This window comes from Stenotrophomonas sp. Y-13, from assembly GCF_046267925.1.
In the GTDB taxonomy this organism is placed as follows: Bacteria; Pseudomonadota; Gammaproteobacteria; order Xanthomonadales; family Xanthomonadaceae; genus Stenotrophomonas; species Stenotrophomonas acidaminiphila_A.
The window spans coordinates 2554554-3008563 of record NZ_CP176501.1 but is presented as its reverse complement, the minus strand read 5'-3'; the positions used below and the strand labels follow the sequence as shown (position 1 = coordinate 3008563).

General features: G+C 70.2%; 381 protein-coding genes, 1 tRNA gene, 1 other RNA gene, 5 pseudogenes and 3 riboswitches (2 of these 391 cut by a window edge). Of the genes and pseudogenes, 196 read left to right on the top strand and 192 right to left on the bottom strand.

Features of this window, described 5'->3' with window-relative positions; genetic code table 11:
- From ftsW to lpxC, 7 genes are all read left to right on the top strand, one after another.
- Positions 1-934: the 3' portion of a putative lipid II flippase FtsW gene (gene ftsW / locus ACJ7VY_RS13590; protein WP_104939599.1), read on the top strand. 374 nt of this gene lie to the left of the window's left edge; only the last 934 of its 1308 coding nucleotides appear in the window; its start codon lies beyond the left edge, outside the window; it ends in the stop codon at positions 932-934.
- Positions 935-1011: 77 nt separating this feature from the next.
- Positions 1012-2061, top strand: coding sequence for an undecaprenyldiphospho-muramoylpentapeptide beta-N-acetylglucosaminyltransferase (gene murG / locus ACJ7VY_RS13585; RefSeq protein WP_240213287.1), 1050 nt, complete (start codon positions 1012-1014; stop codon positions 2059-2061).
- Between the two features lie 43 nt (positions 2062-2104).
- Positions 2105-3541 carry a UDP-N-acetylmuramate--L-alanine ligase gene (gene murC, locus ACJ7VY_RS13580; RefSeq protein WP_104939597.1) on the top strand — a complete coding sequence of 479 codons (1437 nt, stop codon included), beginning with the start codon at positions 2105-2107 and terminating at the stop codon, positions 3539-3541.
- Between the two features lie 100 nt (positions 3542-3641).
- The gene (locus ACJ7VY_RS13575) at positions 3642-4370 is read left to right on the top strand and encodes a cell division protein FtsQ/DivIB (RefSeq protein WP_104939596.1); all 729 of its coding nucleotides are present in this window, start codon (positions 3642-3644) and stop codon (positions 4368-4370) included.
- On the top strand, positions 4367-5602 hold the full coding sequence (ftsA, locus tag ACJ7VY_RS13570; protein WP_054667596.1) for a cell division protein FtsA: 1236 nt from the start codon (positions 4367-4369) through the stop codon (positions 5600-5602). Before ACJ7VY_RS13575 ends, ftsA begins: the two co-directional genes overlap by 4 nt.
- 175 nt (positions 5603-5777) lie before the next feature.
- The gene (ftsZ, locus tag ACJ7VY_RS13565; RefSeq protein WP_104939595.1) at positions 5778-7007 is read left to right on the top strand and encodes a cell division protein FtsZ; all 1230 of its coding nucleotides are present in this window, start codon (positions 5778-5780) and stop codon (positions 7005-7007) included.
- 266 nt (positions 7008-7273) lie between these two features.
- The gene (gene lpxC / locus ACJ7VY_RS13560) at positions 7274-8185 is read left to right on the top strand and encodes a UDP-3-O-acyl-N-acetylglucosamine deacetylase (RefSeq protein ID WP_161613802.1); all 912 of its coding nucleotides are present in this window, start codon (positions 7274-7276) and stop codon (positions 8183-8185) included.
- Between the two features lie 180 nt (positions 8186-8365).
- Here lpxC and ACJ7VY_RS13555 read toward each other — a convergent pair whose 3' ends face one another.
- Positions 8366-8803 (bottom strand): DciA family protein, encoded by a 438-nt coding sequence (locus ACJ7VY_RS13555; protein WP_104939594.1) that lies wholly within the window; start codon positions 8801-8803, stop codon positions 8366-8368.
- A gap of 12 nt (positions 8804-8815) precedes the next feature.
- Between ACJ7VY_RS13555 and ACJ7VY_RS13550 the strand changes: the two genes are divergently transcribed.
- The 3 genes from ACJ7VY_RS13550 to ACJ7VY_RS13540 all read left to right on the top strand — a co-directional run bounded on the left by ACJ7VY_RS13550 (position 8816) and on the right by ACJ7VY_RS13540 (position 14167).
- Positions 8816-9766, top strand: coding sequence for a M23 family metallopeptidase (locus ACJ7VY_RS13550; protein WP_104939593.1), 951 nt, complete (start codon positions 8816-8818; stop codon positions 9764-9766).
- A gap of 157 nt (positions 9767-9923) precedes the next feature.
- Entirely contained in the window at positions 9924-12635 is a 2712-nt protein-coding gene (gene secA, locus ACJ7VY_RS13545) for a preprotein translocase subunit SecA (protein ID WP_312345543.1), read from the top strand.
- Positions 12636-13213: 578 nt separating this feature from the next.
- On the top strand, positions 13214-14167 hold the full coding sequence (locus ACJ7VY_RS13540; RefSeq protein ID WP_240213249.1) for a Nudix family hydrolase: 954 nt from the start codon (positions 13214-13216) through the stop codon (positions 14165-14167).
- Here ACJ7VY_RS13540 and ACJ7VY_RS13535 read toward each other — a convergent pair.
- The 3 genes from ACJ7VY_RS13535 to ACJ7VY_RS13525 all read right to left on the bottom strand — a co-directional run bounded on the left by ACJ7VY_RS13535 (position 14157) and on the right by ACJ7VY_RS13525 (position 16468).
- Positions 14157-14732, bottom strand: a complete 576-nt coding sequence (locus ACJ7VY_RS13535) for a DUF4124 domain-containing protein (RefSeq protein WP_409475832.1) — start codon at positions 14730-14732, stop codon at positions 14157-14159. The genes ACJ7VY_RS13540 and ACJ7VY_RS13535 overlap by 11 nt on opposite strands.
- Before the next feature lie 51 nt (positions 14733-14783).
- Positions 14784-15614 carry a methylenetetrahydrofolate reductase [NAD(P)H] gene (gene metF / locus ACJ7VY_RS13530; protein ID WP_161613806.1) on the bottom strand — a complete coding sequence of 277 codons (831 nt, stop codon included), beginning with the start codon at positions 15612-15614 and terminating at the stop codon, positions 14784-14786.
- Positions 15615-15709: 95 nt separating this feature from the next.
- Complete coding sequence (locus ACJ7VY_RS13525; RefSeq protein WP_161613807.1) at positions 15710-16468, bottom strand: hypothetical protein; 759 nt, start codon at positions 16466-16468, stop codon at positions 15710-15712.
- 540 nt (positions 16469-17008) lie between these two features.
- Here ACJ7VY_RS13525 and ACJ7VY_RS13520 point away from each other — a divergent pair.
- Positions 17009-17563 (top strand): DUF3228 family protein, encoded by a 555-nt coding sequence (locus ACJ7VY_RS13520; protein WP_240213246.1) that lies wholly within the window; start codon positions 17009-17011, stop codon positions 17561-17563.
- Between the two features lie 3 nt (positions 17564-17566).
- Here ACJ7VY_RS13520 and ACJ7VY_RS13515 read toward each other — a convergent pair whose 3' ends face one another.
- The gene (locus ACJ7VY_RS13515; RefSeq protein ID WP_240213245.1) at positions 17567-18781 is read right to left on the bottom strand and encodes a GNAT family N-acetyltransferase; all 1215 of its coding nucleotides are present in this window, start codon (positions 18779-18781) and stop codon (positions 17567-17569) included.
- A 171-nt stretch (positions 18782-18952) separates the two neighbouring features.
- Positions 18953-20398, bottom strand: coding sequence for an adenosylhomocysteinase (ahcY, locus tag ACJ7VY_RS13510; RefSeq protein WP_104939586.1), 1446 nt, complete (start codon positions 20396-20398; stop codon positions 18953-18955).
- 32 nt (positions 20399-20430) lie between these two features.
- A riboswitch (S-adenosyl-L-homocysteine riboswitch) is annotated at positions 20431-20537 on the bottom strand.
- 105 nt (positions 20538-20642) lie between these two features.
- Here ahcY and ACJ7VY_RS13505 point away from each other — a divergent pair.
- The 3 genes from ACJ7VY_RS13505 (at position 20643) to ACJ7VY_RS13495 (ending at position 29312) form a co-directional block, all read left to right on the top strand.
- Positions 20643-23147: a S9 family peptidase gene (locus ACJ7VY_RS13505; protein WP_409475831.1), complete on the top strand. Its 2505-nt coding sequence runs from the start codon at positions 20643-20645 to the stop codon at positions 23145-23147.
- Positions 23148-23631: 484 nt separating this feature from the next.
- Positions 23632-26343 (top strand): phosphoenolpyruvate carboxylase, encoded by a 2712-nt coding sequence (ppc, locus tag ACJ7VY_RS13500; protein ID WP_409475830.1) that lies wholly within the window; start codon positions 23632-23634, stop codon positions 26341-26343.
- Between the two features lie 41 nt (positions 26344-26384).
- Positions 26385-29312 carry a protein kinase domain-containing protein gene (locus ACJ7VY_RS13495; RefSeq protein WP_409475829.1) on the top strand — a complete coding sequence of 976 codons (2928 nt, stop codon included), beginning with the start codon at positions 26385-26387 and terminating at the stop codon, positions 29310-29312.
- Positions 29313-29388: 76 nt separating this feature from the next.
- On the opposite strand, the gene ACJ7VY_RS13490 is transcribed toward ACJ7VY_RS13495, so the two are convergent.
- A complete protein-coding gene (locus ACJ7VY_RS13490; protein WP_104939583.1) occupies positions 29389-29892 on the bottom strand; it encodes an acyl-CoA thioesterase in 504 nt (167 codons plus the stop codon).
- 131 nt (positions 29893-30023) lie between these two features.
- The gene (gene metK / locus ACJ7VY_RS13485) at positions 30024-31259 is read right to left on the bottom strand and encodes a methionine adenosyltransferase (protein WP_293765201.1); all 1236 of its coding nucleotides are present in this window, start codon (positions 31257-31259) and stop codon (positions 30024-30026) included.
- A gap of 221 nt (positions 31260-31480) precedes the next feature.
- On the opposite strand from metK, the gene ACJ7VY_RS13480 reads away from it, so the two are divergent.
- The 8 genes from ACJ7VY_RS13480 to ACJ7VY_RS13445 all read left to right on the top strand — a co-directional run bounded on the left by ACJ7VY_RS13480 (position 31481) and on the right by ACJ7VY_RS13445 (position 40757).
- The gene (locus tag ACJ7VY_RS13480; RefSeq protein ID WP_409475828.1) at positions 31481-33193 is read left to right on the top strand and encodes a GNAT family N-acyltransferase; all 1713 of its coding nucleotides are present in this window, start codon (positions 31481-31483) and stop codon (positions 33191-33193) included.
- Positions 33190-34104 (top strand): UDP-2,3-diacylglucosamine diphosphatase, encoded by a 915-nt coding sequence (locus tag ACJ7VY_RS13475; RefSeq protein ID WP_409475827.1) that lies wholly within the window; start codon positions 33190-33192, stop codon positions 34102-34104. Before ACJ7VY_RS13480 ends, ACJ7VY_RS13475 begins: the two co-directional genes overlap by 4 nt.
- A 72-nt stretch (positions 34105-34176) precedes the next feature.
- Complete coding sequence (locus ACJ7VY_RS13470; protein WP_409475826.1) at positions 34177-35568, top strand: TolC family protein; 1392 nt, start codon at positions 34177-34179, stop codon at positions 35566-35568.
- Entirely contained in the window at positions 35565-36575 is a 1011-nt protein-coding gene (locus ACJ7VY_RS13465; protein WP_161613817.1) for an HlyD family secretion protein, read from the top strand. The genes ACJ7VY_RS13470 and ACJ7VY_RS13465 overlap by 4 nt, the downstream gene beginning before the upstream one ends.
- Positions 36560-37738, top strand: a complete 1179-nt coding sequence (locus tag ACJ7VY_RS13460) for an ABC transporter permease (protein ID WP_409475825.1) — start codon at positions 36560-36562, stop codon at positions 37736-37738. The genes ACJ7VY_RS13465 and ACJ7VY_RS13460 overlap by 16 nt, the downstream gene beginning before the upstream one ends.
- Positions 37735-38859 carry an ABC transporter permease gene (locus tag ACJ7VY_RS13455; RefSeq protein WP_409475824.1) on the top strand — a complete coding sequence of 375 codons (1125 nt, stop codon included), beginning with the start codon at positions 37735-37737 and terminating at the stop codon, positions 38857-38859. Before ACJ7VY_RS13460 ends, ACJ7VY_RS13455 begins: the two co-directional genes overlap by 4 nt.
- A 90-nt stretch (positions 38860-38949) precedes the next feature.
- Complete coding sequence (locus tag ACJ7VY_RS13450; RefSeq protein WP_409475823.1) at positions 38950-40011, top strand: metal-dependent hydrolase; 1062 nt, start codon at positions 38950-38952, stop codon at positions 40009-40011.
- A gap of 146 nt (positions 40012-40157) precedes the next feature.
- Complete coding sequence (locus tag ACJ7VY_RS13445) at positions 40158-40757, top strand: nitroreductase family protein (RefSeq protein ID WP_104939575.1); 600 nt, start codon at positions 40158-40160, stop codon at positions 40755-40757.
- A gap of 261 nt (positions 40758-41018) precedes the next feature.
- Here ACJ7VY_RS13445 and dusB read toward each other — a convergent pair whose 3' ends face one another.
- The 3 genes from dusB to ACJ7VY_RS13430 all read right to left on the bottom strand — a co-directional run bounded on the left by dusB (position 41019) and on the right by ACJ7VY_RS13430 (position 44500).
- Positions 41019-42023 carry a tRNA dihydrouridine synthase DusB gene (gene dusB, locus ACJ7VY_RS13440; protein ID WP_161613850.1) on the bottom strand — a complete coding sequence of 335 codons (1005 nt, stop codon included), beginning with the start codon at positions 42021-42023 and terminating at the stop codon, positions 41019-41021.
- Positions 42024-42192: 169 nt separating this feature from the next.
- Complete coding sequence (locus ACJ7VY_RS13435; protein ID WP_409475822.1) at positions 42193-43146, bottom strand: ribokinase; 954 nt, start codon at positions 43144-43146, stop codon at positions 42193-42195.
- 55 nt (positions 43147-43201) lie between these two features.
- Positions 43202-44500: a NupC/NupG family nucleoside CNT transporter gene (locus tag ACJ7VY_RS13430; RefSeq protein WP_104939573.1), complete on the bottom strand. Its 1299-nt coding sequence runs from the start codon at positions 44498-44500 to the stop codon at positions 43202-43204.
- Between the two features lie 200 nt (positions 44501-44700).
- Here ACJ7VY_RS13430 and ACJ7VY_RS13425 point away from each other — a divergent pair, with 200 nt between their 5' ends.
- From ACJ7VY_RS13425 to ACJ7VY_RS13410, 4 genes are all read left to right on the top strand, one after another.
- Complete coding sequence (locus tag ACJ7VY_RS13425; RefSeq protein ID WP_409475821.1) at positions 44701-45672, top strand: potassium channel beta subunit family protein; 972 nt, start codon at positions 44701-44703, stop codon at positions 45670-45672.
- A gap of 138 nt (positions 45673-45810) precedes the next feature.
- Positions 45811-46008 carry a hemin uptake protein HemP gene (gene hemP, locus ACJ7VY_RS13420; protein WP_104939571.1) on the top strand — a complete coding sequence of 66 codons (198 nt, stop codon included), beginning with the start codon at positions 45811-45813 and terminating at the stop codon, positions 46006-46008.
- A 143-nt stretch (positions 46009-46151) separates the two neighbouring features.
- Positions 46152-48341, top strand: coding sequence for a TonB-dependent hemoglobin/transferrin/lactoferrin family receptor (locus ACJ7VY_RS13415; RefSeq protein ID WP_409475820.1), 2190 nt, complete (start codon positions 46152-46154; stop codon positions 48339-48341).
- Between the two features lie 80 nt (positions 48342-48421).
- The gene (locus ACJ7VY_RS13410) at positions 48422-49360 is read left to right on the top strand and encodes a DUF6607 family protein (RefSeq protein ID WP_409475819.1); all 939 of its coding nucleotides are present in this window, start codon (positions 48422-48424) and stop codon (positions 49358-49360) included.
- Between the two features lie 49 nt (positions 49361-49409).
- On the opposite strand, the gene ACJ7VY_RS13405 is transcribed toward ACJ7VY_RS13410, so the two are convergent.
- Positions 49410-49763, bottom strand: a complete 354-nt coding sequence (locus ACJ7VY_RS13405; protein ID WP_054667569.1) for a DMT family protein — start codon at positions 49761-49763, stop codon at positions 49410-49412.
- 139 nt (positions 49764-49902) lie between these two features.
- Here ACJ7VY_RS13405 and ACJ7VY_RS13400 point away from each other — a divergent pair, with 139 nt between their 5' ends.
- The 11 genes from ACJ7VY_RS13400 to ACJ7VY_RS13350 all read left to right on the top strand — a co-directional run bounded on the left by ACJ7VY_RS13400 (position 49903) and on the right by ACJ7VY_RS13350 (position 58454).
- Entirely contained in the window at positions 49903-50616 is a 714-nt protein-coding gene (locus ACJ7VY_RS13400; protein ID WP_054667567.1) for a response regulator transcription factor, read from the top strand.
- Between the two features lie 101 nt (positions 50617-50717).
- Complete coding sequence (locus ACJ7VY_RS13395) at positions 50718-52037, top strand: sensor histidine kinase (RefSeq protein ID WP_104939568.1); 1320 nt, start codon at positions 50718-50720, stop codon at positions 52035-52037.
- Between the two features lie 205 nt (positions 52038-52242).
- Entirely contained in the window at positions 52243-52623 is a 381-nt protein-coding gene (locus ACJ7VY_RS13390) for a diacylglycerol kinase (protein ID WP_104939567.1), read from the top strand.
- Between the two features lie 54 nt (positions 52624-52677).
- Positions 52678-53427, top strand: a complete 750-nt coding sequence (locus ACJ7VY_RS13385) for a TerC family protein (RefSeq protein WP_104939566.1) — start codon at positions 52678-52680, stop codon at positions 53425-53427.
- Between the two features lie 133 nt (positions 53428-53560).
- A complete protein-coding gene (locus tag ACJ7VY_RS13380) occupies positions 53561-54196 on the top strand; it encodes a LemA family protein (protein ID WP_104940266.1) in 636 nt (211 codons plus the stop codon).
- 4 nt (positions 54197-54200) lie between these two features.
- The gene (locus ACJ7VY_RS13375; protein ID WP_409475818.1) at positions 54201-55082 is read left to right on the top strand and encodes a TPM domain-containing protein; all 882 of its coding nucleotides are present in this window, start codon (positions 54201-54203) and stop codon (positions 55080-55082) included.
- Positions 55082-55573, top strand: coding sequence for a TPM domain-containing protein (locus tag ACJ7VY_RS13370; protein WP_312345477.1), 492 nt, complete (start codon positions 55082-55084; stop codon positions 55571-55573). The genes ACJ7VY_RS13375 and ACJ7VY_RS13370 overlap by 1 nt, the downstream gene beginning before the upstream one ends.
- Before the next feature lie 64 nt (positions 55574-55637).
- Entirely contained in the window at positions 55638-56543 is a 906-nt protein-coding gene (gene lgt, locus ACJ7VY_RS13365; protein ID WP_409475817.1) for a prolipoprotein diacylglyceryl transferase, read from the top strand.
- A 74-nt stretch (positions 56544-56617) separates the two neighbouring features.
- Complete coding sequence (locus tag ACJ7VY_RS13360) at positions 56618-57412, top strand: thymidylate synthase (RefSeq protein WP_104939562.1); 795 nt, start codon at positions 56618-56620, stop codon at positions 57410-57412.
- Positions 57412-57909 carry a dihydrofolate reductase gene (locus ACJ7VY_RS13355; protein WP_313248153.1) on the top strand — a complete coding sequence of 166 codons (498 nt, stop codon included), beginning with the start codon at positions 57412-57414 and terminating at the stop codon, positions 57907-57909. The genes ACJ7VY_RS13360 and ACJ7VY_RS13355 overlap by 1 nt, the downstream gene beginning before the upstream one ends.
- A 161-nt stretch (positions 57910-58070) precedes the next feature.
- Positions 58071-58454 carry a VOC family protein gene (locus tag ACJ7VY_RS13350; RefSeq protein ID WP_409475816.1) on the top strand — a complete coding sequence of 128 codons (384 nt, stop codon included), beginning with the start codon at positions 58071-58073 and terminating at the stop codon, positions 58452-58454.
- Between the two features lie 4 nt (positions 58455-58458).
- On the opposite strand, the gene ACJ7VY_RS13345 is transcribed toward ACJ7VY_RS13350, so the two are convergent.
- The 9 genes from ACJ7VY_RS13345 to ACJ7VY_RS13305 all read right to left on the bottom strand — a co-directional run bounded on the left by ACJ7VY_RS13345 (position 58459) and on the right by ACJ7VY_RS13305 (position 67721).
- Complete coding sequence (locus ACJ7VY_RS13345) at positions 58459-59502, bottom strand: symmetrical bis(5'-nucleosyl)-tetraphosphatase (protein WP_409475815.1); 1044 nt, start codon at positions 59500-59502, stop codon at positions 58459-58461.
- On the bottom strand, positions 59502-59885 hold the full coding sequence (gene apaG, locus ACJ7VY_RS13340) for a Co2+/Mg2+ efflux protein ApaG (RefSeq protein ID WP_104939559.1): 384 nt from the start codon (positions 59883-59885) through the stop codon (positions 59502-59504). The genes ACJ7VY_RS13345 and apaG overlap by 1 nt, the downstream gene beginning before the upstream one ends.
- A gap of 36 nt (positions 59886-59921) precedes the next feature.
- Positions 59922-60734, bottom strand: a complete 813-nt coding sequence (gene rsmA, locus ACJ7VY_RS13335; RefSeq protein ID WP_409475814.1) for a 16S rRNA (adenine(1518)-N(6)/adenine(1519)-N(6))-dimethyltransferase RsmA — start codon at positions 60732-60734, stop codon at positions 59922-59924.
- On the bottom strand, positions 60731-61711 hold the full coding sequence (gene pdxA, locus ACJ7VY_RS13330; RefSeq protein ID WP_409475813.1) for a 4-hydroxythreonine-4-phosphate dehydrogenase PdxA: 981 nt from the start codon (positions 61709-61711) through the stop codon (positions 60731-60733). The genes rsmA and pdxA overlap by 4 nt, the downstream gene beginning before the upstream one ends.
- Before the next feature lie 4 nt (positions 61712-61715).
- Positions 61716-63074 carry a peptidylprolyl isomerase gene (locus tag ACJ7VY_RS13325; RefSeq protein ID WP_409475812.1) on the bottom strand — a complete coding sequence of 453 codons (1359 nt, stop codon included), beginning with the start codon at positions 63072-63074 and terminating at the stop codon, positions 61716-61718.
- Positions 63071-65503, bottom strand: coding sequence for an LPS-assembly protein LptD (lptD, locus tag ACJ7VY_RS13320; RefSeq protein WP_409475811.1), 2433 nt, complete (start codon positions 65501-65503; stop codon positions 63071-63073). The genes ACJ7VY_RS13325 and lptD overlap by 4 nt, the downstream gene beginning before the upstream one ends.
- Before the next feature lie 99 nt (positions 65504-65602).
- A complete protein-coding gene (locus tag ACJ7VY_RS13315; protein WP_104939554.1) occupies positions 65603-66520 on the bottom strand; it encodes a histone deacetylase family protein in 918 nt (305 codons plus the stop codon).
- A gap of 51 nt (positions 66521-66571) precedes the next feature.
- Positions 66572-67126, bottom strand: coding sequence for a cob(I)yrinic acid a,c-diamide adenosyltransferase (locus ACJ7VY_RS13310; RefSeq protein WP_409475810.1), 555 nt, complete (start codon positions 67124-67126; stop codon positions 66572-66574).
- 13 nt (positions 67127-67139) lie between these two features.
- Positions 67140-67721, bottom strand: coding sequence for a hypothetical protein (locus ACJ7VY_RS13305; protein WP_240213218.1), 582 nt, complete (start codon positions 67719-67721; stop codon positions 67140-67142).
- 117 nt (positions 67722-67838) lie between these two features.
- Here ACJ7VY_RS13305 and ubiH point away from each other — a divergent pair, with 117 nt between their 5' ends.
- Together ubiH and ACJ7VY_RS13295 are read left to right on the top strand one after the other, a co-directional pair.
- Positions 67839-69050 (top strand): 2-octaprenyl-6-methoxyphenyl hydroxylase, encoded by a 1212-nt coding sequence (ubiH, locus tag ACJ7VY_RS13300; RefSeq protein ID WP_409475809.1) that lies wholly within the window; start codon positions 67839-67841, stop codon positions 69048-69050.
- Positions 69047-70225 carry a UbiH/UbiF family hydroxylase gene (locus tag ACJ7VY_RS13295; protein ID WP_409475808.1) on the top strand — a complete coding sequence of 393 codons (1179 nt, stop codon included), beginning with the start codon at positions 69047-69049 and terminating at the stop codon, positions 70223-70225. Before ubiH ends, ACJ7VY_RS13295 begins: the two co-directional genes overlap by 4 nt.
- A gap of 109 nt (positions 70226-70334) precedes the next feature.
- Here ACJ7VY_RS13295 and ACJ7VY_RS13290 read toward each other — a convergent pair whose 3' ends face one another.
- From ACJ7VY_RS13290 to ACJ7VY_RS13260, 7 genes are all read right to left on the bottom strand, one after another.
- On the bottom strand, positions 70335-70739 hold the full coding sequence (locus ACJ7VY_RS13290; RefSeq protein ID WP_409475807.1) for an EF-hand domain-containing protein: 405 nt from the start codon (positions 70737-70739) through the stop codon (positions 70335-70337).
- Between the two features lie 49 nt (positions 70740-70788).
- Positions 70789-71100: a hypothetical protein gene (locus tag ACJ7VY_RS13285; RefSeq protein ID WP_409475806.1), complete on the bottom strand. Its 312-nt coding sequence runs from the start codon at positions 71098-71100 to the stop codon at positions 70789-70791.
- 117 nt (positions 71101-71217) lie between these two features.
- Positions 71218-71940 carry a hypothetical protein gene (locus tag ACJ7VY_RS13280; protein WP_104939549.1) on the bottom strand — a complete coding sequence of 241 codons (723 nt, stop codon included), beginning with the start codon at positions 71938-71940 and terminating at the stop codon, positions 71218-71220.
- 80 nt (positions 71941-72020) lie between these two features.
- Entirely contained in the window at positions 72021-72932 is a 912-nt protein-coding gene (locus ACJ7VY_RS13275; RefSeq protein WP_313248159.1) for an SMP-30/gluconolactonase/LRE family protein, read from the bottom strand.
- 147 nt (positions 72933-73079) lie between these two features.
- Complete coding sequence (rlmM, locus tag ACJ7VY_RS13270; protein WP_409475805.1) at positions 73080-74129, bottom strand: 23S rRNA (cytidine(2498)-2'-O)-methyltransferase RlmM; 1050 nt, start codon at positions 74127-74129, stop codon at positions 73080-73082.
- A gap of 255 nt (positions 74130-74384) precedes the next feature.
- Positions 74385-74945 carry a nucleoside deaminase gene (locus ACJ7VY_RS13265; protein ID WP_104939546.1) on the bottom strand — a complete coding sequence of 187 codons (561 nt, stop codon included), beginning with the start codon at positions 74943-74945 and terminating at the stop codon, positions 74385-74387.
- 130 nt (positions 74946-75075) lie between these two features.
- On the bottom strand, positions 75076-76827 hold the full coding sequence (locus tag ACJ7VY_RS13260; RefSeq protein ID WP_409475804.1) for a glutamine--tRNA ligase/YqeY domain fusion protein: 1752 nt from the start codon (positions 76825-76827) through the stop codon (positions 75076-75078).
- A gap of 100 nt (positions 76828-76927) precedes the next feature.
- On the opposite strand from ACJ7VY_RS13260, the gene ACJ7VY_RS13255 reads away from it, so the two are divergent.
- Genes ACJ7VY_RS13255 through ACJ7VY_RS13240 form a run of 4 tightly spaced genes read left to right on the top strand, consistent with a single transcriptional unit; the run spans position 76928 to position 79084 of the window.
- Positions 76928-77596, top strand: a complete 669-nt coding sequence (locus tag ACJ7VY_RS13255; RefSeq protein WP_313230622.1) for a glutathione S-transferase — start codon at positions 76928-76930, stop codon at positions 77594-77596.
- Between the two features lie 25 nt (positions 77597-77621).
- Complete coding sequence (locus ACJ7VY_RS13250; protein ID WP_409475803.1) at positions 77622-77888, top strand: DUF2007 domain-containing protein; 267 nt, start codon at positions 77622-77624, stop codon at positions 77886-77888.
- A gap of 10 nt (positions 77889-77898) precedes the next feature.
- Entirely contained in the window at positions 77899-78570 is a 672-nt protein-coding gene (gene msrA, locus ACJ7VY_RS13245; RefSeq protein WP_409475802.1) for a peptide-methionine (S)-S-oxide reductase MsrA, read from the top strand.
- 1 nt (position 78571) lies between these two features.
- Positions 78572-79084 carry a flavodoxin family protein gene (locus tag ACJ7VY_RS13240; protein WP_202626345.1) on the top strand — a complete coding sequence of 171 codons (513 nt, stop codon included), beginning with the start codon at positions 78572-78574 and terminating at the stop codon, positions 79082-79084.
- A 314-nt stretch (positions 79085-79398) separates the two neighbouring features.
- Here the strand turns inward: ACJ7VY_RS13240 and ACJ7VY_RS13235 are convergent, their stop codons facing one another.
- The 5 genes from ACJ7VY_RS13235 to ahpC all read right to left on the bottom strand — a co-directional run bounded on the left by ACJ7VY_RS13235 (position 79399) and on the right by ahpC (position 84747).
- Positions 79399-80358: a transaldolase gene (locus ACJ7VY_RS13235; protein WP_409475801.1), complete on the bottom strand. Its 960-nt coding sequence runs from the start codon at positions 80356-80358 to the stop codon at positions 79399-79401.
- Between the two features lie 34 nt (positions 80359-80392).
- Positions 80393-80818, bottom strand: coding sequence for a nucleoside diphosphate kinase regulator (gene rnk, locus ACJ7VY_RS13230; protein ID WP_054667508.1), 426 nt, complete (start codon positions 80816-80818; stop codon positions 80393-80395).
- A gap of 334 nt (positions 80819-81152) precedes the next feature.
- The gene (locus ACJ7VY_RS13225; RefSeq protein WP_226049537.1) at positions 81153-82058 is read right to left on the bottom strand and encodes a LysR substrate-binding domain-containing protein; all 906 of its coding nucleotides are present in this window, start codon (positions 82056-82058) and stop codon (positions 81153-81155) included.
- Positions 82059-82363: 305 nt separating this feature from the next.
- Positions 82364-83956: an alkyl hydroperoxide reductase subunit F gene (gene ahpF / locus ACJ7VY_RS13220; RefSeq protein ID WP_104939539.1), complete on the bottom strand. Its 1593-nt coding sequence runs from the start codon at positions 83954-83956 to the stop codon at positions 82364-82366.
- A gap of 227 nt (positions 83957-84183) precedes the next feature.
- Positions 84184-84747 (bottom strand): alkyl hydroperoxide reductase subunit C, encoded by a 564-nt coding sequence (ahpC, locus tag ACJ7VY_RS13215; protein WP_104939538.1) that lies wholly within the window; start codon positions 84745-84747, stop codon positions 84184-84186.
- A 305-nt stretch (positions 84748-85052) separates the two neighbouring features.
- Here ahpC and prmC point away from each other — a divergent pair, with 305 nt between their 5' ends.
- Together prmC and ACJ7VY_RS13205 are read left to right on the top strand one after the other, a co-directional pair.
- A complete protein-coding gene (gene prmC / locus ACJ7VY_RS13210) occupies positions 85053-85901 on the top strand; it encodes a peptide chain release factor N(5)-glutamine methyltransferase (protein ID WP_409475800.1) in 849 nt (282 codons plus the stop codon).
- A gap of 245 nt (positions 85902-86146) precedes the next feature.
- Positions 86147-86368, top strand: a complete 222-nt coding sequence (locus tag ACJ7VY_RS13205) for a SymE family type I addiction module toxin (protein WP_409475799.1) — start codon at positions 86147-86149, stop codon at positions 86366-86368.
- A gap of 68 nt (positions 86369-86436) precedes the next feature.
- Here the strand turns inward: ACJ7VY_RS13205 and ACJ7VY_RS13200 are convergent, their stop codons facing one another.
- The 11 genes from ACJ7VY_RS13200 to ilvC form a co-directional block, all read right to left on the bottom strand.
- The gene (locus ACJ7VY_RS13200; protein WP_409475798.1) at positions 86437-87831 is read right to left on the bottom strand and encodes a hypothetical protein; all 1395 of its coding nucleotides are present in this window, start codon (positions 87829-87831) and stop codon (positions 86437-86439) included.
- A gap of 69 nt (positions 87832-87900) precedes the next feature.
- Complete coding sequence (locus ACJ7VY_RS13195) at positions 87901-88488, bottom strand: hypothetical protein (protein ID WP_409475797.1); 588 nt, start codon at positions 88486-88488, stop codon at positions 87901-87903.
- A 264-nt stretch (positions 88489-88752) separates the two neighbouring features.
- Positions 88753-90102 carry an NADP-specific glutamate dehydrogenase gene (gene gdhA, locus ACJ7VY_RS13190; protein ID WP_409475796.1) on the bottom strand — a complete coding sequence of 450 codons (1350 nt, stop codon included), beginning with the start codon at positions 90100-90102 and terminating at the stop codon, positions 88753-88755.
- Positions 90103-90177: 75 nt separating this feature from the next.
- Complete coding sequence (gene leuB, locus ACJ7VY_RS13185) at positions 90178-91239, bottom strand: 3-isopropylmalate dehydrogenase (protein WP_409475795.1); 1062 nt, start codon at positions 91237-91239, stop codon at positions 90178-90180.
- A 72-nt stretch (positions 91240-91311) separates the two neighbouring features.
- Positions 91312-91890 (bottom strand): 3-isopropylmalate dehydratase small subunit, encoded by a 579-nt coding sequence (leuD, locus tag ACJ7VY_RS13180; RefSeq protein WP_409475794.1) that lies wholly within the window; start codon positions 91888-91890, stop codon positions 91312-91314.
- Positions 91890-93308 (bottom strand): 3-isopropylmalate dehydratase large subunit, encoded by a 1419-nt coding sequence (gene leuC, locus ACJ7VY_RS13175; RefSeq protein ID WP_409475793.1) that lies wholly within the window; start codon positions 93306-93308, stop codon positions 91890-91892. The genes leuD and leuC overlap by 1 nt, the downstream gene beginning before the upstream one ends.
- A gap of 38 nt (positions 93309-93346) precedes the next feature.
- The gene (locus ACJ7VY_RS13170) at positions 93347-94900 is read right to left on the bottom strand and encodes a 2-isopropylmalate synthase (protein ID WP_409475792.1); all 1554 of its coding nucleotides are present in this window, start codon (positions 94898-94900) and stop codon (positions 93347-93349) included.
- Positions 94897-95946, bottom strand: a complete 1050-nt coding sequence (locus ACJ7VY_RS13165) for a threonine dehydratase (protein WP_409476817.1) — start codon at positions 95944-95946, stop codon at positions 94897-94899. Before ACJ7VY_RS13165 ends, ACJ7VY_RS13170 begins: the two co-directional genes overlap by 4 nt.
- A gap of 159 nt (positions 95947-96105) precedes the next feature.
- Complete coding sequence (locus ACJ7VY_RS13160; RefSeq protein ID WP_054667479.1) at positions 96106-96363, bottom strand: ACT domain-containing protein; 258 nt, start codon at positions 96361-96363, stop codon at positions 96106-96108.
- On the bottom strand, positions 96347-98074 hold the full coding sequence (gene ilvG / locus ACJ7VY_RS13155) for an acetolactate synthase 2 catalytic subunit (RefSeq protein ID WP_409475791.1): 1728 nt from the start codon (positions 98072-98074) through the stop codon (positions 96347-96349). The genes ACJ7VY_RS13160 and ilvG overlap by 17 nt, the downstream gene beginning before the upstream one ends.
- Positions 98075-98119: 45 nt before the next feature.
- A complete protein-coding gene (ilvC, locus tag ACJ7VY_RS13150) occupies positions 98120-99094 on the bottom strand; it encodes a ketol-acid reductoisomerase (protein WP_161615249.1) in 975 nt (324 codons plus the stop codon).
- Between the two features lie 90 nt (positions 99095-99184).
- Here ilvC and ACJ7VY_RS13145 point away from each other — a divergent pair, with 90 nt between their 5' ends.
- Both ACJ7VY_RS13145 and ACJ7VY_RS13140 read left to right on the top strand, forming a co-directional pair.
- Positions 99185-99469, top strand: coding sequence for a hypothetical protein (locus tag ACJ7VY_RS13145; RefSeq protein ID WP_409475790.1), 285 nt, complete (start codon positions 99185-99187; stop codon positions 99467-99469).
- 435 nt (positions 99470-99904) lie between these two features.
- Positions 99905-100723, top strand: a complete 819-nt coding sequence (locus tag ACJ7VY_RS13140; RefSeq protein ID WP_161615247.1) for a BTAD domain-containing putative transcriptional regulator — start codon at positions 99905-99907, stop codon at positions 100721-100723.
- A 248-nt stretch (positions 100724-100971) separates the two neighbouring features.
- Here the strand turns inward: ACJ7VY_RS13140 and ACJ7VY_RS13135 are convergent, their stop codons facing one another.
- From ACJ7VY_RS13135 to ACJ7VY_RS13065, 15 genes are read right to left on the bottom strand one after another with little or no spacing between them, the layout of a single operon-like run.
- Positions 100972-102309 (bottom strand): type II secretion system protein, encoded by a 1338-nt coding sequence (locus tag ACJ7VY_RS13135; RefSeq protein WP_161615246.1) that lies wholly within the window; start codon positions 102307-102309, stop codon positions 100972-100974.
- Positions 102306-103406: a prepilin-type N-terminal cleavage/methylation domain-containing protein gene (locus ACJ7VY_RS13130; protein ID WP_161615245.1), complete on the bottom strand. Its 1101-nt coding sequence runs from the start codon at positions 103404-103406 to the stop codon at positions 102306-102308. Before ACJ7VY_RS13130 ends, ACJ7VY_RS13135 begins: the two co-directional genes overlap by 4 nt.
- Positions 103403-106624 (bottom strand): hypothetical protein, encoded by a 3222-nt coding sequence (locus ACJ7VY_RS13125; protein WP_409475789.1) that lies wholly within the window; start codon positions 106622-106624, stop codon positions 103403-103405. Before ACJ7VY_RS13125 ends, ACJ7VY_RS13130 begins: the two co-directional genes overlap by 4 nt.
- Positions 106625-106667: 43 nt before the next feature.
- Positions 106668-107420 (bottom strand): type II secretion system protein, encoded by a 753-nt coding sequence (locus ACJ7VY_RS13120; protein ID WP_161615243.1) that lies wholly within the window; start codon positions 107418-107420, stop codon positions 106668-106670.
- Positions 107421-107430: 10 nt separating this feature from the next.
- Positions 107431-108687: a type II secretion system F family protein gene (locus ACJ7VY_RS13115; RefSeq protein WP_104939520.1), complete on the bottom strand. Its 1257-nt coding sequence runs from the start codon at positions 108685-108687 to the stop codon at positions 107431-107433.
- A complete protein-coding gene (locus tag ACJ7VY_RS13110) occupies positions 108684-110390 on the bottom strand; it encodes a GspE/PulE family protein (RefSeq protein WP_409475788.1) in 1707 nt (568 codons plus the stop codon). Before ACJ7VY_RS13110 ends, ACJ7VY_RS13115 begins: the two co-directional genes overlap by 4 nt.
- Entirely contained in the window at positions 110377-111822 is a 1446-nt protein-coding gene (locus ACJ7VY_RS13105) for an AAA family ATPase (protein WP_409475787.1), read from the bottom strand. The genes ACJ7VY_RS13110 and ACJ7VY_RS13105 overlap by 14 nt, the downstream gene beginning before the upstream one ends.
- Positions 111819-112718: a tetratricopeptide repeat protein gene (locus ACJ7VY_RS13100; protein ID WP_409475786.1), complete on the bottom strand. Its 900-nt coding sequence runs from the start codon at positions 112716-112718 to the stop codon at positions 111819-111821. The genes ACJ7VY_RS13105 and ACJ7VY_RS13100 overlap by 4 nt, the downstream gene beginning before the upstream one ends.
- Positions 112715-114469, bottom strand: coding sequence for a pilus (MSHA type) biogenesis protein MshL (gene mshL, locus ACJ7VY_RS13095; RefSeq protein ID WP_409475785.1), 1755 nt, complete (start codon positions 114467-114469; stop codon positions 112715-112717). Before mshL ends, ACJ7VY_RS13100 begins: the two co-directional genes overlap by 4 nt.
- Before the next feature lie 54 nt (positions 114470-114523).
- Positions 114524-115306 (bottom strand): type II secretion system protein, encoded by a 783-nt coding sequence (locus tag ACJ7VY_RS13090; protein ID WP_409475784.1) that lies wholly within the window; start codon positions 115304-115306, stop codon positions 114524-114526.
- Position 115307: 1 nt separating this feature from the next.
- Entirely contained in the window at positions 115308-115910 is a 603-nt protein-coding gene (locus tag ACJ7VY_RS13085) for a hypothetical protein (RefSeq protein WP_409475783.1), read from the bottom strand.
- Positions 115907-116425 (bottom strand): hypothetical protein, encoded by a 519-nt coding sequence (locus ACJ7VY_RS13080; protein ID WP_313230696.1) that lies wholly within the window; start codon positions 116423-116425, stop codon positions 115907-115909. Before ACJ7VY_RS13080 ends, ACJ7VY_RS13085 begins: the two co-directional genes overlap by 4 nt.
- A complete protein-coding gene (locus ACJ7VY_RS13075; RefSeq protein ID WP_409475782.1) occupies positions 116422-117822 on the bottom strand; it encodes a hypothetical protein in 1401 nt (466 codons plus the stop codon). Before ACJ7VY_RS13075 ends, ACJ7VY_RS13080 begins: the two co-directional genes overlap by 4 nt.
- The gene (locus tag ACJ7VY_RS13070; protein WP_161615491.1) at positions 117819-118358 is read right to left on the bottom strand and encodes a hypothetical protein; all 540 of its coding nucleotides are present in this window, start codon (positions 118356-118358) and stop codon (positions 117819-117821) included. The genes ACJ7VY_RS13075 and ACJ7VY_RS13070 overlap by 4 nt, the downstream gene beginning before the upstream one ends.
- Positions 118359-118362: 4 nt before the next feature.
- Positions 118363-119187 (bottom strand): prepilin-type N-terminal cleavage/methylation domain-containing protein, encoded by an 825-nt coding sequence (locus tag ACJ7VY_RS13065; RefSeq protein WP_104939511.1) that lies wholly within the window; start codon positions 119185-119187, stop codon positions 118363-118365.
- 234 nt (positions 119188-119421) lie between these two features.
- Between ACJ7VY_RS13065 and ggt the strand changes: the two genes are divergently transcribed.
- Entirely contained in the window at positions 119422-121125 is a 1704-nt protein-coding gene (gene ggt, locus ACJ7VY_RS13060; RefSeq protein WP_409475781.1) for a gamma-glutamyltransferase, read from the top strand.
- Positions 121126-121325: 200 nt separating this feature from the next.
- On the opposite strand, the gene ACJ7VY_RS13055 is transcribed toward ggt, so the two are convergent.
- Entirely contained in the window at positions 121326-122882 is a 1557-nt protein-coding gene (locus ACJ7VY_RS13055; RefSeq protein WP_409475780.1) for a BCCT family transporter, read from the bottom strand.
- A gap of 275 nt (positions 122883-123157) precedes the next feature.
- Positions 123158-123259: riboswitch (TPP riboswitch) on the top strand.
- Between the two features lie 102 nt (positions 123260-123361).
- On the opposite strand from ACJ7VY_RS13055, the gene thiC reads away from it, so the two are divergent.
- The 4 genes from thiC to ACJ7VY_RS13035 all read left to right on the top strand — a co-directional run bounded on the left by thiC (position 123362) and on the right by ACJ7VY_RS13035 (position 131921).
- Positions 123362-125239 (top strand): phosphomethylpyrimidine synthase ThiC, encoded by a 1878-nt coding sequence (gene thiC / locus ACJ7VY_RS13050; protein ID WP_409475779.1) that lies wholly within the window; start codon positions 123362-123364, stop codon positions 125237-125239.
- Between the two features lie 468 nt (positions 125240-125707).
- Positions 125708-128017: a winged helix-turn-helix domain-containing protein gene (locus tag ACJ7VY_RS13045; protein ID WP_409475778.1), complete on the top strand. Its 2310-nt coding sequence runs from the start codon at positions 125708-125710 to the stop codon at positions 128015-128017.
- 112 nt (positions 128018-128129) lie between these two features.
- The gene (locus ACJ7VY_RS13040; protein WP_104939507.1) at positions 128130-129035 is read left to right on the top strand and encodes a helix-turn-helix transcriptional regulator; all 906 of its coding nucleotides are present in this window, start codon (positions 128130-128132) and stop codon (positions 129033-129035) included.
- Positions 129036-129080: 45 nt separating this feature from the next.
- Positions 129081-131921 (top strand): TonB-dependent receptor, encoded by a 2841-nt coding sequence (locus ACJ7VY_RS13035; protein WP_313255814.1) that lies wholly within the window; start codon positions 129081-129083, stop codon positions 131919-131921.
- A gap of 304 nt (positions 131922-132225) precedes the next feature.
- Here ACJ7VY_RS13035 and ACJ7VY_RS13030 read toward each other — a convergent pair whose 3' ends face one another.
- The gene (locus ACJ7VY_RS13030; RefSeq protein ID WP_293765059.1) at positions 132226-133341 is read right to left on the bottom strand and encodes an HDOD domain-containing protein; all 1116 of its coding nucleotides are present in this window, start codon (positions 133339-133341) and stop codon (positions 132226-132228) included.
- Between the two features lie 153 nt (positions 133342-133494).
- Positions 133495-134031, bottom strand: a complete 537-nt coding sequence (ppa, locus tag ACJ7VY_RS13025; RefSeq protein ID WP_161615496.1) for an inorganic diphosphatase — start codon at positions 134029-134031, stop codon at positions 133495-133497.
- Between the two features lie 154 nt (positions 134032-134185).
- On the opposite strand from ppa, the gene ACJ7VY_RS13020 reads away from it, so the two are divergent.
- Complete coding sequence (locus tag ACJ7VY_RS13020) at positions 134186-135406, top strand: helix-turn-helix domain-containing protein (RefSeq protein WP_409475777.1); 1221 nt, start codon at positions 134186-134188, stop codon at positions 135404-135406.
- Between the two features lie 47 nt (positions 135407-135453).
- On the top strand, positions 135454-136128 hold the full coding sequence (locus ACJ7VY_RS13015) for a glutaminyl-peptide cyclotransferase (protein ID WP_161615444.1): 675 nt from the start codon (positions 135454-135456) through the stop codon (positions 136126-136128).
- Between the two features lie 196 nt (positions 136129-136324).
- On the opposite strand, the gene ACJ7VY_RS13010 is transcribed toward ACJ7VY_RS13015, so the two are convergent.
- Complete coding sequence (locus tag ACJ7VY_RS13010; protein WP_409475776.1) at positions 136325-138370, bottom strand: sodium-translocating pyrophosphatase; 2046 nt, start codon at positions 138368-138370, stop codon at positions 136325-136327.
- A 242-nt stretch (positions 138371-138612) separates the two neighbouring features.
- Here ACJ7VY_RS13010 and ACJ7VY_RS13005 point away from each other — a divergent pair, with 242 nt between their 5' ends.
- Complete coding sequence (locus ACJ7VY_RS13005; RefSeq protein WP_161615446.1) at positions 138613-139134, top strand: hypothetical protein; 522 nt, start codon at positions 138613-138615, stop codon at positions 139132-139134.
- A 33-nt stretch (positions 139135-139167) separates the two neighbouring features.
- Here ACJ7VY_RS13005 and ACJ7VY_RS13000 read toward each other — a convergent pair whose 3' ends face one another.
- Both ACJ7VY_RS13000 and ACJ7VY_RS12995 read right to left on the bottom strand, forming a co-directional pair.
- Positions 139168-139293: a hypothetical protein gene (locus tag ACJ7VY_RS13000; protein WP_293765449.1), complete on the bottom strand. Its 126-nt coding sequence runs from the start codon at positions 139291-139293 to the stop codon at positions 139168-139170.
- Between the two features lie 101 nt (positions 139294-139394).
- Positions 139395-140651, bottom strand: coding sequence for a 6-phosphofructokinase (locus tag ACJ7VY_RS12995; RefSeq protein ID WP_409475775.1), 1257 nt, complete (start codon positions 140649-140651; stop codon positions 139395-139397).
- Between the two features lie 149 nt (positions 140652-140800).
- Between ACJ7VY_RS12995 and ACJ7VY_RS12990 the strand changes: the two genes are divergently transcribed.
- The 3 genes from ACJ7VY_RS12990 (at position 140801) to ACJ7VY_RS12980 (ending at position 143721) form a co-directional block, all read left to right on the top strand.
- Positions 140801-141364: an adenylate kinase gene (locus ACJ7VY_RS12990; RefSeq protein ID WP_104939499.1), complete on the top strand. Its 564-nt coding sequence runs from the start codon at positions 140801-140803 to the stop codon at positions 141362-141364.
- A 298-nt stretch (positions 141365-141662) separates the two neighbouring features.
- Positions 141663-143024, top strand: coding sequence for a UDP-N-acetylmuramate:L-alanyl-gamma-D-glutamyl-meso-diaminopimelate ligase (mpl, locus tag ACJ7VY_RS12985; RefSeq protein WP_409475774.1), 1362 nt, complete (start codon positions 141663-141665; stop codon positions 143022-143024).
- Positions 143025-143112: 88 nt separating this feature from the next.
- A complete protein-coding gene (locus ACJ7VY_RS12980; protein ID WP_313255827.1) occupies positions 143113-143721 on the top strand; it encodes an LON peptidase substrate-binding domain-containing protein in 609 nt (202 codons plus the stop codon).
- A 1009-nt stretch (positions 143722-144730) separates the two neighbouring features.
- Here the strand turns inward: ACJ7VY_RS12980 and ACJ7VY_RS12975 are convergent.
- Positions 144731-146734 (bottom strand): VTT domain-containing protein, encoded by a 2004-nt coding sequence (locus tag ACJ7VY_RS12975; RefSeq protein ID WP_409475773.1) that lies wholly within the window; start codon positions 146732-146734, stop codon positions 144731-144733.
- A 133-nt stretch (positions 146735-146867) separates the two neighbouring features.
- On the opposite strand from ACJ7VY_RS12975, the gene ACJ7VY_RS12970 reads away from it, so the two are divergent.
- The gene (locus ACJ7VY_RS12970) at positions 146868-147530 is read left to right on the top strand and encodes a phosphotransferase (RefSeq protein ID WP_104940259.1); all 663 of its coding nucleotides are present in this window, start codon (positions 146868-146870) and stop codon (positions 147528-147530) included.
- Between the two features lie 275 nt (positions 147531-147805).
- On the opposite strand, the gene ACJ7VY_RS12965 is transcribed toward ACJ7VY_RS12970, so the two are convergent.
- Complete coding sequence (locus ACJ7VY_RS12965) at positions 147806-148495, bottom strand: hypothetical protein (protein ID WP_409475772.1); 690 nt, start codon at positions 148493-148495, stop codon at positions 147806-147808.
- Between the two features lie 138 nt (positions 148496-148633).
- On the opposite strand from ACJ7VY_RS12965, the gene ACJ7VY_RS12960 reads away from it, so the two are divergent.
- Complete coding sequence (locus ACJ7VY_RS12960) at positions 148634-149452, top strand: SDR family oxidoreductase (RefSeq protein WP_409475771.1); 819 nt, start codon at positions 148634-148636, stop codon at positions 149450-149452.
- Positions 149453-149494: 42 nt separating this feature from the next.
- Here ACJ7VY_RS12960 and ACJ7VY_RS12955 read toward each other — a convergent pair whose 3' ends face one another.
- Entirely contained in the window at positions 149495-150370 is an 876-nt protein-coding gene (locus tag ACJ7VY_RS12955; RefSeq protein WP_104939493.1) for an ion transporter, read from the bottom strand.
- 74 nt (positions 150371-150444) lie between these two features.
- Between ACJ7VY_RS12955 and ACJ7VY_RS12950 the strand changes: the two genes are divergently transcribed.
- From ACJ7VY_RS12950 to ACJ7VY_RS12940, 3 genes are all read left to right on the top strand, one after another.
- Positions 150445-151671, top strand: coding sequence for an acetylornithine transaminase (locus ACJ7VY_RS12950; RefSeq protein WP_161615453.1), 1227 nt, complete (start codon positions 150445-150447; stop codon positions 151669-151671).
- Between the two features lie 468 nt (positions 151672-152139).
- On the top strand, positions 152140-152847 hold the full coding sequence (locus tag ACJ7VY_RS12945; protein ID WP_409475770.1) for a hypothetical protein: 708 nt from the start codon (positions 152140-152142) through the stop codon (positions 152845-152847).
- Positions 152848-152871: 24 nt separating this feature from the next.
- A complete protein-coding gene (locus ACJ7VY_RS12940; protein ID WP_409475769.1) occupies positions 152872-157902 on the top strand; it encodes a fibronectin type III domain-containing protein in 5031 nt (1676 codons plus the stop codon).
- A gap of 142 nt (positions 157903-158044) precedes the next feature.
- On the opposite strand, the gene ACJ7VY_RS12935 is transcribed toward ACJ7VY_RS12940, so the two are convergent.
- Together ACJ7VY_RS12935 and hemL are read right to left on the bottom strand one after the other, a co-directional pair.
- Positions 158045-158632: an HAD-IA family hydrolase gene (locus ACJ7VY_RS12935; RefSeq protein WP_409475768.1), complete on the bottom strand. Its 588-nt coding sequence runs from the start codon at positions 158630-158632 to the stop codon at positions 158045-158047.
- 137 nt (positions 158633-158769) lie between these two features.
- On the bottom strand, positions 158770-160059 hold the full coding sequence (hemL, locus tag ACJ7VY_RS12930) for a glutamate-1-semialdehyde 2,1-aminomutase (RefSeq protein WP_293761563.1): 1290 nt from the start codon (positions 160057-160059) through the stop codon (positions 158770-158772).
- A 166-nt stretch (positions 160060-160225) separates the two neighbouring features.
- Here hemL and ACJ7VY_RS12925 point away from each other — a divergent pair, with 166 nt between their 5' ends.
- Positions 160226-161488: a dipeptidase gene (locus ACJ7VY_RS12925; RefSeq protein WP_409476816.1), complete on the top strand. Its 1263-nt coding sequence runs from the start codon at positions 160226-160228 to the stop codon at positions 161486-161488.
- A 671-nt stretch (positions 161489-162159) separates the two neighbouring features.
- Here ACJ7VY_RS12925 and thiE read toward each other — a convergent pair.
- A complete protein-coding gene (gene thiE / locus ACJ7VY_RS12920) occupies positions 162160-162792 on the bottom strand; it encodes a thiamine phosphate synthase (RefSeq protein WP_409475767.1) in 633 nt (210 codons plus the stop codon).
- A 69-nt stretch (positions 162793-162861) separates the two neighbouring features.
- On the opposite strand from thiE, the gene ACJ7VY_RS12915 reads away from it, so the two are divergent.
- Positions 162862-163053 (top strand): rubredoxin, encoded by a 192-nt coding sequence (locus ACJ7VY_RS12915; RefSeq protein WP_104939489.1) that lies wholly within the window; start codon positions 162862-162864, stop codon positions 163051-163053.
- Positions 163054-163181: 128 nt separating this feature from the next.
- Here the strand turns inward: ACJ7VY_RS12915 and ACJ7VY_RS12910 are convergent, their stop codons facing one another.
- The 3 genes from ACJ7VY_RS12910 to ACJ7VY_RS12900 all read right to left on the bottom strand — a co-directional run bounded on the left by ACJ7VY_RS12910 (position 163182) and on the right by ACJ7VY_RS12900 (position 165144).
- The gene (locus ACJ7VY_RS12910) at positions 163182-164030 is read right to left on the bottom strand and encodes a SirB1 family protein (protein ID WP_161614988.1); all 849 of its coding nucleotides are present in this window, start codon (positions 164028-164030) and stop codon (positions 163182-163184) included.
- Positions 164031-164110: 80 nt separating this feature from the next.
- Positions 164111-164563: a DUF192 domain-containing protein gene (locus tag ACJ7VY_RS12905; RefSeq protein ID WP_409475766.1), complete on the bottom strand. Its 453-nt coding sequence runs from the start codon at positions 164561-164563 to the stop codon at positions 164111-164113.
- A gap of 59 nt (positions 164564-164622) precedes the next feature.
- On the bottom strand, positions 164623-165144 hold the full coding sequence (locus ACJ7VY_RS12900; protein ID WP_313255833.1) for a hypothetical protein: 522 nt from the start codon (positions 165142-165144) through the stop codon (positions 164623-164625).
- A 135-nt stretch (positions 165145-165279) separates the two neighbouring features.
- On the opposite strand from ACJ7VY_RS12900, the gene ACJ7VY_RS12895 reads away from it, so the two are divergent.
- Together ACJ7VY_RS12895 and ACJ7VY_RS12890 are read left to right on the top strand one after the other, a co-directional pair.
- Positions 165280-165675: a helix-turn-helix domain-containing protein gene (locus ACJ7VY_RS12895; protein ID WP_313230768.1), complete on the top strand. Its 396-nt coding sequence runs from the start codon at positions 165280-165282 to the stop codon at positions 165673-165675.
- Positions 165676-165756: 81 nt separating this feature from the next.
- A complete protein-coding gene (locus ACJ7VY_RS12890) occupies positions 165757-166731 on the top strand; it encodes a hypothetical protein (RefSeq protein WP_409475765.1) in 975 nt (324 codons plus the stop codon).
- Positions 166732-166764: 33 nt separating this feature from the next.
- Here the strand turns inward: ACJ7VY_RS12890 and rpiA are convergent, their stop codons facing one another.
- The 6 genes from rpiA to ACJ7VY_RS12860 all read right to left on the bottom strand — a co-directional run bounded on the left by rpiA (position 166765) and on the right by ACJ7VY_RS12860 (position 169469).
- Entirely contained in the window at positions 166765-167412 is a 648-nt protein-coding gene (gene rpiA / locus ACJ7VY_RS12885) for a ribose-5-phosphate isomerase RpiA (protein ID WP_104939483.1), read from the bottom strand.
- A gap of 91 nt (positions 167413-167503) precedes the next feature.
- Positions 167504-167989: an EVE domain-containing protein gene (locus tag ACJ7VY_RS12880; RefSeq protein ID WP_104939482.1), complete on the bottom strand. Its 486-nt coding sequence runs from the start codon at positions 167987-167989 to the stop codon at positions 167504-167506.
- Complete coding sequence (locus ACJ7VY_RS12875) at positions 167986-168576, bottom strand: 5-formyltetrahydrofolate cyclo-ligase (protein WP_104939481.1); 591 nt, start codon at positions 168574-168576, stop codon at positions 167986-167988. The genes ACJ7VY_RS12880 and ACJ7VY_RS12875 overlap by 4 nt, the downstream gene beginning before the upstream one ends.
- 104 nt (positions 168577-168680) lie before the next feature.
- Positions 168681-168865: non-coding RNA, 6S RNA (gene ssrS, locus ACJ7VY_RS12870), on the bottom strand.
- Between the two features lie 86 nt (positions 168866-168951).
- On the bottom strand, positions 168952-169251 hold the full coding sequence (locus ACJ7VY_RS12865; protein WP_161614984.1) for a cell division protein ZapA: 300 nt from the start codon (positions 169249-169251) through the stop codon (positions 168952-168954).
- Entirely contained in the window at positions 169248-169469 is a 222-nt protein-coding gene (locus ACJ7VY_RS12860) for a TIGR02449 family protein (protein ID WP_104939479.1), read from the bottom strand. Before ACJ7VY_RS12860 ends, ACJ7VY_RS12865 begins: the two co-directional genes overlap by 4 nt.
- A gap of 126 nt (positions 169470-169595) precedes the next feature.
- On the opposite strand from ACJ7VY_RS12860, the gene ACJ7VY_RS12855 reads away from it, so the two are divergent.
- Both ACJ7VY_RS12855 and ACJ7VY_RS12850 read left to right on the top strand, forming a co-directional pair.
- Positions 169596-170141 (top strand): YecA family protein, encoded by a 546-nt coding sequence (locus ACJ7VY_RS12855; protein WP_161614983.1) that lies wholly within the window; start codon positions 169596-169598, stop codon positions 170139-170141.
- Positions 170142-170148: 7 nt separating this feature from the next.
- Positions 170149-171474, top strand: coding sequence for an aminopeptidase P N-terminal domain-containing protein (locus ACJ7VY_RS12850; protein ID WP_161614982.1), 1326 nt, complete (start codon positions 170149-170151; stop codon positions 171472-171474).
- Between the two features lie 828 nt (positions 171475-172302).
- Here the strand turns inward: ACJ7VY_RS12850 and pepQ are convergent.
- The 7 genes from pepQ to rph all read right to left on the bottom strand — a co-directional run bounded on the left by pepQ (position 172303) and on the right by rph (position 179603).
- Positions 172303-173631, bottom strand: coding sequence for a Xaa-Pro dipeptidase (pepQ, locus tag ACJ7VY_RS12845; protein ID WP_409475764.1), 1329 nt, complete (start codon positions 173629-173631; stop codon positions 172303-172305).
- A gap of 79 nt (positions 173632-173710) precedes the next feature.
- Positions 173711-174058, bottom strand: coding sequence for a PilZ domain-containing protein (locus ACJ7VY_RS12840; RefSeq protein ID WP_161614980.1), 348 nt, complete (start codon positions 174056-174058; stop codon positions 173711-173713).
- Entirely contained in the window at positions 174055-176565 is a 2511-nt protein-coding gene (locus ACJ7VY_RS12835; protein WP_409475763.1) for a DUF1631 domain-containing protein, read from the bottom strand. Before ACJ7VY_RS12835 ends, ACJ7VY_RS12840 begins: the two co-directional genes overlap by 4 nt.
- Positions 176566-176645: 80 nt before the next feature.
- A complete protein-coding gene (gene hemW / locus ACJ7VY_RS12830; RefSeq protein WP_409475762.1) occupies positions 176646-177866 on the bottom strand; it encodes a radical SAM family heme chaperone HemW in 1221 nt (406 codons plus the stop codon).
- A 29-nt stretch (positions 177867-177895) separates the two neighbouring features.
- Positions 177896-178492 (bottom strand): RdgB/HAM1 family non-canonical purine NTP pyrophosphatase, encoded by a 597-nt coding sequence (gene rdgB / locus ACJ7VY_RS12825; protein ID WP_104939475.1) that lies wholly within the window; start codon positions 178490-178492, stop codon positions 177896-177898.
- Entirely contained in the window at positions 178489-178878 is a 390-nt protein-coding gene (locus ACJ7VY_RS12820) for a VOC family protein (RefSeq protein WP_313230792.1), read from the bottom strand. Before ACJ7VY_RS12820 ends, rdgB begins: the two co-directional genes overlap by 4 nt.
- Positions 178875-179603: a ribonuclease PH gene (gene rph, locus ACJ7VY_RS12815; RefSeq protein WP_104939473.1), complete on the bottom strand. Its 729-nt coding sequence runs from the start codon at positions 179601-179603 to the stop codon at positions 178875-178877. The genes ACJ7VY_RS12820 and rph overlap by 4 nt, the downstream gene beginning before the upstream one ends.
- Before the next feature lie 112 nt (positions 179604-179715).
- On the opposite strand from rph, the gene ACJ7VY_RS12810 reads away from it, so the two are divergent.
- The 10 genes from ACJ7VY_RS12810 to ACJ7VY_RS12765 all read left to right on the top strand — a co-directional run bounded on the left by ACJ7VY_RS12810 (position 179716) and on the right by ACJ7VY_RS12765 (position 191934).
- Positions 179716-180576 (top strand): YicC/YloC family endoribonuclease, encoded by an 861-nt coding sequence (locus tag ACJ7VY_RS12810; RefSeq protein WP_409475761.1) that lies wholly within the window; start codon positions 179716-179718, stop codon positions 180574-180576.
- A 270-nt stretch (positions 180577-180846) separates the two neighbouring features.
- Positions 180847-182109, top strand: coding sequence for a serine hydrolase domain-containing protein (locus ACJ7VY_RS12805; protein WP_409475760.1), 1263 nt, complete (start codon positions 180847-180849; stop codon positions 182107-182109).
- A gap of 105 nt (positions 182110-182214) precedes the next feature.
- Positions 182215-182826, top strand: coding sequence for a guanylate kinase (gene gmk, locus ACJ7VY_RS12800; RefSeq protein ID WP_104939470.1), 612 nt, complete (start codon positions 182215-182217; stop codon positions 182824-182826).
- Positions 182827-183013: 187 nt separating this feature from the next.
- Complete coding sequence (rpoZ, locus tag ACJ7VY_RS12795) at positions 183014-183313, top strand: DNA-directed RNA polymerase subunit omega (RefSeq protein ID WP_054667378.1); 300 nt, start codon at positions 183014-183016, stop codon at positions 183311-183313.
- A 257-nt stretch (positions 183314-183570) separates the two neighbouring features.
- Complete coding sequence (locus ACJ7VY_RS12790; RefSeq protein ID WP_104939469.1) at positions 183571-185730, top strand: RelA/SpoT family protein; 2160 nt, start codon at positions 183571-183573, stop codon at positions 185728-185730.
- Between the two features lie 694 nt (positions 185731-186424).
- Positions 186425-186808, top strand: coding sequence for a RidA family protein (locus ACJ7VY_RS12785; protein ID WP_104939468.1), 384 nt, complete (start codon positions 186425-186427; stop codon positions 186806-186808).
- 9 nt (positions 186809-186817) lie between these two features.
- Positions 186818-188962, top strand: coding sequence for an ATP-dependent DNA helicase RecG (gene recG / locus ACJ7VY_RS12780; protein ID WP_409475759.1), 2145 nt, complete (start codon positions 186818-186820; stop codon positions 188960-188962).
- A gap of 65 nt (positions 188963-189027) precedes the next feature.
- Positions 189028-189969 carry a nucleoside hydrolase gene (locus ACJ7VY_RS12775; protein ID WP_104939466.1) on the top strand — a complete coding sequence of 314 codons (942 nt, stop codon included), beginning with the start codon at positions 189028-189030 and terminating at the stop codon, positions 189967-189969.
- An 83-nt stretch (positions 189970-190052) separates the two neighbouring features.
- Positions 190053-190295 (top strand): type B 50S ribosomal protein L31, encoded by a 243-nt coding sequence (locus ACJ7VY_RS12770; protein WP_056931181.1) that lies wholly within the window; start codon positions 190053-190055, stop codon positions 190293-190295.
- Positions 190296-190659: 364 nt separating this feature from the next.
- Complete coding sequence (locus ACJ7VY_RS12765; protein ID WP_313248273.1) at positions 190660-191934, top strand: citrate synthase; 1275 nt, start codon at positions 190660-190662, stop codon at positions 191932-191934.
- Positions 191935-192630: 696 nt separating this feature from the next.
- On the opposite strand, the gene ACJ7VY_RS12760 is transcribed toward ACJ7VY_RS12765, so the two are convergent.
- On the bottom strand, positions 192631-193269 hold the full coding sequence (locus ACJ7VY_RS12760) for a hypothetical protein (protein WP_409475758.1): 639 nt from the start codon (positions 193267-193269) through the stop codon (positions 192631-192633).
- A 78-nt stretch (positions 193270-193347) separates the two neighbouring features.
- On the bottom strand, positions 193348-195771 hold the full coding sequence (locus tag ACJ7VY_RS12755) for a penicillin-binding protein 1A (protein ID WP_409475757.1): 2424 nt from the start codon (positions 195769-195771) through the stop codon (positions 193348-193350).
- A gap of 218 nt (positions 195772-195989) precedes the next feature.
- Between ACJ7VY_RS12755 and ACJ7VY_RS12750 the strand changes: the two genes are divergently transcribed.
- The 15 genes and pseudogenes from ACJ7VY_RS12750 to ACJ7VY_RS12680 form a co-directional block, all read left to right on the top strand.
- Positions 195990-197048, top strand: a complete 1059-nt coding sequence (locus ACJ7VY_RS12750; RefSeq protein WP_104940255.1) for a pilus assembly protein PilM — start codon at positions 195990-195992, stop codon at positions 197046-197048.
- Positions 197048-197761, top strand: coding sequence for a PilN domain-containing protein (locus tag ACJ7VY_RS12745; protein WP_409475756.1), 714 nt, complete (start codon positions 197048-197050; stop codon positions 197759-197761). Before ACJ7VY_RS12750 ends, ACJ7VY_RS12745 begins: the two co-directional genes overlap by 1 nt.
- The gene (locus ACJ7VY_RS12740) at positions 197758-198435 is read left to right on the top strand and encodes a type 4a pilus biogenesis protein PilO (RefSeq protein ID WP_104939461.1); all 678 of its coding nucleotides are present in this window, start codon (positions 197758-197760) and stop codon (positions 198433-198435) included. The genes ACJ7VY_RS12745 and ACJ7VY_RS12740 overlap by 4 nt, the downstream gene beginning before the upstream one ends.
- On the top strand, positions 198435-198971 hold the full coding sequence (locus ACJ7VY_RS12735) for a pilus assembly protein PilP (protein WP_161614968.1): 537 nt from the start codon (positions 198435-198437) through the stop codon (positions 198969-198971). The genes ACJ7VY_RS12740 and ACJ7VY_RS12735 overlap by 1 nt, the downstream gene beginning before the upstream one ends.
- A 21-nt stretch (positions 198972-198992) precedes the next feature.
- Entirely contained in the window at positions 198993-200873 is a 1881-nt protein-coding gene (locus tag ACJ7VY_RS12730) for a type IV pilus secretin PilQ family protein (protein ID WP_313247607.1), read from the top strand.
- A 116-nt stretch (positions 200874-200989) separates the two neighbouring features.
- Complete coding sequence (locus ACJ7VY_RS12725) at positions 200990-202000, top strand: MoxR family ATPase (protein ID WP_293761551.1); 1011 nt, start codon at positions 200990-200992, stop codon at positions 201998-202000.
- A 113-nt stretch (positions 202001-202113) separates the two neighbouring features.
- Positions 202114-202992, top strand: coding sequence for a DUF58 domain-containing protein (locus ACJ7VY_RS12720; protein WP_409476815.1), 879 nt, complete (start codon positions 202114-202116; stop codon positions 202990-202992).
- Positions 202989-203444, top strand: coding sequence for a DUF4381 domain-containing protein (locus ACJ7VY_RS12715; protein WP_313247608.1), 456 nt, complete (start codon positions 202989-202991; stop codon positions 203442-203444). The genes ACJ7VY_RS12720 and ACJ7VY_RS12715 overlap by 4 nt, the downstream gene beginning before the upstream one ends.
- Positions 203444-204439, top strand: a complete 996-nt coding sequence (locus ACJ7VY_RS12710) for a VWA domain-containing protein (protein ID WP_313247609.1) — start codon at positions 203444-203446, stop codon at positions 204437-204439. The genes ACJ7VY_RS12715 and ACJ7VY_RS12710 overlap by 1 nt, the downstream gene beginning before the upstream one ends.
- Positions 204418-206211: a VWA domain-containing protein gene (locus ACJ7VY_RS12705; RefSeq protein WP_409476814.1), complete on the top strand. Its 1794-nt coding sequence runs from the start codon at positions 204418-204420 to the stop codon at positions 206209-206211. The genes ACJ7VY_RS12710 and ACJ7VY_RS12705 overlap by 22 nt, the downstream gene beginning before the upstream one ends.
- Before the next feature lie 17 nt (positions 206212-206228).
- Positions 206229-207902: a BatD family protein gene (locus ACJ7VY_RS12700; RefSeq protein ID WP_409475755.1), complete on the top strand. Its 1674-nt coding sequence runs from the start codon at positions 206229-206231 to the stop codon at positions 207900-207902.
- 171 nt (positions 207903-208073) lie between these two features.
- Positions 208074-209396: a dicarboxylate/amino acid:cation symporter gene (locus ACJ7VY_RS12695; protein WP_104939455.1), complete on the top strand. Its 1323-nt coding sequence runs from the start codon at positions 208074-208076 to the stop codon at positions 209394-209396.
- 214 nt (positions 209397-209610) lie between these two features.
- Positions 209611-211617 carry a transketolase gene (gene tkt, locus ACJ7VY_RS12690; protein WP_312347037.1) on the top strand — a complete coding sequence of 669 codons (2007 nt, stop codon included), beginning with the start codon at positions 209611-209613 and terminating at the stop codon, positions 211615-211617.
- 218 nt (positions 211618-211835) lie between these two features.
- The gene (locus tag ACJ7VY_RS12685; protein ID WP_312347035.1) at positions 211836-212216 is read left to right on the top strand and encodes a VOC family protein; all 381 of its coding nucleotides are present in this window, start codon (positions 211836-211838) and stop codon (positions 212214-212216) included.
- A 110-nt stretch (positions 212217-212326) separates the two neighbouring features.
- Positions 212327-212506, top strand: a pseudogene (locus tag ACJ7VY_RS12680) (glyoxalase); the annotation flags it as partial.
- A gap of 113 nt (positions 212507-212619) precedes the next feature.
- On the opposite strand, the gene ACJ7VY_RS12675 reads toward ACJ7VY_RS12680, so the two are convergent.
- Positions 212620-214575 (bottom strand): acetyl-CoA hydrolase/transferase C-terminal domain-containing protein, encoded by a 1956-nt coding sequence (locus ACJ7VY_RS12675; RefSeq protein ID WP_409475754.1) that lies wholly within the window; start codon positions 214573-214575, stop codon positions 212620-212622.
- A gap of 118 nt (positions 214576-214693) precedes the next feature.
- Here ACJ7VY_RS12675 and ACJ7VY_RS12670 point away from each other — a divergent pair, with 118 nt between their 5' ends.
- Genes ACJ7VY_RS12670 through ACJ7VY_RS12660 form a run of 3 tightly spaced genes read left to right on the top strand, consistent with a single transcriptional unit; the run spans position 214694 to position 216910 of the window.
- The gene (locus ACJ7VY_RS12670; RefSeq protein ID WP_275692498.1) at positions 214694-215068 is read left to right on the top strand and encodes a BlaI/MecI/CopY family transcriptional regulator; all 375 of its coding nucleotides are present in this window, start codon (positions 214694-214696) and stop codon (positions 215066-215068) included.
- Positions 215055-216317, top strand: coding sequence for a TonB family protein (locus ACJ7VY_RS12665; RefSeq protein ID WP_409475753.1), 1263 nt, complete (start codon positions 215055-215057; stop codon positions 216315-216317). The genes ACJ7VY_RS12670 and ACJ7VY_RS12665 overlap by 14 nt, the downstream gene beginning before the upstream one ends.
- An 8-nt stretch (positions 216318-216325) precedes the next feature.
- Positions 216326-216910 (top strand): hypothetical protein, encoded by a 585-nt coding sequence (locus tag ACJ7VY_RS12660; protein WP_104940252.1) that lies wholly within the window; start codon positions 216326-216328, stop codon positions 216908-216910.
- A 341-nt stretch (positions 216911-217251) separates the two neighbouring features.
- Here the strand turns inward: ACJ7VY_RS12660 and ACJ7VY_RS12655 are convergent, their stop codons facing one another.
- Both ACJ7VY_RS12655 and ACJ7VY_RS12650 read right to left on the bottom strand, forming a co-directional pair.
- Positions 217252-218079 (bottom strand): S1/P1 nuclease, encoded by an 828-nt coding sequence (locus tag ACJ7VY_RS12655; RefSeq protein WP_409475752.1) that lies wholly within the window; start codon positions 218077-218079, stop codon positions 217252-217254.
- Between the two features lie 134 nt (positions 218080-218213).
- Positions 218214-218858 carry an OmpW/AlkL family protein gene (locus ACJ7VY_RS12650; protein WP_104939448.1) on the bottom strand — a complete coding sequence of 215 codons (645 nt, stop codon included), beginning with the start codon at positions 218856-218858 and terminating at the stop codon, positions 218214-218216.
- 242 nt (positions 218859-219100) lie between these two features.
- Here ACJ7VY_RS12650 and gap point away from each other — a divergent pair, with 242 nt between their 5' ends.
- From gap to ACJ7VY_RS12635, 3 genes are all read left to right on the top strand, one after another.
- The gene (gap, locus tag ACJ7VY_RS12645; RefSeq protein WP_409475751.1) at positions 219101-220102 is read left to right on the top strand and encodes a type I glyceraldehyde-3-phosphate dehydrogenase; all 1002 of its coding nucleotides are present in this window, start codon (positions 219101-219103) and stop codon (positions 220100-220102) included.
- Between the two features lie 168 nt (positions 220103-220270).
- Positions 220271-222982: a DUF2339 domain-containing protein gene (locus tag ACJ7VY_RS12640; RefSeq protein ID WP_409475750.1), complete on the top strand. Its 2712-nt coding sequence runs from the start codon at positions 220271-220273 to the stop codon at positions 222980-222982.
- Positions 222979-224358, top strand: a complete 1380-nt coding sequence (locus tag ACJ7VY_RS12635; RefSeq protein ID WP_409475749.1) for a DUF3999 domain-containing protein — start codon at positions 222979-222981, stop codon at positions 224356-224358. The genes ACJ7VY_RS12640 and ACJ7VY_RS12635 overlap by 4 nt, the downstream gene beginning before the upstream one ends.
- A 112-nt stretch (positions 224359-224470) precedes the next feature.
- Here the strand turns inward: ACJ7VY_RS12635 and ACJ7VY_RS12630 are convergent, their stop codons facing one another.
- The gene (locus ACJ7VY_RS12630; RefSeq protein ID WP_313253935.1) at positions 224471-225031 is read right to left on the bottom strand and encodes a GNAT family protein; all 561 of its coding nucleotides are present in this window, start codon (positions 225029-225031) and stop codon (positions 224471-224473) included.
- Positions 225032-225113: 82 nt separating this feature from the next.
- Here ACJ7VY_RS12630 and ACJ7VY_RS12625 point away from each other — a divergent pair, with 82 nt between their 5' ends.
- From ACJ7VY_RS12625 to ACJ7VY_RS12610, 4 genes are all read left to right on the top strand, one after another.
- Positions 225114-226292, top strand: a complete 1179-nt coding sequence (locus ACJ7VY_RS12625; RefSeq protein WP_409475748.1) for a phosphoglycerate kinase — start codon at positions 225114-225116, stop codon at positions 226290-226292.
- Complete coding sequence (locus ACJ7VY_RS12620; RefSeq protein WP_409475747.1) at positions 226289-226933, top strand: HAD hydrolase-like protein; 645 nt, start codon at positions 226289-226291, stop codon at positions 226931-226933. The genes ACJ7VY_RS12625 and ACJ7VY_RS12620 overlap by 4 nt, the downstream gene beginning before the upstream one ends.
- Before the next feature lie 346 nt (positions 226934-227279).
- The gene (gene pyk, locus ACJ7VY_RS12615; RefSeq protein ID WP_104939444.1) at positions 227280-228746 is read left to right on the top strand and encodes a pyruvate kinase; all 1467 of its coding nucleotides are present in this window, start codon (positions 227280-227282) and stop codon (positions 228744-228746) included.
- A gap of 164 nt (positions 228747-228910) precedes the next feature.
- The gene (locus tag ACJ7VY_RS12610; RefSeq protein WP_409475746.1) at positions 228911-229915 is read left to right on the top strand and encodes a class I fructose-bisphosphate aldolase; all 1005 of its coding nucleotides are present in this window, start codon (positions 228911-228913) and stop codon (positions 229913-229915) included.
- 370 nt (positions 229916-230285) lie between these two features.
- On the opposite strand, the gene ACJ7VY_RS12605 is transcribed toward ACJ7VY_RS12610, so the two are convergent.
- The 3 genes from ACJ7VY_RS12605 to cysG all read right to left on the bottom strand — a co-directional run bounded on the left by ACJ7VY_RS12605 (position 230286) and on the right by cysG (position 233484).
- On the bottom strand, positions 230286-230867 hold the full coding sequence (locus ACJ7VY_RS12605) for an O-acetyl-ADP-ribose deacetylase (RefSeq protein WP_240212243.1): 582 nt from the start codon (positions 230865-230867) through the stop codon (positions 230286-230288).
- Between the two features lie 173 nt (positions 230868-231040).
- Positions 231041-232000 carry a cysteine synthase A gene (gene cysK / locus ACJ7VY_RS12600; RefSeq protein WP_104939441.1) on the bottom strand — a complete coding sequence of 320 codons (960 nt, stop codon included), beginning with the start codon at positions 231998-232000 and terminating at the stop codon, positions 231041-231043.
- A 20-nt stretch (positions 232001-232020) separates the two neighbouring features.
- Positions 232021-233484 carry a siroheme synthase CysG gene (gene cysG, locus ACJ7VY_RS12595; RefSeq protein WP_409475745.1) on the bottom strand — a complete coding sequence of 488 codons (1464 nt, stop codon included), beginning with the start codon at positions 233482-233484 and terminating at the stop codon, positions 232021-232023.
- A 162-nt stretch (positions 233485-233646) separates the two neighbouring features.
- Here cysG and ACJ7VY_RS12590 point away from each other — a divergent pair, with 162 nt between their 5' ends.
- The 4 genes from ACJ7VY_RS12590 to ACJ7VY_RS12575 all read left to right on the top strand — a co-directional run bounded on the left by ACJ7VY_RS12590 (position 233647) and on the right by ACJ7VY_RS12575 (position 237924).
- Complete coding sequence (locus ACJ7VY_RS12590; protein WP_161615023.1) at positions 233647-234630, top strand: LysR family transcriptional regulator; 984 nt, start codon at positions 233647-233649, stop codon at positions 234628-234630.
- 178 nt (positions 234631-234808) lie between these two features.
- A complete protein-coding gene (locus tag ACJ7VY_RS12585; RefSeq protein ID WP_312347009.1) occupies positions 234809-235267 on the top strand; it encodes a DUF2946 family protein in 459 nt (152 codons plus the stop codon).
- 69 nt (positions 235268-235336) lie between these two features.
- Entirely contained in the window at positions 235337-237397 is a 2061-nt protein-coding gene (locus ACJ7VY_RS12580; protein WP_409475744.1) for a TonB-dependent copper receptor, read from the top strand.
- An 83-nt stretch (positions 237398-237480) separates the two neighbouring features.
- Positions 237481-237924 carry a BLUF domain-containing protein gene (locus ACJ7VY_RS12575; RefSeq protein WP_240212240.1) on the top strand — a complete coding sequence of 148 codons (444 nt, stop codon included), beginning with the start codon at positions 237481-237483 and terminating at the stop codon, positions 237922-237924.
- A 141-nt stretch (positions 237925-238065) separates the two neighbouring features.
- Here ACJ7VY_RS12575 and ACJ7VY_RS12570 read toward each other — a convergent pair whose 3' ends face one another.
- From ACJ7VY_RS12570 to ACJ7VY_RS12560, 3 genes are read right to left on the bottom strand one after another with little or no spacing between them, the layout of a single operon-like run.
- Entirely contained in the window at positions 238066-238800 is a 735-nt protein-coding gene (locus ACJ7VY_RS12570) for a phosphoadenylyl-sulfate reductase (RefSeq protein ID WP_409475743.1), read from the bottom strand.
- Complete coding sequence (gene cysI, locus ACJ7VY_RS12565) at positions 238797-240503, bottom strand: assimilatory sulfite reductase (NADPH) hemoprotein subunit (protein WP_409475742.1); 1707 nt, start codon at positions 240501-240503, stop codon at positions 238797-238799. The genes ACJ7VY_RS12570 and cysI overlap by 4 nt, the downstream gene beginning before the upstream one ends.
- Positions 240504-240539: 36 nt before the next feature.
- Positions 240540-242426: an assimilatory sulfite reductase (NADPH) flavoprotein subunit gene (locus ACJ7VY_RS12560; protein ID WP_409475741.1), complete on the bottom strand. Its 1887-nt coding sequence runs from the start codon at positions 242424-242426 to the stop codon at positions 240540-240542.
- A 205-nt stretch (positions 242427-242631) separates the two neighbouring features.
- On the opposite strand from ACJ7VY_RS12560, the gene cysD reads away from it, so the two are divergent.
- From cysD to ACJ7VY_RS12525, 7 genes and pseudogenes are all read left to right on the top strand, one after another.
- Positions 242632-243543 (top strand): sulfate adenylyltransferase subunit CysD, encoded by a 912-nt coding sequence (gene cysD / locus ACJ7VY_RS12555; protein WP_409475740.1) that lies wholly within the window; start codon positions 242632-242634, stop codon positions 243541-243543.
- Positions 243544-243569: 26 nt separating this feature from the next.
- Positions 243570-245423 (top strand): annotated as a pseudogene (cysN, locus tag ACJ7VY_RS12550) (sulfate adenylyltransferase subunit CysN); the annotation flags it as partial.
- Between the two features lie 376 nt (positions 245424-245799).
- Entirely contained in the window at positions 245800-246873 is a 1074-nt protein-coding gene (locus tag ACJ7VY_RS12545; RefSeq protein WP_104939432.1) for an efflux RND transporter periplasmic adaptor subunit, read from the top strand.
- Positions 246870-249995 carry an efflux RND transporter permease subunit gene (locus ACJ7VY_RS12540; protein WP_313247628.1) on the top strand — a complete coding sequence of 1042 codons (3126 nt, stop codon included), beginning with the start codon at positions 246870-246872 and terminating at the stop codon, positions 249993-249995. Before ACJ7VY_RS12545 ends, ACJ7VY_RS12540 begins: the two co-directional genes overlap by 4 nt.
- A complete protein-coding gene (locus ACJ7VY_RS12535; RefSeq protein ID WP_104939430.1) occupies positions 249988-250524 on the top strand; it encodes a GNAT family N-acetyltransferase in 537 nt (178 codons plus the stop codon). The genes ACJ7VY_RS12540 and ACJ7VY_RS12535 overlap by 8 nt, the downstream gene beginning before the upstream one ends.
- An 88-nt stretch (positions 250525-250612) precedes the next feature.
- Positions 250613-252115: an alanine/glycine:cation symporter family protein gene (locus ACJ7VY_RS12530; protein ID WP_161613315.1), complete on the top strand. Its 1503-nt coding sequence runs from the start codon at positions 250613-250615 to the stop codon at positions 252113-252115.
- Between the two features lie 72 nt (positions 252116-252187).
- Positions 252188-252970, top strand: a complete 783-nt coding sequence (locus tag ACJ7VY_RS12525; protein WP_409476813.1) for a TrmH family RNA methyltransferase — start codon at positions 252188-252190, stop codon at positions 252968-252970.
- Positions 252971-253361: 391 nt separating this feature from the next.
- Here the strand turns inward: ACJ7VY_RS12525 and ACJ7VY_RS12520 are convergent, their stop codons facing one another.
- The 5 genes from ACJ7VY_RS12520 to ACJ7VY_RS12500 form a co-directional block, all read right to left on the bottom strand.
- Complete coding sequence (locus ACJ7VY_RS12520; RefSeq protein ID WP_313247630.1) at positions 253362-254999, bottom strand: NAD+ synthase; 1638 nt, start codon at positions 254997-254999, stop codon at positions 253362-253364.
- 185 nt (positions 255000-255184) lie between these two features.
- Positions 255185-256600 (bottom strand): M28 family peptidase, encoded by a 1416-nt coding sequence (locus ACJ7VY_RS12515; protein WP_409475739.1) that lies wholly within the window; start codon positions 256598-256600, stop codon positions 255185-255187.
- Positions 256601-256732: 132 nt separating this feature from the next.
- Positions 256733-257146 (bottom strand): large-conductance mechanosensitive channel protein MscL, encoded by a 414-nt coding sequence (mscL, locus tag ACJ7VY_RS12510; protein ID WP_104939426.1) that lies wholly within the window; start codon positions 257144-257146, stop codon positions 256733-256735.
- Between the two features lie 55 nt (positions 257147-257201).
- A complete protein-coding gene (locus ACJ7VY_RS12505; protein WP_409475738.1) occupies positions 257202-257909 on the bottom strand; it encodes a fumarylacetoacetate hydrolase family protein in 708 nt (235 codons plus the stop codon).
- 184 nt (positions 257910-258093) lie between these two features.
- On the bottom strand, positions 258094-258375 hold the full coding sequence (locus ACJ7VY_RS12500) for a hypothetical protein (protein ID WP_161613320.1): 282 nt from the start codon (positions 258373-258375) through the stop codon (positions 258094-258096).
- Positions 258376-258544: 169 nt separating this feature from the next.
- Here ACJ7VY_RS12500 and ACJ7VY_RS12495 point away from each other — a divergent pair, with 169 nt between their 5' ends.
- Positions 258545-258886, top strand: coding sequence for a Rieske (2Fe-2S) protein (locus ACJ7VY_RS12495; protein ID WP_293764231.1), 342 nt, complete (start codon positions 258545-258547; stop codon positions 258884-258886).
- Positions 258887-258907: 21 nt separating this feature from the next.
- On the opposite strand, the gene ACJ7VY_RS12490 is transcribed toward ACJ7VY_RS12495, so the two are convergent.
- From ACJ7VY_RS12490 to thiS, 4 genes are all read right to left on the bottom strand, one after another.
- Positions 258908-260755 (bottom strand): SLC13 family permease, encoded by a 1848-nt coding sequence (locus tag ACJ7VY_RS12490; protein ID WP_409475737.1) that lies wholly within the window; start codon positions 260753-260755, stop codon positions 258908-258910.
- Between the two features lie 219 nt (positions 260756-260974).
- Positions 260975-261727: a tRNA (guanosine(46)-N7)-methyltransferase TrmB gene (gene trmB / locus ACJ7VY_RS12485; protein WP_161613323.1), complete on the bottom strand. Its 753-nt coding sequence runs from the start codon at positions 261725-261727 to the stop codon at positions 260975-260977.
- Positions 261727-262521 (bottom strand): thiazole synthase, encoded by a 795-nt coding sequence (locus tag ACJ7VY_RS12480; protein WP_313232573.1) that lies wholly within the window; start codon positions 262519-262521, stop codon positions 261727-261729. Before ACJ7VY_RS12480 ends, trmB begins: the two co-directional genes overlap by 1 nt.
- 125 nt (positions 262522-262646) lie before the next feature.
- Complete coding sequence (thiS, locus tag ACJ7VY_RS12475; RefSeq protein ID WP_104939420.1) at positions 262647-262847, bottom strand: sulfur carrier protein ThiS; 201 nt, start codon at positions 262845-262847, stop codon at positions 262647-262649.
- Positions 262848-262984: 137 nt separating this feature from the next.
- Here thiS and ACJ7VY_RS12470 point away from each other — a divergent pair, with 137 nt between their 5' ends.
- From ACJ7VY_RS12470 to ACJ7VY_RS12445, 6 genes are all read left to right on the top strand, one after another.
- On the top strand, positions 262985-264826 hold the full coding sequence (locus ACJ7VY_RS12470) for an autotransporter domain-containing protein (protein ID WP_240212231.1): 1842 nt from the start codon (positions 262985-262987) through the stop codon (positions 264824-264826).
- 130 nt (positions 264827-264956) lie between these two features.
- A tRNA-Gly gene (locus tag ACJ7VY_RS12465) sits at positions 264957-265030 on the top strand.
- 80 nt (positions 265031-265110) lie between these two features.
- Positions 265111-265986: a 30S ribosomal protein S6--L-glutamate ligase gene (gene rimK / locus ACJ7VY_RS12460; protein ID WP_161613382.1), complete on the top strand. Its 876-nt coding sequence runs from the start codon at positions 265111-265113 to the stop codon at positions 265984-265986.
- A gap of 209 nt (positions 265987-266195) precedes the next feature.
- Positions 266196-266666, top strand: a complete 471-nt coding sequence (locus ACJ7VY_RS12455) for a hypothetical protein (RefSeq protein ID WP_313247631.1) — start codon at positions 266196-266198, stop codon at positions 266664-266666.
- Positions 266667-266832: 166 nt separating this feature from the next.
- Complete coding sequence (locus tag ACJ7VY_RS12450; RefSeq protein ID WP_054667261.1) at positions 266833-267510, top strand: response regulator transcription factor; 678 nt, start codon at positions 266833-266835, stop codon at positions 267508-267510.
- A complete protein-coding gene (locus ACJ7VY_RS12445) occupies positions 267503-268840 on the top strand; it encodes a sensor histidine kinase (RefSeq protein ID WP_409475736.1) in 1338 nt (445 codons plus the stop codon). The genes ACJ7VY_RS12450 and ACJ7VY_RS12445 overlap by 8 nt, the downstream gene beginning before the upstream one ends.
- A 30-nt stretch (positions 268841-268870) precedes the next feature.
- On the opposite strand, the gene coaE is transcribed toward ACJ7VY_RS12445, so the two are convergent.
- The 3 genes from coaE to ACJ7VY_RS12430 are packed head-to-tail and all read right to left on the bottom strand — an operon-like array spanning position 268871 to position 271674.
- On the bottom strand, positions 268871-269494 hold the full coding sequence (gene coaE, locus ACJ7VY_RS12440) for a dephospho-CoA kinase (protein ID WP_409475735.1): 624 nt from the start codon (positions 269492-269494) through the stop codon (positions 268871-268873).
- 49 nt (positions 269495-269543) lie between these two features.
- Entirely contained in the window at positions 269544-270407 is an 864-nt protein-coding gene (locus ACJ7VY_RS12435; protein ID WP_409475734.1) for a prepilin peptidase, read from the bottom strand.
- Positions 270408-270414: 7 nt separating this feature from the next.
- Positions 270415-271674 carry a type II secretion system F family protein gene (locus ACJ7VY_RS12430; RefSeq protein ID WP_409475733.1) on the bottom strand — a complete coding sequence of 420 codons (1260 nt, stop codon included), beginning with the start codon at positions 271672-271674 and terminating at the stop codon, positions 270415-270417.
- A gap of 366 nt (positions 271675-272040) precedes the next feature.
- Here ACJ7VY_RS12430 and ACJ7VY_RS12425 point away from each other — a divergent pair, with 366 nt between their 5' ends.
- From ACJ7VY_RS12425 to ACJ7VY_RS12410, 4 genes are all read left to right on the top strand, one after another.
- The gene (locus tag ACJ7VY_RS12425) at positions 272041-272412 is read left to right on the top strand and encodes a prepilin-type N-terminal cleavage/methylation domain-containing protein (protein ID WP_409475732.1); all 372 of its coding nucleotides are present in this window, start codon (positions 272041-272043) and stop codon (positions 272410-272412) included.
- Between the two features lie 78 nt (positions 272413-272490).
- Complete coding sequence (locus ACJ7VY_RS12420) at positions 272491-274329, top strand: hypothetical protein (protein ID WP_409475731.1); 1839 nt, start codon at positions 272491-272493, stop codon at positions 274327-274329.
- A 68-nt stretch (positions 274330-274397) separates the two neighbouring features.
- Positions 274398-274760 (top strand): prepilin-type N-terminal cleavage/methylation domain-containing protein, encoded by a 363-nt coding sequence (locus ACJ7VY_RS12415; RefSeq protein ID WP_409475730.1) that lies wholly within the window; start codon positions 274398-274400, stop codon positions 274758-274760.
- A gap of 419 nt (positions 274761-275179) precedes the next feature.
- A complete protein-coding gene (locus ACJ7VY_RS12410) occupies positions 275180-276571 on the top strand; it encodes a sulfatase-like hydrolase/transferase (RefSeq protein ID WP_409475729.1) in 1392 nt (463 codons plus the stop codon).
- A gap of 123 nt (positions 276572-276694) precedes the next feature.
- Here ACJ7VY_RS12410 and ACJ7VY_RS12405 read toward each other — a convergent pair whose 3' ends face one another.
- Genes ACJ7VY_RS12405 through ACJ7VY_RS12385 form a run of 5 tightly spaced genes read right to left on the bottom strand, consistent with a single transcriptional unit; the run spans position 276695 to position 281333 of the window.
- A complete protein-coding gene (locus tag ACJ7VY_RS12405; RefSeq protein WP_409475728.1) occupies positions 276695-277867 on the bottom strand; it encodes a glycosyltransferase in 1173 nt (390 codons plus the stop codon).
- The gene (locus tag ACJ7VY_RS12400) at positions 277860-278708 is read right to left on the bottom strand and encodes a class I SAM-dependent methyltransferase (RefSeq protein WP_409475727.1); all 849 of its coding nucleotides are present in this window, start codon (positions 278706-278708) and stop codon (positions 277860-277862) included. The genes ACJ7VY_RS12405 and ACJ7VY_RS12400 overlap by 8 nt, the downstream gene beginning before the upstream one ends.
- Entirely contained in the window at positions 278705-279619 is a 915-nt protein-coding gene (locus ACJ7VY_RS12395) for a lysylphosphatidylglycerol synthase domain-containing protein (RefSeq protein ID WP_409475726.1), read from the bottom strand. Before ACJ7VY_RS12395 ends, ACJ7VY_RS12400 begins: the two co-directional genes overlap by 4 nt.
- 23 nt (positions 279620-279642) lie before the next feature.
- A complete protein-coding gene (locus tag ACJ7VY_RS12390; protein WP_409475725.1) occupies positions 279643-280440 on the bottom strand; it encodes a class I SAM-dependent methyltransferase in 798 nt (265 codons plus the stop codon).
- A 35-nt stretch (positions 280441-280475) separates the two neighbouring features.
- The gene (locus ACJ7VY_RS12385) at positions 280476-281333 is read right to left on the bottom strand and encodes a glycosyltransferase family 2 protein (RefSeq protein WP_409475724.1); all 858 of its coding nucleotides are present in this window, start codon (positions 281331-281333) and stop codon (positions 280476-280478) included.
- A 138-nt stretch (positions 281334-281471) separates the two neighbouring features.
- Between ACJ7VY_RS12385 and galE the strand changes: the two genes are divergently transcribed.
- Positions 281472-282446 (top strand): UDP-glucose 4-epimerase GalE, encoded by a 975-nt coding sequence (gene galE / locus ACJ7VY_RS12380; RefSeq protein WP_409475723.1) that lies wholly within the window; start codon positions 281472-281474, stop codon positions 282444-282446.
- A 21-nt stretch (positions 282447-282467) separates the two neighbouring features.
- Here the strand turns inward: galE and ACJ7VY_RS12375 are convergent, their stop codons facing one another.
- From ACJ7VY_RS12375 to ACJ7VY_RS12365, 3 genes are all read right to left on the bottom strand, one after another.
- On the bottom strand, positions 282468-283166 hold the full coding sequence (locus ACJ7VY_RS12375) for a hypothetical protein (RefSeq protein ID WP_409475722.1): 699 nt from the start codon (positions 283164-283166) through the stop codon (positions 282468-282470).
- 94 nt (positions 283167-283260) lie between these two features.
- Positions 283261-283572 (bottom strand): CcdB family protein, encoded by a 312-nt coding sequence (locus ACJ7VY_RS12370; RefSeq protein ID WP_313247651.1) that lies wholly within the window; start codon positions 283570-283572, stop codon positions 283261-283263.
- Positions 283572-283844 carry a type II toxin-antitoxin system CcdA family antitoxin gene (locus ACJ7VY_RS12365; protein ID WP_409475721.1) on the bottom strand — a complete coding sequence of 91 codons (273 nt, stop codon included), beginning with the start codon at positions 283842-283844 and terminating at the stop codon, positions 283572-283574. The genes ACJ7VY_RS12370 and ACJ7VY_RS12365 overlap by 1 nt, the downstream gene beginning before the upstream one ends.
- A 114-nt stretch (positions 283845-283958) precedes the next feature.
- Here ACJ7VY_RS12365 and pilB point away from each other — a divergent pair, with 114 nt between their 5' ends.
- From pilB to ACJ7VY_RS12350, 3 genes are all read left to right on the top strand, one after another.
- On the top strand, positions 283959-285689 hold the full coding sequence (gene pilB / locus ACJ7VY_RS12360; RefSeq protein WP_293764297.1) for a type IV-A pilus assembly ATPase PilB: 1731 nt from the start codon (positions 283959-283961) through the stop codon (positions 285687-285689).
- Positions 285690-285965: 276 nt separating this feature from the next.
- Positions 285966-288200, top strand: coding sequence for an EAL domain-containing protein (locus ACJ7VY_RS12355; RefSeq protein WP_409475720.1), 2235 nt, complete (start codon positions 285966-285968; stop codon positions 288198-288200).
- Positions 288201-288203: 3 nt separating this feature from the next.
- Positions 288204-290126 (top strand): ATP-binding protein, encoded by a 1923-nt coding sequence (locus ACJ7VY_RS12350; RefSeq protein ID WP_409475719.1) that lies wholly within the window; start codon positions 288204-288206, stop codon positions 290124-290126.
- A gap of 195 nt (positions 290127-290321) precedes the next feature.
- On the opposite strand, the gene ACJ7VY_RS12345 is transcribed toward ACJ7VY_RS12350, so the two are convergent.
- Together ACJ7VY_RS12345 and ACJ7VY_RS12340 are read right to left on the bottom strand one after the other, a co-directional pair.
- Positions 290322-291689 carry a sigma-54 dependent transcriptional regulator gene (locus tag ACJ7VY_RS12345; protein WP_313253867.1) on the bottom strand — a complete coding sequence of 456 codons (1368 nt, stop codon included), beginning with the start codon at positions 291687-291689 and terminating at the stop codon, positions 290322-290324.
- Between the two features lie 63 nt (positions 291690-291752).
- Positions 291753-293366, bottom strand: a complete 1614-nt coding sequence (locus tag ACJ7VY_RS12340; RefSeq protein ID WP_313253864.1) for a HAMP domain-containing sensor histidine kinase — start codon at positions 293364-293366, stop codon at positions 291753-291755.
- A gap of 259 nt (positions 293367-293625) precedes the next feature.
- Between ACJ7VY_RS12340 and sucC the strand changes: the two genes are divergently transcribed.
- Both sucC and sucD read left to right on the top strand, forming a co-directional pair.
- Entirely contained in the window at positions 293626-294798 is a 1173-nt protein-coding gene (sucC, locus tag ACJ7VY_RS12335) for an ADP-forming succinate--CoA ligase subunit beta (protein WP_054667218.1), read from the top strand.
- A 181-nt stretch (positions 294799-294979) separates the two neighbouring features.
- The gene (gene sucD, locus ACJ7VY_RS12330) at positions 294980-295855 is read left to right on the top strand and encodes a succinate--CoA ligase subunit alpha (RefSeq protein ID WP_054667217.1); all 876 of its coding nucleotides are present in this window, start codon (positions 294980-294982) and stop codon (positions 295853-295855) included.
- Between the two features lie 75 nt (positions 295856-295930).
- Here sucD and ACJ7VY_RS12325 read toward each other — a convergent pair whose 3' ends face one another.
- The 6 genes and pseudogenes from ACJ7VY_RS12325 to purM form a co-directional block, all read right to left on the bottom strand.
- Positions 295931-296614 carry a DUF3108 domain-containing protein gene (locus tag ACJ7VY_RS12325; RefSeq protein WP_409475718.1) on the bottom strand — a complete coding sequence of 228 codons (684 nt, stop codon included), beginning with the start codon at positions 296612-296614 and terminating at the stop codon, positions 295931-295933.
- Positions 296615-296616: 2 nt separating this feature from the next.
- Positions 296617-297324: pseudogene (locus ACJ7VY_RS12320) on the bottom strand (DUF3108 domain-containing protein); the annotation flags it as partial.
- A gap of 125 nt (positions 297325-297449) precedes the next feature.
- On the bottom strand, positions 297450-298109 hold the full coding sequence (purN, locus tag ACJ7VY_RS12315) for a phosphoribosylglycinamide formyltransferase (protein WP_409475717.1): 660 nt from the start codon (positions 298107-298109) through the stop codon (positions 297450-297452).
- Complete coding sequence (locus ACJ7VY_RS12310; RefSeq protein WP_240212213.1) at positions 298106-298714, bottom strand: DUF2238 domain-containing protein; 609 nt, start codon at positions 298712-298714, stop codon at positions 298106-298108. Before ACJ7VY_RS12310 ends, purN begins: the two co-directional genes overlap by 4 nt.
- Positions 298715-298757: 43 nt before the next feature.
- Entirely contained in the window at positions 298758-299201 is a 444-nt protein-coding gene (locus tag ACJ7VY_RS12305) for a hypothetical protein (RefSeq protein WP_409475716.1), read from the bottom strand.
- A 24-nt stretch (positions 299202-299225) separates the two neighbouring features.
- Complete coding sequence (gene purM, locus ACJ7VY_RS12300) at positions 299226-300284, bottom strand: phosphoribosylformylglycinamidine cyclo-ligase (protein ID WP_313253852.1); 1059 nt, start codon at positions 300282-300284, stop codon at positions 299226-299228.
- A gap of 46 nt (positions 300285-300330) precedes the next feature.
- Between purM and ACJ7VY_RS12295 the strand changes: the two genes are divergently transcribed.
- Genes ACJ7VY_RS12295 through hda form a run of 3 tightly spaced genes read left to right on the top strand, consistent with a single transcriptional unit; the run spans position 300331 to position 303349 of the window.
- Positions 300331-301491, top strand: a complete 1161-nt coding sequence (locus ACJ7VY_RS12295; RefSeq protein ID WP_313253850.1) for a DUF2066 domain-containing protein — start codon at positions 300331-300333, stop codon at positions 301489-301491.
- Positions 301488-302657, top strand: a complete 1170-nt coding sequence (locus tag ACJ7VY_RS12290; protein WP_161613411.1) for an AI-2E family transporter — start codon at positions 301488-301490, stop codon at positions 302655-302657. The genes ACJ7VY_RS12295 and ACJ7VY_RS12290 overlap by 4 nt, the downstream gene beginning before the upstream one ends.
- Entirely contained in the window at positions 302654-303349 is a 696-nt protein-coding gene (hda, locus tag ACJ7VY_RS12285; protein ID WP_104939390.1) for a DnaA regulatory inactivator Hda, read from the top strand. The genes ACJ7VY_RS12290 and hda overlap by 4 nt, the downstream gene beginning before the upstream one ends.
- A gap of 831 nt (positions 303350-304180) precedes the next feature.
- Here hda and murU read toward each other — a convergent pair.
- The 4 genes from murU to ACJ7VY_RS12265 all read right to left on the bottom strand — a co-directional run bounded on the left by murU (position 304181) and on the right by ACJ7VY_RS12265 (position 307816).
- Positions 304181-304885 (bottom strand): N-acetylmuramate alpha-1-phosphate uridylyltransferase MurU, encoded by a 705-nt coding sequence (murU, locus tag ACJ7VY_RS12280; RefSeq protein ID WP_313253848.1) that lies wholly within the window; start codon positions 304883-304885, stop codon positions 304181-304183.
- A complete protein-coding gene (locus ACJ7VY_RS12275) occupies positions 304882-305895 on the bottom strand; it encodes an aminoglycoside phosphotransferase family protein (RefSeq protein WP_312346926.1) in 1014 nt (337 codons plus the stop codon). The genes murU and ACJ7VY_RS12275 overlap by 4 nt, the downstream gene beginning before the upstream one ends.
- Positions 305896-305988: 93 nt before the next feature.
- Positions 305989-306258, bottom strand: coding sequence for a GlsB/YeaQ/YmgE family stress response membrane protein (locus ACJ7VY_RS12270; protein ID WP_409475715.1), 270 nt, complete (start codon positions 306256-306258; stop codon positions 305989-305991).
- Positions 306259-306322: 64 nt separating this feature from the next.
- Positions 306323-307816, bottom strand: coding sequence for a M20 family metallopeptidase (locus ACJ7VY_RS12265; protein WP_104939387.1), 1494 nt, complete (start codon positions 307814-307816; stop codon positions 306323-306325).
- A 200-nt stretch (positions 307817-308016) separates the two neighbouring features.
- Here ACJ7VY_RS12265 and ACJ7VY_RS12260 point away from each other — a divergent pair, with 200 nt between their 5' ends.
- A complete protein-coding gene (locus ACJ7VY_RS12260; RefSeq protein WP_409475714.1) occupies positions 308017-308349 on the top strand; it encodes a ComEA family DNA-binding protein in 333 nt (110 codons plus the stop codon).
- Between the two features lie 525 nt (positions 308350-308874).
- On the opposite strand, the gene ACJ7VY_RS12255 is transcribed toward ACJ7VY_RS12260, so the two are convergent.
- Entirely contained in the window at positions 308875-310281 is a 1407-nt protein-coding gene (locus ACJ7VY_RS12255) for a GntP family permease (RefSeq protein ID WP_313253842.1), read from the bottom strand.
- 163 nt (positions 310282-310444) lie between these two features.
- Here ACJ7VY_RS12255 and ACJ7VY_RS12250 point away from each other — a divergent pair, with 163 nt between their 5' ends.
- Positions 310445-312682, top strand: a complete 2238-nt coding sequence (locus ACJ7VY_RS12250) for a TonB-dependent receptor (protein WP_313253839.1) — start codon at positions 310445-310447, stop codon at positions 312680-312682.
- 241 nt (positions 312683-312923) lie between these two features.
- Complete coding sequence (locus tag ACJ7VY_RS12245) at positions 312924-316265, top strand: PAS-domain containing protein (protein WP_313253837.1); 3342 nt, start codon at positions 312924-312926, stop codon at positions 316263-316265.
- A gap of 19 nt (positions 316266-316284) precedes the next feature.
- On the opposite strand, the gene ACJ7VY_RS12240 is transcribed toward ACJ7VY_RS12245, so the two are convergent.
- The 4 genes from ACJ7VY_RS12240 to ACJ7VY_RS12225 all read right to left on the bottom strand — a co-directional run bounded on the left by ACJ7VY_RS12240 (position 316285) and on the right by ACJ7VY_RS12225 (position 317865).
- Complete coding sequence (locus tag ACJ7VY_RS12240; RefSeq protein ID WP_161613419.1) at positions 316285-316641, bottom strand: carboxymuconolactone decarboxylase family protein; 357 nt, start codon at positions 316639-316641, stop codon at positions 316285-316287.
- 110 nt (positions 316642-316751) lie between these two features.
- Complete coding sequence (locus ACJ7VY_RS12235; protein WP_409475713.1) at positions 316752-317123, bottom strand: rhodanese-like domain-containing protein; 372 nt, start codon at positions 317121-317123, stop codon at positions 316752-316754.
- Complete coding sequence (locus tag ACJ7VY_RS12230) at positions 317120-317473, bottom strand: ArsR/SmtB family transcription factor (protein ID WP_161613421.1); 354 nt, start codon at positions 317471-317473, stop codon at positions 317120-317122. The genes ACJ7VY_RS12235 and ACJ7VY_RS12230 overlap by 4 nt, the downstream gene beginning before the upstream one ends.
- Positions 317474-317475: 2 nt before the next feature.
- A complete protein-coding gene (locus tag ACJ7VY_RS12225) occupies positions 317476-317865 on the bottom strand; it encodes a rhodanese-like domain-containing protein (RefSeq protein WP_313232649.1) in 390 nt (129 codons plus the stop codon).
- 97 nt (positions 317866-317962) lie between these two features.
- On the opposite strand from ACJ7VY_RS12225, the gene ACJ7VY_RS12220 reads away from it, so the two are divergent.
- From ACJ7VY_RS12220 to ACJ7VY_RS12210, 3 genes are read left to right on the top strand one after another with little or no spacing between them, the layout of a single operon-like run.
- Positions 317963-318166, top strand: a complete 204-nt coding sequence (locus ACJ7VY_RS12220; RefSeq protein WP_104939381.1) for a DUF2892 domain-containing protein — start codon at positions 317963-317965, stop codon at positions 318164-318166.
- A 9-nt stretch (positions 318167-318175) separates the two neighbouring features.
- Positions 318176-319249 carry an efflux RND transporter periplasmic adaptor subunit gene (locus ACJ7VY_RS12215; RefSeq protein WP_409475712.1) on the top strand — a complete coding sequence of 358 codons (1074 nt, stop codon included), beginning with the start codon at positions 318176-318178 and terminating at the stop codon, positions 319247-319249.
- A gap of 1 nt (position 319250) precedes the next feature.
- A complete protein-coding gene (locus tag ACJ7VY_RS12210; RefSeq protein WP_409475711.1) occupies positions 319251-322526 on the top strand; it encodes an efflux RND transporter permease subunit in 3276 nt (1091 codons plus the stop codon).
- Positions 322527-322559: 33 nt separating this feature from the next.
- On the opposite strand, the gene ACJ7VY_RS12205 is transcribed toward ACJ7VY_RS12210, so the two are convergent.
- Together ACJ7VY_RS12205 and ACJ7VY_RS12200 are read right to left on the bottom strand one after the other, a co-directional pair.
- Complete coding sequence (locus ACJ7VY_RS12205; protein ID WP_054667194.1) at positions 322560-323225, bottom strand: response regulator transcription factor; 666 nt, start codon at positions 323223-323225, stop codon at positions 322560-322562.
- A gap of 120 nt (positions 323226-323345) precedes the next feature.
- Positions 323346-324143, bottom strand: coding sequence for a 3-hydroxybutyrate dehydrogenase (locus ACJ7VY_RS12200; protein ID WP_104939378.1), 798 nt, complete (start codon positions 324141-324143; stop codon positions 323346-323348).
- A gap of 113 nt (positions 324144-324256) precedes the next feature.
- Here ACJ7VY_RS12200 and ACJ7VY_RS12195 point away from each other — a divergent pair, with 113 nt between their 5' ends.
- The 3 genes from ACJ7VY_RS12195 to ACJ7VY_RS12185 all read left to right on the top strand — a co-directional run bounded on the left by ACJ7VY_RS12195 (position 324257) and on the right by ACJ7VY_RS12185 (position 327263).
- Complete coding sequence (locus tag ACJ7VY_RS12195) at positions 324257-326089, top strand: 3-hydroxybutyrate oligomer hydrolase family protein (protein WP_409475710.1); 1833 nt, start codon at positions 324257-324259, stop codon at positions 326087-326089.
- A 113-nt stretch (positions 326090-326202) separates the two neighbouring features.
- Complete coding sequence (locus ACJ7VY_RS12190; protein WP_312346906.1) at positions 326203-326802, top strand: HutD family protein; 600 nt, start codon at positions 326203-326205, stop codon at positions 326800-326802.
- 74 nt (positions 326803-326876) lie between these two features.
- Positions 326877-327263, top strand: coding sequence for a DUF1801 domain-containing protein (locus ACJ7VY_RS12185; protein WP_312346904.1), 387 nt, complete (start codon positions 326877-326879; stop codon positions 327261-327263).
- 532 nt (positions 327264-327795) lie between these two features.
- Here ACJ7VY_RS12185 and ACJ7VY_RS12180 read toward each other — a convergent pair.
- The 18 genes and pseudogenes from ACJ7VY_RS12180 to ACJ7VY_RS12095 all read right to left on the bottom strand — a co-directional run bounded on the left by ACJ7VY_RS12180 (position 327796) and on the right by ACJ7VY_RS12095 (position 346908).
- Complete coding sequence (locus tag ACJ7VY_RS12180) at positions 327796-329403, bottom strand: sulfite reductase subunit alpha (RefSeq protein WP_409475709.1); 1608 nt, start codon at positions 329401-329403, stop codon at positions 327796-327798.
- Positions 329400-330368 (bottom strand): FAD:protein FMN transferase, encoded by a 969-nt coding sequence (locus tag ACJ7VY_RS12175; RefSeq protein WP_409475708.1) that lies wholly within the window; start codon positions 330366-330368, stop codon positions 329400-329402. The genes ACJ7VY_RS12180 and ACJ7VY_RS12175 overlap by 4 nt, the downstream gene beginning before the upstream one ends.
- A gap of 134 nt (positions 330369-330502) precedes the next feature.
- Positions 330503-331357, bottom strand: coding sequence for a DUF4198 domain-containing protein (locus tag ACJ7VY_RS12170; protein ID WP_312346899.1), 855 nt, complete (start codon positions 331355-331357; stop codon positions 330503-330505).
- Between the two features lie 24 nt (positions 331358-331381).
- On the bottom strand, positions 331382-331900 hold the full coding sequence (locus ACJ7VY_RS12165) for a DUF2271 domain-containing protein (RefSeq protein ID WP_104939374.1): 519 nt from the start codon (positions 331898-331900) through the stop codon (positions 331382-331384).
- Positions 331901-331926: 26 nt separating this feature from the next.
- On the bottom strand, positions 331927-332574 hold the full coding sequence (locus ACJ7VY_RS12160; protein WP_312346896.1) for a PepSY-associated TM helix domain-containing protein: 648 nt from the start codon (positions 332572-332574) through the stop codon (positions 331927-331929).
- A gap of 112 nt (positions 332575-332686) precedes the next feature.
- Entirely contained in the window at positions 332687-335113 is a 2427-nt protein-coding gene (locus ACJ7VY_RS12155) for a TonB-dependent receptor domain-containing protein (RefSeq protein ID WP_409475707.1), read from the bottom strand.
- 114 nt (positions 335114-335227) lie between these two features.
- Positions 335228-335641, bottom strand: coding sequence for a hypothetical protein (locus ACJ7VY_RS12150; protein ID WP_409475706.1), 414 nt, complete (start codon positions 335639-335641; stop codon positions 335228-335230).
- A gap of 143 nt (positions 335642-335784) precedes the next feature.
- Positions 335785-336462, bottom strand: coding sequence for a Fe2+-dependent dioxygenase (locus ACJ7VY_RS12145; RefSeq protein ID WP_104939370.1), 678 nt, complete (start codon positions 336460-336462; stop codon positions 335785-335787).
- An 11-nt stretch (positions 336463-336473) separates the two neighbouring features.
- The gene (locus ACJ7VY_RS12140) at positions 336474-337199 is read right to left on the bottom strand and encodes a tetratricopeptide repeat protein (protein WP_409475705.1); all 726 of its coding nucleotides are present in this window, start codon (positions 337197-337199) and stop codon (positions 336474-336476) included.
- 97 nt (positions 337200-337296) lie between these two features.
- A complete protein-coding gene (locus tag ACJ7VY_RS12135) occupies positions 337297-339579 on the bottom strand; it encodes a TonB-dependent receptor (protein ID WP_409475704.1) in 2283 nt (760 codons plus the stop codon).
- Positions 339580-340226: 647 nt separating this feature from the next.
- Positions 340227-340559 carry a non-heme iron oxygenase ferredoxin subunit gene (locus ACJ7VY_RS12130; protein ID WP_313247700.1) on the bottom strand — a complete coding sequence of 111 codons (333 nt, stop codon included), beginning with the start codon at positions 340557-340559 and terminating at the stop codon, positions 340227-340229.
- Complete coding sequence (locus ACJ7VY_RS12125; RefSeq protein ID WP_409475703.1) at positions 340556-341092, bottom strand: GNAT family N-acetyltransferase; 537 nt, start codon at positions 341090-341092, stop codon at positions 340556-340558. The genes ACJ7VY_RS12130 and ACJ7VY_RS12125 overlap by 4 nt, the downstream gene beginning before the upstream one ends.
- A 99-nt stretch (positions 341093-341191) precedes the next feature.
- Positions 341192-342448, bottom strand: a complete 1257-nt coding sequence (locus tag ACJ7VY_RS12120; protein WP_409475702.1) for a cysteine desulfurase — start codon at positions 342446-342448, stop codon at positions 341192-341194.
- Entirely contained in the window at positions 342445-343758 is a 1314-nt protein-coding gene (sufD, locus tag ACJ7VY_RS12115; protein ID WP_409475701.1) for a Fe-S cluster assembly protein SufD, read from the bottom strand. The genes ACJ7VY_RS12120 and sufD overlap by 4 nt, the downstream gene beginning before the upstream one ends.
- Positions 343758-344462 (bottom strand): annotated as a pseudogene (gene sufC, locus ACJ7VY_RS12110) (Fe-S cluster assembly ATPase SufC); the annotation flags it as partial. The gene sufD and the pseudogene sufC, both read right to left, overlap by 1 nt.
- 99 nt (positions 344463-344561) lie before the next feature.
- Positions 344562-344972 carry a lysozyme inhibitor LprI family protein gene (locus tag ACJ7VY_RS12105; RefSeq protein ID WP_409475700.1) on the bottom strand — a complete coding sequence of 137 codons (411 nt, stop codon included), beginning with the start codon at positions 344970-344972 and terminating at the stop codon, positions 344562-344564.
- Entirely contained in the window at positions 344969-346444 is a 1476-nt protein-coding gene (gene sufB / locus ACJ7VY_RS12100; protein ID WP_104939362.1) for a Fe-S cluster assembly protein SufB, read from the bottom strand. Before sufB ends, ACJ7VY_RS12105 begins: the two co-directional genes overlap by 4 nt.
- 17 nt (positions 346445-346461) lie before the next feature.
- On the bottom strand, positions 346462-346908 hold the full coding sequence (locus ACJ7VY_RS12095; protein WP_104939361.1) for an SUF system Fe-S cluster assembly regulator: 447 nt from the start codon (positions 346906-346908) through the stop codon (positions 346462-346464).
- Between the two features lie 177 nt (positions 346909-347085).
- On the opposite strand from ACJ7VY_RS12095, the gene ACJ7VY_RS12090 reads away from it, so the two are divergent.
- Positions 347086-347553: an SET domain-containing protein gene (locus ACJ7VY_RS12090; protein ID WP_409475699.1), complete on the top strand. Its 468-nt coding sequence runs from the start codon at positions 347086-347088 to the stop codon at positions 347551-347553.
- 196 nt (positions 347554-347749) lie between these two features.
- On the opposite strand, the gene ACJ7VY_RS12085 is transcribed toward ACJ7VY_RS12090, so the two are convergent.
- The 3 genes from ACJ7VY_RS12085 to ACJ7VY_RS12075 form a co-directional block, all read right to left on the bottom strand.
- Positions 347750-348337 (bottom strand): DUF1439 domain-containing protein, encoded by a 588-nt coding sequence (locus tag ACJ7VY_RS12085; RefSeq protein ID WP_104939360.1) that lies wholly within the window; start codon positions 348335-348337, stop codon positions 347750-347752.
- Between the two features lie 93 nt (positions 348338-348430).
- Entirely contained in the window at positions 348431-348736 is a 306-nt protein-coding gene (locus ACJ7VY_RS12080) for a DUF3861 family protein (RefSeq protein ID WP_104939359.1), read from the bottom strand.
- 486 nt (positions 348737-349222) lie between these two features.
- Entirely contained in the window at positions 349223-349621 is a 399-nt protein-coding gene (locus ACJ7VY_RS12075) for an HU family DNA-binding protein (protein ID WP_104940241.1), read from the bottom strand.
- Between the two features lie 326 nt (positions 349622-349947).
- On the opposite strand from ACJ7VY_RS12075, the gene ACJ7VY_RS12070 reads away from it, so the two are divergent.
- The 5 genes from ACJ7VY_RS12070 to ACJ7VY_RS12050 all read left to right on the top strand — a co-directional run bounded on the left by ACJ7VY_RS12070 (position 349948) and on the right by ACJ7VY_RS12050 (position 358120).
- Entirely contained in the window at positions 349948-350382 is a 435-nt protein-coding gene (locus ACJ7VY_RS12070; RefSeq protein ID WP_240212183.1) for an OsmC family protein, read from the top strand.
- 104 nt (positions 350383-350486) lie between these two features.
- Complete coding sequence (locus tag ACJ7VY_RS12065; protein WP_409475698.1) at positions 350487-351179, top strand: glycine zipper 2TM domain-containing protein; 693 nt, start codon at positions 350487-350489, stop codon at positions 351177-351179.
- A 99-nt stretch (positions 351180-351278) separates the two neighbouring features.
- The gene (locus ACJ7VY_RS12060; protein ID WP_409475697.1) at positions 351279-352970 is read left to right on the top strand and encodes an amidohydrolase; all 1692 of its coding nucleotides are present in this window, start codon (positions 351279-351281) and stop codon (positions 352968-352970) included.
- Positions 352971-353453: 483 nt separating this feature from the next.
- On the top strand, positions 353454-356141 hold the full coding sequence (locus tag ACJ7VY_RS12055) for a TonB-dependent receptor domain-containing protein (protein WP_409475696.1): 2688 nt from the start codon (positions 353454-353456) through the stop codon (positions 356139-356141).
- A gap of 32 nt (positions 356142-356173) precedes the next feature.
- Positions 356174-358120: a S9 family peptidase gene (locus tag ACJ7VY_RS12050; RefSeq protein ID WP_409475695.1), complete on the top strand. Its 1947-nt coding sequence runs from the start codon at positions 356174-356176 to the stop codon at positions 358118-358120.
- 39 nt (positions 358121-358159) lie between these two features.
- Here the strand turns inward: ACJ7VY_RS12050 and ACJ7VY_RS12045 are convergent, their stop codons facing one another.
- Together ACJ7VY_RS12045 and gshB are read right to left on the bottom strand one after the other, a co-directional pair.
- Positions 358160-359050, bottom strand: a complete 891-nt coding sequence (locus ACJ7VY_RS12045; protein WP_313247714.1) for an energy transducer TonB — start codon at positions 359048-359050, stop codon at positions 358160-358162.
- On the bottom strand, positions 359047-359997 hold the full coding sequence (gshB, locus tag ACJ7VY_RS12040; RefSeq protein WP_161613553.1) for a glutathione synthase: 951 nt from the start codon (positions 359995-359997) through the stop codon (positions 359047-359049). The genes ACJ7VY_RS12045 and gshB overlap by 4 nt, the downstream gene beginning before the upstream one ends.
- Positions 359998-360244: 247 nt before the next feature.
- On the opposite strand from gshB, the gene pilG reads away from it, so the two are divergent.
- The 7 genes from pilG (at position 360245) to ACJ7VY_RS12005 (ending at position 372143) form a co-directional block, all read left to right on the top strand.
- On the top strand, positions 360245-360646 hold the full coding sequence (gene pilG / locus ACJ7VY_RS12035) for a twitching motility response regulator PilG (RefSeq protein WP_054667142.1): 402 nt from the start codon (positions 360245-360247) through the stop codon (positions 360644-360646).
- A gap of 16 nt (positions 360647-360662) precedes the next feature.
- Positions 360663-361025, top strand: a complete 363-nt coding sequence (locus tag ACJ7VY_RS12030) for a PleD family two-component system response regulator (protein WP_055771240.1) — start codon at positions 360663-360665, stop codon at positions 361023-361025.
- On the top strand, positions 361025-361555 hold the full coding sequence (locus ACJ7VY_RS12025; protein ID WP_409475694.1) for a chemotaxis protein CheW: 531 nt from the start codon (positions 361025-361027) through the stop codon (positions 361553-361555). The genes ACJ7VY_RS12030 and ACJ7VY_RS12025 overlap by 1 nt, the downstream gene beginning before the upstream one ends.
- Positions 361556-361596: 41 nt before the next feature.
- Positions 361597-363633, top strand: a complete 2037-nt coding sequence (locus ACJ7VY_RS12020) for a methyl-accepting chemotaxis protein (RefSeq protein WP_104939350.1) — start codon at positions 361597-361599, stop codon at positions 363631-363633.
- A gap of 108 nt (positions 363634-363741) precedes the next feature.
- The gene (locus ACJ7VY_RS12015; RefSeq protein ID WP_409475693.1) at positions 363742-370308 is read left to right on the top strand and encodes an Hpt domain-containing protein; all 6567 of its coding nucleotides are present in this window, start codon (positions 363742-363744) and stop codon (positions 370306-370308) included.
- Positions 370295-371647, top strand: coding sequence for a chemotaxis protein CheB (locus ACJ7VY_RS12010; RefSeq protein WP_409475692.1), 1353 nt, complete (start codon positions 370295-370297; stop codon positions 371645-371647). The genes ACJ7VY_RS12015 and ACJ7VY_RS12010 overlap by 14 nt, the downstream gene beginning before the upstream one ends.
- A 25-nt stretch (positions 371648-371672) precedes the next feature.
- Positions 371673-372143, top strand: a complete 471-nt coding sequence (locus ACJ7VY_RS12005) for a chemotaxis protein CheW (protein WP_104939346.1) — start codon at positions 371673-371675, stop codon at positions 372141-372143.
- A gap of 325 nt (positions 372144-372468) precedes the next feature.
- Here ACJ7VY_RS12005 and ACJ7VY_RS12000 read toward each other — a convergent pair whose 3' ends face one another.
- The gene (locus ACJ7VY_RS12000) at positions 372469-373203 is read right to left on the bottom strand and encodes a 16S rRNA (uracil(1498)-N(3))-methyltransferase (RefSeq protein WP_161613526.1); all 735 of its coding nucleotides are present in this window, start codon (positions 373201-373203) and stop codon (positions 372469-372471) included.
- A gap of 124 nt (positions 373204-373327) precedes the next feature.
- Here ACJ7VY_RS12000 and nudE point away from each other — a divergent pair, with 124 nt between their 5' ends.
- From nudE to ACJ7VY_RS11950, 10 genes are all read left to right on the top strand, one after another.
- Positions 373328-373876 (top strand): ADP compounds hydrolase NudE, encoded by a 549-nt coding sequence (gene nudE, locus ACJ7VY_RS11995; protein ID WP_240212174.1) that lies wholly within the window; start codon positions 373328-373330, stop codon positions 373874-373876.
- Positions 373873-374679, top strand: a complete 807-nt coding sequence (gene cysQ / locus ACJ7VY_RS11990) for a 3'(2'),5'-bisphosphate nucleotidase CysQ (protein ID WP_240212173.1) — start codon at positions 373873-373875, stop codon at positions 374677-374679. The genes nudE and cysQ overlap by 4 nt, the downstream gene beginning before the upstream one ends.
- A gap of 50 nt (positions 374680-374729) precedes the next feature.
- Positions 374730-375506 carry a nucleoside triphosphate pyrophosphohydrolase gene (gene mazG / locus ACJ7VY_RS11985; RefSeq protein WP_409476812.1) on the top strand — a complete coding sequence of 259 codons (777 nt, stop codon included), beginning with the start codon at positions 374730-374732 and terminating at the stop codon, positions 375504-375506.
- Positions 375506-375835 carry a YnfA family protein gene (locus ACJ7VY_RS11980; RefSeq protein WP_240212307.1) on the top strand — a complete coding sequence of 110 codons (330 nt, stop codon included), beginning with the start codon at positions 375506-375508 and terminating at the stop codon, positions 375833-375835. The genes mazG and ACJ7VY_RS11980 overlap by 1 nt, the downstream gene beginning before the upstream one ends.
- A gap of 39 nt (positions 375836-375874) precedes the next feature.
- Complete coding sequence (locus ACJ7VY_RS11975) at positions 375875-376177, top strand: DUF962 domain-containing protein (protein WP_104939344.1); 303 nt, start codon at positions 375875-375877, stop codon at positions 376175-376177.
- Between the two features lie 64 nt (positions 376178-376241).
- Positions 376242-377210 carry an SPFH domain-containing protein gene (locus ACJ7VY_RS11970; RefSeq protein ID WP_104939343.1) on the top strand — a complete coding sequence of 323 codons (969 nt, stop codon included), beginning with the start codon at positions 376242-376244 and terminating at the stop codon, positions 377208-377210.
- Positions 377211-377213: 3 nt separating this feature from the next.
- Complete coding sequence (locus ACJ7VY_RS11965; protein ID WP_409475691.1) at positions 377214-377645, top strand: NfeD family protein; 432 nt, start codon at positions 377214-377216, stop codon at positions 377643-377645.
- An 84-nt stretch (positions 377646-377729) separates the two neighbouring features.
- Positions 377730-378836 carry a glycine cleavage system aminomethyltransferase GcvT gene (gcvT, locus tag ACJ7VY_RS11960; RefSeq protein ID WP_313232723.1) on the top strand — a complete coding sequence of 369 codons (1107 nt, stop codon included), beginning with the start codon at positions 377730-377732 and terminating at the stop codon, positions 378834-378836.
- An 86-nt stretch (positions 378837-378922) separates the two neighbouring features.
- Positions 378923-379318 (top strand): glycine cleavage system protein GcvH, encoded by a 396-nt coding sequence (gcvH, locus tag ACJ7VY_RS11955; RefSeq protein WP_104939340.1) that lies wholly within the window; start codon positions 378923-378925, stop codon positions 379316-379318.
- Between the two features lie 887 nt (positions 379319-380205).
- On the top strand, positions 380206-380673 hold the full coding sequence (locus tag ACJ7VY_RS11950) for a hypothetical protein (RefSeq protein WP_409475690.1): 468 nt from the start codon (positions 380206-380208) through the stop codon (positions 380671-380673).
- A 316-nt stretch (positions 380674-380989) separates the two neighbouring features.
- Here ACJ7VY_RS11950 and ACJ7VY_RS11945 read toward each other — a convergent pair whose 3' ends face one another.
- On the bottom strand, positions 380990-382402 hold the full coding sequence (locus ACJ7VY_RS11945; RefSeq protein ID WP_409475689.1) for a serine hydrolase domain-containing protein: 1413 nt from the start codon (positions 382400-382402) through the stop codon (positions 380990-380992).
- Between the two features lie 125 nt (positions 382403-382527).
- Positions 382528-384132: a GMC family oxidoreductase gene (locus tag ACJ7VY_RS11940; RefSeq protein WP_409475688.1), complete on the bottom strand. Its 1605-nt coding sequence runs from the start codon at positions 384130-384132 to the stop codon at positions 382528-382530.
- Between the two features lie 108 nt (positions 384133-384240).
- Between ACJ7VY_RS11940 and ACJ7VY_RS11935 the strand changes: the two genes are divergently transcribed.
- Entirely contained in the window at positions 384241-385542 is a 1302-nt protein-coding gene (locus ACJ7VY_RS11935; protein WP_240212169.1) for an NTP/NDP exchange transporter, read from the top strand.
- 423 nt (positions 385543-385965) lie between these two features.
- Here ACJ7VY_RS11935 and ACJ7VY_RS11930 read toward each other — a convergent pair whose 3' ends face one another.
- The 3 genes from ACJ7VY_RS11930 to ACJ7VY_RS11920 all read right to left on the bottom strand — a co-directional run bounded on the left by ACJ7VY_RS11930 (position 385966) and on the right by ACJ7VY_RS11920 (position 389870).
- Positions 385966-386442 (bottom strand): hotdog fold domain-containing protein, encoded by a 477-nt coding sequence (locus tag ACJ7VY_RS11930; RefSeq protein ID WP_409475687.1) that lies wholly within the window; start codon positions 386440-386442, stop codon positions 385966-385968.
- 69 nt (positions 386443-386511) lie between these two features.
- Complete coding sequence (locus ACJ7VY_RS11925; RefSeq protein ID WP_409475686.1) at positions 386512-388983, bottom strand: acyl-CoA dehydrogenase; 2472 nt, start codon at positions 388981-388983, stop codon at positions 386512-386514.
- The gene (locus ACJ7VY_RS11920) at positions 388980-389870 is read right to left on the bottom strand and encodes an alpha/beta fold hydrolase (protein ID WP_409475685.1); all 891 of its coding nucleotides are present in this window, start codon (positions 389868-389870) and stop codon (positions 388980-388982) included. Before ACJ7VY_RS11920 ends, ACJ7VY_RS11925 begins: the two co-directional genes overlap by 4 nt.
- Before the next feature lie 182 nt (positions 389871-390052).
- On the opposite strand from ACJ7VY_RS11920, the gene ACJ7VY_RS11915 reads away from it, so the two are divergent.
- Positions 390053-390655 carry a TetR/AcrR family transcriptional regulator gene (locus tag ACJ7VY_RS11915; protein ID WP_104939332.1) on the top strand — a complete coding sequence of 201 codons (603 nt, stop codon included), beginning with the start codon at positions 390053-390055 and terminating at the stop codon, positions 390653-390655.
- A 132-nt stretch (positions 390656-390787) separates the two neighbouring features.
- Here the strand turns inward: ACJ7VY_RS11915 and ACJ7VY_RS11910 are convergent, their stop codons facing one another.
- The 3 genes from ACJ7VY_RS11910 to ACJ7VY_RS11900 form a co-directional block, all read right to left on the bottom strand.
- On the bottom strand, positions 390788-393616 hold the full coding sequence (locus tag ACJ7VY_RS11910) for a TonB-dependent receptor (protein ID WP_313253751.1): 2829 nt from the start codon (positions 393614-393616) through the stop codon (positions 390788-390790).
- A 246-nt stretch (positions 393617-393862) separates the two neighbouring features.
- Positions 393863-394726, bottom strand: coding sequence for a hypothetical protein (locus tag ACJ7VY_RS11905; protein ID WP_313253750.1), 864 nt, complete (start codon positions 394724-394726; stop codon positions 393863-393865).
- A gap of 119 nt (positions 394727-394845) precedes the next feature.
- Complete coding sequence (locus ACJ7VY_RS11900; RefSeq protein WP_313253748.1) at positions 394846-395739, bottom strand: Hsp33 family molecular chaperone HslO; 894 nt, start codon at positions 395737-395739, stop codon at positions 394846-394848.
- A gap of 74 nt (positions 395740-395813) precedes the next feature.
- Here ACJ7VY_RS11900 and mtgA point away from each other — a divergent pair, with 74 nt between their 5' ends.
- Genes mtgA through ACJ7VY_RS11885 form a run of 3 tightly spaced genes read left to right on the top strand, consistent with a single transcriptional unit; the run spans position 395814 to position 398014 of the window.
- Positions 395814-396545, top strand: a complete 732-nt coding sequence (gene mtgA, locus ACJ7VY_RS11895) for a monofunctional biosynthetic peptidoglycan transglycosylase (protein ID WP_313253996.1) — start codon at positions 395814-395816, stop codon at positions 396543-396545.
- Between the two features lie 58 nt (positions 396546-396603).
- Positions 396604-397623 (top strand): glycosyltransferase family 2 protein, encoded by a 1020-nt coding sequence (locus ACJ7VY_RS11890; protein WP_313253746.1) that lies wholly within the window; start codon positions 396604-396606, stop codon positions 397621-397623.
- Positions 397583-398014 (top strand): CBS domain-containing protein, encoded by a 432-nt coding sequence (locus ACJ7VY_RS11885; RefSeq protein ID WP_054667094.1) that lies wholly within the window; start codon positions 397583-397585, stop codon positions 398012-398014. Before ACJ7VY_RS11890 ends, ACJ7VY_RS11885 begins: the two co-directional genes overlap by 41 nt.
- Before the next feature lie 15 nt (positions 398015-398029).
- Here ACJ7VY_RS11885 and ACJ7VY_RS11880 read toward each other — a convergent pair whose 3' ends face one another.
- The 4 genes from ACJ7VY_RS11880 to ACJ7VY_RS11865 all read right to left on the bottom strand — a co-directional run bounded on the left by ACJ7VY_RS11880 (position 398030) and on the right by ACJ7VY_RS11865 (position 403320).
- Positions 398030-400003, bottom strand: a complete 1974-nt coding sequence (locus tag ACJ7VY_RS11880) for an AsmA family protein (RefSeq protein WP_409475684.1) — start codon at positions 400001-400003, stop codon at positions 398030-398032.
- A 97-nt stretch (positions 400004-400100) separates the two neighbouring features.
- Positions 400101-400754 carry a PAQR family membrane homeostasis protein TrhA gene (gene trhA / locus ACJ7VY_RS11875; protein WP_104939324.1) on the bottom strand — a complete coding sequence of 218 codons (654 nt, stop codon included), beginning with the start codon at positions 400752-400754 and terminating at the stop codon, positions 400101-400103.
- 111 nt (positions 400755-400865) lie between these two features.
- The gene (locus tag ACJ7VY_RS11870) at positions 400866-402470 is read right to left on the bottom strand and encodes a peptide chain release factor 3 (RefSeq protein WP_240212161.1); all 1605 of its coding nucleotides are present in this window, start codon (positions 402468-402470) and stop codon (positions 400866-400868) included.
- 58 nt (positions 402471-402528) lie between these two features.
- A complete protein-coding gene (locus ACJ7VY_RS11865) occupies positions 402529-403320 on the bottom strand; it encodes a M23 family metallopeptidase (protein ID WP_409475683.1) in 792 nt (263 codons plus the stop codon).
- A gap of 150 nt (positions 403321-403470) precedes the next feature.
- Positions 403471-403590, top strand: a riboswitch (SAM riboswitch).
- Between the two features lie 67 nt (positions 403591-403657).
- On the opposite strand from ACJ7VY_RS11865, the gene ACJ7VY_RS11860 reads away from it, so the two are divergent.
- Genes ACJ7VY_RS11860 through ACJ7VY_RS11850 form a run of 3 tightly spaced genes read left to right on the top strand, consistent with a single transcriptional unit; the run spans position 403658 to position 406988 of the window.
- Positions 403658-404686 (top strand): homoserine O-succinyltransferase, encoded by a 1029-nt coding sequence (locus tag ACJ7VY_RS11860; RefSeq protein WP_313247740.1) that lies wholly within the window; start codon positions 403658-403660, stop codon positions 404684-404686.
- Positions 404683-405927 (top strand): O-succinylhomoserine (thiol)-lyase, encoded by a 1245-nt coding sequence (locus tag ACJ7VY_RS11855; RefSeq protein WP_409475682.1) that lies wholly within the window; start codon positions 404683-404685, stop codon positions 405925-405927. The genes ACJ7VY_RS11860 and ACJ7VY_RS11855 overlap by 4 nt, the downstream gene beginning before the upstream one ends.
- Complete coding sequence (locus ACJ7VY_RS11850; protein ID WP_409475681.1) at positions 405924-406988, top strand: homoserine dehydrogenase; 1065 nt, start codon at positions 405924-405926, stop codon at positions 406986-406988. The genes ACJ7VY_RS11855 and ACJ7VY_RS11850 overlap by 4 nt, the downstream gene beginning before the upstream one ends.
- A gap of 228 nt (positions 406989-407216) precedes the next feature.
- On the opposite strand, the gene ACJ7VY_RS11845 is transcribed toward ACJ7VY_RS11850, so the two are convergent.
- The 3 genes from ACJ7VY_RS11845 to ACJ7VY_RS11835 form a co-directional block, all read right to left on the bottom strand.
- Complete coding sequence (locus tag ACJ7VY_RS11845; protein WP_409475680.1) at positions 407217-408080, bottom strand: hypothetical protein; 864 nt, start codon at positions 408078-408080, stop codon at positions 407217-407219.
- Positions 408081-408187: 107 nt separating this feature from the next.
- A complete protein-coding gene (locus tag ACJ7VY_RS11840) occupies positions 408188-411211 on the bottom strand; it encodes a diguanylate cyclase (RefSeq protein ID WP_409475679.1) in 3024 nt (1007 codons plus the stop codon).
- A gap of 152 nt (positions 411212-411363) precedes the next feature.
- Positions 411364-412746, bottom strand: a complete 1383-nt coding sequence (locus ACJ7VY_RS11835; RefSeq protein WP_409475678.1) for an L-serine ammonia-lyase — start codon at positions 412744-412746, stop codon at positions 411364-411366.
- A 98-nt stretch (positions 412747-412844) separates the two neighbouring features.
- On the opposite strand from ACJ7VY_RS11835, the gene ACJ7VY_RS11830 reads away from it, so the two are divergent.
- Positions 412845-413069: a glutaredoxin family protein gene (locus ACJ7VY_RS11830; protein ID WP_409475677.1), complete on the top strand. Its 225-nt coding sequence runs from the start codon at positions 412845-412847 to the stop codon at positions 413067-413069.
- The gene (locus ACJ7VY_RS11825; RefSeq protein WP_409475676.1) at positions 413066-413536 is read left to right on the top strand and encodes a hypothetical protein; all 471 of its coding nucleotides are present in this window, start codon (positions 413066-413068) and stop codon (positions 413534-413536) included. Before ACJ7VY_RS11830 ends, ACJ7VY_RS11825 begins: the two co-directional genes overlap by 4 nt.
- Positions 413537-413560: 24 nt before the next feature.
- Here ACJ7VY_RS11825 and ACJ7VY_RS11820 read toward each other — a convergent pair whose 3' ends face one another.
- From ACJ7VY_RS11820 to ACJ7VY_RS11810, 3 genes are read right to left on the bottom strand one after another with little or no spacing between them, the layout of a single operon-like run.
- Positions 413561-414127, bottom strand: coding sequence for a YceI family protein (locus ACJ7VY_RS11820; protein WP_240212154.1), 567 nt, complete (start codon positions 414125-414127; stop codon positions 413561-413563).
- Positions 414124-414702 carry a cytochrome b gene (locus ACJ7VY_RS11815; RefSeq protein ID WP_161613501.1) on the bottom strand — a complete coding sequence of 193 codons (579 nt, stop codon included), beginning with the start codon at positions 414700-414702 and terminating at the stop codon, positions 414124-414126. Before ACJ7VY_RS11815 ends, ACJ7VY_RS11820 begins: the two co-directional genes overlap by 4 nt.
- Positions 414699-415427 carry a YceI family protein gene (locus tag ACJ7VY_RS11810; protein WP_409475675.1) on the bottom strand — a complete coding sequence of 243 codons (729 nt, stop codon included), beginning with the start codon at positions 415425-415427 and terminating at the stop codon, positions 414699-414701. Before ACJ7VY_RS11810 ends, ACJ7VY_RS11815 begins: the two co-directional genes overlap by 4 nt.
- A gap of 289 nt (positions 415428-415716) precedes the next feature.
- On the opposite strand from ACJ7VY_RS11810, the gene ACJ7VY_RS11805 reads away from it, so the two are divergent.
- The gene (locus ACJ7VY_RS11805; RefSeq protein WP_409475674.1) at positions 415717-419295 is read left to right on the top strand and encodes an ATP-binding protein; all 3579 of its coding nucleotides are present in this window, start codon (positions 415717-415719) and stop codon (positions 419293-419295) included.
- Here the strand turns inward: ACJ7VY_RS11805 and mdtD are convergent, their stop codons facing one another.
- From mdtD to ACJ7VY_RS11780, 5 genes are all read right to left on the bottom strand, one after another.
- Positions 419296-420717 carry a multidrug transporter subunit MdtD gene (gene mdtD / locus ACJ7VY_RS11800; protein ID WP_409475673.1) on the bottom strand — a complete coding sequence of 474 codons (1422 nt, stop codon included), beginning with the start codon at positions 420715-420717 and terminating at the stop codon, positions 419296-419298.
- A gap of 141 nt (positions 420718-420858) precedes the next feature.
- Complete coding sequence (gene hemE / locus ACJ7VY_RS11795; protein WP_409475672.1) at positions 420859-421932, bottom strand: uroporphyrinogen decarboxylase; 1074 nt, start codon at positions 421930-421932, stop codon at positions 420859-420861.
- A 59-nt stretch (positions 421933-421991) separates the two neighbouring features.
- Entirely contained in the window at positions 421992-422243 is a 252-nt protein-coding gene (locus ACJ7VY_RS11790) for a WGR domain-containing protein (protein WP_054667062.1), read from the bottom strand.
- 62 nt (positions 422244-422305) lie between these two features.
- Positions 422306-423415 carry a 3-dehydroquinate synthase gene (aroB, locus tag ACJ7VY_RS11785; protein WP_409475671.1) on the bottom strand — a complete coding sequence of 370 codons (1110 nt, stop codon included), beginning with the start codon at positions 423413-423415 and terminating at the stop codon, positions 422306-422308.
- Positions 423412-423954 (bottom strand): shikimate kinase, encoded by a 543-nt coding sequence (locus tag ACJ7VY_RS11780; RefSeq protein WP_104939305.1) that lies wholly within the window; start codon positions 423952-423954, stop codon positions 423412-423414. The genes aroB and ACJ7VY_RS11780 overlap by 4 nt, the downstream gene beginning before the upstream one ends.
- 98 nt (positions 423955-424052) lie before the next feature.
- Here ACJ7VY_RS11780 and ACJ7VY_RS11775 point away from each other — a divergent pair, with 98 nt between their 5' ends.
- On the top strand, positions 424053-424256 hold the full coding sequence (locus ACJ7VY_RS11775; protein WP_054667057.1) for a dodecin family protein: 204 nt from the start codon (positions 424053-424055) through the stop codon (positions 424254-424256).
- A gap of 148 nt (positions 424257-424404) precedes the next feature.
- Here ACJ7VY_RS11775 and ACJ7VY_RS11770 read toward each other — a convergent pair whose 3' ends face one another.
- Positions 424405-425223, bottom strand: a complete 819-nt coding sequence (locus ACJ7VY_RS11770; RefSeq protein ID WP_161613495.1) for a kinase — start codon at positions 425221-425223, stop codon at positions 424405-424407.
- A 42-nt stretch (positions 425224-425265) separates the two neighbouring features.
- Here ACJ7VY_RS11770 and pdxH point away from each other — a divergent pair, with 42 nt between their 5' ends.
- Genes pdxH through ACJ7VY_RS11755 form a run of 3 tightly spaced genes read left to right on the top strand, consistent with a single transcriptional unit; the run spans position 425266 to position 427021 of the window.
- Positions 425266-425865, top strand: coding sequence for a pyridoxamine 5'-phosphate oxidase (gene pdxH, locus ACJ7VY_RS11765; protein ID WP_161613494.1), 600 nt, complete (start codon positions 425266-425268; stop codon positions 425863-425865).
- The gene (locus ACJ7VY_RS11760; RefSeq protein WP_409475670.1) at positions 425862-426227 is read left to right on the top strand and encodes a hypothetical protein; all 366 of its coding nucleotides are present in this window, start codon (positions 425862-425864) and stop codon (positions 426225-426227) included. Before pdxH ends, ACJ7VY_RS11760 begins: the two co-directional genes overlap by 4 nt.
- Positions 426224-427021, top strand: a complete 798-nt coding sequence (locus ACJ7VY_RS11755) for a cobalamin-binding protein (protein ID WP_409475669.1) — start codon at positions 426224-426226, stop codon at positions 427019-427021. Before ACJ7VY_RS11760 ends, ACJ7VY_RS11755 begins: the two co-directional genes overlap by 4 nt.
- A gap of 102 nt (positions 427022-427123) precedes the next feature.
- On the opposite strand, the gene bla is transcribed toward ACJ7VY_RS11755, so the two are convergent.
- Both bla and ACJ7VY_RS11745 read right to left on the bottom strand, forming a co-directional pair.
- Positions 427124-428002, bottom strand: coding sequence for a subclass B3 metallo-beta-lactamase (bla, locus tag ACJ7VY_RS11750; RefSeq protein ID WP_409475668.1), 879 nt, complete (start codon positions 428000-428002; stop codon positions 427124-427126).
- Positions 428003-428224: 222 nt separating this feature from the next.
- Positions 428225-429448 (bottom strand): citrate synthase family protein, encoded by a 1224-nt coding sequence (locus ACJ7VY_RS11745; protein WP_161613491.1) that lies wholly within the window; start codon positions 429446-429448, stop codon positions 428225-428227.
- A 112-nt stretch (positions 429449-429560) separates the two neighbouring features.
- On the opposite strand from ACJ7VY_RS11745, the gene prpB reads away from it, so the two are divergent.
- From prpB to pbpC, 7 genes are all read left to right on the top strand, one after another.
- A complete protein-coding gene (gene prpB / locus ACJ7VY_RS11740) occupies positions 429561-430448 on the top strand; it encodes a methylisocitrate lyase (RefSeq protein WP_313232778.1) in 888 nt (295 codons plus the stop codon).
- Between the two features lie 31 nt (positions 430449-430479).
- The gene (locus ACJ7VY_RS11735; RefSeq protein ID WP_104939298.1) at positions 430480-431079 is read left to right on the top strand and encodes a DUF1003 domain-containing protein; all 600 of its coding nucleotides are present in this window, start codon (positions 430480-430482) and stop codon (positions 431077-431079) included.
- A 25-nt stretch (positions 431080-431104) separates the two neighbouring features.
- Entirely contained in the window at positions 431105-432265 is a 1161-nt protein-coding gene (prpC, locus tag ACJ7VY_RS11730; RefSeq protein WP_104939297.1) for a 2-methylcitrate synthase, read from the top strand.
- Positions 432266-432536: 271 nt separating this feature from the next.
- The gene (acnD, locus tag ACJ7VY_RS11725) at positions 432537-435155 is read left to right on the top strand and encodes a Fe/S-dependent 2-methylisocitrate dehydratase AcnD (RefSeq protein WP_409475667.1); all 2619 of its coding nucleotides are present in this window, start codon (positions 432537-432539) and stop codon (positions 435153-435155) included.
- Between the two features lie 51 nt (positions 435156-435206).
- The gene (gene prpF / locus ACJ7VY_RS11720; protein WP_409475666.1) at positions 435207-436394 is read left to right on the top strand and encodes a 2-methylaconitate cis-trans isomerase PrpF; all 1188 of its coding nucleotides are present in this window, start codon (positions 435207-435209) and stop codon (positions 436392-436394) included.
- A gap of 124 nt (positions 436395-436518) precedes the next feature.
- Positions 436519-441414 carry an alpha-2-macroglobulin family protein gene (locus ACJ7VY_RS11715; RefSeq protein WP_409476811.1) on the top strand — a complete coding sequence of 1632 codons (4896 nt, stop codon included), beginning with the start codon at positions 436519-436521 and terminating at the stop codon, positions 441412-441414.
- A 144-nt stretch (positions 441415-441558) separates the two neighbouring features.
- Positions 441559-443916: a penicillin-binding protein 1C gene (pbpC, locus tag ACJ7VY_RS11710; RefSeq protein WP_409475665.1), complete on the top strand. Its 2358-nt coding sequence runs from the start codon at positions 441559-441561 to the stop codon at positions 443914-443916.
- A gap of 816 nt (positions 443917-444732) precedes the next feature.
- Here the strand turns inward: pbpC and ACJ7VY_RS11705 are convergent.
- Together ACJ7VY_RS11705 and ACJ7VY_RS11700 are read right to left on the bottom strand one after the other, a co-directional pair.
- Complete coding sequence (locus tag ACJ7VY_RS11705) at positions 444733-445308, bottom strand: bacterioferritin (protein ID WP_104939292.1); 576 nt, start codon at positions 445306-445308, stop codon at positions 444733-444735.
- A gap of 31 nt (positions 445309-445339) precedes the next feature.
- Positions 445340-445822 carry a peroxiredoxin gene (locus ACJ7VY_RS11700; RefSeq protein WP_054667038.1) on the bottom strand — a complete coding sequence of 161 codons (483 nt, stop codon included), beginning with the start codon at positions 445820-445822 and terminating at the stop codon, positions 445340-445342.
- A 150-nt stretch (positions 445823-445972) separates the two neighbouring features.
- Between ACJ7VY_RS11700 and ACJ7VY_RS11695 the strand changes: the two genes are divergently transcribed.
- Complete coding sequence (locus tag ACJ7VY_RS11695; RefSeq protein WP_054668739.1) at positions 445973-446413, top strand: Hsp20/alpha crystallin family protein; 441 nt, start codon at positions 445973-445975, stop codon at positions 446411-446413.
- A gap of 125 nt (positions 446414-446538) precedes the next feature.
- Complete coding sequence (locus tag ACJ7VY_RS11690) at positions 446539-447438, top strand: DnaJ C-terminal domain-containing protein (protein ID WP_409475664.1); 900 nt, start codon at positions 446539-446541, stop codon at positions 447436-447438.
- Between the two features lie 697 nt (positions 447439-448135).
- Here ACJ7VY_RS11690 and pilH read toward each other — a convergent pair.
- The gene (pilH, locus tag ACJ7VY_RS11685) at positions 448136-448522 is read right to left on the bottom strand and encodes a twitching motility response regulator PilH (protein WP_409475663.1); all 387 of its coding nucleotides are present in this window, start codon (positions 448520-448522) and stop codon (positions 448136-448138) included.
- A gap of 85 nt (positions 448523-448607) precedes the next feature.
- Positions 448608-449603, bottom strand: a complete 996-nt coding sequence (locus ACJ7VY_RS11680; protein WP_054667035.1) for a YhdH/YhfP family quinone oxidoreductase — start codon at positions 449601-449603, stop codon at positions 448608-448610.
- A gap of 146 nt (positions 449604-449749) precedes the next feature.
- On the opposite strand from ACJ7VY_RS11680, the gene hflK reads away from it, so the two are divergent.
- The 5 genes and pseudogenes from hflK to ACJ7VY_RS11655 all read left to right on the top strand — a co-directional run.
- Positions 449750-450859, top strand: a complete 1110-nt coding sequence (gene hflK / locus ACJ7VY_RS11675; protein ID WP_313247773.1) for an FtsH protease activity modulator HflK — start codon at positions 449750-449752, stop codon at positions 450857-450859.
- Complete coding sequence (gene hflC / locus ACJ7VY_RS11670; RefSeq protein WP_056931328.1) at positions 450856-451719, top strand: protease modulator HflC; 864 nt, start codon at positions 450856-450858, stop codon at positions 451717-451719. The genes hflK and hflC overlap by 4 nt, the downstream gene beginning before the upstream one ends.
- Before the next feature lie 139 nt (positions 451720-451858).
- Positions 451859-452044 carry a DUF2065 domain-containing protein gene (locus ACJ7VY_RS11665; protein WP_240212137.1) on the top strand — a complete coding sequence of 62 codons (186 nt, stop codon included), beginning with the start codon at positions 451859-451861 and terminating at the stop codon, positions 452042-452044.
- Between the two features lie 231 nt (positions 452045-452275).
- Positions 452276-453568, top strand: coding sequence for an adenylosuccinate synthase (locus tag ACJ7VY_RS11660; protein WP_056931330.1), 1293 nt, complete (start codon positions 452276-452278; stop codon positions 453566-453568).
- Positions 453569-453777: 209 nt separating this feature from the next.
- Positions 453778-454010 (top strand): annotated as a pseudogene (locus ACJ7VY_RS11655) (class I SAM-dependent DNA methyltransferase); it runs 2527 nt beyond the window's last position.

Genomic DNA, 454010 nt, shown 5'->3' with positions numbered 1-454010 from the left:
GGTGCTGTACATCATCTGGCTGTCCAGCTACCTGGTGCGCTTCCGCGACGAGGTCAACGCCACCTGGCAGGCGATGCTCAAGCCGGTGGGCGTGGTCGGCGTGCTGGTGGTGCTGCTGCTGCTGCAGCCGGACTTCGGTTCGTCGATGCTGCTGCTGGGCATCACCACCTGCATGCTGGTGCTGGGCGGCGCGCAGCTCAAGCGCATCGTGCTGCCGGTGCTGCTGATGCTGCCGGCGCTGGTGCTGCTGGTGATCTTCGAGCCGTACCGCATGCGCCGCGTGACCTCGTTCATGGACCCGTGGGAAGACCAGCTGGGTTCGGGCTACCAGCTGTCCAACGCGCTGATGGCGATCGGCCGCGGCGAATGGACCGGGGTGGGCCTGGGCGCGTCCATCCAGAAGCTCAACTACCTGCCCGAGTCGCATACCGACTTCATCTTCTCGGTGATCGCCGAGGAGCTGGGCTTCGCCGGCGTGTGCACGATCATCGCGCTGTACGCGCTGCTGGTCGGCCGTGCGTTCTGGCTGGGCATGCGCTGCATCGAGATGCGCCGCCACTTCTCCGGCTACATCGCCTTCGGCGTGGGCCTGTGGATCGGCCTGCAGACCTTCGTGTCGATCGGCGTGAACCTGGGCATGCTGCCGACCAAGGGCCTGACCCTGCCGCTGATCTCCTCCGGCGGTTCCAGCGTGATGATGACCTGCGTGGCGGTCGGCGTGCTGCTGCGCGTGTCGTGGGAATACAACCGCGCGGTGCGCCGCCAGGAAGTGCGTGATGACGCCGACGTGGCCGACGTGCCGGCGGACGCCGCCGCGCAGCCGGCCGAGCCGGCCACCGCCAGCGCGATCGCCGCGGCCATGCAGGCCGGTGCCGCGCGCGGCACCAGCCGCATGCAGCAGCGGGTCGAACCGACCTTCGGGAGGATCGCGTGATGACGCAACCCTCGCAGCATCCTTCGCAGCCGCAGGCGGCGACGCCAGCGCAAGGCACCCCGCGGCCGGTGCTGATCATGGCCGGTGGCACCGGCGGGCACATCTTCCCGGGGCTGGCCGTGGCGCGGGTGCTGCGCGGGCGCGGCATCCCGGTGACCTGGCTCGGCGCCGAGGGCGCGATGGAAACCCGGCTGGTGCCGCAGCACGGCATCGCTATCGACACGCTGGCGATCTCCGGCCTGCGCGGCAAGGGCAAGCTGGCGCTGCTGGCGGCGCCGCTGCGGGTGCTGCGCGCGATCCGCGCCGCCGGCTTCATCCTGCGCGAGCGCAACCCGCGCGCGGTGGTGGCGTTCGGCGGCTTCGCCTCCGGCCCCGGCGGCATGGCGGCGCGCCTGCACGGGCTGCCGTTGCTGGTGCACGAACAGAACCGCGCGCCGGGCATGACCAACCGCATCCTGTCGCGCTTCGCGCGGCGCCTGCTGACCGGCTTCCCCGGCAGCTTCGCCAGCGGCGAAGAGGTCGTCGGCAACCCGGTGCGCGCCGAGATCGCCGCGCTGCCGGCGCCGGAGCAGCGCCTGGCCGGCCGCAGCGGCCCGATGCGGGTGCTGGTGCTGGGGGGCAGCCAGGGGGCGCGCGCGCTCAACAACGCGGTGCCCAAAGCGCTGGCCGCGTTGGCCGGCAGCGTCGCCATCGAGGTCTGGCACCAGTGCGGCGAAAAGCTGCTCGACGAGGCGCGGCGGTCCTACCGCGATGCCGGCGTCGACGGCCGCGTCGATGCCTTCATCCAGGACATGGCCGCGGCCTATGCCTGGGCCGACCTGGTGGTGTGCCGTTCCGGCGCGTCGACCCTGGCCGAACTGTGCGCGGTGGGCGTCGGCAGCGTGCTGGTGCCGTTCGCCGCGGCGGTCGACGACCACCAGACCCGCAACGCCGAATACCTGGTCGAGCGCGGCGCCGCCGAACTGCTGAAGCAGGACGACGCGCTGGCCACCCACCTGGAGGGCGTGCTGCGCGCGCTCGCCGCCACTCCCGCCCGACGCATGCAGATGGCCCAGGCCGCGCGTGCGCTGGCCAAGGCCGATGCGGCCGAACGCATCGCCGACATCATCCTCGAGGAAGCAGCATGAACACGGCACCGCGCACCCGCGCCCGCCTCGCCGGAGGCCGCGCATGATCCGCCGCCTCCACGACACCACCGACCTGGTCCGGGCGTTCCCGCGGGTGCATTTCGTCGGCATCGGCGGCACCGGCATGAGCGGCATCGCCGAGGTGATGCTGACCCTGGGCTATGAAGTTTCCGGCTCGGACAATGCCGACAACGCCGCCACCCGCCGCCTGGCACGGCTGGGCGCGCGGGTGATGCGCGGACACTCCGCCGCCAACGTGCTCGGCACCGACTGCGTGGTGGTGTCCAGCGCCATCCGCGAAGACAACCCGGAACTGATGGAGGCGCGCAGCCAGCGCATCCCGATCATGCCGCGCGCGGCGATGCTGGCCGAGCTGATGCGCTTCCGCCGCGGCATCGCCGTGGCCGGCACCCACGGCAAGACCACCACCACCTCGCTGACCGCCGCGGTGCTCAGCGAAGGCGGGCTGGACCCGACCTTCGTGATCGGCGGGCAGCTGTTGGCCGCCGGCGCCAACGCCAAGCTCGGCGGCGGGCAATGGCTGGTGGCCGAGGCCGACGAGAGCGACGGCAGCTTCCTGCGGCTGAATCCGCTGGTGGCGGTGATCACCAACATCGACGCCGACCACCTGGAGAACTACGGCAACGACTTTGCCCGGGTGCAGGCGGCGTTCGCCGAGTTCCTGCAGCGGCTGCCGTTCTACGGGCTGGCGGTGCTGTGCATCGACGACCCGGAGGTGGCCGCACTGGCCACGCAGACCCCGCGCCACGTCATGACCTACGGCATGAGCGGCAACGCCGACGTGCGCGCCGAGGACGTGGTGCAGGACGGCGCGCGCATGCGCTTCACCCTGCGCCTGCCCGAAGGCAGCAGCGTGCCGGTGACGCTGGCGCTGCCGGGCCGCCACAACGTGCTCAACGCGCTGGCCGCCGCCGCCATCGGCTGGCAGCTGGGCGTGGCGCCGGAAACGATCGCCGCCGCGCTGGAGAAGTTCGAGGGCGTGGGCCGCCGCTTCAACGACCTGGGCGTGGTCACCACCGCCAAGGGCGCCCGGGTGCGGTTGATCGACGATTACGGCCACCACCCGCGCGAGCTGGCCGCAGTGTTCGCCGCCGCCCGTGGTGGCTGGCCCGCGCAGCGGCTGGTGGTGGCGTTCCAGCCGCACCGCTACAGCCGTACCCGCGACCAGTTCGACGCGTTCGCCGCGGTGCTGTCGGAAGTCGATGCGCTGGTGCTGAGCGAGGTCTACCCGGCCGGCGAGGCGCCGATCCCGGGTGCCGATTCGAAGTCGCTGGCCCGCGCCATCCGCGCCCGCGGCCGCAGCGAGCCGGTGGTGGTCGGGCATGCCCATGACCTGGTGTCGGTGCTGCCGGACGTGCTGCGCGACGGCGATCTGCTGCTGATGATGGGCGCCGGCGACATCGGCCACGTCGCCCAGCAGATCGCCAGCGGCGGTTTCCAGGAGGCGCGGGACGAATGAAGCCCTGCCTGCTTCCGCTGATGCGCACCCCGCTCGTGGCCGGCAACGGCCGCGGCGCGGTGCCGTCGCGCGGAACCACCAGGACCGGCGGGGGGCGCGCATGAGCGCGTTGCTGCGCATCCTCGCCTGGCTGCTGGCCATCGCCCTGGTGGCGTTGCCGGTGGTCGCGGTGCTCAACGGCTGGGTCGGCGCCGAGCGCTGGCCGTTGACCCGGCTGCGCGTGCACGGCGAGTTCAAGCGCGTGCCCGGCGAGGAGCTGCGCAAGGCGCTGCTGCCGTATGCCCGCGCCGGCTACTTCGCGGTCAAGCTGCAGGATGCGCAGCACGCGGTGGAGCGGCTGCCGTGGGTGGAGAGCGCGCAGGTGCGCAAGCAGTGGCCCGACGTGCTCGAGGTGAGCGTGGTCGAACACAAGCCGTTCGCGCGCTGGGGCAAGGACCGGCTGCTGTCCGAACAGGGGCGGCTGTTCGCCACCCCGCACGGGCTGGAGAACGCGCCGTTGCCCGAGCTCGATGGCCCGGACAGCAAGACCGCCGAGGTGGTCGAGCTCTACAACGACTCGCGCGCGCTGTTCGCACCGGTGGGCATCGACGTGCGGCGGGTGGCGATGGACGCGCGCGGCAGCTGGTCGCTGGCGCTGGACAACGGCACCGAAGTCATCGTCGGCCGCGACGATGCGCGCTCGCGGCTGGGTCGCTTCGTGCGCGTGCTGCCCCAGTTCACCCGCACCCAGGTGCCGATCGTGCGCGCCGACCTCCGCTACACCAACGGTTTCACGCTGAGCTGGGGAACTCCGCCGCCGGCAGCAAAGCAGACGCAGGACAGGACATGAATCGCAAGGGTGACAAATCACTGATCGTCGGCCTCGACATCGGCACCTCCAAGGTGGTGGCACTGGTGGGCGAGTACTCGCCGGGCAGCCCGATCGAGGTGATCGGCATCGGCTCGCACGAATCGCGCGGGCTCAAGCGCGGCGTGGTGGTGGATATCGAATCGACGGTGCAGTCGATCCAGCGCGCGATCGAGGAGGCCGAACTGATGGCCGGCTGCGAGATCCGCTCGGTCTACGCGTCGATCTCCGGCAACCACGTGCAGTGCCGCAACTCGCAGGGCATCACCCCGATCCGCGAGGGCGAGGTGACCTGGGGCGACCTGGACCGGGTGCTGGAGGCGGCCAAGGCGGTGGCGATCCCGGCCGACCAGAAGATCCTGCATGCGATCCCGCGCGAATACGTGCTGGACGACTCGCAGGAAGGCATCCGCAACCCGGTCGGCATGACCGGCGTGCGCCTGGAGGTGCACGCGCACCTGGTGGTCTGCGCGCAGTCGGCCGCGGCCAACATCAGCAAGTGCGTGCAGCGCTGCGGCCTGCAGGTGGACGACCTGGTGCTGTCCTCGCTGGCCTCCAGCGTGGCGGTGCTGACCGCCGACGAGCGCGAGCTCGGCGTGGTGATGGTGGACATCGGCGCCGGCACCACCGACATCGCGGTGTTCGTGCAGGGCGCGATCTGCCACACCGCCTCGCTGCCGATCGCCGGCGACCACGTCACCAACGACATCGCGCATATGCTGCGCACGCCGACCCCGGAGGCCGAGCAGATCAAGGTGCGCTACGCCTGCGCGCTGGCGCAGCTGGCCACCGCCGAGGAGAGCATCCAGGTGCCGTCGGTCGGCGACCGCCCGCCGCGGCGCATGCCGCGCGCCTCGCTGGCGCAGGCGGTGCAGGGCCGTTACGAGGAGATCTTCGAGATGGTGCAGGCCGAACTGCGCCGCTCGGGCTTCGAGGAAATGGTGCGCGCCGGCATGGTGCTCACCGGCGGCGCCTCGAAGATGGAAGGGGTGGTCGAACTGGCCGAGGAAATGCTGCAGATGCCGGTGCGCGTGGGCATCCCGCAGCACGTCACCGGGCTCGGCGAGGTGGTCGGCAACCCGGTGCACGCCACCGGCGTGGGCCTGCTGCTGATGGGCAGCCAGATCGAACACCCGCGGCGTCCGTCGCTGCCCACCGGGCGCGCCGGCACGCTGTTCAACAAATTGAAGAACTGGTTCCGCGGCGAGTTCTGACGCGGAACGGGCGGTAACGCCGGCCGCTGGCCGGTGATTGAAGCAGGGCGGTACCCCGCAATGGCGCAGGCCACGCGGGATTCCAACGACAACTGCCGCAATGGCGGCGCGGTGACCAAGGGCAGGACGCCTGCGGGGCCACGCCAACGGAAGCGGTTATAACGAGGACATGGACATGGCACATTTCGAACTGATCGAGAAGATGGCACCCAATGCGGTGATCAAGGTGGTGGGCGTGGGCGGTGGTGGCGGCAACGCCGTGGCGCACATGGTCAACTCCAGCGTGGACGGCGTCGAGTTCATCACCGCCAACACCGATTCGCAGGCGATCAAGAACTGCGGCGCCAAGCTGCAGCTGCAGCTCGGCACCAACGTCACCAAGGGCCTGGGCGCCGGCGCCAACCCGGAAGTCGGCCGCCAGGCCGCGCTGGAAGACCGCGAGCGCATCATGGACGCGCTGCAGGGCGCGGACATGGTGTTCATCACCGCCGGCATGGGCGGTGGCACCGGCACCGGCGCCGCGCCGGTGGTGGCGCAGCTGGCCAAGGAAATGGGCATCCTGACCGTGGCCGTGGTCACCAAGCCGTTCCCGTTCGAGGGCCGCCGCCGCATGCAGGTCGCGCTCAAGGGCATCGAGGAACTGAGCCAGCACGTCGACTCGCTGATCACCATCCCCAACGAGAAGCTGATCACCGTGCTCGGCCGCAACGCCACCATGGTGCAGGCCTTCCGCGCCGCCAACGACGTGCTGCAGGGCGCGGTGCAGGGCATCGCCGACCTGATCGTGCGCCCGGGCCTGATCAACGTCGACTTCGCCGACGTGCGCACCGTGATGTCGGAAATGGGCCTGGCGATGATGGGCACCGGCACCGCCCGCGGCGACGACCGCGCCCAGGCCGCCGCCGAGGCCGCCATCCAGAACCCGTTGCTGGACGACGTGAACCTGGCCGGCGCCAACGGCATCCTGGTCAACATCACCGCCGGCCCGGACTTCACCATGAGCGAGTTCGACGAGATCGGCCGCACCATCGACGGCTTCGCCTCGGAAGACGCCACCGTGGTGGTCGGCACCGTGCTCGACCCGGACATGCAGGACGAAGTGCGGGTGACCGTGGTCGCCACCGGCCTGAACCGCGCCGTGGCCAAGAGCGCGCAGCGCCCGGGCGAGCGTGCGCCGATCAAACTGGTGCGCAATGCCACCACCGGCCAGGCCGAGTTCGGCGGCGACTACGAAAGCCCTGCCGATGCCGTGGCCAAGGCCGTGGGCAGCTCGCTGGGCATGGGCCTGCGCCGCCCGAGTTCGGACACCGTGGCCGCGTCGGCCCCGGCGGCCGCACCGGCCGCGGCGGAACTGCCGAGCGACTACCTGGACATCCCGGCGTTCCTCCGCCGCCAGGCCGACTGACCGGCCGGTCGCCAGCGCCGGGCGTCCCCGACGGGACGCCTGCGGCGGGCGGCATGGCCGGCAGGCGGTGAGTTGTCGTGGACGCCGGGGTTGTCCTCCCCGGTAGCAGCATCCATGTCCGTTGCTGCCGGGCCAGGATCGGCCCGGCGGCAGCTTCGCCTCCCCGGAGGAGGCGTGCCGGCCACGCGCCAGGGACGGATGTTGATGCGTGTTATTCTTGTTTGGTTATGGCCGCGCTCCGGGCGGTCCCTCCAGAACGTACCCCGATGATCCAGCAGCGCACCCTCAAGAACACGATCCGCGCCACCGGCGTCGGCCTGCACAGCGGCGACAAGGTCTACATGACCCTGCGTCCGGCACCGGTCGACCATGGCATCGTGTTCCGCCGCGTGGACCTGGACCCGGTAGTGGAAGTGCCGGCGCGCGCGGACCTGGTCACCGAAGTGACCCTGTGCACCGGCCTGACCTGCGAAGGCGCCAAGATCCAGACCGTCGAGCACCTGATGTCGGCCATGGCCGGGCTGGGCGTGGACAATGCCATCGTCGAGCTGTCCTCGGCCGAGCTGCCGATCATGGACGGTTCCTCGGGCCCGTTCGTGTTCCTGCTGCAGTCGGCCGGCATCGTCGAGCAGGCGGCGCCCAAGCGCTTCCTGCGCATCCTCAAGACCGTGGAAGTGCGCGACGGCGACAAGATCGCCCGCTTCGAACCGCACGAGGGCTACCGGCTGGGCTTCACCATCCAGTTCGACCACCCGATGATCCCGGCCCGGCAGTCGCGGGTGGAGATCGACTTCTCCACCGCCGCCTACATCAAGGAAATCTCCCGCGCGCGCACCTTCGGCTTCATGCGCGACCTGGAGTACATGCGCGAGCGCAACCTGGGGCTGGGCGGCTCGATGGACAACGCCATCGTGCTGGACGAGTTCCGCGTGCTCAACGACGACGGCCTGCGCTACGCCGATGAGTTCGTGCGCCACAAGATCCTCGACGCGGTCGGTGACCTGTACCTGGCCGGGGGGCCGGTGCTGGGCGCCTACGAGGGCTACAAATCCGGCCACGCGCTCAACAACAAGCTGGTCCGTGCCCTGCTGGCCGATGCCAGTGCGTGGGAGTGGGCGTGCTTCGATTCGCCGGCCGCCGCCGACCCGATCGTGTACGGGGCGGTAGCCTACGCCTGAATGGGCGGCACGCCGACAGGCGTGGACAAAATGTGAATCCAGGCGCCGTTTCGGCCTGAATTTAACCATTAATTAACAAAACACTAACGCCTCCACTGCAAGTCGCGGCTAGGATTCCTGCCGGCTTGGTGCGGGGGTTCTTCGGGATGCCCGCCTGCGGTGGAGGAACGCCACCCGCATTCAGGAACGGGTGCCCTTCACATCCGCCAGACAAGCCAGGGCGTCGCGCAGGCCTTTGTGCGTGGCGGCCGTTACTGCGTGAGTACTGCGCTGGTCGTTTCGCACCGGGGAGGGTGCAGGCGCGGTGGCAGTCTTGACGGTCACCCGGGTGGCCTTCAGCCCGATGGATCGGGCCGCGTCGAGCAACTGGTTTTCGGCAAGCCTGACCTTGGCGTGCCAGACCGGCGATTCGACGAGAAAAACGAGGTGTTCGCCGTCCACATTGGCCAGCCGGCAACGGTTGCCCAGCGCAGGCGGCAGATGGGGGCGCAACTGCCGGTCCAGCGCATCGAGCCACAGGGCTCGCCGCAACGGGTTCCCGGTTTTGTCCGCCATCACCGCTTCCAGCGCCTGCTTGGGCGCGCTGCGGGAACGAACGCTGGATTTCGGCTCAGACATAAGAATTCTTCGATGGCATTCAAAAAGATCGTAATCAAAACACGGGGGCAGCAGGCAAAAACGCCGTTGGCGCGCCTGCAGGTGTTTTTCGAGGATAGGCCAAAGGCCCTGCTGGGCAGCGTGATGGGCCTGGGTTGCCTGGTCGGCGTGGGCCTTACCCTGGGCGTCGGCGCGGCCGGTGACGCGGCGTTGCGCGCGCAGGTCGAACGCCAGGAGCGCGAACTTGCCAAGGTGCAGGCCGACGCGCAGACCCAGGTCAACGCGCTGGCGGCGCGGCTGGGCGAGCTGCAGGCCCAGGCCACGCGCCTGAACGCGCTGGGCGAGCGCCTGACCCAGATGGGCAAGCTCGAGGACGGCGAGTTCGATTTCAACGAGACGCCCGGCCTGGGTGACGGCGATGCCGGCCCGGCGCAGGACATCCCGCTGAGCGCGGTCAACAGCGACTTACAGGTGCTGGAGCAGCGCTTTGCTGCTTCAGGCAGGCAGTTGTCGGTGCTCGAATCGCTGCTGTTCGACCACCAGCTGGAGCAGAACGCGGTGCCTTCGCGCATGCCGATCCGCAACAGCTACGTGACCTCCGGCTTCGGCACCCGTGCCGATCCGTTCGGCCGCGGTGCCGCCACCCACAAGGGCATGGACTTCCACGCCCGCGTCGGCGACCCGGTGACCGCGGTGGCCGAGGGCGTGGTCAGCTTCTCCGGGGTCAAGGGCGGCTACGGCAACGTGGTCGAGGTCGACCACGGCAATGGCTACAAGACCCTGTACGCGCACAATTCGCGGCTGAGCGTGCGCGAGGGCGATCTGGTCCGGGTCGGCCAGGAAGTGGCCAAGGCCGGTTCCACCGGGCGTTCCACCGGCGCGCACGTGCACTTCGAGGTGTGGCAGGACGGGCGCGTGGTCAACCCGCGCAAGTTCCTGGGCGACGGCAGCACCACCCCGGTGGGCCGCGTCCGGCGTGGCTGAGGGGCGCCTGCGGGCGCTTGAATCGCCAGGCGCCCGCCCCAAGCTACAATAGGCGTTGCCATCGACAGGGCGCATTGCGCCCTGTTTCGTTTGTGCCCGGCTGGTCCCGCTTGGGGTGGGGGCCGCGCACGGCATTCCATTCAAACCGGTTCCTTCAATGATCAACAGCCTGCTTACCCGCGTTTTTGGCAGCCGCAACGAGCGCCAGCTCCGCCAGCTCAACCGTATCGTCGCCAAGATCAATGCCTTGGAGCCGGAAATCCAGAAGCTTTCCGACGACCAGCTGAAGGCCAAGACCCCCGAATTCCGCGAGCGCATCGCCGCCGGCGAAGCGCTGGACAAGGTGCTGCCGGAAGCCTTCGCGGTCTGTCGCGAGGCCTCGCTGCGGGTGCTGGGCATGCGCCATTACGACGTGCAGCTGATCGGCGGCATGGTGCTGCACCTGGGCAAGATCGCCGAAATGCGCACCGGTGAAGGCAAGACCCTGGTCGCCACCCTGCCGGTCTACCTCAACGCGCTGGAAGGCAAGGGCGTGCACGTGGTCACCGTCAACGACTACCTGGCCCGCCGCGACGCCGCGCAGATGGGCAGGCTGTACAACTGGCTGGGGCTGAGCGTGGGCGTGGTCTACCCGGGCATGCCGCATGGCGACAAGCGCGAGGCCTACGCCGCCGACATCACCTACGGCACCAACAACGAGTTCGGCTTCGACTACCTGCGCGACAACATGGCGCTGACCCGCGCCGACCGCTACCAGCGCGGCCTGCACTACGCGATCGTCGACGAAGTCGACTCGATCCTGATCGACGAAGCGCGTACCCCGCTGATCATCTCCGGCCCGGCCGACGATTCGCCGGAGCTGTACATCCGCGTCAACCGCGTGGTGCCGCAGCTGGTCAAGCAGGAGACCGAAGAGGGCGAGGGCGACTACTGGGTCGACGAGAAGGGCAAGCAGGTGCACCTGTCCGAAGCGGGCATGGAGCATGCCGAGGAACTGCTGCGGCAGGCCGGCATCATCGACGCCGACAACGACGGCGGCCTGTACGCCGCGCAGAACCTGACGGTGGTCCACCACCTCAATGCCGCGCTGCGCGCGCACGCGATCTACCAGCGCGACGTGGACTACATCGTGCGCGACGGCGAGGTGGTGATCGTCGACGAGTTCACCGGCCGCACCCTGGCCGGCCGCCGCTGGTCCGACGGCCTGCACCAGGCGGTGGAAGCCAAGGAAGGGGTGCCGGTACAGCGCGAGAACCAGACGCTGGCCAGCATCACCTTCCAGAACCTGTTCCGCATGTACAAGAAGCTGTCCGGCATGACCGGTACGGCCGACACCGAAGCCTACGAATTCCAGAGCATCTACGGCCTGGAAGTGGTGGTGATCCCGACCAACAAGCCGACCATCCGCAAGGACCACCCGGACCAGGTGTTCCTCAACCGCAAGGGCAAGTTCAACGCGGTGCTGGCCGACATCGAGGAATGCGCCAAGCGCGGCCAGCCGGTGCTGGTCGGCACCACCTCGATCGAAACCTCGGAGATGCTGTCCGAGCACCTGCGCAAGGCGGGCGTGAAGCACGAAGTGCTCAACGCCAAGCAGCACGACCGCGAAGCGACCATCGTCGCCAACGCCGGCCGCCCGGGCTCGGTGACCATCGCCACCAACATGGCCGGCCGCGGCACCGACATCGTGCTCGGCGGTTCGCTGGAGACCGAGCTGCAGGAGCTGGGCGAGGACGCCAGCGCCGAGCAGAAGGCCGCGGTCAAGGCCGCCTGGCAGGAACGCCACGACGCGGTCAAGGCCGCCGGCGGCCTGCACATCGTCGGCACCGAGCGGCATGAATCGCGCCGCATCGACAACCAGCTGCGTGGCCGCTCCGGCCGCCAGGGCGACCCGGGTTCCTCGCGCTTCTACCTGTCGCTGGAAGACAACCTGATGCGCATCTTCGCGTCCGACTGGGTGCAGAAGGCCATGCGCCTGATGGGCATGAAGGAAGACGACGTCATCGAGGACCGCCTGGTCAGCCGCCAGATCGAGAAGGCGCAGCGCAAGGTCGAGGCGCACAACTTCGACATCCGCAAGAACCTGCTGGACTTCGACGACGTCAACAACGACCAGCGCAAGGTGATCTACGCCCAGCGCGACGAGCTGCTCGACGCCGAGTCGGTCAAGGACAACATCGACGGCATCCGCGGCGACGTGATCTATGACCTGGTGGCCCGCTTCGTGCCGCCGAATTCGGTGGACGAGCAGTGGGATCTGCCGGGCCTGCAGGCCACGCTGGAGTCGGACCTGGGCGTGCAGATGGACCTGGTGGGGCTGTTCAAGCAGCACGAGGAACTGGACGCCGAAGGCATCGCCCAGGCCGTGGCCGCCCACATCGAACAGCACTTCGAGCAGAAGGAAGCGGCGGTCGGTGCCGAAACCATGCGCGCGCTGGAGAAGCACGTGATGCTGACCGTGCTCGACCAGAGCTGGAAGGAGCACCTGGCGCGCATGGACTACCTGCGCCAGGGCATCTACCTGCGCGGTTACGCGCAGAAGCAGCCCAAGCAGGAATACAAGAAGGAAGCCTTCGAGCTGTTCTCCGAGATGCTGGAGAACGTCAAGCGCGAGGTGATCCAGCTGCTCTCGCGCGTGCGCATCCGCAGCGAGGAGGAAGTGGCGGCGATGGAGGCGCTGGAGCGCCAGCAGGCCGAAGCGCGCCTGCAGATGTCGCAGTTCCAGCACCAGGACAACGGCGGCTACAGCGCCGACGAGGAAGCGGCCGACGTGCAGGCCGCGCTCGCCGAGCCCAAGGTCGGGCGCAACGATCCGTGCCCCTGCGGCAGCGGCAAGAAGTACAAGCACTGCCACGGTCAGCTCAACTGAAGGCTGAGTTGACCGTGGTGTAGCCCGCGCAGCGGGCTACACACCCATGATCCGTTGCACGGATCATGGGTACACGGTCCTTATCCCCTATCCCCCGCGCCTTCGGCGCGCCCCCCTTGCCAAGGGGGGCTCCTCATCGAGTGGATATCCGCAATGCCGGCCATTGGCCGCGACACACCATCGCTGCGCGCGGTTGCTCCATGTTGCGCCGCAAGGCATGGCCCCGTTCTTTTCTGCTTCTCCGGATCAGGGCGGCGCACCATGCGTCCGGCTGGCCTGCATTGCGGTGCCGAATAGGTAGGCCACGCTCTCCCTCGCACCCTGACCCGTCCCCGCATGCGGCCCGCTCTTCGGGCCCGCGTCGTCGTTGGTGCCTCGCGCGGTAGCGTCGCCGACCCAAGGAGCCGCCTGCAGGCGCGATCCCGATGGGTGCCGGCAGTCAATCGACAGAGCCGTACACCTCTGGACCGCCGGTGCGGGGCTCGCCCCGCACGGGGCCTTCCCGACGGGCGCCCAGGCCGGAACTGCACGCAGGCAGGCGATTGCGCCCGGCTCGGGGTTTTCGGCATGCTCGGCGCATGACTTCCTCCCTGCGCTCGATCCATGTCGTGGCTGCCGTCATCACCGACGCGCGTGGCCGCATCCTGCTCAACCGCCGCAACGGCACCAGCGACATGGCCGGGCTGTGGGAATTCCCGGGCGGCAAGCGCGAGCCGGGCGAGACCTCCGAGCAGGCGTTGGCGCGCGAACTGCACGAGGAGCTGGGCATCGAGGCCGAGGTCGGCGACTGGCTGATGGACGTGCCGCAGCTCTACCCGGACAAGCGCCTGCGCCTGGAAGTGCGGCAGGTGCAGCGCTGGAAGGGCAACGCCCGCGGGCGCGAGGGGCAGGCCATCACCTGGGTGGCGCCGGACCGGCTCGGGCGCTACTCGATGCCGCCGGCGGACCTGCCGGTGGTGGCCGCGCTGCGCCAGGCCGATCGTTACCTGGTCACGCCGGAGCCCTCGGCCGGCGGCGATGCCTGGCTGCAGGGCGTGCAGGCCGCGGTGGACGCCGGCATCCGCCGGCTGCAGCTGCGCACACCGCAGGCCGGCGACCGCGTGGCACTGGCCCGCGACGCGGTGGACCGCGTCGGCCGCCACGCCGAGCTGCTGCTCAACCGCGACATCGCGCTGGCCCGGGAGCTGGGCGTGGGCGTGCACCTGGGCAGCGAACAGCTGCAGCAGCTGCAGCAACGGCCGTTGCCGGAAAGCCTGCTGGTCGGGGCCTCCTGCCACGACCTGGCGCAGCTGCAGGCCGCGCAGCGCCTGGGCTGCGACTTCGCCGTGCTCGGCCCGGTGCAGGCCACCGCCAGCCACCCGGGGGCGGCCCCGTTGGGGTGGGCGGCATTCGAACAGCTGCGCGAGCAGGTGTCGCTGCCGATCTACGCCATCGGCGGCCTGGCCGCCGCGGACATCGGCACCGCGCGCCGGCATGGCGCACAGGGCGTGGCCGCGATCCGCGCGCTGTGGCCGCAGCCGGTTACAGGCTGATCCAGAAGCAGTTGTACTGCCGGCGCAGTTTCAGCAGCGTGCGCGAAGGCATGGTGCCGCCGGCGAGGGTCTGTTCCAGGCGCAGCGCGACCGGGCGCGGGCGCCGCGCCGGCACCTCGGCGAACATGGGCGGGGCGTCGGCGGCGGCCGCGCCGCCTTCGCCTTCCGGCAGCAGCTCAGGGTCCCGCGGGAACACTGGTGCGATGTCGACCAGCGGACGCTGCACGATGCCGTCCAGGCGGTCCATCACCCGCGTGGCCTCGGCGCTGGACAGCCCGCCCCAGGCATAGATGCCGGACAGGCGGTTCGGGTCGCGTGCGTCCACCGCCGCGCGGATCTGCGCCACCACCTCGCTGAGCCGGCGTGCGCAGCTGTCGCGGTACAGGCCGCTGGCGCCGGCGGGCCGCGCCTCGGGCAGCAGCCGCGCGCGCGCGCCCATCGCCTCGCACGGCCTGTCGCCGTACACCGTGCGCCCCTGCGGGTCGGTGCAGCGGTTGACCTGCTGCGCCTGCGCGGCACCCGCCCACAGGGCGGCAGGGAGCAGCAGGAGTGGCAGCGCGCGCATTGGCCAAGCCTAACCCGGCCACGCGTGACGGGGTGTGCAGCCGCTGGCGGGTCAGCCGCGGCCGAGCCGCTGCAGCACCGCGTTGGTCGGCCTGGCCAGGTTGAGCGTGTAGAAGTGCAGCGCCGGCGCGCCGCCGGCGATCAGCCGTTCGCACAGCGCCGCCACCACGTCGGCGCCGAACGCGCGCACCGAATCGACATCGTCGCCGTAGGCCTGCATGCGCTTGGCGATCCAGCGCGGGATCTCCGCACCGCACTGCTCGGAGAAACGCCGCAGCTGGCTGAAGTTGGAGATCGGCATCACCCCGGGAATGATCGGCACGTCCACGCCCAGCCTGCGGGTGGCATCGACGAACTGGAAGTACGCGTCGGCGTTGTAGAAGTACTGGGTGATGGCGGCATCGGCGCCGGCGTCGATCTTGGCCTTGAAATGGCGCAGGTCGGCCAGCGCGTCGCTGGCCTGCGGGTGGGTTTCCGGATAGGCGCCGACCTCGATGCGGAACGCGTCGCCGTGCTCGGCGCGGATGAACGCGATCAGTTCCGAGGCGTAGCGCAGGTCGCCGGGAAAGCCCATGCCCGAGGGCAGGTCGCCGCGCAGGGCGACGATGCGGCGCACGCCGATGGCGCGGTACAGCTTGAGCAGCTCGCGGATCTCCTCGCGGGTGCCGCCCACGCAGGACAGGTGCGGCGCCGCCTGCAGGCCATGGTGCTGGTTGAGGTGGCGCACCGTCTCGGAGGTATAGCTCAGGGTCGAGCCGCCGGCGCCGAAGGTGCAGGACACGTACTCGGGGGCATGCGCCTTGAGCCTGCTCGCGGTGCGGTCCAGCTGTGCGCGCTGGTCATCGGTCTTGGGCGGATAGAACTCGAAGCTGAGCGCGGTCATGGCGGGGCGGTGAGTGGGTCTGGCTGCGATTATATCTCTCTATCAAGATGGATGTGCAATTGTTTCTGTTGTCACCGGGCGCTCGTGCGCGCGGTTCAGTGGGCCCGGCGCGCGGCGCGCTGCGGCAGCAGCGCGATGCAGGCCACGATCGCCGCCAGCAGCACCAGCGAGGCGGCATAGCGGCTCAGCGCGAGCCCGCCGTGGTCGAGCGGTTTGTCGAGGAAGTCGCCGACCACCGCGCCCAGTGGCCGGGTGAGGATGAAGGCGGCCCAGAACAGCAGGGTCCTGGGCAGGCGGGTCGCCAGGTGCAGCGCCGCGACCAGCGCCAGCAGGCCACCGAACAGGAGCATGCCGCCGGCATAGCCCAGGCCCTGGGTATCGGCCGCCCAGTCGCCCAGCGCGGTGCCCAGGGTCTGCGAGAAAGTGATGGTCAGCCAGTAGAACAACTCGCTGCGGCGCGAGCCGATGTCGGCCACCGAGACGCTGCCGGTACTGCGCTGCCAGCAGAACAGGGTGCCCAGCAGCAATGCCAGCAGCACGCTGCTGCCGCCGCTGTAACCGATGCCGAGCGAGCGGTCCACATAGTCGGCCAGGGTGGTGCCGACCGTGGTGCTGGCGATGATCGCCGCCCAGTACAGCCAGGGACGGAAGCCGCTGGCGCGGATCTGCACGGCCACGGCGATGGCGAACACCGTGGCGAACAGCACGGTGCCGGCCAGGTAGCCCAGGCCCATCGACATCGTGACCGCGTCGCCGCCCACCTCGCCCAGCGTGGTGGCGAGGATCTTGGTGACCCAGAAGGCGAGGGTGACCTCGGGAACCTTGCTGTCGCCCGGAGCGGCGTGGCTGTGCATGGCGGTGGTCCGGTGGGAAGGCGGCAATGCGACGATGCGCGGGCCGGAGTCGGAGGCTTGTCGGAAGCTCCTTCCTGCCGTGCGGCGCCGCGCAGCCGGCTGGATTGCCGCGGTCATCGGCGGCGCGGGCGGCCCCCGCCGTCATCGCGGACGGCATCGACCGGGCCGGCGCGCGCGGTGCGCCATGTGCCGCCTGGCGCGGCCGGCAACCCCAGCCAGGCAAAGGGCGGGCCGTGCCGGGCACCCCGCCCGCACAGCGCGGTCCACGTTGCTGCCTGCCATGGCCCGTGCGGACAGTGGAACGCGGCGTCCTCCGGCTCCCACCGATCGCCGGCATGCCGGGCGCCAGTGCCCATCACGGCGTCCGCCGCCTTCCGTCGTAACCCGGACGCGCGTGGGCCTGATCGGGATGGCGTCCGCGCTCGCGGGTGCGTGCGCCCTGCGTGGATCAGCGCGCGCATCCCGCACCCGCGCGTGCGCCGGCGTGCGCGGCCGTGGCGCGATGGCCGACAATGGCCGGGTTTTCCGAACGTCCCAGCCATGTCGATCTTCCTCACCCCCTTCGCCCGTACCCGCCTGTTCCCGCGCACGCCGCGCCCGAACACGATCCGCGACTGCACCCCCGAGCAGTTCGAGCGCCATCTCAACACGCATCCGCCGCTGCAGGTGCTCGACGGTTACGCGCCGTTCTGCAAGCTGCACGTGCACCGCAACTGGACCTCCACCCGCTGCCTGACGGTGCCGGTCACCGACGCCAACCGCCACCTGCTGCGCTCGGCCTACGAGGCGCGCACGCGCGAGGAACTGCCGGTGCTGGTGCGCTGGTTCGAGGGCGTGGAGCCGCCGGTGGCCGAGTACCTGGTCGTCATCCTCTACAGCCGCGAACAGCTGGCCAAGGAAGGCGCGCCGATCGACGCCGACTGGGGCGTGGTCGGCTGCCTGTACACCGCCGAGCCGGCGGAAATCCCGATGGCGCCGATCACCATGATGCGCAATGCGCTGGGCGTGGAAGAGGGCGGCTCGGGCGTGCCCATCGACCGCGATGCGTACCGGCGTGCGGTCGCGTTCTGGGAGGCGAACGCGAACTGGCGGTAGGGCTCAGCGTTCCTGCCGGTAGTCGAGCGCCAGGCGCAGCATGTCGCGATGCTGGATGCCGTCCTCGACGATCGCTTCGTCGTAGTTGCGCAGGAAGAAGTCGCGGTCCACCTGGAACACGCGGAAGCCTTGCCGCTGGTAGAACGCGAGCGGGTAGCCGAAGGTGCCGGTACCGACTTCAAGCCGCTGCGCACCTTCGCGCCGATACGTGTCGATCACGTGGGCCAGCAGCCGCGCGCCGATGCCGCGCTGCTGGCGTGCCGGATCGACGGCGATGTTCATCAGCTCGTGGCTGCCCTGCGCGAGCGGCACGACCGCGCAGATGCCGGCGATGGCGCCGTCCATGCGGGCGGCGAAGCAGCGTGCGCCCGGCAGGTAGCCGCGTACCTTGCGTTCCGAGGGGTCGGCCAGCAGGAGCAGCGCCAGCGGCGCATCGGCGGACGGTATTTCGTGGATCGCTGGGATTGTTTCGTCCTTCGGGTCGGCGGCATGTCCGGCCTGCGGATTGATGGCCATGCGCCCGCGCAGGGGCGTCGCGATGAATCCCTCGCGAAAGGCGCCATCGAGCAGGAATGGGGCCTCCCCGGCCAGGGCGAAACCCTGCGTGTCGCCCCGAGCCATAGCCAGGCCCGCATAGCCGGCGACCAGCGCCTGCAGTTGGTCGTGGTTCGGCTCGGCTTCCAACCACGTGGGGAAAACGGAGAGAAGGGCATTCCGGCGATCCTGCAGGATCGAGGGAGTCGTTTTCGATTTCGCCGGAAGCGATTGCAGGCCGAGTGAGCGCCAAGCGGCATGGGGAAATGTTTCGATCGCGACGCCGGACGTTCTCCCCGGCTCTCGCAGGCGTGGCCAACCCCGGCGTTCGAGTCCATCGAAGAACGCTACCGAGAACTGTACGAAGGTGCCGTAGGCAGCGGGTTTTACGTTGCCGGGCAGGCCGGTTTTGGCCGGCGTATTCAACCGCCTCTCGCATACCCGCGAATGTGGCAGCTCGTTGCCGGGGCTCTTCCAGCCCTGTGGGCCGTCGATCAGCAGCAACGTCGCGCCAAGCTCGCCTGCTAGGTTGGATATGTACTCGGCAAGGACGTCCGGATCGGGCGTTCCGGGAAGAGCGGCGTCAAGGAAACGGGCCCGTGCGCACTGCGTGTCTCGATCAAGCAAGGCAATGCCGATGTCCCGATGATGGCGGCAGGCGAGATCGATGGACAGGATGGGCATGCCGTGGCTCCGTGCCGATGAAGGATGGGCGGGCCGTCTGCATGCCCCCCGGGGACGCAAGTATCGCCACCTGCTCCGTGTCCGTGAAGTGCAGCGTGCTGCAGGGTGGAACAGCAGACGGGCGCCTCGCGGCGCCCGTCGTGGTGTTCCCCGCAATGACCGGCGCGCCGGTCAGTAGCGGTAGTGCTCCGGCTTGAACGGGCCGTCGACCGGCACGCCCAGGTAGTCGGCCTGTTCCTGGGTCAGGGTGGTCAGCTTGACGCCGATCTTCTCCAGGTGCAGGCGCGCGACCTCCTCGTCCAGCTTCTTCGGCAGGCGGTAGACGTCGGCCTTGTAGCTGTCCCTGTTGGCCCACAGGTCGATCTGCGCCAGGGTCTGGTTGGCGAAGCTGTTGGACATCACGAAGCTCGGGTGGCCGGTGGCGCAGCCCAGGTTCACCAGGCGGCCCTCGGCCAGCAGGAAGATCGCGTTGCCGTTCGGGAACACGTACTTGTCCACCTGCGGCTTGATGTTGATCTTCTTCACCCCGGCGTAGCCGTTCAGCGCGTCGACCTGGATCTCGTTGTCGAAGTGGCCGATGTTGCAGACGATGGCCTGGTCCTTCATCGCGCTCAGGTGTTCGATGCGGATGATGTCCTTGTTGCCGGTGGTGGTCACGTAGATGTCGGCGCGGCCCAGGGTGGACTCCAGGGTGTTGACCTCGAAGCCCTCCATCGCCGCCTGCAGTGCGCAGATCGGATCGATCTCGGTGACGATCACGCGCGCGCCGTAGGCACGCAGCGAGTGCGCCGAGCCCTTGCCGACGTCGCCATAGCCGCAGACCACCGCGACCTTGCCGGCCAGCATCACGTCCATCGCGCGCTTCAGGCCGTCGGCCAGCGACTCGCGGCAGCCGTACAGGTTGTCGAACTTGCTCTTGGTGACCGAGTCGTTGACGTTGATCGCCGGGACGAGCAGGGTGCCGGCTTCGGCCAGCTGGTACAGGCGGTGCACGCCGGTGGTGGTCTCCTCGGAGACGCCCTTCCAGTCCTTGACCACGCGGGTCCAGTAGCCCGGGCGCTCGGCGTGCACGCGCTTGAGCAGGTTCTTGATGACCTGTTCCTCGTGCGAGCCGGACGGGGTGTTCACCCAGTCGCTGCCGTTCTCCAGCTCGTAGCCCTTGTGGATCAGCAGGGTGACGTCGCCGCCATCGTCGACCACCAGCTCCGGCCCCAGCAGGGTGCCGTCGGCTGCCTTGAAGGTCAGCGCTTCCAGGGTGCAGTCCCAGTATTCCTCCAGGGTCTCGCCCTTCCACGCGAACACCGGGGTGCCGGTGGCGGCGATGGCCGCGGCGGCCTGGTCCTGGGTGGAGAAGATGTTGCACGAGGCCCAGCGCACGTCGCCGCCGATGTCCTTCAGCGTTTCGATCAGCACCGCGGTCTGGATGGTCATGTGCAGCGAGCCGGTCACGCGCACGCCCTTGAGCGGCTGCGCGGCGGCATGCTTGCGGCGGATCGCCATCAGCCCGGGCATCTCGTGCTCGGCGATGTCGATTTCCTTGCGGCCCCAGTCGGCCAGCGAGATGTCGGCGACCTTGTAGTCGCCTTCCTGGGAGAAGGTCTTTGCAACAGCGTTCATGTAAGGCTCCGGTGTGGTGCGAGCAGGCTCGCGTTCGCCGGGCGCCGTTGTTGCATGCCATGCCGTCCGAGCCTGGCCGCCGTGCCGGTCCGGCCCTTGCGGGGGACTCCACACGGCGGTCGCAGCGCCCCTCGGACGGGGGCGCCGATTATATCGCGCGGGGGCCCTGACCAACCAAAGGCAGGGGAGCCGGCGGCCGGGGATTGTTAACGTGTGCGGTTGAAACCGCCCAGAGAGGATTGCCATGACGATGTTCGCTTCCCGCCGCAGCCGCCGCGCGTCCGCGGCGCTGGTGCTGTGCGCCGGCCTGCTGCTGGCCGTGCCGCCGCTGCTGGCGGCCGCCCCGGCCGCCAGCACCGCCGCCAGTGACGCCACCGGCTACCGCCTGCCGTCGGCGGCGCTGCAGGCGGTGGTGGACGCCCCGCGTGCGCCGAGCCTGCGGCTGTCGCCGCGCCGCGACCTGGCGGCCATGCTGCAGACCCCGCCGCTGCCGTCCATCGCCCAGGTGGCGCAGCCGGAGCTGAAGCTGGCCGGCCTGCGGATCAACCCGAAGACCTTTTCCGACAGCCGCTTCTCGTTCGGCAGCCGGCTGTGGCTGATTTCCACCGTGGATGGCAAGGAGCGCCAGATCAGCGGCCTGCCGCAGCCGCTGTCGGTGGCCTCGCTGGCCTGGTCGCCGGACCAGAAGTACCTGGCCTTCAACCAGGTGGACCCGGCCAGCGGCAGCAACGAGCTGTGGCTGGTGGACGTGGCCGCGGGCAGCGCGCGGCGCGTGGCCGAGCGGCTGAACTCGGTGGTTGGCAACGGCTATGCGTGGCTGCCGGGCGGTGACGCGCTGCTGGTGATGCAGCGCCCGGCCGGGCAGGGCGCCGCGCCGGTGGGCGACGGCATCCCGAGCGGACCGGCGGTGCAACAGACCGAGGCGGGCCGGGGCGTGCGCTCGGTGCGCACCTACCAGGACCTGTTGAAGAACGAACACGACGCGCGCCTGTTCGAGTACTACCTGCAGGCGCAGCCGGTGCGGGTGGCGATCAACGGCGAAAGCCGCCCGCTGGGCATGCCGGGGCTGTACCTGGGGCTGTCGTCGTCGCCCGACGGCAACTACCTGCTCAGCCAGCGGGTGGAGCGGCCGTTCTCCTATGCGGTGCCGGTCGGCAGTTTCCCGCGGCGCATCGAGGTGCTGGACGCGCAGGGCCGGGTCGCGCACACGGTGGCGAAGCTGCCGCTGGTCGAAGGCCTGCCGACCGGCAACGACGCGGTGCCGACCGGGGTGCGCTCGATCGTCTGGCGCGCCGACGCACCGGCCACCCTGGTCTGGGCCGAGGCGCAGGACGGCGGCGACCCGGCGCGCGACGCGGCGATCCGCGACGCGGTGCTGGTGCAGGCCGCGCCGTTCGACCGGCCGCCGGTGACGCTGGCGCGGCTGGCCGCGCGCTATGCCGGCATCACCTGGGGGCGTGGCGACGTCGCCCTGCTCAGCGAGTACTGGTGGAAGACGCGCCAGGTCCGCGAGTGGAAGATCGCCCCGGACCAGCCGCAACAGGCGCCGCAGCTGCTGTCCGAACGCTCCGGCGACGACCGCTATGCCGACCCGGGCGAGCCGCTGCTGCAGCCCGACGACAGCGGCCGCGCGCGCCTGCAGTTCACCGCCGATGGCCGCGGCTACTATCGCGTCGGCGACGGTGCCTCGGCGCAGGGCGACCGCCCGTTCCTGGACCGCATCGACCTGGACAGCGGCAAGGCCGAACGCCTTTTCCATTCGCAGGCGCCGTACTACGAGGCGCCGGTGGCGGTGATCGACGGCGATGCGCCGCGGGTGCTGTTCAGCCGCGAGTCCAACGACGAACCGTCCAACCTGTACAGTCGCGCCCTCGGCAGCGATGCCGCGCCGGTCGCGCTGACCCGCAATGCGCACCCGCTGCCGCAGCTGCGCGGGGTGAAGAAGGAGCAGATCCGCTACACCCGCAACGACGGCGTCGCGCTCACCGCCGACCTGCTGCTGCCGCCCGGCTACGACCCGAAGAAGGACGGCCCGCGCCCGCTGCTGATGTGGGCCTACCCGGCCGAGTTCAAATCCGCTGGCGACGCCAGCCAGGTCACCGGTTCCCCGCACCGGTTCAACGCGATCAGCTACTGGGGCCCGCAGGCGTTCCTGGCCAAGGGCTACGTGGTGCTCAACAACCCGACCATGCCGATCGTCGGCGAGGGCGATGCCGAGCCCAACGACACCTACGTGCAGCAGCTGGTGGCCAGCGCGCAGGCGGCGGTGGACGAGGTGGTGCGCCGCGGCGTGGCCGACCGCGACCGGATCGCCGTCGGCGGCCACTCCTATGGCGCGTTCATGACCGCCAACCTGCTCGCGCACACGCGCCTGTTCAAGGCCGGCATCGCCCGCTCGGGCGCCTACAACCGCACGCTGACCCCGTTCGGTTTCCAGGCCGAGGAGCGCAACTACTGGCAGGCGCAGGACACCTACCTGAAGATGTCGCCGTTCAATTACGCCGGCGACATCAAGGACGCGATCCTGTTCATCCATGGCGTGGACGACAACAACTCCGGCACCTTCCCGATGCAGAGCGAACGCATGTTCGCCGCGGTCAAGGGCCTGGGCGGCAACGCGCGGCTGGTGATGCTGCCCAACGAATCGCATGCCTACCGTGCGCGCGAGTCGATCATGACCATGCTGGCCGAGAGCGAGGACTGGCTGGACCGCTGGCTGGCGGCCCCGGCCAAGGGCGGCAAGCGCTAAGCGCGGGCGCAGGCCGGCACGCGCCCGCGCCTGGCGCACACGCCCCACGGCCGCGGTCCGGGCCGTGGGGCGGGATGCCGCGCCTTCGCGCACCCCTTTGCCCGGGGGCGGTTTCCGCGGCCCACCGTGGCGTGCCGGCAGCTGGCCGGTACCCGCCCGCGATGCGCGGGGTCGCCGCATGTCCCGCAGCGTGCTGCATGGGCCTGCTTCCAGCTTGCCCTGCGCCGCGCCCGCGCCGCTGGCGCGCGGCACTGTTCCGCCGACGGTGGCGCCTGCAGCGGTGCGTTCCTGCTTGCGGCTGGGTCGTGGCGCACGTCATCGGCTGTCCCTGGCCGGACGCTCGCGGTGCCTGCTGGATGTCCGCAGCGACAGCCGCCGGACAACATGCAGATGCAACCATTTTCGCCATTGATGCACTGCAAAAAGCGTGGGTTTTTTCAGTTAGGCTTGGGACCGTTCCCGCTTCCGAGGTTCCGGTTCCTGGATGAACGAGTACCGCAGCAGCGTCGTCTTCGCCACCCCCGACCTGCCCCTGCGCGACGACGTCCGTCGCCTCGGCGCGATGGTCGGCGACCTCCTTTCCGAACAGGTCTCGCCCGCGTTCCTCGATGAGGTGGAGGACGTGCGCACCGCCGCGATCGCGCGCCGCGAGAGCCAGGCACCGCTGGCCACGCTCAGCGCGCAGCTGGCCGGGCGCACGCCGCGCCAGGCCGAGGCACTGGTACGCGCCTTCAGCACCTATTTCCAGGTGGTGAACATCGCCGAGCGCGTGCACCGCATCCGCCGCCGCCGCGATTACCAGCGCGCCGGCACCAAGCGTCCGCAGCCCGAAGGCCTGCAGGACGCCCTGCAGCAGCTCAAGGCGCAGGGCGTGACCCTGGAAGAGCTGGCGCAGTGGTTGCCGCGCATCGACATCGAACCGGTATTCACCGCCCACCCCACCGAAGCGGTGCGCCGTGCGCTGCTGGAAAAAGAGCAGCTGATGGTGGCCAGCCTGGTGGACGACCTCGACGGCCAGCGCACCCCGGGCGAACAGGCCGCCGACACCGCGCGCCTGCGCATGGCGCTGACCGCCTCGTGGCAGACCGCCGATTCCTCGCCGGTGCGGCCCAGCGTGGAGGACGAACGCGAGCACGTCGGCTTCTACCTCACCCGGGTGCTGTACCGGGTGATGCCGGTGTTCTACGAATCGCTGGAACAGGCGCTGCTCGCCACCTGGGGCCGCACCCTGCCACTGCCGCGGCTGGTGCGCTTCGGTACCTGGGTGGGCGGCGACATGGACGGCAATCCCAACGTCGACGCGACCACCATCGCCGCCACCCTGGACGCGCAGCGCGCCGCGGTCCTGGAGCTCTACCAGAAGGACCTGCTCAAGCTCGCCAGCCTGCTCAGCCAGTCCACCGAGCTGGTCGGGGTGAGCGAGGCGGTGCGTGCGCGGGTGGACGCCTACCGCGCGCTGCTGCCGCAGGTGCAGTCGCGCCCGCGCCACGCCGACATGCCCTACCGCCTGCTCAACGACCGCATGCGCGCGCGCCTGCAGGCCACGCTCGACGACGCCGTGGGCGGCTATGCATCGCCGGATGAACTGATCGACGACATCCAGCTGATCCTCGACAGCCTGGATGCGAACAAGGGCCGCCACGCCGGCTGGTTCTCGGTGCGGCGCCTGCTGTGGCGGGTGCGCACCTTCGGCTTCCACCTGGCGCGGCTGGACGTGCGCCAGGAATCGAGCGTGCATGCGCGCGCGCTGGCCGAGGTGCTGGGCGGGCAGGCGGCATTCGAGGCACTGGACGCCGCGGCGCGGGCGCGGCTGCTGTCGCCCTATGCCGCCGGCGAGGCGGTGTTGCCGCGCGGCGACGACGAGGCCGGGCAGCGGCTGGACAAGGTGTTCGCGGCGCTGGCCGACGCGCGCGCCCGGCACGGCGCCGACGCGCTGGGCAGCTACATCATCTCCATGGCCCACGACCGCGGCGACGTGCTCGCGGTGCTGGCGCTGGCGCGCCGCGGCGGCCTGGTCGACGAACGCGGCGCGGTGCCGCTGGACATCGCGCCGCTGTTCGAGACGGTCGACGATCTGCGCCATGGCACCGCGACCCTGGGCGACCTGCTGGGCGACCCGGTGTACCGCGCGCACCTGGCCGCGCGCGGCGACGTGCAGATGGTGATGCTCGGCTACTCGGACAGCGGCAAGGACGGCGGCATCGCCGCCTCGCGCTGGGGCCTGCAGCAGGCGCAGGTGGAGCTGTTGGCGGTGGCGGCCGCGCATGGCGTGCGCCTGACCTTCTTCCACGGCCGCGGCGGTTCGATCAGCCGCGGCGGCACCAAGACCACGCACGCGGTCGATGCCTCGCCGCCGGGCAGCATCGACGGCCGCCTGCGGGTGACCGAGCAGGGCGAGGTGATCCACCGCAAGTACGGTATCCGTGCGCTGGCGCTGCGCTCGCTGGAGCAGGCGGCCGGCGCGGTGCTGCGCGCGAGCCTGCGGCCACGCCCGGCCGAACCGCGCGAAGCGCAGTGGACGCCGGTGATGGACATCGTCGCGGCCGCGAGCGCGCGCCGCTACCGCGACCTGGTCGGCGATGCGCAGTTCATGGCGTACTTCCGCACCGCCACCCCGATCGACGTGATCGAGCGCATGACCCTGGGCTCGCGGCCGTCGCGCCGGCTCGGCCAGGACGCGGCGCTGTCCAACCTGCGCGCGATCCCGTGGGTGTTCGCCTGGAGCCAGGCGCGGGCGGTGATTCCCGGCTGGTTCGGCGTCGGCAGCGGCCTGCAGGCGGCCGCCGACGCCGGGCACGAGGAGCGGCTGCGCGAGATGGCGCACGACTGGCCGTTCTTCGCCACCTTCCTCGACGACATGGCGATGGTGCTGAGCAAGGGCGACATCCACATCGCCGAGCAGTTCTCGCGTCTGGCCGGGCCGCTGCATGACCGCTTCTTCCCGGTGATCCGCGAAGAACTGGCGCTGACCGCGCATTGGGTCAAGCGCCTGGGCGGGCAGCAGGAACTGCTGGCGCACGATCCGCGGCTGGCGTTGTCCATCCGCCTGCGCAACCCCTACATCGACCCGATCAGCACCCTGCAGGTGGACCTGCTGCAACGTTGGCGTCACAGTGGCCGCGAGGACGACGCGCTGCTGCGCGCGCTGGTGGCCTGCGTGAACGGGGTAGCGCAGGGGGTGCAGAATACCGGCTGAGGGGATCCGTCGCACGGGGAGGTGAACGGGGAATGGGGACGATGCGCGAAGGCGAGGGGAGCAGTGGCGACGCGACGCGTTACCACCGGGTCAAGCAGATCGTGCTGCAGGCGCTGGACCTGCAGGGCAGCGCCCGCGAGGCGCTGATCGAACGCGAGGCGGCCGGCGATGCAGCGCTGGCCGAGGAGGCGCGGGCGCTGCTCGCCGGCATGGAGGCCGACCAGACGCTGGTGGTGTCGTGCCGTTCGCCGGGGCTGCCGCCGCCCGACCCGGGGCAGGACCTCAGCGGCCAGGAGGCATCGGCCGACGCCAGCCGCGAATACCGCCTGCTGCAGCGCCTGGGCGCCGGCGGCATGGGCGTGGTGTACCTGGCCGAACGCAGCCACGGCGGCTTCGTGCAGAAGGTCGCGCTGAAGCTGCTCAACCCGGTGGCCGAGGCGTCGCAGGAACTGCGCGCGCGCTTCGCCCGCGAGCGTGAACTGCTGGCGCGGCTGGACCACCCGGGCATCGCGCGCCTGCTCGACGGCGGCATCCTCGCCGATGGCCGCCCGTTCCTGGCCATGGAATACGTCGAGGGCGAGCGCGTGGACGTCCACGCCGCGCGGCTGCCGCTGGACGAGCGCATCGCGCTGTTCGTCAGGATCTGCGAAGCGGTGGCCGAGGCGCACCGCTGCCTGGTCATCCACCGTGATCTCAAGCCGGCCAACATCCTGGTCGACGCGCGCGGCCAACCGCGGTTGCTGGACTTCGGCATCGCCCGCCTGATCGACGAGGACAGCGCGGCGGCCGGCGATACGCGTACCGGCCAGCATGCCCTCACCCTGGCCTACGCCAGCCCCGAGCAGCTCGCCTGCCAGCCGCTGACCACCGCCACCGACGTCTACTCGCTGGGCGCGGTGCTGTACCAGCTGGTCTGCGGGCAGCTGCCGTTCGCCGACATCGACAACCCGGCCGGCCTGTACAACGCCATCGCCAATACCGACGTGCCGCCGCCAAGCCGGCGGCTGCGCGCCGACGGTGCGCCACGGCGGCGCGGGCGCGCGGTGCCGGCCGACATCGACGCCATCGTGCTCAAGGCGCTGCGCAAGGAGCCTGACCGCCGTTACCCCTCGGTCGCGGCGCTGGCCGAGGACCTGCGCCGGTACCTGGAGCACCGCCCGGTCAGCGCCCGCGCCGGCGAACGCGGGTATCGCATGCGGCGCCTGCTGCGGCGCAATGCCTGGCCGCTGGCCGCCGCGGCGCTGGTGCTGTTGTCGGTGCTGGGCGGACTGCTGGCATCGGTGCTGGCCCTGCGCGAGGCCAAAGCGCAGCAGGCGCTGGCCGAACGCCGCGGGCGGGAGCTGCAGCGGATCGTCGATTTCCAGCGCGGCACCCTGGAAAGCGTCGACATCCAGGCAATGGGGCGCTCGCTGGCCGCCGCGCAGAAGGACATGCTGCTCAAGGCCGACGCCGCCGCCGGTGGGCAACTGGCGTCGCCGCAGGTGCTGCAGCTGGTGGATGCCGCGGCCGCGCGTGGCGCCACCGATCTGGCCCGCGATGCGCTGGAGACCTACGTGGTGGCGCACGCGCTGGACCGGATCGGCAACGAGGTGAGCGACGACGCCACGCTGGCGGCGGAGCTGCGGCAATCGCTGGCCGGCGTGCTGCACGCCATCGGCAGCAACGTCAGCGCCGAGGCGCAGTTGCGGCAGGTGCTGGAGCAGCGGCAGGCGCTGGCAGCGGACAGCCCGGAGCGGCTGTCAACGGAACTGGCGCTGGCAGGGGTGCTGGTCACCCTCGGGCGCGCGGACGAGGCGCAGCGCCTGTACACGCAGGTGCACGCCGCCACCGCGGCACGGCCGATGAGCGATCCGCAGCGGCTGGAGGCCGAACTGGGGCGCGCCATCCTGATGATCATCCAGGGCCGCTTCGACGACGCCATCGCCGCCTACGACGCGATCCGCGCGGGTGTCGGCGGCGCGCTGCCGGAAAGCGACGAGCGCCTGCTGCGCCTGCGTCGTTACCGCATCGATGCGTTGATCCAGGCCGGCCGGCGCGACGAGGCCGGGCCGGAGGTCGAAGCGCTGCTGCCGCTGTACCAGCGTGCGCTCGGGGCGACGCATCGCGACACGCTGTACGTGGCATTGGTGCAGGCCAAGCTGCTGCGCGAGCAGAAGCAGTTCGAACAGTCGCAGGCCGTGGCCCGCAACGTGGCCGACGTGCTGGCGCGGCGTTACGGCGAAGACCATCCGGACACGGTGTCGGCGCGCTACCTGGTGGCGATCAATGGTTTCGCGCTGGCCGGCGACGACGCGGCGCTGGCCCGGGTCCAGGCCGAGATCGAACGGGTCATCGACTACCGGCGCCAGCAACAGGGCGAAGACAGCGCCCAGGCCGTCTCGCCGATGACCGGCCTGGTCGGCGTGCTGAACAAGCGCGCCATGCTGGCCGGCGACCCGGCCGCGCGCGCCGGATTCATGGCGCAGGCGCTGCAGGTGCAGCAGGCAGTGCTGGATTCGCACCTGCGCCATCGCGGTCCGGACCATCCCAATACCCTGCTGGCGCAGGGCAGCCTGGCGAGCCTGCTGCACCGGCAGGGGCGCCATGCGCAGGCGCTGCTGCATGCGCAGCGCTGCCTCGAGGGCCAGCGGCGCACGCTCGCGCCGGACCACCCGATCATCGCCGGCACCTGGAGCCTGAATGCCGACATCCTGTTGGCTCTGGGCCGGCTGGAGCCGGCGCGCGCGGCCTACGCGACGGCATTGGAGCTGCGCGCGCGCAAACTCGGCGCCGAGGCGTCGCCCACGATCGAAACCGCCGCGCGCCTGTACCGGCTGCTGCAGCGCATGCAACGCGTGGACGATGCGACCGCGCTGCGCACCCGCTACCTGGACCCGCTGCTGAAGCGTGACCCCGCGCAGCTGGATGCCGGGATGCGTTCGGTCCGCGAGCAGGCACGCGAGGTGATCGCCGCGGCCGGCGGCCGCTGACCCGCAGCGGCAGGCGGCGTACGCCACGCCGCGCTCCGGTGGGCGGCGCCCGCCCGTGGGCGCCGCCGCCGCGGTGCTACGGCGCCGGCGTGGTGGCGCTGCTGCCGAGCAGCTCGCGGTGGCGCTGCTCCATGTCCTGGCGCAGCTGGCGGCGGATCTGCGCGGCGGCATAGCGGCGCTTCTCGTCGCCGGTCGCCGGCTGCAGCGGCGGCACCGGCGTGGGCCTGCCGTCGTCGTCCACCGCGACCATGGTGAAAAAGCAGCTGTTGGCGTGGCGCACGCTGCCCTGGCGGATGTCCTCGGCCACCACCTTGATGCCCACTTCCATCGACGAGGTGCCGGTGTAGTTCACCGACGCGAGGAAGGTGACCAGCTCGCCCACCGCGATCGGCTGGCGGAACATCACCTGGTCCACCGACAGGGTGACCACGTAATTGCCGGCGTAGCGGCTGGCGCAGGCGTAGGCCACCTGGTCGAGCAGGCGCAGTACCGCGCCGCCATGCACCTTGCCGGAGAAATTGGCCATGTCCGGGGTCATCAGCACGGTCATCGACAACTGGTGGGACGTGGGCTCGGACATGGGCATTGGCGCGAAGGGGGGAGCCGCAGGCTAACCCGGCGCGGTGGCCGGATGCACCCCCGGCCGCTGCCCGCAAACGGAAAGGCCGCCCCTGCGGGCGGCCTTTCCGGTCAACGCCTGCCGGGCCGGGCTTACTTGAGCTTGGCGGCCTTGCGCAGCGCTTCGGCGCGGTCGGTCTTCTCCCAGGAGAACGCGGTGGCGTTCTGGGTCTTGCCGTCGCCGTCGACGTACGAGAATTCCTTCGGCTTGCGGCCGAAGTGGCCGTAGGCGGCGGTCTGCTGGTACATCGGGTGGATCAGGTCGAGCATCTTGATGATGCCGTACGGGCGCAGGTCGAAGTGCGCGCGGATCAGCTTCTCGATCTGCGCGTCGGCGATCTTGCCGGTGCCGAAGGTGGTGACCGAGATCGAGGTCGGCTCGGCCACGCCGATGGCGTAGGAGACCTGCACTTCGCACTTGTCGGCCAGGCCGGCGGCGACCACGTTCTTGGCCACGTAGCGGGCGGCGTAGGCGGCCGAGCGGTCGACCTTGGACGGATCCTTGCCGGAGAACGCGCCGCCACCGTGGCGGGCCATGCCGCCGTAGGTGTCGACGATGATCTTGCGGCCGGTCAGGCCGCAGTCGCCCACCGGGCCACCGATCACGAAGATGCCGGTCGGGTTGATGTGCACCTTGTTCTTCGGCAGCGCGTCCAGCCACGCCTTCGGCAGGACCGGCTTGAGGATGTGCTCGCGCACGGCCTCGATCAGGTCCTTCTGCTTCACGCCCGGGTCATGCTGGGTCGACAGCACCACCGCGTCCAGGCCCTCGATCTTGCCATCCTGGCCGTAGCGCAGGGTGACCTGGCTCTTGGCGTCCGGGCGCAGCCACGGCAGCGGCGAGTTCTTCTTCTTGCGGACCTTGGCCTGCTGCTCGACCAGGCGGTGCGAGTAGTAGATCGGCGCCGGCATGAATTCCGGGGCTTCGTTGCAGGCATAGCCGAACATCAGGCCCTGGTCGCCCGCGCCCTGTTCTTCCGGCTTCTTGGCCTTCTTGTCGGTGCCGTCGACGCCGGCGGCGATGTCCGGCGACTGCTTGCCCAGCATGTTGATGATGGCGCAGGTGTGGCCGTCGAAGCCGACGTTGGAGTTGTCGTAGCCGATCGCGTTGATGACGTTGCGGGTCAGCTCTTCGATGTCGACCCAGGCCGAGGTGGTGACCTCGCCGGCGACGATCGCCGCACCGGTCTTGACCAGGGTTTCGCAGGCGACGCGGGCGCGCTTGTCCTGGGTCAGGATCGCGTCCAGCACCGCATCGGAAATCTGGTCGGCGATCTTGTCCGGATGGCCTTCGGAGACCGACTCGGAAGTGAAGAGATAGCTGGACATGAGCTTGTATCCCTGTATGCGGATGAAAAGATAGCCGCGCATGATACACGGCCGGGGCACCCCGGGAATAGTGCAGGGCCGGTTGTTGCCATCCGGTTAATAAACCGGTTCACCCAGCCCGCCGCCCGCGGCCCGGCGTCACCGAACTGCCGCAAAACCGCAACCGCGCTGCCGCCTGGCGGGCGCAGGCTGCCGGCCAACCGGGCCGTCGGACCACCGCCATGCACCAGATCGAGCAACGCCTGCAGCAGCGCTATCCCGAGTGGTTCCATGGCCCGCGCGGGCACCTGGCGCGGCCGCTGCTGCGCAGCGTGGGGCGCTGGTCGCGGCTGGACCAGGTGCAGGCGTTCCTGCGCCACAACGGCGAGCGCCGCGGCCTCGCCTTTGTCCAGGCCGCGCTGGACTTCCTGGGCAGCCGCTACCAGCTGGACCGTGGCGCGCTGGCCCGGATCCCCGCCCGCGGGCGGCTGCTGGTGGTCGCCAACCACCCCTCCGGCGCGCTCGACGCGCTGGCGCTGCTGGACGCGGTGGGCCAGGTGCGGCGCGACGTGCGCATCATCGCCAACGACCTGCTGGCCGACCTGGAGCCGCTGCGCGAGCTGCTGCTGCCGGTGCGGATCCTGGGCGGCCGCGCGCGCCGCGACAGCCTGCGCGCGGTGGAGCAGGCGCTGGCGGCCGAGCAGTGCGTGATCGTGTTCCCGGCCGGCGAAGTGTCGCGGCTGTCGCTGCGCGGCATCCGCGACGGCCGCTGGAACCGCGGCTTCGTGCGCTTCGCCAACGCCACCGGCACGCCGGTGCTGCCGGTGCGGGTGCAGGCGCGCAACTCGGCGCTGTTCTACGGCGCTTCGGCGCTGTTCAAGCCGGCCGGCACCGCGCTGCTGGCGCGCGAGATGTTCGCCCGCCGCGGGCGCCCGCTGCGGCTGTGGGTGGGGCAGGCCCTGCACCTGGACCCCGCGCTGGACCCGGCGCTGCAGCTGCAGGCGGTGCGGCGCGCGCTGTACGCGCTCGGTGCCGACGACGCGCCGGCGGGCGCCACCGTCGACGCGCCCGAACCGCTGGCCGCGGCGGTCGCCGCCGAGCGGGTCGCGGCGGAGATCGAGGCCGCCGACCTGCTCGGCCAGACCGGCGACGGCAAGCAGATCCGGCTGGCGCGCTGCGCCGCCGGCTCGCCGCTGCTACTGGAACTGGGGCGGTTGCGCGAGCTGACCTTCCGCCGGGTCGGCGAGGGCACCGGGCGCAGCCGCGACCTGGACGACTTCGACCTGCTGTACCAGCACATCGTGGTCTGGGATGCGGCGCAGCAGCGCATCGCCGGCGCCTACCGCATCATGCGCGGCGCCCAGGCGCTGGCGCGCAGCGGCCTGGCCGGGCTCTATACCGCGGCGCTGTTCCGCTATGCCGACGATGCCATCCCGCGCATCGCCGAGGGCATGGAGCTGGGCCGCAGCTTCGTGGTGCCCGACTACTGGGGCAGCCGCAGCCTGGATTACCTGTGGCAGGGCATCGGCGCCTACCTGCGCAGCCAGCCGGGCGTCCGCTACCTGTTCGGCGCGGTATCGATCAGCGCAGCGTTGCCGCGCCAGGCGCGCGAACAGCTGGTTGCGTACTACCAGCGCTACTACGGCGGTGGCCATGGCCTGGTCGAGTCGACCCGGCCGTTCCAGTACTTCGCCGCGCCGCCGTGCTTCGGCGACATGGATGCCGATGCCGCGTTCGAGGTGCTCAAGGCCAACCTGGCCGCGCTGGGCACCAGCGTGCCCACGCTCTACCGCCAGTACACCGACCTGTGCGAGCCGGGCGGCGCGCGCTTCCTGGCGTTCGGCGTGGACCCGGACTTCAGCGATTCCATCGACGGCCTGATCGAAGTGGACCTGCAGGCGATCCGCCCGCACAAGCGCCGGCGTTACCTGCGCGACGCCGGGGTGCCGGCATGAGCGTGCCGACCCCGCTGCTGCCGCACCGGCGCGCGGTGTTCATCTCCGACACCCACCTGGGCGCGCGCCATTGCCATGCGGCCGAGCTGGCGCGGTTCCTGTCCACGCTGCGCTGCGAACGCCTGTACCTGGTCGGCGACATCGTCGACCTGTGGTGGCTGGCGCAGCGGCGCGCCAGCTGGAACGCGGCGCACAACGCGGTGGTCGAGGCGCTGCACGGGCTGCGCCGCGCCGGCACCGCGATCATCTACATCCCCGGCAACCACGACGCCCCGCTGCGCCGGACCTGCGGGCTGATGCTGCCGGCGATGCAGGTGCGGCGGCGTGCCATCCACGTCACCGCCGATGGCCGCCGCCTGCTGGTGGTGCACGGCGACGACTACGACGGCGCGACGCGCTGGCATCTGCCGATGCCGACGCGCGCGGCGCGTGCAGCGACTTCCCCCGTCGCATCGCCCGATGCCGGCGATGCGATCGCCCCCTCGACCCAAGGCCGCTGGCGTCGGGTTCTCACCCATCTGCAGTACGGCGTGGGCGACTGGCTCTACTACCGCATCCTCACCGGCAACCGCCTGCTCAACGTGCTGCGCCAGCGGGTCGGGCTGCGCTACTGGTCGCTGGCCGAGTTCCTCAAGCGGCGCAGCGCCGCGGCCGAGCGCTACATCGAGCGTTTCGTGCAGGCCGGGCTGGACGACGTGCGCCGCCGCGGCCTGGACGGCATCGTATGCGGCCACATCCACCGGGCCGCGCTGGTCGAGCGCGATGGCCTGGTCTATGCCAACGACGGCGACTGGGTCGAAAGCCTCACCGCCCTGGCCGAGGATCACGACGGCAGCCTGCGCCTGCTCGACCCTGCCGGGCGCAGCCTGGCGTGGCTGCCGCCACGCGCGCCGCAGGCGCGGGCCGCCTGAGCTGGCCTGCATGCTGCTTCCTCACGGTGGCGGCGCTATGCTCGCCGCGGGCTGGGGAAAGGAGCATCCGCGGTGGCACACACGCAGTCGACGACCCGGGCAAGGGCGGGGTTGTTCGCGGCCTGGCTTCTGCTGGCCGCCACCGGCACCGCTGCCGCCAGCGCCGACGACCCGCCGGCGTTGAGCTTCGAACAGGCGCGCGCGCGCCTGGAACAGGTCTCCGACGCGCTGGCCGCGGCCGACGCCGGGGTGCGCGGCAAGCAGGACCTGCAGGACGCCACCCGCTACCTGCGGCTGCCGGAAATCACCGGCGACATACGCCGCATGCAGTTCCAGAAATCGCTGGAGCTGCCACTGGGTTCGCTGGCACCGGTGGCCGAGGCGTTCGGCATCGAATCGCCGCTGCGTTTCGCCGAGCGCGACTGGCGCACCCGCCCGATCGTCACCGCCAGCGTGCCGCTGTACAGCGGTGGGCTGATCCCGGCGGCGCAGCAGGCGGCGCAGGCAGCCACCGCCCAGGCCGAGGCCGAGCGCGAGGCGCAGCGCCAGTCGCTGGCGCTGCAGCTGGTACAGGCCTATTTCGGCCAGCAGCTGGCCGAACGCGCGGTGCAGGTGCGGCGCGAGGTCCGCGATGGCCTGCAGCGGCACCTGGACGACGCGCTCAAGCTCGAACGCGAAGGCTTCGCCAGCCGCGCCCAGCGCCTGCAGGCCAGCGTCGCCCGCGACAAGGCCGAGCGTGAGTACCAGAAGGCGCGCAACGACCTGGCCACCCTGCAGCAGGCGCTGGCCACGCTGCTGCGCAGCGGCGGCAACGTCGGCACCACCTCGCCGCTGTTCGTGATCGACGCGCCGCTGGAGCCCCGCGAGGCGTTCGAGCGCAGCGCGCTGCAGCGCCATCCGCAGCTCGAGCGCCTGCGCGCGCTGGGCCAGCAGGCCGAACAGGGCGTGCGCGTGCAGCAGGCCAGACTCAAGCCACAGGTCTACCTGTTCGGCCAGTACGACCTGCACCGCCGCGACGCCCTGCTCACCGATGCCGACTGGGCGTTCGGCATCGGCCTGCGCTATACCTTCCTGTCGCCGAGCGCGCGGCCGCTGCAGGTCAGCGCCGCGCGCGCGCAGCTGGAACAGGCGCGCGCCGGGCTGGGCGAGGCGGAGAACCAGGTGCGGCTGGGCGTGGGCAAGGCCTGGAACGAACTGGACACCGCGCGCAGCCAGTTCCGGCTGCTGGACAGCAGCATCGCCCAGGCCGAGGAGAACCTGCGCCTGCAGGAGCTGTCCTTCCGCGAAGGGCAGGCGACCTCGCTGGACGTGATCGACGCGCGCCTAGCGCTGGGCGCGGCGCGGGTGGAGCGGGCGCAGGCGGCCTACCAGTTCGATGTGGCGCTGGCGCAGCTGCTGGAAGTGAGCGGGCAGATGCAACGGTTCGACGACTACCGCCGGCGGGCGGACAAGGTGCTGGAATGAGCCAGACGGCGGGACACGACACGGGACCGCGGCGGCGCCGCGTTTTTGCCATCGCCGGCGTGTTGTTGCTGGCGCTGGTGGCGCTGGGGCTGTGGCTTGGCCTGCGTACCCCGGCCGACCAGGTGCAGGGCATGGCCGACGCCGACAGCGTCAACGTCGCCGCCAAGGTGACCGCGCGGCTGCACGCGCTGCACGTGCGCGAGGGCCAGCGGGTCGCGGCCGGGCAGCTGCTGTTCGAGCTGGACAGCCCGGAAGTCGCGGCCAAGGAGCGCCAGGCCGCGGCGGTGGTCGCGGCCGCACAGGCGATGGCGGACAAGGCCGAGGAGGGCGCGCGCAGCGAGGACATCCGTGCCGCCGAGGCCAACTGGCAGCGTGCCCGGGCCGGTGCCGAACTGGCCACGGCCACGTTCCGGCGGCTGGACACCCTGTTCAACGAGGGCGTGGTCACCCGGCAGAAGCGCGACGAGGCGCAGGCGCAGGCGCGCAGCGCGGAGGAGCTGGCGCGGGCGGCGCGGGCGCAGTACGACCAGGCGCTGGCCGGCGCGCGCCGCCAGGACAAGGCCGCCGCGCTGGCGCAGGTGCGGCAGGCCGAAGGCGCCAAGGCCGAGGTCGACGCCGCGCGCCAGGAAACCCGCGGCCACGCGCCGCTGGCCGGCGAGGTGAGCAAGCGCATGGCCGACATCGGCGAACTGGTGCCGGCCGGCTACCCGGTGTTCACCCTGGTCGACATCGACCACATGTGGGTGGCGCTGACCCTGCGCGAGGACCAGCTGCACGGGCTCAGGCCGGGGGCGGTGCTGCAGGGCACGATCCCGGCCCTGGGCGGGCGCAGCGCCGCGTTCGAGGTCTACTTCATCAGCCCGGCCGGCGACTACGCCACCTGGCGCAGCACCCGGCAGTCATCCGGCTACGACGTGCGCAGCTTCGAGGTGCGGGTGCGTCCGCGGCAGCCGGTCGACGGGTTCCGCCCGGGCATGAGCGTGCTGTTCGCATGGCCGCAGGGCTGACGCCGGGCAGCGGCGCCGCGTTCGCCGCGTCGCTGCGGCGCGAACTGCGCCACTGGCGCGAGGACCGCTGGGAACTGGCACTGGTCACGCTGGTGCCGCTGCTGCTCATGCTGCTGATGATGGCGCTGTTCTCCGGCGCGGTGCTGCGCCAGCTGCCGGTGGCGCTGGTGGACCTGGACGGCAGCGCCGACAGTCGTGCGCTGGCGCGCGCCATCGATGCCAGCCCCGGGGTGGCGCTGGTCGCCCAGCCGGCGTCACTGCAACAGGCACAGGCGCAGCTGCGCGCGCTGGAGGTGTTCGCCATCGTGCTGCTGCCGGCCGACATGAGCCGGCGCGCGCTGCGCGGCGAACCGGCACCGGTCTACGCGTTCTACAACGCCACCTACCTGGCCACCGGGCAATCGGCCGCGCGTGACATCGCCGACGCGGTGGCCGCGTACAACGCGCGCATGCTGAAGGAACGGATCGGCCTGCAGGCCGGGCCGGCGCGCCTGCGCGCCGCGCCGGTGACGGTGCAGGCCACGGTGCTGTACAACCCGGCGCGCAGCTACGAACTGTTCCTGCTGCCGCTGATCTTCCCGGCGGTGCTGTCGCTGCTGGCGGCACTGGCGGCCGGCGGCGCCTTCGGCCGCGAGCGCCGCGACGGCCTGCTGGCCACCTGGCTGGGGCGGCGGCCCTGGGCCGCCATCGCCGGCAAGCTGCTGCCCTACGTGGCGGTGTTCTCGCTGTACGGCGCTTTCGGTGTGCTGTACGTGGCTTACGTGCGTGGCGACGGCGTGGCCGGCAGCGTGTTGATGCTGTTGCTGGCCCAGCCGCTGTTCTACCTGGCGTGCTGCTGCTTCGCGCTGCTGTTCATCGCCCTCACCCGCGACATGTGCACCGGGCTGTCGCTGGTCGGGCTGAGCATCGGCACCGCGCTGGCGTTCTCCGGCGCCACCTTCCCGGTGGTGGCGGCGCCGCTGTTCACCCGCGTGTGGAATGCGCTGCTGCCGCTCACCGCGTATGTCCAGCTGCAGATGCAGCAGCTGTTCATGGGCTCGCCGTGGACGGTGTCGCTGCGTCCGCTGGGCGTGCTGGCACTGATGGCGGCGGTGGCCGGTGCCGGTGGTGCACTGCTGCTGGCCCGGGGCGCGCGCCGCGCCGCGCCGCCGGTGCCGGCATGAGCCGGGTCGCCGCCAGCTTCCGCGCGACGCTGCAGGCGGTGTTCGCCGACTCGGCCGCGCGCACGGTGATGATCGGCGCGGTGCTGTTGTATTCGTTCTTCTACCCGGCGGCCTACCGCCACCAGGTCGCCAGCGACCTGCCGCTGGCGGTGGTCGACGCCGACCGCAGCGCCACCAGCCGCGCGCTGGTCCGGCATGTCGACGCGCTGCGCGCGGTGCGGGTGGCGACCCAGCCGCGCGACCTGGCGCAGGCGCGCGCGCAGCTGGAGGCCGGCCAGGTCGACGGCATCGTGCTGATCCCGGCGCGGCTGGAGCGCGACATCCTGCGTGGTGGCAGCGGCCAGCTGGTGTTGCTGGGCAATGGCGCCTACCTGGGCCGCGCCAGCGCCATCCTGGGCGGGCTGGCCGAGGGCATCGGCGCCTTCGGCCGCGACCAGGCGGTGCGCCAGGCCGGCTTCATGGGGCCGCCGCTGGCGGCACCGCTCGAACTGGTGCAGCGGCCGCTGTACAACACCCGCGAGGGCTACGGCAGCAGCGTGGTGCCGGGCGTGGCCGAGCTGATCGTGCACCAGACCCTGCTGCTGGGCATCGGCGTGCTGCTGGGTACCCGTCGCGCGCAGTCGGGGCAGCGCCTGCAGGTGGCGACACCGGCGCTGCTGGGCATGGCCGCGGCCTTCACCCTGGTGGCGGTGGCCGGGCTGCTCTACTACGCCGGCTTCAACGCCTGGGTGCAGGACTACCCGCGTGGCGGCAACGTGCCCGGCCTGCTGCTGGCGGTGCTGCTGTTCGCGCTGGCGTCGGTGGCGTTCGGTCTGTTCGTCGGCAGCTTCTTCAGTACCCGCGAGCGCGCCTTCCAGTACGTCACCGGGGTCTCGATCCCGCTGTTCTTCCTGTCCAACCTGTCGTGGCCGGCGGTGGCGTCGCCAGCGGCACTGGTGGCGCTGGCCAAGCTGTTGCCGACCACCGCGGGCATCAACGCCATCGTGCGCACCCAGCAGATGGGCGCGCGGGTGCCCGAGGTCGGCGGCGAACTGCTCAACCTGCTGTTGCTGGCGCTGCTGTACGCTGCGCTGGCGGCGTGGCGGCTGCGCGCGCGGCCGCCACGCCACCCTCCGGGGTAGCTGCCGGGCCCGCCCGGCACCGGGGGCGGCCGCGGATGCGCCCTGCAGGGCAAGCCCTGCATCCACGGCAGGGCCCGGCATAATGCGGCGATGGATTCCCTCAGCCAGATCGTCCTCGGCGGCGCCGTCGCCGCCGCCATCGCCCCGGCCGGCCACCGCCGCGCGGCGCTGCTCGCCGGTGCCGCGCTGGGCACGCTGCCCGATCTCGACGGGCTGCTGATCATCGCCTTCACCCGCGACCCGGTGAGCCTGATGACGCTGCACCGCAGTTTCAGCCATTCGCTGTTCGTGCTGCCGCTGCTGGGCACGCTGATCTGGTGGCTGTACCGGCGCTTCGGCCACGGCCGGGTGGCGCAGGCGCCCGCGCGCTGGTGGTGGGCGATGGTGCTCGCGCTGGTCACCCATCCGCTGCTGGACGCGTTCACCGTCTACGGCACGCAGCTGTGGTGGCCGCTGATGCCGCACCCGACGATGTGGTCGAGCGTGTTCATCATCGACCCGCTGTATACCGTGTGGCTGGCGCTGGCCTGCGTGGTAGCGTGGTTCGCGCGGGCGCGGCCGCTGGCGCAGCGTGCGCTGGTCGCCGGGCTGGTGCTCAGCTGCGGATACCTGGGCTGGTCGCTGCTGGCCAAGCATCTGGTCGAGCGCGATGCCGACCGCGCGCTGGCGGCGATGGGGCTGGCCGGCGCGCCGCGGTTCTCGGTGCCGATGCCGTTCAACACGCTGCTGTGGCGGGTGGTGGCGATGACCCCGCAGGGCTACGTGGTCGGCGACCGCTCGCTGTGGGCCGACCACGGGCCCATGCGCTTCAGCGGTTACCCGTCCAATGTGCAGGCGCTGCGCCAGGCGCAGTCGATCCCGGCGGTGGCGCGGCTGCAGTGGTTCAACCGCGGTTTCATGCGCGCGCAGGTGCGCGATGGCGAACTGGTGCTCAGCGACCTGCGCATGGGCCTTGAGCCGGACTACAACTTCAGTTTCGCCGTGGCCCGCGAGCAGGGGGGGCGCTGGGCGCCGATCCCGCCGCGGCAGCTGCGGCCCGTGTATCGCGATGCCGGTGGGCGCGCGGTGCTGGAGCAGCGGCTGGCGCAGGTCTGGCACCGTATATGGAACGATGAGGGCGTGATGCCGGCGGCGGAGGTGACGGGCGGTTAGGCGGGAGATTCCGGAAGCGGGATTTATTTTCAAATTTAGAACAAATAGTGATTTTTATAGTGTTTGTTCTGAATTTGTTGGCAATTACACTGGCGCCCATTCCACGAATGGCCGCCTTGCCGGCTTTCCTTCCTTCCGGAGTCACCATGAACAGCCAAGCCATCGCCCTGTACAAGCAGCGCCGTTCCCAGTACGCGCTCGGCCGCACCCTGCCCATCGGCCAGGACCAGGTCACCGACCTGATCAAGCACGCCGTGCGCGAGGCGCCGTCGGCCTTCAATTCGCAGCCGACCCGCGCGCTGATCCTGCACGGGGCGCAGAGCGTGAAGTTCTGGGAGCTGGTCAAGGACGCGCTGCGCCCGATCGTGCCGGCCGCCGCGTTCGCCGCCACCGAGGGCAAGCTGGACAGCTTCGCCGCCGGCGCCGGCACCGTGCTGTTCTTCAATGACGTGGACGTGACCCGCGGCCTGCAGGACCAGTTCCCGCTGTACGCCGACAACTTCCCGGTGTGGGCCGAACACGCCAACGGCATCGCCCAGTTCGCGGTGTGGACGGCGCTGGCCGAGGCCGGCATCGGCGCCAGCCTGCAGCATTACAACCCGGTGGTGGACGAGGCCGTGCACCGCGAATGGGGCATTGCCGGCAACTGGCAGCTGCGCGCGCAGATGCCGTTCGGCTCCCACGAAGCCGCCATCGGCGAGAAGAGCTACATGGAGGACGAGGCCCGCTTCAAGGTCTTCGCCTGAGCCTTCCGGCGCGCTCCTCCCCCCGCGCCGATCCAGGCCCGCCGGCTCTGCTGGCGGGCCTTTCTGTTGTGCCCGGTGGTCGCGCTCCTTTCCGGCTTGGCCTGCCGGAACGCGGCCCCGCGGGTTGGCGGCCGTGCCGGGCACAGGCCTGGGATCGACACCGCCGGTGCGGGGCTTGCCGCGCACGGAAGCCTCGCGGGAACGGCCGCATGCGGGGCAAGCCCCGCATCTACGGGATTGGTTGCATGCGGGGATCGCCCGTCAGGCCGCGGCCAGCGGCTGCGCGGCGATCAGCCCGTCGAAGTAGTCGCGGGTCAGCCGCAGCTGCGCGTCGGCGCTCTCGGCGGCGTTGACCACGGCGCGGAACGCCGCGCGCTGTTCATCGGTGTGTTCAGGCCGGTCCTTCGCGTACCAGCCCAGGTGCTTGCGGGCGATGCGCACGCCCTGCGGTTCGCCGTAGAACGCGTGCAGGTCGGCCAGGTGCCCGAGCAGGATGTCGCGCACCTCTTCCAGCGACGGCGGCGGCAACTCCTCGCCGGTGGCCAGGTAGTGGGCGATCTCGCGGAAGATCCACGGCCGGCCCTGCGCGGCGCGGCCGACCATCACCGCGTCGGCGCCGGTATGAGCCAGCACCTGCGCGGCCTTGCGCGGGGAATCGACGTCGCCGTTGGCCAGCACCGGAATGTCCAGCATGGCCTTGATCGCGGCGATGGTGTCGTACTCGGCGGTGCCGGTGTAGTGCTGGTCGCGGGTGCGGCCGTGCACCGCCAGCGCGGCGATGCCGCTGTCCTGGGCGATGCGGGCGATGGCCGGCGCGTTGCGCACCTGCGCGCACCATCCGGTGCGGATCTTCAGCGTGACCGGCACGTCCACCGCACCCACCACCGCCTCCAGGATGCGCGCCACCAGCGCTTCGTCGCGCATCAGCGCCGAGCCGGCCCAGGCATTGCACACCTTCTTGGCCGGGCAGCCCATGTTGATGTCGATGATCTGCGCGCCGTGGTCGACGTTGTAGCGCGCCGCCTCGGCCAGCTGCCGCGGCTCGGTGCCGGCGATCTGCACGCTGATCGGCGCCGGCTCGCCGGCATGGTCCATGCGGTGGATGGACTTGCGGGTATTCCAGAATCGCGGGTCGGAGATGGTCATCTCCGAGGCGGCCAGGCCCGCGCCGAGCCGCTTGCACAGCTGCCGGAACGGTTTGTCGGTGACGCCGGCCATGGGCGCGAGCACCACGTTGGGTGCGATGGTGTAGGGGCCGATCTGCATGCGGCGCATTGTAGTGCCCGGCGCGGCGCCGATGCCGGCGCCGGCCCGTCGCGCGGGCATGGCTTCAGCGCTCATCCGGTTTGCCGGTGGCGCCCCGCCCCTGCCATGCCGCCGCGGGCGGCCGCTGGCCGCCCAGCGGTGGCGGCCAGCGCAGCGGCGGTGCGCGGGCTCAGGCGGCGTCGGCCGGGGTCATCCGCGGCATCGCCGCGGCGGCGCCTTCGCTCTCGGTGGAGCGGGCGGCGTACTGGTTGGCGAAGCGCACGTGTTTGATGAAGGCCGCGTCCGGGGCCTGTGCCAGCGAGGCCGCCAGGGCGCCGTTGAAGGCGTCGCCGGCACCGGTGGTATCGACCACCTGCGCCGGCTCGGCAGCCACCCGGTAGTAGGGCTGGCTGTCGCCGCGCAGGCGCTCCTCGTCGTGCGAGACGAACACGCCGACCGCGCCGAGGGTGACCACCACGGTGTTGCCGGACAGCTTGCGGCACAGCGCGTGCAGGCTGGCGCCATCCAGCGCCGCCACGTCGTCGGCCTCCACCCGCTCGCCGACATGGCGGCCGAGCAGGGCGGCGAACTCGGTTTCGTTCGGAGTCAGCACGTCGGCCAGCTTGAGCAGGCCGATGCTCGACGGCGCGTTGGCCGGGGCGGCGTTGAGCACGGTCAGCACGCCGGCCTCGCGGGCGATGCCCAGCGCCGCCTCGATCGACTCCACCGGCGACTCCAGCTGCGCCAGCAGCACCCCGGCCGCGCCGATCAGCGCGGCGTTGGCGGCCATGAAGCCGGTGCTCAGCGAGGCATTGGCGCCGGGGCCGATGACGATCGAATTGCGGCCGCGGCTGTCCACGTAGATGCCGGCGGTGCCGGTGGGCTCGCCGCTGGCCTCGGCGGCCAGCACGATGCCGTCGGCCGCGGCCAGCTGCCGGGCCAGCGTGCCACCGGCGTCGTCGCCCAGCGCGCAGACGAAGGTGATGCCGGCACCGGCGCGGCGCGCGGCCACCGCCTGGTTGAAGCCCTTGCCGCCGGGACCGGTGCTGTAGCGCCCGGCAATGGTCGCCCCCGGCGCGGGCAGGGCATCGCAGCGCCAGACGTGGTCGACATTGAAGGAACCGGCAACAACAACAGACTTCATGGAATCAATTTCTCTTCAGGTGGCTTTGGGGGAGCCGAAGGGGGAGCGCGCGTGCTCAGCCGAAGTGGCTGAGCACGCCGGCGATGGTGGCCGTCATCAGCGTGGCGATGGTGCCGCCCAGCACCGCGCGCAGGCCGAACTTGGCCAGGTCGTGGCGACGGTCCGGGGCCAGCCCGCCGATGCCGCCGATCTGGATGGCGATCGAGCTGAAGTTGGCGAAGCCGCACAGCGCGTAGGTGGCGATCAGGCGGCCTTCGTCGCTGAGGGTGACCCCGGCGACATTGCCCTTGATGATCTCCGACAGCTGCAGGTAGGCCACGAATTCGTTGATCACCACCTTCTGGCCGATCAGCGAACCCACGGTGGTGGCATCGGCCCACGGCGTGCCGATCACCCAGGCGATCGGCGCCAGCACGTAGCCGAAGATGGTGGCCAGGTTGGTCGGCTTGCCGATGGCCTGGGCCAGCCCGGTCACTTCGCCCAGCCAGGTCAGCGGCGCGTTGAGCAGCGCGATCAGGGCGATGAAGGCCAGCAGCATGGCGCCGATGTTCAGCGCCAGCTTGAGGCCGTCGCCGGCGCCGGCCGCCGCCGCGTCGATGATGTTGGACGAGGTCTTCTCCACTTCCATCTTCACCGTGCCGCGGGTCAGCGGGGTGCCGGTCTCGGGCACCAGCAGCTTGGCGATCACCAGCGTGGCCGGCGCGGCCATGATCGAGGCCGCCAGCAGGTGCTTGGCGTAGAACGCCTGCGCCACCGGGTCGCCGCCGCCGAGCATGCCCACGTAGGCGGCCAGCACGCCACCGGCGATGTGCGCCATGCCGCCGATCATCATCGTGATCAGCTCGGACTGGGTCATCTTGGGGATGTAGGGGCGCACGGTCAGCGGCGCCTCGGTCTGGCCGATGAACACGCTGGCGCAGACGCTGGTGGTTTCCGCGCCGGACACCCGCATCACCTTGGTGATCGCCCAGGCCATGACCTTGACCACCGCCTGCATCACCCCGACGTGGTAGAGCACGCCCATCAGCGCCGAGAAGAAAATGATGGTCGGCAGCACCTGGAAGGCGAAGATGAAGCCGTACTTGGGCACGTCCATCAGGCTGCCGAAAATGAAGCTGGAGCCTTCGTTGACGTAGCTGAGGATCTTGACGAAGCCCTGGCCCAGCCAGTCGAACACGTCGCGCCCGCCCGGCACCAGCAGCACCAGCGCGGCGAAGGCGATCTGCAGGCTGATGCCGGTGGCGACCAGCTTCCAGTCCACTGCCTTCTTGTTGTTGGAAAACAGCCAGGTGATGCCGATCAGCACCGCCAGACCGAACAGGCCGAAGCCGATCCTGCCCAAACCTTCGACCATGAGTATTCCCCGGGCGAGCCCGCAAAAGCGGCAAGCCTAGAGCAGCGGCCAGTGGCGGGCAACAATCCCGACGCCTGCCGGGGGCAACGGCGGCGATCAGGCCGGCATCGGCAAGGTCCGGGGCGCTATCGGTACGGTGGCGGGGGTTAAACTGGCGGCTGTCCGCGCCGCCGGCGCGCACCGCGTTCCAGGAGCCAGCCATGCAATACCGCCGCCTCGGGTCGTCCGGCCTGCAGCTTTCCGCCCTGTCCTTCGGGGCCTGGGTCACCTTCGGCAGCCAGATCGCCCGTGGCGAGGCCCGCAACCTGATCGCCGCGGCCTGGGACAACGGGGTCAACTTCTTCGACAACGCCGAGGTTTACGCGCAGGGCCGCGCCGAGCAGGTGATGGGCGACGTGATCGCCGACCTGCGCCTGCCGCGCGACGGTTACTGCGTGTCCAGCAAGGTGTTCTTCGGCGCGGTCGAGGCGCCCAACCCGCTGCAGCGCGGGCTGTCGCGCAAGCACGTGCACGATGCCTGCCATGCGGCGCTCAAGCGGCTGCGGGTGGACTACCTGGACCTGTACTACTGCCACCGCCCCGACCCGGAGGCGCCGATCGCCGAGACGGTGCAGGCGATGGACGTGCTGATCCGCCAGGGCAAGGTGCTGTACTGGGGCACCTCGGAGTGGTCGGCGGCGCAGATCGCCGAGGCGGTGGCATTCGCCCGCGGCAACGGCCTGCACGCGCCGACCATGGAACAGCCGCAGTACAACCTGCTGCACCGCGCCCGGGTGGAACAGGAGTACGCGCCGCTGTACGCCGACGCCGGGCTCGGCACCACCATCTGGTCGCCGCTGGCCTCGGGCCTGCTGACCGGCAAGTACAACGACGGCATCGCCGCCGGTTCGCGGCTGGCGCAGCCGTCGCTGGGCTGGCTGCAGTCGGCGGTGCTGGGCGAACCGGCCGATGCGCGGCTGGACAAGGTGCGGCGCTTCACCGCGGTGGCCGCGGAGCTGGGCGAATCGCCGGCGCAGCTGGCCATCGCCTGGTGCCTGCGCAACCCGCGCGTGTCCAGCGTGATCCTGGGCGCCAGCCGGGTGTCGCAGCTGGAGGAGAACCTGCGCGCGCTGGAGCTGCTCGAGCGTGTCGGCGACGACGCGTGGGGCAGGGTGGAAGCCGCCTTCGCTTGACCCGGGCGGCGCGCGCCGGGCGGGCCGTGGCGCCTGCCCGGCGTGGAAGGAATGCGGCCGGGCGCGGAAGGCGCGCCCTCTTGCATCGCGGATGAGAATCATTATCATCAATTCTGTCCCCGCCACGGAACCGCCGCGATGTTCGCCCAACCTGTCCTGCTCCGTCCCCGTACCCTGCACCTGCCGCAGCGCCCCGCCCCGCGAGCGCTGGCCGTCGATGACGCGATCGACAGCGGCGCGCTGCTGAAGGGCCAGCGCGAGATCCTGATCCGCCATGGCGACCGCGTTTACCGCCTGCGCCATACCAGCAACGACAAGCTGATCCTCACCAAGTAACCCCGGCCGCATTCGCCGCCAGCCGGCGCGCCACTGCGCGTCATGCCCTCCTGAATCGCATCTTCTCTCCCCCTCGGCCACGGCCGGGCCGCCACGGCGGCCGGCCGCTGCGCCGCGGGTCAACCGTTCGATTCAAGGTACCCATGATCCGTCCCGCCGCCTTGAGCGCCGCCCTGTGGGCGACGCTGTTTCCCGCCCATGCCGACCCAGCCGCAGCCGCGCCGGCCGATGCCCACGACCTGGAACGCGTCCAGGTCACCGCCACCCGCACCGGCCGCGCGGTCGCCGACGTCGCCGCCACGGTCGACGTGATCGAACGCGAACAACTGGACCGGCAGCTCGTCCACGACATCGCCGACCTGGTCCGCTACGAACCGGGCATCTCGGTGACCCGCAGCGTGGCCCGCTTCGGCCTGGGCGGCTTCCGCATCCGCGGGCTGGACGGCAACCGCGTGCTGATCCAGACCGACGGCATCGCCATGCCGCGCAGCTTCGCCATCGGCAGCTTCGCCAGCGCCAACCGCGACTTCACCGACCTGGAAACGCTCAAGCGGGTGGAAATCGTGCGCGGCCCGGCCAGTTCGCTGTACGGCTCCGACGCGCTGGGTGGCGTGGTCGCCTTCGTCACCAAGGACCCGGCCGATTACCTGGGCGACGGCAAGGACACCTACGTCGGCCTGAAGCTGGGCTACGACGGCGACTGGCAGGGCCTGCTCGGCGGGGTGACCACCGCCTTCGGCGGCGCGCGCTGGAGCGGCATGGTCAACGTCAACCACCGCCAGGGCCAGGAAACCGGCAACAAGGGCCGGGTGCGCAGCGCCGACAACACCCGCACCGCACCCAATCCGCAGCAGCGCGACGGCCGCAGCGTGCTGTCCAAGCTGGTCTATGCGCCCGATGACGGCCAGCGCCTGCGCTTGACCGTGGAGGGCAACGAGGACGTCACCGACACCGACGTGCTGTCGGCCATCGACCACGTCACCACCACCGGCATGAAGGCGCACGACAGGCAGACCCGCGCGCGGGTGTCGCTCGCGCATGAAATGGACGCGCTGGACGCGGCCTTCGCCGACAGCCTGCGCTGGCAGCTGTACCGCCAGGACAGCGAGACCACCCAGGTCACCGACGAGGACCGCGCCAACCGCAGCCGCCGCCACCGCGTGTTCGACTTCGACCAGCGGGTGCATGGCGCGCAGGCGCAGTTCGACAAGCGCCTGGTCACCGGCGCGGCCGAACATGCGCTGACCTGGGGCCTGGACGGCACCTGGAGCCGGATCCGGCAGAAGCGCGACGGCTACCAGGTGCTGGCCAATGGCAGCACCAGCAGCACGATCCTGCCCGACGCGTTCCCGGTGCGCGACTTCCCCGTCACCCGCACCACCGAGCTGGGCCTGTACCTGCAGGACGAGGTGCGGCTGGCCGGCGGCCGCCTGTCGCTGGTGCCCGGCGTGCGCGTGGACCACTACCGGCTCGAGCCGCAGGCCGACGCGATCTTCAGCGGCGACAACCCCGGCGTGGCGCTGGCGTCGCTGCGCAAGACCAGCGTGTCGCCGAAGCTGGGCATGGTCTGGCGCCTGGACCCGCGCTGGTCGCTGTTCGCCGGCTACGCGCGCGGCTTCCGCTCGCCGCCGTACAACGACGTCAACCTGGGTTTCACCAACGTCCTGTTCGGCTACACCGCCATTCCCAACCCGGACCTGAAACCGGAAACCAGCCATGGCCTGGAACTGGGCGTGCGCTACGTGGGGCCGGCGCTGTGGGCCAGCCTCGGCGGCTACCGCAACGACTACCGCGACTTCATCGAATCGCAGCGCTACGTCGGCACCAACGCGCAGGGGCTGATGGTGTTCCAGTCGCAGAACATCGCCGACGCGCGCATCCATGGCGCCGAACTGAAGGCGGGGCTGGAGCTGGGCGCGCTGGATGCGCGGCTGGCCGGCTGGTCGCTGCGCGGCGCGGCGGCCTGGTCGCGCGGGCGCAACCTCAGCGAAGGCGTGCCGCTGGACACGGTGGACCCGCTGCGCGGCAGCCTCGGGCTGGCCTACGACCGCGACGACTGGGGCATGGAGCTGGCCGGCAGCTTCGCCCGCCGCAAGGGCCGGGTCGCCAGCGCCGACGCGTTCCGTCCGGCCGGCTACGGCGTGCTCGACCTGATGGCGCACTGGCGCTTCGCGCCGGGCGCCACCGCCCAGGTCGGCGTGTTCAACCTGGCCGACCGCCGCTACATCGAATGGTCCAGCCTGGCCGGCACCCTGGCCGCTTCCAGCCGCGTGAGCGACCGCTTCAGCAACCCCGGTCGCACCGTATCGGCCAGCCTGTCGCTGGCCTGGTGAGCGGCGCCAACCGCTGCTTCCCTCCCCCGATGGAGCGTCACCCGGCCATGGATGGCCTTCCCACCGCCCCCGAGGAACCCATGAAGAAACCGCATTGCGCCAGCCTGCTGCTGGCCTGCGCCGCCAGTGCCGGCGCGGTCGCCGCGCCCGCCGACCCCGCCCGCGACCACGACACCATCGTGCGCATGCAGGGCGAGTACACCGTGGATTTCGCCTTCGACGAAACCGTGCTGCTGCAGCCCGGTTACGCGCGCGCGCCGGCGATGCGCAGCGGCGGCAACGAACTGGTGGTCGTGGTCGAGGACACCGCCACCCGCATCGTGCTGCAGCACCTGCTGGTGGATCCGGCCAGCGGCCACGTCACCAAACACTGGCGCCAGGACTGGACCTATGAAGCGCCGGTGCGCTTCGAGTTCAGCGCCGACCAGACCTGGCGGGTGCGCGCGCTTCCCGCCGACCTCACCCGCGGCGCCTGGACCCAATGCGTCTACGAAGTCAGCGACGCGCCGCGCTACTGCGGCACCGGTCGCTGGCGCTACGACAACGGCGTGCCCAGCTGGACCAGCGACCCGGGCTGGCGCCCGCTGCCACGCCGCGAGTACACCCGGCGCAGCGACTACAACGCGCTGGCCATGGTCAACCGCCACACCCTGACCCCCAGCGGCTGGACCCACGAACAGTTCAACACCAAGGTGCGCCGCGACGCCGATGGCGGGCAGCACGAAATCGCGCGCGAGTTCGGTTTCAACGACTACGTGCGCACCACGGACGTGGATTTCAGCCCGGCCCGCGCCTACTGGAACGCCACCGCCGGCTACTGGGCGCGGGTGCGCCGGCACTGGGACGGCTTCCTCGGCCAGGCGCCGGGCGCGCGGCTGAAGACACCGGTCGACGGCATGGCGATGATCGTGCCGCTGTTCACCCAGGCCGACGCCGTGCAGGCGGGGCGGGCGGTCGACGAACGCCGGATCGGCGAGGTGTTCGCGGCCTGGGTCGAAAAGGCGCCGGCCGCGGACTGAGCGCCGGGGCGGCGGCATCCGTGCGGCGGCATGGCGCCGCCGCGCGGGCTCATTCCTTGAACATCAGCAGTGCGGCGACCACGATCAGCGCGAACGCCGCCCAGTGGTTCCATTTCAGCGGCTGCCCCAGGTAGACCGCGGAGAACACCGCGAACACCACCAGGGTGATCACTTCCTGCATGCCCTTGAGCTGCGGCGCGGAATAGACCGCCGCGCCCAGGCGGTTGCCCGGCACCTGCAGGCAATACTCGAAGAAGGCGATGCCCCAGCTGACCAGGATCACCGTCAGCAGCGGCGCCGAACGGTACTTCAGGTGGCCGTACCAGGCGATGGTCATGAATACGTTGCTGGCGACCAGCAGCAGTACCGGGTACAGATAGGCGGTGAAGGGCGGGGCGGGCATGTCCGGGTCCGTGGGAAGGCGCGCATAGCATAGGTGCAGCACCGGTCCGGCGAACCGCGGGCGACAGGGCGTGGTTTCTTCACATGGGATCCACTCGGGGTGCGGCATCTTTCACAAAGCTGAAGAACGAGGAGGCTCCATGCGACAGACCAAGGAATCGTCCGGACTGGTGCTTGTCATCGAGGACAACCGCAACATTTCCGAGATGATCGGTGAATACCTGGAAAGCAAGGGATTCGAGGTGGACTATGCCTGCGATGGCCTGGACGGCTATCGGCTGGCGGCGGAAAACAGCTACGACGTGGTGGTGCTGGACCTGATGCTGCCGCGGCTGGACGGTATCGAGGTTTGCCGCCGCCTGCGCAACGAGGCGCGCAAGTCCACCCCGGTGCTGATGCTCACCGCGCGCGACACCCTGGACGACAAGCTGACCGGGCTGGGGTTCGGCGCCGACGACTACCTGACCAAACCCTTCGCCATCCAGGAACTGGAAGCGCGCCTGCGCGCGCTGATCCGCCGTGAACGCCGCCAGGTGGGCGCCGAGGTGCTCAAGGTCGCCGACCTGGTGCTGGACCCGGTCAGCATGCGCGCCACCCGCGCCGGCACCGAGCTGCAGTTGTCGCCGATCGGCCTGCGCCTGCTGACCATCCTGATGCGCGAATCGCCGCGGGTGGTGACCCGCCAGGAAATCGAGCGCGAGATCTGGGGCAACGGCCTGCCCGACTCGGACACCCTGCGCAGCCACCTGTACAACCTGCGCAAGATCATCGACAAGCCGTTCGACCGGCCGTTGCTGCATACCGTGCAGAGCGCGGGCTACCGTATTGCCGATATCGCCCAGCCGATGGGCTGAGGCATGCGGGGAAGCGTGATCTATCGCGACCGGGCGGGCCGTACCACGGCCCGCGCCGGCGTGCTCTTCCCCTAACCGCACTGGACCACCACGGGACCGCAATGCTGCACGGGTTGCCGCGCAAGATCAGGACCGCTTTCATGCTGCAGGCACTGCTGGCCGGCCTTGCGGTGCTGCTGGGCGGCTACCTGGTGCTGCTGGTGGTCAAGTTCGGCCTGGTCAACGCGCTGCTCAGGCAGGAGGCCGCGCACTACTGGGAGCTGTACCAGGCCTCGCCGGTGCAGCCGCCGCCCAACACCAGCAATGTCCGCGGCTACCTGCTGGAGACCGGGCAGTCGCCGCTGAGCCTGCCCGCCGACCTGCGCGGGCTGGCGCCGGGCTTCCACGAGGTCGGCGACGCCGACGAACTGGTGCTGGTGGACGACAAGCCCGCCGGGCGCCTGTACCTGGTGTTCCTGCGCTCGCAGGCGCAGCACCTGGCGTTCTGGTTCGGGGTGGTGCCGGTGCTGCTGATCCTGCTGGCGGTGTATGGCGCATCGTGGTTGACCTACCACGTCTCGCACCGGGTGGTGTCGCCGGTGACCTGGCTGGCGCGGCGGGTGTCGCAGTGGGACCCGCTGTACCCGGACGCGAGCGAACTGGCGCCGGAGCGGTTGCCGGCCGACGTGCAGGGCGAGGTACGGCAGCTGGCCGGTGCCCTGCATACCATGGCCGGGCGCATCGGCGACCATGTCGCGCGCGAGCGTAATTTCACCCGCGATGCCAGCCACGAGCTGCGCACGCCGCTGACCGTGATCCGCATGGCCAGCGACATGGCGCTGGGCGCGCAGGAGCTGAGCCCGGGGCTGCAGCGCAGCCTGCAGCGCATCCAGCGCGCCGGCCGCGACATGGAGGCGCTGATCGACGCGCTGCTGATCCTGGCGCGCGAGGCCAACATCGAGCCGCAGGCCGAGTGGGTCGAGGTGGCCGACGTGGTCCGCTACGAGGCGGCCAATGCCCGCGGCAGCCTGGCCGGGCGGCCGGTGGAACTGGAAGTCCATGTCGCCGCCGCCAGCCCGCTGCGGGTGCCGCCGCAGGTCCTGCACGTGGTGGTCGGCAACCTGCTGCGCAATGCCTGCAACTACACCGACCGCGGCCGCGTCGATGCCTACGTGGAGGCCGACCGGGTGGTGGTGCGCGACACCGGCATCGGCATGTCGCCCGAGGCGCTGGCGCGGATTTTCGAGCCGTTCTTCCGGGTCGAGCCGGAGCGGCGCCAGGGCCACGGCCTGGGCATGCCGATCGTGCATCGCCTGTGCGAGCGTTTCGGCTGGCGCATCGAGCTGCAGAGCGAGCCCGGGCGGGGCACCACGGTGACGGTGCGTTTCGCGCGCGACGCCGCGCAGCCCGAGCAGGGCGTGGACGGCACCGCCTCCCCCTGACCCGGCCGCTGCCGGTGGCGGCCCCGGCGCCCTGGCGTGACGGCGCACGGCTGCCTCCGCGAGCCTGTGCGAGCGGGCGACAGGGCGCCGGCAGGGCGCGTGTGGCAGAATCCTGCGCTGTTCATCGCCACGGCCGCCTGCATGGATATTTCCCGTTCCCGCCCCGTCCCGGCCACCCGCGCCGGCTCGACCGAGGGCCGCGCGCATGGCTGACGAAATGGGCAACCTGCCGCGCGGCCCGGCGCGCGTGCTCAAGGCGGCGGTCTGGTCCTGGCAGGGTTTGACCGCGGCCTGGCGGCACGAATCCTCGTTCCGGCTGGAGGTGTACCTGTTCGTGCTGCTCGCCCCGGTGGCGGTGTGGCTGGGGCAGACCCCGGTGGAGCGCGTGCTGCTGGTCGGCTCGTTGCTGCTGGTGCTGGCCATGGAGCTGGCCAATTCGGCCATCGAGGCGGTGATCGAGCGCTACGGCCCGGAGTTCCACGTGCTGGCCGGCCGCGCCAAGGACATGGGCTCGGCAGCGGTGTTCGTGATGATGATGAATGTGCTGCTGTGCTGGGGGCTGATCCTGGTGCCCCGGATTTTCTGAACCTCGCCGCCGCGCGCGACCGCGGTGGATTGTCTTTGTTGAAGGATTGCCTGCATGTCTTTTGAGTTCCTTGCCGACCCCAACGTATGGGTCACCCTGTTCATGCTCAGTGCGCTGGAAATCGTGCTGGGCATCGACAACCTGGTGTTCATCTCCATCGCCGTGGGCCGGCTGCCCGAGCACCGCCGGCCGCTGGCACGCCGGGTCGGCATCGCCGTGGCCTGCATCACCCGCATCATGCTGCTGGTGTCGCTGGCCTACCTGGCGCACATGGAGAGCAACCTGTTCACCGTGGCCGGCATGGGCATCTCGATCCGCGACCTGGTGCTGATCGTCGGCGGCCTGTTCCTGCTCTACAAGGGCATCAAGGAAGTGCGCGAACTGGTCAGCGGCGGCGAGGACCAGGACCCGACCACCACCAAGGCATCGGCCGCGTTCGGCACGGTGATCGCGCAGATCGCGATCATCGACATCGTGTTCTCGCTGGATTCGGTGATCACCGCCGTCGGCATCGCCGACCACGTCCCGGTGATGGTCTGCGCGGTGCTGCTGTCGGTGGCGGTGATGCTGCTGGCGGCCAACCCGCTGGGCCGCTTCATCGACGCCAACCCGACCGTCAAGCTGCTGGCGCTGGCGTTCATCCTGCTGGTCGGCGCGGTACTGGTGCTCGACGGCCTGGACCTGCACGTGCCCAAGCCCTACATCTATGCCGCGATGGGCTTCTCGGTGATGGTGGAGTGGCTGAACCTGCTGATGCGGCGCAACGCCAGGCAGCACCACATCCCCGGCGCGGACAACTGGTAAGCCGTTGCCCGCCGCCGGCCGGGTGCCGGTGGCGCGCTACCCACAGGGGCCGGCACGCGCCGGCCCCTGTCGTATGCACACGCTGCACGGCAGTGGTGGCATGCTTGCGGTTCCGGCCAACCAGGACCCGCCCATGCGCCCCTTCCTCCGCCTCGTGTTGCTTGCCCTCGTGGCAGGCTCGATCTCCGGCTGCGGTTACAACGCCATCCAGCAGAAGGACGAGGCGGTCAAGGCCGGCTGGTCCGAGGTGCTCAACCAGTACAAGCGCCGCGCCGACCTGATCCCCAACCTGGTCAACACCGTGCAGGGCTATGCCCAGCAGGAGCGGCAGGTGCTGACCGAGGTCACCAATGCGCGCGCCCGGGTCGGGCAGATCCAGGTCAACGCCGACGATGCCGCCTCGCTGCAGCAGTTCCAGCAGGCGCAGGGCGAACTGGGCAGCGCGCTGTCGCGGCTGCTGGTGGTCAGCGAGAACTACCCGACGCTGAAGTCCGACCAGAACTTCCGCGACCTGCAGGCGCAGCTGGAAGGCACCGAGAACCGCATCACCGTGGCGCGCGGGCGCTACATCCAGCTGGTGCAGGACTACAACACCTACATCCGCTCGTTCCCGCAGGTGATCACCGCCAAGCTGTTCGGCTACCAGGCCAAGCCGAACTTCAGCGTGGACAACGAAGCGCAGATCGCACAGCCGCCGGCGGTGGATTTCGGCACCCGGCCGCAACCGCAGCCGCAGACCCCGCCGCCGGCACCCGCGCCGGCGCAGTGAGCCGATGAACCGCCTGCTGCGCCTGTTGCTGCTGGCGTTCCTGCTCGGCCTGGCCGGGCCGGGCACGGCCATGGCGCAGCAACTGGTGCCGATCCCGCCGCTGGACTCGCCGGTGGTCGACACCACCGGCACCCTGGACGCGGCGCAGCGCCAGGCGCTGGTGGAGCAAGCGCTGGCCCTGCAGCAGCGCAAGGGCAGCCAGTTGCAGATCCTGATCGTGCCCAGCACCCGGCCGGAGGACATCGCCCAGTACACCACCCGCGTGTTCGAGCAGTGGGGCATCGGCCGCAAGGGCGTGGACGACGGCGTGCTGCTGGTGGTGGCCCGGGACGACCGCCGCGTGCGCATCGAGCCGGGCTATGGCCTGGAGGGCGCGATTCCCGACGCCATCGCCAACCGGGTGATCCAGGAATACCTGGTGCCGCGCTTCCGCAACGGCGACTATGCCGGCGGCATCGCCGAGGCCACCGCGGTGCTGGTGCGGCTGATCGACGGCGAGCCGCTGCCGGCGCCGGTGGCCAGCAACCGTGAGCCCGGCGGCAGCGACGCCACCTTCTTCGTCGCGCTGTTCATCGGCGGCATCGCCTCGATGCTGGCGCGGCTGCTGTTCGCGCGCCGCTCGCGGCCGGCCAAAGGCCTGCTGGCCGCGCTACTGGCCGGGGGCGCCGGCTGGCTACTGCTGTCGCTGGCCGGCGGCGGCGTCGCCGCGGCGGTGGCGTTCTTCCTGTCGCTGGGTGGGCTCTCGCCCGGGGGCTTCGCCCGCGGCGGTGGCTTTGGCAGTGGCGGCTTCGGCGGCGGTGGCTTCGGTGGGGGCGGATTCGGCGGTGGCGGCTGGTCCGGCGGCGGCGGGCGTTCGGGAGGCGGTGGCGCCTCGGGGAGCTGGTGATGCGCTGGTTGCGCCATGTCTTTTCGCCGTCGGCGCATGCGCGGTTTCCCGCCGCCAGCCTGGACCGCATCGCCCGCGCCATTGCCGAGGGCGAGCGCCGCCACGGCGCCCAGCTGATGTTCGCGGTCGAGTCCGACCTGCCGCTGGCGGCATTGTGGCGCGGGGTCTCGCCGCGCGAACGCGCCGAACATGCCTTCGCGCTGCTGCGCACCTGGGACACCCGCGACAACAATGGCGTGCTGCTCTACCTGCTGCTGGCCGACCACGCCGTCGAGATCGTGGCCGACCGTGGCCTGCACGGGCGCATCGACGCGGCGCGGTGGCGCCAGGTCTGCGAGGATTTCGGCCGCCGCCGGCGCGAAGGCGACCTGGAGGCCGCGGTACTGGCGGCCATCGCAACGCTCTCGGAAATGCTGGCCGAGCATTTTCCGGCCGATCCGGACGCGCCGCGCGACAACGAGTTGCCTGACCGCCCGCGGCTGCTCGGGTGACGCGGCGGTTGAGCCCCGCGGGCGCTGCCCCGAGAATAGGGACTCGTCCGCCGGACCCGCCTGCATGCTCTATCTCCACGACATAGACCCCATCGCCTTCTCCCTGGGGCCGATCAAGGTGCACTGGTACGGCATCATGTACCTGCTCGGTTTCGCCGCCGCGTGGTGGCTGGGACGTATCCGCATCCGCGCCGGGCGCCTGCCGGGCGTGGACATGAACGCGTTTTCCGACCTGCTGTTCTACGCCATGCTCGGCGTGGTGCTGGGCGGGCGCATCGGCTACATGCTGTTCTATGCCACCGCCGATTTCCTGCACAACCCGCTGCTGCTGCTGCGCGTCTGGGAGGGCGGGATGAGCTTCCACGGCGGCCTGCTCGGGGTCATGGCCGCCGGCTGGTGGTGGACCCGCAAACACGCGCTGCATTACTTCGACACCATCGACTTCGTCGCGCCGCTGGTGCCGCTGGGGCTGGGCTTCGGCCGCCTGGGCAACTTCGTCGGCGGCGAGTTGTGGGGCAAGTTCACCCACGCCGGCTGGGGCGTGGTGTTCCCGCACGCGCCGCTCAAGGACGTGCCGGCCGGCCTGCCGACCATGGAGCAGCTGATGTCGGCCGCGCAGATCCGCCAGGACTATGCGGCCGGCCTGCTGACCCAGTACGCGCGCCATCCCTCGCAGCTGTACGAAGCGCTGCTGGAAGGGCTGGTGATGTTCGTGGTGCTGTGGACGTATTCGATGAAGCCGCGCCCGCGCTATGCCGTGTCCGGCCTGTTCGCGCTGATGTACGGCAGCTTCCGCTTCCTGGTCGAGTTCGTGCGCATGCCCGACAACGGCGTCTACCTGGCCTTCGGCTGGTTCACCCGCGGCCAGCTGCTGAGCCTGCCGCTGATCGTGCTCGGACTGGTGCTGCTGGCCATGTCGCGGCGTGCGCCGGTGCTGCAGCCGCTGCCGGCGGCCGGAGACAAGGCGTGAAGCGCTGCGCCGGAGGTGGAAAATGAAGCCTTTCGCCGGAGGCGAAGAATGAAGTCATTGGCCGGAGGCGAAGAATGAAGCAGTACCTGGACCTGCTGCGGCACGTGCTCGACCACGGCACCGACAAGGCCGACCGCACCGGCACCGGCACCCGCAGCGTGTTCGGCTGGCAGATGCGCTTCAACCTCGGCGAAGGCTTTCCGCTGGTCACCACCAAGAAGCTGCACCTGCGCTCGATCATCCACGAGCTGCTGTGGTTCCTGAAGGGCGACACCAACATCGCCTACCTGAAGGACAACAAGGTCGGCATCTGGGACGAATGGGCCGACGCCAACGGCGACCTCGGCCCGGTCTACGGCAGGCAGTGGCGCAGCTGGGCCGCCGCCGACGGCCGCCAGATCGACCAGATGCAGTGGCTGCTGGACGAGATCCGGCGCAACCCGGACTCGCGGCGGCTGGTGGTCAGCGCCTGGAACGTGGGCGAGCTGCCGCAGATGGCGCTGATGCCCTGCCACACCCTGTTCCAGTTCTACGTGGCCGACGGCAAGCTCAGCTGCCAGCTGTACCAGCGCAGCGGCGACATCTTCCTGGGCGTGCCGTTCAACATCGCCAGCTATGCGCTGCTGACCCACATGGTGGCCCAGGCCACCGGGCTGGGCGTGGGCGATTTCGTGCACACGCTGGGCGACGCGCACCTGTATTCGAACCATTTCGAGCAGGCCCGCGAACAGCTCGCGCGCGCGCCCCGCGCGCTGCCGACGCTGTGGCTGAACCCCGAAGTGACCGACCTGTTCGGCTTCAGCTACGACGACATCCGCATCGACGGCTACGACCCGCATCCGCCGATCAAGGCGCCGGTGGCGGTGTGATGAAGCTGTCGCTCATCGCCGCGCTGGACCGCAACCGCGGGATCGGCCGCGACAACGCCATGCCCTGGCACCTGCCCGACGACTTCAAGCACTTCAAGGCGCTGACCCTCGGCAAGCCGATCCTGATGGGGCGCAAGACCGCGCAGTCGCTCGGGCGCGCGCTGCCGGGCCGGACCAACCTGGTGCTGACCCGTGGCGGGCAGGTGCCGTTCGCGGGGATGCACGCGGTGGCGTCGGTGGAGCAGGCCCGGGAGATGGCCGCCGGGGAGGCTGCCGACGAACTGTGCGTGATCGGCGGCGGCGAGATCTACCGGCTGCTGATCGACCAGGCCACCGACCTGCACCTGACCTGGGTGGACGCCGAGGTCGCGGCCGACACCCATTTCCCCGAGGTCGACCCCGCCGTGTGGCGGGAAGTGGACAGCCAGCCGCATCCGGCCGATGCGCGGCATGCGTTCGCCTTCCGTTTCGCCCATTACCTGCGGCGTTCCGCGTAGCGGCGCGGCGTGCCCCGCAGGGGGCATCCCCGGACAAGCCCAGCGGGGCCAGCCCCGCTCCGGTCTTTCCGGGTAGTCGCAGCGCGGTCGTTTGCGCCGTTGTGCCAGCGATGCTGTTCGGCCGACCCGATGCAGCTACCTTCCAACTCCAGGAGACGGGCATGACCGCACTGTTCGACCGGATCGACACCTTCGTCCTGCCGGTGGCCGATTACCAGGCCGCCGCTGACTGGTACGCCGCCAAACTCGGCCTGCAGGCGACGTACGTGGATGCGGGCGCAGGCCTGGCGGTGCTGCCGTTGGCGCAGGGCGCGAGCCTGACCCTGTGGCAGCGCAAGGCCGGTGGGCCGGCGCCGGATCCGCATGCGCAGGGAGCGTTTCCGATCTTCGCCACGGCCGATGCGGCGGCGGCCTGCGCGACGTTGAAACGCCGTGGCGTGCGTGTCGGCGAACTGGAGCGCGGCGACGGCGTGGTGTATTTCCGCTTCCACGATGCCGACGGCAACTGCCTGGAGGCCTGCCAGGTGCTGCAGCCCGGCGCCTGAGCGCTTACGGCGTGGGCGCTGCGCCGCCGTGGTTGCCCGGCGTGCCCGTCGGGTTGCCGTTGCTGCTGGCGTTGTTGCCGCCGTTGTTGCCATTGTTGCCGCCGCCGTGCGGCCGGTGCCGGCGTGGCCGGCGCCGTTCGCGGCGTTCGCCCTGCGCCTCGGCGCCGGGGTCGGGCCGGCGCTCGGCCGGTGGCCGCCGTGGCGGATGCGCGCCGGGTACCGGCGCCGGCACGTCGCGGCCGGGCACCTGGACCACGCGCAGTTCCTCGCTGTCCAGCTGCAGCGCGGTGAGCTTGCCGCCCCACACCGCACCGGTGTCGATGGCGTGCACGCCCTGGGTGATGGTCAGGCCCAGGGCCGACCAGTGGCCACAGACCATCTTCAGTTCGCGCTCGACCCGGCCCGGGACTTCGAACCACGGGTACATGCCCAACTGCTGGGTGCCCGGCGTGCCCTTGTCTTCCATGCCGATGCGCGCGCGCGGCGTGCAGTAGCGCATGCGGGTGAAGATGTTGATGATCGCGCGCGAACGGTCGTAGCCGGTGAGGTTCGGCGCCCAGCTGGGGCCGTCGCCGTACATGTTGCGCAGCAGCTTGCGGTAGCCGTTGCCGTGCAGCTGCTGTTCGACCTCGCGCGCATGCCGCTCGGCCATCGCCACCGTCCACTTCGGCGCCAGCCCGGCATGGAACATCATCCAGCCCAGGCCGCGGTCCACGTGCACCAGCTTCTGCTGGCGCAGCCAGTCCAGCAGCACGTCGCGGTCCTCGGCCAGCACCACGCGCTGCAGGTCGGGGTTGACCTTGCGCTGCTCCTCGGCGCTGCGCGCGCCCACGGCCAGCAGCGACAGGTCGTGGTTGCCCAGCACCACCACGCTGTGCTCGCGCAGCGAATGCACCAGGCGCAGGGTCTCCAGCGACTGCCCGCCGCGGTTGACCAGGTCGCCGCAGAACCACAGCCGGTCGGCGGCCGGGTCGAAGTTGATCTTCTCCAGCAGCCGCTGGGTGACGTCGTAGCAGCCCTGCAGGTCGCCGATCGCCCAGGTCGCCATCAGTGCAGGGTCCTGGGAATGGACAGCACGAACGGCGCGACCGGCGCGGCGAATTCGGTGCCGTCGTCGGCCAGCATGTCGTAGTGGCCCTGCATGGTGCCGCGCTCGGTGCCGAGCATGACCCCGGAGGTGTAGCGGAATTCCTCGCCCGGGCGCAGCCGCGGCTGCTCGCCGACCACGCCGTCGCCATCCACGTGCTCGGTGCGGCCGTTGCCGTCGGTGATGCGCCAGTGGCGGCTGATCAGCCGCGCCGGCACGCTGCCGCGGTTGTGGATGCGGATCGTATAGGCGAACGCGTAGCGCCCGTCCTCGGGCGCCGACTGCTCGTCGATGAAGCGAGGCGACACCTCGATCTCGATCGCGTACTGGCGGGAATCATCCATGCGGGCAAGTGTAAGCAAAAGCGGTGTGAGCGGACGTCAGGCAGCGGTGGCGTTGGCCAGGGCGATGAATTCGGCCACGTCCAGCTGCTCGGCGCGCGCGTCGCTGCGCACCCCGGCGGCAGCGAAACCGGCCTCGTCGACGAGGCCGTGCAGCGCGTTGCGCAGGGTCTTGCGGCGCTGGCCGAAGGCGGCCTTGACCAGCCGGGCGAAGTGCGCCGGATCGGCGATGCCGACCGTGGCCGGATCGCGCGGCACCAGCCGCACCACCGCCGAGTCCACCTTCGGCGGCGGCCGGAACGCGCCCGGCGGCACCACGAACAGCGAGGTGACCTGGCACCAGGCCTGCAGCATCACGCTCAGGCGGCCATAGACCTTGCTGCCGGGCGCGGCGGCCATGCGGTCCACCACTTCCTTCTGCAGCATGAAGGTCATGTCCGAAATCGCCGCGGCGTGTTCCAGCGCATGGAACAGGATCGGCGAGGAGATGTTGTAGGGCAGGTTGCCGACCAGCCGGATCGGCGCGTCGCCGGCCAGCTCGGTGAAATCGACTTGCAGCACGTCGCGGTGGACGATGGTCAGTTCGCCCAGCGGCGCGGCCGCGGCGGTGAGCGGCGCGATCAGGTCGCGGTCGAACTCGATCACCGTCAGCTGCGGATGCCGGCGCAGCAGCGGGAAGGTGATCGCGCCCTGGCCGGGGCCGATCTCGACCAGCCGGTCGCCGGGCCGCGGGTTGACCGCCAGCACGATCTTCTCGACGTAGTGCGCGTCGGCCAGGAAGTGCTGGCCGAGCTGCTTCTTCGCCGGCGCGGTGAAACCGGCGCCGGCGCGCGGGGCGTGGGAGGAATTCATCGGGTGATTTTACGGTGTGCGGCCAGCCGCGCGCACAGCGCGGTGGCGGCCTGCAGGCTGGAGGGATCGGCCGTGCCCTTGCCCGCCAGGTCGAGCGCGGTGCCATGGTCGACGGCCACGCGCGGGTAGGGCAGCCCCAGGGTGATGTTCACCGCCTGCTCGAAGCCGCTGTACTTGAGCACCGGCAGGCCCTGGTCGTGGTACATCGCCAGCACCGCGTCGAAGCCGCGCAGCCTGGCCGGCAGGAACGCGGTGTCGGCGGGCAGCGGCCCGGCCAGGTCCAGGCCGTCGCCGCGCAGCCGTTGCAGCAGCGGGATGACCACGTCCAGTTCCTCGCGGCCAAGATGGCCATCCTCGCCGGCGTGCGGATTCAGCCCGAGCACGGCGATGCGCGGCCGCGCCAGGCCGAAGTCGCGGCGCAGCGCGGCGTGGGTGGTGGCGATCACCGCGCGCAGGCGGTCGGCGGTGATGGCGTCGGCTACCTCGCGCAGCGGCAGGTGGGTGGTGGCCAGGGCCACGCGCATGTGCGCGTTGGCCAGCATCATCACCACCTCCACCCCGGCCTGGTGGGCCAGCAGTTCGGTGGTGCCGCTGTAGGCGATGCCGCCGTCGTTGATCGCCGCCTTGTGCACCGGGCCGGTGACCACGCCATCAAGTTCGCCCGCCAGGCAGGCCCGGCCAGCGCCCAGCAGGGCGTCGATCACCGCACGGGCGTTGGCCGGGTCGGGCTGGCCGAAGCGCGACGGCGCGGCGTTGCGCACCGCGCGCAGGCGCAGGTCGCCCGGCACCGTGGCGGCGGCGTCCTCGGGCAGCAGGTTCAGCGGCAGGTCGAGCGCGGCGGCGGCGCCGCGCAGCGTGTCCGGGTCGGCGAATGCCAGCAGCCGGCAATCGCCGCGCGGCTGCTGCGCCAGGCGGACGCAGAGTTCCGGGCCGACCCCGGAAGGCTCGCCCGGGACCAGAGCGAGCTGGGGAACCATGGGATCAGGGCTTGGCCGGTTCGGACGCGCCGGCGTCCGGCCCGGCGGTGCCCTCGGCGCGGTCGCCGGTGCGGAAGCTGACGTAGGCGTCGCCACGCAGCTCCTGCAGGAAACGGTTGTACTCGTCGTCCAGCTTGCGGCGGCCGATCTGGTCGCGGATCTGTGCGCGCTTGTTGTCGTCGGTCACGTCGGTCTGGCGGGTGCCCACGCGCTGCACGATGTGCCAGCCGGCATCGGTGCGGAACGGCGCGGTGACGCCACCGTCCTGCACGCTCTCGACCTGGCGGCCGAAGTCCGGGCCGAACGCATCGGCCGGGAACCAGCCCAGGTCGCCGCCCTGGCCGCGGCTGTTGGCGTCGTCGGACGATTCCTTGGCCACGGCCTGGAAGTCGGCGCCGCCGGCGATGCGCGCGCGCAGGGTCTCGATCTTCGCCTTGGCCGCGGCGTTGTCCACCTGGTCGGTCACGCGCACCAGGATGTGGCGGGCGTGGTACTCGGTGACGGTATGGGTGCCGGCGGCATTGTCGCTGTCGCGCACTTCCACCAGCTTCAGCAGCTGGAAGCCGCTGGGGCCGCGGATCGGGCCGATCACGTCGCCGGCCTTCATCGCCTTGATCTGCGCGGAGAACGCGTTGGGGATCTCGTCCAGGCTGCGCCAGCCCAGGTCGCCGCCTTCCAGCGCGTTGGGGCTGTCGGAATAGCGCACCGCGGCGGCGGCGAAGTCCAGTTCGCCCTTGCCGATCAGGTTCTTGATGCCGTCGATCTTGCTCTGGCCGGTGGCGATCTGCTCGGCACTGGCGCCGTCGGGCAGCGCCACCAGGATGTGCGCCAGGTGGTACTGCATGCCGCCGGCGTTCTGCTGCGCCAGGGCCGCGTCCACCTCGCCCTCGCTGACGCTGATGCGGCTCTGCGCGAAGCTCTGGCGCAGGCGCTGGGTGATGATTTCCTCGCGTACCGAACTGCGGAAGTCGTCGAAGCCGATGCCGTCCTGGGCCAGGCGCTGGCGCAGGCCGTCCACGTTGGTGCCGTTCTGCTGGGCGATGCTGGCGATGGCCTGGTTCAGTTCCTCGCCGCTGACCCGGATGCCGCTGCTCTCGGCGCGGGCCACCTGCAGCTTGACCAGCACCAGGCGCTCGAGCACCTGGCGTTCAAGCACGCCCTGCGGCGGCAGCTGGTGCTCGCGGCCGGCGTACTGCGCCTTGATGTTGTTGATCGCGCGCTGCAGTTCGCTCTGCAGGATCACGTCCTCGTCGACGACGGCGGCGATGCGGTCCAGCGGCTGCGTCTGCTGCGCGGCGGCCGGTGCGGACACGCCGGCAAGCGCCAGCAGGGTGGCGAGGACTGCGGATAGGGTCTTGGTCATGGAATCAGGTTCGGATCGTAGTCGTCGTCGTTCGCCTCGATGTTGCTGGGCGGAACGAGGTACAGGTCGTCTCGGTTGTAGCCGAGAATAGCACGGCGCAAGGTGCGGTCCGTGTCCTGCCCGACCGAGCTCAGGCCCTTGAGCACGAACTCGACCTGCAGGGAATTGTTCATGTCGCCCTCGCGGTTGCGCACGTAGCGGCGGGCCAGCGCGCGCACCGCCAGGCAGCAGCTGTCCCACTGCACGCCACCGATGATTTCCAGCGGCTTGTTGTCGAGCATCGAGTAGTAATAGCGGCCGACGATGCTCCAGCGCGGGTTGATCGGGTACAGGAACGACAGGTCGGCCTGCTTGAGCTGGTCGACGTTGGTGCTGGGGTTGCGGCGGTAGCGGTAGGTCAGGTTGACCACGCCGTCGCCGGGCATCAGGTAGCGGGCGCGGACGCTGGCCAGGTCTTCCTTGCGGTATTTCGGGTTCCACTGGTAGGTGCTGCCCAGGGTCCAGCGGTCGTTGATCGCCCAGTTCACGTCGGCGACCCAGGCCGAGTTGCCCTGCTGGACGATGGCATCGCCGCTGCCGAGGGTGGTCCTGGAGTCATCGAAGTAGGAGATCTGGCCGATGCTGGCCGACAGCTTCTCGCGGCCGTCGGCCTGGCGGATCAGGCGCGTGGTCAGGGCCGTGGTCAGCTGGTTGGCGTCGTTCTGGCGGTCGGCGCCGGTAAAGCGCGAATCGCGGAACAGCTGGCCCCAGCTGAAGGTGAAGGCGCGGGTGTCGAACAGCGGCAGGTCGCGCTGGTCGCGGTACGGGGTGTTCAGGTAGAACAGCCGCGGCTCCAGCGTATGCAGGTAGGACTTGCCGCCGATCTCGGTCTCGCGGTCGAAGAACAGGCCCATGTCCAGACTGGCGATGGGCAGGCTGCGGTGCGGGGTGGTATTGCCGCGCAACTGCTCCGGCGTGGCGGTGGCCGGGTCGATGCCGTCGGCCACCAGCTGGTTGCGGCGGATGCTGTCGGCCAGGCCGCGGTCCAGGTCGTAGGCGGTGTAGCGCCAGGCCAGGGTCGGGGTGATGTACCACGCCGCGCCGGCCAGCGGCATCGACACGTAGGGCTTGATGTCCAGGCGCGAGCCGCCGTCCACCCGGGTCAGGCTGCCGTCGCGCACGTACTCGCCGTCGATGATGGTCTTGCCGCGGATGTCGTCGTGGGTGAAGCGCACCGCCTCGGCGTAGACGCCGGTTTCCAGCCAGCGGCCGAAGCTGTCGTCCCAGGTGCCGAACAGGCGCGGCTGGCGGCTGTAGGGCAGGGCGGCCTCGGTCAGGGTGTAGTCGGTCAGCTGCCAGTGGTCGGCCATCAGCCCGGCGGTCCAGGTGCGCCCGGTGCCGTACAGGCCGGCGGTGCTCTGCAGGTTGGAGGCGGTCACGCCGAGCAGGCGGTTGGCGAAATCCTCCATGTAGCGCTCGTCGCTGACCCAAGCCAGGTTGGCGCGCGCCTGCCAGTGCTGGTCCACATTGTGGTAGCCGTTGTAGGCGATCTTGCCGCGCTCCCGGTCGCGCAGCGAATCATGCGGCATCCACTCGGTTTCCAGCTGGCCGCGGCCACCGCCGTAGAGGTAGCGGAACTCGTTGTCCAGCATCAGCCCGCGCCGGCTCATCCAGCGCGGGGTCAGGGTGTCGTCGTAGTTCGGCGCCAGGTTGAAATAGATCGGCTGCGCGTAGTCGAAGCCGTTGCGCCCGGACAGGCTCAGTTTGGGATAGAGCAGCCCGGTCAGGCGCCGGTCGTCGATCGGGAACTTGAACCACGGCATGTACATCACCGGCACCTTGCCGACGCGCAGCACCGCGTTGCGGGCGGTGCCGAAACCTTCGTCGTTGTCCACCTCGATCTGCGGCGCGGCCAGTTTCCACACCGGCTGCGACGGATCGCAGGTGGTGTAGGTGGAGCGGTGCATCTGCCCCACCGAGCCCTGCAGGTCGATGGAGTCGGCGCTGCCGTTGCCGCGGCGCGAGACCAGCTGGTACCTGATGTCGCTGATCTTGTGGCTGTCCGTTTCCTGGTTGCCCTCGGCGCGCTTGGCGGTCAGGCGGATCGACGAGTCCGAATAGCGCACGTTGCCGTCGGCGATGTAGTTGCCGGTCTCGGTGTCGAAGCGCAGGTTGTCGGTGCCCATGAACTGGTCGCCGCGCTTGAGCGCGACGTTGCCCTGGTACTGGGGGATGACGCTGGTGCCGGAGAGCTGGTCGCCCTCGATGTCGGTGGGCAGCTGGTCGCGGGTGGCGGCCGCGGCCGGGTCGGCCTTGGGCGCCTCGTCGAACGCCGGCAGCACGTCGGTGGCCGGGCACAGGTTCCAGTTCACCGGCTTCTCGCTGGCCATCGCCGACAGTGCGAAGGCGACGCTCAGGGGCAGGGGAAGCAGGCGGAGGGCTGGGCGCACGCGGATCGGATTCAGTGAAAACGGCCGCTAGCTTGCCGCATCGCCTGCATGGGGGCAATGAAGACCGGTCCTGGCCGCCGGGCGGGGTTCATGCGTCCGTCACCGGGCGAGCAGGGCGCCAACATGGGCCACGCTGCATTCGGCCAGGGCCTGCAGGTCGTAGCCGCCCTCGAGCATGGAGACCAGGCGGCCGTCGGCATGGCGGTCGGCCAGCGCCGCCAGCTCGGCGGTCAGCCAGCCGAAGTCCTCGGTCTCGACCATCAGGTCGGCCTGCGGGTCGTGCAGGTGGGCGTCGAAACCGGCCGACACGAACAGCAGCTGCGGGCGGAAGGCGTCCACCAGCGGCAGCAGTTCGTCGGCCCAGGTATTGCGGAAGCGGAACCCGCCGCTGCCCGGCGGCAGCAGGATGTTGCAGACATTGCCCACGCCGCGCTCGCGCATGTTGCCGGAATACGGGAACAGGCCGGACTCGTGGCTGCTGTAGTAGGCCACCCGCGGGTCGGTCTCGAAGATGGCCTGGGTGCCGTTGCCGTGGTGGACGTCGAAATCGACGATGGCCACCCGTTCCAGCCCGTGCACGTCGCGGGCGTAGGCCGCGGCCACGGCGATGTTGTTGAACAGGCAGAAGCCCATCGCGGTGTCGGCGGTGGCGTGGTGCCCGGGCGGGCGCACCGCGCAGAACGCGCGCCGCCCGGGCCCGCGCATCACCGCGTCGACCGCGGCCACGCCGGCGCCGGCGGCATGCAGCGCGGCGCTGGCCGAGCCCGGCGAGGTGAAGGTGTCCAGGTCGATCCGCCGCAGCGGCGCGGTCTGCGCCTGCAGCATGTCGTCGATCAGCTCGCGGGTGTGGACCCGCGCCAGTTCGCCGAGCTTGGCCGGCGGCGCCTGGCGCCAGTCCAGCTGCTCCGGGAACGCCTGGCGCAGCGCGTCGAGCACCGCGCGCAGCCGTTCCGGCGATTCGGGATGGTCGGGGCCGGGGTCATGGCCCAGGCAGGCCGTGTGGGTGAATACGAGCATGCCCGGCACTGTAACCGGCCGCGCCCGGGCGTGCGCGGCCCGCGGGGGGAATCAGGCGCGCCGGCGCTCGTGGTTCCACAGCACTTCGCCGTGGCCGTCGGCCCGCGCCAGCACCCGCGCCAGCACGAACAGCAGGTCGGACAGGCGGTTCAGGTACCGCACCGCCTCGCCGCGCACCGCCTCGACCCGGGCCAGGGCCACCGCCTCGCGCTCGGCACGGCGCACGATGGTGCGGGCCAGGTGGCAGCGCGCGGCCGCCTCGCCGCCGGCCGGCAGGATGAAATCCTTCAGCGGCGGCAGGTCGTCGTTGTAGCGGTCCAGGTGCCGTTCCAGCGCGTCGATGTCGGCGCTCTGGATGGCGGCATGGCCGGGAATGCACAGTTCGCCGCCGAGGTCGAACAGCTGGTGCTGGATGGTGGTCAACAGCGCGCGCACGTCGTCCGGCAGCGTGACCGCCAGCAGCACGCCGATGGCCGAGTTGGCCTCGTCCACGGTGCCGTAGGCATTGACCCGCAGCGAGTCCTTGCCGGTGCGGCTGCCGTCGCCCAGCCCGGTCGTGCCGTCGTCGCCGGTGCGGGTATAGATTTTGGAGAGCCGGTTGCCCATGGTGCGCGGCCGCTCAGTGCGCGACGCGGTCGGCGGCCGCCTGGCGCGCGAACGCCTCGGCGGCAACCTGGGCCAGCGCGGCCATGCCGGTGTACAGGGCCGCGGTACGCATGTACGGCAGCAGCCAGTCGGTGTAGTTCTTGAACCAGCCGGCCACGGTCGGCTCGGCGACGACTTCGCTGGTCCAGTAGAAGCCGCCCTGCGCGAACAGGTGGCACACCACCACCGCGCCGACCAGGCTGGCGGCGAACAGGCCCAGCGCACGCCAGCTGGCGCCGGTGTAGGCGTGGCGCAGCAGCATGCCGCCGGCCCACATCGCGAAATAGGCCGGGACCAGCGCCCAGTAGCCGGCCGACACGCAGTAGTGCGCCCAGAAATCCATGCCCTGGCCGCTGATCACCGCCCAGTCGATCGCCACCGCCAGCGCCATCAGCAGCGGGAACGCCCAGCGGGTCCAGCCGCGCAGGTAGAAGCCGCCGATGAAGAACACCGCCCAGGACGCGTCCGGGACCGGCGCGAAATGGTTGATGCGGGTGCCGACCATCAGCAGCACGAGCAGGGTCAGGACAAAGGTGCGTTGGACGTTGGCGGTCATGGTGATGAGGGATCTGGCGGAATCAGGCCGCCATTCTAGCCGCAGTCGCGCCACCGCCGCGGGTGCGGCGCGGCAACGCGGCGGCGTTCGCGCTGGCCGAGCCATTATCATGGCGGCATGAGCGACCTTCATGATGTGGTGATCGTCGGTGGCGGACTGGTCGGTGCCAGCCTGGCCATCGCCCTGGACCGGCTGGGGCTGGACGTGGCGCTGGTGGAAGCGACCCCGGCCGGGGCGCTGCCGGCGGTGTTCGACCAGCGCAACCTCAGCTTCGCCGCGGCCACGGTCAACGCGCTCACCGCGCTGGGGGTGATGCAGCGCCTGCAGGGCCCGCCCGGCCCGATCCGCCGCATCCACGTCAGCCGCGCCGGCGATTTCGGCCGCGTGCTGCTGGACGCCGGCGACTACGGCCGCGACGCCTTCGGCCAGGTGGTGGTGGCGCGCGATTTCGGCCACGCGCTGGAGGCGCGCCTGGGCGACCTGCAGCGGCTGGCCCGCTACCGCCCGGCCACGTTCGTCGGCCTGGGCGACTGCGTCGATGGCCGCCGCCAGGTGCGCATCGCCGACGCCGCGGGCGAGCGCAGCCTGCGCGCGCGGCTGGTGGTCGGCGCCGACGGCACCCGCAGCGCGGTGCGCCAGGCGCTGGGCATCGACGCCAGCGAACACGATTACCTGCAGACCCTGCTGGTGGCGCGGGTGCGCGCCGCCCGGGCACCGGACGGCACCGCCTGGGAGCGCTTCACCGACACCGGCCCGACCGCGCTGCTGCCGCGTGGCGACCGCCATTACGGCCTGGTCCATGGGGTGGCCCGCGCGGAGGCCGAGGCGGTGATGGCGCTGGACGATGCCGCCTGGCTGGCGCGCGTGCAGGCGGTACTGGGCTGGCGCGCGGGGCGGCTGCTGGAAAGCGGCCCGCGCAGCGCCTACCCGCTGGTCCAGGTGCTGGCCCGGCAACTGGTCGGCGAACGCGCGCTGCTGCTGGGCAACGCCGCGCAGACCATCCATCCGCTGGGCGCGCAGGGCTTCAACCTGGGCCTGCGCGACGCGCTGACCCTGGCCGAGCTGATCGGCGATGCCGCGTGCGACCCGGGCGCCGACGCCCTGCTGCGGGCCTACGTGCAGCGCCGCGGCCCCGACCGCGAGCAGACCCTGGCCTTTTCCGACGGGCTGGCGCGGCTGACCGGCAACCCGGCGCCGCTGCTGCGGCCGCTGCGCAGCCTCGGGCTGGTGGCCGCCGCGCAGGCCGCGCCGCTGCAGTCGTTCCTGGTCGGTGGCGCGATGGGCTTCCGCGGGCAGGTGCCCGCACTGTGCAGGAGCCAGGTGCAATGAGCCGGCGTGGTGGATTGGATGCGGTGGTGGTCGGTGCGGGCGTGGTCGGCAGCACCTGCGCGCTGGCGCTGGCGCGCGAAGGCCTGCAGGTGGCGCTGGTGGAAGGGCGTGCGCCGGCGCCGTGGTCGGCGCAGCGGCCGGACCTGCGCGTGTTCGCCTTCGCCCACGACAACGCGGCACTGCTGGAATCGCTCGGGGTATGGCCGCAGGTGGCGCAGGCGCGGGCGCATCCCTACCTGCGCATGCGGGTGTGGGACGCGGCCGGTGGCGGTGAACTGGCCTTCGATGCCGACACCCTGGGCCGCCGCGAGCTGGGCTGGATCGTCGAGAACGGGCTGCTGGTGGACCGGCTGTGGGCGGCACTGCCCGGCGCCGGCGTGCAGCTGCATTGCCCGGCGCGGGTCGAGGCGATGGAACAGGACGAGCGTGGCGTGCGCCTGCGCCTGGACGACGGCCGCCGGGTCGATGCGGCGGTGGCCATCGCCGCCGATGGCGGCGAATCCACCCTGCGCGCGCTGGCCGGGCTGGAGGTGTCGCGCCACGACTACGGCCAGCGCGGCGTGGTCGGCTACGTGGACAGCGCGCGCGGCAACGAAGCCACCGCCTGGCAGCGTTTCCTCGATACCGGCCCGCTGGCGGTGCTGCCGGTGGACACGCACCGCAGTTCCATCGTCTGGACCCTGCCCGACGCCGAGGCCGAGCGGGTGCTGGCGCTGGACGACGACGCCTTCGGCCGCGAACTGACCAACGCCTTCGCCGGCCGCCTGGGGCCGATGCGCCCGGTCTCGCCGCGCGCGGCCTTCCCGCTGCGCCGGCAGCTGGCCAGCGACTATGTCGCCGGCCGCGTGCTGGTGCTGGGCGACGCCGCGCACGTGGTGCACCCGCTGGCCGGGCAGGGCGTCAACCTCGGCCTGCGCGACGTGGCCGCGCTGCGCGCCCTGGTGCACGACGCGCACCAGCGCCGCGCCGACTGGACCGCGCCGCACCGGCTGCGGCGCTGGGCGCGGGTGCGGCGCAGCGACAACACCGTCGCCGCGCATGGCTTCGACGCGATCAACCGGGTGTTCTCCAACGACGAGATGCACCTGACCCTGGCGCGCGGCGCGCTGCTCGGCCTGGCCGGGCGCATGCCGCCGCTGCTGTCGCTGTTCTGGAAGCGCGCCTCGGGGCTGTGACGGCGCGCTTGCCTGCAGGAGCGCACTTGCAGGAACGCACTGCAGTGGGCGATGGGGCCGTCCCCGGCAAGCCTCGTGCGGGGCAAGCACCGCACCTACGGGTTGCGTGTCAATCCAGCAGCCAGCCGGCCAGCTGTTCGCGCGCCAGTTTCCCGCGCCGGGCGCTGTCCAGCGCCGTGAACTCGTCGGCCAGTGCCGGGTTGGCCTGCGCCTCCTCGCGGCTGATGAAGCCATCGCCGTCCACGTCCAGCGCGTCGAAATCGATGCGGTAGTTGCCGGCCACGCTGTCCGGCTGTATCGACCGCACGATCACCGTGGCCTGGCCGGGTTCGCCCGGCAGCCGCACCTGGTGGGTGACCGCGCCGCTGGCCAGTGGCTGCGCGCGCACCGGCGCCGGGGCCACCGGCAATGGCGCGGTGACGGCACCGTCGCGTGGCGCGGTCTGTGCCGGCGCGGGCGCGGCGGCGATTGCGGCCAACAGCAGGACAACGGGGGGCAGGCAGGGACGGAGCACGGCAGACCTCGCATACGGACGACGGGATTCGCCTGTGGCCCGCGCGGCCTCACTTCTTCATCCACCCCTCCAGCTGCGCCCTGCTCAGGCGGCCGCTGCGGTGGCTGTCGAGCGCATCGAACTCGCGCGCGAGCGTGGGGTTGGCCTGGGCTTCCTGGCGGCTGATGTAGCCGTCGTGGTCGCGGTCCAGCGTGGCGAAGTCGATATGGTAGTCGCCGCGGACCGAATCCGGTTCCTCCGAGGTCACCGTGACCGGCGTGCCCTTGTCGGTGAAGGTGGCCCTGCCGGTTTCCTGGGCCAGTGCCGGTGCACTGGCCGCGCACAGCAGCAGCGCGGGAAGCAGCGGGCGAAAAATGTTCATGGGCGCACTCCAGTGAGGGAAAACACGCCCCCCGATGCTTGGCCCGCCCCCGTTAAACCGGCCGCAAGAACCCATGCAGGCCAACTGAATGTTGCCGCCGGTTCAGCGGCGGCCGCCTCAGCCGGGAATGAACGGGAACGCCAGCTTCAGCAGGCCCTTCAAGCCGCCTTCGACGGTGGAGCTGACCGCCTTGGCGCCCAGGCTGTTCAGCGCCCGCCGCACGTCGTCCCAGCGAAGCTGCGCCACGTCCTTCTTCAGCAGGTCGGCCACTTCCTCCGAGGTGGGGGCCAGCTTCTTCAGCGCCGCCACCGTCGCCTGCGGGTCGGGCTGCAGGTAGCCCCAGCGCTCGGCGATCTTCAGCAGCGTGTCGAAGCGCACCGCCACCACCTCGCGGTTGCGCTCGTAGACCGGCAGCGCGCCGACCTCGAGGATGGCCTGTTCGAAGCGCTGGGCGTCGTCGGGGTGCTCGATGCGCACGGCCAGGAAGCCGTCCTTGCGGCTGCGCTCGCTTACGTGCTTGGCCCCGGAGCGCAGGTTGGCCTCGGTCAGCACGGTCGCGGCGATGCGCTGCAGCGCGGCGTCGGCGTCCTCGGGCACCAGCGCGCGCCAGCGCGCGTAGCCGTCGCGGCGCAGGCCCTTGACCTTGGCCGGCGTCACCCGCAGCTGCAGCGCCACGCTGGCGTTGGAATCACCGCGGTCGATCGCGCCGTCGCGTTCGAGCAGCACGAAGATCAACAGCTCCAGGTCGCGCTTGGTCAGCGACTGGAACCCCTGCAGCAGGGTCAGGCGCAGGAATTCATTGCCGAAACCGGCCGGGTCCTTCAGTTCGATGGCATGCATGCGTGTCCTCCCAAGGGTGACAGCATGCCCGATCGCGGTTGCGTGGAATGAGACGCCGCGCGGCGGTCGCCGTTTCCGGCTCAGCGCCCGTATTCACGCCCCGGGCGGTCGGCGCGGAAGGTCTCGATGCCGCCGCGGTCCTGCAGGGTCACGTACACCTGCCGGCCGTCGCTGCCGCCGAAGGCCAGGTTGGTCGGCTTGCGGCCCTTGAGCGGCACCTCGCGCAGCAGCTGGCCGTCGGGCGAGACGATGGCGATGACCCCGGCGCCGTAGCGGGCGATGTACAGGTTGCCGTCGGCGTCGCAGCGCATGCCGTCCAGGCCGTGGTCGTCGAAGCGCAGCAGCAGGCGCTTGTTCGACAGCGCGCCGGCGGCATCGCGGTCGTAGACCCAGACATTGCGCTGCACGCTCTCGTTGACGTACAGGCGGCGGCCGTCGGGGCTGACCTCGATGCCGTTGGTGGTGCCCATGCCGGATTCGAGCCGCCGCGCGCGGCCGTCGCGGTCGATGCGCCACAGCTGGCCGTTGTCCGGGTTGGCCCAGTCCGGGTCGCTCGCATACAGCGTGCCGTCCGGTGCCAGCGCGATGTCGTTGGGCTGGTGCGCGCCGTGCAGGCGCGCGAACACCGACACCGCGCGGGTGCCCGGATCGACGCGCAGCACGGCATGGCCGGTGTAGTCGGCCACCCACATCGTGCCGTCGGCGGCGAAGCGGATGCCGTTGCCGACGCTGCCGTCGGGCAGGGTGAGGAACAGTTCGGCGCTGCCGTCCGCATCGACCCGGCCGATGGTGCCGTCGCGGCCGAAATTGACCACGTACAGCGCGCCGTCCGGGCCGCTGGCCGGGCCTTCGATGCCGGCGCTGAACACACCGTCGCCGACATGGTCGCGGGCGACGAAATCGGGCGCGGCGACGGCGTTGCCGCACACCGCCAGGCACAGCGCGACGACAGGGCGCAACAGGACGTGGCGGACGATGGCGGCGCTCTCCATGCGGGGAAGGCTCGCAGTGTGCCAGAGCCGCGCCATGGGAATGGCCGCTGGTTGCGAAAGCAACGACGTACCGCCGCAGGTGCGGGGCTTGCCCCGCACGCGGCCTTCCCGGCAATGCGCCGTGCGGGGCGAGCCTCGCACCTGCGATCAGCCGCGCGCCGGGATCGCCAGCACGGTGATCTCCTCGCGGTCGTGGTACAGCTGCTTGGCACGCACGGTCAGCGGCCGCCCGGCCTGCGCGGCGAACAGGTCCAGGCACAGGCGGGTCTCGTCCCAGCGCTTCTTCATCGGCAGTTTCAGGTTGAAGATCGCATGCCGGCACCAGCCTTCGCGCAGCCAGGTGGCCATGCGCTCGGCCACTCGCCGCGGCTGTTCGACCATGTCGCAGACCATCCAGTCCAGCGGCGTTTCCGGCTGCCAGTGGAAGCCGTCGGCGCGCAGGTGGTCGACCAGCCCGGTATCGAGCACGTGCTGGCGCAACGGGCCGTTGTCGATGCTGGTGACGTGCAGGTGCTGGCGGGTCAGCACCCAGGTCCAGCCGCCGGGCGCGGCGCCCAGGTCGGCCGCGCGCATGCCCGGCTTGACCAGCGCCTCGCGCTCCTCGGGCGTGAGCAGGGTCAGCAGCGCCTCGTCCAGCTTCAGCGCCGAGCGCGAGGGCGCTTCGGGCAGCAGCTTCAGCCGCGGGATGCCAAGCGCCCACGGCGCGCTGTCGCGGGTGTCGGCGACGCCGACGAAGGCATGGGTGCCATCGACGAACACCACGTGCAACCGCGGCAGCCGGGTGTTGTCCTTGTCGGTCAGCAGCCCGGCCTTGCGCAACGCCGGGCGCAGCGCATTGCCGAAACTGCGCGCCAGCCCGGCCAGCGGCTTGCCGGCGTCCGAGTCGGGGTGTTCCACCCACAGCTCGCCGAAGCGCGGCTGGCCCTGCAGTGCGGCGATGATCGGGCTGATGCGGTCGGCCGGGTCCAGCTGCGGCAGTTCGGCCAGCAGGCGCAGCTTCTGCCGCGCGAAGATCAGCCCGCGCCACGGCAGCGCGCGGTCGAGCGCGTCGACGTCATCGCTGGCAAAGACCACGTAGCCGTCGTTGCGCCGCGTGCGCGCATAGCCGGCGATGCCGGCGTGGGCCGCGCGTTCGGTCAGTTCGGCGGCCAGTTCCGGCTCGAAGCCTTGGCGGCAGTAGCACAGCAGGCCGGTCATCGGGATTCCTTGGAGGTGGGGCGGAGCAGGGTGGGGAAGAGCGCGCCATAGGCTCGCACATGAGCTGATGCCGGGGCGGCCGGGCGCGCTGCGCGGTCCGCGGAACCGGGCGCAAGCGCCGCCGGCATCAAGCGGGTATCGCCTGTGCCCGCGTGTCGCGACCGCGCTGCGCCGTCAGGGTGCAGGCGCGGTCATCGGCCGCCGAACGGAAGGGGGCCGCCCACGCACCGCGGACGGTGGGCGCGGCCGTGCGCCTCAATAGCGCGCGCCGTCGCTGTGGCCGTAGTGGCGCAGCACCGCGCGCGCCGCATCGCGGTGCAGGCCCTGCACCACCTCGATCCCGCGCCGGTTCAGTTCGCCGACCCAGTCGGCCGGCAGCGGGCCCTCGTCGAATGCGGTCAGTTCCTCGACGTCGGCGGCGCTGGCGCCGATCAGCAGGCGGTCGATGCCGGCCCAGATGGTCGCGCCGTAGCACTGGCAGCACGGCTGCGAGGACGTGGCCAGGGTCACCGGCGACAGCACGTCGTTCAGCCGCGGGCTCTGCAGCCGCTGCTGCGCCAGCATGTAGGCCATGTTCTCGGCGTGCGCCAGCGAGGTGCAGTGCGGCACCACGCGGTTCACCGCCGCGGCGATGACGCGGTCGTCCGGGCCGAACACCACCGCGCCGAACGGGCCACCGGTTTCCGCATCCACGTTCAGCCGCGACAGCTCGACCGCCAGCGCGACCTTGGCGTCGTCGCCCGGATACACGCGGCGGGTGTCGACGACTTCGTGGATCCAGGCCGGGAGGGTCAGGTGGACTTGGGCGTAGAGCATTGGGCGAGGAGTAAGTGAAGAGGAGTGAGGAGAGAGAGAAGGCGGGGGAGCAAGGCGAGGGCGAGGAGCTGAAAACGCGGCAGGATCCGCTTCTTATCACTCCTCACTCCTCTTCACTCACTCCTGCCCATCAGCCGGCCCAGGTGTCGCGCAGGGTCACGCTGCGGTTGAACACGGGCTTGTCCGCCGTGTGGTCGCGGCGGTCGGCGACGAAGTAGCCGGTACGCTCGAACTGGAACGACTGCTCCGGCACCGCGCTGGCCGCGGCCGGCTCGACATAGCCGGTAACCACCCGTCGCGATTCCGGGTTCAGGTAGTCGCGGTAGCTCTTGCCGTCGGCTTCGTTGTCCGGGTCCGGCACCGAGAACAGGCGGTCGTACAGGCGGATTTCCGCTTCCACCGCGTGCCGCGCGCTGACCCAGTGGATGGTGCCCTTGACCTTGCGGTTGGCGCCTTCCATGCCCGGGCGCGATTCCGGGTCCAGCCAGCCGCGCAGCTCGACGATCTCGCCCGCGTCGTTCTTCACCACCTCGTCGACGCGGGCAATGCCGGCGCCGCGCAGGCGCACTTCGCCGCCCGGCACCAGCCGCTTCCAGCCCTTGGGCGGAACTTCGGCGAAGTCCTCGCGCTCGATCCACAGCTCGCGCGAGAACGGCACCTGGCGCTCGCCGAACGCTGCGTCCTTGGGGTGGTTGCTGAAGGTCAGCATTTCCTCGTGGCCTTCGGGCAGGTTGGTCAGCACGAACTTCAGCGGCTCGATCACCGCCATGCGGCGCGGCGCGGCGCTGTCCAGGTCCTCGCGCAGCGCGCCTTCCAGCACGCTGAAATCGATCAGCGAGTTCTGCTTGGAAATGCCCACGCGCTCGGCGAACAGGCGCATCGCCGCCGGCGTGTAACCGCGCCGGCGCAGGCCCTGCAGGGTCGGCATGCGCGGGTCGTCCCAGCCATCCACCAGCTGCTCGGTGACCAGCGCCATCAGCTTGCGCTTGCTCATCACCGTGTAGTTGATGTTCAGCCGCGAGAACTCGATCTGGCGCGGCTTGGCCGCTTCGCGCGGCAGGCCCTTGTCCACCAGCGGCTGGGTCAGCGCCGGGTCGTGGGCGAAATCGACGTTGTCCACGCACCAGTCGTACAGCGGGCGGTGGTCCTCGAACTCCAGCGTGCACAGCGAATGGGTGATGCCTTCCAGCGCGTCGCCCAGCGCGTGCGCGTAGTCGTACATCGGGTAGATCGGCCAGGCGTTGCCGGTGTTCTGGTGCTCGACGTGCTTGATCCGGTAGATCGCCGGGTCGCGCAGGTTGATGTTGCCGCTGGCCATGTCGATCTTGGCGCGCAGGGTGCGGGTGCCGTCGGCGAACTCGCCGGCGCGCATGCGCGCGAACAGGTCCAGGTTCTCCTCGACGCTGCGCTCGCGGTAGGGCGAGGGGCGGCCCGGCTCGGTCAGGGTGCCGCGGTAGGCGCGCACTTCCTCGGCCGACAGGTCGCAGACATAGGCCTTGCCGTCGCGGATCAGCTTCTGCGCGCCCAGGTAGTAGGCCTCGAAGTAATCCGAGGCGTGGCGCAGCTCGTTCCACTCGAAGCCCAGCCAGCGCACGTCGTCCTGGATCGCGGCCACGTACTCGGGGTCTTCGCGCGCCGGGTTGGTGTCGTCGAAGCGCAGGTTGCACACCCCGCCGAACTCGCCGGCGATGCCGAAGTTCAGGCAGATCGACTTGGCGTGGCCGATGTGCAGGTAGCCGTTGGGCTCGGGCGGGAAGCGGGTCTTGATCGCGGTGTGCTTGCCGCTGGCCAGGTCCTCGCGGACGATCTGGCGGATGAAGTCCCGCTTCTCGGCGGGAGCCGTCTCCGGCGTGGCAGCAGCGGCAGGCGTGTTCTCGGACATGGGGGGCGCAGGGTATTGAAATAGAACGCAAGTTTAGCCGAGCCGGGCGCCGGCTGCCGGACCGGCGCTATGCTGGGCGTCCCGCCCGCAGGTAGCGCCCATGCCCCGCCCCGTCCTGGTGATCGGCAACCGCAACTACTCCTCCTGGTCGCTGCGCCCCTGGCTGCTGCTGCGCCAGTTCGGCGTCGAATTCGACGAGGTGGTGCTGGCGCTGGACACGCCGGAGTTCGCCGCCCAGGCCCTGCGCCACTCGCCCACCGGCAAGGTGCCGGCGCTGCGCGATGGCGAGCTGGTGCTCTGGGATTCGCTGGCGATCTGCGAGTACGCCAACGAGCGCTGGCTGGGCGGCCGCGGCTGGCCCGCCGAGCTGCAGCGGCGCGCGCTGGCCCGTGCCGCCGCGGCCGAAATGCACTCGGGTTTCGCCGCGCTGCGCACCCAGTTGCCGATGAACAGCCGGCGCCGGCCCGACGGCTACCGCTGGGACGCCGCCGCCCAGCGCGACATCGACCGGGTGCAGGCGCTGTGGCGTACGCTGCGCCGCGAACACGGTGCCGGCGGCGATTTCCTGTTCGGCGGCTTCGGCATCGTCGATGCCATGTTCGCGCCGGTGGCGATCCGCTTCGACGGCTATGGCGTGGCGCTGGACGACACCGCCGCGGCCTACCTGCAGGCGCTGTCCGCGCTGCCGGCACTGCAGCAGTGGCGCCAGGCGGCCGCACAGGAAAGCGCGCGCGTGGCCGCCACCGACGCCCTGTGCCGCCCGGGCTGAGCCCGCCCTTCCCGGAGACAACCCCATGCGACTGGTCTACCAGACAAACAACCTGTTCGACGCGCACCTGGTCAAGCACGCGCTGGAGGACGCCGGCATCCCGGCCTTCGTGTTCGGCGAATCGCTGCTGGGCGCCGGCGGCGAGCTGCCGCTGTTCGGCCTGCTGCGGGTCTGCGTGCCGGACGCGGCCAAACCCGAGGCCGACGACATCGTCGCCGCGCTGGGCTTGGACGACGCCGCGGCCGGCCCCATCTGTGACGATGAGCAAGCGCCGGGAATCCTGCCGGCCTGAGGAGCGGACCATGCTGGGTATCGGACACGGGCGGTTGGGCATCGGCGCGTTCAAGCAGCGCCTGCCGCGGCCGGAAGAAGCGTTGCCGGGGCGCGAGGCGCCGCTGCCGCTGCACAACGTGCATTACGTCAACGGCCAGCCGCTGCGCGGCGATTTCGCCGGGCTGGCCGTGCTGGACGTGGGCCTGGGCTGCTTCTGGGGCGCCGAACGCAAGTTCTGGCAGCTGCCGGGCGTGGTGACCACCGCGGCCGGCTACCAGGGCGGCACCACCCCCAACCCCACCTACGAGGAAGTCTGTTCCGGGCTCACCGGCCACACCGAGGTGGTGCGGGTGGTGTTCGACCCGGCGCGGGTCGCGCTGGACACCGTGCTGCGCACCTTCTGGGAAAACCACGACCCCACCCAGGGCATGCGCCAGGGCAACGACACCGGCACCCAGTACCGCTCGGCGCTGTACTGCCACACGCAGGCGCAGTTCGATGCCGCCATCGCCAGCCGCGATGCCTACCAGCAGCGCCTGGGCGCCGCCGGCTACGCCGACATCACCACCGAGATCGTGTACCCGGCGCCGCCGTTCTACTACGCCGAGGACTACCACCAGCAGTACTTGGCCAAGAATCCGAACGGCTACTGCGGCATCGGCGGCACCGGCGTGAGTTGCCCGATCGGGCTGGACGCCTGAGGTGGCGGAGGCCGCGCCACGCCGGTTGCTGGTGGTGTGGCACGGCTTCACCGGCGCCACCCGGGCCATGGCCGGCGCGGTCGCCGAGGCGGCGCGCGAGGGGGGCGGCGACGCGCTGGACGTGCGCCTGCTGCGCGCGGCCGACGCCGCGGCCGACGACGTGCTGGGCGCCGATGCGGTGGTGTTCGCCACCCCGGAAACATTGGCCTCGATCAGTGGCGCGATGAAGGATTTCTTCGACCGCAGTTACTACCCGCTGCTGGGCCGCTGCGACGGCAAGCCGTACGCGCTGGTGGTCTGTGCCGGTTCGGACGGGCAGCCGACCATCGCCCAACTGCGGCGCATCGCCACCGGCCTGCGCCTGCGCGAAGTGGCCGAACCGCTGCTGGTGCGCACCCATGCGCAGACGCCGGAGGCGATCGCCGCGCCCAAGGTGCTGCCGCAGGCCGACCTGGCGCGCGGCCGCGAACTCGGCGCGCTGCTCGCGGCGGGGCTGGAACTGGGAATCTTCTGAGCCTGGATGCGGGGCTTGCCCCGCATGCACCTTCGCGGCCGGACATTCTTCGGGCATGGCCCGGGCGTCTGCAGGCGCGCACCTGGGGGCGCGGCCTGCCTTGCCGGCAAAGCCCCATCGCCCACGAAGGCGCACGCCTGCGTGGGGCCGCGGTTCAGCGCGGCGGCGATGCGCTGCCGGCAGGGCGGGAGCCCGGGATCTTCTGCAGCCACCCGTTGCCGTAGATGCGGGGCTTGCCCCGCATGTGCATTGACACACCCGGGGCGTTGCCCGGTTGCCCGCAGGAGCGCACCCGGGTGCGCTCCTGCGAACGTTCAGCGGGCCAGTTCGTCGGCAATGCGCTGGCGCAGCGCCTGCAGGTCCTTGGCGAAAGCGTCGATGCCGGTGGCCAGCTTCTCGGTGGCCATCGGATCGGCGGCCATGTCCGCGTCGAACTTCGCCTGGTCGATCGGCGCAACGTCCACCGCTTCGGCGGCGCCCGGCACCAGCCTGCGCGGCAGCTCGCCCAGGTCGGCGTCGAGCTTTTCCAGCAGGTCCGGCGAGATGGTCAGGCGGTCGCAGCCGGCCAGCGCCTCGATCTGCGCGGTCGAGCGGAACGAGGCGCCCATCACCACCGTCGGCGAACCGCGGCGCTTGAACTCGGCGTACACCCCGCGCACGAACCGCACGCCCGGGTCCTCGTCGATGCTGGCCGGCGCCTGGCCATTGGCCACGTACCAGTCCAGGATGCGGCCGACGAACGGCGAGATCAGGAACGCGCCGGCTTCCGAACAGGCCAGCGCCTGGGTCGGGTTGAAGATCAGCGTCAGGTTGCAGTCGATGCCCTCGGCCTGCAGCACGCGGGTGGCTTCCACCCCGGCCCAGGTGGCGGCGATCTTGATCAGCACCTTGTCGCGCGGCACGCCGGCCGCTGCGTACATGGCGATGAACTGGCGCGCCTTGGCGATGGTCGCGTCGGTGTCGTGGGCCTGGTCGGCATCGACCTCGGTGGAAACGCGGCCCGGCACCAGCGCGGCCAGCATCGCGCCCACGCCGATGGTCAGGCGGTCGACCACGGCCTTGGCGACCTCGGCGCGGTCGCCGGGCTGGGCGCGGCCCCATTCCAGTTCGCGTTCGATCAGCCCGGCGTACACCGGCAGGTCCAGCGCCTTGCGCACCAGCGTCGGGTTGGTGGTGCAGTCGACCGGGCGCAGGCGCTTGATGGCGTCGTAGTCGCCGGTATCGGCGACCACGACGGACAGTTCACGCAGCTGGGCGAGCTTGGATCGGGTCATTGCAGGTTCCTGTTGCGGGGCCGGCGCACGGCGCTCAGCGGTGGAAATCGCCCGCGGCTTCGGGCTGGTAGTGGACGGCGGTCACGCGCAGGCGCAGCTGGCGGCCACCGGGGGCGGTCCAGTCGATGGTCTGGCCCACGGACAGGCCCAGCAGGGCGCTGCCCACCGGCGCCAGCACCGAGACGCGACCCTTGTCGAAATCCGCCTCGTGCGGATAGACCAGGGTCAGGGAATGCTGTTCGTCGTGCAGTTCGTCCACGCAGTCCACGCGCGAATGCATGGTGACGATGCCTGCGGGGATTTCCTCCGGTGGCAGCACCTGCGCGCGTTCGAGCTCCTGGGACAGGGCGACGGCGGCCGGGTGCCGGCTCAGGGCCGGGGAATCGAGCATGGCCTCGAGGCGGGCCATGTCACGGCTGGAGACGACGATCGATGGCGGCAGGCCGCTGTTGGTCGGCATGGAAAAAACTCCTGCAATTGTTGAGAGACATGCAAAAGGCGGCGCCAATGCGGCACCGCCCGGGGCCTATTGTGCGGGGATTGTGGAACGGATGCGACCCACCCCGATCATGGGGGCGGGGCGGCGGCGTTGCAATGCGCCGGCGGCCCCGGTTCAGGCGCGCGCAGGTGGCACGCGGGTACGCGGACGGGTGCGTTGCGGGCACGGCTCCACACCGGGCGCAGTGCCGGATCCATGGCCCGGCGCGCCCCCGTGCGCCCTGGCGTGCCGGTAGCTGCCGGGCGCGCCCGGCACACGCTTGCCGGGTCGCCGCGCCGCGCAGCCAGGCCGGCGCCTACAAGGCCAGCAGGTCCGGCGGCAGGCGCTGGAAAATGCCCGCCAGCTGCTGCAGGAACTCGCTCATCGCCGAGCTGCGGCGCCAGACCATGGCAATGCGTCGGCTGGGCGCGTCGTCGCCGGCAAAGCCGAGCAGGCGGATGTTCTGCGAGCGCGCCACCGGCGGCTTCACCGCCAGCATCGGCAGCAGGGTGACGCCGACATCGGCCGCGACCATCTGCCGCAGCGTTTCCAGGCTGGTGGCCTGGAATTCGGATTTTTCCAGCGCCCCGGCCAGGTGGCAGACATCCAGCGCCTGGTCGCGCAGGCAGTGGCCGTCCTGCAGCAGCAGCAGGCGCTGGTCGGCCAGGTCGGCCATGCGCAGCGTGGCGTGCGTGGCCAGCGGGTGGCCTTCGGGCGCGGCCAGCACGAACGGCTCCTCGAACAGGAACTCGGCATGCAGCTGGTCGTCGTGCAGCGGCAGCGCCAGCAGCGCCGCATCGAGCTGGCCGTTGCGCAGCTGGGTCAACAGCACGTCGCTCTTTTCCTCCACCAGCAGCAGTTCCAGCTGCGGGAAGCGCGCGCGAATCGCCGGCACCACGTGCGGCAGCAGGTACGGCCCCAGCGTGGGGAAAATGCCCAGGCGCACGGTGCCGGCCTCCGGGTCGCGGCTGCGGCGCGCGGCCTCCTTCATCTGCTCGACCTCGGCCACGATGCCGCGCGCGCGCGCGGCGGCCTCGCGCCCGGCCGGGGTCAGCATGACCTTGCGCGGCGCGCGCTCCACCAGCGGCACGCCCAGCTCTTCCTCCAGCTTCTTGATCTGGGTGGACAGCGTGGGCTGGCTGACGAAGCACGCCGCCGCCGCGCGGCCGAAGTGCTTGTGCTCGGCCAGCGCCACCAGGTATTTGAGGTCACGCAGGTTCATTCCGGCCTCCGAAACTTGTTGCCTGCTCCGTCGGCAGCCAGCCTGGCAGGGCGGCCAGGCCGCACGGCAAAGCCGCCCGGAGGGTGCGGCACGGGGATGCGCCGCATGCAGGTGCCCCGCAGGGGCGGATGAGGGCAGGGGCGCAGCGTCGTGCATGCAGACAGCACGGGGCGCTGCGCCTTGCCTTCACTCCGGCTTCCGCTTCGTGCCCCGGCCCCTGCGCTGGCGCAGGGGCGTTCGGCAGGCCGCGAAGCCGGGGTTCGCAAACCGCCCCTCTCACCGCAAAGCGAGAGGGGCGGTGAACATCAGGCGGTCTCCGCCACCGCCGGCGCCGGCTGCGGTGCCGACGTGCGGATCAGGTGGTCGAACGCGCTCAGCGCCGCGGTGGAGCCGGCACCCATGGCAATGATGATCTGCTTGTACGGCACCGTGGTGCAGTCGCCGGCGGCGAACACGCCCGGCACGCTGGTCTGGCCGCGCTCGTCGATGACGATCTCGCCGCGCGGGCTCAGCTCCACCGTGCCACGCAGCCACTCGGTGTTCGGCAGCAGGCCGATCTGCACGAAGATGCCTTCCAGTTCCACCCGGTGCGAATCGCCGCCGACGCGGTCGGTGTACACCAGGCCGGTGACCTTCTGGCCGTCGCCCAGCACCTCGGTGGTCTGCGCGTTGAGCACCACGGTCACGTTCGGCAGGCTGTGCAGCTTGGCCTGCAGGACCTGGTCGGCGCGCAGCTTGCTGTCGAACTCGAACACGGTGACGTGGCTGACGATGCCGGCCAGGTCGATGGCCGCCTCGACGCCGGAGTTGCCGCCGCCGATCACCGCCACGCGCTTGCCCTTGAACAGCGGGCCGTCGCAGTGCGGGCAGTAGGCCACGCCCTTGTTGCGGTACGCGTCCTCGCCGGGCACGTTCATCTGCCGCCAGCGCGCACCGGTGGACAGGATCACGCTCTTGGACTTCAGCGACGCGCCGTTCTCCAGTTCCACTTCCACCAGGCCATCGGCACCGGCCGGCACCAGCCGGGTGGCGCGCTGCAGGTTCATGATGTCCACCTCGTACTCGCGCACGTGCTGCTCCAGCGCCGCGGCCAGCTTCGGGCCTTCGGTGTACTGCACCGAAATGAAGTTCTCGATGGCCATGGTGTCCAGCACCTGGCCGCCGAAGCGCTCGGCCGCCACGCCGGTGCGGATGCCCTTGCGCGCGGCGTAGATCGCCGCGGCCGCGCCGGCCGGGCCACCGCCCACCACCAGCACGTCGAACGGGTCCTTGGCGGCGATCTTCGCTGCTTCGCGCCTGGCCGCGCCGGTGTCCAGCCGCGCCAGGATCTGCTCCAGGGTCATGCGCCCGGAGTCGAACATCTCACCGCCCTGGAACACCATCGGCACCGCCATCACCTGGCGCTGCTCCACTTCCTGCTGGAACGCGCCGCCCTCGATCACCGTGGTGCTGATCTTCGGGTTGACGATGGCCATCAGCGCCAGCGCCTGCACCACGTCCGGGCAGTTGTGGCAGGTCAGCGACATGTACACTTCGAAGGCGAACTCGCCGTCCACCGCCTTGATGCCGTCGATCACCTCCTGCGCCACCTTCGGCGGATGGCCGCCGGTCCACAGCAGGGTCAGCACCAGCGATTCGAATTCGTGGCCCAGCGGCAGGCCGGCAAAGCGCACGCCGTGGCTTTCGCCCTCGCGGGCAATCACGAACGACGGCCGGCGCGCATCGCTGCCCGTGGTGTCCAGGCTGATCTTGCCGTTGCCGGCGGCCACGATGTCCGCCAGCAGGCTGCGCATGTCGGTGCTGGCGGCGCTGTCGTCGAGCGAGGCGATCAGCCGCAGCGGCTGGCGCAGCAGGCCCATGTACTGCTGCAACTGGGTCTTGAGGGTGTCGTCGAGCACGGCGCAACTCCTTGTTCGAGGCAAAACGGGGGGGAGGGCGCGGTTGCGGCAGGCAACGCGCCGGGAAAGTAGGGGTGAACCGGAACCGCGTCTGGCGGGCGACGAGCGGGCTGGCTCGACGCGGCTTCGGTTCACCCCCACACCCGCCAGAGCGGGGTGGGAGTGTTTCCGGATGAAGGGAGTGAGGTGTTACTCGTTCCTCACTCCTCTCCACTCGTTTCTCGCTTTTAGATCTTGCCGACCAGGTCCAGCGACGGGGTCAGGGTCTTCTCGCCTTCCTTCCACTTGGCCGGGCACACTTCGTTCGGGTGCGCGGCGGTGAACTGGGCGGCCTTCAGCTTGCGCAGGGTCTCGGACACGTCACGCGCGATCTCGTTGGAATGCACTTCCATGGTCTTGATCACGCCTTCCGGGTTGATCACGAAGGTGCCGCGCAGGGCCAGGCCTTCTTCCGGAATGTGCACGCCGAAGGCGTTGGTCAGCTGGTGGGTCGGGTCGCCGATCAGCGGGAACTTGGCCTTGCCCACGGCCGGCGAGGTCTCGTGCCACACCTTGTGCGAGAAGTGGGTGTCGGTGGTGACGATGTAGACCTCGGTGCCCGCCTTCTGGAACTCGGCGTAATGCTCGGCCGCGTCTTCGATCTCGGTCGGGCAATTGAAGGTGAAGGCCGCCGGCATGAAGATCAGCACCGACCACTTGCCCTTCAGGCTTTCCTCGGTGACTTCGATGAACTTGCCGTTGTGGAAGGCGTTGACCTTGAACGGCTGGACCTGGGTGTTGATAAGGGACATGGAACTTCCTCTTGGTTGAAGGGACGGGTGGTGAACCGTGGAGCACAGGCTAATAGGCAGTGCCTAATAAAACAAATGAATTGAATGCATCGCATCAATAGTTATTGGCTATTGATCCGGCCCCGGCAGCGGGCCCTCACCCCGATATCGGGCGCGCTTTCCGGCTTTCCAAGCCAGCATCTGGCCCAAACCTGAACGGGCGGCATAGGCGGGCTCGATCCCGGGCCGGCGCCGCCGCGGTAGGCAGCGGCAGGCCGGGTGACTATCCTCCCGGTCCCGAAAACGTCCCGCGAAGAGGTAGTGAAGTGTCCACCCCCCAGGTTGCCGCGCTGTTGCGGGAAGGCGCCGCCCGGCTGCCCGGCGAGGACGCCCGGCACGAGGCCGAACAACTGCTGCTGCACGTACTGGGCGTGGACCGCGCCTGGCTGTTCGCCCACGCCACCGACCCGGTGGACGACGACGCCCGCCGGCGCTTCGAACTGCTGCTGCAGCGCCGCGCCGAAGGCCACCCGCTGGCCTACCTCACCGGCCGCCGCGGCTTCTGGACCCTGGACCTGCAGGTCAACGTCGCCACCCTGATCCCGCGCCCGGAAACCGAGCTGCTGGTGGAACAGGCACTGGCGCGGCTGCCGCCCGAGCACATGGCGCGCGTCGCCGACCTGGGTACCGGCAGCGGCGCCATCGCCCTGTCCATCGCCAGCGAACGCCCGCTGGCCACGGTGATGGCCACCGACCTGCTCGGGCCCACCCTGGCGGTGGCGGTGAAGAACGCCCAGGCCCACGGCCTGGACAACGTGTGGTTCCGCCGCGGCCACTGGTACGCCGCGCTGGGCGCGGACCGCTTCGACCTGATCGTCAGCAACCCGCCCTACATTGCCGCCGGCGACCCGCACCTGCAGCAGGGCGACCTGCGCTTCGAACCGCCGCCGGCGCTGGCCTCCGGCGCCGACGGCCTGGACGCCATCCGCGAAATCATCGCCGGCGCCCCCGACCACCTCGTCCCCGGCGGCTGGCTGCTGCTCGAACACGGCTGGGACCAGGGCCCGGCCATCCGCACGCTGCTGGAGCAGGGCGGCTTCACCGAAGTGGAAACCGTGCAGGACCTGGAGCAGCGCGATCGGGTAACTCTGGGGCGGCTGCGGGGGATTGTCTGACGTTGACCCTGCCGGAAGGCAGTGTTTAGATCCTGCGCAGGTGCTGAACACACCTTCGTAGGCGGAAGCCACTCCCGACAGCCCAGTGGCTTTTCTGTACCCCGCGCTTTCTATGGCCGGGTGGCGCGCAGTCATGCAAGACCCGAAAGGGAAAAGCTGCGGGCGGCCCTACGACCGTGTTCAAGCACCCGGCCGCCTCTCTGAACAGGAGGCGAAACAGACGGAACGAATCGTAGGAGATTGTCATGACCAAGCAGGTCGGAACCCCGCTCAAATCGCGCACCCTGAAAGTCGGCTGCCAGTACTACGAAAGCCGCGCCAAGGAAAAAGATCGCCGTTTCAAGCCCCGCCAGGTGCCCTACCTGCGACTGTGCGGCGACTGGCTGAATGCCGCCGGCCTCAAGGTCGGCCAGAACGCGCGGGTGATAGTCACCCGGCGCGGCATCGTGATTGCTGCTGAAGAGTAGTTTAGTCAATGCCGTGGGCAGGGCGGGCCTGTCCACGGCATATTCTTGATAAAACCAATAACTTGGTCCTAAAATATTTTCTTTTTTAGGTCCGAAAATGCATTTAATCCGCCTCGCCAGTCACTGCCAGTCTTTGGGAGGATGAATGGGTATCGTGCGTCATCCTGGAAAAGAAGCTTGTAGTGCTTTCCTTCTTCATAGATGGTGAACCCAAGAGACTCGATTTCCACACGAACAGATGCGGTCATGGCGGTGTATTGACGCAACAATTCCTTTAATCTATCGAGAATTTCATCTCGATCACCAGGGTTGTCGTTGCTTGCGACTAGCGCATCAAAGATGTTGCGCCTGCGGGAATGGGGTTCTGAAGATTCTGCTGCTTTCTTAAGTGAATCAATAATCAAGCCTAATTGTTCTCCTTGGTATAGGTCTGATTCTGAGGTCTCAAGGTGAATTGAGTGTTCTTTTTCGCCATTAGAGCTGCGAGTCTCCCGCCTGCTGTAGCGGGCTCGCACTAGTTCTGCTTCTAGGCGCTGAATTTCCTCATCTTTGGCTGATATCTCTTTATCAAAATGCTCTATGTACTCATCGATGTTGCTAGAGCCAGAGGCGCGGAGTGCATCAAGTTTTTGACGAGATATCATTTCTTGCAAGTATGACCAGGTGCATTCCCTGCGTAGACGTTGATAGAGCAGGGATAGCCTAATCTTCTTTGTAATCGCGGACTGTAGCGCCCCCGGGGAGTTCCATCTATTTGGAAGGTATGTCCATTTTCCAATTCCGTCTGGCCAGTATATGGCTACGGCCCCGCCATATATATTTTCTCCGTAGACTTGGCGCATAATCTGTGAAGAGAATTTTCGGCTTGGTTCTACAACAATGTGCGCCATTCCAGAGAGCCATTTAGCAAGCAGGCTCGGATCTATAATGGTTTCTTCCTTCTGGTCGCGGCTAACATACACGACTGGCATTGCACTTCCGGTGCCTGCGCAAATTATCTTTTCCGCGAGCTCGGTGTCTGTGTCGGAAAGGAGTATGGGCTTATCAGTAACTGGGAGTTCGCCATCATGGCCGCCCGAGAATTTTTCCATAAGCAGCTTGGCAATATATGGGCGCTTGCCTTGCTCTAGTCGCTCAACTGGGAGTTCGGAGTCTACATTGAGCTGAATGCTTACCCAGAAGCTTTCTTTTGCTTTATATCCAATTACATCCGTTACCCATCTGACGTCGTCATTGTCGGTTTTTTCATAGCGAACGCCACCCGAGCAGGTGGCTTCAGACTCAAAAAATCCGAAGCTCACAGCCTCATGGTCATCTCCAAATCTCCCCTCTCGGATTCCGTCTGGAACTTCGTTGGCTAGCTTTGTGTGTGGACTTTTTACAATCCAAATCCGGCAGCAGTCCATGAACTCCGAAATGCTGGTTGACGAGCTAATCGGAAACTGAGTTTTAAATGTTAGCATTTGTAAATTTCCTTCCGCGGTATGGCAAAAGGCCGAGCTGTGCCGTGATGCGGTGTCGGATTGAGTGATTTATTTTGGGGTGGCTGCATGGTGTGTTTCTAGTGATTCTCGTAAGGATTTGAACGCTCTAACTGCACGGTTTGATTCTCTCACCGAATAACGCTGATACTCGAGATCCCCGACCAAGAATAGGTGCTCGTTCATTCGGGTGTCCCATAGCCAGTCAAGTTCTTCTTTTAATTCTTGATTTATGGCGCCAATCTCGACAAGTTTTGCTGTCCTGGCTTTATAGCCAGCATGTGTACTAACCTGTCCACGCAGGTAGTGCTTTGTCGTACTTTCCGCTATGCCGCCCATTACACAAATTATCTGCTTCGCAAGCATTTCTCTTGCGGTGCCAACGACGTGCATCCGGTTGAGTGCCCAGCGAAGAACATCCGATAAAATCAACGTGTATGCGATATTGGATTGAAGGGTGTGGTCATCGAGGAATGCTATTCGCGCGCGGAAATGTTTGGCAGTCCTGATAAATCCGTATGGAAAGCGAATTTTTCCTTCCTCTGTGTTTCTCTCGCCCAAGTAGTTCTGCATCTCTTGAATAAGTGCGGAAACCTTTTCTGCCGTTTCGCGCAGTTGGTGATCGTTTGCGATAGCCATTCCAATCCCTCTTGATCAAGTTTCGAGAAAAAAGATCACTGGCGCCAGTGTATATTCTGGCGCTCTGTGTACAGGCTCTCTCAACCTGCCCCTGTATTCGGCGTGACTTCGCGCTGATCCCAGTGCGCATTTTGGAACGTAAACACGTTGCACATCCCCTGTGAGATTGTCTCCAAGGAACGTTACCACTCGAGCCGGTACTGCTCAAAGTGGTCCCGGGATCGGGTCTCAAGGTCCCGGTCTACTGGCAGTCGTCCGTATTCCCTAATACAACCCCTGCGCCAACATCGCATCAGCCACCTTCACGAACCCGGCGATATTCGCGCCATCGACATAGTTGACGCTGCCGTCCGCGCGCTTGCCATGCTGCACACAGTTGGCGTGGATCTCTTTCATGATCACGTGCAGGCGTTCGTCCACGTCGGCGTGGCGCCAGGACAGGCGCAATGCGTTCTGGCTCATTTCCAGGCCGGAGGTGGCGACGCCGCCGGCGTTGCTGGCCTTGCCGGGGGCGTACAGGGTGCCGGCCTGCAGGAATACGTCCACCGCTTCCAGGGTGGAGGGCATGTTGGCGCCTTCGGCCACGCACAGGGCGCCGTTGTGCACGAGGGTGCGGGCGTCGCTTTCGTCCAGTTCGTTCTGGGTGGCGCAGGGCAGGGCAATGTCGGCGGGGATGTGCCAGGGGCGGCGGCCTTCGAGGAACTCGAAGCGTTTGTCGCCGGCCAGTTCGGCCAGGCGGCCGCGGCGTTCGTTCTTCAGCGCCATCACGTCCTGCATGGCCTGTTCGTCGAAGCCGTCGCGGGCGTACAGGGTGCCGCCGGAGTCGGAGAAGGTGAGCACCTTGCCGCCGAGTTCGGCGGCCTTGAGCGCGGCGAACTGGGCGACGTTGCCGGAGCCGGAGATCAGCACCCGGGCGCCGTGGGTTTCGCGGCGGGCGTGGTGCAGCATCTGCTCGACGAAGTAGACGGTGCCGTAGCCGGTGGCTTCCGGGCGCATCAGGCTGCCGCCGTAGGCCAGGCCCTTGCCGGTGAACACGCAGGCGGCGTCGTTGCTGAGTTTCTTCATCATGCCGGCCATGAAGCCGACTTCGCGCGCGCCCACGCCGATGTCGCCGGCCGGCACGTCGGTGTCCGGGCCGAGGTGGCGGTACAGCTCCAGCATCAGCGCCTGGCAGAAGCGCATCACCTCGCCCTCGCTCTTGCCCTTGGGGTCGAAGTCCGCGCCACCCTTGCCGCCGCCCATGGGCAGGGTGGTCAGGGCGTTCTTGAAGGTCTGCTCGAAGGCCAGGAACTTCAGGATCGACAGGTTCACCGAGGGGTGGAAGCGCATGCCGCCCTTGAACGGGCCGATGGCCGCGCTGTGCTGCACGCGGAAGGCACGGTTGACGTGGGTGCGGCCGCTGTCGTCGGCCCAGGCCACGCGGAACTGGATGACCCGTTCCGGTTCCACCAGGCGTTCGAGCAGGCCATGCCGCGCGTACTGCGGGTGCTGCTGCAGGAACGGCCAGAGGCTGAGGGTGACTTCCTTGACCGCCTGCAGGAACTCGGGCTGGTCAGGGTCGCGGCGGGCGACGTACGCAAGGAACGCGTCGGGACTGCGGTGGTTCAAGGGCATTCCTCCTGAAGGTGGGGAAAGGACAACAACAGGACAGCCATAACGAAAAACGCGGCCCGGGGGCCGCGTCGTGGGTCATTGCAGGCGGGCGAGCACCGCCTGCGCCGCCTGGGATGTGGAAAGCGCTCGTCCCTGCGCGGCCAGGTCGGCGGTGAACAGGCCGTCGTCCAGCGCGGCGGCCACCGCCTGCTCGACGGCGGCGGCTTCGTCCTCCAGCCCCAGCGAGTGGCGCAGCAGCATGGCCGCGCTGAGGATGGTGGCGTAGGGGTTGGCGATGCCCTTGCCGGCGATGTCCGGCGCCGAGCCGTGGATGGGTTCAAAGATACCCACCTTGCCCTGTTCGCCCAGCGAGGCGGACGGCAGCAGGCCCAGCGAGCCGGCCAGCATCGAGGCCTCGTCGGTGAGGATGTCGCCGAACATGTTTTCGGTGACGATCACGTCGTAGGCGCGCGGCTTGGCGATCAGGTGCATGGCCATGGAATCCACAAGCTGGTGTTCCAGTTCCACGTCCGGGAATTCCTCGCGGCCGATGCGCGCGGCCACGTCGCGCCACAGCCGCGAGGTCTCCAGCACGTTGGCCTTGTCCACCGAGGTCAGCTTGCCGCGGCGCTGCCGGGCCAGGCGGAAGGCGCTGCGCAGCACGCGCTCGATTTCGGCCACGGTGTAGCGGCACAGGTCGCTGGCGCTGTCGGCGTCGCGGGTCTTGTCGCCGAAGTAGATGCCGCCGGTCAGCTCGCGCACCACCACGAAGTCCACGCCCTGCAGCAGCTCGGGCTTGATCGGCGAGGCGTGCAGCGCGGCCGGGTGGGTGCGCACCGGGCGCAGGTTGGCGAACAGGCCCAGCGCCTTGCGGATGGCCAGCAGGCCCTGTTCCGGGCGCACCTTGGCGTTGGGGTCGGACCACTTGGGCCCGCCGACGGCGCCGAGCAGCACGGCGTCCGCCCTGCTGCACGCGTCCAGGGTGGCGGCCGGCAGCGGCTCGCCGTGGTTGTCGATGGCGATGCCGCCGATGTCGTGTTCGGCGAAAGTGAAGTCATGGCCGAAGCGCGCGGCGATGGCCTTGAGCACGTCCACCGCGGCGACGGTGATCTCGGGGCCGATGCCGTCACCCGGCAGTACGACGATGTTGGCTTGCATGGGGGTTCCGGTTGTCCTGTTGCTGTCGTTCGGCCCGGCACCCGTGGCGGCGGGTGCGGGCGGTAGGGGGCGTCACGCCGCGCGCGCGGCCTCGTAGCGTTCGATCTCTTCCACGCGGCCAAGCAGCCAGCCCAGCTGGTCCACGCCTTCCAGCAGACAGGTCTGCGAGAAGCCGTCCAGCGGGAAGGCGTACACCTTGCCGGCGGGGGTGCGCAGTTCGCGCGCGGCGACATCGATGGTCAGTTCGTCGTCCGGGCGCTGCATCAGTTCCTGCACGTCGGCTTCGTCCAGCACGATCGGCAGCAGGCCGTTCTTCAGCGCATTGCCGCGGAAGATGTCGGCGATCTCGCTGCTCACGATTGCGCGCAGGCCGAGGTCGGTCAGCGCCCACGGCGCGTGCTCGCGCGAGGAGCCGCAGCCGAAGTTGCGCCCGGCCAGCAGGATCGAGCGGCCGGCGTTCTGCGGCTGGTTGAAGGCGAATGCCGGGTTCGGCGTGCCGTCGGCCTGCCAGCGCCAGTCGTTGAACGCGTTCTTGCCCAGCCCGGCACGCTCGGTGGTGGACAGGAACCGCGCCGGGATGATCTGGTCGGTGTCGATGTTGGTCTGGCGCAGCACCACGCTGCGCGAGCTCAGGGTACGGAAACCGGCCATCACGCCACCTCCTGGTCGAACAGTTCACGCACGTCGGCGACCTTGCCGTTCACCGCCGCCCAGGCGGCGCTCATCGGCGAGGCCAGCAGGGTACGCGAGCCCGGGCCCTGGCGGCCCTCGAAATTGCGGTTGCTGGTGCTCACCGCCAGTTGCCCCGGCGCGACCAGGTCACCGTTCATGGCGATGCACATCGAGCAGCCGGGTTCGCGCCATTCGGCGCCGGCGGCGCGCACGATCTCGTGGATGCCTTCGGCCTCGGCGTCGCGCTTGACGATTTCCGAGCCGGGCACCACCAGCATGCGCACGCCGGCGGCGACGCGGCGGCCACGCAGCACCTGCGCCACCTCGCGCATGTCGCTCAGACGGCCGTTGGTGCAGGAGCCGACGAACACCACGTCCACCGGCGTGCCGGCCAGGGCGTGGCCGGCTTCGAACTTCATGTAGTCCAGGCCCTTCTGCGCGGCGGCGTCGTTGGCGGCCGGTATCGGCGCGTCCACCGCGATGGCGGTGCCCGGGTGCGTGCCCCAGGTCAGGGTGGGGCGGATGTCGGCAGCGTCGATGCGCACTTCCACGTCGAAGCGCGCGCCGTCGTCGCTGCGCAGCGTCTTCCAGTAGGCGACCGCCTTGTCGAACTCGGCGCCCTTGGGGCCGCGCGGGGTGTTGGCGACCCAGTCGAAGGTGGTCTGGTCCGGCGCCACCATGCCGGCACGGGCGCCGGCCTCGATCGACATGTTGCACAGGGTCATGCGCTGTTCCATGTCCATCGCGGCGATGGTGGAGCCGCGGAATTCCAGCACGTGGCCGGTGCCGCCGTTGACCCCGATCACGCCGATGATGTGCAGCACCACGTCCTTGGCGCCGACGCCCGGCGCCAGTTCGCCGTCAACGGTGATCGCCATGGTTTTGGCCTTGCGCTGCAGCAGGCACTGCGTAGCCAGCACGTGGCCCACTTCGCTGGTGCCGATGCCGAAGGCCAGCGCGCCGAACGCGCCGTGGGTGGAGGTGTGGCTGTCGCCACAGACGATGGTCATGCCCGGCTGGGTGAAGCCCTGCTCCGGGGCGATCACGTGGACGATGCCGCGGCTGCTGGAGGCCATGTCGAACAGCTCGATGCCGTATTCGGCGCAGTTCCTGGCCAGCATCTGCACCTGCGCCTCGGAGGCCTTGCTCGCATACGGCAGCCTGCCGTCGGCGCCGGCCGGCAGGGTCGGCGTGGAGTGGTCCATGGTCGCCTTGGTGCGGTCCGGGCGGCGCGGCTTCAGTCCGCGCTCGCGCAGCTCGGTGAACGCCTGCGGCGAGGTGACTTCGTGGATCAGGTGCAGGTCGATGTACAGCACGGCCGGCGCGCTGTCGCTTTCGGGGACGACGACGTGCGCGTCCCACAGTTTGTCGTACAGGGTCTTGGGTGCGGAGCTCATTGCGTGTTGGTTCCGTTGCCTATGCGGGGCCGTCGCGCTCAGGCGCTGACGGCTTCCTGGGTCTTGTTGCCTTCGCGCTGGCGCAGCAGGCGGTTGGTGACGTCCAGCCAGGCCAGCGCGCTGGCCTCGATGATGTCACGGCTGGTGCCGGTGCCTTCGTAGATGTTGCCCTCGTGGCGCACGCCCAGGTTGGCCTCGCCGCGCGCGTCGGCGCCGATGCCGACGCTGTGCACGTGGTAGCTGTCCAGGGTGAGCTGCACGCCGGTGGCGGCCGACAGCGCCGAGAACAGTGCATCCACCGGGCCGTCGCCCTGCGCGGTTTCGGCCACGCGGTTGCCTTCCGGGTCGGACAGTTCGACCAGCGCGTTGGCGCGGCTGCCGACGTCGCTGATGGTCATCGACGCCAGGCGGTAGCCGTCGCCGCCGGAGTTGCCCTGCATCAGGGTCTGCAGGTCGGCGTCGGTGACCACGCGCTGCTGCTCGCACAGCGCCTTGAACTGGTCGAACACCAGCTTCAGCTCTTCCTCTTCCAGCCAGTAGCCCAGCGCACGCAGGCGCGCCTCGACCGCGGCGCGGCCGCTGTGGCGGCCCAGCACCATCTGCGAGGACTCCCAGCCCACGTCTTCCGGGCGCATGATCTCGTAGGTGTTGCGATTGCGCAGCATGCCGTGCTGGTGGATGCCCGACTCGTGCGCGAACGCGTTGGCGCCGACGATGGCCTTGTTGCGCTGGACCGGCATGCCCACCAGCCGCTGCAGCAGCTGCGAGGTCGGCACGATGCGGCGGGTGTCAAAGCCCGTGTCGAAGTTGTAGAACGCGTTGCGCACCTTCAGCACCATGGCGATCTCTTCCAGCGCGCAGTTGCCGGCGCGCTCGCCGATGCCGTTGATGGAGCCTTCCACCTGGCGCGCACCGCCTTCGATGGCGGCCAGCGAGTTGGCCACGGCCAGGCCCAGGTCGTTGTGGCAGTGCGCGCTGAAGACCACCTTGTCGGCGCCGGCGGCATTGCCGATGACATGCCGGAACATCGCGCGGATCTCGTCCGGGGTGGTGAAACCCACGGTGTCGGGCAGGTTGATGGTGCGCGCGCCGGCGGCGATCGCCACCTGCGCCACTTCGGTCAGGAACTCCAGCTCGGTGCGGGTGGCGTCCTCGGCCGAGAACTCGACGTCGTCGATGTAGCCGCGCGCCATGCTCACATGCTTGTGTACCGATTCGAGCACCTGCTCCCGGCTCATGCGCAGCTTGTGTTCGCGATGCAGCGGGCTGGTGGACAGGAACACGTGCAGGCGCGGCCGCGCCGCCGCCTCCAGCGCCCTGGCCGAGGTTTCGATGTCGCCCGGCAGGCAGCGCGACAGCACCGCCAGCACCGGGTCGCGGATCTCGCGGCCGATCAGCGCCATGGCCTCGCGGTCGGATTGGGAACTTGCCGGGAAGCCGGTTTCGATCACGTCCATGCCCAGCTCGGCCAGGGCGCGCGCCATCACCAGCTTCTGCGGTGGGGTCATGCTGCAGCCCGGTGACTGTTCGCCATCGCGCAGGGTCGTGTCGAAGATGGTAATTCGCGGGGTGTTGATGGTTGGAGTAGTCACCAGAGGGTCTCCTCGACAGCGGGTGCGATGATGTTGGGGTGTTCGTTTCGGGAGGGCCGCGGCGCGTTGGGGGCGACGCGGCTTCTAAGTCGTTCGGCGTTGCGCCGGCGCGGTTTGCGCGGTGGGCTGGGGCGCACTTCGGACAGCAGCGTGGACAGCACGGTGGCGTCGATGTTGCCGCCGGAAACCACCGCGCACTTGCGCTTGCCGGCGACGCGGCGGCCGGCGGCCAGCGCCAGCGCGCCGGCGCCTTCGGCGATGACGTGTTCTTCCAGCGCCAGCCGCACCAGGGTTTCGCGCAGCTCGGCTTCGCGCACGATGACCACGTCGTCGAGCAGGTTGGCGCACAGGCGGCGGGTGAGGAAACCGGGGATCTTGACCTTGACGCCGTCGGCCAGGGTGGCGACCGGGGCGATTTCGCGCACGTCGCCCTTGATCGCGCGCGCCATCGAATCCACGCCCTCGACCTGGGCGCCGATGATGCGCACGCCCTGCGACTTCAGCGCCAGCGCCACGCCCGAGGCCAGGCCGCCGCCGCCGATCGGCACGATCACCACATCGGGTGCGTGCGGGGCGAGTTCGATGCCCAGCGTGCCCTGGCCGGCGATCACGTCCGGGTCGTCGAACGCGGACAGGAAGCGGTAGCCGTTCTGCTCGGCCAGCTCGCGGGCGAACGCGTAGGCTTCGTCGTAGCTGCTGCCGTGCTGGCGCACGGTGGCGCCCCAGTGCTGCACGCCGGCGATCTTGGTGGCCGGTGCGCCGTGCGGCATCACCGTGATGGCCTGCACGCCCAGCCGGAACGAGGCCCAGGCCACGCCCTGGGCGTGGTTGCCGGCCGAGGCGCAGATCACCGGGCGTTCGTCGCCGCGTTCCAGGGCGGCCAGCATTGCGTTCAACGCGCCGCGCACCTTGTAGGAGCCGGTGCGCTGCAGGTTCTCCAGCTTGAGCCAGGTACCGAAGCGCTCGGCGTAGTGCAGCGGGGTGGGCGGCAGGAAGCGCCGCAGCCGTGCCTGCGCGGCCAGCACGTCGGCGACGCTGACGTTGATCGCGCCGGTGTCCGCGGCGGCGACGACGGGGCGGCCAAGGTCAGGCATGTACGTGGCCAAGGCCCGGGGCGTGCGGCGGGCGTCGAAGAAGACGCCTCCGCGCGCGGGCCCTGCCCCGGGCGGGACAGGGCAGGCGCCGTACGTCGCCTACGTCGGGATTCATGCCGCCACCCCGGCCGGTTCCAGCGGCACGATCCGCACCGATTCGCAGTCGTAGACCTTTTCCAGCTGCCGGCACAGGGTTTCCGGCGGGCGCTCGCCGCTGACTTCCAGCTGCACGTGCCAGCGGCCGGCGTCGGCGGGCTGGCGGCTGCCGGCGATGTTGCAGGGCGCGAAGCCCCGGCGCTCGACCATGCCCAGCACGCGCAGCAGCGCGCCTTCGGCGGGGGTCAGCACCAGGTCAAGCCGGTATTGCATTGGAACTCTCCTGCGTTGCCTTGGCATGGGCGGGGTTGCCCTCCAGCATGGTGCTGTTGGCGTTGTTCGGCGGCACCAGCGGCCACACGTTGGCGCGCGCGTCGATGGCCACGTGCAGCAGCGCCGGGCCGGGGGTGTCGAGCAGCGCGGCCAGCGCGTCCTCGACGTCGGCGCGCTGGGTGATGCGCGTGGCCGGGATGCCGAACACCTGCGCCAGCGCGGCGAAGTCCGGGTTGTCGGACAGGTCGATCTCGCTGTAGCGCTCGGCGAAGAACAGTTCCTGCCACTGCCGCACCATGCCCAGCGAGGCGTTGTCCAGCAGCACGATCTTCACCGGCAGGCGGCAGCGGGCGATGGTCGCCAGCTCCTGCACGTTCATCATGAAACTGCCGTCGCCGGAGACCAGCACCACGGTGCGGTCCGGGCAGGCGAACTGCGCGCCCATCGCCGCCGGCAGGCCGAAGCCCATGGTGCCCAGCGCGCCGGAGGTCAGGTGGTTGCGCGGGTGGTTGAAGCGGCAGTGCTGGGCCACCCACATCTGGTGCTGGCCGACGTCGCAGGCGATGACCGTGTCCGGCGGCGCGATCTCGCTCAGCCGCTTGAGCAGCGCCGGGGCGTAGATGTCCTGGCCGGGGGCGTCGTAGCGCGCGGCGAACTTCTCGCGGTTGGCGGCGCAGCGTGCGCGCCAGCCGTTGCAGTTGCCGCGGTTGCCGGACAACGCGCGCAGGCCGGCCTTGAGGTCGCCGGGCAGGGCGATGTCGGCGCCGCGCAGCTTGTCGATCTCGTAGGCATCGGCATCCAGGTGGATGACCCGCGCGAACGGCGCGAACTCGGCCAGCTTGCCGGTGGCGCGGTCGTCGAAGCGGGCGCCGACCACGATCAGCAGGTCCGACTCCTGCACCGCCATGTTGGCGGCGCGGGTGCCGTGCATGCCCAGCATGCCCAGGTACTGCGGGTGGTTGGCCGGCAGCGCGCCCAGCCCGCGCAGGGTCAGCACGGTGGGAATGCCGGAGGCCTCGACGAAGCGGCGGAAGTCCTCCACCGCGCCGCCCAGGGCGATGCCGCCGCCGCCGTAGACCACCGGCTTCTCGGCGGCGGCGATCATCTCCAGCGCCGCGGCCAGGTGCTGCGGGTCCGGCGGCGGCAGCGGGGCGACCGTGGCCGGCACGTGCTCGGGCAGGTGCGAGGCGTCGGCCAGCTGCACGTCCTTGGGCAGGTCGATCAGCACCGGGCCCGGGCGGCCTTCGCGGGCCACGCGGAACGCGTCGGCCACCACCTGCGGCAGGTCGTCGACGCGGCGCACCAGCCAGCTGTGCTTGACGATGGGCAGGGTCATGCCGAACACGTCCAGCTCCTGGAACGCATCGGTGCCCAGCAGCGGCGTGCCGACCTGTCCGGTCAGGCACACCATCGGTACCGAGTCGAGCATCGCGTCGGCGATGCCGGTGACCAGGTTGGACGCGCCGGGGCCGGAGGTGGCCACGCACACGCCGACCTTGCCGCTGGCGCGGGCGTAGCCGTTGGCGGCCAGCGCCGCGCCCTGCTCATGGCGCACCAGGATGTGCTTGAGGGTGGAATCCACCAATGCGTCGTAGAACGGCATGATGGTGCCGCCCGGGTAGCCGAACAGCGTCTGCACGCCTTCGGCCTCCAGGGCCTGCGTCAACCAGCGTGCGCCATTGCGTGGCGCGCCGTGGACGGGAGTGTTCATGCAGCGACCTTGACCTTTGCTCTGTGCGGGTGGGGGACCGCGCGGTTACGCGTTCTGCGCCTGCAGCCAGACCATCTTGGCGCGCAGCTCCTTGCCGACCTTCTCGATCGGGTGCTCCAGGTCGGCCTGCTTGAACCGGTTGTAGTTCGGCAGGCCGGCTTCGTACTCGGCCACCCAGTTCTTGGTGAAGGTGCCGTTCTGGATGTCGGTGAGCACGTCCTTCATGCGCGCCTTGGTGCTGGCGTCGATCACCCGCGGGCCGCTGACGTAGTCGCCGTACTGCGCGGTCTCGGAGACGAATTCGAGCATGCGGGTGATGCCGCCTTCGTAGAACAGGTCGACGATCAGCTTCAGCTCGTGCAGCACTTCGTAATAGGCGATCTCCGGCTGGTAACCGGCTTCGACCAGGGTCTCGAAGCCGGCCTGCACCAGCGCCGAGGCGCCGCCGCACAGCACCGCCTGCTCGCCGAACAGGTCGGTTTCGGTCTCTTCCTTGAAGGTGGTCTTGATGATGTTGGCGCGGGCGCCGCCCAGGCCGGCGGCATAGGCCAGCGCGAACTGCTCGGCCTTGCCGCTGCGGTCCTGGTAGACGGCGTAGATGCACGGCACGCCGCGGCCGATCTCGTACTCGCGGCGCACCAGCGCGCCCGGGCCCTTGGGCGCCACCAGCACCACGTCCAGGTCCTCGCGCGGGGCGATCATGCCGTAGTGCACGTTCAGGCCGTGGGCGAACAGCAGGCAGGCGCCCTGCTTCATGTTCGGCGCCAGCACGTCCTCGTAGAGCTTCTTCTGCACCATGTCCGGAGTCAGCACCGCGACCAGGTCGGCGTCCTTGACCGCCTCGGCCGGCGTCCTGACCACGAAGCCGTCGGCCTGGGCCTTGGCTTCGGTCGGGCCGCCCGGGCGCAGGCCCACGGTTACCTCGAAGCCCGATTCACGCAGGTTCAGCGCATGCGCGCGGCCTTGGCTGCCGTAACCGATGACGGCGATCTTGATCTGGGGCAGTTCGTTGGAGCTCATGGACTCGGTTCCTTGCAGTGAGAGAGGGAGCGCAAAAGAAAACGGCCGTCGCGTCAGGACGCGGCGGCCGCCGGGGGAGGGATCAGGGCCATGCACGCCGCAGCGGCGCGCATGGCGGCGCGGGTGCTGTGTTTGTGCGTGGCGGTATCGGTGGTGAACATGGTTTCAGTTGAAATGGATGCTGGAAACGAAAAACCCCGCACCGGGGTCGGCGCGGGGTTTTTGATCGAATCTGGCTTTTTTCTGCTACGCGCCAGCTCGTCCCGCACCTGTGGGCTCGGTAATAAGCACGAGTACGAGCAGCGACGCCGCGGCGGTGGCCGGGGTGCGGTTCGGGTTGGCGCTGGTGTGGCGTTGCAGCATGGCTCGAGATAACCACGGCACTTTCGGCATTGTCAAGCGTGGCGGCCCGTTACCCGCGTGTGTCCGGCCGCGGGCGTCGGAAACGGTTGTCACTGCGGCATGGTTGCCGATGAAAGTGGTTTGCCGGCGCTGCGCCCGGGTGCCGCCAATACGCCAGTTGCGCGGATCGGGGACGCCCGCGCCCGCCGCATGCGCCCGCATGCAGACGCGCCCGCGGCGCGGCAGGCGTCGCTCCGGATCCGGATCCGGCTGTCGGTCTGCAGCGGCGTCAACAGCAGGTGAAGATGCGTGATGGGACGCGGACGGTTTTCACGGTTTTATCAGTGAGGCCCCGAAAAACAGCGGGCCGCCAATCCGAACGCTGGGGAACCACATGAACCGTTTTCTCGCCTGCCATAGGGGGAATGGAAGCCTGTGTCTATCGAACCGCACCGGGGGGACCGGGCCATGAGCGCGTGGCCGGGTAACGCGCAGCCGCTGGTCCGGCTGCTCGGGCAATGCCGCATCGGCGAGGGTGGGCGCCTTGCCTACCGCAAGGGCTGGGCACTGCTGGCCTACCTGGCGGTCGAGCGCCCACGCGTGCATCGCCGCAGCCGCATCGCGGCGATGCTGTGGCCCGACCTCGCCCCGGGGGCGGCGCTGACCAACCTGCGCCAGGTGCTGGCCGATCTGAACCGCGCGATCGTCGCCGTCGCCGGTGAAGGCGTGCTGCTGATCGACCGCGAGCACGTGCACCTGTGCCCGCAGGCGTCGCAGGGGCTGTTCGACATCGACCTGCTGGAACCGGCGCAGATCGCCGGCAGCGCCGCGCGGGAGTGGCTGGAGGACGCCGGCGAACTGCTCGAAGGCGTGGCCCTGGAGCACTGCGACGAATTCTGCGAATGGCTGCCGGGCGCACGGGCGTGGGCGCTGCAGCGCCTGCTCAAGGCACTGGAGCGCGCGCGCGAGGACGCTACCGCCAGCCAGGACCTGGAGGTCGCGGTGAACCTGTGCCGACGCCACGTGATGCTCGACCCGTGGAACGAATCGCAGCAGCGCAGCCTGATGCGCCTGTACGCGCAGCGTGGTGAACCGGACATGGCCCTGCACTGCTACCGGACGCTGGCCCGCGGGCTGGAGCAGGAACTGGCGGTGGAGCCGCAGCCGGCGACCCACACCCTGGCGATGGAGATCGCGCAGCGCCATGCGGCCGCGCCATCGCTGCGTGGCTATGGTCGCATCCGCGCGCCGCGCGCGGCACCGCAGGACAAGGCGATGCGTGCCTGAGCCGGGCGCCGGCGCATGACCGTGCCGGCGGTCCGTTACCGGGCACCGTCTACATCCCGGCCGCACCCGCACACAGCGCCGCCAGCGTCCGTCGATGGCGGCTTTTTCGTTCCGTGACTTTCCCGTTCGATGACAGGGCGGCATGCGCGCGCGTCCGCCTCGGCACGCGCGCGGACCCGCATGCCGGGGCGGCGGACAGGCGCGCGGCGCGGGATCGGCCGCCGGCCCGTTGCCTTGGCGCGTCCGGCTCAGGGCCCGGTGTACTGCAGGTTCTTCGCCGCGGTGCGCACGGTGTCGTCGGGGAAGCCGCCGAGCATGTCGGCGCGGCGTGCATTGCTGACGATCTCGATTTCCAGGCGGCGTGCCTCGTCGGGGAAGCGGGCGGCGAACTGGTCGCGGTATTGCCGCGAGGTGGCGGCATAGGTGCCTGCCGCGGCCAGCGCCGCGCCGGCGGCGATGGTGCTGCCGACGGCGGTGCCGATGCTGCCGCCGGCGACGGCCACGCGCCAGTTCCAGCCGCCATAGGTTTCGAACATCTCGGCGATGGTGTCCAGGGTCTCGGAGGTGGTGTTGATCAGGTCGGCGGTGGCGTCGATGAGCGCCACCGAGGCGTTCATGGCTTCGGCCACGCCCAGCTCGACCATGATGTCCAGCTGCACCTCGTGGTTGGCCATGGCCGGCGTGGTCAGGCGCGCGGCCATGGCCACGTTGGCGTGCGCGTACAGCGCCGGGGCGTAGTGCTCGCCGCAGCGCAGGCGGCTCCACAGCTGGTCGATGCCCACCGCCAGCACCTTGTCCTGGTAGTTGTCGGGGCCGCCGCCGGGGCGGCGCGGCGACTGGAACACCGGTGAGGTGGCGTCGTGCGCGGGCGCGAGCGGATCGACCACCGCCAGCGCGTAGGCGACGTTGCCGGCGACCTGCGCTGGCTCCAGCTCGCGCCGGGTGTGTACGTGCTCCGCGCTGGCCGGCAGCATCGCCGCGTTGCGCAGGGCATTGCACAAATCCATGCTGTTCAGGCTGTTCAGTCCGCTGTGCGGCAGGTTGGCGCAATCGACCACGCTGCAGTTGTCCCACGGCTGGAGCTTGCTGAAGGGCACGAACCGCGGCGCGTTGATGGTCACCTGCAGCGGCACCGCCTGGTCCGCGATCTGCGCCAGGTCGGCCGGCAACGCGGTATCCACGTCGGCCACGCGCTGGGCGGCGGTGCTCCAGCCGGCCAACGGCGCGCTGTCGCCGCTGCGGCGCAGGACGCCGTAGCGGATGTTGCCGGCGCGGCGGTCGGGCAGGCTCAGCGTGCGCCAGGGCAGGGTGCCGACCTCGCCCTGGGCGCAGTCCTCGCGGCCGTCGCTGAGCGGGCTGGCCGGGCAGGGCAGGCGCGCGTGGATGGTGGCATAGCCCAGCACCGCGTCGTCGGCGCGCTGCAGCAGGTCGCGCTGTGCCACCTGGCTGCGCTCGTGCGCGGTGTCGCTCAGCCAGCGGGTGAGCAGGATGCCGATGATGCCGAGGATGACCAGGGCCACGGTCAGTTCGATCAGCGAGAAGCCGCGCTGGCGCGCGCGGGCGGGGGAGATGGCGGTGGGCGTCATGGGTTCAGTCCTGCGCGATCCAGGGTAAGGGCGGTGTCGCGGGCGTCCTGGTAAAGCGTGTCGATCCGCTCCATGAAGTTCCTGACCTGGTCGCGCCGGGTCCTGGCGTCCTCCACCGCATCCTGGGCGTCCTTCAGGGCGATGGCCGCGCTGGCCAGGCTCTTGGCCGCCATGCCCATGGACACCACCGACTTGGCCAGCTGCTTGGCGCCGGCGGCGATGGTCAGCCCGTCCGGCGGCCAGCCCGAGGCCAGCAGGGTGAGGGCGATGGCCTCGTTGGTGATCGACTCGGCCATGGCGTACACCGCCAGCGCCAGGCTGACGGCGGCCTGGTCGCGGGTGGTTTCGGCGATGTGGATGTCGAACTCGCGGAACTCGAAGTTGAAGCGGGTCAGCTCCAGCGAGCTCCAGGCCGATTGCGCGGCCTGCGCACTGCCCTGGGCGCGGGCCAGGCGGTCGGTGCACGACAGGCGGCTTGCGAGTTCGCCGGGGCCGGCGGCGACCGTGGCCAGGTCACTGTCGGTGGGGGTGCCGGGCATGGTCTGCGCCGCCGGCTTCCACTGCGCGTCGGCATCGGCGCGGCCGTGCCCGGCCAGCCCGGAATGGCCCAGGTAGTAGGCCACCGGCATGCCCAGCCCGGCCATCGGTATGTCGCTGCGCTGTTCCAGCAGCAACTGCATGCACAGGTCCAGGCCGTTGCTGTTGCCGGTGACCGCCAGCGGATCGGTGGGCGGCAGCAGCGGATCGAAGGCGTTGCCTGGCGCCACCGCCAGCCGCGGTTGCACCTGGTAGTGGATGCGCATGCGGGCGGGCAGCCCGAGCTCGGCCACCGGCAGCCAGCCCACGGCGGCACCGGTGGCGCGGCCGTTGCCGTCGCCGTCGGCCGTGGGCAGGTGCCCGGTACTGCGCATGTAGCCCAGTAGCGCCTGTTCGGCCTGCGCCAGTTCCTGCCGCTGGCGCTCGGCGTCGAGCACCCTGTTGCCGAGCGGCAACAGGCTGACCAGCAGGACCGTCAGCAGCGCGGCGATGGCCAGCGCCACGGCCAGTTCCACCAGGGTGAAGCCGGCGCGGGCCAGGCGGTGCGGGGCGCGGCTCATGGCTGCACCAGCGGCTGCGGGCCGGCCGAGCCGCGCGAGTCGGCCCATTCCAGCGCCGGTTCGGCGCCGAACGCCATCGGGATCTCGTCGCCGCCGCTGACGCTGCCGCTGCGCATGTCCTCGTACTCCTGCTTCAGCTTCTCGTATTGGGCGTAGAGGTCGTCGTAGTGCTTCTTGGCGTTGCTGGCGCCGAGCTTGGCGCGCTTCCAGTCCTCGAACGCGCGGCTGTAGGGATAGCGCTGGCAGTACAGGCCCACCTTGTAGGTGTCGCCCCAGGTGATGCTGCCGGGCCACCACCACTGGCTGCCGTTCCACTGGCGGCTGTTGAAGTACGCGCAGGCGTTCTCCGGCAGCAGTTCATACAGCTGCAGCGTCCCGAACAGCGGCGTGTTCGCCGGACTGGTGATCAGCAGCGGCGGGCGGCCGCCGCCGTAGGGTTCGGGCGCGTAGAACGGCAGCCGCCGGTTGGCGGTGCAGGTGCTGTCCACTTCCACCCAGTTGTCCTTCCAGTAGCCGGCGGTCGGTGGGGTGGCGTTGGGATCGCCGGGCACCCAGATCGGTTGGTTCTCCGACTTCTTGCAGGAATACGTATACGTCTCCACGATCGGCGACTGCTTCCAGGCATAGCTGACCGGGTTGTCGTCCTTGTCGCGGGTGATCTCGATGGCCCACTGGAACCAGTCGTAGCCGGCGCCGGTGGGGTACGTCAGCCACGGTGCTTCCTTGCGGTTGATGCGCCCGTTGTAGGCGTTGCGGGCGTTGTCCATGCCCTGCTGCAGCCCGGCCTGTTCGGCCCTGAGCTCGTTGAGCCGGTCCTGCATGTTGGGCTTGCAGACCGCATCCGGCGTGGGGTCGCGCGGATAGGGCGGCGGCGACAGAGTCTCGACCCAGCCGTAGTTCTTTTCGGCATCGCTGCCGTTGCGGTCGGTGCACGCCGCGTCGCGGTAGCGGCCGGTGCCGGGACTGACCGCCTTGCACTCGCGCACCGGCTCGGGCTTCTGGCAGGTCTCGATGTACAGGACCGTAAGGTTGGCGTTGTCGCACTTCTGCCGGGTCATGGCGGTCTGCGGGCTGGCGCCGCAATGCTGGCTGTCGTCGCGCTGCGCCTTCATCTTCGACAGGATCGAATCGCCGCCGCTGAACCAGCTGTTGAAGTTGTCCTCGCGCAGCTTGATTTCCCGGTCAAGCTCCTCCTTGCGCATGCGCAGGCTGGACCAGTCCTGGGCCAGGGTGCGCAGGGCGATGGCGTCGGTCACCGCCTGGTCCTGGTTGTAGACGTAGTCGGTGATCTCCACCCGGTCGCGGTCGCCCTTGGGGCGGGTGACGGTGATGGTCCGGGTGGCGTCGTTCGGGTCCGGTTCGGGGATGGTCTCGGTGCCGACATGGGTGCACGTGCCGCCATTGAGCACGTACTGCCCGGCGTTGGCACCGACATAACGGCACTCCACCCGGACCTGGGCCTTGCCGTAGCGGCAGTCCTTCCAGTTGCCGTCGCAGATCCGCTGGCGCGTGGCCTCCACGTCGATGCGCTCGACGATGCGGCCGTTCTCGCTCAGGTCGCCATTGCCGGCCACGGCGACGCCCCACGGCGCCAGCCGCCAGGTTTCCAGGGCATCGACCTGCACCTGCAGGGTCTGCCAGTTCTTCCTGGCCTCCTCGGTTTCCTGCTCCAGCCCCTTGCGCGGCGCGCCGGCCTCGTATTCCGGTTCGTACAGCGGGTTGCCGCTGCTGTCGTACATCGGCTTGCCGTCGGCATCGAGCCGCGGGATCGGGTTGCCGTTGGCGTCGCGCCGGTAGACGATGCGGTACTTGTCCTTGGGGTCGTCGCCCTCGCGCCAGTCCGGGTTGAGCTCGGTCTTGACCACGCCCTCGTCGTCGCCGCAGTTGCGCGCCCACAGCGTGCATTCCAGTTGCCGGCGCGCTTCTTCGGGGTTGCTGACCGGCGGAATGGCCGATTTGCGCGCCAGGTCGCGCGCCTTGATCGTGGCCGCCAGTGCCGCGCTGACCAGCGGCAGCGAGGCGGCCTTGGCCGCCAGGGTCACGCCCTTGGTACCCAGGCCGACCACCGCGGTGACCACCGCTGAGGTCTTGATCGGCACTTCGGCGCAGGTGGTGCCCAGCGACGCGATGCAGGTGACGATGGCGCGCACCAGCGATACCGAGGAGGTCACCAGCGTGGTGATGTTGTCGGACAGGCTGATGGCGGTGGCTACCAGCTTGAAGATCACCGAGATCTGCGCCTGGACCGCGCCCTGCACGGCCGATTCGGTGGCGTCGATGTTGCTGGCCTGCAGCTCGCCCAGCGCATCGTGCAGGGTCACCGCGGCGGCCAGCACGTCCATGCCGGCCAGCGACACGTTGTAGGGCGTGGCGGTGGCGGCCGCCGCGCCGGGCAGGCCCAGCGGCGTGGCGTAGGCGCGCGCCAGCGGTGCCGGCGTGGCGCCGCCGAGCAGCCGGCAGCCGAGCATCTGCCCGGCGCCGTCGAAGGTGCGCACGCGCACGCGGTCGTCGTAGCCGCCACTCCATTCCTGCCAGGGGGCGGCCATCTGCGCGCCACCGGCGGCGTTGGCGTCATCCAGGCGCGACGCCCCGGACTGCGGGCCGGCGGCGGCGATGCCGTAGGCCACGTTCCAGGGCACGCCGGCGCTGCCGGCGCGCAGCGGATCGTGCGGCTGCACCTGCGCCAGCTCCAGCGTGCGGCACAGGTCCAGTCCGTTGACGGCGACGAAGCCGCGACGGCCGGTCTCTTCGCCGTCCTCGTCGCGGGTGATGATCTCGCGCACGCTGCCGTCGGTGAGGGGCGGCTGGTAGGTATTGCCCGGCGCGGTGAGGTCCAGGTGGGTGGCGGCGTCGCCACGATAGACCATGTAGGCCACCGGACCGAAACGCATGCCGTCGCCGGAGGCGCCGAGCAGGGTGCGCGCGGGCAGCCAGCCCTTGGCGTTGCCCGAGGCGCAGTTCTCCTCGCCGTTGGCGGTGTCGGCCGGGCACGGCAGGCGCGCGTGCGCGGCGGCGAAGGCGGCGATCGCCTCGTCCGCCCAGCGCAGCGCCTGCTCCTGGGCCACGGCCTGCGCCGGCGCGCGCTTGGATTGCCACAGCACCGCGCCAGCGGCCAGCGCGCTGCCGACCAGCAGCAGGATCAGCATCACCTGGAGCAGGCCGAAGCCGGATTGCGCGGGGGTCGCGGCCGCGGGTGGAAGACGCGTGGGCTGGTTCATGACGGGTGTCCTGAATGGCCGTTGGGGGAAAGCGGAAACGGGGTCACTGGTTCATCCGCAGGTAGCCGGTCATCACCTTGACCAGGCCGTCCTCGCGGCCGTTGCGGGTCTGGGTGTCGTCCTCGGTCCATGGCCGCGGCTGCGATGCGCTGCTGCTGCCGACGGCGACATTGCACAGGCTGCTGCCGCCGCTGTACTTGGGGATCGGCGCCTGCTCACGCAGGCGGCCGAAACAGGCGTCGATGCGGCCGTCGATGCGCGCGTCGAGCTGGTTGGCCAGTTCCGGGGTCAGGCCCTTGAGCACCATGATGTTGCGCACCCGCGGCTGGTAGCCGCCGGTGGGCGTGGGCTCGGCCCAGTCGATGACGGTGTCGAAGCACACCTGCAGCTGCTGCGGGTTGCCCTGGCTGTCGCGGTAGACGTAGAACGATTCCATGCCCTCGGCGCGCCCCTGCGGCAGCGCGACGCCGCGTTCGAGCATGGCCTTGCGCAGGGCGAAGTTGCCCGGGTCGTCGCACAGCTCGCGGCCGTTGCGGTCGAGCTGGCCGTTGATGCGGCCGCTGGGGTTGGCCGGGGTATCGCCGGGGACCACCCCGCTCTGCTGCACGTAGCGGTCGTAGGCGACGATCCAGCCCTGCACGAACTCGCTGCCGATGCGTTCGGCCTCGGCGCTGCGGTAGACGTCGCGGCCGACGCTGACCGCGCCGATGATCAGCGCGATGATCACCAGCACCACCGACATCTCCATCAGGGTGAAGCCGGCGGCCGACGGCAGGGGGCGGGTAGGACGGTGCATGACGGGATCCTCAGAACTGCGGGGAAGCGATGGCCTGCTTGACCAGGTCGTAGACGGGCAGCAGCAGGGCGACGATCAGGAACACGAACATGCCGCCGGCCAGCAGCACCACCACCGGCTTGATGACTTCGGACAGATTGGTGATCAGCCGCTGCAGGCGCAGGCTGTACTCGGCCGACAGGCGCGCGAACTGCGAATCCAGGGTGCCGGTCTCCTCGCCGACGCCGATCATGCGCACCATCATCGAGGGGAAGCCGCCGACCTGGCGCATCGCCGCGGACACCCGGTCGCCGCGCTCCAGTACCTGGCGGATGGCGATGATGCGGTCGCGGTAGTACTCGTCGCGCATCGCCCGTTCCATCACCTGCAGGCTGCTGACCATGTCCACGCCGGCGCGGATCAGCAGCGCCATGTACTCGGTGAAGAACGCCAGCCCCGAGGAGTACATGATGGTCCTGGCGATGGGCAGCTTGTGCAGGGTGTAGTGCGCGGCGCGGCGGAAGCCGCGGCTGTAGCGCCAGGCCACCCACAGCACGAACGCGGACACCACCATGGCCACGGCGATGAAGCCGATGTGGCCGATCAGCCATTCCGAGCCCTTCATCACCGCGATGGTCAGCGGCGGCAGTTTGGCGTTCATCTGCTTGAACAGATCGGCCAGGTTGGGGATGACGTAGTAGATCCAGAAGCCGCCGGCGGCGAAGATCGCCGAGAACACGAACGCCGGGTAGATCAGCGCCTGGCGGGTGTCGGCGGTCATCTTGGAGATGCGTTCGATGTGGTCGGCCGACTCCATCAGCATCTTGTCCATGGTGCCGGTTTCGTCGCCGATCATCAGCAGGTTGCGCACGGTCTCCGGGAACGCATCCGGGTAACGCGACACCGCGTCGCTGAGCGAGGCGCCGGCATCCAGTTCGTCCAGCAGCCGGCGCGCCAGCCGGGCGGCGTTGGAGGTGCGGCCACCGCCGACCTCGTTGGCCACCGCACGCAGCGATTCCATGATCGGGATGCCGCTGGAGGTCATCACCGCCAGGTCGCGCAGCATCCCGGCCAGCTCCACCGAGCGGATGCTCGGCTTGACCAGTTGGGTGATGGTGCGCTGCGCTTCGGCCAGCCAGCCGGGGAAGCGGTACAGGGTGAGCACGACCGCGTCGAAGTTCTTTTCCAGCCACATCCGCGCCGACGAATCGTGTTCGACCGACAACTGGGTGACGCCGGCGCGCACGCGGCCGCTGGAGAGCAGCAGGCGGTAGTAGTAGACGTTCATGGCGCCGGCCCCACGCCGGCCACGCGCATCACTTCCTCGCTGGTGGTCTGGCCGGCGATGACGCGCGCCCTGGCGACGTCCTCGATGCTGCGGAAGCCGGCGTTCATGGCCAGGCTGCGCAGCGTCTCGCGGCTGACGTCGTCGGCGATGCCGTTGGCCAGCGCTTCGTCCACCACCATGATGTCGTACACCGGCAGGCGGCCATGGAAGCCGCTGCCGCGGCAGCGCTCGCAGCCGGCGCCGCGCTTGCCGCAGCAGCCGGCCGGCAGGTCCAGCCATTCCAGTTCGCGCTCGCTGAAGGGCACTTCGTGGGCGCAGAACGGGCAGTTCTGGCGCACCAGGCGCTGGTTGACCACGGCCAGCAGGTTGTCGGCGATGACCTGCGCCTCCAGCCCCAGCGGGCGCAGTCGCGGGACCACGCCGAACACGGTGGTCACGTGCAGGGTCGAGAGCACCAGGTGGCCGGTGGCCGCCGCTTCCAGCGCCGCCTGCGCGGTCTCGGCGTCGCGCATTTCGCCCAGCAGGATCACGTCCGGGTCGTGGCGCAGGAAATGCCGCAGCGCGGAGCTGAACTCGTAGCCGGCGCGACGGTTGACCTCGGTCTGGCCGGCGCCGGGCACGCGGTATTCGATGGGGTCCTCGACGGTAAGCACGTTGCGCTCGATCAGCGACTGCATCCGCAGCGCGGCATGCAGCGAGGAGCTCTTGCCCGAGCCGGTGGGGCCGGTGATCAGCACCAGCCCGGCCGGGCGCGCGAACAGGCGTTCCAGCACCGCCACGTCCTCGGCGAAGAAGCCCAGTTCCTCCAGCCCGGCCAGGTCGCTGTGCTCGGGCAGCAGGCGCATGACGGTGCGCTCGCCGGCATCGGTGATCAGGGTCGACACGCGCACCGTCACCGACGAATCCAGCACCGTGGCGCGAAAGCTGCCGTCCTGCGGGCGGCGCTGTTCGGAGATGTCCATTTCCGCGGTCAGCTTGATGTAGCCGAGCAGGCGGTTGAGGGTGAGCGGCATGGCGAACATCGGCCGCAGCACGCCGTCGACGCGGAACAGCACGTGCAGGCTGTCGTCGGACGGTGCCAGGTGGATGTCGGTGGTGCGCTCGCGCACCGCGTAGTGCAGCAGGTAGTCCAGCAGCTTTTCCGGGCTGTAGGCATGGTCGTTGTCGGTCGACAGCCGCTTGATCTCGCGTTCGAGCAGGCTTTCGACCGGGTTCTGCGCGAAGTAGTAGGTGTGGCGGATCAGCCGCGCGACCTTGCCGTATTCGCCCTGCAGGAAGCGGCAGCGCAGGCCGCAGCGTTGCAGCACCAGCTGCCCCACGGCCTGGGTGTCGGCATCGCCGAGCAGCACTTCCAGCGCATCGCCGCTGCGCCGCAGCGGCAGGAACTGGCGCAGCTGGCACAATTCGCGGTTGAACATCGCCAGCACCTGCGGTTCGGCATGCGCCAGCGTGTCCACCTGCACGTACTCGATGCCGTTCATCTCGGCCAGCACGCGCACGATGTCCGACTCGTTGGCCAGGCCGTGGCGGATCAGGACGCGGCCCAGGCGCTGTTTCTCGACCTCGTTCTTCTGCAGTGCGTACTGCAGCTGGGTGGCGTCGATCAGGCCGCGTTCGAGCAGGCGTTCGCCCAGGCGCGTGCCGTCGCGCTGCACGGCGGGCGGGGTCGCGGGGCGGGCGGGGGAGGGATCAACCGTTGCCATGGTGTTGCGTTTCCGGGGAAGTGGACGAAGTGGCGGCGCGGGCCGCCAGCAGGGTGTCGAACAGGAACAGGGTCGCCGGGTCGGGGGCGCCGCTGGAGGGCAGCCCGCTGTGTTGCTGGAAGCGCGCGATCGCCGCGCGCATCCGCGGCCCGTAGAGGCCATCGAGGGGGCCGCCATACAGGCCTTCGGCCTGCAGCAGCACCTGCACCGCCAGCACGCGCGCGCGCTGGTCCTGCGCGGCCAGGAAATCCTCCGCGCGCAGCCGCGCACGCCATCCCGCCTGCCAGCCGTCGGCCAGCCGCTGCAGGCACAGGCCTTCGCGCGTGGGCAGCCGTGCCAGCCAGGTATCGGTGACCGCCTGTACCTGCACCCCGGCCTGGCCCAGGCGGCGCAGGCAGCCGCTCCAGTCCGCGTCGTCGTCGTCGCCGGCGGGCGCGGCGGTGGCCTGCAGCGGCATTGCCGCGGCTGCCGGCGGGGCATCGCCGGCGCGTGAATCGGCGCCGCGCAGCGCCAGCGCCAGCAGTGTCGCGGCCAGCACCCCGGCCAGCGAGGCGGCGGTGGCCAGCGCCGGCCGCGTGCGCCGCAGGCGGCGTGCCAGCGGGCGCGCGCCGGCTTCGGCGGCGGCGGTACGCACCAGCGCCGGGTCGATCACCCGCGCCTGCGCCGGCATCGCGTACAGGCCATACAGGCAGCGGTCCATGATCTGGTGGATGCGGCGCGGGTTGCCGCCGCTGGCGCGGTGCAGCGCCAGCGCGGCATCGGCGCGCAGGCGGATGCCGGGGCTGGGATTGCCGGCGGCATCCAGCCGGAAATGCACGTAGCGCTGCACTTCGTCGGCGGCCAGGACGTCGAGCTGCACGTGCTTGCAGATGCGGCTGGTCAGCTGGCGGATGCCGGGCTGTTCCAGGTTGGCGCGCAGTTCCGGTTGCCCGGCCAGGACGATCTGCAGCAGCTTTTCCTGGCCGGTTTCCAGGTTGGTGAGCAGGCGCAGCAGTTCCAGGCTTTCCAGGGTCAGGTTCTGCGCGTCGTCGATCATCAGCACGCAGGTCGCCTGCGCGCGCCATTGCTGGACCAGGAAGCGGTTGAGGGTGTCGATGTCCGCCGCCGGCGTGCCGCGCGCTTCCAGCCCGAAGTCCCGCAGTACCGCGGCCAGCAGGTCCGGGCCCTGCAGGAAGGTGTTGAACACCAGCGAGGTGACCATGCCCTCGCCACCGAGCGCGACCAGGAGCCGGCGCAGGAAGGTGCTCTTGCCGGTGCCGATCTCGCCGGTCAGCAGCACGAAGCCGGCGCGGGTACGCAGGCAGTGCGCGGCCTCGACCCGCTCGGCTTCCAGCCGCGCGGTCTGGAACCACGCCGCGGCATCGGGCGTGGGCGGGAACGGCGCACGTTCCAGCCCCAGCGTCTGCAGGTGGCGGGCCAGGGCCGGGTTCATGGCGCGCCGCGGTCCAGTTCGGCCAGCGCGCGAGCCACCTGCGGCGAGCGCGGATGGCGCCCGGACAGCCGTGCCAGCCGCGCACGCGCGGCGTCGGCGTCGCCGCGGCGGGCGTCGAGCAGGGCGATGTTGACCCCGGCGTTCACGTCTTCGGGAACGCGCTCGGCGATCCGGCGGTACAACGCTTCGGCCTGGTCGGTGTCGTTGCCGGCATGCGCGACCCAGGCCTGCATGCGCAGCAGGGTCAGGCTCTCCGGCGAGAGCAGGCCAGCCAGCCGCGCCAGTGCCTGGCGGGCGTTGTCCAGGTCGCCGCCGGCCATCGCGCGCTCGACATCGGCCACGGCCTGTTCCACCGCGCGGCCGTCACCGCCGGCATCGGCCGGGGCGGCGCCGCTGCGGCGTTCGACCTCGATGTGGATCGCAGGCGCGGCGCTGTCGTTGGCGGCGGTCGCCGGCAGCGGCGCCGACCGGGCCGGGGCCGGTGTGGCGACGCCCGGCGTGTTGCTTGCGGGCGTGTCGGACGCCGGCTGCGGCGCGGGAACGACCGCCGGCGTGGATTCCGGCGGTTGTACCGCCACGCTCGCGGCGCTGGCCGTCGGCGCCGGGGCGGGCGCGGGGGCCACGGCCGGCGCCGCGGGCACTGTGGCGAGGGTCGTCGCCGTGGTGGGCGGGGCGGCGCCGCTGCCGGCGACCGCCGACGGCGCGGCGGTGCCGCGCGCGCCCACGCCCAGCAGCACCGCGCCGGCCAGCACGAAGCCGCCCAGGCCGGCTGCCGCGAACAAAAGGGGGCCGCGGGTGGACGGCGCCCGCCGTGCCCACCAGGACGCGCGCGGCGCCGGCCGCACCGGCAGCGCCGGCGCGTCGTGTTCCCGCAGCGCGTCGTGGATCAGGCTCATATCACCTTCACCCGCAGCACCAGCACCAGCTCGCGGGTGCTCTGTTGCTTGGCGCGCGAACCGAACAGCTTGCCGAACGCCGGCACGTCGGACAGGCCGGGGATGCCGCTGTCGTTGAGGTTGGCCTTCTGGTCGATCAGCCCGCCGAGCAGCACGGTGTCGCCATCGCGCAGGTTGAGCGTGGTGGTGATGCCCTTGACGTTGACCACCGGCAGGGTGACCGCGTTGCCGTTGGGGAACTTCTGCAGCTCCAGGCTGCCGGGCACTACTTCGGTCTGCATCGGGTGCACCAGCAGTTCGACGCCACCGTTGTCGTGCACGATCGGCGCCACTCCGATCACCACCCCGGAGAACAGCGAATCGGTCTGGATGTCGGTGGACTGGTTGTACGCGGTGCCACCGCCGGTGTTGGAGAAATTGCTGGTGGACTTGGTGACGTAGCGGATGTTGGAGCCCACGCTCAGGTAGGCCGGGCTGCCGTTGCGCACGCGTACGCTGGGGTTGGACAGCACCTTGACGTTGCCGAAGGTGCGCAGCGCGTTGAGCGCGGCCGAGAACGTGTCGGTCAGGTAGCTGATGCCCAGCCCGCGCCCAGCCACCGAGCCCAGCGTCTGGTTGGGGAAGATGATGTTGCGCGCCTGGTCGCCATAGCGGCCATAGCGCTGGTAGGGCAGCAGGTTGGGGTTTTCCGGGATGCCGAGGTCGGGGTTGGCGGGGGTGCCGGGCAGCGGTGCGATGGTGGCCGGGCTGTCGCCGTAGATGCCGGCCACGCGGTTGCGCAGCAGGTTCCAGTCCACGCCGTACTGGAAGTTGTCGTTGAGCGAGACGTCCAGGATCTGCGCCTCCACCAGCACCTGGCGGCGCATCTTGGTCGTGGTGTGGCCGACCAGTTCCTCCACCGCGCGGATCTGCGACGGGCGGGCGCGCACGAAAAGCGTGCCGGAGCTGGGGTCCAGGCTGTAACGGCTCTTCTCCGGCGCCGGCGGTGCGTCCGGGCCACGCGCGGTGGCGGCCTGCTCGTCGCTGCCCAGGATCACCTTGAGCGCGGCATCCAGCTGCTTGTAGGGGTCGCTTTCCTTGCCGACGCTGCCGCTCATGGTGAGCGTGCCGCGCAGCGACTGGCCGCCGCCGCCGGCGCTCTGGATGCCGGCGCCGAACACGTCGCCGCCGGTGGACAGGTCGAAGGACGTGCTGGCGTTCAGCAGGTCCACGTTGAAGATGCGTTCGCGCATCTGCCCGACCACCAGCGCGCCGCCGCGGATCTCGCCGTGCAGGTCGAACGCGCCCAGGATGTGGTTGTAGACCTCGCGCGCGCTGACGTTGCGCAGGTGCAGGCTGGTGCGCTGGCGCTGTTCCAGCACCTGCGGGTCGACGATCAGGTTCATCTTCAGCTCGTCGGCCAGCGCCCACAGCAGCTGGCCGACGTCGGCGTTGAACATGCTGATGCTGACCACGGTGTTTTCCAGCGGGTCGTAGGCCGGCGCCACCGGCGCGGCGGCCTCGGCCTGCTGTTGCATGCGCTGCTCGACCTGTTCGCGCATGCGGTCCTGCTGGGCGGCCAGCTTCTTCGATTCCTCGACGATGGCCGTGCCGCTGCGCTCCAGCGTCTTGTACTCGGTCGGCGGCAGTTCCTGCACGCTGCGCGGCGGCATGTTGCTGCAGGCGGCCAGGGTCAACGCGCCGATCGCGCTGACGAGCGTTCTGACCGTGGGGCGGTGTGGGACGCGGGCGGTGCGGGCGTTGGGATTCATCGGTTCTGTACCTTGGAAGGATGCGGTGGAAGGCAGAGGGAAGGGCATCGGCGGTCAGCGCGTGGTGGCCATCAGCCAGCCGAGCAGGGCGGTGGCGCTTTCGGCGACGACGAGATCGTCGTAGCGCTCGTCGCCGGGGTAGTCGGGCGGGGTGACGCAGGTACCGTTGCCCTGGGCGAAGGCGCGGTTGTTGGCGCCATCGAAGCCGCCGCCGCCGCCGTCGCGCGCGGCGACCGGGGCCACCAGCACGAACGCGGGGTTGACCATGCGCGTGCCGGTGCCACCGCTGCCGCACTGCGTTGGAGTGCCGCCACTGATGTAGTGCGGCTGGCTGGCCTGCGGCGCGGTGGTGGTGCTGGCGACGATGCGCGACAGCGCCGAACCGAAGCCGCCGATGTACTCCAGGTCCGGCTGGTCGGCCGATTCGCGCGCCGGGGCGACCAGGTCGGTGTTGGCGGTGCCGCGGTACACGCCGTAGCGCAGGCGCTCGCCGCGTACCGGCAGCTCCAGGCCGAGGCTGGCATAGGGCAGCCAGCCGACGTTGCCGGTGGCGCTGCAGGCGCCGTTGCTGCCCTCGAAGCCACTGTCGCCGGTGCCCGACAGGTCGGGGCACGGCAGGCGCTTGTTGCGCAGCGCGAACGCATGCAGCGCCTGCCGCGCGGTCTCGGCATGGGCGCGGGCGGCATTGTGGCGGCGTGCCTGGCCGAGGTTGTCGAAGGCGGACAGTGCGGTCATGGTCAGCAGCCCGAGCACGCCGACGACCACGGCCAGCTCCACCAGCGAAAAGCCGCTGCGGGTGCCGGGGCCGAGCCGTGCCGGGCGGTGGCGTGGCCGCATGTCACTGCGCCCGGCCCGGTGCCGCGGGCAGGTTGGCCGGCGCCACGTCGTAGCGCAGCTGGCCCTGCAGCTGCTGCAGTTCGGCCAGGATGGCGGCGTTGCGCTGGCGCTGTGCCGGGCTGTCCGGCTTCTGCGTGGACTCCGCCAGTTCCACCGCCAGCGCCTGCGCGCGCTTGGCGATCAGCAGGTTGTTGCGCAGTGCGTCCAGGCGCACGTCGGCAGGCGCCTTGCCGGATTTCTCGAGCTGGTCGAGCTGGGCCAGCAGGTCGTCGGCCATGCGCATGTTGTTGCCGGACTTCAGGCGGATGTCGGCCAGCGAGCGGCCGATGTCCGTTGCCGTGGCCGCTGCCGGGGGCGGCGCCGCGACCACCGCGCGCTGCGTGGCGCTGCCGCCGGCCGGGGCGTCGGCCTGCAGCCACGGTGGCGTGTCCGTACCCGCGGGCGTGGCCTGCGGTCCGGCGGCGGCGTCGGCCTGCGCCGCGGCCGCCGGCGGGGCGGCGGGCGCGCCCGCATCGCCGGAATGCCGCACCGCCAGTATCGCCAGGGCACCGCCGGCGATCAGGCCGGTGCCCCACAGCAGGGGCTTCCTGTAGCGCGGGTTCATCGTTGTTCCCCCGCGTTGTGGGTGTACGGCGAGGGCACCGGCAGCGTGGCCAGTTCGCCGGCCGCGTTGCGGATGCGTACCCAGTCCGGGCCGATGGCGTCCACGCGCGCACCGCTGGCCAGGCGCGAGCCGCGCTGTACGCGTTGGCCGTCGACCACCGCGCTGTGCCGGCCATTGGCCACCAGCACCAGCGAGACGCTGTGCGCGGCGTGGGTTTCCGCACCGCCAGCGAGGGCGGACGACGGGCCGCCTTCGCTGGCGGGCGGGGTGGCCAGCGGCAACGCCAGCAGCGGCTGGCCATCACCGATGGGTACGCTGCGGCGCAGCCGTTCGACCTGCGCCTGCATCTTCTGGTTGTGGGCGATGGCGCTGCGCAGCTCCACCATGGCGGCGGTTTCGTCGGCGTCGTTGCCCAGTTGCAGCACCGCGGGCTTGACCACGACCATCGTGGCCAGCCAGCCGGTGACCGCCAGCCACACCACGAGCGCGATGGCGGCGATGAACTTGATCTTCATGGACGGACCTCAGCCGCCGCAGCCGGCGGGCGCTTGAGCAGATAGGAGAAGAAGCCGCCGGCCGAACGGGTGTTCATGCCACCGCCCTGCGGATCGACCGGCTGTGGATCGAAGCCGGCCCGGCGCAGGCCCTCGACGAAGGCCGGTACCTGCATGCCCGGGGTACCGCGCCACGGGTCGGCTACGCCGTCCACGCGCAGCGTGTAGTCGTCCGCGGCCGGCGGTGGGGCGGGCGGCATGCCGGGGGCGGCACGCGCTGTTGCCGGCTCCTCCAGCTTCACCCGCAGGATGCGCACCTGCCCGGCGGCGGCATCCCGCACCTGGGCCAGGCTGGCGCTGGGGTCGGCGCCGTCGTGCAGGCGCGTGGCGCGTTCGATGAAGGCCTGCACGCCGGCGAAGCCTTCGGGCATGGCCTGCTGCGCCTGCATCGCCGCGATCCGCTGCTCGATCGCTTCGATCTCGCTGCCCACTTCGTCGGCGCGTGCGCTGGCCTCGCTGCCGGTCAGCGCCCAGCGGGCGCCCAGGGCGGCGAGGATCAGCGCGAACACCAGCGACGCGGCACTGGCCACCGGCAACAGCGACTCGGCGCTCCACGCCAGGCGGCTGGCCAGCGGATTGATGGCGATCCCGGGCCGGGCCTGGGACTGGATCCAGCCGATGCCGCTGCGGTACTCGTTGCCCTGCTCGTCACGCACCACCCGCAGCGGCACGCTGTCCACCCGCAGGCCGCTGCGCACGGCAAACACCTCGCGCAGCGCATCGTCGCTCCACGGCTGGCCCGCATCCGGGCGCGGCACCAGCACCGGGCACCAGTGCAGGGCCAATGGCTCGAGGCTGTCCTCGCCGCTGCCCAGGTCCTCGGCGAATTGTTCGGCGAGCGCGCCGACGGTCATCGCCATGTCCGACGGATCCTCGCTGTAGGCCAGCGCGGTGCGGTAGATCATGTCGTGCTTGAGCACCGCCAGCACGCTGACCTGGCGGCCGGACTGCAGCACCAGGCCGAGGCCCGGCCGCAGCGACTTGAACAGCAGCGAGGTGAACGGAATCAGCAGGCAATGGTCCGGCTGCGCCTCCGCCCACGCGTAGGTCTGCTGCCACAGGTCCAGCGGAACCGCGGTGAACAGGGTCTGGTAGCCGGCGCCGATGCTGCGCGTGCGGTGGATCAGGATCTTGCTTTCGCCGTCGATCATGCCGTCCGAACGCAGCCGCCGTTCGATCAGCGCGACCGCATGCGCGGGGCTGCCTTCGAGCGAGATGACGTTGCTGACCGCATTCTCGAAATCGCTGACCACCACGGCCGCACCGGCCAACCGCGGGCGGCTGTCGCTGCGGGTCACGGTGGCACCGTCGAACAGCAGCCAGTGGCCCTGTTGCTGGATGACGTGGAGCAGGCTCATGGCAGGGGATTCCCGTGGGGGCCGGTGTCGTCGGCGGTCTGGAACAGCAGGCTGCCGCGCAGGGTCAGCGACAGCGGCGCGGGCCGGCGGTCGACGCTGCCGGGCGGGTCGAACAGCCCCTCGTCCGGGTGGGTGACGGCGATCTCGAACGATTCGGCGCCGAACAGGTGGTCCGGCGAACGCTGCACGGTGGCCAGCAGCGGCAGCGCTTCCTCGCGGTGCATCTGGCTCTGGCGCAGGTTGATCAGGCGTTCGCCCCAGGCGCCGGGCAGCAGCCCGTTGGCCTGGGCGCTGGCCAGCAGCTGGCGCGCGGAATTGGCGTGCTCCACGCGCAGCCGCGTCTCCTGCTCGCGCACCTTGGCCTCGGACAGCAACTGGTTGCGGTCGCCCAGGCGCTGGTAGGCGTCGGCCAGGGCCGAGCGTTCCTTGATGAACCACACCGCCGCCACCACCAGCGAAGCCAGGGTGGCGGCGAACAGCAACAGCGAGGTGCGGCGCGATTGGCGCAGGCGTGCGAGCAGGGAGGGCCGGCGCATCGGCTTACTGGTTCATCTTGTAGCTGGCGACGACGGTCATGACCTGGTCGTCGTCGGTGCCGGTGCCGAAGGTCTGGCCGTCGGTGACGGCCGCGGACATCGAACCGGTGTTGTTGCCGCCCCATTCGGTGCCGATGGCGTTGGCCGAGGTCGCGCCGCCGGAGGCGGTGGCGGTACGGGCCTGGATGCCGACCTGGCGGAAGGCACCGTTGCTGGCGTCGGGCTTGCCGTCGATCATCTGGTCCAGCGCGCGCGCCAGGTCCGGGGTCAGCCCGGTGATGATCATCGCGTTGCCCGAGCCCCACAGCGTGCCGGGCCGGTTCCAGCCGAAGCACACGCGGATCTCCTGCGGGTTGCCGTTGGTGTCCAGGTAGGCGTAGCGGTCTTCCTTGCCCTCGCCGCGGCCCGGCGGCAGGGTGATGCCGGCCTTGCGCACCAGGTCGCGCAGGTCGAAGCCGGTGTCGCCCTCGCGGGTGCGGGTCAGGCCGTTGCTGGTCGGCAGCGCATCGGTGCCGGAGCAGATCAGCGCCGGCTCGGTGGCGTTCTGGCTCATGTCGCCGCCGGAGAAGCCGGTGAAGTGGGTGCCGTTGACCATCAGCTGCGGGGCGGACTGGTTGTCGCCGATCGGCGCGCCATAGCGCTGGTGGTAGCTGTTGTAGGTGACCACCCACTGGTCGACGAACTTCTGCTTGATGCGGGTGTACTCGGCGTTGCGCTGCACGTCGCGGCCGATCATCACCGCACCGATGATCACGCCGATGATGACCAGCACCACGGCCATCTCGACAAGGGTGAAGCCGCCCTGGCGGCGCTGGGAAGACATTTGCATTGGATTGCCCCTTTGATGGAAACCTGCGCTGCCCACCGGGAACGGACGTTCCGGCGGGCGTGTGTTGTTTCGGGGCAACGTGATAGAGCACGGACGTAAGAGGAACGTAAGAGCGTGCCGCCCGCGCCGCGCGGCGCGCTGGGCGCGCGGCACACGGCGGCCTGCATGGCGGCACATGCGCGGGCACCGCTGCGGCGGTTATCGTCGGGCTTCGTCCCGTTGCCGGTCCCGCCGATGAAACGCCTGCCGCTGCTGCTGTTGTCCTGCCTCGCCGTTCCCGCCCTGCATGCCGCCGACCGCATCACCGGGCCGGGCTTCGCCACCCGCTCGGAGGTGATCGCGCCGCACGCGATGGCCGCGACCTCGCAGCCGCTGGCCACGCAGATCGCGCTGGACGTGATGAAGTCCGGCGGTTCGGCGGTGGATGCGGCGATCGCCGCCAACGCCGCGCTCGGGCTGATGGAGCCGACCGGCAACGGCATCGGCGGCGACCTGTTCGCCATCGTCTGGGACCCGAAGACGCAGAAGCTGTATGGCTACAACGGCTCGGGCCGCTCGCCGAAGTCGCTGACCCTGGCCGAGTTGCAGCGCCGCGGGCTGAAGGAGATTCCCGCCACCGGGCCGCTGCCGGTGTCGGTGCCGGGCGCGGTCGATGGCTGGTTCGCGCTGCACGCGCGCTTCGGGCGCAAGCCCATGGCCGACAACCTGGCCCCGGCGATCCGCTACGCGCGCGACGGCCACCCGGTGGCCGAGGTGATCGCCTACTACTGGGACCGTTCGGTGCCGCGGCTGTCGCCGTACCCCGGCTTCAAGGAGCAGTTCACCGTCGATGGCCGCGCCCCGCGCAAGGGCGAGCTGTGGCGCAACCCGAACCTGGCCGACACCCTGCAGAAGATCGCCGACGGCGGCCGCGACGCGTTCTACAAGGGCGACATCGCGCGCACCATCGACGCCTATTTCAAGGCCAACGGCGGTTTCCTTTCCTATGGGGACCTGGCCAGCCACCAGGGCGAATGGGTCGAACCGGTAAGCAGCAATTACCGCGGCTACGACGTGTGGGAGCTGCCGCCCAACAGCCAGGGCATCGCCGCGCTGCAGATCCTCAACATCCTGGAAGGCTACGACTTTACGAAGATCGCGTTCGGCTCGCCCGAGCACGTGCACCTGTTCGTCGAAGCCAAGAAGCTGGCCTTCGCCGACCGTGCGCGCTTCTATGCCGACCCGGCGTTCTCGCCGGCGCCGGTGCAGCGGCTGGTGTCCAAGGACTACGCGGCGCAGCGGCGCGCGCTGATCTCCATGGATACGGCGCTGAAGGAGGCGCAGCCGGGCACGCCCAGGCAACTGGAGGAGGGCGACACCATCTACATGACCGTGGCCGATGCCGACGGCATGATGGTCTCGCTGATCCAGTCCAACTACCGCGGCATGGGCAGCGGCATGGCGCCGCCGGGGCTGGGCTTCATCCTGCAGGACCGGGGTGAGATGTTCGTGCTGCAGGATGGCCATCCCAACGGCTACGCGCCGGGCAAGCGCCCGTTCCAGACCATCATCCCGGCGTTCATCACCAGGGACGGCAAGCCGTTCGCCAGTTTCGGGGTGATGGGCGGGGCGATGCAGCCGCAGGGCCACGCGCAGATCGTGATGAACCTGGTGGACTTCGGCATGAACCTGCAGGAAGCCGGCGACGCGCCGCGCATCCAGCACGAGGGCTCGACCGAACCGACCGGGCAGGGCACGGCGATGCGCGACGGCGGCGAGGTCAACCTGGAAACCGGCTTCCCCTACGAGACCATCCGCGCGCTGATGCGCAAGGGCCATCGCGTGGTGTTCGCCGACGGCCCTTATGGTGGCTACCAGGCGATCATGCGCGATCCCGCCACCGGCGTGTACTACGGTGCGTCGGAGAGCCGCAAGGACGGCCAGGCCGCGGGCTATTGATGAGGCCAGGAGTGAGTGAAGAGGAGTGAGAAAAGGGCCTGGATACCGTCATTACCAGGCATGCGTTCGTTGGAAGGCGCTTCCCGCCTGCGCGGCAATGACGGAATGATGCGGAGATGGCAGGCAAACGCGGAGCCGCTGTTGCCTTTTCTCACTCCTCTTCACTCACTCCTTGGCGTTAACTCACTCCGCCGCCCCGCTCACTTCTGCTCTCCAGCCTCTTCCTGCGCGGCCATCTCGCGTTCGATCCACGCCTGCACGGCATGCCGCGCGCGCTGCGCGCGGCGCCGTTCCAGCTGGTACTCCAGGTCCAGCACGCGGTACAGGCATACCATCACCATCACCATCAGCAGCGCGAACGGCAACGCGGCGATGGTGATCATGCCCTGCAGCGCGTCCAGCCCGCCGGCCAGCAGCAGGGTCGCGGCGATCAGCGCCACCGCCACGCCCCATACCGCCTTGCGCGCCGGCGGCGGATCGCCGGCTTCGTCGGTGGACATGCTGGCCAGCACCAGCACCGCCGAATCGGCCGAGGTGACGAAGAAGATCACCAGCAGCACCAGCGCGATGCCCGACAGCAGCAAGCCGCCGGGCAGGCTGTCGAACAGTGCGAACAGCACCGTCTCATAGCCGTTGCCCAGCGCCTGCAGCAGGTCGGCGTGGCCGCTGATCTGCGCCCACAGCGCACTGCCGCCGAACACCGAGAACCACACGAAACCAAGCAGCGTCGGCGCCAGCACCACGCCGACCACGAACTCGCGCACGCTGCGCCCGCGCGACACGCGGGCGATGAACGCGCCCACGAACGGCGCCCAGGCGATCCACCAGGCCCAGTAGAAGATCGTCCAGTCCGCCACCCACGTGCTGCCCGAGAACGGCGACATGCGCAGGCTCATGGTCACCAGCTGGTTGAGGTAGGCGCCGAGGGTGGTGGTGAAGGTGTCGAAGATGAAGCCGGTCGGCCCCAGCACCAGCACCGCGGCCAGCAGCAGCGCGGCCAGCAGCAGGTTGCAGTTGGACAGCCACTTGATGCCACGGTCCACGCCGCTCAGGGTCGAGGCCATGTACAGCACGAAGGCGATGGCGATGATGCCCAGCTGCACCGACACGCTGGCGGTAAGGCCGAACACGCGCTGCAGTCCGGCGGCGATCTGGATGGTGCCGAAGCCCAGCGTGGTGGCCACGCCGATCGCGGTGGCCACCACCGCGGCGATGTTGACCGCGTGGCCGATGGCACCGCGGTGGTGGCGTCCGATCAGCGGCTGCAGCATGTCGCTGATCAGGCCGCGGCCGTTGCGGTTGTACTGGAACCATGCCATCGCCAGCCCGATCAGGGCGTAGATCGCCCACGGGTGCAGGCCCCAGTGGAAGAAGGCGTAGCGCATCGCCGCGCGCGCCGCGTCCACGCTCTGCGGCGGCAGCCCCTCGGGCGGCTTGGAGAAATGCGAGATCGGCTCGGCCGCGCCCCAGAACACCAGGCCGATGCCCATGCCGGTGGCGAACAGCATCGCCAGCCAGCTGGCGCGCGAGAAGTCCGGCTCGGCGTCCTCGCCGCCGATGCGCAGGTTGCCGAAACGGCCGAACGCCAAGTACAGCAGGAAGGTCAGCGTCAGGAACACGATCAGCAGGTACAGCCAGCCGACGCTGCGCACGACGTCGACCAGCACGGCCTGCACCACGTCGTTGAAGGGGCCGGGGGCGATGCCGGCCAGCAGCACCAGGGCGGCGACCAGCGCGATGGAAACACGAAACACCATGGAGGAGCTTCTCCGATCTGGGGATGGGGGGCGAGCCAGGGCTTGCAGCGGAACCGGTCGCCGCGGCGCCGGTCATGGCGTAACCGGTTGCCCGCGGACACGGAAGGAGGGAGGCCGGCATGGCGGCACGGGGCCGCCTGGCGGCGGCAGCGGCGCATCCTACTGAACCCGACGTCACGAATCCGTTAGTGCCCGCCGCGTCGCCGCCACGCGGCCCGCGCCGGTGGCGTGCCGGCCGCGCGTTCCACCCGGCCGGCCGCTTCGTGTTCTAATGCCGCCCGAAGCGGGGGTACCGCGGCGTTGGCGCCACGGTTGAGACAGTCCCTTGGAACCTGATCCGGTTGATACCGGCGTAGGGAAGCTTCGCAATGTTGCCGTGCGTGGACGCCTGCCCAGGCTGCGTCCATGCGCCGGTGGCGGCGCGCCTTCGCTTCGTCCGGCCCGTGCATCCGCGTGGGCCTCCAACAGGACGACGCCCGATGAATGCACCGCTTTCCGCCCTGCAGCAGCAGGCACAGCAACTCTCCGGATCGCTCACGCAGCCGATCCCCGGCTCGCGCAGGATCCACGTGCCCGGCTCGCGCCCGGACCTGCGGGTGCCGATGCGCGAGATCGCGCTGACCCGCACGCCGACCCTGTTCGGGGGCGAGCACAACCCGCCGGTCACGGTCTACGACACGTCCGGCCCCTACACCGACCCGGACGCGCGCATCGACCTGTGCGCCGGGTTGCCGGCATTGCGCCGCGCATGGATCGAGGAACGCGGCGACAGCGAATGCCTGGCCCAGCTGGGTTCGACGTTCGGCCGTGGCCGCGCGTGCGACCCGGCGCTGGAGGCGGTGCGCTTCCCCGCGCGCAGCCTGCCGCGGCGTGCGCGCGCCGGTGCCAACGTCACCCAGATGCACTACGCGCGGCGTGGCATCGTCACCCCGGAAATGGAGTTCGTCGCGATCCGCGAGAACCAGCGGCTGGACGAGGTGCGCGACGCGCAGCTGCTGAAGCAACACCCGGGCGAGCACTTCGGCGCCGCCTTGGCGCCCCGCATCACCGCCGAATTCGTACGCGACGAAATCGCCCGCGGCCGCGCGATCCTGCCGTGCAACATCAATCATCCGGAATGCGAGCCGATGATCATCGGCCGCAACTTCCTCACCAAGATCAACGCCAACATCGGCAACAGCGCGGTGTCCTCGGGCATCGCCGAGGAAGTGGAGAAGCTGGTCTGGGCGATCCGCTGGGGCGCCGACACGGTGATGGACCTGTCCACCGGCAAGCACATCCACGAAACCCGCGAATGGATCATCCGCAATTCGCCGGTGCCGATCGGCACCGTGCCGATCTACCAGGCGCTGGAGAAGGTCGATGGCCGCGCCGAGGAACTGACCTGGGAAATGTTCCGCGACACCCTGGTCGAGCAGGCGGAGCAGGGCGTGGACTACTTCACCATCCACGCCGGCGTGCTGCTGCGCTACGTACCGCTCACCGCCGCGCGCACCACCGGCATCGTGTCGCGCGGTGGCTCGATCATGGCCAAGTGGTGCCTGGCGCACCACCGGGAGAACTTCCTCTACACCCACTTCGAGGAGATCTGCGAAATCATGAAGGCCTATGACGTGGCCTTCTCGCTCGGCGACGGCCTGCGCCCGGGCTGCATCGCCGACGCCAACGACGCGGCCCAGTTCGGCGAGCTGGAGACGCTGGGCGAGCTGACGAAGATCGCGTGGAAGCACGACGTGCAGACCATGATCGAAGGCCCGGGCCACGTGCCGATGCAGTTGATCAGGGAGAACATGGACAAGCAGCTGCGCGAGTGCGGCGAGGCGCCGTTCTACACGCTCGGGCCGCTGACCACCGACATCGCGCCGGGCTACGACCACATCACCAGCGCGATCGGCGCGGCGATGATCGGCTGGTACGGCACCGCGATGCTCTGCTACGTCACGCCGAAGGAGCACCTGGGCCTGCCCAATCGCCAGGACGTGCGCGACGGCATCATGGCCTACAAGATCGCCGCGCACGCGGCCGATCTCGCCAAGGGCCATCCCGGTGCGCAGGTGCGCGACAACGCGCTGAGCAAGGCGCGCTTCGAGTTCCGCTGGGAGGACCAGTTCCACCTCGGCCTGGATCCGGACAAGGCCAGGGAGTTCCACGACGAGACGCTGCCGAAGGAGGCGCACAAGCTCGCCCACTTCTGCTCGATGTGCGGCCCGCATTTCTGCTCGATGAAGATCACCCAGGACGTGCGCGACTACGCGGCCGAACGCGGGTTGGACGCCGCCGGCGCGCTGGCGGCCGGAATGGAGGAGAAGTCCAGGGCATTCCGCGCGCAGGGTGCGCAGGTGTACCGCGCCGAGTGATGCGCCGGTGCCCGCGCGGGCACGGCGGTGATCGCCGCCGCGCCCGCCCGCACGCGGCGGACGGGCGCAGTGGCGTGAATCTGTCTTTATGTTTTCTTCAGCTTGTTGAATTGCCCGCGCCGGTGACAACGGTGCGGCGGCGCGTATTGGCCGCGCACGCTGCAATCACGCGGGTTTGCGTGATTGCAGCGTGCTACGGTGTTTGCAAAAGAATGAACGGCAGATAAAAAAAATCGCGCCCTGGGGCGCGAATTCTGAAACGGATTATGTGGATTGCGTCGGCGAGAGAGAGCCTGGTGTCGTCCCGCATGGGTACACGGGTAACTGCCATAGGCTAATATCCGCGCGCCTTGAAACATTTGCTCTTTGCGTTGACGCCATTTGCGGAATTTGGCGGTTCACTGGCGGCAACACCACCAGGGGGCGGGCACAGGACGATGCCCTCCAGCGATTCAATCCCTGACCGGCATGGAACCCATCAACAGCGCTCTTTCCCCCCCTGAACGCCTGCATATCGGCGACTGCCTGGTCGTCCTGCCATCGCGCGAGGTGCATGCGCCTGGCGCCCGTCGCAGCGTGCGGCTCACGCCCAAGGCGATCGGCGTGCTGCTGGTGCTGGCGCGTGGCGCCGGCAATGTGGTGACCCGCGATGAACTGTTCGCGCAGGTGTGGCCCGACACCCTGCCGACCAACGACGTACTGACCCAGGCGGTCACCCAGCTGCGCAAGGCGTTGTCCGCCGGTGGCGCGTTCCCGCAGGGACAGGAGTACATCGAAACGATCGCCAAGACCGGCTATCGGCTGCGCGCGCCGGTGGCGTGGGTGCAGGAACAGGAAGAAGCGTCTTCGCCGGCCGCCGACGCGCTGGCGCAGCCGGTGGATGCGGCAGATGCGGCGGGCGCCGCGGCGCTGCCGGATGCAGCCAGGGCCGCCGGATTCTGGCGCCGCGCACGGCGTCGCCTGCTGCTGGTGGTGGGCCTGTTGCTGTTGTGCAGCTCGCTGACGATGGCCTGGCTGCTGTGGCAGCGCCCGGTCGCCGCGCGCGCGCCGGACGCGGTCACGGCCGACGGTACCGGCGTGATCGGCAGTCCGCAGCGTCCGTACCGCCTGATCACCGCCAGCCAGGGATTCGGCACGTTCCCGGCGTTGTCGCCCGATGGCGCGCTGGTCGCCTTTGCCGACGAAAGCGATGGCGGTTCGACGCTCAAGGTGCAGAGCACCGGCAGCACCACGTCGGCGACGCTGGTGAAGGCGCCCGCAGGTGCCATGGACCGGTTCCCGGCGTGGTCGCCGGATGGGCGCGAGATCGCGTTCGCACGGTTCGCCGCCGGCGGCAGCTGCGAGGTGCTGGTGGTCGGTGCCACCGGCGGCAGTGCGCGCCGCGCCACCGCCTGCGATGGCGCCGAGATGCTCAGTTTCAGCTGGACGCCGGATGGGCGCGGGCTGGTGTTCGGCTCCATGACCGGCCCCCACGGTGCGCCCGGCATCCGCACCCTGGACCTGGCAACGGGACGCTGGACGGTGCTGGATTACGCGCGGGGCGAAGGCGACTTCGATTACGCGCCGCGCTACTCGCCCGACGGCCGCCAGCTTGGATTCACCCGCAACCCGCAGCTGGGCGCGGTGTGGGTGATGGACGCCAATGGCGGCGACGCCCGCCGCGTCACCAGCGGCAGCGCGGAGATGCGCGGCTGGGCCTGGCTGGGCGAGCACGCCATCGTGTTCGGGCGGCGGATAGACAGCGAGTCGCGGTTGTACCAGGTGGACCTGCGTTCGGGCCTGCTCAAGGACCTGGGCGTGGATGACGCGCAGAGTCCCAGCGTGGCCGGCATGGGCACGCTGCTCGCCTTCATGCACCGCGCGCCGCAGTTCGGCCTGTTCCGGGTCCCGCTGGACGATCCCGGACGCAAGGAACGGCTGTTCGCGTCGTCCGGGCGCGATGCCCAGCCGATGATCGCGCCCGACGGCCAGCAACTGGTGTTCACTTCCAACCGCTCCGGTGCGTTCGCGCTGTGGTGGGCGCGGCTGGGGCAGTCCGATTCCCTGCGCCCGGTGGACGGCTTCCGCCCCGAGGCGCGGCAGTCACCGGACTGGTCGCCCGACAGCCGCCAGGTGCTGGTCAGCGGCCGTGACGACGACGGCCGGCCCGGCATCTACGAAGTCGTGCCCGAGCAGGGGCAATGGAAGCGGCTGCCGGTGCCGGTTGCCGAACCGCTGCAGGCCGTCTATGGCCCCGCCCCGCATCTGGTGTTCGTGATCGGCAGCGAGGGCGACGGCCCGGCCACGTTGTCCCTGTTCGACCGCGGCGGCGGCCAGTGGCGGCGGGTCGCGCAGGTGGCCGGCGTGTCGCAGGTGCGCTACGACCGCGCGACGCAGCGGGTGTTGTTCACGCGGCTGGCCGAAGGCGGGCTGTGGTCGGCCGATGCCGCGCTGGCGCCGGGCAGTTTCCATGAGCTCAGCGGGGAGGTGCCGACCCGCTGGCGCTTCCGCACCTGGGCCCTGGGCGGCGATGGCGCGGTCGCGTACCTGCGCCAGGATGACGGATGCTCGGTGCAGCTGAGCCGGCTCGACCAGACACAGCCGCCGCGCTGCCTCGAGGCACGCGCCGCGGCCGCCACCAACGGGTTCAGCGTGGCGCCCGATGGCGCCGCGGTATACGTGCCGCTGGCGGTGTCCGATGGCACCGACATCGGCATCATGCCGGTCCCCGAAGCACCCTCGCGACCCTCGCTGGGCGTGCTCAAGTGGTTGCCCCTGTTGGGAAAACCGGATTCGTGATTTCTTCGTTCGCGGTTCCGGAAGAATTCGGAAGGTTCTCGTCGCAACTTCCTGACGACTGCCGCCAGAGTTGGCAAAACCATCGGCCATTGAAGGCAAATGATGGTGAGTCATGCGACAGGTGGCCTGGGTCGATCGCGGCCAGTCGGTTTCGTTCGAGAAGCAGCCGGAGGACGGTCCGCGCCCGAACTGCGTGGGCGTCGCCCGCCTGGGCAGCCTGCAGACATCGGGCACGGTGTTCACGGTGTGGATGCAGCTGCGCGGCAGTGCCTGGGTGGAATCCAGGGAAGGCCGCTTCCGCCTGCGCCAGCGCGAGTGGATCGCGTTCGAGAAGGACTCGCGCCCGCTGATCCAGGCCAGCCGCGACGGGCTGTGCATCGGCGTGGCGCTGGACGCCGCTGCGCTGCGCACCCTGGGTGATCTGGCCGACAGCGGCCTGTATGCCGGCCACGGCGTCATGAGCCGGGCCGAGGCGCGCACCGCGCTGGGCCTGTGGCGCGAGGCCCAGGCACGCGAGCCCGGTTCCCACGTGCTGCGCCCGTTGCTGCTGCACGTGGCCTCGCTGCAGCGCGACTTTTCCGAGGGCGTGCAGCGCTGCCCGGGGCGCTCGCGCCTGCGCAAGCGCCAGGTGTTCGGCCGCATGCAGCGCGCGCGCATGTACCTGGAGGGCAACAGCCACCGCGTGGTGCGCATCGGCGAGCTGGCCGAGCTGACCAACTTCTCCAGCTGGTACCTGTCCAAGACCTTCCAGAGCCTGTACGAGGAAAGCCCGCAGTCGCTGTCCGCGCGCCTGCGCCTGGAGCGCGCGGCCCAGCTGCTGCGCGATACCGACATGATGATCAGCGAGGTCGCCGCGGCCAGTGGCTTCGACAACTGCTGCAGTTTCGCCCGTGCCTTCCGCGCGCGTTTCGGGGTTCCTGCCAGCCGCTACCGCGAAGCGGCGTGCGCCAGCCTCCCGCCACATTCGGCAAAGTTTGCGACTGCTTCGCGCAAACCCATGGCTTCGGTACGAACGTAACGTTCAGGGGTGTTTAACACACCACTAACGTAACCGGAGAGATTCATGAAGTTTCGTACTCCCGCAGTGCGGCTGGGCCTGCTCCCGGCCGGCATCGCCATTGCGCTGACCCCCGCTTTCGCCTCCGCGCAGGACGCCGCTGCCGGCGCCACCACGCTGGACCGCCTGGAAGTCACCGGCTCGCGCATCCGCGGCGCCAACATGGAGACGCAGCAGCCGATCCTGACCCTGAGCCGCGAGAACCTGGAAAAGCAGGGCTTCACCTCGGTCGCCGACGTACTGCAGAACATGACCTCGGCCGGCTCGCCGGCCATCTCCCGTTCCGAGTCGCTGGCCTCCGGCGAGAACGTGGGCGGCTACTACATCGACATCCGCAACCTGGGCGCCAACCGCACCCTGGTGCTGATGAACGGCAAGCGCCTGGGCGCCACCTCGGGCGGCTACCAGGACCTGAGCCAGATCCCGATGTCGGCCATCGAGCGCATCGAAGTCCTGAAGGACGGCGCCTCGGCCATCTACGGTTCGGACGCCATCGCCGGCGTGGTCAACGTGATCACCCGCAAGAACTTCGACGGCGCCGAAGCCAACGTCTACGTCGGCCAGTACGGCGAAGGCGACGGTGACCTGGAGCAGTACTCCTTCACCCTGGGCGCCGCCGGCGAGCGCGGCAGCCTGACCCTGTCGGCCGAGTACTCCAAGCAGGATCCGGTCATGGCCAAGGACCGCTGGTTCTCGCGTGACGGCAGCAGGGGCCCGAATTCGACCCCGGCCGACTGGAGCGCGCTGACCAACAAGGGCAGCTGGTTCGGTCCGTGCGGCCCGGACGGCGCCGATGCGTGGTGCACCCTGAACCAGGGCGGCAACCCGAACAACGTCGCCGACTACCACCCGATCACCCAGGGTGAGTACACCAACGCCAACTCCGAGATGAGCCTGCAGACCGGCATCGAGCGCAAGTCTGTCTACATCAACGGCACCTACGACTTCACCGACAACATCTCGTTCAACGCGGACGTTCTGTACAACGAGCGCAACACCAACCAGCAGATCGCCGGTTACCCGTACCAGTCCGCCTCGGCCGCGATCAACACCCCGATGTCCGCCGACTCGGTGTTCAACCCGATCGGCAAGGAACTGCAGTTCCGCCGCCGCCTGTCCGAAGTGCCGCGCACCACCGACAGCCAGCTCAAGACCCTGCGCTTCGCGCCGTCGGTCAGCGGCTTCTTCGATTTCGCCGGCAAGTCGTTCGACTGGAACGTCGGTGCGCTGTTCAACCGCAACGAGTCGGTCAAGAGCAACCACGGCGACATGAGCCTGATCGCCGCGCGCCAGGCCCTGGGCCCGTCGTTCATCGACGACAAGGGCGTCGCCCGCTGCGGTACCGTCGACAAGCCGATCGCCGGCTGCCTGGCGTGGAACCCGCTGCTGCCGATCGGTGTGGCCGGCCCCGGCTCGCTGGCCGACAAGGACCTGCAGGAATTCCTGTTCCCGACCTACACCACCACCGGCGTCTCCAAGACCACCGCGTTCACCGCTGACCTGGCCGGTTCGATCATGACCCTGCCGGCAGGCGACCTGGGCTTCGCCATCGGCGTCGAGCACCGCGAGGAAGACGCCCGCTACGTGCCGGACGCGTTCATGCAGTCCGGGCAGTACACCGGCCTGGCGCAGAGCACCACCAACGGCAAGTACGAGCTGGACGAGGTCTACCTCGAGCTGAACATCCCGGTGCTGGCCGACATGGCCTTCGCCAAGGAACTGACCGTCAACGTGGCCGGCCGCTACTCGGACTACAGCAACTTCGGCGGCACCATGAACGGCAAGTTCGGCGTGACCTGGCGGCCGATGGATGAGCTGCTGGTCCGCGGCACCTACGCCGAGGGCTTCCGCGCGCCGTCGATCGACAACATGTACGGTGGCGTGAGCGCGAGCTTCGAGAAGTACATCGACCCGTGCTCGGTCGGCGTGGCCGGCAGCGTGGCCGGCAATGCCGCCTGCACCGCCGCGGGCGTCGCCCCGGACTACGTGCAGCTGGGCCAGGGCCTGGAGCCCTGCACCACCTCGCCGTGCGCCACCCCGGACCAGTTCATCTCCGGTTCCAACCCGAACCTGAAGCCGGAAACCTCCAAGAGCAAGACCGTGGGTCTGGTGTGGAGCCCGCGCTGGGTGCAGGGCCTGGACATCTCGCTTGACTGGTACAACTACCAGATCAAGGACATGATCATCTCCGACAGCGTCGACCGCATCCTGCGCGACTGCTACGTGCTGGGCAACAGCAGCCGTTGCGCCGGCATCGTGCGCGCCGCCGATGGTCACATCACCGAGATGTTCTACGGCCTGGCCAACCTGGGCCAGATGGAAACCGAAGGCTACGACCTGGGTGTCAAGTACCGCCTGCCGGAGCTGGCCATCGGCCAGATCTCGCTGGATTGGCAGACCACCTACACCGCCAAGTACGATGAAGTCGGCCAGAACAAGGCCGGCGACAAGATCATCATCGGCAACGTCGGCAGCCCGGGCATCTTCCGCGTGCGTTCGAACCTGGGCGTGAACTGGGAGTACGGCAACTTCGGTGCCAACTACACCGCGCGCTACTACTCGGGCATGAAGGAAGGCTGCATCAGCCTGGCCGACGGCTGGTGCGACCAGGCCGACCGTTACGCCAATGGCGAGTGGGAGCCGCTGCGCAGCACCGGTTCCAACACCTTCCACGACCTGCAGCTCAGCTACAAGGCGCCGTGGGATGCCACCATCGCCCTGGGTGCGAACAACGTGTTCAACCACCGTGGTTCGCTGCAGTACTCGGCGCCGAACAGCGATTTCGCCTACTACGGCGGCTTCGACATCGGTCGCTTCATCTACATGAAGTACACCCAGCGCTTCTGATCCATCGAAGTCCTGTGCAACACGACGAAGGGCGGGCCGCAAGGCCCGCCCTTCTTCTTTGCGCGCGCCGCCTGCGCAAACCGGGGGCGTCCGCGGGCAGCAGGCCGCGCCCGCGGCCCGCCCGCGCTGGCGCGGATGCGCGCGTGCGCCCGTTGCCGCTGTCGCACGCTACCGGTGCCGCCTTGACCGCAATTTCCGTAGGTACAGGTGCGGACGCGGGAAGCGGGAAGCCAGACGCGGAAACGGAAACGGAAACGGCCGCAGGGGATGCGGCCGTTCCGGGGTATGCAGGGTAGGGGCCGCCTCAGGCGATGGCGGACAGCCCGGCGAGGTCGCTGGCCATCTCGCGCCAGCCCTCCAGCCGCGGCAACACCGCGGTACGCTGCAGGTAATCCTCGTCCACCGGGTTGCCGCTGGCCAGGGCCGTGGCCACGTGCACCGCGCCGGTGACCCAGAAACTGCGCACGTTCGAGCGCTGCGGCTGCAGGTGGAACGCCACCGCCTCGATGATCGGCATCGGCAGCCCCCACAGCCCCAGCAGGTAGGCACCGGCCTCGTCGTGGCCGGGCCGGTCGTCGCCCTCGGCCGCCGGTTCGCGCGCGTCGCGCACGCCCGGCAGCAGCAGGCCGATGTCGGCCAGCAGCGCCGCGGTCGCACCCAGCTCGGCGCTGGAGGACGGCAGCATTTTCGCCGCCAGGCGCGAGGCGGCCAGGGCGCGGGCCTGCAGCGCGTTGCGCTCGGCCGGGGACACCGACGGCACCGAGAACACCTCGCTGGCCAGCACCAGGTCGCGCAGCGTGGACAGGCCCAGCCGGGTCACCGCGCCGCGCAGGTCGGAAATCGCCCGGCCGCTGTTGAAGAACGCGGAATTGGACAGTTGCAGCACCTTGGCGGCGATCGCCGGGTCGGCCGAGACCAACTTGGCGATGTCGCTGGCGTCGCTGTTCTCGTCCTCTTCCAGCGCGTGCATCAGGCTCAGGTACAGGTGCGGCGGCGAGGGCAGCTTCTCGATGCGGCCGATGGCGGCGCGCAGCCGCGGGCTGTCCAGCAGGTCGCGCAGTTCCTCCAGGCTGGTCAGCGCTTCCAGCAGCACTTCCGGCGACAGCGGCAGCGGCAGGAACCGATGCGCCACGCCGATGATGCGCGCCGAGGGCGCGCGCTGGCTCTGCGCGGCTTCGATCAGCGCGATGCGGATCGTTTCCGGGCGCAGGGTGCGGATCTGGCCGAGCAGGGTGGCAGGCGTGAGGTCGGGCAGCGCCGGGGCGACGATCACCGCGTCGACCGTGCTCGACGCAACCGTGGCGATGGCGGCATTGCCGTCCGGGGCGCTCTGGACCTGCCAGTCCTCGCCCAGGTCGGTGATGTACTCGAGGAGATCGGCCGACAGGCTGGCTTCGTCGCCGACTAGCAGGATACGCAAGACATTTCCCCCAATGGAACCGTCCGGCCGAACTGGAACAGGCCGGTAACCCGGCCTGTCAATGTAGCGGAACACCCGGCCGCGGTCATGCACCTGGCGGATGAAACGTGATGCTCGTCGCTGGCGGCGGCATGGCGCCGCCGCCGGCGTGGCTCAGCCCTGCTTGGCCACGAAGGTCTCGTGCGCCTGGACCAGGATGCGCTTGGCCTCGGCGGCGTCGCCCCAGCCTTCGATCTTGACCCACTTGCCCTTTTCCAGGTCCTTGTAGTGCTCGAAGAAGTGGCCGATGCGCTCCAGCCAGTGGCTGGACACCTGGGCGATGTCCTCGACGTGGCCATAGCCGCTGAAGATCTTGGCCACCGGCACGGCCAGGATCTTCTCGTCGCTGCCGGCTTCGTCGCTCATCTTCAGCACGCCCACCGGGCGGCAGCGCACCACCGAACCGGGCACCAGCGGCAGCGGCAGCACCACCAGCACGTCGGCCGGGTCGCCGTCGCCGCACAGGGTGCTGGGGACATAGCCGTAGTTGCAGGGGTAGCGCATCGGCGTGGAGAGGATGCGGTCGACGAAGATCGCGCCCGATTCCTTGTCCACTTCGTACTTCACCGGCTCCGAATCCTTCGGGATCTCGATGATGACGTTGATTTCTTCCGGGGGGTTCTTGCCCGCGGAAACGAGTTCCAGACCCATGCGCTGCTCCGAATCGTGCGTTTGACAGAAAGGCGGCATTCTACGCCTGCCGCTGGTGCGGCGCACCAAAGCCCGCCGGGCGGCGCGGCCACCGGCGCCGGTCCCCCTGGGCCGGCCGGGTGCAGGCCGGGGCACGGACGGGTAGCCTGCCGGCATGGATTCGCTGATCGCCGCCTCCGCGCGCGCCCTGGCCAGCGGCGATGTCCTGGCCGCGCTCAACCACGTGGCGCTGCGCGAGGACCCGGCGGCGCTGGCCCTGCGCGGGATCGCCATGGCCCGGCTCGGCGAACTGGCGCGCGCGCGCGGGCTGCTGCGCCGGGCGCGGCGCGGCTTCGGCACGCACGAGGGGCTGTCGCGGGCGCGCTGCGCGCTGGCCGACGCGGAGGTGGCGCTGGCGATGCGCGAGCTCGGCGGTTCGCCGGCGCCGCTGCGTGCGCTGGCGACGCAGCTGCAGGCGCATGGCGACCAGGGCAATGCACTGCAGGCCTGGTTGATCCTGGCGCGCCGCTGGCTGCTGCTCGGCAGGCTGCCGCAGGCCGCCGAGGCGCTGTCGCGCCTGGACGGCCAGCGGATGCCGCCGGCGCTGGCGGCGATGGCCGGGCTGACCGCCGCGGCGCTGGCGCTGCGTGCGCTGCGGGTGGCTGAGGCGTGCGCGGCGCTCGAGGCCGCGGACGTGGCCGCGGGTGCGGCCGGCATTGCCGCGCTGCAGGCGGAAGTCGCCGCCGCCCGCGCGGAACTGGAGCAGCCCGCCGCGCGTTGCCTCGGTGGCGGCGTGGACGTGCCGCTGCGGATCGGGCAGGTGCAGGCCCTGCTGGCGTCCGGCGCGCTGGTCGTGGATGGCTGCCGCCGGGGCGTGCGGCAGGGCGGCCGCTGGCACTCGCTGGTGCGGCGCCCGGTACTGCTCGCCCTGGCCCGTGCGCTGGCCGAAGCGTGGCCGGGCGATGTCGAGCGCGACGCGCTGGTCGCCCGCGTATTCGGCATGCGCCACCGCGACGACAGCCTGCGCGCGCGGCTGCGGGTGGAAATCGGCCGCCTGCGCGCGCTGGTCGCGGCGGTGGCCGGCATCGAAGCGACACCCCGCGGATTCCGGCTGGTGCCGCATGCCACGGATACGGTGAGGGTGCTGGCGCCGCCGTTCGAGGGCGCCCAGGCCGCGCTCGTGGCGCTGCTCGCCGATGGCGCCGGCTGGCCCACCTCGGCGCTGGCCCTGGCACTGGGCGGCAGCCAGCGCAACGTGCAGAGGGCGCTGGTTGAGCTGGAGGCGGCCGGGCGCGTGCGTTCGCGCGGACGCGGCCGCGCGCAGCGCTGGTGGTCGCTGCCGCCCGGTGGATTCACGACGATCTTGTTACTCCCCGCCGCGCTGCCGGTTGACTAGGGTCATCGGCAGGCACCGAATCCCCGATGTGCCAGGAGAGCGCAGCAGTGAACACAGGAAATCCTGACCCCGGTGTGGCCGCCACCCCGGTCCGCCCGGCCGAAGTGGTACGCGACTACGGCCCGTTCGCCGACGCCGATTGCATCCACGGCGTGAGCTTCGACGGCCACAACGTGTGGGCCGCCACCGGCGCGGCGCTGGTGGCCTTCGACCCGCGCGATGGCGCGCTGGTCCGCACCCTGGCCCTGCCGTGCGATGCCGGCACCGCCTTCGACGGCACCCACCTGTACCAGATCGCCGAAGCGCGCATCGACAAGATCGACCCGCGCAGCGGGCGGGTGCTGTCCTCGATCCCCGCGCCCGGCGCCGGTGCCGATTCCGGCATGGCCTGGGCAGAGGGCAGCCTGTGGGTGGGCCAGTGCCGCCAGCGCCGGATCCACCAGATCGATCCGGCCGACGGCACGGTCCTGCGCACCATCGAATCGGATCGCTTCGTCACCGGCGTCACCTGGGTCGATGGCCAGCTGTGGCACGGCACCGGCGAGGGCGAGGAGAGCGACATCCGCCGTGTCGATCCGCAGGACGGCACCGTACTGGAACGCCTGCGCATGCCGCCGGGCATCAGCGTCAGCGGCCTGGAGGCCGACGGCGGCGACCTGTTCTATTGCGGCGGCGGCCGCAGCGGGCGGGTGCATGCGGTGAAGCGGCCACGCGCGCGCTGAACCGCGTGCGTCGGGCCGCTGCGGTGCACCCCGTGCCGCGGGCCGCGGGCCGCGGCCTGATCCGGGGTGTGCCCCGGCGTGGCACCGGCAGCGGGCGGCGATGTCCTGGCCGCGGCTGCGGGGCCAGCGCCCGGCTGCGCTGCCCTTCCGCCGCGGATCGGGGGAAGCGCAGCGCAGCGCGGGAAGCGGGCGCCGGTTACAGCAGCGGCACCAGCAGCAGCGCCACGATGTTGATGATCTTGATCAGCGGGTTGATCGCCGGGCCGGCCGTGTCCTTGTAGGGGTCGCCGACGGTGTCGCCGGTCACCGCGGCCTTGTGCGCCTCGCTGCCCTTGCCGCCGAAGTGGCCGTCCTCGATGTATTTCTTGGCGTTGTCCCAGGCACCGCCGCCGGTGGTCATCGAGATCGCCACGAAGATGCCGGTGACGATGGTGCCGATCAGCAGCCCGCCCAGCGCTTCGGGCCCGAGCAGCAGGCCGACCACGATCGGCACCGCCACCGGCAGCAGCGACGGCACGATCATTTCCCGGATGGCCGAGCGGGTCAGCATGTCCACCGCCTTGTCGTACTGCGGCTTGCCGCTGCCGTCCATGATCCCGGCGATCTCGCGGAACTGGCGGCGCACTTCCTCGACCACCGCGCCGGCGGCGCGGCCCACCGCCTCCATCGCCATCGCGCCGAACAGGTAGGGGATCAGGCCACCGACCAGCAGGCCGATGATCACCCGGTGGTCGGACAGGTCGAACAGGAACGACCTGCCCGGGTGTGCCGCCTGCAGGTTGTGGGTGTAGTCGGCGAACAGCACCAGCGCGGCCAGCGCCGCCGAGCCGATCGCATAGCCCTTGGTCACCGCCTTGGTGGTGTTGCCCACCGCATCGAGCGGGTCGGTGATGTCGCGGATCTCCGGCGGCAGCTCGGCCATCTCGGCGATGCCGCCGGCGTTGTCGGTGATCGGCCCGTAGGCGTCGAGCGCGACGATCATGCCGGCCATCGACAGCATCGCGGTGGCGGCGATGGCGATGCCGTACAGGCCGCCGTGCAGGTAGGCGAACCAGATCGCCGCGCACACCGCCACCACCGGCAGCGCGGTGGACTTCATCGACACGCCCAGCCCGGCGATGATGTTGGTGCCATGGCCGGTGGTGGAGGCCTTGGCCACGTGCTGCACCGGCTTGTACTGGGTGCCGGTGTAGTACTCGGTGATCCACACGATCAGCCCGGTCAGCAGCAGGCCGATCAGGGCACAGATGTAGAGGTTCATCGCGCCGTGGGCGTTGTCGCCCATCAGCGCGGTGGTGATCGGGTAGAACGCGATCGCCGCCAGCACGCCGGAGACGATCACGCCCTTGTACAGCGCGCCCATGATGTTGGGCTTGCTGCCGGAGACCTTGACGAACATCGCGCCGATGATCGAGGCGAGGATCGATACGCCGCCCAGTACCAGCGGATACAGCACCGCGTTCCTGCCAGCGAAGTCGGCCGAGCCAGGCACCATCATCATGCCGCCCAGCAGCATGGTGGCGATCACCGTCACCGCGTAGGTCTCGAACAGGTCGGCGGCCATGCCGGCGCAGTCGCCGACGTTGTCGCCGACGTTGTCGGCGATCACCGCCGGGTTGCGCGGGTCGTCCTCGGGAATGCCGGCTTCGACCTTGCCCACCAGGTCGGCGCCCACGTCCGCGCCCTTGGTGAAGATGCCGCCGCCCAGTCGCGCGAAGATCGAGATCAGCGACGAGCCGAACGCCAGCCCGACCAGCGCGTGCAGGTTGTCGGCCTGCGCCAGGCCCAGCTGCTGCAGCACGAAGTAGTAGCCGGCCACGCCCAGCAGGCCCAGCCCCACCACCAGCATGCCGGTGATCGCGCCGCCCTTGAAGGCCACGTCCATCGCCGCGCCCATGCCGTTGCGCGCGGCCTCGGCGGTGCGCACGTTGGCGCGCACCGAGACATTCATGCCGATGTAGCCGGCCATGCCGGACAGCACCGCGCCGACCGCGAAGCCGACCGCGGTGTACCAGCTCAGGAACACGCCCACCAGCACGAACAGCACCACGCCGGCGATGGCGATGGTCAGGTACTGGCGGTTGAGGTAGGCGCGCGCGCCTTCCTGGATCGCCGAGGCGATTTCCTGCATGCGTGCGTTGCCGGCCGGCTGGCGCAATATCCAGCGGGCGGCGAACAGACCATAGGCGATGGCGATGACCGCGCAGGCCAGCGCGAAGACGAGACCGTAGTGTTCCAGCATGAACCCCTCCAGCACAGGTGGATGTCGTCCAGCAGCGCTGAACGCGGGACACGCCGGGGATGAAGCACTGGAACAGACCCGGAGCCATGCAGCGGCCGTGGTACGTGTCGCGGTGTTCAACGTTTCCTGGAGCTGCGGCGAGTATGGGTCAGCTGCCGTTCACTGTCACGGGCCGGCGCGCTTGCCTTGCCGTTCAGCGCCGCGCTGGCACCGTGCGGCTTTCCCTGACGCGAGGCGGGCCGATGAAAGTGCGGCGTGGAAAGTGGTCGATACCGTTGCTGGCGCTGTTGCCGCTGGCTGCCGGCGCGCAGGCGCCGGCGGCCACGCAACCGGAAATCCAGCGCCCGCCGGGCACGCCGCAGGCGGTGGGCGCGGTACATACCGTGCGCCAGATCCCCGAGGCCTGCGTGCGTATCGAAGGCCGCTTCACCGGCCAGGCCGACGCACCCTACGCCATGCAGCCGGTACGCACCGACGCGCGCTGCCAGCCGCGCGCGGCGCTGCTGGACTTCGCCCGGGTGCGGCCCGGCGAGGACGGGTGGCGGCTCAACGACCGCATCCGCATACCGGCCGCGGCCTGCCCCGGCCAGCAGGCGGTGGTCGAAGTCTGGCGGCGCCCGGTCGAGCAACCGCTGGTCCGCGACGGCCAGGGCCAGGTGCGCGTGTACCTGGGCGAAGCGCGGCAACAGGCCGATGCCGGCAAACTCGCATCGCTGCCCGCGTTCGCGGTGCGGATGACCCTGCAGGGCACGCCCTGCCGCTGAGGCGGACGCGTCGCCGCGCCCGCGGTTGCCCGCTCAGGCCGCCGCCTGCGCGGGGGCCGCGTCGTCCCCGGCCAGGTGCTGGCCCAGGCGATAGCCTGCGGCGCCGATCAGGCAGGCCAGAAGGAAGCCGAGCATGCCGATCAATATCCTGCGGGTCATGGCGTCGTACCTGTGCGGGGAACACGGCGCCACGATGATGCCGCGCGTGCCGCCGCGCACCTGCCTGAAGTCACCGCGACGCACGCCAGGGCGCTGCCGGCTCAGCCCTCCCAGACCGGCAGTTTCCTGGCGACCGCCACGTTCTTCAGGGTCACGTACTTCGGCAGACCGTCGCGGCCCCATGGCAGCGGCGCTTCGCCGCGGATCAGCGGCTGCAGGTAGCGGCGCGCCTTGTCGGTGATGCCGAAGCCGTCGCGGCGGATGAACCCGGCCGGCATCTTCTTCTCGTGGTTGGCCACTCTGGACAGCGGCGCGGCCTCGATCTTCCAGCGGTACGGCGCGTCGCCGGTACGCACGATCACCGGCATCACCGAATTGCGGCCTTCCAGCGCGAACCGCACCGCCGCCCTGCCCACCGCCTGCGCCTGCTCCCAGTCGGTCTTCGAGGCGACGTGGCGGGCCGAGCGCTGCAGGTAGTCCGGCAGGGTCCAGTGCACTTTGTAGCCCAGTTCGGCCTTGACCCGGCCGGCCAGGTAGGAGGCCACGCCGCCGAGCTGGGTATGGCCGAAGGAGTCGGTGGCGCCGCCAGCGTCGGCGACGAAGCGGCCGTCGGCGTCCTGGATGCCCTCGCTGGCGACCACCACGCACCAGCCCACCTTCACCACCACCTGCTTCACTTTCGCCAGGAAGGCGGCTTCGTCGTAGGCGCGCTCCGGCAGCAGGATGATCTGCGGTGCCTCGTCGGGATTCTCCCCGGCCAGCCCGGCCGCGGCGGCCAGCCAGCCGGCATGGCGGCCCATCGCCTCGTAGATGAAGACCCGGGTGGAGGTCTCGGCCATCGCCGCCACGTCCAGCGCCGCCTCGCGCACCGACACCGCGGTGTACTTGGCCGCCGAGCCGAAGCCGGGGCAGGTGTCGGTGACCGCCAGGTCGTTGTCGATGGTCTTGGGCACGCCCACGCAGGTCAGCGGGTAGCCGAACTCGCGGGCCAGCTGCGAGACCTTGAGCGCGGTGTCGGCCGAATCGTTGCCGCCGTTGTAGAGGAACCAGCGCACGTCGTGCGCCCGCAACACGTCCAGCAGGCGCTCGTAGCGGGCGCGGTCCGCTTCCAGCGACTTGAGCTTGTAGCGGCACGAGCCGAACGCGCCACCCGGGGTGTGGGCCAGCGCGGCGATGCTCGCGGCCGACTCGCGGGAGGTGTCGACCAGGTCCTCGCGCAGCGCGCCCAGGATGCCGTTGCGTGCCGCCAACACCTTGATTTTCTTCGCCCTGGCTTCGGCGATGACCGCCGAGGCGGTGGCGTTGATGACGGCGGTCACGCCACCGGACTGGGCGTAGAGCAGGGTACCTTTGGACATGGGCGGGGTTCTCCGGGCGGGGGACATTTCCGGGACATTGGCCGGATGCGGTAAGCTGCGTTATTGCGGTGCAGCGTGAATCGGCCCATGAGTCTAACGCCGCTGTCCGTCCCTGAAAGAAACGTCCTCTACATACAAGGGAGTCAGGAATGCGATTGGTTCTGTTGGGACCGCCCGGTTCGGGCAAGGGCACGCAGGCGACCCGCCTGAAGGAAGAGCTGGGGATTCCGCACATCTCCACCGGCGACCTGCTGCGCGCCGAAGTGGCCGCCGGCACCGAGCTGGGCAAGCAGGCCAAGGCGGTGATGGACGCCGGCAACCTGGTGTCCGACGACATCCTGCTGGGCATGCTCGAAGCGCGCCTGGCGCAGGCCGACGTCGCCAACGGCTTCATCCTCGACGGTTACCCGCGCAACGTGGCCCAGGCCAACGCGCTGGGCGAACTGCTGGCGCGCCTGCAGCAGCCGCTGGACGCGATCGTGCAGCTGGACGTGCCGACCGAACTGCTGGTCGAGCGCATCGCCGGCCGCGCCAAGGAGCAGGGCCGCGCCGACGACAACCCCGAATCGGTGCGCCAGCGCCTGCAGGTCTACAACGATTCCACTGCGCCGGTGATCGACTTCTACGCCGGCAAGGGCACCCTGGCCCGGGTCGACGGCGTCGGCGCGCTGGACGAGGTGCTGGCCCGCATCCTGGCGGCGATCAAGCGCTGATGCCCGGCTTTCCGCTCCGGACCTGCGCCGGAGCGGGCGCATGAAGAACGCCCCGGACCATTGGCTGGTCCGGGGCGTTCGTCGTTGCAGGGGCCAGCAGGTGGGCGTGCTCAGAGCCCCGCAGCATGAGCTCCCTGGGGATGGCCTCTTGGGGAGTAGGACCTGAGGGATACTGCGGCTGGCCCGTGCATTCTCGGTATGAATGCCCCCGGGTGGTATAGGAGTTTTCCCTACACGTCGGTAAGGGTAATGCCGGGGTGACATACCCGCGCGCCGGCGCATCGGCGACAATCGGCGCATGAGCAAGCACCATATCCTCGGCATCGCCGGTACTTTCATGGGCGGCGTGGCCGCCCTGGCCCGCGAACTCGGCCACACGGTCGAAGGCAGCGACCAGGCGGTGTACCCGCCCATGTCCACCCAACTGGAAACGCTGGGCATCAGCCTGGCCCAGGGCTACCTGCCCGGCAACATCGGCGCCGACTGCGACGAGGTCGTGATCGGCAACGCGCTGTCGCGCGGCAACCCCGCGGTGGAGGCGGTGCTGGACGCCGGCCGGCGCTACACCAGCGGCGCGCAGTGGCTGGCCGAAAACGTACTGCCGGGCCGTGACACGCTGGCCGTGGCCGGTACCCACGGCAAGACCACCACGACCACCATCCTGGCCTTCCTGCTGCAGGCCGCCGGGCGCGAGCCGGGCTTCCTGATCGGTGGCGTGGCCGAGGACTTCGGCGTGTCGGCGCGCCTGGGCAGCGGCCGCGAGTTCGTGGTCGAGGCCGACGAGTACGACACCGCGTTTTTCGACAAGCGCAGCAAGTTCGTCCACTACCGGCCGCTGGTGGCGATCCTCAACAACCTGGAATACGACCACGCCGACATCTTCCCCGACGTGGCCGCGATCCAGCGCCAGTTCCACCACCTGGTGCGCACCGTGCCCGGGCGCGGCCGGCTGATCGTCAACGGCGAGGACGCGCGCCTGGCCGAGGTGCTGGCAATGGGCTGCTGGACGCCGGTGGAGCGCTTCGGGTTCGACCCCGCGCTGGAATGGAGCGCGCGCCTGGTCGAACCGGACGGCAGCGCGTTCGCGGTGCTGCACCAGGGCGTGGACGTGGCGCAGGTGCGCTGGCCGCTGCTGGGGCGGCACAACGTGCTCAACGGCCTGGCCGCGCTGGCCGCCGCGCATGCGGTGGGCGTGGACGTGGCCGCGGTGGCGCCGGCGCTGGCCGGCTTCCACAGCGTCAAGCGCCGCCTGGAGGTGATCGGGCAGGCGCGCGGCGTGACCGTCTACGACGATTTCGCGCACCATCCCACCGCCATCCACACCACGTTGCAAGGACTGCGCGCGAAGGTCGGGGCGGCGCGGATCGTGGTGGCGATGGAGCCGCGCAGCAATTCGATGCGGCTGGGCGCGCATGCCGCGGCGCTGGCGCCGTCGCTGGACATCGCCGACGCGGTGGTGTTCCTGGCCCGCCCCGAGCTGCCATGGGATGCGGCCGCGGTGATCGCGGCGGTACGTGGGCAGGCGCAGGCGGTGGCCGATACCGATGCGCTGCTGGCGCGGCTGGGCGAAGCGGTACGCGACGGCGACCATGTGGTGTTCATGTCCAACGGCGGCTTCGACGGCGCGCCGCGCCGCTTCCTGGCGCAGCTGCAGGGCTGATGCCGCGACCCGTCGCGGCGCGGGGGGCGCGACGGTCATGCGCTACCCTCGTCCGCGACTCCCCCGTTTCCGGAGCCTGGCCCGGCCGATGACCGACACGCAGACCCTGTCCCTGTTCCCGCTGCATGCCGTACTGCTGCCCGGCGCCGCGCTCGGCCTGCGCGTGTTCGAGCCGCGCTACCTGGACCTGCTGCGCGAATGCGGCCGCCATGGCAGCACCTTCGGCATCTGCCTGATCCTGGACGGCGAAGAAGTCGGTGCGCCGGCTACGCCCGCGGCCTGGGGCGTGGAGGCGCTGGTCGAGGATTTCGATGTCGGCGCCGACGGCGTGCTGCAACTGCGCCTGCGCGGCGGCCGCCGTTTCCACGTCGCGCGCACGCGGGTGCGCGACAACGGCCTGGTGGTGGGCGAGATCCACTGGCGCGAGCCGGACCACGACGACGAGCTGCGCCCGGAGCATGCGCTGCTGGGCCTGCTGCTGGAACGCATCTTGGAGCAGGCCGGGGGCGAGTTCGCCGGCGCCGGTCCGGCGCAGCTGGACCAGGCGGCATGGGTGGGCTGGCGACTGGCCGAACTGCTGCCGCTGGACGAAGCGCAGCGGCTGGTGCTGCTGCAGGAAGACGACCCGCACCGGCGGCTGGAGCAACTGCTCACCTGGATCCCCGATTTCGAGCCGCCGCCGGAATCCGACCTGTAGAGGCGGGGCAAGCCCCGCCTCTACGCAGCGCGGAAATTACACCGCTGCGCGTAGGTGCCGGGCTCGCCCGGCACGGGGCTTCACCGGGAGGCTTGATGCAGGGCAAGCCCCGCCTCTACGCAGCGCGGGAATTGCACCGCTGCGCGTAGGTGCCGGGCTTGCCCGGCACGGGGCTTTACCGGGAAGGCTTGATGCAGGGCAAGCCCTGCATCTACGGAAAGCGGGAATTGCGGCGCTGCGCGTAGGTGCCGGGCTTGCCCGGCACGGGGCATTACCGGGAAGGCTTCATGCAGGGCAAGCCCTGCATCTACGCAGAGCGCGAATTGCACCGGTACGCGTAGGTGCCGGGCTTGCCCGGCACGGGGCTTCACCGGGAAGGCTTGATGCAGGGCAAGCCCTGCATCTGCGGAGAGCGCAAATTGCGGCGCTGCGCGTAGGTGCCGGGCTTGCCCGGCACGGGGCTTCACCGGGAAGGCTTGATGCCGGGCAAGCCCTGCATCTACGGGGTGCGGGAATTGCACCGCTGCGCGTAGGTGCCGGGCTTGCCCGGCACGGGGCTTCACCGGGAGGCTTGATGCAGGGCAAGCCCTGCATCTACGGAGGGCGCAAATTGCGGCGGTGCGCGTAGGTGCCGGGCTCGCCCGGCACGGGGCTTCACCGGGAAGGCTTGATGCAGGGCAAGCCCTGCATCTACGGAGGGCGCAAATTGCGGCGGTGCGCGTAGGTGCCGGGCTTGCCCGGCACGGGGCTTCACCAGGAAGGCTTGATGCCGGGCAAGCCCTGCATCTACGGGGTGCGGGAATTGCACCGGTGCGCGTAGGTGCCGGGCTCGCCCGGCACGGGGCTTCACCGGGAAGGCTTGATGCAGGGCAAGCCCTGCATCTACGGGGTGCGGGAATTGCACCGGTACGCGTAGGTGCCGGGCTCGCCCGGCACGGGGCTTTACCGGGAAGGCTTGATGCAGGGCAAGCCCTGCATCTACGGAGGGCGGGAGGGACGACGCCCGCCGCTACGGTTGCGGTTCGCTGCGGATCATCAACAACTGCATCCCGTTTTCGGGCATGGCCTGGGTACGGGTCTGCATGCCGTCCAGCGATTGCGTCACCGCCGCCAGCGCCGGGTCCACCCCGCGCAGCGGCAGCCACAGCCCGAACAGTTTGAAGTGGCGCTGGAACCGCAGGGTCTGCGCGCTGCCCAGCCACAGCGGCGCCTGGCCCGGCTGCAGCCGTACCGGCGCCGGCCACAGGCGCAGCGCATGCAGTTCGTCCGGGCGCGCGCCCCGGCGCAGCATCAGCAGCGATTCGACATGGGTGTCCAGCGTCGCCGGCAGCACCGGTACCTGGTCCGGCGTGGCCTTGCTGTCCAGCATGGTCAGGGCCTGCTGCCAGCCGGCCTGCGGCTGCAGCCGCCAGCCGTGGCGTTCCAGTTGCGCCTGCAGCGGCGCCAGCGGCCCGGCCACCTGCACGTCCAGCGGCCAGCGCTGGTCGTCGTCGAATTCGTTGCGGCGTGCCGGCAGCTCGCGCCAGCCGTCCTGCCACCACACCGCCATGTCCATCGTCCGCGGTGCCTCGGCCGCCGGTTCGAACTTGGCCAGCTTGGCCACCACGTTGCGTGGCGCGTACCAGAACCCGGCCAGCAGGAAGACGCCATAGAACAGCCACGTCACCGGCTTGACCCAGAACGAGCGGTTGAAGCGGCGGCGGTAGGCGATGCCCAGCACCAGCAGCCAGAAAATGCCGAACAACATGCCGCCGATGACATCGCTCAGCCAGTGTGCGCCCAGGTACAGGCGGGCAAAACCAATGATCGTGACCACGATGCCCGACACCAGGTACGGCCACACCCGGGTGCGCCCGGGCAGCTCGCGGCTGATCAGCACCGCGAAGAAACCGAAGGTGATGGTGGCCATGGTCACCGACACCGACGGGAAGCCGAAGCCGCTGCTGGCGGCCGGTGGCCGCACCACGTCCACGGTGGTGCCCAGCAGCTTGGTCAGCGCCAGGCCGAAGGCCAGCGCCGCCAGCCAGTGCGCGGCGGCCATCCAGCGCCGGCGCCAGCACAGGTAGCCCATGCCGGCGGCGATCGCCGGCAACAGCACCTGCCAGTCGCCCAGCGAGGCCAGCGCCGCCATCGGGTAGTCGGCCAGCGGGTTGCGCAGCGCCAGCATCAGCTGGTGCACCGCCAGGTCCAGCGACAGTGGCTCGCCATGGCCGACCACCACCATCAGCAGTACGAACCAGCCCCAGCCCAGCAACAGCAGCATCAGTGCCAGCATCGCCAGCGGTACCGACTCGCGCCGGCGCGGGTCGAACAGGTCGTTCCAGTAGCGGCCGAGCAGGTGCGGATGGCGCTGCGACCAGCGCAGCAGGCGCGCCAGCCAGCCGTCCATGCGCGCGGCCGACCAGCGGTAGCCGTACAGCACGATGGCCCACACCAGCCCCAGCATCACCCCGAGCAGGGCTACCACCACGAACAGCCGCCCGGCCACCGCCGCCACCGCGTCGTAGGCCTGGCCCAGCGCCCAGCCGGGCAGCAGGAACAGCACCGCCCACGACAGGCTGGCCACCGCGCTGGGCTGCGCGTAGCGCGCCAGCGGCATCTTCGCCATGCCGGCGATGGCCGGCACGAACGGGCGGATCGCGCCGACGTAGCGCGCCACCAGGATGCTCTTGAAGGCGTTGCGCCTGAACAGCAGTTCGCCGCGTTCCAGCAGCTGCGGGTAGCGGCTGAACGGCCATACCCCGCGCAGGCGGTCGCCCCAGCGGCGGCCGACCCAGTAGCTCAGGCCGTCGCCGCAGAACGCCCCCAGCGCGGCGCAGGCCACCGCATACGGGCCGGAAATCTCGCCCATGCCGATCAGCACGCCGACGGCGATCATCAGCGGCAATGCCGGCACGATCGCGCCGAGGATGATCACCGCGTCGCAGAAGGCGATGGCGAAGACGGCACCGCCGGCCAGCACCGGGTGTGCGGCGATCCAGGCCAGGAGAGAGTCGATCCAGGAAGGTTGCATCGCGGGATTATAAAAGGGCGTGGGGGTCTGACCGCTGCCCTGCGCCGGGGTTCCGGACAGCGGCCATGCAGGTAATGCGACGCCGCGTCGCCGCGCGCCTGGGCGGCGGGTGCCAGCGGCTAGAATGGCGCTGATGGCCATTTCCCACGACGACGGCGTCCAGATCCTCAAATCCGACAGCTTCGGCCGCATCCTGGTGGTGTGCGAGGGCGGCCGCCGCTTCGTGCGCCGCGATCTGGGCGCCACCCCGTGGTGGCTGCGGCTGCCGGCGTGGTGGCTGGCGCGGCGCGAGGCGCGCGCGCTGGCCAGGCTGGGCGGAATGGAGGCGACCCCGCGGCTGCTGCGCTGGGACGGGCGCTGGCTGGACCGCAGCTACATGGAGGGCGCGGCCATGCACCTGCGCCCGCCGCGTGGCGACGTGGCCTGGTTCCATGCCGCGCGCCGCCTGCTGCAGCAGGTGCACCGGCAGGGCATCGCCCACAACGACCTGGCCAAGGAAGCCAACTGGCTGGTGCGCGCCGATGGCTCGCCGGCGCTGATCGACTTCCAGCTCGCGGTCTGCGGCGACCCGCGCTCGCGCTGGATGCGCCTGCTCGCGCGCGAGGACCTGCGCCATCTGCTCAAGCACAAGCGCATGTACTGCCGGCAGGCGCTGACCCCGGTGGAACTGCGCCTGCTCAAGCGCCATTCGTGGGTGCGCGAACTGTGGTTCGCCACCGGCAAGCCGGTGTACCGCTTCGTGACCCGGCGCATCCTGCACTGGGAAGACAACGAGGGGCAGGGCCCGAAGATGTGACGCAGCCCGCGCAGCGGGCTGCGTCCCAAAGTTCCGCACGGCAGAACGTTGGGCCCCGACGCCTTGCCGGCCTATCCCCCGCGCCTTTGGCGCGCCCCCCTTGATACAAAGGAGGGCTGGGCGCCATCACATTGGCAATGCGCGTGGAGATGGGCGTGCCCCGCTGGGGGCTGCCGGGAAATCCACGGCGGGGCAGGGCCCGTTCTACGGTGGGTTCGCTGGAGGGGGGCGTTGTGGGGCTGGCCTGCGTCGACCGGACAGGGCGACCTCATGGCTCAGCGCACCTCCACCACCTGCCTGCCGATGTAGCGGCGCTGGGCGTCGAAGTCGTAGCCCAGGGTGAGCATGCCGTCGTCGGCGCAGGCATGGCAGCCGCGCAGCGGCGTGGCGTACAGCAGGCGCACGCCGCCGTCGGCCAGCGGCGCGGTGCCGGCAGCTTGCGCCGGTGCGAACGGTACCGCCTCCGGGTGCCTGTCGAAGAATGCGCGGGCCTGCGCCCCGGTGCGGGCACTGTCCGGCAGCACATCCGCATCCACGTCGATGGTGCGTCCGTTGGCATCCACCAGCCAGGTGCCCTGGTTGGTGTTGGCGCGCAGCGGGAACTCCAGGGTCGCCACGCCCACCCCGGACTGGTCGTCCCAGGCGCTGACATAACCGGATTCGCCCTGTGCCGCCAGGCGCTGCGCGGCGGCGATCGCGGCCGGTGTCGCGCCGGCGCCGCGCATGGCTTCGACCACGCAGTGGTCGCCACCGGGCGTGGCCGCCTGGCGGCAGCGGTCGGTCGCCCCGCTCCATACCGCGCTGGCATCGATCCGCACCGGCGTGGCATCGCCGTTGCCCAGGCCGGTGGTCTGCCCGGCGACGTCGCGCGGGTGCGTCGCCTCGCCGGGCGGCGCGGTTCGCTCCTGGCAGGCGGACATGGACAAGGCGAGCAGCAGGGAAACGACGACAGGCAGGGATTTCATGGCAACGCACGACGGCTGTGGAAGGGCGCCAGTATCGACATCGCGGATTAACCGCAGGTGTTCGCGCGGCGCCGGCAGGGGCGGTCGCGCCGGTGGCGCATAATGCGCTCCGCTTCCATCGGTATCGCGGAGTCGCGCATGAGCACCCTGCAAGGCAAGACCCTTTTCATCACCGGCGCCTCGCGCGGCATCGGCCTGGCGATCGCGCTGCGCGCCGCGCGCGACGGCGCCAACGTCGCCATCGCCGCCAAGTCGGCGGTGCCCAACCCCAAGCTGCCCGGCACCATCCACAGCGCCGTGGAAGCGGTCAACGCGGCCGGTGGCCGCGGCCTGGCGCTGAAGTGCGACATCCGCGAGGAAGACCAGGTACGCGCGGCGGTGGCGGCCACGGTCGACACCTTCGGCGGCATCGACATCCTGGTCAACAACGCCTCGGCGATCTGGCTGCGGGGCACGCTGGACACGCCGATGAAACGCTTCGACCTGATGCAGCAGGTCAATGCGCGCGGCAGTTTCCTGTGCGCGCAGGCGTGCCTGCCGCACCTGCTGCAGGCGCCGAACCCGCACATCCTGACCCTGGCGCCGCCGCCGAGCCTGGACCCGAAATGGTGGCGGCCGCATACCGGCTATACCCTGGCCAAGATGGGCATGAGCTTCGTGACCCTGGGCCTGGCCGCCGAGTTCGGCCCGCAGGGCGTGGCGGTCAATGCGCTGTGGCCGCGCACGGTCATCGCCACGGACGCGATCAACATGATTCCCGGGGTCGATGCGGGCGGCTGCCGCCGCCCGGAGATCATGGCCGATGCCGCGCACGCGGTGCTGGTGCGCGAAGCGGCCGGCTTCAGTGGCCAGTTCCTGATCGACGACGAGGTGCTGGCGCAGGCCGGGGTCAGCGACCTGTCCGGCTACGCGGTCGATCCCGCGCGGGCGCTGCTGCCCGACCTGTTCCTGGACTGAAACGCCGCAGTGGCCGTGGGCGCGTGCCCGCGGCCATGCCGGTCACGGTTCCAGCGGCTCGGGCAGTTCATGCCCGCAGCGGTTGCAGTAGCGGGCCTCCTGCTCGTGGCCCTCGTGGCCGCAGACGATGCAGCCGCGGTCGTCGCGGCGGCGGCGCCAGGCTTCGGCCTGGCGCATGCCGTTGGCCAGTTCGGCGGTGTAGATGCCGGTGGGCACGGCGATGATGCTGTAGCCGATCAGGATCAGCACCGAGGTGACGAAGCGCCCCAGCGTGGTCTGCGGCACGATGTCGCCGAAACCGACCGTGGCCATGGTCACCACCGCCCAGTACATGCTGGCCGGGATGCTGCTGAAGCCGTGGCTCGGGCCCTCGATCACGTACATCAGCGAGCCGGCGATGATCGCGATGGTGACCACCATCGACAGGAACAGCAGGATCTTGCGGCGGCTGCGCCACAGCGCCTGCATCAGGATGCCGCTTTCCTCGATGTAGCGGGTCAGCTTGAGGATGCGGAACACGCGCAGGATGCGCAGCGCGCGCACCACCAGCAGCGACTGCGCGCCCGGCAGCAGCAGCGAGATATAGGTGGGCAGGATCGCCAGCAGGTCGATCACCCCCCAGATGCTGAGCGCATAGCGCAGCGGCCGCCGCACCACCAGCAGCCGCAGCACGTATTCGGCGGTGAACAGCAGGGTGAACCCCCATTCGACCACGTAGAACCACGATGCCCAGGCGGCGTGGATGTGCTGCACGCTGTCGAACATCACCACCGTGACGCTGGCGACGATGGCGTAGACCAGCAGCAGGTCGAAGTTGCGCGAGGGGCGGGTGTCGCGCCGGTGGATGATGTCGAACCAGCGGCGGCGCCAGCCCGTCTCGGACGCGGGGTTCAGCTGCGGGGTGGAGAACAGTCGCATGGCGCTATTGTGCCGCAGCCCGGGTAATGGGGGAGAATGCGGCTTTCGCCCACCACTACCACTACCGGAACGCCATGACCGCTGTCGCCGAGCCGCTGTTGTCCCTGTCGCAGTACTACCTGCCGGTGTACCGGCCCCGCCAGCTCGTGCTCGAGCGTGGCCAGGGGGCGCGGCTCTGGGATACGCAGGGGCGCGAGTTCATCGACCTGGCGGCCGGCATCGCGGTGTGCAGCCTCGGCCACAACAACCCGGAACTGAAGGCCGCGCTGCTGGCCCAGGCCGACAAGCTCTGGCACACCAGCAACATGTTCTACAGCGAGCCGCCGCTGCACCTGGCGCAGGAGCTGGTGCAGGCCTCGCGCTTCGCCAGCCGCGTGTTCCTGTGCAACTCCGGCGCCGAGGCCAACGAGGTGGCGATCAAGCTGGTGCGCAAGTGGGCCGCGGCACAGGGCCGGCCGCCGGAGAAGCGGGTCATCGTCACCTTCCGCGGCAGCTTCCATGGCCGCACCCTGGCCACGGTGACCGCCACCGCCCAGCCCAAGTACCAGGAAGGCTACGAGCCGCTGCCCGGTGGCTTCCGCTATGCCGATTTCAACGACGTGGCTCAGCTGGAAGCGGCCATGGCCGGCGGCGACGTGGCCGCGGTGATGTTCGAGCCGGTGCAGGGCGAGGGCGGGGTGATGCCGGCCTCGGCCGAGTTCATGCGCCGTGCCCGCGAGCTGTGCGACCAGCACGACGCGCTGCTGGTGCTGGACGAGATCCAGGTGGGCATGGGCCGCACCGGCGAGCTGTTCGCGCACTGGAACTGGGGCGTGACCCCGGACATCGTCAGCCTGGCCAAGGCGCTGGGCGGCGGCTTCCCGGTCGGCGCCATGCTGGCCGGCCCGAAGGTGGCCGAGGTCATGGGCGTCGGCGCCCACGGCACCACCTTCGGCGGCAACCCGCTGGCCGCGGCGGTGGCGCGGGTGGCGCTGCGCACCCTGGCCTCGGAGGGAATCAAGGCCAACGTGGCCCGGCAGTCGGCCGCGCTCAAGGCCGGGCTGGAAGCGATCGGCGCCGAGTTCGGCGTGTTCGAGCAGGTGCGCGGCATGGGCCTGATGATCGGCGCGGTGCTCAAGCCGGAGTACGTGGCCGATATCGGCGCGCTGCTCGACCTGGCCGCCGAAAAGCAGGTGCTGATCCTGCAGGCTGGCACCAGCGTGCTGCGCTTCGTGCCGCCGCTGAACATCACCGACGAGGAACTGGCCGAGGGCCTCAAGCGGGTGCGCGAGGCGATCGCCGCCTACGTCGCTTCGCGTTGACGATGGCGTCCGGGAAAGTCGCGACCAGCGGCTTTCCCGCCCGCGTGGTGTCAGCGGACGCATGCGGTCCTGGGGAAGCGCGACGCGGGCTGCGGTTCTACGCTCCCTGGGGGGAGTGACCGGCGAGCGGGCAGCGCGCCCGGTGGGGCCCGATGCCGTGCATCGGTGGATGCTGCCTGCCCGCCGGGGACGTGGCTGTGCCGGTCCGGCATTGGATCAGGCCGGTAACACCTCTAGCTCCATGCGGGGCGGGGGGGCGGGAATTTTCCGATTCACAAGGCAGGGTCGAGTCGTTACAGTCGGCGCGTTTTCGAGATCAAGCGTGAGACGGCCCCGGGGAGTGGGCCTGACAGGCCGTGTGATCGGTTTCCAACGCTTTTTGCGGTAACGAATCTGGAAGTGTCATTTCGTGGGCGGGCCGCCGTTAGGAGGGCCGCCCCTTTTGCCTATGTTGGACAGGGGAAACGCATGTCGATCGCTACTCACGATCTCTCTCCGGCTGGCCGGTTCCGGGCCTCATTGCGGCGTGGGCTGGCCTTGCTGGCGGGGGGATTGCCAGCCTTGATGTTCCTGGCCGGACTGGCATGGACGTCGCTGGCCATGGCGGCCACGCCGTCCAACGGAACCACCAGCTTCGGCACGGGCGGGAACAACCAGTCGCTGGCATCCGCCGCCGGCAACAGTGGGGTGAATGCCACCAATGTCCGGAGTTCCGGCTGGGATATCGGGGTGTACACCTCGACACCCGCGCAGATCACCCTCAGGGCGGGTGATCTGGCCCTCGGCACGGGCGACGGCATCTTTTACGACGACTTCGTGGGCGATGGCGAACCCATGGTGTCGTTCAGTGTACGCGCCAACGATGGCAGCCTGTTCGATCTGGCGTCGTTCGACTTCACTGCTATCGACAGCGGCTCGGACCAGCCTATTTCGTTCATCGTGACCGGGTACCGCAGTAATGCAGCTGTCCCTGGCGCGGTTCAGAACTTCAGTTCGATCTCCTCGAGAATTGTGGGCACAGTGAATGTGTCCGGCAATTCGAACTTTGTGGGAGTCGACGAATTTCGAATCACCGTCACGGCCAACACCGCTGTCTACTTCGGCATCGACAACATCAATGTCAGCAATGTGCGGCCGGCCGACACCACGCCGCCAACGGTGGCCAACGTGACCTAGGGCACCGCCAACGGCACGTACAAGGTGGGTGAGGTCATCAATGTCCAGATCGGTTTCAGCGAGACCGTCCTAGTCACCGGCACGCCGCAGCTGGCCCTGGAAACCGGCGCCACCGACCGCGCGGTCAACTACGCCAGTGGCAGCGGCACCAGCACGCTGACGTTCGACTACACGGTGCAGGCCGGCGACACCAGCGCCGACCTGGATTACGTTTCCACCACCGCGCTGGCCCTCAACGGCGGCACCATCAAGGACGCGGCCGGCAACACTGCCACCCTGACCCTGCCCGTGCCGGGCGCGGCCAACTCGCTTGGCGCGAACAAGGCCCTGGTCATCGATGGCGCCGCGCCGGTGGTGAGCGCCATCGCGCCTGCCGGCGGCGCGGCCTCGACGGATACCTCGGTGAGCTTCAGCGTCACCTTCAGCGAGCCGGTGAGTGGCGTGTCCACCGACGATTTCGCCCTGGCCAGCACCGGCACCGCCGCGGGCACCCTCGCCAGCGTGTCCGGCAGCGGCAGCAGCTACACCGTTGTCGTCGACGGCATCACCGGCAATGGCACGCTGAAGGTCAACCTCAACGCGTCCACCAACATCGTCGACGGCGCCGGCAATGGCCCGCCGGCCGCGTTCACCGTGGGCACGACCCATACCGTGGCCATCCCCACCGCGCCAGGTGCGCCGACCATCGGCACGGCCACGGCCGCCGACGGGCAGGTGTCGGTGGCCTTCACCGCGCCGGTCAACAACGGCGGTTCGGCCATCACCGGGTATACGGTCACCTCCAATCCCGGCGGGATCACCGCTGGCGGCAACGGATTCACCACCTCGCCGATCACCGTGACCGGCCTGAGCAACGGCACCGCCTATACCTTCACGGTGACGGCGACCAACGCCGTCGGCACCAGCACCGCTTCCAGCGCCAGCAACCCGGCCACACCGAAGGCCAGCCAGACCATCACCTTCGCCCAGCCCCCGGCGCAGAACTTCGGCACGTCGCCGACGTTGGCGGCCACGGCCAGCTCCGGGCTGGCGGTGACGTTCTCCTCGTCCACCCCGGCGGTATGCACCATCACCGCCGGCGGCGCGCTGACCTTCGTCAGCGCAGGCAGCTGCACCATCGACGCCGACCAGGCCGGCAATGCCGCCACCCATGCCGCGCCGACGGTGTCGCAGACGTTCGCGGTCAATGCCGTTGTCCCGGGCGCGCCGACCATCGGCACGGCCACGGCCGGCAATGCCCAGGCGGACATGGCGTTCACCGCGCCGGCCAGCACCGGTGGCGCGGCGATCACCGCATACACGGTGACCTCCAACCCGGGTGGCCTCACCGGCACCGGCGCCGGCTCGCCGATCACGGTGGCCGGCCTGACCAACGGGGTGCCTTACACCTTCACCGTGACCGCCACCAACAGTGTGGGCACCGGCTCGGCGTCGGCGGCATCCAACAGCATCACCCCGGCCTCGCCGCAGGTCATCACCTTCGCCAATCCCGGTGCGCAGAATTTCGGGACGTCGCCGACGTTGTCGGCCACGGCCACCTCCAACCTGACGGTGGCGTTCTCCTCGTCCACCAGCGGCGTGTGCACCATCACCTCCGGCGGGGTTCTGACGTTCATCACTGCCGGTACCTGCACCATCAACGCCAATCAGGCAGGGAGCAGTAGTTACCTGCCGGCACCGCAGGTCTCGCGCTCGTTCACGGTCAATCCGGTGGTGCCGGGCGCACCGACCATCGGCACCGCCGTCGCCGGCGACACCCAGGCCAGCGTGGCGTTCATGGCGCCGGCCAATACCGGCGGCAGCCCCGTGCTGGGCTATACCGTGACGGTGTCGCCGGCCGATGTGGCGCCGGTCAACGGTGCCAGCTCGCCGATCGTGGTCACCGGCCTGACCAACGGCCAGGCCTATACCTTCACCGTCACCGCGGACAACAGCGCGGGCACCGGCGCGGCGTCGGCCGTGTCCAACAGCATCACCCCAAAGGCGGCCCAGACCATCACCTTCGCCAACCCGGGTACGCAGACCTTCGGCACCACGCCGACGCTGAGCGCGACCTCCGGTTCGGGGCTGTCCCCGACCTTCACCTCGTCCACGACCGCGGTGTGCACCATCACCGCCGGCGGCGCGCTGACCTTCCTCAGTGCCGGCACCTGCACCATCAACGCCGACCAGGCCGGCAACGGCAGCTATCTGGCCGCGACCCAGGTCACCCGTTCGTTCACCGTCAACGCGGTGGTCCCGGGCGCACCGACCATCGGTACCGCCACGGTGACCGGCCCCGGCCGGGTGTCGGTGACCTTCAGCGCACCGGCGTCCAATGGCGGCACCGCGATCACCGGCTACACGGTGACGCCCAGCCCGGCAGTGGCCGGCGGTCCGACCACCGGCAGCGGCTCGCCGATCACGGTCAACGGGCTGGACACGGGCACCGCGTACACCTTCACCGTGACCGCCAGCAACAGCGTGGGCACCGGTACCTCGTCGGCCGCCTCCAATGCAGTGACCACGGCGGTGACCCAGGTCATCACCTTCGCCAACCCGGGCGCGCAGGCGTTCGGCACCACGCCGACGCTGGTGGCCTCGGTCGACTCCGGCCTGCCACTGCGCTTTGTTTCCTCCACCCCGGCGGTATGCACGGTCACCGCCGCTGGCGTGCTGGCCTTTGCCAGCGCCGGCACCTGCACGGTGACGGTGCACCAGGACGGTGATGCCAGCCACCTGGCAGCGTCGCTGACGCAATCGTTCAACGTTACCGCGCTGGTGCCGCAGACGCCAGTGGTGGGCGAAGTGAGCGTACGCGGCTCGGGCGAGGTGGACGTGGCATTCACGCCGTCGGCGCCCACCGGCCAGCCGGTGACCTACACGGTCACCGCGCAGCCCGGCGGCATCACCGCCAGCGGTACGGCCTCGCCGATCACCGTGCGCGGGCTGACCGACGGGGTGAGCTACACCTTCACCCTCACCGCCGCGGCCGCGGCCGGCACCAGCGCGCCGTCGGCGCCCTCGGCGCCGGTGGTGCCGCAGGTGCTGCAGGCGGTGCTCTTCGACGAGGTGGGCACGCAGCGCTTCGACCAGGTGCCGGTGCTGTCCGCCCGCGCCGACTCCGGGCTGCCGGTGACCTTCGCCTCGCCGACGCAGGACGTATGCACGGTCACCAGCGACGGCCTGCTGGCCTTCGTGCAGGCCGGCAACTGCACCGTGGTGGCCACCCAGGCCGGCGATGCCACCCATCGCCCGGCCTCGGCCACGCGCACGTTCCGGATCGATCCGGTGCCGCCGGGCGTGCCGGAGATCCAGACGCTGACGCCCGTCGGCCCCGGGCAGGTGAGCGTGGCGTTCGTGCCGCCGGGGTTCACCGGTGGTGTGCCCATCGACGGGTACCGGGTCACCGCCACGCCGCAGGCCAGCGCGGCACCGGCGGCCCGCACGATGAGCCTGCGCGCGGCGGCCACGCCGGGCGTGGTCACGGCCACCGGCAGTGGCTCGCCGATCCTGGTGCAGGGGCTGGCCGGCGGGGTGGACTACGTGTTCACCGTGGCCGCCTACAACCTGGCCGGCGAAGGCGAGCCGGACAGCGCCACCGAACTGGTGGCGGCCCCGAGCCTGAGCTGGATCGGCGACCTGCAGAAGATGTATGGCCAGGCCGACTTCGAGCTGCCGCTGCCGCAGAGCAACAGCCCCGGCGCCTTCACCTTCGCCAGCAGCAACCCGGCGGTGGCCACGGTCAACGGCCGCACCGTCACCCTGGTGGGCGAAGGCACGACCACGCTGACCGCCACCCAGGCGGCGACCCCCAACTACCTCACCGGCACGGTGTCGGTCACGCTGGTGGTCAGCCCCCGTCCGGACCCGACCCTGGACGCGCAGGTCAGCGCTGGCATCCAGGCGCAGGTCGACGCCAGCGTGCGCTTCGCGCAGGTGCAGGGCGACAACATCCGCGACCGCCTGCGGCAGGTGCGCGGCGGGCACAACGCCAGCAGCGTCAACATGGCGCTGGCCTATGCCGGCAGCCAGGGCGTGCCGGGGCTGTCGATGCCGGTGGGCCGCGTGGCCGAGGCGGCATTGCCGGCGCTGCCGGAAGGCTGGGGCCTGTGGCTGGCCGGTACCGCGAGCTTCGGCAAGACCGGGCGCAACGGCCGCGCCGGCGGCGGCTTCGACTTCAACACCGGCGGCCTGACCCTTGGCGCGGACCGCGCGCTGGGCGAAAACCTGCTGCTCGGCCTGGCCGGCAGCTGGGGCCGGCAGGGCACCGACTTCGACGACACCCCGTCCAAGGTCGATGCCGACCAGCGCTCGCTGGCGGTCTACGGCCTGTGGCGGCTGGGCGAGCACCTGTTCGTGGACGGCCTGCTGGCCAACGGCCGGCTGGACTTCGACCTGGTCCGCTGGAGCGAGCTGGCCAACGCCAGCGCCCAGGCCACGCGCAGCGGCGACCAGTGGTTCGGCGCGCTGACCTTTGGCTACGAACATCGCAGTGCCTCCGGGCTGAGCCTGACCGGCTATGGCCGCTATGACGGGCACCGGGCGACGCTGGACGGCTACCGCGAAACCGGGCTGGGCGCCTATGACCTGGCCTATGGCCGGCAGCGGGTGGACAACAGCGCGCTGGCGCTGGGCCTGGAGGGCAGAATGCTGTTCCAGCGCGAACGGCTGAGCTGGCGCCCGCACTGGCGCATCGAATACCGCGGTGCACTGGAAAACCGCGGCGACGTGGCGGTGAACTACCAGCAGCGCCCGCGCGACGCCGACTACGTGCTGGCGATGCGCAGCTACAACGACGACATGCTGTCGCTGGGCGCGGGCATGGACCTGCAGTTGGACAGCGGCTGGCTGTTCTCGCTGCTGCTGGGCCGCGAGCAGGGCCGCAACGCGATGCACAGCACCAGCATCGGCCTGCAGGTGCGCTACGGGCAGCAGGGCGCACAGGCGCCGGTGTATGGCGAGAACGGCGATGCGTTCAACGCGGACATGACCGGCGACAGCCGCCGCCGCTGCCGCGGGCCGGCACCGCGCTGCGCTGCGCCGGGCACGGCGCCGGGGGACGCCCGGCCCTGAGCGCGGGCGACCGCGCCGGCCACGGCCGGCGCGGCTCGGTGCAGGCGTGCACAGGGCAAGACGCCGGCGCGTCGTGGTGGCTGTCGCGCGGGGGGATGCAGGATACGGCGGGCCGGCGGCGCGGCCCGCGTCCGCCGGGCGCTCAGAGCAGGCGGTAGCGGCGCAGCACGCGGCGCAGCGACTGGGTGTGGTGCGCGGTGTCCGCGTGCAGGCCGGCGCTGCGCGCGCCCTGCACGTTGCGGAACAGGTGATCGACGAACAGGGTGCGGGCCGGTACGCCGCCGAGCCGTGCGGTCGCGGCCAGGTAGATCCGCGGGTCGGGCTTGCGCACGCCCAGCGTGGCGCTGCACAGCACCTCGATGCCGGGCAGCAGCGCGGTGATCGCGGCCACGCTCAGCGGGCCGTTGTTGGTCAGCACGGCGACGCGGACCGCCGGGCGCAGCTGCCGCAGCAGGGCGAGCGTGTCGCGGCGCAGGGCACTGGCCGCGGTACGTGCGGCGAACCAGTCGGCGGCGGACAGGCGGCTGCCGAGGCGTGTGTTCAACGCCTGCAGCAATGCCTCGCCATCCAGCTCGCCGCGCGCGTGCGCCCGTTCCAGGTGCTCGCCGCGCAGCGCCGCGTCGACCATGGCCGGCGCGCAGCCGGCCTGCGCCGCCAGGTGCTGGAGGTGGCGGGAATGGTCGTAGTCGGCCAGCAGGCCGTCGAAGTCGAGCAGCAGCGTCTGGATCATGCGGGCAGCCTTCTGCAGGAGCGCACTTCGGCGCGCGATGCCGCTTGCATGCACGCAGCGCGGGTGCCGGGCCTTGCCCGGCACGGGGGCTGTGTACGGAAGGCCGATGCGGGGCAGGCCCCGCATCTACCCGGGCCTCAGGCGGCGACCACCTTGAACGCTTCGCGCGCGGCGGCCAGGGTGGCGTCGATCACCGCGTCGTCGTGCGCGCTGGACAGGAACCCGGCCTCGTAGGCCGACGGCGCCAGGAACACGCCGCGCTCCAGCATCGCGTGGAAGAAACGGTTGAACGCGGCGATGTCGCAGGCGGTGGCCTGGGCGTAGGTCTCCACCTTCTGGTCGGTGAAGAACAGCCCGAACATCGCGCCGACGCAGGTGGTGGTGACGGCGACGCCGGCCTCGCGCGCGGCCGCCTCCAGGCCCTCGCACAGGCGCGCGGTGCGTGCGGCCAGGCCGGCGTGGAAGCCGGGCGCCTGGATCAGTTCCAGCATCGCCAGGCCGGCGGCCATCGCCACCGGGTTGCCGCTCAGCGTGCCGGCCTGGTAGATCGGGCCGGCCGGGGCGATCTGCTGCATCAGGTCGCGGCGGCCGCCGTAGGCACCCACCGGCATGCCGCCGCCGATGATCTTGCCGAAGGTGGTCAGGTCCGGGGTGATGCCGTAGTGCGCCTGTGCGCCGCCCAGCGCCACGCGGAAGCCGGTCATCACTTCGTCGAAGATCAGCAGCGCGCCATGCTGCGTGCACAGCTCGCGCAGGTGCTGCAGGTAGCCGTCGCGCGGCGGGATGCAGTTGGCGTTGCCGACCACCGGTTCGATGATCAGCCCGGCAATCTCGCTACCCTGCGCCTCGAACAGCGCGGTGGCGGCCTCGAAGTCGTTGTAGGGCAGGGTCAGGGTCAGTTCGCTCAGGCCGGCCGGCACGCCCGGCGAGGTCGGCACGCCCAGGGTCAGCATGCCGCTGCCGGCCTTGACCAGGAACGAGTCGCCATGGCCGTGGTAGCAGCCTTCGAACTTGACGATCCTGCTGCGGCCGGTGGCACCGCGCGCCAGCCGGATCGCCGACAGCGTCGCCTCGGTGCCGGAGTTGACCATGCGCACCATCTCGCACGACGGCACCAGGCGGGTGATGGTTTCAGCCATGGTCACCTCGGCCGGGCAGGGCGCGCCGAACGACAGGCCATTGCCGATGGCCCGCTGCACCGCCTCGCGCACCGCCGGGTGGTTGTGGCCGACGATCATCGGGCCCCACGAGCCGACGTAGTCGATGTAGCGGTTGCCGTCCACGTCATGCAGGTAGGCGCCGTCGGCACGCTGCACGAAGAACGGTTCGCCGCCGACCGACTTGAACGCGCGCACCGGCGAGTTGACGCCGCCGGGCAGCAGCTGCTGCGCGCGGGTGAACAGGGCGTGGGACTGGTCGTGGTTCAGGGACATGGCAGGCACGGGAGTGACGAAAGAATGCGCCCATTGTCCGCTTTCGCGCCGGGCGCTGCCACGCGCCGCCGCCGCCATGACCAATGGCCCGCAGGGGCGCGGCGGGCGCATGCAAGAATGCGCCACGATCCGTCCCCAAGGGAGAGCCATGAAGTTCGACATGACGTTCAAGGCCGGTGCGCTGTCGGCCGCGCTGCTGCTGGCTGTCGCCACCACCGCCCAGGCCGGCACCGGCCCGGCGAAGATCTCCGAACGCGCGCGCGCCATCCAGGCCCGGGCGATCAACCTGGACACCCATCTGGACACGCCGGCGCTGTTCTCGCGGCCCGGCTGGAAGATCACCGACCGCCACGACTTCCAGGACGATGGTTCGCAGGTCGATTACCCGCGCATGGTCGAAGGCGGGCTCGATGGCGGCTTCTGGGTGGTGTTCACCAGCCAGGGCGAGCGCGATGCCGGGGGCAACCTGAAGGCGCGCGACGCCGGGCTCAGGCGCCTGTCCGAAATCCGCGAGATGGTCGCGGCCAACCCGGACAAGTTCGAGCTGGCCACCACCGCCGACGATGCGGCGCGGATCAAGGCCGCCGGCAGGAAGTCGGTCTACATCAGCATGGAGAACGCCTACCCGCTGGAGGCCGATCCCAGCCTGCTCAGCTTCTACTACAAGCAGGGCCTGCGGATGATTTCGCTGGCGCACATCAGCCACAACGATTTCGCCGATTCGGCCGGCATGGGCGTGGCCCCGGAGGGCGAGCACGGCGGCCTCAGCGAGAAGGGCAAGGCGCTGATCGCGGAGGCCAACCGGCTGGGCATCATCATCGACCAGTCGCACGCGTCCAACACGGTGTTCGACCAGATGCTGGCACTGAGCAAGGCGCCGATCATCCTCTCCCACAGTGGCGCCTACGACGTGTTCGCGCATTCGCGCAACATCGACGACGCGCGCATCCGCGCGCTGGCGAAGAAGGGCGGCGTGATCCAGGTGAACTCGCTGGGCGGTTACCTGGTCGACACCGGCGCCACCCCGGAATACCGCGCCGAGCGGCGCAAGCTCTATGACGCGTTCGGCGACCGCGCCGACCTGGGCGCGGCCGAGCGCGCGCAGCTCAAGGCGCAGCTGGCCGCGCTGGACGCGAAATACAACATCCGCAAGGCCGATTTCGACGATTACATGCGCCACCTGCTGCACATCATCAAGGTGGCCGGCTGGGAGCACGTCGGCCTGGGCGCGGACTGGGACGGCGGCGGTGGCGTGGACGGTTACGAGGACATCGCCGCGCTGCCCAAGGTGGTGCAGGCGCTGCTCGAGGCCGGCTACGACGAGCGCCAGATCAGCGCCATCCTCGGCGGCAACACCGTGCGCCTGATCCGCCAGGTGCAGGCCCTGGCCGACCCGGCGGCGGTCAAGGCGGCGCTGGAGTAAGCGCGCCGTTCAAGCCCCGCTCCCCACGGGAGGGGGGCGGGCCGGGGACATGCGCCGCCGCCGCGGCGCTTCCATGGCCGCTGCCCGGGTTTGCCGGGGGCTGCTGCCTGCGGCGATCCCCCGCAGCACGCCGCCGTGCAGCCGCACAGCCCCGTCGAACCGACAAGCCCGCCGCGCGGTGAAGCAGGGCAGGGGCGCACGGCCCAACCCGCGGCGCCCGGCGTCGCCGCCCGCCACAGGCTCCCGTGGTCGTGCGCGCTCGGCGCCCCGGCGTGGCCATGGGCCGGCGCTGTGGAAGCCTGGCCGCGTAGCCGGGCCTCGCGGGGGGCGTCGTCCGTTACAGGTTCCCGTGGTCGTGTGCGCCCGGCGCCCCGGCGTGGCCATGGGCCGGCGCTGTGGAAGCCTGGCCGCGTAGCCGGGCCTCGCGGGGGGCGTCGTCCGTTACAGGTTCCCGTGGTCGTGCGCGCCCGGCGCCCCGGCGTGGCCATGGGCCGGCGCTGTGGAGGCCTGGCCGCGTAGCGGGGCTTTGTGGGGGCATCGTCCGTTACAGGTTCCCGTGGTCGTGCGCGCCCGGCGCCCCGGCGTAGCCTTGGGCCGGCGCTGCGCGAGGCCGGGCCTTGCGGTTGCGTTGTCCGCCTGGAGGCGAGGCCGAAGCCGCGCCCCGCCGTTGCTCAGGCGGTGGCGAAGCAGGACTGGTAGCCGCGCAGCGCGGCCACCGGGTCGTCGGCGGCGAACACGCTGCTGATGACCGCCAGCAGGTCGGCGCCGGCCGCGACCAGCGGCGCCGCGTTGTCTGCGGCCAGGCCGCCGATCGCCACCCGCGGCACGCCCAGCGCCGCGGCCTCGTGCAGCAGCCGCGGATGCGCGCGCCGGGTGGTGGCCTTGCTGCGGCTGGGAAAGAACGCACCGAACGCCACGTAGCTGGCGCCGGCGGCCACGGCCCGCCGCGCCAGCGCGAGCTGGTCGTAGCAGGACGCGCCGATGATGGCACCGGGGCCGAGCAGCGTGCGCGCGGCGGCGATGTCGCCGTCGTCCTCGCCCAGGTGCACGCCGGCCGCGCCGACGGCGGCGGCCAGGGCGGCATCGTCGTTGATGATCAGCGGCACGCCGCTGGCCGCGCACAGCGCCTGCAGCGCCCGCGCCTGCTCATGCCGGGTGCCGGCGTCGGCGCTCTTGTTGCGGTACTGCAGCCAGGTGGCGCCGGCGGCGAGCAGCGGCTGCACGCGTTCGAGCAGGCGCGCGGTGTCGGCCTCGTCGGGGGTGATCAGATAGACGCCGCGGGCGGCACGGATGGGCTGGGACATGGATGGCTACCTGTACGGCGGCGGGAATGGGACAATCTGCGACCGCCCTCGTGTTGCCGTGATTATCCGATGTCCGACGCTTCCGCCTCCACCTTGCGCACCTGGATGTGCGTCGTCTGCGGTTTCATCTACAACGAAGCCGAAGGCCTGCCCGAAGAGGGCATCGCCGCGGGCACGCGCTGGGAAGACGTGCCCGAGACCTGGACCTGCCCGGATTGCGGCACCACCAAGGACGATTTCGAGATGGTGGTGCTGGACTGAGTCCAGCCGGCCGGGATGCCGTAGGTGCGGGGCTTGCCCCGCACGCGCGTTCCCGGTGAAGCCGCTTGCGCGGCAAGCCCCGCATCCACAGGTCGATGCAGCGTGCGGGCAGCGCCCGCGTGCGAAGGTCAGTGCAGCTGCGGCCGTTCGCCGCCGAGGTCGATCAGCTGTTCGCGCACCTGCGCCGCGTCGGCGGCATCGGGTTCGCGCCGCAGGTACAGCGACAGGTCCGCGCGCGCGCCGGCCCGGTGGTCCAGGCGCAGGTAGGCCAGGCCGCGGTCGCGCAGCGCCTCGCTCTGTTCCGGGGCCAGTTTCAGGATGCGGTCGGCGCTGCGCGCGGCGCGGTCCCATTCCTCGCGCTCGGCGTACACGCCATACAGGTTGCGCAGCATGCGCATCAGGATCGCGCGTGCCGGCGCCGGATCCAGGATCTGCGCCAGCACCTGGTCATCGGGGGCCTCCCCGCCCAGGTTGTTGCGCGCGCGCTCGCGCAGTTCGTCCACGCCCAGCGGGCGGCCGCCGTTGAACGGGTCCATCACCAGCACGCCTTCCTCCACCGGCAGCCGCACCAGGAAATGGCCGGGGAAGGAAATGCCCTCCAGCGGCAGGCCGAGCCGGCGGCAGACTTCCATCTGCACCAGCGCCAGCGAGATCGGGTTGCCGAGCCGGCGCGTGACCACCTCGTTGAGATAGCTGTTGCGCGGGTCGTAGTAGGCGTCGTGGTTGCCGCTGTAGCCCAGTTCGTTGAACAGGTGGTGGTTGATCGCCGCCACTTTCAGCGGCCATTCGGCGATGGCCGCCACTTCCACCCGCAGGTGGTCGGCATGCGCCTGCAGCAGGCGGTCGTAGCGGCCCGGGTCCAGCTGCGGGTATTCATCGCGCGCGATCAGCAGCGCGGTCGGCAGCAGCGGCAATGCGTCGTCGGCCAGGTCGGCCAGCGCATCCCACTGCGGCAGGGTCAGGCGGGTATCGGACATGCCCCAAGACTGGCGGCAAAGCGTGGCCGGTTCAAGGCACCCGGCCGAACGGCGCGATCAACCCGACGCGCCGCGCGCGCTCACTTGCCGCTGGGGATGCCGGGCCCGAACACCAGTTCGGTGCCGTCCTCCAGTTTCAGCCGCGCGGCCTGGCCGGCATTGAGTTCCAGCACATAGCGCGCCGGCTTGAAGCTGGGGTACGGCGGGCAGGCGTCGCCGGCCGAGCAGGGCGGTACGTCGCGCTGCTGGCTGACCAGCCGGCGGGTGTCGTCGAAGTAGAGGATGTCCAGCGGGATGCGGGTGTTCTTCATCCAGTACGCCTGCGGTTCCACGCGGTCATGGATGAACAGCATGCCGTGGTCCGCGTCCATGTGGTCGCGGAACATCAGCCCGCGGGCGCGGCTGGCGTCGTCCTGCGCCAGCTCCACGTGGTAGCGCGTGCCGCCCAGTTCCACCCAGTGCCCGCCGGCGCTGGCGCAACCGCCCAGCAACAGCAAGACGGACAGGCAGGCGGCATGGCGCGGCAGGGACATGGCGTGATCCACGAAGCGAAAGGAGGCGCTGCGCACCTTCACGGATGCGTGGCGTGGCGTCAAGCGCCGCCGCGGGGCGGCTGCGGCGCGGGCGATGGCGGGGCGAAGGCGGCATGCACCGCGGAAAACAGGCCGTGCACCTCATGCCGCAGGCACGTGCGCATGGCCGCGCAGGGCTGCACGAACAGCTGGCACGACAGCGCCAGCGCCACCGCGTCCAGCCCCAGCGGATCGTCGCGGTTGCGGCCCAGGTGGAAGAAGCGGTCATACAGGTTGAAGCGGCTTTCCAGCAGGTGCCCGTACCAGGCGTCCAGCGCGTGGCTGATGTCCACGCCGGCGGCCTGCCGCGGCGGTGCCCAGTGCGGCGGCAGGTAAAGCGGCGGCACCGGTGCCGGCGCCGCGCCGGAATGCGCATAGGCGCGGCAGGCCAGCCAGAACCGGAACAGGCACAGTTCGGCGATGGCTTCCGATGGCGCCGGGTGCCGCCGCAGCACGCCGGCGTAGCGGCCGCGGTAGTCCACGTCCAGATAGTGGCGGATGAAGTGCTCCGGTGCCGCACCGGCGGCGGGGGCGCTGTGCATGGTGCTTCTCCTTGGCAGGGGGCGGGCGCCGCACGGGCGTCGCGCATGGGTCCATGGCCAATGAAAGCAATTAGTTAATTAAAATGAAAGCAACAGGTGATCCCGTCGCAGGCGTGGTCCGTAACGTTTCCGGCCATGAGCGACGAACGCTTCGAATTTTCCCGCCGCTTGGGGCAGGCGATGAGCGCGGCTGGGTACGAACCGCGGCCGGCGATCCTCTTCCGCCTGTTCAACGCGCGCTACACCGGGCGTTCGGTGAGTTTCCAGAGTGCGTCGCGCTGGCTGTCCGGCCGCTCCATCCCCGAGCAGGACAAGCTGCAGGTGCTGGCCGACCTGTTCGGGGTGTCGCCGCAGACCCTGCGCTTCGGCGAGCCGGCGCGGGTCGCCGAGGCCCGCGGCGAATGGCATGCGGTGGGCGCGCGCGAGCGCGCGGTGATCGATGCCTTCCTCGGCCTGCCGGCGCGGCAGCGCGAACTGGTCGGCGAGCTGGTGGCGGTGCTGGCGCAGAACGGCCGGCGTCCGGCACGCTGACGCCATCGCCGGGCCCGCGCCCGGCTGGACACATTTGCCGCGTGCATGCGTCAGGGAAGCATCCCAACCGGAGATGCGCGCATGGCCCGTTCCCGTTCCCCCGCCCCCGTCCTGGTGCCGCTGCTGATGTTGTTGGCCGGCGCCGCACGGGCCGATACCGGCTGCCCGCCGCTGCCGGGCCTGGATTACTGCGCCGCCGGTGCGCATGGCTGGGTCTACGGCCCCGACGCGGCGCAGGTGCGCCTGCTCGGCGATGACCTGGCCGCCAGCGCCGCGGCGTTCGAGCGCCTGTTCGCGCGCGCGCCGCTGCGCCTGGCGGTGCTGCTGGATGCGCCGGAGGGCATCGCTGCCGATGCGCGCGCGCGGCTGGCCGCCGCGGGCGCCGTGCAGGTGCTCGACTGGCCCGGTATGCAGGCCTTCCAGGCCGCCCGCGAGGCCACCCAGCCGGCCGACGACCCGGGCCGCCGGCTGCTGGCCGCCAACCCGGCCATCGGCCAGGCGATCTGGCGCAACCTGACCCGCCACGAACTGGGCCACGTGCGCTTCAACCTGACCTACTGGCCGGACCTGGGCCGGACCGCCGGGCATGGCCACGCGCGCAGCCCGGACTGGCTCAACGAGGCGGCGGCGATGGTGCTGGAGGCCGACGACCTGGCGGCGCATCGGCGGCGCCTGCTGCACGGCATGGGCACCGATCCGGCGCAGCCGCTGCCGGCGCTGGCCGATTTCCTGGCCATGGCCAATCCGGCGCGCCCGCGGGACCAGGCCGCGCCGGCCGCCAAGGGCGTCAGCCTGGTCTATCGCAGCCCGGCCGAGGCCGGCGACGCGGCGGCCGGCGCGCGCTACTACGCGCTGGTCCAGGGCTGGGCGGATTTCCTGGTGCAGGCCACCGCGGCCACCCGCGCCGGCGTGCTTGGCAGCATCAGCGCGCGGATCGCCGCCGGCGGCAGTTTCGAGGACTGGCTGGCCGACACCGGCCCGGGCTTCGGGTTGCCGGCCACGCTGCCCGCGCTCGACCGCCAGTGGCAGGCCTGGCTGCAGGCCGCGCTGCGCTGAGGCACGGCCGCGGCCAGCGCCGCCTGCCCGCGCTTACAGCACCTGCGGCGGCTGCCCGCCGACGATGACCACGTCGGCCGGGCGGCGCGCGAACAGGCCGACGGTGACCACGCCCGGGATCTGGTTGAGCTGCTGCTCCAGCTTCACCGGGTCGGTGATGGACAGGTTGTGCACGTCCAGGATCAGGTTGCCGTTGTCGGTGACCACGCCGTCGCGCCATACCGGCTGGCCGCCGGTCAGGGCCAGGATCTCGCGCGCCACCAGGCTGCGCGCCATCGGGATCACTTCCACCGGCAGCGGGAACCGGCCCAGCACCGGGACCTGCTTGCTCGGGTCGATGATGCACACGAACTGCTTGCTGGCCTCGGCGATGATCTTCTCGCGGGTCAGCGCGGCGCCGCCGCCCTTGATCAGGTGCTTGTGCGGATCGCACTCGTCGGCGCCGTCCACGTACAGCGACAGGCCGCCGGTGTGGTTCAGGTCCAGCACCTCGATGCCGTGGCCGCGGAGCTGGGCGGTGCTCTGCTCGGAGCTGGAGACGGCGCCTTCGATCTGGTCCTTGATGCGCGCCAGCGCGTCGATGAAGTAGGCGACCGTGGAGCCGGTGCCGACCCCGACGATCATTCCCTTCTGCACGTACTCGATGGCTTTTTCGGCGGCCAGGCGCTTGGCTTCGGACATGGTGGACTCGATGGCGTTGGAGGAGAGGGAACAGGCGCGGCGACGGGTCCGGCGCTGCCTGGCAGCGCCCGTGGCGGCCGCGGCGGCGGGATCAGGCCTGCGGCTTGTTTTCCAGCGACAGCAGCAGCTTCCACTGCGCGCCGGTGACCGGGAACACCGACAGGCGGTTGCCCTTGGCGGTCAGCGGGAAGCCTTCGCCGAGCGCGTCGGCGTGGCGCTTGATCTGGTCCAGCGCGATCACCTGCGCCAGCTTGCGTTCGAAAGCCACGTCCACCAGGTACCAGCGCGGCTGTTCGCGGCTGGCCTTGGGGTCGTAGTAGTCGGAGCGGGGGTCGAACTGGGTGTCGTCCGGGTAGGCGTCGCTGGCCACCGTGGCGATGCCGACGATGCCCGGCACCTTGGTGTTGGAGTGGTAGAACAGGATGCCGTCGCCGACCTTCATGCCGTCGCGCATGAAATTGCGCGCCTGGTAGTTGCGCACGCCGTTCCACGGTTCGGTGCCCACGCGCTGCAGGTCGTCGATGGAAAAGGCGTCCGGTTCGGACTTCATCAGCCAATAGCGCTTGCGGGCGGTCATGCGGGCAACGGTTCCGGGTAGAGAATGGCTTGCTCGGTGCAGATGGCGTCCACCGCCACGTCCCAGTCCGCGGCCGGCAGCAGCGGGACCTGCTGGGCGGCGAAGCCGGCGCCGACCAGCCAGGGCGGCGCGCTGCGCTGCTGGCGGAAAGCGAAGCTGCGATCATACCAGCCGCCGCCCATGCCCAGCCGCCGGCCGCGTGCGTCGAAGCCGACCAGCGGCGCCACCACCAGGGCCATGTCCTGCGCCGGCAGCGCGCGCGCCGGATCGATGTCCGGTTCCGGGATGCCGTAGCGGTTGGCGCGCAGCGGCTGCCCGGGGCGCCACGGCGCGAAGCGCAGCAGCGTGCCGTGCAGCACCGGCAGGCAGTAGGTCTGGTGCGCGGGCAACTGCAACTGCCAGCGGTACAGGGCGATCTCGCCATCCATCGCCCAGTAGCCGGCCACCGGGCCGTCGACATCGGCGAAGGGCAGGGCCAGCAGGTGTGCGGCCAGCGCATCGGCGGCCGCGATGTGCTCGGCGGCGGGGATGTCGCGGCGGCGCTGGCGCAGTTGTCGGCGCAGGGCCTGGCGGTCGTCGGCAGTCATCGGCGGCGTGGGTCGGGGCCTGGCGGCATTATCGGCCGGTCTGCCGGCCGGTGCATGGACCTGCAAAGAAGAACGGCGCCTTGCGGCGCCGTTCCGGAATAATTGCATTCTCCGCCATGACGATGCATGCGAAACGACCTTGAACCCGGGGTTCAAGTGGGGACGCTGGGGAACCATCGGGCTTCCCGCTGCAAGGCGGACCTGCACACCCGGTGCCGTCGCGCCCCCGTGGTCGTCATTAAGGGACAAGGCGAATGTTTGCACACGCCGTCGTTCACGGCAGAGAACGCGACGCCAGTATAGCCGTGTTGCAGGCCGATGGCAGCGGTTGGACGCGGCAAAAAATGAACCGCCCGTCGGATGAATGCGACGACCTCAACGGCCTTCGTCGATCGCGCTGTCCAGGCGCCGGTTGAGGTCGTTCATCGCGTGCTGGAAGCGCTGCTGCTGCTGCGCCAGTTCATCGCGCATCAGGTGCAGTTCATGGGCCAGGTTGAGTGCGGCCAGTACCGCCACCCGGTCCACCGCGGCCATGCGGTTGTTGCCGCGGATCTCACGCATGCGCGCGTCGAGCATGCGCGCGGCGGCGGTGAGGCTGTCGCGCTCGGCCGGCTCCACGCCGACGGTGTACTCGCGATCGAGGATGCGGACGCTGACCGGCTCGTTCTGGCTCACGTGTGCTGCTCCAGCGACTTGAGGCGGGTGATCATCGCTTCCACCCGCGAGCGGGCCTGCTCGTTCTTGGCCAGCAGCTGCGCGCGCTCGGCCACCAGCTGCTCCTGCTGCTGGCGCAGGCTGCGGTTCTCGTCGGCCAGGCGCTGGTTGCGCTCGAACAGCAGTTCGAGGCGGGCGGCCAGAGCCTGCAGCTGGGCGGCGGGGTCGAAGGAATCCATGCCCGGCACGATAGGCATGCGCCTCGGCGGTGGTCAAGATGGCCGATGCCCTGCCGTTGCTACACTGTGCGGCCGTTGCCGCGCCGCGCGCGGCGGCCTTTCCCGCTTTCCGCAGACCCAGGTGACATGACCGATCTTCCCGCCGTCAACGACATCCTCCAGGCCAGCCAGGCGCTGGACCTCGGGGCCACCCCGGCCGAACTCCACGGTGGACTGTGCGGCTGGCTGGCCGCCGGCGGCGCCGACCTGCAGGCCTGGCCGGCCACGGTGCTGGCCGACGACAACCTGCCCACGCCGGAGCCGGGCAGCGTGCTCGACCGGCTGCGCGAAGCGGTGGTGGCGCAGCTGGAAGACCGCGATTTCGCCTTCGAGCTGGTGCTGGCCGCGCCGGCGGCGTCGCTGCAGGCGCGCACCGACGCGCTGTTCGACTGGTGCCGTGCGTTCCTCGGCGGATTCGGCCTGGCGTCCGGCAAGCGTCCGGCGCTGAGCGAGGAGGGCGAGGAGGCGCTGCAGGACCTGGCGCGGCTGGCGCAGGCCTCCAGCGAGGAATTCGACAGCGCCGACGAGGACGAGGACGCGCTGGCCGAGATCGAGGAATTCGTGCGCGTGGCGGTGCTGCTGCTGCACGGCGACTGCGTGATGGGCGCGCGCCACCGCCAGCGCCTGAACTGAGGCGGCCATGCACATGCTGACCGGCATCGCCGCCGCCGAGTATGCGCACCGCCGCCGCCAGCTGATGGAAGCGGCCGGTGACGACGCCATCCTGGTGTTGCCGGCCGCGCCCGAGCGGGTGCGCAGCAACGACACCCATTACCCGTACCGGCAGGATTCGGACTTCTGGTACCTGTGCGGCTTCCCGGAGCCGGAAGCGGTGCTGGTGCTGATCCCCGGCCGCCGCCACGGCGAGACGATCCTGTTCTGCCGCGAGCGCGATCCCGAGCGCGAAGCCTGGGACGGCCCGCGCGAAGGCCAGGAAGGCGCGGTGGCGCGCTACGGCATGGACGACGCCTACCCGATCGAAGACCTGGACGACATCCTGCCGGGCCTGCTGGAAGGGCGTTCGCGGGTCTATTACCACTTCGGCCGCGACGCCGATTTCGACCTCAAGCTGATCGGCTGGGTGAACCGGGTGCGGTCGCAGGTGCGGCATGGCGCGCAGCCGCCGCACGAATTCCTGGAGCTGGGCCACCTGCTGCACGAGCAGCGGCTGTTCAAGTCGCCGGCCGAGATCGCTTTGATGCAGCACGCCGCCGACATCAGCGTGCGGGCGCACCGCGCGGCGATGCGGATCGCGCGCGCCGGCATCGCCGAGTACGAACTGCAGGCCGAGCTGGAACGCGAGTTCCGCCGCCACGATGCCTGCCCTGCCTACAACAGCATCGTCGGCGCCGGCGCCAATGCCTGCGTGCTGCATTACCGCGCCAACAACGGCGGCAGCGGCGACGGCGACCTGGTGCTGGTCGATGCCGGCGCCGAGTACCGCGGCTACGCCAGCGACATCACCCGCACCTTCCCGGTCAGCGGCCGCTTCAGCCGCGAACAGCGCGCGCTGCACGACCTGGTGCTGGCGGCGCAGGCCGCGGCGCTGGAACAGGCGCAGCCGGGCATTGCCTACGAGGAAGGCCACCTGGCCGCGGTCGAGGTGCTCACCGAGGGCCTGCTGCGGCTCGGGCTGCTCAAGGGCGACCTGGAGGAGAACCTGATCGAGGGCCACTACAAGCGCTTCTACCGGCACAAGACCGGGCACTGGCTGGGCCTGGACGTGCACGACGTGGGCGATTACAAGCTCGCCGGCGAATCGCGGCTGCTGGAGGCCGGCATGGTGTTCACCATCGAGCCGGGGCTGTACGTGTCGCCGGACGACACCAGCGTGGCGCCGCGCTGGCGCGGCATCGGCATCCGCATCGAGGACGATGTGCTGATCACCGCCGAGGGCCACCGCGTGCTGACCGGCGCGCTGGAACGCAGCGCGGACCAGATCGAGGCATTCATGGCCGGGCGCTGAGGCGCCCACGCATGGGTGTTCCCGCGCACGGCGCGGGAAGGGCGACGCAAACGCGCAGTTGCGATGCCAGCGCCGTGGCTTTTTCTGCGGTTGTCGTTGTCGTTGCGGTTGCCGTTACCCGTGCTTGCGCTGCCGTACTCGTGCATCGTGCTTTTCCTTGCCCGGGAGCAGGCCGGGCACCGCGGCGGAACGCGCGGCGCAGAGGCGCGCGTGTCCGGGCGGGGCGGGTTGCGCGTGGCCGTCGCTGCGGCCGGGAGCGCGGGCAGTCGGCGGCTGCCGTCTGGCGGATCGCCTCCGTGGTGCTGTCTTCGGGTTGCTTCTCGGTGCGCGCGCAAAGGATGAAGCGGCCCGCTGTCGCGGAGCAGGAGTGACCGCCTTTGATCTCGGCGTCCGCCCTTGCCCAGTGCAGCAAGGCCCAGGGCAACGCAGCGGTGTCCGCGCGCCTTCCCGCAGCGGCCTGCGTTTCCTCGTGCGTGCAGGCAAAAGGCACGCCGCAGACATGCCTTTCAGAAGCTCCCATGGCGGGTCGGGCGGGCCCTGCCGTCGCGCACTTCGCCCGCGTGCCCGCGTGGTCAAGTCCGCCGCCGGGATCCTGCGGCACGCCCTTCCGGTCGTATCGAAAGCGGCAGGCATCCGCGCCCGTCGTACCGGCAGGATCCTGCCGGCGGCCGCGGCGCTGCCGGCGGGCCGGCCAGTCCCCCGCCGGGGCGCCAGCGCGGAAGCCGGCGGTACCGTGGGCGCGCCGGCGGCCAGGGCGCGCGCGGATCAAACCCCCGGCCGCGTTGCGCGGCCGGGCCCGCTCATGCATGCGCGCGGCGGCGGATGCGGTCAGTCCTGCGCGGCGAACACCGGACGGGTCAGGTTGTCGGCCTCGCCGTCGGTGCACAGCACCTCGTCCTCGATGCGGATGCCGCCGTAGGGACGGAAGAAGTCGACCCGCGCCCAGTTCACGCTGGCGGCGTTGCCGGCCTTTTTCACTTCGTCCAGCAGCATGTCGATGAAATACACGCCCGGTTCGATGGTGACCACCATGCCCGGCTCCAGCACCCGGGTCATGCGCAGGTAGGGGTGGCCGGCCGGGCGCTCGATGCGGCCGCCGCGGTCGCTGGCGGCGAAACCGGCCACGTCGTGTACCTGCGCACCGATCAGGTGGCCGATGCCGTGCGGGAAGAACGCCGCGCTGACGCCGCTGGCCAGCGCCGCTTCCGGCGACACGGTGATCACGCCGAAGTCCTTGAGGATGCCCATCAGTGCCAGGTGCGCATCGACGTGCAGCTGCTTGTAGTCGAAGCCGCTGCGCACCGCCGCGCACATGCCCCGCTGCGCGGCGTCAACCGCGTCTATCAGCGCCTGGAACTCGTCATGGCCGGCGGCGGCATGGGTGCGGGTGATGTCGCTGGCGTAGCCGCATGCCGACGCACCGGCGTCGATCAGGAAGCTGCGCGCCGGCTGCGGCGCGGCGCGACCGAGATCGGTGTAGTGCAGCACCGCCGCATGCTCGTTGAGCGCGATGATGTTGCCGTAGGGCAGTTCATTGCAGTCCTGGTCCACGGCGCTGCAGTAGGCCATGTGGATGGCGAACTCGCTGGCACCGGCATGGAACGCGGCCGCGGCGGCGCGGTGGCCGCGCACCGCATGCACCTGCGCCTGGCGCATCAGCGCGATCTCGTACGGCGTCTTGAACGCGCGCTGGTAGTCCAGGTAGTCGATGACCGGCTGCGGGTTGTTGGGCGCGAAACCACCCAGCGCGCTCTGCGCTTCGCCGAGGATCGCGCAGCGCGCCGGGTCCTTGGGCAGCAGCGCCAGCGCCTGTTCCGGGGTGCGGATGACGTGGATGTCGAAATGCTCGACCCACCAGCCATTGGGCGCGGCCGGCACCGCGTGCCAGTAATCGTGCGGCTGGTGGTAGACCAGCTGCGGGCGGCGGCCGGGGGTGTGGATCAGCCAGCTGTCGGGCACGCGGGTCAGCGGCAGCCAGGCCTTGAACTGCGGGTTGACCGCGTACGGATAGTCGCGGTCGTCGAAGGCCTGGTAATGCAGGCGGCCGCTGGGCACGACCAGGTGATCGAAGCCGCCACGGGCCAGCGCTTCGTCGGCGCGGCGGACGAGGACATCCAGGTGGTCGGCGTACAGGCGGCCGGGATCGGGCAGGTTCATGGACAGGCTCGCGGCAGGGCGGGAATTGAACCGGAATTGTGCCGCAATCGGCGCCGCGCCGCTGTGCCGGTTCCGTCGCTCAGGATGCCGGAAGGCTGGATTCGATCCACTGCCGCAGGCGTTCGCGGTGGCCTTTTTCCAGGGTCAGGAAGCGGAAGCCGGCCCAGAAGTGGCCCGGCGCCTGTGCCGCTTCGCGCCACAGCAGGTGCACGCCGACGTCGATCGGTACCTCGCCGCCGCGGCCGTCGGGCACCGGGAAACGCAGCTGGTAGAGCGCATCCTCGTTGAGCGGTTCGGAGGCGATCAGCAGCATGCCGGTTTCGGACACGTTGCCGAGCCGGCCGATCACGCCGGCGGTCATGGTGTCGGTGACCGGCACCAGCGCGGGCACCTGCAGGCGCGGGGCGCGCCGGGTATCGGGGATCATGCGGACTCCGGTGCGGCGCTGCCGCCGGCAAGCGCGCGCAGGGCGCGCAGGGTGGCCTGCCAGGCGCGGTCGATCAGCCGGCCGCGGTCCTCGGTGACCACGCGCAGCTGGTCGCGCGCCATCAGCCGCGCCAGCGCATCGAGCGAATGTTCGGCCATCTTCTGCCCGCGCTGGTTCACGAACAGCGCGTTGTCGGTGACCAGGCTGTACCAGGACAGGCGCAGGCGGCGGGCGTCGCCCTGCTGGTTGATGGTGAACTCGAACCAGGTGCCGAACGGCAGCGTGCGCAACTGCCGGTAGAAGCCTTCCTCGGCCGGGGTGCGTTCGGCAGGCGGCGGTGCCTGCGGGTCCGCGCCGTTGCTGCTGTCGCCGCCGAGCCGTGCGCGGGCCTTGAGCCGCGCGGCCAGTTCGGTGCGCGAGGTGATTTCATCCTCGCCGCCGGGCGTGGACAGGCGGCGGGCGATGGCCCCGGCCTCGTCCTCGTGGTAACCGACCTGCAGCAGCGATTCCTCGATCTGCCCGCACAGCGCCGGATCGGCCGCGCCGTCGGCGCTGGCGGTGATCCGGCCGATGCGCGCCGTCGCTTCCTGGCGCTGGCGCCATTCGTCCGAGTCCTCGCCCTGGCGCAGCAGGGTCAGGGTCAGCACGTCGCTCCAGGCCTCGTGCAGCAGGGTCTGCACGAACCTGGGCGGGTTGGCCGCGCGGCACAGCTGGCCGATGGTGCGGCCGGCCAGCTGCTTGGCCGCTTCCAGCCGTTCCTTGCCGCGCGCGGCCTCGATCTGCCGGCGTTCGGTGACCTCGGCCTTGCGTACCGCCGCCTGCAGGTGCGACTGCACCTGGCGGTTGGCGGCGGCGAACACGGACTCGTCGCCCTGGTACTCGGCGACGACCCGGTCCACCGCTTCGCCGAGCTTCTGCAGCAGCGCCGGGTCGCCGTCGTCGTCGCCCAGCCATACCGCGCCCGACTCGGCCACGGTGTTGAGCAGTTCGCGCGCCGGGTGCTGGTCGCGGATGAAGAACGCCTCGTCGCCGACGGCGGCGCGCGCCAGCGGCACCTGCAGGCGATTGAGCAGGTCGGTGGCCGGGCCATTGCTGCGTACTTCGCGCTGGATCTGCCCGTAGAGCATGCCCAGCAGGTCGAGCGTGTTGCTGTCGCGGGACGACAGCGTGGCGCTTTCGCCGTGTTCGGCGCGCACCTGCGACAGCAGCGCCTTCTGGATGTCGCCGAAACTGCGGCGCGCGCCGGGTGCCGCGCCCTGTGGCTGCAGCCGCGCGAGCACGTCCATCACCGCCTCGCTGGGCACCGCGCGCGCCGGCGTGGCCGCCGGGTGTGCCGGCGGCGCCATGCCCGCCAGGTCGGCCAGTGCAACGCCTGGCGCGGGCGTGGCGGAACGCAACTGGCCCCCCAGGGCGGCCAACTGCGGAAGGAGGTCGGGGGGGATGGCCATGCCGCCGCCGCTGCCCGCACCCGCACTGGCACCCGCAGCGGCAGCGCCGCCGCTGCCGGCCTGCAGCTGCTGCGCCAGCAGCTGGCGCGCGGCATCGAGCAGCTCGTGCAGCGAGGCCATGCTGGCCGCCGTCGTAGTCGTGGTCGTGGTCGTGTTCGGCGTGGCGGGGGCCGGCCCCGGCGCGGCGGCCGCGGGCATGGACATGGCGCCCATCGCGGCCTCCGCCCATGACGCCGCCGGCGCCTGTCCCTGCCACTGGGTCAGTGGCCGCGGCGCCGCCGCGGACGGGCTCTCGCGCGTGGCCGCGGCGGGCCCGCCGGCGGTGCGGCGCTGGCCTGCCGGCCGTGGCAGGTAGGGGATGTACACCAGCCCAGGCAGCACGCCTTCGCGCGCCAGCAGCATGTTCAGGCGGTCGAGCAGCTCGACGTGCCGCTCCATCGCCTGTCGTTCGAACACATGGTAGAGCTGCCGCTGCGCTTCCAGGTTCAGGCCCAGCCGCTCGCCGCAGGCGCGCAGTATCCGGCACAGCGCGTACGGCCCCACCGGCAGGCTCTCGGCATCGAACGCCGGCTGCGCGGCGAGCACGCCGAAGCGCTGCCCGAGCAGCTGCAGGTGCGATTGCGCGCGGTAGCTCTCGCGCCGCGCCATCTCGTGCAGCACGATGTCGCGGTCGATGTCGGTATCGGTGACCAGGCTCATCGCCGGTATCGCCGGCGCCGCTGTCGACGCCGGGGCGTTGCCTGCCGTGGACGGCCGGCGCAGCCGCGCCAGGTCCTCGGCCAGTGCGTCCAGGAACCAGCCCGGGAACTCGGCGGCCTGCGCGCCCAGCTGGCGGATCTGCGCATAGACATCGGCCTGGACCTGGCTGTTGCGCGCCTTCTCGGCGAGGCCGAACAGTTCGCGTTCCAACTGCACCATGGTCAGCTGCAGCGGCGAGGCCAGCACCTGGGCGGCAATGCCGTGGACGGCCTGGAGCAGCTGGCGGACGCGTTCGGGGGCCGGCGCGCCGGCAAGCCGCGCCGCCGCCTGGCTGGAAAAGGGTGCTGTGGTGCCTGACATCCGCTGTACGTTCCGCCCCTGGTGGGCGATTTCTATCACTTCGCCGGTGCTGCCGCTACTTGCGCGGCCCAATGCCCTGTTCAGGGCAGGAACAGCTCGATCACGTCGTTGGTGAAGCGCCGCCCCAGTTCGGTGGGGACGACGCGGACGCCGTCGTGCCGCAGCCAGCCGCGTTCGACGGCGCTGGCCAATGCCGGCTGCAGCACGGCGCGGTCCAGCCCGGTGCGCGACTCGAAGTCGCGCAGGCCGAAGCCTTCGTGCAGGCGCAACAGGTTGAGCATGTATTCGAACGGCAGCCGCGCGGCGTCGATCACGTCGTCGCCGCCGATCGCCGCCGCGGTGCCGGCGGCCTCCATGAACGCCTGCGGGTGCTTGTGCTTCCAGCGGCGCAGCACCTGCTGCTGCGCGCCGGAGCTGATCTTGCCGTGCGCGCCGGCGCCGATGCCCAGGTAGTCGCCGAAACGCCAGTAGTTGAGGTTGTGCGCGCACTGCCAGCCGTCGCGCGCATAGGCGCTGACCTCGTACTGGCCGTAGCCGGCCTGCGCCAGCAGCGCCTGGCAATGTTCCTGCATGTCCCAGGCGCTGTCCTCGTCGGGAATGCCGCGCGGCGGCCGCGCGAAGAACACCGTGTTCGGCTCCAGGGTGAGCTGGTAGTGCGAGATGTGCGTGGGCGCCAGCGCGAACGCGCGCTCCAGGTCATGTTCGGCCTGGGCCAGGGTCTGTTCCGGCAGCGCGTACATCAGGTCGATGTTGAAGTTGTCGTAGCCGGCATCCCGGGCCAGCTTCACCGCGCGCTCGGCCTCGCGGCTGTCGTGGATGCGGCCCAGGCGCCTGAGCGCGTCGTCGTTGAAGGTCTGGATGCCAAAGCTGATGCGGTTCACCCCGGCCGCGCGGTAGCGGTCGAAGCGGCCGTGCTCGGCGGTGCCGGGGTTGGTCTCCAGCGTCACTTCCAGGTTCGGCGCGAACCGCAGCCGCGCGCTGGCCTGCTGCAGGAAGCGGTCGATCGCCTCGGGCGGGAACAGGCTGGGGGTGCCGCCGCCGAAGAACACGCTGCTGACCACCCGGCCCCAGACCAGCGGCAGGTCCTGGTCCAGGTCGCGGACCAGCGCGTCGACATAGGCGTCGAACGGCAGCGCGCCCTTGCCGGCATGCGAGTTGAAATCGCAGTACGGGCATTTGCGCACGCACCAGGGCAGGTGCACGTACAGCGACAAGGGCGGTGGCACCAGCCGCACCGGTGCGTGATCTGCGCTGCAGGCCTCGCCGGGCAGGTGGTCGCAATGGTCGTGGGTGTGCGGCATGGGCGGGCAGGGCGTCGCGGACAGGGCGGTCAGTGCCAGGCGGCGAGCTGCCGCTTGAGCTGCTGCAGGGCGACCGCGCGGTGGCTGATGGCGTTCTTCAGCGCCGGCTCCATCTCCGCGGCGGTCAGGCCATGGCGTTCGTCCAGGAACACCGGGTTGTAGCCGAAGCCGTGGGTGCCGCGCGGCGCATGGGTGATGCGTCCTTCCCAGCGGCCCTCGCAGATCAGCGGCTGCGGATCGGTGGCATGGCGCAGCAGCACGATCACCGCGTAGAAGCGGGCGCCGCGCTCGCCATCGGGAATGCCGGCCATTGCCTCGAGCAGCTTGGCGTTGTTGGCGGCGGCGTTGCCCGGGACGCCGGCGTAGCGCGCGCTGTACAGGCCGGGCGCGCCGCCCAGGGCGTCGACGATCAGGCCCGAGTCATCGGCCAGCGCCGGCAGGCCGGTGGCCTGGCAGGCCGCGCGGGCCTTGAGCAGCGCGTTCTCGACGAAGGTCAGGCCGGTCTCCTCGACATCGCCCAGGCCCAGTTCGGCGGCCGAGGTGACCTGCAGCGGCAGGTCGGCGAGGATCTCGCGCATTTCCGCCAGCTTGCCGGCATTGTGGCTGGCCAGTACCAGGGTCTTCATCGGCGGGGCTCCAGCAGGTCCCAGGTGTTGCCGTACAGGTCACGGAACACCGCGACCGTGGCATAGGGTTCTTCGCGCGGCGCTTCCAGGAACTGCACGCCGGCCGCGCGCATGGCCGCGTGGTCGCGGTGGAAATCGTCGGTGTGCAGGAAGAAGCCGACCCGGCCGCCGGTCTGGTCGCCGATGCGGCTGCGCTGCGCCTCGTCGCTGGCGCGTGCCAGCAGCAGCGCGGCGCCGCTCCCCTCGGCCGGCCCGACCACGACCCAGCGCTTGTGGCCCTGGTCGACGTCCTGCAGCAGCTGGAAACCGAGCTTGCCGGTGTACCAGGCAATCGCCTCGTCGTAATCGGCCACCACCACGGTGACCAGGGCGATGTGCCGGTTCATGCCTGCGCCAGGGCGGCCTGCTGGGCGGCGAACAGTTCGCCGATGCCCTTCTCGGCCAGCGCCAGCAGCGCATCGAGCTCGTCGCGGCGGAAGGCATGGCCTTCGGCGGTGCCCTGCAGCTCGATGAAACCGCCGCCATCGTTCATGACGACGTTCATGTCGGTGTCGCAGTCGCTGTCCTCGGCGTAGTCCAGGTCCAGCACCGGCACGCCCTTGTAGACCCCGACCGATACCGCGGCGACCGCGCCGAACACCGGGTTGCGCTTGATCTCGCCGCGCTTGAGCAGGGTGTTCACCGCATCCACCAGCGCCACGTAGGCGCCGGTGATGGCCGCGGTGCGGGTGCCGCCGTCGGCCTGCAGTACGTCGCAGTCCAGGGTGATGGTGCGTTCGCCCAGCGCATTGCGGTCGATGCACGCGCGCAGGGTGCGGCCGATCAGGCGCTGGATCTCCAGCGTGCGCCCGCCCTGCTTGCCGCGCGCGGCCTCGCGGTCGGAACGGGTATGGGTGGAGCGCGGCAGCATGCCGTACTCGGCGGTGACCCAGCCTTCGCCCTTGCCGCGCAGGAACCCGGGCACGCGGTTCTCGACGCTGGCGGTGCACAGCACGCGGGTGTGGCCGAAGCTCACCAGCACCGAGCCCTCGGCATGGCGGGTGAAGCCGCGTTCGAGGGTGACGCTGCGCAGCTGGTCGGCCTGGCGGCCGCTGGGACGGGAAAAGGTCATGGAAAATCCGGGTGGCGATGGAGCGGCGTGGGGGCGCCCGGGCGGCCTGCGGGGCCGGCATCCGGGGACGCCTAGGGTACCATTCGCCCTTTGCAACGCACCGGAAATCCACATGATCCGAAGCATGACCGCCTATGCCGGCGGCGAACGCGGCACGCGCTGGGGCACCCTCGGCTGCGAGCTGCGCTCGGTCAACCACCGTTTCCTCGAAGTGGGGGTGAGGTTGCCGGAGGAACTGCGCGCGCTCGAGCCGCAGCTGCGCGAGCGCGTGGCCGCGCGGATCAGCCGCGGCAAGCTGGACCTGGTCATGCGCCTGCGCGCGCCGGACGCGGCGCCCACGCTGGCGGTGGACGAGGCGCTGGTCGAGCAGCTGGGCGGCCTGGCGCGGCGCCTGCACTCGCGGTTCCCGGACATGCGCATCGGCTTCACCGAACTGCTGGCGTATCCGGGCGTGCTGCGTGGCGAGGCGGTCGATGCGGCGGCACTGCAGGCCGAGGCGCTGGCACTGCTGGACGAGACCCTCGACGGCTTCGTCGCCGCGCGCGAGCGCGAGGGCGCCAAGCTGACCGCGGCGATCAGCGAGCGGGTGGACGCGATCGAACGCATCGCCGGCGAGGTGCGCGGGCTGATCCCCGCCATCCGTGAAGGCCAGCGCGCCAAGCTGGCCGCGCGCCTGGCCGACCTGCCGCACCCGGTCGACCCGGGCCGTGCCGAGCAGGAACTGGTGCTGTGGCTGCAGAAGCTCGATGTCGACGAGGAACTGGACCGCCTGGGCAGCCACATCGGCGAGATCCGCCGCGTGCTGCGCGAGCGCGAACCGGTCGGCCGGCGCCTGGATTTCCTGCTGCAGGAGTTCAACCGCGAGGCCAACACGCTGGGCTCCAAGTCGGTGGACAGCCGCACCTCCAACGCCGCGGTCGAACTGAAGGTGCTGATCGACCAGATCCGCGAGCAGGTGCAGAACCTGGAGTAACCCCCGCCGGCGCCACCGCGCCGCGCGTTGTGTTTCCGGCGCGGGTCGCCGCATCCCTGCGCCGGGCCGCGTGTTGCCGTGCACGGGCTGGCCTGCAGGTGCCGGGCCACGCCCGGGACCGGGCGGTGCGTCGGCGCGGCCATCGCCGTGGTGGCGGCCTCACCCGATGCCGCCGTGCGGCCTGTGCGCCTGCCGCGCACCGGCCGGCCGCGCTTGCCGCCACGGGCCGCGGCTGCTATGCAGTCCGTTCCCTGGCGCAGAGGTATGGGCATGCACGCGACGGTTGCCGATCCGATCCATCGACGCCGCTTCCTGGCGGCCGCCGCGGGCGGCGCGGCACTGGCCCTGCTGCCGGCGGCGGGGCGTGCGGCGGCCCGCATGCGCGACGATCCGCGCTGGATCCCGTCCGATGCCTTCCTGGCCACGTTGCCGGAATGGATGCGTGCCTTCGGCGTGCCCGGCGTCGCCATCGCCGTGGTGGACCAGGGCGAGCTGGCGTGGCACCGCGGGTTCGGCGTGGCCGACGTGGACAGCGGTGCGCCGGTCGACGCCGACAGCGTGTTCGAGTGCGCCTCGCTGAGCAAGCCGGTGTTCGCCTACCTGGTGCTGCAGCTGGTGGATGCCGGGGCGCTTGCGCTCGACCGCCCGCTGGTGGACTACCACCGGCCCGATTTCCTGGCCGATGACGACCCGCAGCTGGCGCGGATCACCGTGCGCGACGTCCTGCGCCACAGCAGCGGCCTGCCGGGCTGGCGCGCGCACCCCGATCGGGAGCCGCTGCGCACGCGGGTCGCCCCCGGCCAGCGCGTGGATTATTCGGGCGAGGCGTTTTTCTGGCTGCAGCGGGTGGTGGAGACGGTCACCGGCCAGGCCCTGGACCAATGGGCGCAGCAGCACCTGTTCGGGCCCGCCGGCATGCAGGGCAGCACCTACACCTGGAACGCGCATGCCGCGCGCCACTCGGTGACCGGCGTGGCCGCGCCGGGCGCCCGCCCGGTGGTGCAGACCTTCCGCGCGCAATGGCCGCTGCTGCAGCCGCTGGCCGAGGCCAGCGGCAAGCCACTGGCCGCCTGGACCTGGGACGACGCGGTGCGCGCGCTGCCGCAGGCGCAGGCCGCCGCGCCGGCGGGCATGTTCGTATGGCCCGGCGACCTGCTGGCCAATGCCGCCGCCAGCCTGCGCGGCCCGGTGCAGGACTACGCGCGCTTCATCGCCCACATCATGCGGCGCCCGGTGCGGCAGGACTGGGAGATCGGCGAGGCGACCCGGCAGGCGATGCTCACCCCGCAGCTGGCGGTGCGGCCCGGCTGGCTGGACAAGGGCCTGGGCTGGAACCTGGAACGGATCGACGCGGATACGCGCTGGTTCTTCCATGGCGGCGCCAATGCCGGCCGCTACAAGACCTTCGCGGTCGGCGACCCGCGGCACGGGCGCGGGCTGGTGGTGATGACCAGCGGCGGTGGCGGCACCGGGGTCTACCAGCGCATCGTGCGCGCGGCCACCGGGCGCGACATGCTCGCCTTCGATCTCTGACCGGGCCGCGGCTGCAAATGCCCGGCCCCGGCCCCCGGCATTTGCAGCGACGGCCCGGGCTGGTTATCGTGCGCCGCCCGAACCATCGACCCGGAGATCCGCGCGATGCGTGGCACCCTCTTCATCGTCGCGGCTCCCTCCGGCGCCGGCAAAAGCAGCCTCGTCAACGCCACCCTGGCGCGCGATGCGCAGATCGCGCTGTCCATTTCCTTCACCTCGCGGGCGATGCGCCCGGGCGAAGAGAACGGTCGCCACTACCATTTCGTCAGCGCCGCGGAGTTCGAGCGCATGATCGCCGCCGGCGATTTCTTCGAGTACGCCCGCGTGCACGGCGACTGGAAGGGCACCGCGCGGCAGTCGGTGGAGCCGCAGCTGGCCGCCGGCAAGGACGTGCTGCTGGAGATCGACTGGCAGGGCGCGCGCCAGGTGCGCGAAAAGGTGCCCGACGCGGTCAGCGTATTCATCCTGCCGCCCTCCAAGCAGGCGCTGGACGACCGCATGCGCAAGCGCGGCCAGGACAGCGAGGCGGTGATGGCGCAGCGGCTGGCGGCCGCGCGCGAGGAAATGCTGCATTACGACGAATTCGACTACGTGATCGTCAACGAGGTGTTCGACACCGCCGTGGACGAGATGTGCGCCATCTTCACCGCCAGCCGCCTGCGCCGGGCGCAGCAGCAGGCCCGCCATGGCGGCCTGATCCGCTCGCTGCTGGACTGAGCCGCGGCGGCCCGGGCCGGGTGCCGCGGCCGCCATGGGGCGGCCGCCGGTGCCGGCCGGGCAGGCAACTGATTGATTCCAAAGGACCCGGGGCAGCGGCGATTTGTATCCCGGGGCGTCGGCCTGTACAATCCTCGACCTTTCCCTCATCCGATCGAGCGGCCGCTGCTGGTCGCCGGGAGCTCGCATGGCCCGCATTACCGTAGAAGATTGCCTGGAAGTCGTTAACAACCGTTTCGAGCTGGTCATGATGGCGTCCAAGCGCGCCCGCCAGCTGGCCAACGGCGTGCAGGCCACCCTCGACAACAGCGAGACCGAGGACAAGCCGACCGTGCTGGCGCTGCGCGAGATCGCCGCGCGCAAGATCGACAACGCGCTGATCGAGGAAGTCGAGAAGGCCGAGCGCGAGCGTGCCGAGCGCGAGGCGCTGGAATGGGCCGCCGCCGAAGTCGTCGCCGACGAGGACATGTCCAAGAACGACGACTGATCCGCCGGATCATCGCTGTGCATCGACAGCCCGCCACGTGCGGGCTGTCTGCGTTATGGGCGCCCGGCACCCTGCATTCCATGCCCCGGACGCGTCTGCAGGAAAGCCTCCGTGCGCTTGCCGGCGCTGCGAAGCGGCGCGGCGATGGACAGGACGGGGCCCGCCGCCCGCAATGCAGGCCGTGGGGGCGACGGCACCAGCGCGATGCCGCGTCTTTGGCGTTGCCGTGTGGGTGCTGCTGGCATATCTTCCCAGCCATGAACCCAGGACCCTCTGCCCAGGTCGCTGCGCCCGCGGGTGGCGCGGTGCCGGACTACGTACTCCAACTCGAACGCGCAGCCAGTTACCTGCCCGCCGAGCAGCTGCCGATGCTGCGCCGTGCCTGGGAAGTGGGCGCGTCCGCGCATGCGGGCCAGACCCGCAAGTCCGGTGAGCCCTACATCACCCATCCGGTGGCGGTGGCTGGCATCCTGGCCGAGCTCGGGCTGGACGTGGAGGCGCTGGTCGCGGCGATCCTGCACGACACCATCGAAGACACCCCGCTGACCTACGACGAGCTGGCCGGCGAGTTCGGGCAGACCGTCGCCGAGCTGGTCGAAGGCGTCACCAAACTGGACAAGCTGCGCTTCCGCGACCGCCAGGAAGCGGCGGCCGAGAGCTTCCGCAAGATGCTGCTGGCCATGTCGCGCGACCTGCGCGTGATCATGATCAAGCTGGCCGACCGCCTGCACAACATGCGCACGCTGGGCGCGCAGAGCGCCGAGGCGCGGCGCCGCATCGCGATGGAAACGCTGGACATCTACGCCCCCATCGCCCAGCGCCTGGGCATGAGCCTGATCAAGTCCGAGCTGCAGAACCTGGGTTTCAAGGCGCTGTACCCGTGGCGCCACGCCATCCTGGAAAAGCACATCCGCAGCCAGCCGGTGGTGCGCCGCGAGGCGATGGCGCAGGTCGAGGTGCAGTTGTCGCAGCGGCTGGCGCGCGAAGGGCTGGAACACCGCCTGGTCAGCCGCATCAAGACGCCCTGGAGCATCTACACCAAGATGCGCGAGGAGAACAAAACCTTCGACCAGGTGATGGACGTGTTCGGTTTCCGCCTGGTGATGCGCTCGGTGCCCAGCTGCTACCACGCGCTGGGCGCGGTGCACGCCGCGTTCAAGCCGCTGGACGGGCGCTTCCGCGATTTCATCGCCATCCCCAAGGCCAACGGTTACCAGTCGCTGCACACGGTGCTGTTCGGGCCCTACGGCTCGCCGATCGAGGTGCAGATCCGCACCGAGGAGATGGACCTGATCGCCGAGCGCGGCGTGGCCGCGCACTGGACCTACAAGTTCGGCGGCGATTCGCCCAACAGCGCGCAGAGCCGCGCGCACGCGTGGATCGTCGAGCTGATCGATTCGCAGCGCTCGGCCGGTTCGTCGCTGGAATTCCTGGACAACGTCAAGGTCGACCTGTTCCCGGACGAGGTCTACCTGTTCACGCCCAAGGGCAAGATCCTGGCGTTGCCGCGCAACTCCACCGCGCTCGACTTCGCCTATGCGGTGCACACCGACATCGGCAACCGCGCGGTGGCCTCGCGCGTGGACAAGAAGCTGGTGCCGCTGCGCACCAAGCTGGCCAGCGGGCAGACGGTGGAAGTGATCACCGCGCGCTCGGCCACGCCCAAGCCGCAATGGCTGGAGTTCGTGGTCAGCTCCAAGGCGCGTACCGCCATCCGCCACCAGCTCAAGCAGCTCGAGCACGAGGACGCCGTGCAGCTGGGCCACCGCATGCTCGACCGCGCGCTGGAAGCGATGGACAGCTCGATCGAGCGCCTGCCCAAGGGGCGGCTGGATGCGTTCCTGGGCGAGCACCGCTACCCGCGCCTGGAAGCGTTCCTGGCCGACGTCGCGCTTGGCAACTGGATGCCCACCCAGGCTGCGCAGGCGCTGATGGCGCATGGCGAGCCGCGCGCCGGCGGTACCACGCAGCGGGCGCAGGAAAAGATCCTGATCAACGGCAGCGAGCGCGGCGTGGTCAGCTTCGCCGGCTGCTGCCAGCCGATCCCGGGCGACGAGATCATGGGCTACCACACCGCCGGCAAGGGCATCGTGGTGCATCGCATGGACTGCCCGAACCTGGCCGAGCTGCGCAAGTCGCCCGAGCGCTGGGTGCCGATCGGCTGGGACAGCAGCGTGGTCGGCGACTACGACACCGCGCTGGTGGTGGAAGTGGAGAACGGCACCGGGGTGCTGGCGCAGCTGGCCGCGGCCATCGCCCAGAGCCAGTCCAACATCGAGCGGGTGGACTACCTGGACCGCGACTTCAACGCCGCGGTGCTGTGCTTCAACATCCAGGTGCGCGACCGTACCCACCTGGCCGAGGTGATGCGCCGGTTGCGGCGCCTGAGCGTGGTGCAGTCGGTACGCCGCCAGTGAGCGCAGCGAACGGGTAGCTGCGGGGCTTGCCCCGCATGAAGCTTCACCGGAACGCCCCACCGGGCGCAGCCCTGCGCCATGGACGCCAGCGCCGACCCCACCTGGCCGAGGTGATGCGCCGGTTGCGGCGCCTGGGCGTGGTGCAGTCGGTACGCCGCCAGTGAGCGCAGCGAACGGGTAGCTGCGGGGCTTGCCCCGCATGGAGCTTCACCGGAATGTCCCACCGGGCGCAGCCCTGCGCCATGGACGCCAGCGCCGAACCCACCTGGCCGAGGTGATGCGCCGGTTGCGGCGCCTGAGCGTGGTGCAGTCGGTACGCCGCCAGTGAGCGCAGCGAACGGGTAGCTGCGGGGCTTGCCCCGCATGGAGCTTCACCGGAATGCCCCACCGGGCGCAGCCCTGCGCCATGCACGCCAGCGCCGACCCCCTGTGGCGTGGGGCACCGCCGCGCTGGGGCTCCATCGACCCTGTCCGCACCCGCTGCGGAACAACCGTCATCCGCCGCCGCCGCGCTTTCTCCACAGCCGGTGTGCAACGGCATGCCGACAACCTGTGGATAAGCGTCCATGCGCCTTGCCGGGCGTGCCTTCGCCGCCGGTGGTGAAAAAATGTCCACGATGGCCGCGGCGCCGGCGGGCCGGCATGCCCGGGGCGGACGCTACAATGCCGGGCCATATCCCAACCGGAGTCCCCCATGTCCCGCCAGATCATCAACACCGCCAACGCGCCGGCCGCCATCGGCCCGTACTCGCAGGCCGTGCGCGCCGGCAATACCGTGTATTTCTCCGGCCAGATCCCGCTGGACCCGGCCACCGGCGAGATCGTCGCCGGCGACGTCGCCGCACAGGCGCGCCGCGCCTTCGACAACCTCAAGGCGGTGGCCACCGAAGCCGGCGGTTCGCTCGACCAGATCGTGCGCCTGGGCCTGTACCTGACCGACCTGGGCGAGTTCGCCAAGGTCAATGCGGTGATGCAGGAGTACTTCCAGGCGCCGTTCCCCGCCCGCTCCACCATCGAAGTGTCCGGCCTGCCCAAGGGCGCGGCGTTCGAAGTCGATGCGGTGATGATCCTCGACTGATCCACCGGCATGGCGCGTACCCGTGCGGCGGCCCCCGCGCTGGCGGCCAGCGGCGAAACCCCGGTGACGGCGCTGCCGGGCGTCGGCCCGGCGGTGGCCGCCAAGCTGCAGGCGCGCGGCATCGGCAGCCTGCAGGACCTGTGGCTGCACCTGCCGCTGCGCTACGAGGACCGGACCCGGCTCAGCGCCATCGCCACGCTGTTGCCGGGCAGCGCCGCGCAGGTGGAAGGGCGGGTGGTCGCGGTGGAGCGCGGCTTCCGCTACCGGCCGGTGCTGCGGGTGGCGCTGGAAGACGACTCGCGCGGCACCCTGGTGCTGCGCTTCTTCCACTTCCGCGCCGCGCAGGTGGCGCAGTTCGCGGTCGGCGCGCGCCTGCGCTGCTACGGCACCCCGCGCCCGGGCCAGCACGGGCTGGAGATCGTGCACCCCAGCTACCGCATGCTCGGTGACGGCGAGGAGGCCGGCCTGGGCGACGCCCTGGATCCGGTCTATCCGGTGGTCGAGGGGATCGGCCCGGCTACCCTGCGCAAGTTGATCGGCCAGGCGTTGGAGCGGTTGCCCGGCGAGGCCGCGCTGGAGTTGCTGCCGGCCGCCCTGCTGGACGGCCTGGCGTTGCCGTCGCTGCGGCAGGCGCTGTTGACCATGCACCGGCCGCCCGCCGATGCCGATGTCGCCGCGCTCGCCGCCGGCACCCACCCGGCGCAGCGGCGGCTGGCCATGGAAGAACTGCTGGCCCACCACCTGAGCCTGCGCCGCCAGCGCATCGCCCTGCAGCAGCATCACGCCCCGGCGCTGACGGGGGGCGACAAGCGCGTGCGGCAACTGCGCCAGTCGCTGCCGTTCCGTCTTACCGGCGCGCAGCAGCGCGTGTTCGCGCAGATCCGCCAGGACCTGGCGCGGCCGCACCCGATGCTGCGCCTGGTGCAGGGCGACGTCGGCTCCGGCAAGACCGTGGTGGCCGCACTGGCGGCGATGCTGGCGGTGGAGCAGGGCAAGCAGGTGGCGCTGGCGGCGCCGACCGAACTGCTGGCCGAGCAGCACCTGGCCAACCTGCGCGGCTGGCTTGAGCCGCTGGGCGTGCAGGTGGCGTGGCTGGCCGGCAAGGTCACCGGCAAGGCGCGCGCGCGGGCGCTGGAGGACATCGCTTCGGGGCGTGCGCAGGTGGTGGTCGGTACCCACGCGCTGATGCAGGACAGCGTGGTGTTCCACGACCTGGCGCTGGCCATCGTCGACGAGCAGCACCGCTTCGGCGTGCACCAGCGGCTGGCACTGCGCGACAAGGGCGCCGACGGCCGCAGCGTGCCGCACCAACTGGTGATGACCGCCACGCCGATCCCGCGCACGCTGGCGATGGCCGCCTATTCCGACCTGGACGTGTCGGCGATCGACGAGCTGCCGCCCGGCCGCACCCCGGTGCAGACCATCGTCATCAGTGCCGAGCGCCGGCCGGAACTGGTCGAACGCATCCGCGCCGCGTGCGCGCAGGGGCGCCAGGCGTATTGGGTATGCACCCTGATCGACGAGAGCGGGGACGACGGTGGCGGCCCCGCGGCCAACGCCGGGCGCATGGAGGCCGTGGCCGCGCAGGCCACGTTCGAGGCGCTGTCCGCGCAGTTGCCGGGCGTGCGCGTCGGACTGGTGCACGGGCGCATGAAGGCCGCCGAGAAGCAGGCCGCGATGCGCGCCTTCAAGGCGGGCGAGACCGGCCTGCTGGTCGCCACCACGGTGATCGAAGTGGGCGTGGACGTGCCCAATGCCTCGTTGATGATCATCGAGAACGCCGAGCGCCTGGGCCTGGCGCAGCTGCACCAGCTGCGCGGCCGGGTGGGGCGCGGCGCGGCCGCGTCCAGCTGCGTGCTGATGTACCAGGGGCCGCTGTCGGCGATGGCGCGGCAGCGGCTGGAGACCATGCGCCAGACCAGCGACGGTTTCGTGATCGCGGAAAAGGATCTGGATCTGCGCGGCCCCGGCGAACTGCTCGGCACCCGCCAGACCGGGCTGGCCGCGTTCCGGGTGGCCGACCTGGCGCGCGACGCGGGGCTGCTGCCGGGCGTGCATGCCCTGGCCGAACGGCTGCTGGCCGACGCGCCGGCGGTGGCCGACCGCGTCGTGGCGCGCTGGGTGGGCGGCGCGGCCCGTTACGCCTCGGCCTGAACGCGCACTTCCCCTGTCAGGGCCCAGGTGCCAGACTCCATGGCCGACCAGAAGGCAAGCATGAGATGAGCAAGAAGATTCCGCTGCTGATTGATACCGACCCGGGCGTGGACGATGCGCTGGCGCTGTTGATGGCCTTTGCCGACGCGCGCCACGACGTGGTCGGGTTGACGGTGGCGGCGGGTAATGTCGGCCTGGGCTACACCGTGCGCAACGCGTTGAAGCTGTGCGAGGTTGCCGGGCGCGGCGACGTGCCGGTGTTCGCCGGTGCCCCCGATCCGCTGGTGTATCCGGCCGAGGACGCGGCCCACGTGCATGGCCGCGACGGCTTCGGCGACGTCGACCTGCCCGCCGCCGCGCGCGCGGTCGAGGACGAGCACGCCGCGCTGGCGATCCTGCGCCTGTCGCACCAGTATGCCGGCGAGCTGCTGCTGGTCGCGCTGGGGCCGCTGACCAACATCGCGCTGGCGCTGAAGCTCGACCCGACCCTGCCGCAGCGGGTGAAACGCTTCCTGGTGATGGGCGGGGCGATCACCGGCCACGGCAACATCACCCCGGTGGCGGAGTTCAACATCGCCTTCGACCCGGAGGCGGCGCACATCGTGTTCACCGCGTTCCCGCATGTCGAAGTGGCCGACTGGGAAGCCACCGTCGCCCATGGCCTGCTGCACCGGAACGTGGAGCAGTGGCTGGCCGCCGATACCGACAAGGCGCGTTTCTACGAGCTGATCTCGCGCCAGACCCGGCTGTGGTCCGAGGACAGCCGCGGCGAGTACTGGTACGCGGCCGACGCGCTGGCGATGGCCTGGGCGCTGCAACCGGAAGGCGCGACCCGGCTGGAACAGCGCCCGCTGGCGATCGAGATGGCCGGCGGCCGCACCCGCGGCGCCACCGTGGTGGACTGGAACCGGCAGACCGGCGCGGCGGACAACACCACCCTGCTGATCGGCTACGACCAGGCCCGCTTCGAACGCCAGGTGCAGCGGGCGCTGGGGCTGGATTCCTGATTCCCCGCAATCCCGGCTTGCCCCGACGGGCCGGCCGGGACTATAATGCCGCTCTTGACCACCAGCCCACACGGTGTGAGCCCATGAAGGCCGACATTCATCCCGATTACCACAACGTCGTGTTCCACGACGTCACCTCCGATTTCAAGTTCCTCACCCGTTCGACCATGTCCTCCAAGGAAACGGTCAAGTGGGAGGACGGCGAAGAGTACCCGCTGATCAAGGTCGAAATTTCCTCGGCCTCGCACCCGTTCTACACGGGCAAGCACAAGGTCATCGACACCAGCGGCCGCATCGACAAGTTCCAGAAGCGCTACGCGCGCTGATCGCAACTGTCGTTCCGCCCGGACAACGGCCGCGCCCTGCGCGGCCGTTGTTTTGTCATGCTGGCAGCTGCGCCAGCCCCTGCGTGCCATGCCGGGCGGCTGTCCGCTGCGCCTCCGCCGGGGACGCCGGGCGCGCCGTCAGCGTGGCGCGCGCCACGGCTGAATCCCGGCGCAATGCCGGCCGGTGCGTGCGCGACGCTGTGTCGCGCGCGTGCGCCGTCCATAGGACTTTAGTCTGCGCAACCGGCAAATGCTGCTGTGCGATAATGGCCTGAACCGCGGTGCAAAACCGTGGAACTTCCTTCACGTGCCTGCCCGTCATTCCTCGTCGGGGCCGGCGCCATCCACTTGAGGAGCGCACACTGTGTCCGATCTTGATCAGGTCACGCTCAACGCCGGCGACACGTCGGTCGTTCTGCCTGTAGTCAAGCCCGTCCTGGGCAACGACTGTGTCGATATCTCGAAGCTGACCAAGGAAACCGGTCTCTTCACCTACGACTCCGGTTACACCGCCACCGCCAGCTGCAAGTCGGCCATCACCTACATCGATGGCGACAAGGGCGTGCTGCTGTACCGCGGTTACCCGATCGAGCAGCTGGCCGAGAAGTCCAGCTTCGTCGAGGTCGCCTACATGCTGGTCAACGGCGAGCGCCCGGACGCCGCGCAGCTGAAGGCCTTCGAGGCCGAGCTGGCCGAGGAAGCCGGTGTCGACGCGTCGATCAACACCCTGATCGGCAGCTTCGCCAAGGACGCGCACCCGATGGCGATCCTCGCCGCGGCGATCGCGCAGCTCTCGGCCAAGTACCACGATTCGCTGGACCTGGCCGATGCCGAGCAGCGCCGCAAGGCCGCCGTGCGCCTGATCGCCAAGGTGCCGACCCTGTCGTCGCTGATCTACCGCCACGGCAAGGGCCTGCCGGCCAATGCCCCGGACACCTCGCTGGATTACGTCAGCCGCTTCCTGAAGCAGACCTTCGAGTCGGCCGACGGCCAGTACGAACTGAACCCGCACGTGGTGAAGGCGCTGGACCTGCTGTTCATCCTGCACGCCGACCACGAGCAGAACGCCTCGACCTCGACCGTGCGCCTGGTCGGCTCGACCGGTGCCAACCCGTACGCCTCGGTCGCCGCCGGCGTCACCGCGCTGTGGGGTCCGGCGCATGGCGGCGCCAACGAAGCCGTGCTGAAGATGCTGGAAGAGATCGGCAGCGCCGACAACGTCGAGTCCGCCGTGCTCAAGGCCAAGGACAAGACTTCGGGCTTCCGCCTGATGGGCTTCGGCCACCGCGTCTACAAGAACTTCGACCCGCGCGCCAAGGTCATCGGCGAGATGACCAAGCAGGTGCTGGGCCAGCTGGGCGTGACCGACCCGCTGCTCGATGTCGCCATCAAGCTGGAGCAGGCCGCGCTGCAGGACGACTACTTCGTCGCCCGCAAGCTGTACCCGAACGTGGATTTCTACAGCGGCATCATCTACAAGGCGCTGCAGATCCCGACCGAGATGTTCACCGTCATGTTCGCTCTCGGCCGCACCGCCGGCTGGGTATCGCACTGGCTGGAGCAGCAGGTCGATCCGGAAATGAAGATCGGCCGTCCGCGCCAGGTCTACACCGGCCACGCCGTGCGCGACTACACCTGAGCCTGCGCGCATCGGCGCAGCGATGCGCCGCCCGCGCGACCAAAGCCCCGCTCCGGCGGGGCTTTTTCGTGTCCGTCGTTCCAGGCATGCGCCTTTGCGCGGGGCAGGGCGATGGCCCGTATCGCACGCCGCGACCGGTATCCGGACGCGGGTAGCGGCGCCAGCAGCAGCCCGCGCGCACGCCACTTCTCCACAAGGTCTGTGCGGCACTTCCGGCAGAAGTTGTGGATAACGCCCGCACCGCCTTGCGTGGCGGCCCTCGGCGAAGCATGGTGAAAAAACCGCCAGGAGCGGTTTTTGACATCGCCTGTCGATGGCCCGAAGGGTTCCCGCCATGGACGGCGGGAACCAAAAACCGCCAGGAGCGGTTTTTGACATCGCTTGTCGATGGCCCGAAGGGTTCCCGCCATGGAGGGTGGGAACCAAAAACCGCCAGGAGCGGTTCTTGACATCGCTTGTCGATGGCCCGAAGGGTTCCCGCCATGGAGGGTGGGAACCAAAAACCGCCAGGAGCGGTTTTTGACATCGCCTGTCGATCGCCCGCAGGGTTCCCGTCATGGAGGGTGGGAACCAAAACCGCCAGGAGCGGTTTCCGGCATTCGTCCGTCGATGCTCATGCCCCGGGGGCAACAGACGTCTCCGGCGCCAGGCGTGTGCGGACGCAGGGAAAGTGCGCAGGCAGGCCGCCGCCGCAGCTCAGGGCGCCGATTGCCCCTGTGCGCCGGCCAGCAATTGCCGCAGCTGCGCCAGTGTCGCCCGCGGCAGCGGCTTGCCGTCGTCGCTGGAAACCGGCGGGTGGCGCAGTGCGTCTTCGGGCAGCACGATCAATTCGAAGGCGATGCCGTCGGCGGCGAATTCCCAGCGCGGATAGGGTTGCCGCGAGGCGTGCCCGGCCAGTTGCAGCAGCGACGTGCGCGCCTCGGCGGGAATGCGCTGGTCGTGCAGGAAGCGCTGCACCGCATCGGGGTCGTCGCAATGCAGGTGCAGGACCACCGGCGTGGACGCATTGGCGGTGCCGGCCAATACGGCGCCGCCCAGGCGTGGCTGGAAGGCCTGCAGGAACTGCATGGCCTGCACGGCCGATTCGCGGCGCTGGCGCAGCGCCGTCGGCTGCGCGTGCGCGTCGAACAGCCGCTGCTGCTCGCGCAGCACTTCTTCCACCTGGGCCTGGCGCGGCCACAGCGCTTCGTCGTGGATGCCCAGGCGGCTGGCCGCCTTGCGTCGCGCCTGGTCGAGATCGTGGATGCCGCTCTCGCGGACCAGGCGGGCGGCCTCCTGGGCGATCAGCTGCCGCTCGCGGCTGCCGCGCTGCGCGTTGGGTGCCGGGCGTGGCATCGCGGTTCTCCCCTTGTCGGCGGCCCGCCGGATCGCGGGCCGGTGCGGAAAGGCGGCGCGCCGCCTTTCCGGGGTGGATCAGAAGATATCGAACGCGGCGTCGTCGGCCTGCGGGTCGTGCTGGTCGAAATCGAACTCCTGCATCCGGTCCAGGTCCTCGACCTTGATCCATTCGGTGGCGCCGTTGAGGGTCGCCTGGACCATGCCCGAGGGCGGGTCGTTGCGTGCGATCGGCGCGTCCTTCAGCGCCACGCGCATGTAGTCGATCCAGATCGGCAGCGCGGCGCGGCCACCGTACTCGCGGTAGCCCAGCGAGCGGAAGTCGTCGCGGCCGACCCACACCGTGGTGGCCAGGGGGCCGCCGAAACCGGAGAACCACGCATCGCGGTGGTCGTTGGTCGAGCCGGTCTTGCCGCCCACGTCCTCGCGCCCCAGCACCTTGGCCGCGGTGCCGGTGCCGCGCTGGACCACGTCGCGCATCATCGACACCAACTGGTAGGCGGTGCGCTCGTCGATCGCGCGCGGCGCGGTGCGGGCGTCGGGATTGGGCGCCACCGGTTCGGCCTGGGTGCTGGTGCCGGCATCGGCGCTGGCCGGTGCGGGCGCGGCTTCGGCACCGAAGTTGAAGCCGTCCACCACCTGGCTGGCCGGCGCCGTGCCACCGGCGGCGGCGCCACAGCCGCGGCAGGCCAGCGCCGGATTGGCCTTGAACACCACGTTGCCGTCGCGGTCCTTGACCTCGTCGATGGTCCAGGTGTCGACCCGTGAGCCGCCATTGGCGAACACCGCATAGCCGCGCGCGACCGACAGCGGCGTCAGCGAGGCGGTGCCCAGCGACATGGACAGGTTCGGCGGCAATTCGGCTTCCTGGAAGCCGAACTCGCTGATGTACTTGCGTGCGAAATCCACGCCGATGCTGTCCAGCAGGCGGACCGACACCAGGTTGCGCGACTGCACCAGTGCCTCGCGCAGGCGCATCGGCCCGCGGAAGCCGCCGCCGTCGTTCTTCGGCTCCCAGGTCTTGCCGCGGCGGTCGCGGAACACCACCGGCGCGTCGAGCACGATCGAGGCCGGGTTGAAGCCCTTGTCGAACGCGGCCGCGTACAGGAACGGCTTGAAGCTGGAGCCGGGCTGGCGCCGGGCCTGGGTGGCGCGGTTGAACTTGTTGCCGGCGAAGCTGAAGCCGCCGACCAGGGCACGCAGGGCGCCGTTGCCGGCGTCGAGCGAGACCAGTGCGGCCTGGCCGAGCGGCAGTTGTTCGATCAGCCACTCGCCTTCCTTGTCGCCGGCACGCACGCGGATGACGTCGCCGCGCGCGGCCAGCTTGGCCGGCGCGCGCGTGGTCCAGCGGCTGGCGGCCACCGGCAGGACCAGTTCGGTGCGGTCGGCCAGCACCACGCTGATGCCGCCATCGGCGTGGACCGCCGACACGATCGCCGGCAGCAGCCCGGACTGCGCGGGGATCGCGGCGAGGTGGCGGGCCAGCGCGGCGGCATCGGCCTCCGCGGCGACGTCGAAATGCTGTTCCGGGCCGCGCCAGCCGTGGCGGTGGTCGTACAGCAGCAGGCCATCGCGGACGGCGATGTTGGCCGCTTCCTGCGCCTGGCTGTCGATGGTGGTGGTGACCCGGTAGCCCTTGTTGAGCACGTCGCCGCCATGCAGGGCGATCATTTCCTGGCGGACCATTTCCGCCACGTAGGGCGCGTTGACCTCGATCGGCGGCTCGTGCGGGCTGGCATGCATCGGCACCGCCTTGGCCGCGTCGGCCTCGGCCTGGCTGATGAAGCCCAGGTCGGCCATGCGCTGCAGCACGTAGTTGTCGCGGCGCTGGCGGGCACGCTCGGGATTGCTGATCGGGTTGCCGCTGGACGGGAACTTGGGAATGCCGGCCAGCGAGGCCATCTCGTCCAGGTCCAGTTCGCCCAGCTTCTTGCCGTAGTAGTACTCGGCGGCGGCGCCGATGCCATAGGCGCGGTTGCCGAAGAAACTCTTGTTCAGGTACAGCTCGAAGATCTCGTCCTTGCTCAGCTCGCTCTCGATCCTGCGCGCGAGCAGGATCTCGGCCAGCTTGCGGGTGTAGCTGTACTCGGAACTGAGGAAGAACTGGCGGGCCACCTGCTGGGTGATGGTCGAGCCACCCGGCACGCGCCTGTCGCTGGTGGTGGCCAGCAGCCAGACCGCGCGGGCGATGCCCTTGTAGTCGACTCCGCCATGTTCGTAGAAGCGCGCGTCCTCGGTGGCCAGGAACGCCTGCTTCAGGCGCTCGGGCACATCCTTCATCTCGACCGGGTAGCGCCGGGTCTCGCCGAACACGGCCATCAGCTTGCCATCGCTGGCATGCACGTACATCGGCTCCTGCAGCTCCACCTCGCGCAGGGCCTGCACGTCGGGCAGCTTCGAGGAAACCACGTAATAGAGAGCGCCCGCGGCGATGGCGCCGACCAGGGCAAGGGCAACGCACAGTGCCAGCAGCCAGCGCAGCCAGCGACGGAAACGGGGCATCAAGCAGGATCCCGATTGCGGATTTCGTGGCCGCAGAGTATAGAGTACGCGGGGGAACGGCTGGGGCCGTCCCCTGGGGAGATGGGGGTCGGGGATGGCTCTGATGGCGTGACGGATTTCTCGGCCTGCGCGCGGAGCGGTTGCCAATCACCAGAAATTCATTATTAATGCGCGGGCGCAACAAGTGCGTCCAAGTGCCCGTCGGCAGGGGAGAAACCGTGGGGCTTATCCCAAAGAGTCAACCACCGATCATCGGTGTTGACATCAGCTCGACTGCGGTGAAGCTGCTTCAGCTTGCCCGCAGCGGCAATCGTTTTCGCGTGGAACACTACGCCGTGGAACCGCTTCCGCCCAATGCGGTGGTGGAAAAGAACATCGTCGAGGTCGAGGCGGTCGGCGAAGCCATACGCCGTGCGGTGGCCCGCTCGGGAACCCGCGCCAAGGGCGCGGCCGCCGCGGTCGCCGGCTCGGCGGTGATCACCAAGGTGATCCCGATGCCGGCGGACCTGGACGAGGCCGACATGGAAGCCCAAGTCGAGCTGGAGGCGGTGAACTACATCCCGTACCCGATCGAGGAAGTGAGCCTGGACTTCGAGGTGCTCGGGCCGGTGCCCAACAACCCGGAAATGGTCCAGGTGCTGCTGGCGGCCTCGCGTTCGGAGAACGTCGAACTGCGCCAGTCGGCGCTGGAGCTCGGCGGGCTGGTGGCCAAGGTCATGGACGTGGAAGCGTTCGCCATCGAGAACGCCTTCGCGCTGGTGGCCAGCGAGCTGCCGGTGGCCAGCGACGGCGTCGTGGCGCTGGTGGACATCGGCGCCACCATGACCACGCTCAACGTCCTGCGCGGTGGTCGCAGCCTGTACAGCCGCGAACAGGTGTTCGGCGGCAAGCAGCTCACCGACGAGGTGATGCGCCGCTACGGCCTGAGCTACGAGGAAGCCGGGCTGGCCAAGCGCCAGGGCGGGTTGCCCGAGAGCTACGAGGTGGAAGTGCTGGAGCCGTTCAAGGAGGCCACGGTCCAGCAGATCGGCCGCCTGCTGCAGTTCTTCTATGCCGGCAGCGAGTTCAATCGCGTCGACCACATCGTGCTGGCCGGCGGCTGCGCGTCGCTGCCGGGGCTGCCGGTGATGGTCGAGGAACAGCTGGGAGTGAGTACGTCGGTGGCCAATCCGCTGGCGCAGATGACGCTGGGGCAGAAGGTGCAGGCGCATGCGCTGGCCCAGGACGCCCCGGCGCTGATGATCGCTACCGGCCTGGCCCTGCGGGGGTTCGACTGATGGCACGCATCAATCTATTGCCATGGCGCGCCGAACGGCGCAAACAGCGCCAGCGCGAGTTCTACACCATGCTCGGCCTGGCCGCCGTCGCCGGCGTGCTGATGTCGCTGCTGCTGTACTTCTACTACGACGGCCAGGTCAGCGGCCAGAACGAACGCAATGCCTACCTCGAGGCCGAGATCGCCAAGGTCAAGGAGCAGAACAAGGAGATCGACCGGCTCGACAGCCAGAAGAAGCGCCTGCTCGACCGCAAGCAGGTCATCGAGGAACTGCAGGGCAAGCGCTCGCAGATGGTGCACCTGTTCGACGCGCTGGTGCGCACCATTCCCGATGGCGTGGTGCTGACCGCGCTCAAGCAGGAAGGCGAGACGCTGACGCTGGAAGGCCGCACCCAGTCCAACGCGCGGGTCAGCACCTACATGCGCAACCTGGAAGGCTCGGGCTGGATGTCCAATCCGGAGCTGTCGGTGATCGAGGCCAAGGCGCAGGAGGCGTCGGGCTCGGCGGTGGACATCAAGTCGCTGCCGTACGTCTTTACCCTGAAGGTGAAACTGCCGGCGCCGGGTGAGAACGCGGCGCAGGGCAACGTGGCGCCGAATGCCGACGCCGCCGCGCCCGCCGCCACGCCGGCAGCGGCCGCCGACCCGGCAGCGCCGGCCCCCGCCGCGCCGGCCCCGGCTGCCGACACGGCGCAGAAGGAGGCCCGCCCGTGAGCCAGAAGAAGAGCAGTTTCAACAATCTGGACCTCAACAACATCGGCAACTGGCCGCAGGGTCCGAAGCTGGTGTTCTGCGCGCTGCTGGCGCTGCTGATCCTGGGCCTGTCCTACCTGCTGGTGATCCGCGGCACGGCCGAGGAGCTGGAAGGGCTGGAAGCCAAGGAAGTGGAGCTGCGCGCCAGCTTCGAGAAGGAGCAGCAGCGCGCGGTCAACCTCGAGCCGCTCAAGCAGCAGCTCGCGCAGATGGAGCAGGTGCTGCAGCAGATGCTGCGCCAGCTGCCGAGCAAGACCGAAATGCCCGACCTGATCATCGACGTGTCGCAGACCGCGCTGTCCAGCGGGCTGAACAACGAACTGTTCAAGCCGGGCGACGAGCAGCTCAAGGAGTTCTACGCGGAGAAGCCGATCGCGCTGCGCCTGGTGGGCAGCTACCACCAGTTCGGCGCCTTCGTCAGCGGCGTGGCCTCGCTGCCGCGCGTGGTGATCCTGACCATGCACGACATCAACCTGAAGCCGAAGGATCCCAAGGCCGGCATCTCCGCGCGTAGCGGTGCGCTGGAGCTGTCGGGCACGGTCAAGACCTACCGCTACCTGGACGACAACGAGCTGGCGGACCAGGAAAAGAAGGCCGCCGACGAAGAAGCGGCGCGCAAGAAGGGGGGCAAGTGATGAAAGGTTCCCTCCGCATCCGGGCGCTCTGCGCGGTGCTGCTGGTGGTGGCCGCGGGCGGTTGTTCGCGCGGCATCACCAGCACCCCGGGCGATGCGCCCAATCTCGAGAAGTGGGTGGCGGACGTACGTGCGCGCCCGGCCACGCCGCTGGATCCGCTGCCGGTGATGCAGCAGTTCGAGACCTTCGAATACTCCGCACAGGGGCTGCGCGATCCGTTCAGCGATGCCTGGGCCAGCGCCGACGGCAACAGCGCCCTGCGCCCGGACCCGAACCGCCGCAAGGAGCCGCTGGAGGCCTTCCCGCTGGACAGCTTGGACATGGTCGGGACGATCGGCAAGGGCGCGGCCATGGTCGCGCTGGTGATGGGGCCGGACAAGGTGACCTACCGCGTCCGTCCGGGGGTGTACCTGGGGCAGAGCGATGGCCGCGTCACCAGTGTGCGCGAGGACGGCATTGAGCTGATTGAACTGGTGCCCGATGGTGCTGGCGGCTGGCTGGAACGCCCGGCCTCGCTGGCGCTTGACGATCGATGAATGATTATTGGGGATAGCACGATGACTTTTTCCAAAGCCCTGAGCCTGCGTCCCGCCCGGCGCCATGCGATGGTCCACGCCCGCGCACTGGGAGTTGCGCTTGCGTTGGCCTGCGGCTCTCCGTTCGCGGCCTTCGCCGCTGACGTCGCCCCGACCGCCGCCGCGCAGCCCGCGGCGACCGTGGCGGTCACCAAGGTGGACTTCAAGCGCGGCGATGACGGCGCCGGCCGCCTGATCCTGCAGTTCGACGGCCAGGGCGCCAGCCCGGACCTGAGGACCCAGGGCAATGACATCGTGGTCGACATGGGCAATGCGACCCTGCCGGCCGCGCTGCAGCGGCCGCTGAACGTGGTGGACTTCGCCACGCCGGTGCAACGCATCGACGCCCGCCCGTCGGGCCATGGCTCGCAGCTGGTGCTGAGCACCCAGGGGGCATTCGAGTCGCTGGCCTACCAGTCCGGCAACGAGTACGTGGTGGAGATCTCGCCACGCCAGGCGCCGTCGGCGACCGGTGCGGTGACCGCGCAGACCGTGGCCCAGGCCGCGGCCACCGTGGCCGCGCGCGGCTACAGCGGCCGCCCGGTGACGTTCAATTTCCAGGACGTGCCGGTACGCACCGTGCTGCAGCTGATCGCCGAGGAATCCAACCTCAACGTGGTCGCTTCGGACACCGTGCAGGGCAACGTGACCCTGCGCCTGGTCAACGTGCCGTGGGACCAGGCGCTGGACATCGTCCTGCGCGCCAAGGGCCTGGACAAGCGCCGCGATGGCGGGGTGATCTGGGTCGCGCCGCAGCCGGAGCTGGCCAAGTTCGAGCAGGACAAGGAGGACGCCCGCATCGCGATCGAAGAGCGCGAGAACCTGGCCACCGATTACATCCAGATCAACTACCACAGCGCCGAGGCGATCTTCAAAGCCCTGACCGAAGCCAAGGGCATCGGCGGCGCCGGCGGTGGTGGCACCGGCGGCTCGCAGCACGAGAACGGCTTCCTGTCCAAGCGCGGCATGATCGTCGCCGACGAGCGGACCAACACGCTGATGATCAGCGACATCCCGAAGAAGATCGCGCAGATGCGCGAGCTGATCGCGGTGATCGACCGGCCGGTCGACCAGGTGCTGATCGAGGGACGCATCGTCATCGCCTCGGACACCTTCGCGCGTGACCTGGGTGCCAAGTTCGGCATCCAGGGCCGTCGCGTCGGTGACCGCACCCAGGCCATCAGCGGCTCGCTGGGCGGCAACAGCAGCATCATCAACAACGGCATCGGCACCAACCAGGGCCTGAACGTCAACCTGCCGGCGAAGAGCTTCACGGACAGCCCGGCGGGCGCGATCGCCTACACCCTGCTGGGTGCCAATTTCTCCCTGGACGTCGAGCTGTCGGCGATGCAGGAAGAGGGGCGCGGCGAGGTGGTGTCCAATCCGCGCATCGTCACCGCCAACCAGCGCGAAGGCGTGATCAAGCAGGGCAAGGAGATCGGCTACGTCACCATCTCCGGCGGCGGCGGCGCCGGCGGCGCACCCACCGCCAACGTGCAGTTCAAGGAAGTGCTGCTGGAGCTGAAGGTCACCCCGACCATCACCCAGGACAACCGCGTGTTCCTCAACATGAACGTGAAGAAGGACGAGGTCGATACGTTCCTGGACGTGAAGGACTTCGGCACCGTGCCGATCATCAACCGCCGCGAGATCAATACCGCGGTGCTGGTGGACGATGGCCAGACCGTGGTGATCGGCGGCGTGTACGAGTTCAACGACCGCAGCAGCGTGGCCAAGGTGCCGTTCCTGGGCGACGTGCCGTTCCTGGGCAATCTGTTCAAGAAGCGCGGCCGCGCCAAGGACAAGGCCGAGCTGCTGGTGTTCGTGACGCCTAAGATCCTGCGCGTCGCCAAGCCGCACTGAACCGGGTCCATCCGCAAGAGCACGGGAGGCCGCCGCAGGGCGGCCTCTTCGTTTGCGCTCCGCGGCCACCGGCGTGCCGGTGAACCATTCCTGCGTGGATCGGTCAAACTGCGCCTATGGACCACACCCCGCACCTGCCCCCGCCGCCGGCCGACGAGGCCGCCCTGCATGCCGCTTTCATCGCCCTGCGCGACGCCCTGGCCGGCGAGATCGTCGGCCAGTCGGTCCTGGTCGAACGCCTGCTGGTGGCGTTGCTGGCCGATGGCCACCTGCTGGTGGAAGGCGCGCCCGGGCTGGCCAAGACCACCGCGATCCGCGCGCTGGCCGCGCGCATCGACGCGCGCTTCGCGCGCATCCAGTTCACTCCCGACCTGCTGCCGGCCGACCTGACCGGCACCGACATCTGGCGCCCGCAGGAAGGCCGCTTCGAGTTCCAGCCGGGCCCGGTGTTCCATCCGATCCTGCTGGCCGACGAGATCAACCGCGCGCCGGCCAAGGTGCAGTCGGCGCTGCTGGAAGCGATGGGCGAGCGCCAGGTGACGGTAGGGCGGACGACCTATCCGTTGCCGCCGGTGTTCCTGGTCATGGCCACCCAGAACCCGATCGAACAGGAAGGCACGTTCCCGCTGCCCGAGGCGCAGCTGGACCGTTTCCTGATGCACGTGCGCATCGGCTATCCCGATGCCGCGGCGGAGGTCGACATCCTGCGGCTGGCCCGCGAGCGCGCGCTGCGCGAGATGGATGCGACGCCAGTGCAGGTGCGGAAGCTGTCGCTGGAACAGGTCGAACAGGCACGACGGGCGGTGCTGGAACTGCACATGGCGCCGCAGCTGGAACGCTATCTGGTGGAGCTGGTGCTGGCCTCGCGCGACGCCTCGGCCTACGACGCCTCGCTGGCCCGCCGCATCGCCTGGGGGGCCAGTCCGCGCGGGTCCATTGCCCTGGAGCGCTGCGCGCGGGCCAAGGCGTGGCTGGCCGGGCGCGACTACGTGACCCCGGACGACGTGCGTGCGGTGGCGCCGGACGTGCTGCGGCACCGGGTCCTGCCCAGCTATGAGGCGGCCGCCGAGGGCTGGGATGGCGAGCGCCTGGTCGCGGCGCTGCTCGACCGCGTGCCGTTGCCGTGATCAAGCCGGTTGCGGGGAACGGGGACAAACCGACGGCGGTATCGCCCGCCCGGTCGGCCGCTGGCGGAGACGCCGTCGCGGCCCCCGGTTCCCGGCTCCCTGCGACCGAGGGCATCGCCCCTTCGCTGGCCGAGCTGATCGCGCTGCGGCGTGCGGCGATGCCGGCGCATGGCCCGCGTCGCGGGCGGCGCGGCGCGTCCGCGCGCGCGCTCTCCGCGCAGCGTGGGCGCGGCATGGAATATGCCGAGTCGCGCGAGTACGTGGCCGGCGACGATGCCCGCCACATCGACTGGAAACTCAGTGCGCGCACCGGCTTCACCCACACCAAGACCTTCCAGGCCGAGCGCGAACGGCTGACCCTGCTGGTGGCCGATACCGCACCGGCGCTGTACTTCGGCACCCGGGTGCGGTTCAAGTCGGTGCAGGCCGCGCGCGCCGGCGCGGTCGCGGCCTGGTCGGCATTGCGCGACGGCGACCGCGTGGCGGCGCTGTGCGCGGGCGGAGGGGCCGCGCTGGTGCCGCCGGCCGGGGGCATGCGCGGGGTCCTGCGCGTACTCGATGCGCTGGTGCGCTGGTACGGCGCAGCGGCAGTGGATGACGCAGGCCTGCAGCCGGCACTCGAGCGTGCGGCGCGCCTGCTGCACCCGGGCGCGCGGGTGCTGGTGCTGGCCGACCCGGGCAGCGCCCTGGCCGTGGCCCCGGCCACCTGGTCGGCGCTGTCGATGCACGTGGACGTACGCCTGCTGCTGCTGGTCGATCCGCTGGAGATGCGGCCGCCCCACTGCGTGTTGCCGGTGCTGGCACCGGGCGCGCGCATGGAGCTGGACCTGGCCACCGGCGCGACGCGCGATGCCTGGCACGCGGCTTTCGTCGCCCCGGTGGAAGCGCTGTGCCGGTCATTGCCCGGGCGCAGGATCCAGGTGCAGGTGCTGGCATCGGACGACGCCAGCGACGCCTGGCTGGCGCCTGCCGCGGCGCGGAGTGGCCGGTGATCGCCACCACGCTGCCGCTGCGCGACGTGCACCTGCCGGCCGCGCCCGGCGTGTGGCCGCCGGCGCCAGGCTGGTGGCTGCTGCTGGGCGTCCTGCTGCTCGGGCTTGCCGTGTTCGTGGCACTGCGGCTGCGTCGCCGGCACCGGCGGCGGCGCTGGCAATCGCTGTTCGATGCGGCGCTGGCGGCGGCATCCGCTCCAGCCGCGCGCGTCGGCCGGGCCTCGGACCTGCTGCGTCGCGCGGCGCGTCGCTGCGACCCGTCGGCCGCGCTGTTGCAGGGCGAGGCCTGGCTGCGGTTCCTCGACGGGCCGGCGCGCCGCGATTTCAGCCACGGTGATGGTCGGCTGCTGCTCGACGGCGGCTTCCGCCGCCAGGTCGACGAGGCCCAGGCCACGCGCGCCTGCGCGCTGGCGCGCGGGCGTTTCGTCGACCTGATGGAGCGGCGCCGGTGATGGAGCGCCTGCACGCGCTGCTGGGCGGCCTGCCGGAGTTCGCCTGGCCTTGGCTGTGGCTGGCGGTGCCGCTGCCGCTGCTGATGGCTTTGTGGCCACGCCCGGCCGGCAATGGGCCGGCACTGCGGGTGCCCTGGCCGCCGGCGCGGTTGCAGGCAACGATGGTGCACCGGCATGGGCCGTGGCCGCGCACCCTGCTGCTGTGGCTGGCGTGGCTGTGCCTGTGCGCGGCCGCCGCGCGACCGCAGCAACTGGGGGATGCGGTCGAACCGCCGCGGCAGACGCGGCAGATGATGCTGGCCGTGGACCTGTCCGGCAGCATGAGCGAGGGCGACATGCTGCTCGGCGGCCGCGTGGTGGATCGGCTCACGGCCGCCAAGGCGGTACTGGCCGACTTTCTCGACCGCCGCGAGGGCGACAGCATCGGCCTGCTGGTGTTCGGCCAGCGCGCTTATGCGCTGACCCCGCTGACCCGCGACCGCGCCAGCGTGCGCGAACAGCTGCGCGACAGCGTGGTCGGGCTGGCCGGGCGGGAGACCGCGCTGGGCGATGCCATCGCGCTGGCGGTCAAGCGGTTACGCGGGCAACCCGAAGGCCAGCGCGTGCTGATCCTGCTCACCGATGGCGTCAACACCGCCGGCGTAATCGACCCGCTGAAGGCGGCCGAGCTGGCCAGGGCCGAGGGCGTGCGCGTGCATACCATCGCGTTCGGCGGCAACGGCGGGGTATCGCTGTTCGGCATGCGGCTGCCGGGCGCGGAGGACCCGATCGACGAGGACACGCTAGCGCGCATTGCCCGGGACACCGGCGGCCGCTTCTTCCGCGCGCGCGATACCGGCGAGCTGGTCGGCATCTATGCCGAACTGGATCGCCTGGAGCCGGTGCGCAGCGCCGGACCGGCGCTGCGTCCGCGGCTGGAGCGGTATGCGTGGCCGCTGGCGGCGGCGCTGCTGCTGGGCCTGCTGGCGCTGGCCTGGCCGGAGCGGCGCCGGTGATCGCGTTCTGGAACAGCCTGCATTTCATCCGCCCGGATTGGCTGTGGGCGCTGCTGCTGCTGCCGGCCGTGTTGCTGGGCGGCTGGTACCGGCGGCGCCGGCGTGGCGATTGGCGCAGCGTGGTGGACGCGCACCTGCTGCCGCACCTGCTGGCGGATGGCGGCCGCCGCGCCCGCGGCAGATGGCTGGCCGTACCGGTCGGCCTGTTGCTGGCGGTGCTGGCCCTGGCCGGGCCCAGCTGGCGCCAGGTGGAGCAGCCGCTGTGGGAATCGAAGACGCCGTTGGTCGTGGTGCTGGACCTGTCCAGCCATACCGGCGCGGCCGACCTGCCGCCGAGCCGGCTGCTGCAGGTGCGCGCCAAGCTGGCGCTGCTGCTGCGCGAGCGCCGCGGTGGCGAGGTGGCGCTGGTCGCGTATGCCGACGAGCCGTTCACCGTGGCGCCGTTGACCGATGACGCGGCCAACGTCGCGCTGTTCCTCGACGCACTGGCGCCGGAGGTCATGCCGGTGGATGGGCAGGACGCCGGCAAGGCGCTGGAATGGGCCGGCAGCCTGCTGCGCCAGGCCGGTGCGCGCGACGGCGCGATCCTGCTGCTGAGCGACCGCGCCGATGCGGGCGCCGCCGCCGAAGCCGCACGCCTGCGCGCGGCCGGCTACCCGGTATCGGCGCTGGGGCTGGGTACGCCAGCGGGGGCTGCCTATCGCGACCGCGAGGGACGCATCGGCCATGCCCGGCTGGACGAACCGTCGTTGCGTGCGCTGGCGCTCGCCGGCGGCGGTCGCTACGCGCGGCTTTCCGCCAGCGACGCCGACCTGCAGGCGCTGGCGGTGCTGCAGCCGCAGGCCGCCGCCGGCGAGCGTGCCGGCCGCACCGAGACCGCCTGGCAGGACGAAGGCTACTGGCTGCTGCCGCCGCTGCTGCTGGTCGCGCTGTTGGCGTTCCGGCGGCGCCGGCAGGGGTTGGCGGCGCTGGCGCTGTGCCTGTGGCTGCCGCTGGCCATGCCGGCACATGCGGCCGAACGCGGCGGCTGGTGGCAGCGCGCGGACCAGCACGAGCACCAGCGCCTGGCCGAAGGCGTCGAGGCGTACCGCAAGGGCGATTTCGCCACTGCCCAGCGCCGCTTCGAGGGCGTCGACAGCGAACAAGGCTGGTACAACCTGGGCAACGCGCTGGCGCGGCAGGGTCGCTACGACGAGGCGATCGCCGCCTACGACCGCGCATTGGCACTGCGGCCGGGCATGGACGACGCAAAGGCCAACCGCGCCGCGGTCGATGCCGCGCGCAGGCGCAAGCCACCGCCAGGCCCGCAAGGGGGCGGCCAGCAGAACACACCCGATACGCAGCAGGGCAAGTCATCGCCCGGCCAGTCACAGGATGGCAAGTCGCAGGACGGCAAGTCGCAGCCACCGCCATCGCAGGCCCCGTCGCAACAGGGGCAATCGCCCTCGCAGCCGAAGCACGCGCCGCCGCGGCCGGGACAGGGCCAGGCCGCGGCCGATACGGCGCCGAAGGCGCCGCAGGCGGAAGATGCCCGCGGCCAGCAGCAGGCCGACCGGGCCCAGCGCGAGCGCATGGCCGAGGCGCTGCGCCGGCAGACGGGCGGCGATGGCGACCCCGGAAAGCGCGCGGCGCAGGCGGCGATGAGACCGCAGGAGCGCGAGCGGCGGCAGGCGATCGAGGCATGGATGCAGCGCGTGCCCGATGCGCCGGGCGATCTGTTGAAGGCGAAGTTCCAGCTCGAATACGAGCGGCGCAGGCGGGAAGGGCAATGAAGCGGCGAAGCGTTCTCATGAAGGTGGGGTTGTGGGTGTTGCTGGCCTGCGCCGCCAGCGTGCAGGCACAGACCCGCGCATGGCTGGACCGTGACCGCATCGGCGAAGGCGACGTGGTCACCCTCAACATCGAGACCGACCAGCCCGGCGCGGCACCGGACTACGCGCCGCTGCAGGCCGATTTCGCGTTGGGCGGGCGTACCAGCGGCCGGCAGACGCGGCTGGCCAATGGCAGCGTCAGCACTACCGCGCTGTTCGGCGTGGTGCTTACGCCACGGCGCAGCGGCGCGCTGCAGGTGCCGGCCCTGCGCGTTGGCGCGGCGCGGACGGCGCCGCTGCAACTGCGGGTCGATCCCGCCCCGGTGGCCAGCGCCGGCGACGCGGTGGCCTTCGTGGAAACCGAGGTCGACGATCCACAGCCGTACGTGCAGCAGAGCGTGGGCGTGGTGGTCCGGCTGTTCTTCGCGACCCAACTGGCGTCCGGCGAGCTGGACCTGGCCACGCCGGCTTCGGCCTCGTTGCAGCGGGTCGGCGAGGACCGCACCTCGTCGCATGACGTCGGTGGCCGCCGCTACAACGTGGTCGAGCGGCGCTTCCTGCTGATTCCCGAACGCAGCGGCCCGCTGCGGCTGCAGGGCGCGCGCTTCAGCGGTCGCGGCGCCGGCGGCCTGTTCGACGATCTGCTCGGCCGTGGTACCGGCGCGCTCAGTGCCCGCGCGGCCGACCAGACCCTGCAGGTGCGCGCGGTGCCCGATGCCGCACCGCAGCCGTGGCTGCCATTGAAGGACCTGCGCCTGCGCTACACCGCCGCGCCGCAGTCGGCGCAGGTCGGGCAGGCGTTCACGCTGCAGGTGGAGGCCACCGCGGTCGGCGCGACGCGTGCGCAGTTCCCGGAGTTGCCGGTGCCGGCCCTGGGCGACGCCGCGCAGGTGTTCGCCGAGCCGCCGCAGTACGACGAAACCTTCGATGGCGGAAGCCCGCGGCTGAAGTTGACGCGGCGCTACTCCATCGTGCCGCAGGTGCCGGGCCCGCTGCAGGTGCCAGGCCTGCGCCTGGGCTGGTGGGACGTGGGCGCCGCCGAGGCCAGGACCGCGGCACTGCCCGACCTGGGCCTGGAGGTGGCGCCGGGGACCGGCGCGGCAGCCGCGGTGCCGGCGCCGGATGCGCCCGCCGCCACGGTCGCGCCGCCGGCGGCCACCGGCGAGCGCGCCATCGCGGTGGCCGGCGCCCGGCTGCTGCGCGCGTCGCCGTGGCCGCTGCTGGCGGCCGGGTTCGCGCTGCTGTGGCTGCTGACCCTGGTCTGGGCACTGACCCGGCGGCGCCCGCCGCCCAGCCAGCGCCCGCGGAGGCCAGGCGACAGCGGGCAGGGCGACGCCGGCGCGGGCACACATTCGCTGGCCGACTTCAGGCGCGCGCTGGACACCGGCGACCTAGATGACGTCGAGCAGGCGCTGCGCGGCCTGGCCCGGCCGCCGGTCGTCGACCTGGATGCATTGGCCGCGCGCCTGGACAGCGCGGCACAACGCGAGGCACTGGAAGCCCTGCGTCGCGCCCGCTGGGCCGGTGGCAGCGGGTCCGCGGCACGCACCGCGCTGCGCGCCGCGTTCGCCAACGGACCGGCATGGCGGGCGCGGGCCGATGCCCCGCCATCACCGCTGCCGCCGCTCTATCCGGGGCAGGGAGCCGGCTGATCGGTCGGGCGGATCGCCGCCGTGGCGCCGGCGCCGGGACGCCGCCGGGACGGCTGCGGAGACGCCCCGACGCATCGTCCCGGTACCCCCGGGGACCGGGCCAAATGGCAGGGTTGGCGGCTGTGCAGCTTTTGTTAAGCTACGCGATCTTTCGCCCGCGAGTACCGCCGCATGCCCCACGCCCACGCGTCAAGCAAGCCCTCCATGCCGTTGCATATCAAAGTGCTGCTGGGGTTCATGTTGGGCACCATCGTGGGCCTGGTGGCGCACGCCACTTCCGCCGATGCGGCGTGGGTGAACACCACCATCGATTACGTCACCCAGCCGTTCGGGCAGATCTTCCTCAACCTGCTGTTCATGCTGGTGGTGCCGCTGATGTTCTCGGCACTGGTGCTGGGCGTGGCCGAGCTGGGCGACATCGCCTCGCTCGGCCGGCTTGGCTGGAAAACCCTGAACTACACCGCGGTGGTGACCGCGCTGGCGGTCGGCATCGGCCTGTTGTGCGTCAACCTGCTGCAGCCCGGCACGCACATGGAGCCGGCCCTGGTCGAACAGGCCATGAGCAGCGCCAAGACCGGCGAGATCGTCAGCAAGGGCAACGAACTGCGGCTGATGGACCTGCTGGTCAACATCGTGCCGCATAACATCGTCAACGCGATGGGCGACGACAGCAAGAAGCTGGGCATCGTGTTCTTCGCACTGATGATCGGCATCGGCCTGGTGATGAAGCCGACCGCGGGCACCACCGCGTTCAAGAACGCCGTGCAGGGCCTGTTCGAGGTGTGCATGCACCTGATCGGCATGTTCATCAAGCTGGCGCCGTTCGCGGTGGCGGCCTTCATGTTCAACCTGACCGCGCGGCTCGGCTGGGACGTGATCCAGAGCCTGATGTGGTTCGTGGTGACCGTGCTGCTGGCGATCGCCATCCACGGCTTCATCGTGCTGCCGCTGTGGGTGCGGCTGCTGGGCGGCATGTCGGCGCGCAGCTTCTTCCGCGGCACCCAGGAAGCCACGCTGACCGCCTTCGCCACCGCCTCCTCGTCGGCCACGCTGCCGGTGACCCTGCGCGTGGCCGAGGAGAACCTGAAGCTGCCGCGCAAGGTCTCGCGCTTCGTGCTGACCGTCGGCGCCTCCGCCAACCACCACGGCACCGCGCTGTTCGAAGGCATCACCGTGCTGTTCCTGGCGCAGGTCTACGGCCTGCACCTGGGCATGCCGCAGCAGCTGATGGTGCTGCTGCTGTGCATCCTCGGCGGCATCGGTACCGCCGGCATCCCGTCCGGTTCGCTGCCGGTGATCGCGATGATCTGCGGCATCATCGGCATCAAGCCCGAGGGCATCGGCATCATCCTGGGCGTCAACACCTTCCTGGACATGTGCCGCACCTCGCTCAACGTCACCGGCGACCTCGCCACCGCGGTCGTGGTCTCGCACCGCAGCGGCGTGACCGACGAGGAAGTGCCGGAAGTGGCGGACAACGCCGGCCACCACTGAGCCGCCGGCGAAACGGATGCCACGAAGGCCGCCCCGGGGGCGGCCTTCGCGTTTTTCCCGCCTGCCGCAAGCCGGCGCCTGCTGCCGGCACCGGCATGCCGCCCGGGGCCTTGCGCGTGTCCTGCGCCGTGCCGCCGCCGGCCTGACCTGCCCGGTGCTCTGTGGGACAATAGGCCGCCCGCAGCTCCGCGGGAGCCTCCCGACCCGACGAACCATGACGCAGCCCACCCGCCGCCAGTTGGCGAACGCCATCCGTTTCCTCGCCGCCGATGCGGTGCAAGCCGCCAACTCCGGCCACCCCGGCATGCCGATGGGCATGGCCGACATCGCCGAAGTGCTCTGGAACGACTACCTCCGGCACAACCCGAACAACCCGAAGTGGTTCAACCGCGACCGCTTCGTGCTGTCCAACGGCCACGGCTCGATGCTGCAGTACGCGCTGCTGCACCTGAGCGGCTACGACCTGCCGATCGAGCAGCTCAAGGCCTTCCGCCAGCTCGGCAGCAGGACCGCCGGCCACCCGGAGCGCCATGAAACCCCGGGCGTGGAAACCACCACCGGCCCGCTGGGCCAGGGCTTCGCCAATGCCGTGGGCTTCGCGCTCGCCGAAAAGCTGCTGGCGCAGCGCTACAACCGCCCGGAATTCGAAGTCGTCGACCACCGCACCTGGGTGTTCATGGGCGACGGCTGCCTGATGGAAGGCATCTCGCACGAAGCCGCCTCGCTGGCCGGCACCTGGGGCCTGGGCAAGCTGGTCTGCTTCTGGGACGACAACAACATCTCCATCGACGGCGAAGTGGAAGGCTGGTTCACCGACGACACCCCGGCGCGCTTCGAGTCCTACGGCTGGAACGTGGTGCGTGGCGTCGACGGCCACGACCCGGAGAGCATCAAGGCGGGCATCGACGCGGCGCTGTCGCAGTTCGACAGGCCGACCCTGATCTGCTGCAAGACCACCATCGGGTTCGGTTCGCCGAACAAGGCCGGCCAGGAATCCAGCCACGGCGCGCCGCTGGGCAAGGACGAGCTGGACGCCACCCGCAAGGCGCTGGACTGGCCGTATGGCCCGTTCGAGATTCCCGAGGAGATCTACGCCGGCTGGCGCGCGGGCGGCACCGGCACCCTGCGCCAGGCCGAATGGGAGCAGTTGTTCGACAAGTACGCCGCGCAGTTCCCGGCCGAGGCCGAGGAGCTGACCCGCCGCTCGCATGGCGAGCTGCCGGCCGACTTCATCGCCCGCGCCGATGCCTACATCGCCCAGGTGCAGGCCGAGGCGCCGAACATCGCCTCGCGCAAGGCCTCGCAGAACGCGATCCAGGCGTTCGCGCCGCTGCTGCCGGAAATCGTCGGCGGCTCGGCCGACCTGGCCGGCTCCAACCTGACCCTGTGGAAGGGCGCGCACACCGTGGTCGGCGAGGACCCGCAGGCCAACTACGTGCACTACGGCGTGCGTGAGTTCGGCATGAGCGCGATCGCCAACGGCCTGGCGCTGCATGGCGGCTTCCTGCCGTTCGACGCCACCTTCCTGGTGTTCAGCGACTACGCCCGCAACGCGCTGCGCATGAGCGCGCTGATCCCGGCGCAGGTCATCCACGTGTTCACCCACGACTCGATCGGCCTCGGCGAGGACGGCCCGACCCACCAGCCGGTCGAGCACATCGCCTCGTTGCGCTACATCCCCAACAACGACGTCTGGCGCCCGTGCGACGCTACTGAATCGGCGGTGAGCTGGAAGGCGGCGATCCTGCGCCGTGACAACCCCAGCTGCCTGATCTTCAGCCGCCAGAACCTGGCCCCGCAGCCGCGCAGCGCCGAGCAGGTCAAGCTGATCGAACGCGGCGGCTACGTGCTGGCCGACGCCGCCGGTACGCCGGACGTGATCCTGATCGGCACCGGCTCGGAAGTGGGCCTGGCCATGGCTGCCAAGGCCGAGCTGGACGCGGCCGGCATCAAGACCCGCGTGGTGTCGATGCCGTCGACCAACGTGTTCGACCGCCAGGACGCGGCCTACCGCGAGTCGGTGCTGCCGCACGCGGTCCGCGCACGCGTGGCGGTGGAAGCCGGCGTCACTGGTTTCTGGCGCCAGTACGTGGGCCTGGATGGCGCGGTGGTCGGGCTGGACAGCTTCGGTGCCTCGGCCCCGGCCGACAAGCTGTACCAGCACTTCGGCATCACCACCGAGGCGGTGGTCGCCGCGGCCCGGGCGCAGCTGGCGCGCTGATGCGTCACATCGCCGGGCAGTGAGAAAAGGCCGGGATTTCCCGGCCTTTTCTTTGCGCGCCACCCCGTGCGGCGGTGGCCCCGTACTTCGCCGCCGCCTGGGTCAGCACGTGGGTGCGATGGTCGCGCGGCGTTGTCGGGAGCCCCCTGGATGCGGCGCCACCGGCATGCGAGCATCGGCGCGTGCGCCCCGTCGCGGGTGGCCTCCGGAGAAGCACCATGAAGCGCGTGACCGGTATCGGCGGCATCTTCTTCAAGGCCAGGGACCCGGCCGCGCTGGCAGCCTGGTACCGCGACCACCTCGGGCTCGATGTCGGTGACTGGAACGGTGCGGTCTTCCCGTGGGGCGGCGAGGGCAGTGCGCCGGGCATGACGATCTGGAGCCCGTTCGCGGCCGACACGGCCTATATGGTGCCAGGCACGGCGTCCTTCATGGTCAACTTCCGCGTCGCCGACCTGGACGCGCTGCTGCCGGCGTTGCGTGCCGAGGGCTGCGACGTCGTCGACAGGACCGAAGTCTCCGAGCAGGGCAAGTTCGGCTGGGTCATCGACCCGGAGGGCAACAAGGTCGAACTGTGGGAGCCGCCGGCGGGGCAATAGCGCGTCGCGGACAAGCCGATGCAGGCGGACCGTGGCGTCGCCACCTGCGCAGTGCTCCGCTGGACGCCGCCGACGCGTGCTGCCGCGCGGTTCCTGTGCGGGAGCCGGGCATGGACCACGGCTGGATCCGCACTTGGGCGGCCGCATCTCGCACGGCCACGCAGCCGAGCTTCGCCATCGAAGGCGGATCGGGGGCGCCGGCGTCGGATCTGTCGGTGCAAACCGATGACCTGGACGAGGCGCTGCGCCGCACCCGTGCCACCGGCATCGCCCTTGAACAAGCGCCGTCGCGCGAACCCCGGGACATGCGCCGGTTCGTCGCGCGCGATCCGTTTGGCCAGCGGGTGAACATCCCCGCGGCACCCAATGACTGCCGCGGGTGCCTGAGCGCGACGCGCGGTGGTCAGGCCCGCGCGGTGCGCGCCAGCGCCAGCCGCAGCAGGCGCGTGTCCAGCCAGCTGGCCAGACCTTCCGGCCGCTCAAGTCCCATGCGCTGCAGGTACATGGCATCGTTGTCGCCGCGTCGCTGGCGCAGGGCCGCAAGCACGGTGCGCAGCTTGCCACCGGTGCTGCCGGTGTTGCCCTTCAACCACTGCAGGGCGCGCAGCAGGTCCTGCTCGACCGGGGTGAAATCGCTGCCCAGCGGGTAGTCGGGCAGGCTGCCGTCGCGGCGGAACGGCGCCAGCGCCGCGGACAGGACAGCGGCGCGATTGCGCTGCCAGTGCGCGGGCGCGACGAAACCGGCCGCCAGCTTCTTCGCCCGCTTCGCCTGTTGCAGCAGGGGCGCCTGGAAGGCGGCGTCGGTGATGCCGGCCATCGCGACCACGCAGTCCTCGTCGGTGATGCCGCGCAGGTCGGCGATGCCGTACTCGTTGATGAAAATGTCGCGCAGGTGCCGCGGGATGGTGGTGTGGCCGTAGTTCCAGCGCACGTTGCACCGGGCACTCCCCGCATCATCGCGCACGGCGCGGAACATCAACACACTGCGCGCATCGGGCAGCGCGTGCGCCATGGCCACGAAGTTGTACTGGCCACCGACGCCGGACACCACGCGGCCATCCTCCAGCGCGTCGGACACGGCCGCACCGAGCGCGGTGGCCATCATGCAGGAGTTGAAGAAGCGCGCCTGCCGGCGCTGCAGCCGCTGCAGGGTTTCGTCGCCGCCATAGAGCTGGTTGATCTCGCTGATGCGGCGCATGCCGATGGCCCGGCATTCGTCGGCGGGCAGGTGCCGCAGCCAGTCGTAGAACTCCGGCGAGCCCAGATAGAACGCGCCGTGGAGATACTCGCCTTCCTCGGCCAGCCGGGCGTGGTCGGCGGTGTAGGCGCTGCCGTTGGCCAGGCGCTGCATCAGCGCCAGGTCGTCATGTACCTTGCGCCGGATCACGCCGCTCTGCACCAGCTTGCGGAAGCCTTCGTTGAGCATCTCGCTGCACCCGTACAGGCCGGTTTCGAACGGCTCCAGCCCGCCGATTTCGCGCACCAGCGGATGCTCCGCCAGCGTCGGATCGAGCGCGTGCAGCACCCGCCGGTAGCGGGCATTGTCGGTGTGGCGCAGCACCAGCGCGTGGCTGAGCGCGTCGGCCAGCGCGCCGATGCCGATCTGCAGGGTGCCGCCGTCGCGCACCAGCGTGCTGGCATACAGGCCGATGGCGTACTCGGCATCGTTGACCGGCTGCCGCGGCAGGCCGAACAGTTTCGGGTAGGGCCCGGGCGGGGTCAGCACCAGGTCGAAGAACGCCGCGTCGACCGTGGCGCTGCCGCCCAGCCAGGGCAGCTCGGGGTCGATCTCGGCGATCAGCAGCGGACGTGGCAGGCCACGCGCGATGACCGCGTCGATCGTGTCCTGGGTGAGATCGTTGTTGCACGACAACGACAGCCGGGTGCTGCCCTCGCGCCGCGCGACCTTCTGCACGATGGCATGCGGTGCGCGCTGGGCCAGGGCGGCGGCGACATGGGTGTAGTTGAGGCTGGTGTAGGCGCGTTGTGCCTGCGATGAGCCCAGCAGCGCCCCGGACTGCATGTAGAACTCTTCCACCTGCACATGCGCGGGCAGCGCATCACGCGCCATGTCGCGTGCATAGGCCAGGCGCGGGAAGTCCGCGCCGAAATGACGCGCCACGAACGGGCGCAGGAAGCGTGCCTCCAGTCCGTCGCCGGCGGCATGCGGCGGATCGAGCGAGAGCGCGGTGTACAGCTGCAATGGGCGCGACGGGTCCACCCCGACGCGCGCGTAGAGTGCGTTGAGCAGTCGGTGCGGCTTGCCCAGCGCCAGCGGCGCGGCGATGCGCAGCGGCCCTTCGACGCGGGCCAGCAACCACGCCGCGGCGGCATCGGGGTCGGTCACATGGTGGGGCATGGCGGGGCGCCGTCAGGGGGGAGCCGCATTACAGCATCGGCGCGATGAACCCGTGGTCGGCCTGCTTGACAGGGCGTGCGTTTACTTGTGTAATCGATAAAAATTACAGGCGTAAACGATGATCCGGATCAGCGAGGCCGAAGCGGTGGTGATGGAGGCCCTGTGGGAGTCGCACCCGCTTTCCGCCGAGGACGTGGTCGCCCGCCTGGGCGGTCGCAACGGCTGGGCCGAGGCCACCGTCAAGACCCTGCTCAACCGCCTGCTCAACAAGGGCGCGATCAGCGCGACGAAAGAGGGGCGGCGCTATCTGTATGCACCGCAGGTGGCGCGCGAGGCGTGGCTGCTGGAGGAAAGCAGCAGCCTGCTCGAGCGCCTGTTCGACGGGCGCGTGGCGCCGCTGGTGGCGCATTTCAGCCAGCACCGGAAATTGAGCCGCGACGACGTGGCCGAACTGCGCAGGCTGCTGGAGGAGCTCGACGATGATCAGTCTTGAAGGGTTGCGGGTCTTGCTGGCCACCGCGCTGGCCGGCAGCGTGGCGATGGTGACGGTGCTGGCGCTGCGTGGCATGGTGCGGCGCCGGCTGGGCGCCAGCGCGGCCTACCTGCTGTGGCTGGCGGTACCGGTGGCCATGGTTGCCGTGTTGCTGCCGGCGCCGCGCGTGGCGGTACTGCCGGTGCACGCCATCGACGCGGTGCTGCCGGCCGCCCGCACCGTCCTGGGGCATTCATCGACGCTGTCGCTGCCCCGGACCTCGACGCTGGGCGGCGCCTGGCTGGCCGGCGCGCTGCTGGTGATGGCCGGATTGCTGCGCCAGCAACGGCGGTTCGTCCGTGGGTTGGGGGCGCTGCGGCGCCGCGACGATGGCCTGTGGCAGGCGCAGGCAACGGTCGGGCTGCCCGCCGTGCTCGGCCTGTGGCCGCCGCGCATCGTGCTGCCGGCGGATTTCGAACGCCGCTACACCGCGCAGGAGCAGCGGCTGGTGCTGCTGCACGAGCAGGTGCACCTGCGCCGCGGTGACATCGCGGTCAATGCGCTGCTGGCGGCCCTGCAGTGCGTGTACTGGTTCAACCCGCTGCTGCCGCTGGCGCTGCGCCGCTGCCGCGAGGACCAGGAGTTTTCCTGCGACGAACGTGTCATCGCGCGCAGCGACGGCGCGCGCCGCAGCTATGGCAACGCCATGCTCAAGACCGGGCTGGCGCTGTCGTCGTTGCCGCTGGGCTGCCACTGGCAGGACCGCCATCCGCTCAAGGAGCGCATCGCCATGTTGAAGCGTCCGGTACCCGGCAAGGGACAATGGTTCGGCATGCTGCTGTTGGCGGCGGGGGTATCCCTTGCGCTGGGTTTTGCGGCCTGGGCCGCACAACCGGCGCCGAGCGACGCGCTCGCCACAAGCGCCGCGCCTGCGTTGGCGGCACCGCCGCGCGGTGACACGGAACCGACCGGGGCCCCGGCCGACAACATCGCGTTCGCCCGCCGGTCGCCTCCGCGCTATCCGCCAGGCACGCATGCCGGCAGGCTGCTGCTGCAGATCGACGTGGCGGCCGACGGCACCGCCACCGACGTCAGGATCGAACGTGGTTCGGGGCACGCCGATCTCGACGAAGCGGCGGTGGAGGCCGCACGCCGATGGCGATTCCCGCCGGCCCGCAAGGACGGCAAGCCGGTGGCCGGCACGGTGCGCGTTCCGGTTCTTTTCGACCGGGGCGCGGGCCGCGCAGCCGGCAAGGGAAGCGTGCAGTGATGTGGTGCATGCGTGTCGGCGTCGTGTCGGCGGGATCGGTGCTGTTGGCCCTGGCCGGTTGCGCGACGCGACCGGCCGCCAGCGAAGACGTGGCCGACAGCAGCTACAGCATCGGCCAGCGCCTGCTGCTGCCGGAGCCGGCGGGCGGGCAGGCCGGGGACGTGCAGCCGTACACGCTGTCCGGGCGCGAGGTGTTCCGCATGCCCCGGCCGCTGCATGCGCCATTACCGGAACTGCCCGATATGCCGGCGCGGCGATCACTGCCGCCGGTGACGGTGTGCCTGAATGTCGTCCTTGATGCGCAGGGGCAGGTGCAGCGGAGTTTCCCGCTGTTGACACACAGCCAGTGCGGCGCCGGCAACGATGCGGAGAATGGCCATCTACTGCAGGCCGCCGACGATGCCGTGCGGCAATGGCGCTTCACGCCCGCGGCGATCTGCGGTTTCGCCCCCGGCACGGCACCGGTCGCGCCGGACGACTGCGCCGGCGCGGCGCAGGTGGAGGCGGTGCCGGTGACGCTGCCCTATGCGTTCACCTTCGAGATCGTGCAGGGGCAGGCGCGCGTGCGGCTGGGCCAGCCGCCGCAGCCGTAGGTGCCGGGCCCGCCCGGCACATGCTTTCCCGACGGACCCCAATGCGGGGCAAGCCCCGCATCTACGAGGCGGCTGCGGCGGCCCCCGTAGGTGCCGGGCTTGCCCGGCACGCGCTTTTCCCGACGCCCCCAATGCGGGGCAAGCCCCGCATCGACGAAAGGCGGCTGCGGCGGCCCCTGTAGGTGCCGGGCTCGCCCGGCACACGCTTTCCCGACGCCCCCAATGCGGGGCAAGCCCCGCATCTACGAGGCGGCTGCGGCGGCCCCCGTAGGTGCCGGGCTTGCCCGGCACGGCTCTCACGACACGCCGCACCGCAGGCCGCTCCATGTGGCTGTGGCGCCTTAATCCAGCAGTTCGTTCAACAGCGCCGCCAGCCGCTCGCCGGCCAGGCGCAGCTGCGCCTCGGCCACCGGGCGCCAGGTGGAGGCGTACGCCTCGCCGACCTTGCGGTTGGTCGGGTAGATGCCCGGGCGGGTGGCGATGGCGCAGCTCTGTTCGGCCCAGCGGGTGGCATCGCGCTGCAGCTGCGGTGCGCCGACGCCCGCCGGCGCGGGCAGCGCCTGCAGGCGCTGCAGGTAGTGCTCGTCGTCCAGCTGCAGGGCGTAGAACATGCCGCTGTCCCACAGCGAGTGCAGGTTGGTGCCGCGCTCGTTGAACTGCAGCTGGTAGGTGTTGCCGCCCTTGTCGTGGCCGTAGCCGGCGTGCATCGGCTGGTGCAGGTCGCCGGCCAGGTGCACGACGAACTTGAGCGCCTGCAGGCGCTCGGCGTCGCTGAGGCTGCGGTCGGCCAGGCGTGCGCTCTGCGCCTTCAGAGCCTCGACCACGCAGTCGCCGTCGCGGCAGTGTTTGGGCGGATCGTAGGTGCAGCCGTCCTCGGCCATGTTGATGTAGTGCCAGCCGGCCGAGCGCTTGCCCAGGTCCGGGTCGCCGGCCCGCAGCTGGTCGGCCCACGGTGCGATGCTGGCCAGGGTGGCGCCGGGCTCGGTGGCGAGCAGGCGCTGCACTTCCGCTGCCGCGGCGGGATCCAGGCGGGTTTCGGCGATGCGCGCGACCAGGCGGTGGCCCTGCGCGCCCCAGGCGAAGGCGGGTGTGGAGACCAGGGAGCAGGCGGCCAGGGCGACGCCGGAGAAAAGCAGGGGAATGCGGGCGCGGATTTTCATCCGCCGCATTCTAGCGGCGCATCGGCGGCGGACGTGTGCCGAAAGTGGCGGGCCTGTCCACGACCCCACCGCGCTTGGCTCGCGGCGGGCCATGAACAGGCCCTGGGAACGTCCTTCCCCCTCGGTACCGGGGGAGGGCGGGATCAGAACGAGCGGACGTAGGCCACGCCGTACACCAGCGGGTCGATGTTGGCGGTGCCGAGCTTGTTGCCGTTGACCTTGACCTTGGTATCGATGTCGGCCCAGCGCAGGTCGACGCGCAGCGCGTCCTTCTTGGTCAGCGCGAAGTCCAGGCCGGCATGCGCGGCCAGGCCCCACGAGTCTTCCAGCTTGAGCCGGGTGCCGGTCAGCGCGCCCTTGCTGTCGGTGCTGAAGAACTTGGTGTAGTTCACGCCCAGGCCGACGAACGGGGTGACCTTGCTGCTGTTGGCGAAGTGGTACTGCAGCGAGACCACCGGCGGCAGCTGCTTGGTGCGGCCCACGGTGCCGACGCCGTCGATGCTGATGTCGTGCTGGAACGGCAGCGCGGCCAGCACTTCAACGCCGACGTTGTTGGCCACGAAGTACTCGAACGTCACGGTCGGGCGCACGCTGCTGTCGACCTTGGTCGGCAGCGCGCCCAGGCCCAGGGCCGAGCCGTTGAGGTCGCCGGCGCTGGACTTCGGATCGACGTTGTGGACGCCGACGCCCAGGGTCCAGTCGCCCTTGGACTGCGCCATGGCGGGGGCGGCGGACAGGACCAGGGCGGCGGCGAGGCCGGACAGCAGCAGGGCGGGGGTCTTGCGCATGGTGCGTTTCCATTTGCTTGGTGAGGATGGCGCCAGTCTCCGCGCGGCGGCGCATGCCCGCCTTGATTCGGATCAAACCCGCGTCCGCGCTCATGGCGCGTTCACGATCCACGTGGCCGCGCACCGGTGCCGCCGGCGGTGCGGGCGCGGGCCGCCGCGGCCAGCGGGCGGGGCCCGGCTGCTACAATGAGCCCCCTTTCCACCCCCGCCGCAGCGGTCTGCGGCCGCAGGAGTTCGTGAACATGGCAATCAAGGTCGGCATCAACGGTTTCGGTCGCATCGGGCGCAACGTGCTGCGCTCGGCAGTGTTGAACTTCGGCAACGACATCGAGGTCGTGGCCATCAACGATCTGCTGGAGCCGGATTACCTGGCCTACATGCTCAAGTACGACTCCGTGCACGGCCGCTTCAAGGCCGATGTCGCCATCGAAGGCGGCCACCTGCTGGTCAACGGCAAGAAGATCCGCCTGACCCAGGAGCGCGACCCGGCCAACCTGAAGTGGGACGAGGCGGGCGTGGACGTGGTGATCGAATCCACCGGCCTGTTCCTGACCAAGGAAGCCGCGCAGAAGCACATCGATGCCGGCGCGAAGAAGGTGATCATGTCGGCGCCGTCCAAGGATGACACGCCGATGTTCGTGTTCGGCGTCAACGACAAGACCTATGCCGGCCAAGCGATCATCTCCAACGCCTCGTGCACCACCAACTGCCTGGCGCCGCTGGCCAAGGTCATCAACGACAAGTGGGGCATCAAGCGCGGCCTGATGACCACCGTGCACGCCGCCACCGCCACCCAGAAGACCGTCGACGGCCCGTCCAACAAGGACTGGCGCGGCGGCCGCGGCATCCTCGAAAACATCATTCCCTCGTCCACCGGCGCGGCCAAGGCCGTGGGCGTGGTGATCCCGGAACTCAACAAGAAGCTCACCGGCATGAGCTTCCGCGTGCCGACCTCGGACGTGTCGGTGGTCGACCTGACCGTCGAGCTGGAGAAGCCGGCCACCTACGCCGAGATCTGCGCCGAAGTGAAGGCCCAGAGCGAGGGCCCGCTGAGGGGCGTGCTGGGCTACACCGAGGACAAGGTCGTGGCCACCGATTTCCGCGGCGAGACCCATACCTCGGTGTTCGACGCCGAAGCCGGCATCGCGCTGGACTCCACCTTCGTCAAGCTGGTCAGCTGGTACGACAACGAGTGGGGCTACTCCAACAAGTGCCTGGAGATGGTGCGCGTGGTCGCGGCCTGATCCGCACCGCAGGGGTATGAAGGAAGGGCGCCGCGGGCGCCCTTCTTTTTGCCTGCGGCGGCACGGATGCGGCAGGGCGCAGGGCGCCGCCGTGGCGGTTGTGCGGCTTGCGTTTCGACGGGGCGTGGATGAAGGTGGTGTGGCACCTTCCGGTGACAGGGACGGCGAATGGACGACGAGATCGTGTTGTTGGGGTTGCTGCTGCTGGCGGTGGTGCTGGCGGTGCCGGTGCTGCTGGTCATGGCGCTGGTATCGGTGGCCTCGCTGAAGCGGCGCGTGGCCGCGCTCGAGGACGCGCTGGCGCGCGGGCAGGTCGGCGAAGCCGGCCGCGCCGCCGATCCGGGCGACGCGCGGCATGGGCTGCCGCAGGCGTGGGAGCTCCCGCCCGCGCCGGTCGAGCCCGTGCCGGAACCGGTGATGGATGCGCCGCAGCCCCCACCGCCCATGGTTACGCCACCGTTGCCGCCGCTGCGTGAACCCGTCGCGCCGCGGCAGGTCCGCAGCGCGCCCGGTCCCGCGCCCGTGCCGGAAGCGACGGCAGCGCCCGGGCCGAACCTCATCGAGCGCGGCGTCGCGCGCATCAAACAGTGGTTCACCCGCGGCAACGTGCCGGTCAAGGTCGGCATGCTGGTGCTGCTGGCCGGCGTGGCGGCGCTGCTCAAGTACGGCAGCGATGCCGGCTGGTTCAGTTTCCCGCCCGCGTTGCGCCTGGCCGGCATCAGCCTGGTGGCATTGGCCGGGCTGGTGTTTGCCTGGCGCAAGCGCACCAGCCACCGCGCGTTCGCGCTGGCCCTGCAGGGCGGCGCGATAGGCGTGCTGCTGCTGGTGGTGTTCGCCGCGTTCAAGAACCACGGCCTGATCGACGCGCTGCCGGCGTTCGCGATCAGCGTGGTGCTGATCGCCGGGCTGTGCGTGATGGCGGTGCTGCAGGAATCGCGCACGCTGGCCATCCTCGGCGTGCTGGCCGGGTTCATGGCGCCGATCTGGCTGTCCGACGGCAGCGGCAACCATGTCGGCCTGTTCTCGTACTACGCGCTGCTCAATGCCGGCATCTTCGCCATCGCCTGGGTGCGGCCGTGGCGCATCCTCAACCTGCTCGGCTTCGCTTTCACCTGGGGCATCGGCACGCTCTGGGGCGTGCTGGACTACACGCCGGCCAAGTTCGCCAGCACCGAGCCGTTCCTGGTGCTGTTCTTCGCGTTCTACCTGCTGCTGCCGCTGCTGTATGCGCGCCGGGCGGCGACGCCGGGCGGCGCGCGCATCGACGGCTGCCTGCTGTTCGGCACGCCGCTGGTGGCGTTCTCGCTGCAGGCCGGCCTGCTGCAGGGCGAGCGCATGCCGCTGGCCCTGTGCGCGCTCGGCGTGGCGGCGGTCTATGCACTGCTGGCGCGTGCGTCGTGGCATCGCGAGCGGCTGCAACTGCTGGCGCAGGGCCATGCCATCCTGGCGGTGGGTTTCGCCACGCTGGCGGTACCGCTGGCGCTGTCGGCCAAGGCCACCGCCTCGGTGTTCGCGCTGGAAGGCGCCGGCCTGGTCTGGCTGGGCCTGATGCAGCAGCGCCGGCTGGCGCGCTGGACCGGCATCGGCCTGCAGCTGGCGGCGGCGTTCGCGCTGGCGCTGGGCATCGACGGCGCCCACGGCGTGCGCGACGCCGCGGCATCGGCGGTCGCCAACGCCGCCTTCATGGGCGCGCTGCTGATCGCATTGGCCGCCTTCGCCAGCGCCTGGCTGTTGCGTGACGCCGGCAACCGGCTGTTGGCGGCGATCGCCTATGCCTGGGGCCTGGCCTGGTGGATGGGCAACATCGGGACCGAGGTCGCGCGCTTCGTCGAGCCGCGCAGCGTGCTGCATGGCCTGTTGCTGCTGCTGGGCATCAGCGGCTGGCTGGCGGCCGAGATGCACCGGCGCCGCCCGGCGCTGGCACTGTCGCTGACCACGCTCGGCTGCCTGGTACTGGCGTTCCCGCTGGCGTTCCTGCAGCTCGGCGCGTATGGCCAGCCGTTCGCCGGCCATGGCGCCTGGGCCTGGCCGCTGTTCGCCGCGCTGGGCCTGCGCAGCCTGCTGTGCCTGCGCGCGGCGGGCGACGCCATCGCCGGTGCGGCGCAGTTTGCCTGGTGGCTGCTGTGGCCGACGGTGCTGTCGCTGTTGTCCTGGCACCTGGGCACGCGTTTCGAACTGGCCGGCGGCTGGGTCGGCATGCTGCTGGCGCTGCCGTGGCTGCTGCTGGCGGCGCTGTCGATCCGCCGCTGGCACTGGCTGGCGCAGCCGCTGGGTACCGCGTTCGACCGCTACCGCACGCCGCTGCAGGCGGCGATCTTCGCGGTGCTGGGCCTGTGGTGGCTGGTGTCGCTGGGCAGTGCCGGCGCGTCGGCGCCGTTGCCATGGATCGCGCTGTTCAACCCGCTGGACCTGGCGCAGTGGGCGGTGCTGGTGCTGGCGGCGATGTTGTTGTGGTCCGCGCCGGCGGGGCCGCGCGCGGCCGGACTGCGCCGCGGCCTGCTGCCACTGGCGGGCCTGCTGCTGGTCAGCGTCATCACCCTGCGCGGGGTGCACCACTGGGGCGGCGTCGACTGGAATGGGCGCCTGATCGGTACCAGCCTGGCGCAGACCAGCTTGACCGTGGCCTGGAGCCTGCTGGGTGTGATCGGCTGGGTCAGCGGCTCGCGCCGCGGGCAATGGGGCGTGTGGCTGGCCGGCGCGATCCTGATGGGCGTGGTGCTGGCCAAGTTGCTGTTGATCGACCGCGGCAACCTGGGCGACCTGCTCGGCATCGGCGCCTTCATTGCCTATGGACTGCTGTGCACGCTGGTCGGCTGGCTGGCGCCGGCACCGCCGCGTGGTCGCGGCAACGAACCGCAACCAGAGGAAGCATCCGCATGATCAGGCGTTTGTGGTGGATGGCGCTGCTGCCGTTGGCGGCGCAGGCGGCCGACGATTTCGCCCTGCAGTGGCCGCTGCAGCCGGCCCAGGCCGATGCCGGCGCCTATCGGATTACGTTGGATGCGGGCGTCTACCGCGCCGCTTACTGGCGCGACCTGCGCGACGTGCAGGTGCTCGACGCCGACGGCAAGCCGATGGCCAGCGCACTGCAGGCCGCGGCCATCCCGATCGCCGCGCCGGCGCGGCAGGTGCAGCTGGACTGGTTCGCCATGCCCGCCGCCACGGCCACCACGGCGGGCGGCGACCTGAGCGTGGTGGTGCAGCGCGACGCCGGCGGCAACGTGGTGTCGGTGCGCAGCGCGACGGGCGCTGCCGGCGTGTCCGCCGGCGATCCGTCGTGGCTGGTGGACCTGGGCCGGCGGGCAGGGCAGGTGCAGGCGCTGCGCGTGGAATGGGACGACCAGCCACAGCCGCTGGACCTGGGCTATCGGCTGGAAGGCAGCGATGACCTGCGCCGCTGGCAGGTGCTCGACCCGGAAGTGCGGCTGGTACGGCTGCGCAACCAGGGCCGGCAGCTGGACAGCGACCGCGTGGCGCTGTCCACGTCGCTGCGCTACCTGCGGCTGGTACCGCTGCAGCGCGAAGGCGCGCCGCCGCTGCGCGCGCTGCGCGGCGAGCTGGCCGGCGACGCGGTGGCGGACGACTGGCAGTGGCTCGAACTGGCCGCCTCGGCGCCCGACAACACCGCGCCGGCCCGTTTCCGTTACCGGCTGCAGGGCCGCTTCCCGGTGCAGCGGGTGGACGTGGCGATGCCGCCCAACACCGCGGTGGCCTGGACCGTGTCCAGCCGCGACGACGACCGCAAGGCGGACGGCGCGGAGCCGGCCTGGCAGGTGCGCGCCACCGGCTGGAACACGTGGACGCTGCAGGACGGCGGGCGCAGGCAGGCGTCGGCGCCGCTGGAACTCGGCCAGGAAAGCGCCGACCGCGAATGGCAGCTGCAGGCCGAACCGGCCGTGGCCGGCACGCCGGCGCCGGTCCTGAAACTGGGCTATCGGCCGGGCAGCGTGGTGTTCCTCGCCCAGGGCCGGGCGCCGTACCGGCTGGTGGCCGGCAATGCACGCGCGACCGCCCGCGAAAGCCGCCTGGAACCGATGCTGGCCGCGCTGCGCGCGCGCAACGGCGCGCAGTGGCAGCCGGCGGCGGCCGCCCTCGGGGAGCCGAGCGTACGCGCGGGCGACGCGGCCTATGTGCCCGCGGCACCGGCGCGCGACTGGAAGAGCCTCCTGCTGTGGGCGGTGCTGGTGGCCGGCGCGCTGGCCGTGGCCGGCTTCGCGCTCAGCCTGCTGCGCGGCCAGCGTCCGGCGGGCGACTGACGCCGTTGCATGTCGGTGGCGCCGGTGGCGGCGATGGGAGTGGCTGGGCGCAGCCGGCCCGCGCGCGGCCGCGGGCAGGCCGGTGCGCCCCGTTGCGCAGGCCGCTGCGCGGCTACGGCGGGTCGATGAAATCGCGGCGCAGCAGCCCGTACAGCGCGCTGTCGGCGAGCTCGCCGTTCACGTCCCAGCGTTCGCGCAGCACGCCTTCACGGACGAAGCCGAGCCTTTCGGCCAGCCGGCACGAGGCCTGGTTGCGCGGGTCGATGTCCGCTTCGATCCGGCGCAGTCCCAGGCCGTCGAACAGGTGGCGCAGGATCAGGCGCAGCGCCTCGCTGGCCAGCCCGCGCCCCTGCCAGTCCGGGTGCAGGCTGTAGCCGATCTCGGCGCGGCCCTGCCCGCGCTGCATCGCGAACACCGCGCTGGTGCCGATCAGCCGGTCGTCGTGCGCGTCGGCGATCGCCCAGACCAGCATCTCCTGCTCGCGGCGCTGGCGCTGGATGTCGGCCACCTTGCGTTCGGCCTGGGCCAGCTCGGTCCACGCCGGGTAGCTCCAGTAGCGCATCACCCGCCGGTCGCTGTGGATGGCGAACAGCGCGGGCGCATCGTCCGCGCGTACCTCGCGCAGGCGCAGCCGGGGGCTGCACAGCTCGGGTTGTGGCAGGTGGGGCGGCATGCGGTGCACCTCGGGTTTGCCCCGCCTGCGGGGGCGGGCGAGAATTGCGGTTTCCCCACAGTCTTCCGGAGCCGACCCCGCCATGTCCATCGTCCGCATGACCGACCTCGACCTCGCCGGCAAGCGCGTGCTGATCCGCCAGGATCTGAACGTGCCGATCGACGAGAACGGCAGGATCACTTCCGAACAGCGCATCACCGCCTCGCTGCCGACGCTGAAGCGGGCGCTGGCCCAGGGCGCGGCGGTGATGGTCACCTCGCACCTGGGGCGGCCGAAGGAAGGCACGTGGAGCCAGGCCGATTCGCTGGCGCCGGTGGCCGCGCGCCTGTCCGAACTGCTGGGCGTGGACGTGCCGCTGGTCAGGGACTGGGTGGACGGCGTGGAGGTGGCCCCGGGCAGCCTCGTGCTGCTGGAGAACTGCCGCATGAACGTGGGCGAGGGCAAGGACGATGAAGCCCTGTCGAAGAAGTACGCCGCGCTGTGCGACGTGTTCGTGATGGACGCGTTCGGCACCGCGCACCGCGCGCAGGCCTCGACCCATGGCGTGATCCGCTTCGCCCCGGTCGCCGCCGGCGGGCCGCTGCTGATGGCCGAGCTGGATGCGCTGGACAAGGCCCTGGCCAACCCGGCGCGGCCGCTGCTGGCGATCGTCGCCGGCTCCAAGGTCTCGACCAAGCTCGAACTGCTCTCCAGCCTGGTCGGCAAGGTGGACCAGCTGATCGTCGGCGGTGGCATCGCCAATACCTTCATCGCCGCCGAAGGCCACGGCGTGGGCAAGTCGCTGGTGGAGAACGACCTGCTGGAAACGGCGCGCGGCATCGACGCCGCGGCCAAGGCGCGCGGCGCCGAGATCCCGCTGCCGGTCGACGTGGTGGTGGCGCCGGCCTTTGCCGCCGACGCGCCGGCAACGGTCAAGGCGGTCGAAGCGGTGGGCGCCGACGACATGATCCTGGATATCGGCCCGCAGACCGCCGCGCACTACGCCGCGCTGATCGCCAAGGCCGGCACGGTGGTATGGAACGGCCCGGTCGGCGTGTTCGAGTTCGATGCCTTCGGCAAGGGCACCGAAGCGCTGGCCCGCGCCATCGCCGCATCCGACGCGTTCTCCATCGCCGGCGGTGGCGACACCCTGGCCGCGGTGGACAAGTACGGCATCGCCGACAAGGTCAGCTACATCTCCACCGGCGGCGGCGCGTTCCTGGAATTCCTCGAGGGCAAGACCCTGCCGGCCGTGGCCGCGCTGGAGGCCCGCGGGGCGTGAGCCGCGATGTGCTGTTCTTCGATCTCGACGGCACGCTGATCGATTCGGCCGTCGGCATCACCCGCTGCGTGGCCTACGCGCTGGAGCGGATGCAGCAGCCGGTACCGCCGCCGGCCGAGCTGCGCCGCTGGATCGGCCCGGCGCTGCGCACCAGCTTCACCCCGCTGTTCGGCGACGCGCAGCGCGTCGAACAGGCGGTGGCGCTGTACCGCGAACGCTTCGAACTGCACGGCTGGCAGGAGCATGACGTCTACGCCGGCATCGGCGAGGTGGTGCAGGGGCTGCATGCCGCCGGCCACCGGCTGGCGGTGGTCACCGCCAAGAACGAGCCGCACGCGCGGCGGATCGTCGAGCACCTGCCGTTCGGTGGCTGCTTCGAGGCGGTGATCGGCGCCACCGCCGACGGCACGCGCAGCCACAAGCCGGAACTGATCGGCGAAGCGCTGCGGCGGCTGTCGCTGGCGCCGGCGCGGTGCTGGATGATCGGCGACCGGCGCATGGATATCGAAGGCGCGCGCCACCATGGCATGCGCAACATCGGCGTGCTGTGGGGCTTCGGTGGCCGCGAGGAACTGACCGCGGCCGGTGCCGGTTCACTGCCCGGCACGCCGGCCGAACTGGAGCAACTACTGTCGCGCTGATGCGATGGCGGCGATGCAGGCCGCGCGGCGTGCGTTGAACCCGCGCGCGCCGCGCACGCGTTGCGCTGGGCGCGGTCCACGGGCTGCGCGTCGCAGGCGCCGGTGATTGCCGGCGCGTTGTCCTGGCTGGCCACCATGCTGTCCCTTGCTGACAGTCCGCGACCGATCCATGTCCGCTTGTGCATAGGCGAGCGGACAGCGCCGGGCAACGCGCGGGCGATGTCCGGACATGCTGTCCGCCCTGTCTGCGGGACAGCGTGGAAAGTGTCTTCTGAAATCGTATGCGACATCGTTGTCATGCACTGGATATGCTAATTTCGGCGGCCTTTCAGGGAGTTTTCGCACCATGATCGAACGCCAGCGCCGCACCAAGATCCTCGCCACCCTCGGACCGGCCACCGATGCGCCGGGCGTGCTCGACGATCTGTTCCGCGCCGGTGTCAACGTGGTCCGCCTGAACTTCTCGCACGGCGATCCGTCCGGCCAGGCCAAGCGTGCCGCCGAAGTGCGCGCCGCCGCCAACCGGGTCGGCGTGGAAGTCGGCATCCTCGCCGACCTGCCGGGCCCGAAGATCCGCATCGAGCGCTTCGCCGAGGGCAGGGTGCAGCTCAAGGTGGGCGACCGCTTCGACCTCATCGCCAGGGCCGACGCGGCGCCCGGCGACGCCACCCAGGTCGGCGTGAGCTACCTCGGCCTGCCGCAGGACGTGGGCCCCGGCGACGTGCTGCTGCTGGACGACGGCCTGATGCAGCTGCAGGTGGTGGAAGTGCAGGGCGAGCGCATCGTCACCAGCGTGCTCAACGACGGCGTGCTGTCCGACCGCAAGGGCCTGAACAAGCAGGGCGGCGGCCTGTCGCTGGGTGCGCTCACCGAGCGCGACAAGGAACTGATCGGCATCGTGGCGAAGATCGGCGTGGACTTCATCGCTGTCTCGTTCTGCCGCAACGCGCAGGACATGAACGACGCCCGCGCGATCGCCCGCCAGCACGGCTGCGACGCGGCGCTGGTGTCCAAGATCGAACGTACCGAGGCGATCGAGAACCTGGAGGAGATCGTCGAGGCCAGCGACGTGGTGATGGTCGCCCGCGGCGACCTGGGCGTGGAGATCGGCGACGCCGAACTGCCCGGCCTGCAGAAGAAGATCATCAAGGCCGCGCTGGCGCAGAACAAGGTGGTGATCACCGCCACGCAGATGCTGCAGTCCATGGTCGAAAGCCCGATCCCGACCCGCGCCGAAGTGCTGGACGTGGCCAACTCGGTCATCGACGGCACCGACGCGGTGATGCTGTCGGCCGAAACCGCGGCCGGTGCCTACCCGGTCAAGGCGGTCGAGGCGATGGCGCGCATCTGCCTGGGAGCCGAGCGCCAGTTCCAGACCGAGACCGACTTCAATGCCTCGCCGCGCAACCTGGAGCGCGCCGACCAGGCCATCGCCATGGCCACCATGTTCCTGTCCCAGCACGTGGGCGTGCGCGCAATCGTGGCGATGACCGAATCCGGCGGCACCGCGCGCTACCTGTCGCGGTTCCGGGCCAAGGCACCGATCTATGCGGTCACCCGGCATGACGGTGCGCGCCGGCAGATGGCGCTGATGCGCGATGTGTTCCCGATCAATTTCGACAGCCGCGGCTTCACCCCGCGCGAAGCGGCGCGCGGCAGCATCCGCCTGCTGGTCGAGGCCGGCCTGCTGCAGGCCGGCGACCGCGTGGTGTTCACCAGCGGCGAGCACATGGAAACCCATGGCGCCACCAACACCCTGCGCCTGCTCGAAGTGGGCAGCGACGGCCGCGCCAGCGGGCTGGGCGAACTCTGACGGATCTGCGTGCACGGGCCACCGCGATGGCCCGTGCATGACTGCAGCGGACAGGATTTGTCCTGGCAGACGGATTGAAACCGGTTCCAGCGCGTCCTCACGGCCGGGCAACGACGGCCGCGGGCTATAATCCGGGTTTTCCCGCACCCCGTCACAGGAACTTCATGAGCATCGAACTGCTGGCTGAAACCGCCCAGGCCATGGTCGCCCCGGGCAAGGGCATCATCGCCATCGACGAATCCACCGGCACGATCGCCAAGCGCTTCGCCAGCGTCGGCATCGAGAACACCGAAGAGAACCGCCGTGCCTACCGCGAGCTGCTGCTGACCACGCCGAAGCTCAACGAACATATTTCCGGCGCGATCCTGTACGACGAAACCATCCGCCAGAGCACCCGCGACGGCGTGCCGTTCGCCAAGTACATGGCCGACCACGGCATGATCCCGGGCATCAAGGTCGACAAGGGCGCGCACCCGCTGGCCGGCTGCCCGGGCGAGCTGGTCACCGAAGGCCTGGACGGCCTGCGCGAGCGCCTGCATGAGTACTACAAGCTCGGCGCCCGCTTCGCCAAGTGGCGCGCGGTCATCAACATCGGCGAGAGTATCCCGTCGGGCACCTGCATCGAGTCCAACGCGCACGCGCTGGCCCGCTATGCCGCGCTGTGCCAGGAATGCGGCCTGGTGCCGATGGTCGAGCCGGAAGTGATCATGGACGGCGACCACGACATCGAGACCTGCTACGAAGTCACCGAAGCCACCATGCGCTCGCTGTTCGACGCGCTGTACCAGCAGAACGTGCTGCTGGAAGGCACCATCCTGAAGGCTTCGATGGTCATCTCCGGCAAGGACTGCGACGAGCAGGCCGACGTCGAGGAAGTGGCCGAAGCCACCGTGATGTGCCTGAAGAGCACCGTGCCGGCGATCCTGCCGGGCGTGGTGTTCCTGTCCGGCGGCCAGAGCGACGAACAGTCGACCGCGCACCTGAACGCGATGAACCAGCTCGACAAGCTGCCGTGGCCGCTGAGCTTCTCCTACGGCCGCGCCATGCAGCAGGCCGCGCTGAAGCTGTGGGCCCAGGACATGCAGGGCAACTACGCCGCCGCGCAGAAGACCGTTTACGAGCGCGCCCGCGAGAACGGCCTGGCCGCGCTGGGCAAGTGGGAAGGCTGATCGCCGCCTGACGCTGATGGACGTGGAAACGCCGGCCCTGCGCCGGCGTTTTCATTTGCGCGCAGGCCCAGGGCCAGACATGACCGATTCGGCGGTGTGCCGATGGCGCAGCTTCTGCGGCCATGCGCCAGCGGCGCACCCGCCCACGTCTCCGCGGGGCGCCGTAGCGCCAGGCAACGCCCAGCGGGCCTTCGCAGGGAAGGCTCCATGCGGGGCAAGCCCCGCATCTACCACACGCGGTTGCAAGGTTCCGCAACGTTGGGGATCGCCCGCGGTGGCGTTGCCGGAAAGGTCCGGCGGGGCGTTGCCTCGCTCTCCAGGAAATGCACTGCAGCGGCGGGCGATGGCATGGGAACGATCCCGCGGCCGGTCAGCGCGCGAACGACGGCAGCGGATCGTCCATCGACGGGAACGCCGGCCCTGCCTGCGCCGCGACCGCCAGCGCCTGCTGGTAGGCCTTGAAGGTGGCGGTGTTGTAGGCCACCAGCACGATGCGCACCGGCCGCGCGTGGCTCTTCTGCCAGGTCACGGTTTCGGTGACGGCGATGGCCGCGGCCTGGTGCATGGGGTAGCCGTAGACGCCGCAGCTGATCGCCGGGAAGGCGATCGATTCCAGCCGCATCTGTTCGGCCAGCCTGAGCGACTGCCAGTAGCAGTTGGCCAGCAGCGCGGCCTCGTCGCGCTGGCCGCCCTGCCAGACCGGGCCGACGGCGTGGAACACATGGCGCGCCGGCAGCGCATGGGCGCCGGTGGCGCGGACCTCGCCGGGCGGGCAGCGCACGCCCGGGCGCAGCTCCGGCAGGCGTGTGCATTCGGCCAGCAGGCCCGGCCCGGCCGCGCGGTGGATCGCGCCGTCGACACCGCCGCCACCGAGCAGGCTCTCGTTGGCCGCGTTGACGATGGCATCCACGTCCAGGGTGGTGATGTCGCCGTGCCAGATGTCGATGTTCATGCCCGCGATCTTCCCTTTCCATGTATGAGCAAAACGTGACGGGTGCACGGCTTGCGCCGGCCCGCGGCAAAGTCTGAGGAAAGCCCGTCTCCACGGCTGCGACGCGGCGCCCGCAAGCAGCAAGGCCGCCCGGGGGCGGCCTTGTGCGGGGGGCGGGAGGCGGGGCGCCGGGCTTACGGCAGGCCGGCCAGCCAGTCGTCGTCGCTGCCTTCGTTGATGTCGGCGAACAGCGGGGTGGAGAAGTAGCGCTCGCCGGTGTCGGGCAGCATGGCCAGGATCACCGAGCCGGCCGGTGCCGTGGCGGCCACTTCCAGCGCCGTGGCGGCGGTGGCACCGGCCGAGATGCCGACGAAAATGCCTTCCTCGGCGGCCAGCCGGCGCGAGGTCTCGATCGCGCGCTCGTCCTGCACCGCATACAGCGCGTCGTGGACGTTGCGGTTGAGCACCGCCGGCAGGAAATCCGGGGTCCAGCCCTGGATCTTGTGCGGCTTCCACTCGTCGCCCTTGAGCAGCGCGGCGCCGGCCGGCTCGGTGGCGATGATGCGGGTGTCCGGGCGCGCCAGTTTCAACACCTCGCCGACGCCGGTGAGGGTGCCGCCGGTGCCCCAACCGCTCACGAAGTAGTCCAGGCGCCGGCCGGCGAAGTCGCGCAGGATCTCGGCCGCGGTGGTGTTGCGGTGATAGGCCGGGTTGGCCGGGTTGGCGAACTGGCTGGCCAGGAACCAGCCGTGTTTGGCGGCCAGTTCCTTCGCCTTCTCCACCATGCCGGTGCCGCGCGCCGCGGCCGGGGTCAGGATCACCTTGGCGCCGTAGGCGCGCATCGCCTTGCGGCGTTCCACCGAGAACGTCTCGGTCATCACCGCGACGAACTTGTAGCCGCGCGCGGCCGCGACCATGGCCAGGGCGACGCCGGTGTTGCCCGAGGTGGCCTCGACGATGGTGTCGCCGGGCTTGAGCACGCCGCGCTTCTCGGCGTCGAGCACGATCGCCAGCGCCAGGCGGTCCTTGACCGAGCCGCCGGGATTGAACGACTCGACCTTGACGTAGACGTCCACCCCGGCCGGCGCCAGGCGGTTGAGCTTGACCACCGGGGTGTTGCCGACGGTGTCGAGGATGCTGTTGTAGATGGCCATGGGGATCTCCTGGAAGGGAATCAGGCGGCGTCGGCCAGTGTCGGCGACGCCGCCTTTGCTGAAGGTGAGGGTGCGCGCGGAGTGGCCGGCAATGGCGCCTGGCCGAACCAGTGCAGTTCGTCCGCCAGCGCGGCCACCTCGCCGACGACCAGCAGTGCCGGCGACTGCACCGCATGCGTGGCGGCGGCGTCGGCCAGGTGCCGCAGGTGCCCGCTGACCACGCGCTGGCCGGGGCGCGAGCCGTTTTCCACCAGCGCGAACGGTGTGGCGGCGGGCAGCCCGGCGTCGAGCAGCTGCGCCTGGATCCGCGCCAGCGCAGCCACGCCCATGTAGAACACCAGGGTCTGCCGTGGCGCGGCCAGCGCATGCCAGTCGAGCGTGTCCAGCGATTCGCGGCAATGCGCGGTGACCAGCCGCAGCTGCTGGGCGTGGTCGCGGTGAGTGAGCGGGATGCCGGCGTGCGCGGCGCAGGCCAGCGCCGCGGTGATGCCCGGTACCACCTCGTAGGCAATGCCGTGCGCGCGCAGGAACTGCAGTTCCTCGCCGCCGCGGCCGAACACGAACGCGTCGCCGCCCTTGAGCCGGACCACACGGCGGCCGGCGCGCGCGTGTTCCAGCATCAGCGCGTGGATGTGCTCCTGGCGGGTGCTGTGGCCGCGCGCGGACTTGCCGACTTCGATGCGGTCGGCGTCGCGGCGGGCCAGCTGCAGCACGTCGGCGCTGACCAGCCGGTCGTGCAGGATCACGTCGGCCTGGTTGAGCGCGCGCAGCGCGGCCAGGGTGAGCAGGCCGGGGTCGCCGGAACCGGCGCCGACCAGCACCACCGAGCCGGCCGTTGCCGGCGGTTCGTCTGCCATGGCCTGGCGCAGCGCGGATTCGGCGTCGGCGGGGCGCTGGCGGCGCAGCAGGTCCAGCACCGGGCCATCGAGCAGGCGGTCGAAGAACCGGCGCCGCGCGGCGGTGTCCGGGAAGCGTGCGCGGATCGCCGGGCGGTGGCGCCCGGCCAGTGCGGTCAGCTGGCCCCAGGCGCCGTCGAACAGCTCCTCCAGCCGGCGGCGCACATGCCGCGCCACCATCGGCGCGGCGCCGCCGCTGGAAACGGCGATCTGCAGCGCGCCGCGCTCGACCACCGCCGGTACGTGGAAGCGCGACAGCTGGGCGTCGTCGACCACATTCACGAACAACCGCTGCGCTTCGGCCGCACGCGCGACCGCCTGGTTGACCGCGGCGGTGTCGGTGGCGGCGACCACCAGCCACACGTCTTCGGCCAGCCAGCGCGTGTCGAACAGGCCGGGCAGCCAGTCGATGCGGCCGGCCTCGGCCAGCTCCCGCAGCGGCGGCGACAGGTGCGGCGCGCCGACCCGCGGCCGCGCGCCGGCGTGCAGCAGCGCCTCGACCTTGCGCCCGGCCACCGCGCCGCCCCCGACCACCAGCACGGCACGGCCGTTGAGATCGGCAAACAGCGGGAACAGGGGGGCGTCCAAGGCGGGGAAGGGGCGGTCGTGGCAGGGATGCTGACCGTAGTCCCGGCCCGGGCCGCCCGGAAATGACATGCCCCGTCTCACAGATTACTTTCGGTTATAAGTAGCCCCTGCGATCTGCCCTACAGTGGGTCGGTCCCCGCCGAGCCATCGTCCCGACCCCCGATGACCCTGACCCAACTGCGCTACCTGGTGGCAATCGCCGACGCCGAGCTGAACATCACGCTGGCGGCCACGCGGGTGCACGCCACCCAGCCGGGGCTGTCCAAGCAGCTCAAGCAGCTGGAGGACGAGCTGGGTTTCCTGCTGTTCGTGCGCAAGGGGCGCAGCCTGGAGTCGGTGACCCCGGCCGGCGGGGAAGTGATCGCGCGGGCGCGGCTGGTACTGGCCGAAGCCAACAACATCCGCACCTATGCCGCCAACCAGCGCCGCGAGAGCCACGGCCAGCTGGTGCTGACCACCACCCACACCCAGGCGCGCTTCGTGCTGCCGCCGGCGGTGGCGCGGATCAAGCAGGCCTACCCGCAGGTCAGCGTGCACCTGCAGCAGGCGGCCGAGAGCGATGCGCTGGACCTGCTCAGCCAGGGCGACGCCGACATCGCCATCGTCAGTACCGCCGGTGGCGAACCGAGCACCGGCATCGCGGTGCCGCTGTACCGCTGGCGGCGGCTGGTGCTGGTGCCGCGTGGGCACGCGCTGGACCGCGCCGGGCGTCAGCCGGACATGGCCGCGCTCGCGGCGCACCCGTTGATCAGCTACGAATCCTCGACCCGGCCCAGTTCCTCGCTGCGTCGCGCCTTCGCCGCGCAGGGGCTGGAACCGGACCTGGCCTTGACCGCGCTCGACGCCGACCTGATCAAGACCTACGTGCGTACCGGCCTGGGCGTGGGCCTGCTGGCGGAAATGGCGGTCAGCGCCGGCGACAGCGACCTGCGCGCCTGGCCGGCGCCGGCGGCGATCCCCGAATGCACCGCCTGGGCGGTGCTGCCGCGCGACCGGGTGCTGCGCGACTACGCGCTGGAACTGGTGCATGTGCTGGCGCCGCAGATCGACAAGCGCGACCTGCGGCGCGTGCTGGACGGCAACCAGGAAGCCGACTGGCCGGTGCCGCCGAGCTGGGAAGCGCTGACCCAGACCATCACCAACTGACAAGCAGGAACCAGCGCACGCGAACCAGGAACCCGGGAAGGCGGACGCAATCGCCTTTGCCCGTCCGCGCTGCTCCCGGCCGTTGTGGTGGCGGGCTCCCCGCCGCGGGTTGCCCGCTTTTTCCCCTGCGGCGATGTGTCGCACATGGGCCGCGATGACGCGGTCTTAAAATCGGGGCGTGATCCGATCCCCGCTCCTGCACCGCTGGATGTTGCTGCTCGCGCTGGCGGCCGCGCTGCTGATGGCGTTGGCACCGGTGGTGAGCCGCTGGATCCAGTCCGCGCCGGGGACGCATACGGCGATGGCGCACGCGATGGCCCCGATGGCCATGGCCCCCTCGGCGCCGGCAGTACCGCCGATGTCGGATGCGCATGCAGCGCACGCCGGTCACATGGATGCGGGCAAGGCCACGGCCACGGATACTGACAAACCGCGCCCGCCAGACCCGCATGCCGCGCACGGCGAGGCCTGCGACTACTGCACCATGGCGTCGCGGTTGCTGCCCTGGCTGGCGCTGCTGCTGGTGCTCGCGCCGGTGCTGTACCGCGTTGCGCCGCAGGCGCCGCGCGCCACCGTGTCCAGCGCCGGCCTGCGCTGGCCGGCGCACCCGGTGCGTGGGCCGCCGTTGTTCTCCTGACGACAGATTCCCTTTTTCCCGCTGCCTGTCGCTTCGTGCGGCACGTGGCATGTCGTACCGGAGAATTCCATGTATCCCGTTTCCCGTATGCCGGGCGCCCCGGCGTGCCTGGCCGCCTGTGTCTGCCTGGCGCTGTTTCCCCTGCTCGCGCACGCCGACGCGCCCGAGTCGATCAAGACCCTGGACACCCTGGTGGTGACCAGCGCGGCGCCGTCCTCGCCGTTGAACTGGGTCACCGATCCGCGCCTGCCGCGGCAGCCGGTGCCCGCCAGCGATGGCGCCGATTACCTCAAGACCGTCCCCGGCTTTTCCGCGATCCGCAACGGCGGCACCAATGGCGACCCGGTGCTGCGCGGCATGTCCGGTTCGCGGCTGAACATCCTCAGCAACGACGGCAGCCTGATCGGTGCCTGTCCCTCGCGCATGGACAACCCGCTGTCCTACATCGCGCCGGAAACCTACGACCGGCTGACCGTCGTCAAGGGGCCGCAGAGCGTGCGCTGGGGCGCCGGTGCCTCGGCCGGCACGGTGCGCTTCGAGCGCGACATGCCGCGTTTCGATGCGCCGGGCATGGAGCTGCAGGCCAGCGCGCTGGGCGGCTCCAACAACCGCAACGACCAGATGCTCGATGCCAGCTTCGGCAGCCGCCCGGGCTATGTGCGGGTGAATGGCAACCGCTCCGAGTCCGGCGACTACCGCGACGGCAACGGCGAGGTGGTGCCGTCGCGCTGGCGCAAATGGAACGCCGACGCCGCGATCGGCTGGACCCCCGATGCCGACACCGTGCTCGAGCTCAATGCCGGTACCGGCGATGCCCTGGCGCGCTATGCCGGCCGTGGCATGGACGGGGCGGCGTTCAAGCGCAGCAGCTACGGCCTGCGTTTCGAACGCGGCAACCTGCCCGGCGCCTGGGACCGGCTGCAGGCCAACCTGTACTACAACGAGGCCGACCACGTGATGGACAACTACACGCTGCGCACGCCCAACCCGAACGGCAGCATGCCGATGCCGATGGCGTCGAACGTGGCGCGGCGCACCCACGGCGGCCGCATCGCTTCGGAATGGCGCTGGCAGGACGTGGCCGTGGTCGCCGGCATCGACGCCCAGGACAGCAGTCACCGCAAGCGCAAGGGCATGGGCCGCGGCACCTTCCGGCAGATGCCGTGGACCCGCGATGCCGAGCTCGGCAACACGGGCGCGTTCGCCGAACTGACCTTCGGCGAGGACACGCCGCGGCGCTGGGTCAGCGGCCTGCGCGTGGACAAGGCGCGGGCCAAGGACCTGCGCCTGACCAGCGGGATGACGGGCAGGCCCAATCCGACCGCCGGGCAGACGCGCGAGGAAACGCTGGGCAGCGGCTTCCTGCGCTATGAGCGCGACCACGGCCAGGCCTGGACCTGGTATGCCGGGCTCGGCCACAGCGAGCGCATGCCCGACTACTGGGAGCTGTTCTCGGCCGACGCCGGCCCGGCCGGCAGCGCCAATGCCTTCGCCGGGGTGAAGCCGGAAAAGACCACCCAGCTCGATCTCGGCCTGCAGTTCCGCGGGCGCACGCTCGATGCCTGGGTGTCGGCCTATGCCGGGCATCTGCAGGACTACATCCTGTTCACCTACCGCAGCGGCGGCATGATGGGCAGCAGCACGCGTGCGGGCAATGTCGATGCGCGCATCGCCGGTGCCGAGGCCGGGCTGGAATGGCGCCCGGTGCAAGGGCTGAAGCTGGGCAGCACGCTGGCCTATGCCTGGGGCGAGAACCGCGATGAGCGGCGGCCGTTGCCGCAGATCCCGCCGCTGGAAGGCCGTTTCAACGCCTCCTGGGAGCGCGGCCAATGGTCCACCGGCGCGCTGTTGCGGGTGGTGGCCGGGCAGGACCGCGTGGCGCAGGACGAAGGCAACGTGGTGGCGCGCGATCTCGGGCCGAGCGCTGGTTTCGCCACGCTCTCGCTCAATGCCGCGTACCGCATCAGCGACGGCCTGCGCGCCAGTGCCGGCGTGGACAATGTGTTCGACCGCGCCTATGCCGAACACCTGAACCTGGCCGGCAGCGCCGACTTCGGCTTCCCCGCCGACCCGGTGCGGATCAACGAACCCGGGCGCACGCTCTGGCTGAAGCTGGATTACCGCTACTGACGCGGCGGGTCCCGCTGCCGGGCCACCGGCGGCGGGACGCCTGTGTCATGCTTGCGCACCCAGGGACGAAGCAGGAACCGCAGATGACGCACCGGGCCGTGGCCTATGTCAGCACCGCCGTGGCCGGGCTGACGCCGGCCGATCTCGACCGCCTGCTGATCGACGCGCGCGCGCACAACCGCATGGAAGGCGTCACCGGCGTGCTGTTGCACGACGGCCACCGCTTCTTCCAGTATTTCGAAGGGCCGCCGGCCGGGGTGGAGAAGATCTATGCGCGCATCCGCGATTCGCGCATGCACGTCGGGCTGCAAGAGCTGCAGGATGGCCCGGTCGAACAGTTGTATTTCGCGCAGTGGCACATGGGCTGCAGCCGCACCGATGGCAGCGCGCTGCGCGAGCTGAGCAGCCGCCAGTGGCGGCAGGAAGCGCGGTACCTGGGCGAGGACCTGGCGCATGCCGGCGACACGCCGGGGCTGCGTGGACTGCTGGCGTTCTGGGAGCAGCAGCAGGAAGCCGTGGCCAGCTGATCGCGCCAAGCATGCTGCGCTGGTCTCGCCCGGGAAGCTGCTGCCGGGCAAGCCCGGCACTGCGGGGTGCGACGGATCGTCCATGGTGGGCGGCGCCTGCCGCGCAGGCGCCCGCCGCGCAAACGCGGCACGCTGGCCGCCCTAGATGTCCTCGTGCAGGCCGCACTCGCGCTTGAGGCCGAAGAAGCGGGTGTCCTCCTCGCGCATGCCCGGTTCCCAGCGGCGGGTGGTGTGGTAATCGCCGATGGACACATAGCCCTGTTCCCACAGCGGGTGGTAGGGCAGGTCATGTTGCTTGAGGTACTGCCACACGTCGCGGTCGCTCCAGTCGGCGATCGGGTTGACCTTCCAGCGCGCGTCGCGGCGCTGCAGCACCGGCGTGGTGGCGCGGCCGCTCGACTGGCTGCGGCGCAGCCCGGTGAACCAGGTGCCGGCCTGCAGCTCGTCCAGCGCGCGCTTCATCGGCTCGACCTTGCGCAGGTTGTTGTACTGCTCGATGCCGACCAGGCCCTGTTCCCACAGGCGGCCGTGGCGCGCCTCCATCCAGGCGCGGCTGACCAGCGGCCGGTACACCTTCAGGTTCAGGCCCAGGCGCTCGCTGAGGGTGTCGGCGAAGCGGTAGGTTTCCGGGAACAGGTAGCCGGTGTCGATCAGGATCACCGGGATGTCCGGCCGCTCGTGGCTGAGCAGGTGCAGGGTCACCGCCGACTGCGCGCCGAAGCTGGAGGACAGCACGTGGGTGCCGGGCAGGTGCTGCAGCGCCCAGCGCACGCGCGCGGTCGCGTCCATCGCCTCGAGCCGCGCGTCGAGCGCGGCGGTTTCCTCGGGGGACGCGGTGTTGCCGGTGTGGCGGGAAGACAGGGGCAGGGCGCTCATGCGTGCAGTTCCACGGCAATCTGGCGGTGGGTCGGGTAGGGCGGCAGTTCGATCAGCCCGCGGCGGTGTAGGAAGTCGCCGAAGCGTTCGTCCGCGTCGCGTTCGGCGGCATAGCGCGCCAGCAGCGGCTCCAGCGCCTGCAGGATCTGCACCTCGGTGACGTTGTCGCGGTACAGCGTGTTCAGGCGCTGGCCGCGGTGGTCGCCGCCAAGGAACAGGTTGTAGCGGCCCGGTGCCCTGCCGACCAGGGCGATTTCGGCCAGGTACGGGCGCGAGCAGCCGTTGGGGCAGCCGGAGATGCGCAGCAGGATCGGCACCTCGCGCAGGCCGTGCCGGGCCAGCAGCGGTTCCAGCGCGGCGAGGAAGCCGGGCAGGTAGCGTTCGGCCTCGGCCATCGCCAGCGCGCAGGTCGGCAGCGCCACGCACGCCACCGCGCCACGCGCGGTGGCGGTGGGCGCGTTGTTCTCCAGGTCCAGCGCATGCTGCGCGACCAGTGCGTCGATGCGCGCGCGCTGTGCCGCGGGCACGCCGGCGATGATCAGGTTCTGGTTGGCGGTCAGGCGGAACTCGCCGTGATGCACCCGCGCGATCTCGCGCATGCCGGTCAGCAGTGGCCGCCCCGGGGTGTCGGCGATGCGCCCGCTGGGCAGGGACAGGGTGAGGTGCCACAGGCCGTCCGCACCCTCGACCCAGCCGAAGCGGTCGCCGTTGTGCTCGAAGCGGAACGGCCGCGCCGGCTGCAGCACCACCCCGGCGCGTTCCTGCATCAGCGCCACGATGGCGTCGGTGCCGTGGTCGTCGATGGTGTACTTGAAGCGCGCGTGCTTGCGTTCCTCGCGGTCGCCCAGGTCGCGCTGCACGGTGATCGCCGCCTCGGCGATGGCGAACACCTGTTCCGGGGTCACGAAGCCGATCACGTTGCCCAGCCGCGGGTAATGCGCGGCAATGCCATGGCTGGCGCCCATGCCGCCGCCGATGGCGACATTGAAGCCGGCCAGGTTGCCGGCGTCGTCGACGATGGCGACCAGCCCGAGGTCGTTGGCGAACACATCGACGTCGTTGTACGGCGGCACCGCCACGGCGATCTTGAACTTGCGCGGCAGGTAGGTGTCGCCATACAGCGGTTCGTGCTCGACCCCGCTTTCGGCGACCTTTTCCTCGTCCAGCCAGATCTCATAGTAGGCGCGGGTAGCCGGCAGGAAGCGCAGCGACAGCTGCTGCGCCCACGCGTGCACCTGTGCATGCAGGCCCGACAGCAGCGGGTTGCTGGCGCCCAGCACGTTGCGGTTGACGTCGCCGCAGGCCGAGACGGTGTCCAGCGCCGCGGCGTTGATCGCCTGCATCGTCGCCTTCAACTCGCGCTTGATCACGCCGTGGAACTGGAAGGTCTGGCGGGTGGTGACCCGCAGCGAGTGGTTGGCCCAGGTGGTGGCGATGCGGTCGAGCCCGAGCCACTGCTGCGGGGTGAACACGCCGCCCGGCGCGCGGATGCGGATCATGAACTGGTGCGCGGGCTCGAGCTTCTGCCGCCGGCGCTCGTCGCGCAGGTCGCGGTCGTCCTGCTGGTAGCTGCCGTGGAACTTGATGGTGCGCTGGTCCTCGAAGCCCAGCGAGCCGGTGGTGGCATCGCCCAGGCCCTCGTGGATGGTGCCGCGCAGGCGCCGGCTTTCGCGCTTGATGGTTTCGACGGATGGGTGGCTCATGGTGTGTCCAATGGCGGTGTGGGTGCGCGCAACGCGTCAGTACACGTCGCGGGCGTAGCGGCCTTCGCGCTGCAGCGCGGACAGGTACCCGGCGGCGGCCTCGGCATCGCCGCCGTTGTGCGCGGCCACCACGTCCAGCAGCGCGGCATGCACGTCCCTGCCCATGGCGATGGCGCCGCACACGTACAGGTGCGCGCCATCCTGCAGCCAGTCGTACAGGTCGCGGCTGCGCTCGCGCAGGCGCTGCTGCACGTAGATGCGTTGCTGCGAGCCAGCCCGCGCATCCATGTGCGGGGATTTCAGAGGGTCGCGGGAGAAGGCCAGGTCGAGGCGATGCAGTTCCTTCTTCTGCAGGGCCTCCTGCCACTCGACCTGGTAGAGGAAATCGCTGTTGAAGTGGCGGGCACCGAAGAACAGCCAGTTGCGGCCGGTGGCGCCGGTCTCGGCGCGTTCCTGCACGAAGCCGCGGAACGGCGCCACGCCGGTGCCGGGGCCGATCATGATGATGTCGCGGCTGGCATCGGCGGGAACCCGGAAGCGTTCGTTCGGTTCGACGAACACCGGCACCTGCGCGCCTTCCTGCAGCGCGGCGAGGAACCCGCTGGCGGCGCCGACATGGCCGCGGCCGTGCGCGTCGTAGGCCAGTTCGTCCACGGTCAGGTGCACCTCCTCGCCCACGCGCCTGCGGCTGGAGGCGATGGAGTAGAGCCGATGCGCGGCCGGGCGCAGCGCGGCGACCAGTGCGGTGGCGTCCCAGTCGGCTGGCCAGCGGTGCAGCACGTCGACCAGCTGGTGGTCGGCGAACACGGCGGCCAGTTCGCCGCTGCGGGCCGGCTCCAGCAGGCCGGCCAGGTCGGCGCTGCCGCTGCGTTCGGCCACGGTCGCCAGCAACGGGCGCGAAATGCGGGTCAGTTCGCGGTATTCGCCCAGCCATTGCGCCAGCGGGCGCTCATGGCCGCCATGGCTGACGCCGGTGTCACCGTCCAGCCCGGTGGCGGCGAGGATCGCATCGACCAGCTGCGGCGGGTTGCGGTGGACGATGCCCAGCGCGTCGCCCGGCTCATAGTGCAGGCCGCTGCCCTCCAGCGACAGTTCGAGGTGGTGCACGCGCTTGTCGAAGCGGCCGTAGTGGCCGAAGGCCGGGCCCTTGAAGTCGCGGCCGCTGATCGGTTGCCGCGCCAGCAGTTCGGCCGCGAATGGATGCTGTGCGCTGTATGCCGTGCCGTGGCCGTGGCCGTGGCGCAGCGGAGTGACGTTGCTGGCGGTCGTCGCGGCGGCTTCGCCCAGCACCTGGCGTGCGTCCGCCAGGGCACGGCTGCGCCACGGCGTGGCGACGCTGTCAATGTCGAGGTCGGCCTCGCCCAGCGGCTGCAGGCGCCGCGCGCCCAGTTCGGCCAGGCGTGCGTCCAGCCTGCGGCCGATGCCGCAGAAATCGGCGTAGCTGGAATCGCCCAGGCCGAGTACGGCGTAGCTGAGCTCCGGCAGCTTCGGTGCGCGCCTGCCGGCGATGAACTCGACCAGGCCGATGGCGTCGTCCGGCGGGTCGCCCTCGCCCTGGGTACTGATGACGATGTACAGCAGGCGCTCGCCGGCCAGTTCGCGGGTGGGGTAGGCGTCGGCGCGGAGCAGCCGCACCGCCAGCCCGGCGGCCTCGGCGTCGCCGGCCAGCTGCTCGGCGGCGCGGCGGGCATTGCCGGTCTGACTGCCGTAGACGATGGTCAGGCGGCCGCTGGCCGGCGCCGCCGGCTGGCCACCGGGAATCACCGCCAGTGACGGCGGCGGATGGCCCTGGGCGAGGCCGGCGGCGAAGCCGGACAGCCACCACAGGCTGTTGCCGTCCAGCCCCTCCACCAGGCGCGCCAGCAGCGCCCTGCGGTCCTCGGGCAGGGGGCTGGGGGGCACGGTGGCAGCGGCGGCGGTCATGTCCGGTCCGGTCGGGGATGGGGTGACCGATGCTAGGGAGCGGCGCGGGGCGCGGGAAAGGATGCGCGGTTATCGGTTCATGCCCTGCGTTCATTTCTGCGCGGGGCGCGCGCCGCGCACACTCGCCATCCTGCCGGGGACGTGCGCCTGTCTGCGCTGCTACCCTTCCACCGTTCTTACACGTGCAGCCGCTGAAACTTCCGCAATGACCGTTCCCCCCCCTTTGTCGCATCTCGACCGGCTGGAAGCCGAGAGCATCCACATCCTGCGCGAGGTCGCGGCCGGCTTTGCCAACCCGGTGCTGCTGTATTCGGTCGGCAAGGACAGTTCGGTGCTGCTGCACCTGCTGCTCAAGGCGTTCGCGCCCGGGGTGCCGCCGATCCCGCTGCTGCACGTGGACACGCGCTGGAAGTTCCGCGAGATGATCGCCTTCCGCGACCGTCGCGTGGCCGAAACCGGCGTGGACCTGCGGGTGCACATCAATCCCGATGGCATCGCCCGCGACATCGGCCCGGTCAGCCACGGCGCCGCGGTGCATACCGACGTGATGAAGACCCAGGGCCTGAAGCAGGCGCTGGACAAATGGAAGTTCGACGCGGCGATCGGCGGCGCGCGCCGCGACGAGGAGAAATCCCGGGCCAAGGAGCGCGTGTTCTCGTTCCGCAACGACCGCCACCGCTGGGACCCGAAGAACCAGCGGCCGGAGCTGTGGAACCTGTACAACGCGCGCATCCACCCCGGCGAGAGCGTGCGCGTGTTCCCGCTGTCCAACTGGACCGAGCTGGACATCTGGCTCTACATCTACCGCGAGAAGATCCCGGTGGTACCGCTGTACTTCGCCGCCGAACGCCCGGTGGTCGAGCGCGACGGCAGCCTGATCATGGTCGACGACGCGCGCCTGCCGCTGCGTCCGGGCGAGGTGCCGCAGCTGCGCCGGGTGCGTTTCCGCACGCTGGGCTGCTACCCGCTGACCGGGGCCATCGAATCGCAGGCCGACACGCTGGAGAAGATCATCGCCGAAATGCTGGTGTCCACCCGTTCCGAGCGGCAGGGCCGGGTGATCGACCATGACCCGTCCGCGTCGATGGAGAAGAAGAAGCTGGAGGGCTATTTCTGATGAACGCACCGGCAACGTCTTCCGATATCGCCACTTACCTGCAGCAGCACGAATCCAAGCCGCTGCTGCGCTTCATCACCTGCGGCAGCGTCGATGACGGCAAGAGCACGCTGATCGGGCGGCTGCTGTACGAAAGCAAGCGCCTGTTCGACGACCAGCTGGCCGCGCTGGAGGCCGACAGCCGCCGCCATGGCACCCAGGGCGAACGCATCGACTATGCGCTGCTGCTGGACGGGCTGGCCGCCGAGCGCGAGCAGGGCATCACCATCGACGTGGCCTACCGCTATTTCGATACCGACCGCCGCAAGTACATCGTCGCCGACTGCCCGGGCCACGAGCAGTACACCCGCAACATGGCCACCGGCGCCTCCACCGCCGACCTGGCGGTGGTGCTGGTGGACGCGCGCAAGGGGCTGCTGCAGCAGACCCGCCGCCACAGCTACATCATCTCCCTGCTGGGCATCGGCCAGGTGGTGCTGGCGGTCAACAAGATGGACCTGGTCGGCTACGACCCGGCGGTGTTCGAACGCATCGCCGCCGAGTACGCGGCACTGGCCGCGCAGATGGGTATCGCCCACGTGCAGGCGATCCCGCTGTCGGCGCTGGAAGGGCAGAACCTGTCGATGCGCTCGGCGTTGATGCCGTGGTACGACGGTCCCACCCTGATCGAGCACCTGGACACGGTGGCCATCGCCGGCCACGACGGCGGCGGCGGCCTGCGCCTGCCGGTGCAGTGGGTGAACCGGCCACACCAGGATTTCCGTGGCTTCGCCGGCACCCTCGCCGCCGGCCAGGTGCGCGCCGGCGACGCGGTGGTGGTGCTGCCGTCGGCGCGGCGTTCGACGGTGCGCGAGGTGCTCGGCCCGGATGGCCCGCTGGACGTCGCCCGCGCCGGCCAGGCGGTGACCCTGGTCCTGGCCGACGAGATCGACGTCAGTCGCGGCGACGTGATCGCCGCCGCCGGCGATCCGCCGGAAGTGGCCGACCAGTTCGCCGCGCACGTGCTGTGGATGGACGATGCCGCGCTGCTGCCCGGGCGGCCGTACTGGCTGCAGATCGGCAGCCGCAGCGTGGCCGCCAGCGTCAGCGAGATCAAACACCGGATCGACGTGAACACGCAGGACAAGCTGGCGGCCAAGCGGCTGGAGCTGAACGAGGTCGGCTACTGCAACCTGTCCCTCGACGAACCCATCGCCTTCGAACCCTATGCGCGCAACCGCGCGCTGGGCGGCTTCATCCTGATCGACCGCCAGAGCAACGCCACCGTCGCCGCCGGTACCCTGGACTTCGCCCTGCGCCGTGCCGGCAACGTGCACTGGCAGCACCTGGACGTGGATCCGGCCGCGCGCGCGCGGATCAAGGGGCAGACCCCCCGGGTGCTGTGGTTCACCGGCCTGTCCGGCGCGGGCAAGTCCACCATCGCCAACCAGGTGGAGAAGCGCCTGCACGCGCGTGGCTGCCACACGTTCCTGCTTGACGGCGACAACGTCCGCCACGGCCTGAACCGCGACCTGGGCTTCACCGACGAGGACCGGGTGGAGAACATCCGCCGCGTGGCCGAGGTGGCCCGGCTGATGGTCGACGCCGGGCTGATCGTGCTGGTCAGCTTCATCTCACCGTTCCGTGCCGAGCGGCAGATGGCGCGCGAGCGTTTCGCCCCGGGCGAGTTCGTCGAGATCTTCGTCGACGTGCCGCTGGAGGTCGCCGAATCGCGCGACGTGAAGGGCCTGTACCGCAAGGCGCGGGCCGGGCAGATTCCCAACTTCACCGGCATCGATTCGCCCTACGAACCGCCACAAGCGCCGGAACTGCACCTGTACGCCGACGGCGAGACGCTGGACGCGATGGCCGACCAGGTCGTACGGCTGGCATTGCGCTGAGGCGCGAGCCGCGGAGCACTGCGGCCGCGTTGCACGCGCGGCCGATGCTGCCCGCACCCGGGCCGGCGGCGCGGCGCTGGGCGGCGCACGTCTGCCGCCCCGGGCGGGCGCCCGCTTGCCTGCCGGCAAGGTGAATGCACGGCCGTCCTGCGCCGTCGCAGGGTCGCTTGCCGAAGTACGCGTCCGCGCCGTCCAGGGTCGTCCCCGGGCGCGGTCCGGCACTCGCGGCCGCCCGTCCCCCGGGCGCGGCCGGAAGCCATGGCGGCAGGCAATGGGTGACCCCGCCCTGGTTATGGCCCGGCCCCACCCAATGGCACATCCGGCCCGTCACTGGCGGCGGCTAGACTGCGCGATCGTGTAGCGGACGGAACGACGTATGTTGTGGCGTTTTTCGGCCACCCTGGCCGGTGGCATTGTCTTGGCGCTGGGAATGGCCGCCTGCGGCCGTGGGAGCGGCGATGCGCCGCGTGCGCAGGGCGCGCCGGTGCCGGTCACCACCCAGGTGGTCGCGCGTTCGGCCTGGAACGACACCCTGCAGGCCATCGGCACCACCCGGGCGCGCGAGTCGGTGACCGTCACCGCCAAGGTCAGCGAGATCATCGACGCGGTGCATTTCCGCAGCGGCCAGGAAGTGGCCGCCGGCGCACCGCTGGTGACCCTGCGCATCGACGCGCAGCAGGCCGCGCTGGCGCAGGCCCAGGCCACCTTCGACGAAGCCGACCGCCTGTACCGGCGGCAGAGCGAGCTGGCCACCCAGCAGCTGGTCGCCAGTTCCACCCTTGATACCCAGAAGGCGATCCGCGACGCGGCCGAGGCGCGGGTGCGGCAGATGCGCGCCGATGTGGCCGACCGCCAGGTGCGGGCGCCGTTCGCCGGCGTGCTCGGCATCCGCCAGGTCAGCCCCGGCTCGCTGGTCACCCCGACCACGGTGATCGCCACGCTCGACGACATTTCGCGGATGCATGTCGATTTCCAGGTGCCGGAAGCCGAGCTGGCCTCGCTCAAGCCCGGCGACAAGGTCAGCGGCAGCAGCATCGCCTACCCGGGGCGCAGCTTCGAGGGCGAGGTCAGCACCGTCGATGCGCGGGTCGACCCGGGCAGCCGCGCGGTCACCGTGCGCGCCGATTTCGCCAATCCCGACCATGCGCTGCGCCCGGGCATGCTGCTGGACGTGCGCGTGTTCCGCCCCGAGCGGCAGGCGCTGGTGATCCCGGAGATCGCGGTGGTCCAGGTCGGCCGTGACTCCTACGTGTTCCGGGTCCGCGACGACGCCACGGTCGAGCGCGCCGACGTCAGGACCGGCACCCGCCGCGCCGGCGTGGTGGAGATCGTGGAAGGGCTGGAGGCCGGCCAGCGCATCGTCGTCGACGGCACCGGCAAGCTGCGCCCGGGCCTGCGCATCGCCGACGCCAAGGCCGCGCCGGCCGCCGCCGGGGCCAGCGCCGAATGAAGCTGTCGGACCTGTCGATCAAGCGGCCGGTGCTGGCCGTGGTGATGAGCCTGCTGCTGGTGGTGCTGGGGCTGATGTCCTTCAGCCGCCTGACCCTGCGTGAGCTGCCGGCGATCGACCCGCCCATTGTATCGGTGTCGGTCGACTACACCGGCGCCTCGGCGGCGGTGATCGAAAGCCGCATCACCCAGGTGCTGGAAGACGCGCTGGCCGGCATCGAGGGCATCGACACCATCAATGCGCGCAGCACCAACGGCCGCGCCTCGGTGAGCATCGAGTTCACCGCCAACCGCGACATCGAGGCCGCCGCCAACGACGTGCGCGATGCGGTCAGCCGGGTCGCCGACCGCATGCCCGAGGAAGCGCGCCCGCCGGAGATCGCCAAGGTCGAAAGCGATGCCGACCCGATCATCTGGTTCAACATGAGCTCCTCGACGATGGACACGCTGGAGCTCAGCGATTACGCCGAGCGCTACGTGGTCGACCGCTTCTCCAGCATCGACGGCGTGGCCCAGGTGCGCATCGGCGGGCGCCAGCGCTATGCCATGCGCATCTGGCTGGACCGCGACCAGCTGGCCGCGCGCGGGCTGACCGTGGGCGAGGTGGAATCGGCGCTGCGCAACGAGAACGTGGAGCTGCCGGCCGGGCGCATCGAGTCGGCCGACCGCGACTTCACCCTGCGCGTGGAGCGCAGCTACGTGGCCCCGGCCGATTTCGCCAGCATCCCGCTGGGCAAGGGCAGCGACGGCTACGTGGTGCGGCTGGGCGACGTGGCCAGGGTCGAGCTGGCCTCGGCCGAGCGCCGCGCCTACTACCGCAGCAACGGCGAGCCCGGCATCGGCATGGGCATCGTCAAGACCTCCACCGCCAACGCGCTGGACGTGGCCCGCGCCACCCGCGCCGAGGCCGAGCGCATCGCCAGGACCCTGCCGGCCGGTACCCGGATCTTCGTCGCCTTCGACAACACCACCTTCATCGAGGCGGCGGTGGAGCGCGTCTATGCCACCCTGGTGGAGGCGATGCTCCTGGTGCTGGTGGTGATCTGGCTGTTCCTGGGCAGCCTGCGCGCGGCGCTGATCCCGGCGGTGACGGTGCCGGTGTGCCTGGTGGCGGCGTTCATCGCGCTGTTCGCCTTCGGTTTTTCGATCAACCTGTTCACCCTGCTGGCGCTGGTGCTGTGCATCGGCCTGGTGGTGGACGACGCCATCGTGGTGGTGGAGAACGTGCAGCGGCGCATCGACCTGGGCGAACCGCCGCTGGTCGCCGCGCGGCGCGGTACCGCGCAGGTGGCGTTCGCGGTGATCGCCACCACCGCGGTACTGGTGGCGGTGTTCCTGCCGGTCGGTTTCCTGGAGGGCAACACCGGCCGACTGTTCCGCGAGCTGGCGGTGGCGCTGGCCGCGGCGGTGGCGCTGTCGGCGTTCGTCGCGCTGACCCTGACGCCGATGATGGCGTCCAAGCTGCTGCGCCCGCACAGCGAACGCCGGCCCAACCGCATCAACCGTTTCATCGACCGCCAGCTGGCGCGGGTGGCGGCCGCCTACGGCCGGGTGCTGGACCGCCACGTACAGCGCAGCTGGGTGTTCGGCCTGGTGATGCTGGCCGCGCTGGGTGCCAGCTGGGGCCTGTTCCGGCTGCTGCCGTCGGAGCTGGCGCCGGCCGAGGACCGCGGCTCGTTCCAGATCATCATCGACGGCCCGGAGGGCGCCGGCTTCGACTACACCGTCGGCCAGGTGCAGCAGGTCGAGCGCATCGTCGACCGTTTCGTCGGCCCCGAGGAGCCGATCGTGCGCGCCAACCCGCGCGTGCCCGGCGGCTGGGGCAACAGCGAGGAAATGCACACCGGCCGCATCAGCGTGTTCCTGCAGCCCTGGCGCGAACGCCAGGAAGCCACCGCCGACGTCGCCAGCGCGCTGCAGAAGGAGCTGGACGGCCTCAGCGGCGTGCGCGTGCGCACCCAGGTCGGCGGCGGCCTGGTGCGCAGTTTCGGGCAGCCGTTCCAGGTGGTGCTCGGCGGGCCGGAGTATGCCGAGATCGCACAGTGGCGCGACCGCCTGCTGGCGCGCATGGCCGACTACCCGGGCCTGGTCGGCGCCGATTCGGACTACAAGGAAACCCGGCCGCAGATGCGGGTCAACATCGACCGCCAGCGTGCGGCCGACCTGGGCGTGAGCGTGACCGACATCGGCCGCGCGCTGGAAACCATGATGGGCTCGCGCCGCGTCACCACCTTCGTCGACAACGGCGAGGAGTACGACGTGCTGGTGCAGGCCGGCCGCGAGGGCCGCGCGTCGCCGGCCGACCTGGCGGCGATCCAGGTGCGCGCGCGTTCGGGCGAACTGGTGCCGCTGTCCAACCTGGTCAGCCTTGGCGAGGTGGCCGAGGCCGGCACCCTGAACCGCTTCAACCGGCTGCGCTCGATCACCATCAGCGCCAGCGTGGCCCCCGGCCACACCCTGGGCGAAACCATCGCCTGGGTGCAGCAGGTGGCCCGCGAGGAGCTGCCCGAGTACGCGCAGATCGACTGGAAGGGCGAGTCGCGCGAGTACCAGAGCGCCGGCGGCGCGGTGCTGCTGACCTTCGCCATGGCGCTGCTGGTGGTCTACCTGGTGCTGGCCGCGCAGTTCGAGAGCTTCATCCACCCGCTGGTGATCATGCTCACCGTGCCGCTGGGCGTGCTCGGCGCCTTCGTCGGCCTGTACGTCAGCGGCGGCACGCTCAACCTGTTCAGCCAGATCGGCATCGTCATGCTGGTCGGTCTGGCGGCGAAGAACGGCATCCTGATCGTGGAGTTCGCCAACCAGCTGCGCGACGCGGGCCGCAACGTGCACCAGGCCATCGTCGAGGCCTCGACGGTGCGCCTGCGTCCGATCCTGATGACCTCCATCGCCACCGTGGTCGGCGCGGTGCCGCTGGTGCTCGCCGGCGGCCCGGGTTCGGCCAGCCGCGGCACCATCGGCATCGTGGTGATCTTCGGTGTCGCCGTTTCCACCTTGCTGTCGCTGTTCGTGGTGCCGGCGTTCTACGCGCTGCTGGCGCCGTACACGCAGTCGCCGGAAACGGTGGCCAACGAGCTGGCCAGGCAGGAACGCGACACGCCATCGGTGGGCGGGCATGCGTGAGCCGCCCGCCATCGGCGCGGTGCGGCTGCGCCACTGGCGGGCGGACGACCTGGCGTCGCTGCTGCGGCATGCCGATGACGCGGCGGTGTCGCGCGGGCTGGGCACGCGCTTCCCGTATCCCTACACCCGTGCCGACGGCGAGGCGTTCCTGTCCGGGCAGGTGCTGGACCTGTCCGGGCCGGTGTTCGCGCTGGAGATCGACGGTGAGGCCTGCGGCGGCATCGGCGTGCAGCAGGGCAGCGGCGAGCGCCGCCATGGCGCGACCCTGGGTTACTGGCTGGGGCGGCGCCACTGGGGGCAGGGCATCATGACCACGGTCGTGGACGGTTTCGCGCCGTGGGTGATGGAGCAACTGGGCCTGTACCGGCTCGCGGCACAGGTCATGGCCGGCAATCCCGCCTCGGCGCGGGTGCTGCTCAAGACCGGTTTCATCGAGGAAGGCCTGGAGCGCCAGGCCGTGTTCAAGGATGGCGTACTGCACGACATGCGCTGCTTCGCCCGCCTGCGGGCGTGGCCGCCGGGGTCGTGACGGCCCTGCACAGGGCCCTGCAATCGTGGAAAAATCGCCGGTTCCTGAAGCCGGCACCCGCCTACCTTCAGCCATCCGGGGAGATCGTGTGGAATCCATCGTCGAATTCGTAAATGGCATCATCTGGAGCAATGCGCTGATCTTCATGTGCCTGGGCGCAGGGCTGTGGTTCACCCTGCGCACCCGCGTCATGCAGATCCGCGGCTTTGCCGAGATGTGCCGGCTCACCGTGCGCGGGCAGAAGTCCGATGCCGGCGTCTCCTCGTTCCAGGCGCTGGCCATGTCGATGGCCGGGCGCATGGGCATCGGCAACATCGCCGGCGTGGCCACCGCCATCGCCTACGGCGGCCCGGGCGCGATCTTCTGGATGTGGGTGATGGGCTTCCTCGGTGCCTCCACCTCCTACGTCGAGTCGACCCTGGCGCAGATCTACAAGACCAAGGACGCCGAAGGCCGCTACCGCGGCGGCCCGGCCTACTACATCGAAAAGGCCATGGGCCTGAAGTGGTACGCGGCGGTGTTCGCGGTGGCCACGGTCATCGCCGCCGGCTTCCTGCTGCCGGGCGTGCAGGCCAACGCCATCGCCGACAGCGCGGTCAACGTGCTGTGCACCGGTGCCGACGCCTGCGCTTCGCTGGGCGGTGCGGCCAGCATGAAGCTGTGGATCGGCGTCGCGGTCGCGGCGCTGCTGGGCGTGATCATCTTCGGCGGGGTCAAGCGCATCGCCAGCTTCGCCGAGGTGATCGTGCCGTTCATGGCGCTGGGCTTCATCCTGATGGCCATCGTGGTGATGATGCTCAATGCCGGCAAGGTGCCGACGATGTTCGCCGACATCTTCTCCAGCGCCTTCGGCGCGCATGCGGCCTTCGGCGGCATCATCGGCCAGGCCATCGCCTGGGGCGTGAAGCGCGGCATCTACGCCAACGAAGCCGGCCAGGGCACCGGCCCGCACGCGGCCGCCGCGGCCGAAGTCTCGCACCCGGCCAAGCAGGGCTACGTGCAGGCGTTCGCGATCTATTTCGACACCATGCTGGTGTGCACCTCCACGGCTTTCCTGCTGCTGTCCACCGGCATGTACAACGTGTTCCGCGAGGTCACCGAGGGCGGCGTGCAGAAGCTGGAGGCGATCGTCAGCGGCGTGCCCGGCGTGGCGCCCTCGGAGGGCGCGCTGTTCACCCAGGCCGCGGTCGAGTCGGTGCTGCCGGGCTGGGGCGCGGGGTTCGTGGCGCTGGCCCTGTTCTTCTTCGCCTTCACCACGATCATGGCCTACTACTACATGGCCGAGACCAACCTGACCTACCTGGCCGGCAGCAACCGCACCCACCCGGCGGCGACCCTGGTGCTGCGCCTGGGCATCATGGGCATGGTGGTGTTCGGCGCCTTCCACAATGCCAAGATGGCATGGGCGCTGGGCGACATCGGCGTCGGCCTGATGGCATGGCTCAACGTGATCGCCATCCTGATCCTGCAGAAGCCGGCGATGCTGGCGCTGTCCGACTACGAGCGGCAGAAGAAGCAGGGCCTGGACCCGGTGTTCGACCCGGATGCGCTGGGCATCCGCAACGCCGATTTCTGGCGCGGCAACAAGTAAGCGAGTGCAACGGCAGTGAACAGCCCCTGGAACAACCGTCGTCCCTCCGCGCGCCCGCCGCGCGCCACGCCTCTGCCGCCTTCCGGCGCGCGCGGTGACGGCGCCGGCCCGGTACGCGGCAACGACGAACTGCGCCTGTACGGCGTCAACGCGGTACTGGCGATGCACGCGCGGCGCCCGCAGGCGCTGCGCAAGCTGTACCTGGCCGAAGCGCTGATCCCGCGGCTGCAGCCGTTGCTGAAGTGGTGCGTGGGCAACCGCGTCGGTTACCGCGTGGTCGGCGAGGGCGATCTCAACAAGCTCGCCGCCACCACCCACCACGAGGGCGTGGTGGCCGACGTGCTGCGCGCCGAACCGCAGCCGCTGGCCGCCTGGCTGGCGACGCTGCCTGACGGGCCGGTGCTGGCGCTGTGGCTGGACGGCGTGGGCAACCCGCACAACTTCGGCGCGATCCTGCGCTCGGCCGCACACTTCGGAGCGGCTGGCATCCTGCTGCCGGCCGAGTCGACGCTGAGCCTGTCCGGTGCCGCCGCCCGCGTCGCCGAGGGCGGTGCCGAAGCGGTGCCGCTGGTGCGCCTGCCGGCGCTGCCGCAGGCGCTGTCGCAGCTGCGCGCTGCCGGTTTCGCGCTGGCCGCGACGCTGGTGGAGGGCGGGCAGGACCTGTTCGCCACGCCGCTGCCGCCGCGCATGGTCTACGTGATGGGCGCCGAAGGCGAGGGCATGGACCGCGAGTTCGCGCAGCACTGCGACCTGCGCCTGTCCATTCCCGGCACCGGCGCGGTGGAAAGCCTCAACGTCGCCGCCGCCACCGCGGTGTTCCTGGCGGGCTGGCGCAGCCGCCAGGCCCGGGACTGAGACCACCCCGGGGCGGACCCCGGCCAGGCGCCGCCGCAAGGCGCTCGGGTTGCCAGGGACAGGCTCGTGCGGGGTTCGTCGCCGCCGGCCTCGCGCCAGCGGTGCGGTGTATCAGGCGCAGCTGGAGATGCCTTTGTCGGCTCCGTGCCTGCGCGGATCACGCGGTGGTGGCCGTCGCCTTCCGCAGCCCGGTTCGCCGCTGCGCCGCAGGCCAACCGGGTCGTGCCCGGGCACCCGCGCCGCGCCGGGCATCGGGCGCGCGGTTGGCTGGCATGCCCCGCTGGCCCACCTCCCGTAGCCACGGCCGCGCTCTATTCACTCTGCTGGCACGGATCCGGAAAGCGCTGCACGCATCCCGCCGTTTCCCTGCCGCCGCGCGGCAGGCACGTGCCTAGCCGCGGTAGCCGTTGCTGATCGGGTAGCGCCGCTCGCGGCCGAACGCGCGGCGCGAGATCTTCGGGCCGGGCGCGGCCTGGTGCCGCTTCCACTCGCTGGTGCGCACCAGCCGCAGCACCTGGGCCACCACGTCCGGCGCATAGCCGGCGGCGATGATGTCCTCGCGCGACTGCTCCTGGTCGATGTAGCGGTACAGAATGCCGTCGAGCACGTCGTAGGCCGGCAGCGAATCCTGGTCGGTCTGGTTCTCGCGCAGCTCGGCCGAAGGCGCGCGCGCGATCACCGCCGGCGGGATCACCGGCGCCCCGCCGACCGTGTTGCGCCACTTCGACAGGCCATAGACCTCGGTCTTGTACAGGTCCTTCAGCGGCGCATAGCCGCCGCACATGTCGCCGTAGATGGTGGCGTAGCCGACCGCGTACTCGCTCTTGTTGCCGGTGGTCAGCAGCAGCCCGCCGAACTTGTTGGACAGCGCCATCATGATCACGCCACGGCTGCGCGACTGCAGGTTCTCCTCGGTCACGTCGGCGTCCTTGCCCTGGAACATCGCCGACAGCGACTGCATCAGCCCCTGGAACGCCGGCTCGATCGGGACCGTTTCCAGCTTCACCCCCAGCGCCCGGCACTGCTCGGCGGCCAGGTCGTTGGACAGCCCGGCGGTGTAGCGCGACGGCAATGCCACCGCGGTGACGTTGTCCGCGCCCAGGGCATCCACCGCCAGCGCCAGCACCAGAGCCGAATCGATGCCACCGGACAGGCCCAGCCATACCTTGTCGAAGCCGTTCTTGCGGCAGTAGTCCTGGATGCCGCGGGTGATCGCGCGCCAGGCCAGCGCGTCCATGCTTTCGTCGCCGTCGTCGATCCAGCGCATCGGCAGGAACGACCGCGTATCGGCGTCGTAGTCGACCACCAGCATTTCCTCGGCGAAGGCCAGCGCCGCCGGGTGCACCGTACCGCTGCCGTCGGCCACCACCGAGGCGCCGTCGAACACCAGCGCGTCCTGGCCGCCGACCAGGTTGACGTAGGCGATGGCGGCGCCGCTGTCGCGGCTGCGTTCGGCCAGCAGTGCGTCGCGCTGGGCATGCTTGCCGCGCTCATAGGGCGAGGCATTGGCCACCAGCACCAGTTCGGCGCCCTCGGCCACGGTCGCGGCCAGCGGTTCGGCGAACCACAGGTCCTCGCAGACCAGCAGGCCCAGCGTCACCCCGCCGACCTCGAACACGCAGTTGCCGCCGTCCGGATCGACGTCGAAATAGCGGCGCTCGTCGAACACCGCGTAGTTCGGCAGTTCGCGCTTGCGGTAGGTGGCGGCGACCGCGCCGTCACGCAGCACGCTGGCGGCGTTGTAGACCACCGCGCCGGCGCTCTGCGGCCAGCCCACCACCGCGACGATGCCCTGCACCTGCGCGGCGATGTGGGCGATCGCCTGCTCGCACCCGCGCAGGAACGACGGGCGCAGCAGCAGGTCTTCCGGCGGATAGCCGCTGACCGCCAGTTCGGGGAACAGCACCACGTCGGCGCCGTACTCGTCGCGGGCGATCTGCGCCAGTTCGATGATGCGCGCGCTGTTGCCGGCCACGTCGCCGACCGGGAAGTCGTACTGCGCCAGGGCGATGCGGAGGGATCGGGACATGATGTCGGCTGCCTTGTCGTTGCAGGCGTCCATGACGGACGCGGGGTGGGACCAGGACGCCATTATCCCAGATGTGCCGTTGACGCCCGCTGATGTCGGCCATGGCCCGGATACGGCAACGCCCCCGGCGGCGGGGGCGCTGCTGCGTTGCCACGCCCGCGCCCGCTGCCGGGCGCGTGTCGCGGTCATTCCTTGGGCGGCACCACGTCGCGGGCCTCGCTGCCGAAGCTGCCTTCGGCCTCGGCGGCCAGGTAGGCGAACACGGTGTAGGCGGCCACGTTCTGCGCCAGCGCCTTCGGGTCGATCTTGTCCAGGGTGTCGTCGGCGGTGTGGTGCAGGTCGAAATAGTCGGTCCCGTCCTGCGCCAGCCACGCCCAGGCGCCGCCCTTGGCCGCCAGCGGCCCCACGTCCGGGCCGGGGCCGCCTTCGTCCGGGCGGTACGCGATGCCCAGCGGCGCGAGCACCCCGGCGATCTGCGCGGTGGCCTCGCGCGAGCCGGCGGGGTTGCCCGAGCCGGTGTTGAACGCGTAGATGCGGCCGGCTCCGAAGTCGCTCTCGGCGGCGATGTGCTGCAGCGGGATTTCCCCCGCCTTCACCCGCGCGGCGGCATAGGCGTAGCCGCCGTGCAGGCCCTGTTCCTCGTTGGCGAAGGCGATCACCCGGATGGTGCGCCGTGGCGCCTGCCGCAGCTGGCCGATCAGGTGGCCGGCGGCCATGGTGATGCCGATGCCGGCGCCATCGTCGACCGCGCCGGTGCCCAGGTCCCAGGAATCGAGGTGGCCGCCGATCACCACCACTTCCTTCGGCAGTTCGCGGCCGGTGATTTCACCGATTACGTTCTGCGAGGTGTAGCTGCCGTCCCAGTCGCAGTCCAGGGCCATGCGGATGCGGGTCGGGCCGCGCGCGACCAGCCGCGCCAGCTGGTCGGCATCGGGCACCGACAGCGCCGCCGACGGCACCGGGGTCAGACCTTCGTCGAAGCGGGTGATGCCGGTATGCGGCACGCGGTGCGAATCGGTGCCGGCCGAGCGCATGATGTAGCCGATCGCGCCCTTGCGGATCGCCTCGGAGGGGCCGCGGCTGCGGACCGTGCCGCCGATACCGTAGTCCTCGCCGCTGCGGCTGCGGGTCATCTGGTAGTCGATGAAGGCGATCTTGCCGGCCAGTGAGCCGGCCGGCGCGGCCTTCAGCGCTTCCAGGCTGTCGAAGCGCACCACCTCGCCCTCGGCGCTGCCGGCGGGGCTGCCGCCCAGTGCGGTGATCGCCAGCGGCTGCGCATGCGCGCCCAGCACCTGCGCCTGCTCGCTGCGGCGCTCCCACTTGGGGAAGGTGACCGGTTCGGTCCATACCCGGTCGAAGCCCAGCGCCCTGAACTTGGCCTTGGCCCACTCCACCGCGCGCGCGTCGGCCTCGCTGCCGGCCAGGCGCGGGCCGACTTCGGTGGTCAGCGATTCGACCACCTTCCAGCCGGTATCGTCGGCCAGCGCCTGCTCGCGCAGTTCCACCGCCCGGGCCAGCGCCTGTTCGGGGATGCGGGTGGGGGCGGCGTGCGCAGTGGCGCAGGCAAGCACGGTGGCGATGGCAAGGGCGAGGCGGCGCATGGCGGGCTCCGGGTCGGTTGGGGCGCACCTGGGCGTGCGCGGCCGCTGCGAGGGATTCGCAGACGAAAGAAGCCGCGAGCATACGCCCGCGGCTCCGGCTGCAACCGTGCTGGAGGTCACCGCCGCGCGGCGTTACTTCCTCAGGCTGTCGCGGATCTCGCGCAGCAGCAGTACTTCCTCGCTCGGCGCGGCCGGTGCGGCGGGCGCCGCCTCCTTCTTGCGCGACAGCCGGTTGACCACTTTGACCAGCATGAAAATGGCGAAGGCGACGATGACGAACTGCACCACGGTGTTGATGAAGTCGCCATAGCCGATGACCACCGCGGGGATCTCGGTGCCGTCGGCGGCCACCCGCGCCGGCGCCAGCGTCCAGGCGAGCTTGGAGAAATCGACATTGCCGATCAGCCAGCCGATCGGCGGCATGATCACCTTGTCCACCAGCGAGGTGACGATCTTGCCGAACGCGCCGCCGATCACGACACCGACCGCCAGGTCGATGACGTTGCCGCGCATCGCGAACTCCTTGAACTCACTGATCATTCCCACGGGTTTCTCCTGTAAAGCGTGAAAGGGGGGCAGGCACAGACTACCCCGACACCGGTCATCCGGCGATCATGCCGTCGCGGCGCGCGATGTCGCCCAGCCGCGCGCTGAAACGGTCGCCGGGCCGCAGCGCGGCCACGCCGGCCGGCGTGCCCATGAACACCAGGTCGCCGGCGCGCAGCGCGTAGAGCCGGGACAGTTCGTGCAGGATTTCGGCCACGTTCCAGATCATGTTGTCCAGCGTGGCGTGCTGCCGGGTCTGGCCGTTGACCTGCAGCGACAGCACCAGCGGCGCCAGCTCGCCCACCTGCGCGGCGGGCACCAGTTCGCTGACCGGCGCCGAATGATCGAAGCCCTTGGCGATGTCCCAGGGGCCGCCCTTGGCCTTGGCCGCGGCCTGCAGGTCGCGACGGGTCAGGTCCAGGCCGACGCCGTAGCCCAGCACCAGCGACATCGCCTGTCCGACCGGGAGTACACCGTCCGGCGCATCCTGGCCCAGCGCGACCACCAGTTCCACTTCGTGGTGCAGGTCGGCGGTCGCCGGCGGGTAGGGAACCGGCGCGTCGCCGGTGACGATGGCGTCGGCCGGCTTCATGAAGAACATCGGCTGCCCGCGCTCGGCAGCGGAGGCCGGTGCATTGGCGCCCATCTCGCGCGCGTGGTCGGCGAAGTTGCGGCCCACGCAGTAGATGCGGCGCACGGGGAAGGTGCCGCCGCCCGCCACCGGGATGCGGGGAACGGGCGGAGCGGGGATCAGGTCGGTCATGGTCGGTCCGGAAGCGGGAGCTGGCGCCATGATGCCGGACGCCGCCGCCGCGCTGGTAGTACCGGTGGCCATGCGCGTGGGACAGCGGGCGCCCGCGCATCGCGTGCGCGCGGTGGCGCCGGATGCAACACGCCCGGCAGGAGCCGGGCGCGGGTGTCGAAGCCTGGGGCGGGGACGCCCGGCGTCAGTGGGCGTGCGGCAATGCCGGCTTGCGCACCACGCGGTACTCGCCGTCCATCACGTTGCCGGCGGCCTTGCCCGCGGCACGCGCCTTGCGCGCGGCCAGCAGCTTCCAGCTCAGCCCGACCAGGATCATCGCCGCGCCGACGAACAGTCCGGCCACGACCAGGACCGCGAGGATCGCCAGGCCCAGCAGGCCCAGCGCGATCCGCAGCAACGGGTTGCGTGGCTTGCGCGGCGCGAACAGGTTGCGCAGGGTGGCGAACTGGAAGTAACGGATCTGCATGTCGGCGGTATGACGATTTGGCTGGCCGAAGTATCGGTGGGGATGCGGGTCAATGAGTGAATTTGTCGTTAAATGCGGTCGCCCATTCATGCTGCCCCTGGCCGGGCGGGGCGGGCCGGCGTGCGACAATCGGCGCAATTTCCTGCTGTCATGCGGTCCCGCGATGTCCATGTCCGTACCTTCCGCCGTCGAGCTGGCCCGGCTCGACGCCCTGCCCGATCCGGGGTTCCTGCTGGTGGAGGCGGTGGTCGAGGGCGATGCCGAGCCGCTGATCCTGTACCGCGAAGGCGAGCAGGTACGGGCGTGGCTCAATGTCTGCCCGCATGCCGGCCGGCCCCTCGACTGGGCGCCGGGGCAGTTCCTGAAGAGTCGTGACGGCCACCTGGTGTGCGCGGTGCATGGCGCCGCGTTCGAGCTGCAGGGCGGGGCCTGCGTGTCCGGGCCATGCAAGGGCGACGCGCTGCGCGCGGTGCCGGTGCGGGTGCAGGACGGCAGGGTGCTGCTGGGCTGATCCCGCCGCCCCCGGCGCGGCTCAGAACATCAGGTTGACCATCGCCACCACGACCAGGGTGTAGATCAGCGACAACGGGCCGCCGACGCGCCACATCTCGCGCGGGGTGTACTTGGCCGGGCCCATCACCATCGAGATCACCGGGTTGGACGCGGTCATCAGGTTGTTGGAGGCCGACAGCGCCACGATCAGCGCGAACGCGGTGGGGTTGCCGCCCGCGGCCAGCGCCAGGTTGACCGCGATCGGCACGGTGACGATGGTGGCGCCGACATGGCTGATCACCAGCGAGAACGCGGTGGTCAGCACCGCCAGCGCCAGTTCCAGCACCCAGATCGGGATCCCGGCCGGCAGCTTGTCGATGGTGTGGCCGGCGACCCAGGCCGCCGCGCCGCTGGAATCCATGGCCCAGCCCAGCGGGATCAGCCCGGCCATCATGAAGATGGTCTTCCAGTTGATCGAGGCGTAGGCCTCGTCCATGCGCAGCACGCCGGTGAGCAGCATGCCGGCCACGCCGGTGAGCAGGGTCAGCGCCACCGGCAGGTGCGAGGTCAGCGCGATGATGATGGTGATGGCGAAGATCGCCATGGCGATCTTGAACTTGTGCGGGCGCTGTTCGCCCTTGGGATAGTCGGTGACCACCACGAAGTCGCGGCTCTCGGCCGCGGCGGCCAGGTCCTGCCAGATGCTGTGGAACACCAGCATGTCGCCGGCGCGCAGCGCCACGTTGCGCACGTCCTCGCGGATCACCTGCTTGTCGCGGTTGATCGCCAGCAGGCTGATGCCGCGTTCCTTGCGCAGCCGCAGCTGGCCGGCGGTCTTGCCGATCAGCTTCGAGGTCGGCGGGACCACCGCCTCGGAGATGCCGGCGCGGCTGGGGTTGAACAGGTCGCCCAGGTTGCGCAGGCGCGAGGACATGCGCAGGAACTGGTTCTGCGCGAAGTCGGCCACCAGCTGGCGCGGGCCCATCGCGCCGATCACGCTGCCGACCCAGATGCGCATGTCCGCCGGCGGTGCCAGGCGGGTGTCGTTGCCGGTCTTGAGCGCCAGCAGCAGCGGCGCCTCGAACAGGCTCTCGACCTCGCTCACGGTCATCCCCACCAGCGGGCTCTCGGCGGTGACCGCCAGCTCGAACACCTCGCCCTCGATGCCGTAGGCCTTGGCGAAGTAGCTCTCGGTGCGCGCCGGGGTCTGGCCCTCGTCATCCGCGCCTTCGTCGCGCGAGAGCTTGCGGTCGCCGAAGAAGCGGAAGTACAGCAGCGCCGCGGCCAGCAGCGCCACGCCGATCGGCAGCGGCGCGAACATGCGCAGCGGCTCGATGGTGGCGGTGCCGGAGGGCAGGTTGTTGTTGGCCGAGATCAGCAGGTCGTTGAGCAGGATCAGCGGCGAGTTGCCGACCATGGTCAGGCCCCCGCCCATCACGATGGCGGCGGTGATCGGCAGCAGCAGCCGCTTGAGGGTCAGCCCGGTATGCGAGGCCAGGCGCGAGGCCACCGGCAGGTACAGCGCCATCACCGACGGGTTCTGCATGAACGACGAATTGAGGCCGGCGGTGGCGCTGGTCAGCAGCAGCAGGCGCTGTTCCAGCCCGTGCGAGCGGCGCAGCAGCCAGCCGGCCAGCCGGTTCAGCGCGCCGGTGCGGTCGAGCCCGGCGCCGAGGATGGTGGTGGCGATGATGCTCATCACCGCGTTGCCCGAGAAGCCGCCGAAGATCTCCTCCGGCGCGATCAGCCCGGTGACGCCCAGCACCACCATCACCACCAGCGCCACCACGTCGGCGCGGATGCGCTCGAACAGGAACATCGCCATGGTGAAGCCGACCAGCCCGAGGACGAGCTTCATGTCGGTCGTCAGCGTGAGGGCGGTATCCATCAGGGGCGGCAGGCGCGCAGGAGGGGGCGGGAAGCACGCGCGGCGGGTGCGGGCGGCGCAACCCCGTGGTCGGCCCCCAGGGCGGGATGGGCCACCGCGCCTGCGATTCCGCACCGGGTGGCGGCAGCGGTATGCCGGGGGCGGGACGAGGGGCCGGCCTTCCGCACCAGGTGCCTGGCGCTGTCCGCGGATGCGCTGGTGCGTGAAGGCAGCATTTCCTTACCCCTCGGTTCCCGTTCCCTGCCGGTCGTACAGCAGATCCCAGACGCCATGGCCGAGCTTCTGGCCGCGGGTCTCGAAATGCGTCTGCGGGCGCCAATCCGGGCGCGGCACGCTGCCGCGCGGGCCGGCGCGGTTGACCAGGCCCGGCGTGGCGTCGAGCACGTCCCACATCTGTTCGGCGTAGTCGGCCCAGTCGGTGGCGCAGTGCAGCCGCCCGCCCGGGCGCAGCTTGCGCACCAGCAGCGCGGCGAACGCCGGCTGCACCAGGCGCCGCTTGTTGTGGCGCTTCTTGTGCCACGGGTCGGGGAAGTAGATGCGCACCTCGTCCAGCGCGCCGTCGGCGATTTCCTTCTCCAGCACTTCCACCGCGTCGTGGTGGTAGAGCCTGACGTTGCCGGCGTTGTCGTCGGCCAGTGCGTTGAGCAGGCGGCCCACGCCCGGGGCGTGCACCTCGATGCCGATGTAGTCCCTGGACGGGTCGAACCCGGCGGCGAAACGCAGTGCGGCACCGTTGCCGAAGCCGATCTCCAGCACCTTGGGCGCGTTGCGGCCGAAGGTGGCATCCAGGTCGCGCGGCTGGCCATTGAAGTCGATGCCGAAACGCGGCCAGCGTTCGTCGAACGCGCGCTGCTGCGCGGGAGTGAAACGGCCCTGGCGCAGCACGAAACTGCGGACCTCGCGGCGGCCTTCGGTCACGGTGAAGGGCTTGGGCGGCGCCTTGGAGCCCGCGCTTTCAAAGGGATTGGTCATCAGCCGATCAACCCGTCCACCGGCGAGGACGCGCTGGCATGGCGTTTGCGCGGGATGCGCCCGGCCAGGAAGGCCTCGCGGCCGGCCTCGACCGCCTTGCGCATGGCGCTGGCCATCAGCACCGGATGGCGCGCGCCGGCGATGGCGGTGTTCATCAGCACGCCGTCGCAGCCCAGCTCCATGGCGATGGCGGCATCCGAGGCGGTGCCGACGCCGGCATCGACGATGATCGGCACCCGCGCGTTCTCGACGATCTCCATCAGGTTGTAGCGGTTCTGGATGCCGAGCCCGGACCCGATCGGCGCGGCCAGCGGCATCACCGCGACGCAGCCGATCTCCTCCAGGCGCTTGCACAGGATCGGGTCGTCGGAGGTGTAGACCATCACCTCGAAGCCGTCCTTGACCAGCTGCTCGGCGGCCTTGAGGGTCTGCACCACGTCCGGGTACAGGGTCTTCTGGTCGCCCAGCACTTCGAGCTTGGTCAGGTTGTGGCCGTCGAGCAGTTCGCGCGCCAGGCGGCAGGTGCGCACCGCGTCCTCGGCGGTGTAGCAGCCGGCGGTGTTGGGCAGGATGGTGTAGCGGTCCGGCGGCAGCACGTCGAGCAGGTTGGGCTCGCCCGGGTTCTGGCCGATGTTGGTGCGGCGGATGGCCACGGTGACGATCTGGGCGCCGGCGGCCTCGGTGGCCAGGCGGGTTTCTTCCAGATCCTTGAACTTGCCGGTCCCGGTCAGCAGCCGGGACGCATAACTCTTGCCGGCGATGACCAGCGGATCGGTGGGGACGTGTGCGTTCATGGGGCGATTATCGCCGATCATGCCAGGCCGCGTGGCGTGGCGTCGTCGCGTAGATGCGGCGCCTGCCGCGCATGGGGCTTTCCCGGTGGGACCGTGTCAAGCGCCACACCTGCGGCGGCGGCAGATCACCCGCCGCCCAGCGCATGCACGATCTCCACCACGTCGCCGGCGTGCAGTTGCCACTGGCCGTGCCGTCCGCGGGGAACGATTTCGCCGTTGACCTCCACCGCCACGCGGCGCTCGGCCAGGCCTTCGGCGGCCAGCAGCGCGGCCAGGGTGAGGGGCGAGGGGAAGGGGCGGGTTTCGCCATTGAGCTGGATGTCCATGCCGTCATTCTGGCCAGCAGGGCCGGAAAATCCCAGCCCATGCGGCAGTGCAGCGTGAGCCGGCCGTGGGGCGGTGAAAAACTACTTCCATGCGGCGGCGTACGCTGTCGCCTTCCTCGTCCGTCAGGAGTCTCCCCATGCGTGTCGTTTCCCGTCCACTCCGCTCCGCGCTCGCCCTGGCACTGGCCGCCGCCGCCGTCCCGGCCATGGCGCAGTCGCCGTTTTCCAGGACCGTGTTCTTCGGCGACAGCCTGACCGACACCGGCTACTTCCGTCCCATCCTGGTGCAGGCCAATCCCAGCGCCTCGGTGGCGGGCCGCTTCACCACCAACCCCGGCTGGGTCTGGTCCGACTACCTGGCCCGTTACTACGGCACCAATGCCCTGCCCAACGGCAACGGGCAGGTGGGCGACAACTACGCCGCCGGCGGCGCCCGCGTGGGCGTGGATGTGCCCAATCCGCTGAGCCCGCTGCTGCCGCCGACACCGTCGCTCAAGACCCAGCTCAACCATTACCTGGCGGCCAACGGCGGCAAGGCCGATGCCAATGCCCTGTACACCGTGTGGGGCGGCGCCAACGACCTGTTCGCGGTGGCCGGCGGCGCACCGGCGCAGGCCACCATCGGCGCGGCGGTCGCCAGCCAGGTGGGCATGGTCGCCACGCTCAAGGCGGCCGGCGCCCAGTACGTGATGGTGCCGAACCTGCCCGACATCGGCCTGACCCCGTCCTCGCGCGCCGGCGGCCCGGTGGCCATGGCGCAGGGCACCGCGCTGGCCAAGGCGTACAACGATGCGCTGTTCGGCGGGCTCAAGCAGGCCGGCCTGCAGGTGATCCCGGTCGACACCTTCAGCATCCTCCAGGAAATCGTCGCCAACCCCGGCGCCTACGGCTTCAGCAACGTGTCCGGCACCGCCTGCCAGCCGCAGATCACCGCGCAGTCGCTGACCTGCACGCCGCTGAACTATGTCAGCCCGAATGCCGCCGACACCTATGTGTTCGCCGATGGCGTGCATCCGACCACCGCCGCCCACAAGATCCTCGGGCAGTACTCGATTTCGGTGCTCGAGGCGCCGCGCCTGCAGCAGGTGCTGACGCACTCGGCGCAGACCACCGGCCGTGCCCGTGCCGACCAGGTCGGCGGTCACCTGGCGGGCCGTCCGGCCGACGGCATGAGCTGGTGGGGCAACGTGCGCGGCGACATGCAGCGCTACGACCATGGCCGGCTGTACGACGGCATGGCGCCGGCCGGCCTGTTCGGCGTCGACTGGGCGCGTGATGGCAAGGTGTTCGGCGGGTTCGCCGGGTACGGCCGCATGGACGCGGACTTCGGCAACCGCATGGGCGATTTCACCCAGTCCGACACCACCCTGGGCGTATTTGCCGGCTGGTATGGCGAGCGCGCCTGGGTCAACGGGCAGGCCAGCTACAGCTGGCTGGGTTACGACGTCACCCGCAAGGTGCAGCTCGGCCCGGCCACCCGCGAGCACAAGGGATCGCCCGATGGCAGCAACCTGACCGCCGCGCTCAACGCCGGCTACGAGTTCGGCCAGCAGGGCGGCTTCCGCCACGGTCCGGTGGCGGGCGTGGTGTGGCAGAAGGTCAAGCTGGACGGGTACCTGGAGAGCAATCCCGGCGCGACTGCGCTGGGCTACGGCAACCAGGACGTGGACTCCACCGTTGGCCGCCTCGGCTGGCAGGCGCGCTTCGACGGTGGCAGCGTCCGTCCCTACGTGCAGGTCACCTACGACCACGAGTTCGAGGACGGCGGCAAGCAGGCCAGCGCCTGGCTGCAGACCATGGCCGACGTCGGCGCCTACAGGGTTCCCGGGTTGCAGTTCGACCGCAACTACGCCACCGCCGTGCTGGGCGCGCGGATGAGCCTGTGGGGGCTGCAGAGCAACATCGGCCTGAGCGCCACCACCGCGCAGAAGTCGGCGCGCGACGCCACCCTGTTCGCCACGTTCAGCGGCGGGTTCTGAGCCGGACGTGGGCGGCTGTGGACGGTGCCGTGTCGCGGCGCCGTCCCTGCCCGGGGCTCCCGTCGAGGTAACGCGCTGCACGTTGGCATTGCGCGGCAGGCCCCGCTCCACATAGACTGCGCATCGCCGCGCGGGTGTAGCTCAATGGTAGAGCAGAAGCTTCCCAAGCTTACGACGAGGGTTCGATTCCCTTCACCCGCTCCATCTTCCAGGTGCCGCGCAGGCACCGAGGCGCCAGCCCAGGGCAGGGCGTGATGTGCCCGGCCTGACTTCCAGGCCCCGCGATGAAGCTCGCCATCCTCTCCCGCAACAGCAAGCTCTACTCGACCCGGCGCCTGGTCGAGGCCGCGCGCGCGCGTGGCCACACCGTGCGCATCCTCGACCCGCTGCGCTGCTACATGCGCATCAACGCGGGTGATTTCAGCATGCACTACAAGGGCCGGCCGCTGTCCGGCTTCGACGCGGTGATTCCGCGCATCGGTGCCTCCATCACCCGCTACGGCACCGCGGTGCTGCGCCAGTTCGAGATGATGGGCACGCGCACGCCCAACCCCTCCGACGCGATCCTGCGCGCGCGCGACAAACTGCGTGCGCACCAGCTGCTGGCCGCCAAGGGCATCGACATGCCGGTGACGGTGTTCGGCGACAACCCGGACGACACCCATGACCTGCTGTCCATGCTGGGGCCGCCGCCGCACGTGGTGAAGCTCAGCGAGGGCACCCAGGGGCGCGGGGTGATCCTCACCGAGAAGCTCAGTGCGTCCAAGGGCACGGTCGAGGCGCTGCGCGGCCTGTATGCCAATTTCCTGGTGCAGGAGTTCATTGCCGAGGCCCAGGGCGCGGACCTGCGTTGCCTGGTGGTGGGCGACCAGGTGGTCGCGACCATGCGCCGGCAGGCCCAGGACGGCGACTTCCGCTCCAACCTGCATGCCGGCGGCAGCGCCGGCCCGGCGGTCTGCAGCCGGGCCGAGCAGCAGGTGGCGGTGCGCTCGGCCAAGGCCCTGGGGCTGGGTATCGCCGGGGTGGACATGATCCGCTCCCGGCGCGGGCCGCTGGTGCTCGAAGTCAACTCCACGCCCGGGCTGGAGGGCATCGAGAGCGTTTCCGGCGGGGATGTCGCCGGGCGGATGATCGACTACGTGGTCAACCTCAGGCGCTGAGCCCGGATTCCGAATTGCTTGCACCGTTTTAACGGGTCTTTAATTCCCCCGGCCCTACGCTGGCCCTACTGTGACCAGCCCTCCTCAGCGGGTCCGGTGATCGGGAATCTTCAGGCCCTGGCGGTGCTCGCCGGGGCCTTGTTTTTTGACTTGTTGCCGTCGGTGAGGCGCGCTACAGTCGACCGAATTACCAGACAGGAGGTTGGGGTATGAATCGGATGCTGTTTTTGGCTGCCTTGCTCGTGTTCCCTGCGATGTCCGCAATGGCCACGCCCGTGGCGGAAAAGCCGTTGATGGAGGGGAAGCCCTATGCCGAGCAGCGCCTGCGCATCATGAGCGACCTGCAGGGAGGCGAGGTATACAGTGAGATCAGCGCGGAGAACCGTGCCCGCGTGGTCGACGCGCTCGGCCGCATCGATGCCCTGCTGGGAACGGGTGGGCATGCCAATCTTCCCGAGAAGGACAAGATCGCGGTTTTCAACGATCAGGATCTGGTCAATACCCTGCTGACCCAGGCGCGTGAGGACAGTCGCCTTGTCTGCCGCCGCGAACGCCCGGTTGGCAGCAACCGGCCACAGAACATCTGCATCACGGTCGCGGCCCGTCGGCAGGCGCGCGAGAACGGGGCTGATGCCCTGCGCGACCTGCGGATTTCGACGCAGAAGGTCGAAAACCCGTGACCTAAGGTCTGTCTTGCCCGGCAGTTTGATAGCCGGGCAACGGCAGGCGGCATGGTTGTTGCCGGCGTGCCAGCGCCACGCCCTTTCCGTGCGCTGAACGGTTTTAATGAAGCTGGAGCCACGGGCCGGGTATGCTCTGCTCTTCGGTAAATGACTGAGGTTCCCAGTGCGCATTCTCGTAATCGAAGACAACAGCGACATCGCGGCCAACCTCGGGGACTACCTCGAGGACCGCGGGCATACGGTGGATTTCGCGGCCGACGGCGTCACCGGCCTGCACCTGGCGGTCGTGCACGATTTCGATGCGATCGTGCTCGATCTGAACCTGCCGGGCATGGACGGCATCGAGGTCTGCCGCAAGCTGCGAAACGACGCGCGCAAGCAGACCCCGGTGCTGATGCTCACCGCGCGCGATTCGCTGGACAACAAGCTGGCCGGGTTCGACTCCGGTGCCGACGACTACCTGATCAAGCCGTTCGCGCTGCAGGAAGTCGAGGTGCGGCTCAACGCGCTGTCGCGCCGCGGCAAGGGCGGGCACACCCGGGTGCTGGAAACCGGCGACCTGGAGTACAACCTGGACACGCTGGAAGTGCGCCGCCAGGGCAAGCTGCTGCAGCTCAACCCGACCGCGCTGAAGATCCTGCAGGCGCTGATGGAAGCCTCGCCGGCCGTGGTCACCCGGCAGGAGCTGGAAACCCGGGTGTGGGGCGAGGAACTGCCCGATTCGGATTCGCTGCGCGTGCACATCCACGGCCTGCGTGCGGTGGTGGACAAGCCGTTCAACGCGCCGATGATCCAGACCCGTCACGGCATTGGATACCGGATCGCCGCACCCGATGCCTGAAAATGCGTCGCCTGCGGTCGTCCGCAAGCAGGGGCGGTATCGCCGCCGCCTGCGCAGCCGCATCATCGTCTCATTCGTGCTGCTGGGCTTCTGCCTGACGGCATTGTTCGCCTTCGCCACCAACTGGGCGCGCACCCGGGTGGAGAACCAGCTGGTCGAAGACGTGATGAACCGCAACCTGGATGCATCCTGGCAGAGCTATATCCAGAGCGGTGGCCGGGACGTGGTGGCACCGGTGCAGCAGATGCGCGCTTTCCTGTATCGCCCGGACAAACTGGAGGGGCTGCGTCGCGATTACCCCGAGTGGGAGCACCTGCAGGACGGCATCCACAATTTCAGTGGTGAGGATGCCGATGGCAAGGCGTTCTCCTACAAGGTCGGAGTGCGCAAGACGCCCGACGCCTGGTTCTTCGTCGCCTACGACATGAGCCAGTCCGTGCGTGGCGAGCAGCAGCTCAAACGCGCGCTTTTCCTTTCGGTGCTGGTGTTCAGCCTGCTGTCCTGGGTGCTGGGGTGGTGGTCGGCTTCGCGGGTGATGCGGCCGGTGTCCGATCTCGCCGCGCGCCTGCAGGCCTATCGTGGCGGCAGCAGCCATCCCGAGCCACTCGCGCCGCGTTTTACCGACGACGAAGTGGGGCAGCTGGCCGAGGCATTGGACCACTATTCGACGCGGCTGACCGAAGTCGTGCAGCGCGACCGCGAGTTCAACGCGGACGTGAGCCATGAGCTGCGCACGCCGCTGGCGGTGATCCGTGGCGCGACGGAGCTGCTGCTGGCGCGCCCGGGTCTGGACGAAAAAATGCTGCAGCGGCTGCAGCGCATCCAGCGCGCCGAGCAGCAGTGCAGCGACCTGATCGGCTCGCTGCTGCTGCTGTCGCGCAACGAGCGCGGGCAGGGCAGCAGCAATGTCGCCAAGGTCGCCGAACAGCTGCTTGAGGCGCACCGCGCCCAGCTTGGCGGCAAGCCGCTGGAGCTGATACTGGAGGGCGGTCGTGAGCTGGTCGTCGACGCGCCGGAAGCGGCGCTGTCGGTGGCGCTGGGCAACCTGATCGGCAATGCGGTGAAGTACACGCAGGAAGGCCAGGTCCGGGTCCGGGTGCTGGATGACGCGGTCGAAGTGATCGACACCGGCCCCGGGTTGAGCGAAAAGGATGCCGCGAGCCTGTTCCAGCGTGGCTACCGCGGTACCCACGCCGGCCATTCGCAGGGCGGTGGCATCGGCCTGTCCATCGTCAGCCGGCTGTGTGCGCTGTACGGCTGGCAGGTCAGCATCCGGCCGGGCGCCGAGCGCGGTGTGGTCGGCCGGCTGATTTTCGCCCCGGCGGGCTGACCGCCGCGGTGGCGGTGGGCGCTGGACGCGTCAGGGCGGCGTATTGCCGGCAGCCAGGCCCCGGTACAGGCGATCCAGTGCTTCCACCTGCGGCTGCAGGTGCTCCGGGTGCCCGTCATTGACGATCACGTCGTCGGCCAGCGCCAGCCGCTGCGCGCGGCTGGCCTGTGCCTGGATCATGCGTGTCGCCAGAGCGGCATCGATGCTGTCGCGTTGGAGCAGGCGGGCGTGGCGCACCGGCTCGGCGGCGTCGACCACCACGATACGGTCCAGCCAGGGATAGGCTGCGCGACCGCCGGCTTCAGCCAACAGCGGCACGGCGGCGATGGCATAGGGGCTGTCGGCGGCCTCGCAGATTTCTCGCACGCGGGCGCGGATGGCCGGGTGGGTGATGGCTTCCAGTGCCCGGCGTTCGGCGTCGTTGCCGAACACATGCTCGCGCAGCCGCGCCCGGTCGAGGGTGCCGTCGGCCAGCAGCATCGCGTTGCCGAAGCGGCGGCTGATCTGCTCCAGCGCGGGGCTGCCCGGCGCCACCACTTCGCGTGCGGCGACGTCCGCGTCGGCCACGACGATGCCCAGTGCCTCGAAGCGCCGGGTGACCTCGCTTTTGCCCGAGGCGATGCCGCCGGTAAGCCCGACGATGAACCTGCTCATGGGCAGGCGCCGCCCATGGCAATGGAGTGACCGGCAGCGCCGGCCGGCGTCACGCCAGGCCGGCCCACTGGCGGTAGGCCGCGATCATCGGCTCGCCCCACATGAAGACCAGCCAGCCGGCGATGGCCAGGTAGGGGCCGAAGGGAATGGGCGTTGCGCGGTCGCGGCCGCGCGCGTACAGCCAGATCGAGCCGATGATGGCGCCCACCAGCGAGGACAGCAGGATGATCGGCAGGATGCCCTTCAGCCCGCACCAGGCGCCCAGCGCCGCCAGCAACTTGAAATCGCCGTGGCCCATGCCTTCCTTGCCGGTGATCTGCTTGAACAGCCACCACACCGTCCACAGCGACAGGTAGCCCACCGCCGCGCCTATCAGTGCCGGCTTGGCGGGCATGTAGAGGTTGTCCATGCTGCCTATCAGGCCCAGCCACATCAGCGGCAGGGTCAACTGGTCGGGCAGCAGCTGGGTGCGCAGGTCGATGCCCGACAGCGCGATCAGGAAACAGGTCAGCACGATCGCGCCGAAACCCTGCCAGCCGAAACCGAACTGCCACACGCTGGCCAGCACCAGCACCGCCGTCAACAGCTCCACCAGCGGGTACTGGATGGAGATCGGTGCCTGGCAATGGCGGCAGCGCCCGCGCTGGATCAGCCAGCTGAACAGCGGGATGTTCTCGTACCAGCTCAGCTTCTGCTTGCAGTGCGGGCAGTGCGAGGGCTCCACCACCACGCCGGGAGGCGGCGGCTCGTAGATGTCCGGTTCGCCCAGGATCTCCCGCGCGTCGCGCCTCCACTGCCATTCCATGCGCCTGGGCAGGCGCAGGATCACCACGTTCAGGAAGCTGCCGATCAGCAACCCCAGTCCGGCAGCGGCAGGGTAGCCGATGCCGGGATGCTGGTCGAGAAATGCCATGGGTCAATTATCCAACTACGGAGGCGAGCTTGAAGATCGGCAGGTACATGCCGATGACCATGCCGCCAACGATGACGCCGATGAACACCATGATCATCGGTTCAATCAGGCTGCTCAAGGCATCCACGGCGTTGTTCACTTCCTGCTCGAAATACTCGGCCACCTTGAACAGCATGGTGTCCAGCGCACCGGCTTCTTCGCCGATGGCGGTCATCTGGATCACCATGTGCGGGAACACGTTGACCTGCTTCATCGCCATGTTCACCGGGTAGCCCACCGCCACGTCGTCGCGCATGTGCAGGACGGCTTCCTCATAGACCTTGTTGCCGGTGGCGCCGGCGACGATGCCCAGCGCCTCGACCAGCGGGACGCCGGCCCGGAAGGTCACGCCCGTCGTACGGGAGAAGCGGGCGATGGCGCTGTTGTGCATGATCTGGCCGATCACCGGCACCTTGAGGACCAGCCGGTCCATGGTGTGCTGCATCCTGGACGAGCGTTTGAGGGCAAAAATGAAGCCCACGATGGCGCCCACGGTTACCAGCAATATCAGCCACCACCAGCCGACCAAGAAGCGCGAGGCGGCCACGATCATCTGCGTGAATAGCGGCAGGTCGGCACCGAAGCTGCTGAACACTTCCTCGAACTGCGGCACGACGAAGACCAGCAGGATCGCACTGACCAGCAGCGCCACGGCAATGGTCATCGCCGGGTAGAACAGCGCCTTCTTGATCTTGCCCTTCAGCGACTCGATGTTTTCCTGGTAGTTGGCGATGGTCTCCAGCACGGTTTCCAGCACGCCGGCGCCTTCGCCGGCGCGTACCAGATTGCGGTAAAGCTCGTCGAACTGCACCGGATGCTTGCTGATGGCCTCGTACAGGGAAGAGCCGCCTTCCAGGTCGGCGCGGATCTGCCCGACCAGCTTGGCCATGCGCGGGTTCTTGTGGCCGCTGCCGATGATCTCCAGCGAGGTGACGATGGGTACGCCGGACTTCATCATCGTCGCCATCTGGCGGCTGAAGAAGGCGATGTCCTTGGGCTTGATGGGCTTGCCGGACGCGCCGAACAGGGGTTTGGGCTTGGGCTTCACCACTGTGGGGGTGATGCCCTGCCTGCGCAGTTCTGCGCGCAGCATGTTGGCGTTGCGGGCGTCCTGCTCGCCCTTCATCCTGGCCCCGCGTTTGTCCGTCCCCTCCCAGACAAACGGTTGCATCTGGCTGGTGTTGCGATCCACCGGCGTCTTGTTCACTGCGCTACGGGTAGCCGACATCGTTCTTCTCCCCGTCCGGCCACTCCCCGGGCCGGACAACCCCTGCATGGTAGCGGGTCCGCCCGGGCGTGGCATCCTGCCTGTCGGCAAGCGTGGCCGCCATCACGCTCCCGAGGGGAAGCGGGATGGCATCCGCAATGACCCTGGCACGGCGGGCAATGAAGTGTCGTGATGTGACGCAGTGCGTCACCCTGCCGTGTGCATCGCAGAATCACCACGCCGGGCTTCCTTTCTCCAAGAATGCTGCCATCATGCGCCGGGGACATGGCAGGTGGGGCCATTGGCACGCAACCTGCTGTACAACCCGTACGGGGCGGGCGACGGCCTTCCCGGTGCTCACAATCCAAACCTCTAGGGGATGTACAGATGAAGAAGATGCAGCAGGGCTTCACCCTGATCGAACTGATGATCGTGGTCGCGATCATCGCCATCCTGGCCGCCATCGCGCTGCCGCAGTACCGCAACTACACCCAGCGTTCGGCCAATGGCGCCTGCCTGGCGGAGGCCAAGGCCTACATGGGGGCCGCGGTGGCCAATCTGGCCGACAATACCGCTGCTCCGGCGTATGAGCCGAAGGCATGCGATTCCAGTACGAATCCCAGTGCTGATGTCACTTTGGCGGTCTACAACGGCGCGGGTGGTTCGGTCACCTTCACCGCGCAGGCTCGCGGCAACAGCACTCTGAAGCAAGACACCAAATGCGATGTCGGCAGCGGTTCCTGCGCGCTTGTTCCGTAATACATCAGTTGATCTTTTGCTCCAACGAAAAGCGCCGCGAGGCGCTTTTCGGTTATTTGGTCTCTGAATCCGTGAGTCATGCTGATGCTCCCTCGTACGCGTTCTTTTCCTCTTCTGGCTTCCTTGCTTGCGTTGCTGGCCGCTTGCCTGTTGCTGCCGGGGTTGGGAGGTGGGTTCATCTTCGACGACATGCCCAATATTGTCGAAAACACTCCCGTTCATCTCACCAGGACGGACAGTGAGAGCCTGATCCGGGCCGCTTATAGCTTCCAGCCGGGCAATGGTTCGCGCGCCCTGTCGATGCTCAGCTTTGCACTGGACCATTGGCATGCCGGACTCGATGCGCGGGCGTTCAAAATCACCAATCTGCTGATCCATGTACTCACTACCTGGGTGTTGGCCTTGTTTTTCCGCCGTCTGCTGATGCTGGCGCAATGGCCGGTCCGACGCGCGGTCATGGGTGCTTTGGTGCTTGCCGCGCTGTGGGCCATCCACCCATTGCAGGTGTCCACGGTGCTGTACGTGGTGCAGCGCATGCAAACCTTGGCCACGTTGTTCATGGTTTTGGCGCTATGGTCGTATCTGTGCATGCGTCAGGCGCAGATGGAGGGAGAGCGCAGTCGTCAATACGGAGCCTTGGTTGGGTTGTTCTGGGCGTTAGGGTTGGCCAGCAAGGAGGATGCTGTCCTCTTGCCGGCCTACACACTGGTGCTGGAGTTGACTTTATTGCGCTTCCGTGCCGCACAACCTTCCTTAGCCAGTGGATTGCGCAAGGGCTATTTTTTGCTAGCCGCAGCGGGGCTGCTTGTTTACCTGTTGGTGGCGGTGCCGCATTACTGGTACTGGGATGCATATCCTGGCCGCAATTTCTCCAGCTACGAGCGCTTGTTGACCCAGGGGCGGGTACTGACGATGTACTTGGGGCAGATGCTGTTGCCTTTGCCGCATTGGCTGCCGTTCTTCTATGACGACTTCGCCGTTTCGCGCGGTCTTTGGCAACCGGCTACCACCTTGCCGTCCGTACTGTTGCTTTGCGGACTGCTTGTCTGGGCCTGGCGATGGCGGCATGACAGGCCGTTGTTTGCCTGCGGGATATTCCTGTTTTTTGTTGGCCACTTCATGACCAGTAATGTCATCGGATTGGAGCTGGTGTTCGAGCATCGTAACCAACTACCCCTGATCGGGATAGTCTTGGCAGTTGCGGACCTGTGGATGCTGGCGTGGCGGCGTTGGTCGGTGCAAATGCCTGTTTTTGCCGGCGCCCTCGTTATGGTGATGCTGGTGTTGGGGGCGGCTACGGTCGTGCGAGCCTATGCTTGGGGCGAGCCCTTGCGTTTTTCTCAGGTCAGTGTGGAGGCTGCACCAAAATCGCCTCGTGCCTGGCTAACGCTATGCGGTTTGTGGTTCGAACGTAGTGGTGGCCGAGCTGGCAGCCCTGAACTGGACAAGGCTATCGACGTATGTACCTTGGGTGCGGCCATCACCGACTCGCCGCGAATGCTGTCGAACATCGTCATATTCAAGACGATCCGCGGTGATGTGAGGCGCACCGACTGGGAGCTTTTCCTTGCTCGGCTGAGACAAGCCCCGATGACTGTGCATGAGAAGAACATCGCCATCGTGACCTTAGACAATGTGGACCGCGGCGTGCCGCTGGACGAGGATGGCGTGTTGCAAACCTTGGACGTTCTGTCTGCCCGGGCGGACTTCACCGTTCACGAATACCTGCGCATGAGCACGTACATCTACAACGACACGATGAAGCCTGGCAAGGCCTTGTCCTACATGCGCTTGGCGGTCGCCCACTCGTCCGTCGACGATCCTCAGATTGAGCGATTGTTCATGCAATTGGTCGAGGTGGGGCGGCAGGATTGGGTCGAGCAACTGCGACAGGTGAAGCGATTGCCTACGAGCTGAGAAATTTGGCCTGCTTCTTGCTATCTACATTGGGCGGCAGTTCGTGCCGGAATTTTTGAGGGGCGCACATGCATCATAATGCCAGGGGGTTCACTTTGATCGAGTTGATGATCGTGGTGGCGATCATTGCAATTTTGGCGGCGATTGCCTTGCCCCAGTACCGCAACTACACCCAGCGATCGGCGAATACTGCCTGTCTTGCCGAGGCGAGAGCCTTCATGAGCGGGGCTGTGCCCGAATTGGCGGCCATGCGTTTGCCCGACCCTGCGTATGCCCCGAAGGCTTGTGATGCCAGCACCGCATTTACGCTGAGCACGAACGATTACAGTTCGCCAAGAACTGTTGTCTTCAACTCGCCTGCCCGCGGCAACTCCGACTTGAAGAAGGACGTGGACTGCAATACTGGCAGCGGGCACTGCGAGATCCAATAGGCGGCATCAGATTCCGAGGGGGCAATCGCACCATTGCCATTGCCATTGCCATGCCTTTGCTGTCGCATGGGCTGTGCGCAAACTGCTCAATGCGACTTGTGATATCGCAAGGCAATAGTGGCAAAACCTCTGATTACCTTCATCTTGCTGGTAATTTTGGTAGTTTTTGTTGCTTGGCATTTACGGATGAGGGTGTATTGGCGCATTGCTGGCAGGCTTGAGCAGCGCCCTGTTTACTGGTGGCCTATGTCATGGTTGTGTATGGGCTGTTGCAGTACGACCCACGCTATACGATTCCTTTCCGTCCCTGCGAAATGCTCATTGTCGTGACAGCATGCCAAAGAGCTCTGATGAGGCGAGCTCGTGCACAATCGGCGCAACAGTCAGCGCGTAGAATCAGTTTGGCCGGTGGTTGAGCAATGACGGTGGATTCACACCAAATCTGCAAGCGGTGGCCTGGGCTGCGTGCCGTATTCGCTGCGTTGCTCTATGGGTTGTTGCCGAATCTTCCATTCTGGATTGCCACGTATTTCCTCCAAGTTGATCGTCCGTACATCGTGCTCGACTATCTGGTCTCGGGTGCGTTGCTCGCCTATGGTTGGCGAAAACTGGCCTCAGTTGTGCTGGTGGTATTCGTGCTGGCCGATGCGCTGTCGATCCAAGGGCTGGTGTATCCAGTGTTGCATCCGGCCGACGTCGTCTATCTTCTCACTCTGCTGCCCTATGCACCTTCGATCTGGAAGCTCACGGCAGCCAGCGGGCTTTTGCTGCTAGTCGTGATGTTCGGTTTGTCTTGGCGTTTTGCGCGCATGTCGAATCGATTTGCCGCGTTGGCATTACTCGGGTTGGCGGTGCTCGGGTACGCGATCCAGTCCCAGATTGACCCGCGCAGCTCGGAATTTGAGCGGGACAAGAGCAGCGTGTTCGGCAGCCAATTGGCCTACTACGCCAATACGCGCGCGACTCTGGTGCTCGACAGCCTTTTTGAAAAGTTGAATCCGCTGTATCCCGTCGAATTCAAGAATGAAGTTTCGTCATGGGTCGGCAACGGCGATGACGACGGCAGGAACCTCCTGTTGATCGTCGTTGAATCCTGGGGCCAGATGAAGGATTCGCGCGCCCAGGACGCCATGCTCCAGCCCCTGCTCGCGGAGCGGGGGCAGTTCCGGTGGCTGAAAACAGGACGGACGCCAGGTGATCGCGCCACCGTAGAGGCGGAGCTGCGTTATCTGTGCAGCCTGGGCGCACGCTATCTCAATCTTGAGCCGGTCACTGAAGGCTTCGAGAACTGCCTGCCTTGGCAACTCAAGGCGCGGGGATACACGACCCTTGCGATCCACGCCGCCGGCGGAGGCATGCACGCGCGGAAATTCTGGTATCCGCGCGCGGGTTTCGACAAGATCCTTTTCCAGGACACCGCTCCCTGGACGACGCGCTGTCATTCGTTCCCTGGCGCATGCGACCGGGAGATCATGGCGTCAACCCTGCCTGGGGCATTTGCGGGGAAAAGCCGCCAGTTCGTCCACTGGATGACGCTGAACACGCATGCGCCATACGATGAGCGTGACCTGTGGATGGATGCCTTCAACTGCGCGGAGTACCAGCTGCCGGAATACAGTGACACCTGCCGCCTGAGCAGGTTGCATGCGCAGTTTTTCCACCAACTCGCGCAGGTCCTCGCGCAGCCGGAAATGCGGGGCACAGAGGTGTTCATCGTGGGTGATCACCCTCCGCCGATCCTCGATCAGGATGAGTTCAAGCGCAATTTCGTCGACGGGATGGTGCCTTATGTTCACCTGCGGGTGAAATAAGTCTGCCCGGGTGGGGGCGCCGGCCACCACGCCCCCAGTGCAGGTCGCTCGATGGTGCGGGGAACGGGTTGAGGTTGCCGGAGATGGGAAGCCAGCGCGGAATCTGGGCTGGGGGCTCCCTCGTCAGGCGGACTGCCCAGGCTCATGTTTGTCTGCAAGCAGGGATTGCCAGTGCCTGCGCAGCATTTCCGTAGAGAGATGGTCGGTGTAGTACGTGGCTGCTTTGCGTTCCAACTGCCTGCGTTGCTCGGGACTTGCGGCCAAGGTGACGATCGCATCGGCCAGTGCCTGGGCATCGGCAGGAGTGCAGTATGCGGGCAGAGCCGGGAGGCGGTCGGGCAGGCTGTAATTCTGCTGGGTGATGATGGCTTTGCCGGCGGCAAGTGCCATGTACAGCTTGAAGGGCAGGACGCGGGCTGCCTTGTCTTGTCCGCCGAAAACGCCGAGGCAGATGTCAGCCTGGGCTAGATGGGCACTCAATACCTGCGGTGGCTGCCAGCCACGCAGCCAGGTCACAGCTGGGTTGTTGCGTAGCCATACGGCGGCTTCATCGGCTTGCTGGCCGTCGCCGATCAGCACGAACTCCAATCCTGGCTGGCCTCGCAATCTGTCAATTGCTTGGGCGATAACCGTGGTTCCTTGTAGAGGGACGAAGGTACCGATGAACAGCATGCGCACCGGTGAATTGGCGGACTTGGCGGCGCAGGGTGCTGTGGCAGGCAGCATGAGCGGGTCAAGCGCCAGTGGAAAGGCGGAGATGCTCTCCCTGGGAACTTGAAACAGATCGCTCAGATGGGCTGCATTGGCTTCCGTGTCGGTCACGATGTGCCAGGCGGCGCGCAGGGCACGGGATTCGACGGCCAGCAACAAGCGTGAAGTGCGGCTTCCGCTGCTTTCGGGATGGCGGTCCTGGTAAAACGTGTCCCACAGGGTGATATAGGCGTCGCAGATACAGCGAGGTCGCCAGCGGCATGGCAACCAGGAGAGCAGCCAGAGAAGAAACAGGCTGGGGTAGGGAACGTAGACCAGATCGCCCCGGCGGCCGTTCAGGAGCAGGCGCATGGCCGATAAGACATTGCCTGCGAGTAGCCGGGCAAAGAACGGAAGTGATCTGTGGATTGCACCCTTGGTGATTTTCCAGAGATGGGTATCCTCTGGAAGCCAGCGTCCGCACTCGATGACCTCGACCCGTTGCATCGCCGCCACCGTGCGCAACGTGTTGCGGGCGTTGGGGTAGCCGCTGCCGCGCAGGCCGACACCGGCAACAAGGAGGCGGGTGGCTTTTTCCTCAGACATGCGGTGGATCTTCTCGACGACGTTCGGCCACGAGGACCAGATTCATCGAGTAGGGCGGATCGTTGCTGATGATGAAGTCGTTTTCATCGAAGCCATAGCCCGCCGCTGCACCATGCGGGGGCGCAGGTTTGTGGCGCCTGAGTTTCCCGATGACGGCATGTACGACGTCGAGCGCAGTGCGTCGTACTGGTTCGGGAATGAAAAACAGGGTTGCGGGCAGGGTGAGCCATTTGGTGCGGGTGTAGCGGTCAATCTCCGTCGCGGCGATCCTGCGGGGAGCTCCCATGCGAAGCTCGCTTTTCAGCTGGAAATATTTGCGTACCTTGCCGGAGAGTTGCGCCATCCCGTACTCGCGCAGATGCCAGCGATTCCAGGGCTTCTGGCCGGGAAGCAGGCGATTCTTGCGGTCAGGCGTTATGAGAACCAGGGTGCCGCCGGGTTTGAGCAGGCGATGGGCTTCGCGCAGGTAGGCTTCGTCATCGTTGACGTGTTCGATCACCTGGAAGGAGAGGACGACGTCAAAGGAGCCTGCAGGGAATGGGAGCGGGGATTGCGGATCTATCTGCAGGAAATGGAGGTTCTTGTTGTGGTATCGGGTCCTGGCGTACTCCACGGCATCACCGGCGATGTCGACGCCATATGCCTCCTCGGCAATATCGGAAATGCGCCTGGTGCCGTAGCCCGAGCCGCAGCCGAAATCCAGCACCTTCTTTCCGGTGCAGAGGTTCTGGACGAAGGCGTAGCTGGCCGCATGCATGGCGTAGATGGTGTAGGTGCCCAGCGACTGCATGTATGCATCTTCAAGTACGCGTTCGCCGGTGGGTTCCAGGTCGATTTTCATGGGGGAGTGGCGGGTCCTGAGGTGGTCGAACCGGGAAGGAGCGTGGCGATGAGGAAGCTGAGCAGGTCGCCGCACATGCTGGCAACGCGGGTCAGCAGGACCAGTTGCACTATCTGGTGGCTGCTGCCATGGCCCAGAAGGATCAGTGTCATTATGCCCTCGCGTGCGCCCAGCCCAGCTGGCGTGCCGGGAGCGAGAAAGCCGAGTATCCAGGACAACGCAAAGGCGGCGGTTGCCAGCGGGTAGTCGATGCTGCCGGCAAGCCCAAGGGTCCTGGCAAGCAGCCAGACGCCGAGACCGATCATCAGGTAGTTGCAGCTGTAGGCGGCCAGTGCCTTGAACGTGGTGGAGGGCCCCGGCAGTCCGCCGATCATCCGGATGAAGCGGGCGGGCAGGCCCTTGCCCTCCGAAGGAGACAGCCTGATGCAGAAGAGGAGCGTCGCGCCGACGCTGCCCGCCAGGAGCAGGAGCAGCAGCCAGCGATGCTCGGCCAGGTTGGATGCCGAAGAGGTGAAAGCAAGCAGCAGGACGCCGACGATGACACTGGCAGCCGAGGCGAGCAGGGTTTCCTGAATGACGCTCGCGACATAGGGTTGCAGTGGGATGCCTTGCTTCAGTCCGAGGGCTGCCCGGCTGGCGTGCTGCGCAATGTTGCCGGGAATGTATTTGGCCAACTGCGCAATGCTGATGAGCCGGGTGAGTTCGCCAGTTGATCGGACCTGCGCCTGCCGCAGCAGCAAGTGTCGCCATGCAAAGCCAGTGACGGGGTAGATCGTCATGCAGCAGAGCGTGGCAGCGAACACCGCCAGCAGTGTGCCTGGCTGTTCAAGTGTGGCAACCAGGAGGCGCGGATCCAGGTTGCGCCACGCAAACCAGAGAAAATAGGCCATCAGGCCCATCGCGACGATCAAGCCGGCTGTGCGCCATAGTCGCTTCATCGCCTGCTTGCCACCAACAGATAGCCGCTGCCCCAGTCGGTGTTTCGGGTCATGGACTGGATCGCGAAGGCGGTGGACATCAACGCCCTGCCGGGCGCCGATGCGATCAGCCTGCTGAAAGGGGCATAGTTGCGACGGTCGATGCCGCTGGAGGCGGAGGCCTGTTCCTTGGTTTTTTCACCGCGCTGCTGGATCAGCTTGCGGTAGATGCGATTGCCAAGCCATTCGGTCGCGTTCGCCAAGGGAAAGCCATAGCACTCGAAATGCTGGATTTCCAGGCCGTGTGACTGGATCAATTGCTGTATGTCCTGGCGATCATAGCGTCGCCAGTGTCCCGCCCATACATCGCCCTGGCCCCACCGGGCGCGATGGGCGGGCACCGAGAGGACGAGTCTGCCGTGGGGCGCCAGCCATCGCAGCCACTGATCCAGCGCCCTGTGATCGTCTTCAATGTGTTCGAGCACATCAAAAGCGCAGACCAGATCGAAACCGCCGTTCCAGTCCGGCTGTGGGGCCGGGTGGATCCCGTGTGGCTGCGAACATTGCCGTGCGATCTTCTCGGCTGTTGCGCGGGCTTCATCCGACGTCTCCAGACCTTGGACGACAAAGCCCATACGGGCCAGGTCGTACAGCAATGCCCCGGCGCCGCAGCCGATCTCCAGCAGTTTTCCGGCAGGAACGGTGCCGAGGGCGGACAGGATTCTGTTTCGGCGCAGGAGATAGCGGATAGGGGGTGTCCAGCCTATCTCCGGCATGACGATGCCGTTGGTCTTGGAATATCCCGGGCTCAACATTTAAAGATGTTTATCCGCATTCGAATGGACCCGGATCAACCATCACGCCGGTAGGTCAGATTGGTGATCTGCTCGGAAATCAGCCCGATCAGGAAGATGATGACCGCCGCGCTGAACAGCAGCGTGCTCATGTTGGTCAGCCGGTGCATCGTGGCGAAGGTATAGCCGTAATACCCGAGCCCGGTGAGGAAAAAGCACGCGGCGATTGGCGCGAACAGCTTCAGTGGCGAGTACAGCGTGGCGATCTTGAAGATGATCAGCAGGAAGCGGATGCCGTCCTTGATCGGGCGGATATGGCTGCTGGTGCCCACGCGCCGTGCGACCGGAATCGGCACGTAGGCCACCGGGTAGGCGCTGCGGAAAAACGCCATGGTGCTGGTGGTGGGGTAGCTGAAGCCATTGGGCAACAGGTGCAGGAATTCGCGGAAGCGCTCGGCCCTCACGGCCCGGAAGCCGGAGGTGAGATCGTCGATGCGATGGCCGGTCATGTGGCTGGCGAGGCGATTGTAGAAGCCGTTGGCCAGGCCGCGGTGCAGGTTGGCCTGGCCGCTGCGGTCGCGAGCCCCGACCACCATGTCGTAGCCCTCGTCCAGCTTGGCCAGCAGGGCGCCGATGTGCTCGGCGCTGTGCTGGCCGTCGGCATCCATGAACACCAGGATCTCGCCACTGGCGGTGCGTGCGCCGCGCTTGATCGCCGCGCCATTGCCCATGGAGTAGGGGTGGCTGACCACCCGGGCGCCGTGGCCGGCCGCAATGGTGGCGGTGGCGTCGGTGGAGCCATCGTCGACCACGATGATCTCCGCCAGCGGCCAGGCCTGGCGCAGTGCCGGCAGGGTGCGCTGCAGCCCCTCGGCCTCGTTCTTCGCCGGCAATATGATGCTCAATCGCTGCACGTTCTTTACCCGTCGTTCTCCCCGGCGGACATGGTAGCGGGAACCTGCCGCCCTGGGATGGAGCGGGTTCTCATTCCTTGTGCTGGGGCCATCGGCATAGAATTATGCCCTTGCCGTTGCCATCCACCGGGGTGCCCGTTGAAAGCTCTTGTCTGCGGCGGCGCCGGCTATATCGGCAGCCACATGGCGCGGCTGCTGGCGGCGCATGGCCACGAGGTGGTGGTGCTGGACGACCTGTCCACCGGGCACGCGCAGGCGGTGCAATGGGGGCGGTTGATCCAGGCCGACGTGCTGCACCCGCCGTCGCTGGAGGCCGCATTCGCCGGGCAGCGGTTCGACGCCGTGTTCCACTTCTGCGCGCGCTCGCTGGTCGCCGAGTCGATGGTCCGGCCCTATGACTATTACGCCAGCAACGTGGTCGGCACCCTCAACCTGCTTGAGACGATGCGCCGGCACGGGGTACGGCGGCTGGTGTTCTCCTCGAGCGCGTCGGTGTTCGGTCACCCGGTTGCCGGCATGGTCGACGAGGACCATCCCACCCGGCCGATCAACCCGTACGGGGCCAGCAAGCTGATGGTCGAACGCATCCTGGCCGACGCGGCGACGGCCTACGGGCTGGATTCGGTGGCATTGCGCTACTTCAATGCGGCCGGCGCGACGGCCGATGCGTGCATCGGCGAGTCGCACGCCTGCGAGACCCACCTGATTCCCAACGTGCTGCGGTCGGTGCTCGGGAGCGGGCTGGCGCTGAAGATATTCGGCGGCGACTATCCCACGCCCGATGGCACCTGCATCCGTGATTACGTGCATGTCGAGGATCTGGCGCAGGCGCACCTGCTGGCGCTGGATTACCTGGATGCCCATCCGGGCGCGCATGCGTTCAATCTCGGCAACGGGCGCGGCTTTTCCGTGCGCGAGGTCATCGCCGCGGCGTCGGCGGTCACCGGTCGCGCCGTGCCCTGGGAGATGGCGCCGCGCCGTGCCGGCGATCCGGCGGTGCTGGTCGCTTCAAGCCGGCGGGCGCAGGCGGAACTGGGCTGGTCGCCGGCCTGGACCGACCTGGAGGCCATCATCGACAGTGCCTGGCGCTGGCATCGCGCACAGCCCTGGTGAGCCGGCGTTGCGGCGCGTTGGTCAATAGGTGACCACCCGCACCGGCTGCAGGCTGCCGGCGTCGAGCACCATGCGTCCGGCGCCGTGCCGGGCCACGATCGGCAGGCTGCGGAACGGGGTGTCTGCCGGGTTGGCAGCGGGCTGGCCGTCGGCGGTGCTGGGCGCGGCGTTGAAGGCCAGCCGCGGTACGACGTCGGCGTAGGGCACGTACCACCCCGGCTTCCGCTCCCGTTCCATCCCGGTATCGAGGAAGGCGGCGAGCGCGGAGTCGTGGCTGCTGCGTGACGTTCCCGGCCGCAGGCCCACCAGCCGTGGCGTGCCCCATGCCAGCCGCGACCAGCGGGGATCGCTGGCCCGGGCCCGGCCGGATGCCTCCACCTCGTTGGCCAGGACCACGGCCAGGCGCATGTCGCTGGCGACCACGAATGCCGGCCGGGTCTGCCACAGCATGTGCAGCCCGAAGAGCAGGAACGCCAGCTGCAGCAGGCCGATGATGACCAGATCCAGGCGCAGGCTTGCCTTGCCCGGCTTGAATGCGACCAGGGTCAGCAACGGCCCGGCGACCATCTGCGCAAGCAGCAGCAACCCCAGCAGCGGCAGCACCCCCGAGATGCGGTACAGCCCCCAGGGGTGCCATAGCGGCACGATGATGGCGGCGATCGCGGCGACCAGCACCAGGCTGGCCAGGGCATGTACGGCGGCGGCTTTCCAGCGGGTCATGGAAGAATGGGGGCAGGGGGAAGGCGCCATGTCCAATGGCGGGGGGTTCTGGACGGACGTGCCGGATGGCGTCTGGTCTAGCGGCTTTCCTGCCCTATGCCTGGGAGATCAGCATATCGATCGCGCCGATCAGCGTGTTGGCGTGAGCCGACAACGAGTGCACGGGTTTGCCCAGTTTGCTGGCCGGCACCGACACCATCTCAAGAGGGTGCAATACGCATTGCTTGTGCTCGATCACGAAGATCGGGTTCAAGGTGGCGTGGTGGATGTCCGGGAGCGCTGTACGCAGTACCAGCGGAACCACCATCCTTCGGTGATATCCGCCCAAGGAGGCCGATTGCACATCCACCACGTAGGGAATCGCCGGGTTCCTGCCTGGATTCTCGAAGACGTCGTACTGGGCCATCAGAGCGTGGAGAACTCGTCGGCGATGGAGCCGTGGCGGTTGTTGAAGTCGTTCCAGACATCCGTCGATTTCTTCAGTCGCTCGCGGTCGTTGCGCAATTCAAGGGTCTTTTGTTCGACAAAGCTTGCCAGCATGGCTTCCACCTCGGCGGACAGGTTCGTGGTCAGGTTACGCGCCTGGGCGACCAGATCCTGATTGAGGGACAGATTGACCGGGCGTTTGGGGGCAGTGGTGTCGTAGAGCGCAAGCATTGGAATTTTCTCCGGCTTCATGCGCATTATATGCGCATTGCCGTTGTGCGCAACGCATCGCGCCTTTTCCAAGACGTCCGCCATCCCGCTTCCCCCCGTACAATCGCCCAACTGTCGTCCATGCCGGGGAACACCATGAATACAGCCGTCGCCGCCAATCTCGTGGGCATCACCGGGATCGCCCGCCGCCTGGTGCAGGACGGCGCACTGGACGAGACCGCGGCGCGCAACGCGATGGCGCAGGCGGCGGCGGCCAAGGTGCCGCTGGCGCAGTGGCTGGCCGAGAAGAAGCTGGTCAACGCCGCGCAGCTGGCCGCGGCCAATGCGGTCGAGTTCGGCATGCCGCTGCTGGATGCCTCGGTGTTCGACGCCAACCACAACGCGATGAAGCTGGTCAGCGAGGAGCTGCTGCGCAAGCACAACGTGCTGCCGCTGTTCAGGCGTGGCGGCAAGCTGTTCATCGGCACCAGCAACCCGACCCAGTCGCTGGACGAGATCAAGTTCCATACCAACCTGGTGGTCGAGCCGATCCTGGTCGACGAGGACCAGATCCGGCGCACGCTCGACCTGTGGGTGGCGAGCAACGAAAGCCTGGCCGGCGGGCTGGGCGACGACGAAGAGGGCATGGGCGACCTGGACGTCGCCGCCGGCGACGAGGACATGGGGGGCGGTGGCGATACCGGCATCGACGCCAAGGGCGACGACACCCCGGTGGTCAAGTTCGTCAACAAGGTGCTGGTGGACGCGATCCGCCGTGGCGCCTCGGACATCCACTTCGAGCCGTACGAAGACGACTACCGGGTACGGTTCCGCATCGACGGCCTGCTCAAGACCGTGGCCCGGGCGCCGGTGAAGCTGCGCGAGCGCATCGCCGCGCGCCTGAAGGTGATGTCGCAGCTGGACATCGCCGAGAAGCGGGTGCCGCAGGACGGCCGCATCAAGCTCAACCTGTCCAAGACCAAGCAGATCGACTTCCGCGTGAGCACGCTGCCGACGCTGTTCGGCGAGAAGATCGTGCTGCGTATCCTCGACGGCAGCGCGGCCAAGCTGGGCATCGACAAACTGGGTTACGAACCGGTGCAGCAGAAGCTGTTCCTGGACGCCATCCACAAGCCGTACGGCATGGTGCTGGTGACCGGCCCCACCGGTTCGGGCAAGACGGTGTCGCTGTACACCGCGCTGGGCATCCTCAACGACGAGACCCGCAACATCTCCACCGCCGAGGACCCGGTTGAAATCCGCCTGCCGGGCGTGAACCAGGTGCAGCAGAACAACAAGCGCGGCATGACCTTCGCCGCGGCGCTGCGCTCGTTCCTGCGCCAGGATCCGGACGTGATCATGGTCGGCGAAATCCGTGACCTGGAGACCGCGGAGATCGCCATCAAGGCGGCGCAGACCGGCCACATGGTGCTGTCCACCCTGCATACCAACGACGCGCCGCAGACCATCGCGCGCCTGATGAACATGGGCATCGCCCCGTACAACATCACCTCTTCGGTCACCCTGGTCATCGCCCAGCGCCTGGCGCGGCGCCTGTGCGCCAACTGCAAGAAGCCGGCGCACCTGCCAGACAATGCGCTGCTGGCCGAGGGGTTCACCCAGGAGCAGATCGACAAGGGCATCCAGCTCTACGAGCCGGTCGGCTGCGATGAGTGCACCGAGGGCTACAAGGGCCGTACCGGTATCTACCAGGTGATGCCGATGACAGACGAGATCGCCACCATCGTGCTGCAGGGCGGCAACGCGCTGGACATCGCCGAGGCCGCGCAGAAGATCGGGGTCAACGACCTGCGCCAGTCGGCCCTGCTCAAGGCCGCGCAGGGGATCACCAGCCTGACCGAGATCAACCGCGTCACCAAGGACTGACCCGCCCCGGGCGCCCCCTTCCGTCCAGGGAGGCCGGCGCCAGTTGCGAGGCCAGGCGGCCGGTCGGGGGTGTTCCCGGGCTTGGCCCGGGCGGCTGGGGCCGCCGCTGCCGGCCGGTCCCGGGACAGCCGCCGGCCACCCCGGTGCCGGGTGCCCGGAAGCCCGCCGGGGCGGCCCTCCCGGGGCCCTCGAAGGCAGTTCCACCGCCGGCCATGATTGCGCTACGCTGGCGCGGCACGTGTCGGTCCAGGGCAGCCAGGTCTGGGGGGAAGGGGCATGAGCGGTAGCGCATGGTCGGGCGAAGACAGGATGTTCGAGTTCCGCCAGGAACTGGTCGATGGTGGCCAGCCGCCGGACAGTTCTCCTTTCACCGTGTTGAGCGTCGATGACGATCCCGGTTTCCAGCAGTCGCTGCGCATGGCGCTGTCCGATTTCCGTTTCAACGAAAGCCCGCTGCGGCTGCTGACGGCGTCATCGTCCAGCGAAGCGCGCGACGTGATGGCCGCCAACCCGGGCATCTCCGCGATCCTGCTCGACGTGGTGATGGAGACCGACGACGCCGGCCTGCAGCTGGTGCGCGCGGTACGCGAGCAGCTGGGCAACTCCGAAGTACGCATCGTGCTGATCACTGGGCAGCCGGGCATGGCGCCGCTGCGCAAGACCCTGCAGCAGCTGGACATCAGCGAGTACTGGCTCAAGACCGATCTGTACCGCGAGCGGCTGCAGGGCATCGTCACCGGCTCGCTGCGGACCTGGAGCGAGATCCACGCGCTGGCGCGGGCCAAGCGCGGCCTGAAGCACATCGTGCAGGCCGGCAGCCGCCTGGCCGGGCTGCGCGACCCCGACGATTTTTCGCGCCAGCTGCTGTGCGAACTGGCGGCATTGCTGGAAGTGCCGCTCGATGGCCTGGTGTGCGTGCACGACGGTTCGGCCGACCTGCCGGTGTCCGAGGCGATGGTGACCGCGGCCGATGGCGGCTTCGCGACGCTACAGGGGTGCCGCGTGCAGGACATCGCCGACCCCATGGTCCGCGACCTGCTGCTGGACGCGTTCACCCGCCGCTGCAGCATCGGCATGCCGTCCAGCCAGGTGCTGTTCCTGGATGGCGGCGGCACGGTGGCGCCGATGGCCATTTATCTAGCGACCGAGCGTTCGCTCGACGCCGAGGAGCACGAACTGCTGCAGGTGTTCGTCACCCATGCCAATGCCGGCCTGGTCAACGTCGACCTGGCGGCGCGGCTGGAGCGCGTCGCCTATCGCGACAGCCTGCTGGACATCCCCAACGGCAATGCCCTGCGCCGCGACCTGCGGCAGGTGCTGGAACAGCCCGGGCGCTGTGGGCAGAGCCTGCTGGTGGTCGACCTGGGGCAGTACAGCGACGGCAGCCTGGCACTGGGGCCGGAGCAGGGCGACCTGCTGCTGCAGCGCATGGCCGATCGCCTGGCACAGATGTATCCGCCGCCGTGCAGCATCGCGCGGCTGCACGAAGGCACCTTCGCGGTACTGGGGCCGTCCGCGCACCTGGCCTCCGATCCCGTCGATGCGCTGGAACAGAGCGAGGACACCGGTGAGCTGCCGTTCCTGCGGGTCGATGCGGCACGGGTGGATCTGGACCAGTACCGCGGCGGCGCGGGCGGTGCGGTGGCCGCCGGCCTGCTGCTGGTCACCCGGATCCGTGCCAAGGGCGGGCACGGCGTGGCCGAATACCAGGTCGAGAGCGAGCAGGAGAACCTGTGCCGCTTCATGGAGTCGCGCGCACTCTACCGGGCGCTGCGCGAGGACCGCGTCGGCATCGCGCTGCAGGCACAGGTGGATCTCGAGACCGGGGCCATCGTCGGCGCCGAGGCGCTGGCCCGCTGGACCGAGGACGGACGCCCGCAATCGCCGGCCAGCTTCATTCCGGTAGCCGAGGCCAGTGGCCTGATCGTGCCGCTGGGCGGGCGCGTGATCGAACTGGTCTGCGAGGCCCTGCGGGCGATGGAGCAGGCGGGTTTCCCGGACATCCCGCTGTCGGTCAACGTGTCGCCGCTGCAGCTGGGCCGTCGCGAGTTCATCGAGGAACTGGCCGCCATGGTGGCGCGCCACGGGATCGAGCCGCGGCGGATGGAGATCGAGATCACCGAGGGCGCGGTGATGAGCGATTACCAGGATGGTCGCGAGCTGCTGGCGCGCCTGCGCCGGCTCGGCTTCGGCATCGCGGTGGACGATTTCGGGACCGGCTATTCGTCGCTGCGCTACGTGCATTCGCTGCCGGTCACCCGGCTCAAGCTGGACCGGCAGTTCACCGCCGGCGTCGGCGAACAGGGCGAGCAGGGCGAGGGCGCCAACGTGGCGGACATGATCATCACCCTGGGCCACCGGCTGGGCCTGGACATCGTCGCCGAGGGCGTGGAAACCCCCGCCCAGGTCGAATGGCTGCGCCGCCACGGGTGCCCCTGCGCACAAGGCTACCTGTTCGCGCATCCCGAACCGGTGGAGGACTTCATCGCGCGCCTGCGCGGCCAGGGCTGAGCCATGCGCCGCCTCTGGCAGTGGCCGCGGCTGCGTTGGCAGGAAGCATGGGCCGCGATGCGCGCGCATCCGTGGCGGGTGACGCTGATCGCCGCCCCCTGGCTGCTGGGCCTGCTGACCGTGGTGCCGATGCTCTGGTACGAAATGGACCGGGCCGTGCGCCTGCCCGAACGCCAGGCCGCGCAGGATGCGCTGGAGAATGCCGCGCAGTCGATGCTGCGCCGGCTGGGCCGGTTGCGCGACGACACGCGCTTCATCGCCTTCCTGACCCCGCGACTGCTGGAAACCGGGTCGGAGGCGCAGTTGCTGGAAACCTACACCAGCTTCCTGATGGCCGGGCGCGATTACCACAAAGTGCGCTGGATGGACGCGACCGGGCAGGAGCGCCTGCGCGTGGACCAGGAGGGCGGCAGCATCCTGCGCGTGCCGGGCGGCGCGCTGCAGGACAAGCGCGGCCGGCCGTTCTTCGAGAATGCGCTGCTGCTGCAGCCGGGCGAGATCCATCTTTCCCCGCTGGACCTGAATTTCGAGAATGGCCGCATCGAGCAGCCGTTGCGGCCGACGCTGCGCGCCTCCTCGCCGTTCCTGATGGCCGATGGCAGCGTCGGCGTGGCCGTGGTGAACCTGCACGGCAGCGTGCTGCTCAAGCGCCTGCGCGACCGTGCGTCGCAGTCGGGTTTCAGCCTGTACCTGGTCCACCCCGACGGCTATTGGCTGGTGGGCCCCACCCCGGGCGAGGCCTGGGGGTGGCAGCTGGGCCACGCCGAGCACACCGTGGCGACATTCGATCCGGCGCTGTGGGCCGCCATGCAGCGACGGTCCGCCGGCAGCTGGCGCGACTGGAGCTTCACCACCCTGCAGGCGGCCTGGCGCGGTACCGAGGGCGACCTGCTCGCACACGCCGACCCGACGGTGGGGCAGCTGCGCCTGCTGGTGCACCGCTCGCGCCCGCCGACCGCGCGCTGGAAGGCCGTGCTCGGCGGCCTGGCGCTGCTCGGCGGCGCGCTGGTGCTGTGGCTGCTGCTGGCGCAGGCGCGCGGCATGGCGCGCGAACTGGCGTACATGCAGCGGCTGCGCGACAGCAATGCCGCGCTGGAGCAGGCCAACGAACACCTGCAGGCGGCGCAGCAGGAACTGGCGCGTGCCGAGCGCCTGTCGTCACTGGGGCTGATGGTGGCGGGCGTCGCGCACGAAATGAACACCCCGCTGGCCAGTGCGCAGCTGGCACTGGGCACATTGCGTGGCGGCATCGCCCGCCTGCAGGCGCAGGTCATGGCGGGTCTGCGCCGGTCCGAGCTGGAGAGCTTCCTGGACGAGGCCACGGAGGCCTGCACCCTGGCCGACGGCGAGCTGCGGCGCACGTCGGCGCTGGTGCAGCGGTTCAAGCAGGTGGCAGTGGACCGCGCATCGCTGGAGCGGCGTGATTTCGATCTGGCGGAAGTCCTGCTGGATGCCGACCCGCGGCTGCGCCGCGGCAGCCTGGACGAGGGCATCGAGCTGGAGCTGGACCTGGAGCCGGGCATCACCCTGCACAGTTACCCGGGGCCGCTGGAACAGGTGGTCGCCAACCTGCTCAACAATGCGCTGCTGCACGCCTATCCGCAGGCACGGCAGGGCCGCATCCGGCTGTCCGCGCATCGCGACGGGGACGCGCTGGTGCGGATCGAGATCGCCGATGATGGCCGCGGCATCGCGCCGGAGCACCTGTCGCGCATCTTCGAGCCGTTCTTCACCACCGCGCGGAACCGCGGCGGGACCGGGCTGGGGCTGCACATCGTCCACCAGATCGTGACCGAGGTACTGGGCGGGCGGATCGAGGTCAGCAGCCACCGCGCGGGCGATCCGGGCGGCCTGCCGGCGGGGACCTGCTTCACCCTGATCATCCCGCGCGAAGCCCCCGAGCGCCCGCAGGGCGAGCCGCGCTAGCCGGAAACGCGGCGTACCGGCGCAAGCCCGGCCTGCCAGCCGTAGCCCCGGCGTGCGCTTGCGCGCGGTGCGCGCGGGGTCGCCCGCGGACACGAGGGGCGCGCGGGCGCAGCCAAGCGGTGGAGGGCGCCTCGCGGGCGCGGGGAGTGTTCCTGCTGGAAGGTCGCGCCCGTCCGCGCGGCGGCGCGCGCCGGGTCAGTCCATGCCCAGCTTTTTGAGCTTGTAGCGCAGCGCGCGGAAGGTGATGCCCAGCTGCGCCGCGGTACGGGTCCGGTTCCAGCGGTTTTCTTCCAGCGCCTTCTGGATGGCCGCGCGCTCCATCTGTTCGATGTACGAGGGAAGGGCTGCATTGCCGGCATCGAGCTCGACCGCGGCGTCTTCGGCCGCGCAGCCGGCATCGCCGCGCGCGGCGGGCAGGCGCAGGTCGCTGGCGCCGATGCTGTCGCCATCGGCCAGGGCAAGCGCGCGCTCCAGCACGTTCTCCAGCTCGCGTACGTTGCCGGGGAAGGCGTAACCGGCCAGCGCGTCCAGCGCCGACGGCGACAACAGTGGCGTGGGCAGCTGCTGCGAGCGCGCCAGCCGGCTGAGGATGGCCGCCGCCAGCTGCGGCAGGTCGCCGCGGCGCTCGCGCAGCGGCGGCACGCGCAGTTCGATCACGTTGATGCGGTAGTACAGGTCGTGGCGGAAACGGCCGTCCTGCACCAGCGCCGCCAGGTCCTTGTGCGTGGCCGACAGGATGCGCACGTCCACCGGTACTTCGGTGGCCGAGCCGACCGGGCGCACCGATTTCTCCTGGATCGCGCGCAGCAGCTTGACCTGCATCTGCAGCGGCAATTCGGCCACTTCGTCCAGGAACAGGGTGCCCCCGTGCGCGGCCTGGAACAGCCCGGGCTTGTCCGCGTGCGCGCCGGTGAAGCTGCCCTTCTTGTGGCCGAAGAACTCGCTTTCCATCAGTTCGCCGGGGATGGCGCCGCAGTTGACCGGTATGAACGGCCCGGCCGCGCGCGCGCCCTGGTCGTGGATGGTGCGCGCCACCAGTTCCTTGCCGACGCCGGACTCGCCGACGATGTAGACCGGCGCCTGGCTGCGCGCGACCTTGGCGATGGTGGTGCGCAGGTCGGCCATCGCCTGCGACTCGCCGAGCAGGCGCGAGGCGCTTTCCGGTGGCGGCGACGGCGCCGCCCGCTCGCTGTTGTTGAGTTCCAGCGCGTGCTTGACCATGCCGCGCAGCACGCCGATGTCCACCGGCTTGCTGACGAAGTCGAAGGCGCCGGCCTTCAGCGCCTCCACCGCCAGGTCCATGCTGCCGAACGCGGTGATCATCGCCACCGGGGTGCGCGGGTGGTCGCGCGCGATCTCGGTGACCAGCTCGATGCCGTTGCCGTCGGGCAGGCGCATGTCGGTCAGGCACAGGTCGAAGCTGTTGCTGGCGAGCAGTTCGCGGGCTTCGGCCAGGTTGGCGGCGGTGCTGATGCGCAGCCCCATCCTGCCGAGGGTGAGGACTAGGAGTTCGCGGATGTCCCGTTCGTCGTCGACGACCAGCGCGCTATGCGTCACGTTCATGTTGAAAACGATAGCCGAGAGCGGCACTGGACGTCATCTTCCTGTCTCCGCGGCGGCGCTGGATCAGGCGGCAAAAGCGCCGTGCGGGGCGGGCATGACGATGCGGAAGCAGGCGCCGCGGGTCGGGACCGGGATGTACTCCAGCCGCGCCTGGCTGGCCCGGCACAGCTCCTGCGCGATGTACAGGCCCAGTCCGGTGCCGTGCTCGGAGGTGGTGTAGAACGGCCGGAACAGCTGTGCGGCGACCGCCTCGGGGATGCCGGGGCCGCGGTCGATCACGTCGATCACCGCGTGCCGGCCGGCGGACGCGACGCGGATCCGCACCTGTGCCGGCTCGTCGCCGGCGCGCCCGTACTTGAGCGCGTTGTGCACGAGTGCGGTCAGGATCTGGTGCAGGTGGCGCGGGTCCATCAGTGCCGGCACCGAGGACTCGCGGATGATGGATTCGACGTTGTCGGTCTCGGTGGACAGGGTCTGCCGGTACTCCAGCACAAAGCGCCGCACGAAGCTGGCCAGGTCCAGGTTCTCCGGGCTGGCGCGCTCGCGGCGGGCCAGCGCCAGCACGCTCTCGACGATGCCGTTGGTGCGCTGGCACTGCTGGTGGATGATCTGCAGCAGGCGCCGGTCGGCGTCGCCCAGGTCGCTGGATTCCTCCAGCAGCTGCGTGGCGTAGTTGATCGCCGCCAGCGGGTTGCGGATCTCGTGCGCCAGGCTGGCCGAGAAGCGGCCCAGGGTGGACAGGGTGAGCGACTCGGCGCGGCGCGAGACCACGCTGGTGTCGTCCAGGAACAGCAGGGTCTGGTCGCTGTCGGCCAGCAGGCGGGCGAAGCGCGGCTGCACCTCGGCCTGGCCGCCGGCCAGTTGCAGCGGCTGCTCCTCGCCGGTCGAGCCGTTGCGCCAGCGCTGCAGGCGCCGCGCCAGCTCCGGCGCCACCTGGCCCAGCCGCGCCTCGCCGCCGGCCAGGCCATCGCCGGCCTCGCCAAGCAGCGCGGTGGCGGCCTCGTTGGCCAGGGCGATGCGGCCGCCGCCGTCCACCACCAGCACGCCGGTGCGCATGCGGCGGATGATCAGCTCGTTGATCTCGAACAGGTTGGCCACTTCGGCGCCACGCTGCTCGGCCAACTGCTGGTTGCGCCGGGCGCGGTTGCCGATCTGGTAGCTGATCCAGGCCAGGGCCAGGTAGCTGGTGACGAACATCGCCAGCTCGGCCACCGTGCGGGTGCTGTCGCCGCCTTCCAGTTCGCGCCAGCCGAACTCGGCCACGGTGGCGATGCTGGCCACCATGGCCAGCAGCATGCCGCCGGACAGCGGCAGCATCATCGCCGCGGCGGAAATGTTGAACAGCAGGGTCATGGAGATGCCGGCGCTGGCGCCGGGCAGGGCGTGGATGAGCAGGGTGGCGGCGAGGATGTCGCTCACCGCGCCCCAGAACACCAGCGGCCGCAGCCAGCGCTCGTTGCGGCCCCACGCCAGCAGGCCCAACGCGACCGGCAGGTAGCCGATGCTCACCGCGCGTGCCAGCGCCGGGTGGTGCGCCTCGCTCATCAGCGCGCTCAGCGGGCTGAACACCAGCGCCGCGATCAGGCTGGCGATCAGCACCCGGTACAGCGCGAAGAAATACAGCTCGCGCCGCGGTATCGATTCGATGCGGTCGATGAGCGAGGACGGGGAGGTCAAGCGCGGGGCTCCGGCGACGGGCGGCAGCACGGAGTATAGGTGCGGGCCGGGATCGCGGTGACGGCCACCGCGACAATCCAGCGGCAGCCGGCAAGTGACTGAAATCCCGCCCGATTCCGCTCCCCGGGCGGCGCCGGGGATGGCGTTCTTTGCGCCACGGGCCGTGGTCGGCGACAATGGTGGGCCCGCCCGCCCTGCAGGAAGGCCATCCCTTGGCCCTGTGGACTCGTGGCGGTTGTTCCCATTCCCACGGTGACACATGAATTTCCACGAATACCAGGCAAAACAACTGCTTGCCGAGTACGGCATCCCCGTCCCGGCCGGCAAGGTCGCGGCTACCCCGGACGAGGCGGTCGCCGTTGCCCAGTCGCTGGGCCAGGGCCCCTGGATGGTCAAGGCGCAGATCCACGCGGGCGGCCGCGGCAAGGCCGGCGGCGTCAAGTTCTGCAAGACCGTCGAAGACGTGAAGGCGGCCGCGGCCAAGATGCTTGGCACCAAGATGGCGACCTACCAGACCGCCGGCGTCGAGCTGCCGATCAACCTGGTGCTGGTCACCACCGCCGGTGAGATCGTCAAGGAGCTGTACCTGTCGGTGCTGGTCGACCGTGGCACCCGCACCATCAGCTTCATTGCCTCTTCGGAAGGCGGCATGGAGATCGAGCAGGTCGCCGCCGAGACCCCGGACAAGATCCACACCCTGAACGTGGACTTCGTCGAGGGCGTGCAGGGTTACCACGGCCGCGACATCGGCTTCAAGATGGGCCTGACCGCCAAGCAGGCCGGCCAGTTCGCCAACATCATGGTGAACCTGTACCGCATCTTCAACGAGAAGGATCTGGCGCTGGTCGAGATCAACCCGCTGGCGATCCTGGACGACGGCAATCTGTACGCGCTGGACGGCAAGTTCAACAGCGACGACAACGCCAGCTTCCGCCACAAGGAACTGGTCGCCATGCGCGACAAGTCCCAGGAAGACGAAACCGAAGTCACCGCTTCGGAGCTGGACATCAACTACGTCACCATGGACGGCAACATCGGCTGCATGGTGAACGGCGCCGGCCTGGCCATGGCCACCATGGACGTCATCAAGCTCAACGGCGGCGAGCCGGCGAACTTCCTGGACGTGGGCGGCGGCGCCAACAAGCAGCGCGTGATCGAGGCGTTCAAGCTGATCCTGTCCTCGGACAAGGTCGAAGGCATCTTCGTCAACATCTTCGGCGGCATCGTCCGCTGCGACATGATTGCCGAAGGCATCATCGCCGCCGTGAAGGAAGTGGGCGTCAAGGTTCCGGTCGTGGTGCGCCTGGAAGGCACCAACGTGGAAGAAGGCAAGCAGCTGCTGCGCGACAGCGGCATGGCGATCATCCCGGCCGACAACATCAACGACGGCGCCAAGAAGGTCGTTGAAGCGGTCAAGAACGCCGCCGCCTGATCATTCCCTGTTTCGGGGCACCGGGCTGCGTTCCTCCAGCCCCCTTGAGTCAAGGGGGCGGCATTGCCGCGAAGCGGTGATGCGGGGGATGGGGTGGCATGCCTGAGTGATGTTCCGCATGGCGGAACATCACGTGGTTCCGAAGCCGACAAACAGCAAGAGATTCAGAGGACTCAAACGAATGTCCGTTTTGATTAACAAGAACACCAAGGTGATCGTGCAGGGCTTCACCGGCCAGCAGGGCACCTTCCACGCCACCCAGATGATCGAGTACGGCACCCAGGTCGTCGGCGGCGTCACCCCGGGCAAGGGCGGCACCACCCACATCGACCTGCCGGTGTTCAACACCGTGGCCGATGCCGTGGCCAGCACCGGCGCCGATGCGTCGGTCATCTACGTGCCGCCACCGTTCGCCGCCGATGCGATCCTGGAAGCCGCTGCCGCGGGCATCAAGGTCATCGTCTGCATCACCGAGGGCATCCCGGTGCTGGACATGCTGCGGGTCAAGAACGTGCTGACCCGCACTTACCCGGAGACCGTGCTGATCGGGCCGAACTGCCCCGGCGTGATCACCCCGGGCGAGTGCAAGATCGGCATCATGCCGGGCCACATCCACAAGCCGGGCAAGATCGGCATCGTGTCGCGCTCGGGCACCCTGACCTATGAAGCGGTCAAGCAGACCACCGAAGTCGGCCTGGGCCAGTCCACCTGCATCGGCATCGGCGGCGACCCGATCAACGGCCTGAACTTCGTCGACTGCCTGAAGCTGTTCAACGAAGACCCGCAGACCGAAGGCATCATCATGGTCGGCGAGATCGGCGGCGACGCCGAGGAAGCCGGTGCCGAGTACATCAAGGCACACGTGAAGAAGCCGGTCGTCGGTTTCATCGCCGGTGCGTCGGCGCCGGCCGGCAAGCGCATGGGCCACGCGGGCGCGATCGCCTCGGGTGGCAAGGGCACCGCCGAGGGCAAGTTCGCGGCGATGGAAGCCGCTGGCGTGGTCACCGTGCGTTCGCCGGGCGACCTGGGCGCCGCCATCGCCAAGCTGGTCAAGTAAGACCGGCCGCGAGGCGCAACGAAAAGGCCGCCTGCGGGCGGCCTTTTCGCGTTCCGGGTGCTGCGCCGGCGGGATTCAGCGCAGCGACTTGATCGTCAGGTCCAGGGCGTCGCGGCCGCCCTCGCGCTGCAGCAGGCGCACCGGCACCGGCATGCCCGGGGCGATCCAGGCGATCTGTTCCTTGTTGCCGTCCACGCGCGCGACCTTGGTGGCCTCCACGGTCTTGCCGTCGACGGTCATGCTTTCCTTGCCGACCACGCGGTAGGTCAGGGTCTTGACCCGGCCGTCGTCCACCATGCGGTAGTTGAGCGGCTTGCCGGCGGCGACGTCGCGGGCGATGGCCAGGTTGATCAGCAGGCCGTCCATGTCGCCGTTCTGCAGCGCCACCGGCCCGCGCCGTTCCGGCTTCACATCGCCGCTCCAGGTGGCCTGGCTGCTGCCCCAGTCGTAGCGCGCATCGACCGCGCGGCGCTTGAACGGAATCACCGAGGCGTCATGGCTGCTCAGCGGTCGCAGGCGGCCGTTCTGCTCGTCGAACAGCGTGCTCTGGCTCAACTCGGCCAGCTGGTTTTTGACCTGCAGCGTGTAGCGCCACTTGCCGCCGCTCTCCGCGGCCAGGGTCATCACGCCGTTGGCCTGCAGGCCCATGTAGCTGGCCTGGTAGTTCGCGGTGAACGGCTGCATGGCCAGCGCGGGCGAGCTGGCCAGCGCGGCGAGGGCGGCGGCGGCCAGCGGGAGATGGCGCAGAGAAGGCTTCATGCTCAGGCTCCTTGGTATTCGGTCAGGCGCAGGTCGATGGCGTCCTCGCCATCCTCGCGCTGCAGGATGCGTACGGGCGTGGGCACGCCATTGGCGATCCACAGGATGGTTTCATCGTTGCCGCCGTTGGTGCGGTAGACCCGCAGCGCGTCGTAGCTGAGGTCGCCGACCTGCACGGTCTCGGTGCTGGTGGCCGCCTGGTATTCGTACTGGCGGACCCGGCCCACGTCGACATAGCGGTAACGCAGCGGCTGGCCGGGGCGGGCGTCGCGCATCAGCGACAGATTGAGCAGCAGGGCGCTCTGGTCGCCCGGCTGCAGCGGAATCGGGTGCTGGCGCTCCTTCTTGAGGTCGCCGTGCCACTGCGCGGTGCCATCGCGCCAATCGTAGGTGCCGGTGACCTTCTTGCCCAGGAACAGCGCCTTCTTCACCGTGCTCTGGCTGAGCGGCACGTACACCGTGCCCTGGTTGTCGAACACCGTGCTCTGCTCCAGGTTCAGGCCCAGCACCCCGGCGAACCCGCGGCGCCCGCGCACGGCCATGTCCACGCGCCAGCGGGCACCGTCGTCATGGACCACGCGCATGGTCGCGTCGCCGGCTTCCTTGCCCTTGTAGAAGGCCTGGTAGGTGGCGACGAACGGTTCCAGCGCCGGCGGGTCCCACTCGGCCGGCGGCAGCGCCGCGGCCGTCGCGGGGGCGGTTTCCTGGGCCATGACCGGCAGGGTCGTCAGCAGGCTGGCCAGCACTACCGGTTTGAGGAAGGCGAGGGTCATGCTCGGATCTGGGCGGGAGGGATGGTCATCATGCCAGCCGGCGCATCAGCGGCATGTGCGGATCAGCGCCGGAGGGTGCCGTCGGAATCTAGGTGCAGGGGATTAAACAGGGACTGACCATCGAACAGGACCGTGCCATCCTGTTCAGCTACGCGCCCATCGACCAGCAGGCGTACCGTTGCCAGCAGCAGCGGGTGTTCGACCGCCAGCACCCGCGCGGCCAGCGCATCGGCGTCGTCGCCGGCCAGCACCGGCACCCGTGCCTGTGCGATCACCGCGCCGGCATCCAGTTCCGGCACCACGAAATGGACGCTGGCGCCGTGCTCGGCGTCACCGGCCTCGAGCGCCCGGGCGTGGGTGTGCAGGCCCTTGTGCCGCGGCAGCAGCGACGGATGGATGTTGACCAGACGGCCGCCGAAGCGCTGCACGAAGCCGGCGCCGAGGATGCGCATGTAGCCGGCGCAGACGATCCAGTCCGGGGTGCTGGCGGCCACGGCGTCGCCGAGCGCGGCGTCGAAGGCATCGCGGTCGGCGAACTCCCGCGGCGAACGTGCCCAGCGCAGCGCCGGGGCGACCTTGTCCAGTGCCGCGGCGCCGGGCTTGTCGGAGAACGCGCCGACGATGCGTGCGTGCAGCTGCCCGCTACCGATGCCGTCCAGCAGGCACTGCAGGTTGCTGCCGCGGCCGGAGGCGAGCACGGCGATGCGTGCGGGGGCGCTCATCGGGCCACCCGCCGCGCCAGCGGCCAGGCCAGCAGGCTGCCGACGGTTGCCAGCAGCATGTCGGCATGCGCATCCCAGACGTCGCCCTGCTGGCCGTTGTAGGCTTCGGCGGCTTCCGGCGACAGCGCCAGCGCGATGCCCCATTCCAGCCATTCGTACACAAGGCTGGAACACATGACCGCCATCACCGCCAGCACGAACGCCTGGCCACCGCGCAGCGCCGGCCACGCGTGCCGTGCCAGCTGCGCCAGCGCCGGGGTGAAGCAGGCGCCATACAGCAGGTGGATCAGCCGGTCGAAATGGTTGCGCTGCCAGCCGAAGGCCGCGCCGGGCGACCAGCCGGCCAGCGCCTGCAGCCATGCCTCGTACGGCACGTTGGAATACAGCCAGCGCGCGCCGATGCAATGCAGCGCGACGAACCCGCAGATGGCGGCGAAGGCGCCGCCATCCAGCGGCCAGCGCCGGTCCACCCACCACAGCGCCGCCAGCCCGACCACGGTCAGCGAGCTGTGCAGGGCCTGCTCCAGTGGCCACAGTGGCTTGATCCAGGTGAGCAGGAACACGGCGAGCACACCGGCGAACGCGGCCTTCTTGGCAGGGCTCATGCGGCGTCGCCCGGAGGAGGGGTGAAGGGCGGTGGCGTACCGTTCAAGCGAAGGCCGCCTTGACCGAAGGGCGCATCAGCACGATCAGGGTGAACACGCCCAGTACCGTGCCGAAAGGCATCATCATGCAGGAGATGGCGGCGACCACCAGGCACAGCGTGTAACGCCGGCGCTGCCGCAGGCAGCGGCCGGCATGGGCCATGAAACCCGCCAGGGCCAGGCCGCAGGCAATGAAGACGCCGGCGAAGGCGACGAAGAACCAGCCGAACAACCGCGGATCGATGGCCTGCGTACCGGAAGTACCCGTCTCCACCGGCAGCCTGCCGGTGGCCATGGCCAGCCCCATCACCAGGTGCAGCACGGGGATCAGCGAAAACAGCCCGGTGATCGCCGCCACCACGTAATGGAAGATCGACAGCAGGCGCAACTGGCTGGCGTCCTCGTCGGTCAGCCTGGGCGGCGGGGCGGGGGCGGTCACCGGGTCCATGGGGCAGCGTGCGGTCCGGAAACCTCAGCCGATGCGCACGCGCTCGCCGCCCTCGGCCGCGACCACCTGGCCGATCTGCCAGTGCGCCAGCTGCAGCGTGTCGAGCGAGGCGCCGATGGCGGGGGCCTGGTCGGCCGGCACCAGTAGCACGAAGCCGATGCCGCAGTTGAAGGTGCGCCACATCTCGCTGTCGGTGACGTTGCCTTCGCGCTGCAGCCACTGGAACACCGGCGGCAGGGTCCAGCTGCCGGCATCGATGTCCAGGCCCAGGCCATCGGGCACCACGCGGATGATGTTTTCGGTCAGGCCGCCGCCGGTGATATGGGCCATGCCGTGGATCGCGGCGCCGTGTTCCTTCAGCAGCGACAGGATCGGCTTGACGTACAGGCGGGTCGGTGCCATCAGCGCGTCCACCAGCTTGACGCCGTCCTCCAGCACCAGGTCGGCCGGCTGGCCGGCGCGGTCGTAGATCCGGCGCACCAGCGAGTAGCCGTTGGAATGCGGGCCGGAGGAAGCGATGCCGATCAGCACGTCGCCCTGGCGCACGCTGGAGCCGTCCTTCAGCTCGCTCTTCTCCACTGCGGCCACGGTGAAGCCAGCCAGGTCGTACTCGCCCGGGGCGTACATGTCGGGCATCTCGGCGGTTTCGCCACCGATCAGCGCGCAGCCGGCCTCGGTGCAGCCGTTGGCGATGCCGCCCACGACCGCGGCGGCGGTGTCGATGTCGAGCTTGCCGGTGGCGAAGTAATCCAGGAAGAACAGCGGTTCGGCGCCCTGCACCAGCACGTCGTTCACGCACATGGCGACCAGGTCGATGCCGATGGTGTCGTGGCGGCCGAGCTGCTGGGCCAGCTTGAGCTTGGTGCCGACGCCATCGGTACCCGAGACCAGTACCGGCTCGCGGTACTTGCCGGACAGGTCGAACAGCGCGCCGAAACCGCCCAGCCCGCCCATCACCTCGGGGCGGAAGCTGCGCTTGACCAGCGGCTTGATGCGCTCGACCAGTTCGTTGCCCGCGTCGATGTCCACGCCGGCGTCACGGTAGGTCAGGGGAGAGTTGGCGGAAGTCGGGGAACTGGTCACGGGCGGCTGCACTGGCGGGGTGAACGGGCGATTTTAACAGGCCACGTTGGCGCCAAGGCCGCATTCGGGCAACAATTCCCACCGGAACCGTCGAGCAATGGAACCCTCAATGCGTCGCAGCCTGGCCTTTTTCCTGTTTATGGCGCTCTGCCTGTCCGTCCCGGCGGCGCTTGCGCAGTCCGGCCTGCGTACCGAGGGCGACATCGCCAGCGCCCAGAATGCCTACGAGGCGGAGGTGCCGGTCAACAGCCAGGGCGACGCCGACCGCAACGGCGCCCTGGCGCGCGCGCTGGGCGCGGTACTGGGCAAGCTGTCCGGCGACCGCAGCGCCATGACCCGCCCGGGCGTCGCCCAGGCGCTGCGCAGCGCCAGGGACATGGTCGAGAGCTACGACTACCGCCAGGACCAGAGCGTGTCGGCTTCCGGCGCACCCAGCTTCCGGACCATGCTGGTGGCGCGTTTCCGCCAGGACGACGTGGACGGGCTGGTCGCGGCGCTGGGGCTGCCGGTATGGCCGCAGCCGCGGCCCAAGCCGGTGGTGTGGATGGCGATCGACGACGGCAGCGGCCCGCGCCTGGTGGGCGTGCAGCAGGCCAATGCGGCGCGTCCGCTGCTGGACCGCGCGATCGAGCGCGGTTTCCGCCTGGGCCTGCCCGGTGGCGGCGCCGCCGAGCAGGCGCTGGTCGGCGCGATCTGGCGCCAGGACACCGCCGCCATCGCCCGCGCCTCGACGCGCTATGCCCCGCCGATGCAACTGGTCGGCAAGCTGTACCGCGCCAGCGGCGGTGGCTGGATGGCCGACTGGGTGTTCGTCGATGACGGGCGCGAGCTGGCGCGCTGGAGCACCCGCGACGGCGATGCCCGCCGCGCCATGGCCGGTGGCGCCGACGGTGCCGCGGACGCGCTGGTCAAGCGCTACGCCAAGGCGCCGGTGACCGGTGCCGCCGGCACCTACCGCATCCGCGTCAGCGGGCTGCGCACCGCGGCCGATTACCTGCGCGTGGCCGCCACCCTGCAGTCGGTGCCGGTGGTGCGTTCGGTCGTGCCGGTACAGGCGTCCGGCGACCGCCTGGAGCTGGACCTGGAGCTGATGAGCGGCCTGCAGGGCCTGAACCGCATGCTCGGCGCCGATGCCGCGCTGCAGCCGGTGGCACCGCCTGCCGAAGGCGCGCCGGCGTCCACCACGGCCGAGTACCGCGTCCGATGAACAGTAGCGCCGATACCGAAATCGCGCTGTTCCTGCGCCGCGTGAAGTGGGCGGTGCTGGGGGCCTTCGCCATGTGGGTGCTGTGGCTGCTGGCGCCGATCCTGACCCCGTTCGTGGTGGCGCTGATGCTGGCCTGGCTGGGCGATCCGCTGGTGGACCGGCTGGAGGCGCGCGGCCGGTCGCGCAATACCGCGGTGATCCTGGTGTTCGCGCTGATGATCCTGCTGCTGGCGCTGGCGCTGCTGATCCTGGTGCCGATGATCCAGCGCCAGATCACCACCCTGGTGGCCGCGCTGCCGCAGGCCCAGGAATGGCTGATGGGCACCGCGCTGCCGTGGATCGAACGGCGTACCGGGGTGGAGATCCTCGGCTGGCTGGAACCCGAACGCCTGTTCGAGTGGGTGCGCACCCATTGGCAGCAGGCCGGTGGCGCGGCCAGCACCCTGTTCGGCTACCTGTCGCGCTCGGGCTTCGCGATGGTGGCCTGGGTGGTGAACCTGGCGCTGCTGCCGATCCTGGCGTACTACTTCCTGCGCGACTGGGACCGCCTGGTCGAGCGCGTCGCCTCGGTGATCCCGCGCAACCATATCGAAACCGTGTCGCGGCTGGCGCGCGAATCCAACGACGTGCTCGGTGCCTTCATCCGCGGGCAGATCGCGGTGATGATCGCGCTGGGCGTGGTGTACGCAGTGGGTCTGTCGGTGGTCGGACTCAACCTCGGCCTGCTGATCGGACTGGTCGCCGGGCTGATCAGCTTCATTCCCTACCTGGGCGCCACCACCGGCGTGGTGCTGGCGGTGCTGGCGGCGCTGGTGCAGGCGCAGGGCTTCGACCTGAAGCTGCTGGCGCTGGTCGGCGTGGTGTTCACCGTCGGCCAGTTGCTGGAGAGCTACGTGCTCACCCCACGCATCGTCGGCGACAAGATCGGCCTGCATCCGGTGGCGGTGATCTTCGCGGTGATGGCCGGCGGCCAGCTGTTTGGTTTCCTCGGCATGCTGCTGGCGCTGCCGGCGGCGGCGGTGATCAATGTGCTGCTGCGCTACGCGCATGAGCGTTACCGGCAGAGCGAACTGTATGCCGGGCACGGCCCGACCATCGTGCTGCAGTCCAGCGGCGAGCCCGCCCCGGGCATGGGCATCGTGCCGAAGGACGTGGAACCGAAGTGAGCGTGCCGCAGTTGCCGCTGGCCCTGCGCTATCCGCCGGACCAGCGATTGGAGACCTTCATCGGCGCCCCGGACGGGGCGCTGGCGCAGTTGCGCGCCGCCGCCACCGGCGACAGCCGCGACTGGGTGTACCTGGTCGGCCCCGCGGGCAGCGGCAAGACCCACCTGGCGCTGGCCGTGTGCGCGGCCGCCGAGCAGGCCGGGCGCGGTTCGGCCTATCTGCCGCTGCAGGCCGCCGCCGGGCGCCTGCGCGATGCGCTGGAGGCGCTGGAGGGACGCGACGTGGTCGCGCTGGATGGCCTGGATGCCATCGCCGGCCAGCGCGAGGACGAGGTGGCGCTGTTCGATTTCCACAACCGTGCGCGTGCCGCCGGCGTGACCCTGCTCTACACCGCCAGCGCCGCACCCGATGCGTTGGGGCTGGTGCTGCCGGACCTGCGTTCGCGGCTGTCGCAGTGCGGGCGCATCCTGCTGGACGCGCTCGACGACGCCGGCCGCGGTGCGGTGCTGCGCGAGCGCGCGATCCGTCGCGGGCTGGCACTGGACCAGGCCGCGATCGACTGGCTGCTCACCCGCACCGGGCGCGACCTCGGTGGCCTGGTGGTGTTGCTGGACCGGCTCGACCGCGAGTCGCTCGCGGCCAAGCGGCGGATCACCGTGCCGTTCCTGCGCCAGGTACTGGACGGATCCTGAGCAACACGGCGATCACCTGGCCGGGGGTTTTGCCGGGAACGTTCCAGGCCAGGCAGGTGGGTTGCATGGGTGCGGGGCTTGCCCCCGCACGAAGCCTCGCCGGGAAAGCACGAGGCTTCACCGGGGAAGCGCCGTACGGGGCAAGCCCCGTACCTACGGTAGATTTGTTCCTTCGCGGGTGGAACCCGCTCCGGCGAATCGGCCAGGTCGGGGTTGCCGCTGGCGCCCTGGATGCGGGTGCGGAGGACGTAGCCCCGGTCCGTGGTTGAACGGAGCGTTGGCGCAATGCTCCGTAGGTGCGGGGCTTGCCCCGCACGAAGCCTCGCCGGGAATGCACGAGGCTTCACCGGGGAAGCGCCGTACGGGGCAAGCCCCGTACCTACGACAGATTTGTTCCCTTACGGGTGGAACCCGCTCCGGCGAACCGGCCAGGTCGGGGTGGCCGCTGGCGCCCTGAACGCGGGCGCGGAGGACGTAGCCCTGCCTGTGATTGAACGGCGCGTCGGCAACGCTCTCCGTAGGTGCGGGGCTTGCCCCGCACGATGCCTCGCCGGGAATGCACGAGGCTTCACCGGGAGAGCGCCGTACGGGGCAAGCCCCGTACCTACGACAGATTTGTTCCCTTACGGGTGGCACCCGCTCCGGCGAACCGGCCAGGTCGGGGTTGCCGCTGGCGCCCTGGATGCGGGCGCGGAGGACGTAGCCCCTGCCTGTGATTGAACGGCGCATTGGCGCAATGCTCCGTAGGTGCGGGGCTTGCCCCGCACGATGCCCTCGCCGGGAAAGCACGAGGCTTCACCGGGAGAGCGCCGTACGGCGCAAGCCCCGTACCTACGATGAGAGGGCTTCTTCCAGCGCCTGCAGCCGCTGCGGGGTGCCGACGTCGGTCCACCGGCCGCGGTAGTGCTGGCCGGTCATGCGGCCCTGCGCCATGAAGTGCTTCTGCAGTGGCACCACGCTGAAGCGCGGCGGGGTGCGATCGCTGCCGGGGGCATCGCCGATCACCGCGCGCCAGCCCTGCAGGATCGACGGGCGGTACACGCCGATGCCGGCATACGTCAGGCACGGTGCGTCGCGGTCGTCATGCAGCACGCCGTGCGCGTCCAGGTGGTAGTCACCGCGCGGGTGCTGCGGCGGATTGTCCACCAGCAGCAGGTGCGCCTCGCCGACCGGCTCGCGCGGCAGCAGCGAAAAGTCGAAGTCGGTCCAGATGTCGCCATTGACCACCAGGAACGGCGCCTCGCCCAGCAGCGGCAGCGCGTTGAGCATGCCGCCGCCGGTTTCCAGCGGGGTCGGCCCCTCGTGGGCATAGTGCAGGCGCAGGTTCCAGCGGCTGCCGTCGCCCAGCGCCCGGGGGAACTGCTCGGCCAGCCACGAGGTGTTGATCACCACGTCGCGCACGCCGAGCGCGGCCAGCTTTTCCAGGTGCCATGCGATCAGCGGCTTGCCGCCGGCCGGCAGCAGCGGCTTGGGCGTGTGCTCGGTCAGCGGGCGCATGCGCTCGCCCAGCCCGGCGGCGAAAACCAGCGCCTTCATCGGGTGGCCCGCGCGGCGAGCGCCGGCTTGATCCGCCGCTGCAGCAGCGACTGCAGCGCGGACAGCGGCGGATGGCGCGGCAGGACCTCGTCCAGGTAGGCGATGAAGCGCGGCACGTCTTCCAGGTAATGGCTCTTGCCGTCGCGGTAATGCAGGCGCGAGAAGATGCCGAGGATCTTCAGGTGGCGCTGCACGCCCATCCAGTCGGCGTCGCGCAGGAAAGTGGCGCGGTCGGGCACCGGCAGGCCGGCGCCGAGCGCACGCGCGTGGTAGCGCGCCAGCCAGTCGTCCACGCGCGGCAGCGGCCAGCTGAGGAAGGCATCCTTGAACAGGCTCACCGGGTCGTAGGCGATCGGCCCGCGCACCATGTCCTGGAAATCCAGGACCGCCGGGCCGTCGGCCACCGGCATCAGGTTGCGCGGCATGAAGTCGCGGTGGGTCATCACCTGCGGCTGCCCCAGTGCGTTGTCCATCAGCCGCCGCTGTACCAGTTGCAGGCCCTCGACCTCGCCGCAGTCCAGCTGCAGGCCGAGATGGCGCTGCAGGAACCATTCGTCGAACAGGCCGGCATCGCGCTGCAGCAGCGCCTCGCCGAACTCGCCGAAGCCGTCGGGCACCGGGATCGACTGCAAGCGGACCAGCTGCTCCATGGCGCGGTCGAACCACGCATCGGCATTGCCGTCGTCCAGCAGCCGCGCCAGGGTCGGCGCGCCCAGGTCCTCCAGCAGCAGGAAGCCGGCATCCAGGTCCTGCGCGAGCAGCGCGGGCACGCGCAGCCCATGCGCCAGCAGCAGCTCGCGCATGCGCAGCCAGGGCCGCGGATCCTCCAGCCCGGGTGGTGCGTCCATGACGATATGGCTGCCCGCATCACCGGTGACGCGCCAGTAGCTGCGGAAGCCGGCATCCACCGAGGCGCGCTCGATGCTGGCGGTGGCGTCGGCCAGGCGTTCGCGTGCCCACTCCAGGCGGTGCCGCGCGCGCTGCGGTTCGAGGGAAATGTCCGGGTTCATCGGTGGAGCGTGCTCGCAGGTGCCAATGGCCCCGCCGCCGGGGCGCTGCGCTCCGGGGACGTGCCGTGTTGGAAGGGAAAACCGGGGTGGGCTTCAGCGCTTGCCGCTGACCAGCCGCAGCAACGCCAGCAGGGCGATGGCGCCGATGATGGCGCCGACGAAGCCGGCCGGCTGCCCGGCGGCATACCAGCCCATCTCGCGGCCGAACCAGCCGGCGAACACCGCGCCGGCGATGCCCAGCACGATGGTGAGTAGGCAGCCCATGCGGTTGTTGCTGGGCATGAAGAAGCGCCCGAGCAGGCCGACCACGAAGCCGACCAGGATGATGTACAGCCAGCTGTCGCTGCCAAACAGTCCGCTCATGTGCGCGCCCGCTCCAGGAAAAAACGCAGCCTAGCAAGGCCAGGCTGCGTCGTCATCGCGCCGCTCAGCAGCAGCCGTGGCCGCCGTGGCGGGTACCGCTGTCGGCGGCCACCGGCGAGCCGCTGGTCTCGCCGCGCAGGCTGGCTGCGTGGTGGTCGAACAGCACCTTGGAGACGCAGGCGGTGACCCGCTTGCCCATCGGGATGTGCAGGAACTCGTTCGGGCCGTGCGCGTTGGAGTGCGGGCCGAGCACGCCGGTGATCATGAACTGCGCGCCGGGGAACTTCTCGCCCAGCATGCCCATGAACGGGATCGAGCCGCCTTCGCCCATGTACATGGCCGGCTTGCCGAAGAAGGCCTGGCTGGCGTCGTCGATCGACTTCTCCAGCCACGGCGCCATGGCCGGCGCGTTCCAGCCGGTGGAAGCCTTTTCCAGTTCCAGGCTGACATGGGCGCCGTTCGGCGGGTCGCGCAGCAGCGCTTCCTTCAGCAGCTCGCCGCAGGCCTTGCCATTGGCGGTCGGCGGCAGCCGCAGCGACAGCTTCACCGAGGTTTCCGGGCGCAGCACGTTGCCGGCAGACTCCAGCGGCGGCATGCCGCCGATGCCGGTGACCGACAGCGCCGGCCGCCAGGTGCGGTTGAGCACCAGCTCGGTCAGGTCCTCGTTCATCGGCTTGAGGCCATCGACCAGCGGGAACTTGTCGAAGATGGCGGTATCGACCACTTCGGCCGCGCGCCGGGCCTGTTCCAGGCGCTCGGCCGGGATTTCGGTGTGCAGGCCGTCGAGCAGGATACGGCCGGTGTTCTCGTCCTCGATGCGCGAGAGCAGCTGGCGCAGCAGGCGGAAGCTGGACGGCACCACGCCGGAGGCGTCGCCGGAGTGCACGCCCTCGTTGAGCACCTTGACCGTGAAGTTGCCGCCGGTCAGGCCGCGCAGCGAGGTGGTGCACCACAGCTGGTCGTAGTTGGCGCAGCCCGAGTCCAGGCACACCACCAGCGACGGCTGGCCGATGCGCCCGGCCAGGTGGTCGACGTAGGCGGGCAGGTCGTAGGAGCCGGATTCCTCGCAGGCCTCGATCAGGATCACGCAGCGGGCGTGCGGCAGGCCCTGTTCCTGCAGGGCGAGCACCGCGGCCAGCGAGCCGAACAGGGCATAGCCGTCGTCGGCGCCGCCGCGGCCGTACAGCTTGTCGCCGCGCAGCACCGGCTTCCACGGGCCCAGGTCGGCATCCCAGCCGGTCATTTCCGGCTGCTTGTCCAGGTGGCCGTAAAGCAGCACGGTGTCGTCGCCGGTCTCCGGGCCGGAGGCCGGGATTTCCAGGAAGATCAGCGGGGTGCGGCCTTCCAGGCGGACCACCTCGACCTGCAGGCCCGGGATCTTCTGCGCCCTGGCCCAGCCCTCCATCAGCGCCACGGCCTGGTCCATGTAGCCATTGGCAACCCAGTTCGCGTCGAACATCGGCGACTTGTTGGGGATGCGGATGTAGTCGACCAGCTGCGGGACGATGTCGCTGTCCCACTTGTCACTGAGAAATTGGCCGAGCTTGGCGCTGTCCATTCGGGAACTCCGGTTGCGAAGGTTTCAGATGCGCCCATTCTACGCCGTCCGTCTTGTAGGAATTTTCCTACAAGGAATCGGGCGGTTTGCCGGCTGCGGTGTGAAGGCGCGGCGGATAGGCTGTGTTCATGTGGCGCGGAACACTGGACTGGCCGGCGGGACTGCCGGCATTCCAGTCCAAGCCACAAGGAGTTGCAGCGATGAAGCGTTTCACCGTGATGCTGAAGTCACTGGTTCTGGCGTTGTTGTTGACCGCATCGGCGCATGCCACGGACAAGGTCGACATCAACACCGCCACCGCGGCGGAGCTGGACCAGGTATTGGTGAATGTCGGCGCCGCCAAGGCGCAGGCGATCGTCGAATACCGGCAGGCGAACGGCCCTTTCAAGAGTGTCGAGGAACTGGCACTGGTGAAAGGCATCGGTTTGAAGACGGTCGAACGGAATCGTGACCTGATCGGCGTGGGCGCAGGAAGCGCCTCCGCCGCCAGGCCTGCCAAGCCGGCAGCGGCCAAGCCGGTCGAAAGGCGCTGAGCGGAAAGGAATCGCGGTTATGTGCGCCGTCTGGACGACGGCCACACGGAGAACCCCGCATAGCCAGGAGGCAGGGGAGAGGCAGGAAGCCTACAAGGACGTGAATGTCGCCCGGTGTTGCACAGTGACGTGCAGCCGGGCGATTCCTTTTGCGGCCGTGGCGGGCCACCGAGGCTTGGCATTCGCGGCATTCCCGGTCACCGCCAGCCGCCCGCCCGGACAGGGCGGGCCGGCCATGCAATCAAGGTCGATGCCCCGTCCCGCGCACCGGGCCCGGCTGCGTCCGGCGACCGCACAGTGGCCTCAGCCTCCTCGCAGCGGCCGGAAATGCCGGACCGCCCCGATCCATGCCCGACCAGCGATCGCCCTGTCCCGCTGCGGCAGGCCCGCCGCGCAGCGCGACCGGCGCGGGGCCTGCGCGATGTGGCGCGACCCCACCGGCTTGATGCTGTCCCTTGGGGAACGAGGGGCGGTTGACTGCCCAAACCCGCCGGTCCGCGCCCGCGTGGCGCGGGTGCCCCTGTCTCAGACCACGCCGGTGGCGTAGTACACGCCGATGATCGCGAACACGGCCAGGGTCTTGATGATCGTGATGGCGAAGATGTCCTTGTAGGACTGGCGGTGGGTCAGGCCGGTCACGGCCAGCACGGTGATGACCGCACCGTTGTGCGGCAGGGTGTCCATGCCGCCGGACGCCATCGCCGCCACCCGGTGCAGCACGTCCATGGGGATGCCGGCGGCCTGCGCGTTGGCGATGAAGCTGTCGGCCATGGCCGCCAGGGCGATGCTCATGCCGCCCGACGCCGAGCCGGTGATGCCGGCCATGGCGGTGACGGAAATGGCCTCGTTGACCAGTGGGTTGGGGATCGACCCCAGTGCGTTGGCCACGACCAGGAAGCCGGGCAGGGCGGCGATCACCGCGCCGAAGCCGTACTCGGAGGCGGTGTTCATCGACGCCAGCATGGCGCCGCCGATCGCCGATTTCGTGCCCTCGGCGAAGGCCGCCACCACTGGCTTCCAGGCAAGCACGATGACGCTGAGGATGCCCAGCAGCAGCGCCCCCTGCACCGCCCAGATGGCGGCGACCTTGGACACCTCCTGCACCACCGGCGCGGGGTTGCCGATCACCGCGGGCACGAACGACTGGCTTTCGCCGTAGAAGCCGGGGATCCAGCGGGTGAACAGGAAATTGGCCACGCCCACCAGCAGCAGCGGCAGCACCGCCAGCAGCGGGTGCGCCAGGCGGTCGCCCCTGAAGGGCTCGGGCTCGTTGCGCAGCGCTTCGTCGGTACCGGCGTAGCCCTCGCCGCGGGCGATGGCGACCCGCCGGCGCCATTCCAGGTAGCTCATGCCCAGCACCAAGATCACCACCGTGCCGATCACCCCCAGCCAGGGCGCGGCCCAGCCGGTGGTGCCGAAGAACGAGGCCGGGATGATGTTCTGGATCTGCGGCGTGCCCGGCAGCGCGTCCATGGTGAAGGTGAACGCCCCCAGCGCGATGGTGCCCGGGATCAGCCGCTTGGGAATGTTGCTCTGGCGGAACAGCTCGGCGGCGAACGGGTAGACCGCGAACACCACCACGAACAGCGACACCCCGCCGTAGGTCAGCAGCGCGCAGACCAGCACGATGGACAGCATCGCGCGCTGTGCGCCGACCAGGCGGATGGTGGCGGTGACGATCGACTTGGAGAAGCCGGAGATCTCGATCAGCTTGCCGAACACCGCGCCGAGCAGGAACACCGGGAAATACAGCTTCAGGAAGCCGACCATCTTGTCCATGAACAGGCCGGTGAACATCGGCTGCACCAGCGTCGGGTCGGTCAGCAGCACCGCGCCCAGCGCCGCCACCGGCGCGAACAGGATCACGCTGTAGCCGCGGTAGGCCACGAACATCAGGAAGCACAGCGCCGCCAGTACGATCAGAAACGACATCCACGGCTCCCCGGCCAGACACGATGCCGGCGAGTATCGGGAGCCGGCCCGGCCCGGCCCACTGTACGAACGGACGATACGCCCGCTCCTAACGCCCCGTTAACGTGCGCTACGTGGGCGGCATCCGTGTGCCGCCGTGTCATACCCGGGAGGAGGGAGACCAATGAAGCACAAGTATCTGAGCATGGCCGTGGGCTGTGCACTGCTGGCCCCGGCCGCATTCGTGCAGGCCCAGGAACAGCAGCCGGCGGCCGGCCAGCAGGCCACCCAGCTGGACGAAGTCACCGTGACCGCGCGGCGTCGCACCGAGTCCATCCAGGACGTGCCGGTGGCGGTGTCGGCGTTCGGCGAGGAGCAGATCAAGGACCTGCAGGCCTCCACCGTGGAAGGCCTGCAGGGCGCGGTGCCGAACATGAACATCGCCCAGGGCCGCGGCTCGGCCAACAGCGTCAACGTGTTCATCCGCGGTATCGGCCAGCCGGACGCGCTGCAGACGTTCGACCCGGGCGTGGGCATGTACGTCGACGACGTCTACTACTCGCGCATCAACGGCGCGCTGTTCTCGCTGTTCGACATCCAGCAGCTGGAAGTGCTGCGCGGCCCGCAGGGCACGCTGTATGGCAAGAACTCCACCGGTGGCGCGATCAAGCTGACCACCAAGAATCCGTTCGACAACGAGGGCGGCGCGGTGGAAGTCACCGCGGGTGACTACGGCCGCCTGGAAGGCCGCTTCTACGTTTCGGGCAAGCTCAGCGACACCATCGCCGCCAGCATCGCCGGCGCCAAGATCACCAACGACGGTTACGTCAAGGACGCCGAGACCGGCAAGCGCTACAACGACGACGACACCGAGGCGCTGCGCTTCAAGATGGCCTTCAACCCCAGCGACAGCTTCCGTGCCACGCTGTCGCTGGACACCACCAAGCAGGACGCCGCGCTGACCCTGGGCCGGCCGATGGCCGACCTGCGCCAGACCAGCCTCGCGCCGGCCGGCGTGATCGTGCTGCAGCCCGGCGAGACCGGCGAGTGGAACCGCCGCGCCCTGACCTCGTTCAAGAACGGCGAGGGCCAGTACCTGAAGCACTCCGGTGCATCGCTGGCGATGGACTGGGACATCAACGCGCAGTGGACGCTGAAGAGCATCAGCTCCTACCGCAAGCTCAAGACCAAGTCGTACATCGACATCGACGCCTCCGAGTACGAGCTGGGCGACGTGCTGGTCGCGTTGAACCAGGACCAGAAGAGCCAGGAGTTCCAGCTGCACTACGACAACGGCTCCAACCTGCACGCCACCTTCGGCGCGTACTACATGAAGGAGAACGTCCCGTCCTACCAGGAGGCCTATGCCGACGACCTGTTCTCGTTCCTGGGGGCGAAGGTGCCGTTCCTGCGCACCATCAACGATGACCTGACCACCACCTCCAACGCCGCCTTCGCCCACCTCAACTGGGAGTTCGTGCCGAGCTGGACCGTGGCCGCGGGCGTGCGCTGGACCAAGGACAAGAAGGATTACGCCCGTTCCACCAGCACCTTCTGGGGCGCACCGTTCACCGCCCTGAACGAAACCGTGGCCTTTGCCGCCAACGCCTCGTGGACCGCGGTCACCCCGTCGATCAGCCTGCAGAAGGCGTTCGGCGACAACCTGATGGGCTACGTGTCGGCCAACCGCGGCTTCAAGTCCGGCGGCTTCAACGGCCGCGCCAACACCCGCTACGACACCCAGCACGCCAAGTTCGATCCGGAATACGTGTGGACCTACGAGCTCGGCCTGAAGGGCAGCTCGGCCGATCGCCGCTTCCGCGGCAGCGCGGCGGCGTTCTACAGCAACTACAGCGACTTCCAGGCGCGCGTCTCGCAGGACGTGGGCACCTTCCCGGTGCTCAACGCGGCCAAGCTCAACATCAAGGGCATCGAGCTGGAGGGCAGTGCGCTGCTGGGCGAGGCCACCACGCTGAGCGCGCAGATCGGCTGGATGGACGCCAAGTACGACAAGTTCGAGGACTTCCGCCTGGATCCCTCGTACCCGGGCTTCGATCCGAACGTGAACCATGACCACGTGCCGTTCTCGCCGGACTGGACCGCGCGCGTGGCCCTGCAGCACGTGTTTTCGCTGGGCGACAACGGCAACCTGACCTTCGGTGGCGATGTCTCCTACCGCGGCAAGACCTGGCTGAGCGTGGACAACCGCGCGGTGCTGAGCCAGGACGCCTACACCCTGCTCGGCGTCTACGGCGTGTGGGATTCGCCGCAGATGGCCTGGCAGGTGCGTGCCGGCGTGCGCAACCTGACCGACAAGGAATACAAGACCGAAGGCCAGGAGTTCGCCAGCGTGGGCAACATCCAGACCGCCTACTACGGCTTGCCGCGCAACTGGTACATGTCGCTGCGCTACAACTTCTGAGGCGCGTGCCGCAGTTCCGCAACCCGGCCCTCCCTGCGCCCGCAGGGAGGGCTTTTTCGTGCGCGGGCCCGCAGCCGCGGCGTGGCGGTGGCGGGGCGCGGCCGCATGCCGCGCACGGGGCCGGCGCGCGGCGCGCAGGGGCGCCGGCCACCGTACCGCCGTCGGACCGGGGTCCGCGCGGTTCCGCCACGCGGGGCGTGCGCCGTATCCTGCCCGCCATGCATACGGGGACTGCTTGCGCATGTTGAGTCTGGTGACGGTGGCATTGGCCGGAGTGGCCTGGCTGGTGCTGATGTTCGGCGTCGCGCTCTATGGCGAACGCCGGCCCACCGTGTTCGCGCGCCACTGGCGCCATGTCTACGCGCTGTCGCTGGCGGTGCACTGCACCTCGTGGACGTTCTACGGCACGGTCACCCAGGCCGCGCGCTATGGCTGGCCGCTGCCGCCGACCTTCGTCGGCGCGATCCTGTTCTACGCGCTGGGCATCGGCATGATGGTGCGCCTGGTGCGGCTGGCGCGCGAGACCAACGCGACCTCGCTGGCCGACCTGATCGCTGCGCGGCTGGGGCGCGACGCCTGGCTGGCGGCGACGGTGACGCTGATCGCCGCGCTCGGGCTCATTCCCTACATCGCGCTGCAGCTCAAGGCGGTGGCGATGAGCTTTGCCATGCTCACCCTGCGCTCGGCCGATGCGGTGGACGCCGCGCCCTGGCGTGACAGCGCGCTGTACGTGGCGCTGGCGATGGCGCTGTTCGCGATGCTGTTCGGCGCGCGCCGCGCCGACGTGTCCGAGCACAACCGCGGGCTGGTGCTGGCGATGGCCGCCGAGTCGCTGTTCAAGCTGGGCGCGATGCTGGCGCTGGGCGCCTTCGTCTGGTTCGGGCTGGATGCGGTGGCGGTGCCGCCGCCCGCGCCGGTGGCGGATGCGCCGGCCGGCGGCTTCATGCCGCTGGTGCTGCTTGGTGCGCTGGCGATGTTCCTGCTGCCGCACCAGTTCCACGTCGGCGTGGTCGAGTGCCGCGACCCGGCCGACATCCGCACCTCGCGCTGGCTGTTCCCGCTGTACCTGCTGCTGATCGCGCTGCCGATCCTGCCGCTGGCGCGTGCCGGCACCGCGTTGCTGGGCGACAGCGTGCCCAGCGACATGTACACCCTGGCGCTGCCGTTCTCCGCCGGGCACACCGGGGTGGCGCTGTTCGCCTTCCTCGGCGGGCTCAGCGCGGCCACCGGCATGGTGGTGGTCAGCACGTTGACCCTGAGCCTGATGATCGGCAACCACTGGTTCGCGCCGGGCCTGCTGCGCAGTACCTGGGCCCGCGCCGGCGGCGACCACCGCCGCGAACTGGTGTGGCTGCGGCGCGCCGGCATCTGCGTGATCATGCTGCTGGCCTGGGGCTACAGCCGTTCGATCGGCGGCGGCAACGTACTGGCCGACATCGGCGCGATCTCGTTCTCGGCGATGGCCACGCTGGTGCCGGTGCTGGGGTTCGCGATCTGGCGGCCGCAGACGCCGCCGCGCGCGGCCATCGCCGGGGTGCTGGCCGGCTTCGCCACCTGGGCCTGGGTGCTGCTGCTGCCGACCCTGCTGGAGAGCAGCGGCAGGGTGCCGGCCTGGCTTGCCGACGGGCCGCTGGGCTGGCGCTGGCTGGCGCCCGAGGCGCTGTTCGGGCTGACCGGCTGGAGCCCGCTGGGACGCGCGGTTGGCGCCAGCCTGTTCGTCGGCACCGCGGTGACGCTGCTGGTGATGGCCTGGCGCCGCGACACGCCCGACCGCACCCGGCGCAACCTGGACGCGGACGCACTGCGCGACGCCGGCCGCCGCTTCCTGCCGTGGGAGAAGGTGCAGCGGCTGCTGGCCGACGCGCCGCGGCAGGGGCCGGTGCCGGCGGCGACCGAGGCCAGCATCGAGCGCGAACTGTCCGCGGTGCTCGGCGCGGCGTCGGCGCGGCTGCTGCTCGATGCCGCGCGCCGCGAGAGCGGCGAACTGGCCACGGTCGCGGCCATCGTCAGCGAGGCCTCGCTGGACCTGCGCTTCAACCAGCAGGTGTTGCAGGCGGCCTTGCAGAACATGAGCCAGGGCATCAGCGTGATCGACCGCGAGCAGCGGCTGGTGGCCTGGAACCGTCCGTATGCGCAGTTGTTCGGCTTTCCCGATGAACTGCTGCAGGTGGGCCGGCCGATCGTCGACCTGACCCGCTGGGCGCTGCAGGCGATGCCGCAGCGTGGCAGCGACGAGCGTGCGGTGGACCGGCGCCTGGCGTTCATGCGCGCCGGCACCGCGCACCTCACCGAGCGGGTGTTCCCGGACGGCCGCATCGTCGAGATCCGCGGCAATCCGATGCCCGGCGGCGGCTTCGTGGCCACCTTCACCGACGTCACCGAGTTCCGCCGCACCGAGCAGGAGCTGATGCGCAGCAACGAGACGCTGGAGCAGCGGGTGGGCGAGCGCACCGCGCTGCTGGAGTCGGCCAAGCGCGAGGCCGAGCGCGCCAACGACGCCAAGAGCCGGTTCCTGGCTGCCATCGGCCATGACCTGCTGCAGCCGCTGCATGCCGCGCACCTGTTCACCGACACCCTGGCGCAGCAGGTCGAGGCGCCGTCGCAGCGGCAGGCGGTGGCGCAGATCCGCGGCGCGCTGGATTCGACCACGCAGCTGCTCACCGGCCTGTTCGACATGTCGCGGCTGGAGGCCGGCGGGCTGGTGCCACAGCCGCGCGGGATGCCGCTGGCCGAGGTGCTCGACCCGCTGGCCTCCGAGTTCCGTGCACTGGCCGCGGCGCGTGGGCTGGGCTTCCGCTACGTGCCGACCCGGGCCTGGGTGAACAGCGACCCGCAGCTGCTGCGGCGGGTGCTGCAGAACTTCCTGGCCAATGCGGTGCGCTATACCGCGCGCGGCGGCGTGCTGCTGGGCGTGCGCCGCGAGGGCGGACGGCTGCGCATCGAGGTGCACGACACCGGGCCGGGCATCGCCGTGGCCGAGCAGCGGCGCATCTTCGAGGAGTTCCGCCGTGGCGAGGACAGCGGCGGTCAGGGGCTGGGCCTGGGCCTGGCCATCGCCGACCGCATCGCCGGCCTGCTGCAGGCGCCGCTGCGGCTGCGCAGCACGCTCGGCCGGGGCACGGTGTTCTCGGTGGCGGTGGATGCGTTGCCGGTGTCCACGCCGGCGGCGCCGCCGCCGGGACCTGCGGAGCCGGCGGTGCGCGGTGCGGTCCGGGTGCTGGTGGTGGACAACGACCCGGCGGCGCTGGCCGGGCTGGCGGCGCTGCTGCGCGGCTGGGGCTACGACGTGGCCGAGGCGTCGGCCGAGGCCGCTGCGGTCGCGGCGATGCAGGCCGCGCCAGCGGCGTTGTGGCTGTTCGACTACAACCTGGACGACGGCGACACCGGCACCGCGCTGCAGGCGCGGCTGGGGGCGCGCTTCGGCACCCGGCCGACCCTGATCCTCAGCGCCGACGACAGCCTGGCCACCCGCCGCGAGGTGCTGGAGCAGGGCCTGACCCTGCTGCACAAGCCGGTGCGGCCGCTCGCGCTGAAATCGATCATGGACCGGCTGCTGGCCGCGCGCGCGCTGGCCCGGCCATAGCGCGCGCGGTGAGACGTGCTCAGCCCTGGGCGGTGCTGAATTCCTCGAACGCCGCCAGCGCGTTGGCCGCGTACATCAACGACGGGCCGCCGCCCATGTAGACCGCCACGCCGAGCATCTCGCGGAACTCCTCCGGGGTGGCGCCCAGCCGGACCAGCGCCTTGGCATGGAAGCCGAGGCAGCCATCGCAGCGGTTGGCCACGCCGATCGCCATGGCGATCAGCTCCTTGGTCTTCTCATCCAGCGCGCCGGCCGCCATTGCCGCCTTGCTGAGCGCGCCGAAGCCCTGCATCACATCGGCGTTGTGGGTGCGCAGCGGGGTGAGGTTGCGCGAGATGTCGCGGGTCAGGTCGGTGTAGGACGGGGTGGCGCTCATGGATTTGCTCCTCGGGAAGGGAAGGGGAACGGTGCCCGGCGATTGCCGGCGTGGTGGGAACAGGCATCGGCGCCGGGCGCCGCTGTGCAGGAAGGGCCGGGAACGCGTGGTCAGCCCTGCGGTGGTGTGGTCGGCAGGCCCGCGGCGGCCCAGGCCTGCATGCCGCCGGCGACGTTGACGCAGCGCACGCGCGGGTGCCCGGCCAGCGCCGCCTGGGCAATGCGCGAGCGCATGCCGCTGTGGCAGATCAGCAGCAGTTCGTGGGGGGCGTCGGGCAGGTCCAGCGTCTCCAGCGCGCCGGCCACGCCCGCGCGGATGCGCGACAGCGGCAGCAGGCGTGCGCCGGGCGCGTGGCCGCGGGCGAACTCGGCCGGCTCGCGCACGTCCACCAGCACCGCGCCACGCTGCATGCGCGCACGCGCTTCATGCGCCGTGAGCTGCGCGCCGCGACCGCCGAACAGGGCCCGCAGCAGCGCGATCATCGCCTGGCCGCCCGGCTGCGGGCGGCGGGGGCGCCGCAGTAGATGCCGTGCAGGGTGTGCATCACCGCCGCCGCCGGGCCGTCGGCCAGCGCGTAGACGATGGTCTGCGCCTCGCGCCGGGTCACCACCAGGCCTTCCTCGCGCAGCACCGCCAGGTGCTGCGACAGCGCCGACTGGCTCAGGTCCAGCAGGGCGTTGATCTCGCCCACCGAACGCTCGCCCTCGGCCAGCAGGCACAGCACCTGCAGCCGGTTCTCGTTGGCCAGCGCCTTGAGCAGCTGCGCGGCGTCGCCGGCATGCGCGCGCATCGCGGTCACGTCGAACGGCGGGCGGGAAGCGGTATCGGCCATCATCATTCCTGTTCCAGCGGGAGGGCTTCATTGCGCCACGCGGCAACGCCGCCGGCAAGCGAACGCACGTCGCTGAAGCCGAGCTGGCGCAGGCTGTCGGCGGCCAGTGCCGAGCGGCCGCCGGTCAGGCAGTACAGCAGCAGTGGACGGTCGGGGCGGGTCAGTTCCTGGCTGGTGGAACACGCCAGCGCCGGGTGGGCGTGGATGCGGAACTCCAGCACCCCGCGCGGGATGTTGACCGCGCCGGGCAGGTGGCCGGCGGCGTACTCGTCCGGCTCGCGCACGTCGATGATCGCGACGCTGCCGGCTGGCCAGGCGGCGACCTGCTGCGGGGAAACCTCGCGGATGCGGGCGCGGGCGGCGGCGACCAGGTCGTTGATGGAGGCGGGCATGGCGGTTCCTTATATCAGTTGACGCTAATATTAGTAAATGCTAATGTTCAGCGCAACCCGGCATCCGTGCCGTCCCGTGCAGCCCAGGAGAATCCGTATGAACCTCGACCGTGCCGTCCTTGCCTTCGCCGGCGTGATGGTCCTCGCCAGCGTCGCCCTCGCGCATTTCGTATCGCCGCTGTGGCTGTGGCTCACCGTGTTCGTCGGCGCCAACCTGCTGCAGGCCAGCGTCACCGGCTTCTGCCCGGCCGCCATCGTGTTCCGCAGGCTGGGCGTGCCCGGCGGCTGTGCGTTCAAGTAAGGCGGCGCCGTGGAACAGAACACCCTGCGCCCGCGCCATGCCCTGGCCCTGCTGCTGGCCGCCTCTTTGGCGGCCTGCGGCGGGGGCCAGCCGCAGCCTGCCCCGATCAAGGTCGAGGGCCTGTCCAGCATCGAAGTGCGGGCCGCCGACGCCAGCGAAGGGCGCGGCTGGGATGGCGTAGTGGAGGCCGTGCGCCAGGCCACGCTGTCGGCGCAGACCAGCGGGCGGGTGGCGCAGGTGGAGGCCGATGTCGATGACCGGGTGGCCGCCGGGCAGGTGCTGCTGCGGCTGACCGCGGTCGAACAGCAGGCGGGGGTGGACGCGGCGCGTGCGCAGGTGCGCGCCGCCGAGGCCGCCGCGCGCCAGGCCGAGCTCGACTATCGCCGCCATGCCGACCTGGCGCAGGGCCAGTATGTGTCGCGGGCGCAGCTGGACCGTGCCCGCGCCGCGCGCGACACCGCCGTGGCCGCGCGCGATGCGGCCCGCGCGCAACTGGCCAGCGCCGGCCAGCAGGGCAGCTACACCCTGGTGCGCGCACCGTATGCCGGCATCGTCAGCAGCCGCGACGTCGAGCCCGGCGAGAGCGTGAACCCGGGCCAGCCGCTGATGACGGTGTTCGCGCCCGATGCGCTGCGCGTGGAAGTCAGCGTGCCGCAGTCCGAGGCCGATGCGATCCGTGCCGATGCCGTGGCCCGGCTGCAGCTGGACGACGGGCGCCAGGTCGACGCGGCGCAGGTGACGGTATTCCCGGCCGCCGATGCCGCGACCCATGCGGTGAAGGTGCGGGTGCTGCTGCCGGTGCTGGAGGCAGCGCCGGTGCCCGGCAATACGGTGCGGGTGGTGTTCCCGGCGGTGAAGGGCGGCGCGTATCCGCAGATACCGGTCTCGGCGCTGCTGCGGCGGGGCGAGGTCGATGCCGTCTACGTGCTGGCCGATGGCCGGCCGTCGCTGCGGCAGCTGCGCCTGGGCGAACGTCGCGGCGACCGGGTGGAGGTAATCGCCGGGCTCGCGGCGGGCGAGCGCATCGCTGCCGATCCACTGGCGGCGATGCAGGCGCTGGCCGCTGCCCGCGGGGAGCGTTGACATGGCGCCGCACGATACGCCGCGGCTGGGTGTTTCCGGCCGCCTGGCCCGCATTTTCCAGGACAACCCGCTGACCCCGATCCTGGCGTTGCTGGGGTTGCTGCTGGGCCTGGTCGCGATGGCGATCACCCCGCGCGAGGAAGAGCCGCAGATCGACGTGACCATGGCCAACGTCATCGTGCCGTTCCCCGGCGCCGACGCGCGCCAGGTGGAGCAGCTGGTGGCCTATCCGCTGGAGCGCCGGCTGGCCGGGATCGAGCAGGTCAAGCACACCTATTCGGTCAGCCGCCCGGGGCTCGCGGTGCTGACCGTGGAGTTCGACGTCGGCGTGCCGCGGCAGGCGGCGTTGGTGCGCCTGTACGACAAGGTGTTCTCGAACATGGACTGGATGCCGCCGGACGTGGGCGTCGGCCAGCCGATCATCAAGCCACGCGGCATCGACGACGTACCGGTGATGGCGCTGACGCTGTGGGCCGATGCGCCCGCGCCGACGGCGGCGGACCGCGGTGCCGGCGGGCGTGGCGCGCTGGAACTGTCCCAGGTCGCGCATACCCTGGAAACCGAGCTCAAGCACATCCCCGGAACCCGTGACGTCTACACCATCGGCGCGCCCGAGCGGGCGATGATGGTGACGCTGGATCCGGCGCGCCTGGCCGCCCATGGCCTGGCGGTGAACGACCTGGCCGCGGCGCTGCAGGCGGCCAATCTGGCCCGCCAGGCCGGCGAACGCATCGGTGGCGACGGCGTGGTGCAGGTCAGCGCCGGGCGCTTCCTGGCCGACCGCGCCGACGTGGCCGGGCTGGTGCTGGGGGTGGACGGCGGGCAGCCGGTGCGGCTGGCCGACGTGGCCACGGTCAGCGATGCCACCGACCTGCCGTCGCGTTATGTCTGGCACGGCGCGCCGCCCGGGCGCGCCGGCCCGCGCACCGGCGTGGCGCCGGCGGTGACCCTGGCCATCACCAAGCAGCCGGGCAGCAATGCGGCCGACATCACCGGCGCGGTGCTGGAGCGGATCGAGGCGCTGCGCGGGCAGGTCATTCCCGAGGGCGTGGAAGTGGCCGTCACCCGCGACTACGGCGCGACCGCCAGCGACAAGGCGCAGACCCTGATCAAGAAGCTGGTGTTCGCGACCGGTTCGGTGGTGCTGCTGGTGCTGTTCGCGCTGGGCCGCCGCGAGGCGCTGGTGATCGGTTCGGCGGTGGTGCTGACCCTGGCGGTGACGCTGTTCGCGTCCTGGGCCATGGGTTTCACCCTCAACCGGGTGTCGCTGTTCGCGCTGATCTTCTCGATCGGCATCCTCGTCGACGATGCCATCGTAGTGGTGGAGAACATCCACCGGCACATGGCCCAAGGCGGAAAGACCCTGCGCGAGGCGATCCCGCCGGCGGTCGACGAAGTGGGCGGGCCGACCATCCTGGCGACCTTCACCGTGATCGCCGCGCTGATGCCGATGGCCTTCGTCAGCGGCCTGATGGGGCCGTACATGCGGCCGATCCCGATCAATGCCTCGGTCGGCATGGTGCTGTCGCTGCTGATCGCGCTGGTGGTCACGCCGTGGCTGTCGCTGAAGCTGCTGCGCCGCCATGCGGGCGCAGCGGTGGCCGGCGCCCACGGCCATGTCGAAGGCGGCATGGCCGCGCGCCTGCACCACGTGTTCGCGCGGGTGATGACGCCGTTCCTGGCCGGTGACGGCGCCGCGCGCCGGCGGCGCTGGCTGTTCCTGGCCATGGCCGTGCTGGTGGCGCTGGCCGCGAGCCTGGCGGTGTTCCGCCTGGTGGTGCTGAAGATGCTGCCGTTCGACAACAAGTCCGAACTGCAGCTGGTGGTGGACATGCCCGAAGGCAGCACCCTGGAGGCCACCAACGCGGTGCTCGCCGAACTGGCCGGCGTGCTCGACCGTACCCCGGAGGTGCTGCACTACCAGGGCTACGCCGGCACCGCCGCGCCGATCAATTTCAACGGGCTGGTGCGCCAGTACTACCTGCGCGAGGGCGCCAACGCCGGCGACCTGCAGGTCAACCTGGTCGACCGCCACGCACGCAGCCGCAAGAGCCACGACATCGCCGTGGCGCTGCGCCCGGAAGTGGCGCGGATCGGACGCCGCCATGGCGCCTCGGTGAAGGTGGTGGAAGTGCCGCCGGGACCGCCGGTGCTGTCGCCGATCGTGGCCGAGCTGTACGGCCCGGACCATGCGCGCCTGCGCCAGATCGGGCGCGCGCTGACCCGGCGCTTCCTCGACACCGACGGCATCGTCGACGTCGACAGCAGCGTCGAGGCCGATGCCGCGCGCGAGGTGCTGGTGGTGGACCGCGAGCGCGCGGCGCGGCTGGGCGTGTCGCAGGCGGACATCGTGCAGACCATCGCCGCCGGGCTGTCGGGCAGCGACGCCAGCCATGTCATCGACAGCGGCTCGCTGTACCCGCGCCCGATCCGGCTGCGGCTGCCGGCCAGCGGCCAGGCCACGCTCGACGGCGTGCTGGCGCTGCGGGTACGCGGCAGCAACGGGCAGCTGGTGCCGTTGTCGGAACTGGTGACGGTGCGGCGCGCGCCCTGGGATGGCGCGATCCAGCACAAGGACCTGCTGCCGGTGGTGTACGTGATGGGTGACGAAAGCGGCAGCATCGACAGCCCGCTGTACGGCATGTTCGACCTGGTCGGCCAGGTCGGCGACCACGCCATCGACGGCCAGCGCCTGGCGCAGTTCTTCGTGCGCCAGCCGACCGACGGCGCCGGCTTCGGCATCAAGTGGGACGGCGAATGGCAGATCACCTACGAGACCTTCCGCGACATGGGCATCGCCTATGCCGCCGGCATGGTGCTGATCTACCTGCTGGTGGTGGCGTACTTCCGCAACTACGCGGTGCCGCTGGTGATCATGGCGCCGATCCCGCTGACCGTGATCGGGGTGATGCCGGGCCATGCGCTGCTCGGGGCGCAGTTCACCGCGACCAGCATGATCGGCATGATCGCGCTGGCCGGCATCATCGTGCGCAATTCGATCCTGCTGGTGGATTTCATCAACCACCTGGTCGAACGCGGGCAGACCCTGGAGCAGGCGGTTATCGATGCCTGCGCGGTGCGCGCGCAGCCGATCGCGCTCACCGCGCTGGCGGCGATGGCCGGTGCGTTCTTCATCCTCGACGACCCGATCTTCAACGGCCTGGCGATCGCGCTGATCTTCGGCATCCTGGTGTCGACCGTGCTCACCCTGGTGGTGATCCCGCTGCTGTACTACGCGCTGCTGTCGCGGCGGCGCCAGCGCCAGGCAGCGGCATGACCGGTGGCGCGGCGCGTCCCGGCGCGCCGCGCGTTACAGGTCGCTCTGGCGGCTGGGGTCGCTCAGTTCCAGTTCGCGCAGCACCACGCTGGCCTGGGTGCGGTTGCGCACTCCCAGGCGCTCGAAGATCGCCGACAGGTGCGCCTTGACCGTGCGTTCCTGCACGTCCAGGCGGTCGGCGATCTGCTTGTTGAGCAGGCCCTCGGCGACCAGCGCCAGTACCCGGAACTGCTGCGGCGACAGGCTGGCCAGGCGTGCGGCCAGTTCGCTGTCGTGGCTGGAGGACTGCGCCCGCGCCACCGCCGCGCGCAGCGACGCCGGCAGCCATTGCTCGCAGGCCATGACGCTGCGGATCGCCTCGCGCAGTTCGTTCAGCCCCGAGCTCTTGGGCAGGTAGCCGGCGGCGCCGTGGTCGAGCGCGCGCCGCACCACGCGCGGGTCGTCGTTGGCCGACACCACGATCACCGCCACCCCCGGATGCTGGGCGCGGATCGCCGCCAGCCCGGCCAGCCCGTGGTTGCCGGGCATGTGCAGGTCGAGCAGGATCAGGTCGGTATCGGGCGCGGCGTCCAGCGCCGCCAGCACGCCCTCGAGCGATTCGGCCTCGCGCACCTGCAGGTCGGCCACCGCCTCGCCCGCGGCCTGGCGCAGTGCGGCGCGGAACAGCGGGTGGTCGTCGGCGATCAGCAGGCTGGGCATGGGGCAGGAAGGGGCGGGTGATGCCTGCATTGTCGGCCAATGTGTGGCGGTGGCGCACCCCGGCCGGCAGCGGCGCCGCCGGCGCGGCCGCGGTTCCCGGCAGGTTGCGCCGCCATGCGCTTACTGCGCGGTCCAGGCACCGTCCATCGGCAGCGCCGCGCCGGTGAGGTTGTGCGCTTCGCGGCGGCACAGCCACACCACCATCGCGGCGATGTCCTCGGGCAGCGACATGCGCAGGCTGGGCTGCTTCTCCTCCAGCAGGGCGCGCACGCCGTCGTCGCGGCTGCCACCGTGGCGGTGGGCCTGGATCTGCGGCTCGATCAGCGGCGTTTCCACCCAGCCCGGGCACACGCAGTTGACGGTGACCCCGCCGCTGTCGCGGCTGCCGGCGGCGGCGTATTCCAGCGCGGCCACCTTGCTCAGGCCGACGATGCCGAATTTGCTGGCCACGTAGGGCGCCTTGTTCTTCGATGCCACCAGCCCGTGCACCGAGGCGATGTTGACCACCCGGCCGTAGCCGCGCGCGGCCATGCCCGGCAGCGCCTGCTGCATGGTGTGGAAGGCGGCGCTGAGGTTGATGGCGATGATGTCGTCCCACTTGCCGGCGGGCTGCTCGGCCAGTGGCGCGGCATGCTGGATGCCGGCGCAGTTGACCAGCACGTCGAGCGCGCCCCAGTCCTGCACCGCGGCCATCATCGCCTCGATCTCGGCCGGGTTGCGCAGGTCGGCGCCGAAATGGCGCGACTGCCCGCCGGCCGCGGCGACGCCGGCCAGCGCGGCGTCGATCTGTTCGGCCGTGCCCAGGCCGTTGATCGCCACGCGCGCGCCGGCGGCGGACAGTGCCTGGGCGATGGCCAGGCCGATGCCCGACGTGCTGCCGGTGACCAGCGCGGTGCGACCCTGCAGGAAGCGGTCCATGGGAACTCCGTCAAACAGTGGGGGAAGGCTGCAGAACGTAGCAGCCGGAACGTAAGCGCCGCGTGGTACGAAAGTACGATGGGCCGGGCGGGGCGCTCTGCTAGTGTGGGGACATGACTACTTCCCTCCTGCGCGCCGCCTGCGGCCTCATCGTCGGATTCGGCCTGGCGTCGTGCGCCAGCGGCCCCGTGTCCAAGTCCGTGGAGTCTTCCATGTTCAGCAACGAACTGCGCAGCGAGCATCGCGGCAACGACGACCTGTTGACCGCCGGCCTCGGCCTGGCCGGGCTGCGCAGCCTGGCGCCGCCGGCGTTCGCCGATGCCAGCGCGCCGACCGTGGAGGAACTGCGCCGGCGCGCGCTGTGGGGCAGTTGGCGCGGCATCGCCGATCTGGCCCCGGGCGGTGGCTATGGCGACCTGTTCGGCGACCTGGCCCCGGTGCCGGGGCGCGAGTATTCGGCCTATGCGCGCTTGCCCGGCGCCCACCAGCCGCACCGCGTGCTGGCGCAGGTGCCCGATGGTTTCGACACCAGCCGGCGCTGCGTGCTGGTGGCACCGGCGTCCGGTTCGCGCGGCATCTACGGCGCGGTGTCGGTGGCGGCGGCCTGGGGCCTGCCGCGCGGCTGCGCGGTGGTCTACACCGACAAGGGCGCCGGCAGCGACTATTTCGACCTGGATGCGCAGATCGGCGTGCGTGCCAACGGCATGGTCGGCGCGCTCGGCGAGGCCGCCGACCTGGCCTTCGTGCCGGATGCGCCGGTCAATGCGTCCGGCGTGGCGTTCAAGCACGCCCATTCGCGGGACAACCCGGAAGCGGACTGGGGTCGCCACGTGAAGCAGGCGGCCGAGTTCGCGCTGCTGGCGCTGGACCAGGCGTTCCCGCAGGCCGCGCCGTTCACCTTCGCCAACACCCGCGTGATCGCGGTGGGCATCTCCAACGGCGGCGGCGCGGTGCTGCGTGCGGCGGAGATGGAGGGCGACTGGCTGGACGCGGTGGTTGCCGGCGAACCGAGCGTGCTGTCCGGTGGCCCCGGTGCGCGCGCGCTGTACGACTACGCCACCGAGGCGGCGCTGCTGATGCCGTGCGCGCAACTGCACATGACCGACCTGCCGCAGCCGCCGCTGACCGCCGCGCTGCAGGCCGCTGCCACGGTGCGCTGCGCCACGCTGGCGGCTGAAGGCGTCATCGCCGGCGCCACGCCGGCGGCGCAGGCCCGGTCGGCTTACGAACTGATGCTGGGCAAGGGCTGGACCGACGCTGCGCTGCGTGCCGGCGCGTTGTCCACCGGCTTCGACCTGTGGCGCGCGGTCGCCGCCGGCTATGCCTCGGCCTATGGCCGCTATGGCGTGGGTGAGCATCCGTGCGGCTTCAGCTTCGCCGCGCAGAACCCGGATTTTTCGCCGCGTGCGGCCACCGCCGCCGAACGCGCGGCGTGGATCGCCGATGGCAGCGGCATCCCGCCGGGGGCCGGGGTCGGCCTGCTCGACAGCAAGGTGCGGCTGCCGGACCTGACCTATCCCGGGTTGAAGTGCCTGCGCGCCCTGTGGGACGGGCAGGGCGAGGATGCCCGCCGGGTGCAGGCCGGGATCGAGGCCACCCGCGCCGGGCTGCCGCGCAGCGGCCTGCCGGTGATGGTGGTGCACGGCACCGACGACGGCCTGATCCCGCCGGCGTTCAGCAGCGCGCCGTACGTGGCCGCGGCCAAGGCCGCCGGGCGCGAGGTGAACTACTGGCAGGTACGCCATGTGCAGCACTTCGACGGCTTCCTCGGGCTGCCCGACTACGGCGCGCGCTACCTGCCGCTGCTGCCCTACGTGCATGCCGCGCTGGACCGCGTGCAGGCGCGCCTGGACAAGGGCACGCCACTGCCGGCCGACGCGGTGATCCAGACCACGCCGCGCATGGGCAAGCCGCTGTCCGCGGAGAACCTGGCGCTGCCGGAGTAAGCGACGCGCACGCAGGCGTGGGCATCGCCGCGCCGGTCCTGCGCGGCACGCAGCATGCGGATCGCCGCCGCTGTCGTGGCGGCGCCATCGTCGCGGCGTGGCATCATGCGCCGATGGATATCCTGACGACGCCTTCCCGGGTGATTCCGGCCGCCGATTACCAGCGCGAGCGGTGGCGCAACGGCCTGGGCTGGACCCGCGAGATCCTGCGCCTGCCGGCGCAGGAGCCGTGGCAGCTACGCCTGTCCATCGCCGAGATCGAACACGACGCGGCGTTTTCCGCGTTTCCCGGCATCGAACGCGAACTGGTGCTGCTCGAAGGCGAGGGTCTGCGCCTGCGCTTCGCCGATGGCCGCTGCCAAACCCTGCTGCCGCCGTACCAGCGGCTGCGGTTCGCCGGCGAGGACGCGCTGGACGGCGAACTGGTCGATGGCCCGACCCGCGATTTCAACCTGATGTGGCGTCGCGCCGACCTGCATGCCGAGCTGCTGCACCGGCCGCTGGTCGGCAGCATGCTGTTCTTCTGCGAGCCGCAGGTGGCGTGGGCGATCCACCTGCTGGCCGGGCAGGCGGCGTTCGAAGACCCGATGCTGCCGCCGCTGGAAGCCGGCGACAGCGCCTGGCTGGGGGCCGGCGAGCGCCGGCGGCATGCGCTGCACGGCGCCGGCGAGCTGCTGGCGATCCGGGTCTCGCCGGCCGCGCACGTCGCCTGAGGCGGCCGCGGCGCGTGGACAGCCGCGTGCGCGGCGGCCGATGATGGCGCTTGGCCGCAGCGCCGGGAGCGACGATGGACAAGACCCATGGCAAGGACGTCGATGCCTTCATCGATGCGTTCGATCACCCGCGGCTGGCAGTGATCCGCGCGCTGCGTGCGTTGCTGCTGGCGGTGGATCCGGCGATCCGCGACGAGGTCAAGTGGAATGCCCCCAGCTTCCGCAGCCGCGGGCACTTCGCGACGATGCAGTTGCGCCGGCCCGACGTGGTGCGCCTGATCCTGCACCTGGGAACGCAGAAGCGCAGCCTGCCGGCGGGCGCCATCGCCGATCCGGACGGCCTGCTCACCTGGCTGGCCCCGGACCGCGCCCTGCTCGAATTCCGCGATGCCGCCGAACTGGAAGCCAGGCAGGCCGCAGTGGTGGCGCTGATCAGGCAATGGATGGCGCTGCTGCCGTAGAGGCGGGGCTTGCCCCGCATGCGGCATTACCGGAAAAGCCATGTGCCGGGCACGCCCGGCACCACGGTCCTGCATTGATGCGGATCGTAGATGCGGGGCTTGCCCCGCATGCGGCATTACCGGAAAAGCCATGTGCCGGACAAACCCGGCACCACGGTCCTGTGTTGATGCGGATCGTAGAGGCGGGGCTTGCCCCGCATGCGGCATCACCGGAAAAGCCACGTGCCGGACACGCCCGGCACCACGGTCCTGTGTTGATGCGGATCGTAGAGGCGGGGCTTGCCCCGCATGCGGCATTACCGGGAAAGCCATGTGCCGGACAAACCCGGCACTACGGTCCTGTGTTGATGCGGATCGTAGATGCGGGGCTTGCCCCGCATGCGGCATTACCGGAAAAGCCATGTGCCGGACAAGCCCGGCACCACGGTCCTGTATTGATGCGGATCGTAGAGGCGGGGCTTGCCCCGCATGCGGCATCACCCCCTCACGTCCCGGCAGGCGGCCCCGCCGTTTCCCGCTTCATGCGGGTCCGTCAGTAAACATCGCGGCGGTAGCGCCGTTCCCGGACCAGTTGTTCCTTGCATTCGCGCCCCAGCACCTGTGCGATCACCGCGTCCACCGCCGGCGCCATGCCCTGCAGGCTGCCGCAGACCAGCACGGTGGCGCCGTGGTCGACCCAGCGCCGCAATCGCCCGGCCTGCGCGGCCAGCAGGTCCTGCACGTAGCGATGGGGCCCGCCATCACGGCTGAACACGGTATCCAGGTGTTCGATGCCGCCATCGCGACGCCACTGCTCCAGCTCGGCGCCGAAGTGGAAATCGTGGGCGCGGTGGCGTTCGCCGAACAGCAGCCAGTTGCGCCGTGCGCCGGCGTCGATGCGTGCGCGCAGGTGCGCGCGCAGGCCGGCGATGCCGGTGCCGTTGCCGATCAGCACCAGCGGCGCGTCGCCGGCCGGCGGGTGGAAGTTGGGGTTGGCGCGCAGGCGCAGGTCGATGCGCGCGCCGATGGCGGCGTGGTCGCACAGCCAGCCGCTGGCCAGGCCCGGGGTGCCGTCCGGATGCGACTGCCGCCGCAGCAGCAGCCGCAGGTGGTTCTCCGAGGGCAGCGAGGCGATGGAGTATTCCCGGTGCGGCAATGGCTGCAGCGCCGCCGCGATCGCCTCGGGCGCGCTGCCATCGATCGCCTCGGGCAGCCTCGCCGCGGCCAGCAGTTCACGCAGGGCGCGGCCATCGGCCAGCGTTGTCGCCGGATCGAGCGCGTGCGCGCGCATCCACTGTTCGACCGTGGCCGGCGCGTGCCGTGGGCCGATTTCGGCGATATCGCCGGCCTGCCAGGCGGGCAGCGCGCCGTCGGCCGGTTGCAGGCACAGCTGGAACACCGGGCCGCCGACGCTGCCCGGATTGGTCCGCGTCCGTGCGCGCAGCACCCACGGCTGGTAATCGGGCGGGCTCCAGTCGGCCTGCACGCGGCCGTCGCCGAACTGGCCGAGCAGCTGCTGCCAGTGGCGCAGCGCGGCCGGATCGGCATTGTCCACGTCCACGGTATCGAACAACGGCTGCGCGCCTTGTCCGCGCAGCCAGTCGTCGAGCTGGTGGCCGAACGCGCAGTAGTCCGCGTAGCTGCGGTCGCCCAGTGCCAGCACCGCGTACTGCAGCGCCGGCAGCGCCGGCGCCTGGCGCATCACCTGGTCGAGGAAGGCCAGGGCGTGGTCGGGTGGATCGCCCTCGCCGGTGGTGCTGGCGATGAACAGTGCCTTGCGGGTACCGGCCAGCAGCGTCGCATCGACCTGGTCGAGCGCGCGCAGGCGTACCCGGCAACCGCCATCGCGCAGGCTCTGCGCGGTATGCCCGGCCAGCTGCCGGGCGAAGCCGGTCTGGCTGGCCCAGGCCACCAGCAGCGGCGGTTCGCCGCTGTCGCCGGGCTCGTCCGGGCGCGGGCGCGCGCGCCACCACAGCGCCAGGCACCCTGCCGCATAGCCGAGCACCGCGGCGAGCGCGATCCAGCGCCGCGCCGGCAGCGGCGTGGGCTGCCAGCCGTCCTGGCCCAGGTGCAGGCGCAGCAGCAGTCCGGCGATGGCCAGCAGCGCGGCGATGACCACGGCATTGCCGGCGATGGTGCGCATCGAGCCCGGATGGTTCATGCGTTGCCCGCGTCCAGCTGCTGCCGGAAGCCGCGCGACAACGTTTCCAGCGGGCCATCGGCGCCGCGCTGCAGGAAGCGCGCGGCCAGGCCATGGGCATCGGCGAACGCGCATCCCTGGTCGGCTCCCATCACCGTCAACGCGGTGGCCCAGGCGTCGGCCAGCATCGCCTCGCGGTGGAGCACGGTGACCGCCGCGGCGGCACCGGTCACCGGCGCCTGCCGGCGCGGGTCCAGGGTGTGGCTGTAGCTCACCCCGTCGTGTTCATAGCGGTGCCAGCGGTCGCCGGAGGTGGCCACGGCCAGGTCGTCCAGTGCCAGCACGCGTGGCGGCTGCCCGCTGCCGGCATCCTCGTCGGGTGCCGATTCGACCAGGACGCGCCACGGCTGGCCGTCCGGCTTGCGGCCGCGGCCGTGCAGTTCGCCGCCGACCTCGACCAGCGCCGCTTCGATGCCCTGGGCGCGCAGCCAGCGGCTGACCAGGTCCACGCCGTAGCCCTTGGCGATGGCCGACAGGTCCAGCTGCAGGCCACCCGGTTGCAGCACGGCCTGCGCCTGCGCGTCCAGTCGCAGCCGCTGCCAGCCGCATTGCGCGGCGACACGGACGATCTGCGCCGCGTCGGGTGGGCGCTGGCCGCGTGCATCGGCGCCGAACCCCCACAGCGCGACCAGCGGGCCGACGGTAGGGTCGAAGGCGCCCTCGCTGCGTTCGGCGACGCTGCGCGCGGCCTGCAACACCTGCCAGAAATCGTCGGGCAGCGGCTGCCAGTGGCCGCGGTCCGCGCGGTTGAAACGGCTGATATCCGAATCGTGCGCCCAGGTGCTCATCTGCGCCACCACGCGGTCGAGCTGCGCCTGGATGCCGGCATGCAGCGCATGCAGGTCGCGGTCGCGCGGCGCCACCAGCTTGACGCTCCAGGTGGTGCCCATGGTGTGGCCGCCGAGTGCGGCGATGTCGGATGACATGGAAGGGGATGCGGACAGGGGAAAGAAGAAGGACGCCGGCGGCCGCGCCGGTACCCGTGCAGGCGCGGGCCGGGGGAGCTGGGCGGCCGCCGCGGCGACGGCCTGCCCGTGGCTCCCCGGCACGTGCCGCTGCCTTACTGCGGCAGCACTTCCAGCGTGGCGACGTAGCTCAGCCGGCGCTGCTTGGCCTGCGGCGCGCTGGTCCTGGCATCGCTGGTCGAGGTTTCCAGCCAGTACATGCCCGCCTCCGGCCAGGTCACCTTGAAGCTGCCGTCGGCGCCGGTGGTCACCTTGATCTCGTCCTGCGCGTTGCGGTAGCGGGTGGCGCCACGCACGATCTCCACCTCCAGCCCGCTGGCGGGCTGGCCGTCGACCACCAGCCTGAACGTGGCTTCCTCGCCGGCGAACAGGTCGTTGGGATGGGTCACCGGCACCAGTTCCAGGCCCTTGCCGGTGGCCGCGACGGTGCTCGGCTTGCCCTTGGTGACGAAGGTCTCCACCCGGCCGATGCCTTCGGTGACCTGCAGGTTCTGCGCGTCCTTCGGAATCTTGGTGGCCAGGTCCTCGGCCGTGGCGTTGCGCAGGAAGCCGCCACGGGCGCCGCCCATGCCGCCGGCCGCCGGCTTGTCCTTGGCCGCGGCCAGGCTTTCGGGGGTATCCCAGCGTGCGGACAGGCCCCGGTTGAGGTTGACGATGCGGTAGGTGCCTTCCTGCGCCAGCGGCACGTCGAACACGCTGCGGTACTTGCCGGTGGCCGGATTCTGCGGCTGCAGCGTGCTGCCGTCGGGCGCGGCGATGCTGACGTTGTCCAGCCGCATCGCCACGTGGTCGGGGTAGTACAGCTGGTTGGATACCGCGGCGTCGACCGTCACCCAGGCATCGTTGCCGGCGACGACGGTGGCCGAGGGCAGCAGCCACTGCTTGTGGGCCAGGGCGGAGAACGGAAGCGAGGCGGCGATCAGCGCGGCGAGCAGCGTGGTGTGTTTCATGCGGGTTTCTCCTTGTCCGGAAGGTCAGGGCTTGGTGGCGAGGGTGACCAGGCCCAGTTCGCTCTGGCCGCGGGCGCTGCCGGTGGCGGCCTTGCCCTTCCACTCGAATGGGATCTTCAGCAGCTCGCGGCCGCCGACCTCGCGCACCGCTTCCACCACCAGGGTGTACTGGCCGGCGGGCAGGTTGCGCAGCTGCGGCTGGCTGTCGCTGAAGCTCAGCGCATGCTTGCCGGCCGGGCGGGTCGGCCCGGTCACGCCGTCCACCGGCACCTGCAGGGTGCGGCCGCTCTTGCGCCACCACTGGCGCAGGTCGGGCAGCCACTTGGTGCCATGGCCTTCGGCGTTGGACGTCTGCTGGTACCACACCGACAGGTTGGCCACCGACTTCTGCGCGCCATCCTCGACCCACACCGCCACGTAGGGACGGTGGTACTCGGCCACGTTGAGCCGGGGGATCTCGACGTTGATGTCCAGGCTCGCGGCGTAGGCCGCCGGGGCGGCGGCGAGCAGCCCGCTCAGGGCGATGGTGAGGGTGACGCGCATGGTGCGACTCCGTAGGGGAAACGTGTTCAGTGGATGAGGAGCAGGGCGATCAGCAGCGGCACCAGCAGGCCCAGGCCGACCAGCGGCCAGGTCATGCGCCGCTGCCGCGCATGCAGGTGCAGCAGGAACAGGCCGGTGATGCAGAACACCAGGCAGGCCACCGCGAACAGGTCGATGAACCAGCCCCAGCCGGCGCCGGCGTTGCGGCCCTTGTGCAGGTCGTTGAAGTACGACACCCAGCCGCGGCGGGTGCGTTCGAACTCCACCGCGCCGGTCTCGCGGTCGATGCTCAGCCAGGCATCGCTGCCGGGGCCCGGCAGCGACAGGTAGATCTCTTCGGGCGACCATTCGGCCGCGCGCCCGCCGATGGCCACGTCCAGTTCGCGCGCCAGCCAGTCGGCGACCCGCGCCGGCAGCGGTGCATTGCCATCGGCGTGCGGCGCCGCCAGCGCCTGCAGCAGCGGCGGCGGCAGTTCCAGCTGGCGGTTGGTCACCTGCGGCGCGCCCTCGATCCTGGCGGCATGGTTGAGGGTGATGCCGGTGGCTGCGAACAGCAGCATGCCGATCAGGCAGACCGCCGAGCTGATCCAGTGCCACTGGTGCAGCGTGCGCAGCCAGAAGCCGCGGCTGGCCTGCTGCTGGACGAGATCGGCGGGGGAACGTTCGGCGGACACGGGCGTGGTGCGGGGGGAAGGGAGGGAATTAGAACATTGATGAGAATGATTCGCAATTTGTATCGCTCTGTATCCCGGCCTCGGCGGGTGGGGCGCCACCCGCCAGGGCGGATCAGAAGCGCAGGTTCATGCTCAGCCAGACGCTGCGCGCCTTGTCCTTGTTGTTGTAGTCGTCCTCGAACAGCACCTCATTGGTCACGTCGCCGTAGATGCCGTTGCCGTTGAGGTCGGTGAACGTGGTCTGGTAGGTGGTGAAGTCGCGGTCGAGCAGGTTGTTGATGCGCGCGTTGAAGGTCAGCCAGCCGGTGGCCTCGAACGACGCGCCCAGGTGCAGCACCGTGTAGTCCTTGTAGTACAGCTCCTTGCCGGTGACGGCACTGACGCCGCGGTAGCGCCTGGAGCGCGCCTCGGCGGTCAGGAACAGGCTCAGGCGGTCGCTGGCCTGCCAGTCGAACGTGGCATTGGCCATGTGCCGGGCGCTGTTGCCCAGCGGCAGGCCCTTCTCCGCGCCGCTCTTCTGCTCGCTGTCGGTGAAGGTGTAGTTGGCGCGCAGGCCGAAGGCATCGCTGATCTGCCAGCGCCCGGCCAGCTCGGCCCCCTGGATCACCACTTCGTCGATGTTGACCGTGCGGTTGCTGCTCGAATAGCCCAGCTCGGCATACTCGCCGCTGCTGGTGCAGCGCAGGGCCAGGCCGGCGCCGCACGGCTGGCTGTCGATCTTGTCCTCGAAGCGGTTGTGGAACAGCGTGGCGTTGAAGTTGTGGCCGCGCGGGTGCTGCCAGTACACCGCCAGCTCGGTGCTGGTGCTGGTTTCCGGCTTCAGGTCCGGGTTGCCGAAGAATGGCAGCGTGCCCTGGCCGCCGAAGCCGATGACGCCGTCGTACAGGTCGGTGGTCTTGGGGGTCTTGAAGCCGGTGCTGACGCCGCCCTTGATCGTCCACTGCTCGCCCAGCGCATAGACACCGTACAGGCGCGGGCTCAGGTGGTCGCCGAACACCTTGTGGTCGTCGTAGCGCAGGCCCGCGGTGAGGGTCAGCGGCGTGCTCACCTTCCAGTTGTCCTCGACGAACAGCGAGTACATGTCGTGCTCCTGCTTCAGCCCGGGCGTGCCCTTCTCGGTGCCGAACACGCCATCGGTCAGATCGCCGCGGATGACCTGCGTGCCGACCACCAGGGTGTGCTCGCCGGCGGCCTGGAACGGCACGTCAAGCTTGGCGTCCAGGGTGTACTGCGCGCTCTCCAGGGTGCGCTTGGGGCGCGGCAGGAAGGTGGACTCGGCCAGCGCGCGGCGCTCGGCCAGGCCCATGCCGGCATAGGCGCCGGTGCCGTCGATCATCGCCAGCAGGCGTTCGCGCTCGGCCACGGTGAACGGCAGGGTGCGGCCATCGTTGTTGGTGGCCACCCGCGCCAGCGAGACGAAACTGTTGCCGATGTCCCACTGGCCTTCGTGGGTCAGCGCCCAGGCATCGCGGGTGAACGCCTGCGATGCGCTGTAGCCGACCCGCGGGTCGGCGCGCCGCGCCCAGGTGCCGCCGTTGGCACGGCAGGCGGCGGCATTGGCGCCGCTCGCGCCGCTGCAGTAGTTGGAGGCGCGCCAGATGCTGTTGATGTTGTCGACGGTGCCGACGGGGTATTCCTCCACGCCGCTGTCGTTGATCCTGATCCTGTTGTCGTAGGTCTGCCGCGAGGTGTCGTAGTCCAGCGACAGGGTCTGGTTGTCCGATGGCATCCACGCCAGGGTGATGCCGCCGGCCTTGTTGGTGTTGTCCACGGTCTTGCCGCCGCTGCCGAAGCCCAGCGGGCGGGTGTGCAGGCCGCCGGCCGGATCGGTGGCCGGTGCGTAGGTCGGGTTGGAAGCCTTGCGTTCGTACCAGCTGCCGCGCGCGCTCAGGTTGAGTACCCCGGGCAGCAGCGGCCCGGTGACGAAGAAGTCCACCGTGCTGTCGTCGCCGAACGCGTCGTCGGTCTCGACGGTGCGGGCGATGCTGGCCGAGCCGTGCCAGCTGTCGAGGGTGCGCCGGGTGATGATGTTGATCACCCCGCCCATGGCGTCGGCGCCATACAGCGTGGACATCGGCCCGCGGATCACCTCGATGCGCTCGATCGCGTCCAGCGGCGGGATGTGGTTGAACTGGTTGCCGCCAAAGTTGTTCGGGTAGATGTCGCCGTGGTTGTTCTGGCGGCGGCCGTTGACCAGGATCAGGGTGTAGTCCGCGCCCATGCCGCGCATGGAGATGGTGCCCTGGCCGGTCTTGTCGCGGGTCTCGCCCACGTCCACGCCTTCCAGGTCGCGCACCGCGTCCAGCAGGGTCATGTAGGGGCGCCTGGCCAGGTCCTCGCGGGTGATCACCGAGATGCTGGCCGGCGCGTCGGTGATCTTCTGCTCGAAGCCGGACGCGGTGACCACGACGGTGTCCAGCGTGGACGGTTGCGCGGCGGGGGCGCCGGAGGCGTGGGCCAGCGCCGGCAGCGCGGCGAGCAGGGCCAGGGCGAGGGAAGTGCGCGCGGCGGGCGCGCGGAAACGATGGCGCAGAGCCATGGGAAGACCTCGGGAACGGAATGGAGAAGGGTGCGGCGGGCCGCTGGCGCACGGGCGCCACGGCAGCGACGGAAGGGTCGGGGAACAGGCGCGGCGTGGCCGCGCGGCGACGGCTCAGCGCGGCGGGGGCGCCTGGCTGCGCTGCGACCGCCAGTGCCGGGGCAGGGCGGCCGGGGGCGCCGGCGAAGCCGCCGGCAGGACGGACGTCAGGGTCGATGCGCTGTCCACGGCGCATGCCACGGGACGTGGCGGCGCGGCGCGCAGGCAGGCCGCGCGCGGCGCCTGCAGCATGGCCACGCGGCGCAGTTTGGCGGGTGTTTCCTGGCCGGCCGTCTCGCCCGCGGGCGTTTCCTCGCCTGCGCCGATGGCGGCCGACGGCGCCCGGGTCGCGGGCGCGACATGCGCCTGGCCGGTGCCGGCAGGGCCCAGCAGCAGGCACAGGACCATCAACCCCCACAGCGGCATGCGCAGGCCGTTGCGCAGGGGCGCAAGGGCGGACAGGCAGCGGCGGCGGAGCAGGTGGTGCATCGGATCCCCGGTGGGCGTCAGTGGCCGCCGATCAACGGGCCGGCGGCGTTGCGCAATTGTAGTTGGGATTCGTTATCCGATGCAAATAAGAATTCATTTCATTTAAAGCTGGGTTGACGCGGATCAACCTGCCCACCGCACCGTCAGACCTCGGCCCATTGCCGCAGCAGGTTGTGGTAGACGCCGGTCAGCTGCAGCACCGCGCCGGCGTCGGCGTTGCCCTGGCGCAGGGTCTCGATGGAACTGTCCAGTTCGAACAGCATCCGCCGCCGGGTGTCGTCGCGGACCATGCTCTGCACCCAGAAGAACGACGCCAGCCGCGCGCCACGGGTCACCGGCGTCACCTGGTGCAGGCTGCTGGAGGGGTACAGGATCAGGTCGCCGGCCGGCAGCTTCACCGCGTGCTCGCCATAGGTGTCGCTGATGACCAGCTCGCCGCCGTCGTACTCGTCCGGCGGGTTGAGGAACAGCGTGCACGACACGTCCGAGCGCAGCTGTTCGCCTTGGGACAGGTTCATCACCGCGCCGTCGACATGGAAGCCGTAGGTGCCGCCGCCGGTGTAGCGGTTGAAGCGGGGCGGCAGGTACTTGAGCGGCAGCGCGGCGCTGAAGAACAGCGGGTGCCTGGCCAGTGCCAGCAGGAGGGTCTCGCCCAGCTCGCGCCGCAGCGGCGAATCCTCCGGCAACTGCTCGTTGCGCTTGGCCTGGGCGCCGAGGTGGCCCACCGTCTGGCGGCCATCGATCCACTGCGCGGCGTCGAGCCGGGCGCGGAAGCCGGCGACCTGCGCCGGTGTCAACACGTTGGGGATATGCAGCAGCATCGGGGCTTTCCTCAGTCTGCGGGAGAGTCGGCCAGCGCGCGTACCCGGGGGTGCGGCGAGGCGGCCAGTTGCGGAACGATATGCGCCATGAACGCGGGGCTGCCGTGGTCGAGCGCAAGCCGCAGCCAGTGCAGCGCTTCGTCGATGCGCGCCTGCTGCAACAGGATGGAGGCGTAGTTGGCCTGCCCGCGGAAGTCCCCGGCTTCGGCCGCGCGCCGGTACCAGTCCAGCGCCGCCTGCGGGTCGCGTGCGGTCTCCAGCCCGTCTTCCAGGTGGCGCGCCAGCAGGTTCATCGACTTGGCGTGGCCCAGGTGGGCGGCGCGGGTGTAGAGCGCCAGCGCCTGGCGGCGGTCCTGCGCCACGCCGCGGCCGGTGGCGAGCAGGTTGGCCAGGTTGTACATGCCCCAGTCCAGCCCGGCCCCGGCCGCGCGCCGGTACCAGACGGCAGCCAGTGCCGGATCGTGCGCGGTGCCCTGGCCCAGTTCGTGGCAGCGGCCGAGCATGTTCATCGCCAGCGCATCGCCGTTGTTGGCCGCGGTGGCGTACCACAGCAGTGCCGCTTCGGCGTCGCGCGCCACGCCCTTGCCGTCCATGTACATCTGTGCCAGCAGCAGCTGCGCGGCGACCAGTCCGTGCTGGGCGGCATCGCGGACTTCGGCGAAGGCCGCCTGTGGATCGGAACGCAGGCGCGCGGCCAGCACGTCGGCATCGAGCGGGGGGCGGGAGGGCGTGGACATCGGTGGCTTCGATCGGGCCTGGCGTTTGAAGGAAAGACGGGCCTGCCGGAAAGGCGAAGACGGCGGCAGCAGACCTGCCGCCGTCCGTGTCCCGGGATCAGAACCTGACGTTGAGCGCCAGCGTGGCCGAACGCCCCGGCGCGATGCTCGCGTAGTGCGACGAATAGGCCTTGGTGAAGTAGACCTTGTCGGTCAGGTTCTGCAGGTTGAGCTGCAGGCTGATGTTGTCCTGCAGTGCGTAGCTGGCCATCGCGTCCCAGCGGGTGTAGGCCGGGATCCACTTGGTATTGGCGACGTCGCCGTACTGCTTGTCCACGTAACTGGCGCCACCGCCCAGGGTCAGGCCGAACGGGAGCGCATACGTGGTCCACAGCGTGGCCGCGTGCCGCGGCGTGTTGGGGAAGACGTTGCCGTTGTTCGGCGAGACGATCCACACCCCGGGCGCCGGGCAGCCGCTGCGGCTGGGCACCGAGCAGACGTAGCCGTTGTCCTTCAGCTCCGAATCCATCCAGGTGTAGCCGCCGGCGACGCTCCAGCGTTCGCTGATCTGCCCGTTGATGCCGATCTCCACGCCGTTGATCGCCTTCCGGCCGGCGTTGCGGGTGTCACCACTGTCGACCACCACGCGCGCGTTGTTCATCTCGGTGTGGAAGAGCGCGGCGGTCAGGCTCAGGCGGTTGCCGAACAGGTCCCACTTGGTGCCCAGCTCGTAGTTCCTGGTCTCCTGCGGCTTGAGGTTCTGGATGGCGGCGCTGATCGCGTCGTTGCCTTCGCCGCTGTCCATGCCCGGCGGCGTGGACGAGGTGCCGTAGGACAGGTAGATGCTGCCGTTGGCCGTGGGCTTGAACACCACGCCGGCCTGGTAGTTGACGAAGGACTCGCTGTTGCGCAGCACGGTCGGCGCCTTGCCCGCGACCGGGGTGACCTGCTCGGTGTCGTAGTCGTCCCAGCGCAGGCCCAGGTTGAGCAGCCAGCGCGGACTCAGTTCGAGGGTGTCGAACGCGTACACCGACGCGGTGCGCGTGGTCTGGCGGATGTCCAGCGCCTTGTCGCTGCGGGTGACCGGGTGGGTGGCGGCCCAGGGGTCGTTCGGGTTGGGGTTGTAGAAATCGGTGCAGTTCCAGCCGGTCGCCGCGCCGGTGGACGGGCAGGCCTGGGTGCCGTCGATGGCGTTGCTGGTGCCGCCGCCGCCGATCAGGTAGCGGCCCTTGCTGCTCTTCTCCTCGCTGTATTCGACCCCGGCGCTGTAGCTGTGCTTCAGCCCGCCGGTCTGGAAGGCGCCGGTCAGGCTGAGCTGGTCGGCGAAGGTGCGGGTATCGATGGCGCGGTCGTTGGTGCGGCGCCACAGGGTGCCGTACTTGTTCGGGTTGTTCTTGCTGTCGTCCGGCTGGGTCCACAGGTAGTCGTTGCTGGTGTTGCCCAGGCGCGCGATGTTGCGCAGCTTGTGGCCACCCAGGTCATAGCTGGCATCGAGGGTGCTGATGTCGGCGCGGGTGCGCTGGAAGTCGCGGTCCTTCAGCCCGTAGTAGTTGTTGCGGTCAGGCACCAGCGGCCGGCCGGTGGTGGTGCCGGTGGCCGGGTCGGCATACGGGAAGCCGCCGGCATCGGGCAGGTCGTCGGTTTCCAGGTGGTAATGGCTGGCGATCACCTGCAGCGGCCCGTTCAGGCCGAACGCAATCGACGGCGCGATACCCCAGCGGCTGACGTTGGCGGCGTCGCGGCCGGGGATGTCGGACTCGTGCTTGAGCAGGTTCAGGCGCGCGGCGATGCCGTCGCCCAGCACGTAGTTGGCGTCCACGGTGCCGCGCGCGTAGCGGTCGCTGCCCACGCCCATGCTGGCGCTGGTCTGGTTCTTCAGCTTCGGGGTCTTGCTGACCAGGTTGATGCTGCCGCCGCCGGAATCACGGCCGCCGTAGGCCGAGCTCGGGCCCTTGACCACTTCCAGCTGCTCCAGGTCGAACACTTCGCGGGTCTGGCTGCCGACGTCGCGCAGGCCATCGACGAACATGTTGCTCTGCCCATCGAAGCCACGCAGGAACGGGCGGTCGCCGGTCGAATTGCCACCCTCGCCAGCGCCGAAGGTAATGCCGGGCACCATGCGCAGCGCGTCCACCAGGTTGGTGGCGCCGATCTCCTGCAGCGTTTTCTCGGTGACCACGGCCACCGACTTGGGCGTATCCAGCAGTTCGGCGGTGAACTTGGGCGAGGACGGCGCGAACCAGCTGCCGCGGACCTGGACCTTGTCCAGATCGGTGGCCTGTGCGGCGCCGGCGTCAGCGTCCGCCGCCTGCGCGGCCAAGGGCGAGAAGCCGGCGGCGAGGGTGGCGGTGGCCAGCATGGCGGCACGCGGCGGGTACTTGCGGGTCTTGATGGGGCTCATGGATGACGATGTCCGGGAAAAGTAAAGACGAAAGCGGCAGCGCAGGCGCCGGCGGTGCGGACGCCCGTGAAGCGGAATGGAGCAGGCAGGCGCGGCCCCTGGCGGCCTTTGGCAGGTGGACCCGGCCGCGCGGAACTCAGCCGTGGTGGCGCGCAGGGGGCGCATGCCCCGGAGGCGACCGGTACGCCCGTGCGCCGGGTGCCGCAGGCGCCGGCTTGATCCGCCGTGGCGTGGCTGGCCGGGCCGGATGCGATGCCGGCCAGGGCGCGCGCGACAGTGCCACCGGGCGCGCGACGCGGGTCGCTGCTTCGGCATCGGCTTCGGCAATCGCAGTCAGGTGCAGCGATGGGCCGCCCGGGGCCGCCGGCTCGCCGGCGGACGTGACAACGGCCGCGCCGCCGGCGGGCGATGCGGCGGCGTGGGCCGCGGGGGCCAGCGCCGCCACCAGGCAGGTGGCGAGAAAGCCGCATGCCAGCAGCCACAGGTGCCAGTACCGCCGCACCGGAACGGTCGGCAGGCAGGGCGGGGCTCCGTCGCGGGAGCCGCGCGGGCGGGGGCGGGCGGCATGCATAACGGTAAATTAAACGATAATGATTCGCATGTCCACACGCGTGCGCGACGCCCGGGCCGGCGCCGTGCCGGCTGGGTCAGTCGCGGTCGTCGCGGGCCCAGATGCCGCCGTTCTCGCGCTTGACCGGGAACTTGGGCACCGGGGTATAGGCCGGGGCGCACAGGGCGCGGCCTTCGCGGACATCGAAACGGGCGCCATGCAGGACGCACTCGATGCTGCCCTCGACCGGGTCGATGCTGCCCGAGGACAGCTCGAACTCCTCGTGCGTGCACTGGTCTTCCAGCGCGTACAGTTCGCCGTCCAGGTTGAACACGACGATCGGCGCGCCGGTCACCTCGTCGAACGCGGTCTTCAGCTCGCCCGGCAGCAGCTCGTCGCTGGCGCAGACATAGGTCCAGGTCGCGCTCATGCCACCGGCTCCAGTCGCTTCTCCAGGACTTCAAAGCGCAGGTCGTCGCGTCTGGGCAGGCCGAAGCGCGCGTCGCCGTAAGGGAACGGCTTCTTGATGCCGGTGCGGGCATAGCCGCGGCGCTCGTAGAAGGCGATCAGTTCGTCGCGGCAGTCGATCACGGTCATCTGCATGGTCGGCAGCCCCCACTGCGCCGCGACAAGCCGCTCGGCATGCTGCATGACCTGTTTGCCGACCCCGCCGCCCTGCGCCGCGGGGCTGACCGCGAACATGCCAAAGTAGCCATGACCGTCCTCGTCGGCGACGTGGCAGCAGGCCAGCAGCCGCCCGCCCTGTTCGGCCAGCAGGATCACGCTGCGCGGCCGCTGGATGTCGGCCAGCAGGCCCGCGGCGTCCACCCGCTGGCCGTCGAGGAGATCGGCTTCGGTGGTCCAGCCCACGCGCGAGGCGTCGCCGCGGTAGGCCGAGGTGACCAGTTCGATCAGGGCCGGAACGTCGTCCGGGGTGGCGCTGCGGAAGGTGAGGGTATCCATCGCCGCATTGTAGCGATGCCGGATTTCCTTGTAGATGCGGGGCCTGCCGCGCATGCCGTGACGGCAACGCCGCGGGCGGGGCATGCCCCGCCTCCGCGCTCAGCCCAACAGGGCGCGCACCTTCTTCAGCGCGGCCATGAACGCCTCGATTTCCGCGTGCGTGTTGTAGAACGCCAGCGAGGCACGGCAGGTCGCGGCCACCCCGTAGTACTGCAGCAACGGATGCGCGCAATGCTGGCCGGAGCGTACCGCCACGCCCTGCAGGTCGAGCAGGGTGGCCAGGTCGTGCGCATGCGCGCCTTCGACCAGGAACGAGACCACCGCCGCCTTGTGCGGCGCGGTGCCGAAGATGCGCACGCCGTCCACGCGCTGCAGTTCCTCGGTGAAGTGCGCCAGCAGTTGCTGTTCGCGGGCGGCGATGTGGTCGCGGCCGAGGCCGTCCAGGTAGTCGACTGCCGCGCCAAGGCCGACGAAGCCGGCAATGTTGGGGGTGCCCGCCTCGAACTTGTGCGGCGCGTCGTTGAACACCGTGCCGTCGAAGCTGACCTCCTTGATCATCTCGCCGCCGCCCAGGAACGGCGGCATCTCCTGCAGCAGCTCGCGGCGCGCCCACAGCGCGCCGGTGCCGGTGGGGCCGCACATCTTGTGGCCGGTGACGGCGTAGAAGTCGCAGCCGATGGCGGCGACGTCCAGCGCCAGGTGCGGCGCGGCCTGCGAGCCGTCGATGACGCTGACGATGCCGCGCCGGCGCGCTTCGCGGCAGATATCGCGCACCGGGTTGACCGTGCCCAGTACGTTGGAGACGTGGGTCAGCGCCAGCAGCTTCACGTCCGCGGTCATCGCCGCGTGCAGCGCGTCCATGTCCAGGCTGCCGTCCGGGGTGATCTCGGCCACGCGGATGCGGGCGCCGGTGCGTTCGGCGACCAGCTGCCACGGCACGATGTTGGCGTGGTGCTCCATGCGCGAGACCAGGATCACGTCGCCGGCCTTCAGCCGCGGCAGCGCCCACGAGTAGGCCACCAGGTTGATGGCGAAGGTGGTGCCGCTGCACAGCACCAGCTCGTTGGCGCGCACGTTGAGGAAGCGCGCCAGCTTGGTGCGCGCGCCTTCGTAGGCGTCGGTGGCCTCGGTCCCCAGCGCGTGCACCGCGCGGCTGACGTTGGCGTTGTAGCGGCGGTAGAACTCATCGACCGCGCCGATCACCGGCAGCGGCTTCTGCGCGGTGTTGGCGTTGTCGAAATACACCAGCGGCTTGCCGTTGACCTCGCGCATCAGCAGCGGGAAATCGGTACGCACGCGCTCCCAGTCGGGGGCGCTGCCGGTGTCGGGGAGGGGGCGCGGGGAGGAAAGGTTCATGCCATGCCTGCCTGGTGCAGTGCCTGGCCCAGATGCTGGACCAGCTGCCCGGTGAGGGTGTCGTCCACGGCGGCCAGCGGCTCGTGGCAGAACGCGGTGCTGAGCATGGCGCGCGCCTGCTCGGCCGGCACCCCGCGCGAGCGCAGGTAGAACAGCGCGTTGGCGTCGAGCTGGCCGACGGTGGCGCCGTGCGCGGCCTTGACCTCGTCGGCGTCGATCACCAGCGTGGGCTGGGTATCGATCTCGGCGTCGGCGGACAGCAGCAGGTTCTTGTTGGACAGGTTGGCGTCGGTGCCGTCGGCGCCCTCGTGGATATGAATGCCGCCGTGGAACACGACCCGGCTGCGGTTGGTCGCCACGCCCCGCCACAGCAGTTCGGCGCGGGTGTCGCGGGCGATGTGCTCGATGCCCAGGCGGGTGTCGATGTGGCGGCGGCCGGTGCCCAGCAGCACGCCATTGGCGACCAGCAGGGCGTTGTCGCCTTCCAGCCGCACGTTGAGTTCATGGCGGCTCAGCGCGGCGCCCAGTTCCAGGTCGATGCGGCGGTACTCCGCATCGCGCGCCAGCACCGCGTCGGTGCGCAGCAGCGCGGTGGCGCGCGCGCTGTCGGCCTGCACGCGGGCATGCGCGAGCCGCGCGCCCTGCGCCAGGTGGACATGCACCAGGGTGTTGTCCAGGTGCGCGCTGTCGCCGGCCTGCAGGTGGTGTTCGATCAGGTCCAGCGACGCGCCACGGCGCAGTTCGACCAGGTGCCGGTGATGCCAGGCGATGTCGGTCGCGTCCCGGGTCGCGGCGGCGGCCGCGGTCGTGGCATCGGCGTGCGTGGCGGCCAGCGGCGCGCTGACGAACACCAGGTGCAACGGCGTCGTCGCGGCGATGCCCTCGGCCACCTGCACCAGCACGCCCTCGTCGGCGAGCGCGGCGTTGAGCTGGGCGAACACCTCCTCAGCGCGGTCGAAGCGGCGGCCCAGGAAGCCGGCGGCCAGCGGCTCGTCGCGGCGTACCACCGACAGCGTGCGTACCTGGACGCCGGTGTCCAGCCCTGACAGGTCGCTGTGGGCGTCGCTGGGGCGACCGTTGACGAAGACCAGCCGCGGCGCCGGGATGGCGGCCAGCAGTGCGGCGTCGATGGCCGGCGCCTGCAGCGGCGCGGCACCGAAGCTGCGGCGTTCGAGCTGGCGCAGCGAGGTGTACTTCCAGGCTTCGCTGCGCGCGGCGGGCAGGCCGCTGCGCAGCGCGGCAGCGAGCGCGGCACGACGCTCGTCGTTGCCGCAGAACGCGGCGGCCAGCGATTGCAGGAGCGGGCTCATTACTTGGCTGCCTCGCGCACCACGCGGTCCTTGAGGAAGTCGTAGCCGTGCGCTTCCAGTTCCAGCGCCAGCGCCGGGCCGCCACTCTTGACGATGCGGCCATCGGCCAGCACGTGCACCACGTCCGGCTTGATGTAGTCGAGCAGGCGCTGGTAGTGGGTGATGACCAGGAACGAGCGCTCGGGCGAGCGCAGCGCGTTGACGCCGTCGGCCACGCTCTTGAGCGCGTCGATGTCCAGCCCCGAGTCGGTCTCGTCCAGGATCGCCAGCTTCGGCTCCAGCACCGCCAGCTGGAAGATCTCGTTGCGCTTCTTCTCGCCGCCGGAGAAGCCTTCGTTGACGCCGCGGTGCAGCAGCTCGTCCTTCAGGTGCAGCACGGCCAGCTTCTGCCGCACCAGCTTGAGGAACTGCATCGAATCGAGTTCTTCCTCGCCGCGCGCCTTGCGCTGGGCGTTGAGCGCGGCGCGCAGGAAATAGGTGTTGTTCACGCCCGGGATCTCCACCGGGTACTGGAACGCCAGGAACAGGCCGGCGGCGGCGCGCGCCTCCGGCTCCAGCTCCAGCAGGTCGTTGCCCTCGAAACGCACGCTGCCCGCGGTGACCTCATAGCCATCGCGGCCGGACAGCACATTGCCCAGCGTGGACTTGCCGGCGCCGTTCGGGCCCATGATGGCGTGGACTTCGCCGGGCTTCACGTCCAGCGACAGGCCCTTGAGGATTTCCTTGCCGGCGATGCTTGCGTGGAGGTTTTCGATCTTCAACATGAGGGTGCGGTCTTCAAATTTGAATGTGGGGCAGGGCGATCAGAGCTCGCCTTCGGCGCGATCGAGGAAGGTGGCGCGCAGCCAGCCGGTGCGCTGCCGGGTGAGCTCGGCCCTGTTGGCCGAATACAGCATCGGGTACATCGAGCCGTACAGCACGCGCGGGTTCTCGTCCTTGCCCACCGGGTAGCGGGCCTGGATGTCGGCGTCGCGCAGCTGGATCCACAGGCGCTGGGCGTCGCGCAGCCTGGCGATGGCCACCGGCTGGCCCTGCAGCTTCTGCATCACCTGCCGGTACACGGCGTTGAGCTCGGCATCGCTGGCGTCGGCTTCACGCGCGGCGCATTCGTTGATGTCCAGCTGGGTGCGGGCGCCGTCGCAGGCCTTGGCCGGCGGGGCGGCCGAGGCAGCGGCCGGCAGCAATGCCAGCAGGAGCAGGAGCAGGCGACTCATCCGACCGAGCCTTCCAGCGACACTTCCAGCAGCTTCTTGGCCTCCACCGCGAACTCCATCGGCAGCTCCTTGAACACCTGCTTGCAGAAGCCGTCGACGATCATCGACACCGCGTTCTCCTGGTCGATGCCGCGCGCGCGGCAGTAGAACAGCTGGTCGTCGGAGATCTTGGAGGTGGTGGCCTCGTGCTCGACGGTGGCGGCGGGGTTCTTCACCTCGATATAGGGGAAGGTATGCGCACCGCATTTCTTGCCGATCAGCAGCGAGTCGCACTGGGTGTAGTTGCGCGCGCCGTCGGCGCTGGCAGCGACCTTGACCAGGCCGCGGTAGGTGTTCTGGCCACGGCCGGCGCTGATGCCCTTGGACACGATCTTGCTCTTGGTGCGCTTGCCGACGTGGATCATCTTGGTGCCGGTGTCGGCCTGCTGGCGGTGGTGGGTCAGCGCCACCGAGTGGAACTCGCCCACCGAGTCGTCGCCCAGCAGCACGCACGAAGGGTACTTCCAGGTGATCGCCGAACCGGTCTCCACCTGGGTCCAGGTGACCTTGGAACGGGCACCGCGGCATTCGGCGCGCTTGGTGACGAAGTTGTAGATGCCGCCGACGCCGTTCTCGTCGCCCGGGTACCAGTTCTGCACGGTGGAGTACTTGATCTCGGCGTCTTCCAGCGCCACCAGTTCCACCACCGCGGCGTGCAGCTGGTTCTCGTCGCGCATCGGCGCGGTGCAGCCTTCCAGGTAGGAGACGTGGCCCCTGTCCTCGCAGATGATCAGCGTGCGTTCGAACTGGCCGGTATTGTTGGCGTTGATGCGGAAATAGGTGCTCAGCTCCATCGGGCAGCGCACGCCCTTGGGCACGAACACGAAGCTGCCGTCGGAGAACACCGCCGAGTTGAGCGCGGCGAAATAGTTGTCGCCCACCGGCACCACCGAGCCCAGGTACTGGCGGACCAGTTCGGGGTGCTCGCGGATGGCCTCGGAGATCGAGCAGAAGATCACGCCCTTGTCGGCCAGCTCCTTGCGGAACGTGGTGCCCACCGAGACCGAGTCGAACACCGCGTCGACCGCCACGCCGGCCAGCCTGGCGCGTTCATGCAGCGGCACGCCGAGCTTGTCGTAGGTGTCCAGCAGTTCCTTGGGGACTTCGTCCAGCGACTTGTACTTGGGGCCCTTGGGCGCGGAGTAATAGCTCAGCGCCTGCAGGTCGATCGGGCCGATCTGCAGCTTGGCCCAGTCCGGCTGGCGCATGGTCAGGAAATGGCGGTAGGCGTCCAGGCGCCACTGCGTCATCCATTCCGGCTCGTCCTTCTTGGCCGACAGGGCGCGGATGATGTCCTCGTCCAGGCCCGGCGGGAACGACTCGGACTCGATGTCGGTGACGAAGCCGGCCGCGTACTTGCGGCCCAGCTGTTCGTGGATCTCGCGGTTGGGGGTGTCGGCGCTGCCGACGTTGTCGATGGTCTCGGTGGCCATGAGGCTGCCTACGGAATTCAGGAAACGATGCTGACGTCGATGCGCCGGCGATCAGCAAGTGGGAGGGGGTGCAGCATCTGCGCCAGGGTGACCCCGCGCAGGGCATCGGCGACCACGTCGTTGATCAGCCGCCAGTTGGAACGCACCCCGCACTGGCGCGCGATGCCGCACTGGCTCTCGCCCTGGCTGCATTCGGTGATCGCCAGCGGGCCTTCCATCGCCTCGACGATCTCGATCAGGCTGATCTCGGTGGCCGGGCGGGTCAGGCGGTAGCCGCCGCGCACGCCGCGCAGGCCTTCGACCAGCCCGGCCTGCGCCAGCGGCTTGAGCAGCTTGCTGACCGTGGGCGGTTCGAGCCCGGCCGCCTCCGCCAGCTCGGTCGCGCTCAAGACCTCGTCCGGCCGCGTGGCGAGCACGGTCATGACGACGCTGGCGTAATCGGTGAGCTTGGTGACGCGGAGCATGCGAAGGCGGGGGAATCAATGTGGACCGAAATTGTACGCTTTTGTGCGCGGGGCCTCAAATCGGCCGCCGGCCGCCGCGTTGATGCAGGTCAAGCGGCCGCCTTGTGGCGTCCCGGGCTTGGGAAGCCTGCGCGACTGCGCGAGAATCCTCCTTCCCATCGTTTCCCGGCCATGTACATGCCCAAGAAGATCCAGGCGCGCAAATCCACCATCCACGGCAATGGCGTGTTCGCGCTGGCGGCCATCGCCAAGGGCGAACGCATCATCGAGTACAAGGGGCTGCGCCGGACCCACGCCGAGGTGGACGCCGACGATGCGGGCGACGTGGAAAGCGGGCATACCTTCCTGTTCACGCTCAACGACGATTACGTCATCGATGCCAGCTACAAGGGCAACGACGCGCGCTGGATCAACCACAGCTGCGACCCCAACTGCGAGGCGCTGATCGAAGAGGCCGAGGGCGACGACCGCACCGCCGACAAGGTGTTCATCGAGGCGGTCCGCGCGATCCGTCCGGGCGAGGAGCTGACCTACAACTACGGCATCACCCTGGCCGAGCGCCACACCCCGCGGCTGAAGAAGATCTGGGAGTGCCGCTGCGGCTCGCCCAAGTGCACCGGCACCATGCTGCAGCCCAAGCGCTGAGCGGCAGCGGGTGACTGGACATGAAGAAGGCCGCTTCGGCGGCCTTCTTCGTTCCCGGCAGGTGGAACTGCCCGCTGGTCCGCAGGGGCCGGGCTTGCCCGGCACTGGACTTCCCGGCGAGCTCCAGGCGGGGCAAGCCGCGCATCCACGGCCGTCTGTTTCGTGGCGCCTCGCGTCGTCGCAGGCGCGCCGAACCTCAGTTGCCCAGCAGACCCTGCGGCAGCAGCGTGCCGAGGTTCTGGTTGAAATCCACCGCGATGCGGCCGTTTTCGATACCCACCGACTTCACCTGCAGCGCACCCATCACGTTGGCGATGGCCGGTTCGATGCGGTAGATCGGCTCGCGGCGCGCGTAGTCGGCCAGCCAGGTGTTGAGCAGGCCGCGGGTGCCGGCGTCGAGTTCGGCCCCGGCCATGGCCGGGCGGAACGCGTCGACGGTCGGTTGCTCGAGGTGGAAGCCACGGGTCTGCGCGTCGTAGCGCAGGCCGCTGCTGAGCTGTACGTTGCCCACCGGCATCGGCGCGCCGCCGGCGGCGGCCATGGCCAGGTCGAACTGCAGGTTCAGGCGGCTGCCCGCGGGCAGGGTGAGCCGCGGCTGGCTGACGGTCATCGCCAGCAGCCCGCCCAGTGCCTTCTGCGACCGGGGGAAACTGCCGTCCAGGTAGTGCTGCACGTCGGCCGCGTCGACCAGGAGCCGGCGGCCGCTGACCTGCGGCGCGGCATGGGCGCTGGTGGCCAGGACCACGCAGGCGACGGCGGGCAGCAACAGGGTGCGGAGGTTCATCGTATCGGCCTGTGAGAGTGCGGCGGGAAGCGACGCACGATACCCGGAAACGGTGAATGGCCGGTTAGCGCGCTGGCGCCGGCGTCGCCGCAGTCACTGCGCCGGGCGCAGTGCGCGCAGCCGCGCGATCAGTCCGTCCAGTTCCGGCTGCAGCGTGGCCAGCGGGTGGCCGTCGCCGCGCGCGGCCGCGGCCAGCGCTTCCAGCAGCCCGGTGGCGACCACGACGCCGGCGGCCTCGTTGCAGGACAGGCGCCGCTGCCGCTGGGCCTCCTCCAGTTCGCGCATCCAGTCGCGCGGGCTGCGCTGCTCGAACTCGATGGTGCAACGGCCGCTGCACTGCAGGCCATCGGCTTCGATCGGCGTGACGGTGATGCGGTAACGGTGCTTGCTGCTGGACATGGTGTGGCGTGGGGTCGTGTGGCTTGGCGACCACCATAGGCCCGGCGCGCGGCCGGGGCGAGGCGCCAGCCCATGACGCTGTGTTCCAGTGCAGGCCGCCGCGCAGGGCAGCGGCCCCTGCCGGCGGGCGTCCCGTGGCCATCGCTGGCGGGCGTGCCGCAGGCCGCGTGGCGCATCGGTCCACGGTGCCGGCCATGGCGTCCGTTGGAGGGCAGGTCCCGTGCTTTCGAACCGCCGGCTGCTCCCGGTGCATGTCGGCGCCCGCCGATTGCTGCCGTTCCGGCAACGCACCGTGGTGATGGCGGCGCTTGCGCGCGGTGGCTGGATCTCCCCTCCGCGCATCCGCGCGGGTTGGTGCAGACGCCTTGCAGGCGGGCGCCGGGACGATTCCGGCGTTGCCCGTCTATGACCCGGGAAGCGCCGTGGATGGCGCAAAAAAAAACGGGACGGCATGGCCGTCCCGTTGTTTCGCCCAGGGCGCGCGGATCAGATCGCGGCGTCCTTGAGCTTCTTGAGCGGGCGCACCTTGATCTTGGTGGAAGCCGGCTTGGCGGCGAACCACTGCTCTTCCTTGGTGAACGGGTTGATGCCCTTGCGCTTCGGCTTGGCCGGCACGCTCACGGTGGTGATCTTCAGCAGGCCCGGCAGGGTGAAGCTGCCAGCGCCCTTCTTGTTGACCGATGCGGCAACGGCGCCTTCCAGCGCGGCCAGGACGGAACGGACATCCTTGGCGGCGACGCTGGTCGCCTCGGCCAGGTGTGCAACCAGACCCGACTTGGTCAGGGCTTCCTTGATCGGCTTGGGAGCGGCCGGCTTGGCGGCTGCCTTCGTAGCGACTTTCTTCGCTGCCTTCTTCGGGGCAGCCTTCTTAGCGGTCTTTGCCATGGTTTCCTGTTCCGTGAGCGGATGGTTGTTGGTCGTGCCGACCCCGTCGGCAAGCGAAATGTAGGGCATGCGCGGTGCATCGCCAATAGGCCGGGGCACAAAAACCCCATAAAAATTGCATCCAGCCGCCCTTTTGCCACGGCACGGGGCGACGGCGGCGGGAAAATGCACGGCAAACGCGGGGGTGCATGCCGGTAATGGCGGCGGGCATGGGCGCGGCCGGCAGCGCTGGCCGGCGCGCGGGGCGATGCCCCGCGGCGCACAAGGCGCTAACGAACGCTCGCCTAGGCTGGGGCCACCTTCAATGCATGCACAGGAGACTTGCCATGGGTATTTCGCGTCACGCCACCGCGCACTGGGAAGGTGACCTCAAGAGCGGGCAGGGGCGGCTGAGCACGCCGCAGAGCGGCCTGATGGACAACACCCGCTACGCGTTTTCCAGCCGCTTCGGTGACGAGAAGGGCACCAATCCCGAAGAGCTGATCGCCGCCGCGCACGCCGGCTGCTTCACCATGGCGCTGTCGGCGAAACTGACCGAAGCCGGTTTCCCGCCGCGCTCGCTCGACACCCGCGCCGATGTCGACCTGTCGATGGAGGGCGGGCCGCAGCTGTCGCGCATCCGCCTCAGGGTGAAGGCGGTGGTGCCCGGCATGGACGAAGTGAAGTTCCGCGCGGTGGCCGACGACGCCAAGCAGAACTGCCCGGTGTCCAAGGCGCTCAGCGCGGTGCCGATCAGCCTGGAAACCGAGTTCGCCTCCTGACCCGTCGGCCGGGGCGGTGCGCAACCGCCCCGGCGTTCCGGTTCAGGGCCGTTTCACGCGCCGCGCCGGAGCATCCGTCCATCTCCCACGCCGGTGCGGCCGCCATGTCCCGATCATTGCCTGTTGCAGGTGTCCTGGTCTTTGGTTGCCTGCTGGCGTTCACCGCCTCGGCGCAGCGCTACGACGACGGCAGCTATCGCCCCTACCCGGGCAGCAGCGGCCAGTGGCGCGACGATGATGGCCGTTACGACCGCGACGACAACGGCCCGGTCTACGACTATGCCCGGGTGGTGCGGGTGGATCCGATCATCGTCGACGGCGGCGGCCGCCAGGGCGCCTGTTACGAGCGCAGCGATGGCGATTACGTGTACGACGCCGACGGCTACCGCCGCGAGCGTGGCGATATCCGCGACTATGGCGACGGGCGCGATGGCGGCTATCGCCAGGGCAGCGATGGCGCGCGCCAGGTGGCAACGGTGATCGGTGGCCTGGCCGGCGCCATCCTCGGCAGCCGCATCGGTGGCGGCGATGGCCGCTATCTCGGCACCGCGATCGGTACCGTCGCCGGCGGCGCCGCCGGTCGCGCGATCTATGACGCCAACAACCGTCCGCTGTACCGCCGTTCGGACGTGCGCGTCTGCGAGCCCGAACGCGATGTCGGTGGCTATGGCTACGAGCGCGAACGGGTGGCCGGCTACGACGTTACCTACGAGTACGCCGGCCGCGAGTACCACACCCGCCGCGACTACCACCCGGGCGAACGCATCCGGGTGCGGGTGGACGTCAGCGCCGACTGATCCGCGCCCGTCGCAACGCCCGACGGCGTCCGCGGTTCGTTGTCACGCCTGGCCGATGACGGCATAGTCGCCGTTCCCGTTGGCCAGGAGTGTCCCCGCATGCGCCGTACCGCCGCCTGTCTCGCCATCCTGCTTCCCTGCCTGCATGTCGCGCCGGTCGCGGCCGGGGTCCGGGTGCTGCTCGCCGACACCATCCGCACCGGCGATCCGCAGCAGCCGTCCGCCAGCGCGCTGGCCTGGGACACGGACGACGGCCGCCTGATGGCGGTGGGCGAACGCACCGCGTTGCTGCAGCGCTATCCGCAGGCCACGCGGGTCGATGTCGGCAAGGCCACGGTGGTGCCGGGCCTGATCGACGCGCACGCGCACTTGGTCGGCCTTGGCAACACCCTGGCGCAGGCCGATCTCAATGGCGCGCGCAGCCGTGCCGACGTGGTCGAGCGGCTGCGCGCGTTCGAGAAGACGCTGGCGCCGGGCGAGTGGCTGCTTGGCGCCGGTTGGGACCAGAACCGCTGGGACGATACCGCGTTCCCGACCGCCGCCGACCTGGACGCCGCGTTCCCCGAACGACCGGTGTACCTGGAACGTGTCGACGGCCACGCCGGCTGGGCGAACAGCGCCGCGCTGCGGATCGCGGAGAAGGCGGGCAGGTCGCTGTCCGGCGACTGGCAACCCGAGGGCGGGCGCATCCTGCGCGATGCCGCCGGCAAGCCGGCCGGGGTGCTGGTGGACGCTGCGTCGGCGCTGGTCAGCGCGCACATCCCGGCGCCTGACGCGGCGGTGCGCGAAAAGCGCCTGCAGGCCGCACTGCAACTGGCGGTCAGCAACGGCCTGACCGGCGTGCACGACATGGGCGTGTCGCGCGGCGACCTGGCGGTGATGAAGCGGCTGGCCGACCAGGGCAGATTGCCGCTGCGCATCGACGCCTACGCCGATGGCAACAACGCGGCGCTCGATGACCTGTGCGCCAACGGGCGCTACACCCATCCGGGCGGGCGCCTGCAGATGCATGGGGTAAAGCTGTTCATGGACGGCGCGCTGGGCAGCCGCGGCGCCGCGCTGCTGGCCGACTACAGCGACGACCCGCACAACCGCGGCCTGCTGATGACCTCGCCGGAGGAATTCGAGGTGGCCGTGCGCAAGGCCGATGGCTGCAAGGTGCAGGTGGCCACCCACGCCATCGGCGACCGCGGCAACCGCATCGTGCTCGACACCTACGAGAAGGTGCTGGGCGCACACAAGGGCAACGACCACCGCTGGCGCGTGGAGCACGCGCAGGTGGTGGCGCTGGAGGACATCCCGCGCTTCGCCCGGCTCGGGGTGATCGCCTCGATGCAGCCCACCCACGCCACGTCGGACATGGGCTGGGCCGAGCAGCGCGTCGGGCCGGAGCGGATCAAGGGGGCCTATGCCTGGCAGCGTTACCTGCACAGCGGCGCGCGGCTGGCGCTGGGGTCGGACTTCCCGGTCGAGCAGGTCGATCCGCGGCTGGGCCTGTATGCCGCGGTGACCCGGCAGGACCGCGATGGCCACCCGCCGGGTGGTTGGCAGCCGGAGCAGCGCCTGAGCGCGGAACAGGCGCTGCGTGGCTTCACCAGCGACGCGGCGTATGCCGGACATGACGAGACCCGGGTCGGGCGCCTGCGCGCCGGCCTGCACGCGGACTTCGTGGTGCTCGATCGCGATCCGCTGGATCCGGCCAGCGGTCGCCTGGACGCATTGAAGGTGCTGTCCACCTGGGTCGATGGCGAGCCGGTGTACACCGCCGCGGCGCCGGCCGGCGAAGGCTGACCCCGCGGTGCGGCGCGGCCGGAGTGGCCCGGCCGCACCGTGACGCCGATACCGGATCGCCGCACGGACAGGCCGCGGTGGATGCCACGCTGCGCGCGCCAGAGGGCCATGCATCCACGCCGCGCAGGTTGCATGCAGGTGGAAAATCCGCGCAGTCGCGGCTGATATGTGCCGCTACGGCGGCGGTTGCGGAAGAAACCGTCCGCTCTTCGTCGCGTGGTCGAGCGTGATGCAGTTCACCCTGCGAGAGACGGTGGATCCGCAAGTCGAATCCGGCCAGGCGGCGTCGCGCCCCATGCGGCGGGCGTTTGCGCGCCCCGGCGCTGCGCCGGCCGCTGGGCCCGATCCGCCGGAAAATCCGGTTGCAGGCGCAATGAAATTCGTCTTCCCCCAGACATTGCGCTTTGTTCGTTCACGAGTTGGCACTGTCGGTACGCCCCCTGCGGGCGTCCCACAGTCATCGCGAATCCGGGTAACGAACACATGCGCAAGCCACTCCCGCTTCATCCCCTGACGTTGTGCGTCCTGGCCACCCTGGCCGCCTCCGCCGACGTCCATGCCCAGGCCAAGGAAGAAAGCAGCGATCGCAAGGTCAGCGATCTCGCCACGGTCAGCGTCTCCGCCTCGCGTATCGACCGCCCCGACCTGGTGGCGCCGACGCCGACCCTGCCGATCACCGCCGAAGAGCTGAAACTCGATTCGCGCACCAACATCGGCGCCGCGCTCAACGACCTGCCACAGTTCCGCGCGACCAGTTCGCCACAGACCACCGGTTCCAACACCGGTGCCGGCAATGCGCCGGTCGACCTGCGCGGGCTGGGCATCTCGCGCACCCTGGTGCTGCAGGACGGCCGCCGCATCTCCAGCGACAACGACCTGAACACGATCCCGTCCATCGTCGTGAAAAGTGTCGACGTGGTGACCGGTGGTGCCTCCGCGGCGTGGGGCTCGGGTGCGGTCGGCGGCGTGGTCAACATCACCCTGGACCACGACTTCGTCGGCTTCAAGGCCGGCGCCCAGGCCGGACAGTCCACCTACAATGATGGCAAGGAAAAGCGCTTCGAGGCGGCCTGGGGCACGGATTTCGCCGACGGCCGCGGCCATTTCCTGGTCGGCGGCGAGTTCCTCGACAACGACGGCATCGTGCCGCGCAGTTCGCGCAGCCGCGCCGGTCGCTGGTCGACGTTGTCCATCGGCAATGGCCAGTACCAGCTGACGCCCGATGTCGGCTTCTCCGACGCAGGCTACGGTGGCCTGATCCTGTCCGGCGTGCTCAAAGGCAAGGCGTTCAACCCGGACGGGTCGCTGCGCGACTTCCAGTACGGGCATGTCGTCGGTGCGCTGATGAGCGGCGGCGAGGGGCCGTCGAACGACGACTACAGTCCGCTCAGCGCGCCGCAGAAGCGGTATTCGGTGCTCGCCAGCGGCCGTTATGACCTGAACGACGATGTGCGCCTGACCGCCGAAGTGCGCCACTCGCGGATGTACAACAACTACATCTGGTTCGGTGACCACAACCGCAACAACCTGGATATCGGCATCGACAACGCCTACCTGCCGCAGCACGTGCGCGAAGCGATGCAGCAGGCGGGTGAAACCAAGCTGCGCATCGGCCGCTTCAACAACGACATCAATTACCCGCACATCGATTTCGAGCGCAAGACCACGCAGGCCACGCTCGCCCTGGATGGCTACGCCGGCGACTGGCGCTGGAGCGCGTACTACAGCCATGGCGAGGCCGAGGCGAACTTCGATACGCCGGGGTTCATCCTGCGCGAGGCGTGGGCCAATGCCATCGATTCGGTGATCGACCCGGCCACCGGCAAGCCGGTATGCCGCGTCAGCCTCGGCAACCCGGCGCTGCACTGCGTGCCGATCAACGTGTTCGGCGAAGGCGCGCCGTCGCAGGAGGCCATCGACTACGTGACCGGCACCCCGCAGCAGCGCGCCAAGACGACGCTGGACGTGTTTGGTGCGAGCCTGCGCGGCGAGCCCTGGGAACTCCCGGCAGGCGCGGTCTCGGTCGCGTTCGGCGTGGAGGGCCGGCGCGAGGCGATCGACCAGCGTGTCGGCGCGCTGGACGCGGCCAAGGCCTTCCGTTCGTTCAACTTCAGTGCGATGAAAGGCGCGTTCAACGTCAAGGAAGCCTTCGGCGAGGTGCTGGTGCCGCTGGTCAGGGACGTGCCCGGCCTGAACAACCTGGCGCTGAGCGCGGCCGCGCGCATCTCCGACTACAACACCACCGGTTCGATCTGGTCGTGGAAGCTCGGCTTCACCAACGAGTTCGTCGATGGCTTCCGCGGCCGCATCGCCCGTTCCCGCGATATCCGCTCGGCCAACCTGGGCGAGCTGTTCACCACCACCACCACCGGCTGGAGTTACGTCACCGACCCGACCAACAACCAGACCGTGTATGCGCTGAGCAACGGTGGCGGCAACCCGGGGCTGCGTCCGGAAACGGCGGACACCCTGACCGCTGGGCTGAGCTGGTCGCCGCGGGCGGTCGAAGGGTTGGATCTGTCGCTGGACTATTTCAACATCGACATCAAGGACGTGATCACCACGATCGGGCTGCAGGACATCCTCAGCCGCTGTGCCGCCGGCAATGCCGAACTGTGCAGCCGGGTCGAGCGCGACGCGGCAGGAAACATCACCCGCATCGTCTCCACCTACACCAACCTGTCCCAGTACAAGACCGACGGCGTCGACCTGGAAGCCTCCTACCGCCGCGACGCGCGCCTGTTCGGCGTGCCCGGGCGGCTGCGCCTGCGCACCCTGGCGACCTGGGTCAACAGCCTGAGCACCGACGACGGGGTCAAGCGTATGGAGTACGTGGGCTCGCAGGGCTACGCGTTCGGCCTGGGCGTGCCGAAGTGGCGCGCGGTGTCCAGCATCGCCTTCGACAGCGATGCGTTCTCGGTCAACGCACGCGCGCGCTACCTGTCCGCGGGCGACTACGACCGCAACCAGAGCATCGTCAACAACCGGATCGGCAGCTACGTGTACTACGACGTCGGCGGCGCCTACCGGCTCGGCGGCGAGGGCAGGGTGGAGCTGTATGCCAGCGCCAACAACGTCTTCAACAAGAAGGCGCCCATCGCCGCGACGTTCTCGCCCTATTACGACGTGATGGGGGCCTACTACACCGCCGGCGTGCGGGTGAAGTTCTGAGCGGCGCGGCCGCCAACCGACAAGGAGCAGAAATGAATCATGCACTCCATGCGCTGCTGGCGGCGGCACTGGCCGTCGCCGGCAGTGCCGCCGCGGCGGTTCCGGTGCCGCCGGCGATCCATGCCGACGGCGTTCCGGCCATTCCCGCGGCGACCGCGGAGGCCAGCGCCCGCTACCTGGAATTCCGTCGCGCCGCTTTCCTGGGCTGGGACCCGCAGAACCGCTCGGCCCTGATCAAGACCCGCTTCGGCGGCACCGACCAGCTGCACAGCGTGCAGTCGCCGGGCGCCGCGCGCACCCAGCTCAGCTTCGAGGCCGAGCCGGTGCCCTTCGCCAGCCACGCCCCCGGCGACAGCGACCACCTGGTGGTGCAGAAGGACATCGGCGGCAACGAGTTCTTCCAGCTGTACCTGCTGAAGGACGGCCGCCTGGAGCTGTTGACCGACGGTCGTTCACGCAACTGGTTCGGCAGCTGGAGCCGTGACGGGCGCCTGTTCGGGTATGCCTCCTCGCGGCGCAACGGCGCGGACATGGACCTCTACGTGCTGGACCCGGCACGGCCGGGCAGCGACCGGATGGTCGCGCAGGTCAGCGGTGGCGGCTGGAACATTTCCGACTTCTCGCCCGACGGCGCGCATGCGCTGGCCATCAACCGGCTGTCGATCAACCACGCGGTGCTGGCCGAGGTCGACCTGCGCAGCGGCGCGATGAAGGTGTTGACCCCGGCGCGCGGGCGCGTGTCCTATGCCGATGCGCGCTATGCCCGCGACGGCCGGATCTGGGTGCTGTCCAACCGCGATTCGGATTTCGTCCGGCTGGGCAAGCTGGAGCCGCGCAGCGGCGCGTTCACCGCGGTCAGCCGCGAACCGCGCTGGGACGTGACCGACTACGCGGTATCGGACGACGAGCAGGTACTGGTCTATGCGATCAACGACGGCGGCGTGTCGCGGCTGCGCGTGGGCGACGGCGCCGGGGCCAACCTGCGGCAGGTCGACGGCCTGCCCGACGGTGTCCTGGACTGGAGCATCGGCCAGCTGCTGCAGATCGCGCCATGGGGCGAGATCGGCCTGAGCCTGTCCTCGGCCAAGGTGCCCGGCGACGTCTATTCGATCGACGCGCGGACGCTGGCGGTCCGGCGCTGGACCCGGAGCGAGGCCGGTGGACTGGACCTGGAGCGCAACCGCGAGCCGGAGCGGGTGGAGGTCGCCAGTTTCGACGGCGAGAAGGTGTCCGGCTTCCTGTACCGCCCCGATCCCGCCCGCTTCCCGGGCAAGCGCCCGTTGATCATGGACATCCATGGCGGCCCGGAAGGGCAGAGCCGGCCCGGCTTCCTCGGTGCCGACAACTATCTGCTCAATGAGCTCGGCGTGGCTCTGTTCCTGCCCAACGTGCGCGGCTCCTCCGGCTACGGCACCCGCTTCCTGGACCTGGACAACGGCCCGTGGAAGCGCGAGGACTCGGTCAAGGACATCGGTGCGTTCATTGACGCGCTGGCGGCCGATCCGGCATTGGATGCGGCGCGGTTCGCGGTCTACGGCTTCAGCTACGGCGGCTACATGTGCTATGCCTCGGCGGTGCATTACAGCGACCGTCTGCGCGCGGCCAGCTGCGCCGTCGCCATTTCCGATTTCGTCACCTTCCTGGAAAACACCCAGGCGTACCGGCGCGACCTGCGGCGGGTGGAGTACGGCGACGAGCGCGATCCGGCCCAGCGTGCCCGGCTGGCGGAGATATCGCCGTTGCGCAATGTCGGGAAGATCCGCATTCCGCTGATGGTTGCCGCCGGCGGCAACGATCCGCGGGTACCGGCTTCCGAGGCCGAGCAGATCGTCAAGGCGCTGCGCGCGCAGGGCGGCGACGCCTGGCACGTGTTGGCGCGCAACGAGGGCCACGGCTTCCACAAGCGCGAGAACCGCGATTACATCTTCTGGGCCGGCATCGAGTTCTGGAAGAAGACGCTGCTCGCGCCGGCGCAGTAGGCGCCACGGCAGGCGTCGGCATCGGCCGGCGCCTGCGCCTCAGCGGTCGTCGTGCAGCTGGCCGCCGGGCAGGAACACCCAGGTGCGGGTGACCTGCAGGATGTCGATGTCGTCGCTGGTGCGCGGCAGCGGCGGGAACGGCTGCGCCAGCTCCACCACCCGCAGCGCGGCCGCGTCCAGCAGCGGCGTGCCGCTGCTGCGCAGGATGCGGCTGCTTTCCACGCTGCCGTCGCGGCGCACGCCCACGGTGATCACCACCTGGCCGCCGAGACGGCGCTGGCGCGCTTCGTCCGGGTAGTTCAGGTTGCCCACGCGCTCGGCGCGGTCGACCCAGGCGCGCAGGTAGTTCGCGTACGCATACTCGCGGGTGCTGGCCGAGACAAACTTGCGGTTCGGGCGCTTGGCGTACTGCTCCGAGCGCAGGTGCACTTCGGCGGCCAGCCGTGCCATCTCCGCGTCGCGCTGTTCGCGCGCGGTCACCGGCGCGTCCGGCGCGGGGCGTTCGGGCAGCGGTTGCGGCTGCGCCTGGGCCACCACGTCCTCGCCGCGGGCGCTGCTGACCACGCGCGCCTGCGGCGGCGGGGGCGCGGCGGCGGCCTGGCGTTGCGTCGGCACCGGCGCGATGCCGTCATCGGCGCGTGGCACGATGCCGGCCTGGCTGTCGCGCGGCCGTTGCGGCGTGTCGTGGTCGCCGCCGCCCTGTTGGTTGGCCTGGGCCAGGAAATCGGCCTGTTCCGGCGTCAGCGGCGTGCTGGTCTGGCTGAAGATCACGTCCAGCGTCGGTACCAGCGGCGCGTTGCCGCCGACCGCGAAGCCCACCCCCAGGATCAGCAGCCCGTGCACCAGCAGCGAGAGCGTCAGCGTGGCGCCCAGCCGTTGCTGCTCGGTGATGCGCGCCGGCGGCGGCAGGGCATCCACGGGGATGCTCATCGCCGCAGGCCGGCCTCGAGCGCGTCGAACAGCTGGCCGGCGATGTTCAGGCCGAACTGGGCGTCGAGCTCGCGGGCGCAGGTCGGGCTGGTGACGTTGACCTCGGTGAGGTAGTCGCCGATCACGTCCAGGCCGACGAAGCGCATGCCGCGCCGCTTCATCTCCGGGCCGACCTGGGCGGCGATCCAGCGGTCGCGCTCGCTCAGCGGGCGGCCTTCGCCGCGGCCGCCGGCGGCCAGGTTGCCGCGGAACTCGTCGCCCTGCGGGATCCGCGCCAGGCAGTAGTCGACCGGCTCGCCATCGATCAGCAGGATGCGCTTGTCGCCGGCGCTGATGTCGGGGATGAAGCGCTGCGCCAGCGCCAGCCGGCGGCCACCATCGGTGAGCGTTTCCAGGATCACGTTGAGGTTGGGGTCGCCGGTGCCGCTGCGGAAGATCGAACGCCCGCCCATGCCGTCCAGCGGCTTCAGTACCACCTGGCCGTGCTCGAGGGCGAACGCCTTGAGCGCGGCGGCGCTGCGGCTGACCAGGGTCGGCGGGCAGCATTGCGGGAACAGCAGCGCGGCCAGCTTCTCGTTGTAGTCGCGCAGCCCCTGCGGATCGTTGACCACGCAGGCGCCGGCGGCCTGGGCCACCGACAGCACCTGGGTGTCGTACAGGAACTCGCCGTCGAACGGCGGATCCTTGCGCATCAGGACGATCTGGCCGGGGCCGAACGTGGTGCGGGTGTAGCTGCCCAGGGTGAACCAGCCGGCCGGGTCGTCGCGCACCTGCAGCGGCGCGGTCTCGGCCACCGCGGCGCCGCCCTCGAGCGCCAGCCCGCCGGGGCGCACGTAATGCAGGCGGTGGCCGCGCCGCTGGGCTTCCAGCAGCATGGCGAAGGTGGTGTCCTTGGTGATCTTGATTTGGGCGATGGGGTCCATCACCACGATGACGTCCAGCATGATCCACGGCCGTTCGGGTCAGGCGGCGATGGTAGCGCCCCGGCACGACGGGCGCCCAGCGCCACGCGCGGTCCGGAGCGTTGCGGGGCTGAATGGCCCCGCGCAGCGACTGCGATGGGGTTCACACTGCGGGCGGCGATGGCCCTGCGCTGACGGCGGCCCTTGACAGTTTGCGGCCGGGCTGGGATATAGACCGCTTTCGCAGCAGCTCCACGTTCAGATGGCGCGCTGCGCGCCCGGGGAAATCGCAATGGTTGAAAACATGGCTGCGGGTGGGGAACTCGCAGGGTTGAAGGTGATGGTCATCGACGATTCGAAGACCATCCGCCGTACCGCCGAGACACTGCTCAAGCGCGAGGGCTGCGAGGTCGTGACCGCGACCGACGGTTTCGAGGCATTGGCCAAGATCGCCGACCAGCAGCCGCAGATCATCTTCGTCGACATCATGATGCCGCGGCTGGACGGCTATCAGACCTGCGCGCTGATCAAGGGCAACCAGCTGTTCAAGTCCACGCCGGTGATCATGCTGTCCTCCAAGGACGGCCTGTTCGACAAGGCGCGCGGCCGCATCGTCGGCTCCGAGCAGTACCTGACCAAGCCTTTCACCCGCGAAGAACTGCTGGGCGCCATCCGTACATACGTCAACGCCTGACCAGGGGGTAAGGCACATGGCTCGAATCCTGTTGATCGAGGACTCACCGACCGACCGGGCGGTGTTCACGCAATGGCTGGAGAAGGCCGGGCACGAAGTGCTCGCCACCGACAATGCCGAGGACGGCCTGCAGATGGCGCGCAGCCAGGCGCCGCAGCTGGTGCTGATGGACGTGGTGCTGCCCGGCATGAGCGGGTTCCAGGCCACCCGCGCGCTGTCGCGCGACGAGGCCACGCGCGGCATCCCGGTGCTGATCGTCAGCACCAAGAGCATGGAGACCGACATGGCCTGGGGCATGCGCCAGGGCGCGTCGGATTACGTGGTCAAGCCGCCGCGCGAGGACGACCTGATCGCGCGGATCAACAAACTGGTGGGTTGATGCGATCTCCCTTCGACATCCTCGAGGCCTATGAGCGGCGCAGCCTGGCGCACGCGGTGCAGTTGCCGGAACGGCATTTTTCCGCCGACGTGTGGCGTGGCGTGGGCTACCGCATCGGCAGCCGGCGCCTGGTGTCCGATTTCCGCGAGGTGGTCGAGATCGTGCCGATGCCGCCGGTGACCCCGGTGCCGGGCGCGCAGCCCTGGCTGCTGGGCGTGGGCAACCTGCGTGGCAACCTGTTCCCGGTGGTGGACCTGAAGTACTTCCTGGAGGGGCAGCGCACCGTCCAGCAGGAAGGCCACCGGGTGCTGATCATGCGCCAGACCGGCGGCGACGTCGCCATCAGCATCGACGAGCTCTACGGGCAGCGTAGTTTCGAGCTGTCCGCCCGGGTGCCGGCCGGCGACATCGCCCAGGGCCGCTACACCCATTTCGTCGAGCACGCCTTCAATGACGGCGACCACGACTGGGGGGTGTTCTCGCTTTCCCTGCTGTCGCGCACGCCTGAATTCCGGCAGGCCGCCGCCTGAGTGCGGGCCCGCCTTTCCGTATTGGATACCGAGGTCGAAACATGAGTACTGCTCCGGACGCCGCCAAGACCAGCAAGCTTGGCAACGTGAGTACCAATTTCTGGTTGGGCCTGCTGGTGCTGTCGATGATCGTGTTCGGCGCCAATACCGGCGTCGCGACCTGGCAGGGCAGCCGCCTGGCCGGCGCGGGCACCGGCGCGGCCGACCTGCAGGTGCTGTCGCAGCAGCTGGCCAACCAGGGCCGCGAGGCGGTGGCCGGCAACCGCGCGGCCTACGCCGCGTTCAAGGACACCCGCGCGCGGGTCGACCGCACCGTGGGTGAGCTGCAGGGCCGGTTCGGCCAGGAGGCCGGCGTGGCCACGCCGCTGCGGCAGCTGGTCGAGACCTGGCAGCCGCTGTCCAAGAACGCCGAGCAGATCGTGGCCAGCGAGCCCGCGGTGCTGGCGCTGGCCGGCAACGCCGACAGCTTCGTCGGCGCGGTGCCGCAGCTGCAGGCGCAGCTGAACGAAGTGGTGCGCGCGATGACCGCCGGCGGCGCCCAGTCCAGCCAGATCTACAACGGCCTGCAGCAGGTCGTGGTGGTCGGCTCGATGGCCCGCCGCGTCACCGAAATCCGCGCCGGCGGCCCCGGCGCCAGCGGCGCCGGCGACGCGCTGGCGCGCGACATGACGGTGTTCACCCAGGTGCTCGAAGGCCTGCGCAACGGCAGCGAGGAGCTGGGCATCGCCGCGGTGCGCAACCCCGCCGCACAGGTGGCGCTGGAGCAGTCGGCCAGCCAGTGGACCAAGATGAAGAAGGACGCCGACGCGATCCTGGCCAGCTCGCGCAACCTGTTCGCCGCGCAGTCCTCGGCCGCGGCGCTGGCCAGCGGCTCGGACCGCATGCTGGACAACAGCCGCAAGCTGTTCGACGCGTTCTCCGCGTTCGGCTCCACCCGCGACACCCGCATCTTCCCGAACTTCTGGTGGAGCGTGGTGTTCGGCGCGCTGTCGGTGCTGTCGATCATCGGCTTCGTGTGGAGCACGGTGCGCAGCCGCTCGCGCGAGCAGGAACTGCGCTACCAGACCCAGGTGGAGTTCAACAGCCGCAACCAGCAGGCGATCATGCGCCTGCTGGACGAAATCAGCTCGCTGGGTGAAGGCGACCTGACGGTGAAGGCCTCGGTGACCGAGGACATGACCGGCGCCATCGCCGACGCGATCAACTACGCCGTGGACGAGCTGCGGCACCTGGTGACCACCATCAACGACATCTCCAGCAAGGTGGCGGTGTCGGCGCAGGAAACCCAGGCCACCGCCATGCAGCTGGCCGAGGCGGCCGGCCACCAGGCCGACGAGATCACCAGCGCCTCGGACCGCATCGGCGAAATCGCCTCGTCCATCGAACAGGTGTCGCGCAACTCCAGCGAGTCGGCCGAAGTGGCGCAGCGCTCGGTGGTCATCGCCACCGAGGGTGCCGGCGTGGTGCGCCAGACGATCCAGGGCATGGACCAGATCCGCGACCAGATCCAGGAAACCTCCAAGCGCATCAAGCGCCTGGGCGAGTCGTCGCAGGAGATCGGCTCGATCGTGGAACTGATCAACGACATTTCCGAGCAGACCAACATCCTGGCGTTGAACGCGGCCGTGCAGGCGGCGTCGGCCGGCGAGGCAGGCCGCGGTTTCGCGGTCGTGGCCGACGAAGTGCAGCGACTGGCGGAACGTACCTCCGGTGCGACCCGGCGTATCGAAGGCCTGGTGCAGGCCATTCAGGCCGACACCAACGAAGCGGTGACCTCGATGGAACAGACCACAGCCGAAGTGGTGTCGGGCGCGCGCCTGGCCGAGGACGCGGGTACCGCGCTGACCGAAATCGAACGCGTGTCCAACGCGCTCAACACCCTGATCAAGAACATCTCCATTGCCGCCCACCAGCAGGCCGCCGCCGCTACCGACATCACCCAGACCATGGGCGTGATCCGGCAGATCACCGGCCAGACCTCGCAGGGCGCCGGGCAGACCGCCGATTCGCTGGGCCAGCTCAACCAGCTGGCGGCGGACCTGCGGCGTTCGGTGGCCGACTTCAAGCTTCCGGCCTGAACCGGTTGAACGGGCGGGGATGGAAAGGAACCAGCAGATGAAGTGTCGTCATACCGCACAACAGGGCCGCCCGGACGGCAAGCGAACGATGCTGCACGGGAGAGTGCGATGAGTACCTTGCGCGATGCGATGAGCCACGCGGCGCTGGGCTGGGTCAAGCCGGAGCTGGACGAGACCCTGCGCCAGGCGCGCAGCGAGATCGAGTACTTCGTCGAGGACCCGGCCGATGCCAGCCGCATGCGCTTCTGCGCCGGCTACCTGCACCAGGTGCAGGGCACGCTGCGGATGGTCGAGCTGTATGCCCCGGCGATGGTCGCCGAGGAGCTGGAGCTGCTGGCCGACGCCGTGCGCGAGGGCGCGGTGCCGGACCGCGACGAGGCCTGCGCCACCCTGATGCGCGGCACCGTGCTGCTGCCCGACTACCTGGAGCGCCTGCAGAACGGCCATCGCGACATCCCGATCGTGCTGTTGCCGCTGCTCAACGAGATCCGCGCCGCGCGTGCCGCCGAGGGCATCAACGAAGGCGTGCTGCTGGCGTTTGATCCGGAAGCGGGCAAGGCCAGCGAGGCCGAACTGGAACACGCGCGCGGCAGCCTGCAGGGGCGCAACCGCGAGCTGCTGGACACGGTCGGCAACGCGGTCAAGGAAGAACTGCTGCGGATCAAGGACGCACTGGACCTGCACGTGCGCACCGGCGGGGCGACCGCCGACCTGCAGACCCAGGTCAACGAGCTGGGCGCGGTGTCCGACACCCTGGGCGTGATGGGGCTGGGCGTGGCCCGCGGCGTGGTCGCGCAGCAGCGCGACGCGTTGCGCGAGGTGGTGGAAGGCAGCCGTCCCATCGACGACAACCTGCTGCTGGACATCGCCGGGGCGCTGCTCTACGTCGATGCCTCGCTGGACGACCAGGTCGCCTACCTCGGCGCCGCGCTGGAAGGCGACGAGGATCCGGCCGCGGTGGAGACCCGGCGCACGGTCGAAGTGCTGGCGCATGAAGCCATCGCCAATTTCGCCGCCGCGCGCGAGGCGTTCGTCGCCTTCATCGAGACCAACTGGGACCACGCGCGCCTGCAGGACGTGCCGCGCCTGCTCGACGAGGTGTCCGGCGCGCTGCGCATGCTCGACCTGCGGGTGCCGGCGGACTACATGAACGGCATCCGCCAGTACATCGGCGTGGAGCTGATCGGGCGCAAGCGCATCCCCGGCGGGCGCCAGCTGGACACGCTGGCCGACGCCATGGCCAGCCTCGAGTACTACCTGGAGGCGCTGCGCGAGCGGCGCCCCGGCCGCGAGGAGATCCTGGACATCACCCGCAGCAGCCTGGAGGCGCTGCGCTACTGGCCGGTACCCGCCGTGGGCCGGCAGGAGGACGCCGCCCCGGCGTTCGCCATCGATTTCCAGGAAGCGGTGGAGGCGGCGCCCGCTGCCGCCGCGCCGGCGCCGGTCGAGGTGCCGCAGGCACCCGTGCAGTCGCCCGCAACGGCCGCCACGCCGCTGGTGTTCGGTGATGCCATCCATGCGCCGCCGCCGTCGACCGCGCCGGTTGCGGAACCGCCGCCGCTGCCGTCGTGGGACGCCGGCGACGGCTTCGGGGCGTTCGATCCGGTGGCCGCCGAAGGGCTGCCGGCTGCGGCCGAGGCGGATTTGAGCGTCGCGCCGCTGGATCTTTCTGCCGATACCGGGCTGGCGCTGGAGCCGTTCGCTGCCGATGACGCCAGCGACGCAGTTACCACGGATGCCGCTGCGCCGGGCGTCGCCGCTGGCGAGCTGGGCGATGCCGCCACGTGGACGCCGGACGAGGCCATGCCGGATCCGTCCGCGGCGCCGCTGTCGTTCGACGCGTCGTCGTTCGGCTTCGCCGACGGCGACACCGCCGCACCCGCGGCGGCCGCCGGGAACGAAGCCGATACCGCCGCCGCTGCGGCCGGTGGAACGCCGGCCCCGGACCACGAGATCGCCGCATTCCTGGCCGAGCTGGACAAGGCCGCCGCGTCCTTCGATCCGCTCGCTGCCGAGGCCGCCGAGGCCGATGTGGCGCCGGCGCCGCTGCTGGACGCGCCGGTGGTGCCGCTCGCGGCCGATGCCGGCGAAGGCGTGGATGGCGGCTTCGACAACGACGCCGAGCAGATCGACCAGGACATCCGCGAGGTGTTCATCGAGGAGTTCGACGAAGAGCTGCAGAACCTGGGCCGGCTGCTGCCGGCGTGGCGCGCCGCGCCCGAGAGCATGGAGCGCCTGCGCCCGGTGCGGCGAGTGTTCCACACCCTCAAGGGCAGCGGCCGCCTGGTCGGCGCACGCACCTTGGGCGAGTTCAGCTGGAAGATCGAGAGCATGCTCAACCGCGTGCTCGATGGCAGCCGCCCGGCCAGCCCGGCGGTGGTTACCCTGGTCAGCCAGGCGTATGACGTGCTGCCGCAGTTCAACGCCGCCCTGCGCGGCAACGGCCGCATCCATGCCGACGTGGCCGGCATGCAGGACGTCGCCGACCGCGTTGCCGCGGGCGAGGAAGCGTTCCATGTTCCCGGCGCGTCCCCGGCGCCGGTCACCGCCGCGGCCGCGCCGGTCGCCGCGCCCGCTGCCGGTACCCCGGCATCGGTGGACAGCGTGCTGCGCGAGATCCTCGAAGCCGAAGTGGGACAGCACCTGGCCACCGTCGAGGCGTGGCTGGCGCAGTCGCAGTCGCAGCCGCAGCCGGTGAGCGAACAGCTGCTGCGCGCCGTGCACACCATGAGCGGTGCCTTCGCCATGACCGAGGTGCCGGAGATCACCGCGGTCACCACGCCGGTCGAATCGTTCGTCAAGCGCTCGCTGGCCAATGCCGTGGTGCCCAGCGCCGCGGGCGTCGCCGCGCTGGGCGAGGCCGCCACCGCCGTGGCCACCACCATCACCGCGCTGCAGGCACCGTCGCCGCTGATCCCGTCGTTCGCGCCGCTGGCCGCGCGCCTGCGCGAACTGGCCGACGCCCTGCCCGAGGCGCAGTGGCCGCCGCAGGTGCACGAGGAGCTGGACGAGGAGGCCGATGCCATGCCGTCGGCGGCCACGGTGCCCGCAGCGTCCGCACCGGCGCCGCTGCCGGTGGAGCAGGAGCTGGCCGGCATCGGCGATCTTTCCGCCTACTTCGACCCGGCGCTGCTGGAAGCGTCGTTCGCGGATGTCCCCGCGCATGATGCCGCCGCCAGCGGAGATGCGTCCGTTCCCGCCCCTGCGGCGGAGGAGACGGTTGCGCTGCAGGTGTTCGAGTGGCTGGAGGACGATGCGGCCACGGGCGACGTGGAGGCTGCGGTCGCCGCTGCGACCGACGCCGGGCTGGAAAGCGCCGGCGCGCTGCAGGACACGGTGGCGGACGTCGACGCCGGCGCTGTGCTGCCGGATGACGCCGGGCAGGCGCTCGCGCCGGCCAACGGCTTGGCGCAGGCGCAGGATGCGATGCCGGCCGATGCGGACATGCCGCGCCAGGCCGGGGAGCGCGATGCCATCGCGGCCGATGCCGGCATCCAGTTTGTCGACGCCGCACCGTCGGCGGTCGACGATACCGCGCCGCAGGGCAAGGCAGGCCACGACGACGCGTTGGCCGTGACCGATGCCGTGGCGACGACCACCGATGAAGCCATGGACGACCTGCCGCCGTCGCTGGAGGTCGCGCCGCTGGCGCCGGCGTCCGGCCAGGACCAGGCCGCCGCCGACGACGCGGCGCTGGATGCCCGGTTCGGGATCCAGGCGGGTACCGACGCCGATAGCAACGCCGAGGCCGGCGTTCACAGCGGCGCGGAAGCCGGCAGCGAAGCCGAAGGCGAAAGCCAGCTCCAGGCCGTCACCGGCAACGAAGCGGAAGCCGACATTGAAATCGAGGCCGAAGCTGAAGCCGGCATCGAAGCGGAAGTAGAGGCCGAAGCCGAAGCCGAAGCCGAAACCGGCATCGAAGCCGATGCCGACGTTGAAGCCGAGGCCGAAGCCGAAGCGCGAGTTGAAGGCGAGCGTCACGACATCCACGACGCCGACGCCGACGCCGGGAGCGACGCCCGCGTCGAGCCCGCGTCGCCGACCCCGTCGCTGCATGACGCCGAGGCGCCGGCTGTCGCCGCCGAAGCGGCCGCGTTCGATGCCGGCCCGCTCGATTTCGAAGATCTCGACCGTGAACTGGTCGATATCTTCGTCGAGGAAGGCAAGGACCTGCTCGACCATTGCGATCGCCTGATCAGCGAGCTGCGCTCGGCGCCGGAAGACCGCGAGCTGCTGGCCGGGCTGCAGCGCGACCTGCATACGCTCAAGGGCGGCGCGCGCATGGCCGGCATCAACGCCATCGGCGATCTCGGCCACGCCATCGAGTCGCTGCTGGAAGCGGTGGCGGCCAGCCGCACCGAGATCGGCCGTGGCGACGTGCAGCTGCTCGAACGGGGGTTCGACCGCCTGCACCAGTTGCTGATCCGTACCGGTGCGCACCGCGCGGTGCAGATGCCGGTCGACCTCATCGAGGCGTTCGAGGCGCGTACCGCCGGTGGCGGCGAAGCGCTGGAAGCGGCCGTGCCGGTGGACGCCGTGCCGCCGTCGCCGCAGGCCGCGGCAGCGACCACCGTCGAGGTGCTGGACGCAGCGGCCGAACAGGAATGGCAGGCGGCGGGCGCCGCCGCCGATCCGGCAGCGTCGTCGCCGGCCGATGCCGCAGGCGTTGTGGCGCCGGACAGCCAAGCCGTTGCGGAAATTGACGCCGTCACCGGAGTCGACATCGAAGTCGGCGCCGACGCCGTTGCAGCGCCGGCGACCGCGGTCGAACCGCAGCCGGTAGCTGCCGCGGCCATCGCCAGCGAGCCGTTGTCGCCGCCGGTGGTCGAGGCCCAGGCCGTCGACGAGGAAGGCACGACCCGTACCCAGGAGCAGGTGCGCGTCCGCGCCGACCTGCTCGACCGCTTGGTCAACCATGCCGGTGAAGTCGCGATCTACCGCTCGCGCCTGGAACAGCAGCTGGGCGCGTTCCGCAGCGCCATGGCCGAGCTGGACCGCACCAACGCCCGTCTGCGCGACCAGCTGCGCCGCCTGGACCTGGAAACCGAGGCGCAGATCGTCGCCCGCTACCGCCGCGAGCAGGAGCAGGCCGACCAGGCATTCGATCCGCTGGAGCTGGACCGCTTCTCGACCCTGCAGCAGCTCAGCCGCGCCCTGAACGAATCGGCGGCCGACCTGGGCGGCCTGCAGGGCGTGCTCGACGACCTGTCGCGCAATTACGACGCCCTGCTGCAGCAGCAGTCGCGGGTCAGTTCCGAACTGCAGGACGGGCTGATGCGCGCGCGCATGGTGCCGTTCGACGGCCTGGTGCCGCGCCTGCGCCGCGTGGTACGCCAGGCCGCGCAGGAACTGGGCAAGCAGGTGCACCTGAACCTGGAAGGCACCCACGGCGAACTCGACCGCAACGTGCTCGATCGCATGGTCGCGCCGCTGGAGCACATGCTGCGCAACTCCGTGGCCCATGGCCTGGAGACGCCGGCGCAGCGCCTGGCCGCCGGCAAGCCGGAGGAGGGCGCGATCACCCTGCGCCTGCGCCGCGAAGGCTCGGAAATTGTGCTGGAAGTGGCCGACGACGGCGCCGGTCTCGACCGCGAGGCGATCCGCCGCCGCGGCGAGCAGCGCGGTTTGATCCAGCCGGGCGAACAGTTGGACGACGCGCGCCTGGACAACCTGATCTTCGCGTCCGGTTTCAGCACCAGCGAGCAGGTCAGCCAGCTCGCCGGCCGCGGCGTGGGCATGGACGTGGTGCGCAACGAAGTGCGCCAGCTCGGCGGCTCGGTGGACATCCACTCGGTGCGCGGCCAGGGCGTCACCTTCACCCTGCGCCTGCCGCAGACGCTGGCCGTCACCCAGGCGGTGTTCGTGCGCATCGGCGAGACCACCTTCGCGGTGCCGGTGGCATCGGTCAGCGGCATCGGCCGCATCGCCCGCGAGCGTTTCGAGTCCGGCCAGGGCGGTTACCACTACAACGGCGAGGACTTCGCGCTGCACGACCTGGGCACGCTGGTCGGGCAGGCCGCGGCCAAGGCCGAGGGCCAGCCGCAGATCCCGCTGCTGCTGGTGCGCGCCGGCGACCTGCGCGCCGCGGTGGCGATCGACCAGGTGCTGGGCAACCGCGAAATCGTGGTCAAGCCGGTCGGCCTGCAGATCGCCTCGGTACCGGGCATCTACGGCGCCACCATCACCGGCGAAGGCAACGTCGTGGTGATCCTGGACGTGGCGCCGCTGGTGCGCCGCCACCTTTCGCAGCCGCAGCAGCCGGTGGAAGTGGCGGCCGTCGGCCAGCAGCGGCATGTGCCGCTGGTGATGGTGGTGGACGACTCGCTGACCATGCGCAAGGTCACCGGCCGCGTGCTGGAACGCCACAACTTCGAAGTGGTGGCGGCGCGCGATGGCGTCGAGGCGCTGGAGCGGCTCGAGGAGCGGGTGCCCGACCTGATGCTGCTGGACATCGAAATGCCGCGCATGGACGGTTACGAGCTGGCCACCGCGATGCGCGCCGATCCGCGTTACAAGGAAGTGCCGATCGTGATGATCACCTCGCGCAGCGGCGACAAGCACCGCCAGCGCGCATTCGAGATCGGCGTGCAGCGTTATCTCGGCAAGCCGTACCAGGAGCTGGATCTGATGCGTAATGTCTATGACCTGCTGGGGATCGCCCGTGTCCGCGAGTGACCGCCCCAGCGCCCGGCCCGTGGCGCTGCTGGCGCGCCCCGGCGTCGCCCGCGAGCGCCTGCGCGAGGCGGTGCTCGCCGCCGGTGGCGCGCTGGTCCTGGAAGAAGACCCGGGCGCGTTGGACCCGGCCGTGTTGCAGGCACTGGGCCCGACGATGGTGCTGGTGGCGCTGGAACCGGCGCTGGAGGACGCGCTGGAACGCCTGGCCCCGGCCCTGGAAGGGCCGCAGCTGGAGCTGATGTTCGAGGAGGCCGAGCTGGCCGCGCGCCGCGAAGGCTGGGACGCACAGCGCTGGACGCGCCATCTCGCCGCCAAGCTGCACGGCCATGACCAGGTGCTGCCGCCCGGCCAGGAAGAGGACGCGTTGACCCTGCCGGAGCCGGGCATGCCCGAGCGCCCGGCCGAGCGCCATGCCGATGCGCCGCTGCAGTTCCATGTCGAGGAGGCCGCGCAGCACCTGGACGAGGTGCCGGTCGACACGCTCTATGCGCCGCCGCCAGCCGGTCACGACCGGCCCGAAGTGCTGAGCTTCGAGGAGTTGATGGCCATGGCGCCCGCCAGGGCCGAACCCACCCCCGCGCCGGCCGTGCCGCCCGAACTGCCGCCACTGGCCGACGCCCAGGCGCCGCTCGCGGCCGGTGCGCCGTCGCTGCCGGGCAGTTTCCACAGCTGGTCGCTGCTCGACGACGACGCCTATGTCGCGCCCGCCGCGGCGCCCGCGTCGGCCGCCGAGGTGGCTCAGGCACCGGCCGACGCCGCCGACGTTATCGACACCGGTGGGTTCTCGCTGGTCGCACTGGAATCGGACGCGGAGGCCGCCGCCCAGGGCGCGGTGCTGCTGCTGGCCGGCATCGGCGGCCCGGATGCGGTGCGTCGCCTGCTGAGCGCGCTGCCTGAGGATTTCCCGCTGCCGGTGCTGGTGCAGATGCGCCTGGACGGCGGCCGCTATGCCAACCTGGTCAAGCAGATGTCGCGCGTCGCCGTGCTGCCGGTCGCCCTGGCCGAGGCCGGGCAGGCGCTGGAAGGCGGCAATGTCTACGTGCTGCAGGACGGTGTCGGGGTGGCGTCGCAGGCCGGCGGCCTGCGCTTCGCCGACGGCACCGCGCCGGTGTTGCAGGCATTGGCGGTGGAACGTTCGGCGGTGGTCATGCTCAGCGGCGCCGATCCGTCGCTGGTGCCCGATGCGCTGGCGTTCGCCGAGCGCGGCGGCTGGGTGGCCGGACAGAGCGGCGATGGCTGCTACGACCCCGAAGCCGCCAGCCAGCTGGCCGTGGCCGGGCATCCGGCCGGGCCGCCGGAATACCTCGCCGGCGAGCTGGTCCAGCGCAGCTACGGCTGAGCCGCACACGAGCAAGGAACCGACCATGAGTTATGCAAGCAACGATGAAGTCCGTGGCGTCCTGATCCAGGCCGGCGCCGAGCGCGTGCTGCTGCCCAATGCCACCGTCGCCGAGATGATGTCGCGGGTGCCGGTGCAGCCCATCGAGGGCGCCCCCGACTGGCTGGCCGGCTACATCGCCTGGCAGGGCTGGGAAGTGCCGCTGCTGTCCTACGCCCGCTTCAACGGCGGCGACGAGCCGGTCTCCGGCAGCAACAAGGTGGTGGTGCTCAAGGCGCTGGGCGGCAACCCGGAGATGCCGTACTTCGCGCTGCTGACCCAGTCCTTCCCGCAGCTGATCGCGGTGCCGCGCGACGGCCTGCTCGCCGACGCTTCCGAGGAAAGCCTGCCGCAGGGCGTGCACATGCGCGTGCTGCTGGGCGAACAGAGCGCGCTGCTGCCGGACCTGGACGCGATCGAAAGCGCGGTGGTCGCCGCACTGGCGGCGGTGGCCTGAAGCCACCCCATCGATGCGGGGCCCGCCCCGCACGGGCATTGCCGGCAGGTCCGCGTGTGGGGCAAGCGCCACGATACCTACGTGGGCACGATCACCGGCAATACGCGCCAGGCTGCCATCTGCGCCGTAGGTGCGGGGCTTGCCCCGCACGGGCATTGTCGATCAGGTGGCGTTGCAGGCGGGGCAGGCCGCGCATCCCCGGTGCGCCATGCAGCACACCGCGCACCGCCGTGCGCTCCTACAGGTCGATCAGGTGGCGTTGCAGGCGGGGCAGGCCGCGCATCCCCGGTGCGCCATGCAGTACACCGCGCACCGCCGTGGGCTCCTACAGGTCGCCCAGCCGCGCTTGCAGTGCGGCGATGGCGGCCAGCCCCGCGGTCTCGGTGCGCAGGATGCGCGGCCCCAGCTGCAGCCCCTGGAAGCCGGCGTCGGCCAACTGCTGGCGGTCGCGTGGCGACCAGCCCCCTTCCGGGCCGATGGCGATCACCACCCCGCCGGCCGGCGCCGGCGGCAGCGCCGACAGCCGGTGTGCGCCCTGTGGATCCAGGGTCAGGCGCAGGCTCTGCGCCGGCAGCGCTGCCGCCGCCGTGGCCAGCGCCTGCGGGGCCGACAGCGCCGGGATGCGGGCGCGGCCGGACTGGCCGCAGGCCGAGCCGATCACGCTGCGCCAATGCGCGATGCGCTTCTCCGCGCGCGCGGCATCCAGCTTCACTTCGGTACGCTCGGCGTTGACCGGGACGATCGCGGTCACGCCCAGCTCGGTCGCCTTCTGCAGGATCAGGTCCATCTTCTCGCCGCGGGCGATGCCCTGCAGCAGGGTGATCGCCAGCGGCGATTCGTTGTCCAGCGCCTGCGTGGCGTCGATCCGTACCTGTACCTCGCGCTTGCCCACCGCCAGCAGCGTCGCCGTGTAGTCGCTGCCGTCGCCGTTGAACAGCACGCAGGCATCGCCCTCGCGCAGGCGCATCACCCGCACCAGGTGGTTGGCGGCGTCCTCGGGCAGGGTCACGGTCTGCCCGGCGTGCAGCGGCAGTGCCACGGGGCAGCGGGTCAGGCGCATGCGCGGCTCCGGCAGGGCGGGGTCATCGTCGCGGCGGCGGGGTCTGCTAGCATTTCGGGCTCATGGAAACGTATCTGCCAGTGCGCATTCTAGCGATCCGCCCGTCCTCCGCCCGGAGCCCCGCATGAGTCGCCGGTTGCCGCTCATCCATCGCGTGCGCGGGGAGGACATCGGCCCGTTCCACCAGGAACACCTGGACCTGGAGTTCTCCAACGGCGAACGTCGGCATTTCCAGCGGCTGGTCAGCCGCGGCCACGGCGCGGTGGTGGTGGTGCCGATGCTGGACGCGGACACCGTGCTGCTGGTGCGTGAATACGCCGCCGGCCTGCACCGCTACGAACTGGGGCTGGTGAAAGGGCGCATCGACGCCGGCGAAACCCCGCAGCAGGCGGCCGACCGCGAGCTCAAGGAAGAGGCCGGCTATGGTGCCCGCCGCATCGACGTGCTGCGTACGCTGACCCTGGCGCCGACCTACATGAGCCACCAGTCGTGGCTGGTGCTGGCGCGCGATCTCTACCCCGAGCGCCTTGCCGGCGACGAACCCGAGGAGCTGGAAGTGGTGCCCTGGAAGCTGGCCGAGCTGGACGCGCTGATGCTGCGCGAGGATTTCTCCGAGGGGCGCTCGCTGGCGGCCCTGTTCATTGCCCGCGAATGGCTGGGGAAGGCGCCATGAGCGTCCTCGATCCGTCGCTGCGCGAGGCCGTCATCGGCATCGCGCGGCAGGCCGGCGCGGCCATCATGCAGGTCTATGCCGATGGTTTCGACGTCGCCCACAAGGACGACCTGAGCCCGCTCACCAGCGCCGACCTGGCCGCGCACCACGTGATCGTGCACGGCCTGTCGCAGCTGACTCCGGACCTGCCGGTGCTGTCGGAGGAATCGGCGCAGCTGCCGTGGGAGGCGCGCCGCCAGTGGCAGGACTACTGGCTGGTCGATCCACTGGACGGCACCCGCGAGTTCATCAAGCGCAACGGCGAGTTCAGCGTCAACATCGCGCTGATCCGCGAGGGCGTGCCGGTGTTCGGCGTGGTGCAGGCACCGGTCACCGACGTCGTCTGGCACGCCCTGCGCGGCGATGGCGCGTGGCGCCGCGAGGGGGGGCGCGAGGATGCCATCCTCACCCGGCGGCCGCCGGCGCTGCCGCTGCGGGTGGCGGCCAGCCGCTCGCACCGCGATGCGCGCACCGGCGAACTGCTCGCGCGCATGGGCGAGATCGAACTGGTGGCGCAGGGCTCGTCGCTGAAGTTCTGCCGCATCGCCGAGGGCACGCTGGACGTGTACCCGCGGCTGGGGCCGACCAGCGAGTGGGACACCGCCGCCGGACAATGCGTGCTGGAAGCGGCCGGTGGCGTGCTGCTGGCCGCCGATACCGGCGAGCCGTTCCACTACAACCGCCGGCCGCGCCTGCTCAATGGCGACTTCATCGCGCTGGGCGACCCGTCGCTGCCGTGGCGCGACTGGGTGGCCGCGCCGTGAGCGCCGGCGACCTGGGCGAGCCGGGCGACGTCGCCACCCTGCTGCGGATCATGGCGCGCCTGCGCGATCCGCAGGGCGGCTGCCCGTGGGACCTGCAGCAGGATTTCTCCAGCATCGCGCCGTACACGATCGAGGAAGCCTACGAGGTCGCCGACGCGATCGACCGCAACGACCTGGCCGGGCTCAAGGACGAACTGGGCGACCTGCTGCTGCAGGTGGTGTTCCATGCGCAGATGGCCAGCGAGCAGGGCGCGTTCGCCTTCGCCGACGTGGTCGCGGCGATCAGCACCAAGCTGCTGCGCCGGCACCCGCACGTGTTCGGCGATGCCCGGGCCGACGACGCCGGCCAGGTGGTGGAGAACTGGGAGCAGATCAAGCAGCGCGAGCGCGCCGACGCCGGCGATACCGACGACTCGGCGCTGGCCGGCATCGCCCGCGGCCTGCCCGAATGGCAGCGCGCGCTGAAACTGCAGAAACGCGCGGCGCGTACCGGCTTCGACTGGCCCGACGTTGCGCCGGTGCTGGACAAGCTGCGCGAGGAGGTCGACGAGGTGCAGGCCGAGTTCGAAAGCGCCGCGCATCCCGGCCGCCACGCGCGGCTGGAGGACGAGATCGGCGACCTGCTGTTCGTCTGCGCCAACCTGGCCCGCCACGCGCGGGTGGATCCGGGCAGCGCACTGCGCCGCGCCAACATCAAGTTCGAGCGCCGCTTCCGTGCCATGGAGGCGCTGGCCGCCGCGCGCGGGCAGGTGATGTCCGCGCTGGACCTGGCGCAGCAGGAAGCGCTGTGGCAGGCGGTCAAGCGCGGGGAACAGGACACGCCGTGATCAAGACCCTGGCGCTGTTCGCGGTGACCGCGCTGGCCGAGATCGTCGGTTGCTACCTGCCGTGGTTGTGGCTGCGCCAGCAGGGCAGCGCCTGGCTGTTGTTGCCGGCGGCGGCCAGCCTGGCGCTGTTCGCCTGGCTGCTGACCCTGCACCCCACCGCAAGCGGCCGTGTCTACGCCGCCTATGGTGGCGTCTACGTCTGTGTCGCACTGCTCTGGCTGTGGCGCGTGGATGGGATCGCGCCGACCCGGTGGGACCTGCTCGGCGCCGGGCTGTGCCTGCTCGGCATGGGCGTGATCATGACCGGTCCCCGCGCCGGCGCGGCCTAGGGCGCTATGCTGCGCGCATCGCCCGTCGAGGGATGCGTCATGGCCCGTTTCGGCAGCTTCCGCGAGTTCTATCCGTTCTACCTGAGCGAACACCGCAACCGCACCTGCCGCCGGCTGCATGTGCTGGGCAGCGCCGCCGCCCTGCTGTGCCTGCTGGCGGCGCTGTTGAGCGGGCGCTGGCCGTGGGCACTGGCCGCCCTGGGCTGTGGTTACGGCTTCGCCTGGGCCGGGCATCTGTTCTTCGAGAAAAACCGCCCGGCCACATTCAGCCACCCGCTGTATTCGTTCGTCGGCGACTGGGTGATGTTCGCCGCGGTACTGCGCGGCCGGCTGCCGTTCTAGCCGGCGCCGGCTGGCTATACTCGGGCCGGCAACCCGACGAATCGAATTCACAAGGAGCGTACTGATGGGCGGCGGTTTTTTTCTCGCGGCGGTGATACTGGTGGGCGGTGCGATCGTGCTGTTCAAGACGGTGCGCATGGTGCCGCAGGGCTACGAATGGACGGTGGAGCGCTTCGGCCGCTACACCCACACCATGTCGCCGGGCCTGCACTTCCTGATTCCGGTGGTCTATGGCGTCGGCCGCAAGGTCAACATGATGGAGCAGGTGCTGGACGTGCCCAGCCAGGAAGTCATCACCAAGGACAACGCGGTGGTGCGGGTGGACGGCGTGGTGTTCTTCCAGGTGCTGGACGCGGCCAAGGCCGCCTATGAGGTCGCCAACCTGGAGGTGGCGATGATCGCGCTGGTGCAGACCAACATCCGCACCGTGATCGGCTCGATGGACCTGGACGAATCGCTGAGCCAGCGCGAGACCATCAACGCGCAGCTGCTGAGCGTGGTCGACCATGCCACCAATCCCTGGGGCATCAAGGTCAACCGCATCGAGATCCGCGACATCCAGCCGCCGCGCGACCTGGTCGATTCGATGGCACGGCAGATGAAGGCCGAGCGCGAGAAGCGCGCGCAGATCCTGGAGGCCGAGGGCCTGCGCCAGGCCGAGATCCTGCGCGCCGACGGCGAGAAGCAGGCGGCGGTGCTGGAAGCCGAAGGCCGCAAGGAGGCCGCGTTCCGCGACGCCGAGGCGCGCGAGCGGCTGGCCGAGGCCGAAGCCAAGGCCACCGCGATGGTGTCCGAGGCCATCGCCCAGGGCGACGTGCAGGCGATCAACTACTTCGTCGCGCAGAAGTACGTGGAAGCCTTCCGCGAACTGGCCAGCTCGCCCAACCAGAAGCTGGTGCTGATGCCGATGGAGGCCAGCGGCGTGATCGGCTCCATCGCCGGTGTCGCCGAACTGGCCCGCGAGGCCTTTGCCCGGCAGGAAGAACGCAAGGCATCGCCGTCGCGCGGCAACCCGCCGCCGCTGGGGCGCTGAGCCATGCGCTGGGAGGTAGTGGGCTGGGCGGCGCTGGCGGTGCTGCTGTTCGCCGCCGAGGCGATGGCGCCGGGCGCATTCATGCTGTGGATGGGCTTCGCCGCCACCGCCGTGTTCCTTGCGGTGTGGGCGTTCGACGGGTTCAGTGTGCTGGCCCAGGTGGTGTTGTTCGTGGTGCTCAGCTTCGTCTCGATCCAAGTCTACCGCACCTGGTTCCGCCGCCGTGACCGGCCCAGCGACCAACCCTTGCTCAACCGCCGCGCCGAGCAGCTGATCGGCCGGGTGGTGGTGCTGGACCAGGCCATCGCCAACGGCGTCGGCCGGGCCCAGGTCGACGATGCGTTCTGGGTCGTGGCCGGCCCGGACCTGCCCGCCGGCAGCCGCGTGCGGGTGGTGGCGGTGGACGGCATGACGCTGAAGGTGCAGGACGCCTGAGGCAGGGCGGCGCGGGTTCCGCGCCGCCATGGGCGCGGCCCGGGCCATCTGGGATAATGGCCGCTTTCCTTGCATGGAACGGCCATGACCCTGAAGACTCTCCTCAACGAAACCCACCGCTCGCTCGGCGCCAAGATGGTCGATTTCGGCGGTTGGGACATGCCGATCCATTACGGTTCGCAGATCGACGAGCACCACCTGGTGCGCCGCGCCGCGGGCATGTTCGACGTCAGCCACATGACCGTGGTCGACCTGAAGGGCGCGCGCACCCGCGAGTTCCTGCGCCAGCTGCTGGCCAATTCGATCGACAAGCTCAAGGTCACCGGCAAGGCGCTGTATTCGTGCATGCTCAACGCGCAGGGCGGGGTGATCGACGACCTGATCGTCTACTTCCTGGCCGACGATTTCTTCCGCATGGTGGTCAACGCCTCCACCCGCGAGAAGGACCTGGCCTGGATCCGCCAGCATGCTGCGGCATTCGACGTGGAAGTGGTCGAGCGCGAGGACCTGGCGATCGTCGCGGTGCAGGGGCCGCAGGCGCGCGCGCTGGTCGCCGGCCTGGTCGCCGAGGGCGACCGTGCCGCGCTGGACAAGCTCGGCCGCTTCGCCGCGCTGGACGTCGCTTCCGTCGATGGCGTGCCGCTGTTCGTGGCACGCACCGGTTACACCGGCGAGGACGGTTATGAGGTGCTGCTGCCGCAGGCGGCGGTGGTCGGCTTCTGGAACGCGCTGCTGGCCGCGGGCGTCAAGCCGGCGGGCCTTGGCGCGCGCGACACGCTGCGCCTGGAAGCCGGCATGAACCTCTACGGCCAGGACATGGACGAGGGCGTCACCCCTTACGAAGCCGCGCTGGCCTGGACCGTCGCCCTCGACGAGGGCCGTGCGTTCATCGGCCGCGACGTGCTGGAAGCGCAGAAGGCCGCCGGCAACGCACGGCAGATGATCGGCCTGGTGATGGACGACAAGGGCGTGCTGCGCCACGGGCAGAAGGTGCTCACCGCCAACGGCGAGGGCGAGATCCTGTCCGGCACGTTCTCGCCGACGCTGGGCAAGGCGATCGCCTTCGCCCGGGTGCCGGCCGGCGAGCCGGGCGACGTGCGCGTGGACATCCGCGGCAAGGAAGTGCCGGTGCGCGTGGTCAAGTTCCCGTTCGTGCGCGACGGCCAGCCGCAGCCCGGCATCAACGCCTGACAATCCCGCGGCCGCGCGGGGCACCGCCCCGCGCCGTCCGTTAAACTACGCATCCACCCCGTCCACCGTTTCTTCGGAGCAGTTCCATGAGCGAGATCCCCGGCGACCTCAAATTCCTCAAATCCCACGAATGGGCCCGCGTCGAAGGCAATGGCCGCGTCACCGTCGGCATTTCCGACCACGCGCAGGGCCTGCTGGGCGACCTGGTCTACGTCGAACTGCCCGCCGTGGGCGACACGGTGCAGGCCGGCAACGCCGCCGCCGTGGTCGAGTCGGTCAAGGCCGCCTCCGACGTGTACAGCCCGGTGTCCGGCACCGTGGTCGAAGTCAACGAAGCCCTGGCCGACAAGCCGGAAACCATCAACGAGGACGCCTACGGCGAAGGCTGGCTGTTCGTCGTGGAGATGTCCGAGCCGGAGCAGGTGAACGAGCTGCTGGGGCCGGACGACTACGCCGAGCTGCTGGAAAACGACGACCACTGATCCGGTTGCTTCGCGCCCACCGGAACGGCCGCCTCGTGCGGCCGTTTCTTTTTTCATCGCCCCGCGTCGCTGGCAGCGTGTCGCTGGCCGGCATGCCGTCGATGCACGCGCACGGTCGGCGCCGCGACGGCGGCGTCCATCGCCTGGTTCGGTGATGTGCGGTTGTCGCCCGTGCGCGTCGACGCGCGATGCCCGGGCGCCCGGCGAAGCGACAACCGGTGGCGACCATCGTGATCGGCGCGGACGCCCGCGATGGCTCCGGCAGGCGCCGATTGTTTGCGCAAAACCTTCCCCGCGATGCGCGCGGGCACGCTCGCGGCGCAACCAAACCAGGTCGCGCCGCCATTTTTTTTTCACACGCCCGGAACCGCGGTCGCGGCGTCGGCGTTTGTGCGCCCGGCGCCGCGGTGCGTGCGCGCCGCGAACGAATAGTGCTTTTTTTACGGTGTTTTTCGCATGCGCCGACATGGCGTGCGCAGTGCATGCGGCGGCGTCGCCGGATGTGCGGGCGGCAATGGCGGGCGTTGCCGGCACGGTTGGTGTGAAGCTTTCCGAAAAAAGTTGCGCGCGGGTAGTTGACAGTAAAAAAAACCGTGATTAGGTTTCGCCCAGCAGACCTTTGCTGCGGAAGCGAGTGAGCCGGATCAACATTCAGATGCGAAGCACAACCTGGACGTCCGCCACGATTGCACGGATGGTGGAGCAGGAGTCGCTTCCTTCCGCGAAACACCCCCCGAACAAGACATGGCACCCGTGGCGGGAATCGTTGCGGGTGTTTCTGTATCCGTCACGATGCGGCTGACGCATCGTCGGTCCTCCGCGATACACCGCGGATTTGCTTCAACTGGGCATTTCAATTCCATAGATCACTGACGAGGAGCCATCCAATGGCCACGAAGAAAGCTGCGAAGAAGCCGGCCGCCAAGAAGGCGGTGAAGAAGGTCGCGAAGAAAGCTGCTGCCAAGAAGGCAGTGAAGAAGGTCGCAAAGAAGGCCACCGCCAAGAAGGCAGTGAAGAAGGTTGCCAAGAAGGCGACCGCCAAGAAGGCAGTGAAGAAGGTCGCCAAGAAGGCCACCGCCAAGAAGGCGGTGAAGAAGGCGGCGAAGAAGGCCACCGCCAAGAAGGCGGTGAAGAAGGTCGCCAAGAAGGCCACCGCCAAGAAGGCGGTGAAGAAGGTCGCCAAGAAGGCTACGGCCAAGAAGGCGACCGCCAAGAAGGCGGTGAAGAAGGTCGCGAAGAAGGCTGCTGCCAAGAAGCCGGCCGCCAAGAAGGTTGCTGCCAAGAAGAAGCCGGCTGCCCGCAAGAAGAAGGCGGCTCCGGTCGCGCTTCCGGCCACCCCGGCGCCGCTGATCTGATCCAGCGCTGAAGCTGTACCTGGAACTCCTTCCCCGACTGCCCAGCGGGGAGGGAGTTTTTTTATGCGCGCGCGTCACCCAGGCGCGGCCGGGGTGACGCCTGGTAGCGGGGACGACAGGCACCGCCGCGGACATCTGCCGGCGAACGGCCGCGCGGTCGCGCGGTGACGCGACGCATCGCCTGCCGCCCGCGCCGCTCCATCGGCGCTGGCGGCAGGCGCAGGTGCGCCGACGCCGCGCGACGCCGGGTGCCGGAGACGCAGCAACGAAAAAGGCGGCCGAAGCCGCCTTGTCGGTGTGTCCCCCGGGCGCCGGGTCAATGCGGAGACGCGGTGGCCCGGTCGGAGGCGACGCCCTTCCTGCCACGCGGCGGATTGGCCGGGGTCTCGTCCGCCATCAGGTTGTCGCTGCCGAAGTCGGTGTCGACGTCCAGCCAGCGCTGCGTCGGCAGGCCGAGGGCACGGTCGAGGATGGTCGGCATCAGCCCGCTGGGCACGCTGCTCTCGCCATTCCACATCACCGCGATGCCGAGATCGCGCTCGGGCAGCAGCGCGACCAGGCCGCGGTAGCCCTGCACCGCGCCGGCGTGGAACACCACCGTATGGCCGGCGTAGTCGAACACGCGCCACCCCAGTGCATAGCCGGCCGAGTCCAGCCGCTGGCGGCGCCAGCCCGAACGCATCTCGCCCGGCGTGTTGACCAGCGGTGCGTGCAGGGTCGCCAGCAGCGGTGCCGGCAGCACGTCGGGGCGATGCCCGGTGTGCGCCAGCAGCCACTGCGCCATGTCGCTGGCGCTGGCGTTGACCCCGGCGGCCGGGGCGACCCGGTAGTAAGTGGGCTTGGGCGACAGCGAAACCCAGCCGTTGCGGCTGCGCACGTGCGGGCGCGCCCAGCGCGGACTGGCCTGGATGCCGGCCAGGCCGAGGCTGGCATCGTTCATGCCCAGCGGCTTGAAGATGCGGCGCTCGACCGCCTGCTCGTAGAAGCTGCCCGAGGCCGCATAGACCACGTCGCCGATCAGGCTGAAGGCGACGTTCTGGTAGGCGTAGCATTCGCCGGGCTCGCACTTGAGCGGCGCGCTGGCGAGCTTGCGGGTCAGCGTGTAGTAGTCGGCGTTGGCCTCGATGTCGCGGTCGTACGCGTTGTACGGCAGGCCGACGCGGTGGCTGAGCACGTCGGCCACGGTCAGCCGGCCGGTGGCCTCGGGCGTGGCCAGCTGGAAGCCGGGCACGTAGTCGGTGACCTTGCTGTCCCAGCGCAGGGTGCCGTCGTTGACCAGCAGCCCGGCCATGGTGCCGGCGAAGGCCTTGGACAGCGATGCCAGGCGGAAAACGGTGTGCGCGTCCACCGGCTGCGGATTGCCGATGTCGGTGACGCCGAAGCCGCGGGTGGACAGCACGCGGCCGTTGTGCACGATCGCCATCGCGATGCCGGGCACGCGGTTGCCGTAGGTGAGTTGTTCGGCCATCGATTCGATGGCGGCGACATTGAAGCCCTCGGGCAGGGCTTGCACCTGGTCCGGGCGCAGCGCCACCCGGTAGGGCATCGGCTGCGTCGGCGACTGCATCGGCGCGTTCTCGAGGTTCACCGGCAGCGGCGGGGCCGATGCAGGCAGCGGCTGCGGCGCGGTGGGCGTCTGGGCGGTGGTCGACAGTGCGAAGGGCATCAACACACCGAGCAATCCCGATGCCACCGGACGGAAACGCCGGCGTCTGCTGTTCTCTTTCATCGTGATCGATGCCTGCTAGCTAAGGCTGTCGCCGATTCTAGCGCCGCTTTTCTGGATTGCACAAACGGGGAGAAGATGAATAGGCATCATCTTGATATTGCTCGGTTTTGCAGCCCGACCACCGCTCAGCGCGGCGCGGCGGCCTGCGGATCGAGGATCAACGCCGCCGCACGCTCGGCCATCATGATCACCGGCGCGTTGGTGTTGCCGCTGACCAGCGTGGGCATCGCCGAGGCGTCGATCACGCGCAGTCCGTCCACGCCGCGCAGCCGCAGTTGCGGGTCGAGCACCGCCGCGTCGTCGCTGCCCATGCGGCAGGTGCCGACCGGGTGGTAGATGGTCTCGGCCTTGGCGCGGATGAACGCCTCCAGGCCGGCGTCGTCCAGGTCCTCGCGGGCGGGGAAGATCGGCGCGCGCCGCCAGCGGTCGAACGCGGGCTGGCGCAGCAGGTCGCGGCTCAGGCGTGCGGCCTCGATCATCATCTTCAGGTCGAAGCCGTCGTCGTCGCCCAGGTAGTTGGCATGGATCCGTGGCGCAAGCGACGGGTCCGCGCCGGCCAGCGCGATGTGGCCGCGGCTGCGCGGGTGCAGGTAGCAGGCGTGCAGGGTGTAGCCGTCGCCGGGCAGGCGGTGGCGGCCATGGTCGTCGAGCATCGCCGGCACGAAATGGAACTGGATGTCGGCACGCTCGTCGGCGGCGAAGCGCGAGCGCACGAAGCCGCCGGCTTCGGCGATGTTGCTGCTGCCGGCGCCGCGGTGGCCGCGCAGGAACCAGTCGAACGCGATCTTCAGCTCGCTGGCGCGGTCGTAGCTGACACCGGGAACGGTGCGGTACAGGGTGCAGATATCCAGATGGTCCTGCAGGTTGGCACCCACCTGCGGCTGGTCGAGCCGCACCGCGATGCCGTGGGCGCGCAGGGCATCGGCCGGGCCGATGCCGCAAAGCATCAGCAGCTGCGGCGAGTTGACCGCGCCGGCGCTGAGCAGCACCTCGCGCCGTGCGTGCAGGTGCTGCCGCTGCCGGCCCTGGCGCAGCACGATGCCATGCGCGCGGCCGGCGTCGACCTGGATGCGCTCGACCTGTGCGCCGGTGAGCACGTGCAGGTTGCGGCGCTGGCGTACCGGCGCCAGATAGGCGGCGGCCGACGAACAGCGCGCGCCTTGCTTCTGCGTCACCTGGTACAGGCCCACGCCGACCTGGGTGGGCCCGTTGAAGTCAGCATTGTGCGGATGGCCGGCCTGCACGCCGGCGTCGACGAAGGCATGGCTGAGCGGATTGACGTGGCGCAGGTCGGAAACATGCAACGGGCCGGCGTCGCCGTGCAGCGCGTCGCTACCACGGCTGTTGCATTCGGCATGGCGGAACCACGGCAGCACGCCGGCCCAGTCCCAGCCGCTGGCACCGACGGCGGCCCAGCGGTCGTAGTCGCCGGCGACGCCGCGCACGTAGCACATCGCGTTGATCGAGCTCGACCCACCCAGCACCTTGCCCCGCGGCCACCACAGCCGCCGTCCCTGCAGCTGCGGCTCCGGTTCGGTGTGGTAGCTCCAGTTGAGGCGGCGGTTGTCGACCAGCCGGGCCAGCCCGGCGGGCATGTGGATGAACGGGTGGCGGTCGCGCGGGCCGGCCTCGACCAGCAGTACCTGCAGCTGCGGATCGGCACTGAGCCGGTTGGCCAGCACGCAGCCGGCCGAACCGGCACCGATGATGATGTAGTCGAATTCCCGCATCGCGCTTCCCCCTGGCGTATCGCCAGCATAGCCGGGAAGAACGCCCGCACTGGCGATGTTGCAGTGCATCGGATACCGTGCGCGCTTTGTGGCGACAGGTGCAGGCCGATGCGGTCCGGTCAGGGCAGGGTACATGCGGGGGAGCGGCTGGCGGTTGCGCTGTCCTTCGCCTATTTCTTTTGCGTGCTGGCCGCGTACTACGTGATCCGTCCGCTGCGCGAGCAGCTGGCCGCCGCGGTCGGCTCGACCCAGCTGCCCTGGTTCTACGGCGCCACCTTCATCGGCACCCTGCTGCTGTCGCCGCTGTTCGCCGCGCTGGTGACGCGCTGGCCGCGGCGGGTGGTGATGCCGGTGGTGCAGGTGTTCTTCATCGCCTGCCTGCTCGGGTTCGTGCCGTTGTTCGCGTGGCCGGAGCTGCTCGGGCCGAAGACGCTGGGGGTGACGTTCTTCGTCTGGGTGAGCGTATTCAACCTGTTCGTGGTGTCGGTGTTCTGGAGCTTCATGTCCGACATCTGGGACAGCGCGCAGGCGCGGCGATTGTTCCCGGTCATCGCCGTGGCCGGCACGGTGGGCGCGGTCGCCGGGCCGATGCTGACCCGTTCGCTGGTGGGCGTGATCGGCGTGGCGCCGCTGCTGGTGGTCTCGGCGGCACTGCTGTGCCTGGCGCTGGGGTGCGTCGTGGCCCTGGGGCGCTGGGCGCGGCGGCATGGCGCGCGCCGCCACGAACCCGGCCACGAGGCCGCGGTCGGCGGTGGCATGTTCGACGGCCTCAAGCAGGTGTTCGCCGATCCGTTCATCCGCAACATGTCGATCCTGCTGCTGCTGGCCGACGGCATCGGCACGGTGAACTATGCGCTGGTGACCGATTACTCCGGGGCCACGTTCGCCGACGCGGTGGCGCGCACCCGCTTTGCCGCCAACATCGACCTGGCCGGCAACGTGCTGACCGCCATCACCCAGCTCACCCTCACCCGCTGGCTGCTGCCGCGAAAGGGGCCGGGCATCGTCATCATGATCTGGGCGCTGGTCAGCGTCGGCGCGTTGTCGCTGGTGCTGTTCGCCCGTGACCCGCACGCGCCGCTGCTGATGGGCATGCCGGCGGTGGCGATCGCACTGATCGTCAGTCGCGGCCTGGCCTACGGCATGGCCGAGCCGGCGCGGCACAGCCTGTACACCCGGGTGCCGCGCAGCGTGCGCTACAAGGGCCAGAATGCGGTGGACACGGCGGTATGGCGGTTCGGCGACATGTCCATCGCGCTGGGCATGAACTGGTTGCGCGTGCTGGGCATGGGCACTGCCGGTTTCGCCGGCGTCAGTGCGGCCGCGGCCGTGATCGCGGCGGGCATCGGCTGGCGGCTGTCGCGTCGCCCCGAGGGCGTGCCGGCGCCGGAGGCGCCGCCCGCCCGCTGATGGCTTTGCCGGGCGCGCGCCGGTCCATGGTGCGTCCCAGGCCAGCGCCAGCGGCGCGGCATGCAGCGCCGCGTCCAGTGCGGACACCACGCTCAGCAACTGCGCATGCCAGCCATGCAGGCGCCGCGATGCCGACCGCTCCAGCATGCGCCACGTCCAGAACAACGCCACAAGTCCGTGCAGCGCCGGTCCAAGCGGCGTGGCGTGCGGTTCGCGGCCGAAGACCAGTGCCAGCGCGCGCATACCGGCGAAGACGTGGACCCGACGCGGAACGGGGATCTGCATGACCGTGCGCTTGGCCAGGCTGTTGCGGGCGAGCTCGCGTTTTCGGGCGAACCACTTCCACCAGGCCAGGTGGGAGGCCGCCGAGCGCAGGCCGTGCACGCCGCCCAGGCGCACGGCCCGTTCGGCGGCGTTCGTGGCCTAGCCGTTTGCGCGGCGAGGCGACACCCACATCGCGATGCGGGCGGTGAACACCTCGGCGCCCGCCGCATCGCTGATGCCGACCCGCACCGGCAGTTCGTAACCGGCGGGGGCGCTGGCGATGGGGCGTTCCGGCACCGCCACGGCCTTGAGGGGGCCGCGCGCCTTGGCCAGGTAGCGCACCTCCATGCCCCTGGGAATCCAGCGCATGTCGGCCGGCAGCGAGGCATCGGTCATCAGTCCGGCCGTCAGCTCGGCCAGGTTGCACAGCGCGATCGCATGCACGGTGCCGATGTGGTTGCGCACTTTGCGGCGGTCGGCCAGGGTGCCTTCGCAGCGGCCGTCCGCGAGCAGGGTGATGCGCGGGGAAATGCTGGCGAAATACGGCGCCTTGAAGCACACCGCGCGGGTGAACAGCCAGCGCCCGCCTGGCCAGCGCGACAGGCGCCGGTACAGCGTCAGCAATGGGGGGCTCATCGTCGCCTCCTGGACAGGGAAACGGCGGGCAGGTGCCCGCCGTCTTGCGGTTGCGTCGGATGGCCCGGTTCAGGCCACCTGCTGCGGCTGCCGGCCGTGGTGGTCGTAATACGACGCGGCACGCAGCTCATGCGGATCGAAGTCGTCCACGGTGATGGTATCCAGGGTGATCGCGCGCAGTTCCTCCAGCAGGGTGCGCTCGTCCTGGGTGATGACCCCTTCGGCCACCGCCTCGTCCAGCTGTGCGGGGAAGGTCAACGCCTCGATGCCCTTGGTCTTGAGCGCCTTGAGGAACTTGCGCTCCACCGGCTCGGCCATGACCGCCTTGGTCAGGTAGCTGGCGATGCGGCCACCGGGGTTGTTCTCGCACGGGGTCAGGAACACGCCCTTGGCCAGCCGGTCGCGGGCTTCGTTGGGCGACATCAGGGTGGCGGCCACGCGCCGGCTCAGGCGATCGCCGGGAGCTTCGGCGCGGCGGCCGAACGGGAAGATCAGCGCCCACATCAGCCAGCCGATCGGGCGGATCGGGAAGTTGCGCAGCGCCGCCGACAGTGCCTCCTCGATACGGTGCACGCTGTCATGGAACGCCCACGCCAGCAGCGGCTGGTCGGCCGTCGGCGCGCCTTCGTCGTGGTAGCGCTTGAGCATCGCGCTGGTCATGTAGATGTGGCTGAGCACGTCGCCCAGGCGGCCGGACAGCGATTCCTTGAACTTCAGCTTGCCGCCCAGGGTCATCATCGAGATGTCGGCCATCAGCGCCAGGTTGGCGGAGTAGCGGTCCAGCTTGCGGAAGTAGCGGCGGGTGTAGGCGTCGCCCGGGGCGGCACCGAAGCGCGCGCCGGTCAGCCCGAACCAGAACGAACGCACCGCGTTGGAGATGCCGAAGCGCACATGGCCGAACAGCGCCTGGTCGAACTCGCGCAGGCCGGCCTTGCGGTCCTCGTCCTGGGCTGCCTTCATTTCCTTGAGCACCCACGGATGGCACAGGATCGCGCCCTGGCCGAAGATCAGCAGGCTGCGGGTCATGATGTTGGCGCCTTCCACGGTGATCGCGATGGGCGCGGCCTGCCAGCTGCGGCCGGCGAAATTGCGCGGGCCGAGGATGATGCCCTTGCCGCCGATGACGTCCATCATGTCGCTGATGCACTCGCGGCTCATGTTGGTGCAGTGGTACTTGGCGATGGCCGACGGCACCGACGGCACGTCGCCGCGGTCCACCGCCGCCGCCGTGGCCTGCGACAGCGCGCTGATCTTGTACGCCTTGCCGCCGATGCGGGCCAGCGCTTCCTCCACGCCCTCGAAGCGGCCGACCGACAGGCCGAACTGCTTGCGGATGCGGGCGTACGCGCCGGTGATGACCGCGCCGGCCTTGGCACCGCCCGAGGCGGTGGACGGCAGGGTGATGGAGCGGCCGACGGCCAGGCACTCGTTGAGCATGTTCCAGCCCAGGCCGCGCTTGTCCGGGCCGCCGATGATCTGGCTGAGCGGGATGAACACGTCCTTGCCGCGGATCGGGCCGTTCTGGAACGGCGAGTTCAGCGGGAAGTGGCGGCGGCCGACTTCCACGCCGGGGGTTTCGCGCGGCAGCAGCGCCAGGGTGATGCCGATGTCCTTGGTGTCGCCGAGCAGGCCGTCGGGGTCGTACATGCGGAACGCCAGGCCGATCAGCGTGGCCACCGGCGCCAGGGTGATGTAGCGCTTGTCGAAGGTCAGCTTCAGGCCGAGGACTTCCTCGCCGTTCCAGGTGCCCCTGCAGACGATGCCGAAGTCGGGGATGGAGGTGGCATCCGAGCCGGCGAACGGGCCGGTCAGGCCGAAGCAGGGCACCTCGATGCCCGCCGCCAGGCGCGGCAGGTAGTAGTCCTTCTGTTCCTGGGTGCCGTAATGGTTGAGCAGTTCACCCGGGCCCAGCGAGTTGGGCACGCCGACGGTGGAACTGACCACGCTGGAGATCGACGCCAGCTTCTGGATCACCTTGTGGTGGGCCAGCGCGGAGAAGCCCAGGCCGCCGTACTGCTTGGGGATGATCATGCCGAAGAACTTGTTCTTCTTGATGAAATCCCACAGTTCCGGCGGCAGGTCGGCGTGGACATGGGTGATTTCCCAGTCGTTGACCATCCGGCACAGTTCTTCGACCGGGCCGTCCAGGAATGCCTGCTCTTCGGCGGTGAGCTGCGGCTTGGGATAGTCCAGCAGCTTCTGCCAGTCCGGATCGCCAGTGAACAGCTCGCCCTCGAAACCGACCGAGCCGGTCTCCAGCGCGATGCGCTCGGTCTTGGACAGCGGCGGCAGCACCTTGCGGAACACCCCCATGAACGGCGAGGTGATCAGCGGCTTGCGCAGGAACGGCAGCAGCACCAGCGCGCTGACCACGGCCAGGATCGCCGCGGCGACGATGACCGCAGTCGGGTTGATGCCCGCGAACCAGCAGATGCCCAGCAGTACGGCGCCGATCACCGTCCAGGCGACCAGCCGCATGCGGTGATAGGCGACGAAGGCGGCTGCCAGCAGCAGCGCTAGGAAGGGAACGACAGTACTCATTGACTTGCTCCGGTAACGTGCTCGGTTCGGGTGGACGCGGCGGCGGAAGCCGGGGGCAGTGCGTCCAGGTAGTTCAACACGGCGGCGGTAAACGCGTCGTTGTCATCGCCTGCCACCATATGCGTGGCGTCGGCCAGATGCACGTGTTGCGCGTGCGGCACCAGCGCCAGGAATTCGGCCACCGTCTGCGGGCTGACCAGGTCGCTGCGGCCACCGCTGACCAGCAGCAACGGGCATTCGACGCGGCGCGCGGCTTCGGCGATGGCATCCTGGTGCTGTTCGCTGTCGCGCGCCAGTTCCTCCACCAGCCTCGGATCCCAGTGCCAGCTCCAACGGCCGCTGCCGGTGGGGCGCAGCAAGCCGCGCAGGGCATCGTCGCTCTTGCGCGGGCGATGCGGCATATAGGCGGCGATGCTGTCGGCGGCCGCTTCCAGCGAGGCGAAGCCATCCGGGTGCGCGCTCATGAAGGCGAGGATGCGCTCGACCCCGCGGGTTTCCCAGCGCGGGGTGATGTCCACCAGCACCATCGCCGCGAACAGCCCCGGCCAGCGCGCCTCGGCCATCAGCCCGAACAGCCCGCCCATCGACGCGGCGACCAACACCGGTGGCCGCGGCAGTTCGCCTGCGACCACGATCAGGTCGTCGGTGAACTGCTCGCCGTGATACGGCAGCCCGGCCGGATTCCAATCGGAACCGCCATGGCCACGCGCATCGTAGGCCAGCGTGGCGTGGCCGGCGGCATGCAGCGCCGCGGCAGTCGTGGTCCACGCGCCGCGGGTCTGGCCGAAGCCGTGCGCGAACAGGATCGGCGGCTTGTTTCCAGGGGCTTTCGTGGCGGCCAGTCCGATGCCGTGGGCACCTTCCAGGCGGGTGTCTTGCGCGTGCATGGGGCTCACAGGGAGAAAACCGTACCCGATAGTATGGATTCGCCCGGACGCCTGTCAATACTGATGGGTATGGATCGTAACGCCCTGCGTCACATGGCTTTGGCGGTCTCGTCGCGTGGTCGCGCCGCCCGCCAGCGCGGCGCATACTGCATCCAGTCCCCGGCGTATGGTTAAATCAACGGATGAACGAATCTTCAGCTTCCCCGGCGGAACCCCGCGGTACACGCAACAGCCGCCTCAGTGCGGACGACTGGGCCCAGGCCGCCCTGGACCTGATCGCGGAGCAGGGGGTCGGCGCGGTGGCGGTGGAGCCGCTGGCCCGCCGCCTTGGCGTTACCAAGGGCAGCTTCTACTGGCACTTTCCCTCGCGCGACGCGCTGCTGCAGGCCGCACTGGAACGCTGGGAGCTGGTCGAGCAGCAGCAGGTGTTCGGCAGCCTGGAGGAAGTACCCGACCCGCGCACCCGCTTGCGCGCGCTGTTCCAGCTGGTCGCGCACGAGGTCACGCCGCACGTGATCTACAGCGAGCTGCTCAAGGCGCTGGACAACCCGCTGGTACGTCCGGTGATCGACCGCGTTTCGCAGCGACGCCTGGACTACCTGATGGCCTCGTTCCGCCAGGCCGGCCTCAGCTCCACCGACGCCCGCCACCGCGCGCGCCTGGCCTACGCGGCCTACGTGGGCTTCCTGCAGCTGTCGCTGCAGCTGCAGCAACCGAAGCAGGCGCGCGAGGAATTCGAATCCTACGTCGAGCACGTGATCGAGACGCTGATCCCGAACGGCTGAATGCAGGCGTGATGGACGATGGAAGAGCCGCGCATGTCGCGGCTTTTTTGTGTCTTCGCCGCGTTCTGCCTCCTGCAAAAAGACAACGGCCCCTTTCGGGGCCGTTGCTTCAAACGCTGATCAATCCACCGATCAGAACTTCTGGTTGTACTTCAGGTACAGGAAACGGCCGGTATCGAAACCGCCGTAGTACGAGAAGTTCGACGCAGCCTGGCTGTACATGATCGGACCAACGCGGTTGAACACGTTGTTCGCACCAATGGCGATGCGGGCATTCCACGGCGCCTGCCAGGAGACCTGCACGTCGTGGAACGTGGTGGCGCCCAGGCGGTTCTGCGGGATGACCTTGTTCGCGGTCGGGCTGAAGTAGTTCGGATCCGAGCAGATATCGTCGTAGGAGCAGTCTTCCTTGGTGCTGGAGTAGTAGCGGATGCCGTAGTTGGCAGACCAGTCACCCTTGTTCCAGCCCAGGCTCAGGTTGGAACGAATGCGGAAGTACTCTTCGAAGCCATTGACCTGGCTCGGCTTCGTGCCCGGGTCATTGGTGCTCTTGATCTCGAACTTGCTGACGTAGGTCGTCGCCCACTTGGCGCTGAAACGACCCCAATCGGTGTCCAGCGCATAGTTGGCGTCGAAATCGAAACCTTCGGTCAGGTAGTAACCGGCGTTGCGGGTGCCGTAGGTCAGTTCGCTGACGATGTTGCCCTGGGCTGGGTCACGCTTGAACATGGCGCAACGCGATTCGATCAGGTTGACGTAGCAGTCGTCCATGATCGCGTTCGGCGAGTCCGAAACCACGGTGTCGTCGATGCGCACCTTCCACCAGTCCAGCGCCATGGTCAGGCCCTGCACGAACTTCGGGCTGTAGACCAGGCCGACGGTCTTGGAGGTGGACATTTCCGGCTGCAGGTTGGGATTGGAACCGGACACGAACGGGACCGGGGTCTGGTTGCCATTCGGGCCGGTGATCGGCACGAAGCCCTGCTTCAGCTGGCGGAAGTTCGCACCGACGTCCTTGAGGCAGCGCGGCGAGTTGGCGGCCTTGCCGTAAACGACGTCGCACGGATCCTGGAAGCCGGTGGCGAAGGTCTGCGAGCCGCCGCCGTACAGGTTGCCGATGGTCGGGGCGCGGAAGCCCTCGGCATAGGTGGCACGGACCAGCAGGTCGTCCATCGGGCGCCACTTCATGCCGAACTTGTTGTTCGTGGTGTTGCCGAAGGTGTCGAACTTCGAGTAGCGGGTAGCCGCGTTGAAGGTCAGTTCCTTGGCGCCCGGCAGGTCGGCCAGGACCGGCACGTTCAGTTCCAGGTAGCCTTCATCGACCTTGTACGAGCCGTAGGTCGGGCCCGAGGCCAGGTTGGTCGAATTGCCGGACTGGGCGATGGCGTCCGGGGTAAAGCCACCTTCTTCCTTGCGGTGCTCGTAGCCCAGCGCGAAGCCCAGGTCGCCGGCGGGCAGGGTGATGATCGAACCCGCCAGGTTGACGAAGTAGTCGTGCGTCTTCGTCTTGCCCACGGCGTGTTCTTCCTTGTACAGGAAGTTGCGCACAGCCGGGTCGTCCAGCGAATTCTCGACGGCACCGGTACCGAAGCCGGCGAACGGGTTCCACGGCACGCAGCCGGCGATCACGTTGCCCGGCGTACCGCAGACGATCTTGCCCGTGGTCGGATCCTTGAACGACGGACCCACGGCAGCCTTGACCGACGGGATGTAGAAGTTGCCGTTGTTGATGATGCTGGTGTCGGCCTCATTGAACATATAGCCGGCGTCCCAGTCGAAATACCGGTCACCAATCTCGAACGAGCCTTCCAGCGCCGCGGTGAAACGCCAGGTCGTCTGGTCGGTATTGGTGGTGCGCGGAACTTCCCAGCCACGACGACGCCAGTCAACCGCGCTGGCACCCGCGGTCGGGTTGAAGTAGCTGTCCTTCGACATCGGAGCGCCGACCGCGGCGGACTGCAGTGGGTAGCCCGCGATCTGACGGTCCGACGACCGCTTGGTGTAACCCATGTCGCTGGTGAAGCGCACGTTGTCGGTGATGTCGTAGCTCGCGTTGACGAACAGCGAGCGGCGCTCCAGCGGCGTCAGCAACTGCATCTGGTCGATGGAGTTGCTGGTGTCATTGCTGTTCTGCGGGTGGAAATTGCCAGCGCCGATGGCGCTGCTGCCGCGGTTCGGAGCCTGCCAGGCGCCGGTGCTACCAGACGGACGCCAGTTGCCCCACTGGCCGACGGTGGTGTTGTTGCCACCCGGATCACGCGGATCGGCTTCGGCGGTGTACCAGCGGTCGCGCGCCCACACCGGATCTTCCTTGTGGTATTCGGCACCGACGGTGACCGAGCCGCGCTCGCCGGAGAAGCCGACCATGAAGTCGTAGGTCTGCTTCTGGCCATCGCCTTCGCCGTACTGGCCGGTGTAGACATTGGCCTCGGCACCGTCGAAGTTCTTGCGGGTGATGATGTTGATCACGCCGGCCATCGCGTCGGAGCCGTAGATCGCGGAGGCGCCGTCCTTCAGGACTTCGATGCGCTCGACGATGACGGACGGGATGGAGGAGATGTCCTGGTAACCGGCCGGGCTGATGCCCAGGCGCTTGCCATTGACCAGCACGAGGGTGCGCTGGGCGCCCAGGTTGCGCAGGTCGATATACTGGCCGCCGGCTTCCTGGTTGGAGGTCAGCGGCGAGGCGCGGCTGAACGTGGGGCTGCCGGCTGCGGAGATGTTCTGCAGGATGTCGGCGACGGAGCTGAAGCCCTGGTTCTCGATTTCCGCGCGGGAAATGGTCAGAACCGGCTGGGCGGTTTCGACGTCGACCTGACGGATGCGCGAACCGGTGACTTCAATGCGGTCGAGGTTGGTGGCACCGCTGGTGTCCTGGGCGAAGGCAGTGCCGGTGGTGCCGGCGCCTGCGACCAGGGCCAGCACCACTGCGTCACGCAGCTTGTTGGACTTGCAATACATGGGCTCTCTCTCCAAGTGATCTTGGTAGTTACAAGTGGTAGCGCCTGCGCGGCGGGGCGAAAGATTCGGTCCCAAAATCCGTGCGGCTGACCCGATAGTACTTCCGTCTCTTCTGAAATTAAAGCTTCGTTAATGAATTGCGTGGGTTTGGTGAAATTCGGCAAAGTGAATGTTGCGGGTGCAACAAAAACGCCTCCTTGCGGAGGCGTTTCGATGAATGCGCAGGCTGTTCAACGGGTCGAGAGCTCAGAGATCCTGCTCGTACCGCACGTAGGGAATAGCCCCTTCGTCGTTGCTCTCATTGCGTGGAGAGAACGGGTTCTTGCCGCGGGTGATGACGTTCTCGGCGCCGACGGTGAGCTGGCCGCTCCAGGGCGTGCGCCAGGTCAGGCCCAGGCCGATGCCTTCCCACTTGCCGGCCCGGCCGGGGGCGTCGACGACGCGGCCGATGATGTTGGCGCTGAACGGGCCATAGCCCCCGCCGATGCTCAGGCTCTTGCTGTCCCAGCGGTCGACCAGTGCGGGCGATGCATCGCTCAGTGGTACCAGGCGTGCCTTGGCGTAGGTGCCGCCGATGGAGACGAAACCTTCGCTGCCGATGTTCTTCTGGCCGAAGACGGTCAGGTCGTTCTGTTCCACGCGCGCGGCCGGTGCCTTGGCATTGCCCGACAGCCATGCCGGCAGCGTGTCGCGGCCCGTGCCGGCGCTCAGGCCGACGCGCCCGCCGGGACGGTTGAAGGTGGTGGTCGCCGACAGGTGGCGACCGGGAACGCCGTCATCGTCGTCGCCCAGGCTGGCGAGCATGCAATGGCTGGCCAGGCCGCTGATGCTGCTGCCGCGGCTGCTGTTGCACAGCAGGCCGAGCGAATCGCCCGAGGAGAGCCCGAAGGCGGCATCGAGCGAATTGCGGCCGAAGTGCCAGCGCGCGCCGGCGACCTGTTCGCCGGTGGGCTCCAGGTACAGCAGCGCCTCGACCTTGCCGCTGCCCTTGTTCCAGACCGGCAGGACGGTGCTGTCCTGGGGGGCTCGCGGCTTGGCCTGCGCATGCGCGCCCGTTGCCACCCCAAGGGCGATCAACAAGGCCAGCGGCAGGCGCAGGAAGGTCTTCATCGACTCAATCAGACAGGACAGGGGCCGGAAAGTTCCCGGAGCGTGAGATTCTGATCGTATGTTGTTTATGTTTTCTTAACAAGACTCCGTCCTCCCCGGAACGCAGCTCGTCGGTGCCGTTACTGCAGCCGCTCGGGAGCGGCCTGGCTGGTGGGCATGGCTGCAAACAATACGCCGAATTCGGTCAAAGGGAAGTGATACTCGCGCCCGCAGAACTCGCAGCGCACTTCGACCTGGCCGCTGTCGGCGGCGGCGGCGCGGGCTTCGTCCTCGCCCAGCGACTGCAGCATGCCGATCACCCGCTCGCGCGAACAGGAGCAGCCGAAGCGCAGCGGCTTGTCGCCCAGGGTCTCGACCTGCTCTTCGTGGAACAGGCGGTGCAGCAGCGCGGGGCCGTCGACTGCCAGCAGTTCGTCGCGTCCCAGGGTGTCGAACAGCGCGCCGGCGCGGCCCCAGCCATCCTCGTCGCCCTGGTCGCCCGGGAGCTTCTGCAGCAGCAGGCCGGCGGCCCGCTGGCCATCGGCGGCCAGCAGCAGGCGCGTGGGCAGCTGCTCGGAATGGCGGAAATAGTCCTCGAACGCCTCGTCCAGGCTGTTGCCCTGCAGCGCCACCAGGCTCTGGTAGCGCTGCGGCTCACGCGGGTCCAGGCCCGGGTTCTCGATGGTGATGGCCAGCAGCGCGCCGTCGCCGAGCTGCGACAGGTCGGGCGGGGCATCCTGGCCGTCCTCGAGCTGGGCGATGCCACGCAGGGTGCCGGCCGAGGTGCATTCGGCGAACAGGGTGCGCAGCGCCGAGCCGCTGCGCAGCTGCACCGACAGGCGCCCGTCGATCTTGATGTGGCCGGTGAACAGCGCCGAGGCCACGCAGGCCTCGCCGAGCAGGCGCATGGCCGAAGGGCGGTAGCTGCCATGGGACAGGATTTCGCGCCAGCTGCCGGAGAGCTGGACATGGACGCCGCGCACGCCGGCCTCGGGCAGGAGGAAGCGGACAAGGAGGTCGGACGTTTCGGTCATGGGAATCTGCACGTATGGGGACGCCGGTGCCGGATAATGCACCGATGTCGGGATTCATGGGGTCAACCAAGCAGATGGGGACGGAGCAGGACGAGCGCAAGGTGCGGCCGCGGCGCAGGTGGCGGCGCTGGTTGTGGATCACGCCCTGCGCGCTGGCGCTGTTCAGCATCGTGCAGGTGGCGGTGCTGCGGTTCGTCGATCCGCCGTTTTCCACGGTGATGGCGCTGCGGCAGGCCGAAGCGTGGGGGCAGGGCGAGTGGGGATTCCGCATCCATTACCAGTGGCGCGACCTGGACGCGATGGCGGCCAGCGTGCCGATCTCGCTGGTGGCGGCCGAGGACCAGCGGTTCCCGCTGCACAACGGCTTCGACCTGCAGGCGATCGAGAAGGCGATGGACCACAACGCCCGTGGCAAGCGCCTGCGCGGCGGCAGCACGATCAGCCAGCAGGTCGCCAAGAACCTGTTCCTGTGGCAGGGCCGCAGCTGGCTGCGCAAGGGGCTGGAGGCCTGGTACACGGTGCTGATCGAGGCGCTGTGGCCGAAGCGGCGGATCCTGGAGATGTACGCCAACGTGGCCGAATTCGGCGATGGCGTCTACGGCGTGCAGGCGGCGTCGCGGCAGTTCTGGGGCAAGGACGCGGCGCGGCTGTCGGCGGCCGAGAGCGCCCGCCTGGCGGCCGTGCTGCCGTCGCCGCGGCGTTACAGCGCAACCCGGCCGGGCCCGTTCGTGCAGCGCCGCGCCGCCTGGATCCAGCGCCAGGCGCGGCAGCTGGGTGGGCCCGGTTACGCGGTGGACGGCGAGTGATGCCACCGCGTGCCGGCCGCTGCCGCGGCGTGCGCGTCCTGTTCCGTAGAATGCGCGCATGAGCCCCCGCGACCGGCTGACCGTCGTCATTGCCGCCTGCAACGAGCAGGACGCCCTGCCGTTGCTGCACGAGCGCCTCGGTGCCGTGCTGGAACGCCTGCCCGACATCGATGGCCGGGTGCTCTATGTCGACGACGGCAGCACCGACGCCACCTGGTCGCTGATGCAGCAGCTGGCGACGGACGACCCGCGGGTGGCGGCGCTGCGGCTGTCGCGCAACTTCGGCAAGGAGGCCGCGCTCACCGCCGGGCTGGACCTGGTGGATGAAGGCGCAGCACTGATCCTCGACGCCGACGGCCAGGACCCGCCGGAGCTGATCGCGCAGTTCGTCGAACTGTGGCGGCAGGGGCATGACGACGTGTATGGCGTGCGCCTGGCGCGCGAGGGCGAAGGCTGGCTGAAGCGCGCCACCGCCTCCGCGTTCTACCGGGTGATGGGGCGGCTGTCGAAGACGCCCATTCCCGCCGACACCGGCGACTTCCGCCTGCTGTCGCCGCGCGCGCTGACGGCGCTGCGGCAACTGCGCGAGCGCCAGCGTTTCATGAAGGGCCTGTTCGGCTGGGTGGGTTTCCGCCGGGTGGCGTTGCCGTACCGGCGCGCGCCGCGGGTGGCCGGGCGCAGCAAGTTCGGCTTCTGGAAGCTGTGGAACCTGGCGCTGGAGGGCATCACCAGCTTTTCCACCGCGCCGCTGCGGGTGGCGACCTATCTCGGGTTGCTGACCGCCGCGTCCTCGTTCGGTTTCGCCGCCTGGGTGGTGGGCAAGGCGGCGCTGTACGGCGACCGCGTCGCGGGCTGGCCGACGATGATGGCGGTGATCCTGTTCCTGGGCGGGGTGCAGCTGATCGCGCTGGGCCTGATCGGCGAGTACCTGGGCCGCCTGTACATGGAGGCCAAGCAGCGGCCGTTGTACCTGGTTGACACCTGGCGGCCGGCCGACGTGGCACTATCGGGCGCATCCGCCAGCAAGGGAGAACGCCATGCAGACCGTTCGTCAGTTGCTCGGGACCAAGTCCCCTGAGATCCACGCGGTAGCGCCGGACAGCGCGGTGATCGACGCGATCCGGCTGATGGCCGAGAAAGGCATCGGCGCGGTGCTGGTGATGGACGGGGCGCGGCTGGCCGGCATCCTTTCCGAGCGTGATTATGCGCGCAAGATCGTGCTGCGCGACCGCTCCTCGCGCGACACCCCGGTGGCGGCGATCATGACCGCCGAGGTGGTCACGGTGACGCCGGCGGACACGGTCGAGGACTGCCTGCAGCTGGTGACCGACCGCCGCATCCGCCACCTGCCTGTGGTCGAGGGCGGCGCGGTGCTGGGGGTGATCTCCATCGGCGACCTGGTCAAGTCGGTGATCGAACAGCAGCGCCGCGAGCTGGGGCAGCTGCAGCAGTACATCGTCGGCGGCTGAGCGCGCGCCCGCGCCCTATCTGGCGTAGTGGCCGCCGCAGTCGGCGTCCTTGCCCGGCCCGGTTTCGAGGGTGGCCAGCAGCGCCGCCGGCGGGGTGATGCTGCCCAGGGTCAGGGCGATGGCGCCGCGCAGCCCCAGGGCCTTGAAGTCGGGGCGGAACGACGGGTCCTTGAAGGTGCCGCCAATGCGCAGCGGCGAGCGCAGCGCGAGGATGCTCCTGTCCTTGGGCCGCGGCCGCAGCAGCAGGTCCAGCTGCTCGCCTTTGAGGCTGACGCTGCCTTCGCCCACGACCAGGGTGTCGGTGGTGTCGAACGCCAGTGCGCGCGCCTGCATCAGGCCATCCTGTACCCCGAAATCGGCGAACGCGCAGCGCAGCGGGATCTGGCGGTCGCCGGTGAACAGGAACTTGAGCGACTCGGCCACGTCCAGCCCGGCCAGTTCCATCAGCAGGTTGCCGACATGGCCGCGGCCCATGCCGATGGCGACGTCGCCGTCGCTGCTGCCGAGCATGGCGGCCACCGAGTTGCCGGTGCCGGACAGGCGCACGCGGCCGCCGATGCCGCCGGAGGCCTGCCGGGCCAGGCGCGCGTCGGGAAACAGGCGGCCCAACTGCACCCCGCGCAGACTGGCGTCGAGCGTGGTGGCGATGCGTGGGCTGCGCGCATCCATGCGCACCGAGCCACGGATGTCGCCGCCGGCGACGCCGAAGTTCAGCGGCTCCAGGCGCAGCAGGCCATCGTCCAGGCGCAGGTGCGCGTCCATGTCGTCCAGCGGCAGCGACGGCGAATTGATGCGCTGCGCCTTCCAGCGCACGTCCGCGTCCATCGCCCGCAGTTTGCCCAGGTCGTACGGCTTGTCAGGCAGTACCGTGGGCCGGGCCGCCAGTGCCGCGGCCGCGGCCTTCTGCCCGGCGTTGGCGGTTTCGCCGCCACCGGTGCGGGGCGGCGCGCCGACAAAGCCGGCGAGGTCGTCGAAGTCGAGCCGGCGCGAGACCAGCTCGGCGGTCAGCCGCGGGCGCTCGCCGCCCACGTCGATGCGTACATTGCCGGCCAGATCGCTGTCGCCCACCTGGCCACTGAAGCCGTCGTAGCGCCAGGTGTCGTGGTCGCGGCGCAGCCGGCCGTCGAGGCGGTACGGGGGCGAGGACGGCAGGGCGATGCCGAGCAGGGGGTACAGGTCTTCCAGGTCCTCGCCGCTGAGCCGGAGCCGCAGGTCGAACAGCTGCAGCTGGAACGGATTGGTCAGGGTGCCGCTGGCGGTGGCGCGGGTGGCGCCGGCACGGCCTTCCAGGTGCAGGCGGAAGGGGTGCTCGCTGTCGGCCAGCTGCAGTGGCGATTCGGTACCGCCACGCACCGTGAACGCGGCGCCGCGCCAGTGCCCGTTGCCCTGCAGCAGCAACGGTGGCGCGGCGTTGGCCTGCGCCGGCGCGCCGCTGCGGACGGCAAGCCGGATGTCGGTGCGGCCAGGCGCGTCCACGAAGCGCAGGGTGCCGTCGTCCACGCGCAGCCGCTTGAGCGGCAACGGCCGGCCTGCGTCGCCGCCACCGAGGAAATCCCAGTTCCCCCGTTCGCCGCGCCGCGGCGCGGTCTGCAGCAGCACGTCGGGACGCGCCAGCCGCACTTCGGGTACCTGCAGGTCGCCGCGCAGGAGTGGCCACAGCCGCAGGTCGATTTCGACGCGCGCGGCGCGGGCCATGTCCGGCCGCTGCGCCCACGGCGCATTGGCGAAGCTGACCCGGTCGGCGCGCAGCGTGCTGGTGCTGCCCAGGTCGACGTCGAGGTGGCCGATGTGCAGGGCGCGGCCGGTACGCGCCTGTACCATGCGTTCCAGTGGCCGCTTGAACCAGTTCCAGTCCCACAGCAACAGCAGGACGACGAGCGCGGCGAGCAGCACGCCGGCGATGGCGAGCCAGCGCTGGCCGCGCGTGCCGGGACGGCGGTGACGCCAGCGCGACGCGCGCGGCGTGGCGGGGGCAGGTGCGGTGTTCACGCCGCCATGGTTGCCGCCAGGTCGTGCACGTGGCGCGAAGCGTTCATTGGCGCGGCGTGCAGACGCCGTTGTCGCGCCGCTGCGCGGCAGCGGCCCGCTAGAGGATCTGCGCGGTCACCGAAACGAAATGGCAGACGCTGCCGGCGATCACGAACAGGTGCCAGATGGCGTGCGAATAGCGCACCGATTCGCGGTGGTAGAAATAGGTGCCCAGGGTGTAGGACACGCCGCCTGCCAGCAGCCAGCCCAGGGTGAACCCATCGAGCGAGTTCCACATCGGCTCGATCGCCACCACCACCAGCCAGCCCATGGCGATGTAGATGGCCGTGGACAGCCGCTTGAAGCGGCCGGTGTAGAACAGCTTGAAGATCACCCCGCCCACCGCCAGCGTCCAGATCGCGGCGAACAAGCCCCAGCCCCACGGCCCGCGCAGGCCGATCAGGGTGAATGGCGTATACGTGCCGGCGATCAGGATGTAGATCGCGCAGTGGTCGAAGATCTTCAGCCGGCCCTTGGCCACCGGGTGCTGGATGGCGTGGTACAGGGTCGAGGCGGTGTACAGCAGCAGCAGCGCCACGCCGAACACGATGGCGCTGGCCAGTTGCCAGCCGTCGCCGTAGATCGCGGCCAGGGTGATCAGCACCGCGCTGGCGCCTAGCGCGGTGACCGCGCCCAGGCCGTGGGTCAGGGCGCTGGCGATTTCCTCGCGGATGTCCACGGTGTGCCGCGGCAGGGGAGCGGTGGTAGGCATGGCCTGCAAGTTACCGCAATGCAGCACGGGGTGCATCCCCATGCCCGCCGGCGGTTGGGGGTGGCGTCATCCAGGGGCAGGAGCGCGCTGGACGCGCCTGCCTCCGGCCGCTCATTCCACCGAGACGGTATGCGCGGCCTCGCGGGTGGCGGAGAAGCGCACGTCCGGCGCCCGTTCCTGCGCCAGTTGCAGGTTGACCCGGGTCGGGGCCAGGTAGACCAGCTGCCCGGCGGCGTCCACGGCCAGGTTGTTGGCGTTCTTCTCGCGGAACTCCTCCAGCTTCTTCGCGTTGTCGCAATGCACCCAGCGCGCGGTGACCACGCCCACCGGTTCGAAGATGGCTTCCACGCCATACTCGTCCTTCAGGCGGTAGGCGGCGACGTCGAACTGCAGCACGCCCACCGCGCCCAGGATCAGGTCGTTGCTCATGATCGGGCGGAAGAACTGGGTGGCGCCTTCCTCGGACAGCTGCGCCAGGCCCTTCTGCAGCTGCTTGAGCTTGAGCGGGTCCTTCAGGCGCGCGCGGCGGAACAGTTCCGGAGCGAAGTTGGGGATGCCGGTGAAGGTGACCGCCTCGCCCTCGGTGAAGGTGTCGCCGATGGAAATGGTGCCGTGGTTGTGGATGCCGATCACGTCGCCCGGCCAGGCCTCGGCCGCGATCTCGCGGTCGCTGGCCATGAAGGTCAGTGCGTTGGCCAGCTTCATTTCCTTGCCGGTACGCACATGGAAGGTCTTCATGCCGGCGCTGAAGCGGCCCGAGCACACGCGCATGAACGCGACGCGGTCGCGGTGCTGCGGGTCCATGTTGGCCTGGATCTTGAACACGAAGCCGCTGAGCTTGTCTTCCTGCGGGGCGATGGTGCGGCCGGTGGTGGCGCGCGGCTGCGGCGCCGGCGCGTGTTCGACGAAGAAGTCCAGCAGCGGCTGCACGCCGAAGTTGTTCACGCCCGAGCCGAAGAACACCGGGGTCTGCTGCCCGCGCAGGTAGGCGTCCTTGTCGAACGGATGGCTGGCGCCCTGCACCAGTTCCAGTTCATCGCGCAGGTCGGCCAGCATCTTCTCGCCGATGCGCTCGGCCAGGCCGGGCGCGTCCAGCGACGGGAAGATGGTCGAATCCTGGCGGGTGAAGTTGCGGCCCGGCTCGTACAGGTGCACCTCGCCGGTCAGCAGGTGCACCACGCCCTTCAGGCGCTGGCCCATGCCGATCGGCCACGTGACCGGCGCGCACTGGATGCCGAGCACGGTCTCCACTTCGTCCAGCAGCTCGATCGGGTCCTTGCCCTCGCGGTCGAGCTTGTTGATGAAGGTCATGATCGGGGTGTCGCGCAGGCGGCACACCTCCATCAGCTTGATGGTGCGCTCCTCCACGCCCTTGGCCACGTCGATCACCATCAGCGCCGAATCCACCGCGGTGAGCACGCGGTAGGTGTCCTCGCCGAAGTCGGCGTGGCCGGGGGTGTCGAGCAGGTTGACGATCTTGTCCTCGTACGGGAACTGCATCACCGAGGAGGTGACCGAGATGCCGCGCTCCTTCTCCAGCGCCATCCAGTCCGAGGTGGCGTGGCGGCTGGTCTTGCGCGACTTCACCGAGCCGGCCATCTGGATCGCGCCTCCGAACAGCAGCAGCTTTTCGGTCAGCGTGGTCTTGCCGGCGTCGGGGTGGGAAATGATGGCGAAGGTGCGGCGGCGCGCGGCTTCGGATGCGACTTCGGACATGGCGGCTGCGCCCGCGGCGGGCGCGCATTGGGAAAGGGAAGCCGGCGATTATAGCCGCTCAGGGCGGGGCGCCCGCCTCGCGGGCGAAGCGCAGCTCGCCGTGCGGGCCGGCCATGCGGAACGGGATCGAGGCCAGCGCCAGCCCGGTGTTGGCCTGCACCGCGAAGTGCAGGTGCGGGCCGGTGCTGCGGCCGGTGTTGCCGGAACGGGCCAGCGGCTGCCCCGCCTGGACCGCCTGCCCGGGCCGGACCGCCAGGCTGCCCGCCTGCAGGTGGGCGTAGAGCGCCATGCCGCCGTCGGCGTGCAGGACCCGCACCAGGCACCCGTCGCCGGGCGCATCGTCCACCACCTGCATCACCGTGCCGGCGCGGGCGGCGAGCACCGGCGTGCCTTCGGGCAGGGGAAAGTCGATGGCGTGGCGGTTCTGCGCGTCGCCATGGCTGCGGATGCCGTCGAAGCCCTGGCTGACCCGGACCGGCACCCCGGCGAACGGCAGCAGGTAGAGGTGATCGGCCGGTCGCGCGGACGGGTCGCCGGGAAAGGCGTCGAGCAGCAGCCGGACCCCGTTGCCGGTATCGGCCAGCCACAGCAGGTCGCGCTGTCCGCCCGCCGGCAACAGCACCGGCGCGGTCACCGCGCGGCCATCGGTGCCATCGCGCAGGCGCACCTGCAGCGGGCCGGCCAGCAGGTTGCGTGCCCGTGCTTCGCGGCCGCCGCCGCGGGGCTGCAGGAGCAGCCGTGCGAAGCCGGCTTCGCGGCCCCCGGCGGCCTCCGCCATGGTCGGGGCGGCCAACCCCCAGGCCTGGTGCCAGCGCGGCGCGGGGTCCTGGCCCTGGGCGGGCAGGGCCAACGTGGCGGACAGGAGCAGAACAGGTAGCCGGTGCATGCGCTGGCGCGGGCAGGTGGTGCCGGGATTATGCCGGCATGGTTGCATCGGAAACTCCATCGCTCCATCCGAATAAAGAGATTGACATGCGTCCGGGGGGCTGGCATCGTGTGTCCACCATCGAGACCGGCGGAGGGACAGGCCCTTTGATGCCGGGGCAACCAGCAGGTGCGCAAGCGCCTGTGTTTGGTGCCAAATCCTGCGGGGACCACCGCGTCCGCCGAAAGATGGTTCGATCCGTGCCCTGCACGGCGAACACGGGCCCGCGAAGCTCGATGGCTGCTCCTTACCGGATATCGCCATGCGTTTCGCCACCGCCACCGCCCTCCGTGAACACCCGGCCGCCGCGCCCGACAGCGCAGTGCCCGCCGCAGCCGCCGTGCGCGGTGAAATCGACGTGCGCCTGGCCATGCGCCATGCCGGCGAGCGCACGCTGCGGCTGCGCTACGAGCTGGCCGGCCGTGCCGATGCGCCGGTGGTGCTGGTGGCCGGCGGCATCTCCGCGCATCGCCACATCGCCGCCAACACGGTGTTCGGCGAGAAGGGCTGGGCCGAAGGACTGGTCGGCTGCGGCCGCGCGCTGGACCCGGCGCACCGCCGCCTGCTGGGCCTGGACTTCATCGGCGCCGACGGCGAGCTCGACGTGCCGATCGATACCGCCGACCAGGCCGATGCCGTGGCCCTGCTGCTGGACGCGCTGGGCATCGACCGCCTGCATGGCTGCGTGGGCTACTCCTATGGCGCGCTGGTCGGCCAGCAACTGGCCATCCGCCACCCGCACCGGCTGGGCCGGCTGGTGGCGGTGAGCGGCGCGCATCGCCCGCATCCCTATGCCTCGGCCTGGCGCGCGCTGCAGCGGCGCGCGGTCGCCCTGGGCCAGCTGCAGTGCGCCGAAAGCCACGGGCTGGCGCTGGCGCGGCAGTTCGCGATGCTCAGCTACCGCACCCCGGAAGAGTTCGGCGAGCGCTTCGATGCCCAGCCCGAAGTGGTGAATGGCCGCGTGCGCGTGGCCGCCGAGGATTACCTCGACGCCGCCGGCGCGCAGTACGTGGCGCGCACCCGGGTCAATGCCTACCTGCGCCTGTCCGAATCCATCGACCTGCACCGCATCGAGCCGGCCGCCATCGGCGTACCGACGCTGGTGGTCGCGGTCGAGGGCGACCGCCTGGTGCCGTTGTCCGACCTGGTCACGCTGGTCGAGGGCCTGGGCACGCGCGGCAGCCTGCGCGTGCTGCGTTCGCCCTATGGCCACGACGCCTTCCTGAAAGAGACCGATCGCATCGACGCGATCCTCGCCAACGCCCTACGCCTTCCCGGAGAGAACGCATGAGCCTGTCCACCGCTTCCGATGTTTCCTGTTGCCGCGCCACCGCGGCCGTGCGTGCCGGCATCGATCGCGATACCGCCTATGGCGCGGTGACGCCGCCGCTGGTGCTGTCGTCCAATTTCAGCTTCGACGGCTTCGGCAACAAGCGCCAGTACGACTACACCCGCAGCGGCAACCCGACCCGCGACCTGCTCGGCGAGGCGCTGGCGGAACTGGAGGGCGGCGCCGGCGCGGTGGTCACGTCCACCGGCATGGGCGCGATCAACCTGGTGCTCAATGCGCTGCTGCAGCCGGGCGACAGGCTGGTGGTGCCGCACGACGCCTACGGCGGCAGCTGGCGCCTGTTCAACGCACTGGCGGCCAAGGGCCACTTCGAACTGATCACCGCCGACCTGACCGATCCGCGCGCACTGGCCGAGGCGTTGGCGCAGGCGCCGAAGCTGGTGCTGGTGGAAACCCCGTCCAATCCGCTGCTGCGCATCACCGACCTGCGCTTCGTGATCGATGCCGCGCACAAGGCAGGCGCGCGGGTGGTGGTGGACAACACCTTCCTGTCGCCAGCGCTGCAGAACCCGATCGCCTTCGGCGCCGACCTGGTGCTGCACTCGACCACCAAGTACGTCAATGGCCACAGCGACGTGGTCGGCGGCGCGGTGGTCGCGCGCGATGCCGAGCTGCACCAGCAGCTGGTGTGGTGGGCCAATGCGCTGGGCCTGACCGGCTCGCCGTTCGACGCCTTCCTGACCCTGCGCGGGCTGCGCACGCTCGATGCGCGCCTGCGCGTGCACCAGGAGAACACCCGCGCGCTGGTCGATCTGCTCGCCACCAGCGACGTCGTGGCCAAGGTCTACTACCCGGGGCTGGAATCGCACCCGGGCCACGTGCTGGCCGCGCGCCAGCAGAAGGGCTTCGGCGCGATGCTGTCCTTCGAGCTGGCGCAGTGCGAGGGCGCCGACCCGCACGCGGCGGTGCGCGCCTTCGTCGAAGGCCTGCGCTATTTCACCCTGGCCGAATCGCTGGGCGGCGTGGAGAGCCTGGTCGCGCACCCGGCAACCATGACCCATGCGGCGATGACCGCCGAAGCGCGCGCCAAGGCCGGCATCAGCGACGGCCTGCTGCGCCTGTCGGTCGGCATCGAGGCCAGCGAGGACCTGGTGGCCGACCTGCAGGCGGGACTGCTGCGCGCTGCGCGGGCGCTGGCCGACAGCCGCCGTGAGGCCCTGCGGAAAACGGTGGACGCATGAGCGCGCAGCTGCGTCCGCGCGCAGCACCGGCGCGGCTGGTGCTGCTGGGTACCGGCACGGTCGGTTCGGCGTTCGTGGCCCGCTACCAGGCCCTGCGGCAGCGGCAACTCAGGCTGCCACTGCTGCACGCAGTGGCGAACTCGCGCATCGCGCTGGCCTGCGGCGACGCGCCCGAGGCGGCGTTGTCGCGCGCGCGCGAGGCCACCCGGCAGGCCGGCGCGCTCGCCCATGCCGAGCAAACCGGGCGCCTGCAGGCCGGCGACATCGTGGTCGACGCCACCGCCAGCGAGGAGGTCGCCGCCGAGCACGCGCACTGGCTGGCGCGGGGCATCCACGTGGTTACCGCCAACAAGCTGGGCAATGGCACCACCCTGGCGCGCGCGCGCCAGATCGGTGGCACCGCGGCTGCGGGCAACGCACGCTATGGCGACGCGGCCACCGTCGGCGCCGGCCTGCCGCTGCTGTCCAGCCTGCGCGCGCTGGTGGCCGGCGGCGACCGCATCCATTCCATTGAAGGCGTGCTGTCCGGTTCGCTGGCCTGGCTGTTGCAGCGTTTCGATGGCAGCCAGCCGTTCTCGGCGTGCGTGCGCGAGGCGGCCGCGGCCGGTTACACCGAGCCCGATCCGCGCATCGACCTGTCCGGCGAGGACGTGCGCCGCAAGCTGCTGATCCTGGCGCGTGCGGCCGGGGTGGCGCTGGAGCCGGAACAGGTGGCGGTCGAATCGCTGCTGCCGCCGGCGCTGGCGGCATTGCCGGCCGCGCAGGTCGACGCCGCGCTGGCGCAGCTGGACGCGCCGCTGGCGGCGCGCCTGCAGCAGGCGCGCGGGCAGGGGCTGTCGCTGTGTTTCGTGGCGCGCCTGGACGGGCACGGCGCCAGCGTCGGCCTGCGCGCGTTGCCGGCCGAGCACCCGCTGGCCGGCGGCCGCGGCACCGACAACCGGATGGCGATCCACAGCGACCGCTACCGCGTGCAGCCGCTGCTGATCCAGGGCCCGGGTGCCGGCGCCGAGGTCACCGCCGCCGCGTTGCTGGACGACGTGCTGGGCATCGTCAATCGATGAGCGCGCACGCCCGTTGACGGCCGGTCCGTCGCGGGCCACCGCCGTGGTTGCCGTGGTGCCCCGCGGTGGTGGGGCGGCGTGGCGCATGCGTGCGCTGCGGTGCTGCCGGTAGCGGGCCCGCGCACTGCCGCACCGCATGGTCGGCGGTGGCCTGGACGCTTGTCCGTCTCGCCATGTTGGCCACCGCCGGGCGCGACCCGCCGAGAGGTGGCGCGAACCGGCAGGGCCTCAATGCCGCGCGGCCGCCGCGTGGAGAAGCCGCTCGACCTCGGCGCGGCCGAGGTGCGTGCCATCGCGGTCGACCACGCTGAAGTCCACGCCGTTGTCCCACAACAGTGGCGCGGTGAGCACCGCGATGTCCTCCGACGCGGTCCGCGCCTGCAGGTCGAGCAGGCGCTGGTTGAAGCCGGCGGCCTGCAGCCAGGCGCGGTAGCTGGAGTCGTGTTCGGTGGCGAACTGGTCCTGGTAATGGCATTCCTCGCGGTCCGGCGAGGGCAGGGCATCGCACTGGGCGTTGCGCTGGTGCAGGCCGATCACCGCGTCCGGCTCCATCTGCCGCTGCGCGGCGGCGGCCCACAGCGCCACGCAGATGCTGGCGCAGTAGCCACGCACGCGCACGGTGAGGTTGTTCCGGCGCACGATGCGCGCCGCTTCCAGGCCGGTGACGGCATAGCCGCCGCCGCTGGTGATGTCGATCCGCCGCACCGAGGGCGCCGCGTCCAGCAATGCGCCCAGGTCGCTTGCGAAATTGCGGCCGACGCCGCCCTCCACGCGCAGCGCGGTGCCCTGGTCCTGCAGGGTCATGCGCGCTTCGCCGATATCCGCCAGGGTGGTCGATTTCTCGCCGCGGATGAGCCGCGCCTGCGGGGCGGGCGCCGCGGCGGGGGCTGGCGCCGGCGGGTCCGCGCGGGTGACCGGCGCATCCCCCGCCGCCGGACGCTTGCCGATGAACCAGGCAAGCACCAGCAGCGCGACCGCCGCCAGCGCCAGCCGGGTCAGGGTCAGGCCACCGCCGTTGCGCGGCGCCGACGGCGTTGCCGTACGCGGGCGCCGCGGTGGCGTTGCCCCATCCGGTTGCTGTGCGCCCTGCATCCTTGCCCCGCTGCTGGCTGTCGTTGCGCGATTCTGGTGCGCGTCCGGGCGCCGGCGCAACCCGCCATCGGGCCGGTCGCGGCGTGCGTCCGGGCCCGCGGCGCGGGTCACGCACCGCGAGCGATGTCGATCCTGCCGTCGCTGCCGAACATCTCCAGCAGGCCGTTCTCCACCAGCCACCAGGGATCGCCGGCCAGGGCCGACAGGTCGTCGGGTGGCTGCGCGCCCGGCACCGGCTGGTAGGCGATCCAGCCGTTGCGCCCGGCCATCTTGGCCCGGTACAGCGCGCGGTCGGCGAGGGTGACCAGTTGCTCCCAGCCGAGCAGCCGCGGGTGGCTCGGGAACAGCGGGCACTCGATCAGGCCGACCGAGGCGGTGAGGCGGTGCTGCTGGCCGTTGCCCAGCTCGAAGCTGTGTGCGGCGATGCGCGTGCACAGGCGCTGGCCCAGCCGCCCCAGGCTGCCACGCGGCAGCGGGCGGAACACCAGCAGGAATTCCTCGCCGCCCCAGCGCGCCACGTAGTCGCCGCTGCGCTTGAGTTCGCCGAGCAGCTGGCCCATCTGCTCCAGCACGCGATCGCCGGCGGCGTGGCCATGGGTATCGTTGATCGACTTGAAATGGTCGACGTCGAGCAGCGCGAACACCACCGCCTCGCTGCCGTTGGCATAGCCCTCGTCACGCTCGTAGAACGACAGGTCGGTGGGTATCTGCTGGGACAGGTAGCGCCGGTTGTGCAGGCCGGTGAGCGGGTCGGTGAAGCTGATCGCCTTCAGTTGCGCGTTGGCTGCCTGCAGGTCGCGGGTACGTTCCTGCACCAGGCGCTCCAGCTGCGCGCGCTGGCGCGCATAGCGATGCTGCAGCCCCAGGTAGCCGAGCCAGATCAGCCCCGCCAGCCCGAGCATCGCCAGCAGGCGAAAGGCGAGGGTTTCGTACAGGCGCCGTGGGATCTCCACGGCGACATGCGCGGCGTGCCGCAGCGGTTCGGCCTGGCTGAAGTCGGCGACCTCGAAGGTGTAGTAGCCGGGGGGCAGGCTGGCGTAGCTGGCGCTGCGCGTGGTCGGACTTTCCAGCTCGTGCCATTCCTTCTCGTAGCCGGCCAGCCGGTAGCGCAGCTGCGGGGCGTGCATCGGCTGGAAGTCGGGCAGGCTGAACTCGAAGCGCAGGTCGCGGGCATCGAGCGGCAGCTTGAGCGTGCCCTGGCCGGTGGCCAGGCGCCGGCCCTGGACCTGCACGTGGTCGATGCGGATATTGCGCGGCGCGCTGTCGGTGTCGGTGTCCACATCCACCAGCAGCGCGCCGTCGCGGGTGGGCAGCCACAACTGGCCATCGCGCAGCACCCCGCGGCTGTTGCCGGCGCCGTTGCAGCATTTGTCCTGCTGCCCGCCGGTACGGTCGGTGCCGGAGTTGATGACGATCTGCGCCGCCAGTGCCTGCCGGGGATTGGCCAGCGCCTTGTCCAGCACCGCCAGGGGCAGGCGGTAGACGCCGCGCATGCCGGCGACCCACAGGTCGCCGCCGTTCTGCGCCAGGTGGAAGGCGACATTGGCCGGCAGCTCGCGTTCGCGGTCCAGCCAGTGCCAGCGCTGGCCGTCATGGACGCGCAGGCTCTCGCCATTGCTGGTACCCAGCACCCAGCGCCCGTCGCGGAGTTCGACGAAGGCGGTGACCGGGGTGTCGTCGGACAGCCCGCCGAGCCGGCCGGTCGCCAGGATACGGCCGTCGCGCCATTCGTACAGGCCCTTGTAGGTGCCCAGCAGGATGCGGCCGTCGCGGGTCTCGTAGACCAGCCGGATGCGGGGATCGGCCAGTCCTTCAGGCTCGCCATAGCGGGTCAGCCGCTTCCCGTCCTGCAGCAGGAACAGCCCCCGGGTGGTGGCGAACCAGAGCCGGCCGGCATGGTCGCGGACGATGCCGTTGATCTGCGCATCGCGCAGTGGGGCCAGCGCGGGCGGTTGTTCGAGCCGGCCGCCGCGCAGCACCGCCACGCCGGCGCGGGTGCCGATCCAGGTCTGGTCGCGCTCGGGCAACAGGCTGTATGCCTCCGGGTGCGGCAACTGGCTGCCGGCGACGCGGCTGGAGAAGCGCCCGTTCTGCCACACCGCCACCCCGTTGCTGCTGCCGACCCAGATGCTGCCGTCCGGCGCCGCGGCCACCGACCACAGCAGCGGGTCCTGCAGCCCGTCGGCCTGGCTCAGGCGCCGGGTCCATCCGTTCCAGACCCGGGTCGCGCCCTCGACCATGCTGCCCAGCCACAGGTTGCCGTCGCGATCCTCGTAGATCGCGCGCACGGCGATGGCGCCGGGGGTGTTGTGGATGCGCTCGGGCGGCTGGCCGGCACGCAGCCGTTCCAGGTACTGCGGCGTGGCCACCCACAGGTTGCCGTCGCGGTCGGCATGCATCGCTTCCACGGTCAGGACTTCATGCGGACGCGGGTCCGCCGCCTGCCAGCTGCCGTTGCGCAGGCGGAAGAGGCCGTTGCGGGTGCCGGCCCACAGTTCGCCGCCGGCACGCGCCAGCGTGGTCACTCCGGCGTTGCCGGCCGCCGGCGGCAGCGGCAGCGTGCGCACGCTGCCGCCGGAGACCTGGAACACCCGGCCCTGGCCGCCCGCCCAGATCGCGTCTTCGTCCGCCAGCAGGCTCAGCGCCGGATCGGGCAGTGCCTGCACGCGCCGCAACCTGCCTTCGCGCGGGGTGCAGATGCCTTCCGCGCAACCGGCCAGGAGGCGGCCGTCAACCTTGAGCAGCGCACTGACCGGCGCCGGATGGTCGGCGACGGTGGGCGCGATGGCGTGGAAGCGCTGGTCCTCGAGCAGCAGCAGCCCCTGGGTGGTGCCGATCCACAGGCGGTCGTCGGCCTCGGCCAGCAGTGCCAGGATGTTGTTGCCCAGCTCCGGCGCGTCGCGCTGGGTGTAGCGCACGAAGCGCACGCCATCGAACCGCGCCAGCCCGGTCTGGGTGCCGAACCACAGGTAGCCGGCCGGGTCCTGGGTGATGGCCAGCACGCTGATCTGCGGCAGCCCCTGGTCCACCCCCCAGGTGTCGGTGACGTAATCGCGGAACGGTTTTCCCGTGTCCAGGGCGGCAGCGGGCAGGGAAACCGCCAGCAGGAGCAGCAGCCACAGGCATGCCAACAGTCCGGTGCCGGTTGCCAGCGACCGGCGCGGATGGCGGATGATGAATGGATGGTCGATCGAGATTCCCCCTGAATCCCGGTACTGACGTCAGCCTACATTGAAAACCATAGCGGCCCGGCGCGCATCCACTTGAATGCCCGCCGCCGCATTCAGCATTCGATGACGTTGACCGCCAGTCCGCCGCGGCTGGTTTCCTTGTATTTGTCCTGCATGTCGCGGCCGGTGTCGCGCATGGTCTTGATGACCTTGTCCAGGCTGACCTTGTGCTTGCCGTCGCCGCGCATGGCCATGCGCGCGGCGTTGATCGCCTTGACCGCGCCCATGGCGTTGCGCTCGATGCAGGGGATCTGCACCAGCCCGCCGATCGGGTCGCAGGTCAGGCCCAGGTTGTGTTCCATGCCGATCTCGGCGGCATTCTCGATCTGCCCCGGCTTGCCGCCGAGGGCGGCCATCAGCCCGCCGGCGGCCATCGAACAGGCCACCCCGACTTCGCCCTGGCAGCCGACCTCGGCGCCGGAGATCGAAGCGTTCTCCTTGTACAGGATGCCGATCGCCGCGGCGGTCAGCAGGAAGTCGAACACCCCCTGCTCGTTGCTGCCCGGGCAGAAGCGGTCGTAGTAGTGCAGCACCCCCGGGATGATCCCGGCCGCGCCGTTGGTGGGCGCGGTGACCACGCGGCCGCCGGCGGCGTTCTCCTCGTTGACCGCCAGCGCGTACAGGTTGACCCAGTCCAGGGTGGTCAGCGGGTCGCGCATGGCCGCCTCCGGCCGCGCGGACAGTTCGCGGTACAGCGCCGGGGCGCGGCGGCCCACGTGCAGGCCGCCCGGCAGCGTGCCCTCGGAGCGGATGCCACGCGCCACGCAGGCCTGCATGGCGTCCCAGATTTCGCGCAGGCCGGCGCGGATCTCGTCCTCGCTGCGCCAGCACTTCTCGTTCTCGAACATCAGCGCGGCGATGCTCAGGCCGCTGCGCGCGGCCTGGGCCAACAGCTCGTCGCCGCTCCTGAAAGGATACGGCAGCGGCGTCTGGTCGGGCACGATGCGGTCGTCGGCGGCGTCGTCGGCATTGACCACGAAGCCGCCGCCGACGGAGTAGTAGTCGCGGGTGGCGATGACCGCGTCGTTGGCGTCGAATGCGGTGAAGCGCATGCCGTTGGTGTGGTACGGCAGCTTCTGGCGCTTGTTCAGGGCCAGGTCGCGCTTCTCGTCGAAGGCGATCTCGTGCTGGCCCATCAGGTTGATGCGCCTGGACGAGCGGATGCGCGCCAGCGTGGCCGGGATGATGTCCGGGTCGATCAGGTTGGGCCGGTGGCCTTCCAGCCCGAGCAGCACCGCGGTGTCGGTGCCGTGGCCGCGCCCGGTCAGCGCCAGCGAGCCGAACACCTCGGCGCGGATGCGGGCGACGTCGGCCAGCCGGCCCGGGTCGAGCAGCCAGCGGTGGACGAAGCGTTCGGCCGCGCGCATCGGGCCCACGGTGTGCGAGGAACTCGGGCCGATGCCGATCTTGAACAGGTCGAACGTGCTGACGGACATTGCGTTGTGCGTGCTGCCTGGAGGAATCGCTATTCTACGGGTTCGCCGCTGACGGCCCCGCCCGCAGCGCAGCATCTGACCTGGATGGGGTGTAGGAAATGGGCTTGATCCTGTATCAGCGCGACGATTGCCACCTGTGCGACCAGGCGCTGGAGGTGCTGGCGCAGGCGCGCACGCCGGCGTTCGACAGCGTGTTCATCGACGGTGACGACGCGCTGGAACTGCGCTACGGCACGCGCGTGCCGGTGCTGCGCGATGCCGCGGGCGGTGCCGAGCTGGAATGGCCCTTCGATGCGCAGGGCGTGCGCCGGTGGCTGCGATGAACGCCCGCGCGTGGTCGCCACTGCTTGCCGTGCTGGGCATGGCGGCGGCCACTGCCGGTGCGGCCGACGTGGACCTGGCCAAGGCGCTGCCGGCGGACCGGGAAGGTTTTGCGTGGCAGGGGCGCACGCTGGCGCAGGTGCTGCCGGTGGACGCCATCGAGCGGCTGGTGCTGTTGAAGGCGGTCACCAGCGCGCCGGCCGCGCTGGACATGCGCAACCTGCGGCGCATGCTGCGCGACGCCGCGGCCACACCGCTGCAGGCACCGGCGCCGGGCGAGCGGCAGCCATTGCAGGTCGGGGGCGCGGACACGGTGTGGGAGGCGGTGCTGCTGACCCGCGACGGCGGCGTGTTCGGCCTGGTGGTGCGCCCCGGCCAGGGCGGGCAGGCGCAGCGGCACCGCGCCTGCCTCACCGACGCCGCCGGCCGGCGTGGCTGTTTCGATATCGCCGGCGTCGCCGCCGGCTGAGTCCGGTGCCGGGCGTGCGCGGGCTTACTTCGCGCGCAGCACGACCTTGGTGCTGATCGCGGTTTCGTCCGGGATGGTCTTGGTGTCGGCCCAGTCGCCACCGCCGACGCCGAAGTCCAGGCGCTTGACCGTGGCCTTGCCGGTCAGCACCGGCTGCGCGCCGGGCGTCCAGGTGAAGGTCAGGGTGACCGGCTTGCTGACCCCGCGCAGCTGCAGCGTGCCGTCGGCGGCGAACTGGTTGCCGCCCACGGCGCGGAAGCCGCTTGCGGTGTAGCGCGCCTGCGCGAACTGGGCCACGTTGAAGAAGTCCTTGCCCTGCAGCGTCGAGTCGCGGTCGCTGTTGCCGCTGCGCGCGCCGGCCAGCGGGATGGTGACGTCGAGCTTGCCGGCGGCGGGGTTGGCCGGGTCGAAGCTGAGCTGGGTCTGGAAGCCGGGGAAGGTGCCGGTGAATACCTCGCCGTCGTATTTGGTGGCGAACACCAGGATCGAGCCGGGCGCCTGTTCGTAGTCCGCGGCCATCGCCGGGGCGGTGGCCAGCATGCCGGCCAGGGCAGCCGCCACGGCGGCCGGGGTGGTGAGCTTGATGTTCATGCGGATTCCTTCTGTGGGGTGTCGAGCCAGCCCTGCGGCAGCATGCGCACCAGCGTGGCGTCGCGCTGCTGGAGGTGGTGGTAGAGGGCGGCGCCGGCATGCGCCAGCACCACCAGGATCAGCGCCCAGAAGCCCCATTCGTGCAACGCGTGCGAAAGCTGCGCGGCGCGTTCGTCGGGGGCCACCAGCTTGGGCATTTCCAGCAGCCCGAACAGCTTGAACGGGCGCAGGCCGCTGGCCGAGTCGTACAGCCAGCCCGACAGTGGGATGGCGAACATCATCACGTACAGCAGCCAGTGGGTGGCGCCGGCAATGCGCTCCTGCCAGCCCGGGGTGCCCGGCACCGGCCGCGGGGCGCCGGCGTACAGGCGCCACAGCAGCCGCAACACCACCAGCACCAGCACGGTGATGCCGATCGACTTGTGCGCGGTGTAGACCCAGAAATACTTCGGCGTCTTCGGCAGTTCGCCCATGAGCAGGCCGACGATGCCCAGGGCGAGGATCAACAGGGCGATCAGCCAGTGCAGGCTCTTGCTGACGCTGCCCCAGCGGTCAGGCGTGTTCTTCAGGGTCATGGGCGCGATTCCGGTTGCGGGGAGGATCGGGTGGCGGCGTCGGCCGCGGCCTGTGCGTCGTCGGTGTCCGCCGGCGCGGCTTCGCCGGCCGCGGGCGCCGTGGCGTTGTCGTCGCGCACCGCCTCGGCCTCGATGCGCAGTTCAACGCGGTTGCCGATCACCGTCGGCCAGGCGTCGATGCCGAAGTCCGAACGCTGCAGGGTGGCGGTGGCGGAAAAGCCGGCGGTGCGGCGGAACGGCGGCAGCGGGTGCCGCTTGAGTGCGTTGAGGCGGACGTCGAGCACCACCTCGCGGGTCACGCCGCGCAGGGTCAGCAGGCCATGTACGCGCGCGCTGCGTGCATCCACCGGTTCGATGCGGGTGGAGACGAACCGCGCCTGCGGGTGGCGCTCGCCGTCCAGCAGGTTGCGCGCCAGCGTGGCCTGGTTCCACTTGTCGTTGCCCAGGTCCAGCCGCGCGACCGGAACCACCACGTCGAGGTGGGCACCGGACCAGTCGTCCGGGTCGAAGTCGAGCACGCCCTCGCTGCCGGACACGGTGCCCAGCGCCTGCGAGAATCCGGCATGTTCGACCGCGAACAGCACCCGCGTGTGCACCGGGTCCAGCCGGTAACGGTCGGCGGCCGGCGCCGACAGTGGCAGCAGGCAGGCCAGCAGCAGGGCGAGGCGAGGTGACAAGGGGCGGCTCCGGCGGGGGGTGGTGGATTCTAGGCATATGCCCGTCATGGTTTGTTGCCTGGCGGCGCAATGGATTGTTGCGCGGCGCCGCCGGGCCGCGCCGCTCCGCCGCGGGCCGGGGAGGGTGCCGGGTGTGGTGCCGGGGGCGGTCGTGGCCGGGGCTGCCGGCACGTGCCGGCCGTCGTGCCGCGCGGATGCTATTTTCCCCGCTGACAGGAAGCGCGAACGGGCGGCGGATGGCAACCAGGGGCAGCATCGACACCAGCGGACCGGCACCGGCGTGCGCGGCCGCAGCGGCCATTTGCGGCGGCCCCGCCGCGCACACGGGGGCCGTGCGATGAGGGAGTGGTGGGGTGGGCTGTTGTGCCTGCTGCTGTGCGCCGGGGTGGTGGCGCCGGCCACGGCCGAGGTGCCGGTCACCCCGCAGCCGCGCCGGCTCCGGGTGGCCGATGGGCTGCCGTCGGCCAACATCAATGCGTTCGCCGAGGACCGCCGCGGATACATGTGGCTGGCCAGCCACGACGGACTGGCGCGCTTCGATGGCCGCAACTTCCGCATCTGGCGCGCCGAGGACGGCCTGCGCGACAACCTGATCTGGAGCCTGCACGTGGACGCCGGCAACCGGCTCTGGTTCGGCACCCAGAACGCGGGCCTGGGGATGCTGTCGGCCGATCGCCGCAGCTTCCGCTTCTTCGATCGCGAGACCTATCCGCAGATCGGCAGCAACAGCGTGTGGAGCATCGCCTCCACACCCGATGGCAGCGTCTGGTTCGGCACCCCGAGCGCCGGCCTCCACCGGCTTGCGGTGGACGGCACCATCCAGCGTTTCATGCCCGTCCCCGGGCAGTCCGACAGCCTGCCGTCGGCGTCCATCGCCTACCTGGCGGTCACCGCGGACGGCGTGCTGTGGGTGGGCAGCAAGGGCGGGCTGGCGCGCTGGACCGGCAGTGGCTTCCAGCGCGAAGGCGAGTCGGTACTGCCCTCGCCGCGGATCAACGGCCTCAAGGTCGATGGCGGCCAGCGGCTGTGGATCGCCACCAACGGCGGGGTGGTGGTGCGCCACCGCGACGGGCGTTTCGAGCGCATGCAGTGGCCCGGTTCGGACTACGGCCACGTGCTCAACGTGCTGCAGTACGACAGCGACGGCAATTACTGGCTGGACACGCTGCAGGGCCTGGGCCGCAGCAGGGCCGGCGAGGCGGTGAGCAACGTGCCGCTGTACAGCGCCCAGGAACGCGGCATGGTCAAGCCCAACTGGAGCACCGCCTACGAGGACCGCGACGGCGGCCTGTGGTTCGCCAGCACCAATTCCGGCCTGTGGCACCTGTCGCCGAACTGGCGCCAGTTCTCGGTGCTGGCGCGGCACCTGGACGATCCGTCCTCGCTGCGCAATCCGTATGCGCTGGCGATGGCCGCCTCGGCCTCCGGCGGCATCTGGGTGGTGGGCACCCGCGGTGCGCTGGACCGGCTGGATCCGGCCAGCGGCGCGGTCGAGCACCACCTGCAGCCGGTCGACGGCATCCACTGGCCGCAGTCGGTGGCCGAGGATCCGCAGGGGCGGGTCTGGATCGGCAGCCTGGACACGCTGGTGCGCTACGACCCGCGTGACGGCGCGGTACGCCGCTGGCGGCATGACGATGCGGTGGACGCGGCGATGGTCGGCGACGGCGACATCGTGCGCCTGTGCGATGGCCACGTGTGGATCTATTCCGAGGACGGCGGCATCCAGCGGCGCGATGCCGAGGGCCACGTCACCCTGCACCTGGCGCCGGGCCAGCACGGCCTGCCCCCGGGGGCGCTGCAGGACATGCAATGCGGCCCCGGCGAGCGCCTGTGGCTGTCCGGCGCCACCGGCCTGTCGGCCTGGCAGCCGCAGGCCGGCGCCTTCGCGCCGGTGGCGGGTGGGCCGCAGGTGCCGGCGCATGCCTTCGACGTCGGTGCCGACGGCACGGTGTGGGTGGCGCTGCTCGGGCGGCTGGAGCGTTACCGCTGGGACGGCGGGCAACTGCGCTGGGAGGACGGCATCGGCGTCGAGCAGGGGTTCCCGATGCTGGCCGCCGGCGGGCTGGTCATCGACGGCCGCGGCATTGCCTGGGCGAGCAGTGCGCGTGGCCTGATCCGGGTGGATCCGCAACGGCGCTCGGTGCGCCTGTACGGCGTGCACGACGGGCTGCCCGGGCAGGAGTTCCGGCGCCGCGGGCTGGTGCAGGCGCGCAGCGGCCAGGTGGCCGGCGGCACCCCCGACGGCGTGGTGCTGTTCGATCCGGCGCAGGTCGGCCCGCCGGCGCGGCGGCCGCCGCTGGTGATCGAGCGGATCAGCGTGCATCGCGGCGACCAGCTGTACGACCTGTCCGAGCAGCCGCTGCTGCGGATCAAGGACGGCGACCGCGACCTGCACGTGGTCGCACGCCTGTTGGCGTTCGCCGACTCCACCAACAACCAGTACCGCTTCCGCCTGAGCGGCTACGACCCGGACTGGGTCAATGCCGGCGCCAGCGGCGAGCGCGTGTTCCCGCGCCTGGCGCCGGGCAGCTACACCCTGCAGATCCAGGGCGCGGTGCCCGGCGGCGGCTGGATCGCCGCGCCCGACGTGCGGATCGAGGTCGCCCCGCCGTGGTGGCGCAGCGGCTGGGCGATGGCCGTCTATGCGCTGGCCGCGGCGCTGGCGCTGGGGATCGCGGTGCTGGCCTACCGCGCGCGCCTGCAGCGGCGCAGTGAATGGCAGCTGGCCGAACAGCGGCGCGAACTGGCCGAGCAGGCCTCCTCGGCCAAGACCCGCTTCCTGGCCACCTTCGGGCACGAAGTGCGCACGCCGATGACCGGCGTGCTGGGCATGACCGAGCTGTTGCTGGACACCCCGCTGGACGATACCCAGCGCCGCTATGCCGGTTCGATCCAGCAGGCCGGCGTCCATCTGCTGCAGCTGGTGAACGATTCGCTCGACCTGGCGCGCATCGAGGCCGGCCGGCTGGAGCTGGACAGCCGCCCGTTCGAGCTGGCGCCGCTGCTGGACGAGGTCGCCGCGCTGATCGCGCCGGTGGTGCGCAAGCGTGGGCTGGAGTTCGTGCAGGAGCCGCGGCTGCCGATGCCGGTGCGCGTGACCGGCGATCCGATGCGCCTGCGCCAGATCCTGATGAACCTGCTCGGCAACGCCGCCAAGTTCACCGGGCACGGCCAGGTCGGGCTGGGCGTGGAACTGCTGCCCGCCGGCGCCGGCATCCGCCTGGTGGTCAGCGATACCGGCCCCGGCATCACCGCCGAGCAGCAGGCGCGGCTGTTCCGCCGCTTCGAACAGGCCGAAGGACCGCAGACCGCCTCGCGCTACGGCGGCAGCGGGCTGGGCCTGGCGATCTGCCAGGAACTGGCCGCGGCCATGGGCGGCAGCATCCGCATCGACAGCCGGCTGGGGGCCGGCGCGCGCTTCATCGTCGAACTGCCACTGGCGTGGACGCCGCTGGCCGGCGGCGATGCCGCGGCGGCGCGCGCGCCGGGGCAGGGCCCGGAAGGCAGCCTGTGCATCCTGCTGGTCGAGGACGACCCCACCGTGGCCGATGTCATCGCCGGGTTGCTGCGCGCGCGCGGCCACCAGGTGGTGCATGCGCTGCACGGGCTGGCGGCGCTGGCCGAAGTGGCGGCGTGGCCGTTCGACATCGGCCTGCTCGACCTGGACCTGCCGGCGCTCGACGGCCTCGCATTGGCGGCGCAGCTGCGCGGCCAGGGCCACCGCTTCCCGCTGGTGGCGGTGACCGCGCGTGCCGATGGTGGCGCCGAGCAGCAAGCGCGCGCGGCCGGCTTCGACGGGTTCCTGCGCAAGCCGGTGACCGGCGAGATGCTGGTGGCCGCCATCGCCGCGGCGTGGCGCCCGCGCGACGCGGCACCGGCGCAGGACGCGCCGGCGGCGGCGCCGCCGGACTGACTACTCGACCACTTCCTCGACCGCGCGCGGGTGCGGCCGGTTTTCCGGCAGTTGCCAGAACACCAGGGTCGAGCTGAGCGTGATCACGCCGACGCACACGAACGTGGCGTGCAGCGCGGCGCTGGCGCCATGCCCGGTGAGGTGGGCGCCGAAGGTGGACAGCAGGCTGCCGGCGGTGGCCGCGCCGAAGCCGGTGGCCAGCATCATCACCATCGACAGCAGGCTGTTGCCGCTGCTGGCCTGGCCGGCGTCCAGGTCGCGCAGGGTCACCGTGTTCATTACCGTGAACTGCATCGAGTTGAAGGCGCCGAACAGGGCCAGCTGCAGCAGTTGCAGCGGCAGCGGCTGGCGGCCGCTGACGAACATGAAACTGGCCATCGCCAGGCCCACGCAGACGGTGTTGATCATCAGGATGCGGCGATAGCCGAAACGCTCCACCAGGGTCACCGCCAGGCGTTTGGCGGCCATGCCGGCCAGCGCTACCGGGATCATCATCATGCCCGCCGCCATCGGGCTCATGCCCAGGCCCACCTGCAGCAGCAGCGGGATCAGCAGCGGCATGGCGCCGCTGCCGATGCGCGAGAACAGGTTGCCGAGGATGCCGATGCGGAAGCTGGTGACCCGGAACAACGTCAGCGGGAACAGCGCGTCGCTGCGCCCGGCCGCGTGCAGCCAGTAGCCGGCCAGCGCGGCGATGCCGATCACCGCCAGCAGCAGCACCAGCGCATGCGCCGAGCCGAAGCCGGAGGCGCCATCCAGTGCCAGCGACAGCGCGATCATGCCGAACGCCAGCATCAGGTAGCCGGCCAGGTCGAAGTGATGCCGTTCCTGGCCGTAATGGTCGGGCATGATCCGCAGCGCGGCGAACAGCCCGGCCACGCCGATCGGCAGGTTGATCAGGAAGATCCAGTGCCAGGACGCGGCCTGCACCAGCCAGCCGCCCAGGGTTGGCCCCAGCAACGGGCCGACCAGCGCCGGGATCGCGATGAAACTCATCGCGGACAGGAACTGCTCGCGCGGCACCGAGCGCATCACCGCCAGCCGCCCCACCGGCAGCAGCAGCGCGCCGCCGATGCCCTGCAGTACGCGTGCGGCGACCAGCCAGTGCAGTGTCGGCGACAGCGCGCAGGCCAGCGAGCCCAGGGTGAACAGCACGATCGCCGCCACGAAGGTGCGGCGGGTGCCGACGCGGTCGGCGATCCAGCCCGAGGCCGGGATGAAGCTGGCCACCGCCAGCGCGTAGCTGAACACCACCGACTGCATCTGCAGCGGGCTCTCGCCCAGGCTGCGCGCCATCGCCGGCAGCGCCGTATTGACGATGGTCGAATCCAGCATCTGCATGAAGATCGCCAGCGACACCAGCCACAACAGCGGCTTGTGCGGATCGGCGGCGGGCAGTGGGCTGGAAGGGGGCAGGGACATCAGGCGCACTCGTTGCCAGGGCGGTGCCGGCATTGTCCCGGTTCGCGCGTGCAGGCATCGCGCACGCGCGCCGCCGTGGGCCGGCGCCGCGCGCTGAGCGGGCGTGCCCGGGCCGGCCTGGCCGCGCCCGGGGCGAAGTACTCAGCGGCGGCTGAGGCGGTGCACCGCGTCCACCAGCACCGCCACGTGCTCGGGATTCATGTCCGGCGACATGCCGTGGCCGAGGTTGAACACATGGCCCTCGCGCGAGCCGCCGTTGCCGGCGGCATAGCTGTCCAGCACCTTGCCGGCCTCGCGGGCGATGGCCTCCGGCGAGCCGTACAGCGTGGTCGGGTCCAGGTTGCCCTGCAGCGCCACCTTGCCGGCGGTGGCGCGCGCGGCGTCCTCCAGCGAAATGGTCCAGTCCACGCCCACGCCTTCGGCGCCGGTGGCGGCCAGCTCGGCCACATACTGGCCGGTGCCCTTGCCGAACAGGATCAACGGCGTACGCTGCGCGCCCTGGCCGCGTTCCAGCTCACGGGCGATGCGCGCCAGGTAGGGCAGCGAGAACTCGCGGTACATCGCCGGCGACAGCACCCCGCCCCAGGTGTCAAACACCTGCAGCGCCTGCGCCCCGGCCGCGCGCTGCGCCGCCAGGTAGGCGACGACCGCGTCGGTCACCACCCGCAGCAACTGGTGCAGCGCCGCCGGCGCGTTCAACGCCATCGCCTTGATCCGCGCGTAATCCTTGCTGCCGCCGCCCTCGACCATGTAGCAGGCCAGCGTCCACGGACTGCCGGAGAAGCCGATCAGCGGCACCTTGCCGTCCAGCTCGCGGCGGATCAGCCGCACCGCGTCCATCACGTAGCCCAGCTCGGTCTCCATGTCCGGCACCGCCAGCCGGGCGATGGCCGCCGCGTCGCGCACCGGGTGGTGGAACTTCGGGCCCTCGCCCTCGGCGAAATACAGGCCCAGGCCCATCGCATCGGGCACGGTGAGGATGTCCGAGAACAGGATGGCCGCGTCCAGGTCGAACCGCTGCAGCGGCTGCAGCGTGACCTCGCAGGCGACCTCCGGGTTCTTGGCCATCCCCAGGAAGCTGCCGGCGCGGGCACGGGTGGCGCGGTATTCCGGCAGGTAGCGGCCGGCCTGGCGCATCAGCCAGACGGGCGTGCAGTCCACCGGCTCGCGGCGCAGGGCGCGCAGGAAGCGGTCGTTGCGAAGGGGGCTGGTCACGGAAAACTCCTTGGAACGTGGCCGTTGGGCCGGGGCGGCGCGCACGGCGCCGGGGCCGGTCAGGGGTGCGGCTCGCCGCTGGCGAACACCACCTGGAAACCGCGCTTGATCTGCGCGTCGCGTGCCTTCTCGAAGGCGTGGCGGGCCTCGTCCTGCTGCAGGAACAGCTCGCGGCGCAGCTGCGCGCGGCCGCCGGTCTGGCCGGTCTCGCGCAGCAGCTCCCAGCCGCCGAGCAGGTCCGGCAGCAGCGAAAGCTGCACATAGCGGGGGGATTCGTTGCCGCTGGGCGGCTGCTGCAGGTAGACGCGCATGGCGATGATTGTAGCCGGCCGCGTCGGGGCCGGGTGGCATTGCCCCGGCGCCGGCCGTGGCCTCAGCCGGCGCGCAGTACCGCCAGCACCGCCGCCTCGTCCACGTCCGCCACCACTTCGGCCCGGCCGACGCCGCGCCACAGCACCAGGCGCAGGCGCCCGGCGAGGTTCTTCTTGTCCAGGCGCATGTGCGCGAGCAGGGTCGCGGGGTCGAGCCCGGCCGGGATCGCCACCGGCAGGCCATAGGCCCGCAGCAGGTCGCGCAGCGCGTCCGCGGCGTCGCCGCCGGCCATGCCCAGCGCGGCCGACAGCCGTGCCGCCAGCACCATGCCCACCGCCACCGCCTCGCCGTGGTTGAGGTTGTCGCTGCCCGGCGCGCCATAGCCCTGCGCGGTCTCGATGGCATGGCCGAAGGTGTGGCCGAAGTTGAGCAGGGCGCGCTCGCCCATTTCCAGCGGGTCGCGCGCGACGATCTCGGCCTTGTGCTCGCAGCTGCGGGCGATGGCCTGCGCCAGCGCCGCATCGTCGCCGGCCAGCAGCGCGTCGCGCTCGGCCTGCAGCCATTGGAAGAACAGCGGGTCGCGGATGCAGCCGTACTTGATCACCTCGGCCAGCCCGGCGCGCAGTTCGCGCACGGGCAGGGTGCGCAGCGCGGCGGTGTCGGCGATCACCGCGCGCGGCGGGTGGAACGCGCCCACCAGGTTCTTGCCCTGGGCGATGTCCACCGCGGTCTTGCCGCCGACCGACGAATCCACCATCGACAACAGGGTGGTGGGCAGCTGCACGCAGTCCACGCCGCGCATCCAGCAGGCGGCGGCGAAGCCGGCCAGGTCGCCGACCACGCCACCGCCGAGCGCCAGCACGCAGGCGTCGCGGGTGGCGCCGAGCATGGCCAGCGCGTCGATCGCGCCGCCGAAATGGTGCAGGGTCTTGGACGCCTCGCCGGCGGGAATCAGGTACTCGCCGACCGCCAGGTCCGGGCGCGCCTGGTACAGCGCGGCGCGCACCCGCGCCAGGTACAGCGGCGCCACGGTGGCGTCGCTGACCAGCAGCACGTGGCGGCCGCGGACGGCGCCGGCCAGCAGGTCGCCCGCGCCGAGCAGGCCGGGGCCGATGTGGATCAGGTACGGGCAGTCGCCGCCGACGGCGACGGTGCGGGGGGCATGGCTCATGCGGGGAGTTCCGGGTTCTGCCACTGCGCGGCCAGGCGCACGACCAGGTGCGCGGTGGCCTCGGCGGGGGAATAGGGGTCGGTGTCGACGACCAGGTCGGCGACCTCGCGGTACAGCGGATCGCGCAGCGTGGCCATGGCCTCGAGCACCTGTTCGCGGTCCTCGCGCTGCAGCAGCGGGCGGGTCTTGTCGCGCTGCAGCCGCTGCAGCTGCGCGGCCACGCCCACGCGCAGCCACACCACGAAACCGCGCTGGCGGATCCGCTGGCGGTTGTCGGCATCGAGCACTGCGCCGCCGCCGGTCGAGACCAGCTGCCCGCCGCGTTCCAGCAGCCTGGCCAGCACGCGTTTTTCGTGCGCGCGGAAGCCGGCCTCGCCGACGTTCTCGAAGATGGCCGGGATCGACGAACCCACCTCGTCGACGATGGCCTGGTCGGCATCGACGAACGCCAGCCCGAAACGCTCGGCCAGGCGGCGGCCGATGCAGGTTTTGCCGGCGCCCATGGGGCCGACCAGGATGACGTTGGGGGCGGGATTCATTGCCGTTCGATGCTAGCACCGTGTCGGTGCGTTAACACGGTAGCAGCCAAGCTCGTCGACGCCACGAGTGGTTCGTGGTGCAACCAACGGAGGCGGACATGGCAGTGGCGAAAATCATCGAAGTCAGCGCGTCGTCCAGCGCCAGCGTCGAGGACGCGGTGCGCAGCGGCCTGAAGAAGGTGGCCGAGACGGTCAAGGGCATCCAGGGCGCGTGGATCAACGAGACCAAGGTGGTCACCGATGGCGACGGCAACATCACCGAATGGCGGGTCAACCTGCGGGTGACGTTCCTGGTCCAGTAGGTGCGGGGCTCGCCCCGCACGGTTAATGCATGACGCGTGCGGGGCAAGCGCCGCACCTACGACAAGCGCCGCACCTACGACAAGCGCCGCGCCTACGACATGTGCGGGGCAAGCACCGCACCTACGGCGCGTGGGGCAAGCACCGCGCCTACGGCAGCACCCGGCGCTGCGCATCCAGCGCCACGCTGCGGTCGGCGATGTCCGGCAGGCAGCGCAGCGCCTGCCGGCTGACGCGCTCGTAGAACTGCACGAAGCGCTCGACCTGCGCCCGGTTCATGCCGGTGCGCCCGGGCGCGGCCTGCTGCAGCGCCTGTTCCTGCTGCCAGCGCCAGTTGGGCACCACCGAAAAGCCCGGCGGCTGCAGGAACCACAGCCGGTCGCAACGCTGCCACAGCGCCGGGTAGTCGCGGGCCAGCGCCTGGTTGCACCAGCGCCGCCAGGTGCCGTCCGCATCTGCGTCGCGCTCGAGCGCGTTGAGCGGCGTGCGCAGGGCGTCCTCGGCTTCCGGCGGGGTGCCCAGGAACCAGCCCTCGAACACCAGCAGGTCCAGGTGCTGGACCGGTTGCCACTGCGCCTGCGGCACGCGCTCATCGGCGAGCTTGTCGAAGCGCGGCAGCGCGAACGGCTGGCCGCCGCGGGCCGCGTCCAGGGTTGCCAGCGCCAGCGGCAGGTCGTGGGTGCCCGGGGGGCCGCGCGTGGCCAGCAGCGGATGCACGCGCCCGGCCAGGCGCTGGCGCTGGGCGCGGGTCAGGTAGACGTCGTCGATGGACAGTGCCGCCGCGCGCAACCCGCGCGCCTGCGCCAGCTCCACCACCTGCGCCGCCAGCGTGGACTTGCCGCTGCCCTGCACCCCGCTGATCGCCAGCACCGGCGTGTCGCGGCCGCTGGCCAGCGCCTCGTCCAGCGCCTGTGCGGCCAGGGCCTGCGGGAAGCGGCGTGCGGAGAAGCGGTGCGGAACGGACGACATGGCGCCACAATAGCCCAAACCCGTGCCGTCCGAAGTGGAGCCATGACCGATCTGTACGCAGAAGCGCTTTCGACCTTCGCCGAGTTGTTCGAGGAGGCCAAGGCCAGCAATGAAATCGAGCCCAGCGCGATGACCGTGGCCACGGCCGACGTCGATGGCCGGCCATCGGCGCGCACCGTGCTGCTCAAGGCCTTCGACGAGCGCGGTTTCGTGTTCTACACCCACCTGGACAGCCGCAAGGGCCGCGAGCTGCACGCCAACCGCCAAGCGGCGCTGCTGTTCCTGTGGCGCAGCCTGCGCGAGGCCGGCATCCAGGTGCGGATCGACGGCGACGCGCAGCTGGTGTCCGCGGCCGAGGCCGATGCCTACTTCGCTTCGCGCCCGCGCATGAGCCAGATCGGCGCCTGGGCGTCGATGCAGTCGCAGACGCTGGGCTCGCGCGAGGAGTTCGACGAGCGCCTGCGCAACTTCGAGGCGCGTTTCGAGGGCCGCGACGTACCGCGCCCGGACGGCTGGAGCGGCATCCGCGTGGTCCCGCAGCGCATCGAGTTCTGGTACGGCGCCACCTTCCGCCTGCACGAGCGCTGGTGCTACGAGGCCGATGCCGCCGGTGCCTGGAGCAAGCGGCTGCTGTACCCGTGAGCCGGCTGCGCCTGCACCCGGTCCATCGCATCACCGTGTTCGTGCCGCCGGCGCACCTGCAGGCGCTCAAGCGCGGCATCCTCGCGGTCGACGACCTGGCCGCCGGCGGTTATGCCCACGGCATGTGGGAGTCGGCACCGGGGCGGGAACAGTTCCGCGTGCTGCCCGGTACCGCCAGCGTGGTGGGCGAGGTCGGCGAACTGGTGAGCGAACCCACCGTGCGGCTGGAGTTCTGCCTGCCGCGCGACGTGCCGGGCGACCGCGAACGGTTGCAACGAGTACTCGACCACGGCATCGCCGCGCACCACCCGTGGACCAGCCCGGCGGTGTTCGTCGAGGCGCTGGAGTTCGCCGCGCCATGACCGGGCCACGCCGCATCGTCTGCCTGACCGAGGAGCCGACCGAGACCCTGTACGCGCTGGGCCAGCAGGACCGCATCGTCGGCATCAGCGGCTTCACCGTGCGCCCGCCGCAGGCGCGCCGCGACAAGCCCAAGGTCAGTGCCTTCACCAGCGCCAAGGTGGAGGAGATCCTGGCACTGCGGCCCGACCTGGCGATCGGCTTTTCCGACATCCAGGCCGATATCGCCGCCGAACTGATCCGCCGCGGGGTGGAGGTGTGGATCGCCAACCACCGCAGCGTCGCCGGCATCCTCGATTACATCCGCCGGCTCGGCGCGCTGGTCGGCGTGGCCGTGCGCGCCGATGCCTATGCCGGCGAGCTGCAGCGCGGGCTGGACGCCATCGCCGCGCAGGCGGCGCGGTTGCCGCGGCGGCCGCGGGTCTATGTCGAAGAGTGGGACGAACCGATCATCACCGGCATCCAGTGGGGCGCGGAGCTGGTGGAGATCGCCGGCGGCATCGACGTGTTTCCCGAACTGTCGCGCGAGCCTCTGGCCAGGGCGCGGATCCTCGCCGATGGCGCGCCGGTGATCGCGCGCGACCCGGAGATCATCATCGGCTCGTGGTGCGGCAAGAAGTTCCGCCCCGAGCGGGTGGCCGCGCGCCCGGGCTGGGCGGCGATCCAGGCGGTGCGCGACGGCGAGCTGCACGAGATCAAGTCGCCGCTGATCCTGCAGCCCGGGCCGGCGGCGCTGACCGACGGCGTGCAGGCGATTGCCGCCATCATCCAGCGCTGGGCGCAGCGTCACGCGTAGGTGCGGGGCTTGCCCCGCACGGGCTTTACCGACGGGGCACCAGGCGGGGCAATCCCCTGTCGCGGCCCGTCTTCCTGCCGGCATCAAGCTGCGGGCCCGGCCTCACGGTTTCAGGCCGCTGGCTTCATCGCCCAGCCTGTTCTCCAGGTTGGCGCGCCCGCTCTGAGCGTAGCGCTTGCATGCCCCGGCGTCGACCAGCGGTTTGCCGCCCGTGCCGCGCAGGCGCGCGAACAGGTCGCTGGCCAGTGGGTGCGGCGTGATCTGGATGTCGCAGGGCAGGGCGGCGAGGGTGTCCAGGCCGCGGCGGAAGGCGGCGACCATCGCCGGATGGTCGCTGTAGCGGTACTGGTGGTCGGACAGCGCGCTGACGCTGTCGGTGTAGGCCAGGTCCAGGCAGCGCGAGCCTTCGCAGCTGCGCCAGGTCCAACTGGTGCCGCCCGGGGTGTGGCCGGGGGTGGCGTGTGCGACGAGCGCCAGCGCGCCGACCCGTACGCTGTCGCCGTCGGCCAGCGGGCGCACCACCGGCACCGCCGGAAAGCCGGTGTCGAATTCCAGTTGCTGCGGGTCGCTGCGGTCGCTCACCCCGGTATGCAGCGTGTTGACCGCCGGCGCGCGCGCCAGCAGCGGCGCGCCGGTCACCTGCTGCAGGTAGGCCAGGCCGGCCGCGTGGTCGTAGTGTTCATGCGAATTGAGCAGGTACTTGACGTCGCCGGGGTCGAAGCCCAGGGCGCGGATGTTGGCTTCGATCAACGGCCCGGCCGGCGCGGTGGCGCCGTCGATGAGGACGTGGCCCTGGTCGGAGGTGACCAGCAGCGCGGTGAGCCCGCAGGTGCCCACGTACCAGGTGTTGCCGAAGATGCGGCGCGGCGGCGCGGGTTCGTTCCAGCCGTCCATGGCGCTGTCGCTGGGCGGGCAGTCGCGCGCGCCGGGGGCGGTGGACGTCGCCGGCGCGGCGTGGGTGGCGGGGAGGGCGGCCGCCACATGTGTCGGCGCGCGTTGCGGCGTTGCAGGGCAGCCGGCCAGCAGCGCCAGGCCAAGCGCGGGTACGGCAAGGCGGCAGGGCCGCCGCAGGACTGGGGGCATCACGGTCATCTGCAGGTTGGAAAGCGCTGCCGCAGGATAGGCAGGCCGCGCGTGCGCGACCAACGCGAATAAGCTGCGGCAGGCATGAGCTGCCTGCATGCCTGGGTGCCGTCGCCGCGGTCAGCGCCCGGGCGCCAGCCCGGTGTAGCGTGCGCGCGGGCGGATCAGCGTGCCCAGTGCCTGCTGTTCCAGTGCGTGCGCCAGCCAGCCGGTCAGGCGCGCGGCGGCGAACATCACCAGCGCATGCGCGCCGGGCAGGCCGTGCACGTAGCAGATCGCCGCCAGCAGGCCGTCGATGTTCGGGTGCTGGCCGCTGTGTTCGGCGGTGGCCGCCAGCACCGCCTCGACGTGGCGCATGCGCGGCTGCCCGCCGCACAGCGCACGCAGCTGGCGCAGCATCTCGCCACCGCGCGGGTCGCCATCGGGATAGAGCAGGTGGTTGAAGCCGGGCAGTTCGTCGCCACGGCGCCAGCGTTCGGCGATGAACGCCGCCGGCGCGCCGCTGGCCTCGGCATCGAGCAGCAGCGCATGTGCGCGCGCGGTGGCGCCGCCATGGCGCGGCCCGGACAGCGCGGCCAGGCCGGCGCTGACGGTGGCGTGCAGGTGCGCGCCGGTGGAGGCGACCACGCGCGCGGCGAACGCCGACACGTTCAGCTCGTGGTCGGCGCACAGCACCAGCGCCGAGCGCACCAGTTCGGCGAAACCGGCGTCGCCGGGTTGCCACGCATCGGCCAGCAGGCGGTGCACCGGGCGCGCGTCGGGCTGCACTCCCACCAGCAGCGCGGCGTTCTGCCGCAGCAGCATCGCCGCCACCTCGCGCCGCACCGGCGCGGCGGCGTTGAGCGATTGCCGCTGTTCCAGCGCCAGCAGCGGGATGCAGGCCATGGTCCGTTCCAGCGGCGGCAGCGCGGCATCCAGCGCCAGCGCCGCCACCCGCGGCGGCCACGCCGGCGGTGGCGCCGCGGCGAACGGATCCTGTTCCTCGCAGTCCCACAGCAGCCGCGCGATGTCTTCCAGGGTGGCGCCGCCGCGCGCCGCCGCCACCGCCGAGCGGCCGCGGTAGTACGGCGCGTCCGGGCGGATCAGCGAGATCCGCGTTTCCAGCACCGGCAGGCCGCGGTCCAGGCTCTGCGCCGCGCCACGCGCCGCGCCGCGGCCGGCGCGCTTGCGCTGCGCCAGCCGCTCCACCTCGGCGCGCAGGTAGACCCGGCTGCGCGGGTCCGGTCCGGGCCGCGAACTGAGCTGGCCGCGGCTGACATAGGCGTACAGCGTGGCCGGGCTGATCCCGAGCAGGGCGCAGGCGTCGCTGGCGGGGATCAGTTCGGGGTCGGCGGGTTCGGTCATGGGCTCGATATGTTGATTGTTTGAATCAAGATTGATCAATGGTTTGGGTGGTGCCAGATTGTGCGCCATCGCGGAACGGCGCTCTCGCCGCCGCCATACCAGGAGTCCCGCCATGTCCGTTTCCTCCGCCGGCGCCGCGTTCCGCGCCGCCCTGGCCGCCGAAAAGCCCCTGCAGGTGATCGGTGCGATCAACGCCAACCACGCGCTGCTCGCCAAGCGCGCCGGCTACAAGGCCATCTACCTGTCCGGCGGCGGCGTCGCGGCCGGCTCGCTGGGGCTGCCGGACCTGGGCATCAACACCCTGGAAGACGTGTTGATCGACGTGCGCCGCATCACCGACGTGTGCGACCTGCCGCTGCTGGTGGACATCGACACCGGCTTCGGCCCGAGCGCGTTCAACATCGCGCGCACGGTGAAGTCGCTGGTCAAGGCCGGCGCCGCCGCCTGCCACATCGAAGACCAGGTCGGCGCCAAGCGCTGCGGCCACCGCCCGGGCAAGGAAATCGTGTCGCAGGGCGAGATGGTGGACCGGGTCAAGGCCGCCGCCGACGCCAGGACCGACCCGGACTTCTTCCTGATCGCCCGCACCGATGCCATCCAGATGGAAGGCGTGGACGCGGCCATCGAGCGCGCCATCGCCTGCGTCGAGGCCGGTGCCGACGGCATCTTCGCCGAGGCCGCCTACGACCTGGACACCTACCGCCGCTTCGTCGACGCGGTGAAGGTGCCGGTGCTGGCCAACATCACCGAGTTCGGCAAGACCCCGCTGTTCAGCCGCGACGAGCTGGCCACGGCCGGCGTCGCCATCCAGCTGTTCCCGCTGTCGGCGTTCCGCGCCGCCAACAAGGCCGCCGAGAACGTGTACGAGGCGATCCGCCGCGACGGCCACCAGCGCAGCGTGGTCGATGCCATGCAGACCCGCGAGGAGCTGTACGACCGCATCGGCTACCACGCCTTCGAGGCGCAGCTGGACAAGGTATTCGCGCAGAAGGGCGCATGATGGCCGTCCCTGCGGCCACCTGATACCCGCCATGGCGACCCCGTCCTCCCACCGCACCCGCGTCGACCGCCGCGATACCGCGCGGCGCCTGCTGCAGCGCGACCTGGAGCAGCTCACGCCCGAGGAACGGGTGGTGGTCGAACGCTTCATCTCCGGCGGGCGGGTCTCGCGCAACGTGCGCCGCGAGCTGCACGAGTCGCGCACGCTGGGCGAGCGGGTCGCCGACCGCGTCGCCGAAGTCGGCGGCAGCTGGACCTTCATCCTGTGCTTCGGCGTGGTGCTGGTGGTGTGGATGGTGGTCAACAGTTTCCTGTTGGCCCGGGCGTTCGACCCGTACCCCTACATCCTGCTCAACCTGGTGCTGTCGTGCCTGGCCGCAGTGCAGGCACCGATCATCATGATGAGCCAGAACCGGCAGGCGGCGGTGGACCGCATGCGTGCCGAGAACGACTACCAGGTCAACGTGAAAGCGGAGCTGGAAGTGCTGCAGATCCACGAGAAGCTGGACCTGCTGCGCACCCGCGAATGGGCGCTGCTGGTGGAACAGCAGAACCGCCAGATCGAAATGCTGCAGCGGTTGCTGGAACGCGCCACCACGGCGCCCGGCGACGAGCCGCAGAAACAACCGTAAACCTTCCCTCGAAAGGCAGAAGACCATGTCAGAACAGACCACCGCCACGCCCGCCTTCAAGCCCAAGAAGTCCGTCGCCCTGTCCGGCACCGCCGCCGGCAACACCGCGCTGTGCACGGTCGGCCGCAGCGGCAACGACCTGCATTACCGCGGCTACGACATCCTGGACCTGGCCAACACCAGCGAGTTCGAGGAAATCGCTCACCTGCTGGTGCACGGCAAGCTGCCGAACCAGGCCGAGCTGCGCGCCTACAAGGCCAAACTCAAGGCGCTGCGCGGCATCCCCGCTGCGGTCAAGGCCGCGCTCGAAGAGCTGCCGCCGTCGGCGCACCCGATGGACGTGATGCGCACCGGCGTGTCGGTGCTGGGCTGCGTGTCGCCGGAGAAGGACGACCACAACCACCCGGGTGCGCGTGACATCGCCGACAAGCTGATGGCCTGCCTCGGTTCGATGCTGCTGTACTGGTACCACTGGAGCCACAACGGCCGCGCCATCGACGTGGAGACCGACGACGACTCCATCGGCGGCCACTTCCTGCACCTGCTGCACGGCGAGCAGCCGCGCGACTCGTGGGTCAAGGCGATGCACACCTCGCTGATCCTGTACGCCGAGCATGAATTCAACGCCTCCACCTTCGCCTGCCGCGTCATCGCCGGCACCGGCAGCGACATGTACAGCGCCATCACCGGCGGCATCGGCGCGCTGCGCGGGCCCAAGCACGGCGGCGCCAACGAAGTCGCGTTCGAGGTGCAGAAGCGCTACGAGACGCCGGACGAGGCCGAGGCCGACATCAAGGCGCGGGTGGAGCGCAAGGAAGTGGTGATCGGTTTCGGCCACCCGGTCTACACCGTGTCCGATCCGCGCAACAAGGTGATCAAGGAGGTCGCGCGCGAGCTGTCGGCCGAACAGCAGAACATGAAGATGTACGACATCGCCGAGCGCCTGGAAACGGTGATGTGGGACATCAAGAAGATGTTCCCGAACCTGGACTGGTTCAGCGCCGTCAGCTACCACATGATGGGCGTGCCGACCGCCATGTTCACCCCGCTGTTCGTGATCGCGCGCACCGCCGGCTGGAGCGCGCACATCATCGAGCAGCGCATCGACGGCAAGATCATCCGTCCCAGCGCCAACTACACCGGTCCGGAAGACCAGGCCTTCGTGCCGCTGGACCAGCGCGCGTAAGCCGCGCATCGCGTCTTCCGCGTGCGGAAGACCAGGCCCCTCTCCCGCACGCGGGGGAAGGGCCGGGCGAGGGGAAGCGGCTGGCGCGTACGCCCGGCTTCGTGCGGGTGGACGAAGATCGACAGGCAACGCCAGGGTTCCCCTCCGCCCTTCGGGCACCTTCCCCCGCAGGCGGGGGAGGGCAGCCTTCGGATTCTCCGGGGTGCGGCGGCTCGGCGCAGCCGCCAGCCCACCCGCCACGACAGCAAGCCCAGACCCTCACAGGCCCGCCATGAACACCGATCACCGCAAGCAACTCCCCGGCACCGCGCTGGACTACTTCGACGCCCGCGAGGCGGTCGATGCCATCGCCCCCGGCGCCTACGCCACCCTGCCGTACACCTCGCGCGTGCTGGCCGAGAACCTGGTGCGCCGCTGCGATCCGGCCGCGCTCGGCGATTCGCTCAGGCAGCTGATCGAGCGCCGCCGCGACCTGGATTTCCCGTGGTTCCCGGCGCGCGTGGTGTGCCACGACATCCTCGGCCAGACCGCGCTGGTGGACCTGGCCGGCCTGCGTGACGCCATCGCCGAAAAGGGCGGCGACCCGGCCAAGGTCAACCCGGTGGTGCCGGTGCAGCTGATCGTCGACCACTCGCTGGCGGTGGAGTGCGGCGGCTACGACCCGGACGCGTTCGCCAAGAACCGCGCCATCGAGGACCGCCGCAACGAGGACCGCTTCCACTTCATCGACTGGACCAAGCAGGCGTTCCAGAACGTGGACGTGATCCCGCCGGGCAACGGCATCATGCACCAGATCAACCTGGAGAAGATGTCGCCGGTGGTCTACGTGCAGGACGGGGTGGCGTTCCCGGACACCTGCGTCGGCACCGATTCGCACACCCCGCACGTGGACGCACTGGGCGTGATCGCCATCGGCGTCGGCGGGCTGGAGGCGGAGAACGTGATGCTCGGCCGCGCCTCGTGGATGCGCCTGCCGGACATCGTCGGTGTCGAACTGAGTGGCAGGCCGCAGCCGGGCATCACCGCCACCGACGTGGTGCTGGCACTGACCGAGTTCCTGCGCAGGGAGCGCGTGGTCGGCGCCTGGCTTGAGTTCTTCGGCGAGGGTGCCGCGGCGCTGACCATCGGTGACCGCGCCACCATCTCCAACATGTGCCCGGAGTACGGCGCCACCGCGGCAATGTTCTACATCGACCAGCAGACCATCGATTACCTGCGCCTGACCGGCCGCGAGGAATCGCAGGTGGCGCTGGTGGAAAACTACGCGCGCACCACGGGGCTGTGGGCCGACGCGCTGGCCACCGCGCAGTACGAGCGCGTGCTGCGTTTCGACCTGTCCACGGTGGTGCGCAACATGGCCGGCCCGAGCAACCCGCACCGGCGCCTGCCGGTGTCCGAGCTGGCCGAGCGCGGCATCGCCGACGAAGCCAAGCTGGAAAGCGGCAGGGGCGAGGAAGCCCAGGGGCTGATGCCCGACGGCGCGGTGATCATCGCCGCCATCACCAGCTGCACCAATACCTCCAACCCGCGCAATGTGATCGCCGCCGGCCTGCTGGCGCGCAACGCCAACGCGCGCGGGCTGGTGCGCAAGCCGTGGGTGAAGTCGTCGCTGGCGCCCGGTTCCAAGGCGGTGCAGCTGTACCTGGAAGAGGCCGGCCTGCTGCCCGAGCTGGAAAAGCTGGGCTTCGGCATCGTCGCCTTCGCCTGCACCACCTGCAACGGCATGAGCGGCGCGCTGGACCCGGCGATCCAGCAGGAAATCATCGACCGCGACCTGTACGCCACCGCCGTGCTGTCGGGCAACCGCAATTTCGACGGCCGCATCCATCCCTACGCCAAGCAGGCGTTCCTGGCCTCGCCGCCGCTGGTGATCGCCTACGCCATCGCCGGTACCGTGCGCTTCGACATCGAGAAGGACGTGCTGGGCATCGACGCCGACGGCAACGCCGTGCGGCTGAAGGACATCTGGCCGTCGGACGCCGAGATCGACGCCGTGGTCAAGGCCGCGGTCAAGCCGGAACAGTTCCGCAGCGTCTACAACCCGATGTTCAACGTGCGCGTCGAGCATGGCGCGCCGGTCAGCCCGCTGTATGACTGGCGCCCGCGCAGCACCTACATCCGCCGCCCGCCGTACTGGGAGGGCGCGCTGGCCGGCGAGCGCACGCTGCGCGGCATGCGCCCGCTGGCGGTGCTGCCGGACAACATCACCACCGACCACCTGTCGCCGTCCAATGCGATCCTGCCGTCCAGCGCCGCCGGCGAGTACCTGGCGAAGATGGGCCTGCCGGAAGAGGACTTCAATTCCTACGCCACCCACCGCGGCGACCACCTCACCGCGCAGCGCGCCACCTTCGCCAACCCCAAGCTCTACAACGAGATGGTGCGCAACGCCGACGGCAGCGTGCGGCAGGGCTCGCTGGCGCGGGTGGAGCCGGAAGGCAGGGTCATGCGCATGTGGGAAGCGATCGAGACCTACATGGCGCGCAAGCAGCCGCTGATCATCATCGCCGGTGCCGACTACGGCCAGGGCAGCTCGCGCGACTGGGCCGCCAAGGGCGTGCGCCTGGCCGGCGTGGAAGCCATCGTCGCCGAGGGCTTCGAGCGCATCCACCGCACCAACCTGATCGGCATGGGCGTGCTGCCGCTGGAGTTCAAGCCGGGCACCGACCGCAACACCCTGGGCATCGACGGCACCGAGACCTTCGATGTGCTCGGGCAGCGCACCCCGCGCGCCGACCTGACCCTGCTGATCCACCGCCGCGATGGCAGTACTGTCGAGGTGCCGGTGACCTGCCGCCTGGACAGCGACGAGGAAGTGGCCATCTACGAGGCCGGCGGCGTGCTGCAGCGCTTCGCCCAGGATTTCCTGGAAGGCGCCCGGGTGGCCTGATACCCCCGACGGCCCGGCAACGGGCCGTCTTTCATCGCAAGGAACCGTTCCATGGCATTTCTCCCACAACTCCGCATTCCCGCCACCTACCTGCGCGGCGGCACCAGCAAGGGCGTGTTCTTCCGCCTGCAGGACCTGCCGGAAGCGGCGCAGGTGCCCGGCCCGGCGCGCGACGCGCTGCTGATGCGGGTGATCGGTTCGCCCGACCCGTACGGCAAGCAGACCGACGGCATGGGCGGGGCGACGTCGAGCACCAGCAAGTGCGTGATCATCGCCCCGGCCTCGGTGCCGGACCACGATGTCGACTACCTGTACGGCCAGGTTTCCATCGACAGCGCGTTCGTCGACTGGTCGGGCAACTGCGGCAACCTCAGCACCGCGGTGGGGCCGTTCGCCATCGCCAACGGTTTCGTCCCGGCCGCGCGCATCCCGCGCGACGGCACCGTGGCGGTGCGGGTGTGGCAGGCCAACATCGGCAAGACCATCATCGTGCACGTGCCGGTGCGCGACGGACAGGTGCAGGAAACCGGCGATTTCGAACTGGATGGCGTCACCTTCCCGGCGGCGGAGATCGTGCTGGAGTTCATCGATCCGTCCGACGACGAAGGCGAGGGCGGTTCGATGTTCCCGACCGGCAACCTCGTCGATGAGCTCGACGTGCCCGGCGTCGGCGCGCTCAGGGCGACGATGATCACCGCCGGCATTCCCACGGTGTTCGTCGAGGCCGCCGCGCTGGGCTACGACGGCACCGAACTGCAGCCGGCGATCAACGAGGACAAGGCGGCGCTGGCCCGGTTGGAGGCCATCCGCGTGGCCGGCGCGCTGCGCATGGGCCTGATCCGGGCGCCGGAAGAAGCGGCCACCCGCCAGCACACGCCCAAGGTCGCCTTCGTGGCGCCGGCCAGGGACTACGTCGCTTCCAGTGGCAAGCACATCGCCGCCGCCGACATCGACCTCAACGTGCGCGCCCTGTCGATGGGCAAGCTGCATCACGCGATGATGGGCACCGCCTCGGTCGCCATCGCCACCGCCGCGGCGGTGCCGGGCACGCTGGTGAACCTGGCCGCCGGCGGCGGGCAGCGCGAGGCGGTGCGCTTCGGCCACCCCTCCGGCACCCTGCGGGTGGGCGCCGCGGTAGCCCGGGTCGACGGCCAGTGGACGGTGACCAAGGCGGTGATGTCGCGCTCGGCGCGGGTGCTGATGGAGGGCGCGGTACGCGTGCCCGGCGACACGTTCTGAAAGGCCCGGGCGCAGCCGGCACGCCACCGCAGGCGTGCCGTCGCGCACACGAGGGGTTCCCGGGCGGCGGCTATACTCGCCGCGTCTGCAGGAGAACGCCATGGGCAACAGGAAGTGGAAGCACATGCGCTGGGGCGCCGCCGCGCTGGTGGCGCTGGCGATGCTGGCCGGCTGCAAGCGCAACGAGACCGGGCAGCTGCCCGGCGCCAGCGGCGAGGCGATCCAGGCCAAGCGCGACGAGGTCAAGGGCTTCGCGCTGGTGCGCGTGTGGCCCGACCAGAAGGGCGGCGACGGCCTGTCGCTGGCGGTGGAGTTCTCACAGCCGCTGGTCGGCACCCAGGACTTCGACAAGCTGCTGCGCTTCGAGGAAAAGGTCGGCACCGAGGACAGCAGCTGGTCACTGTCCGATGACGGCAAGACCCTGCGCTATCCCTATGTCGAGGCGGCCAAGGACTACACCCTGGTCGTCTCGGCCGACCTGCTCGCCGCCGACGGCAGCCGCCTGGGCCGCGAAGTGCGCCAGCAGGTGTTCACCGGCGAGCTGAAGCCGGCCGCCGGCTTCGCCTCGCAGGGCAGCGTGCTGCCGGCGCGCGAGAGCCGCGGCCTGCCGGTGGTGTCGGTCAACGTGCCGGAAGTGGACGTCGAATTCCTGCGCGTGGGCGAGAAGAACCTGCCCAGCTTCTTCAGCCAGTACCAGCGCGGTGGCCGTCGCGGCAGCTGGGAGCTGGACAGCGACTACGGCGAGCACACGCCGATCTCGCAGCTGGCCGAGCCGGTCTACCTGAACCGCTTCGTGCTCGGCGGCAAGCCCAACGAACGGGTGCTGACCTACCTGCCGATCCAGGAGATCCGCGAGCTGCAGCAGCCGGGCCTGTACTTCGCGGTGATGAAGCGCGCCGGCAGTTTCGAGGGCGAGTACGACACCGCGTTCTTCACCGTCAGCGACATCGGCCTGCACACCCGCGCCTACAAGGAGCAGCTGTTCGTGCACACCGCCTCGCTGGCCTCCGGCGCGCCGCTGAAGAAGGTCGAGCTGCGGGTGCTCGACGGCAAGGGCGAGACCATCCTCAAGGGCCAGACCGACGCCAACGGCAACGCGCTGCTCAACTACACCCTGGACGCCGCGCACGTGCTGGTGGCCAGCAGCGGTGCCGACACCACGATGCTGCCGTTCAACCAGCCGGCGCTGGACCTGAGCGAGTTCGCCGTGGCCGGGCGCCAGAACGCATGGTTCGACGTGTTCGCCTGGTCCGGCCGCGACCTGTACCGCCCCGGCGAGACGGTGCGCGTGTCGGCGCTGCTGCGCGACAACGACGGCAAGCCGGTGACCGCGCCGGACAAGGGCGCGCAGCCGGTGTTCCTGCGGCTCAAGCAGCCCGACGGCAAGGTGTTCCGCGAAACCCGCCTGCAGCCGGGCGCGCAGGGCTATTTCAGTTTCGAACAGGCGATCCCGGCCGAGGCGCCCATCGGCCGCTGGCAGGTCGAGTTCCGTACCGACCCGGCCAGCAAGGAGGCGGTGCAGGGCCTGACCCTGCGCATCGAGGAATTCCTGCCCGAGCGCATGAAGCTGGACCTGGACAGCGCACAGAAGACGCTCAAACCGGGCGAACCGCTGAAGCTGCGGGCCGACGCCGCGTACCTGTACGGCGCGCCGGCCGATGGCAACCGCTTCACCGCCCGGCTGGCGGTGGCGGTGGAGCAGCACCCGCTGGAATCGATGCCGGGCTGGTTCTTCGGCGACCCGACCGTGAGCCTGCCGCGCGACGCCAGCGACGTGATCGACACCACCCTGCCCAGCGACGGCCGGCTGCGCCAGGACATCGCCCTGCCGGACGAGGTCGGCAAGGGTACGCCGGTGGCGGCGCTGGTCTCGGCCAGCGTCTACGAGACCGGCGGCCGCACCGTCACCCGTACCCTCAAGCGCGTGCTGTGGCCGGCACCGGCGCTGGTCGCGGTGCGCCCGCTGTTCAGCGACACCGATGGCGCCGACGCCAACGCCAACGCGCGTTTCGAGCTGCAGCGCGTGGATGCCGACGGCAAGCCGCAGCCGGCCAAGGGGCTCAAGGTCACCCTGGTGCGCGAACTGCGCGACTACCACTGGACCTTCACCGACAACCGCTGGGACTACGATTTCACCCGTCGCTTCGAGAACAAGGAAACCCGCACCCTCGATGTCGGCGCCACCGCCGCCCGGTTCGACTTCCCGGTGGAGTGGGGCGAATACCGGGTGGACGTGTTCGACCCGGCCACCGGGCTGACCATGCGCTACCCGTTCCGCGCCGGCTGGAGCTGGAACGACGACAACCGCGGGCTCGACGCGCGCCCGGACAAGGTCAAGCTGGCCCTGGACAAGACCGGCTACAAGGCCGGCGACACGCTGAAGGTGACCCTGACCCCGCCGCATGCCGGGCGGGGCGTGCTGATGGTCGAAAGCGACCGCATGCTCTACGTGCAGGACATCGAGGCCAAGCCGGGCAGCACCTTCGAGATCCCGGTCACCCAGGACTGGGAGCGGCACGACGTCTACGTCACCGCGCTGGTGTTCCGCGGTGGCAGCGCGTCCAGCAAGATCACCCCGGCGCGCGCCGTGGGCGTGGCGCACGTGCCGATGGACCGCCGCGACCGCCGCATCGCGGTGGGCCTGGTGGCGCCGAAGCAGATGCGCCCCGAACAGCCGATGACGGTCACCGTCAGCGCGCCGGAGCTGGCCGGCAAGCCGGCGCACGTCACCGTCTCGGCGGTGGACGTGGGCATCCTCAACATCACCCGCTTCGCGGTGCCCGACGCCAACGCGCATTTCTTCGCGCAGCGCCGCCTGGGGGTGGACGCCTACGACATCTACGGGCGGGTGATCGAGAGCTTCGAGGGCAACAGCGGCAAGCTCAAGTTCGGCGGCGACATGGCGCTGCAGGCGCTGCCGCAGGCGCGGCGCCCGACCGCGCGGGTGCAGACCGTGGACCTGTTCTCCGGCCCGGTCGCGCTCGACGCGAAGGGCAACGCCCGCATCACCCTGCCGGTACCGGATTTCAACGGCACCCTGCGGGTGTCGGCGCTGGTGTATTCGGACACGCGCTACGGCAACCGCCACGTGGAAACGGTGGTGCGCGCGCCGATCCTGGCCGAGGCCAGCATGCCGCGGGTCATGGCCCCCGGCGACCGCAGCACGGTGACCCTGGACGTGCAGAACTTCACCGGCAAGCCCGGCGAGTTCACGGTGCGGGTGGACGGCGAGGGCCCGCTGGCGATCGGCGAGGCCGCGCGACGGCTGCAGCTGGCCGCCGACGCCAAGCAGACCCTGAGCTTCCCGCTCACCGCGCAGGAGGGCTACACCGTGGCCAAGGTGCGGGTACGGGTGGACGGCAACGGCTTCAAGGTCGACCGCCGCTACGACCTGCCGGTGCGCGCGGCCTGGCCGCAGGTGCTGCGCGCGCAGACCCGCACGCTCGACCCGCTGGCGCCGGTCACCCTGGACAGCGCCTTCGCCGGCGGGCTGATGGCCGGTTCGGTCAATGCGCGCATGCTGGTCAGCCCGCTGCCGCCGATCCCGTTCGCCTCGGCCCTGCAGGGCGCGCTGAACTACCCCTACGGCTGCGCCGAACAGACCACCAGCAAGGGCTACGCGGCACTGCTGCTGGACCAGGCCACCTCGGCCATGCTCGGCGCCGACGGGCTGGACGCCAAGGCCCGCCGCGAGCGCATGGAAGGCGCGTTCGGGCGGCTGGCCTCGATGCAGGTGGCCAACGGCAACTTCTCGATGTGGGGCAGCGACGACTACGTCAACCCGGCGCTGACCCCGTACATCGCCGAGTTCCTGCTCGACGCCAAGGATGCCGGCTTCGCGGTGCCGGACAACGTGCTGCAGAAGGCATTGAACCGGATCAGCGAGGACCTGCTCAGCGGCGGCAACCAGTTCTACGGCCAGGACCGCCGCGAGGCGCTGAAGTTCGCCAACCAGGCGTATTCGGGCTACGTGCTGGCGCGGGTCAACCGCGCCCCGCTGGGCACGCTGCGCGCGCTGTACGACAACGAGCGCGGCAAGGCGGTGACCGGGCTGTCGCTGGTGCACCTGGGCGTGGCGCTGTCGCTGCAGGGCGATAGCAAGCGCGGCCAGGCCGCCATCGCCGCCGGCTTCGGCATGGCCGGCAAGGACCGCCCGGCGTATTTCGGCGACTACGGCAGCCCGCTGCGCGACGACGCGCTGATGATCGCGCTGCTGCACGAGCGCGGCCTGGCCAAGCCCGGGTACGACGCACGCGCGGTCAGCCTGGGCCGCGAACTGGACGCGCGCCGCAACGCCGACTGGCTGTGGCTGAGCACCCAGGAGCAGGTGGCGCTGGCGCGGCTGGGCAAGGCGCTGATGGCCGACCAGAAGAAGCTGGTCTCCGGTGAACTGGCGGTGGGCCCGGCGCGCGAAGCCATCGACGCGCGCAAGCTGTTCGCGCGGGTGTTCGACGCCACGCAGCTGGCGCAGGGCGTGCGCTTCACCCCGCAGGGCCAGGCGCCGATGTTCGCCAGCCTGGAAGTGGCCGGCATTCCGCGGCAGGCGCCGGCGCCGGACAACAGCGTGATCGGCATCGAGCGCGCCTGGTTCACCACCGACGGCAAGCCGTGGACCCCGCGGCCGCTGAAGGAAGGCGAGGCGCTGATCGTGCGCCTGAGCGTCACCGCCAACACCGCCATGCCCGACGCACTGCTGACCGACCTGCTGCCGGCCGGCCTGGAGATCGAGAACTTCAACCTCGGCGACGCCAAGCAGTGGGCCGACGTGGTGGTGGACGGCATCCAGATCAACGACCGCGGCGGCGCGGCCGATGCCAAGCACGAGGAGTTCCGCGACGACCGCTACGTGGCCGCGCTGAACCTGTCGCGCGGCAGCACCGCGCGGGTGTTCTACCTGGTGCGCGCGGTCACCCCGGGCACCTACACCGTGCCGCCGCCGCTGGCCGAGGACATGTACCGTCCCGAGCTGCGCGGCGTGGGCCGGTCCAACCCGACCACGATCACCGTCGTGCAGCCATGACGATCACCGCGGGCACGTGCCACCGCGCGCGCCCGCGCGGCAATGAATGGATGATGGATGGCGAGCGCCGCACCCCGCACTCCGGTACCTCCCGCTCCCGCGCCCGCCGCGGGCGCGGGCGGCGAACGCGGCACTGACCCGGCAATGCGGCCGCCGCGCGGGCGCTTGCGGCGCCTGCTGCCATGGCTGCGCTGGGGCGCGGTGGCGCTGTTGTCGCTGCTGCTGGTGCTGGACATCGCCTTCCCGCTGCCGCTGCCGGCCGCACGCGACACCGGCACCCTGGTCGTCGCCCGCGACGGCACGCCGCTGCGCGCCTTCGCCGATGCGCAGGGCGTGTGGCGCTACCCGGCCGATGCGAAGACCGTCTCGCCGCTGTACCTGCAGGCACTGCTGACCTACGAGGACCGCTGGTTCCGGCGGCACCCCGGCATCAATCCGTGGGCGCTGCTGCGCGCCGGCGGGCAGATGCTGGCCGAGCGCCGCATCGTCTCCGGCGGCTCCACCCTGACCATGCAGGTGGCGCGCATCCTCGACCCGCACACGCGCACGCCGTGGGGCAAGGCCAAGCAGTTGCTGCGCGCGCTGCAGCTGGAGGCGCACCTGGACAAGGCGCAGATCCTGGACCTGTACCTGGAGCGCGCGCCTTACGGCGGCACCATCGAAGGCGTGGAGGCGGCCAGCTGGGCCTACCTGGGCAAGCCGGCGGCGCGGCTGTCGCATGCCGAAGCCGCGCTGTTGGCAGTGCTGCCGCAGTCGCCGAGCCGGCTGCGCCCGGACCGCCACCCCGAGGCCGCGCGCCGCGCCCGCGACAAGGTGCTGGCGCGCATGACCGAACTGGGCGCGTGGTCGGACGAAGCGGTGGCCGATGCGCGCATCGAGCCGGTGGTCGCACGCTCGCTGCAGCAGCCGCTGCACGCGGCCTTGCTGGCGCAGCGGCTGCGCAGTGCGCAACCGCGCGCGGCGCAGATCCAGACCACCCTGGACAGCGGTCTGCAGCGCACCCTGGAAGAGCGCGTGGCCGCGTATTTCTCGCAGTTGCCCGAGCGCACCTCCGCCGCGCTGCTGGTAATGGACAACGCCACCCTGGAGGCGCGCGCCTACGTCGGTTCGGTGGCGTTCGCCGACAAGGCGCGGCTGGGCCACGTGGACATGGTGCAGGCCTGGCGCTCGCCCGGCTCCACGCTCAAGCCGTTCCTGTACGGCATGGCGCTGGACGACGGGCTGATCCATTCCGAAAGCCTGCTGGTCGATGCGCCGCAGAGCTTCGGCGGCTACCGCCCCGGCAACTTCGACGCCGCGTTCAACGGCCCGGTCGGCGCGGCCACCGCGCTGCGGCTGTCGCTGAACGTACCGGCGGTGGACCTGCTCGACCGCGTCGGCCCGTCGCGCTTCGCCGCGCGGCTGGGCAACGCCGGCATCAAGCTGCGCTTCCCGCACGGGGTGCAGCCCAACCTGGCGCTGATCCTGGGCGGCACCGGCGCGCGCCTGGAGGACCTGGTCGGCGCCTTCGCCGCGCTCAACCGCCAGGGCATCGCCGGGCGCGTGCGCTACACCGCCGACGACCCGCGCATCGAACGCCGGCTGGTGTCGCCGGGCGCGGCGTGGATCGTGCGCGACATCCTGCAGTCCAACCCGCGCCCCGGTTACGGGCTGGGCACCTTCGACACCGGCAGCCGCCCGCCGGTGGCGTGGAAGACCGGCACCAGCTATGGCTACCGCGACGCCTGGGCGATCGGCAGCACCCGCCGCTACACCGTCGGCGTGTGGGTGGGGCGCCCGGACGGCACGCCGTTGCCCGGCCAGTACGGCGCGGTCACCGCGCTGCCGCTGATGTTCGAAGTGATCGACAGCCTGCCGCGCCAGCCCGGCGACAGCGACACGCCGCCGATGCCGGCCAGCGTTGGCGAGGTGACGGTGTGCTGGCCGCTGGGCCTGGCCGCCACCGACACGCCGCCGGCGCTGTGCCAGCGGCGGCTCGACGCGCTGGCGCTGGATGGCACCGTGCCGCCGACCTTCGCCGAGCGCGATGCGCGGCTGTGGCAGTCCGGGCAGGTGCGCTTCGAGGTGGATGCGCGCAGCGGCCAGCGCCTGTCGGCCGGCTGCGAGGGCCACCCGCAGCGGCAGGCGCGCGAAGTCGCACGCTGGCCGGCGCTGGCCTCGCCATGGCTGTCGCAGGCGCAGCGCCAGGCGCAGCAGCTGCCACCGCTGGCGCCGGACTGCCCCGACGACGGCCGCGGCAAGGATGCCGCCCTGCACATCGACGGACTCACCGACCGCGCCACCGTGGCGCGCGCGCCGGGCGCGGCGCACGGCCCGCGCCTGCAGATACGGGCGATCGGCAGCGAAACCACGGTGCAGTGGCTGCTGGACGGGCGCTGGATCGCGCAGACCGAAGGCGCGCGCGCGTTCGTGCGCGACTTCGACGAACCGGGCGAGCACAGCCTCACCGCACTGGCCGCCGACGGCGCCTGGACCCGCATCCGCTTCCGCGTGGCGCACTGAGCGGTGGGCGCTGTGCCCGCGTAGGTGCGAGGCTTGCCTCGCACGCCCTTCGTGACCGATATCGGGAAGGCCCCCGTGCCGGGCAAGCCCGGCACCTACGATGCCCTCGGCCGCTACGGCACCTACGATGCCATCGCACAATCCAAGGAAGGCCCTACGGTGCCATTGGACGATCCAGCCACGGCATGTGCTTCATGGTTGGCCGCCGCGGCGGCCACCGCCGGCGCCTGCACGCCCCTCCGCCCGGCGCGCGGCACAGGGCAGCGTTATGCCCGCGTAGGTGCGAGGCTTGCCTCGCACGCTCCTCGTGACCGATATCGGGAACACCCCTGTGCCGGGCAAGCCCGGCACCTACGGTGTCCTCGGCCGCTCCGGCGTCCAGATGCCATTGGACGATCCAAGAAAGGCCCTGCGGTGCCATTGCGCTCCATGGCTGGCCGCCGATGGAGCCTGCAGGTCCCTCCGCCCGGCGCGCGGCACGTTGCGCGATGTGCCCGCGTAGGTGCGAGGCTTGCCTCGCACGCTCTTCGTGACCGATATCGGGAAGGCCCCTGTGCCGGGCAAGCCCGGCACCTACGATGCCCTCGGCCGCTACGGCACCTACGATGCCATCGCACAGTCCAAGGGAGGCCCTACGGTGCCATTGGACGATCCAGCCACGGCATGTGCTTCATGGTTGGCCGCCGCGGCGCCCGCCGCCGGCGCCTGCAGGCCCCTCCGCCCGGCGCGCGGCACGTTGCGCGATGTGCCCACGTAGGTGCGAGGCTTGCCTCGCACGCTCTTCCGCGCAAAGCGCCAGGGCGCGTTTCGCCGCGGCTATTCGCCGATCCAGCCGTCGAGCAGGTCGGCGAAGTCGTCGGCGTGTTCTTCTTCCTGCGCCAGGATCTGCTCGAGGATGCGCTTGGTGGTGGTGTCCTTGTCGCCGACGAAGTTGATCATCTCGCGGTAACTGTCGATGGCGATGCGCTCGGCGATCAGGTTCTCGCGCACCATGTCGCGCAGGTTGCCGCCTTCCTTGTACTCGGCGTGGGCGCGGGCGGTGAGGGTGTCCGGGTTGAAGTCCGGCTCGCCGCCCAGCTGCACGATGCGCTCGGCCAGCATGCCGGCGTGCGCCTGCTCCTGCTGCGCGTGCTCCAGGAACTCGGCCTTCACCGCGTCGGCGAGCATGCCCTTGGCCATGTAGTAGTGGCGGTAATAACGCAGCACGCACACCCATTCGGTGGCCAGGGCGTCGTTGAGCAGCTTGATCACCATCTTGCGGTCGGCGGCATAGGTCGGGGTGATCGCGCCGTCCTCGATGCTCCTGCGCGCGTTGGCGCGCAGGGTCTTGCGGTCGCTGATGCCGCTGGCCGGGACGGTCATGGCTTTCTTGCTGGCGGGCTGCTTGCTCATGGCGGGCGTGCTCCTTGGTGGAAGGGAATCGCTACTCCGGAAGGTGGGCCAGTACGTACTCGGCGGAGGACACCTCGAAATTGCCGGGTTCCTCCACGTGCACGGCGCGCACGATGCCGTTGTCCACGTACAGCGCGAAACGGCGCGAACGCATGCCCATGCCCGATCCGCTGGCGTCCATTTCCAGGCCCAGGGCGCGGGTGAGGTCGCCATTGCCGTCGGACAGCATCAGCAGCCCGTCCGGCACCGACTGCGCCTTGCCCCAGGCCTGCATCACGAACGGGTCGTTCACCGCCATGCAGAACACGTCGATGCCGCGGCTGCGGAACTGCTCGAAGCGCTCGATGTAGCCGGGCAGGTGGCGCGCCGAGCAGGTCGGGGTGAACGCACCGGGCACCGCGAACAGCACCGCCTTGCGGCCATCGAACAGCGCCTGCGTGTCGATGGTTTCCATGCCCTCGCGGATGCGCTTGAGGGTCACTTCCGGGATGCGGTCGCCGACGTGGATGGTCATGGGCTTCTCCAGAGTCTGAATCGAAGTTTAGTGAGCTGGGGTTGAGGGCCGCGTCAACGGCTTGAAAGCGCGGCCTTCACGCAGCATTTCCCGTGCATGGGCGCAGGGCGCCATTCCGGCCGCCCGCCCGCATCCCTGCAGGAGGAGATGATGAGCATCGTACGTTACCGCCAGTGGCCGACCCAGTCCGATATCCGCCATCTGCTCGCCCCGTTGCTGGACATGCCCGGCGACGCCGCACCGGCCGGTACCTGGGTGCCGGCCGTGGACATCCGCGAACAGGACACGCAGTTCGTGCTGCACGCCGACCTGCCGGGCGTGGACCCGGCCTCGATCGAGGTGCAGATGGACAAGGGCGTGCTGTCGATCAAGGGCGAGCGCCGCGCGCCAGCGCCGGTGGAAGGCCCGCACTTCTCGCGCATCGAACGCCGCCACGGCACGTTCGAACGCCGCTTTGCGCTGCCCGACAGCGCCGACGCCGAAGGCATCGTCGCCAGCAGCCGTGACGGCGTGCTGGAAATCCGCATCCCCAAGCGCGCCGAGGCCGCGCCGCGCCGCATCCAGGTGGCCAGCGCCGGCGGCACCGCGTAAGCACGCGCCGCGCACACATCGGCACCGCCGTGGCCCGCTAGAATGGCGCCACGGCGGCAGCCGAACCCGTATCGGCCCGTTCGCCGCAAGGCGGCGGGCCCGACTCTTTCAGAAAGGGTGTCTGGATGGAATTCAAGGATTACTACGCGACATTGGGTGTGGAGCCCACGGCCGGCGATGCCGAAATCAAGACCGCCTACCGGCGGCTGGCGCGCAAGTACCACCCGGACGTGAGCAAGGAAGCCGGCGCCGAGGAGAAGTTCAAGGCCGTCAACGAGGCCTACGAGGCGCTGCGCGACCCGGCCAAGCGCCAGGCCTACGACCAGCTGCGCGCCCAGGGCTACCGGCCCGGCGAGGAGTTCCACGCGCCGCCCAACTTCGGCGGCGGCCAGGGCTTCGACTTCGAGGAAGTGTTCGGCGGCGCCGGTGCCGGCGGCGGCTTCAGCGATTTCTTCGAAAGCCTGTTCGCGCGCCAGCGCGGGGGCGGCCGTGCGCGTGGCGGATTCGACGGTTTCGGTGGCAACGTCGGGCCGCAGCCCACGCGCGATACCCGCGCCAAGCTGTCGGTGCCGCTGGAAGCGGCCTACAACGGCGACACGCTGCGCATCAACGTCGATGGCCGCCAGCTGGACGTGCGCGTGCCCAAGGGCATCCGCCCCGGGCAGGTGATCCGCCTGGCCGGGCAGGGCAGCGGTGGCGGCAACCTGATGCTGGAAGTGGAATACGCCGCGCACCCGCAGTTCGAGGTGGACGGCCGCAACATCCTTTACACCCTGCAGGTCACCCCCTGGCAGGCGGCGCTGGGCACCAGCATCAGCGTGCCGACCCTGGGCGGGGCGGTGGAGCTGAAGGTGCCGGCCGACTCGGACAGCGGCCGCAAGCTGCGCCTGCGCGGCCGCGGGCTGCCGGGCAAGCCGGACGGCGACCAGATCGTGGAGCTGGAAGTCATCGCCCCGGTGGCGACCAACGAGGCCCAGCAGAAGGCCTACCGCGCGCTGGCCAAGGCCTTCGGCGAGAAAATCTGACGTATCGCCAGCGGCAGGCGCGGCCCGTGAGGGCGCCCCTGCGGCGGTATCAGGCCGGGGCCACGGCCCCGTAGGTGTGGGGCTCGCCCCACACCGGGCCTTGCCGGGTAAAGCCGCATGCGGGGCAAGCCCCGCATCTACAAGGTAAGCGTGCGGTGCATGCCCGCATCCACAGCACGCGGAGCAAGCCCCGTATCTAGCTTGCGGTGCAAGCCTACATCCACAGCATGTGGGGCGAGCCGCTCCATCCACAGGTCAGGTTTTGGGAACGTCGCCGCACGACCGCATCAGGTCGGGGCCACGGCGTCGTAGGTGTGGGGCTCGCCCCACACGGGGGCCTTGCCGGGGAACGCCGCATGCGGGGCAAGCCCCGCATCTACAGGGTAAGCGCGCGGGGCAAGCCCGCATCCACAGCACGCGGTGCAAGCCCCGTATCTAGCATGCGGTGCAAGTCCCGCATCTACAGCATGCGGAGCAAGCCCCGTATCTGGCATGCGTTGCAAGCCCACATCCACAGCATGCGGAGCAAGCCTCGTATCGAGCATGCGGAGCGAGGCCCGCATCCACAGGCCAGGTTTCGGAAACGTCGCCGCCCGACCGCATCAGGTCGGGGCCGTGGACTCGTAGGTGTGGGGCTCGCCCCACACGGGGCCTTGCCGGGGAAAGCCGCATGCGGGGCAAGCCCCGCATCCACAGATCAGGCTTCGGGCGCGTCGCCGCCGCCTTCGAACACCCGCGCGATCACCTCGGACAGCTCGTCTTCCGAAAACGGTTTGGTGACGTAGGCCTTGGCGCCCTGGCGCATGCCCCACAGGCGGTCGGTGTCCTGGTCCTTGGTGGTCACCAGCACCACCGGGATGTGCGCGGTACTGGCCTCGCGCTTGAGCGTGCGCGTGGCCTGGAAACCGTTGAGGTTGGGCATCACCACGTCCATCAGCACCAGGTCGGGCAGCACCGACTTGGCCGCTTCCACGCCGGCGGCGCCGTCGGTGGCGGTGAAGGTTTCATGCCCCAGTTTTTCGACGATGCGCTGGATGCCGAGCAGCTGCGACGGCGAATCGTCCACGATCAGAATACGCGCCACGTTCTTCCCCAAGATGATGTCGCGGCCATAGTGTCGTGCCCGCTGCGATGCGAAGCAACCCGCCACGCCGCGCGCGGCGCCGCATTCAGTCGATCCGCACCAGCGTGCGCCCGAACGAACCGCCGCCCAGCATGGTGGCGAACACCTCCGGCAACCCGTCCAGGCCCACCTCGCGGGTGCAGATGGTGTCCAGGTGGCGCGGCTTCCAGTCGTCGCCCAGGTGCTGCCACACCTGTTCGCGGATGTCGCGCGCGGTGCCGGCCGAGGCCACCCCCAGCAGCGACACGCCGCGGATGATGAACGGCATCACCGTCATGTCCAGTTCCGCGCTGGCGGCCAGCCCGGCCGAGGCGACGTTGCCGTAGGGCGCGGTCTGCGCCAGCAGGCTGGTGAGCATGGCGCCGCCGACATTGTCCAGGCCGCCGCCGAAGCGCGCCGATTCCATTGGCCGGGTGGTGGCCAGCGCCTCGCGGCCCAGCACCTGGGTGGCACCCAGCGTGGTGAGGTAGTCCCTGGCTTCGGCCTTGCCGCTGATGGCGTGCACCTCGAAGCCGGCGCGGCTGAAGATATCCACCGCCAGCGAGCCGACCCCGCCGGTGGCGCCGGTCACCGCCAGCGGGCCGTGCGCCGGGGTCTGCCGGTTGTCGGTCATGCGCAGCAGGGCCAGTGCGGCGGTGAACCCGGCCGTGCCCAGCACCATGGCCTCGCGCAGGCTCAGCCCGGCCGGCAGCGGGATGGCCCACTTCGACTCCAGCCGCACATACTGGCTGTAGCCGCCGTCGCGGGTTTCGCTCAGGCCGCAGCCGGTGGCCAGCACCGCATCGCCCTCGCGGAAGGCCGGGTCGCGGGAGGCCACCACCTCGCCGGCCACGTCGATGCCGCCCACCAGCGGGAACCGGCGCAGGATCTTGCCCTGGCCGGTGCCGGCCAGCGCGTCCTTGTAGTTGACCGAGGACCAGCGGGCGCGCACCACCACCTCGCCCGGGCTCAGCTGGTCCAGGGCGACCTGCTCCAGCCCGGCGCGGTAGCCGGCGTCGTCGTTGTGGATGCGGAAGGCGGTGAACGGGGCGGGGGCGGACATGGCATGGCCTGCGGCGGAACGGGAGACAACCAAGATAGCGGTTGCGAAACGTCAGGTCTGCCCCATCTAGTAGAATCCGGATTCGATTGACCACGGCCAGGACTGCGGGAACGCCCCGCGGACAGGCCCTGACAGATGGAGCATGCATGGCCTGGAACACACCTGGCGGCAACGATAGTGGCGGCCCCGCCGACAACCGGCGCGGATCGCGCTCGCCGCGCGGCGGCAATGGCGGCGGCGGATGGGGCGGCTTGCCCGGCCCGCTGCGCGACCTGTTCGACGGCGGCATCTGGCGCTGGGTACTGCTGGGCGTGGCGCTGCTGGTGCTGCTGTCCAGCTTCCAGCTGATCGGCGAACAGCAGCGCGGCGTGGTGCTGCGCTTCGGCCAGTTCTCGCGCATCCTGCAGCCAGGCCCGAACTTCAAGCTGCCGTGGCCGATCGAATCGGTGGTCAAGGTCAACGCCACCCAGATCAAGACCTTCAGCAGCAACGTGCCGGTGCTCACCCGCGACGAGAACATCGTCAACGTGGCGCTGAACGTGCAGTACCGTGTGGACGACCCGCGCCTGTACCAGTTCGGCACCATCGACGCCGACCAGGTGCTGGAGCAGTCGGCGCAGAGCGCGGTGCGCGAGCAGGTGGGCCGTGCCGACCTCAACACCGTGCTCAACAACCGCGGCCCGCTGGCCGTGGCCGCCGAGCAGCGCCTGGAGGCCTCGCTCAAGGCCTACCGCACCGGCCTGGTGGTCACCGGCCTGACCCTGCCCGACGCGCGCCCGCCGGAAGAAGTGAAGCCGGCCTTCGACGAGGTCAACGGCGCCCAGCAGGTGAAGGAACGGCTGATCAACGAAGCCCAGGCCTACGCCGCCAAGGTGGTGCCCGAAGCGCGCGGCCAGGCCTCGCGCGCGCGCACCACCGCCGAAGGCTACAAGCAGGCCATCGTGGCCCGCGCCGAAGGTGACGCGCGCCGCTTCACCCTGCTGCAGGCCGAATACAAGAACGCCCCGGAAGTCACCCGCAAGCGCCTGTGGCTGGAAACCGTGCAGGACGTGCTGGCCGAGAACCGCAAGGTCATCGGCGGCGACGGCCGCCAGCTGATCTACGTGCCGATGCCGGTCGACGCCGGCAAGACCGCCAACGCCCCGCAACTGACCCCGGAAATGGCGGTGCCGGCGCTGCCGGCCGCCACCGACAGCATTCGCAACGCGGACCGTTCCGGTTCGCGCTCGGCAAACCGTGAGGAGGCCGGCCGATGAAGAATTCCCTTGTGATCGGCCTGCTGGTCGCCGTGCTGCTGGGCCTGCTGGGCTCGGTGTACGTGGTGCGTGAAGACCAGACCGCCATGGTGCTCAACCTGGGCAAGGTGGTGCGCTCGGACATCAAGCCCGGCCTGCACTTCAAGGTGCCGCTGGTGGAAACGGTGCGCGTGTTCGACCGCCGCTTCCAGGTGCTGGACACCGCCCCGGCGCGCTACTTCACCGCCGAACAGAAGGACGTGAGCGTCGACTTCTTCGCCATCGGCTACATCTCCGACGTGCGCGCCTACTACCGCGCCACCGGCGGCGACGGCAAGGTGGCCAACGCCCGCCTGGCGCCGATCATCACCGACTCGCTGCGCAACCAGATCAACGCCCGCACCCTGCAGCAGCTGGTGTCCGGCGACCGCGGCGAGCTCATTGCCGGGCAGCTGCAGGGCATCAACGAGGCGGTCAAGACCCTGGGCATGCAGATCATCGACCTGCGCATCAAGCAGATCGACCTGCCCACCGACAGCCAGGTGATCACCGACGTCTACGAGCGCATGCGCGCCCAGCGCAAGCAGGAAGCGGCCAAGCTGCGCGCCGAAGGCGAAGAGCAGTCGCTCACCATCCGCGCCCAGGCCGACCGCGAAAGCACCGTGCTGGTGGCCGAAGCCGAGCGCGACGCCCAGCAGCTGCGCGGCGAGGGCGACGCCCAGGCCGCCGCCATCTACGGCAAGGCCGGCTCGGCCGACCCGGCGTTCTACGCCTTCTACCGCAGCCTGGAGGCCTACCGCGCCTCCATGACCGACGGCAACGGCGTGATCGTGCTGGACAAGAACGACCCGTTCCTGCAGTACCTCAAGAACGACCGCTGAGCCCGGGCCCGCGCCGCCCCGCCCCTCTCCCGCCGGGGGAGGGCAGGGGCCGGGCCCTTACAGGAAACAGGAAGCCGCGGCCGCGGCGCTGCACTGCAATGCGCCCCCGGCCGCGGTGTTCCCCCGCCTCGCCATCCCCATGCAAGACCTCTTCTCCGCGCTCTGCCTGGTCGCCATCCTCGAAGGCCTGCTCCTGTTCGCCGCGCCGCTGGCGTGGAAGCGCATGGCCGCGCGCCTGCTGGAACTGCCCGCCGCGGCCCTGCGCCAGTCTGGCGCGGTGCTGCTGGCCATCGGCCTGGCCGCGCTGTGGTGGCTGCGCCACTGAACCGCGGCCGGCCGCCCGCCCCGGCTGGGGCCGGCGGGGGTGGTAGCCGTCAGGCAAAACCCGGATAATCCAGAAAAGCCGGCCGGGGCACTCCCGTTCGGCTTTTTCCGTGTAAGGCCCTGGCGTTTGCCCGGCACTCCCCGATGGAGCGCCACCCCGGCAGGCCCGCCGGCCCCGCGCGGTCCCGTCCGCGGCCCCGATGGCCGCAGCCAACTCAGGAGTTCACCCGCCATGGGTCAATCAGTTGTTGTTCTCGGCGCCCAGTGGGGCGATGAAGGCAAGGGCAAGATCGTCGATCTGCTCACCGAGGAAATCGGTGCCGTCGTGCGTTTCCAGGGCGGCCACAACGCCGGCCACACCCTGGTCATCAACGGCAAGAAGACCGTCCTGCACCTGATTCCGTCCGGCATCCTGCGCGACGACGCGCTGTGCCTGATCGGCAATGGCGTGGTGATTTCCCCGGCCGCGCTGCGCAAGGAAATCGAAGAGCTGGAAACGGCCGGCGTGGAAGTGCGCTCGCGCCTGAAGATCTCCCCGGCCGCGCCGCTGATCATGCCGTACCACATTGCCCTGGACCAGGCGCGCGAAAAGGCCGCCGGTGGCAAGGCCATCGGCACCACCGGCCGCGGCATTGGCCCGGCCTATGAAGACAAGGTGGCGCGCCGCGGCATCCGCATCGCCGACCTGCACTACCCGGAACAGCTGGCCGAAAAGCTGCGCACCGCGCTGGATTACCACAACTTCGTGCTGACCAAGTACCTGGGCGTGGAGCCGGTGGATTTCGACAGCGTCTACGCCGAAGCGCTGGCCTTTGGCGAATACGTGGAGCCGATGAAGAGTGATGTGGCCGGTATCTGCCACGACCTGCGCAAGCAGGGCAAGCGCGTGCTGTTCGAAGGCGCGCAGGGCGCGCTGCTGGACATCGACCACGGCACCTACCCGTACGTCACCAGCTCCAACACCACCGTGGGCGGCGCGCTGGCCGGTGCCGGCGTGGGCGCGGATGCCATCGACTACGTGCTGGGCATCGCCAAGGCCTACGCCACCCGCGTGGGCGGCGGCCCGTTCCCGACCGAACTGGACGATGAAATCGGCCAGGGCATCCGCGACCGCGGCGCCGAATACGGTGCTTCCACCGGCCGCCCGCGCCGCTGCGGCTGGATGGACATCGTCGCGCTCAAGCGCGCCGTGGCCATCAACGGCATCACCGGCCTTTGCATCACCAAGCTGGACGTGCTGGACGGCATGGAAAAGCTCAAGGTGTGCATTGCGTACGAGTACCGCGGCAAGCGCACCGAATACGCCCCGCTGGACGCGCAGGGCTGGGAAGAGTGCACCCCGGTGTACCTGGAATTCCCGGGTTGGAGCGAGAACACCCACGGCATCACCGAGTGGGACCAGCTGCCGCCCGCCGCCCGCGCCTACCTGCGCGCGCTGGAAGAACTGGCCGGCTGCCCGATCAGCATCGTCTCCACCGGCCCGGACCGGGATCACACCATGGTGTTGCAGGATCCGTGGGGTTGAGCAGGCCCGCGCATGCATGCGTGCGCGGAACGGGTAGAACTGGTGGAATGAAGTTGTGCCCGGAAGCCCCGCGAAAGCGGGGCTTTTGGTTTGGGCATGGGCTCTTGCATCAAAGACAGGGGGCGCAGATACCAATTCGTCGTGGCTAAAATATGATTCTGTCGCTGGCGTCTATGGGACAATTGCCTATAAAAATGTAAGACATCCGCATGAATGCCGTAGAGATCGAACAGGCGCTTTCCGACCTAGCCTTGCAGCCTTTTGAGGCCGGCGAGTTCCCGTTCCAGTTCCTGGCCGCGTTCGGCAATAAGACCACCACCATCGCCCGCCTGCGCAAGGGCGAAAGCAACGCCTCGGACCTGCGGGGTGGCGTGCTGCAGCGCAACCACATCCACATTGCCGTGGCCGAGCACGGCCAGGTAGGGCAGACGCTGACGGCCCT

Excerpts from the sequence above, each read along its gene's own strand:
- ACJ7VY_RS12310 (WP_240212213.1), bottom strand. The coding sequence starts at position 298,714 with ATGAGCCCTGCCAAGAAGGCCGCGTTCGCCGGTGTGCTCGCCGTGTTC.
- ACJ7VY_RS11890 (WP_313253746.1), top strand. The coding sequence starts at position 396,604 with ATGAGCCCCCGCGACCGGCTGACCGTCGTCATTGCCGCCTGCAACGAG.
- ACJ7VY_RS11855 (WP_409475682.1), top strand. The coding sequence starts at position 404,683 with ATGAGCCTGTCCACCGCTTCCGATGTTTCCTGTTGCCGCGCCACCGCG.
- ACJ7VY_RS12350 (WP_409475719.1), top strand. The coding sequence starts at position 288,204 with ATGCGCCGCCTCTGGCAGTGGCCGCGGCTGCGTTGGCAGGAAGCATGG.
- mpl (WP_409475774.1), top strand. The coding sequence starts at position 141,663 with ATGAGCAAGCACCATATCCTCGGCATCGCCGGTACTTTCATGGGCGGC.
- ACJ7VY_RS12355 (WP_409475720.1), top strand. The coding sequence starts at position 285,966 with ATGAGCGGTAGCGCATGGTCGGGCGAAGACAGGATGTTCGAGTTCCGC.
- sufB (WP_104939362.1), bottom strand. The coding sequence starts at position 346,444 with ATGGCCACCGAGACCATCGACAACGTCGGCAGCGCCGACACCCCCAAC.
- ACJ7VY_RS13255 (WP_313230622.1), top strand. The coding sequence starts at position 76,928 with ATGCCCCGCCCCGTCCTGGTGATCGGCAACCGCAACTACTCCTCCTGG.
- cysD (WP_409475740.1), top strand. The coding sequence starts at position 242,632 with ATGACCGTTCCCCCCCCTTTGTCGCATCTCGACCGGCTGGAAGCCGAG.
- ACJ7VY_RS11970 (WP_104939343.1), top strand. The coding sequence starts at position 376,242 with ATGGGCGGCGGTTTTTTTCTCGCGGCGGTGATACTGGTGGGCGGTGCG.
- ggt (WP_409475781.1), top strand. The coding sequence starts at position 119,422 with ATGAAACGCCTGCCGCTGCTGCTGTTGTCCTGCCTCGCCGTTCCCGCC.
- sucD (WP_054667217.1), top strand. The coding sequence starts at position 294,980 with ATGTCCGTTTTGATTAACAAGAACACCAAGGTGATCGTGCAGGGCTTC.
- ACJ7VY_RS11735 (WP_104939298.1), top strand. The coding sequence starts at position 430,480 with ATGGCGACCCCGTCCTCCCACCGCACCCGCGTCGACCGCCGCGATACC.
- leuB (WP_409475795.1), bottom strand. The coding sequence starts at position 91,239 with ATGCAAGCCAACATCGTCGTACTGCCGGGTGACGGCATCGGCCCCGAG.
- recG (WP_409475759.1), top strand. The coding sequence starts at position 186,818 with ATGGCGCGTACCCGTGCGGCGGCCCCCGCGCTGGCGGCCAGCGGCGAA.
- ftsZ (WP_104939595.1), top strand. The coding sequence starts at position 5,778 with ATGGCACATTTCGAACTGATCGAGAAGATGGCACCCAATGCGGTGATC.
- ACJ7VY_RS13430 (WP_104939573.1), bottom strand. The coding sequence starts at position 44,500 with ATGGTCGAAGGTTTGGGCAGGATCGGCTTCGGCCTGTTCGGTCTGGCG.
- ACJ7VY_RS12080 (WP_104939359.1), bottom strand. The coding sequence starts at position 348,736 with ATGTCCAGCAGCAAGCACCGTTACCGCATCACCGTCACGCCGATCGAA.
- ppa (WP_161615496.1), bottom strand. The coding sequence starts at position 134,031 with ATGGGTCTGGAACTCGTTTCCGCGGGCAAGAACCCCCCGGAAGAAATC.
- metF (WP_161613806.1), bottom strand. The coding sequence starts at position 15,614 with ATGACCGCGCTCAGCTTCGAGTTCTATCCGCCCAAGACCGATGACCAG.
- trmB (WP_161613323.1), bottom strand. The coding sequence starts at position 261,727 with ATGACCAATCCCTTTGAAAGCGCGGGCTCCAAGGCGCCGCCCAAGCCC.
- ACJ7VY_RS12250 (WP_313253839.1), top strand. The coding sequence starts at position 310,445 with ATGAAGCACAAGTATCTGAGCATGGCCGTGGGCTGTGCACTGCTGGCC.
- ilvG (WP_409475791.1), bottom strand. The coding sequence starts at position 98,074 with ATGAACACTCCCGTCCACGGCGCGCCACGCAATGGCGCACGCTGGTTG.
- ACJ7VY_RS13380 (WP_104940266.1), top strand. The coding sequence starts at position 53,561 with ATGCGCCCCTTCCTCCGCCTCGTGTTGCTTGCCCTCGTGGCAGGCTCG.
- thiC (WP_409475779.1), top strand. The coding sequence starts at position 123,362 with ATGAATGCACCGCTTTCCGCCCTGCAGCAGCAGGCACAGCAACTCTCC.
- ACJ7VY_RS13385 (WP_104939566.1), top strand. The coding sequence starts at position 52,678 with ATGTCTTTTGAGTTCCTTGCCGACCCCAACGTATGGGTCACCCTGTTC.
- ACJ7VY_RS13355 (WP_313248153.1), top strand. The coding sequence starts at position 57,412 with ATGAAGCTGTCGCTCATCGCCGCGCTGGACCGCAACCGCGGGATCGGC.
- ACJ7VY_RS12400 (WP_409475727.1), bottom strand. The coding sequence starts at position 278,708 with ATGAAAATCGACCTGGAACCCACCGGCGAACGCGTACTTGAAGATGCA.
- rimK (WP_161613382.1), top strand. The coding sequence starts at position 265,111 with ATGAAGCTCGCCATCCTCTCCCGCAACAGCAAGCTCTACTCGACCCGG.
- ACJ7VY_RS12925 (WP_409476816.1), top strand. The coding sequence starts at position 160,226 with ATGACGTTCAAGGCCGGTGCGCTGTCGGCCGCGCTGCTGCTGGCTGTC.
- ACJ7VY_RS12345 (WP_313253867.1), bottom strand. The coding sequence starts at position 291,689 with ATGAACGTGACGCATAGCGCGCTGGTCGTCGACGACGAACGGGACATC.
- apaG (WP_104939559.1), bottom strand. The coding sequence starts at position 59,885 with ATGGATGATTCCCGCCAGTACGCGATCGAGATCGAGGTGTCGCCTCGC.
- pdxH (WP_161613494.1), top strand. The coding sequence starts at position 425,266 with ATGACCGATCTGTACGCAGAAGCGCTTTCGACCTTCGCCGAGTTGTTC.
- ACJ7VY_RS12710 (WP_313247609.1), top strand. The coding sequence starts at position 203,444 with ATGGAGCGCCTGCACGCGCTGCTGGGCGGCCTGCCGGAGTTCGCCTGG.
- ACJ7VY_RS12240 (WP_161613419.1), bottom strand. The coding sequence starts at position 316,641 with ATGAGCGCCACCCCGTCCTACACCGACCTGACCCGCGACATCTCGCGC.
- ACJ7VY_RS13005 (WP_161615446.1), top strand. The coding sequence starts at position 138,613 with ATGAAAGTGCGGCGTGGAAAGTGGTCGATACCGTTGCTGGCGCTGTTG.
- ACJ7VY_RS13200 (WP_409475798.1), bottom strand. The coding sequence starts at position 87,831 with ATGCTAACATTTAAAACTCAGTTTCCGATTAGCTCGTCAACCAGCATT.
- ACJ7VY_RS13525 (WP_161613807.1), bottom strand. The coding sequence starts at position 16,468 with ATGCACAGCCACGCCGCTCCGGGCGACAGCAAGGTTCCCGAGGTCACC.
- ACJ7VY_RS13195 (WP_409475797.1), bottom strand. The coding sequence starts at position 88,488 with ATGGCTATCGCAAACGATCACCAACTGCGCGAAACGGCAGAAAAGGTT.
- ACJ7VY_RS13460 (WP_409475825.1), top strand. The coding sequence starts at position 36,560 with ATGGCCGCAGGGCTGACGCCGGGCAGCGGCGCCGCGTTCGCCGCGTCG.
- ACJ7VY_RS12375 (WP_409475722.1), bottom strand. The coding sequence starts at position 283,166 with ATGACCCGCTGGAAAGCCGCCGCCGTACATGCCCTGGCCAGCCTGGTG.
- pepQ (WP_409475764.1), bottom strand. The coding sequence starts at position 173,631 with ATGAACCTGCCCGATCCCGGCCGCCTGTACGCCGACCACCTGGATGTC.
- ACJ7VY_RS11715 (WP_409476811.1), top strand. The coding sequence starts at position 436,519 with ATGCGCTGGGGCGCCGCCGCGCTGGTGGCGCTGGCGATGCTGGCCGGC.
- ACJ7VY_RS13250 (WP_409475803.1), top strand. The coding sequence starts at position 77,622 with ATGCGACTGGTCTACCAGACAAACAACCTGTTCGACGCGCACCTGGTC.
- ACJ7VY_RS12155 (WP_409475707.1), bottom strand. The coding sequence starts at position 335,113 with ATGGCTCTGCGCCATCGTTTCCGCGCGCCCGCCGCGCGCACTTCCCTC.
- ACJ7VY_RS12900 (WP_313255833.1), bottom strand. The coding sequence starts at position 165,144 with ATGCACAGCGCCCCCGCCGCCGGTGCGGCACCGGAGCACTTCATCCGC.
- ACJ7VY_RS13100 (WP_409475786.1), bottom strand. The coding sequence starts at position 112,718 with ATGAGCCTGATCCACGACGCGCTGCGGGAACACGACGCGCCGGCGCTG.
- ACJ7VY_RS12495 (WP_293764231.1), top strand. The coding sequence starts at position 258,545 with ATGTCCGTACCTTCCGCCGTCGAGCTGGCCCGGCTCGACGCCCTGCCC.
- ACJ7VY_RS11920 (WP_409475685.1), bottom strand. The coding sequence starts at position 389,870 with ATGCACGCGCAAGACACCCGCCTGGAAGGTGCCCACGGCATCGGACTG.
- ACJ7VY_RS11820 (WP_240212154.1), bottom strand. The coding sequence starts at position 414,127 with ATGAACATCAAGCTCACCACCCCGGCCGCCGTGGCGGCTGCCCTGGCC.
- ACJ7VY_RS12960 (WP_409475771.1), top strand. The coding sequence starts at position 148,634 with ATGAGCACCCTGCAAGGCAAGACCCTTTTCATCACCGGCGCCTCGCGC.
- ACJ7VY_RS13410 (WP_409475819.1), top strand. The coding sequence starts at position 48,422 with ATGAAGAAACCGCATTGCGCCAGCCTGCTGCTGGCCTGCGCCGCCAGT.
- ACJ7VY_RS13035 (WP_313255814.1), top strand. The coding sequence starts at position 129,081 with ATGAAGTTTCGTACTCCCGCAGTGCGGCTGGGCCTGCTCCCGGCCGGC.
- trhA (WP_104939324.1), bottom strand. The coding sequence starts at position 400,754 with ATGCCTACCACCGCTCCCCTGCCGCGGCACACCGTGGACATCCGCGAG.
- ACJ7VY_RS12135 (WP_409475704.1), bottom strand. The coding sequence starts at position 339,579 with ATGAGCCCCATCAAGACCCGCAAGTACCCGCCGCGTGCCGCCATGCTG.
- mazG (WP_409476812.1), top strand. The coding sequence starts at position 374,730 with ATGGCGCGCCTGCGCGATCCGCAGGGCGGCTGCCCGTGGGACCTGCAG.
- ACJ7VY_RS11770 (WP_161613495.1), bottom strand. The coding sequence starts at position 425,223 with ATGTCGTCCGTTCCGCACCGCTTCTCCGCACGCCGCTTCCCGCAGGCC.
- ACJ7VY_RS12425 (WP_409475732.1), top strand. The coding sequence starts at position 272,041 with ATGAAGAAGATGCAGCAGGGCTTCACCCTGATCGAACTGATGATCGTG.
- ACJ7VY_RS12170 (WP_312346899.1), bottom strand. The coding sequence starts at position 331,357 with ATGAAACACACCACGCTGCTCGCCGCGCTGATCGCCGCCTCGCTTCCG.
- ACJ7VY_RS12580 (WP_409475744.1), top strand. The coding sequence starts at position 235,337 with ATGTATCCCGTTTCCCGTATGCCGGGCGCCCCGGCGTGCCTGGCCGCC.
- ACJ7VY_RS12770 (WP_056931181.1), top strand. The coding sequence starts at position 190,053 with ATGAAGGCCGACATTCATCCCGATTACCACAACGTCGTGTTCCACGAC.
- ACJ7VY_RS12575 (WP_240212240.1), top strand. The coding sequence starts at position 237,481 with ATGACGCACCGGGCCGTGGCCTATGTCAGCACCGCCGTGGCCGGGCTG.
- ACJ7VY_RS12500 (WP_161613320.1), bottom strand. The coding sequence starts at position 258,375 with ATGCAGATCCGTTACTTCCAGTTCGCCACCCTGCGCAACCTGTTCGCG.
- ACJ7VY_RS12245 (WP_313253837.1), top strand. The coding sequence starts at position 312,924 with ATGTTGAGTCTGGTGACGGTGGCATTGGCCGGAGTGGCCTGGCTGGTG.
- ACJ7VY_RS12455 (WP_313247631.1), top strand. The coding sequence starts at position 266,196 with ATGAATCGGATGCTGTTTTTGGCTGCCTTGCTCGTGTTCCCTGCGATG.
- ACJ7VY_RS12420 (WP_409475731.1), top strand. The coding sequence starts at position 272,491 with ATGCTGATGCTCCCTCGTACGCGTTCTTTTCCTCTTCTGGCTTCCTTG.
- cysQ (WP_240212173.1), top strand. The coding sequence starts at position 373,873 with ATGAGCGTCCTCGATCCGTCGCTGCGCGAGGCCGTCATCGGCATCGCG.
- hemP (WP_104939571.1), top strand. The coding sequence starts at position 45,811 with ATGTTCGCCCAACCTGTCCTGCTCCGTCCCCGTACCCTGCACCTGCCG.
- rnk (WP_054667508.1), bottom strand. The coding sequence starts at position 80,818 with ATGCCGACCAACAGCGGCCTGCCGCCATCGATCGTCGTCTCCAGCCGT.
- ACJ7VY_RS13145 (WP_409475790.1), top strand. The coding sequence starts at position 99,185 with ATGCACGCCGCAGCGGCGCGCATGGCGGCGCGGGTGCTGTGTTTGTGC.
- ACJ7VY_RS13010 (WP_409475776.1), bottom strand. The coding sequence starts at position 138,370 with ATGCTGGAACACTACGGTCTCGTCTTCGCGCTGGCCTGCGCGGTCATC.
- ACJ7VY_RS12105 (WP_409475700.1), bottom strand. The coding sequence starts at position 344,972 with ATGAGTCGCCTGCTCCTGCTCCTGCTGGCATTGCTGCCGGCCGCTGCC.
- hflC (WP_056931328.1), top strand. The coding sequence starts at position 450,856 with ATGAAGAATTCCCTTGTGATCGGCCTGCTGGTCGCCGTGCTGCTGGGC.
- ACJ7VY_RS12430 (WP_409475733.1), bottom strand. The coding sequence starts at position 271,674 with ATGTCGGCTACCCGTAGCGCAGTGAACAAGACGCCGGTGGATCGCAAC.
- ACJ7VY_RS11780 (WP_104939305.1), bottom strand. The coding sequence starts at position 423,954 with ATGAATCCCGCCCCCAACGTCATCCTGGTCGGCCCCATGGGCGCCGGC.
- prpB (WP_313232778.1), top strand. The coding sequence starts at position 429,561 with ATGTCCGTTTCCTCCGCCGGCGCCGCGTTCCGCGCCGCCCTGGCCGCC.
- ACJ7VY_RS12905 (WP_409475766.1), bottom strand. The coding sequence starts at position 164,563 with ATGTCCCTGCCGCGCCATGCCGCCTGCCTGTCCGTCTTGCTGTTGCTG.
- ACJ7VY_RS12270 (WP_409475715.1), bottom strand. The coding sequence starts at position 306,258 with ATGAGCGGACTGTTTGGCAGCGACAGCTGGCTGTACATCATCCTGGTC.
- ACJ7VY_RS13415 (WP_409475820.1), top strand. The coding sequence starts at position 46,152 with ATGATCCGTCCCGCCGCCTTGAGCGCCGCCCTGTGGGCGACGCTGTTT.
- mdtD (WP_409475673.1), bottom strand. The coding sequence starts at position 420,717 with ATGTCCCTGCCCCCTTCCAGCCCACTGCCCGCCGCCGATCCGCACAAG.
- ACJ7VY_RS12195 (WP_409475710.1), top strand. The coding sequence starts at position 324,257 with ATGACTACTTCCCTCCTGCGCGCCGCCTGCGGCCTCATCGTCGGATTC.
- sucC (WP_054667218.1), top strand. The coding sequence starts at position 293,626 with ATGAATTTCCACGAATACCAGGCAAAACAACTGCTTGCCGAGTACGGC.
- ACJ7VY_RS12630 (WP_313253935.1), bottom strand. The coding sequence starts at position 225,031 with ATGCCGCCCCACCTGCCACAACCCGAGCTGTGCAGCCCCCGGCTGCGC.
- ACJ7VY_RS12370 (WP_313247651.1), bottom strand. The coding sequence starts at position 283,572 with ATGGCCCAGTACGACGTCTTCGAGAATCCAGGCAGGAACCCGGCGATT.
- ACJ7VY_RS12410 (WP_409475729.1), top strand. The coding sequence starts at position 275,180 with ATGACGGTGGATTCACACCAAATCTGCAAGCGGTGGCCTGGGCTGCGT.
- ACJ7VY_RS13260 (WP_409475804.1), bottom strand. The coding sequence starts at position 76,827 with ATGTCCGAGAACACGCCTGCCGCTGCTGCCACGCCGGAGACGGCTCCC.
- ACJ7VY_RS12915 (WP_104939489.1), top strand. The coding sequence starts at position 162,862 with ATGTCCGACGCTTCCGCCTCCACCTTGCGCACCTGGATGTGCGTCGTC.
- ACJ7VY_RS12835 (WP_409475763.1), bottom strand. The coding sequence starts at position 176,565 with ATGTCAGGCACCACAGCACCCTTTTCCAGCCAGGCGGCGGCGCGGCTT.
- ACJ7VY_RS12970 (WP_104940259.1), top strand. The coding sequence starts at position 146,868 with ATGGCCATTTCCCACGACGACGGCGTCCAGATCCTCAAATCCGACAGC.
- msrA (WP_409475802.1), top strand. The coding sequence starts at position 77,899 with ATGCTGGGTATCGGACACGGGCGGTTGGGCATCGGCGCGTTCAAGCAG.
- lpxC (WP_161613802.1), top strand. The coding sequence starts at position 7,274 with ATGATCCAGCAGCGCACCCTCAAGAACACGATCCGCGCCACCGGCGTC.
- ACJ7VY_RS13350 (WP_409475816.1), top strand. The coding sequence starts at position 58,071 with ATGACCGCACTGTTCGACCGGATCGACACCTTCGTCCTGCCGGTGGCC.
- ACJ7VY_RS13325 (WP_409475812.1), bottom strand. The coding sequence starts at position 63,074 with ATGACCAAGACCCTATCCGCAGTCCTCGCCACCCTGCTGGCGCTTGCC.
- ACJ7VY_RS13225 (WP_226049537.1), bottom strand. The coding sequence starts at position 82,058 with ATGAACCTGCGTGACCTCAAATACCTGGTGGCGCTGGCCGAGCACAAG.
- ACJ7VY_RS13490 (WP_104939583.1), bottom strand. The coding sequence starts at position 29,892 with ATGTCCGAGCCCACGTCCCACCAGTTGTCGATGACCGTGCTGATGACC.
- ACJ7VY_RS11745 (WP_161613491.1), bottom strand. The coding sequence starts at position 429,448 with ATGACCGAACCCGCCGACCCCGAACTGATCCCCGCCAGCGACGCCTGC.
- ACJ7VY_RS13135 (WP_161615246.1), bottom strand. The coding sequence starts at position 102,309 with ATGACGCCCACCGCCATCTCCCCCGCCCGCGCGCGCCAGCGCGGCTTC.
- ACJ7VY_RS12145 (WP_104939370.1), bottom strand. The coding sequence starts at position 336,462 with ATGCTGCTGCATATCCCCAACGTGTTGACACCGGCGCAGGTCGCCGGC.
- ACJ7VY_RS13455 (WP_409475824.1), top strand. The coding sequence starts at position 37,735 with ATGAGCCGGGTCGCCGCCAGCTTCCGCGCGACGCTGCAGGCGGTGTTC.
- ACJ7VY_RS13075 (WP_409475782.1), bottom strand. The coding sequence starts at position 117,822 with ATGAGCCTGCTCCACGTCATCCAGCAACAGGGCCACTGGCTGCTGTTC.
- ACJ7VY_RS13115 (WP_104939520.1), bottom strand. The coding sequence starts at position 108,687 with ATGAACGTCTACTACTACCGCCTGCTGCTCTCCAGCGGCCGCGTGCGC.
- ACJ7VY_RS12095 (WP_104939361.1), bottom strand. The coding sequence starts at position 346,908 with ATGCTCCGCGTCACCAAGCTCACCGATTACGCCAGCGTCGTCATGACC.
- ACJ7VY_RS13445 (WP_104939575.1), top strand. The coding sequence starts at position 40,158 with ATGAACAGCCAAGCCATCGCCCTGTACAAGCAGCGCCGTTCCCAGTAC.
- ACJ7VY_RS12935 (WP_409475768.1), bottom strand. The coding sequence starts at position 158,632 with ATGATCCAGACGCTGCTGCTCGACTTCGACGGCCTGCTGGCCGACTAC.
- ACJ7VY_RS13550 (WP_104939593.1), top strand. The coding sequence starts at position 8,816 with ATGGCATTCAAAAAGATCGTAATCAAAACACGGGGGCAGCAGGCAAAA.
- ACJ7VY_RS13495 (WP_409475829.1), top strand. The coding sequence starts at position 26,385 with ATGCGCGAAGGCGAGGGGAGCAGTGGCGACGCGACGCGTTACCACCGG.
- ubiH (WP_409475809.1), top strand. The coding sequence starts at position 67,839 with ATGAGCGACCTTCATGATGTGGTGATCGTCGGTGGCGGACTGGTCGGT.
- pbpC (WP_409475665.1), top strand. The coding sequence starts at position 441,559 with ATGCGGCCGCCGCGCGGGCGCTTGCGGCGCCTGCTGCCATGGCTGCGC.
- thiE (WP_409475767.1), bottom strand. The coding sequence starts at position 162,792 with ATGTCCCAGCCCATCCGTGCCGCCCGCGGCGTCTATCTGATCACCCCC.
- ACJ7VY_RS13390 (WP_104939567.1), top strand. The coding sequence starts at position 52,243 with ATGGCTGACGAAATGGGCAACCTGCCGCGCGGCCCGGCGCGCGTGCTC.
- ACJ7VY_RS13475 (WP_409475827.1), top strand. The coding sequence starts at position 33,190 with ATGAGCGTGCCGACCCCGCTGCTGCCGCACCGGCGCGCGGTGTTCATC.
- ACJ7VY_RS12785 (WP_104939468.1), top strand. The coding sequence starts at position 186,425 with ATGTCCCGCCAGATCATCAACACCGCCAACGCGCCGGCCGCCATCGGC.
- ACJ7VY_RS13540 (WP_240213249.1), top strand. The coding sequence starts at position 13,214 with ATGACTTCCTCCCTGCGCTCGATCCATGTCGTGGCTGCCGTCATCACC.
- ACJ7VY_RS12665 (WP_409475753.1), top strand. The coding sequence starts at position 215,055 with ATGATCAGTCTTGAAGGGTTGCGGGTCTTGCTGGCCACCGCGCTGGCC.
- ACJ7VY_RS12635 (WP_409475749.1), top strand. The coding sequence starts at position 222,979 with ATGATCAGGCGTTTGTGGTGGATGGCGCTGCTGCCGTTGGCGGCGCAG.
- ACJ7VY_RS12255 (WP_313253842.1), bottom strand. The coding sequence starts at position 310,281 with ATGTCGTTTCTGATCGTACTGGCGGCGCTGTGCTTCCTGATGTTCGTG.
- prpF (WP_409475666.1), top strand. The coding sequence starts at position 435,207 with ATGGCATTTCTCCCACAACTCCGCATTCCCGCCACCTACCTGCGCGGC.
- ACJ7VY_RS12210 (WP_409475711.1), top strand. The coding sequence starts at position 319,251 with ATGGCGCCGCACGATACGCCGCGGCTGGGTGTTTCCGGCCGCCTGGCC.
- ACJ7VY_RS13120 (WP_161615243.1), bottom strand. The coding sequence starts at position 107,420 with ATGCACCGTCCTACCCGCCCCCTGCCGTCGGCCGCCGGCTTCACCCTG.
- ACJ7VY_RS12405 (WP_409475728.1), bottom strand. The coding sequence starts at position 277,867 with ATGTCTGAGGAAAAAGCCACCCGCCTCCTTGTTGCCGGTGTCGGCCTG.
- ACJ7VY_RS13555 (WP_104939594.1), bottom strand. The coding sequence starts at position 8,803 with ATGTCTGAGCCGAAATCCAGCGTTCGTTCCCGCAGCGCGCCCAAGCAG.
- ACJ7VY_RS12855 (WP_161614983.1), top strand. The coding sequence starts at position 169,596 with ATGACCGATCTTCCCGCCGTCAACGACATCCTCCAGGCCAGCCAGGCG.
- ACJ7VY_RS13055 (WP_409475780.1), bottom strand. The coding sequence starts at position 122,882 with ATGGTGTTTCGTGTTTCCATCGCGCTGGTCGCCGCCCTGGTGCTGCTG.
- ACJ7VY_RS11805 (WP_409475674.1), top strand. The coding sequence starts at position 415,717 with ATGAGGGAGTGGTGGGGTGGGCTGTTGTGCCTGCTGCTGTGCGCCGGG.
- ACJ7VY_RS13160 (WP_054667479.1), bottom strand. The coding sequence starts at position 96,363 with ATGCAATACCGGCTTGACCTGGTGCTGACCCCCGCCGAAGGCGCGCTG.
- ACJ7VY_RS11680 (WP_054667035.1), bottom strand. The coding sequence starts at position 449,603 with ATGTCCGCCCCCGCCCCGTTCACCGCCTTCCGCATCCACAACGACGAC.
- ACJ7VY_RS13205 (WP_409475799.1), top strand. The coding sequence starts at position 86,147 with ATGACCAAGCAGGTCGGAACCCCGCTCAAATCGCGCACCCTGAAAGTC.
- ACJ7VY_RS11690 (WP_409475664.1), top strand. The coding sequence starts at position 446,539 with ATGGAATTCAAGGATTACTACGCGACATTGGGTGTGGAGCCCACGGCC.
- ACJ7VY_RS13105 (WP_409475787.1), bottom strand. The coding sequence starts at position 111,822 with ATGAACCCGGCCCTGGCCCGCCACCTGCAGACGCTGGGGCTGGAACGT.
- ACJ7VY_RS12875 (WP_104939481.1), bottom strand. The coding sequence starts at position 168,576 with ATGACTGCCGACGACCGCCAGGCCCTGCGCCGACAACTGCGCCAGCGC.
- ACJ7VY_RS12090 (WP_409475699.1), top strand. The coding sequence starts at position 347,086 with ATGCCCAAGAAGATCCAGGCGCGCAAATCCACCATCCACGGCAATGGC.
- ACJ7VY_RS13235 (WP_409475801.1), bottom strand. The coding sequence starts at position 80,358 with ATGACCCGATCCAAGCTCGCCCAGCTGCGTGAACTGTCCGTCGTGGTC.
- rsmA (WP_409475814.1), bottom strand. The coding sequence starts at position 60,734 with ATGAATTCCTCCCACGCCCCGCGCGCCGGCGCCGGTTTCACCGCGCCG.
- ACJ7VY_RS12890 (WP_409475765.1), top strand. The coding sequence starts at position 165,757 with ATGGCCCGTTCCCGTTCCCCCGCCCCCGTCCTGGTGCCGCTGCTGATG.
- ACJ7VY_RS12265 (WP_104939387.1), bottom strand. The coding sequence starts at position 307,816 with ATGGACAGCGCCAAGCTCGGCCAATTTCTCAGTGACAAGTGGGACAGC.
- ACJ7VY_RS12235 (WP_409475713.1), bottom strand. The coding sequence starts at position 317,123 with ATGATCGCGCTGCTGCGGGCCCTGTTCGGCGGTCGCGGCGCGCAGCTC.
- ACJ7VY_RS12005 (WP_104939346.1), top strand. The coding sequence starts at position 371,673 with ATGAGTTATGCAAGCAACGATGAAGTCCGTGGCGTCCTGATCCAGGCC.
- ACJ7VY_RS12305 (WP_409475716.1), bottom strand. The coding sequence starts at position 299,201 with ATGGACCCGGTGACCGCCCCCGCCCCGCCGCCCAGGCTGACCGACGAG.
- ACJ7VY_RS12365 (WP_409475721.1), bottom strand. The coding sequence starts at position 283,844 with ATGAAGCCGGAGAAAATTCCAATGCTTGCGCTCTACGACACCACTGCC.
- ACJ7VY_RS13125 (WP_409475789.1), bottom strand. The coding sequence starts at position 106,624 with ATGAACCAGCCCACGCGTCTTCCACCCGCGGCCGCGACCCCCGCGCAA.
- ACJ7VY_RS12025 (WP_409475694.1), top strand. The coding sequence starts at position 361,025 with ATGCGATCTCCCTTCGACATCCTCGAGGCCTATGAGCGGCGCAGCCTG.
- pilG (WP_054667142.1), top strand. The coding sequence starts at position 360,245 with ATGGTTGAAAACATGGCTGCGGGTGGGGAACTCGCAGGGTTGAAGGTG.
- ACJ7VY_RS12610 (WP_409475746.1), top strand. The coding sequence starts at position 228,911 with ATGAGCATCGAACTGCTGGCTGAAACCGCCCAGGCCATGGTCGCCCCG.
- ACJ7VY_RS12880 (WP_104939482.1), bottom strand. The coding sequence starts at position 167,989 with ATGACCGCCCGCAAGCGCTATTGGCTGATGAAGTCCGAACCGGACGCC.
- ACJ7VY_RS12205 (WP_054667194.1), bottom strand. The coding sequence starts at position 323,225 with ATGCCCAGCCTGCTGATCGCCGACGACCACCCGCTGTTCCGCGCCGCA.
- ACJ7VY_RS12390 (WP_409475725.1), bottom strand. The coding sequence starts at position 280,440 with ATGTTGAGCCCGGGATATTCCAAGACCAACGGCATCGTCATGCCGGAG.
- ACJ7VY_RS12790 (WP_104939469.1), top strand. The coding sequence starts at position 183,571 with ATGAACCCAGGACCCTCTGCCCAGGTCGCTGCGCCCGCGGGTGGCGCG.
- ACJ7VY_RS12220 (WP_104939381.1), top strand. The coding sequence starts at position 317,963 with ATGAACCTCGACCGTGCCGTCCTTGCCTTCGCCGGCGTGATGGTCCTC.
- ACJ7VY_RS13000 (WP_293765449.1), bottom strand. The coding sequence starts at position 139,293 with ATGACCCGCAGGATATTGATCGGCATGCTCGGCTTCCTTCTGGCCTGC.
- ACJ7VY_RS12650 (WP_104939448.1), bottom strand. The coding sequence starts at position 218,858 with ATGCGCAAGACCCCCGCCCTGCTGCTGTCCGGCCTCGCCGCCGCCCTG.
- ACJ7VY_RS12625 (WP_409475748.1), top strand. The coding sequence starts at position 225,114 with ATGTCCATCGTCCGCATGACCGACCTCGACCTCGCCGGCAAGCGCGTG.
- ACJ7VY_RS11935 (WP_240212169.1), top strand. The coding sequence starts at position 384,241 with ATGCGGTCCGGTCAGGGCAGGGTACATGCGGGGGAGCGGCTGGCGGTT.
- ACJ7VY_RS12085 (WP_104939360.1), bottom strand. The coding sequence starts at position 348,337 with ATGAACCTCCGCACCCTGTTGCTGCCCGCCGTCGCCTGCGTGGTCCTG.
- gmk (WP_104939470.1), top strand. The coding sequence starts at position 182,215 with ATGCGTGGCACCCTCTTCATCGTCGCGGCTCCCTCCGGCGCCGGCAAA.
- mshL (WP_409475785.1), bottom strand. The coding sequence starts at position 114,469 with ATGAATCCCAACGCCCGCACCGCCCGCGTCCCACACCGCCCCACGGTC.
- ppc (WP_409475830.1), top strand. The coding sequence starts at position 23,632 with ATGAACGAGTACCGCAGCAGCGTCGTCTTCGCCACCCCCGACCTGCCC.
- ACJ7VY_RS13515 (WP_240213245.1), bottom strand. The coding sequence starts at position 18,781 with ATGCCCATCCTGTCCATCGATCTCGCCTGCCGCCATCATCGGGACATC.
- murC (WP_104939597.1), top strand. The coding sequence starts at position 2,105 with ATGATCCGCCGCCTCCACGACACCACCGACCTGGTCCGGGCGTTCCCG.
- ACJ7VY_RS12745 (WP_409475756.1), top strand. The coding sequence starts at position 197,048 with ATGGCACGCATCAATCTATTGCCATGGCGCGCCGAACGGCGCAAACAG.
- pyk (WP_104939444.1), top strand. The coding sequence starts at position 227,280 with ATGATCGAACGCCAGCGCCGCACCAAGATCCTCGCCACCCTCGGACCG.
- ACJ7VY_RS11975 (WP_104939344.1), top strand. The coding sequence starts at position 375,875 with ATGGCCCGTTTCGGCAGCTTCCGCGAGTTCTATCCGTTCTACCTGAGC.
- ACJ7VY_RS13520 (WP_240213246.1), top strand. The coding sequence starts at position 17,009 with ATGTCGATCTTCCTCACCCCCTTCGCCCGTACCCGCCTGTTCCCGCGC.
- ACJ7VY_RS13370 (WP_312345477.1), top strand. The coding sequence starts at position 55,082 with ATGCGCTGGTTGCGCCATGTCTTTTCGCCGTCGGCGCATGCGCGGTTT.
- ACJ7VY_RS12955 (WP_104939493.1), bottom strand. The coding sequence starts at position 150,370 with ATGCGACTGTTCTCCACCCCGCAGCTGAACCCCGCGTCCGAGACGGGC.
- ACJ7VY_RS12065 (WP_409475698.1), top strand. The coding sequence starts at position 350,487 with ATGTCCCGATCATTGCCTGTTGCAGGTGTCCTGGTCTTTGGTTGCCTG.
- murG (WP_240213287.1), top strand. The coding sequence starts at position 1,012 with ATGGCCGGTGGCACCGGCGGGCACATCTTCCCGGGGCTGGCCGTGGCG.
- ACJ7VY_RS12180 (WP_409475709.1), bottom strand. The coding sequence starts at position 329,403 with ATGAACCATCCGGGCTCGATGCGCACCATCGCCGGCAATGCCGTGGTC.
- ACJ7VY_RS12810 (WP_409475761.1), top strand. The coding sequence starts at position 179,716 with ATGATCCGAAGCATGACCGCCTATGCCGGCGGCGAACGCGGCACGCGC.
- ACJ7VY_RS12560 (WP_409475741.1), bottom strand. The coding sequence starts at position 242,426 with ATGACCGCCGCCGCTGCCACCGTGCCCCCCAGCCCCCTGCCCGAGGAC.
- ACJ7VY_RS12545 (WP_104939432.1), top strand. The coding sequence starts at position 245,800 with ATGTTGTGGCGTTTTTCGGCCACCCTGGCCGGTGGCATTGTCTTGGCG.
- ACJ7VY_RS12225 (WP_313232649.1), bottom strand. The coding sequence starts at position 317,865 with ATGCCCGCCTCCATCAACGACCTGGTCGCCGCCGCCCGCGCCCGCATC.
- mtgA (WP_313253996.1), top strand. The coding sequence starts at position 395,814 with ATGGGGACGGAGCAGGACGAGCGCAAGGTGCGGCCGCGGCGCAGGTGG.
- ACJ7VY_RS11810 (WP_409475675.1), bottom strand. The coding sequence starts at position 415,427 with ATGACGGGCATATGCCTAGAATCCACCACCCCCCGCCGGAGCCGCCCC.
- ahcY (WP_104939586.1), bottom strand. The coding sequence starts at position 20,398 with ATGAACGCTGTTGCAAAGACCTTCTCCCAGGAAGGCGACTACAAGGTC.
- ACJ7VY_RS12850 (WP_161614982.1), top strand. The coding sequence starts at position 170,149 with ATGCACATGCTGACCGGCATCGCCGCCGCCGAGTATGCGCACCGCCGC.
- thiS (WP_104939420.1), bottom strand. The coding sequence starts at position 262,847 with ATGGACATCCAGCTCAATGGCGAAACCCGCCCCTTCCCCTCGCCCCTC.
- ACJ7VY_RS13395 (WP_104939568.1), top strand. The coding sequence starts at position 50,718 with ATGCTGCACGGGTTGCCGCGCAAGATCAGGACCGCTTTCATGCTGCAG.
- ACJ7VY_RS12805 (WP_409475760.1), top strand. The coding sequence starts at position 180,847 with ATGCACGCGACGGTTGCCGATCCGATCCATCGACGCCGCTTCCTGGCG.
- ACJ7VY_RS11660 (WP_056931330.1), top strand. The coding sequence starts at position 452,276 with ATGGGTCAATCAGTTGTTGTTCTCGGCGCCCAGTGGGGCGATGAAGGC.
- ACJ7VY_RS11830 (WP_409475677.1), top strand. The coding sequence starts at position 412,845 with ATGGGCTTGATCCTGTATCAGCGCGACGATTGCCACCTGTGCGACCAG.
- ACJ7VY_RS13070 (WP_161615491.1), bottom strand. The coding sequence starts at position 118,358 with ATGCGCCGGCCCTCCCTGCTCGCACGCCTGCGCCAATCGCGCCGCACC.
- ACJ7VY_RS12700 (WP_409475755.1), top strand. The coding sequence starts at position 206,229 with ATGAAGGTGGGGTTGTGGGTGTTGCTGGCCTGCGCCGCCAGCGTGCAG.
- ACJ7VY_RS13295 (WP_409475808.1), top strand. The coding sequence starts at position 69,047 with ATGAGCCGGCGTGGTGGATTGGATGCGGTGGTGGTCGGTGCGGGCGTG.
- prpC (WP_104939297.1), top strand. The coding sequence starts at position 431,105 with ATGTCAGAACAGACCACCGCCACGCCCGCCTTCAAGCCCAAGAAGTCC.
- ACJ7VY_RS13575 (WP_104939596.1), top strand. The coding sequence starts at position 3,642 with ATGAGCGCGTTGCTGCGCATCCTCGCCTGGCTGCTGGCCATCGCCCTG.
- ACJ7VY_RS12290 (WP_161613411.1), top strand. The coding sequence starts at position 301,488 with ATGAACAGTAGCGCCGATACCGAAATCGCGCTGTTCCTGCGCCGCGTG.
- ACJ7VY_RS13360 (WP_104939562.1), top strand. The coding sequence starts at position 56,618 with ATGAAGCAGTACCTGGACCTGCTGCGGCACGTGCTCGACCACGGCACC.
- ACJ7VY_RS12535 (WP_104939430.1), top strand. The coding sequence starts at position 249,988 with ATGCGTGAGCCGCCCGCCATCGGCGCGGTGCGGCTGCGCCACTGGCGG.
- ACJ7VY_RS12950 (WP_161615453.1), top strand. The coding sequence starts at position 150,445 with ATGACCGCTGTCGCCGAGCCGCTGTTGTCCCTGTCGCAGTACTACCTG.
- ACJ7VY_RS12695 (WP_104939455.1), top strand. The coding sequence starts at position 208,074 with ATGCCCCACGCCCACGCGTCAAGCAAGCCCTCCATGCCGTTGCATATC.
- ACJ7VY_RS11950 (WP_409475690.1), top strand. The coding sequence starts at position 380,206 with ATGGCCACGAAGAAAGCTGCGAAGAAGCCGGCCGCCAAGAAGGCGGTG.
- ACJ7VY_RS11945 (WP_409475689.1), bottom strand. The coding sequence starts at position 382,402 with ATGAAAGAGAACAGCAGACGCCGGCGTTTCCGTCCGGTGGCATCGGGA.
- ACJ7VY_RS12640 (WP_409475750.1), top strand. The coding sequence starts at position 220,271 with ATGGACGACGAGATCGTGTTGTTGGGGTTGCTGCTGCTGGCGGTGGTG.
- ACJ7VY_RS12325 (WP_409475718.1), bottom strand. The coding sequence starts at position 296,614 with ATGAAGCCTTCTCTGCGCCATCTCCCGCTGGCCGCCGCCGCCCTCGCC.
- ACJ7VY_RS11965 (WP_409475691.1), top strand. The coding sequence starts at position 377,214 with ATGCGCTGGGAGGTAGTGGGCTGGGCGGCGCTGGCGGTGCTGCTGTTC.
- ACJ7VY_RS11835 (WP_409475678.1), bottom strand. The coding sequence starts at position 412,746 with ATGTCCGTCAGCACGTTCGACCTGTTCAAGATCGGCATCGGCCCGAGT.
- ACJ7VY_RS12260 (WP_409475714.1), top strand. The coding sequence starts at position 308,017 with ATGAAGCGTTTCACCGTGATGCTGAAGTCACTGGTTCTGGCGTTGTTG.
- ACJ7VY_RS13045 (WP_409475778.1), top strand. The coding sequence starts at position 125,708 with ATGGAACCCATCAACAGCGCTCTTTCCCCCCCTGAACGCCTGCATATC.
- ACJ7VY_RS11705 (WP_104939292.1), bottom strand. The coding sequence starts at position 445,308 with ATGAGCAAGCAGCCCGCCAGCAAGAAAGCCATGACCGTCCCGGCCAGC.
- ACJ7VY_RS11930 (WP_409475687.1), bottom strand. The coding sequence starts at position 386,442 with ATGAGCCCCCCATTGCTGACGCTGTACCGGCGCCTGTCGCGCTGGCCA.
- ilvC (WP_161615249.1), bottom strand. The coding sequence starts at position 99,094 with ATGAGCTCCAACGAACTGCCCCAGATCAAGATCGCCGTCATCGGTTAC.
- ACJ7VY_RS12735 (WP_161614968.1), top strand. The coding sequence starts at position 198,435 with ATGAAAGGTTCCCTCCGCATCCGGGCGCTCTGCGCGGTGCTGCTGGTG.
- ftsA (WP_054667596.1), top strand. The coding sequence starts at position 4,367 with ATGAATCGCAAGGGTGACAAATCACTGATCGTCGGCCTCGACATCGGC.
- ACJ7VY_RS13305 (WP_240213218.1), bottom strand. The coding sequence starts at position 67,721 with ATGACCGCCAACGTCCAACGCACCTTTGTCCTGACCCTGCTCGTGCTG.
- ACJ7VY_RS13405 (WP_054667569.1), bottom strand. The coding sequence starts at position 49,763 with ATGCCCGCCCCGCCCTTCACCGCCTATCTGTACCCGGTACTGCTGCTG.
- ACJ7VY_RS12675 (WP_409475754.1), bottom strand. The coding sequence starts at position 214,575 with ATGCCCCACCATGTGACCGACCCCGATGCCGCCGCGGCGTGGTTGCTG.
- ACJ7VY_RS13345 (WP_409475815.1), bottom strand. The coding sequence starts at position 59,502 with ATGGCGACCTGGGCGATCGGCGACCTGCAGGGCTGCTACGACGTCACC.
- ACJ7VY_RS11665 (WP_240212137.1), top strand. The coding sequence starts at position 451,859 with ATGCAAGACCTCTTCTCCGCGCTCTGCCTGGTCGCCATCCTCGAAGGC.
- ACJ7VY_RS13085 (WP_409475783.1), bottom strand. The coding sequence starts at position 115,910 with ATGAACCCGCGCTACAGGAAGCCCCTGCTGTGGGGCACCGGCCTGATC.
- ACJ7VY_RS13265 (WP_104939546.1), bottom strand. The coding sequence starts at position 74,945 with ATGCTCTACGCCCAAGTCCACCTGACCCTCCCGGCCTGGATCCACGAA.
- ACJ7VY_RS12000 (WP_161613526.1), bottom strand. The coding sequence starts at position 373,203 with ATGCGCCTGACCCGCTGCCCCGTGGCACTGCCGCTGCACGCCGGGCAG.
- ACJ7VY_RS11925 (WP_409475686.1), bottom strand. The coding sequence starts at position 388,983 with ATGAGTACTGTCGTTCCCTTCCTAGCGCTGCTGCTGGCAGCCGCCTTC.
- ACJ7VY_RS12895 (WP_313230768.1), top strand. The coding sequence starts at position 165,280 with ATGAGCGACGAACGCTTCGAATTTTCCCGCCGCTTGGGGCAGGCGATG.
- ACJ7VY_RS12435 (WP_409475734.1), bottom strand. The coding sequence starts at position 270,407 with ATGGCATTTCTCGACCAGCATCCCGGCATCGGCTACCCTGCCGCTGCC.
- ACJ7VY_RS13090 (WP_409475784.1), bottom strand. The coding sequence starts at position 115,306 with ATGCGGCCACGCCACCGCCCGGCACGGCTCGGCCCCGGCACCCGCAGC.
- ACJ7VY_RS12190 (WP_312346906.1), top strand. The coding sequence starts at position 326,203 with ATGGATATCCTGACGACGCCTTCCCGGGTGATTCCGGCCGCCGATTAC.
- tkt (WP_312347037.1), top strand. The coding sequence starts at position 209,611 with ATGACGCAGCCCACCCGCCGCCAGTTGGCGAACGCCATCCGTTTCCTC.
- ACJ7VY_RS12660 (WP_104940252.1), top strand. The coding sequence starts at position 216,326 with ATGCGTGTCGGCGTCGTGTCGGCGGGATCGGTGCTGTTGGCCCTGGCC.
- ACJ7VY_RS12200 (WP_104939378.1), bottom strand. The coding sequence starts at position 324,143 with ATGGACCGCTTCCTGCAGGGTCGCACCGCGCTGGTCACCGGCAGCACG.
- ACJ7VY_RS11695 (WP_054668739.1), top strand. The coding sequence starts at position 445,973 with ATGAGCATCGTACGTTACCGCCAGTGGCCGACCCAGTCCGATATCCGC.
- ACJ7VY_RS13450 (WP_409475823.1), top strand. The coding sequence starts at position 38,950 with ATGGATTCCCTCAGCCAGATCGTCCTCGGCGGCGCCGTCGCCGCCGCC.
- hemW (WP_409475762.1), bottom strand. The coding sequence starts at position 177,866 with ATGCCGCACACCCACGACCATTGCGACCACCTGCCCGGCGAGGCCTGC.
- ACJ7VY_RS12050 (WP_409475695.1), top strand. The coding sequence starts at position 356,174 with ATGAATCATGCACTCCATGCGCTGCTGGCGGCGGCACTGGCCGTCGCC.
- ACJ7VY_RS12820 (WP_313230792.1), bottom strand. The coding sequence starts at position 178,878 with ATGAACCGGCACATCGCCCTGGTCACCGTGGTGGTGGCCGATTACGAC.
- ACJ7VY_RS13465 (WP_161613817.1), top strand. The coding sequence starts at position 35,565 with ATGAGCCAGACGGCGGGACACGACACGGGACCGCGGCGGCGCCGCGTT.
- ACJ7VY_RS12070 (WP_240212183.1), top strand. The coding sequence starts at position 349,948 with ATGGGTATTTCGCGTCACGCCACCGCGCACTGGGAAGGTGACCTCAAG.
- ACJ7VY_RS11825 (WP_409475676.1), top strand. The coding sequence starts at position 413,066 with ATGAACGCCCGCGCGTGGTCGCCACTGCTTGCCGTGCTGGGCATGGCG.
- ACJ7VY_RS13040 (WP_104939507.1), top strand. The coding sequence starts at position 128,130 with ATGCGACAGGTGGCCTGGGTCGATCGCGGCCAGTCGGTTTCGTTCGAG.
- secA (WP_312345543.1), top strand. The coding sequence starts at position 9,924 with ATGATCAACAGCCTGCTTACCCGCGTTTTTGGCAGCCGCAACGAGCGC.
- ACJ7VY_RS13375 (WP_409475818.1), top strand. The coding sequence starts at position 54,201 with ATGAACCGCCTGCTGCGCCTGTTGCTGCTGGCGTTCCTGCTCGGCCTG.
- pdxA (WP_409475813.1), bottom strand. The coding sequence starts at position 61,711 with ATGGTTCCCCAGCTCGCTCTGGTCCCGGGCGAGCCTTCCGGGGTCGGC.
- gap (WP_409475751.1), top strand. The coding sequence starts at position 219,101 with ATGGCAATCAAGGTCGGCATCAACGGTTTCGGTCGCATCGGGCGCAAC.
- ACJ7VY_RS11845 (WP_409475680.1), bottom strand. The coding sequence starts at position 408,080 with ATGCAGGGCGCACAGCAACCGGATGGGGCAACGCCACCGCGGCGCCCG.
- ACJ7VY_RS11775 (WP_054667057.1), top strand. The coding sequence starts at position 424,053 with ATGGCAGTGGCGAAAATCATCGAAGTCAGCGCGTCGTCCAGCGCCAGC.
- rpiA (WP_104939483.1), bottom strand. The coding sequence starts at position 167,412 with ATGTCCGAAGCCAAGCGCCTGGCCGCCGAAAAAGCCATCGAGTACGTG.
- pilB (WP_293764297.1), top strand. The coding sequence starts at position 283,959 with ATGAATACAGCCGTCGCCGCCAATCTCGTGGGCATCACCGGGATCGCC.
- ACJ7VY_RS13280 (WP_104939549.1), bottom strand. The coding sequence starts at position 71,940 with ATGCATGCCATCGAACTGAAGGACCCGGCCGGTTTCGGCAATGAATTC.
- ACJ7VY_RS12125 (WP_409475703.1), bottom strand. The coding sequence starts at position 341,092 with ATGGATACCCTCACCTTCCGCAGCGCCACCCCGGACGACGTTCCGGCC.
- rlmM (WP_409475805.1), bottom strand. The coding sequence starts at position 74,129 with ATGACCGGCCTGCTGTGCTACTGCCGCCAAGGCTTCGAGCCGGAACTG.
- leuD (WP_409475794.1), bottom strand. The coding sequence starts at position 91,890 with ATGGCCGGTTTCCGTACCCTGAGCTCGCGCAGCGTGGTGCTGCGCCAG.
- ACJ7VY_RS12130 (WP_313247700.1), bottom strand. The coding sequence starts at position 340,559 with ATGAGCGCGACCTGGACCTATGTCTGCGCCAGCGACGAGCTGCTGCCG.
- ACJ7VY_RS13110 (WP_409475788.1), bottom strand. The coding sequence starts at position 110,390 with ATGGCAACGGTTGATCCCTCCCCCGCCCGCCCCGCGACCCCGCCCGCC.
- ACJ7VY_RS13020 (WP_409475777.1), top strand. The coding sequence starts at position 134,186 with ATGGATTCGCTGATCGCCGCCTCCGCGCGCGCCCTGGCCAGCGGCGAT.
- ACJ7VY_RS12760 (WP_409475758.1), bottom strand. The coding sequence starts at position 193,269 with ATGCCACGCCCGGCACCCAACGCGCAGCGCGGCAGCCGCGAGCGGCAG.
- ACJ7VY_RS11860 (WP_313247740.1), top strand. The coding sequence starts at position 403,658 with ATGCGTTTCGCCACCGCCACCGCCCTCCGTGAACACCCGGCCGCCGCG.
- ACJ7VY_RS12840 (WP_161614980.1), bottom strand. The coding sequence starts at position 174,058 with ATGATCCCCGATACCCGGCGCGCCCCGCGCCTGCAGGTGCCCGCGCTG.
- coaE (WP_409475735.1), bottom strand. The coding sequence starts at position 269,494 with ATGAGCAGGTTCATCGTCGGGCTTACCGGCGGCATCGCCTCGGGCAAA.
- ACJ7VY_RS12995 (WP_409475775.1), bottom strand. The coding sequence starts at position 140,651 with ATGTCCAAAGGTACCCTGCTCTACGCCCAGTCCGGTGGCGTGACCGCC.
- ACJ7VY_RS13275 (WP_313248159.1), bottom strand. The coding sequence starts at position 72,932 with ATGGAGAGCGCCGCCATCGTCCGCCACGTCCTGTTGCGCCCTGTCGTC.
- ACJ7VY_RS12275 (WP_312346926.1), bottom strand. The coding sequence starts at position 305,895 with ATGAACCCGGACATTTCCCTCGAACCGCAGCGCGCGCGGCACCGCCTG.
- ACJ7VY_RS12480 (WP_313232573.1), bottom strand. The coding sequence starts at position 262,521 with ATGAACGCACACGTCCCCACCGATCCGCTGGTCATCGCCGGCAAGAGT.
- lgt (WP_409475817.1), top strand. The coding sequence starts at position 55,638 with ATGCTCTATCTCCACGACATAGACCCCATCGCCTTCTCCCTGGGGCCG.
- ACJ7VY_RS12980 (WP_313255827.1), top strand. The coding sequence starts at position 143,113 with ATGACCGACACGCAGACCCTGTCCCTGTTCCCGCTGCATGCCGTACTG.
- ACJ7VY_RS11850 (WP_409475681.1), top strand. The coding sequence starts at position 405,924 with ATGAGCGCGCAGCTGCGTCCGCGCGCAGCACCGGCGCGGCTGGTGCTG.
- ACJ7VY_RS12060 (WP_409475697.1), top strand. The coding sequence starts at position 351,279 with ATGCGCCGTACCGCCGCCTGTCTCGCCATCCTGCTTCCCTGCCTGCAT.
- ACJ7VY_RS12730 (WP_313247607.1), top strand. The coding sequence starts at position 198,993 with ATGACTTTTTCCAAAGCCCTGAGCCTGCGTCCCGCCCGGCGCCATGCG.
- ACJ7VY_RS13535 (WP_409475832.1), bottom strand. The coding sequence starts at position 14,732 with ATGCGCGCGCTGCCACTCCTGCTGCTCCCTGCCGCCCTGTGGGCGGGT.
- ACJ7VY_RS13080 (WP_313230696.1), bottom strand. The coding sequence starts at position 116,425 with ATGAAGATCAAGTTCATCGCCGCCATCGCGCTCGTGGTGTGGCTGGCG.
- gdhA (WP_409475796.1), bottom strand. The coding sequence starts at position 90,102 with ATGCCCTTGAACCACCGCAGTCCCGACGCGTTCCTTGCGTACGTCGCC.
- cysK (WP_104939441.1), bottom strand. The coding sequence starts at position 232,000 with ATGGCCATCTACAACAGCATCCTCGACACCGTCGGCAACACCCCGGTG.
- ACJ7VY_RS12775 (WP_104939466.1), top strand. The coding sequence starts at position 189,028 with ATGAGCAAGAAGATTCCGCTGCTGATTGATACCGACCCGGGCGTGGAC.
- ACJ7VY_RS11870 (WP_240212161.1), bottom strand. The coding sequence starts at position 402,470 with ATGTCCGAAGTCGCATCCGAAGCCGCGCGCCGCCGCACCTTCGCCATC.
- ACJ7VY_RS11790 (WP_054667062.1), bottom strand. The coding sequence starts at position 422,243 with ATGCGCGTCTACCTGCAGCAGCCGCCCAGCGGCAACGAATCCCCCCGC.
- ACJ7VY_RS13435 (WP_409475822.1), bottom strand. The coding sequence starts at position 43,146 with ATGAAGTCTGTTGTTGTTGCCGGTTCCTTCAATGTCGACCACGTCTGG.
- ACJ7VY_RS12860 (WP_104939479.1), bottom strand. The coding sequence starts at position 169,469 with ATGGATTCCTTCGACCCCGCCGCCCAGCTGCAGGCTCTGGCCGCCCGC.
- ACJ7VY_RS12505 (WP_409475738.1), bottom strand. The coding sequence starts at position 257,909 with ATGACCGACCTGATCCCCGCTCCGCCCGTTCCCCGCATCCCGGTGGCG.
- ACJ7VY_RS12470 (WP_240212231.1), top strand. The coding sequence starts at position 262,985 with ATGCGTGTCGTTTCCCGTCCACTCCGCTCCGCGCTCGCCCTGGCACTG.
- ACJ7VY_RS11900 (WP_313253748.1), bottom strand. The coding sequence starts at position 395,739 with ATGACCGAAACGTCCGACCTCCTTGTCCGCTTCCTCCTGCCCGAGGCC.
- dusB (WP_161613850.1), bottom strand. The coding sequence starts at position 42,023 with ATGCAGATCGGCCCCTACACCATCGCACCCAACGTGGTGCTCGCGCCC.
- ACJ7VY_RS12490 (WP_409475737.1), bottom strand. The coding sequence starts at position 260,755 with ATGGATACCGCCCTCACGCTGACGACCGACATGAAGCTCGTCCTCGGG.
- ACJ7VY_RS11910 (WP_313253751.1), bottom strand. The coding sequence starts at position 393,616 with ATGTATTGCAAGTCCAACAAGCTGCGTGACGCAGTGGTGCTGGCCCTG.
- acnD (WP_409475667.1), top strand. The coding sequence starts at position 432,537 with ATGAACACCGATCACCGCAAGCAACTCCCCGGCACCGCGCTGGACTAC.
- ACJ7VY_RS12590 (WP_161615023.1), top strand. The coding sequence starts at position 233,647 with ATGACCCTGACCCAACTGCGCTACCTGGTGGCAATCGCCGACGCCGAG.
- sufD (WP_409475701.1), bottom strand. The coding sequence starts at position 343,758 with ATGAGCCCGCTCCTGCAATCGCTGGCCGCCGCGTTCTGCGGCAACGAC.
- ACJ7VY_RS12185 (WP_312346904.1), top strand. The coding sequence starts at position 326,877 with ATGGACAAGACCCATGGCAAGGACGTCGATGCCTTCATCGATGCGTTC.
- ACJ7VY_RS13065 (WP_104939511.1), bottom strand. The coding sequence starts at position 119,187 with ATGCAAATGTCTTCCCAGCGCCGCCAGGGCGGCTTCACCCTTGTCGAG.
- ACJ7VY_RS12975 (WP_409475773.1), bottom strand. The coding sequence starts at position 146,734 with ATGCAACCTTCCTGGATCGACTCTCTCCTGGCCTGGATCGCCGCACAC.
- ACJ7VY_RS12230 (WP_161613421.1), bottom strand. The coding sequence starts at position 317,473 with ATGGCCGATACCGCTTCCCGCCCGCCGTTCGACGTGACCGCGATGCGC.
- murU (WP_313253848.1), bottom strand. The coding sequence starts at position 304,885 with ATGAAGGCGCTGGTTTTCGCCGCCGGGCTGGGCGAGCGCATGCGCCCG.
- ACJ7VY_RS12605 (WP_240212243.1), bottom strand. The coding sequence starts at position 230,867 with ATGAACATCGACATCTGGCACGGCGACATCACCACCCTGGACGTGGAT.
- ACJ7VY_RS12910 (WP_161614988.1), bottom strand. The coding sequence starts at position 164,030 with ATGTCCGATACCCGCCTGACCCTGCCGCAGTGGGATGCGCTGGCCGAC.
- ACJ7VY_RS12515 (WP_409475739.1), bottom strand. The coding sequence starts at position 256,600 with ATGCGCCGCCTCGCCCTTGCCATCGCCACCGTGCTTGCCTGCGCCACT.
- ACJ7VY_RS12020 (WP_104939350.1), top strand. The coding sequence starts at position 361,597 with ATGAGTACTGCTCCGGACGCCGCCAAGACCAGCAAGCTTGGCAACGTG.
- ACJ7VY_RS11815 (WP_161613501.1), bottom strand. The coding sequence starts at position 414,702 with ATGACCCTGAAGAACACGCCTGACCGCTGGGGCAGCGTCAGCAAGAGC.
- ACJ7VY_RS12755 (WP_409475757.1), bottom strand. The coding sequence starts at position 195,771 with ATGCCCCGTTTCCGTCGCTGGCTGCGCTGGCTGCTGGCACTGTGCGTT.
- ACJ7VY_RS12165 (WP_104939374.1), bottom strand. The coding sequence starts at position 331,900 with ATGCGCGTCACCCTCACCATCGCCCTGAGCGGGCTGCTCGCCGCCGCC.
- ACJ7VY_RS11885 (WP_054667094.1), top strand. The coding sequence starts at position 397,583 with ATGCAGACCGTTCGTCAGTTGCTCGGGACCAAGTCCCCTGAGATCCAC.
- ACJ7VY_RS12015 (WP_409475693.1), top strand. The coding sequence starts at position 363,742 with ATGAGTACCTTGCGCGATGCGATGAGCCACGCGGCGCTGGGCTGGGTC.
- ACJ7VY_RS12045 (WP_313247714.1), bottom strand. The coding sequence starts at position 359,050 with ATGAGCATCCCCGTGGATGCCCTGCCGCCGCCGGCGCGCATCACCGAG.
- ACJ7VY_RS13425 (WP_409475821.1), top strand. The coding sequence starts at position 44,701 with ATGCAATACCGCCGCCTCGGGTCGTCCGGCCTGCAGCTTTCCGCCCTG.
- ACJ7VY_RS11905 (WP_313253750.1), bottom strand. The coding sequence starts at position 394,726 with ATGAAGACCTTCCTGCGCCTGCCGCTGGCCTTGTTGATCGCCCTTGGG.
- ACJ7VY_RS13480 (WP_409475828.1), top strand. The coding sequence starts at position 31,481 with ATGCACCAGATCGAGCAACGCCTGCAGCAGCGCTATCCCGAGTGGTTC.
- ACJ7VY_RS12055 (WP_409475696.1), top strand. The coding sequence starts at position 353,454 with ATGCGCAAGCCACTCCCGCTTCATCCCCTGACGTTGTGCGTCCTGGCC.
- ACJ7VY_RS12030 (WP_055771240.1), top strand. The coding sequence starts at position 360,663 with ATGGCTCGAATCCTGTTGATCGAGGACTCACCGACCGACCGGGCGGTG.
- leuC (WP_409475793.1), bottom strand. The coding sequence starts at position 93,308 with ATGAGCTCCGCACCCAAGACCCTGTACGACAAACTGTGGGACGCGCAC.
- ACJ7VY_RS12175 (WP_409475708.1), bottom strand. The coding sequence starts at position 330,368 with ATGTCATCCGACATCGCCGCACTCGGCGGCCACACCATGGGCACCACC.
- cysI (WP_409475742.1), bottom strand. The coding sequence starts at position 240,503 with ATGAGCCACCCATCCGTCGAAACCATCAAGCGCGAAAGCCGGCGCCTG.
- ACJ7VY_RS12140 (WP_409475705.1), bottom strand. The coding sequence starts at position 337,199 with ATGTCCACGCCCTCCCGCCCCCCGCTCGATGCCGACGTGCTGGCCGCG.
- ACJ7VY_RS11915 (WP_104939332.1), top strand. The coding sequence starts at position 390,053 with ATGAACGAATCTTCAGCTTCCCCGGCGGAACCCCGCGGTACACGCAAC.
- ACJ7VY_RS13400 (WP_054667567.1), top strand. The coding sequence starts at position 49,903 with ATGCGACAGACCAAGGAATCGTCCGGACTGGTGCTTGTCATCGAGGAC.
- rdgB (WP_104939475.1), bottom strand. The coding sequence starts at position 178,492 with ATGAAGACCCTGGTACTGGCCAGCCACAATGCCGGCAAGCTGGCGGAA.
- ACJ7VY_RS13315 (WP_104939554.1), bottom strand. The coding sequence starts at position 66,520 with ATGCTCGTATTCACCCACACGGCCTGCCTGGGCCATGACCCCGGCCCC.
- ACJ7VY_RS11940 (WP_409475688.1), bottom strand. The coding sequence starts at position 384,132 with ATGCGGGAATTCGACTACATCATCATCGGTGCCGGTTCGGCCGGCTGC.
- ACJ7VY_RS12570 (WP_409475743.1), bottom strand. The coding sequence starts at position 238,800 with ATGAGCGCCCTGCCCCTGTCTTCCCGCCACACCGGCAACACCGCGTCC.
- ACJ7VY_RS12965 (WP_409475772.1), bottom strand. The coding sequence starts at position 148,495 with ATGAAATCCCTGCCTGTCGTCGTTTCCCTGCTGCTCGCCTTGTCCATG.
- ACJ7VY_RS12445 (WP_409475736.1), top strand. The coding sequence starts at position 267,503 with ATGCCTGAAAATGCGTCGCCTGCGGTCGTCCGCAAGCAGGGGCGGTAT.
- ACJ7VY_RS12075 (WP_104940241.1), bottom strand. The coding sequence starts at position 349,621 with ATGGCAAAGACCGCTAAGAAGGCTGCCCCGAAGAAGGCAGCGAAGAAA.
- nudE (WP_240212174.1), top strand. The coding sequence starts at position 373,328 with ATGAGTCGCCGGTTGCCGCTCATCCATCGCGTGCGCGGGGAGGACATC.
- ACJ7VY_RS12540 (WP_313247628.1), top strand. The coding sequence starts at position 246,870 with ATGAAGCTGTCGGACCTGTCGATCAAGCGGCCGGTGCTGGCCGTGGTG.
- hflK (WP_313247773.1), top strand. The coding sequence starts at position 449,750 with ATGGCCTGGAACACACCTGGCGGCAACGATAGTGGCGGCCCCGCCGAC.
- gcvT (WP_313232723.1), top strand. The coding sequence starts at position 377,730 with ATGACCCTGAAGACTCTCCTCAACGAAACCCACCGCTCGCTCGGCGCC.
- ACJ7VY_RS12150 (WP_409475706.1), bottom strand. The coding sequence starts at position 335,641 with ATGCACCACCTGCTCCGCCGCCGCTGCCTGTCCGCCCTTGCGCCCCTG.
- ACJ7VY_RS13310 (WP_409475810.1), bottom strand. The coding sequence starts at position 67,126 with ATGGGCAACCGGCTCTCCAAAATCTATACCCGCACCGGCGACGACGGC.
- ahpC (WP_104939538.1), bottom strand. The coding sequence starts at position 84,747 with ATGTCCCTTATCAACACCCAGGTCCAGCCGTTCAAGGTCAACGCCTTC.
- rpoZ (WP_054667378.1), top strand. The coding sequence starts at position 183,014 with ATGGCCCGCATTACCGTAGAAGATTGCCTGGAAGTCGTTAACAACCGT.
- ACJ7VY_RS12120 (WP_409475702.1), bottom strand. The coding sequence starts at position 342,448 with ATGAACCTTTCCTCCCCGCGCCCCCTCCCCGACACCGGCAGCGCCCCC.
- ACJ7VY_RS13130 (WP_161615245.1), bottom strand. The coding sequence starts at position 103,406 with ATGAGCCGCGCCCCGCACCGCCTGGCCCGCGCCGGCTTCACCCTGGTG.
- ACJ7VY_RS11700 (WP_054667038.1), bottom strand. The coding sequence starts at position 445,822 with ATGACCATCCACGTCGGCGACCGCATCCCGGAAGTGACCCTCAAGCGC.
- metK (WP_293765201.1), bottom strand. The coding sequence starts at position 31,259 with ATGTCCAGCTATCTCTTCACTTCCGAGTCGGTCTCCGAAGGCCATCCG.
- rph (WP_104939473.1), bottom strand. The coding sequence starts at position 179,603 with ATGACCTTTTCCCGTCCCAGCGGCCGCCAGGCCGACCAGCTGCGCAGC.
- ACJ7VY_RS12415 (WP_409475730.1), top strand. The coding sequence starts at position 274,398 with ATGCATCATAATGCCAGGGGGTTCACTTTGATCGAGTTGATGATCGTG.
- aroB (WP_409475671.1), bottom strand. The coding sequence starts at position 423,415 with ATGAGCCATGCCCCCCGCACCGTCGCCGTCGGCGGCGACTGCCCGTAC.
- ACJ7VY_RS13140 (WP_161615247.1), top strand. The coding sequence starts at position 99,905 with ATGAGCGCGTGGCCGGGTAACGCGCAGCCGCTGGTCCGGCTGCTCGGG.
- ACJ7VY_RS12725 (WP_293761551.1), top strand. The coding sequence starts at position 200,990 with ATGGACCACACCCCGCACCTGCCCCCGCCGCCGGCCGACGAGGCCGCC.
- ACJ7VY_RS13505 (WP_409475831.1), top strand. The coding sequence starts at position 20,643 with ATGACGATGTTCGCTTCCCGCCGCAGCCGCCGCGCGTCCGCGGCGCTG.
- ACJ7VY_RS12685 (WP_312347035.1), top strand. The coding sequence starts at position 211,836 with ATGAAGCGCGTGACCGGTATCGGCGGCATCTTCTTCAAGGCCAGGGAC.
- ACJ7VY_RS12670 (WP_275692498.1), top strand. The coding sequence starts at position 214,694 with ATGATCCGGATCAGCGAGGCCGAAGCGGTGGTGATGGAGGCCCTGTGG.
- ACJ7VY_RS12945 (WP_409475770.1), top strand. The coding sequence starts at position 152,140 with ATGTCGATCGCTACTCACGATCTCTCTCCGGCTGGCCGGTTCCGGGCC.
- purN (WP_409475717.1), bottom strand. The coding sequence starts at position 298,109 with ATGAGCGCCCCCGCACGCATCGCCGTGCTCGCCTCCGGCCGCGGCAGC.
- ACJ7VY_RS11755 (WP_409475669.1), top strand. The coding sequence starts at position 426,224 with ATGACCGGGCCACGCCGCATCGTCTGCCTGACCGAGGAGCCGACCGAG.
- ACJ7VY_RS13285 (WP_409475806.1), bottom strand. The coding sequence starts at position 71,100 with ATGAACATTTTTCGCCCGCTGCTTCCCGCGCTGCTGCTGTGCGCGGCC.
- ACJ7VY_RS12520 (WP_313247630.1), bottom strand. The coding sequence starts at position 254,999 with ATGTCCCGATCCCTCCGCATCGCCCTGGCGCAGTACGACTTCCCGGTC.
- ACJ7VY_RS12990 (WP_104939499.1), top strand. The coding sequence starts at position 140,801 with ATGCGATTGGTTCTGTTGGGACCGCCCGGTTCGGGCAAGGGCACGCAG.
- gcvH (WP_104939340.1), top strand. The coding sequence starts at position 378,923 with ATGAGCGAGATCCCCGGCGACCTCAAATTCCTCAAATCCCACGAATGG.
- ACJ7VY_RS12655 (WP_409475752.1), bottom strand. The coding sequence starts at position 218,079 with ATGCGGCGGATGAAAATCCGCGCCCGCATTCCCCTGCTTTTCTCCGGC.